This is a genomic window from Mycobacterium spongiae (genome assembly GCF_018278905.1).
Taxonomy (GTDB): Bacteria; Actinomycetota; Actinomycetes; order Mycobacteriales; family Mycobacteriaceae; genus Mycobacterium; species Mycobacterium spongiae.
In genome coordinates, this window is the sequence record NZ_CP046600.1 from 4,495,760 (window position 1) to 4,957,132 (window position 461,373).

Below are 461,373 nucleotides of genomic sequence, written 5' to 3' on the forward strand. Positions count from 1 at the left end.
GACCCGGTCCAGTCCTCACCGGGCCGCGCCGCCTGCAGATATCCATCGAGCCGATTCAAGGCCTGCGTCAGCGCCGGAGATCCAAATGCTTGCTGCGCCAGGGCATCCAGTTCGTCACGCTGATCCTGACTGAGGCTGTTCCGGAACCGCTGCGCGGCAGCGGCTCGCTTAGCCAGCGAGTCCAGCAGCTCCTCGACGTTGCCGGGGTTCTCCGGGAAGAACTCGCCGTGCTTAGTCATGAAGTCATCAAAGTCTTGCTGGGTGTCGGTACCGCTGGCGTGTTTGTCCAACAATTCGTTGAGGTCGTCGAGCATCTCGGTGACACGCTCGCGATCCTCGTCAGTGGCGCCCTGCAACGCCTCCTTCATCCCGGCAAAGCGTTGATCGAGCATTTCGCGACCGAGCAGATCCTTGATCTGCTCGTAGCTTTCGCGGGCCTGGCTGCTGCGCCAGTCGTATTCCAAAAGCTCGTTGACGGCCTTGGCCGGCGATTGGGGCAGCGCATCGAGCTGCAGCTCGGCGAAGCGGGCGTCGTCGTCCAGCGCGCGGGCCAGTTCCTTGCGTTCGGCCAGTACCGCCTCGTCGAGCAGCCTCTTGATTTCCTGCAAGGTGCCATCTAAATTATTGCGGCGCAACAATTCCCGTCGGCGCCGATTCGCCTCCGCAGCGAGTCGGTCAGCACCCGGCATGTTCTTGGTGCCGCGCCGCAACAGCTCGGAGAGTGCGCGCCGCGGCGAGGCACCCGTCATGACGTCTTGCCCGATTTGCTCCAACGCCTCACGCAGATCCACCGGCGGCGCCAGCGGGTCGGGCCCCCCGGTGTACGCCGAGTATCGCGTTGCGTGCCCCCGCACCGGCTCAGCCATAGACTGTTTGGCCCTCCCCCGAAACCTTGTCGATCCGCTTTGCGAGATACAGCGCCTCCAAGGCGAGTTCCAGAGCCCCGGCACGCTCGCCCTCGGATTCCGCGTGCAGTTTCTTGGCGATGGTGTCCACGACCGATAGCCCCGGAACCGCGGCCAGCACATCCTTGGCGGACACCCGATCGCCCGTGGTCACCGCGGAACCGCCCTCGACGGCGGCGACCAGCGCGCCGACATCAATGCCCCCCAGCACCCGCGACGCGGTATCGGCGGTCGCGCGGCGCAGCAGGTGCTCGAGCACCGCCTGCTCGCGGCCTTCCTCCCCGGACTCGAACTCCAGCTTGCCCCGCAAGACATCGATCACCGTTGCAAGGTCGACGACGCGGGCCACCGGATCGGTCTCCCCCAGCATCGCCCCGCGGTGTCTGGCGGCGGCGGCGACCGTCTCCGCCGCCGCGATCGGGAACCGTGCCGACACCCCGGACCGCTGATCGATCGAACTGGACTCCCGCAGGTAGCGCGCGAACCGGGCCAGCACCTGCATCAGATAGTCGGGTACCGCGGCACTCAAGTGCGCTTCCTGGGCGATCACGCCCATCTCCGCCTCCAGCTCCAGCGGGTAGTGGGTGCGGATCTCGGCGCCGAACCGGTCTTTGAGGGGCGTGATGATCCGACCACGGTTGGTGTAGTCCTCGGGGTTGGCGCTGGCGACCACCACGACGTCGAGCGGCAGGCGCAACGTGTAGCCGCGGACCTGGATGTCGCGCTCCTCCATCACGTTGAGCATCGAGACTTGAATGCGCTCGGCGAGGTCGGGCAGTTCATTAACCGCGACGATGCCGCGGTGCGCCCGCGGGATAAGCCCGTAAGCGATGGTCTCGGGATCCCCGAGGCTGCGTCCTTCGGCCACCTTGATCGGATCGACGTCACCGACCAGATCGGCGACGCTCGTGTCCGGGGTGGCCAGCTTCTCGGTATAGCGCTCGCTGCGGTGCTTCCAGGCCACCGGCAGCTCATCACCGAGCTCTGTGGCCCGCCGGATCGATTCCGGTGTGATCGGGGTGTACGGGTGCTCACCGAGTTCAGCATCGCCGATCACCGGCGTCCACTCGTCGAGCAACCCGGTCAGCGCGCGCAGCAGCCGGGTCTTGCCCTGGCCGCGTTCGCCAAGCAGGACGACGTCGTGACCGGCGATCAGAGCCCGCTCTAGCTGGGGAATTACGGTGTCGTCGAAGCCCAGGATGCCGGGCCAGACGTCGTCTCCCTCGGCCAGGGCGGTCAGCAGATTCTCCCGGATCTCCTGCTTGACCCCCCGTTCACGGTGGCCGGCGGCACGCAACTCGCCGACGGTGTGGGGCAGATTGCTCGGTGAAGTCACCACTCCACGCTACGACGCAGTCTTTGTTCTGGCGATGAGAGTAAAACCCGCGGAGCATTTTCACTTGGCTTCGACGGGCTGTCAGGGCCGGGCCTGGAGTCGCTGTGCACATAATGTGATTGGTTCGGCGCGTTGCCGCCCCGATTCCATAGAATTCGTTGGGTGAGCGTGCGGATCATGTCTCCCACTCTCGGCAAGCTCACCGAGGTCCCCGCTGCTCTCGGTGACCGGATCGCGCTCGTCGACCAAGGTCGTCGTTGGTCGTACCGAGAACTCCGCACGGCAGCAGATGAATTGGCCGCGGCGATGCGCATGGACGGTTTGGTTGGCGAACGAGTGGCGCTCATGCTGCCCAACTGCGTCGACTTGGTGACGGCGTACCTGGCCAGTTTCACCGCCGGCGCGATAGCGGTGCCTCTGAACGCTCGCTACGCCCCGCCAGAAGTTGAGCAGGTGCTACGCCGGGCACGTCCCCGGTGGCTTGTCGTCCACACAGACCGGTTGGGCACCCTGGCAAGGCTCGACCAGGCGCTGCTCGACGGCACACGAGTGATAGTGGTCGGCGAATCCGGCTCATCAGATGTCGGTCGCGACAACGCCTACGACGCGGTGCTGCGCAGCGGCCGCGGGAAGTCGGCCTCGTCGTCCGATGTCTTGGCCGACGCTGCGGCGGTCATCTTCTTCACGTCGGGCTCGACTGGCCGGCCCAAAGGAGTTGTACACAGCCATTCCTCTGCACTGGCGATGCTGACGAGCACATCGGAAGCGTTCGGTGACGCGCAGCCCGACGATGTCGTTCAGGTCTTCGAGCCCCTGGTCCACGTCAGCGGCTTCATCGCGACGTTCACCATCCTGCTGGCCGGTGGCACCGTCGCGCTGTACGAGGGTTTCGACGCCGCCGCGTACGCGCATGCACTGACGCTTCACCGGCCGACGCTGATCTGCACCCACGTCGACATCCTGGCCCAGCTATTGCAGCTTCCCGGCGTGTGCCGGGACTGGTTCTCGTCGCTGCGCGGCGTGTATACCGGCGGTGACGTCGTGCCCCATGCGGTTCAACGGGAGTTCCTCCAGGTCAGCGGGCTACCGATCAGAGTCGGTTACGGGATGACCGAGGCCATCTGGCTCACTGTGCAGCGTGAGGCTCGTACCGATCGTGACGGCTGTATTGGTCGGCCGCTGCGTACGGTGCGCCTACGCATCGACGAATCCACCGGTGAGCTCCTAGTCGCCGGCCCCATGGTGATGCAGCGCTACTGGGACGACGAGACGCACACCTCTGAAACGCTGGTAGACGGCTGGCTGCACACTGGCGACCTCGCACAGCACGATGAGCAAGGCGTGTGGTGGTTCACCGGCCGAATCAAAGACGTCATCGTTCGGCGAACTTCGAAGATCACTCCGGGCGAAGTGGAGACCGCACTGGGGCAACATCCCGGCGTAATGATGGCGGCGGTGGTCGGCGCACCCGACCCTGCTGAAGGCGAGGTGCCGGTGGCGTTCGTCGTCCCGCGACCCGATGCCGACCTGTCACCTGCGGAACTCACCAAGTTCCTGCACGGGCTGATCGCGGCCTACAAGGTACCGGCGCGTATTCACCTGCGGCGCACTCTCCCGTTGACCGCAAGCGGCAAGATCTCCCGCAACGACCTGATCGAAAGCGATCACGCGTGATCGCATCGGCAGACCCGGCCACGATCTCATTGTGGGCTAGCGCGACTCCGGTCGCTCCAAATAGAACGCGAATATTCTTCTGCACCAATCTTTTCCGAAAGGCACCACCCTACGGTTCACTCGGCCGCCCGAGCCTAGTGCGCAAAGTGGCGCGCACCCGTGAGGTACAACGTCACACCGGCTTTCGCGGCGGCTTCCGTCACCTCGTCGTCGCGCACCGAGCCTCCCGGGTGCACGATCGCTTTCACTCCTGCGGCGGCCAAGGTCTCGAGTCCGTCCGGGAATGGGAAGAATGCGTCCGAGGCTGCCACCGAACCCGAAGAACCGCCGACCCGCTCCCCGCCGCGTTCCACGGCCAGCCGCGCGGCGTCGACCCGGTTGACTTGACCCATGCCGACACCGATCGTCGCGCCGTCAGCAACGATCACGATCGCATTCGATTTGACCGCGCGACAGGTCCGCCACGCAAAGACCAGGTCGGTCAGCATCGCGGGGCTCGCCGGAGATCCGGCGGCCAGCTTCCAGTTCGCCGGATTATCGCCGGACGCGTCGAGCTGATCTCGCTGCTGCATCAGTAGGCCCCCGCTGACCTGCCGCACCTCGATGCCGCCGGACAGCGGCTCAGGGGCCACCAACACCCGGATGTTCTTCTTGCGCGTCAACGCGTCGAGAGCACCTGGCGCGTAAGCCGGGGCGATGATCACTTCGGTGAAGATGGTGCTCACATACTCCGCCATCTCCTCGCTGACTTCGGTGTTCGCGGCGATCACCCCGCCGTAGGCGCTCAGCGGATCGCAATCGTGAGCCTTGCGATGCGCATCGGCGACCGAAATCGAGGAGATGGCGATGCCGCACGGGTTGGCGTGTTTAATGATTGCCACACAGGTTTGTTCGTGATCGAATGCGGCCCGCCAGGCCGCATCGGCATCGGTGAAGTTGTTGTAGGACATCTCTTTTCCATGCAACTGCTCGGCTTGCGCCAGCCCCGGCCAGGCGGCGGGGTCGCCGTAGAGCGCCGCCGCCTGGTGCGGGTTCTCGCCGTAGCGCAACATCGCCGACCGGCGCCAGGTTCCGCCCAACCATTCGGGGAACGCCGCTTCCGGCTGCTCGGGTTGTTCGGAGGAGAGCGTCGACAGCATCCAGCCCGCAACGGCGATGTCGTACTCGGCGGTGCGCTGAAATGCCAATGCAGCCAACCTTTTGCGCTCGGCGAGCGTGAATCCGCCGCCACGCACCGCGGCCAGCACACCGTCGTATCCGAGCGGGTCGGTGACGACCGCCACGCTTGGGTGGTTCTTGGCCGCGGCCCTGACCATCGAAGGTCCACCGATATCGATCTGCTCGACACACTCGTCGACTCCGGCGCCCGACTCGACGGTCTGGCTAAACGGATACAAGTTGACCACAACGAGTTCGAACGCCTCGATACCAAGTTGCTCGAGCGCCGCAGCGTGCTCGGGCCGGCGCAAGTCAGCCAACAATCCGGCATGCACTCTCGGGTGCAGCGTTTTGACCCGCCCGTCGAGCACCTCCGGGAACCCCGTCAATTCCTCCACGGGCGTCACCGGAATCCCGCTAGCAGCAATGGTCTTGGCTGTTGATCCGGTCGAGACGATCTCGACTCCGGCCGCACTCAGACTCTGAGCCAGGGCTGTCAGACCCGTCTTGTCATACACGCTGATCAAAGCGCGGCGGATCGGCCTTCTCGTTAGATCCCGCCCGTCGTCGGTGCTCATCCCACGCTCGCCTTTCGTCCAATCATCGCTCTTCGTCCGACCACCGTCACGCCGCCGGTTGCAATCTTGGCCACGACATCCACCAGCAGCCGCCGTTCGACGACCTTGATGCGTTCGTGCAGAGTCTCTTCATCGTCGCCGTCGATCACCGCAACGGTCTGTTGCGCCAGTACTGGCCCGGTGTCCATGCCGGCATCCACCAGATGCACGGTACAACCCGTGACCTTGACACCGTAGGCCAGCGCGTCCGCCACTCCGTGAGCACCCGGGAAGGCCGGCAGCAGCGCCGGATGGGTATTGACGATGCGCCCGGAGAACTGTGAAAGGAACTGTGGTCCAAGGATTCTCATGAACCCTGCAGTAACGACCAGATCAGGCGAATGCGCCACGGCGGCGTCGGTGATCGCGGTATCCCAGTCATCGCGACTGACGTGGTCGGCAATCCGGACGGTAAAGGCTGGCACTTTTGCCGCCGCCGCGATCTCGGCAGCTCGGCAGTCACGATCGACGCCGACCGCGACCACCTGCGCCGGGTAGTCACCGACTGCGGCGTCGATCAGCGAATTCAACAGCGAACCGGTCCCGGATGCCAGCACCAAGAGCCGCGCCGGCGCGCTCGGGGGTACCTGGAGCGGTTCCTGCAGCACACCGCGAGCCTAATGGGAATGGATCGCTACGAGCCAGACCGGCAGCTGGGGCAACCCCCAAGTCTTAGTCCGGCAGGCGCCGGACTTCGTCGGGCGAAGGCGGGGATTCATCGTCGCTTTCGGCGGACGCCGCAACATCGTCACCGGCATTGTCCGTCTCGGGCACAACATCGGCGTGTGCCCTGTCCGCGGACTGCTCGACGTTCACCTCCGCAGAGTCAGGCGACGACTCAGCAGCGTCCTCCGCCGTTCCGGAGGACGTCTCGGCGGCTTCGTCCGCCGGGTCGGTCGACGGCCGAACGTCGTCGGCAAGCGCCACAGGGCTCGTCTGTTCGTCGTCTTCGTGTTCATCCGACGGCGTCGGCGCCGGTGGCGGTTTCGGCCGTTTGGGCCGGCGCCTGATCCCGCCGCTCATTACTACGGTCACCCAACCAACGACCGCGAACCAGAAAAACACGCCGGTGATCAAGGCGTCCTGGTCCACACCAACGTCGCCGAAATTGCCCAGCCGGCCGCTACCGCCGTACGCGAGTAGCGCCATGGCTGATGCCCCGAAGAGTGCCGCCACCAGCAGCTTTGCGGTGGCCGCAACCAGCGGCAACGCACGACGGGCGCACTGTTGTCCGACTGCCACCCCTGAAGACGCACCCACGATCAGTAGCGCAACCCACCCCGGCCCCAGCGGCGGCGTAGGAACCGCGGCCAGGATCGGAAGAGCGGGAATATCGCCTCCGAATACGGTGAACGAACTAAATGTTGCGAATCCGATATGAGCGCTGGACCCGACCGTCATGGCAGCGGTGCCGACGATGACGTTGGGGGCATAAAGCACCGACAACACCGTCAGGCTGAGCTGGCCGAATATCGAGTCGGTGATCGCGTAGAGCTCTTGCATCGTCGACCAATGCACGATCAGCGAGCCCGTCATCACCACGCCGGATAGGCCGAGCAACGCCAACATTCCAGCCGCGGCGGCACGCACCGAATCACCCACCCAATCGGGCAACGACGATGCCACCAACGCCCGTCGACCCACTCGGGACGACACCCCGATCGCGGCGCCAATCGCATGCACCACCAGGACACAGGCGAAGGCGTGCAGGGCGTTCGGCGTCTGCAGCTCGGCGATGACCGACGACGCGTCATGGATGACCGCGAGCGCGATAGCAGCCATCAGCAAGGGCCCGCTGACCGCCGACGCAACCACCCAGCGCACCACGAGCCAGGAGGACTGCGGGGAAGTCGCCTGCGCAGTGCTCCGTGCGGTTCCCCACACCATCAGGAGGACTGGCAGCAACGGCATGACGCCCAGTTGGCGCCCGGCGATCGAGATCGGTACCTGGTGCACGCCAAGCCACATGCTGGCGATAGCGCCCAACGCGCCGGTCATATCACTGTTGGCGATAAGCAGCTGGAGCAGGGTTACCGCAGCAATGATGCCCAACGCCACCACAGCAGGGCCGAACGCAACCCTGACGAGGTCACGTGCCTGGCGAGCGCCCGCTGGCCGATTCTCCTCCACGCGTGTCACTGTGCGCGCACGTGCCAACTTAGGCGCGAAAGCGCCCGGCTAGACCGGCGCCTGACCCGATGACGAGGATGACGGGGATGACGGGGACTGCTGGCCCTGGCCGTACGACTGCTGCCCGCCGGCCGGACTCGAATAGTTGACCGGAGCTGACCCAGCCTCGGATCCCGTTCCCGCACTCACCGGAGGCGGCGGGCTGAAGCTGGGGAAGCCGGTCGGTGGGGTCGACGGCCCCGACGGGGCGGATTGTGCCTGCTGCGTCGGTTGTGACCCGGGTTGCGCGGGAGGCTGGGCCGCGAATCCACCGGACTGGCCCGGACTCGGGCTGGGGCTGGACGGATAACCACCGTATTGGGAACCATATCCAGGCGGCTGCGAGGAAGGTTGCGGGCTGGCCGACTGGTGCCCAGCTGACTGCTGTGCACCCGGCTGACCGTAGTACCCGGCGGGCTGGCCCCCGTACTGGCCGTACTGACCGTACTGACCGTACTGACCGTACGGGTCGAACTTGGGCCGCGGCGCCGGCGCGCTGACAAGGCCCGCATCCAGCAGCAGCGCCGCGACGGCCACAATCGCCTGGAGGATGGTGAAAGCCAGGACGAACCACAACGCCCAGCTGATCGAGAAAGAGCTGGGCTTGTTGAACATCTCCGAAATCACCAGCAAGACACCCAGTACTGCGAGCACCGCGACCACCGACACGTAGCTCTTGGCCTTGGGTAGCAAACTTGCCCCGGCAAGCAGCGCGGCCAACAATGCCGCACCGACAGCCAACCCGTTGTCACCAGACACCTCAATGCCGCTGGGACCCAGTTCGGTGCTGAGCGAGAACATCGGCCCGAAGCTCAGGAGATACGCCGACAGACCGAGCACCGCCACAGCGAGGGCCAGGTACATCGAAGTCTTGCTATCACCACCATCGGTTCTCGCGAACGACGGTGTCGCCCCCCCGTAGGAGCCGCCAGGCTGCGCGGGCGGATATCCGGGACTACCGGACGAGTAGGTCATGGCGCCTCCACAGTTGCATTGCGACGCTGTCCTCCCTGCGCCGCGATTCGACCAACCACGCTAGCGCACGTTCGGGCGCCCACGTCGGACCCACCTGCTCGCCGTCCGACCAGCGCCGGTCACCACCATGACGCGTCACGCTGGCGCCGTCGGCAACCCCCGCTTGCCCGCGCCAGGTGGAACACGTTCTAATTCTGGGCATGGACTACGGGCTTGTGCTGTTCACCAGCGACCGCGGTATTAGCCCGGCAGCCGCCGCCAAGCTTGCCGAGAACCACGGGTTTCACACGTTTTACGTCCCGGAACACACACATATCCCGATAAAGCGCGAGGCGGCACATCCGACAACAGGTGACGCGTCGCTGCCGGATGACCGCTACATGCGCACCCTCGACCCCTGGGTAAGCCTGGGCGCCGCGTGTGCCGTGACATCGCGGGTCCGGCTTTCCACCGCAGTGGCGCTGCCGGTCGAGCACGACCCGATCACGTTGGCGAAAAGCATTGCCACACTGGACCACCTGTCCGGTGGCCGGGTAAGCCTCGGCGTGGGGTTTGGCTGGAACACCGACGAACTCACCGACCACGGCGTGCCACCCGGACGCCGCCGCACCATGTTGCGCGAATACCTCGAGGCGATGCGGGCGCTGTGGACCCAAGAGGAAGCGGCCTACGACGGCGAATTCGTCAGGTTCGGGCCCAGCTGGGCGTGGCCCAAGCCGCTGCAGGAACACGTCCCCGTGCTGGTGGGCGCGGCTGGCACCGAGAAGAACTTCAGATGGATCGCGCGCAATGCGGACGGCTGGATCACCACACCGCGTGACTTCGATATCGACGCGCCAGTGAAGTTGCTACAGGACACGTGGGCCGCCGCCGACCGTGACGGGGCTCCGCAGATCGTGGCCCTGGACTTCAAGCCGGTACCCGAAAAGTTGGCCCACTGGGCCGAGCTTGGCGTGACAGAAGTGCTCTTCGGTATGCCGGACCGTTCCGAGGATGAGATAGCCGCTTATGTCGAACGGCTAGCCGGCAAGCTGGCAGCCACCGCAGTGTGACACTGATCGCCACGGCGCCCGAAAGTCGACCTCATGCTGCCGGCGTGCTACCGCGCGGCTACAGGCTGCTCAGGATCTCCCGGGCCAGCGCCGCGGTCTCCGACGGGGTCTTGCCGACCTTCACACCGGCCGCCTCCAGAGCTTCCTTCTTGGCGGCTGCGGTACCCGACGAGCCGGACACGATGGCACCCGCGTGGCCCATCGTCTTGCCTTCCGGTGCGGTAAACCCGGCAACGTAGCCGACAACCGGTTTGGACACATTGGCCTTGATGAAGTCCGCGGCGCGTTCCTCGGCGTCACCGCCGATCTCACCGATCATGACGATGAGCTTGGTGTCGGGATCTTTCTCGAAGGCCTCGATTGCGTCGATATGCGTTGTGCCGATCACTGGGTCGCCGCCGATCCCGATCGAGGTGGAGAAGCCGAAATCGCGCAGCTCGAACATCATCTGATAGGTCAAAGTGCCCGACTTGGACACGAGCCCGACCGGACCGGGGCCGGTGATGTTGGCCGGAGTGATGCCGACCAACGCCTCACCCGGAGTGATGACACCTGGGCAATTGGGCCCGATGATACGGGTCTTGCTGCCCTGCTGTCCGTTGTAAGCCCAGGCATATGCGCTGTCCTGCACCGGGATTCCCTCGGTGATGACGACCAGCAGCGGAATCTCGGCGTCGATCGCCTCGATCATCGCGTCCTTGGCGAACTTCGGCGGCACGAAGATGATCGACACGTCAGCTCCGGTTTTCTCCATCGCCTCCGCGACGCTGCCGAACACCGGCAGCTTGATCAACCTGCCGCCCTTGTCCTCATGCGTGACGGTGGTGCCCGCCTTGCGGGCGTTCACACCGCCCACGATCTGGGTACCCGCCTTCAGCATTCGGGCGGTGTGGACGGTGGCCTCGCTGCCGGTGATGCCTTGGACGATGACCTTGTTGCTCTTGGTGAGAAAGATAGCCATTGGGTCGTGTCTCCTGTCTCAGGCGCTCGCCAACTCGGCGGCCTTGTCGGCGGCCTCGTCCATCGTCGGAACCAAAGTGACCAGCGGGTGGTTGGCCTCGGCCAGAATGCGCCGGCCTTCGTCGACGTTGTTGCCATCCAGCCGCACCACCAACGGTTTGTTGGCTTCGGCGCCGAGTATTTCCAATGCCTTGACAATGCCGGTTGCCACCGCGTCGCACGAGGTGATGCCGCCAAAGACATTGACGAACACGCTCTTGACCTGTGGGTCACCCAAGACCACATCCAGGCCGGCGGCCATCACTTCGGCGGAGGCCCCGCCCCCGATATCGAGGAAGTTGGCCGGCTTGACTCCGCCGTGCCGTTCACCCGCATAGGCCACAACATCGAGAGTCGACATCACCAGGCCCGCGCCGTTGCCGATGATGCCCACCTGCCCGTCCAGCTTGACGTAGTTGAGGTCATGTTCTTGAGCCTTCAACTCCAAGGGGTCGGTGGATGCCCGGTCCTGGAACTCGGCGTGGTCGGGTTGCCGGAAGTCGGAGTTGGCGTCGAGGGTGATCTTGGCGTCCAGCGCAAGGATCTTGCCCGGATCGCCCGGACCGCTCGACGGCGTGCGCACCAACGGGTTGACCTCAACCAGCGTGGCGTCCTCGGCGACGAAGAGTTCCCACAGCGTGGCGATGGTGCCCGCGGCGGCGTCGAGTACCTCCGCTGGCAGGTGGCCTTGTTCGGCGATGGAACGCGCGAGCGCGAGGTCAACACCTTTCACGGCGCTAACCGGCACCTTGGCAAGCCGATCGGGTTTGGTCGCGGCCACCTCTTCGATGTCTATACCGCCCTCAACCGAGCACATGGCCAGGAAGGTCCGGTTGGAGCGGTCCAGCAAGAACGAGAGGTAATACTCCTCGGCGATGTCGCTGGCCTCGGCGACGAGCAGCTTCTTGACGATGTGGCCCTTGATGTCCAGGCCCAAAATGTTCTTGGCGTGCTCGTATGCCTCCTCGGGGGTGGCGGCGTATTTCACACCACCCGCCTTACCGCGACCGCCGGTCTTGACCTGCGCTTTTACCATCACGGGGTGACCGATCTCGGTGGCGATGGCCTTGGCGCCCTCGGCGCTGTCGGTCACTCGGCCGGGCGTGCTCGGCACGTTGTGCTTGGCGAACAATTCTTTCGCCTGATACTCGAAAAGATCCATGGGCTCACTGTCTTTGCTCGGCTTGCTAATGGGCCATTCGGGAGGCGACGCCGGATTCAGCAACGCGCACGGTGGAACTGTATCGACACCGGAAATCGGCTCAACGATCGCATCCCGACGATGTGGCACACGCCACCGAACACACCCCATTTCTGGGCGTGATCCAGATCACAATACGGGACATGATTCCATCTTGAGGTTGCCAGCCACATGACCTTGCGGATACCGTCTCAGGGTCCAGATAACGTTATGGTCACGATTCGAGGACATTTCAGCTTGCCCCAGCACTCCGTTGCCCGCTCTGTGGTTCGAGCGGCCGCGCTAGCACCCCGCGATCGGTGGCGGCATCACCATCGTAACGAAGTCACCGAAATCATTCCGTTGGACAGATTTCTCGGCGGTTCGGCGGACCTCGATCACCTAGATTTCGACGATCTCGATGACCTGGACTTCGACCACCCGGACTTCGCAGAGTTCGCGGATTTCGAGGCAGACGGCCCATTCGACACCGAAGCACAGCTGTTGCTGGCCCCGGAACTCGATGACCTGACCGACACGGACGATCTGACCCCGGCCTTGCTGGCCGCCCCTAGCGCACCCACGGACCAGCACGAATCGGTCGGCGAGCCCGGCACCGACCAGGACCCCGACCAGGATTTGGCCGCGGTCCCCCGCAGCGGCGGGCAACACCGTAAGCAGCCCACGAGTGCAGCCAAGGGCCGCTTGCTGATCTCGGCGATGGCCGCCGGCGCGGCAGCCGCCGCCGCACATACGGCGACCAGCCAGTCGGACACCCCCAGAAGTGAGACCGCGCCGGCTGTGACCGCATCGGCACTCAAAGGAGGCGCAGGCAGCTCTGCACCCCGGGGCGCCCAGGTGATCGCCGCCCAGCCGACCGAGAATGTCGCGGTACACAAGGCGGAGTTCGCCAGGGGCGTCGCGTTTGCGCAGGAGCGCGCCCAGCGCGAGGCACGGCTGCAGCAGCCGCTGTACGTCATGCCGACCAAAGGAATATTCACCTCGGCTTTCGGGTACCGCTGGGGTGTGCTGCACGGCGGAATCGACCTGGCGAACTCGATCGGGACCCCGATCTACGCGGTGTCGGACGGTGTCGTCATCGACGCGGGCCCCACCGCAGGCTATGGAGCGTGGGTGAAGGTGCTGCACGCAGACGGCACGGTTACCCTCTACGGCCACGTCAACTCCACATTGGTCAATGTCGGCCAGCGCGTCATGGCGGGCGACGAGATCGCGACCATGGGCAACCGCGGCTTTTCCACCGGGCCGCATCTTCACTTCGAGGTGCTCCTGGGCGGCACCCAGCGAATCGACCCGGTGCCGTGGCTCGCCAAGCGGGGACTACACGTCGGCGGCTATACCGGTTGACCCGGTGACCGAGCCGAACGGTCCCACCCCGCGCGCGAACCCACCCGAACCGTCGGCGTCCACCGCCGAATCACCGACACGGATCATCCGGCGCGCGCCCAGCGGCCCGTTGCCGGCAAATATCAGCTCTGAGACCAGCCGATCTCCACGCCCCGAGGGCGCCACAAGAATCATCCGGCGGGAAACCGCGCCTGCTTCGTCCACCGATCAGCCACACCCGCGAACCGCCGTCGCGGCCAGTGCCGTCAGCATCCTCAGTGGGTGGACCACCTCGGCAGTGGCCACCGACTTGATCGCTGGCTGGTGGAGCAACGACCGACTGTTCTGTATAGCGGTCGGATTCCTCACGCTGGTCTTTGCCGTGGCGACGGTCACCGGGGTCATCATGGTGCTGTTGCGTCGTCGCGCAGGGCGCTACCTCATTGTCACGGGCGCGCTCGTCGCGCTAGTGACCTACGGCGCCGTGGCGGTCGCGGGCACGCACGTCGCGGGGATCGTGTATGCCCTGCCCGCACTGCCGCTGGCCAGCGTCGTGCTGAGCCTGCACCCGCGTACCAAGCGGTGGCTCGAGCAGTAGCCCGTCTCGTCCCACGGCCGTGGTGCGCTACAGCTTCGAGAGCGGGGCGTGGTTGTGCATCAGCTTGACGCGGCCCGAACTGCCGAAGTCGATCAACGACATCGCCGATTCGCCGACACCGGAAACCTCCTCGACGCGGCCCAACCCATACTTGTCGTGGGTCACCCGGTCGCCCGGCTGCAGCACCAGCAGCGGGCGCTTGCTCGCTCCCGAACGGGCTCCTGGGTGCATGGGTGATGGGCGCGGCGTTCCGAACCGACCGGCTCCGCTGACCGGCGCACTGTACGACGGCGGCGGTGCGCTGCGCCGCCAGTCGATCAGTTCCTGCGGGATTTCCCGCAAGAACCGAGACTCTGGGTTGAGCATCGGCTGGCCCCACGAAGAACGGACCATGGCTCGACTCAGGTACAGCCGTTGCCGAGCACGGGTGATGCCCACGTAGGCAAGCCGCCGCTCCTCGGAAAGCTCGCCCGGGTCGTCGAGAGCCCGCATATGCGGGAACATTCCGTCCTCCCAGCCGGTCACGAATACCACTGGGAATTCCAGGCCCTTGGCAGTGTGCAACGTCATCAACGTGACCACACCGGCGCCCTGCTCGGGGATTTCGTCGGTGTCAGCCACCAGCGACACCCGCTCCAGGAAGTCCGCCAGGACGCCGGTGTCCGGCACGTCCTCGTCTACGGGGGTTTCTGCCTCATCGGGTGCAGCGTCATCGCTGGCCGCAAGGGTGCGGTCGGTACTGAATTCGTGTGCAACGCTGACGAGTTCGTTCAAGTTGTCCAGTCGCGCCAGCTCCTGCGGGTCGGTCGACGATTCCAGCTCCCTGCGGTAGCCGCTGCGCTCGAGCACGGCCTCCACCAGCTCGCCAAGGTCGTCGTCAAGGCGACCCCGCAGATCGTCGAGCAGGTCGACGAAGCCCGCAATCGCCTTCTCCGCGCGGCTGTTCAGCATCGACACCTTGCCTTCGGCCGCGGCCTGCAGCGCGTCAGCGAAGCTTGCGCCGGTGTTTTCGGCATATACCGACACGCACGCCTCGGCGCGATCACCGATCCCGCGGCGCGGTGTGTTGAGAATGCGTCGCATGCTCACCGCATCGCCGGGATTGTCCAGCACCCGCAGGTAAGCGACGATGTCGCGGATCTCTCTACGTTCGTAGAACCGCACTCCCCCAACGACTTTGTACGGAATTCCGGCGCGGATAAACACTTCCTCCAACGAGCGCGACGAGTTGTTGGTGCGGTAGAAGACGGCGACATCGTTGTAGGTGATGTCGCCGCGCTCGGCGAGCGCGTCGATCTCCTCGGCGACGAACCGGGCCTCGTCGTGCTCATTGTCGGCGACGTAGCCGACGATCAGCTCCCCTGCCCCGGCATCGGTCCACAGCCGCTTATCGCGGCGGCCCGAGTTGCGCGCGATCACCGAGTTGGCCGCCGACAGGATGTTCTGCGTCGACCGGTAGTTCTGTTCCAGCAGAATCGTTGTGGCGTCAGGGTAGTCGCGTTCGAAGTCCTCGATGTTGCGAATGGTGGCACCGCGGAACGCGTAGATCGACTGGTCGGCGTCGCCGACGACGCACAATTCCGCCGGAGGCACCTCATCGGCCGAATCGTCTGCGGAGTCTGATGATTCTGGGCGTGTCTCTGGCGTGCCGCGACCGACCAATTCGCGCACCAACACGTACTGAGCGTGGTTGGTGTCCTGGTACTCGTCGACGAGGACATGGCGGAATCGCCGCCGGTAGTACTGGGCGATCTGCGGGAAGCTCGCAAGCACGGCCACGGTCTCGCCGATAAGGTCGTCGAAGTCCAGCGCGTTGGCCGCCCGTAACCGCCGCTGGTACTCGGCGAAGACGGATGCCACCGTGCGGGCCAGCTCATCAGAGTCGTCCGAAAGATCCGCCAGCGCCTGGTGCGGGTCGATCAGCTCGTTCTTCAGATTGGAGATCGCATTGGCCAGTAACCGGGGCGAATACCGCTTGATGTCCAAGCCCATGTCGCGGCCGATCATCTGCAGCAAACGCCGCGAATCGTCGGCGTCATAGATCGAGAAGTTGGAGTTGAGGCCCTCGACCACCGACGCCTGATTGCGCAGAATGCGCACGCACATCGAGTGAAATGTTGACACCCACATGTACCGGGCTCGGTCGCCGACCAGACCCGCGACCCGTTCGCGCATCTCGGCGGCGGCCTTGTTGGTGAAGGTGATGGCCAGAATCTGCCCGACCCCCACCCGGCGGGCTGCGATCAGATAGGCGATCCGGCGGGTCAACACCGCCGTCTTCCCCGAGCCAGCGCCGGCGACGATCAGCAGCGGAGAACCCTCATGTACCACCGCCTGGCGTTGTTGAGGGTTGAGGCTGTCGAGCAGCTGATCGGCTGGGTTTGAACCAGGGGCTTCGGCATCGGTCGCGTGCACAGTCATGTCTGTCCAAACTTACCGCCGCCCGGCGACGACTCGGCTGACGAGGTGCTCCGGGCGGCGCAGCGCGGCGAGTTCGGGCATCACGTGGGACCCGTTCTATGAGGCCTGTTTTGCACAGATGCGGGATTTGGTGGCACACTTTCTTGGTGCTCAACGTGCAGCTCCGATTTTTCTACGGGTACCGGCCAGCGGTGCCCGTGGTCTAGCTGCTTTCGCAGAGCCCCGTGGTCCGCTTCGGCGATCGGGGCTCGTTTCTTGCGTGAGGCCCGATACCGGATGAGACCAGAACCCCCACCTCACGAGAACCCCGAAAGAGCAGAGATGAACATTGAGACGGTTGAGGCCCAACAACCCTCCGAACAACCCTCGGACAAGGCCGATATAGACCTCCTACGCGAAGAGATCGATCGGTTGGATGCCCAAATCCTGGCCGCGGTAAAACGGCGGGCCGAGGTCTCGCAGGCGATCGGCAAGGTTCGGATGGCATCCGGTGGCACGCGGCTAGTGCACAGCCGCGAGATGAAGGTGATCGAACGCTACAGCGAGCTCGGACCCGACGGAAAGGATCTGGCGATACTGCTGTTGCGGTTGGGCAGAGGACGACTCGGCCACTAATCGGTTACTACCGTCGTTACCTTCGGCCAATCGTTGCTTTGCTGAGGTAAATTGCCTCCGAAATGGTTACGGCAATAACAGCTGGGAATTCGCCATTGCGCCGGCTGATGTTGATATCGGCCACAGCGTTGCTCACCGTGGCCGGTGGGTTGTCCACCAGCTCAGCCACCTCGTCCGCGTGGTCACGGGATAACCTGCCGATCGAGTACCTGATGGTCCCGTCGCCGTCGATGCATCGCGAGGTCAAGGTGGAGTTTCAAAGCGGTGGCCCGCACGCGGTGTACCTGCTTGACGGGATGCTCGCACGCGACGACTACAACGGTTGGGACATCCACCTGCCGGTTTTCGAATGGTTCGACCAGTCGGGCCTCTCGCTCGCCATGCCCACCGGCGGGACGGCAAGTTTCTACTCCAACTGGTATCGGCCAGCAGCGGGCAACGGTGGGGTGTGGACCTACAAGTGGGAAACCTTTCTCACCGAGGAGTTGCCCAAGTACCTGGTGGCGAACAAGGGCATTGACACGTCGGGAAATGCTGTGGTGGGTGCATCGATGTCGGGATCCGCGTCGCTGATGCTGGCGGCCAAGCACCCGGACAACTTCACCTATGCGGCCTCGATGTCGGGGTTCCTCAATCTATCTGCGGGGCAGTGGCCTTCCTTGGTGAGTGTTGCGCAGCTCGGCGCCGGTGGCTTTCACTCCGAAGCCATGTGGGGTCCGCCCAGCGACCCGGCCTGGGCTCGCAATGACCCGACGGTCAATGCCGCAAAGCTGGTCGCCAACAAGACCCGCGTGTGGGTGTATTCGGGCAACGGCACGCAAACGGAGCTCAGCGGCGCCAACAAGCTGGATGCCAGTCTTCTCGAAAACGCCACGCGAGTCAGCAACAAGGCCTTCCGGAGCAAGTACAAAGCCGCCGGCGGCCACAACGGCGTGTTCAACTTTCCCGACAACGGCACCCACACCTGGGACTACTGGGGTGCGCAATTGCAGGCCATGCTGCCCGATCTGCAGCGAGTGCTGGGTGCCGGCTAGTTAGCTGCCGCACTAGTGGCGATCGCAAGCGCGGCGTAGCCGGGCGCAGTCGGGTCGCCATCATCGGATTAGGGTCGAACCATGACCCCGATGAGTTCTGTGCAATCAATCCCGGATATCACCGCCACCGCGCCATGGGAGGCGCTGCGCAGGCACCACGACCAGATCGGCAAGACTCATCTACGCCAGTTCTTCGCCGACGACCCCCACCGCGGCCGCGAGCTGACCGTGGCGGTGGGTGACCTGTACATCGACTACAGCAAACACCGCATCACCCGCGAAACGCTACGTCTGCTGGTCGATCTCGCCCGCGTGGCCCGCCTCGAGGAACGCCGTGATCAGATGTTCGCCGGTGCGCACGTCAACACATCGGAGGATCGTGCGGTGCTGCACACGGCGCTGCGGCTGCCCCGCGACGCGGAGCTGATCGTCGACGGCCGCAATGTGGTCGACGATGTGCATGCCGTGCTCGACGCCATGGGTGACTTCACCGACCAGGTGCGTAGCGGCGAGTGGACCGGAGCCACCGGAGAGCGCATCACCACCGTCGTCAACATCGGCATCGGTGGTTCGGACCTGGGGCCAGTCATGGTGTACCACGCACTGCGTCACTATGCCGACGCCGGAATCTCGGCGCGCTTTGTCTCCAACGTCGATCCTGCCGACTTGATTGCAACGCTGGCCGGCTTAGACCCCGCCACAACGCTTTTCATTGTCGCCTCGAAGACGTTCTCCACGTTGGAGACGCTGACGAATGCGACCGCCGCGCGACGCTGGCTGACCGACGCGCTCGGCGACGCGGCGGTGTCGCGCCATTTCGTCGCAGTCTCGACAAACCGGCGCCTGGTCGACGACTTCGGTATCAACACCGACAACATGTTTGGGTTCTGGGACTGGGTCGGCGGACGCTATTCGGTCGATTCGGCGATCGGACTGTCGGTGATGGCGGCCATTGGCCGCCAGGCCTTTGGCGATTTCCTGTCCGGATTCCACATCATCGACCAGCACTTCACGACCGCACCGCTGGAGTCCAACGCGCCTGCCCTGCTGGGGTTGATCGGGCTCTGGTACTCGAATTTCTTCGATGCCCAATCGCGCGCCGTCTTGCCGTATTCCAACGACCTGGCCCGCTTCGCGGCCTATCTGCAGCAGCTGACCATGGAATCCAATGGGAAGTCGACCCGCGCCGACGGCACGCCGGTAACCACCGATACCGGTGAAATCTTTTGGGGCGAACCGGGAACCAACGGTCAGCATGCGTTCTATCAGCTGCTTCATCAAGGCACCCGGTTGATACCTGCCGACTTCATCGGTTTCAGCCAACCGCTCGACGATCTGCCGACCGCGGAAGGCACCGGCAGCATGCACGATTTGCTGATGAGCAATTTCTTCGCCCAGACCCAGGTCCTGGCGTTCGGCAAGACCGCCGACGAGATCGCCGCCGAGGGCACCCCCGCCGACGTCGTGCCACACAAAGTGATGCCCGGCAACCGGCCGTCCACCTCGATTCTGGCCAACCGACTCACGCCGTCGGTGCTCGGGCAACTGATCGCGCTCTACGAGCATCAGGTGTTCACCGAAGGTGTGATCTGGGGCATTGACTCGTTCGACCAGTGGGGTGTGGAGCTGGGCAAGACGCAGGCCAAGGCGCTGCTCCCGGTAATCACCAGTGACGCCGCACCCGGCCCACAGTCGGACAGCTCGACCGACGCGCTGCTGCGTCGCTACCGGTCTGAACAAGGGCGGACCAGCTAGCAGCCCCGGTTATGCGAAACGTTTCGCCAGCCCCGGCGGCACAATCCGCATCACCTGCACCAGCGGCGCCCACGGCCACCGCGGCACGGCGGCCCGTCCGGGCTCGCGCTCGATGGCGCCGACAATTGCCTTGACGCCCGTCGCGTTGTCCACCATGAACATGGTGCTCGCGGACTTGGCGGTCATCTCCGACTCGATGTAGCCCGGCTCGATCACCGAGATCTTGATCGGCCCTTTGGCGTACTCCGCACGCAGCGACTCGCCCAGCGAGCGGACACCGGCTTTGCTTGCGGCGTAAGCAGCCTTGACTCCCGGCACCCCTTTGGCGCCGAGCACCGAAGAAATGAGCACCAGGTGTCCCGAGCCAGCCTTGTGGAACATCTCGAGCGCGGTCTCGATCTGCACTAGGGCGGACACCAGGTTGGTCTCGATGGTTGCTTTGTTCGCCCACAGCTTGCCGGAGCCCAACGGGGCGCCCTTGCCGATGCCGGCGTTGACGATGATCCGGTCGATGCCGCCGAGCTCTTCACTCAGTGCGGCGAACACCTTCGGCACCTGCTCGTGGTCGTTGACATCGAGCGCCGCGACCGCGACTTTGATGGCTGGATGATGTTGTGCTAGTTCGGCTTTTAGTTCATCGAGTCGATCTGTGCGGCGGGCGCACAGTGCCAGGTCGCGGCCCCTAGAAGCGAAGGCGCGGGCCATCCCGGCGCCCAGACCAGAGCTGGCGCCGGTGATGAGGATTCTCTGTCGCGTCACCCCGGTGAGCATATAGACCGCCCCGCGAACGTCGAGTTGTTGGGCCGAAACAAGGGGAATCGGCGCAACAACTCGACGTTCGAGCGACTACTTGAGCAGCCGCGACATCCGCCGGTCGGCCAGCACCTTGCCGCCGGTCTGACACGTCGGACAGTACTGAAAAGATTTGTCTGCGAACGACACTTCACGCACGGTGTCACCACACACCGGGCATGGGAGTCCGGTGCGCGCGTGCACCCGCAGCCCGGAGCGTTTCTCCCCCTTGAGCATGGCCGCGCCCTGGCCGACGGACCGGGTCACCGCGTCGGACAGGACCGCCACGATGGCGCCATGCAACGCGTTGAGTTGCCCGTCGGACAGCTTCCCCGCCGTGGCGAACGGCGAGATCTTCGCGACATGCAGAATCTCGTCGCTATAGGCATTGCCGATGCCGGCGATCACCTTCTGGTCGGTGATCACGGTCTTGATCCGACCGGTGTTGCCGGCCAGGAGATCCGCTAGGTCGTCAGCGCCGATGTCCAGCGCATCGGGCCCGAGCGCGCCAATGCCCGGCACCTGCCTCGGATCTTCGACCAGCCATACCGCCAACCGCTTTTGAGTTCCGGCCTCGGTCAGGTCGAACCCCGGCGCGCTCCCCGGCACGCCCAAGTGAACCCGCAAGGCAATCGGCCCCTTTCCCGGGCGCAATGGCGCCGCCGCTAGTTTGTCGGACCAGCGCAGCCAGCCGGCTCGGGACAGGTGAGCAATCAACAACAGCGTGTCGGTCCGCAGCCCCAGGTACTTGCCCCACCGCTCGGCCCCGACAACGGACTGGCCGTGCAGCGCGGTGACTGGCGGGTCGAAGGTCTTGAGCACAGACAGCGCCGAGACGTCGACCCGACCGACTGCCAATCCAGCGGCATGTCGGCGCAAATGCTCGGCCAACGCTTCGATCTCAGGGAGCTCGGGCATGCGTTCAGTGTGCCGATCGCGACGCGAGAATGTCCATCGCACCGCACGGTCGCCCAACCCGAGAAACTGGTGGACCCCGTACCGGAACCCGGATACCATCGCCACGTCCGTGACCCTGTCACGCTCAAACGTGTTGACCCGCAGCCTAGCCCCCACCGCCGGTACGAACCGAGGCAATGAACCGACAGGACGTCGAATTCCTCTCTGGCCCAGATACGTGTCGGGCGTGGCTGTATGTTCCCGACGCCGCCGCGCCCGCGCCGGTGATCATCATGGGCCACGGTCTGGGCGCTGTCCGCGAGATGCGGCTGGATGCCTATGCGCAGCGATTCACCGCCGCGGGCTACGCCTGCCTCGTGTTCGACTACCGATACTTCGGCGCCAGCGGTGGCCAACCGCGCCAACTACTCGACATCGACCGCCAGCTGGCCGACTGGGCGTCCGCCATCGCGTTCGCACGCACTCGCACCGACATAGATCCCACACGACTCAGCTTGTGGGGCACCTCATTTGCGGGTGGTCACGTGATCGTTGCCGCGGCCCGCGACCAGAACATCGCCGCGGTCATCTCCCAGTGTCCGTTCACCGACGGAGTGGCGTCGACCATCGCCGCGCTGGACCTGCGCACCACGGTCAAGGTCGTCCGGTGCGCCATCGCCGATGTCGTCGCCAGCCGCCGGGGGCGAGCCCCAGTGATGATCGCGGTGGCGGGCCAGCCCCATTCGGCGGCCTTGATGACAGCCCCCGACGCCCTGCCTGGCTACCTCGACCTGGTCCCGGAGGGCTCCACGCACGAGAACGCAGTTGCCTCGCGAATCGCGTTGCGTATCTCTTGGCATCGGCCCGGCAGACACGCCGCGCAGGTCCGGTGTCCCATTCTGTTCAGCGTCTGCCAAACCGACACTGTCGCGCCGGCCAAGGCCACGGTGCGACACGCTCGCAAGGCACCACGCGGCGAGTTGCTGCTCTACCCACACGGCCACTTCGACATCTACCACGGGCAACCCTTCGACGAGGTCATCGCCGACCAAATCGCTTTCCTGCGCCGCCGCATGCCCACGACGACCTGATCGCCAACAAACACCGTGGGAGGCGGCCGAAGTCCCCGCTACGGGGCGGTGGCCTCGACCAGCATCGTCGGACCGAAGTGGCGGACTCTTCCGGGTATGAGCCCGGCGTCGCGCATCAAAGCGTGCACCTGCTCCGGTGAGCGCTCCCGGCCACCCTCGCACAGGGCGAGCATGGTCGCGTCGAGCATCGCGGTCAACGCGTTCGGTCGGCCTGATTCGTGGTGCAGATCGATGGTGACCAGTGTGGAACCGGACGGCATGGTCGCGCGGACCCGCTGGAGGATGTCGCGACAGGCGTCGTCGCTCCAGTCGTGCAGGATCCACTTCATCGTGTAAACATCAGCGCGAGCGTCCAGCTGACCAAACAGGTCGCCGGTGCGGTACTCGATCCGGTCGGCCAGTCCTCGCGCTCGCAGAAACTTGTCCGCCCGTTCGATCACCTCGGCTGAATCGAGCAGGATGCCGCGGGCCTGCGGCCGATGGTCGAGAAGGGCCGCGAGCATGTGCCCCACTCCCCCGGCGATATCGCAGATGACTCCACGCCTCGGCCATGGATAGGCCCGCACGATCCCGGCAAGGTCGAACTCGGTGAGCTGACGCATCGCTTCTGCGAATGCGGCGCCCATGTCGGAGCGATCGCTGAAGTAATCCCACAATGACTTACCGAAGACCCGCTGGTAGCCAGAGGGTTGCGCACCGTCGCGAAGCTGCGCGTCCAGGTGCCCGAATGCCGCTGCGGTGTCGGGGTCGGCACAGTAGACAACCCACGAGGCAATCGACTGGGGGTGGTCACGACGCAGTGGCGCGCCGACCTTCGTCAGCCGCGCGCGGCCACGGCGGTCCACTCGCGTCAGCCGCGACGCGGAGGCGGCGCCGATGATTCTGATTGTCACGTCGGGGTCCAATCCCAGCTCGCGCGCTAGCTCGACGGGATCACGTGAATTCTTCCCGAGGGCATCGGCTAACCCCGAGGAGACGAGCGCGCCCGCAATCTTGGTTTTCTGCAGCCCGGACGCGATGTCCAAGAACAGCACGATCTCTCCTGGCACCGCGGCATCAACGAGTTCCACCACGCGGCGTCGAGCACCCAGAGCGGCACGCGCCACCCACAAAGGCAGTGGCACGGCTGGAAAGCGCATAGACGATGCCTAGCGTAGGCGGTTATTGGCCGCAATTGCGCCCACTGCGCGCGAGGCGGAATCTTGGTCTAAATCTTGGTCCTAGGCGCCAAAGCTGGCGGCGACACCAGCGGCCTGGGCGCGACCGTCGGCGGCAACGATGCTGTTGCCGGACACCCCAGCATCAGCAGCGGCGACCGTAAGGCCGCTATCGCCAGTCCCGTCAGCGAAGCCCGGAAGGGGACGGAGGACCCCACCGTTGCCGCCGTTCCCCACGGCCCCACCCTCGCCGGGCAGCCACTCGCGCGCGCCTGCGACGCCACCGTCGACAGGTCCCGAAGCGCCGTCCAGACCGACTGACGGAACCGAACCGGTGGCTTCGACGCCCAGGGTATCCATGAGGCCTTGGGCGAAGAGGTAGCCACCACTGCCACCAAAACCGCTTTCGCCGCCGTTGCCCCCGCTGTTGGCGAGCCCGCCCGCGGCGCCCACGCCGTACAGCATCCCACCAGTGCCCGCGAGTGAGCCGCCGGTGTGGCCAGTCGCACCGAGGTCGGTGGCCGCACCTTCGGCACCGGCTGCGCCGGTTCCGCCAGTGCCCAATACCCCAGCCGACTCGCCGCTCGCACCGGCCTGACCAGCCCAGCTGGACGCTTCGTTGCCGGACGCCCACCCGGCGCCACCGGTGCCCGCCCCGACCCCCGGGGCTCCGCCTACTGGTACTCGCCCCGTGGCCGCCAGCGCAGGATCGCTGATCAAGGCGTCGGTGTGTTGCATCGGCCGTTCGTTGGCGACCTCGGCATCGGCGTAATGGGTCGCGCCAGTGCCCATGAGCTGGACGAACTGCTGGTGAAATAGCGCCGCCTGCGCGCTCAGCGCCTGATATGCCTGCGCGTGCGCACCGAACAAAGCGGCAATCCCCGCCGACACCTCATCGGCACCCGCGGGCAACACCGCGGATATCGGGGCCGACGCCGCCGCATTGGCCTGGTTAAGTGTCGAACCAATACCGGCGAGATCGTTGGCCGCTGCCGCCACATACTCGGGCGCTGCGATCACCCACGACATCAACAACCTCCTGGCAATTGCTTACAAATTAGCCATCGCCGCCCGACCTTCGACACACAAGTTGAGCTACACCCGATGCTAGCGCGCTCCCTTGGCGATCCGGGCGCTTCCGCCAAATCTCTCATCCAGCCATCCTGCTCACGCTGCTCAGCGCGCCAACTCCCTCATAACCGCTCAACAATGCCGGGTCAGAATCCTAGGCCTGTCCAGTGCTGCCGGGCCGGCCGACCAGCCCTCCACCCGAACCGCCCGCGCCGCCCGTGCCGCCCTGGGCAGCACCGGCACCGGCCCCGCCGTTGCCGCCATCGCCGATGAGCCCGGCGTCGCCGCCAGCACCACCGACGCCGGTCCCGGAGGGGGCATCGAAACCGAAGGGTATGGTGCCCGAGTCACCGCCGTTGCCACCGCCGCCGAAAAGGGACCCACCATCGCCGCCGAGGCCGCCGGCGGTGCCACCGTTGCCGCTCAACTCGCCCTCAGTCGGCAACTGGTAGTTCCCGGGGAGCGCGACGTTGCCGCCGTTGCCGCCAGCGCCGCCTTGCCCGAACAGCCAGGCGTCGCCGCCGAAGCCGCCGGCAGCACCGGCACCGGCGTCGCCGCCCTTGGTACCGCCGTTGCCGCCATTCCCGCCGTTGCCGCCGTTGCCGCCGGTGCCGCCGTTGCCGATCAACCCGGCTTGCCCGCCCGTACCACCGAAGCCACCGGGGCGGCCGTCGCCGGCTTCGAACGGGGCCGCGATGGGAACATCCCCACCAGCGCCGCTGTTGCCGCCCGAGCCGCCCGTCCCGCCGTTGCCGTAGAAGAACCCGCCGCCGCCGCCGTTGCCACCGGAACCGCCGCCACCGCCGTGGCCCGCAGCCTCTGCGGCGGCCCCGGTCACGGATTGACCCGCGGCGCCGTTGCCCCCGTTGCCACCGACGCCGCCGCTACCGAACAGTCCGGAATTGCCGCCGTTACCGCCGTTTGCGCCAAAGATATCGCCGCCACTGGCGCCAGCCAGGACGCTGCCGTCAGCCACAACGGCACCGCTATTGCCTCCGTTACCACCAGCCCCACCGTCGCCGAACAGCCACCCACTGTTTCCCCCGTTGCCGCCGATGCCGCCGACGCCGCTAGTTCCTCCGAGCTTGCTGGCGTCGATAGCTCCGGTGCCTCCGCCTCCCTCGCCTCCGGTACCGCCAACTCCGCCATCGCCGAGGAAGAACCCGCCGCGCCCACCGGCACCCCCGGCGCCGCCGACGCCGCCGTTGTTGCCGTTGTTGAAGCCGGCGGCGGCGGCACCCGCGGCTCCGCCCACGCCGCCGAGTCCCCCGGCACCGCCGAGACCGTACAGCAGCCCGCCGGAACCACCGATACCGCCGGCGCCGCCCGCCATGCCTGCTTCGCCGGTGGCCCCTGCCACGCCGTCCCCGCCGGTTCCGCCTATTCCGCCATTGCCCCACAGCCCCGCCGAACCACCGGCGCCGCCAGCCTGACCGGCCGCACCCGACCCGCCGTTACCGCCGTTGCCGAACAACCACCCGCCGTTGCCGCCGCCGGCCCCAGACCCCGCGGGTGCGTTCGCGCCGTTGCCAAACAGCGGACGCCCGGTGAGCGCCAACACCGGATCGTTGATCAAGCCCTCGGCCTGTTGCAGCGGCGACGCATTGGCCGCCTCGGCATTGGCGTAGTGACTCGCACCGGCGCTCATGAGTGCGACGAACTGCTGGTGAAATAGCGCCGCCTGGGCGCTCAGCGCCTGATATGCCTGAGCGTGCGCACCGAACAAAGCCGCGATCCCCGCCGACACCTCGTCGGCCCCCGCGGGCAACACCGACGATGTCGGGGCGGACGCCACCGCGTTGGCCTGGTTAATTGTCGAGCCAATGCCCGCCAGATCGTTGGCCGCTGCCGCCACATACTCGGGCGCTGCGATCACCCACGACATCAATAACCTCCCAGTAGCTGGGACCATCCAGTCGCCGCCGAGCTCTCGACACGAGGTGAGTGCTGGTCGACGCTAGCGCGACCCGGATGGGTCGCTTCCGTCAAATACCTACAGCCCTGAACAAGCCCTTATCAAGCCCTCAGCAAATAGGTATCCATGATCCAACCGTGCCGTGCTCGAGCTTCGGCACGTAGCGCCACGATGCGCTCCCCGACCTCGCCGACAGTGCCCGCTACCAGCAGCTCGTTGCCGGTACCGAGATAGGCGCCCCACCAAATCCGGGTCTCCGGCGGGCACACTCGAAACGAACAATCGCGGTCGAGCATGACCACAGCTGAGCCGGACACCCCGTGCTCCCGCAGTTGCCTGCCGGTGGTGATCAGCACGGGCGCGCCCACCTCATTGAGTGGGACTCGGTGCCGGGCGGTAAGCGCCTGCACCGCGGTGATGCCAGGAACGACATCATAGCTAATCTCGGCCTCGGCGGCTAGACCCTGCAGGACACGCACGGTGCTGTCGTACAGCGACGGGTCACCCCAGGCCAGGAACGCGCCTACCCCATCGGGTCCCAGTTCGGCGGTGATGGCCCGGACCCAGATCCTCGCGCGGGCCCCGTGCCAGTCAGCAACCGATTCTCGATACTCGGCGGTCCTCGACCGTTGCGGGTCGGGCAGCTCAACGAATCGGTAGCCGGGCTCACGAATAAACCGCGCACAGACGGTGCGCCGCAGTTCCACCAGGTCGCTTTTCTGCTCGCCTTTGTCCATCGCGAAGAACACCTGGGTGTCGTTGAGCGCGTTGATCGCCTGGACGGTCACGTAGTCGGGGTCCCCAGCGCCGATGCCGATGACGTGAATATGCCGACTCACGATTTCCTTCCCGTTCCTTCCCAGGCGGTCCCGGTGTCAGGGAATCGCCGTCGTCTTGTTGCGGGTCCCTGGCACGTTGCCCGTGACGACGCTGACGGTCAACCCGCACAACGCGAGTTTCCTACACGAGACCCTCGGTACCCGGTACCATGAGTATTGATCATCGAGTGTGATCGGCCTCACGCCTGAAGCGCCCGACGAAGGGACACCAAGCGATGACCACAGCGGTGCAACCTCGTGGGCCGAGTCGTGAAGAGTTCTCAGAGCGCCTGCTCAAGGGCTCGGTCAAGAAGTCCTACGAGCCCGTCGTCGACATCGACTGGGATGCACCACTCGACCCGGACAAGTTCTATCTGCCCCCCAAGCTGGTGTCGCTGTATGACACCGGAATGTGGGACGAGATGACCCGCGCACAACAAATCGAGCTGTCCCGCCAGGAGTTGGTCAATACGCTGTCGGCGGGGATCTGGTTCGAGAACATGCTCAATCAATCGTTGCTGCGCACCATCCTCCACGAGGACCCCACCAGCCGCTCGACGCACTACAAACTGACCGAACTGGGCGATGAGACCCGCCATATGGTCATGTTCGGCAAAGCGATCGAGCGTATCGGCGCCAAGCCCGTACAACCGCGGCGGTTTCATCGGATGATCATCAATACCCTGCCCCTGGCGTTCCAGCGGGGCGCGATGCTGTGGGTGGCCGCCCTGATCGGTGAGGAAATCTTCGACTCGCTGCAACGGCAGATGATGGACGACCCGGACTTGCAGCCACTCATCCAACGGCTCATGCGGATTCACGTCACCGAAGAAGCGCGCCACATTCAATTCGCGCGTGACGGCGCACGCAAACGCGTCGCTGAGATGCCACGCTCCAACCGGTGGTTCATCGCCAACATCAACGGTCTCGGTGGCTATTTCTTCAACTACCTGTTCAGCAATCCGATCCCGTATGCCCGGGTGGGTCTGGACCCAAGGCGGGCACGAAAAGCGGCCCTCGCCAGCGCGCACCGCCGCGAGATGCAGGTCGCCGGATTCTCCGGGCTGGCAGCGTTCTTGACCGACGCGGGCTTAATGGGCCCAATCGCGCGTCGCGGGTGGAAGCGCAGCCGGTTTCTGTGACCCCAGCACCCGCTGGAGCCAGCCACCAAGTCTTACCGGTCGCGGTGGTTGGCGCGGGAGCGGGCGGCCAGGCGGTTGCGGCCGCACTGATGGCGGCCGGTATCAGCGACTTCGCGATCTTCGACAAGACGCCTGCGGCCCCGCCACGCTGGCCGGCGCCGCTCGCAGGTCGGTTGCGCCTCGGCCGCAACATTGTCCGATCAGCATTCGACGACAGCACCGACACCTGGACGCTCAGGACAGACTGCGGCCACGATTTAAGGGCCCGTGTCGCCATCGCCGCCCACAGCTCGGTGCTCGTCCCCTGGATACCCGACTTCGCGGGGAGCGCGGACTTCCAGGGCGAGTCGTTTCACGCGGCGGCGTGGCCCGCTGACTTCGATCCGACCGGCAAGCGCGTCGCGATCATCGGGGCAGACGCCGCTGCCGGCTATTTCGTCGGCCAACTGGTCGAGTCGGCCCGATCGGTCACCCTCTTCGCCCACGCACCGCGCCGCGTTGTCACCGTGGTGCCATCGCGGATGACCCGAGCCAAACACTGGCTGCAGCGCCACATCCGTAGCCCGCGACCAGGCCCGGTGCTGACGGGGCCGGCTATCGAAGCGCTGACCTCGTCGGGGATCCGCACCAGCGATGGCCTCGTGCATCGGACCGACACCATCATCTTCGGCACCGGGTTGGCGATCGCCGACGACGTCTGTGATCAAACGCTGATCGGTACCGGCGGATTGCCCCTCCGCCGGGCTTGGCGCGCCGGCAGCGAACCGTACTTCGGGGTCGCCGTGCACGGTTTCCCCAACCTCTTCTTCGTCCCGGGCCCCGATACCGTCGCACAGGCACGCTATGTCACCGAATGCGTGCAGCTGATGAAACGCACGGCGAGCACCCGCATCGAGGTGCGTCGCAGCAGCCAGCAGGTGTTCAACGAGCGCGCCCTGACCAGATCTGCCCAGCCGCGTTCGGTTGCATCGGTGTTCTCGCTGTCATCCGGCACCGCCGAGGACAATGAAATCTACGAGGGCGCTGCGACGCTGACGTTGGCGGGCACCCGCCATCGGGTTCGGGTCCGGCTGACCGGTCACCTCGACCCGATCGACGGGAATTATCACTGGCAGGGGATGATTCTTGATTCCCTGCCGAAGGACGCACGCACGCATACCGGGCCGACGACCCTGACCGTGGGCGAGCACACCGCACCGGCGCGAGTCGTCGAACGAACACCGTGGGGAACGCACTCGGTTGCCGGAGTGGGCGCACCGCCCTACCCCGCACGCGTCGGCTACCCCAACCTTGACCGAACCTAGACACGAACTGGGCCCATACCCTACATTTTGGGATTTGTTGAGCAGATTCTCAGCTTTTGGCCGGTTTAGCGCGGATAAGCTAGGCAACGGCGCCGGTTGGCGGGTGACTGCGCACTCATGTGGCCAACTCCTGGGTGGTGCCTGGAAGACAACAAGACAGACAAGAACGGCGTGTTCGGCGTGATGATGGTTGGTGTTTCGGCTGGGCGGAGTCGAGCCATCCGACCGACCGATGCCCGGTCTGCAACGCCGCCTGCGGCGATCATCCGAAGATAGATAGGGCTGCCGCCAACGAGGACCGAAGCGTCACGCCACGCGGCAGCAGTTCGAGGAGCACTAGATGAAACGGGACGGCACCGCGGCACCGGAACGCCGGTTCATGACGTCCGGCCGTTTCAGGACCAAGAAACCGCGGGAAGTCGCTGCGCTGCGTGCCCGGTCGCTGGCGGCGACTAGCGCGCCTGGGGCGACAGGGTGGTTCCGGTGAGCGCCATAGCCGAGTCGCCCAGCTCGTTGGCCATCGCAGCGCGAACCGAAAGGTCCGTGATGATTCTGACCGCCGACGGCGTGCTTGACGCGAACAGCGCCGCCTCGCTTCGCGACAGCATCACGCAGGCCACCCTCGAGGCGCCAGCTGCCGTCATCGTCGACGTGACCGCTCTTCACGTCCCCCAGGAAGCCGCGTGGGCAGCCTTCACCAGCGCCCGCTGGCAGGTCGACACTCGGCCCGGCGTTCCCATCGTGATCGTCTGCGCCCAACGCTCCGGCCGCGCCGCCATCACCCGCACGGGAGTCGCCCGCTTCATGCCCGTGTACCCGACAGAGAAAGGGGCGATGCGGGCCATCGGCCGGCTCAAGCGTCGCAATGGCTCCTATGCCCGCATGGAGCTGCCCGCCAACGTGAGCAGCCTGCGCGAATCACGCAGACTGGTCCGCGAGTGGCTCACCGAGTGGTCACGTCCCGCGCTTATCCCGGTCGCGTTGGTGATCGTCAACGTCTTCATGGAAAACGTGCTCAAACACACCGAAAGCAGGCCGGTGCTACGGATCGAGAGCGACGGAACGACGGCGACCATCGCAGTTTCGGACGCCAGCAGTGCTCCCGCCGTCCGGCTAGCCTCGCCGCCCACAGGAATTGACGTCTCCGGCCTGGCGCTCGTGGCAGCGCTGTCCCGCGCCTGGGGCAGCAGTCCCACCTCGTCGGGCAAGACAGTCTGGGCAGTCATCGGTCCGGAAAACCAGCTTTGAACAGTGCAGGCGTACCCGGTTGCGGGCCAAACTAGAACACGTTCTAATCTGTATGGCGGGTCCTTTCGAGGAAGGTGACGACGTGCGCTTCAGCTACGCCGAGGCAATGACCGACTTTTCGTTTTACCTCCCGCTGGCCAAGGCCGCCGAGGCAGCCGGGTACAGCAGCATGACGATCCCCGACAGCGTCGCCTACCCCTTCGAGTCGGATTCGAAGTACCCCTACACCCCCGACGGCAACCGCGAATTCCTCGACGGCAAGCCGTTCATCGAGACATTCGTCCTCACAGCGGCATTGGGCGCGGTGACGACGACATTGCGGTTCAACTTCTTCGTCCTCAAGCTGCCGATCCGCCCGCCGGCGTTGGTGGCCAAGCAAGCCGGTTCATTGGCTGCCTTGATCGGCAACCGAGTTGGGCTCGGCGTGGGCACCAGCCCCTGGCCGGAAGACTACGAGCTCATGGGCGTCCCCTTCGCCAAGCGCGGCAAGCGGATTGACGAATGCATCGATATCGTGCGTGGCCTCACCTCCGGTGAGTACTTCGAGTTCCACGGCGAGTTCTATGACATCCCCAAGACGAAGATGACCCCGGCGCCGACCCAGCCGATCCCCATATTGATCGGCGGACACGCCGATGCCGCGTTGCGGCGGGCGGCACGTGCCGACGGGTGGATGCACGGGGGCGGCGATCCAGAAGAACTCGACCGGATGATCGGCCGGATCAAGCAGCTTCGCGAAGAAGAGGGCAAGACCGGCCCGTTCGAGATCCACGTGATCTCGGTCGACGGCTTCACGGCGGATGGTGTCAAGCGGCTCGAGGACAAAGGGGTGACCGACGTAATCGTCGGCTTCCGCATCCCCTACATCATGGGGGCCGACACCGAGCCGCTGGACACCAAGATCCGCAATCTGGAGATGTTCGCCGAGAATGTGATCGCGAAAGTCTAAGCACCACAGGGGATCGATCCCATCGAGTATCTCGACGTTTTCGATCGCCCTTACCTACACACTCGTACCCCAACTCGATGGACGCGAACCGCTGGCTAGCGGGGTCGACCAATCGGGATATGAGCGGTCGGCCGGCCATCACGAACGCCGCCATCGCGATTCTTTGATAACGCATAAAGGCTGCCGCGCATCGGATAACGTTGAATTTCCGATTGCTCTCTAGCCCTATTTCCTGTCGGACTCGTCAATTAGCGGATGGATCGAGGCGTCTCCATTGTCCATGGTGAGTGTGGCCCCGGAATTGGTGACGGCCGCGGCGGAGGAGTTGGTGGGTATCGGGTCAGCGATTGCCGCGGCCAACGCCGCGGCGGCTACCGCGACGGTTGGGGTGGTACCCGCGGCCGCCGATGAGGTATCCGCGGCGATCGCGGAGTTGTTCGGTACCCACGGCAAGCAGTTTCAAGCGCTGAGTTCCCAAACCGCGCTCTTTCACGACCGGTTCGTCGAGGTTTTGACGGCGGGCGCGGTGGGGTATGCGGCCGCCGAGGCCAACGCCGAGCAATGGCTGTTGAGCGCGATCAACGCGCCCACCCTAGCGCTGTTGGGGCGCCCGTTGATTGGCGATGGCGCCGACGCGATGCCCGGCACCGGGCGGGCCGGCGGAGCGGGCGGGTTGTTGATCGGCAACGGCGGGGCGGGCGGCTCCGGTGGAGTCGGCCAGGCCGGTGGGGCTGGTGGCGCTGCGGGCCTGCTCGGCGTCGGTGGTGTCGGTGGTGCCGGCGGGGCCGGCGCGGCCGGAGGCGCCGGTGGTCACGGTGGGTCGTTGTTCGGCACGGGTGGTGCCGGCGGGGCGGGCGGTCTCAGTGCGCCCGGTGGGGCCGGCGGGAACTCCGGGTTGTTCGGCAATGGCGGTGTCGGGGGCGTGGGCGGATTCGGCGCGGCCGGGGGTGCCGGAGGGCATGGCGGATGGTTGTCGGGCGATGGCGGCGCAGGCGGTGGAGGTGGAGTCGGCGCGGCGGGTGGTGCCGGCGGTCACGGCGGTCGACTACTCGGCGATGGCGGCACTGGCGGGATGGGCGGGGCCGGCGCGGCCGGGGGGACCGGTGGTCGCGCGGGCATCTGGGGTGATGGAGGCGGAGGTGGTGTGGGCGGCGCCGACGGCGGGGCGGGCGGCCACGGCGGTAGTGCCAGGGTAATCGGCAACGGCGGTGCGGGCGGTGCCGGTGGTGCTGGAGGGGCCGGGGCCGCCGGTACCACCCCCGGCACTCCCGGTGCTGCGGGCCCTACCGGTGTTGCCGGTGAAGCAGGCGGGACAGGCTCAGAGGGCGGAGTCGGCGGTGTCGGTGGGATCGGTGGCAACGGCGGCCACGGCGGATGGTTGATCGGAAATGGCGGTGTGGGGGGAGCCGGAGGTGTCGGCGGGACCGGTGGGATGGGCGCGGGCGGCGGTGCCGGCGGAGCGGGTGGCAACGGCGTGGCTAGCGCGATGGCGGGCGGCGGGGCCGGCGCTGCGGGCGGCAACGGCGGCGACGGCGGGGCCGGTGGAGACGGCGGCAGCGGCGGCGCCGGTGGGGCCGGTGGTACGGGCGGGGTGTTGGGGGCCGAAGGGCGTGCCGGTAGCGGCGGGGCGGGGGGCAGCGGTGGCCTGGGCGGAGCCGCCGGCGACGGGGGCGGGGGCGGTGACGGTGGCAGTGGGCTGACCGCCGGTAGCGGCGGGGCCGGAGGACACGGCGGGGATCCCGGCGCGGGTGGTGCCGGTGGCGATCCTGGGCCTTCGGGAGGCTCCGGCGGGCATGAGGGCACCGAGGGGGCCGACGCCAGCAACAACGGGCCCGGCATTGGCGGTGACGGCGGAGCCGGCGGGAAAGGTGCCGACGGCCGCATCGCCGGCGCCGCCGGCGGCGACGGTGGCCAAGGCGGAGACGGCGGTCGCGTCGGCGACGGCGGAGCCGGTGGCGGGGGCGGCAACGGCGTGGACGGTACCGGCTTCGCGGGCACCACGGCCCCGACCGCCGGTGAGGACGGCACACCCGGACAAGCGGGTGGCAACGGTGGGGCCGGCGGGGCCGGCGGGGTCGGCGGAACCCACGCCGGCGACGGCGGCGAAGGCGGCACCGGCGGCAAAGCCGGCGCCGGCGGGACCGGCGGCGACGGTGCTGACGGCGCCGATGCCACCGCCCCCGGTGATAGCGGCGAGGCCGGCGGCAACGGCGGGGCCGGCGGCGACGGCGGTGCAGGCGGGGCCGGTGGAACCGGCGGCACCGCGACCGCGGGGCAGACCGGCGACCACGGCGCCGGCGGAAACGGCGGAAACGGCGGATTGGGCGGTGCCGCCGGCGACGGCGGGACCGGCGCCACCGGTGACTGGGACACCAACGACGGCGTCGGCGGAGCCGGCGGCCAAGGTGGCGACCCCGGTGCCGGCGGTGCCGGCGGAGCCGGCGGCGACAGCGGCAACGGCGCCCACGCCAGCAACGGCGACGATGCCAGCGATTTCGGGCCCGGCACCGGCGGTAACGGCGGCAATGGCGGAAACGGCGCAGCGGGCACCGACGCTGCTAACGGTGCCGCCGGAGGCGACGGAGGTGACGCCGGGCTCGTCGGTGATGGCGGCCGCGGCGGCGACGGCGGCAACGGCGGCGACGGCCTGGCCGGTACCACGCCCAGCACCGCAGGCGAAAACGGCGGCGACGGCACCGACGGCGGCACCGGCGGGACAGGCGGGGCCGGCGGGGCCGGCGGAACCCACGCCGGCGACGGCGGCGACGGCGGCACCGGCGGCAAAGCCGGAACGGGTGGCGCCGGCGGCACCGGCGCCACCGGTACGACGGGCGCCACCGGAGCGAGCGGCGGTGGCCGCGGCGGCACCGGCGGCGACGGCGGCGACGGCGGCAACGGCGGCAACGGCGGCAAGGGCGGCGACGGCGGGGCCGGCGGGCTCGCCCAGTCAGCCTCAGGCAAAGCCGGCGCCGAGGGCGCCGGCGGAGCAGGCGGAGATGGCGGGGCTGCCGGTACGGCCGGCGACGGCGGCAACGGCGGCAACGGCGTGGTCGGTGACAGCAACTTCGGTGACGGCGGGGACGGCGGCAACGGCGGCGACCCAGGAACCGGTGGTGACCCCGGCACCGGGGGCGGGGGCTCCACCACCGGCGCCACCGGCACGCCTGGAGCCGCCGCCACCAGCGGCGGCAACGGCGGCAACGGCGGCAACGGAGGCGACGGCCCGGCTGGGGAGGGTCATACGATCTTCGGCAGAGGCAGCCCCGGCGGGGACGGCGGCTGGGGCGGCGATGGCGGCAACGGTGGGCTCGTCGGTGACGGCGGTGACGGGGGCAACGGCGGCAACGGCGGCACCGGCGGCGACGGCGCCATCGAGAGCGGCGGTGACGGCGGTGACGGCGGCCTCGGCGGCGACGGCGGCGTCGGCGTTACAGGCGGCAAGGGCGGCGCCGGAGGCGATGGAGGCGCACCCGGGAGCGGGGGCGTTACGCAGGCCGGCGACGGCGGCAACGGCGGCCGGGGAGGTTTCGCTACCGACGTCGGCGGTGACGGCGGCAACGGCGGCAGCGGCGGCACCAGCGCGAGTGGGGATATCAACATCTCCCTGAACGGCGGCGACGGCGGCGACGGCGGCCGCGCAGGCAACGGTGCGACCGCCGGCGGCACGGGCGGCGACGGCGGCAACGGAGGCGACGGCTACGGAGACTTAGCAGCAAGCAGCGGTAACGGCGGTAGCGGTGGTGACGGTGGCAGCAGCGAGACTCTCGCCGGCAACGGCGGTAAGGGCGGCGAAGGCGGCAGCTGGGTCGGCAGCGACTTCGGAAGCGACACCCTGGGCGGCGACGGCGGCAACGGCGGAGATGGCGGCGACAGCGCGGTGTCCGGCGGTAACGGCGGCGACGGCGGCACCGGCGGCAGCGGGGGCACCGACGGCATCGGCGGCAGCGGCGGCAGCGGCGGCGACGGTGGCGGGGGCGGCACCGACGCCGGCGGCGACGGCGCTCGTGGCTCATCGGCCCCCACCGATTCCACCGCCGGCGGAGCCGGCGGCGCTGGCGGGGCCGGCGGCGCCGCAAGCGGCTAGTCAGCACCGCCTACTCGGCCGGTGGTGTGACCCGTGTCAATGGCCCCGCTGAGCGGTCGTCGCCGACACCCGAGCCTGCGGCTACGCAGTAGCGCTTACGCAGGTGCGCAATCGCCCATCAGCTCTCGATTCGAGTCGGCAGCGCAGACTGCTCAGTCGCGTTTGGCGGCCCACTCGGCTTGCATCACCAGTAACGCCATGGGAGCCGGCGCAGGGATGTCCGGGTCGAGTTCGCGGTAGCGCTGAAAGACGTTAACAACGACACGTTCGGCGTCCAGCCAGCTCGCGTACTCGCCGAGGTCGATGGTCTCGATGGCCTCGGTGAAGGCAAGGCCCTTGCGGTAGGCCGCCTCGGCCTGCTCCGCAACGTGGACCAAATAGCCCCTGACGGCACGGATCCCGTCCGGATCGGTGACCGGACCATGGCCAGGCACCACGGTGGGCGCATCCAGCGCAATCATCGCATCGCAGGCCGCAACCCAGTTGGCGATCGGGCCGGCCCACACGATCGGCGTGCAACCGATGAACAGCAGATCCCCGGCGAACAGCACACCGGCGTCGGGCACGTGGACGACGGAATCCGCGGCGGTGTGCGCAGGACCAAGGTTAAGTAGGTCAACTCGCCTGCCGCCGACGTCGATGCTCAGCTCGCGGTCAAACGTCTGGTCGGCGTTGCGCAGCGTGATGCCGCTGAAGTCGAAGTGTCCGAAGCGGTCCCGCACGAACTTGGTCGCTATCGGCCCCAGGTCGACGGTCTGGATGAGCCTCAGCCTGTCGGTACCGCCCTCGTGCGCGATCTCCTCGGCGGTGCCCGTGGCCGCGATGATCCGGACCGTAGGGTCCAGCAACTGGTTGCCGTACGTGTGATCACCGTTGGAGTGGGTGATCAGCGCATCAGTGATGGGTGCCGCATCGGTGATCGGCGCCAGTGCGTCGAGCATCTCGCGGGTCAGCCCTAGATCGAACAGCGTGTCCACCAGCAGCGACGCGCCGTCGCCGGCGACCAGCCCGGCGTTGCTCCAGCCGTAGCCGCCGTCCGGCAGCGTCCACGCCCACACGCGGTCGGCGACCTCGTGCAGCCCGCGGGTGTAGGGCACCCGGGACGGCGCCAGATTCCTGCGGACCGCCTCGGATGGTGCGTCGGGGTTGACGCGGGCCGCCAACGGGTGCGGGGACGCGGTGGCGCGGACCGTCTGCCGCGTCTCGCCCAACCCCTCCACCTGAAGAGTCACCACGTCACCGTCGCGGAGCCAGCCCGGAAACCCCTCCGGATTCGCTAGATGCTCGACGAGGGTGCAGGTGGGCACCGTACCGGAGCCGAACAGGTCCCCCGGGTTCAACATCACCCCGCGTGCGGCGTAGGAAATGAGTTCACCGAAACTCCAGTCCATCGAACCGGTCGTGCCCGACCCGATCACGGCGTCGTTGACCAGGGCGGTCACCTGCAGGCTCAGCTTTGCGTGTTTGTCGGGGCTCCGGTACGGCTCCAGCTCATCCGGGGTGACCAGATAAGGACCCAGCGTGACGCCGCCGTCCTTGCCTTTGGCCTGGCCGATGCGCAGCTGGCCCTCCAGCCGCTGTAGGTCACGCGCGGACCAGTCGTTGAAGATGGTGTAGCCGATGATCGCCTGTTCAGCCTGTTCGACCGTGAGGTCTCTACCGCCGGTACCGATGACGGCGGCGACCTCCAATTCGAAGTCCTGCCAGGCACTCCCGGGCGCCATCGGCGCTTCGTCGTAGGGACCCAGCACGGCAGTCGGACACGCGAAGTAGAACGCCGGGATTCGATACCAGGTGTCAATGAGCACCCGGCCGCCGCCCATCGCTTCCTGGCAATTGCGCATATGGTCCAGAAACGACAAGCAGTCCCGGATCGACGGGGGCCGCGGGACCGGGGCTGCCAGCGACACCTCGTCGAGTCGAACCACCGCGGCCGGTGCCCGCAGCGCGTCTTCGCCGGCTTCGCGCAACCCGTCAGCTCCGCGCTTGATCAGGTCAAGTAGCGCGACGCCCACCGGCAGCGCGTAAATCTCGTCACCGGAGAGCACGCCGGTTCGCTCGCCCTGCTCGCTTCGATACGTCACCCACTTCATTCGCGTACCACCTCATCTGGTTTCTTGTCCGGCCGCAGCCCGCGCCAACTTGATTGCCGCAACCGCTCATCGGGAGTCCACTCGCTGTAGCGCACCTCGCCGACCAGTGTCGGTTCGACGAAAGTGACTCCTTTGGCGTCACCCGCCGGCAGCAGTTCGTCGAACGGAGATTCGTCGGTATGCAGCGGCGCCAGTATCGTTTTGAGGTTGGCCAGGTCGCGTTCGGTGAAACCGGTACCAACACGCCCGGCGAAATGCAGCCCTTGCCCGTCGGGAATGCCCAGGAGAAGCGACCCGATGGCGCCGCTGCGCCCCCCTTCACCGGCTCGCCAGCCTCCGATGACGACTTCCTGCGTCTTCCAATGCTTGTCTTTGAGCCACGACGACGAGCGTCGGCCCGGCTGGTAACTCGAGTCGCGTTTCTTGGCGATCACGCCCTCCCAGCCTCGGTTGTTCGAGTACTCGAGCGCCCGCTTGCCGTCTCCGGGCAACAGCTCGGGGACAATGAGATCGCTTGCTTTACCTAATGTTTCGAGCAGCTTGCGCCGGTCAGAGTAGCGCGCCCGCAGCAGGGAGCGACCGTCGAGATAGAGCAGGTCAAACGCCCAGAATTGGATCCGGGTGGCGCGAACCCGGTTTTGCAACTCGTTGAAGCTCGGTACACCGGCGTCGTCGAGCGCGACCACCTCACCGTCGAACACGGCATGGTGATCCGCAAGATCCGCTGCTAGCGAACGTAATTCGGGGTACTCCGTGGTGACATCGCGGCCACTGCGGGAGCGCAGGCGAAAGTTTTTGTGGTCAACTTCGACCAGCAGCCGGTAGCCATCCCACTTGCCTTCGAAGGCCCACTGCCCGGCTTTCAAACCCGCCACCGAGCCATGCGTTGCGAGCATCGGAGAGATATCGTCGAAGTCGAAGACCTTTTGGTCTTTCATGCGGTGTGCCAGCCACTGGTCGCCGTTGGTCTGAATCAGCGCATAGCGTCCCGAGATCCGGCGACCGTGCAGGTTGACAATCACTTCTCCCTTTTTGGATCCCTTCTCAGACCCTATTCGGGGCGCGTCGCGGAACTTCTCGGTGTCGTAGGTCCCAGAGTCCCAGATCGTTACCCTGCCGGCGCCGTACTCCCCTTTGGGAATGTCGCCTTCGAAGGTGGCGTATTCGAGCGGATGATCCTCGGTGTGCACCGCCAGATGGTTAACCGAGCTGGTCTCGGGCAGGTTTTTCGGCACCGCCCATGACACCAGCACGCCGTCTCGCTCCAGCCGAAAGTCGTAGTGCAGCCGGCGGGCATGGTGCTCCTGAATAACAAATGTATTGTTCTGGCCGGTAGCGGGTTTCGATCTCGGCACTGGCTCGGGGGTCTTCGAGCCATCGCGCATGCTCCGGTATGTGGTCAGCCGGTCGCCCACGGGGGCTTCAGCATCCGGGGGATCCACCGGCGCGAGCAGGTCCCCGTCGCGGGCGACCCGGGCCAGGACCTCCCCATAGCTCAGTTGAGCCAGCGAAGCATCGTCGAGTTCTTCCCAATCACGCGGCGCCGCGACCGTCGGATGCTCCTGCCCGCGTAGCGAATACGGCGCAACGGTGGTCTTCGATCCGCTGTTCTGGCTCCAGTCCAAGAACACCTTTCCCACGCGCAGGCTCCGCGTCATCGCTGACGTGACCAACGTCGGCATCGATTTCTCCAGTTGCTGAGCAATGCGTTTGGCTAGCACCGTGGCGCCCCTGCTGGTCACCGGTTCGTCGAGCGGCGTGTAGAGGTGTAGCCCTTTGCTGCCGCTGGTAACCGGGAAGGTCGTCAGGCCGATATCGGCGATGAGGTCGCGGACAGCACGCGCCACCGTGGCCAGTTGGGCCATCGTGACGCCGTCACCCGGGTCCAGGTCGAACACCAATCGCGTTGTCGGGCCGGGTTTCACACTCTCGCCGCTTCGGGTCCACTCGGCCACGAACCTCCACTGCGGCACGTGCACCTCGAGAGCTGCCTGTTGCGCGATCCAGGCGAGGCCGGTGGCGCTGTCAATGATCGGATAGGTGGTTGTCCCGGAGCGGTGCGTGATGCTGGCCCGCGGCAGCCAGGCGGGTGCCGAGGATGCCAGCTGCTTTTCGAAGAATGCGGCCTCGTCTATGCCGTTGGGCCAGCGTTTGCGCGTTGCTGGGCGCCCGGCGATGTGCGGCACCATCACCTCGGCGATGCCGGTGTAGTAGTCGAAAATGTCGGCCTTTGTCGTGCCGGTCGCTGGGTACAGCACCTTGTCGGCGTTGGTCAGTGTCACCGATGGGGCGTCCTGGCGACCAGGAGGCCACACTCGCGCCGAACCCATGTAATCAACGTAACCTGTCGGCATGACGCGCGGGCTGGTGATCGGCGAAGCCCTGATCGACATCGTCGAAGGGCAGCACACGGCCGAGCACGTCGGTGGCAGCCCACTCAATGTCGCGGTCGGGATGGCCAGGCTGGGCCGCGATGTCGACTTCTTGACGCACATCGGAAACGACGAACGTGGACAACGCATCGCCGACTACGTCAAAGCCTCCGGCGCACAGCTCGTTCCCGGAAGCACCACGGCCGCCCGGACACCGACCGCGGTCGCAGCCATCGCCGCAGACGGCTCGGCCACCTATGCTTTCGACCTCGAATGGCAGCTTTCCGGTACGCCGCCCGTCGTACCGCCGCTGTTCGTCCACACCGGGTCGATCGCGGCCGTATCCGAGCCAGGATGCTTGGCGGTTGCTGCCCTGGTCGACGCCTATCGCATATCGGGCACGATCAGCTTCGACCCCAACGTTCGTCCCTCGGCGATCCTCGACCACGGCCTGGCCCGCGAGCGCATCGAGCATCTTGTCGAGCGAAGCGACATTGTGAAGGTCAGCGACGAGGATCTGCGTTGGATCAATCCGAACAGGCCGCCGGAACGGACCGCGCAAACCTGGTTGGCGTCAGGCCCCGCTGTCGTGGTGCTGACCATGGGCGATCGCGGCTCGCTAGCGTTGTGTGCCGCCGGCCAGACCCGGGTGGAGGCCAAGCCGACACGCGTGGTGGATACGGTCGGCGCCGGCGACGCGTTCCTGGTGGGCTTCATGGACACACTGTGGGAATTGGGCCTGTTGGGCGCCGGTCGACGAGCCGACCTGCACCGGATCGGGCTTGATGCACTGGCGTCCGCGCTCGACGCGGCGGCTCTATCGTCGGCACTGACCGTGGCCCGTGCCGGTGCCGATCTTCCCGACCGAGCCACGCTGGCGCGATCAGCCCTTCCCGGTGGGAGTTTTAGCCAACCACAACAACACAGCTGATCAGATCGCCGGCGCGCACCGCAGCACGCTGTCCAGCGACCAACGTTGTGGGCATACTGACTCCATGCGCTCCATCTGGAAAGGTTCGATCGCCTTCGGGCTCGTGAACGTGCCGGTCAAGGTGTACAGCGCCACCTCCGACCACGACATCAAGTTCCATCAGGTGCACGCCAAAGACCATGGCCGCATCCGGTATAAGCGGGTGTGCGAGGTGTGCGGCGAAGTTGTCGAATACGCAGACCTGGCCCGGGCCTACGAATCCGACGACGGCCGGATGGTCGTGATCACCGACGATGACATCGCCACCTTGCCCGAAGAGCGCAGCCGTGAGATCGAGGTGCTGGAATTCGTCCCCGCCAGCGACGTCGACCCGATGATGTTCGACCGCAGCTACTTCTTGGAGCCGGATTCAAAGTCGTCCAAATCGTATGTGCTGCTTGCCAAGACACTCGCTGAGACCGACCGGGTCGCGATTGTGAATTTCACTCTGCGCAGTAAGACCCGGCTGGCGGCGTTGCGTGTCAAGGATTTTGGCAAGCGAGCCGTGATGGTGGTGCACACCTTGTTGTGGCCCGACGAGATCCGAGATCCCGATTTTCCGGTGCTGGACCACAAGGTGGAGATCAAACCCGCGGAACTGACGATGGCCGGCCAGGTGGTGGATTCGATGGCCGATGACTTCAACCCCGACCGCTATCGCGATAGCTACCAGGAGCAGCTGCAGGAGCTGATCGAGGCCAAACTCGAAGGTGGAGAGGCGTTTACCCCCGAGGACCAACCGGCCGAACTGGATGAGACCGAAGACGTCTCCGACCTCCTGGCCAAGTTGGAGGCCAGCGTGAAGGCACGATCGAGCACCGGGGAGTGAGGCGCGCTCGTCTCATCGCACCTGTCCCACCCGTGTTCTGGCATCGTCGTTGTCGACCTATCGGTGGGGCCGTCCTTCCGGCGGTCGACATGCCCGGTACCAGAGCGGTACCACTAGGTAGTACTATGGGGAGTGCCATTGCGTAAAGGAGACCGTTGTGCCGGCCCTGAATGTCGAGTTCTCCGATGAAGAATTGGCGAAGGTGCGGTCCGCGGCCAGCGATGCTGGCACGTCGATGCGCGCGTTTGCACGGCAAGCGATTCTCGACAGGGCTGTCAATCGCGAGGGCAGGGTGCGTGCACTCGGACAGGAAATCGCGCAGCGGTCTGCCGAACTGAATCGCCGGCTGGCGTGACGGAGTATCCCACGACTGTCGAGGTGCTGATCGTGGCAGAGTACGCCTGCGGGTTCCAGCCCTTAGTGCGCGACCCTGGCTTGTTCGAATCGAGTCTGATGCGCCCTGCGACAGTGCTTTTCGGTGCTGATGCATATCCCACGGTCTGGGACAAAGCGGCCGCGCTATTGCACTCGCTAGCCACCACGCAGTCATTGGCTGACGGAAACAAGCGGACAGGCTGGGCAGCGTGCTGGCTTCTCCTTGGTCTCAATGGGCACCAAGTTTCGGCTAATCTCGATGTAGACGCAGCTGAGGAGTTCGTGCTTGCGATCGCGGCCAACCATCTGACGTGGGAGCAGATCGCGGAACGATTACCGGATTTCGCCGAATCAACTACCTCGTAGGTCCAGGTGGATCCGGTGGCGCCAACTGCAACCACTAGTGCTCGCTTCTCCAGATCAGAGGTCGAAGGCTGTTCGGGCGAGGAAGCGTTTCAGCGCCGCCAACTCTCCCTCGACTGCCACCTGATTGACGTCGCGCCGGCCCCAGAGAAGTAGCAGGAGCTCGGAGGCGCTGGCGATCACCGCGGCATCGGCCTCGGTGGCCTTGGTGGCGAATCGGGTTAGGTGATAGGAGCCTTCTCCGACGCGGACGGTCCACTCGTCGGCACTGTCGCTGGTACGCAGCGAGATGGTTTGAGCGTGGCCACCCAGGTCATGGGAAAGATTGGGAAGGACCTCGTCGAGGAATTCATCGACCCCGTCAACGGCGAGTTCTTGTTCGACCGGTTCCTGGCATCCGACCGCTGTGAGAGCATCCCAGCAATGAACCACGGTTTCCTGGGCCACCCTACGTTGGATGAAGCCCACCGTTTTTCGCCGTCCCCACGTCCAGGCTGGCGTGTCAGGGTCGAGGCCACCCAGAATGTTGGCGGTCAGGTCCACGCCGTCACGAAACCAGGCCACCAGGTCGCGGCGTTGCGGGCGGTCGGGTTCACGCCACGCGTCGGGTCCGGTGATCGAGCCACTGGCGGTCATCCCCCAAAACGCTTGCACGGTGCCGACATGCCATATCAGATCAGCAACCTCCCATCCGGGGCAGCTTGGCACTAGGCGGTCGAGCCGCGCTTCAGCGGAGTTAGCCATCCGACTACCGTTGCGGCGCAGGGCATTGATCTGGTCAGCGGGTTGCACGATGCGCCATGATATCGCTGGTTGTCAGGTGCAATGGTGAATAGCTGTGCGATCAAGATCGTTTGGGCGGCGTCCGTGGTCGCGTCGTCGGGAAGTTCGATGAGCTTGCCGTTCTCGAAGCGGGCGCCGGCGCGGACGAGCGCGACCAGGTGCGGCGCGTTGACAGCGCGCCAGCGTGCCTGGGCAGCCTCGATCAGCTTGTAGACCATGGTGATTCCTGTGGCTCGTAGGCGGGCGCTTTTGGTGATATTGCCTACCGCCTTGGGGAACTTCGCCCCGTAGGTGCCTTCGAACACCTAATCGTGTTCTAGCGAGTGTGGAATTGTAGTGGTGCTGCGAGGTGTGTATTCCGTGATGGCTAACTCGGGGTGATCCGCTTGATCGTCCTGGTGCTTCCTCCGCGGAAATGGTGCACATGGTGTGGTGTGGTGGCCTCAGCTGGGTGACGCTTGTTTCGCACCTGGCCGGCAACGCCGTGGTGAAGTACGGCGCGCCCAGCCGGGATCGCCGATCTGTAGTGCTGGGATGTCGTTGTCCGAGCCTGCCGCAGGCGGGATCTCCCCTTGTTCCCGAGCCCCGAGCTCTTCGACAGAACGACGTCCTGCGGTGAGCTGGGGTTGCGAGGTGGCTAACGAGATACGGACCATCGAGTCCAGCGATGAGGTCGTCGGACAACCCTGCGAAGACTCTCGACGAGCCACCACCACGACGAGCAAGTAAGTCCACGACGCTGTTCTGTGGCATCGACTGGGGCGAATCCCGCCACGATGCCGCGATCATCGACCACACCGGAGAAGTCATCACCCACGCGAAAATAACCACCGACACAGCCGGTTTCAGCCAGTTGCCTACCATGCTGACCGAGGCCGGAGACACCGAAGATGATCCAATCCCCATCGGGCTTGACACCGACCGCGGTCGGCTGGTCGCCGCGCTACGCAGCAACGGCCGAGCGATCTACCCGCTCAACACGCTGGTCCCGTTACCGGGCACGCCATCACGTGTCGGGGGCCAAAGCCGACGCCACCGACGCGGTGATGCTGGCCAATATCCTGCGCACCGACATGGCCGCGCACTAGCCGATGCCCGCCGATACCGAACTGGCCCAAACCATCAGAGTCTTGGCGCGCGCCCAGCGGGACGCGGTGTGGGCGCGTCAGAAACTCGGCAACCAGATCCGCTCTCTGCTTAAAGACTTCTACCAGGCCGCCCTGGAAGCCTTCGCCGGCTTGTACAAGGGCGAACTGAGTCGCCCCGAAGCGCGCTCCCTCCTTGTCGCCGCACCCACCCCGACCAAGGCCGCCACGCTGACCCGCACCAAACTGAGAGCGTTGCTGGTCAAAGCTGGACACAAACGCGGTATGGACTACGAGGCCGACCGGCTGCCGGCGGTGTTCGGTGAGCAGTTTCTGCGTCAGCCGGCGCTGGTGGAGGACGCGATGGAAATTCACCTGGCCGGTCTGCTGATCCAACTCAACGCTGCCTGCCGTGCCACCTAGAACCTCGAAGCCGCGACACAAGAGCATTATCAACGACACCCCGACGCCACCGTGATCAGCACCTTTCCCCGGCACGGGCTCCCTGGTGGGCGCTGGGTGCTCGGCGAAATCGGAGACGACCGCAGCCGAGTCACGGATGACCACGGCCTCAAAGGCCTTCGCCGGATCGGCGCCGGTGACCCGTTCCAGCGGCAAGAAAATCGTCATCACTTACCGCCGTATCAATGGCAACCGCCTTGCCGCAGCTGGATCGCTATGGGCATTGTCGGCACTGAAAGCCTCACTCAGAGCCAAACGCCACGACCAAGCCCGGCGAGAGGGTGGGGACTGGAATCACCAAGCCCAACGACACCCGTTCAACAAGTTCCTCGGACGACTCCACCACTGCCTCAAATCAGCACTAGCTACGACGAAACCCGCGCGTTCCCGCTTCCTCTCGATCTAGCCGCTTGACTTCCTCATGTCACGCGAGGCCTTCACGGGCCGCCGTTGCCGCACCCGCAAGACGGGCACCGCGCCTGGGCGACCGCTCCGGCAGACTCATCGGTCGAACCGTGAGGCGCCGCCGCGTGGTCGCGCGGAATGCCCACCGCGCACCGCTGTAGTTGTTCCCGACTCGCATCGTCGTTCGCCCAAGTACGTTCACGGCCGTCGCCGGTCGTCTAGCTATCAGGCGGATCAGCATCGGGTGCTTCGGATTTCGCTCTGCGGAGTGCTTTGTCGTGGATTAGCACGCCGAGCGGCGCACAAGCTGAACGCTTGCAGAATTCCCGCTACCGTGGGCGATCTGTGCGGGAGCCGCAAGCACCAGACAGTACATTGACGCGGCACGTCGCGGATGCGTGCCCCCAGGAGAACCGGCTGCTAGCTGAAGGTTCTATTAGGTGGCGACCTGTCGTTGAGCGAGGGTGAGCAGTTCGCGGGCTGCACCGCGGGTGTTCAGGCTGGACGACAGTGCCCTACCGAGCAGAATCTATCGGAGTCGCCTGCAGTTGTGCTGCTCTATGCTCAGACCGCTGCGCGGTTACCCATCAGCCCCGGGGCTGCCCCATACTAGACCGCCGGCGCCGCCGTCACCGCCGGAACCGTCGGGAGCGCCGGTGCCGCCGGTTCCGCCGGCCCCACCGGCCCCGCCGTCACCGAACAGTGTGGCGGCATTGCCGCCGCTCCCGCCACTACCGCCAGGTGCGGGGATGGCCGGGACGAACGCGCTGCCGCCATTGCCGCCGGCACCGCCGTTGCCATACAGCCATCCGCCTGTCCCGCCGGCCCCGCCGTCGCCGGCGGGTGAAGGCGAGTTCCCCGCCCCGCCGTTGCCACCATTGCCGCCGTTGCCGTACAACAGACCGCCCGCCCCACCGACCCCGCCGTCGCCTTGCAGTCCGCCGGATCCGGCAGCACCGCCGTCGCCGATTAGCCCTGCGTGACCGCCAGCACCGCCGTCTCGACTGTTCGCGCCGTTCCCGCCGGCGCCGCCATTGCCGATCAGACCGCCATTGCCGCCGGCCCCGCCGTCTCCACCCGATTGATTGGGAAGCCCTGTCGGGTTGCCGTTGCCACCACTACCGCCGTTGCCGTATAGCCACCCGCCGTGACCACCGGCGCCACCATCGGCGAATGTGCCGGCAGCGCCATTGCCGCCGTGGCCAATCAACAACCCGCCGGTGCCGCCGTTGCCGCCGACACCGCCGCTCCCCGCGCCAGGGTTTCCGCCGATCGCGCCGTTACCCCCGTTGCCGATCAGCCCGCCCGCCCCGCCGGCTCCGCCGGCCCCGCCATCGCCGCCGGTGAAGCCAAGTGTCGCGGCGTCGCCGCCGGCCCCTCCGGCTCCGCCGTCTCCGTACAAGCGTCCGCCGGCCCCGCCAGCCCCGCCGGCTCCGCCGTCTCCGATGGTGTCGAAGCCGTTCCCGCCGTCCCCGCCATCCCCGGCGTTCCCGCCGTTGCCGATCAGTCCGCCGCTGCCGCCGTTGCCGCCAGCCCCGCCGGCCAAGCCAATGGTGCCGCTCGTCCCGCCGGCGCCGCCGGCGCCGCCGAACCCGCCGGCGCCGAGCAACCAGCCGCCGGAACCGCCGTTCCCGCCGTTGCCGCCGGCCTGACCGGCGCCATCCCCGCCGATACCGCCGAACCCGCCGTTGCCGATAAGACCGGCGTTTCCGCCGTTGCCACCGGCCTGGCCTGGGCCGCCGGAACCGCCGTTGCCGCCGTTTCCGTACAACAGCCCGCCGTCACCGCCGGCCTGGCCGGTCCCGGCTTCCCCGTCGGCACCGTTACCCACCAACGGGCGCCCCAACACGGCCTCGGTATGTGCGTTGGCCAGATTCAGCGCATGCTGCAGCAGGGAGGCGTTGGCCGTCTCAGCGGCCTGGTACGCGGCGCCGGCGTTGGATAGGGTGTCCACGAACTGGGCGTGAAAGGCCGTCGCCTGCGCGCTCAGGGCCTGATAAGACTGCGCGTACTCCGAGAAAACAGTCGCCACGGCCGCCGACACCTCATCGGCACCGGCTGCCGCCACCTGTGTGGTCTGGGACGCCGCTACCCCGTTGGCTGCGCTCAGTGCCGAGCCAATGCTGTCCAAATGGGTTGTCGCACCGGCCAGTACATCCGGTATTGCCAGCACATAAGACACCGTTCTTCCCCTTGTGTAGCTACCTCGAATCGTCTACGAAAACACGATAATGTGGCGCCGTTTCGGAATGAAGATTTTTCCGAAATTCTTCCGACATTCTGGCCGATATCTGGGAGCTCAAGCTGGTGCCGGCGGTCTCCAGGCTGGGGTCAACACCGGTGGACCGTCTGATCGTTCATCGGCGAGCCACCGTAGCTGGATCGCGACGGCCCCTGCTCTTCAGCCGACACTCGACGCACGATCGACGGAACGTCGGCCGGCGGTAGGGGAGCGCTGTCCTTGCCTCGCCAATGGCCAACCCGCATCGTTCGCGACGCACATTGTCAAAAAAGACCGACCAGACTTGCTCCGCGCTCTGCGGGTAGACTGCAGCGAGGACACCTTTGTCAAATCCCGTGCGTCGGCGGCGGCGAGAGCTTCATCGAATTCGGCATCGATCGCTGCGAGAATCGTTTTCAACAGATCGGCGCTGACGCGATCGGAATCTACCGAGACCACCGATTGCTCAAGTTCCCATAACAACTCGTACCGTGGTGCGCATTTTCGGGTGGTCCAACTTCCTCAGGCACAGGACTCGCCTTTCCGTGGCGTGCCTCTGGGTACCTTTCGCGGACTGTGGGTCGTCAGGGCTTTGACACGGCTCAACTTGTGCTCCTATTCACCGACAACTCCAAATCCCTTATGGCAACTGCCGGTTGCCGTCCTCGGGGCGTGTGTGCGCTGTGCACTGTAGGACTGGTCCTGCTGGGCAGTTCGTCCCTGTAGCCAAGGTACTTGCGCAGGGGTCGGACGCGCGTTTGTAGGTTCCACACCAGTTGTCCGGGCGCTGGGTGAGCGGGTGTAGTCGGGGCGGCTGTTGGAAATGATGTGCCGCCGGCGGTACGGCTAGCGCGTTGACGTTGCCCGTGGTGTGTCGACGGTGACCAGACTGTTGGGAGGCTAGCGATGTCGTATGTTGTGGCGGTCCCCGAGGTGGTAGCGGCCGCGGCAACAGATTTGGCGGGCATCGGCTCGACGCTGAATGCGGCCAATGTCGCCGCGGCGGTGCCGACGATGGGGGTGTTGGCCGCGGGTGCCGATGAGGTGTCGGCGGCGGTAGCGGCGCTGTTTTCCGCCCACGCCCGGACCTATCGGGCGCTCAGCACGCAAGTGGCGGGGTTTCACGCCCAGTTTGTGCAGGCCCACGCCCGTGCCGGCAGCACGTATGCCACGGCCGAGGCAGCCAACGCATCGCCCTCGGCTGCCGTGCAACAAGACGTATTGGGCGCGATCAACGTGCCCAGCCGTCACCGATCAGCGGGCGCCCCAACAACGCGAAGCTCGCGTAAGCATCCGCCGGATGCGGGTTCTTCGTTCAGCCCGACCTCTCGACGAGCAGGACCCAGCGAAAGCAGTGATCCGTTCGATTCGTCATAGTGCGATCCTCATTCGGGTGAGACGACTCGACTTGTCTTCACCGACTTCGGTTTCCCATCCCATGTTGTTGCGATCGCAATCCAATGCCCATAGGTCAATCGTGGGGCCTGGCCCATCAACGCCACCAGCTCTTTGAGGGTCGACCAAGCCCGGCGAGAGCGTCGGACTGGGATTACCAAGCCCAACGACACCTGTTCAACACGTTCCTCGGACAACTCCACCACTGCCTCACACCGGCACCGGTTACGACGACACCCGCGCATGTCCGCATCCGCTCGATCTAGCCGGACTTTCTGATGTCACGAGATGTCTTCACCGCCCGCGGAGCGTGGCGTTTGTCCTCGACGTTACCAACCTGCGCGAGTGCCTTCTTCGCGCTGAGGTGCGCCGACTTCGGCAGCACGGCAGGAACATTCGATATCTTGTGGAACCAGCGGCGCTGCTCGCGCGCCTGCGGAAACCCCCTGCGCACAGCTGGCGCGACGAGCTCCCTGCGCCGTCGGCGCGCACGCCGATCATCATCAGACGGCACCGCGTGTCCTGCTCGAACCGGACATTGGTATGAAGACCGTCGACCCACGAGTACACCTAGTCCACGGTGGACCAATCGCCTTGGGCGACTGCACGAGCCTTGGATTCTCAGTCACGGTGAGCTTGGTGATGATCGAGGAGAACAGGAAGGGCCAAAGTCCCAACCCGGGTTGATCAAACTGCCCATCGCCTCCGCGACAACCAGTTGATCAGCCGGCCGAGGGCAATCAACAGCAGCAGGAACACGATCAGCAAGAACGCCGCCTCGTACGACAGGTCCTGAGCCGCCTTCGACGGCTGGTTATAGAAGGTCCAAATCGGGTAGGTCAGGTAGCCGACCGGCGCGTCGGTGAGTTGTCCGGTGGGCAGTGAATTCGACCATCCCGCCGTATACAACAGCGGCGCCGTCTCACCGACCGCCAAAGCCAGCGCGACCAACATCCCGGTAACGATCCCCGGCATCGCGGTCTTCAAGACGATCTTGCGCAGCGCCCAACCGGACGGTAACCCGAGTGCCTCCGCCCCCTCCCGGTATGACGTGGGCACCTGGGCCAACGCGGACTCGGTTGCCTTGGCGATGTACGGGATGCTCATCACCGACAGCACCACAACCCCGGCTGCCAAGGAAAATCCCCAGTCGAAATACACCACAAGGGCCAGGTAGCCGACATAACCGAGCACGATGGACGGAATTCCGGACAGCACCTCGTAGGCGCCCCGCAGAATCGACCGCGTCTTGCCGGTGGCGAACTCGGACAAGTAGATTCCGGTCAACACACTCACCGTGCCACCGACCAGCGTCACCCCAATACCCAGGACCACGGTCCCCACGATGGCGTTGCGCAAGCCGCCACCGTTGCCCCGCGTGTCACGCACCAGCACACTCCACTCGAAGACCGGCAGTGCGCGACCGATGACACCGATCAGCATCCACAACGTCGGGGCCACAACCACCACCAGGCAGCAGAAGCATGCCGCCCACCACAGCGTGTTGACGATCCTGCGCCGCAGCGTGACCGACCGCCGTCGCGAAGCCATCGTCGGCGTCTGCGTGGTTCCCGAGCCAGCTGATTCACTCATGTCAGATCCCGCGTCCCACCGGCAGCCCGGTGCGCGACACCCGCCGAACCATTCCGCGAGCAGCGATATTCGTCAGCAAGGTGATCACCATCAGCACCAGGCCCGCTTCGGCCAACGTCTTCACCGCGAAGTTGGTGGAATCCGTCATCGCCGAATCCAGCTGTGACACCACGGTGGCGGCGATAGTGGTCATCGTCGAGTAGATGTTCGCGGGCATCGTACCCAACACCGCGCCGGACACCATAGCGACTGCCATCGTCTCCCCAAGCGCCCGTCCCAAGCCCAGAACCACGGCACCGATGATGCCGCTGGACACCCACGGCACGGTGACCCGGCGAGCGCACTCCCACCTCGACATGCCTAACGCGATCGCGCCCTCGCGAGGCAGCAACGGCACCTGCCGGAAGAGATCACGAGTGGTGGCGGCGACAATGGGAATGACCATCACGGCCAACACCAGACCAGAAACCAACAGTCCTTCCCCGTTGCCGGTGTCCCCCCGAAAGTAGTTCAGCACCGGGACATCCGGCGCGTTGCGGGCGATCACCGGCGCTATGTGATGAGCAATAAACGGCCCGAAGGTCATCGCCCCCCACAGGCCGACCACGACGCTGGGGATCCCGGCGAGCAATTCGAGCATGATCCCCACGGCAGCCGCCAACCGTTTGGGCAACCGTTCAACGATCGCCAGCGCCGCGCCCACAGACACCGGCACCGCAATGATCAGAGCGATTGCCGAGGTGGCGAGCGTCCCAACGATCAGTGGCAACGCCCCGTAGTAGGCACCGACCGGATGGGCGACACCGTCGGTGACAACAGTAGCGCCGTAGGTGTTGCCCGGGTTCCATTCGGTCGCGTAGAAGAAGTGCCAACCGTTGACCCTGATCGCGGGTAGCGCCTCAATGATCAGCGTCGCCAGCACGAAAACGAGCGCGAGCAGCGGGATCACCGCGCCCAACGCGCCGAGCCAACGGATAACGCGGCCCTCGCGGTTGGCTTCCCGAGCACGCGCCAGCATGCTGCGAGGCGCGGCCCGGCCAGCCGACACCGGCTGCTCTGTCGCGGAAGTCAACGAATTTAGCCGGAAATCGTCGCGATCAGTGCCTCCGACAACTTCACCACTGACTCCGGCAGCGGTTGAAAGTGAACGTGATCGAGGAATGACGGGTCATTGCCGTCGGTGATCGCCCAATGCAGAAATGCCTGCATCGTCTGTGCGGTGGCGGCATCTTTCTGACGGTCGTTGACGATCGCGTACTCGTAGTTGATGATCGGGTAGCCGTCCGGGGCGGGCCCGTTGATCATCGAGATCGCCTGGTTTGCAGGCGTTTTCGAAGCAAAACCTTCGGCCGCGGCCTTAATGCTCTGCGCGTCGGGCAGCAGGAAATTGCCCGAGCTGTTTGCCAGTTGAGCCTCACCAAGTCCTCGTTTGCTGGCCTGGTCGAGGAAGCTGATGCCGATGTATGCCACACAACCCGGCGTATCGGCACAGCCGGTTACCATGCCGCCATTGCCGTTCTCGCCCAGCGCACCAGGCACGGCAGGGAAGTCGACGGTGGTGCCGAAGCCCGGCGACTTACCCCAACCGTCCGGATCTTGCTTGGACAGGTACTGCGTGAACAGGAAAGTGTCGCCAGACCCGTCGGAACGGTGCAGCGGGACCACCGTGGTATCGGGCAGATCAACCCCGGGGTTGAGGTCAGCGATTTGCGGATCGTTCCAGGTCGTGATGGTGCCCTGGTACATGGCCGCCAAGACTTTTCCGTTCAACTTGAGGTGTTCGGTCACACCGGGCAGGTTGTAGTTGACTTGCTGAGCCGAGATGGCCAGCGCGATGTTCATCAACCCCTTGTGCGCGGCCATGTCGCCTTCGGACAGGTACGCGTCGGAGGCCCCGATGTTGACCGTCCCAGCGGCCGCCTGCGCAATCCCAGTGCCTGAACCGGTGCTCTCGGTGGTGATCGTGACGTTCGGATACTTTTGGCGAAATGCCGGAGCCCACCGATTGAACAAGGGGTAGAGCAGCGTGCTACCGGTCTGCGACAACGTCACTTTCGACGTCGCGGGGGTAGTCGCGACAGTGCCTGCGGCCGGACCAGATTCAGATGAACTGTCTTCTGAGTTCGAACCACAGGCCGCTGCGGCAAGGATTAGCGGCACAATGGCCGATACGGACAACAGCGAACGCAGACGAATCGTCATTGCTTACCTCATCTACCTTTCTTTACCGTTCTCTACTTTCTTTCCGTTTCGGGTGCACCGTCGAGGGCCGCGGCCCCGTCGGGGACAGGGGGGCCGCTGCGGTCACCAGACAGCCCGGAGACGTAACGGGCGGTTTCCGGATGCTGGGGAGCCGAGAACAGTTGGTCGGTGGCGCCCTCTTCCACCAGCCTGCCGTCGAAGAACAGGGCTGCGCGGTCACTGATGCGCGCGGCCTGGGCAAGATTGTGGGTCACGATGATCACCGAGAGGCGGTCGGCGAGCGACCGGATCAGCTCCTCGATCTTTTCCGTGGTCGTCGGGTCCAGCGCCGAGGTCGGTTCGTCGAGCAGCAATACCTCTGGATTCACCGCAAGCGTGCGGGCTAGGCACAACAACTGCTGCTGACCACCGGAGAGCCGGAATGGCGAATCGCCGAGGCGATCCTTGACCGCATCCCACAGGCCGACCACGCTGAGTCGAGCCTCGACAACATCGTTGAATTCTTTGCGTGGCACCAATTTGTGCGCGCGCACGCCGGCAACCACATTGTCCTTGATGGACATCGGGAATGGATTGGGCCGCTGGAACAGCATGCCGACCCGACGGCGAAACTCCATGAGGTCGCGATGTTCGAAGATACTGAGTCCACCCAGCAGCACGTCGCCGCTATATCGGTAACCGAAGACTTTGTCGTTCATCCGATTCAGGGTGCGCAAGAATGTCGTCTTGCCCGAACCGGTCGGTCCCATCAAAGACGTGACCGCACGAGCGGGAAAGTTCATGCTTACCCGGTCGAGGACGGTTTTGGATCCGAAACCGAGGGTGAGGTTCACGGCCGTCATGGCTGGAGTTACGCGGTCAGTATCGACGGCTTCGGTTTCGGCGCCGAGCCGTTCACACTCCATCGGCGCAGGCTACTACAGATTCCCCCACCTATTCCCTATGCATTTCCTATGCGTTCTATTCCCTATGCATTCTCTATGCGTTCCCTGCCCGGGCTCGTCGCCGCTGGCCCAATTGTCGCAGCATGCAAGGTAGGAGGTGGTTCGGTGAAGTTCACCGTGGCGACGTTGCCCGGCGAGCCCAGTCACGAGATCGAGGCACTGGGGTTCGTCCCGGCTGGCGATCTTGACCCAATGATGTTTGACCGCAGCTGCGTGGAGTCGGATTCGAAGTCGTCCACGTCGTTGAGGCTGTTAGTCACGACGCTAGCTGGGTCCGACCGGATGGCGATCGCGCATGTCACGCTGCCTAGTACGACCCGGCTGGGGGCGTTGCGCGTCAAGGACTTCGGCGAGCGCGACCTGATAGGGGTCAGGCCAATGACGTCACCGTCCGCTACCGGGATGTCGCCGGAGCAGCCGGAGGGGCTGATCGACGCCAAACTTGAAGGTGGAGCGGCGTTTACCCCGGGAGAGAAACCAGCCGAGCTGGGCGATACCGAAGACGTCTCCGACCCGGCCCGAGGCGAAATAGGCCGCCAGGTCGCAAGAACCGCAGCTCGCAGTCACGTAGGCTCGCGGTGGCGACCCAGAGTCTGTCGAGGAGTCTCGTGAAGTTCACTCGAGCTGGTGCTGCGCTGAGCCTGTTGCTCGTCTGCGCACTGCTCTTGACGGCGTGCGGCGGCCAATCCGACAACGCGTCGTCGGTCGAATCAAGCAATCCTTCGGTGCCCGTGGACTGCGGCGGCAAAAAGAAGATCCTGGCCGCCGGCTCGACCGCGCAAACGCACGCGATAGAGCAATTCGTCTACGCCTACATCCATGCATGCCCGGGGCATACGCTGGACTACAGCGCAAACGGTTCGGGGGCAGGGATGAAGTTGTTCCTCGCCGGCAGGACCGATCTGGCCGGCTCCGATTCACCGATGAACCCGGCGAAGGGCGAGCCAGACCGAGCGGCACGGCGCTGCGGGTCGCCGGCATGGGATCTGCCGGTGGTATTCGGCCCGATCGCAATCACCTTCAACATCAGCGGTGTGAGTTCGCTGTCTTTGGACGGACCCACAGCAGCTCGAATCTTCAACGGCGCCATCACCAAATGGGACGACCCAGCGATCAAGGCACTCAACGCCGGTAGCGACCTGCCCCCGACTCCCATCCACGTGGTCTTCCGCAGCGACCAGTCCGGGACCACCGACAATTTCCAGAAATACCTTGAGGGCGCATCGAATGGCGCGTGGGCCAGAGGAGCCGGTCAAACGTTTCGCGGAGGCGTGGGCGAAGGAGCCAACGGGAACGACGGCACGTCGCAGGCCCTGAAGCGGACCGATGGCTCGATCACTTACAACGAATGGTCCTTCGCGGTCGGCCGTCACTTGAACATGGCACAGATCATCACGTCAGCGAGTCCCGAACCGGTGGCGATCACCGCAGCCTCAGTTGGAAAGACCATCGCTGGAGCCGGGTTTTTGGAGGACGGCAACAATCTGGTGGTAGACACGTCAACGTTCTACCGGCCAACCGTGCCAGGCGCCTATCCGATCGTGCTCGTGACCTATGAGATCGTCTGCTCGCAGTACCCGGATGCCCCAACCGGCGCCGCGGTTCGAGCCTTTATGCAGGCCACGATTGGGGACGGCCAAATCGGTTTGGACGATTACGGATACATCCCACTGCCGCGCTCGTTCCAATCGAAATTGGTGCCAGTGGTGAACTCTATCGCCTGACCGCCCGCAGCGTGGCAGGCAACCACCACACGGATTCCAACCACGATGGTCGGCTGGATGGCGCCACAACCCGATGCCGCGCGGTCCGCGCACGCCGCGCGAGTGCGGCAGCGCAACAACGACTTTAGTCGACCGATCGATTCTGCTGGCGGTGCCGCTAGAGCCGGTGAGCGACCACACCCGCCGCGCTACCGCACCCGGTGGCTCGCCAAACAGTTCTGAGTTTCCTTTGACTGGCGCGTTTCAGGTTGTGACGTGCTTCCCCGAAGATTTACGGTTTTTTTGCCGGGTGTTTCCCGACGCAACGGTGCGGCACGCGTCGGCAACAGCGGCATCTCGTGGCCGGTTGCGACCACGGGATCGGTTGGCGGCGAAGGGAGGCGGCAGTGAACGACACCGAGCTGTGTTCGCGGGTGGGGTCGCGCTTTGGGCCCTATCAATTGCTGGGGCTGATTGGCCGCGGCGGAATGGGAGAAGTTTACGAGGCCGAGGACACCCGCAAGCACCGGATGGTGGCACTGAAGCTGATCTCAGACCAGTGTTCAAGCAACCCAGAGTTTCGCGCGCGGATGCAACGCGAGGCAGACACCGCGGGACGACTGACAGAGCCACATATTGTGCCGATTCATGACTACGGAGAAATCGACGGGCAATTCTACGTGGAAATGCGCCTGATCGATGGCGCCTCGCTGCGCACGATGCTGACGCAATACGGTCCGCTTTCCCCAGCACGAGCAGTAGCCATCGTGCGCCAAATCGCCGCCGCGCTGGACGCCGCACACACCAGCGGCATCACCCACCGTGACGTCAAGCCGGAAAACATCCTGGTCGCCGACAACGACTTCGCCTACCTGGTCGATTTCGGCATCGCCCGCGCCGTCACCGATCCGGGGCTGACCCAAAACGGGATGGCCGTGGGGACCTACAATTACATGGCTCCGGAACGTTTCACCGGCGACGAGGTCACCTACCGAGCGGATATCTACGCGCTGGCCTGTGTCCTGGGTGAGTGTTTGACCGGAGCGCCGCCATACCGCGCCGACAGCGTCGAACGGTTAGTCGCCGCCCATCTGATGGAGCCTGTCCCGCGGCCGAGCACCATCCGTCCCGGCAGGATTCCAGCGACTCTGGACCAGGTGATCGCTACGGGCATGGCCAAGAACCCGGCACAGCGCTACCTGAGTGCCGGCGATCTGGCGATCGTCGCCCACGAGGCGCTCACCACCGCGGAGCAGCGCCAGGAAGCCACCATTCTGCGGCAGGGCGACAATGCGACCCTGATGGCCCCCGTTGTCGATTCGAGCTTTGGTGGTGGCTGGACCAACCACACCGGCTCGGGTCCCTACGGCCAGAATCCGCAGACCACCGGAACCCCGCCAATGCAACCCGCCGCCGGCGACGAGACCATGGCTCGACCGGTGCCATCAGGCTCCAGCGAGTGGTCATCGAACCCCGACGCAGCTCTCCAGCTGACGCAGGCCGGCGCTGGCGGCTGGCTCAGACAGCCGGGACTGCCGTCTGGCCCGAACAGCGTCGTCTCGGCGCCCCCCACGACGTTCAACCACGCATCCCAGCCCGCACCGGCGGTACAGCCCCGCAAGAAACGAAACCGGTGGATGATTGCCGGGACTGTCGCGGCCGTCGTTGTCGCGCTGGTCGGCGTCACCGCGTTCGTGGTCACAAAGCCCAAAGACCCATCGACGCCGCAGGGACAAACCGTGCTGCCGTTCTCCGGCCTGAAGTTCCGCCTCTCCCCGGGCGGGGTGGCGGTGGACAGCGGCGGCACCCTCTACGTCACCAGTCAGAGCATGTACGGCCGGGTGGTGGCGTTGGCAGCAGGGTCGAACACGCCGACAGTGAAGCCGTTCAGTGGTCTGTACCAACCCCAGGGCGTGGCTGTGGACGCATCCGGCGCGTTGTACGTCACCGATTTCAACAACCGGGTGGTGAAGTTACCGGCCGGCTCGAACAACCAAGCTGAGCTGCCGTTCAGCGGCCTCAACTACCCGGAAGGTCTCGTCGTGGATGCCCAGGGCACCGTGTATGTCGCTGACCGGGGCAACAACCGGGTGGTGAAGTTGGCAGCCGGGTCGACCCGCCAGACGGTGCTGCCGTTCAACGGCCTCAAACACCCCGACGGGGTGGCCGTGGACGGCTACGGCAACGTCTACGTGACCGATACCGACAACAGTAGGGTGCTGAAACTGGACGCCGGGACTCACAGTCAGACCGTGCTACCTATCACCGGCCTCGCGGCACCGTGGGGCATTACTGTGGACGACGACGGCAACATCTACGTCACCGGCCACGACAACAACTCGGTGGTCAAGTTGGCGCCCGGGGCGTTGGCCGCGACCGAACTGCCGTTCACCGGCCTCAATACTCCGCTGTCCGTTGCCGTCGACAAGGACGGCACCGTCTACGTCGCCGACCGCGGCAATGGCAGGGTGCTGAAACTTGCACAAAGCTGATTTGACTGGCGCGTCAGCGGCACCGGTCTGGCGCCGGGCCATTTACACGCCGTCGGCGGCAGGCACTACACATTCCCCCACCGGTTCCCTATGCGTTCCCTATGCGTTCCCTACCGCGATCGTCGGCGCGGACGCAATGGGCGCTGCGCGCAGGCTAGGATTTCGTCGTGTGAAGTTCACTCGATCTCGCGCGGCACTGAGCCTGCTGAGCGCCGGCACCCTGGTATTAGCGGCATGCGGCGGCGGCACCGACACCTCATCATCTGAAACAACCGGTTCGTCATCGGTGGATTGCGGTGGCAAAAAGGAATTGCATGCCAGTGGATCAACCGCGCAAGAAAATGCCATGGAACAGTTCGTCTATGCCTACGTCCGGTCATGCCCGGGTTACACGTTGGACTACAACGCAAACGGTTCCGGCGCCGGAGCGACGCAGTTTCTCAATAACGAAACCGATTTCGCGGGTTCCGACGTTCCGTTGGATCCCACGAACGGACAGACGGACCGAGCCGCGGCGCGCTGCGGCTCCCCGGCGTGGAACTTGCCGACGGTGTTCGGCCCCATCGCTGTCACCTACAACATCAAGGGCGTAGGCACGCTGAATCTTGACGGACTCACCACCGCCAAGATCTTCAACGGCACCATCACCGCATGGGACGACCCGGCGATCCGGGCGCTCAACCCGGGCACCAACCTCCCTGCAACACCCATCAATGTCATCTTCCGCAGCGACAAGTCGGGTACATCGGCCAACTTCCAGCGCTACCTCGACGTCGCATCCGACTGGGCGTGGGGCAAAGGCGTCAGCGAAACGTTCAACGGGGGTGTCGGTGTCGGCGCCAACGGGAACAACGGCACCTCGGCCTTGCTGCAGTCGACGGACGGATCCATCACCTACAACGAGTGGTCGTTCGCGGTGGGCAAGCGGTTGAACATCGTCCAGATCATTACGTCAGCCGGTCCGGATCCGGTGGCCATCACGACAGAGTCGGTCGGCAAGACGATTGCCGGAGCGACGGTAAGCGGGAAGGGCAACGACCTGGTTTTAGACACGTCGTCGTTTTATACCCCCACCGAGCCCGGCGCCTATCCGATCGTGCTGGCGACCTATGAGATCGTCTGTTCGAAGTACCCGGATTCCGCGACCGGTACCGCGGTAAAGGCGTTTATGCAGGCCGCAATTGGTCCGGGCCAAGAGGGCCTTGACCAGTATGGCTCCATCCCGCTGCCCAAGTCTTTCCAGTCGAAGTTGGCAACTGCGGTGAACGCTATCTCTTAATCACACAAGGAATTCTTGGTCACACAGGGAATTCTTGGTCACACAGGGAAAACCACACAAGGAGACCGACACGCAAACGAAAGACTCGACCACATAAGGGCCTCGATCAAACGAAGGGAACTCGACGGTGAGCGATGCCGATTCGCAGGCAGGGTCGCGATTTGGGCCGTATCGGCTAATCCGGCTGCTAGGCCAGGGCGGGATGGGCGAAGTCTATGAGGCCGAGGACACCCGCAAGCAACGCGTCGTGGCCCTGAAACTGATTTCGCCGCGGTACTCCGACGATGCGGTGTTTCGCGCGCGAATGCAGCGCGAAGCCGACACTGCAGGGCGGCTGACCGAACCACACATCGTGCCGATCCACGACTACGGCGAGATCGATGGCCAGTTCTTCGTGGAGATGCGCATGATCGAGGGGGTCTCGCTGCGCACCCTATTGACGCAGTACGGTCCGCTGACCCCAGCTCGCGCGGTGGCCATCGTCAGGCAGGTCGCTGCGGCGCTGGATGCCGCGCATTCGAATGGGGTGACACACCGCGACGTCAAGCCGGCAAACATCATTGTCACCGGGAACGACTTTGCCTATCTGGTGGATTTCGGCATCGCCCGCGCTGCCAGCGACCCGGGGCTGACCCAGACAGGTACGGCGGTAGGAACCTACAACTACATGGCCCCGGAGCGGTTCACTGGCAATGAGGTCACCTATCGCGCTGATATCTATGCGTTGGCGTGCGTGCTCGGTGAGTGTTTGACTGGGGCGCCTCCGTATCGGGCTGACAGTGTCGAACGATTGATCGCTGCTCATCTGATGGAGCCTGCCCCGCAGCCCAGCCAGCTACGACCCGGACGAGTCCCGCCCGCCCTTGATCAGGTGATCGCCAAAGGCATGGCCAAGAACCCGGACGAGCGTTACGTCAGCGCCGGTGATCTGGCTATCGCCGCACACGACGCGCTCACCGCATCCGACCAGCACCAGGCCACTACGATTCTGCGCCAAGGTGACAATGCGACCCTGCTGGCCAACCCGACGAATCCGGTCTCGATGGCTCCTGGCTCCGGCAGCACCGGCGCGGGCGGCGACCCGCAGCCCCCCGGCACCGGGTCATGGTCTCCGGGCGACTCCGAGACAATGGCCCGACCAGTACCCGCGGCCAGCCCCAGCGGAAGCCGGCCCAACCCAACCGGGCACTCGCTCTCCGGAAGCCAGGCGGGGATGCCCGCGTCCAACCCGAATCCCGACGCGTCTGCGGCCACTGCCGGACGCGCGGCGGCGCTGACGCGCGACAAACGGAAGTTATGGGCCATGATCGGCGCGGCCGTCGTCGTGGTCGTGGCGATTGTGGCCGCGGCCGGCTATGTGATGTTACGGCCCTCCTCGAACCAAGCGTCCGGGCAGACCGTGTTGCCGTTTAAGGGGATCAACTTCCGGCTCTCCCCCAGCGGAGTCGCGGTGGACAGCGCCGGCAGTGTTTTCGTCACCAGTGAGGGCATGTACGGCCGGGTGGTGAAGTTGGCTGCCGGCTCCAGCGCTTCGACGGTCTTGCCCTTTAGCGGTCTCTACCAGCCCCAGGGTTTGGCGGTCGACGGCGCCGACACCGTCTACGTCACCGATTTCAATAACCGCGTGGTGAAGTTGGCGGCGGGGTCGACCAAGCAGACCGTGCTCCCGTTCGACGGCCTCAATTATCCGGAGGGGCTAGCCGTGGATACCCAGGGTGCGGTGTATGTCGCCGACCGGGGCAATGACAGAGTGGTGAAGCTAGCGGCCGGGTCCAAGACTCAGACCGTGCTGGCGTTCGACGGCCTCAAGAATCCGGATGGGGTCGCGGTGGACAAAGCCGGCAATGTCTATGTCACCGACACCGACAACAACAGGGTGGTCAAGCTTGAGATCGAGTCGAACAACCAGGTCGTGTTGCCGTTCACCGAAATCACTGCGCCATGGGGTATCGCGGTCGATGAGGCCGGCACCGTGTATGTCACCGAACACAACGAGAATCGCGTGGTCAAACTGGTGGCGGGATCGACCAGCTCGACGGTGCTGCCGCTCACGGGCCTCAACACACCGCTAGCGGTGGCGGTGGACCAGGCCGGGACTGTCTACGTCGCCGACCGCGGCAACGACCGGGTCGTGAAGCTCACACCCTGATCGCCGGTTCTCCCCCGGGTTCCGGTCAGCGCCGGCGGGTTGCCACAAACCGGATCGCCGCCGCCGTCAGGTTGATCACGGCCACGATGATGATCAGGGTCAGTGCGGCACCCCAGACGCGCAGGAAACCTGCGCGTTCGGGATTGGTGAGTTCGGTGTAGATCAGCAGCGGCAAGGATGCCATGTTGCCGTGGAAGATGTCGTAGTTGATCGAGCGGCTGTACCCGACGAGCACCAGCACCGGAGCGGTCTCGCCGACGACGCGCGCAATCGACAGCAAAATTCCGGACACGATGCCCGGCGTCGCGATCGGTACGACGATCCGCACAATCGTCTTCCATTTCGGAACGCCCAGCGCGTAGCTGGCTTCGCGCAGTTCGTCCGGCACCAACCTGAGCATCTCCTCGGTGGACCGCACGACCACCGGCAGCATCAGCAGGACTAATGCCAACGACACGGCAAATGCGCTCTGCTCGAATCCCAAGGTGGCGATCCACAGACTGAAAATGAACAACGCCGCAACGATCGAGGGCACGCCGGCGAGCACATCAACCATGAAGGTCGTCAGCCGGGCCATCCGGCCGGTGCCGTATTCCACCAGATACACCGCCGCCATCAAGCCCAGCGGTACCGCCAGCAGAGCCGCTATTCCGGCCTGTACCAGCGTCCCGTAGAGCGCGTGGTACGCCCCCCCGGCGAACTCTTCGGGCAGCACGCCGCGCAGGGAGTAGGTCCACCAACCCGATCGGGTGACGGCGAACCAGCCTCGTTCGACCACAACCCCCAGCAGCCAGATCAGCGGTACCAATGCGACTGCGAACGAGGCGAAGAAAAGCACTGTCGCGACATAGTTCTTGATCCGTCGTCCGACCCCGACCGGGCGGAACACCGCCGCCTTGACCGGTCGGTTGAGTGCGTCAGAGATCATCGGTCGCTCATCCGTTGACTCTGCCCCCGGCGACCGCGCGAGCGGCGACGTTGACCAAGAACGTCAAGATGAACAGGGCAAATCCCGCCGAGATGTAGGCACCCGTCGGTAATGGCTCACTGAATTCGGACGCCGCGGAAGCGATCTTGGAAGCAAACGTGTAACCGCCGTCGAACAGCGACCAGCTGCCCGGTTTGGCGGCCGCGCGCAAGATGATCAGCACCGCGACGGTTTCGCCCAGAGCCCGGCCCAAACCCAGCATCGATGCCGCGATGACCCCGCTGCGACCGAACGGCAACACGGTCATCCGGATCACTTCCCACTTCGTCGCACCCAGCGCCTGCGCTGCTTCGATCTGGATACGCGGGGTCTGGCGGAACACTTCTCGCGATACCGATGTGACGATCGGCAAGATCATGACCGAGAGCACGACACCCGCGGTAAAGATCGTGCCTCCGCCGGCCAACGAGACGTTGCCCCGCGCGAACAAGAACAGCCAGCCGAGGTTGCGATTGAGGAACCGCGCGAGCGGCTCGAGCTGCGGCGCGAGCACGAAGATGCCCCATAGTCCGAAGATGATCGACGGCACCGCGGCCAATAGGTCGACCATCGCCCCGAAGGGACGCGACAACCTCTTCGGTGCGTATTGGGTGAGGAAGACTGCGATCCCGACTGCGACCGGCACGGCCAACGCCAGGGCAAACATCGAACTCAGGACCGTGACCATGAACAGGTCGCGGATACCGAACGCTAGCTTCTCGTCGTCGGAGGTATCGAACTCGGCGCTGGTGAAGAAGTTCACGTTGTTGGCGAGCAACGCCGGGACCGCACGAACCAGCAGGAATAGCGCGATCAGCACGATGGCGATCACGATCGTCATGCCGGCAGCGGAAGCGAACATCTTGAACAGACGGTCCCCCCGGCGCGAAGCATGGGCGCCGACCGTCGTTAGCACAGGCTTGGCCAGCGAACGTCTGACCATATCGAACCCTGATCAGGCGATCGCGTTGACCGCTGTCGCCAATCTCGACTTGAATTCGTCCGGAATCGGGATGTATCCGTTGTCCTCAAGACCACTTTGACCGGCACCGATGGTGCTTTGCAGGAAGGCCCTCACGGCGGTACCAACCTCCGAATCGGGATACTTCGAGCAGACGATTTCGTAGGTCGCTAGCACGATGGGATAGGAGCCGGCGCGTGTCGGCAGATAGAACGAGTTGGTGTCGAGCACCAAGTTGTTGCCCTCTCCGGCGATCTTTGCCCCGGAAATCGTCTGGCCGACCGAGTCAACGCTGATTGACACCGGGTCCGGACCGGCCGACGTGATGATGTTGGCTACGGTCAGCCGCTGCGCCTGGGCAAATGACCACTCGTTGTAGGTAATCGACCCCTGAGTGCTCCGGACGGCCGCTGACGTGCCATCGTTGCCCTTCGCGCCCTCACCGACGCCCCCTTTGAACGATTTTCCGGCGCCTTTGCCCCACGCGCCGTCGGAGGCGGCCTCGAGGTAGCGCTGGAAGTTGTCCGTGGTCCCCGATTCGTCGCTGCGGAACACCACGTGAATCACCTCACCGGGCAGCGTGAACCCGCGGTTGAGGGCCTGGATGGCCGGATCGTTCCACTTGGTGATGGCACCGCGGAAGATCTTGGCCAGCGTGGGGCCGTCGAGATTCAACGAGTTCACAGTGCTGATGTTGTAGGTCACCGCAATGGGGCCGAAGACCACCGGCAGATTCCATGCCTGCGAACCGCAGCGCTTGCGCGCGGCCGCCGCTTCGTCCTTGCTCAGCGGCACGTCAGAGCCGCCGAAATCGGTTTGATTGCCGTTGAATTCGCTAATACCAGCACCCGAGCCATTGGGCGTGTAGTTCAGCGTCTGACCCGGGCAGGCCTGCTCGAACGCGTTGACGAATCGAGTCATCGCATTGGCCTGGGCCGTCGATCCACTGGCCTTGATCGTCTTCTTCCCGCCGCAATTCACCTCGATCCCCGACGTGTTTGCCGCACCACTTCCGCCCGACGCGTTGTCGCTGCCGCATGCCGACAACACCAGCGCGCCAGTAGCCAAGACGCTCAGTACGGCGCCAAATCGGTTGAGCTTCAATTCAGTTCCTCACTGGGTAAAGATGAAACCTATTCGCCCGCCACCTGTAGGCCGCGGTCCGCCAACTAGCCGTTCCCGTCGCAGCCATGAGGCTACATTAACAACGTTTAACACTCGACAAACTCTGCGGCAGCTGTCCCTGAACGCGATGGCTGCACTCGGTTGGCGACCGACGGTCGTTACATTTTCCCGCCCTTGTGACAAACTAGAACCTGTTACAGAAGTGCCGCCCACCCGAGATGGCTTCGATCGCGCCGTTTCGGCCGAAACCGAAACGAGGCCGCGCATTGATCCTCGACAGGTTCCGTCTCGACGACCAGGTCGCTGTCATAACGGGCGCCGGGCGCGGCCTGGGAGCTGCCATCGCTGTGGCGTTCGCCGAAGCAGGCGCCGACGTCGTCATCGCTTCGCGCACCCAGCCCGAACTTGACGCCGTCGCCGAGCAGGTCCGCGGCAGCGGCCGTCGAGCAGAGACCGTCGCCGCCGATCTCGCAGATCCCGAGGTGACCGCACGGCTTGCCGGCCGAGCAGTCGAGGCGTTCGGGAAACTAGACATCGTCGTGAACAACGTCGGCGGCACCATGCCGAACACGCTGCTGACAACCTCAACCAAGGACCTCAACGACGCATTCACGTTCAATGTCGGCACCGCCCACGCGTTGACCATCGCTGCGGTGCCGCTGATGCTCGAACACTCGGGCGCCGGCAGCGTGATCAACATCAGTTCGACGATGGGCCGGCTGGCCGCACGCGGCTTCGCCGCCTACGGCACCGCCAAGGCCGCACTGGCTCACTACACCCGGCTGGCCGCGCTGGACCTGTGCCCGCGAGTCAGGGTCAATGCCATCGCGCCGGGATCGATTGTCACCTCCGCGCTGGACGTGGTCGCCTCCAACGACGAACTGCGCGCACCGATGGAGCAGGCGACACCGCTGCGCCGTCTCGGCGATCCGGTTGACATCGCTTCTGCCGCAGTATATTTGGCCTCCCCGGCGGGCAGCTTCCTGACCGGCAAGACATTGGAAGTCGACGGCGGCCTCACGGTCCCCAATCTCGACCTACCGATCCCCGACCTGTGAACCGCGACCACTAGGGAGCACGTCATGGCCATACCCGTCGTCCAACTGGGCACCGGCAACGTCGGGGTCCACTCACTGAGAGCGCTCATCAGCAACCCCGAGTTCGAACTGACCGGTGTGTGGGTGTCCTCGGACGCCAAGGCCGGAAAGGACGCGGCGGAGCTCGCGGGAGTGGTCGAGCCAACGGGGGTAAAGGCGAGTACCGACCTCGACGCCGTGCTGGCCACCGGGCCGCGATGCGCCGTGTACAACGCGATGGCCGACAACCGACTTACCGAAGCCCTCGACGACTATCGTCGCGTCCTGGCGGCCGGGGTCAATATCGTCGGTAGCGGCCCGGTCTTTCTGCAATATCCGTGGCAGGTGATCCCGGCCGAACTCATCAAACCCCTCGAGGACGCTGCGCGCGACGGCAAGTCAAGTCTGTACGTCAGCGGCATTGATCCGGGCTTCGCCAACGACCTGCTGCCGATGGCATTGGCCGGCACCTGCCGGACCATCGAGCAAGTGCGCTGCATGGAGATCGTCGACTACGCCACCTATGACAGCGCAGTCGTCATGTTCGATGTTATGGGGTTCGGCAAGCCGATGGACGAGATCCCGATGCTGCTGCAGTCCGGTGTGCTCAGCTTGGCGTGGGGATCGGTAGTCCGGCAACTTGCTGCGGGCCTTGATATTTCGCTGGACGAGGTGACCGAGATGTATGTTCGGGAGCCGGCGCCGGAAGCCTTCGATATTGCGTGCGGCCATATTCCCCAAGGCACCGCCGCCGCGCTGCGATTCGAGGTCCTCGGGATGGTCGACGGCGCCCCGGCGGTGGTGCTCGAGCATGTAACCCGCCTCCGCGAGGACCTCTGTCCCAGTTGGCCGCAACCGGCGCAATCCGGCGGTTCGTACCGCGTCGAAATCACCGGCGAGCCTTCCTACGCTGTGGACATCGCCCTGAGCAGCCGCCACGGTGACCACAACCACGCCGGACTCGTCGCGACCGCAATGCGGATCGTCAACGCGATCCCCGCGGTCGTGGCCGCCGATCCGGGCATCCGGACGACCCTTGACTTGCCACTGGTCACCGGCCGAGGGCTCTACACCCCTGCTTGAGCGTTCATTTCTCGCAGCCGACGCCGCCCGCGACGCCCGGTAAGGCCGTCCCCGCCCGAGATTGCGTCGGGCGGTTGGCCCGGGTCATCGGGTTTCGATTAACCTCACTTTCTTATTCGGCGGTCCGGATCGAAAGTCGGTGAGTTGGCGCAGGACACCAAGACCTCGCTCAGGACGAACTGGTACCTGCTCGGACCTGCCTTCGTCGCCGCGATCGCCTACGTTGACCCCGGGAACGTAGCCGCCAATGTCAGCTCCGGCGCTCAGTTCGGTTACCTGTTGCTCTGGGTCATCGTGGCCGCCAACGTGATGGCCAGCCTGGTGCAATACCTGTCGGCGAAGCTCGGGCTGGTGACCGGACACTCACTTCCGGAGACCATCGGCACCCGCATGACACGCCGGGCTCGGCTGGCCTTCTGGGTACAGGCCGAGATCGTGGCGATGGCCACCGATGTGGCCGAGGTAGTCGGCGGAGCCATCGCGTTGCGGATCTTGTTCAACCTGCCCCTGCCGATCGGTGGAATCATCACCGGGGTCATCTCCATGCTGCTGCTGATGGTCCAGGATCGGCGCGGGCAACGCTTGTTCGAGCGCGTCATCACCGGGTTGCTGCTCGTGATCGCGATCGGCTTCACCGCCAGTTTCTTCGTCGTGACGCCTCCGCCCAATGCCGTCTTTTCCGGTTTGGTACCCCGCTTCCAGGGAACCGAGAGCGTGCTGCTGGCCGCCGCGATCCTGGGCGCCACCGTGATGCCGCACGCCGTGTACCTGCATTCAGGTTTGGCGCGTGACCGGCACGGACATCCCGCTCCCGGGCCCGTTCGGCAGCGGCTGCTGCGCATCACCCGCTGGGACGTCGGCTTGGCCATGGTGATTGCCGGTGGGGTAAACGCGGCGATGTTGCTGGTCGCTGCGCTCAATATGCGTGGCCACGGAGACACCGCATCGATCGACGGTGCCTACACCGCGGTTTACGACACCTTGGGAGCGACGATCGCTGTCCTCTTCGCGATCGGGTTGCTCGCGTCGGGCTTGGCGTCCACATCCGTCGGGGCCTATGCCGGCGCCATGATCATGCAGGGATTGCTGAACTGGTCGGTTCCCATGGTGGTGCGTCGTCTCATCACGCTGTGCCCTGCCGTGGCGATTCTGCTGCTGGAACTCGATCCCACCCGCGTGCTGGTGCTCTCGCAGGTGGTGTTGTCGTTCGGCATTCCGTTTGCGGTCCTGCCCTTGGTGAAACTGACCAGCAACCGCGAGGTGATGGGTAGCGATATCAACCATTCGGCCACCACGGTGATCGGCTGGGGGGTCGGGATGCTGATCACCGTGCTCAACGTCGTCCTCGTCTACCTGACGGTGGTCGCCTAGCCGAGGACCGCAACAAGCCAGCAAAAGGCTTCGCCAGCAGGCACAACGTAGCGCGCCGTCCGCACGTGCGGCAGGATGGGAGCATCGTCGCGCAGGCTCGCCGGGGAGAGTTACCTTGCAGAATTCCGCACCACAGTCGTATGCCTAGCTATCTGACAGTGACGCGCTGAATGCCGGACCGCCGACACCCCTACTTCGCATACGGGTCGAACCTGTCTGTCCGGCAGATGGCGGCGCGCTGTCCCGACGCCGGTGATCCGCGTCCGGCGGTGCTCAGCGATCACGATTGGCTGATCAATCAACGGGGCGTAGCCACCGTCGAACCCTTCCCGGGAAATGACGTGCATGGCGTGTTGTGGCAGATATCTGATCGGGGCCTAACTGCCCTCGACAGCGCCGAGGGTGTGCCGGTGCGGTATCGGCGCGATCAGCTGACCGTGCACACCAACGATGGATCGTCGGCGGCCTGGGTGTACATCGACCACCGGGTGACCCCGGGACCACCCCGACCTGGCTATCTGCCGCGCATCATTGAGGGCGCAGTCCACCACGGACTGCCACAAAGCTGGATCGACTTTCTGCACCGATGGGATCCGGCACGCTGGCCGAACCCGCCGTCATCGCCCTCCCCATCGTCAGGGTCCGGCGTTGCGCCACAGTCGCTTTCAGCGTTGTTGAGTGAGCCCGGGGTGAGGGAGATCAGCCGGCTGCGGTCCCGCTTCGGTTTCCTCGCTATCCACGGCGGCGGCCTGGAGCAGATGACCGACGTGATCGCCGAATGCGCCGCGGAGGCGGCCGATGCGTCGGTATACCTGCTGCGACATCCCGAGCACTACCCTCACCACCTGCCGTCATCCCAGTTCGACCCGGCGGAATCGACGACGCTGGCCGAATTCCTCGACCATGTCGACGTCGCTGTCTCGCTGCACGGTTATGGCCGCATCGGGCGTGGCGCGCAACTGCTGGCGGGCGGGCGCAATCGGACGCTGGCTGCCCATCTGGCTCACCACATCCACCTGCCCGGCTATCAGGTCGTGACGGATCTCGCGGCGATCCCGGCCGAACTGCGCGGCCTACATCCTGGCAACCCGGTCAATCGGGTGCGTGACGGCGGTACCCAGCTGGAATTGTCGGTACGAGTGCGGGGGCTGAGTCCACGGAGCCTGTTCGGCGATGATGCGGGCCGAGACGGCCCGAGGAAGAGCCGGACAAATCCGGCACCCCCAGGAGCCGCCGGTGTGTCCCCGGTCGCCGCCGCCCTGGTGCAGGGCCTAGCTGACGCGGCGCGTTGTTGGCCGCCGTCGCAGCGTTAGTGAAACGGAGGTTGGCGTGGCCAAGGATTTCCGCTTCGGGCTCAATGTTCGCTTCATCAAATCCCTTGCAACACTGCAGGCGAAGGCACGGCGGGCGGAGGATCTCGGATATGACATCGTCTGTGTACCCGACCACTTGGGTGCCGCAGCACCGATTCCCACGTTGACTACTGCGGCCCTTGCCACCAGCGAAGTGCGCCTCAGCATGTACGTGCTCAATGCGGCGTTCTACAAGCCGGCCTTGTTGAGTCGCGACCTGGAGGCACTCAACCTGCTCAGCGGCGGCCGTCTCGAAATCGGCCTCGGCACCGGCTACGTCCGCGAAGAATTCGAGGCCGCCGAACTGCCCTATCCCAGCGCTGGCGCCCGCGTCGACTATCTCGGACACATGGCGACCTATCTGAAGAAGCAACACCCGACAGTGCCGATGCTGATCGCCGGAAGCGGCAATCGGGTGATGCGCTTGGCCGCCCGGCATGCCGACATCGTCGGACTGACGGGCGCCAACGTCGCCGAGGTCGATGACCCGTTGGCCGAGCGCGTCGAGTTTGTCCGAAACGCCGCCGGCGATCGGTTCGGCGACCTCGAGCTGAACCTGGCAATCACCGCGGTGCCAGCCGAGGGCTCAAGACTCCCCGACCTGTCGATGACCCGCAGATATGCGCCCACGCTGTCCGATGAAGAAATTCTCGCCATGCCATCGGTGCTCACCGGGACCCCGCACGACATGGCAGATACGCTGGCCGCATACCGTGACAGATACGGAGTGACGTCCTTCACCGTGCAGGACAATCACATTGAGAACTTCGCATCGGCGATCGCGCTACTGCGGTGACCGGCCACCACCGGCAGCCAACAGGGCACTCCCGGTAGGCTCGGCCCATCCGCCCCCGTAGCTCAGGGGATAGAGCACGGCTCTCCTAAAGCCGGTGTCGCAGGTTCGAATCCTGCCGGGGGCGCGTTGTGGTGTCTCGGGACATCGTTGACAGGTGTCCCGAGACATTGTTGGCATCTAGACCCGGTTTGTGGGGCTGTTTCCGCTTTTTACGCCGCGTGGTTGGTAGTCGCGGGTGGGGTCGAGGGTGAGTTTGCGGATGAGTTGGCCGGTGTTGTGGTTGAGCACGCGGATGTCGAGGTCGTCGATGAGGACGGTGACTGTGGTTCCGCGGAGGTGTTTGGATAGGCCGATGTGGTGTAGGCGGCTGTTGTGGCGGAGGGTGATGACGCCGGCGGCGTCGATTGTGTCTCGGCGGACGCGGTAGTGCGGTGGGATCTGGTGACCGGTGGGGAAGGCCTTGGGCCGGCCGTGGAACGCCTGTATGGGGGTGCGGCGGCGTAGCGCCCGATGGGGGCGGACGGTGTTGTAGTAGTCCAGGAAGGCGTCGATCTGGTGTTGCAGCTCGGTGGGTGTCGCTGCTGGTGGTAGGGCGTGGAGGTGTTTCTTGAGGGTTTGGTGGAAGCGCTCGACCTTGCCGCAGGTCTGGGGATGGTAGGGGCGTGAGCGGCTGTATTTGATGCCGAGTTGACCCAGGGTGATTTCTAGGGCGGTGCGTCCGTTGCCGCGTTGTTTGGCGGTGAAGATGGCACCGTTGTCGGTGAGAATGGTTGCCGGCGTGTCCCATTGGCTGAATGCGGCGACGAAGTCATCGACGACGTCGGGTCCGCGGGTTACGGGTCGGGCGTGGCTGGAGATGGCAAGCCGGGAGTGGTCGTCGATGATGTTGAGTATCTCGACTTCGGTGTGGTCGGCGAGGTGCCAGTGGGTGACGTCGGCCTGCCACAACTGGTTGGGTTGTTCGGCGCAGAAGCGTTTCCACGATGAGCGGGGTCGTTTCTGCGGCTGCGCGACGACGAATCCGCGTCGGGTCAGGATTCGCCAGATCGTGGATACCGCGGGGACGTGGGGAACTGCGGGGTCGCGGGCGAGGTGTTCGGCGATGGTGGCAGCGCCAGCGTCGTAGCCCTGTCTATCCAAGGTTTTGCGCAGCCGCACGATTTTGTCTTCGAGTTGGCCGCCGACCGCGCGGGGATTGTGGTGGGGCCGGCGCGAGCGTGGTTCGAACGCGGCCGCGCCTTCGGATTCATAGCGCTTGACCAGTTGCTGGACCCAGTAGCGCGAGACCTCGTAGTCGCGGGCGACGTCGCTTTTGCTGCGCCCTTCCAACACGACGGCGGTGATGACGAGCTGCGCCTTGGACATGGCTGACCTCCCGAAACAACGAGGTGTCAACTATGTCGCGAGACAGCTGCCAACTATGTCGTGAAACCAGACACTGCCGGGGGCGCGTTGTGGTGCGTATGGCCTCGGCTGATGGTTGACATTTTGTCTTCGGGTGATGCCTGACAGTGTTTCGGCTGATGCTTGACAGTTGCTTCGGGTGATCCTTGACACTCCCCAGATGAGGGAGTTGAGCGTGGCTGAGCAGCGGTATCAGGCCGTGTTAGCGATGATCAGTGACGGGTTGTCGATCGCGCAGGTCGCCGGAAAAGTGGGGTTGTCGCGTTGTTCAATGCGCGTACCTGAATGGCGCCACCACTGAGCCCGGCCAATCGAGACCGTTAAGGCGTCCCGCCACCGCCGACCGACTAGGGAATGTTGGCGAGCCAACTTTCCAGCTCACCGGCAGTTTCCCGGGCGAGTGAGTCAACTACATCGAAATGTCCGCAATCCATTTCAATAACAAAGTGGCGATGCGGATCAGCCACCGAGCCCCACAGGTCGACACTATCGTCATAAATTTCATTGAACGCGGGATTGACACGGTCGCGCGCCACCAAGGTCATCATTGGCAGATCCACCGATTCTTCCGGCTCCCAGCGTGACAACATAGATAGGTAGTTGAACGAAGCGGTCAGTTGACTTTCGTTGAGAATACCAAGAGTCTCGGCAACCTCTACCAAGTGCTCCAGCACACCTTCCCGGATGGTTTTGCGCTCTTCGAGCATCTGTTCAAGCGTCGAACCGGCCTCGTTCCGGGTAATTCTGATGCCCAGCTGCGACGGTGTATACGGGTCCAACAACGCCAGTCCGCATACCGGCAATCCCATTTTCTTGAGGCGGATAGCACTCAGGTAAGCCATTATTCCGCCAGACGAAAAACCTATCGGCACAATCCTTTTGATATCACCCAGATTCCGCAGCCTAGATGCCATCGCATCGGCCAACATCTCCGAAGCTACTTCTATATCTGCTGGAATACCATCCTCCGGGCCGTAGCCAGGTAGCTGAGAAATGTACACCGAATGACGATCCCCGACAGCGTCAACAATTCCCCGATATTCATGTATTCCCGACAAAGGCGTTAGCGAGGGCAGGAAAACCAGAGCGATATCTGATTTATCGGAAATTCGGAGATAGTCGGGACCACGCCACTCCGGACGCTCTACCGCGGTAACCCGTTTACGCAGTTCAGTTACCGCCGCCACAATGTTCCAGCCGCCTTGGAGATTGCCCGAATCTTTTGCCCGCAGGAACAACTTGGTCAGTTCATCGACCTCCTCCTCGGAGTCGACAGCTGCCGCATCAATTGTGCCCGGCTCGATATTCATCTGACTAAGCATGTGGACGGCAAGTTCTTGCGGGGTCGGGTGATCAAGAACCACGGTGCTCGACAAATTGATCCCGGTATCGGCTTTGATGCGATTGCGCAGCTCAATTCCGGTCAACGAATTGAACCCCGAATCCTTAAACGGCTGCCCACGATCAATCTCGGCGGCACTACCGCGTCCCAACACCGCCGCCGCATGCCCAGCGACCACCTCGGCGACCTCCGCGCACTGCTCAGCGAAACCCAACCCCGCCAACCGGGCCTTCAGCGCTGAGCCCGATCCCGAACCCGCCCCGGCCGTGATAGCAGGGGCCGGGGATGGGCCAGCCGGGGCTAATTCGGCCCACAACGGGCCCAGCATCCCCGTGGCGCCCATCGAGCGCAGCGCCGCACGATCGATCTGGGCGGCCACCACCGCCGCACGCCCACCAGCCAACGCCGCATCGAACAAGCCCACCGCCGTCGGCGCGCTCATCGGCGCGATCCCCGAGCGGGCCATCCGGCGCAGATCCTGCTCACCCATCCCGGAGGTCATAGCGCTTTGCTGGGCCCACAAACCCCAAATCAAAGACGTAGCAGCCAAACCCTGTGAACGCCGATACCCAGCCAACGCATCAACAAAACAATTGGCTGCGGCGTAGTTGGCCTGCCCCGGGCCACCAACCGTGCCCGACAGCGAAGAAAACAGCGCAAAAAGCCCCAGATTCATCTCCCGGGTCAATTCATGCAAATTCCAAGCGGCATCAACCTTGGAACGCAACACCGCATCCAGACGCTCAACGCTGAGATCGGTGACCACCGCGTCATCGAGCACCCCGCCGGCATGAATCACACCACTTAACGGATGCTCGACGCTGATCTGCGCCAACACCGCGCCAAGCTGATCACGATCAGCCACATCACACGCCAGCACCTGCACGCCAGCCCCCGCCGCGCCAAGCTCATCAACCAAATCACCGGCCCCAGGCGCCGCCAGCCCACGCCGGCTCACCAACACCACATGACGCACACCACAGTGAGCCACCACATGACGGGCCAACACCGATCCGGCCATCCCCGTACCGCCGGTGATCAACACCGTGCCCCACGCCCACGACGCCCCCGGCAGCGTCAACACCAACTTCCCGGTATGGCGGGCCTGACCCATCACCCGATACACCTGCCGAGCCCGACGCACATCAACCGCGCGAGTGGCAAGCGCCGACAACGCACCCGCATCAAACAACTCGGCCAACACCGACAACATCTGCTGAACCCGATCACCATCAACCGCGCCCAGATCAAAGACCTCATAGACCACCCCCGGATGCTGCACCGCGATCACCTCAGGGTCGCGGATATCGGTTTTACCCATCTCCACAAACCGACCACCCGCAGACAACAAACCCAGCGAGGCATCCACAAACTCGCCCGCCAAACAGTCCAACACCACATCAACCCCGCGCCCACCAGTCACCTCAGCGAACTTATGTGCGAAATCAAGACTGCGGGAATCACCAATATGATCCTCATCTAAACCCAACCCCCGCAGCACATCCCACTTACCGCGAGAAGCCGTGGCAAAAACCTCCGCACCCACATAACGAGCCAACTGAATCGCGGCCATCCCCACCCCACCGGTACCGGCATGAATCAGCACCGACTGTCCAGCACACAACCCGCCCAGATCCAGCAAGCCGTAATACGCGGTCAAAAACACCGCCGGCGCCCCCGCAGCCTGCGGCATCGACCACCCCTGCGGCACCGCCGTGAGCAACCGGTGATCACTGACCACGACCGGACCAGTGCCCTCACACAGCCCCATCACCGCATCACCAACAGCCAACCCACTGACCCCAGGGCCAACCTCCACAACCACCCCCGCACCCTCACAACCCAGCACTCGACCACTAGCCACTGTCTGCTCAGGAGGAAGAAGCCCTAACGAGAGAACGACATCGCGGAAGTTCACTCCCGCAGCCCGCAAAGCAATCCGCACCTGCCCGGCCGTCAACGCCGCCTGGGCACCCGGATGCTCACACAACGCCACCTCATCCAACCGACCCGACCCCGACGCCTCCAAACGCCACAACCCGCTGCCCTGATCAGGGATGGCCAACAACTCCTCATCAACAGCGGACAACCGAGCCGCATACCGCACCCCAGAACGGATCACCAACTGCGACTCACCGCTGGCCAACACCTGCGATACGTCAAGACCAGCATCATCATCGGTATCAACCACAACGATGCGCCCCGGGTGCTCGGTTTGGGCGCTACGCACCAACCCCCACAACGCGGCCGCGGCAAGATCATCGGCCACCCCCAGATCAGACAATTCAGTCCCGACAATGTCGCTCACCGGATCATCGACCACACTGACCGCACCCGACGTCACGATCACCAACACCCCAGGATGATCACCAGCCAACCAACGCTGAATCACCCCCAACCCAGCACGCACCAACCCATGAGTGGCCCCAACAACATCACCCCCGACACCAGCACCCCCACCACCGCCGCCAGCATGCTCAACGCCACTGCCGCGGAACTCCGCTACCCGCCAGCACACCGCCAACGACTCCGACAACTCACTTCGTGCCTCAACCCCCAACCCGGCGTCTGCAACAGCGCAGAACCGTTCCCACGACCACACCGACAAACCCGCCCCCGAGACACCATCGCCCGCAACCGATTCCAGCGCCCGCCAGGAAACCTGCAACAACGAACCACCAACAACCGGATCGACCTTGCGCACACCAGCAAGCAACTGCTCAACACTGACAGCACGAATAGCCAACGACTCCACCGAAACCAACAGCGCGCCATCAGCATCGGTGAGCTGCACACTAACCGTGTCGTCAGTCAAGATCCTGATATGTGCCCGGGCGTGCTGTGCCCCTGTCGACCACAGGCGTACCTGGTGCCAAGAGAACGGCAGCGATACCGAGCCCGCCTCCGCCCGAGCAGCATCGGCTACCCGGGTAGCCGCCAGCGCATGCAGGGCGGCATCCAACAGGATGGGGTGCACACCGAAGGCCATATCACTACCACTGGCCGCATCGGGGATCGTCACCTCGGCATAGATCTGGTCATCGAGCTGCCACATAGCACCTAAGCCCGCGAATTCCGGGCCGTACTCGTAACCTAATTTGGCCAGTCGCCCGTAGACCCCACCAACATCCACCGCGACTGCACCCACGGGGGGCCATGTCTGCAATTCGGACGTAGCTGAGGTGGCGCTCACGTTGCCGATGGTGCCCTGGGCGTGTAGCACCCAGTCGGCGCCCTCGCGGTCGATACGCGAATACAGCGCCACCTCACGAGTACCGTCAGGATGCGGCGGGCTTACTTGAATCCGCACATCAACACCCAGCTCACCCGGAATCACCAGCGGCACCATCACGACTACCTGCTCGATGCCCTCGCAGCCAACGGCATCAGCCGCACGCAACACCATCTCCACCAGGCCAGTACCGGGCACAATCAACACCCCGCCAACCTGATGGCCGACCAACCACGGATGGGTAGCCACCGAAAGCCGCCCGGTAAGCACCACCGACCCGCTACCAGGATCCTCGATCACCGCGCTCAACATGTCATGGGCCACAGGCCGAATGCCCGCACCAGCCAGATCACCGATCTCCCGGCTACTGTCCAACCAGAACCGCTGCCGCTGAAACGCATACGTCGGCAACCCAACCCGCTGGGCCCCGGACCCTTCGAACACCGCAGACCAGTCGACTCCAACACCACCGGCGTAAGCAAAAGCGATAGAACGCAACATCCGGTCCAACCCGCCGTCATCGCGACCCAACGAGGGCACCACCACATCCTGGCCCCCGGCTCCACCGCCAGCGCCCCGCGCTTCCAAACACTCCTCAATCGCGGCCAACAACACCGCATGAGGACTGACCTCAACAAACACCGTATGCCCGCTAGCGTGCGCACTATCTACCGCTGATGCGAAATCAACAGTGCGCCGCAAGTTCTCAAACCAATAATCAGCATCCAACCCAGCGGTATCCATCACCTCACCAGACAGCGTGGAGAAAAACGCCACCGGCGCGCTGCGCGCACAGATATCACCCAACCCACCAATCACATCGGACTTAATCGCCTCCACCTGCGCGCAATGAGAGGCATAGTCAACATCAATGCGCCGACACCACACACCGGCCACATCACAACGATCCACCACCTGCTCCACGGCATCAACATCACCAGAAACCACCACCGAACCCGGCGCATTAACCACCGCAACACTGAGCCGATCACCAAACTCACCGATCAACTCCGCCACCCGCTCACGACCCACCCCGATCGCGGCCATAGCACCTGAACCCGCCAACCGCACCAACGCCTGACTCCGCAACGCCACGACCTTGGCGCCCTCAGCCAACGACAACGCACCAGCCACACACGCCGCAGCAATCTCACCCTGGGAATGACCAATCACCGCATCCGGAATAACCCCCACCGAAGCCCACACCCGAGCCAACGACACCATCACCGCCCACAACACCGGCTGAACCACATCAACCCGATCCAGCCCCGGCGCCCCCGACACCCCACACACCACATCAACCAACGACCACTGCACAAACGGCGCCAACGCCCGCTCACAAGCATCCATCGCCTCAGCAAAAACCGGTGACTCCCGATACAACTGCTGACCCATCCCCAACCACTGCCCGCCCTGACCCGGAAACACCAACACCGTCTTACCGACCCGACGCGCCTGCCCACTAACCACCGCAACATTCGGCCGCCCCGCCGCGACATCAGCCAAACCACTGACCAATTCCTCACGGCTACGCCCCACCACCACCGCACGGTGATCAAACACCGCCCGAGTCGACACCAACGAATACCCCACATCGGCGACACCCAAATCCGGACAAGCACCCACATACCCAGCAAGCCGACCAGCCTGAGCAACCAACCCATCAGCCGACTTAGCCGACACCACCCACGGCACGGTGCCCGAGGTCCATGACACGGCTGGGCTCTGCGGCGCTTGGCCGGCGGGATCAGCCAGCGGCGCCGGTGGGGCGGCCACAATCACATGCGCGTTGGTGCCGCTGATTCCGAATGCGGAGACCGCAGCTCGGCGTGGGCGTCCGTCGGTGTCAGGCCATGGGCGTGATTGGGTGAGTAGTTCAACGGCTCCGGCCGACCAATCCACCTCGGAGGTGGGGGTATCCACATGCAGTGTGGCCGGCAGGGTTGCGTGTTGGAGGGCTTGAACCATTTTGATCACACCGCCGATGCCTGCGGCGGCTCCGGTGTGGCCGATGTTGGACTTCAGTGAGCCCAGCCATAGCGGCGAATCGCTGTTGTGGGCCTGGCCGTAGGTGGCCAGCACGGCTTGGGCTTCGATGGGGTCTCCCAGCGTGGTGCCGGTGCCGTGGGCCTCGACGACATCGACGTCGGCCCGCTCGATGCCGGCATCAGCAAGCGCGGCGTCAATCACCTGGGCCTGGGCCGGCCCGTTGGGAGCGGTCAGTCCGTTGGAGGCGCCGTCCTGGTTGACTGCTGAGCCTTCCAGCACCGCTAAGACCTGCCGGCCGGCGCGGCGAGCATCAGAGAGACGCTGCAAGACCACCATCGCAGCGCCCTCGCCGAACCCGGTTCCGTCGGCAGCATCGGCGAATGCTTTGCAGCGCCCGTCAACAGCCAGCCCACGCTGGCGGCTAAACCCGATAAACAACGCGGGGCTGGCCAATACAGTGGCCCCACCGGCCAGGGCCAGCTCGCAGTCCCCTGAGCGCAGCGCTCGAACGGCCACGTTCAGCGCGACCAGCGATGAGGAGCACGCGGTGTCCACCGACATGGCCGGACCCTGTAGTCCCAGACTGTAGGAGATCCGGCCCGAAGCCACACTGGATGTCTGTCCGGTTCCTACATACCACTGGGCCTGTTCTGCGGTGGCGCCGTAGTCGTTGCTGTACACACCGACAAACACCCCGGTCGGGCTGCCACGCAGACCGGTCGGGTCGATCCCGGCGTCTTCTAAAGCCTCCCAGGACGTTTCGAGTAACAGCCGCTGTTGGGGATCCATCACCATGGCCTCACCCGGTGAGATACCGAAGAACTGGGCATCGAAATCGGTGACGCCCTCGATGAATCCGCCATGGCGGGTGTAGCACTTGCCGGGTGTATCAGGATCAGGGTCAAACAAGTTCCCCAGATCCCATCCCCGATCATGCGGGAACTCAGTGATCACATCACGACCGTGGGACACCACATCCCATAAATCAGCCGCCGAGGACACCCCGCCCGGATAGCGACACCCGATACCCACAATGGCAATCGGCTCAGCAGCATCAAAAGAGGCTTGCCGGGGCTGGGGCCGACTCGCGCCGACCTGCGGGGTGCCGAACATCTTCTCCACCAGATGGGCCGCTAACGCCGCAGGGGTCGGGTGATCAAAAACCACGGTGCTCGACAAATTGATCCCGGTATCGGCTTTGATGCGATTGCGCAGCTCAATTCCGGTCAACGAATTGAACCCCGAATCCTTAAACGGCTGCCCACGATCAATCTCGGCGGCACTACCGCGTCCCAACACCGCCGCCGCATGCCCAGCGACCACCTCGGCGACCTCCGCGCACTGCTCAGCGAAACCCAACCCCGCCAACCGGGCCTTCAGCGCTGAGCCCGATCCCGAACCCGCCCCGGCCGTGATAGCAGGGGCCGGGGATGGGCCAGCCGGGGCTAATTCGGCCCACAACGGGCCCAGCATCCCCGTGGCGCCCATCGAGCGCAGCGCCGCACGATCGATCTGGGCGGCCACCACCGCCGCACGCCCACCAGCCAACGCCGCATCGAACAAGCCCACCGCCGTCGGCGCGCTCATCGGCGCGATCCCCGAGCGGGCCATCCGGCGCAGATCCTGCTCACCCATCCCGGAGGTCATAGCGCTTTGCTGGGCCCACAAACCCCAAATCAAAGACGTAGCAGCCAAACCCTGTGAACGCCGATACCCAGCCAACGCATCAACAAAACAATTGGCTGCGGCGTAGTTGGCCTGCCCCGGGCCACCAACCGTGCCCGACAGCGAAGAAAACAGCGCAAAAAGCCCCAGATTCATCTCCCGGGTCAATTCATGCAAATTCCAAGCGGCATCAACCTTGGAACGCAACACCGCATCCAGACGCTCAACGCTGAGATCGGTGACCACCGCGTCATCGAGCACCCCGCCGGCATGAATCACACCACTTAACGGATGCTCGACGCTGATCTGCGCCAACACCGCGCCAAGCTGATCACGATCAGCCACATCACACGCCAGCACCTGCACGCCAGCCCCCGCCGCGCCAAGCTCATCAACCAAATCACCGGCCCCAGGCGCCGCCAGCCCACGCCGGCTCACCAACACCACATGACGCACACCACAGTGAGCCACCACATGACGGGCCAACACCGATCCGGCCATCCCCGTACCGCCGGTGATCAACACCGTGCCCCACGCCCACGACGCCCCCGGCAGCGTCAACACCAACTTCCCGGTATGGCGGGCCTGACCCATCACCCGATACACCTGCCGAGCCCGACGCACATCAACCGCGCGAGTGGCAAGCGCCGACAACGCACCCGCATCAAACAACTCGGCCAACACCGACAACATCTGCTGAACCCGATCACCATCAACCGCGCCCAGATCAAAGACCTCATAGACCACCCCCGGATGCTGCACCGCGATCACCTCAGGGTCGCGGATATCGGTTTTACCCATCTCCACAAACCGACCACCCGCAGACAACAAACCCAGCGAGGCATCCACAAACTCGCCCGCCAAACAGTCCAACACCACATCAACCCCGCGCCCACCAGTCACCTCAGCGAACTTATGTGCGAAATCAAGACTGCGGGAATCACCAATATGATCCTCATCTAAACCCAACCCCCGCAGCACATCCCACTTACCGCGAGAAGCCGTGGCAAAAACCTCCGCACCCACATAACGAGCCAACTGAATCGCGGCCATCCCCACCCCACCGGTACCGGCATGAATCAGCACCGACTGTCCAGCACACAACCCGCCCAGATCCAGCAAGCCGTAATACGCGGTCAAAAACACCGCCGGCGCCCCCGCAGCCTGCGGCATCGACCACCCCTGCGGCACCGCCGTGAGCAACCGGTGATCACTGACCACGACCGGACCAGTGCCCTCACACAGCCCCATCACCGCATCACCAACAGCCAACCCACTGACCCCAGGGCCAACCTCCACAACCACCCCCGCACCCTCACCACCAAGCTGGGCCAGCGCATCTGGATACGAACCCAACGCGATCAGCACATCGCGGAAGTTCACTCCCGCAGCCCGCAAAGCAATCCGCACCTGCCCGGCCGTCAACGCCGCCTGGGCACCCGGATGCTCACACAACGCCACCTCATCCAACCGACCCGACCCCGACGCCTCCAAACGCCACAACCCGCTGCCCTGATCAGGGATGGCCAACAACTCCTCATCAACAGCGGACAACCGAGCCGCATACCGCACCCCAGAACGGATCACCAACTGCGACTCACCGCTGGCCAACACCTGCGATACGTCAAGACCAGCATCATCATCGGTATCAACCACAACGATGCGCCCCGGGTGCTCGGTTTGGGCGCTACGCACCAACCCCCACAACGCGGCCGCGGCAAGATCATCGGCCACCCCCAGATCAGACAATTCAGTCCCGACAATGTCGCTCACCGGATCATCGACCACACTGACCGCACCCGACGTCACGATCACCAACACCCCAGGATGATCACCAGCCAACCAACGCTGAATCACCCCCAACCCAGCACGCACCAACCCATGAGTGGCCCCAACAACATCACCCCCGACACCAGCACCCCCACCACCGCCGCCAGCATGCTCAACGCCACTGCCGCGGAACTCCGCTACCCGCCAGCACACCGCCAACGACTCCGACAACTCACTTCGTGCCTCAACCCCCAACCCGGCGTCTGCAACAGCGCAGAACCGTTCCCACGACCACACCGACAAACCCGCCCCCGAGACACCATCGCCCGCAACCGATTCCAGCGCCCGCCAGGAAACCTGCAACAACGAACCACCAACAACCGGATCGACCTTGCGCACACCAGCAAGCAACTGCTCAACACTGACAGCACGAATAGCCAACGACTCCACCGAAACCAACAGCGCGCCGGTGTGATCGCTGAGCTGCACGGCGCTCTCGCCGTTGCCTAAAGGCTTGACATGCACGCGGGCTGCCCGCGCACCGCGTGACCACACCCGCACGCCGCGACCGGCGAAGGGCAGCCGTAGTTTGCCCTCGCCCAGGCCGTCGAGTTCATCAAAAAGTGCGGCGTGCAGCGCGACGTCAAGCAGAATCGGGTGAATACACACATCATCTGCCCGGGTGTGAGCGGCCTCCGGGATCGCTACCTCGGCGAAGATCTCCTCACCGCGTTTCCAGGCTGCTTGCACACCAACGAATTCCGGGCCGTATTCATAGCCGACCTCAGCCAGCCGCGGATACAGGTCACTGGTGTCCAAGCGCTCAGCACCCCGCGGCGGCCAGGTTTGCAACTGGGAAACCTCCGGGGCGCTGCCCACATCACCGATACTGCCCTGGGCGTGTAGCACCCAGTCGGCGCCCTCGCGGTCGATACGCGAATACAGCGCCACCTCACGAGTACCGTCAGGATGCGGCGGGCTTACTTGAATCCGCACATCAACACCCAGCTCACCCGGAATCACCAGCGGCACCATCACGACTACCTGCTCGATGCCCTCGCAGCCAACGGCATCAGCCGCACGCAACACCATCTCCACCAGGCCAGTACCGGGCACAATCAACACCCCGCCAACCTGATGGCCGACCAACCACGGATGGGTAGCCACCGAAAGCCGCCCGGTAAGCACCACCGACCCGCTACCAGGATCCTCGATCACCGCACTGAGCATCTGATGAGCCGCGCCCCCGATGCCCGCACCAGCCAGATCACCGATCTCCCGGCTACTGTCCAACCAGAACCGCTGCCGCTGAAACGCATACGTCGGCAACCCAACCCGCTGGGCCCCGGACCCTTCGAACACCGCAGACCAGTCGACTCCAACACCACCGGCGTAAGCAAAAGCGATAGAACGCAACATCCGGTCCAACCCGCCGTCATCGCGACCCAACGAGGGCACCACCACATCCTGGCCCCCGGCCCCACCGCCAGCGCCCCGCGCTTCCAAACACTCCTCAATCGCGGCCAACAACACCGCATGAGGACTGACCTCAACAAACACCGTATGCCCGCTAGCGTGCGCACTATCTACCGCTGATGCGAAATCAACAGTGCGCCGCAAGTTCTCAAACCAATAATCAGCATCCAACCCAGCGGTATCCATCACCTCACCAGACAGCGTGGAGAAAAACGCCACCGGCGCGCTGCGCGCACAGATATCACCCAACCCACCAATCACATCGGACTTAATCGCCTCCACCTGCGCGCAATGAGAGGCATAGTCAACATCAATGCGCCGACACCACACACCGGCCACATCACAACGACCCACCACCTGCTCCACGGCATCAACATCACCAGAAACCACCACCGAACCCGGCGCATTAACCACCGCAACACTGAGCCGATCACCAAACTCACCGATCAACTCCGCCACCCGCTCACGACCCACCCCGATCGCGGCCATAGCACCTGAACCCGCCAACCGCACCAACGCCTGACTCCGCAACGCCACGACCTTGGCGCCCTCAGCCAACGACAACGCACCAGCCACACACGCCGCAGCAATCTCACCCTGGGAATGACCAATCACCGCATCCGGAATAACCCCCACCGAAGCCCACACCCGAGCCAACGACACCATCACCGCCCACAACACCGGCTGAACCACATCAACCCGATCCAGCCCCGGCGCCCCCGACACCCCACACACCACATCAACCAACGACCACTGCACAAACGGCGCCAACGCCCGCTCACAAGCATCCATCGCCTCAGCAAAAACCGGTGACTCCCGATACAACTGCTGACCCATCCCCAACCACTGCCCGCCCTGACCCGGAAACACCAACACCGTCTTACCGACCCGACGCGCCTGCCCACTAACCACCGCAACATTCGGCCGCCCCGCCGCGACATCAGCCAAACCACTGACCAATTCCTCACGGCTACGCCCCACCACCACCGCACGGTGATCAAACACCGCCCGAGTCGACACCAACGAATACCCCACATCGGCGACACCCAAATCCGGACAAGCACCCACATACCCAGCAAGCCGACCAGCCTGAGCAACCAACCCATCAGCCGACTTAGCCGACACCACCCACGGCACGGTGCCCGAGGTCCATGACACGGCTGGGCTCTGCGGCGCTTGGCCGGCGGGATCAGCCAGCGGCGCCGGTGGGGCGGCCACAATCACATGCGCGTTGGTGCCGCTCATTCCGAATGCGGAGACCGCAGCTCGGCGTGGGCGTCCGTCGGTGTCAGGCCATGGGCGTGATTGGGTGAGTAGTTCAACGGCTCCGGCCGACCAATCCACCTCGGAGGTGGGGGTATCCACATGCAGTGTGGCCGGCAGGGTTGCGTGTTGGAGGGCTTGAACCATTTTGATCACACCGCCGATGCCTGCGGCGGCTCCGGTGTGGCCGATGTTGGACTTCAGTGAGCCCAGCCATAGCGGCGAATCGCTGTTGTGGGCCTGGCCGTAGGTGGCCAGCACGGCTTGGGCTTCGATGGGGTCTCCCAGCGTGGTGCCGGTGCCGTGGGCCTCGACGACATCGACGTCGGCCCGCTCGATGCCGGCATCAGCAAGCGCGGCGTCAATCACCTGGGCCTGGGCCGGCCCGTTGGGAGCGGTCAGTCCGTTGGAGGCGCCGTCCTGGTTGACTGCTGAGCCTTCCAGCACCGCTAAGACCTGCCGGCCGGCGCGGCGAGCATCAGAGAGACGCTGCAAGACCACCATCGCAGCGCCCTCGCCGAACCCGGTTCCGTCGGCAGCATCGGCGAATGCTTTGCAGCGCCCGTCAACAGCCAGCCCACGCTGGCGGCTAAACCCGATAAACAACGCGGGGCTGGCCAATACAGTGGCCCCACCGGCCAGGGCCAGCTCGCAGTCCCCTGAGCGCAGCGCTCGAACGGCCACGTTCAGCGCGACCAGCGATGAGGAGCACGCGGTGTCCACCGACATGGCCGGACCCTGTAGTCCCAGACTGTAGGAGATCCGGCCCGAAGCCACACTGGATGTCTGTCCGGTTCCTACATACCACTGGGCCTGTTCTGCGGTGGCGCCGTAGTCGTTGCTGTACACACCGACAAACACCCCGGTCGGGCTGCCACGCAGACCGGTCGGGTCGATCCCGGCGTCTTCTAAAGCCTCCCAGGACGTTTCGAGTAACAGCCGCTGTTGGGGATCCATCACCATGGCCTCACCCGGTGAGATACCGAAGAACTGGGCATCGAAATCGGTGACGCCCTCGATGAATCCGCCATGGCGGGTGTAGCACTTGCCGGGTGTATCAGGATCAGGGTCAAACAAGTTCCCCAGATCCCATCCCCGATCATGCGGGAACTCAGTGATCACATCACGACCGTGGGACACCACATCCCATAAATCAGCCGCCGAGGACACCCCGCCCGGATAGCGACACCCGATACCCACAATGGCAATCGGCTCAGCAGCATCAAAAGAGGCTTGCCGGGGCTGGGGCCGACTCGCGCCGACCTGCGGGGTGCCGAACATCTTCTCCACCAGATGGGCCGCTAACGCCGCAGGGGTCGGGTGATCAAAAACCACGGTGCTCGACAAATTGATCCCGGTATCGGCTTTGATGCGATTGCGCAGCTCAATTCCGGTCAACGAATTGAACCCCGAATCCTTAAACGGCTGCCCACGATCAATCTCGGCGGCACTACCGCGTCCCAACACCGCCGCCGCATGCCCAGCGACCACCTCGGCGACCTCCGCGCACTGCTCAGCGAAACCCAACCCCGCCAACCGGGCCTTCAGCGCTGAGCCCGATCCCGAACCCGCCCCGGCCGTGATAGCAGGGGCCGGGGATGGGCCAGCCGGGGCTAATTCGGCCCACAACGGGCCCAGCATCCCCGTGGCGCCCATCGAGCGCAGCGCCGCACGATCGATCTGGGCGGCCACCACCGCCGCACGCCCACCAGCCAACGCCGCATCGAACAAGCCCACCGCCGTCGGCGCGCTCATCGGCGCGATCCCCGAGCGGGCCATCCGGCGCAGATCCTGCTCACCCATCCCGGAGGTCATAGCGCTTTGCTGGGCCCACAAACCCCAAATCAAAGACGTAGCAGCCAAACCCTGTGAACGCCGATACCCAGCCAACGCATCAACAAAACAATTGGCTGCGGCGTAGTTGGCCTGCCCCGGGCCACCAACCGTGCCCGACAGCGAAGAAAACAGCGCAAAAAGCCCCAGATTCATCTCCCGGGTCAATTCATGCAAATTCCAAGCGGCATCAACCTTGGAACGCAACACCGCATCCAGACGCTCAACGCTGAGATCGGTGACCACCGCGTCATCGAGCACCCCGCCGGCATGAATCACACCACTTAACGGATGCTCGACGCTGATCTGCGCCAACACCGCGCCAAGCTGATCACGATCAGCCACATCACACGCCAGCACCTGCACGCCAGCCCCCGCCGCGCCAAGCTCATCAACCAAATCACCGGCCCCAGGCGCCGCCAGCCCACGCCGGCTCACCAACACCACATGACGCACACCACAGTGAGCCACCACATGACGGGCCAACACCGATCCGGCCATCCCCGTACCGCCGGTGATCAACACCGTGCCCCACGCCCACGACGCCCCCGGCAGCGTCAACACCAACTTCCCGGTATGGCGGGCCTGACCCATCACCCGATACACCTGCCGAGCCCGACGCACATCAACCGCGCGAGTGGCAAGCGCCGACAACGCACCCGCATCAAACAACTCGGCCAACACCGACAACATCTGCTGAACCCGATCACCATCAACCGCGCCCAGATCAAAGACCTCATAGACCACCCCCGGATGCTGCACCGCGATCACCTCAGGGTCGCGGATATCGGTTTTACCCATCTCCACAAACCGACCACCCGCAGACAACAAACCCAGCGAGGCATCCACAAACTCGCCCGCCAAACAGTCCAACACCACATCAACCCCGCGCCCACCAGTCACCTCAGCGAACTTATGTGCGAAATCAAGACTGCGGGAATCACCAATATGATCCTCATCTAAACCCAACCCCCGCAGCACATCCCACTTACCGCGAGAAGCCGTGGCAAAAACCTCCGCACCCACATAACGAGCCAACTGAATCGCGGCCATCCCCACCCCACCGGTACCGGCATGAATCAGCACCGACTGTCCAGCACACAACCCGCCCAGATCCAGCAAGCCGTAATACGCGGTCAAAAACACCGCCGGCGCCCCCGCAGCCTGCGGCATCGACCACCCCTGCGGCACCGCCGTGAGCAACCGGTGATCACTGACCACGACCGGACCAGTGCCCTCACACAGCCCCATCACCGCATCACCAACAGCCAACCCACTGACCCCAGGGCCAACCTCCACAACCACCCCCGCACCCTCACCACCAAGCTGGGCCAGCGCATCTGGATACGAACCCAACGCGATCAGCACATCGCGGAAGTTCACTCCCGCAGCCCGCAAAGCAATCCGCACCTGCCCGGCCGTCAACGCCGCCTGGGCACCCGGATGCTCACACAACGCCACCTCATCCAACCGACCCGACCCCGACGCCTCCAAACGCCACAACCCGCTGCCCTGATCAGGGATGGCCAACAACTCCTCATCAACAGCGGACAACCGAGCCGCATACCGCACCCCAGAACGGATCACCAACTGCGACTCACCGCTGGCCAACACCTGCGATACGTCAAGACCAGCATCATCATCGGTATCAACCACAACGATGCGCCCCGGGTGCTCGGTTTGGGCGCTACGCACCAACCCCCACAACGCGGCCGCGGCAAGATCATCGGCCACCCCCAGATCAGACAATTCAGTCCCGACAATGTCGCTCACCGGATCATCGACCACACTGACCGCACCCGACGTCACGATCACCAACACCCCAGGATGATCACCAGCCAACCAACGCTGAATCACCCCCAACCCAGCACGCACCAACCCATGAGTGGCCCCAACAACATCACCCCCGACACCAGCACCCCCACCACTGCCGCGGAACTCCGCTACCCGCCAGCACACCGCCAACGACTCCGACAACTCACTTCGTGCCTCAACCCCCAACCCGGCGTCTGCAACAGCGCAGAACCGTTCCCACGACCACACCGACAAACCCGCCCCCGAGACACCATCGCCCGCAACCGATTCCAGCGCCCGCCAGGAAACCTGCAACAACGAACCACCAACAACCGGATCGACCTTGCGCACACCAGCAAGCAACTGCTCAACACTGACAGCACGAATAGCCAACGACTCCACCGAAACCAACAGCGCGCCGGTGTGATCGCTGAGCTGCACGGCGCTCTCGCCGTTGCCTAAAGGCTTGACATGCACGCGGGCTGCCCGCGCACCGCGTGACCACACCCGCACGCCGCGACCGGCGAAGGGCAGCCGTAGTTTGCCCTCGCCCAGGCCGTCGAGTTCATCAAAAAGTGCGGCGTGCAGCGCGACGTCAAGCAGAATCGGGTGAATACACACATCATCTGCCCGGGTGTGAGCGGCCTCCGGGATCGCTACCTCGGCGAAGATCTCCTCACCGCGTTTCCAGGCTGCTTGCACACCAACGAATTCCGGGCCGTATTCATAGCCGACCTCAGCCAGCCGCGGATACAGGTCACTGGTGTCCAAGCGCTCAGCACCCCGCGGCGGCCAGGTTTGCAACTGGGAAACCTCCGGGGCGCTGCCCACATCACCGATACTGCCCTGGGCGTGTAGCACCCAGTCGGCGCCCTCGCGGTCGATACGCGAATACAGCGCCACCTCACGAGTACCGTCAGGATGCGGCGGGCTTACTTGAATCCGCACATCAACACCCAGCTCACCCGGAATCACCAGCGGCACCATCACGACTACCTGCTCGATGCCCTCGCAGCCAACGGCATCAGCCGCACGCAACACCATCTCCACCAGGCCAGTACCGGGCACAATCAACACCCCGCCAACCTGATGGCCGACCAACCACGGATGGGTAGCCACCGAAAGCCGCCCGGTAAGCACCACCGACCCGCTACCAGGATCCTCGATCACCGCACTGAGCATCTGATGAGCCGCGCCCCCGATGCCCGCACCAGCCAGATCACCGATCTCCCGGCTACTGTCCAACCAGAACCGCTGCCGCTGAAACGCATACGTCGGCAACCCAACCCGCTGGGCCCCGGACCCTTCGAACACCGCAGACCAGTCGACTCCAACACCACCGGCGTAAGCAAAAGCGATAGAACGCAACATCCGGTCCAACCCGCCGTCATCGCGACCCAACGAGGGCACCACCACATCCTGGCCCCCGGCCCCACCGCCAGCGCCCCGCGCTTCCAAACACTCCTCAATCGCGGCCAACAACACCGCATGAGGACTGACCTCAACAAACACCGTATGCCCGCTAGCGTGCGCACTATCTACCGCTGATGCGAAATCAACAGTGCGCCGCAAGTTCTCAAACCAATAATCAGCATCCAACCCAGCGGTATCCATCACCTCACCAGACAGCGTGGAGAAAAACGCCACCGGCGCGCTGCGCGCACAGATATCACCCAACCCACCAATCACATCGGACTTAATCGCCTCCACCTGCGCGCAATGAGAGGCATAGTCAACATCAATGCGCCGACACCACACACCGGCCACATCACAACGACCCACCACCTGCTCCACGGCATCAACATCACCAGAAACCACCACCGAACCCGGCGCATTAACCACCGCAACACTGAGCCGATCACCAAACTCACCGATCAACTCCGCCACCCGCTCACGACCCACCCCGATCGCGGCCATAGCACCTGAACCCGCCAACCGCACCAACGCCTGACTCCGCAACGCCACGACCTTGGCGCCCTCAGCCAACGACAACGCACCAGCCACACACGCCGCAGCAATCTCACCCTGGGAATGACCAATCACCGCATCCGGAATAACCCCCACCGAAGCCCACACCCGAGCCAACGACACCATCACCGCCCACAACACCGGCTGAACCACATCAACCCGATCCAGCCCCGGCGCCCCCGACACCCCACACACCACATCAACCAACGACCACTGCACAAACGGCGCCAACGCCCGCTCACAAGCATCCATCGCCTCAGCAAAAACCGGTGACTCCCGATACAACTGCTGACCCATCCCCAACCACTGCCCGCCCTGACCCGGAAACACCAACACCGTCTTACCGACCCGACGCGCCTGCCCACTAACCACCGCAACATTCGGCCGCCCCGCCGCGACATCAGCCAAACCACTGACCAATTCCTCACGGCTACGCCCCACCACCACCGCACGGTGATCAAACACCGCCCGAGTCGACACCAACGAATACCCCACATCGGCGACACCCAAATCCGGACAAGCACCCACATACCCAGCAAGCCGACCAGCCTGAGCAACCAACCCATCAGCCGACTTAGCCGACACCACCCACGGCATCGCGCCCGACGACCACGGGGCACCATCAGCACCATCGAAACCGTCAGCTCGAGAGGGTATTCGCTGCGCACCGCAGCCAGCTGCCGGTGCAGACTCCACAATCACATGCGCGTTGGTGCCGCCGAAGCCGAACGACGACACTCCGGCCAGCCTTGGGCGGTTCGTCCCGTCATGGGGCCACTCGGTTGACTCGTCCACAACCTTCAGGCGCATCCCGGGAAAGTCAATCTGAGGGTTGGGGGTCTCATATCGGAAGTTCGCCGGGATGACGCCGTGCTGCAAGGCACATACCACCTTGGCGAAACCGGCAAGCCCGGCCGCAACCTCCAGATGCCCCAGATTCGATTTGACCGCGCCCAACAGCAACGGGTTATCCACCGCCCGACCGCGCCCGAGCACCTGCCCCAACGCCCGAGCCTCAATCGGGTCACCCAATACCGTTCCGGTGCCGTGCGCCTCGACAAAATCCACTTGCTGCGGTTTGACCCCCGCAGATGCACACGCCGCCCGCAACACAGCCATCTGGGCGGATGGATTTGGTGCCGTCAGGCCATTTGAGCGGCCATCCTGATTCAGCGCAGACCCGCGAACCACCGCCAGTACCCGATCACCATCACAAATCGCGTCGTCGAGCCGCTTAAGGACAACGACCCCGGCACCCTCGCCGCGCACGTAACCATCAGCCGACGCGTCAAACGAATGGCACTGCCCAGACCGCGATAAGGCCTCAAGCAGCTCAAATCCCCGTGTCGTCGCCGGGGAGAGTAGAAGATTCACCCCGGCCGCCAACGCCAGGTTCGACTCGCCGGATCGCAAGTTCTGACACGCTAGGTGTACGGCCACCAACGACGATGAACACGCCGTGGCCACAGTCATCGACGGGCCGCGCAATCCAAAAATGTATGACACCCGATTGGCGATGATGCTCGGCGCCAAACCCGTGTTACGCCAGATGTTCACCTTGTCCGGATCTCGCGACGCGATCCCCGCGTACTCGCCGGAACTCGCACCAACGAACACGCCCGTCGGCGAATCAACCAACGAATCTGGCAGAATCCCGGAGTTCTCCAGGGCTTCGTAGACTACCTCCAGCAGAATTCTCTGCTGGGGATCCATAGCAGCCGCCTCGCTGGGGGTGATCCCAAAGAAATCCGCGTCGAATGAATCGACATCGCCCAGAAACGACCCCCACCGTCCAGCGTCCTGTACCAGGCCCGCCTCGAACCAGCCACCCCGTTCCAACGGCACTTCGCCTACCGCGCTGCGCCCCTCCTGCAAAAACTCCCAATACGAGTCCAGGCTGTCGATGCCGCCGGGGAACCGTAACCCCAACCCGATCACCGCAATATCGCCGTCCGTTGGCGTCCGCTCCGGACCCCTTGCCAGTTCCGGCGCTAACTGATCGCTCTCCGCGCCCGGGGCACCGGCCAGGTAACGCGACAACGCATCAACCGTCGGATACTGCCAGAATTCAACCGGCGAAACGTTGCGTTCCAGCAACTGAGATAGCTCACCGACCAGCGCCACCGCATCTTTTGATCCAAGACCGAGTTCACGAATCGGGGTGCTCGAATCAAGGGTTTCCAGCTCGCATTCAAGGAAGTCAGCCAGATAGGCGAGTAACCAGTTACGAAGGCCCGCCTCGTCGAAACCAGCACTCATCTTTCAGTACCATCGACGAACCTGAACCGGCCCTCCTGATACATGCGGGCACTTTCTGCTCGACGCACCTTGCCGCTGGTTGTCGTGGGCAGAGAGCCCGATGGAACCCAAACTACATCGGCAACTCCAGCCGAATGCCGCGCAGAAATCGCGCCGACCACGTTCTTGCAGTTGGTCTCAAGCACAGCCGCATCCGTGTGGTCTTTGACTTCGGCGATGATGACCAACATTTCCGTTGTGGCCCCAGGAACTGACACGGCTGCCACTCTGCCTTGGCTTTTCGTTACCGCGCGAACGGTTTCCTCAATGTCATCCGGGTAGTGGTTGCGCCCATCGATGATCAGCAGGTCCTTGATCCGACCAGCAATAAACAACTCACCGTCGAAGATGAAACCCAGATCGCCAGTGCGCAGCCAGGGACCTCGCGGAGTGCCGGGCGCAGGATCGGATAGCTGCGCGCCGAATACCTGCTCGGTCCGCTCCGCGTTCCCCCAATAACCCGCCGCGATGTGATCGCCGCTGGCCCAGACCTCGCCAACCTGTCCAGCCAGCACCTCGACCCGGAACTCCGGGTCTACAACGATGACATCGGACGACCGCGGCGCGCCGCAGCTGGTGAGCTCAACGCAATCCTCCTCATCCCGATCACACGTCTGCGCATAGCCCGCAGACAACTTGTCTTGGTGAAAGGACTCCGTCACTGGTGGCCGGTGACCATCGGAGGTCACCACATAGACCGTCGCCTCTGCCAATCCGTAGGAGGGCCGCATCGCGGTGCCCGGAAGGCCGATTGGCGCCAGCAGTTCGGAAAACTGGCGAATCGTTCTGGCTTGGACCCGTTCGGCGCCATTGATCATCACGCACACGTCGTCCAGCCTGAGACCGATCAGGTCCGTCTCCTTGACCCTCTTAGCCACCAGATCGTAGGCAAAATTTGGCGCGGCCGTGTAAACCCGTTTGCTTGCAGCCAGGTGCTTGATCCACCGTATTGGGCTCTGCACAAAGGCCACCGGAGTCATCAGTACCGCTGGGCGGCACATATAGATGGGCAACAACACCCCGACAATCAGGCCCATGTCATGATAAAACGGCAGCCAGGAGACTACGGTGAAGTCCTTTTCCGCACCTTCGGCCGCTTCAAAGTGGTCGCGCACAATTTGAGCGACATTGGCCACGATGTTGCTATGAGTGATGATCGCGCCGGACGGCTGGCTAGTCGAGCCTGACGTGTACTGCAAATATGCGGGTTTCGACAAGTTGCCGGTATCAGGCAACTGCTCTGCATCGCAGAGCCGAGTCGACGTGATCGACTCGAACGCCAGGCTGTCGATCTCGATAACCCTCAACCTGGCTGAGGGAAGCACCTTGGTTGCGGCGTTCGCGAGTTCAACGCACACGTCCGCGTCCACAGACCGGGTGAGCAACGCAACCGGATTGCAGTTGCGTATCGTCCCGAGCAGAGCATCATTTCCCTGGCCCGGGTACGGCGTTGGCAGCGGAACGGCGATGAATCCAGCCAGCATTGCGCCCAGCATCCCGACGACGTATTCCAGACTCTGCTGGGCCAGAACGACCGCGCGATCACCCGGCGAGCCGCACTCAGCCAGACTGTCCGCCACCTGTCGCGCCCGGTCGAGTAGCTCCGACCACGTCAACGACTCGCTGATGCCATTGAAATCAGCCTCGTAGTCGACAAACGTATACGCCACGTCGTTCGGACGTCGTCGTGCGTTTTCCCGGAGCAGCTCAATGATCGTGGGCTGCCGGCGGTCGTCGTCCAGTACCTCTCGAGTGTTGTCCAGAGTTAGCGTCATTTAGTGCTCCTAGCCTGAAATCAATTGGTCCGTCTAGCCGTTGGTAATTACTGTGCCGAGTGCATCTGATTGTTCTCGGGCACAGCGTCAGTGGACCTTGTCAAGGAAATCGCGAACGGCATGCTCAGCAGGGCCACGATGCCCAGGATGAGCCAGATCGCGTGGAAGTGAGTGGAACTGAGGCTGTGGCCTTGGCTCACGATGGCGATGACGGTGGCGGTGCCCAGCGCTGCGCCGAATTGCCGCGAGGCCGAGTTGAGCGAGTTGGCGGTGCCGAAGTATTTGTCCGGCATGGACTCCACCGACGCGCCGGCGAGGGTCGGACCGACCATGCCGATGCCCGCGCCGGTCAACAAGACTGCGGGCAAGAGGTTGGCGAAAAATCCCGAGGTGCTGTCGACATGGGCGGCCAACCACAAGGTGCCTAGGAAAAACAGCACGCCCCCCGGAAGTATCGGCACTCGGTGGCCCACGCGATCGGCCACCTTGCCCGCCGGTAAGGCCACTAGCGCAGTCGTCAGGGCGGCCGGGGTCAACACCAGCCCGGCCTGCAGGCTGGTGTAGTGCCAGTGCACCGTGACGAACAAGACCAGCGCCAGCATCAAGCCATAAAACGAGAACCCGAACAGCAGCGTCCCGACGTTGGACAACAACAGCGGCTTGCGGTCGATTCCGGCCACCGCATGCTCGCTGATGCCATCGCGGCGCCGGATCGTCCAGTCGGCCGCGAACAGCAGAGCAACCCCACCGACCAACAGGCACAGCAGGGTTCGCAGATCCGTCCACCCCCAGTTGCCGCCCTCGATGACTCCGGTAGTCAATGCCGCGATACCTGCCGACACCCCGATCATGGTCGGGACATCGATCAAAATCCCCGCGTCACGGTTCTTGGCCTCGCCCACACCCCGCAACATCAGCAGCACAGCCAGCCCAATGGGCACGTTGACCAGGAAGATCCACCGCCAGTTCGCGTGGTGCACCAGCAACCCGCCGAACACCGGGCCTACCGTTGCGGCCAACGCTGCAGCCCCACCCCACAGGGACACCGCCGTCGCGCGTGAACTCCGCCCAAAGTGGGGCAACAGCAGCGCAAGCGAAGCCGCGTTCAGCCCCGCTGCGCCTGCGGCCTGAAACACCCTGGCGGTGATCAAGACCCCGACCGAGCCCGCCGCCGCGCACGCCGCCGACGAGGCAACGAACAAAGCGACCCCAACGGCGAAAATCCGACGGCGCCCATACAGATCCGCGAACCGGCCCGCAGGCACCAACAACGCGGCGAACACGATGTAGTACGCATCCAGCACCCATGACAGCCTCGACAAAGGCGTGTGAGGAAAGCTCATGGAAACACTAGGAAATGCAACGATCAGGATCGTCGCGTCCAGATACGCCATGAAGGCAGCAATCAACGCCACCGCAATGGTGCTCGCGCGCTTGCCCGCCAACGGCGGAGCATCAGCAGCCGAAATCTGCACTATGTCTCCCGGTCTGTTCAAGACTCATGCACTCGAGTCAAACTCTGATGATGAAGTGGGCGAACGCTACTTTGCGTCCAAATCGCTAGCGCACTAGCGGAAATCGCGATCAGGCGACCGCGCTGCTGTGGAACCGTCCGACCCAGTGCTTGCCCACCACAAGGGAAAGTTGCCTTCGCAGCGCTTGCGACACGGTATCGCAACTTTACATAACCGTTACCTGAGAGAACGGCCAGCGTTAGCTGGGAGTGGTATTGGTCTGCTCATAAGTACGGCAAACATCGCGAACTTCCGCCGACCAGCGTTGAAAACCCGCTTCGCGGATCCGCCACTCCGGGGACTGCGGACGAAATGCATTGCTGAACAGAAGATCAGCCAGAAAATAGTCGCGACGATCCGTCAAGTCGGTTCTAGTCCGCAACGATCCATTCCCGCGCCTTGGCGGCGTCGGCAAACGGAGATGTCTTCATTTCGGCGTTGAGTGTCTCAAACAAGCTGGACCCATTTACGGGGAACACCCCGCAGCAGCGAACGACTGGTCGATCTCTCTAGCACGCGCACGTTCAATCGGCGATACTCGATTGGCCGTGGATGTAGACCCACCCTCGTAGCTTTCTCAGGTTTCGACGGAACCTACGCCGCAGCCATGTACTACCAGCGGCGACCCACCACCGCGCTACTGCGCTACTACACCCAATGCGCTTGACCTATCGAACGAAGTCCTGATAAAAACTGACCGCCAACGTCGGGCTTCATCTAGACAGCAAGCTTTATGGGTTGCCCAGAAACTTGTTCCGGGGCAGATACATTCTTGGGCTGATGACGTCACGGACCCGGATACGGCAGCTAGGCCACCGCGTGTTGACGACACCGCGGTTCGCCAGCTTCGGTATTGATCCACTCCTCGCGCCGGTGATTCTTGTACCAGTTGGCCGCCGGCGGCACGTCGAGCGCTCTCACGAGTGAAGCAAGCCCATCCCGAGGCCTCGTGAAAAAATGGGGCATGGTTTCCGCGGGCGACCTCACTTCGAGCAGCCAAGCGCGTCCGGCGCGGTTGCAGGATGCATCGGCGTGTGCTGCTATCTACGCTCCTTATGTTCGCGACAGCGTGATCACGTTCGAAACCGAAGTTCCGGGAGAGCAGGAAATGGCGGCCCGGATAGTCGCCGCTCGCCAGGCCCACGAATGGCTGGTGCTCGACGTCTCTGGCGTGATAGTGGGATACGCCTATGCGCATGAACTCAACCCGCGCGCTGCGTATCGGTGGTCTGTTGAGACCAGCGTGTATATGGCGGCAGATCGTCGCCGTAGTGGGGGCGGAAGCATCCTGTACGGGGAACTGCTGGGCCGGCTCACCGAACGGGGCTACCGTCGTGCATTCGCCGGAATCACGCAGCCCAATGAGGCGAGCAACGCGTTTCACCGGGCCTTCGGTTTCGAGCACGCTGGCCTCTACCGGCGCGTCGGATGGAAAATGAACGCGTGGCACGACGTCGCTTGGATGCAACTCGATTTACAAGGTCTCGACGAGGAAACCGCTCCGCCAGAAGAGATCACGTAGCGATGCGTGATGGCGCAGCTCGACGACCGGACGAAAAACGGCGTACTGAAGCGCGGACCCCTGGTGCATTAGGTGCGGTCGGGCAAAGCCGGTGCTAGCGTCAGTCCATGCGCTTCAATGCGACACTATTGTCCGCGACATTGTTGTTCTTTCTCGGTGGCATCGTTGCGACTGGCCACGGTGCCACCATAATCGCACCGGCCCACGCAGCGCCCGAGGGTAGGCAGTGCCCGCCGCAGGACGGTTACCAGATCCAGATCTTCGGCAACATCAGTTGTACCGACGCCGGCTATATCGCTGAGGCGTACGACCTCTCAGGCGAGAAGCGGCAAGACATCGCCGAATTCACGTGCGAACGCAGTTCACCGGTCGTCTTTCCAATTATCTTTCAGTGCAACTCGGCGAATGGCGAGTTCGCCGTATCTCAGCAGTCGTAGAGCGCAGCGGCACCAAGCAGCACGCCAAGCTCGACCTCGTTGAAAGTCTCGCGGTGCTGCATCTCAGACAGGAATACAGTGGTGAGGGGGACCCGGTTGGTGGTCCAGTCACTATGCGGCTTGGCTTTGTGGGGTCGTGGTTCATTGCAGGACGAATTAAGTTGGGTGAGTGCGCCGTAGGCTGCGTGGAGGTGTCTGTTCGACTCGACCGCCCTCCCGAAGCACCTGCCGGCCCCAGGTATCTCACAGACAATCGTTAGCGACACACCTACGGGTGCGACTGCCCCACCTCTACTGTGTTGTCGATGATGTTGTGCTGCAAGGCGGTCCTGGTTGACATCGACGGCACCTTGATCGACTCGGCTGCCGCGGTGGAACGGTCCTGGCGTACCTGGGCCAGCGAATATGGCGTCGATGCCGAAGAGGTGCTGAGGATCTGTCACGGTCGACGGAGCGCCGACGTCGCCGCGCAATTCATCGCACCACAGCAGCAAGCTGCGGCGGTGGCCCGCGAACTCGCCTTGGAGCTAGGTGACCTCGATGGTGTTGTGGCACTGCCCGGGACACGCAGGTTCCTCGATGGTCTGCCGCGCGGACAATGGGCCGCAGTGACCTCCGGAGGGCGATCGTTGATGACTGCTCGATTGGCAGCGGCACAGCTTCCTGCTCCAGAGTTGATGATCAGCGCAGAAGACGTGGTGACCGGCAAGCCAAGCCCGGAAGGCTACCTCAAAGCAGCCGCAGCCCTGGGCGTTGAGGCACAGCAATGTCTGGTCATCGAGGACGCTCCCGCGGGCATCAGCGCCGGCCGTGCTGCAGGAGCGCGGGTTCTGGCCGTCACGACCACCCATCAAGCAACCGAAGTGGCCGACGCCGACGTGGTCGTCACCGACTTGTCCAGTGTCAACGTGACACCCATCGACGACTACATCGCCCTGCGGATCGCCTAGACCCGCGTTACCTCCCGGAATCCACCCTGGGCCTGCTCCAACCGGACCGCACCTGCAAGGACCACCCCGGTGCTGTCCCCGACGCCGCTACGGGATGAGCGGTTAAGAGAAAACGGAATTCAAGGCCCGGTCGCGGAGCCCTGGTGACATCACCTCACACTACTGGTCCCGGCTGAACGCAGCCGCCGCCTCGGCCACAAAGTCGGCGAAGCGACGGGGTTGAGCGGGTACGTCCGGCAGGTTGGCCAATTCCGAAGTCGTCGCCTGGTTCGATACGTCGGCGGAGCCTTCGTACAAGTAGGTGTGGATCGCAGTGATGTTGGCCGCCACGTCTTCGCGAACACCATCGCAAACGAGTCCGGTCCGAAACTCCTGCGGAGCCACCCTCTCGTAGCGAACGTCAATGCCCGCGCGACCAAACGCCGCCGCGATATCTTCCCCGCCAAGATCTTCTGCGCCGACAACAACGACGTCACGCCCATCGAACGCGGCGAACATATCGTCACTACAGGTCAGAAGCGCTGCCGCGTACTGGGCCACATCACGTGTGTCTACGAATGTCGGCTTTGCGTCGCCAAGAAGCTGCGGAAGGATGCCCTCCTCCCGAATCGGCCGCGCGAAGTAGAAAAGACTCTGGAAGAAGTATCCCGCTTGGACAACCACATTCGGCATTCCAGACGCGTGCAGATGACGGGCGATGTGGTAGTGCGTCGCGCCGTGTCCTCGGACATCCGGCCGACAGAACCAGGGCAGCATCGAGAGCTTGACTAGGCGACCCACGCGCATCTCGCGGCAGACGTCGATGAAATCGCACTCGTAGCGGCGTTGATCCGCAACGTTGTTACAGGCGAAGTAGGCACGATCCACACCCGCCGCGGCAGCTTCGAGGGAGGATCGGTCAGCGAAGTCCCCCTTGACCAGCGTGACGGTCGCAGGCGCGGCAACCCGCCGCGCCGCTTCGGACTCGGGGTAGCGCGTCAAAGCGCGAATCCGGACGTCCCGGCGCGTCTGCCCCAGATAACGGACCAACTCGCTACCGACAAAGCCAGTGGCGCCGGCGATCAGCACGCTCAGCCCATCCACGACATCCGTCTCCTGCTCTCGACGCAAGCATCCCCGTCGGCGAATCCCCGGCTCGTCGCCGACACGGTCAGGCCGGCAACGGTTCTCCGGTGTAGCTGCCAAAGGCCCACAGGTTGCCCTCCGGATCACGGACAGCGAATTCTCTTGAGCCATAAGCGGTTTCGGCCAGAGGCCGGATGATGTCCGCGTTGCCGTTCAGCACCCGCTGGTAGAGGGCATCCACGTCGCTCGTGACCACGTACCCGCCCGCTGTTCCAGGCTGGCGACACCAGTCCGCACCGGGTTTGTGGCTGCCCAGCATGATGCCGCCGACTCCGTCAGGCCAATTCAGTTGCGCGTGGTCGACGATGTCGCCATCCCCGTAGCGAGCCGCCACGACAAATCCGAACGTTTCGACGTAGTAGTCGATCAACTTCGGAGCGTCTATCGCCTGCAGCGTCAGCCACACCGCCGGATTCGGAACAGTCATGCCCCCAGTGTGACGGCCAGCGGTGACATTGGCCATGGGCTCGGATCAACTAACCAGCCAGAATCAGTGTCCTGAGGTTCCGGACGCCGGGTCGCTGCCGTGGGGGCGGCGGCGCGGACGGTGGTGTGCGCCCAGATAGCCGATGCTGGCCACGATGAACGGCACCAAGTAGTTGATCGATATGCGCACCCACGTGCCCGCGGTGACCTGGCCGCCGATGAGGATCGCACCTTGATTCACCGCGCACAGCACGGTTCCGACAACCGCCGCCGTTGGCACTGCGGTGCGCAACGTGTGGCCGCGGAGGAACAATCGGACCGCTTCGATCGGTTTGCTCCATCCCGGATCGCCAGGCTGCACGTTCATCCTCCAGCGTGATCAAAGACAGGTGCACCGTGCTGTACACGTCAGGATTTCCAGTATCGCACCCAATTGCAGGTATCCGATGAACAACAGCGGAATTACGGCGGTTCTGACGCCATTGACACAATGCCCAACACCCACGAGCATAATCCGCACCGCAGCAGTCACCGCGTTCACAACTAACCCCAAAGGGAATAGCTGCATCACGCCACCGAGCAACCGTCTGGGTGGTGTCTCCCGATATCTGGAAAGAACATTTACCAGATTTGAGCTCGTACCGCAAGACCGATCACGCGACGCCACACCCGCAAGGCGCCACCACGTGCCAATTTCTCGGAAAGCGACCAATTTAGTTGGGCCACTTGATCCAAACTGATGTACACGACGGCCGCCCATCGCTATGTTCGATACGCGGACCGTACGGCGGTCCGCCAGCAGCGGGTCGCCGACAGCGAGAAGTGATGCGAGGAGAATGTGATGGCATTTGTAGTAGCGGCAACCGACTTAGTTGCGGCGGCCGCAGCCGATTTAGCCACTATCGGATCCTCGATTGGCGCGGCAAATGCGACGGCCGCGGTCCCCACGACGGCAGTATTAGCGGCCGGTGCGGATGAGGTCTCGGTGGCTGTTGCCGCGTTGTTTGACGCCCACGGTCAGGCGTATCGGACGGTCAGTGCACACGCTGCGTTATTTCATGAACAGTTTGTACAGACCATGAGCGCAAGCACGGCATCGTATGCGTTTGCTGAGGCGGCGAATGCGTCACCGATGGCAGCTGCCCTGGAGTTCGTGAACGCACCCACGCAGGCGCTGTTGGGGCGCCCGCTGATCGGTGACGGTGCACCTGGTGCGCCGGGGCAGGCCGGTGGGCCGGGCGGTTTGTTGTACGGCAACGGCGGCAATGGTGGCAACGGGTTGCCCGGTCAGGCCGGTGGGGCCGGCGGGGCTGCGGGGTTAATCGGCAATGGAGGCAATGGGGGCATCGGCGGTCCCGGCGCCACCGGCTTCGCGGGTGGCGCTGGTGGGGCCGGTGGGTGGTTGTTCGGCAACGGCGGCAACGGGGGATCCGGCGGACTCGGCAGTGGTGTCGGAGGGACCGGCGGCACCGGCGGCGCGGGCGGCGCCGCAGTCGGGCTGTTTGGCCACGGCGGCGACGGCGGGGCTGGCGGGACAGGGCCTACGGCTGACGGAGCCGGTGGGGCCGGCGGGGTCGGTGGTTTGGTCTACGGCAACGGCGGCAATGGTGGTCTCACCTGGGAGGGCGGCGGTGACGCTGGGGCCGGCGGCGATGCTCGGCTGATTGGCAACGGTGGCAATGGTGGCTATCAAGGCAATACCGGAGGCGGCGGTGGGGTCGCCGGTGACGGTGGCAACGGCGGGTGGCTATTCGGTCACGGCGGTGACGGCGGCGCCGGCGGTATTGCGACTACGGCCGGCAACGGCGGCAATGCGGGGCTGTTCGGCCATGGCGGTGACGGCGGCTGGGGTGGCGACAATACCGACGGTGGGTCCGGTGGAGCGGGCGGGACGCTGATTGGCAATGGCGGCTCCGGTGGCGATGCGGTGCGAAATGACGGTGCCGGGGGCAATGGTGGCAACGCGCTCGGGCTGATCGGCAGCGGCGGAGCCGGCGGGGCCGGTGCGCCCGGCGCCGTCGTTGGCGGAACCGGCGGCAACGGTGGCAACGGCGGCCAACTATTCGGCAACGGTGGGGCGGGCGGATCCGGCGGTTCCAACCCTAACAACGGCGGCACCGGCGGGATCGGTGGCCGGGCGGCGCTGATCGGCAACGGCGGAAACGGCGGCGCGGCCGGCGCCAGCTTGCTCGGTGACCCGGGCGCCGGCGGTAATGGCGGCGACGCCCAGTTGATCGGCGACGGCGGAATCGGCGGGCTAGGCAACTCCGGAGGACCCAACGGGGCTAACGGGCAGGGCGGCACGCTATCCGGGGATCCGCTGGACGTGGTGAATGCGCCGTTCGAGGCGTTGCTCGGTCGCCCGTTGATCGGTGACGGCGCCGATGGCGCTCCGGGACAAGCCGGCGGGCCCGGCGGGCTGCTGTACGGCGACGGCGGCAACGGCGGGAATGGTCTGGCTGGCCAGGCTGGCGGGGCTGGCGGCGCCGCGGGGTTAATCGGAAATGGCGGCAACGGGGGGACCGGAGGGCCTGCTGCCGTCGGCTTGGCCGGCGGGGCCGGCGGGTCCGGCGGGTGGCTCTTCGGCAACGGCGGCGCCGGCGGAATCGGCGGGTTCGGCAGTGGCGGTGCCGGAGGCTCAGGTGGGGCCGGCGGAGTCGCCATCGGGTGGTTCGGCAACGGCGGCGACGGCGGAGCCGGCGGAGTCAGCGATGCCTTCGTCGGCGGTAGCGGTGCGCAAGGCGGGGTCGGCGGGTTGTTGTACGGCCACGGAGGCAACGGTGGCCTCAGCTGGCTGGGCGGCGGCGCCAACTCTGGCTCCGGTGGTGATGCTCGGCTGATCGGCAACGGCGGCAACGGCGGCTTCCAAGGCAACAACATACCTGGCGGTGGACTCACCGGCAACGGCGGCAATGGCGGCCTGCTGGCCGGCAACGGCGGCAACGGCGGTGCCGGCAACTTCATGACCACGGCCGGCAACGGCGGAAACGCGATCGGGCTGTTCGGCAACGGCGGTGATGGCGGCTGGGCTGGTGACGTGAGCAACGGTGGAGCCGGGGGCACCGGCGGGACCCTGATCGGCAACGGTGGTGACGGCGGCAACGCCGTTCGGGCCGACGGCAGTCCCGGGCTCGGTGGTAACGGCGGCAACGCGGTCGGGCTGATCGGCAACGGCGGAGCCGGCGGCACCGGCGCCGCCGGCCTTGGGGTTGCCGGCAGCAACGGCGGTCACGGCGGCACCGGCGCGCAACTGTTCGGCACCGGCGGCGCCGGCGGATCCGGCGGATCATCCCAAGATGACGCCGGCGGAACCGGCGGCGACGGCGGCACCGCCGCCCTCATCGGCAACGGCGGGGATGGCGGTGCGGCCGGCGTCAGCACCCTCGCCCTCGGCGCTGCCGGCGGCAATGGTGGCAACGCCCAGTTGATCGGCAATGGCGGTGACGGCGGTCGCGGCGACAACGGTGGGCCTGGCGGCACCGGCGGCACCGGCGGAACGTTGTTCGGTCAAAACGGATCCAACGGAGCGTAGCCGCTGGCCCGGGCGAACGGATTGCCTTGGCCTCTAGTGCCGCAAATTCGCGCTAGTTGGTGTCAAAAACATGTTCTCCCAAGGGATCTGGCGGAGTATTGACCGTGAGAGCGCCGGTGTCAGGGTGCACCTCATACGCACCGCTGTCGACATCGCGGACCGCAATGAGCCCCGCCAGGGTCGCCGACATATCGTGCCGTTGTCGGCCTCCGGCGCTAATCCCGTCGGGCACTGTGACGTGCAGGAGCCGAGGTGTGGTGGCCAGATCGAAGTGGAATGCCCTTGTCATGGCATAGCACGCCACCACCATGACGATCGAGAACGGCAGGGCGGTGGCAATGGCGGCGGTCCGCAAGGCAAGCAGCGAACCGGCCCCGCCAACCAGCAGCAGGACCGCGGCCGCCACCCCCTGCAGGACCGCCCAATACACCCGGGTGAGCTTCGGCGGGTCTAGGTCACCGCCCGTTGACAAGATATCGATGACCAGCGACCCGGAGTCCGACGACGTGACGAAGAAGAACACGATCACCACGACCGCGAGAAGACTGGTGACTACCGGTATCGGCAGATCGTCGAGTAGCTGGAACAGCGAAGTATTGGCGTCCACCGCACCGTCGGTGAGCATGTCGCCGTGATTGCGCTGCCGCAACACCGCCGAGTCACCGAAGAATGTGAACCAGAGCGAGGCGATCAAGGTGGGAACCAGCAGTACAGCACCGATGAACTCACGGATCGTCCGCCCACGGGAAATCCGTGCGATAAACATCCCGACAAACGGAGCCCAACTGATCCACCAACCCCAGTAGAAGATCGTCCAGTCGCCGAGCCAGCCGTCGTCGGAGAACGGCGCGGTGCGCAACATGAGCTCCGGTAGCGATTGGACGTAGCCTCCCAAGTTCTGCACCCACGACTGGAGCAAGAACAGGGTCGGCCCGATCGACAACACGAAGAGCGCCAACACCCCCGCGAGCACCATGTTGATATTCGATAACCACTTCAGCCCCCGGCTGACTCCACTGACTACCGAGGCAGTAGCGCAGGCGGTGATGGCAGCGATCATGCCGACCATCCACCAGTTGTTCACCTGGATCCAGCCGAGATATTCCAAGCCGGAAGCGATCTGGGTAATGCCGAAGCCCAGCGAGGTGGCGACACCGAAAAGTGTTCCGACGGCAGCGATTACGTCGACAGCATACCCGAACACACCTTCCACGCGGCGCCTACCGAGGACTGGCTCCAACAACCACCGCACCGAAAGGGGGCGGCCCCGACGATAGGTCATGTACGCCATCCCGAGACCGACGACCACGTAGATCGCCCAGGCGTGCAAACCCCAGTGAAACATCGTCAACGCCAGCGCCTGTTTGGCCGCTGCGTCAGTGAGCGCGGGCACACCTCGCGACATCGGTGGATGCACATAGTGACTCAACGGCTCGGCCACACTGTAGAAGACCAAACCGATACCCATACCCGCACTGAACAACATTGCCAGCCAGGGCCAGAAACCGAACTCGGGCTGCTCATCGTCGCGGCCGAGCCTAATGGTGCCAACCTGCGAAAAACCGCAGTACAGCGCGAATACCACAAACCCCGTGGCGACCAGGATGTACCACCAGCCAACACCGCTCGTGATCGCGGCGTTCAACCGGACGAACGCATTCTCAGCGGTATGCGAGTACACAACAGAAACGATGATCATCCCGATGATCACCAGTGATGCGGGAACGAACACCGCCGGCTTAACACTGCGCGAGGCCCGGACAAGGGCGTTGGCACCGCCGTGGTCCTTCTCGCGAATTTCAGGCAACGCCATCACACTTCCTTCTCACCGCGGCTCGTTCGGAGGCACCGCGTCGTTGTTTCTGTCTAACATGAGCGGGTACTGCGTGCTCTGGGCCGGTGCCCGACAACCCGCCAACCGCCAGGTCAGAGGGCATGTCGTCCGAAGAAACGCCTGGGCGGGCCGGCCCGCCACTACCGATACACGGTACGAAATGCGAATCGATACCGTGGCGAAACTCTCCATACCGCCCGTCACGGAATCCAACCGGCCACAACCCAGACCGGAAGTCGGAGAAGCGTTCTGTGGTCACCCGGCGCCGTCCCGATCTCGCGTTGCGAAGACATCTAATTCCGTTATGAAACAGCCATTTCCGTAGCATGTAGCCGATATCGGCTCGAGCCTTGACCCGACGGGCGTAAGGTGGTGCTGGGATGTCTCATACGACCGTCTGTCCGGAAGTGTTGACGATGGCGGTCGGGGATTTGCAGAGGATAGGTACTGCGGTGAGAATGCGGGCCGCGTTGGTCGATGACTGGTTCGTGACCATCGTGCCGGCCAGTGCCGAGTCATGTGGGGAAACCTAGGCGGCCGATAAGGTCGCGACCAGCTAAGGAGACTGCCGACAGTGGATTTCGGGCTCCTGCCTCCGGAGGTTACCTCGGGCCTGATGTATTCCGGCCCGGGGCCGGAGTCGTTGCTCGCTGCCGCGGCCGCTTGGGAGGGCGTGGCCGCCGAGATGAGTTCCGCGGCAGTTTCGTATGGATCGGTGGTGTCGACACTCATCAATGAGCCGTGGATCGGCGCGGCCTCCGGAGCGATGGCAGCCGCCGCCACACCCTATGTGGGGTGGCTGGCCACCACCGCTGCGCACGTGAAGGAGACGGCCACCCAGGCCAGGATTGCCGCCGCGGCATATGAGACAGCGTTCGCGATGATGGTGCCGCCGCCAGTCATCGCGGCCAACCGCGCCCGGTTGATGTCGTTGGTCGCCACGAACCTTCTGGGGCAAAACAGCGCGGCCATTGCGGCCACCCAAGCCGAGTACGCCGAGATGTGGGCACAGGACGCGGCCGCGATGTATGGCTATGAAGCGGAGTCGGCTGCCGCGTCGGCATTGACGGCATTCATCCCACCAGCGCGCACCTCCGAACCCGGCGGCGTAGCAAATCAGGCCGCAGCGGTCGCCAAAGCCGCCGCCGCGAGCGCTGCCGCGAATGCAGGGCAAGCGCTGGCCCCGCAGGCCCTCGGCGACGCTGTGTCCGCGGTACCCGCCGCTGCCACCGACCCACTCACGTCCGCGCTCTCCGGGATTCTTGCGAACCTCAACCCACAACTCGCAAACGTTGCTGAGTTGATCCCGAACCCCGAGTTGGACGCGATCGGTCTGTTCATCGCTAGCATCGCGTCCGGCAATCTCGCCCTCGGGGTGGTGAATACGGCCAGAGGTGGTGGCTTCTTCGGCAGCGGCCCCGCCGCGCCGGCGCCCAGCGGAGTAGCCGATTCGCCGGCAGATGAGCCCGCGGCCGGCCTAGGCGCCCGAGGCGGCGCCGTGTCCGTGTCCGCGGGCGCCGGCCACGCGTCCGGTATCGGTGCGCTATCGGTGCCGCACAGCTGGACCACCGCCGCCCCGGAGATCCAGCTCGCCGTCCAAGCGCTGCCCAGCGCCAGCGCCAGCCCCACCGTTGATCCAGGTGCCCTCAACGGTATGCCGATGGGCCTGCTGAGCGGGATGGCGCTGGCGAGTATGGCCGCCCGCGGGACGTCGGGCAGTAGTAGCAACCGGAGCGACGACACCACCGACGACAAACAGGATGGCCGCAAACCCCCGGTCGTTGTGATCCGGGAGCCGCCGCCGCCCGCAACCCCTCCGTCGTAAACCACGCTTGTTTTCGCCGCATCGCCGTGATGCACCCGGGCCGCGAAATTACTCGCCGGGTCACTCCCTCGGCTGTAGTAGCGTACGGCTATGGACCGCGATGTCTGGATTCTCGGCGGCTACCAAAGCGATTTCGCGCGCAACCTCAGCAAAGAGAACCGCGACTTCGCGGCGCTGACCGCCGAGGTCGTCGACGGCACGCTGACGGCGGCCAAGGTGGATGCCGCTGACATCGCCGCGACGGGTGTCATCCACGTGGCGAACGCCTTCGGCGAGATGTTCGCCAGCCAGGGTCACCTCGGGGCAATGCCCGCCACGGTCCACGACGAACTGTGGAACATGCCAGCGTCGCGGCACGAAGCCGCGTGCGCGTCCGGCAGCGTGGCCACGCTGGCAGCGATGGCAGACCTGCGATCGGACACCTACGACGCCGCGCTCGTCGTGGGGCTCGAGCTCGAGAAAACGGTGCCCGGTGACGTCGGCGCCGCGTATCTCGGCGCCGCCGCATGGACCGGGCATGAAGGAGCCGAGGCGCGCTACTTGTGGCCGTCGATGTTCGCCGAGATCGCCGAGGAGTACGACCGACGGTACGGTTTGGACGACACCCATCTGCGGGCCATCGCCCAGCTCAATTTCGCCAACGCGCGCCGCAACCCCAACGCGCAGACTCGTGGCTGGACGGTCCCCGATCCGATCACCGATGACGATGCGACCAACCCGATCACCGAAGGCCGGCTGCGGCGGTTCGACTGCAGCCAAATGACCGATGGCGGAGCGGGATTGATCTTGGTCAACGATGCCTATCTGCGCGATCACCCTTCGGTTCGCCCGATCGGCCGCATCCGTGGCTGGGGGCATCGCACCGTCGGGCTCGGTCTGCGGCAAAAACTCGACCGCGCGGCCCACGGTGAATCCGACCCCCACGTGCTCCCCCACGTACGGACGGCGGTACTCGATGCGTTGCGCCGCGCCCACGTGACCCTCGACGACCTCGACGGGTTTGAAGTACACGATTGCTTCACCCCCAGCGAGTACCTGGCCATCGACCACATCGGGCTCACCGGGCCCGGCGAATCGTGGAAGGCCATCGAGAACGGTGAGATCGAGATCGGCGGACGGCTGCCGATCAACCCCAGCGGCGGCCTGATCGGTGGCGGACACCCTGTCGGCGCTTCCGGTGTGCGGATGCTGCTCGATGCGACCAAGCAGGTCAGCGGCGCCGCCGGCGATTATCAGGTTGACGGCGCACAAACGTTTGGCACCCTCAACTTTGGTGGCAGCACCGCCACCACGGTCAGTTTCGTTGTCAGCGCCACGAAAGGCTGCTAGCAGAGATGGATGTTGAGATAGTTGGCAAGTTCCTGTCGACCCTGCCCGACGACGACGACCACCCCTACCGCACCGGTCCGTGGCGACCGCAAACGACGGAGTGGGATGCCGACGATCTGACCGCGCTCGACGGCGAGATACCGCACGACCTGGACGGCATCTATCTGCGCAACACCGAAAATCCGCTGCACCCGGCGTTCTCGATCTATCATCCTTTCGACGGTGACGCCATGGTGCACGTGGTCGGTTTCCGCGACGGCAAAGCCTTCTACCGCAACCGATTTGTCCGCACCGACGGCTTTCTGGCCGAGAACGAAGCCGGTGAACCGCTGTGGCCAGGTTTGGCCGAGCCGGTGCAGTGGGCCAAACGCGAGCACGGCTGGGGCGCCCGCGGGTTGATGAAGGACGCGTCCAGCACCGATGTCATCGTCCATCGGGGTGTGGCGCTGACCAGCTTCTACCAGTGCGGCGATCTGTATCGGGTTGACCCGTATTCAGCCAACACGCTGGGCAAGGAAACGTGGAACGGGCACTTCCCGTCCGATTGGGGTGTGTCAGCACATCCCAAGGTCGACAACAAGACTGGCGAATTGTTGTTCTTCAACTACAGCAAACAAGACCCGTACCTGCGTTACGGGGTCGTCGACCAGAACAATGAGCTAGCACACTACGTCGACGTTCCTTTACCAGGGCCGCGGTTGCCGCACGATATGGCGTTCACCGAAAACTACGCCATCCTCAACGATTTTCCGTTGTTCTGGGATCCAAAGCTGCTCAAGCACGATGCTCACCTGCCGCGCTTTTATCCGGACATGCCGTCGCGCTTCGCAGTGCTGCCCCGCCGGGGCGCAACCGCGGATGTCCGTTGGTTCGAAGCAGATCCAACATACGTGTTGCATTTCACCAACGCCTACGAAGACGGCGACGAGATCGTACTGGACGGCTTCTTCGAGGGCGGCCCCCAGCCCGTCGACACGGGCACCGACAGCACGAAGTGGGAGAAGATCTTCCGCTTCCTGGCCCTGGATCGGCTGCAGACCCGGCTACATCGGTGGCGACTCAACCTGGTCACCGGCACCGTGACCGAAGAGCAACTGTCCGAGTCGATCACCGAGTTCGGAACCATCAACGCCGACTACGCCACCAGCGACTACCGCTACATCTACGCCGCGACCGGCAAACCGGGCTGGTTCTTGTTCGACGGCCTGGTCAAACACGATCTGTTCACCGGAGGTCTTGAACGCTACTCACTTGGTGACGGCGTCTATGGAAGCGAGGCCCAGATGGCACCGCGATTGGGCAGCACCGCCGAAGATGACGGCTACCTGGTCACCCTTACCACCGACATGAACGCTGACGCGTCGTACTGTCTGGTTTTCGACGCAGCCCGAGTCGGTGACGGTCCAGTATGCAAACTTCAACTGCCGGAACGCATTTCCAGCGGCACACATTCGACGTGGGTTCCAGGCGCCGAGATGCGTCGCTGGGACCACGCGGAGTCGGCACCGAACGCGGTGGGGCTGTAGAGCTGGCCGGCCGGCAACACTGCGGGAATACGGACTCGGCGAAACGGAGCGGCAGTGGACAACAACAAGCGGCGCAGAGAAACGCACTGGCCCAAGGAACTAGCGTCGATCGGCTCTATCCGGTTTGGCCGCCGCTCGTCCAATTTCACAGAGACAGTGCGTTTTTACCGTGAACTGGTCGGGTTGCCGCTCTACGAGACATTTGAAGCAAGCTTCGGCAGCAACGGCGCGATATTCGGGTTGCCCAATTCTAATCTGACCCTCGAAATCGTGGAGGCAGTCGACACCGTCACGGTGGACGCTCACGAACAACTGTGTCTGTACTTCCCCGACCGCCAGTCACAACGCGAAGCCATCGCGCGGCTGCAAGAGGCGGCGGCGGAACCGGTGGAGCAGCATCCGTACTGGGAAGCGACCGGCGCGGTTACCTACCGCGACCCGGACGGCCGCGAAGTAGTGTTCGCGCCCTTCGTATTCGGGGTCAACGAACCCGGTAACAGCTCCGCCTCAGGAAAACACGAGTTTCCGTCGGACTGAGAATCCTGTCACGGCACCCCGTCACGTCGACGATGGCGCTCAGCGACGCGACCTACCAACGATCGCAGCCGCTGCCACCGCCCACAGCGAGCATGCCAGCGCACCCACCGCACTGGTCGCGCCAACGTACAGCCCGTACTCGGCCGACACCGGCGGATTGACATTCAGCTGGTAGTACCACGCCGTCAGCGCCACGATCAGTAGCGAAATAATCAGCGCAGCAAGCGAAGAAACCCGCACCGAAAGGCCGCGGCCTACCATCGCGCCAGCCACCAGCAGCGTCGACGACAGCAGGACGATAAGCTGGCCTGGGCCGAATCCTGGCGGAAGGGTGAGGCTGCCGTGAGCACCCCCGATGGCATTGGCCCAGCCCCCGCCGTTGACCCCCGTCGTCAGCCACGGCATCCAGGTACTAGCGGCGACGCTTGCGGCGAATAGGGCCACCAGCCAGCCGGGGCGCAACGGGCGAGCCATGGTTGCGACAGTAATCGGATGCGAAACCGATTCGCCGCCCGGCACGCGCAGCGGTCGCGCTGGCCACCGTCATAGTGGTGCCAACGCGACTGACGGTCTGTCGCGGCAAAGCAGGTTAGGCCCGGTCCAGACCCGGTTCAGGCTGGTGTGAACACGGTAACGAAGTTCTGTAGTGATTCCTGGATGTCGGTTCTTAAGGCGGCAGCCACAATCAAGCCGATCGGCCCGAACAGCGCAGGACCGCCGAGGTGCACGTCGAAGCTCACGAGGGCGCCGTCGTCCTTGGGCGTAACCTTGGCGATGAGCTTCACTTTGACACCGCCGACACCGGCACCATTGAGCGTCATGCCTTCCGGCGGCTTGTAGCGCACGATGGTCCATTTGATTCGGTTGGGCATGCCCTTGACTTCGACGATCGACTCGACGACCGCACCCTTTTCCAGGGTTTCCGGCAATTTGCTGCGCCACACGCGGTGAATCGTCAACCACTCTCGGTAGCGCGACAGATCGGAGGCATGCGTCCAGGCCTCCTCCGGGAGTAGGGGTACGTCGATCTGTCCGGAGAGTTTTGCCATGTGCTTACTTCTGCTGGTCGTTCGTGTCGATAACTTTCTTGGCCTCGTCCTGCACCTTGTGGATGGTGTCGGAGTATTTGCGCTGCGTCCTCTCGTCGACGAACTCGCCGGCCTTGTCGATCGCCGTCTCGACCTTGTCCGCGTTCTGCGACAACAGGTCTTTGGCTTTGTCCAGGAATCCCATGCGCACCATCCTCTCCCCCGGTCCCCAATATGCGCGAGGACCCTACTTCGGTGGTGAACCCTACTTGGGGCGCCCTTGCTCAGCCAACCGACTACTCGTCAACAACGAGCCGTCACGGCACGCTGCCGATGAGGAACAAGCCAGAGAGTTGGCTGCCGATATTCCCGATACCTGAGACAAAGCCCTGCGTCGCTAGGCCCAGAGCGTTGGTGTTGCTGATGCCCGACACGGTATTGCCGAGGTTGGTCAGACCCGAGAGCAGGTTGCCGTAGTTCACATAACCCGACACCAAAGAACCCACGTTGCCCAGGCCCGAAATGACATCGCCGATGTTGCCGAATCCCGACACGCCATCGCCGGTGTTGATGAAGCCCGACGACAGACCAGCGGAATTCCCGAAGCCCGGGGCCGGCAAGACGTTGATGAACGGAACGTTGATGGGGCCCAGACCGGCGCCGATGGCGGCGCTCAGCATTGTGGTGTCGCCACCCAGCGTGAGAGCGATGGGGATTTGGCCGATATTGATTTCTTCGTTGACGACCGCGATGGGGGTAATCGTGGAGTTGATGGGTGCTGTTATGTCAACCGGTAGACCGCTGATAGGCAGTGTGAAGTCTATGTCCGGAGTTGGCGGGAATGGATCAGGTGGGTCCGGGATGGGGATAGTGATGTCGATATCTACTCCACCGGACTGCCCGTCAACAGTGAGCAGGAGGTTCAATGGGATGTCGCCGCCGGCGGGCCCGCGCAGTGCGAAGGGGTTGATGGTCAGGCCGGTGATGTCACCGGTGATGGGGAGTTTCAGAACCCCGCCACCGGTCAGGGTAAGCGGGATCTCGGGGATGGTCAGGGTGTAGTCGGCGGCGATGTGGCCCTGGTTGTCACCGCGCCAGAACAACCCGTTGTTCTGCTCGCCGGAGATGAACGCGCCGGTGTTGACATCGCCGGTGTTGCCCACCCCGGTGTTGGCGTCGCCGGTGTTGAACCAGCCCGTGTTCACCGCACCGTGATTAAACGAGCCAGTGTTATACACACCGGTGTTGGCCCCACCGGTGTTGTAACTGCCCGCGTTGCCCCACCCGGTATTGACCAACCCCGAGTTCAACCACCCCGTGTTCGTGCTGCCGGCGTTGCCGAACCCGGTGTTATAGGACCCCGAGTTGCCGATCCCGAAGTTGCCGGTCCCGGAGTTGAACAACCCGATATTCCCGGTCCCGGAGTTAAACAAACCCACATTGCCGTCACCGGTGTTGAAGGAACCGAACCCGAACTGATTATCCCCGGTCAGCCCGATACCGATATTGTTGTTGCCCTGGTTAGCGAAACCGAAGTTACCGATCCCCATATTGCCGAAACCGGTGTTGAAGCTGCCGGTATTACCCCAACCCCGGTTCCCATGACCACTGTTACCGCCACCAACATTGGCATCACCCACATTGCCGCCACCGACATTGCCATCACCGATGTTGGCGACCCCGACGTTGCCGTCACCGACGTTGCCGCCACCGACATTGCCAACGCCCACATTGCCGCTACCCAGGTTCTGATCACCAAGGTTGGCATTGCCCAGATTCAGCCCACCGTGGTTAGCAAAACCGGCGTTCAACAAGCTCCCCTGGCCGGGCCCCTGGGAGAACACCCCCGCCAGAGAATCGCCCACATTGCCCACACCCGACCCAAAGTCGCCGATCGTGTTGGCCCACCCCGACAGGCTGTCACCGAGGTTCAACACCCCCGAGCCCAACGCCCCCACATTGCCCACACCCGAATACCCCACACCGCCCACGGCGAGATTCCACCACCCCGAACCCCCACCCACATTGCCAAAGCCCGACGCACTACCGGTCCCACTATTGAAGAACCCCGACGACGGCCCACTCGTGGAATTCCCCAACCCCGGCCCCGCCGGCACCTGCAACACCGGAATCACCACCGGACCCACACCGGGTCCCGAAACCGCCAACTGCAACGGCTGACTCGAACCGCCCACCAGCAGATTCAGCGACGGACCGGTAATCCTGATCTCATCGACCACAATCGGCCCAACAAACCCGGTGAGGCTGTTCCCGCCACCAGGGGTCCCGGTCAGGGCTATTGGCGGAATCGCGAAAGAGCCGATGACGATGTCACCGAGATGGCCTGCTATCGGGATGTCGGGGAGGGGGATGTCCACCGCCAGGCCGAGGGAGATTTCTGGGATGGTTATCGTGAAGTCGAATCCTGCCTGGCCTTGGCCGTCGCCGCGCCAGAAGAAGCCGTTGTTCAGGCTGCCCTGGTTGAACCCGCCGGTGTTGAAGTCCCCGGTATTGGCCCAACCGGTGTTGTAGTCACCGCTGTTGAACCAACCCGTGTTGGTGTGGCCCGGGTTGAAGTCCCCGGTATTCGACGCCCCGGTGTTGAAACTGCCCGTGTTGTAGCTGCCCGTGTTGCCCACACCGGTGTTCAACAACCCCGCATTGAACACCCCGGTGTTGTAGCGGCCCGCATTGAACAACCCCGTATCAAACTCACCGGAGTTACCCACCCCCCAGTTCCCAGTGCCCGAGTTAAACAACCCCACATTGCCGGTACCGGAGTTGAACAACCCCACATTGCCGGTGCCGGAGTTCCAGCCCCCGAACCCGACCTCGCCGGTCCCACTGAGCCCGATACCGATATTGTTGGTCCCGGTATTGCCGAACCCGATATTATTGAAACCCGTGTTACCGAGACCGACATTGTAATCGCCCGCATTACCGAACCCGACATTATACGATCCCAGGTTCCCCGGCCCGAAGTTGTACTCACCAATATTGCCCGACCCCAGGTTGAAGCTACCCAGGTTCCCGAACCCGAAGTTCGCACCACCACTATTCCCGAACCCGAAATTCCCGCTCCCGAAATTCCCCGAACCGACATTGCCCACACCCAGATTCGCCAACCCCGCATTAAAAATGCTCATCCGGTCCGAGCCGGCGTAGAACAACCCCGACAGACCGTCGCCGACATTGCCCACACCCGACGTCACACCACCGGCCATGTTGGTGTTGCTCAGGCCCGACAAGGAGTTACCCAGGTTGGCAAAACCCGACAGCACGTTGCCGATGTTCTGGTAGCCCGAGGCCAGGGAACCCACGTTGCCCAAGCCCGAGACGGCGTCGCCGATGTTGCCGAAACCAGACGCACCGCCACCGGTATTGAAGAAGCCCGACGACACCCCACCGACATTGCCGAAACCCGGACCCGGCGAGACATGGATGATCGGGATGGTGACCGGCCCCAGACCACCGGCAACAGTCGCACTCACCGGCGTCGTGCCGCCGGGGTCACCCACCACAAAATCGTCCAACGTGATCAGGCTAATGGTGATCGGCGGGGCCTGGATTGCGCCTATCTGAGCGTTGATATCTACGCCGATTGAAATCGGCAGCTGCGGTACGGTGAAGCTAAAATCCAGGTCAGTACCCGGGATGTCGAAGCTGAGATCCCTGGCACCGGTTGACCCGAGCAGGGTGAAATGGCCCAGAACTGGTATTCCAAGGCCGTTTCCTCCGTGCACCCAGAAGCGATTAATGGTCATACTGCTGATCTCGCCGCTAATGGGCAGGTGCAGAAAGCCGCTGGCGTTGACGTCCAGTGGGATCTCGGGGATGGTCAGAGTGTAGTCGGCGGCGATGTGGCCCTGGTTGTCACCGCGCCAGAACAACCCGTTGTTCTGCTCGCCGGAGATGAACGCGCCGGTGTTGACATCGCCGGTGTTGCCCACCCCGGTATTGGCGTCGCCGGTGTTGAACCAGCCCGTGTTCACCGCACCGTGATTAAACGAGCCAGTGTTATACACACCGGTGTTGGCCCCACCGGTGTTGTAACTGCCCGCGTTGCCCCACCCGGTATTGACCAACCCCGAGTTCAACCACCCCGTGTTCGTGCTGCCGGCGTTGCCGAACCCGGTGTTATAGGACCCCGAGTTGCCGATCCCGAAGTTGCCGGTCCCGGAGTTGAACAACCCGATATTCCCGGTCCCGGAGTTAAACAAACCCACATTGCCGTCACCGGTGTTGAAGGAACCGAACCCGAACTGATTATCCCCGGTCAGCCCGATACCGATATTGTTGTTGCCCTGGTTAGCGAAACCGAAGTTACCGATCCCCATATTGCCGAAACCGGTGTTGAAGCTGCCGGTATTACCCCAACCCCGGTTCCCATGACCACTGTTACCGCCACCAACATTGGCATCACCCACATTGCCGCCACCGACATTGCCATCACCGATGTTGGCGACCCCGACGTTGCCGTCACCGACGTTGCCGCCACCGACATTGCCAACGCCCACATTGCCGCTACCCAGGTTCTGATCACCAAGGTTGGCATTGCCCAGATTCAGCCCACCGTGGTTAGCAAAACCGGCGTTCAACAAGCTCCCCTGGCCGGGCCCCTGGGAGAACATCCCCGCCGGAGAATCGCCCACATTGCCCACACCCGACCCAAAGTCGCCGATCGTGTTGGCCCACCCCGACAGGCTGTCACCGAGGTTCAACACCCCCGAGCCCAACGCCCCCACATTGCCCACACCCGAATACCCCACACCCGAATACCCCACACCGCCCACGGCGAGATTCCACCACCCCGAACCCCCACCCACATTGCCAAAGCCCGACGCACTCCCGGTCCCACTATTGAAGAACCCCGACGACGGCCCACTCGTGGAATTGCCCAACCCCGGCCCCGCCGGCACCTGCAACACCGGAATCACCACCGGACCCAGACTCGGACCCGAAATACCCAACTGCAACGACTCGTTCTGACCCCCAACCAATATGTTTACCGATGGACCATCGATGATGATCGGATCCACCACAATCGGCCCGACAATGGCGGTCAGATTGCCAAACACTGGCAAAGCCGGAATCGTGAAGGAGCCCAACACGATCTGACCGAGCTGGCCCGTAATGGGGATGTTGATGGGAACATCCGCAACCAGGCCCAGGGAGATTTCCGGGATGGTCAAGGTGAAGTCGAAACCACCCTGGCCCTGCTCGTCGCCGCGCCAGAAGAAGCCGTTGTTCAGGCTGCCCTGGTTGAACCCGCCGGTGTTGAAGTCCCCGGTATTGGCCCAACCGGTGTTGTAGTCACCGCTGTTAAACCAACCCGTGTTGGCGTGGCCCGGGTTGAAGTCCCCGGTATTCGACGCCCCGGTGTTGAAACTGCCCGTGTTGTAGCTGCCCGTGTTGCCCACACCGGTGTTCAACAACCCCGCATTGAACACCCCGGTGTTGTAGCGGCCCGCATTGAACAACCCCGTATCAAACTCACCGGAGTTACCCACCCCCCAGTTGCCAGTGCCCGAGTTAAACAACCCCACGTTGCCGGTACCGGAGTTGAACAACCCCACATTGCCGGTGCCGGAGTTCCAGCCCCCGAACCCGACCTCGCCGGTCCCACTGAGCCCGATACCGATATTGTTGGTCCCGGTATTGCCGAACCCGATATTATTGAAACCCGTGTTACCGAGACCGACATTGTAATCGCCCGCATTACCGAACCCGACATTATACGATCCCAGGTTCCCCGGCCCGAAGTTGTACTCACCAATATTGCCCGACCCCAGGTTGAAGCTACCCAGGTTCCCGAACCCGAAGTTCGCACCACCACTATTCCCGAACCCGAAATTCCCGCTCCCGAAATTCCCCGAACCGACATTGCCCACACCCAGATTCGCCAACCCCGCATTAAAAATGCTCATCCGGTCCGAGCCGGCATAGAACAACCCCGACAGACCGTCGCCGACATTGCCCACACCCGACGTCACACCACCGGCCATGTTGGTGTTGCTCAGGCCCGACAAGGAGTTACCCAGGTTGGCAAAACCCGACAGCACGTTGCCGATGTTCTGGTAGCCCGAGGCCAGGGAACCCACGTTGCCCAAGCCCGAGACGGCGTCGCCGATGTTGCCGAAACCAGACGCACCGCCACCGGTATTGAAGAAGCCCGACGACACCCCACCGACATTGCCGAAACCCGGACCCGGCGAGACATGGATGATCGGGATGGTGACCGGCCCCAGACCACCGGCAACAGTCGCACTCACCGGCGTCGTGCCGCCGGGGTCACCCACCACAAAATCGTTCAACGTGATCGGACTAATGGTGATCCGTGGAAATTCGAAGCCGTTTACGGCGGAAACGACACCGACGCCGATAACAATCGGCAACGGCGGTATCGGTACGGAGATATCCTCGTCGATGACGGGAACGGTGACGTCGACACTGATCCCTTGAGATTGCAGCCCGAGCAGGTTGAGCGTGAGATCCAGCGGGATGCTGCGCACGATGAAGGGCTCGACGCTCAGGCCGGTGACTCTGCCTTCGATGGGGATTTGCAGGGTGCCGCCGCCGTCGATGGTGAGTGGGATTTGGGGGATGGTCAGGGTGTAGTCGGCGGCGATGTGGCCCTGGTTGTCACCGCGCCAGAACAACCCGTTGTTCTGCTCGCCGGAGATGAACGCGCCGGTGTTGACATCGCCGGTGTTGCCCACCCCGGTATTGGCGTCGCCGGTGTTGAACCAGCCCGTGTTCACCGCACCGTGATTAAACGAGCCAGTGTTATACACACCGGTGTTGGCCCCACCGGTGTTGTAACTGCCCGCGTTGCCCCACCCGGTATTGACCAACCCCGAGTTCAACCACCCCGTGTTCGTACTACCGGCGTTGCCGAACCCGGTGTTAAAGGACCCCGAGTTGCCGATCCCGAAGTTGCCGGTCCCGGAGTTGAACAACCCGATATTCCCGGTCCCGGAGTTAAACAAACCCACATTGCCGTCACCGGTGTTGAAGGAACCGAACCCGAACTGATTATCCCCGGTCAGCCCGATACCGATATTGTTGTTGCCCTGGTTAGCGAAACCGAAGTTACCGATCCCCATATTGCCGAAACCGGTGTTGAAGCTGCCGGTATTACCCCAACCCCGGTTCCCATGACCACTGTTGCCGCCACCAACATTGGCATCACCCACATTGCCGCCACCGACATTGCCATCACCGATGTTGGCGACCCCGACGTTGCCGTCACCGACGTTGCCGCCACCGACATTGCCAACGCCCACATTGCCGCTACCCAGGTTCTGATCACCAAGGTTGGCATTGCCCAGATTCAGCCCACCGTGGTTAGCAAAACCGGCGTTCAACAAGCTCCCCTGGCCGGGCCCCTGGGAGAACATCCCCGCCAGAGAATCGCCCACATTGCCCACACCCGACCCAAAGTCGCCGATCGTGTTGGCCCACCCCGACAGGCTGTCACCGAGGTTCAACACCCCCGAGCCCAACGCCCCCACATTGCCCACACCCGAATACCCCACACCCGAATACCCCACACCGCCCACGGCGAGATTCCACCACCCCGAACCCCCACCCACATTGCCAAAGCCCGACGCACTCCCAGTCCCACTATTGAAGAACCCCGACGACGGCCCACTCGTGGAATTGCCCAACCCCGGCCCCGCCGGCACCTGCAACACCGGAATCACCACCGGACCCACACCGGGTCCTGAAATCGCCAACTGCAACGACTCGTTCGGGCCCCCCAGCCGCAAGTCCAGGGACGGTCCCATGATCGTGATCGGATCCACGACAATCGGCCCAATAGTGCCAGTCAGCAGATTCCCGCTGAGGGTGTTCACGTGCAACGCCGGAACCGTGAAAGACGGGACAGTAATCGCAGGAGGGGCGCCAGTGGTGATAGTCCCGACGGTGCCGATGATCGGAATGTCCAAGGGGACGTCCACAGCCAGGCCCACTCCGATGGCCGGGATGGTTATCGTGAAGTCGAATCCTGCCTGGCCCTGCTCGTCACCGCGCCAGAAGAAGCCGTTGTTCAGGCTGCCCTGGTTGAACCCGCCGGTGTTGAAGTCCCCGGTATTGGCCCAACCGGTGTTGTAGTCACCGCTGTTGAACCAACCCGTGTTGGTGTGGCCCGGGTTGAAACCACCCGTGTTGGACACACCCGTGTTGAAACTGCCCGTGTTGTAGCTGCCCGTGTTGCCCACACCGGTGTTCAACAACCCCGCATTGAACACCCCGGTGTTGTAGCGGCCCGCATTGAACAACCCCGTATCAAACTCACCGGAGTTACCCACCCCCCAGTTCCCAGTGCCCGAGTTAAACAACCCCACATTGCCGGTACCGGAGTTGAACAACCCCACATTGCCGGTGCCGGAGTTCCAGCCCCCGAACCCGAACTCGCCGGTCCCGGTCAACCCGATACCGATGTTGTTAGTGCCGGTATTGCCAAACCCGATATTGTTCAGTCCGCTGTTGCCCAATCCGATGTTGTAGTCACCCGCGTTACCGAAACCGACATTGTAGGATCCCAGGTTCGCCGGCCCGACGTTGTAGCCACCAATATTCCCCGACCCCAGGTTAAAGTCGCCCAGATTCCCGGAACCGAAATTCACCCGCCCACTATTTCCGAACCCCACATTGCCGTCCCCCGCACTCCCAAAACCAACATTGCCCACACCCACATTCGCCAACCCCGCATTAAATATGCTCATACGGCCCGCGGGGCCGTTCAAGGCTTCCTGGGCAGAGGTGATGAGCGACGCAGCCGCCGCGCCGGGGTTCTGCACCAGGGAAACAAACGGCGTCAACGCTGACACCGCCGCCGATGCACCCGTGTGGTAGCCCAACATGGCCGCCACATCTTGGGCCCACATCTGCTCGTATTCCGCCTCGATGGCGGCGATCGCCGGGGCATTGAAGCCCAGGAGGTTGGACCTGACCAGAGACACCAGTTGCGAACGATTGGCCACGACGGCAGCGGGATGAACCGTCGCGGCCAGGGTCGCCTCAAATGCGGCCGCTGCGATCCTGGCCTGCCCGGAAACCTGCTGCGCCTGCGCTCCGGTGGAGGTCAGCCACCCGACGTAGGCGCCTGACGCAGCAGCCATCGCGGCCGATGCGGCACCCTGCCAGGACGAGTGCGCCAGCTCCGAAGTCACTGCGGAGAACGTGGCTGCCGAGGATCCCAATTCTGTGGCCACCGCTTCCCACGCCGCGGCCGCGGCGAGCATCGGGCCTACCCCGGGACCACCGAATATACGGACCGAATTAATTTCTGGTGGCGACACCACATAACTCATCGCCGTGCCCTCTCACAGGTGACTTATTGCGTCTGCGAGCCGCCGATCACCACACACGACAACCAGCCAATCTCCAGGATTGCCCCGTCGCTCCAATGCGGCTGGTTGCGCGGACGATTAGGTGTTCGCGGCCGTAGTGGAAGGACTTTATCAGAAAGAGTGACCACTGGTCATCGTTGTCGCTAAATTACTGACAATGTAAAGTTTCTTTACACAACACAATGTTCATTGCCGATGCACTTTCGACTAAACCGCTATTTTGTTATGAGAACTATCTAGATTGATCTGACGACCACACGCGCGGTCGCACGCCGAGCACCCGAGCCCGGATCCACCACACGGCCTCGATGGTCGCTGCAGCCACCACGCCGATCCCGAGCGCGATCGACGTCGTCGTGAGATCGGAGGTGTCGAGGAGAAACTTCTCCCGCGCCACCGGAAGGCTGAAGATCACCACATAAGCCAGACCGGAGGCGAGCACCAGAGCCACTCGCCACCACCGATAGGGGCGCGCGACCACCGCGAGCACCCATAGCGCGGCGACCAGCAGCGTGATCAGCGCCGCAGTCGATGCCTGATCCTGTTCCTGCCAGGAAGCGTGCCGACCCTGGTAGGCCACCAGATACGACGCAAAGGTCGCAGTCCCAACAACGAGGCCGAACGGCACCGCAGACGTCAAAACGCGTCGCACGAAACCGGGATACGCCCGCTCAGTGTTGGGCGCCAGAGACAGGACAAAAGCCGGAATGCCGATGGTGAACCAAGCCGCGATCGTGACGTGGATCGGCTGGAACGGGTACAACAGGGGATCTCGTCCTATCGGTACGGCAATCAAGCACTCAATACCCACCAACAGGGCCAACAATACCGAGTACACCGTTTTGGTCAGAAACAGATTCGCGACTCGCTCGATGTTGCCGATGACCCGACGGCCCTCGCCTACCACATGCGGCAACGTGGCAAACCTGTTGTCCAACAGTACGATTTGGGCAACCGCCCGCGATGCAGGGCTGCCGGCGCCCATCGCCACACCGATGTCGGCATCCTTGAGGGCCAGCACGTCGTTGACGCCGTCGCCGGTCATTGCCACCGTATGCCCGCGCGATTGCAGCGCATGCACGATGGCGCGCTTCTGGTCGGGCCGGACCCGGCCAAAGCTAGTGAAAGAGTCCAGCGCTTCAGCCAGGTTTTCTGGTTCGCGGGGAAGCTCGCGCGCATCCATCGCCTCGCCACCGAGCCCTAGCTTTTCGGCGACCGCGCCCACCGATACCGCGTTGTCACCGGAGATCACCTTGACCGAAACATTTTGTGCTGCGAAATAATTCAAGGTCTCGTGGGCATCGGGTCGCACCTTCTGCTCGAGCACCACAAGCGCCGCCGGAGTGATCTGTCCCGGCGCTTCGGGGTGGTCAACCGGCACGCTGCCGACACCGAGCAGCAGCACCCGCAATCCCCGGGCGCCGATCCGCTCGGCCTGTCTGGCGGCATCCGAACCCGGATCGAGCAACACGTCCGGCGCGCCGATGACCCAGTTGCCGTGGTCGCGATAGGACACCCCGCTCCACTTGGTCGCCGACTTGAAAGGCGCCGTCGCAGTGGCGATCCAGCCCGGTGTGGCATGAAAAGTCGCGGCCAGCGCCTGCATGCTGGCGTTGGGCCGAGCATCAGCGGCAGCCAGGGACGCCAGTGCATCGGCGAGGCTCTCCCCGCGACCGGTCTCGCCAACCTCCACGACGTCAGAGACCCGCATGCCCGCGTCGGTCAACGTGCCGGTCTTGTCAGCACACACCACGTCCACTCGTGCCAACCCCTCGATGGCTGGCAACTCCTGCACCAGGCATTGCCGCTGACCGAGCCTGACTACGCCGACCGCAAACGCGATCGACGTCATCAGCACCAGGCCTTCGGGGACCATGGGTACCAACGCCCCAACCATCCGCAGCACCGATTCCCGCCATCCCACGTGCGTGGTGAACAACTGGGTGTAGATGGTCAGCAGGCCGGCCGGCACCAGCAGATAGGTGATAAACCGCAGAATCTTGTTGATTCCGTTGCGCAATTCGGATTTCACCAAGGTGAACTTGCTTGCGTCAGCGGCCAGTTTGGCGGCGTACGCTTCGCTGCCTACTTTGGTGGCGCGATAAGCGCCGGCACCGGAGACGACGAAACTCCCCGACATCACCTCATCGCCGACGTCCTTGGCGATGGGGTCGGCCTCCCCCGTCAGCAGGGATTCGTCGACCTCCAGGTTTTCGTCCTCGACGACCTCGCCGTCGACAACCACCTGATCCCCCGGTCCAAGCTCGATGATGTCGTCGAGCACGACCTCATGGGGCGGCAACGTGACTGACCCGGATTGCCTGCGCACCATCGGTTTGGCCTGCCCGACGATCGCGAGCTTGTCCAGCGTCTGTTTGGCGCGAATCTCCTGGACCATGCCGATGATGCTGTTGGCGATAATGAGCAGCCCGAACATCCCGTTGATCACCGAGCCCGTGGTCATCACGATGAGCAGCAGCACGCCCAGAATCGCATTGATCCGGGTGAACACGTTGGCCCGGATGATCTGCGCGACGCTGCGGGTGGACCGCTCCGGAACGTCGTTGCTCTTGCCCTCCGCGACCCGCTGGGCCACCTCGGCATCGGTCAGCCCCGGGGCCCGCACCGAGGGCAGGGTCATCGGGTGAACGTTCCGAGCTTGTCGGAGTTGTAGTACTCCAACTTCAGCGTGGCGCCGGGAGAGTCGGTCGAACCCGAGAAAACAGCCTGAGAAATCGTTCCGGGAGGCGCATTTTCGGCCGTTATCTGAAATGAGAAGGTATCCCCGTCCCAGTGGGTCAAACCGAATGTCTGATTCTTCGGCCCCAGCGCCAACCACAGTCGGCCGTCGCGTTCGGTCACGGTAGCCGCACCCCAATAGTCATTGGCATAGACGCCGACGTAGTCGCTCAGCGGCCTGGCCGGAGCAGGGTTTGCCGGAGGCTGCTTGCCCACCAGCGAGCCGACCGGAGCCGTGAGCGGAGCCATCCTTTTCTTGTACAGGGCCGTCCAGTCCTCGCGGAACTGCCCATACTGCACGAGGTCGATGAACTCGGCAGTCAGCGCTTCGGCCACACCGATCGGCGCGGCGTTGGTCAGCACGATGATGCCCAGGTCCTCAGATGGCAGCACCGCGAAGTTCGTCGCGGCTCCCATGGCGAAAGCACCGGAATGGCCGTACTGGGTGCGCCCGGACGAGGTCACCGACGTGTTGAACCCGTAGCCGTAGAGACTGGCCCGCGCCGCGGGGGACCTGGCATGCCCCGAGATCATCTGCGGGGTATACGCGGGGAGGAGCGCTTCCGGTGACGTAATCTGCCGGCCCTTGTACACACCGTTGGCCAGCACCATGGTCAGCCACCGCGCCATATCGCTGACCGACGAACTCACCCCTCCGGCGGGTGTCTGTGCATCCGGATCCCGCTGGAACCGGGACTTCCACGTGTCGCCGACCTTGACGTGGTTGACCGCGTGGTTGGGCCGGGCCAGGAAATCGGCGAACCGTGAACTTGTGGACCTCATTCCGAGGGGCTGGTAGAGCACCTCCGCTGACAGGTCCTCCCAGGACTTGCCCGCCACGGCCGCGACGGCTTCGGCCGCCGCGGTCACTCCGAAGTTGGTGTACGCATAACTGATTCGAAAAGGATCCAGCGGGAGGTATTTCAGGCGCTCAAGCACCTGTTGGCGGTCATAGCCCAAATCCTCCAACAGGTCACCGGCATGGTCGGGTAGCCCGGAGCGATGCGAGTACAAGTCGGCAACGGTCACATGCCCAGTGACATACGGGTCGCTGAGCTCAAACCATGGCAGCTTCGACACCACGGGCATGTCCCAGGTGACCGCGGCGGTGCTGACTTCATGCGCCACCACGGTGGCACCGACCGATTTCGACATCGACGCCAACTGGAATACGGTGTCGGCGTCAACCTGGTTGTCCGAACCGTCGCCCTTTCCTGCATCCCGGACTCCGAAGCCCTTGGCGTACACAGTCTTTCCTTCGCGAACGATCGCCACCGCCATTCCTGGGATGCCGGTGTCGTTCATGAGCGCGCTCACCAGGCCATCGACTTTTGAGATGGCGTCGTCGATTTGACTGGCAGGAATCTCGAGGCCCGACACCTCGTTGGGAGGGGTATCCGGGAATGCCGGAAACGAGAAATCCTGCTGCGCGGGACCGCACCCGGCTAGCGCCAACACCAACGCGACTGCGGCCGTCACCGCGCGTTTGCCCATGGCCGCACTTTAGCTTCCGAACCCCACATGCACGAGGGCACTTTGCGGCCGCGCGCCGCCCTGGTGCACACCATCGCCTGAGTACGAGAAAACCGGGCAGTACGGGCGTTCCTGCCCGGCGAATCAGAGCCGCCACCACGGGTTGAATCTCACTGGCCCGGTCGGATCCAGACGCTGGCCGGGCAGCGGCACCGCGACCTGCACGTGGTCGGAGTCAGCGGCCTCGAGTAGCCGCTCCACCGGCTCCGCCCATGGGTGCGGTGCCAGCCGGAAGGTGCCCCAGTGGACCGGCACCAGCAGTCCCGAACCCGAGTCGGTGACATCCAAGTGTGCCCGGACCGCTTCCTCCGGGTTCATGTGGATGTCCGGCCATCCGGTGTTGTAGGCACCGATGGGCATCAAGGTCAGGTCGAACGGTCCGTGATCTGCGCCGATCTGGGCAAAGCTCTTGGTGTATCCGGTGTCACCGCCAAAGTAGGCGCGATGACTCGGACCGATAAACGCCCACGACGCCCACAGCGTGGTGTCGCGACTGAAGAACCGGCCCGAGAAGTGCCGTGCGGGCATGCAGACCACAGTGAGCTCGCCGACCTGCGCTCCCTGGTTCCAGTCGAGTTCGACAATGCGTTGCAGAGGTATGCCCCACGCCCGCAGATGGGCACCCACCCCGAGCGGCACGAAGAACGGGGCTCGCTGAGTGCGGGCTAACGCGATAACGGTGTCAAGGTCGAGATGGTCGTAGTGGTCATGGCTGATGACCACCGCGTCGACGGCGGGCAGAGCTTCCAGATGCACCGGGGGCGGATGCAGCCGCTGCGGACCAACGATGTCCGATGGCGAGCACCGGTCGCTCCACACGGGATCGGTGAGCACCCGGTAGCCGTCGATTTCGACCAGCGCCGTCGAGTGCCCGAACCAGCTGACGGCCAACCGGCTGGCGTCGCCCCGGTAGATATTCGGCGACGCCAATGGGATGGGGGCTGCTGGCCGGCTACCGCCGCGGTTGCCTATCAATTCCCATGCAATGAGACGCATTTCTTCGTGGCTGAGGTTGAACATCGACGCGGGATCGAGATTGACAAAGACGCCGTCACGATAGTTCGGCGACTGCTCCGACACAGCCCTGATCGACGCCGGACCGGCACCGAGCGCCGCCGGCGCGCCGTGCATCGCGCGCAACACCCACCCGCCGGCGGCCAGGGAAACGGTGCCGGCGGCCAGCCGTAGCGACCGGCGAATCATGACGACTACGCCCCCTGAAACTTTGGCGGCCGCTTCTCCACCCGCGCGATCTGCGCCTCGACGACATCTTGGCTGCCCCAGGCTCTGTCGAAGAGCTCCTTGTGCACGGGACCCGCCTCTTCGATGGCCCCGTCGTCGTTCAGCACCCGCTTGGCGTGCTGTATCGCCAGCGGTGCCAGGCCCGCAATCTCGGCTGCCCAGGCTTGCGCATCGGCCAGCGTCCCCAGGCGGTTGGCCATTCCGGTGTGCAGCGCCAGGTCCGCGGTGAGCTTCTCCGCGGTCAGCAGCATCGCACGGGCCCTTCCGTGTCCAACCAGCGACGACAGCCGGCGGATGCTCCAGTTATCCAGGGCAAGACCGTATTTCGACGTCGGGAACTGAAAGAACGCCTCCGGTGCGACGACCCGCAGATCGCACTGCATAGCCAGCTGCAGGCCGGCACCAATGGCCGGGCCATTGACCGCACCGATCACCGGCATCGGGGCCGCGTCCATGACTCGGTGCAGCTCGATGAGCCGGTCGGGATAGTCAGCGGCGAACGCGTCCCCGGACAGATCCGCCCCCGCGCAGAAAACGGTGCCCTGGCCGGTCAACACAATCACGCGGACCGATCCGTCGCCCGCGCCCTGGATGGCCTCCCGTAGCTCATCGACCAGCTGAGAATTCAGGGCATTGCGGCGCTCGGCGCGCTGCAGCTCAATGGTCATCACGGCTTCTACCTGAGTGATACCGATCATGAAGCAAGCCTATATAGCCTCAACGCGTGCGCCATATCACGACCGACCAGCTCCGAGACGCAGTGCTCGACGCGGGCTCTTTCCTCAGCTGGGACACCCAGCCGGTTGCGGTGCCGACAAGCGAGTCCTATGCCCAGGAGCTCGCCGCGGCGCGAACGGCAACCGGCCGCGACGAGTCGGTCTTGACTGGCGAAGGACTCGTATTCGGACGCCGGGTGGCCGTGGTGGTCTGCGACTTCGCCTTCCTGGGCGGCTCGATCGGGGTGGCGGCGGCCGAACGGATCACCGCCGCAGTGCAGCGCGCAACGTCCGAGCGGCTGCCACTGTTGGCGTCGCCGAGTTCCGGGGGCACCCGAATGCAGGAGGGCACGGTGGCGTTCCTGCAGATGGTGAAGATCACCGCGGCCGTGCGACTGCATCGGCAAGCCCATCTGCCCTACCTCGTCTACCTGCGCAATCCGACCACGGGCGGAGTGTTTGCGTCGTGGGGTTCGCTGGGCCATGTGACGATCGCCGAGCCGCACGCCTTGGTCGGCTTTCTGGGGCCGCGGGTGTATGAGGTGCTCTACGGCGAACAATTTCCGCCAGGAGTCCAAACCGCCGAGAATCTGCAGCAGCACGGAGTAATCGACGGCGTCGTCGCGCTGGACGGGCTGCGGCGAACGCTCGATCGCGCGCTCACGGTGCTCACCGACGCTCCTGGACCGTTGCCGGCATCGCACCCGCCCATACCTCCACCGGTACCCGATGTGCCTGCCTGGGAGTCGGTCGTCGCGTCGCGTCGTCCGGATCGCCCCGGCGTCGAGCATCTCTTACGGCACGGCGCGACTGACCTGGTGCTGTTGTCCGGCAATGGGGGCGCAGGGGGACTCCCTGGGGCAGCCACCACCTTGCTAGCGCTGGCCCGGTTCGCCGGCCAACCCGTAGTCGTGCTCGGCCAGCAGCGGGCAACCGGCGGAGGCAGCAGCATCGTTGGACCCGCCTTGCTGCGCGAGGCCAGGCGCGGCATGGCCTTGGCGGCCGAACTCCGCCTGCCGCTCGTCCTGGTGATCGACACCTCCGGTCCCGCGTTGTCGGCCGACGCCGAGCAAGGCGGGCTGGCCGGCCAGATCGCGCAGTGCCTCGCCGAACTCGTCACCCTGGACACTCCGACGGTGTCGGTGCTGCTGGGTCAGGGCAGCGGCGGACCGGCGCTGGCCATGGTGCCCGCCGACCGCGTGCTGGCCGCATTGCACGGTTGGCTTGCGCCGCTACCCCCGGAAGGGGCCAGTGCAATTGTCTTTCGAGACACCACTCATGCCGCTGAACTTGCCGCGGCCCAAGGAATTCGATCGGCGGATCTACTGGGATCCGGAATCGTCGACGTCATCGTGCCGGAGCGTCCCGATGCGGCCGACGAGCCAGTCCAGTTCTCCCAACGACTGGCGAGCGCCATCGCCGCGGAGGTCCACGCACTGCGCGCAATGCCCGATGCCGACCGCACCGCCGCCCGCCTACAGCGCTACCGCGGCATCGGGCTGCCCCGCGACACTTAGCTCAGGCACACGCCACCCCGCACAACATGACCATCGTTTAAATCTCGACGAACGTGTCGGTCGGTCATGGCAGTTTTTATTCATGGCTCTTGTCCATGGCCAGGCCTTTATCGGCAGCGAAGCGCTGCGGCAGGGGGACTTGAGTCGATATCAGCTGCGAACCGGGTTCCGGGCCATCTATCCCGACGTTTATCTGGCCGATTTCGCGGCGCCGACGCTCCGGACCCGTTCGGCGGCGGCTTGGCTGTGGTCGGGCCGGCGCGGGGTGTTGGCGGGGCTTGCCGCAGCACAATTGCATGGCTCGGATTGGATCGACGACGATGAGCCTGTCGAGTTGATCTGGCGCAACCCTCATGCGCCGCACGGCGTGGTCACTCGACATCAGCGGATCGAGGCCGACGAAGTCACCCGCGTTGCCCGGCTGCCGGTGACTACACCTGCGCGAACCGCGTTTGACCTGGCACGGCGACTCCCTACCGGCCAGGCGGTGGCGCGGCTCGACGCCTTGATGCGCGCTCGGCCGTTTTCGGTCGAGGATGTATTGCTGCTGGCCAAGCGGTACCCGGGCACCCGCGGCCTGCGCCGCCTGCGAACAGCGCTCCCGCTTGTCGATCCAGGCGCCGCATCGCCGAAGGAGACGTGGCTACGGCTGTTGCTGATCGACGAGGGCCTACCGACGCCGGAAACTCAGATACCGGTCGTCGAGGGCTACCGCACTGTGGCCGTGCTGGACATGGGTTGGGAGCAGTGCAAGGTTGCCGTCGAGTACGACGGCGACCAACACCGCAGCAACCGACACCAGTACATACGCGATGTCCGCCGCCTGAGGGCGCTTGAGTCGTGCGGCTGGATCATCGTGCGGGTGATCGCCGAGGATCGGCCCGATGCCATCGTCCGCTCGGTTCGTGCAGCCCTCCGCCGTCGCGGCTACCGCGACACATAAACCACGTACGCGACGCGCCGCAGCACGTCGCCGTGGCTTAAGTCTCGACAGTCTCGACGACCGGCGAGGCGCTTGTTCACCGGTTCCGGTTGGTGGTGTTAGCTGTTGGTGTCACGGGCGCAGGACCGACCCGCACCAAACGTTAGGGAGGCTATTGCATGGACGCCGATGTGATCGTGGTCGGTGCAGGTCTGGCCGGGCTGGTGGCCACCCACGAACTGACCCGCCGGGGCAAGAAAGTCGCGGTCATCGATCAAGAGAACGAAGCCAACCTCGGTGGTCAGGCCTTTTGGTCGTTCGGCGGCATCTTCCTGGTCGACAGCGTCGAGCAGCGCCGCATGGGGATCAAGGACTCCCTGGAACTGGCCTGGAACGATTGGTCGGGTAGTGCGGCATTCGACCGCCTTGATGATGAAGACGTGTGGTCGGCGAAATGGGCACGCGCCTACGTGGAATTCGCCACCGAAGGGAAACGCGCCTACCTGACCGAAAACGGCATCAAGTTCCTGCCCACAGTCGGGTGGGGAGAGCGTGGGGATCTGCGCGCCGACGGGCACGGCAACTCCGTACCGCGTTTTCACGTCGCATGGGGCACCGGCACCGGGATCGTGGAACCGTTCGCCAACTCAGCCCTCAAGAGCGCCGAGAACAAGCTGGTGACGTTCTATCACCGCCACCGCGTCGACGAACTGGTTGTCACCAACGGCACGGCCACCGGAGTCAAGGGGCGAGTGCTGGCACCCGACGACGCCGTGCGCGGCGCGCCCTCCAACCGCGACGAAGTGGGGGACTTCGAGCTGTCCGCCCAGGCGGTGATAATCACCACCGGTGGCATCGGCGGCAACCACGACATAGTGCGGCGCTACTGGCCGCAACGGATGGGCACCCCACCGGCATCGATGATCACCGGAGTCCCCGAGTACGTGGATGGCCGCATGCTCGACATCGCCGCCGACAGCGGCCTGCGACTGGTCAACCGCGACCGAATGTGGCACTACACCGAAGGTGTCATCAACTGGGACCCGATTTGGCCCGGACACGCTATCCGGATCATTCCCGGCCCCTCCTCCATGTGGTTCGACGCCCTCGGCCGACGGCTGCCGGCCCCGTACTTCCCCGGCTACGACACTCTGGGGACGCTGCGCTACCTGCGGACCACCGCCGACATCGCGAAGTATGACCACTCCTGGTTCATCCTGACTCAGAAGATCATCGAGAAAGAATTTGCGCTCTCCGGTTCCGAGCAAAACCCTGACATCACGTCGAAGAGCTTGCTCGCCCTGGTGCAGGAACGGTTCTTGAACAGGAACGCCCCGGCGCCTGTCGAGGCGTTCAAGACGCGCGGCGTCGACTTTGTGGTCGCGGACAACCTTGAAGAACTCGTTGGGCTGATGAACGGCCTCACCGATGAGGCTCTCTTGGACCCGGCCGCGATTCGCGCCCAGATCGAATCACGGGATCTGCAGGTGGACAATCCATTCTGCAAGGACGTGCAGGTGCAGGGCATCCGCAACGCGCGGGCCTCGCTCAGCGATCGGCTCGGTCGGGTCGCCGCTCCGCACCGCATTCTCGATCCCGATGCAGGGCCCTTGATCGGTGTTCGACTCCACATCCTGACCCGGAAGACGTTGGGCGGCATCCAAACCGACCTTGACTCGCGCGCCCTGGGCGCCGATGGCCAACCCATCGGCGGCCTGTACGCAGCCGGAGAAGTCGCAGGGTTCGGCGGCGGCGGAGTACACGGTTACAACGCGCTGGAAGGCACATTCCTCGGCGGTTGCATCTTCTCGGGACGCGCCGCCGGTCGCGCCGCCGCCGACGCCGTCTAGCGAACCGGCAACCTGCGACGGTCGGGTCCAGCGCCGCGCATCGCCAGCGCGGGGACGCCACTCGCACGCCCCCGCGCTGGCGAGCCGTTCACCTAGCTTTCGGCCAGGGCGGCGTGCAGCGATTTTTGGGCTGCGGTGACCGCTTCGAGGACCTTGGCACTCGCGTCGGCGAGTTTTTGCTTTTGCTCGTCGGTGCCATTCCACACGATCGTTCGGGCCAGTCCGGCAACCTGGAACAGCTCTTTACGGATCTTGAAGCCATCACCGAACTGGGCGGCGCGAGCCAGAAACGCGCGAGCCGTCTCGCTGCTAATGCCGCGCCAGGCCAACAAGTTCTCGCCGAGTTCGGTCAGTGTTGCCACACCGTCGTCAACCGTGACAACGCCGCGACCGGCAAGCACCCCAATCGCCAGTTCTGCCATCTCCTGTGGAGGCGTTAGGGCGCCGTCGGTCTTGTCGGACACGCGCTGAACGATCTGGGTGGCATCAGCCGGTCCGTCGAGCAGCATCGCGGCCGCTCCGACCGCTGCCCGCTTGAGCGGTGGCATGCCTGAGCCAGGACCGAAGCCGGGCGGGAAGCCTGGACCGCCGAAACCCGGACCCCAGCCGCCAGGCCCACCAAACCCAGGTCCACCGAACCCGGGGCCGCCGAAGTCAGGTCCGGCGCCGGGCGGGCCACCGAAACCGGGTCCACCCCACCCCGGCCCACCAAAGAATCCGCCACCAAACATGTCTGCACTCCTTTGCAGTCATGACGACCGGCGATCACCAGCCGCCGAAATGAGTATCAACATCGTTGATACCGCAGCCCGCTGGCCATGTCAACAGAGTTGATATAAACACAGATCCCTACACCATATCCGTTGGCGGAAAGGCGATTACCGCTACAAGCCGCATCGGGGGGTACCGACGGGTAGGCGTGTCGCTGATTCCGGTAGCTACCGGTCGCGGCGGCAACGGGGTTCTTCGTCGCTTACCGTCTCGCTGGCCAGCCACGACGTGACAGCATGTGAGGCATGACTGAATCCGACGACAAGCCTCTGGGCTTCCTGCTGTACCGCGTCGCGTCGCGACTCAGACCCGAAGTCACCGCCGAGCTGCAGCCGCTCGGATTGAGCTTGCCCCAGGTTGCCTGCATGCGGATGCTCTCGGAGAACCCGGGGCTAACCAGCGCCGAACTCGCACGTGACACCCCCGTCTCGGCGCAGGCCATGAACCGGCTGCTGCGTTCGTTGCAAGACCTTGGCGCAGTAACCCGCACTACCACGACATCGAACCAGCGGATGCCAGCCCAGCTCACCAAACGGGGCAAAGCGTTGCTCAAGCGCGCGACCGCGGCCGCCTACAAGGCCGATCGGCAGGTCCTGGCCCACCTGACCCAAGCCGACCAGCATCAGCTCAAACGACTTCTCGTCGCGGCGGGCAACCCCGCAACCGACGACGCCGACCCAGCCACATAGCCGGTCGACCACCCCATGGCTACGAAGTCACAACGACGCGACCCGGCGGGTTACCTTCCGACGGTCGTAGACGCCGATCAGGCAAAATGAGCGCATGGACACTCTGACCTCGCCTCGGGTCTTGGTCGTCGACGACGACTCCGACGTTCTCGCCTCGCTGGAACGGGGCCTGCGGCTGTCCGGATTCGATGTAGCCACCGCCGTCGACGGCGCCGAGGCCTTGCGCAGCGCCACCGAGACCAGGCCCGACGCGATCGTGCTCGACATCAACATGCCCGTCCTCGACGGCGTCAGCGTCGTCACGGCACTACGCGCCATGGACAACGACGTCCCCGTGTGCGTACTCAGCGCGCGCAGCTCCGTCGACGACCGGGTGGCGGGTCTGGAGGCAGGCGCCGACGACTACCTCGTCAAACCGTTCGTCCTGGCCGAGCTGGTCGCCCGGGTCAAGGCGCTGCTGCGCCGCAAGGGCTCCACAGCGACGTCGTCCTCGGAAACCATCACGGTGGGCCCGCTGGAGGTGGATATCCCCGGTCGCCGCGCCCGGGTCAACGGTGTCGACGTCGACCTGACCAAGCGCGAATTCGACCTGCTCGCCGTGCTGGCCGAACACAAGACGGCGGTGCTCTCCCGGGCGCAGCTGCTCGAGCTGGTGTGGGGCTACGACTTCGCCGCCGACACCAACGTCGTCGACGTATTCATCGGATACCTGCGGCGCAAGCTGGAGGCCAACGGCGGACCTCGGCTCCTGCACACCGTCCGGGGAGTCGGGTTCGTGCTCAGGATGCAGTAGGTTGAACATCCTGTCGCGGATCTTCGCCCGTACCCCGTCGCTGCGAACCCGGGTGGTGGTGGCAACGGTCATCGGCGCGGCGATTCCCGTCCTTATCGTCGGCACCGTCGTCTGGGTCGGGATCACTGGCGACCGCAAGGAGCGACTGGACCGACGGCTCGACGAGGCCGCGGGTTTCGCGATCCCGTTCGTACCGCGTGGCCTCGACGAAATCCCGCGCTCACCCAACGACCGGGACGCCCTCATCACCGTGCGGCGCGGCGACGTGGTGAAGTCGAATTCCGATATCACGTTGCCGAAGCTGAGTGCCGACTACGCCGACACCTATATCAACGGCGTGCGCTACCGCGTGCGAACGGTGGAGATCCCGGGACCGCAGCCGACGTCGGTGGCGGTGGGAGCGACCTACGACACGACCATGGCCGAGACGAACAACCTGCATCGCCGGGTGCTACTGATCTGTACGTTGGCAATCGGCGCGGCGGCGGTGTTCGCCTGGCTCCTCGCGGTGTTCGCCGTGCGCCCGTTCAAACAGCTCGCCGAGCAGACCCGATCGATCGATGCGGGCGACGAGGCACCGCGCGTCGAGGTACACGGCGCCAGCGAAGCCATCGAGATCGCCGAAGCGATGCGAGGCATGTTGCAGCGCATCTGGAATGAACAGATCCGGACCAAGGAAGCACTCGCTTCTGCTCGCGACTTCGCGGCGGTGTCGTCGCACGAGCTGCGAACCCCCCTCACCGCAATGCGGACGAACCTCGAGGTGCTGGCCACCCTTGATTTGCCCGACGATCAGCGCAAAGAAGTGCTCAATGACGTGATCCGCACTCAGTCGCGCATTGAAGCCACCCTCAGCGCGCTGGAGCGGTTGGCCCAGGGGGAGCTGTCCACATCGGCAGACCACGTCCCGGTAGACATCACCGAACTGCTCGACCGCGCCGCCCACGACGCGACCCGAATCTACCCTGACGTCGACGTCTCTCTGGTGCCGTCACCAACGTGCATCATCGTGGGTCTGCCCGCAGGGTTACGTCTGGCCGTGGACAATGCCATCGCCAACGCTGTCAAACATGGCGGTGCCAGCAAAGTCGAGCTGTCGGCGGTCAGCTCACGAGACGGGGTCGAGATCGCCATCGACGACAACGGGACCGGAGTGCCCGAAGGTGAGCGCCAGGTCGTGTTCGAACGGTTCGCCCGCGGGTCGACGGCCTCCCAATCGGGGTCGGGTCTGGGGCTCGCGTTGGTGGCCCAGCAGGCGCAGTTGCATCGCGGGACCGCGTCGCTGGAAAGCAGCCCCCTCGGCGGCGCGCGATTACTGCTGCAACTCCCTGGACCGACGTAGCCGACCGAGCCGATGGCGCCTCGCTACCGGCGTACGCGATCGCGCCACGGCGTGAAAAAGGCACGCACAGCTGACTCTTCATCCTTGAACCAGACCTGGGCGAGCGTGGGGTCGTAGACCCGGTCTGCGGGCGTGTAGTACAGCCGGGTATCGGAGCGTCCCTTGACCGACCACCCCGGGGGTCCGCTGCCATCAGCGTCTGCGCGGGCGGAGCCCGGACCGTACGGTGCGTGCGGCCGCCGGGCCAGATGCGCGGCGGTCGACTCTTCCGAGACCGGGATTTGGTCCGTGGGAGTGTCCCGTGGCACCGGAATCTTTTTTCTCGGCGCTGTTTTCGCAGCGGGTCTCTTGGGCTTCGCCGACCGCTTCGCGCCGGGAGTCTTCGCCGTGGTGGCCTTCTGACCGGCTGGCCTTTTCTTCGGGCGCGGCTTGCCGGCGGGAGCTTTCTTCGCCGTCGTCGGCCTGGGTTTCATACCTGGCTCGCGGGTTGGTTTCTTAACCGGCACTTCCGGTTTGACCGGTTGGACCATCAGGGTGGATGTCAGCACCATTCCGAGTACGAACGCCACCAGGGTGAGCGACCAGTGAACGTGTTGCATTACTGCGCCTCTGCCTCAGGACCCTTGAGCGCCTCGACGGTAACGTCCCCCGCAGTATCTGCCTCAGGAGCCTCGGGCGTCTCCGCCGGATCCTCCGTGGCAACCTCGGTCAGAACCTCCGTAGCAACTTCCGGCAGAACCTCCGTATCAGCCTCCGTCGCAATCCCCGTCAGAACCTCCGTATCAACCTCGGTCGCAGCCTCCGGCAGAACCTCGGTAGCAACCTCCGCAGCAAGCGGCGCCGTTACCTCGGCAGCAACCGCTGCCGGAACCTCTGCAGCAGCCTGCGTCTCGCCGCCGCGTTTGATCGACAGGGTGACGATCACCCAGGCGAGAGCCGAACCCGCCACGAACGCAAGCAGGTAGCACGACCACGGGATCACGAAATCCATGCTGGATTCTCCTTAGCTGACTACTATCTCGGCGCGGCGATTCTTGATGCGCCCCTCAGCCGTGTCATTGGTGGCTATCGGATCGGTCGAACCGAGGCCCTTGGTGACGATGCGATCGCGGGCAACACCTTGAGCAACGAGAAAGTCAGCGACCGTCTTGGCGCGCTGCGCGCTCAACGGAATATTGATGCCCTCGCTGCCACTCGCGTCGGTGTAGCCGTTGATCGTTACCCGCGCTCTCGGACACTCCTTGAGCTTGTCCGCTACCTTGGTCAAGATCCGATTGTCGTTCGGGGTCAGGCTCACCCCGTCGTTTGCAAAAGCGATCGGCCCTCCTGTCAGCTTGTCGATGGCCACTTGCAAGTCGGCGCAAGGAGCGGGCGGAGGTGCCCCCGGCGGTGGCGGAGCTCCCGGCGGTGCCGGAGCTCCCGGCGGCGGCTGTCCCTTGACCACAATGTTGTTCACGACATGTAGTCCCGGCCAGACGGTCACCACCGCGCGCTCGACCTCGTCCCGTTGGAGCGGCGACGAAGCGGTCCCGGACACAGTGACCGTATCTTTCTCGACTTTGAGGTTGAAATCAGGAATGGGCGCACCGGCGGTGAAAACTGCTTCTGAGTTTGAGAAATCGAGCGATTGGACTATCGGGTCGATGCGAATTTGGTCGATGACGCTCACACCCGGGGTCAGCAAACCGTTGATCGCCTTCATCATCACCGCCTTGGAGGCATCATCGGGAAAGTCGCCGATGAGAGTGATGGTGTTGCCGCTGCGGCTAATTGAGAGAAGCGAGAACGAAAGTTCGCCAGCGCCGCCGGCGCCCGTGGTGCCACCGGGCACGGGAGTGACAGGCGTCGCGGACAACGTCGGCAGCGAGCCGGTCGGTCCATTGGAGGGCGTGGGTGGTGCAAAAGCGCGATAGCCGATTGCCGCGATCAGCAAGGGAATAACCACCAAGCCGATCAGCCAGGCAGCGCCAGGCGAACGCCGGTAGAACCTCCGCCGCGCGCCTGTGGTCGCGGGCGCCTCACCGAGCTCCGCTGTCGAACCCACAATCGCCCCTCTCTAAGGTCGCCGAACGGGACTGCTCCGCGCTGGCGGCGATATGCAGCCTACCGATACGGCACCGGGACGCCGGGTCAAGTCGGGCACACTGGAGCAATGGGCGACCGGCGAAAACTCTGCGACGTCGACACGCGGGCACCCATCGGCGGCCCGGCGACCGGGGATGACGCGCTGGAGAACCAAGGCCGGGGAACTTGACCGACACCACCCTGCGGGATCCTGACAATGGTAAAGATTTCGATGTCGTCGTCGTTGGCGGCGGTCACAATGGCCTGGTCGCGGCGGCCTACCTGGCCCGGGCCGGCCTTCGGGTCCGGGTGCTCGAGCGGCTGGAGCAGACCGGCGGGGCCGCGGTATCGGCGCGGGCGTTCGACGGCGTCGAGGTCCAGGTGTCGCGGTACTCCTACCTGGTCAGCCTGCTGCCATCGCGCATCGTCGCCGACCTCGGCGCACCCGTGCGACTGGCCCGGCGGAAGTTCTCCTCGTACACCCCCCAGCCGGCCACAGCGGGGCGCTCTGGCCTGCTCGTAGGCCCGGACATCCGGCCCACGTTCACGGCGGTCGGGGCCGCTGGCGACGAGCACGGGTTCGCGGCGTTCTATCGACGCTGCCGACTGGTGACCGAACCGCTGTGGCCGACGCTGATCGAACCGCTGCGCACCCGCGAGCAGACCCGCAGACTCGTCGCGGAATGCGGCGGTCCCGAGGCTGCGGCTGCCTGGCATGCCATGGTCGAAGAACCGATCGGGCACGCCATCACCGACGCGGTGGCCACCGACCTCGTCCGCGGGGTGATTTCTACCGACGCACTGATCGGCACCTTTGCCCGCATGGATGATCCATCGCTCATGCAGAACATCTGCTTTCTGTATCACGTACTCGGAGGGGGTAGCGGAGGATGGGATGTTCCCATCGGCGGCATGGGGACGGTGACTGCGGCCCTATCCGCGGCGGCCACCTACCTTGGTGCGGAAATCAGCACCGGCGCCGATGTTTTCGCTATTGAGCCCACCGGGCATGTGCACTACCGTGCCGCCGGTGCAGAACACCGGATCCGGGGCCGGTTCGTGCTGGCCGGCGTCACGCCGGCGGTCCTGAACGACCTGCTCGGCGCGCGAGGAGCACCACCCGCCTGCGAGCACGCGTCGTCATTGGCACCGGGAGCGCAGGTCAAAGTGAACATGGTGGTGCGGCGACTGCCCCGGCTGCACGACAACAGTGCCACACCGGAACAGGCGTTTGCCGGCACGTTCCACGCCAACGAAACGTGGACTCAGCTGGATGCCGCGTACTCGCGGGCAGCAGCGCAGCACGTGCCGGATCCATTGCCGTGCGAAGCTTACTGTCATTCGCTGACCGACCCGAGCATCCTGTCGGCCGAGCTGCGCGATTCGGGCGCGCAGACGCTCACGGTGTTTGGTCTGCACACCCCGCACTCGGTGTTCGGCGACACCGACCCCGCCGCACTCCGCGACCAACTGACCACATCGGTACTGGCGTCGCTGAATTCCGTTCTCGCCGAACCGATTCAGGACGTCCTGCTCACTGATGCGCGGGGGCGGCCCTGCATTGAGACGACGACCACCATCGACTTACAGCGCTCGTTGCTGATGACCGCCGGGAATATCTTCCACGGCGCACTGACCTGGCCGTTCACCGATGACGACGACGTGCTGGACACCCCCGCACGGCGGTGGGGAGTAGCCACTGCCCACGACCGGATCATGCTCTGCGGCTCGGGTGCCCGCCGCGGTGGTGCGGTATCGGGCATTGGGGGTCACAATGCCGCGATGGCCGTATTGGCCTCGCTGGGCCAGAGCGGCAAGAGATCGTGCGGAGCTGACTAGCGCCGGTCCATGGTGACGTAGTCGCGCTCGGTGTGGCCGGTGTAGATCTGCCGCGGACGGCCGATCTTGCTGTCCCCCTCGTCGTGCATCTCTCGCCAGTGCGCGATCCAGCCGGGTAGCCGGCCCAGCGCAAACAGCACGGTGAACATCCGGGTGGGGAAACCGAGCGCGCGGTAGATCAGTCCGGTGTAGAAGTCGACGTTGGGGTAGAGCTTGCGCTCGATGAAGTAGTCATCGGTCAGTGCTGCCTCTTCGAGCCCCTTGGCAATGTCGAGCAGGTTGTCGTCGCCGCCGAGCTTGGCGAGGATCTTGTCGGCCTGCTCCTTGACGATGCGGGCCCGCGGATCGTAGTTCTTGTAAACGCGGTGACCGAAGCCCATGAGTTTGACGCCGGCTTCGCGGTTCTTCACTTTTCGGACAAACTCGCCGACGTCGTCGCCGCTCTCGCGGATGCTCTCGAGCATTTCCAGGACGGCCTGGTTGGCGCCACCGTGCAGCGGGCCCCACAACGCGTTGATGCCGCCGGAGATCGAGGTGAACAGGTTGGCTCGCGACGAGCCCACCAACCGCACCGTCGACGTCGAACAATTCTGTTCGTGGTCGGCGTGCAGAATGAACAGCATGTCCAGCGCCCGGACCACCTCGGGGTCGGGCTGGTAGGGCTCCGCGGGGAAGCCGAACGTCATCCGCAAGAAGTTCTCCACCAACGTCAGCGAGTTGTCCGGGTAGAGGAATGGTTGGCCGACGGATTTCTTGTAGGCGTATGCCGCGATAGTGGGCAGTTTGGCAAGCAGCCGGATCGTCGACAACTCGACTTGGTTGTTGTCGATCGGGTCAAGGGCGTCCTGGTAGTAAGCGCTCAAGGCGTTGACCACGCTGGACAACACGGGCATCGGATGCGCATTGCGGGGAAAGCCGTCGAAGAAGCGTTTCAGGTCCTCGTGCAGCATGGTGTGCCGCTGGATCCGGTGAGTAAATTCGGCCAGCTGGTCGGTGTTCGGGAGCTCGCCGTATATCAGCAGGTAGCTCACCTCGATGAAGGTCGACTTCTCGGCAAGTTGCTCGATCGGGTACCCGCGGTAGCGCAGAATTCCGGCGTCACCGTCGATGTAGGTGATGGAACTCTTGGTGGATGCGGTGTTCCCGTAGCCAACGTCGAAGGTCGTGTGCCCGGTATTGGCCAGCAGCGGTCCCAGGGCAATGCCGTCCGCGCCTTCGGTGGAGTGCACGACCTGAAGGTCGATCTCGCCCCCCGGATACCGGAGTGTTGCGGTGTCGTCGGTGTCGGCCACGAGAACCCCTTTGCGCTCTGGTTGATAGAGCTGCCCTTGACTTTGGTCTGTATAGGTGAAGGTAGTCGTTATCGCGTCGGCTTGCCTGCCCGGGGTCAAGTCTGCGCATTTGAGAAGTCCACCCGGCCGGCATCACCCCAGCCAGGTGGCCGCGGACACCCCGCGCCGAGCCTATCCGGGGAGCCGGGCCTAACGCAGCCGCGTCTGAGCCGGGGACCAGCAGGCAACGATCAGCCAGCCGGAGTGCAATCGCGCAAGAACACATGGGTGGCTGGTGGAGCTCACAGGTTCTTCCGGCGATGCTCACCACCGCTACCTGCCGAGATCACGGCTGCAGACGTTCGACTCGCGAGCCGATGACCCGAATCCGGTTATGCAACCGGTTTTCTCGGTCCTGCCAGAACTCCACGACCTCGGCCGCAATGAGGTACCCGCCCCAGCCGGGTGGCACCGGGATAGTCTCCGAGTCCGCAAAGCGCGCCGTGACTTCGGCGAGCCGTTCGAGCAGCGCGGCACGCGACGCGATCGGACGCGACTGCTGCGACGCCCAAGCTCCGAGCTGCGATCCGCGCGGTCGCTGCACCCAGTAATCCTGCGTGACCTGGCGATCCACCCGGCTCACCGGACCGCGAATGTGCACCTGCCGACCGAGCTGGTACCAGGGGAAAGTCGCCGATGCGTACGGTGTCGCCGCCAGCTCCGCTCCCTTCGCCGACTCATAGTTGGTGAAGAATGTGATCCCCGCCTCGTCGACGCTCTTGCACAGCACCGACCGGCTGACCGGCCTGCCGTCGCCTACCGTGGCGAGCACCATCGCATTGGGCTCGGCGAGTCCGGCGCGTTGCGCATCGCCAATCCATTTGCGAAACAACGCAAGCCAACCACCCGCGAGCCAGTCCACGTCCAGATCGGGGCTGCGATCCTTCTCGACGGACCCGCGCTGAGCGCCCATATCCGCCAGCGGTCGGTCGTCGGCTCCTGCCACCGCGCCAAGGCTACCGGGGTCGCAGTCCAGCCGGTACAGGTTGTCCAGAAGTGGGGTGGGAGAATTTCCCCATGACTGTGGTCCCGGAGAATTTCATGCCTGGCCTCAACGGCGTCGTCGCCTTCACCACCGAGATAGCCGAACCGGACAAAGATGGTGGAGCGCTGCGCTACCGGGGCGTCGACATTGAGGATCTGGTAAATCAGCAGGTCACGTTCGGCGAAGTGTGGGGTTTGCTGGTCGACGGAAGGTTCGGAAGTGGACTGCCCCCGGCGGAACCCTTTCCGCTGCCGATCCACACCGGCGATGTGCGCGTCGACGTCCAGGCGGGCCTAGCGATGCTGGCGCCTATCTGGGGGTACGCGCCACTCCTGGACATCGACGACAGCACCGCGCGCCAACATCTGGCGCGGGCGTCAGTGATGGCGTTGTCGTACGTCGCACAGTCCGCCCGTGGGATCTATCAGCCCGCGGTGCCGCAACGTGTCATTGACGAATGCTCCACGGTCACAGCACGTTTCATGACTAGATGGCAGGGCGATCCAGACCCCAGACACATCGAAGCGATCGACGCCTACTGGGTGTCGGCCGCCGAGCACGGGATGAACGCGTCGACGTTCACCGCTCGTGTCATCGCCTCTACGGGAGCCGACGTGGCGGCGGCGCTCTCCGGGGCGATCGGTGCGATGAGCGGGCCACTGCACGGCGGCGCTCCGGCCCGCGTACTGCCCATGCTCGAAGAAGTCGAACGCACCGGCGATGCCCGCGGTCTGGTCAAGGGAATACTGGATCGCGGCGAGAAACTGATGGGATTCGGACACCGGGTCTACCGCGCGGAAGATCCGCGGGCCCGGGTGCTGCGGGCAACCGCCGAGAGGCTGGGCGCTCCACGATACGAAGTTGCGGTGGCTGTCGAGCAGGCCGCGCTGTCGGAGCTGCGCGAGCGCCGCCCGGACCGGGCTATCGAAACCAATGTCGAGTTTTGGGCGGCGGTCATCCTCGACTTTGCCGGGGTGCCGGCCAACATGATGCCGGCGATGTTTACCTGTGGGCGCACCGCCGGGTGGTGTGCCCACATCCTCGAACAGAAGAGACTCGGCAAATTGGTCCGCCCATCGGCGATCTACGTCGGACCGGAGCCCCGCAGCCCAGAATCCGTCGAAGGCTGGGGCCGGGTTCTCACTACCGCCTGAAGTGCCGCCACGGGCATGCGGCGTCGCTAGGAGGATCCACCGGAGAACGTCGGCGGTGACAACGAACTCCGATGGCTCCTAGTCGAAACCGGTTTCTGGTTGAAGGTCCGCCGCACAGACCCCTCGGAACAGTTCGGCGAGACTTCCAGGTTCTCGGTGTCGCAGCGCACAGTGCGATGCCGACGCCGAGCCAGGTTCATCCTGGCCGCCCGAAAATCTCACCACTGAGACTTTGCAACCGGACGGGCGCCGACCACAGTACCGGCGGTACCGGCAATTAGCCAGGCATCGACGTGGGGTGTGTCCAATCCCGCACAAGCGCGCTGATGTGCGCTTGCTCATACCCACGGAGGACGGGCAATGGCGTCGACGCGTCCTGCTGCTGTGGGCTTACCCAGGTTGGCAGGTACGGCCCGGTGAGGCCCCGGTGAGACAAAGCGCGCGGGTGAGACAGTGTGGCCCGTTTCGCCAATGCGCCCCGTTTCGCCAATGCGCCCCGTTTCGCCAATGCGCCCCGTTTCGCCAATGCGCCCCGTTTCGCCAATGCGCCCCGTTCAGTCAATGCGCAGAGTCGCTCACTACCCTGTTGGCCATGGCTGACCAGCTCACGACTTCGCTTGAGATCCCCGCTGACATCAAACCCCGCGACGGCCGCTTCGGCTCGGGTCCCTCCAAGGTTCGACCCGAGCAATTGGCGGCGCTGACCACCACCGCGGCGGCCTTGTTCGGCACGTCCCACCGCCAGGCCCCCGTCAAGAACCTGGTGGGCCGGGTGCGTTCGGGTCTCGCCGAGCTCTTCTCGGTGCCCGACGGTTACGAAGTCATCCTCGGCAACGGGGGCGCCACGGCGTTCTGGGATGCCGCTGCTTTCGGGCTGATTGACAAGCGCTCCCTGCACTTGACCTACGGCGAGTTCAGTTCGAAGTTCGCCGCGGCCGTCGCCAAGAACCCGTTCATCGGCGATCCGGTCGTGGTCAAGGCGGATCCCGGCAGCGCCCCCGAACCGCAGACCGACCCGTCGGTCGATGTGATCGCCTGGGCACACAACGAGACGTCGACCGGAGTGGCGGTGCCGGTGCGCCGCCCCGAGGGCTCTGGCGACGCTCTGGTGGTGATCGACGCGACCTCGGCAGCGGGCGGGCTACCCGTCGACATCATCGACACCGACGCCTACTACTTTGCGCCGCAGAAAAACTTCGCCAGTGACGGCGGGCTCTGGCTGGCCATCCTGAGTCCGGCAGCGCTGAGTCGCGTCAACGCTGTCGCCGCATCCGGTCGATGGGTTCCCGACTTCCTCTCGCTGCCGATAGCGGTCGAGAACAGCCTGAAGAACCAGACCTACAACACGCCGGCGATCGGCACGCTCGCGCTCCTGGCGGAGCAGATCGACTGGCTGGTGGGCAACGGCGGGCTCGACTGGGCAGTCAAGCGCACCGCCGACTCGTCGGCGCGGTTGTACGCGTGGGCGCAGGAGAAGCCATACACCACACCGTTTGTTGCCGACCCCGCCCTGCGTTCGCAGGTGGTTGGCACGATCGATTTCGTCGACACCGTGGACGCCGCCGCGGTCGCGGCCACCTTGCGAGCCAACGGCATCGTCGACACCGAGCCATACCGCAAACTCGGCCGCAACCAGCTGCGGGTCGCGATGTTCCCGGCGGTCGAACCCGATGACGTCAGCGCGCTCACCGAATGCATCGACTGGGTCGTCGAACGACTCTCCTAAACCCTAGGAAGGCCGAGAGAAAACCCTTATCGACCGGCAGTGCAGCACTAGGCGGGGCCCCCCGCGTGTCAACGCGTTGAGTTGCGTTCGGCGCACTAGAGTGCGGTTCACAGGTCCCTGCTGAGCTGCACGGAGCCTGCGAGGAGAAGCCAATGCGGGAACTCAAAGTGGTCGGGCTCGACCCTGACGGTAAATACATCATCTGCGAGGGCGGCAGCCCGCCCGAAAAGTTCAAGCTTCCGGCCGACGACCGGCTACGAGCGGCGCAGCGCGGCGACTCGGCGCTGCTGGGGCAGCTCGTGGAGCAAGAGCAGCTGGACATCGACGTCACCAACATGCTGAGCCCGAAGGATATTCAGGCCCGCATCCGTGCCGGCGCGACGGTCGAGCAGGTCGCCTCGGCGTCGGGCTCCGATATTGCACGAATCCAGCGCTTCGCCCACCCGGTGCTGCTGGAACGCTCGCGAGCCGCCGAGTTGGCCACGGCCGCGCACCCGGTCCTCGCCGACGGCCCCGCGGTGCTGACGCTGCTGGAGACTGTCACCACCGCTTTCATGACGCGCGGCCTCAACCCCGACAAGCTCAGCTGGGACGCCTGGCGCAATGAAGATGGTCGCTGGACAGTGCAGCTTTCGTGGCAGGCCGGCCACTCGGACAACGCGGCGCATTTCCGCTTCACTCCGGGCGCACACGGAGGAACCGTCACCGCGATCGACGACGCGGCCAGCGAGCTGATCGACCCTGAATTCGACCGCCCGTTGCGACCTTTGGCGCGGGTTGCTCACCTCGACTTCGACGAGACCGCCGAGCCGGCGCCCAAGGCGCCGCCGGAACATCCGGTTAGCGGCCGACGGGGCAAGCCGGCCATACCCGCGTGGGAGGACGTGTTGCTCGGGGTGCGATCAGGCGGGCGAGGTTAGTGCGGCGTTAACCGCCGCTCATTGCGGGCCCCAAGGCGGCCATCGTGAGCAACGTCATCCAGGCGCCCGCCACACCCACTCCTGCCCCCAATACGAACCAGCGCAGCACCGCGGTGCGTCGCCAGGTCCACAGGGTCGGCGCCAATCCGCCAACGGCGACGGCGTTGAGTCCGACGGCTAGCAGCGGATGCACCCGGATCAACCCGAGGCTGACCACCACGATCCCGACTCCGGCAACCACGGCAACAAAACCGGCCACCGCCAAACCCGTTCCCCACGGCGTCGACTGGTCGCGTTCGTCGCGCTGCAGTATCACCGGCCCGCCCTAGCCCGCCGACTCAGAAGGTTCGAGCGCACCGCTAGCGGCAGGCCGCGACGACCGCCACCCAAGCCGACCACGCTCGTAGAAGGCCAACGCGGCGGCCGTCGCGACATTGAGGGAATCGGTACCTCGTGACATCGGGATGCGCACCCGGATGTCGCTCATCCCCAGTGCGGCCGCACTCAGTCCCGGGCCCTCGGAGCCCACCAGCAACGCAATCCTTTGGTCGCGTACCGCGCTCATCGCCTCCGGCAGTGCGCAGGCATCGGCTTGCGGAGTCATCGCCAGCAGCTGAAAGCCGCTCCGTCTCAGCGTCCCAAGTTCAGCGGGCCACTCCGACGCGCGAGCGTACGGGACCAACAACGCGTGACCCATAGAGACCCGAACCGCACGCCGGTAGAGAGGATCAGCGCAGCCACTGCCGAAGACCACCGCGTGCACATCCAACCCGGCCGCATTGCGGAATACCGAACCCAGGTTCTCGTGGTCGTTGACGCCCTCGAGCACGACAACGGTACGTGCGCCCGCGACAACCTGCGCCACGCTCGGCTCAGGCACCCGACGGGCGGCGGCCAGCACACCGCGATTGAGATGAAAGCCCACGACCCGCGCCATGACATCGGCCGAAACGCGGTAGTAAGGCACTGCGTCGCCCTGGATAGCGACCAAGTCGTCGTTGAGCTCCACGAGGCGACGATCGGTGCCGAGCAGTGCCAGCGGTCTGAATCGTGAAGCCAGCATGCGCTGAACGACGAGCACACCCTCTGCGATTACCAATCCCTTGCCGGTCGGCAGATCCGGGCGCCGGTCAACGCTATTCAGGTCTCGGAAATCATCGAGGCGCGGGTCGTCGGGATCGCCGACATCCTCAACGACGACGCCGACCGAGCCAGCCGAAGGCGGGACAGCAGCGTGCGCGCTCACGGGCTTTCGTCAACCAAGGCCAAGATCAGGTCGGCGGCGTTTCGCAGCGTGTCACGTTGGTTGCCGTCCAAGGTTGCCAGCCGCTCAGCCAGCCATTCCTGCCGAGCGCGCCGAGCCGCCTTGATCAATTCAGCCCCGGATTCGGACACCGAGATCAACACCTGCCTACCGTCTACCGGATGCGGGACACGGTCCACGAAACCCAAGTCGGCCAACGACGCGATCACGCGGGTCATGGACGGTGGCCGAACATGCTCACGAATCGCCAACGCGCCGGGTGTCATCGCGCCCTCTGTGGCCAGGGTCGCCAGCGCTGAGAGTTGCGACAGCGACACCGGCGCGTAGGGATTTCGGAACCGCAGTTGGCGGGCCAGCCGCAGCACCGCCAGCGACAGGTCACTGGCCAGCCTCGCATCGCTGTCGGGCACAGCGCGAGGTTACATCGGAACCGAAGGACCGGGCGTGAGAAACGGCGAACGACGACGTTGGTCGCGCATCGTCAAGAGGCCGGGTTAGGTTTGATGGCGATGGGCATCGAACCTGACCAGCACCGCGAACCACCGCGATTGCCACGCGCGCTCCTCAAGGTCTGGCCGATCATCGCGGTCGCCGCCATGGCCTGGCTGGTGGCCGCAGTAGCGGCCTTCGTGGTGCCGAGCCTCGCACCGTGGCGCCCCGTAACATTGGCGGGGCTGGCAACCGGGCTGCTCGGCACAAGCATCTTCGTATGGCAGCTCGCCGCCGTCCGCCGTGGAGCTCGCGGCGCTCAATCCGGGCTGGAAACCCATGTCGCCCCGAAGTAAACCGTTTGAGATCTTGACAACAGCTACATCGCGCACACCCCTAGGAGGACCAATGGCAGCCCCGCTGTTGCAGACGCAGATCGATATCAACGCACCTGCCGCGAAGGTCTGGGCGCTGATTTCCGATTTTCGGCGGATGCCGCAGTGGAGCCCGCAATGCCGTTGGATGCGGCCGCTCGGACCGCTGCGCCCCGGCACCCGGACCATCAATGTCAATCGCCGCAATCGCCTGTTCTGGCCCACCAGCTGCACGGTTCTCGAGGTCGTTCCGGAGAAGAAACTCGCGTTCCGGGTGGACTCAAACCGCAGCATCTGGAGCTACGAACTCGAGCCGAATGGCGAGGGCACCCGGGTGATCGAGAGCCGTCACGCCGAGAACGGCGTCAGCGCGTTTTCGAACCTCACGGTGAACGCGTTCCTCGGCGGGACCACAAGCTTCGAACACGAATTGCTCGAAGGAATGAACGCCTCGCTGGCAAAGATCAAGGCCGCCGCCGAGAGCTAGAGGGTCTCGCGGCCCGCGAGCCGTCAGGTCGCCGAAGAATCGGCCCCATCCTCGGTGGGCGGGACTTCTGGAGCGTCCGCAGCCGGCTTCTCCATAATGTCGAGCACACCGTCGTCGTAGGGCTCATATGTGAGCGCGCCGCTGCTCGCCGGAGCGGGAGTGTCGGAGTGGGCACCGCAGCCATAGCGCTTGTCGACGACGTGCCCGTCGGCAGAGAGTTCGTTGCCACAGACGCCGAACATCGAACCAAGCGACCCGGCCAGGGGCAGGAAGAAACCGCAGTCGCGGCACACTCGCTTCGTGGACCGCGACATCGCCGACTCGGGACCGTAATCCCCCTCGTGCCACCGTCCGGCGGCCGCTGATCGGCCCCATGCGCTCATGACCCAGCGCCGGCCGAGCCCAACTTCTGCGGCCGTCTCGTCAACCTGGGGATCGCCGCTGGCGCTATAGCCCGGAACCAGCCGCGGGTCGTCCTTGGCCGGAGCGAGCAGGTCTCCCGGGCTGAGATCTCCCGGCCGTACTCGCTGCTCCCAGGGCACCCAGTGAGGTGCCAGCAGCGCAGTGGGCCCGGGGATCAGCACCACCTCGCTGATCGTGGCGTGGTCGGCCCCGGACGAGACCGCCACCACCACCGCCCACTGCCATCCGTGATAGCCGGGCAGATGCGCCAAGAAGCGATGAGTGGCGGCATTCGCATCCTCGTAGCTCACGCCCAGGTAGTCGCCGACCACTTCCGGGCCGCTGACCTCCATAACAGCAGCCCTGGCCGCGTCGACCGCACCATTGAGCACAGCCGCAACCTGTTCTGGCCACTCGGCCACGGCCGCCACGGAGGACTCTTCGGTGGGTCCGGTCACGCTGTCCTTCCTCGATAGCGTCTCTATCGCGCCACCCCAATAGTGCCCGAAGACACGGTGGGCGAGCCACACCCGGTTGACCACACGGCGGGTCCACATAGGACAGAATTGATTCGTGTCTGGACGGCGAGCTGATCACCGGGACCGAATGGCCTCCCACCGGGGCCGTCGGACCCGCCCCAGATCGGTCAACGGGCACCCTGGGATGGCCAACTACCCTGCCGAGGACCAGGGAGATCAGGCACCGCGTCGCCCGCCCCCCATGCGCAGCGCCAACCGCTACCTCCCGCCCCTGGGCCAGCAGCGCGAATCCGAGGATCGCGGCGAGCAGCCACGCAGCACGGAGCCCGGCGAACGGATCACCGTCACCCGCGCCGCCGCGATGCGAAGCCGCGAAATGGGTTCCCGAATGTACTGGCTCGTACAGCGCGCCGCCACTGCGGACGGCGCAGACAAGTCGGGGCTCACCGCGCTGACATGGCCGGTAATGGCGAACTTCGCGGTCGACGCGGCGATGGCCGTCGCACTGGCCAACACACTCTTCTTTGCGGCGGCCACCGGAGAGAGCAAGTCCAAGGTCGCTCTGTACCTCTTGATCACGATCGCGCCATTCGCCGTGATCGCTCCGCTCATCGGTCCGGCTCTGGACCGATTGCAGCATGGACGTCGGGTCGCGCTGGCGCTGTCATTCGGCCTTCGGACCGTTCTGGCGGTGGTGTTGATCATGAACTACGACGGCGCGACCGGCAGCTTCCCTCCGTGGGTGCTGTATCCGTGCGCACTGGCCATGATGGTGTTCTCCAAGTCGTTCAGTGTGCTGCGGAGCGCGATGACGCCCAGGGTTATGCCCCCGACGATCGATCTGGTGCGGGTCAACTCTCGGTTGACCGTTTTCGGCCTGCTCGGGGGCACTCTCGCGGGTGGCGCCATCGCGGCCGGCGTCGAGTTCGCCTGTACCCACCTGCTCGAGCTCCCGGGGGCATTGTTCGTCGTCGCCGCAATCACGGTCGCTGGTGCCTGGTTGTCGATGCGGATTCCGCGCTGGGTTGAGGTCACCGCCGGCGAGGTGCCTGCCACATTGAGCTATCACCGGGACCGGGAACGCCCACGACGAAGCTGGCCGGAGGAAGTCAAGAACCTCGGCGGAGCACTGCGACAGCCTTTGGGCCGCAATATCATTACTTCGCTGTGGGGCAACTGCACCATCAAAGTGATGGTGGGGTTCCTGTTCTTGTACCCGGCCTTTGTCGCCAAGGCCCACGATGCCGACGGGTGGGTTCAGCTGGGCATGTTGGGCCTCATCGGCGCGGCGGCAGCGCTGGGAAATTTCGCCGGCAATTTCACCAGCGCACGTCTGCAGCTGGGCAGGCCTGCGGTGTTGGTGGTGCGCTGCACTCTGGCGGTCACGGTGCTGGCTGTGGCGGCCGCGGTGGCCGGCAGCCTGGTGGCCGCCGCCATTGCCACCCTGATCACATCGGGTTCGAGTGCGATCGCGAAGGCCTCACTGGACGCCGCGCTCCAAGACGACCTGCCTGAGGAATCGCGGGCTTCGGGGTTCGGTCGTTCCGAGTCGACACTGCAGCTGGCGTGGGTCATGGGCGGCGCGGTGGGCGTGCTGATATACACCGAGCTGTGGGTGGGTTTCACTGCGGTCAGCGCGCTGCTGATCCTCGGGCTGGCGCAGACCATTGTCAGCTTCCGGGGCGCTTCGCTGATCCCGGGTCTTGGGGGTAATCGGCCCGTCATGGCAGAGCAGGAAACTACACGTCGCGCTGCGGCAGCCATGCCGACGTGAAGCGAGCTGCCGCAGCGCTGCTCGCGACTATGGTGCTCTCCGCTGGCGCTGGCGCCGGCGCGTGGCTCCTGGTGCGCGGGCACGGTCCCCAGCACCCCGAGATCAGTGTGTATTCGCACGGGCACCTGGTCCGCGTCGGACCGTACCTGTACTGCAACGTGCTCAACCTGAACGAATGTCAGACGCCGCAAACTCAGGGAGAACTGCCGGTGAGCCGCCGCTATCCGGTCCAGCTCTCCGTTCCCAAGGCCATTGCACGCGCACCATGGCGACTATTGCGGGTCTATGAGGACCCCACGAACACCACGGCCACCCTGTTTCGGCCCGACACGCGGCTGGCGGTGACCATCCCGACCGTCGACCCACAACGTGGCCGGCTTTCCGGAATTGTCGTGCAGTTGCTGACGTTGGTCGTCGACCCCGCCGGCGAACTGCGCGAGGCTCCACACGCGGAATGGTCGGTGCGCCTGGTCTTCTGAGGCCCAACGTCGAGTTGTCGGGTCAAAACGCGGGTATCCAGCACAACAAGTCGACGCTCAACCAGACATGTCGGTGGCGATCGGCACGGTGTGGGTGTGGAAATCCGGGACTGGCCATTCCGAGGCACCGATGCGCTAGCTGCGGGAGTCGTCACACCGCATCGGTTGCGGACCGACTTTGAGATGGTCCATCGCAATGTGTACATCCCCCGCGGGCAGAAGCTGACCGCCGTGACGCGGGCTGTCGCCGCCTGGATCTGGTCACGGCGGGCCGCGACGGTGGCTGGCCTGTCCGCCGCGGCGCTCCACCGCACGGCATGGATCGACGATTGGCTACCGGCCGAGCTCAACCGACGAAGCAGGGACAAGGCACGGGGCATCATCCTGCACAGTGACACCCTGGACGAGGACGAAGTATGTGTCCGCGACGGTATCTGCCTGACCACGCCCGCACGCACCGCCTTCGACCTCGGAAGACGAAAAGGTCTGACTACAGCGGTGATTCGGCTCGACGCGCTGATGCGCGCTACCGAGGTCAAGGTCAGCGACGTCGAACTTCTGGCAGATCGCCATCGGGGCGCGCGCGGATTGGTTCAGTTGCGACAGGCATTACCCCTCGTCGACGGACGCGCCGAATCACCCTACGAGACGAGAACTCGCTTGGTCCTCGTCGGTGGCGGGTTGCCACGGCCGCAGAGCCAGATCGAAGTGCTCAACCACTGGGGTGCGGTGTTGGCCCGGATCGATATGGGCTGGGAAGAATGGCAGGTCGGCGTCGAATTCGACGGAGCGCAACATTGGACGGATCCCGCACAGCGCACCCGCGACATCGATCGATTGGCTGAACTCGAGGACCACGGCTGGACCATCATCCGGGTCAGCGCCGACATGCTCCGATACCGGCCCTATGTGGTCGTGACACGCGCCCGCAGTGCCCTGCTCGCCGCTGGTTGCTCACTCGTTTAGAGCGCCGAACGTCGACTTTCTGGGCGAAAAGTGCGTGATGTGGCCCAAAAAGTCGACGTTCGGCCAGGGCCGGCCTTAGAGTTTCGCCTCGCTCGATGCCGATCCTGCTACGTCCACCGACAGAAACCGCCGAGCCAGATCCGGCTCGCTGGACGGGCTCGGCTCCCAGGATGCGATCCACGGTCCGGTGCCCTCCGACTGATCGAGAATCCCCTGCTCCAACCAGGTGTAGCGGCCTTCCAGCAGGTCGTTGGCCAGCTGAGCATCCCCGCTGTCGGTGTTGGTCCACAATGCGTGGAACAGCGCCTCGACCCGCAAAGTCGCTTGCTGGCAGAACATTTCGGCGAGCTCATATGCCTGCTTCCCGACGACCGGATCCGCTGCCCGCTGAGCCTCGGCGCGGACGCACGCCGCGGCCATCGCGAATAGCTCGGCACCGATATCAACGATCCGTCCCAGGAACCCCTGCCGTTTCTCCAAATTGGCCTGCCAGCGCGCCATCCCGTAGAAGGTATTGCGTGCCAGCTTGCGGCTGGAGCGTTCAACGAATCGCAAGTGCGATGCCAACGGGCCGAACTCGCTATAAGCCATCGGTCGTTGCCCCTGGCCGAATACCAGCTTCGGCAGCCACTTTGCGTAGAACCCGCTAGCGCCAACCGCGGCCGCAGCCTTCTCCCGCAATTCGGCGTCCGGTTTGGCAAGGTCACCCGCGGCGGTCAAGTGGGCATCGACCGCCTCCCGAGCGATCAGCAGCCGCATGATCTCGCTGGATCCCTCGAAGATGCGGTTGATCCGCAGGTCCCGCACCATCTGTTCGACCGGTGCCGCACGCTCGCCGCGCGCGGCGAGCGACTCCGCGGTCTCATAGCCCCGGCCACCTCGGATCTGCATCAGCTCGTCGGCAATAACGCAGGTCATCTCGCTGGACCACAATTTGGCCAACGCCGCCTCGATGCGAATGTCGTTACGACCTTCGTCGGCCATCTGACCGGACAACTCCACCACAGCATCGAGTGCGTAGGTAGTCGCCGCAAAGAAAGCGAGCTTGCTGGCGACGGCTTCGTGTTTCCCGACCGGCTTGCCCCATTGGACTCGCTCGTTCGACCACTCCCGCGCTATTTTCAGCGACCACTTGGCGACCCCCGCCGCTGTCGCGGGCAGCGCCAGCCGGCCAACGTTGAGTGTGGTCAAAGCGATCTTCAGGCCGTCTCCTTCACGGCCGATCAGGTTTTCGGCGGGGACCCGAACGCGGTGCATCCGCGTTACCCCGTTCTCGATGCCGCGCAGACCCATGAATTTGTTGCGCCGTTCGACGGTGATCCCGGGCGAATCCGCCTCGACGACGAAGGCGCTGATACCCCCGCGATGCCCCTCACTCTTGGGTACCCGGGCCATGACGACCAGCAGGTCGGCGACGACGCCGTTGGTGGTCCACAACTTCACGCCCTCCAGCTCGTAGGCCTGCCCGTCTTCGACAGGCGTCGCGGTGGAGCCCAGGCGCGCCGGGTCAGAGCCCACATCCGGTTCGGTGAGCAAGAACGCGGAGATGGCCCCCGCAGCGCAGCGCGGCAAGAACTTGCTCTTCTGCTCCGGCGTCCCGGCAAGCTTGAGCGGTTCGGGCACACCAATCGACTGATGGGCCGACAGCAATGCCCCGAGACTGGGGTGAACCGTCGAAACCATTGCCAATGCGCGGTTGTAGGCGACTTGCGACATGTTCAGTCCGCCGTACTCGGACGGTATCTTCATGCCGAAACATCCCAGCTCGGCCAGTCCCTTCACATATTCGTCGGGAATCTGGGAATCGCGCTCGATGACGTTGCCGTCAATGGTTTCGAGAAACTCCCGCAGCTTGCCCAAGAACTCCGCAGTGCGCGCCTCGTCTGCGGCGGACGGACTGGGAAAGGGGTGTATGAGATCCAGAGGGAACCGGCCAAGAAAAATCTCCTTAGCGAAAGATGGTTTATCCCAACCGCTTTCGCGTGATTCCTCGGCAAGCGCTCTCGCTTGCTCCTCGCTGACCTGCAATTGCTGTGCCATCGCCGCCTCCTTGCTCACGAATCGCTCACGAGTCCCACCGGAGATTGGGAGTACCCGGTGCCTGACCGAATACTACGTCGGAACGACGGGCAAAGTTACGCGCCGGTAGCTTTGCGACACCGCGCGCCGGTTCGCCGCGCCCCACTGGCCAATCGCGGCGCATTGGTCGCAACCGTCACAGCCAACCCGAGCCGACCGGCGCACAAGGTGCCCGCTGTTGTGGCAGCTCGTCGATCGGCTAGGCGTCGAGTTCCCGAGCCACCGCCCTGACCACCTCGGAGACTCGCCGGGCGGTCTTGCGATCTGGGTAACGCCCCTTGCGTAATTCGGGCTGTACCGCACCCTCTAGCAAAGTGATCATGTCCTCGACCATGCCGTGCAGCTCATCGGGACTGTGCTTGTGCTCCACCGGCGCCTCCCGACGCGTCCGGGAGAGGCTTGGTGGCGGATCGATGAGCTTGAGGCTGAGCGCCTGCGGCCCACGCCGCCCCGAGGCGACTCCGAATTCCACGCGCTGCCCCGCTTTGAGCGCCTCTACACCCGTGGGCAATGCCGAGGAGCGCACGTAGACGTCCTCGCCGTCCTCCTGCGACAGGAAGCCGAACCCCTTGTCGGAGTCGTACCACTTCACCTTGCCGGTCGGCACTGGTCTCACCTGCTTGTCTGACGGTGACTCGGATTGGCATCAGAAGACGCGTCCCACCTGTGCAGGGCGCGATGACGATCTCAGATCCTACTCGGATGGTTGCCCGCCAAGCACCCCTGTTACTCGCTTGTCGGTAGGCTGACCCTACCGCTGGAGGAGACATGCGCCTGATCCTGAACGTTATCTGGCTAGTTTTTGGTGGTCTCTGGTTGGCCCTCGGGTATCTGGTCGCGGCGCTTGTCTGTTTCCTGCTGATCGTCACCATCCCCTTCGGTTTCGCCGCGCTGCGCATCGCGTCGTACGCGTTCTGGCCGTTCGGAAGAACGGTCGTCGAAAAGCCGAACGCGGGGACGGGCACCCTCATCGGCAACGTCATCTGGGTATTGCTGTTCGGGATCTGGCTGGCAATCGGCCATCTGGTGAGCGCTGCAGCAATGGCGATCACCATCATCGGAATTCCGTTGGCACTGGCCAACCTCAAACTCATCCCGGTGTCGTTGGTGCCCCTCGGCAAAGACATCGTTGCGGTGGACGCCACTTCCCCACGGGTGCCGGTGTGACACTCACCGCACTAGGGGTGCCGACGGTGCCCGGCCGAACAACGAGCCGGCCGGCCGGCTGCGCCGCGGCCGATGTATTACCCCGTCACCCCCCTTCGGGGGGGCCGTTGCTGGACACCTTCGGACGAGTGGCGACCGATCTACGCGTGTCGCTGACCGACCGGTGCAATCTGCGCTGCAGTTACTGCATGCCGGCGGAGGGCCTGCAGTGGCTACCCGGCGAGCAGCTACTGCGGCCCGAGGAGCTGACCAGACTCATCCGTATTGCCGTTGTCCGGCTCGGAGTGACCAGCGTGCGGTTTACCGGCGGCGAACCGCTGTTGGCGCCTCACCTCGAAGAGGTGGTCGCGGCAGCCGCCAGCCTGCGGCCCCGCCCCGAGATCTCGTTGACCACCAATGGTGTCGGGCTCGCACTACGAGCGGGCGCTCTGGCCGACGCCGGCTTGGATCGGGTGAATGTGTCGCTGGACAGCGTGAACCGGGAGCACTTTGCGGCGATCACCCGACGGGACCGACTTGATGACGTGCTCGCAGGCTTGAGAGCCGCTGCGGCAGCAGGTCTGGCGCCGGTCAAGGTCAATGCGGTCCTGGACCCTGCCACCGGCCGCGAGCATGTCGTCGAGCTGTTGCGGTTCTGCCTCGAACTCGGCTACCAATTGCGGGTCATCGAGCAAATGCCCCTCGACGCGGGGCACCAGTGGCGCCGCAACGCCGCACTCAGCGCCGACGATGTGCTGGCAGCGCTGCGCGCCCACTTCCGGCTGCGGCCAGACCCGGCGCCGCGCGGTTCGGCTCCGGCCGAACTCTGGGTGGTGGACACCGGGCCAAACACAGCCTCGGGAAAGTTTGGCGTCATCGCGTCGGTCTCACACGCCTTCTGCTCCACCTGCGACCGCACCCGGTTGACCGCCGACGGCCAGATCCGCAGCTGCCTGTTCTCCACCGAGGAAACCGACCTGCGCGCCCTGTTACGCAGCGGCGCGCACGACGACGCGATCGAGGCCGGGTGGCGCGCTGCGATGTGGGGCAAGCCGGCCGGCCATGGCATCAACAACCCCGACTTCGTCCAACCCGACCGCCCGATGAGCTCGATCGGTGGCTAACCCGATGACGCAAGCACCCAGCGAATCCGCCGGAATTCAGGTGACCGTCCGCTACTTCGCGGCGGCCCGGGCAGCGGCGGGTGCGGACTCGGAGGTGGTCGCGCTGCGGCCCGGCGCCACGGTCGCCGAGCTGGTGGATGGCCTGGCGTTGCGCGATGAGCGCCTCGCGGCGGTGCTGAGTCGATGCTCCTACCTCTGCGATGGGATTGCCGTGCGCAGCAATGACATAGCGCTGTCGGGGGGCGTCACGATCGATGTCCTGCCCCCCTTCGCAGGCGGCTGAGCCCTGTGAAGTTCCCCACATAACGGAACGATAACGGCTTGGGAACGCACGGGTTGCGGTGTCCTTTGAGCTGGGCAGATACCCGTGCTTCCTGGTGCTTTCGGGACCGTCTGTGGGAGAAACACCGAAAAAATCCGTACGTGACGCGAGCCTCAGTTGCCACTACCGTCTCGGGAGGCTCGTCAACCCAACCCAAGTGACGCGCCTCCTTCGCCGATAGCACGCCGAACTCCATCCACATCGGCCGAGGGAACCCGACCAGGGATGGAGGCGGGGGACCCACACGGTCCGCCGAGATCGGACGGAGCCAAAGGCGGCTCCTTGGGGTGAAGCCGACGTCGTCTCAACGTAGTACGACGCTGGCCGGGTGACCTCTCCAGTTCGAATCCAGTTCGAATCCAGTTCGAATCCAATCTGAAACAACCCGAACCCGACAGCTGACCCCGCAGGCGAGTACCGAGAGGAAGTACCGAGCGTATGAGTGGACGTCACCGCAAGCCCACCACCTCGAACGTCAGCGTCGCCAAGATCGCCTTTACCGGCGCTGTGCTTGGCGGCGGCAGCCTCGCCATGGCCGGTCAAGCGGCCGCGGCCACCGACGGCGAATGGGACCGGGTCGCAAGTTGCGAGTCCGGGGGCAATTGGGCGATCAACACCGGCAACGGGTACCACGGCGGCCTTCAATTCTCCCAAAGCACTTGGGCCTCACATGGCGGCGACGAGTATGCCCCGGCAGCCCAGCTGGCCACCCGGGAGCAGCAGATTGCCGTCGCGGAGCGCGTGCTGGCGACACAAGGGCGCGGTGCCTGGCCGGTATGCGGTGGCGGTCTCTCGGCTGCGACGCCACGCGAGGTCCTTCCGCCGCCGGGACCGATGGATGCGCCGCTGGGCGCACCTATCATCGGTGAGCCGGGACCGTTGGCACCACCTCCCCCAGATGGGCCGCCCCCGGCGGACATCGCACCTCCCGCCGATGCTCCGATGGACGTTCAACCGGTCGGCATCGATCTACCTGCGCCGCAGGCACCTCCCGCCGACCCGGCGCCAGCGCCCCCGGAGGACTTACCACCGGCACCGGCAGACCTGGCCCCCGCCCCACCGGCGGACCTACCACCGGCACCCCCAGAAGACCTACCACCAGCACCCGCCGACCTGGCCCCCGCCGCACCAGCGGACCTACCACCGGCACCCCCAGAAGACCTACCACCAGCACCCGCCGACCTGGCCCCCGCCGCACCAGCGGACCTACCACCGGCACCCCCAGAAGACCTACCACCAGCACCCGCCGACCTGGCCCCCGCCCCACCGGCGGACCTACCACCGGCACCCCCAGAAGACCTACCACCAGCACCCGCCGACCTGGTTCCTGCCGCACCAGCGGACCTACCACCGGCACCGGCAGACCTGGCCCCCGCCCCACCAGCGGACCTACCACCGGCACCCCCAGCGGACCTGGCCCCCGCCCCACCGGCGGACCTGCCCTCAGCATCCGCCGCCCCGGAGATCAACCCAGACTTGGGGCTACCGCAGGCAGGCCCCGAGCCCGCTGACGCGGCGCCACCGGTTCCCGGCGAGGGCACCGATCCACAGGTCGAGATCCACGAGGCCTCGACCGTCGCGTACACGAAGAGACTGTGGCAGGCGATCCGGACGCACGACGTCGCCGGCAACGACGCGTTGGACGCACTCGTCGCGCCACCCGCCGTCTGCTGAAACCGGGATCAGGCCGAGCCCACCCATTCTTCGGTCCCGTCGGCGAAGAACTGATGCTTCCAGACCGGAAGCCGTGCCTTGATCGTCTCGACCAGTTGGGCACAGGTGGCAAAAGCGGCCTGCCGATGATCGGCGGCGACCGCAGCCACCAATGCGGCGTCGCCGATCGTCAGGACGCCGATGCGGTGGCTAGCCGCGACCGCACGGACACCGTTGGACTCCGCGGCCACCTCGGCGACGACATCGGCGAGGACTTGAGCGGCGGTCGGGTGCGCGGAGTACTCCAGCCGCGAAACCTGGCGTCCGCCGTCGTGGTCGCGGATAGCGCCGACGAAGCCGACAATCGCACCGGCCGACTCATGGCTGACCAAGTCCTCGTGCTCGGCCAGAGAGATAGGCGCCTCGGTCACGGTTGCGCGCAGAACCCGTGTCATCGTTGGTGATCTTCTCCGGCGAGTTGCGCGAGAGCGTGGTCCAGTACATCGGCGAGCACTCCGAGACCGTCGCGGACCCCGCCCGGCGAACCCGGCAGATTGATGATCATGGTCCGGCCGGCCACGCCACACACCCCGCGCGACAGCACCGACGTCGGCACCTTCGGCAGACCCGACCTGCGGATCGCGTCGGCTAGCCCGGGGATCGTGTGGTCCAGCACCTCCATGGTCTGCTCCGGAGTGCGATCGGTGGGCGAGATGCCGGTACCGCCGGAGGTGATAACGACGTCGGATCGAGCATCTACCGCGTCGCGCAACGCCGCACCGACCGCTTCCCCGTCAGCGACCACCATGAGCTTGACAGGTGAGAACCCCCGCTCCTCGAGCCAGGCAGCGATGATGGGGCCGCAAACATCGGTGTAGACACCAGCCGATGCGCGGGTAGAGGCGATGACGATGCTGGCCGATCGGGTGCTCATCGCCGTGACCAGGTTCCGCTGCGGCCGCCCTCTTTGTGAAGTACCCGAATGTCGTCGATGCGCGCCGCCGCGTCGACCGCTTTGATCATGTCGTAGAGAGTCAAGGCCGCCACGCTCACGGCCGTCAGCGCCTCCATCTCAACGCCCGTTCGGTCGGTGCTGCGGACGGTCGCGGTGATCTCGATAGCGGCCTCCGCGACCTTGAAGTCGACGTCAACGCCGGTCAGCGCGAGCTGATGACACAGTGGAATCAAGTCGCTGGTGCGTTTGGCAGCGAGTATGCCCGCGACCCGTGCGGTAGCCAGCGCATCGCCTTTGGGCAATCCGCCAGTCGATATCAGCGAAACCACCTGGGCCGTGGTGCGTAACGCGCCCGCGGCAACGGCGGTGCGCTTTGTGGCCCCCTTCTCGGTGACATCAACCATGTGTGCGGCACCTCGCTCATCGAGGTGCGACAGCGCGCCCGGGCTCTGCTCGCCCGACTCACGCGCCCCCGGCGACTCGGATGCCCTGGAAGCCCTGGCCATCCCCGCCGGCCTACCGATTGACGACCGTCACCGGATGGAGGTAGGGCAGGTCGTCGGAGGGCACCGGAAACTCTATTTCGCCGAAGGGCGACAACGCACCAGTGCGATCAGTCGCTAGTTCGCTTACCGCATGATCGTCCGGGTCGGTGGTCGGCCAGCCGTTATCCACGTACCGGGTTTTGCGCACCTTGCCGCTTGCAGTGTCAGCCACGAGCTCCATTCTGACAGGTCTTGCACCCGCACGCGCTGGAAGGTCGCCGGTGCGGCCTACGCTGATCAGCAATGACCGAACACACCCCGGATATCCCGCTGGGGTCCTGGCTGGCCGACTTGCCCGACGAGCGGCTCATCCGGCTATTGGAGCTGCGGCCGGACCTTGCCCAACCGCCGCCGGGAAGCATCGCCGCACTGGCGGCTCGCGCCCAGGCCCGGCAATCGGTCAAGGCTGCCACCGACGAGCTCGACTTTCTGCGCCTGGCGATCCTTGACGCACTGCTGGTGCTACAGGCCGATACCGCGCCGGTGCCGATCACCAAAGTGCTGTCGTTGGTGGGCGACCGCGCCGCCCACACCGACGTGATCGACGCGCTCGATGACCTCAAGCAACGAGCGCTGGCCTGGGGCGACGCGACCGTTCGGGTCGCCGCCGATGCAGGCACGGCGCTGCCGTGGCACCAGGGTCAAGTCACACTCGAGGAAAGTTCGCGCACCGCGGATCAGATCAACGAATTACTTGCCGCGCTGACGCAATCGCAGCGCGACGTGCTCGAGAAGTTGCTCGCGGGGTCCCCGATTGGCCGTACTCGCGACGCCGCGCCGGGCGCGCAACCGGACCGGCCGGTGCCGCAACTCTTGTCGATGGGCCTGCTGCGGCGGATCGACGCCGAGACCGTGATCCTGCCACGCCACGTCGGTCAGGTGCTGCGGGGCGAGCAACCTGGTCCGATGCAGCTGACGGCGCCCGACCCGGTAGTCTCCGCCACCACCGAAGCCGACGTCGATGCTGCCGCTGCCGGAGCCGCCATCGACCTGCTGCGCGAACTCGACGTGCTGTTCGACACTCTTGGCACCGCACCCGTTGCCGAACTGCGCAGCGGCGGACTCGGCGTTCGCGAAATCAAACGGCTGGCCAAGACGACCGGCATCGACGAGCCGCGCCTGGGTCTGATCCTCGAGCTCGCGGCCGCGGCCGGATTGATCGCCGGCGGCATGCCGGACCCGGAACCGTCGCACGGCGAGGGGCCTTTTTGGGCACCAACCGTAACCGCCGATCGATTCACGGCAGCATCACCGGCCGAGCGGTGGCACTGGTTAGCCAGCACGTGGCTGGACCTTCCGGGCCGGCCGGCCTTGATCGGTAGTCGCGGCCCTGACGCCAAACCCTATGCCGCCCTGTCGGACTCGCTGTTCTCGACAGCAGCGCCGCTGGATCGTCGACTACTGCTGGGCATACTCGCCGAGTTGCCGGCCGGCTCCGGTGTTGATGCGCACCGGGCGTCGGCGGCGCTGATCTGGCGCCGCCCACGGTGGGCCCGCCGCCTCCAGCCGCGACCCGTCGCGGACCTCCTGGCCGAGGCCCACGCGCTGGGCTTGGTAGGACGGGGGGCGATCAGCACGCCCGGCCGCGCATTCCTGCGAGAAACGGCCGATCCCGCGGCCATCACTGCCGCGATGACCACAGCACTACCCAAACCGATCGACCACTTCCTGGTGCAGGCCGACCTCACCGTCGTGGTTCCAGGGCCGCTGGAGCGCGATCTCGCCGAAGACCTGGCCACCGTCGCGACTGTCGAATCGGCCGGCGCTGCGATGGTCTACCGGGTCAGCGAGCAATCCATCCGACATGGTCTCGATGTCGGAAAGACGCCCGACTGGATGCATACGTTTTTCACCAATCGTTCTAGGACCGCCGTGCCGCAGGGGCTTACGTACCTGATCGATGACGTAGCCCGTCGGCATGGCCAGCTGCGGATCGGCATGGCCGCGTCCTTTGTGCGATGCGAGGATCCGGCTCTACTGGCCCAGGCGGTGTCGGCGCCCGCGGCCGAAGAATTGCAGCTACGCACTCTGGCTCCCACGGTCGCAGTGTCTCCCGCACCGATCGGCGAAGTTCTTGCGGTGTTGCGGAGCGCGGGCCTTTCCCCGGCTGCCGAAGATTCCACGGGCGCCATCGTTGACGTCCGCACCCGCGGTGCCCGGGTGCCGCCGCCGCAGCAGCAGCGTCGGCCATATCGCACAACACCGCGCCCAAGCAACGAAACCCTGAACGCAATCGTCGCTGTGCTGCGCACGGTGACCACCGCTCCGTTCGGCAACACCCGCGTCGATCCCACGGTCATCATGTCCTTGCTGCAACGCGCGGCGTCCGAACGGGCGACGCTGGTGGTCGGCTACCTCGACGCCGCCGGTGTGGCGACCCAGCGAGTGCTTTCCCCGGTCGCCGTCCGGGGTGGTCAGCTGGCGGCGTTCGATTCGGCATCCGGGCGGCTGCGTGACTTCGCGATACACCGCATCACGTCGGTGTCGTCGTTCGACGACCAATAATGGTGGGTTGAGGAGGTGCACTCTGTGACCGACGGACCGTTGATCGTGCAGTCTGACAAGACGGTGTTGCTTGAAGTGGATCACGAGCAAGCCGGTGCCGCGCGCGCGGCCATCGCGCCGTTCGCCGAGCTGGAGCGCGCGCCCGAGCACGTGCACACCTACCGCATCACGCCGCTGGCGCTGTGGAACGCACGCGCCGCCGGCCATGACGCCGAGCAAGTCGTCGACGCGCTGGTCTGTTTCTCCCGGTACGCGGTGCCGCAGCCACTGCTGGTTGACATCGTCGACACCATGGCCCGCTACGGCAGGCTGCAGTTGGTCAAGAATCCCGCGCACGGTCTGACGCTGGTGAGCCTGGACCGCGCGGTGCTCGAGGAGGTGTTGCGCAACAAGAAGATCGCGCCGATGCTCGGTGCCCGGATCGACACCGACACCGTCGTGGTCCACCCGAGCGAACGGGGCAGGGTCAAGCAGCTGCTGCTCAAGATCGGTTGGCCCGCTGAGGATATTGCTGGCTATGTCGATGGCGAGGCACATCCGATCAGCCTGCGCCAGGATGATTGGCAGCTGCGCGACTACCAGCAGCTGGCGGCGGACTCGTTCTGGGCCGGCGGCTCCGGAGTAGTAGTGCTGCCCTGCGGGGCAGGTAAGACGCTGGTCGGCGCTGCCGCGATGGCCAAAGCCGGCGCAACAACCTTGATCCTGGTTACCAATATCGTCGCGGCCCGCCAATGGAAACGCGAGCTGGTGGCCCGCACCTCGCTGACCGAGGAAGAGATCGGCGAATTCTCGGGCGAGCGCAAGGAGATTCGGCCAGTCACCATTTCGACCTACCAGATGATCACGCGTCGCACCAAGGGTGAGTACCGCCACCTGGAGCTCTTCGACAGCCGCGACTGGGGACTGATCATCTACGACGAGGTGCATCTGCTGCCGGCACCGGTGTTCCGCATGACCGCCGACCTGCAATCGAAACGACGGCTGGGACTTACGGCTACATTGATCCGCGAGGATGGGCGCGAGGGCGACGTGTTCTCCTTGATCGGCCCGAAGCGCTATGACGCTCCGTGGAAGGACATCGAGGCGCAGGGCTGGATCGCGCCGGCGGAGTGCGTCGAAGTCAGGGTGACGATGACCGACAACGAGCGGATGATGTACGCAACCGCCGAACCCGAGGAGCGCTACCGCCTGTGTTCGACCGTGCACACCAAAATTGCTGTGGTCAAGTCGATTCTGCAGAACCATCCCGGTGAGCAGACGCTGGTTATCGGCGCATACCTGGACCAACTCGACGAGCTGGGAGCGGAGTTGAACGCTCCGGTGATTCAAGGGTCGACAAAAACCAAGGAGCGTGAGGCTCTGTTCGACGCGTTCCGTCGCGAGGAGGTGTCCACGCTCGTCGTGTCCAAGGTCGCAAACTTTTCCATCGACTTGCCGGAAGCAGCTGTAGCGGTGCAGGTTTCAGGAACCTTCGGTTCGCGTCAAGAGGAGGCACAACGGCTCGGCCGCTTGCTACGGCCCAAGGCCGATGGCGGCGGCGCCACCTTCTACTCCATCGTGGCCCGCGACAGCCTCGATGCCGAGTATGCCTCGCATCGGCAGCGATTCCTCGCCGAGCAAGGCTATGGCTACATTATCCGCGATGCCGACGACCTACTCGGCCCAGCGATCTAGCGCCAAGGTTCTCGGCGGGCGGCTCATATTGGGTTGGCCCGGCTGAGCTATCTTGGGACGCATTGAGATCGCCGCCCCCGATGCAAGGAGACGACATGCCGGTCACCGTGACCCTGGAACTCAGGATAAAGCCCGACGAGGTCTCCGCGGCTCGTGAAGTATTGGGCCGTGCACTGGTGGACACCCGGGCCTTCGCGGGGAACCTCAAGACCGACGTACTCGTCAACTCGGATGACGAAACGCACTGGCTCGTCTACGAACTCTGGGAATCGGTCGAGCACGACGAGGCCTACCGCAGATTTCGCGCCGGCGAAGGCCAGCTCACGGAGCTTCCGCCACTGCTAGCCGCGCCCCCCGTCAAGATCAGGTACGCCACCACCGACATCTGACCGGCCTGTCCGGCTAGCTCAATGCCGGAATCACTTCACGTTCGAACAATTCGATGCCCGAGCGGTCGTAGGCGGCCTCCGGGAAGTAGCAGATCGCGTATTCGCAGCCGAGATCACGAATCTTGGTGATCCGCTCGATCACCTGTTCCACGGTGCCGGTGGCCGAGTCGGGGCCAGCGCCACCGGCGATCATGGCATCCGCCACCGCCTCGGGTACGTAGCCGACCATTCGGTCACGTACCCGCTGTAGCCGGTCTTTGACGTCGGCTTCCGAAGTCCCGACGAGAGTGGTGAAATTGGCCGAGCGCACAATGGCGTCGAAGTCCGTGCCCTGCTCCTGGCAGTGCCGCGCCAGCACATCCGACTTGTGGGCGAACGCGGTGGGCTCGGGCGCGAAGTTCGTGTATTGCGCGTACTTTGCCGCGATACGCAGCGTGACCTTCTCGCCGCCGCCGGCAATCCACAGGGGAATGCCGCCGTCCTGCAACGGCTTCGGGGCAACGATCGCACCGTCCACTTGGTAGTGCTTACCGTCGAAGCTGACTTCGCCGTCGCGCCAGGCGGCGCGCATGATCTGCACACCTTCGTCCAGCCGGGCCAACCGCACCCCGGCCGACGGAAACCCGTAGCCATAGGCCCGCCACTCGTGTTCGTACCAGCCTCCGCCGATACCCATCTGGATCCGGCCGCCCGAGATGATCTCCGTGGTCGCTGCCACCTTGGCCAGGTAGACAGGGTTGCGGTAACTCATCGCCGTGCACATCTGACCGAGCTTGATCCGCGATGTGGTCGCCGCGTACGCCGCCATCAGCGACCAGGCCTCGTGGGTGGCTTCGCTCGTCGGCACCGGCACGGTATGGAAATGGTCGTAAACCCACAGGGAGTCCCAGGCCCCTTGATCGGCGTAAGCAGCCAGGCCGCGCATCACGGCCCAGTGCTCCGCGGGCTCGATGCCAACGAGGTCCATTCGCCAGCCTTGCGGAATGAAGAGTCCAAATCGCATAGCTGGGACTCTAGCGCGGCGGCGACTCGCCCAACGCGCCGAGCGCGGCTTCCACCGAGCACGCCCGCAGCTCCTCGTACGGCGCGTCCGGAAACTGCACGCAACAGTCGTGCAAGCCGCCGAACGCGACCGCCGCCCGGGTGGCTTGGGCGAGAGTCGGCCGCGGGCCGAACAGCAACTTGCCAAGCCGGTCACGCCACGCCAGCACATTGTCGACCAGGCCGAGGTCGGCCAGCATTGTCGGTTCGGACAACACCAGCATGAGGTCCTGGCGGCGTCCGTAGAGGAAGTCGAAATAGCCCTCCAGCAACGCCCGGGAATCGGTATCCCCGAGGCTTTCCTGGTCGGCGACGAATCGCTCGCCTTCCTCGATCAGCGGCACCAGAGTGCTGCGCACCAAATCTTCCCGCGATGCGAAGTGGTAGTACAACGCCGGCTTGGTAATCCCCAGTTCATCAGCGATGTCCTGCAGGCTGGTGCGGTGCACGCCTTGACGCCAGAACAGCTCCCGCGCGACGTCTTGGATGCGGGTTCTGGTGTCTGACTTGGGTCTACTCACACCCCGAGCGTAACTGACTTATCGATAAGTAAGCGTCTATGCTATGCTTACCGAACGTTAAGTAAGTAGGAGGTTCGCATGCGGATTCTGATCTCCGGGGCCAGCATCGCCGGCCCCGTCCTGGCTTACTGGCTCACCCGGTACGGGTTCGATGTCACCGTCGTGGAACGCGCTCCGCAATTGCGCAAGACCGGTGGCCACGCCGTCGACCTGTTCCGGCCGGCCATGGAGATCACCAAAAAGATGGGCGTGCTGCCCCACGTCGAAGCCCTGGCCACCGGGACCACCCAGCTGACCATCCATCGCGAAGGCAGCCAACGTGCATCGCAGGTCGACGTCACCAAATTGGTGGCCGTCACCTCCGACCGCCACGTGGAAGTGATGCGGGACGACCTCAGCGAGGTCTACTACTCTGCCGGCCGCGACGATGTCGAGTACCTGTTCGGGGACTCGATCACAGCCATCTCCCCCGACGGCGATGTCACCTTCGAGCGCGCTGCGCCATGCAGGTTCGACGTCGTGGTCGGTGCCGACGGACTGCATTCGAATGTGCGTCGGCTGGTGTTCGGCGAACACGCCGCGCGCACCCAGTACCTGGGCGGATACCTGGCCGTCCTGTCGGTGCCGAAAACGCTGGCGCGCGACGGAGCGTCCGTCACCCATATCGGCGTTGGCCGCTTGGCCATGGCCTACACCGCGCAACCCCTGGACGACGCCCGTGCGGCGTTCATGTTCCGCAGCAAAGACGAACTCCACTACCACTATCGAGATGTCCCGCGGCAGAAGGAATTACTGGGCGACGCAGTTGCCGGGATGCATCCGCAGGTGGACCGCTGGCTCGAAGAGATCGACCGCACACCGGCGTTCTACTTCGACTCGATCACCCAGCTGCAGATGGACACCTGGTCGCGGGGGCGCGTCACCCTCGTCGGTGACGCCGGCTACTGCCCGGGGCCCGCGGTCGGCGGCAGCACCAGCCTCGCAGTGTTCGGCGCCTACGTACTCGCCGGCGAACTGGCGCAAGCCGGTGGCGACTTTGCGCGTGCGTTCGCCGCCTACGAACGTCAGATGGCCGAGCCCGTGCTCCGTAGCCGCGCCTTTGCACGCACAATGGCCAAGCGCTGGGTCCCCGGCTCCACAGCCGGAGTCTGGGCGCTGACTCGTGGAGCACAGTTGATCTCGGTGCTACCCTCCGGGCTCTCCAGAGCGATCGCGAAGCAGAACGCCAAAGGTGTGCGCCCGTTCGACGCGATGCACGTCAAGGAGTACGGCACGCCAGTTGCTGGCTAGCGCGCGAGCAGTCGCACCAACTAGAGCAGCGAGTCCGGCGGCAGGAAGCGGTCGCCGTACTTCGCCGCCAGCTCACGCGCGCGGGCTACGAAGGCTTCCTTACCGGTACCACCCGGACCCTGATAGCCCACGATGTACTGCGCACTGCCACCGGTCCACGGCGGGAACCCAATACCCATGATCGATCCGATATTGGCGTCGGCGGTCGACGTCAGCACGTTCTCGTCGAGGCACTTCTGCGTTTCCAGCGCCTCGGCGAACAGCATCCGCTCAATCATGTCCTGCAACGGGGGCTGCGAACTGCCGGACTTGAACGTGTCCCGCAAGCCGGACCACAAACCGCTGCGCTTGCCGTCCGGGTATTCGTAGAAGCCGGCGCCCTTCAGTCGCCCGGACCGACCGACCTCGATCATCTTCTCGACGACGGCTTCCGCCGGATGCGGCTCATAGGTGCCGCCGGCATCCTCGACGCCCTTGCGAGTCGCGACCGCGATCTTGTGCATCAGCTCGAGGTTGAGCTCATCAGACAACTGCAGCGGCGGTGCCGGGTAGCCGGCCTGCGAGCCGGCTTGCTCGATGCTGGCCGGTTCAACGCCCTCGCCGAGCATCGCCAGCGCCTCATTGACGAAGGTGCCGATGACCCGAGAGGTGAAGAAACCGCGGCTGTCGTTGACCACAATCGGGGTCTTGCCGATCGCCAGGGTGTAGTCGAACACCCGGGCCAGGGCCTCGTCAGAAGTCTTCTCGCCCTTGATGATCTCGACCAACGGCATCTTGTCGACAGGCGAGAAGAAGTGGATCCCGATGAAGTCCTCCTGCCGCTTGACGCCGGTCGCCAAACCGGTGATCGGCAGCGTCGAGGTGTTGGACCCGAGGACCGCGTCAGGCTCAACCACGTCTTCGATCTCCTGGAAAACCTTGTGCTTGAGTTCCTGGTTCTCGAAGACCGCTTCGATGACGAAGTCCACGCCCTTGAAGTCGGCAGCGTCGGCGGTCGTGGTGATCCGGGCGAGCAGTGCCTTTGACTTCTCTTCGGTTGTCCGACCCCGCTCTAGCGCCTTGGCCTCCAGCTTCTCGGAGTAGCCCTTGCCTTTGGCGGCGGCTTCGGCGGTCACATCCTTGAGCACCACATCAAAGCCGGCCTTGGCCGAGACGTAGGCGATGCCGGCGCCCATCATGCCGGCCCCGAGTACGCCGATCTTCTTGATCGGGGTTTTCTCAATGCCGTCCGGGCGCGAGCCCCCGGAGTTGATGTGCTGCAGGTCGAAGAAGAACGCCTGAATCATGTTCTTGGCGACCTGGCCGGTAACCAGCGAGGCGAAATAGCGGCTCTCGATACGGGAGGCGGTGTCGAAGTCCACCTGCGCACCCTCGACCGCGGCGGCCAAGATGGCACGCGGCGCCGGCATGGGCGCACCCTTGAGCTGCTTGCGCAGATTCGACGGGAAGGACGGCAGGATGGCCGCCAAGCTCGGCGACGACGGAGAACCGCCGGGCATCTTGTAGCCCTTCTTGTCCCACGGCTGCTCGTGTGCATCCGGATTCGCCTTGATCCAAGCCTTGGCGGCGGGCACCAACTCCTCGACGGTGGGCAATACCTCGTCGACGAGCCCGATGCCCTTGGCCTTGGCCGGCTTGAAGCGAGTGCCTTGCGCCAGCACGGACACGAAGGCGTTCTGAATACCCAGCATCCGCACGGTGCGAGTCACCCCACCGCCGCCGGGCAACAGTCCCAGCGTCACCTCCGGCAGACCGAGCTGACTGCCCTTGACGTCGGCGGCGATGCGGTGGTGACAGGCCAGCGCAATCTCCAGGCCGCCGCCGAGCGCGGCGCCGTTGATCGCTGCGACAGCCGGCTTGCCGAGCGTCTCCAGCGTGCGGAGCTGCTTCTTGACCGTCTCGACGGTGTCGAAGGACTCCCCGGCGTTCTCCGGGCCCGCCTCGATCATTTTGGTGAGGTCGCCACCCGCGAAGAAGGTCTTCTTCGCACTGGTAATCACCACACCGGTGATCGAATCTTTTTCGGCGACAAGGCGATCAACCGCCTTGCCCATCGACTCGATGTAGGCCTCATTCATGACGTTGGCCGACCCGGAGGGGTCATCCATGGTCAGTGTGACAATGCCGTCGGCATCCTTGTCCCACTGGATTGTGTTGTCCGCCATAGGTTTTCTCAGCTTCCCTTCCCGGAAAATGTCAGGCGATCCTCAGACGCGCTCGATGATGGTGGCCACGCCCATTCCGCCGCCGATGCATAGCGTGACCAGCGCACGCCGGGCGTTGCGGCGCTCGAGTTCGTCGACCATCGTTCCCAGGATCATCGCCCCGGTGGCACCGAGCGGGTGGCCCATCGCGATGGCACCACCGTTCACGTTCAGCTTTTCATCGGGGATGTTCAGGTCCTTCTGGAACTTCAGCACCACCGACGCGAACGCCTCGTTGAGCTCGAACAGGTCGATGTCGTCAACGGTCAGCCCGGCACGGTCGAGCACCTTGCGAGTGGCAGGGGTCGGGCCGGTCAACATGATCACCGGGTCGGCCCCACTGGTCGCGGTGGCGACAATGCGCGCCCGCGGGGTCAGGCCCTGTGACTTACCCGCGCTCTCCGAGCCGATCATGACCAGCGCAGCGCCGTCCACAATCCCGGAGCTGTTGCCGCCGGTGTGCACGTGGTTGATCTTCTCGACCCAGTGGTATTTCTGCAGCGCGACGTCGTCGAAGCCACCCAACGCGGCAAGGCCCTCGAAAGCCGCCTTCAACTTGGCCAGCCCGTCCTTGGTGGTATCCGGGCGCATGTGCTCGTCGTGGTCGAGAATCAGCAAACCGTTGAGGTCGCGGACCGGCACCACGGACTTGGCGAAGTAGCCGCCCGACCATGCTTCGGCGGCCTTCTCCTGGCTACGCAATGCGTATGCGTCGACATCATCCCGGGAGAAGCCCTCGATGGTGGCAATCAGGTCGGCGCCGATGCCCTGCGGTACGAACATCACGTCGTAGTTCGTCGCGGGGTCCATGCCCATGGCGCCGCCGTCGGCTCCCATGGGGACCCGGCTCATCGACTCGACACCACCGGCCAGCACCAGGTCATCCCAGCCGGAACGCACCTTCTGCGCGGCGGTGTTCACGGCCTCCAGCCCGGAGGCGCAGAACCGGTTGAGCTGCACGCCACCGGCGGTGTTGGGCATGCCGGCGGCCAGCACCGCCGCGCGGGCGATGTCGCCGCCCTGGTCGCCAACGGGCGAGACGCAGCCCAAGATGACATCGCTGATCAGGTCCTCATCGAGGTCGGGGTTTCGCTTGCGCAGCTCGTCGATCAGGCCGACGACCAGGCTCAGCGGCTTGACCTCGTGTAGCGATCCGTTCTTTTGCTTGCCACGCGGCGTGCGGACGGCCTCATAGATGAAAGCTTCTTCGGACATTTCGACTTCCTGTTCACAACAAAGGGGTTGGGTCCTTCTTAAGACACTAGGCCCACTATGAGCACACTAACAGGGCAGTCGGCCAACCTGTTGGTTGGGCCGCATCGTCCTGTTGGTTGGGCCGCATCGTCACCGTCTTAAGCTCGGGGACCATGACCGTGTCGCGACTACAGCCGTACGCGACCACGGTGTTTGCCGAGATGTCGGCGTTGGCCGCGCGCATCGGCGCGGTCAACCTCGGCCAGGGCTTTCCCGACGAAGACGGACCACCAGCGATGCTGACTGCAGCGCAGGACGCCATCGCCAACGGCGTCAACCAGTATCCGCCGGGGTTGGGCATGGCACCGCTGCGGCAGGCCATCGCCGCCCAGCGGGAGCGGCATTTTGGGATCAGATACGACCCGGACGCGGAGGTGCTCGTCACGGTCGGGGCCACCGAGGCCATTGCGGCAGCGGTGCTCGGCCTCGTCGAACCCGGCTCGGAGGTATTGCTGATCGAGCCCTTCTACGACTCCTACTCGCCCGTGGTCGCGATGGCCGGCGCACACCGCGTCGCGGTACCCCTGGTCGCCGATGGCCGTGGGTTCATCCTGGACACCGACGCCTTGCGACGAGCCGTCACGCCGCGAACTCGCGCATTGATCGTCAACTCCCCCCACAACCCGACCGGCGCGGTACTCAGTGAAACCGAGCTGTCGGCCATTGCCGAGGTAGCAGCGGCAGCAAACCTCTTGGTGATCACCGACGAGGTCTATGAGCACCTGGTGTTTGACAGCGCACGACACGTGCCACTGGCTAGTTTCGATGGGATGGCAGAGCGCACCATCACCATCTCCAGCGCCGCCAAGATGTTCAACTGCACCGGCTGGAAGATCGGATGGGCTTGCGGCCCGGCAAGACTCATCGCCGGCATGCGGGCAGCCAAACAGTATTTGAGCTACGTGGGCGGTGCACCGTTCCAGCCGGCGGTGGCGTTGGCGCTCAACACGCAGGATGCGTGGGTGGCGACGCTGCGGACCTCGTTGCAATCCAGACGCGACCGGCTGGCGACGGGACTATCCGACATCGGATTCGGGGTGCACGACAGCTACGGCACCTATTTCCTGTGCGCTGATCCCCGGCCGCTGGGGTACCACGACAGCACGACGTTCTGTGCCGCGCTCCCAGAAAAGGTCGGCGTGGCCGCCATCCCGATGTCGGCGTTCTGCGATCCGGCGCATGGCCGCGCGCGGCAGCGGGACCCTACCCCAGCCCTGGCATGGAATCACTTGGTGCGCTTCACATTCTGCAAACGAGACGACACACTGGACGAGGCGATTAGACGCCTAGCCGCGCTCAGCGACGGGCCCGCTACGTAGGCTTGCCGGCAGGGCCCTGCGGACCTGAGTCCCTCATGACCCGATCGCGTAGCCCCTCCAGCGCGGAATGCATGATCTTCTTGCGCGCCCGATTGACCCAAAATTCCGGCAGCGGCGCGGATGGTTCGACCGTGATGCTGAATCGCACCAGGGTCTTGTCTTCAGCCTCGCGACGCAGGTTGTACTCGCCGTGCTGGCCACGTTGCTGGGAGGTCCTGTCGGCATCCCAGACCATCCAGTCGGGACCCCAGTTATACTCGCGCATTTCGGTGTCGACGATTCCCGTTACTTTGACCGTGACTCGTACGTGGTGCGGTCGACCGTCGGGATGGGTATCAACGACTTCGATCTTCTTGTGAACAGACGACCATGTTGGCACCTGTTCCATGTCGGCGAGCGCCTCCATGATCACCTCAGGGGGCGCGTCAATAACGATTTCACCCGACGCTTGTACGGCCATCGCTACCAAACTAGCAACCCTGATCGTGGACGCGGCGCAGTCGAAGCGAAGCTATTCCGCCTCGCCTGGATTGTTACGACCGACCACCAGGTCGCGCAGCCCCTTCGCCGCGGCATCCAAGACATGCTCGCTTGCCTTCTTGACGATGAAGCCAGGTAGAACGCCCGCGTCCACGGTGATGTCGAAGCGCACTCGCGATTGATCGACACCCTCGGGTTTGACCGTGTACTCGATATGCTGTCCATGCTGTTGAAAAGTCTGGTCCGCATCCCAGCACACCCAGTCGGGGCCCCAGTGATATTCGAGAATCTCTTTATCGACGAGCCCCAAAATCTTGACGGTGGCCTGCACATGATGGGGCCGACCGTCCGGGTAGTAGTCGATCACTTCCATGCTTTTGTGCAGCGGTGACCAGGACGTGAGGGCGTCGACATCTGCCAGCGCCTCCATCACCACATCCGGAGGCGCGTCAACGACGAACTCTCGCGATGCCTTTACTGCCACCACGTTCAAGCTAGCAACGCCGGCCTGGTCTCGAAACGTGTTCGGGGCAAATCGCCAACTACCAGTTGATGTCGTCAATCGGTGTCGTGGCGGCCGGTGGCCGCCCGACCGATCCGGCCCCTGTTCGGGAGAAGCGGGGTGCGGGTGCGGCCTGCTGCAGGCCGTAGGCGGTGATCAGCGTCGATCGTGCTCTCAACTGATCATTGGAGGCGGCCTCATTCCATGTGAGCACCGGCGTCACACACGCATCGGTGCCGGCGAAAACCTCCGTCCATTCGTCACGGGTCCGGCTGGCAAATCGCTCAGCGAAGACCGCACGCATCCGCGGGTACTCGGCAATGTCGAGCTGACCTGGCAGCTCGGTGGCATCGAGGCCGAGCCCGGCCAGCAACGCGGCGAAGAACTGTGGCTCGATGGCCCCGACCGCCATGTACTTGCCATCGGCAGTCTCATAGCAGCCATAGAACGGAGAACCACCGTCGAGAAGAAAGGATTCGCGCTCATCACGGAGAGCGCCCGTTGCCTTCATGGTCCACATCATCTGGGCCAACACGCTTACCCCGTCGACCATCGCGGCATCGACGACCTGGCCCTTGCCCGATTGTTCCCGTTCATACAAGGCAGCCACGATGCCCAACAGCACCAGCATCGAACCGCCACCGAAGTCGGCAACCAGATTCAACGGCGGCATAGGAGGCCGGTCTCGGTAGCCCAGCGCCGACAACGCACCCGTCTGCGACAAGTAGTTGATGTCGTGCCCGGCCGTCGCGGCGAGCGGGCCTTCCTGGCCCCACCCGGTGATCCGCGCAAAGATCAGTCGCGGGTTGACCGCGGCGCAGTGCTCGGGTCCGATGCCGAGTCGCTCGCAGGTGCCGGGCCGGAAGCAGTCCAACAGCACGTCGGCCTTGGCCACCAGCTCCAACAATGCTTGCGGCTGCGTCTTGACGTCGAGGTCGACAATTCGCTTTCCGCGGTGCAGCAGATCGCGGTCCTCGGACGGCATCGTCAGCCCGCCGGGGCGGCGCACCCGCACCACGTCAGCGCCCAAGTCGGACAGCACCATGCCCGCGTGCGGCCCCGGTCCGATGCCACCAAGTTCAATGACCTTTACCCCGGCCAGGGGCCCCCCATTGGTCACCGGTCCGATCCCTAGCCCTTCTTCACCTTCAGCACGCGCTTGCGCAACTCATCGAGACCCGTCTCGACTGTGCCCTTAACGGCGCGCTTCAGGACGAATCCAGGCAACGGGACCAGCGGGTCAACGGCGATCTCGAGCTTGACCTTGGTTTTCTCACCCTCGGGCGCCAACTCGTAGCTTCCCTCTTGGGAGCGCTGCTGGGTGGAGCTGACGAGCGTCCAGCGCACGGCATTGCCGCTCCACGTGTAGCCGACCACCTGCTCGTCGGTGATACCGGCGGTTTTGACTTTCATCTTCACTTGGCTGGGCCGACCGTCGTCTCCGGTCTCGAGCACCTCGGCGCTCTGATGGGGCGACGACCACCCAGGCATTGCTTCGAAGTCCGCGATGACGTCCAGAATCTCGTCAGGGCTGGCTTCAATGACTATGTCGCGGGATTCTTTGATTGCCATGGCCCGAACGATAGCGAAACGGCGTCGCGGCGGGAATAGTTTGTCTTCGTGACAGCTGATAAAGGCAACGCCACGACCGATGCCACAGCGCGCCCCGCAGATCCTGCCTACACCGTCGGCGACTATCTGCTCGACCGCCTCGCGGAACTCGGGGTCACCGAGATCTTCGGTGTTCCCGGCGACTACAACCTGAAGTTCCTCGACCACATCGTGGCCCACCCCGACATTCGGTGGGTGGGCAGCGCCAACGAACTCAACGCTGGCTACGCTGCCGACGGGTACGGGCGATTGCGCGGAATGTCCGCTGTGGTAACGACGTTCGGCGTGGGAGAACTGTCGGCGGCTAACGCGATTGCCGGCAGCTATGCCGAGCACGTGCCCGTGGTGCACATCGTCGGCGGGCCTTCCAAAGACGCTCAGGGAACACGGCGTGCGCTGCACCATTCGCTGGGCGACGGCGACTTCGAGCATTTCTTCCGGATCAGCCGCGAAATTACCTGTGCCCAAGCCAATCTCATGCCCGCAACGGCGCCTCGGGAGATCGACCGGGTGCTCAGCGAGGTGCGGGAGCAGAAACGACCGGGATACCTATTGATGTCGACGGACGTGGCGCGTTTTCCCACCGAACCGCCCAGCGCACCGCTACCCCGCTACACCGGCGGCACCAGCCCGCGGGCGCTGTCGCTCTTCGCCCAGGATGCGGCCAACCTCATCGCTGACCATCAACTGACGGTGCTCGCTGACGTGCTGGTCCACCGCCTACAAGCCGTCAAGGAACTCGAGGCGTTGCTAGCGGCCGACGTAGTGCCGCACGCGACGCTGATGTGGGGTAAGAGTCTGCTCGACGAGAGCTCACCGAATTTCCTCGGAATCTACGCCGGGGCAGCTAGCGCGGAACGGGTGCGCACGGCCATCGAGCAGGCACCCGTGCTGGTCACCGCCGGGGTGGTGTTCACCGACATGGTCAGTGGCTTCTTCAGCCAGCGCGTCGACCCCGCCCGAACCATCGATATCGGGCAGCATCAGAGCAGCGTCGCCGGCCAGGTGTTCGCCCCATTGGAAATGAGCGCCGCACTCGAGGCGCTGGCCACGATCCTGGCGCGCCGCGGGATAGATTCGCCGCCCGTAGCATCGCCTCCGGCCCTCCCGCCGCCACCCACACCTCTGCGCAATCAGCCGGTAACCCAGGAAATGCTCTGGGACCGGCTGTGCTCGGCGCTGACACCCGGTAACGTAGTGTTGGCCGACCAGGGGACCTCCTTCTACGGCATGGCGGATCACCGATTGCCGCAGGGAGTCACGTTTATCGGTCAACCTTTGTGGGGATCAATCGGCTACACCTTGCCCGCGGCGGTGGGAGCCGGCGTAGCACACCCGGACCGCAGGACGGTCTTGCTGATCGGCGATGGCGCCGCGCAACTGACCATCCAGGAACTGGGTACGTTCTTCCGCGAGGGGCTATCTCCGGTCATCGTCGTGGTCAACAACGACGGCTACACCGTCGAGCGCGCGATTCACGGAAAGACGGCTCCCTACAACGACATTGTCAGCTGGAGTTGGACCGACATCCCCAACGCGCTGGGGGTAGCCAATCACCTGGCTTTCCGAGCACACACCTACGGCGAACTCGACGACGCACTCACGGCGGCCGCGCAGCATCGGCACCGGATGGTGCTCGTCGAGGTTGTCTTGCCGCGGCTCGAGGTCCCTGCGCTGCTTGACCAGCTCGTCGGACCAATGTCGCCCCGAGGCGATGCCCCGCGCTGAGACAGGCGCCGAACCGGCGGTGCCTCAGTCCACCCAGCGCGACCGGCGTGCTACGTCGCCTCGATCCGCATCACGTCAAAGAACCGACCCACGAACAGCGGCGGGTAGGCGCCAACGCCCGCCGCGCTCAGCCATTCGGCGGCGGCATCCGGGTGGTCAATCCACTGCTGTGCGCGCTCCTCGTCGGGAAACTCCTGCAGGATCAGCACTTCGTGACTATCGTCGAAAGCCTGAAATACCCATGTTTTTCGGATGCCGGCACTGGTGAAGCGATCCATCGCCAACCGGACTTCCGCAGTCAGCGTTGCGACGTCGTCGACCGACGCGATCGCCGCCACGACGACTCCCGGGGCCGCCGTGCCAGTCGCCTGAGGCGCCGGCACGAATCGGTCGATGATCTCGCCGGCGAACACCGCCGGAATGTCGTCGACGCCGACCGCGTCGAACCAGTCGAAGAAGACCCGCGAACGCAGCAACTCCACGATCGGTTCGCGGCTACGTACCCCGATCATCACGAAAACGCGACCGTAGTCGCGCGTCGACGTGTAGACCAGAACGTGGTGGGCGCCAATGCTAGCGAGAGCCGACTTACGGCGCTCAAGCAGAGGCCACACCCGATTCGGATCCGGGACTCGGTAGTCAGAAGCAATCACCATAGAGTGAATGTCGCTACCCGTCATCGAAGTTCGCCTTTCACCGCTCCGCCGCGACAAGGCGAAGGCCCGACCCACCTGAACGGTCGGAGAGGCGCTGAACCAGGCCAATCGCCTCCGCGGTGGCGACAGCGTCATCGAGATAGCCGTGCATAACACTGTACCCGGGGATCACGATCGCCCGCCGGCTCGGCTCACCGACATGCCGGCCCAGGGCGCCGCAGCATCGAAATCCCTTCCGATCAAACTTTTTTCGACCGCTGCCACTGGAGTCCCGCCGGGTGTGACGATGCTCGGGGAACGACCGGCTTTGCCGGTCACGAAAGCCGGATCCCGTGCCCTCGGAGCCGATGTTATTCTCCCTCTACGAGAGGGCGAATATCGCAGGAGCCGCGCATGGTGGACTTGGAGTTCGACCAGGGACTGGCGGTCCTCACGATCGACCGTCCACATGCCCGCAATGCTATTTCGTTGGACACCATGGCGCAGCTGGAAGAGGCGCTCGACGCCGCTGACCGCGCACAAGCCTTGGCCCTTACCGGCGCCGGCGATCGCGCATTCATCTCCGGTGGCGACCTCAAGGAACTCAGCGCCATCCGAACCGAGGACGAGGCCGCCGCGATGGCGTGGCGGATGCGGGCGATCTGCGATCGACTGTCCGGGTTTCCCGGCCCGGTCATCGCAGCACTCAACGGGCATGCCCTCGGCGGCGGCGCGGAGGTCGCAGTAGCTGCCGACATCCGGTTGGCCGCCGCCGACATCAGGATCGGCTTCAACCAGGTGAGCCTTGCGATCATGCCGGCCTGGGGTGGCGCCGAACGTCTGGCCACCTTGGTGGGCCAGAGCAGGGCGCTGCTACTGGCGGGCACGGGCACGGTACTCGATGCGGCCGAGGCGGAACGCATCGGGCTGGTCGACCGGGTGTTGCCACGGGCGTCCTTCGAGCAAGACTGGCGAAAGATCGCCCACGCGTTGGCTACTCGCGCAGCCGGCGACATCAAACATGTCATTCGGGGAGCCTCCACGGACGAGGCGGTCGCTCGGTTTGCCCGGTTGTGGGTTGACGATGCGCACTGGCAGGCGGCTGACCGGGTGATGAACCGGAACAAGGCCAGCCTCGAGGTCAGCCTCAAGGAATCTTGAGGATCGCTATGACTACGGCCAGGGACGCGATCGCCGCGACATCGCTTCTCGTCGGGTTGTCCGCGCTATCGCTGACGACGGGCACCGCGGCATCACGTGCCGACGACCCGGTGATGCATCACGTGACGTACACCGTCGCCGCGGCGAACCCGATCTATGCCGACATCTACTACCTGGACCAAGAGCCCCCCATCTTCTCCGACTACAGCCACAACCCGTATCAGTTCGTTCCCAACGTGCGAGCCGATATCGGCCCCGACAGGCCATGGGTCTACGAGCTCGATCTGGCAAACCCCCACCAATGGGCCATGGTCTCGGCGAGCACCGGAACCGAACCGGGCGCGGCCCAGTTCCACTGCGACCTATCGGTAGACGGGGCTGTCGTCGTTTCGCAGGACGGCCCCACCGGCGTGCTCTGCTCACTGCGTCACTGGTAACCGATCGCGAACGGCAGTTAGGTGTCCCCGCGGATCCACAGCGATTGGGCGTTCTGCGCGATGCAGGTCAAGAACAGCCCGTCGGGTGCTTGGGCAACATAGTTCTGGTACTGGATGCAGCTGGAGTTCTCGTCTTTGACTCCAGCCATCGGAGGTGAGCGGAACCACCGGGGCTCATATCGTCGCGGCGAGCCGCAGAACACCAAGCGTCCCCAACTGGTGACCCCGAAAACGTAGTAGGTGGTGTTGTCACAGGGGGCTCCGAGAACAACGCCGGGCGCGATCCCCGGCGTGCAGTCCGGGTAGTCGCACACGGTCGGCCCGGCGGTGGCGGCAGGTGCCGCCCACCCACCGGCAGCCAGTAGTGCGGCGACCGCTGCCACGGTGAAGCGCACGCAATTACTGTGGCACAGTCTTGATACGGCTGAAAAGAGCCCGCTCGCGTTGGGCGAGGGTGGCCGCCAATCGACGGATACTCCCGCTCCCCGCCGCCACGCATCGACCGGGCGACACGCCAGGTACGCACCCCCGCAATCCCGGTTGGAATGCCGTTCGATCACCGAAATTGGCCCATGTGCAGGTGATAATGTGGTTCCCCGTGCCGGATCCGAAGCGTCCAGGAGGTCACCGTGCCGTCGCGGCGGCGTCGACCGGAGGCGCTTGACGCAGGCCCTCGCGCGAATCCGGCGGAGCTGGCCGCGGCCGGCCCCCGCGAGGACGCACACGTTGCGGTGGCCGAAGCCGAGGACGAAGTCGCCCGGGCCGAAGTACGCGCCGAGGCAGCACGCGCCCGAGCAACGCGGTTGCGGCGCCAAGCCGTGGCCGCTTCCGCCACCGGAATGGGTCCGCGCGACAACGCACGCCTGAACTCTGAGCATCCCAACACCACGGCAGTGCATGACGAGGCGAACGCCGCCGACGAGGTCGGGAGTCCACCGAAAGGTCGCCATCGCCGGTGGCTGCATTGGGTCCGGCGACCGCGGTGGAAGGAATGCGCGGTCGTCGCGGCCATCGGGGTCATCACCGCATCGCTCGGTGCAAGCGGCTTCATCGAGTTGGAACACCGCAGCCTGCTGCGCAAACAGCGGCTCTCCGCGGAGTTCGCCGCGGCCGCCAGACGGGGGATCACGGCACTGCTGTCGATCGACGCCAACCACGCGCGACAGGACCTGCAACGCACCATCGACGAATCCACCGGCGGGCTCAAGGACCAACTCGAACTCACCGGGGTCGCGTTGGCTGAGCGGGTCGAACAATCGAAGATCAGTACCAGAGTCGCCGTGGATGCCGTGGCCGTCGAGTCGATGACCTTCGACTCGGCAGTGGTTCTGGTCGAGGCCAAGTCCGAAACCATCTACCCCGACAATGCGCAGCACCCGCTGAGCTCGTGGCGGATCAGTGTCAACCTCAGCCGTGACGACGGCCAGATCAAGATGTCGCAGGTCGACTTCCTCCGATGACTACCCAGCAACCCGAGAAGGTGCCTGCGGCCGACAACCCGAAACCGGGCGCCGGCGGCACACCAGGCGCGGGCTCCGGCGATCCGGTGCGCCCACAGACCCCAAACACCATCGCGAAAATCCAGAGTTGGGTCCGCAGGTTCATGGTGGCCTGGCGGCCAATCGCCCTGACAGCCTTGGTCGTTGGGTCACTGGGACTCGTGAGCTGCATGTATCTGTTTCGGTACAGCCCGGATCGGCAGGTCGCCGACGTGGCGGCGCAGCAGGCAATCCAGGCAGCGTCCGACGGTGCCACAGCCCTGCTGTCGTACAGCCCCGAAAGCCTGGACCGCGACTTCGCCAATGCCAGGTCACACCTCACCGGCGGCATCTTGGAGTACTACACCAAGCTCACCGAGCAGACCGTCGCTCCAACCGCAACGCGGCAGCACATCGTGATGAACACCAAGGTGATCCGCGCCGCCGTGTCGGAGTTGCACCGCAATTCGGCGGTCGTGCTGGTCTTCCTCAGCCAGACCACAATGAGCAAGGACAAGCCCGACCCGACGACGACGTCCAGTAGCGTCCTGGTCACGCTGACAAAGGTCAAGGGTTCCTGGCTGATTACGAAGTTCGACCGCCTATAGCAGCGACCGTATCGACCGGTGTGAGCTGGTGTTATTCTCATCGAGGATGCCGGTACCGGAGCCAGTCCGCTAGGGCATTGGCGGGTTTGACGCGTCGAGGAGGACGCGATGCTGACGCTGCGTGCGATGCGTGTGATGCTCCTCAAGGGCGCAATCGCCTTGGAAATCTTAGCGATTCTGTTGGCTGCAAATATTGTCAGTGGATCGCGCACCTTGGCGCCGGGCCATGCCACCACCAAGGAAGACGTCGCCATCAATGGGACCTACCGTGCCACATCGATTGGTGATTGGGCCAAGACAAACGACAGCTACCACGACGAGGCAACGGTTGTCAGCATCTGGACAATCAGCTCGTCGTGCACCACGTTTCAGGAGTGCACCGGTACGGTGAGCAGTGACCAGGGGTGGACCGCCCCCACCTATACCCATGACGGGATAGCTTGGTACGTCAAGCATGATGTGCCGAATTGGGAGCCGTGCGACGACGGGACAAGCTATACCGGGCGGCAGACGTTCTACTTCTATCCGGTCAACGACACCGGCATGCCAGAAATCGGGTCGCCGACATTCGCCGGCAAGGACAAGACGATCGGCCCGAGCGGCGCTTGCGGGGTCAACAAGTGGCTCCATATCGAGCTGCCGTTCCGGCTGGACAGGATCGGCTGAGCGAGTTCACCATTAGCGACTCCGAGCCGTCGCGCCGGAGTGTCCGTCGACTAGCTTCACCGTGGCAGCATGTCTTGCCAACCCTTCGGTTCTGCGGAGGCGATCAGATCCGATTGCTGGTACAGATGGCCATCGGGACCGACATAGCGTCCGGTATGCGGGTCGTATTGGGCGACCACCAGCGGCGATGCTGCGGCGGCCAGAGTTGGAGCCGCAGTTAAGGCTTCGCCCTCAACCGCACTTGCGGCGGCCTGAGGTTGTGGCAGTCCGCCGCCGGCCTCGCCGGGCGTTGGGGTTTCGGCTGATTCGGGGACGTCCAGCGGTGCGATGGACTCAATGTCGCCCGACTGGGTCGATAGGGAGGCCGCCGGTGGCGGCAGCGATCCCGGCGGCACACCTGGCGGCGCCACGATCGGCCATGGCGCCGGACCCGCAGGCGTGCCCCGCGGCACCGCCCCCGGCGGCAACGGCGTTCCTTCGATGGGTGCGTAGATTCTGTCGTTGAAGGTGATCCGATCATCGGGTGGGATGCCCTGCGAGAGCAGATTCGGATCCAGTGGGGCGGGACCGAGCACATGCTGCCTCATCGCCAGCGGCTGGTACGGCTGATCGCTGTCACAGATTTCGACCGTGGGCGCGCGCTTTCCGGGGTGCTCGATACAGGGATAGTTGCGTGCTCCGCGAACCGACAGCGGCGAGTCCTGCGGCAGCTTGCAGTACAAGCCATCGGGCGTATCGATGGTGGTGGTGTCTGCCGGCGACCGCCATTGGCTCGGCGGTAGGAAACCGACCGTGCAAATGGGCGGATCGTCGATCGTGAGGGCAAAGTCGCCGATCGGCACCCCGTTTGGTCTGTTCTTGGACTCGGCTCCCTGCAGAGCGGCAACCACGGGCGGCAACAAGACGAACAGTTGCTCCAGCGCGGGGTTATAGGTCATGGCGATAGTGCCGACAGTAGTAAGGTTGGCCAGCAGCACCGGCAGCGTCGGCTTGAGTTGGTCGAGTAGCCGCGATGCTTCGTTGGCCGCCTCCGGGCCATTTTCCAGCACGGTGCGAACCTGGGAGTCGTCATTGGCCACCACGTCGGAGATGCCGGCGAGGCTGTGCGCCCAACGCCGAATCGAGTCGGTCGTCTGCGCTTGGGAATCCAACAGCGGTCCGAGGTCGTCGGTCAAGGTTCGGGCGCGGTCAGCCACACCGTTGACGTCCCCGGCGATCGCCGACGACGAGTCGAAGAACGATCCCAGATCGTAACCGGAACCGTTGAAACCCTGGAACGCCTCGTCAAGCAACTGTCCGAGTTTGCCTTTGGGGATGCTCTCGACCAAGGCACTGACCTGATCCAGCATGGGTCCCACGGGTTGCGGGATTGCGGTGTTGCGCTTGGGGATAACTGATCCATCGCGCAGGTATGGTGGCGAGTCGGTTCGCGGGCGTAGGTCCACGTAGCGTTCGCCGACCGCGGAGACGCTGCGCACCTGCGCCTCAAGGTCCGCCGGAATCTTGGAACTGCCGCTCAACGAAAGGGTCGCTGTCACACCGTCCGAGGTCAAGGAAACCGCGGTGACCGTACCGACCTGCACTCCCCGGTAGGTCACGTTGGAGAACCGGTAGAGACCGCCGGTGTCGGGCAGTTCCAGGGTGACCGTCATCCGCCCGATGCCCAGCAGAGTGGGCGCCTGCATGTAGTTGAAGGCCATCACGGCCACACCGATGATCGACGCAATCGTGAAGATCGTGAGCTGGATGCGGATGAAACGCGTCAGCATCTACCCACCACCCTCGGGCTCCGGTGCCGTCCCCGACGGCGGATCGGGAACTCCAGCTTCTCTTGGTGGCCAGGGTGTTTCGGCGGGCGGCGGCGTGGCCGGTAACGGGCCGGACGACGGTGGCGAAACACCGGCACCGAGTGGGTCGTAGGTGTAGTGCAGGTAATAGGGCTCCCCCGGGGCGGGCGGCTCCGGGGCGTGGAGCTGTCCCCAGTGAGTCCCCAGCATCAAACCGCGCTTGAGTCGCGGAATTGTCAAGTCCAGCTGCGCCCACAGATTGAAGTAGTCTCCTCGGACACCTCGGTCGATGAGATTCTGCGGGAACGGAAACGAGAATGCGGCCGCAAGGCTGGCATCGAGATCCGGCCCGATGTCGGCGAGCGCGCGAAGCGTTGGCTCGAGGTTGTTCAGGTTTGTCACCAGATCGGCCTGCGCGTCGTTGATGAGGCGGTGGGCCGTGTTGCTGAAAGCGCCAAGCTTCTCCAACGCGGTGGTGAGCCGCGGCCGCTCCCTTATCAGCACGTCGAGCGCCGGCGGTACCTTGCGTAGTGCCTCGGCGATGACATCGCGCTGTCCGGCCAGGGTGCCGGACAGCCGGTTTAGCGCTTCGATGGATGCGACGATGTTGTCGCGTTGATCGTCCAGCGTTCCGACGAACGTGTCGAGGCGAATGAGCAAGTCGCGAATCGCACCTTCGCGCCCGGACAGGGCCGCGTTGAAATTGCGCACGACTTCGGCGACCTGACCCAGTCCCCCACCGTTGACGACTGCCGACAGCGATGACAGTGTTCGCTCTGTCGAGGGAAACGTGAACGACTTGCTTTGCGGGATGGTGGCGCCCGCCGGCAATCGCCCCGTCGCGGGCCTGCCCAGCGGCGGGTTGAGTTCGACGTGCATCGACCCCAGAAGGCTGGTCTGGCCAATGCTGGCGACGGCGTTCGCAGGAATCGCCACGCCGGGCTCGACCGAGATCTCGACGTCGGCGTGCCAACCTTTCACCGTCAGTGCCCCGACGCTGCCAACCACCACGTCGTCAACCATGACGGGCGAATTCGATTCCAACGTGCCGACGTTGGCGAATTCGATGTGATACGTCGTGGCTCCCGGACCGCGCCCCACCGCACCCGGAAGCGGCAACGAATTGACCCCGTGAAAAGTGCAGCCCGTCACGCCAAGCACCGCACACGACCCGATCGCGAGCATTCGCCGACACACCAACCAGGCCCGGTGGACCACAGTCATGGTTGCGCCCCTTCGGCAGGCAACAACATGTCCTGCAGGCTCGTCGGGGGCGGTGGCACCGGTGTGGACGGTGGCGGCTCGGGCATCGCCGCTCCCGGTATCCGTCCGGGCGGAGGCGGTGGTGGCGGCGCCGGGGGGGTATCGCCGGGCAGTCCGGTATAGGCGGACACGGCGGGCGGGATTTCCGGAGGTCCCGGCTTGGGACCCGCCCCACCAGGGGCCAGGCGCGGCTCGCTGTACACGAGGTTCTCCGGGCGCGGCGCCGGCTGCAAGAACGGATCAAAGGGTATCGGCGTCTCATTGAAGTTGAGCAGCCGCAGTCCGGGGCCGAAGTATTGCGAGCACAGCTTGTTGGTTTCGCTCGACGTGACGTTCTCGACGGCGCCCATCGCCGAGCAGACGGAATAGACCGGATTCGCGAAGTTGGGTACCCCAAACCCGCCGACAACGGTTCCGGTGTCGGGGTTGTAGTCGTTGTAGAAGTTCGCGAGCGCGTTCGGTGCCACGTGCAGCACGTTTTTCAGGGCCATCTGTTTGTCGACGAGGACCTGGGTGACGTTGGCCAACCGCTGAATCTGCTCGCTGGTTTGGTTGCGGGTTCCGGCGATGAACCGCTGCACCTCGCCGACCGCCTCCGCGAGATTCGTCAGTGCCGCATCGACATCCGAGCGGCTGTCGTTGATCACGCTGGTCAGCGTGGCCAGCCGGTCGTTGAACTGGACCAGTTGAGTGTCGCTGTCGCGTAACGCGGTGACGAAGGTCTGCAGATTCTTGATGATGTCGACGATATTGCCGCTGCCGTTGGCAAGGATCCGACCCACGGCCGACAGCTGCGCCAGCGTCTGGCGCAGCTTGACGCCGTTGCCTTGCAGCGCGTCGGCGGCGCGATCGATGAACCGCGCGACCGAAGGCGTCGACACCTGGCTGTTAGGACCCAGTTCGGTTGCCAACCGCATCAATTGGTCCTTGACCTCGTCCCATTCCACGGGGACCGCGGTCCGGTCCCGCGGTATCACGGCACCGTCGGGCATGGTCGGACCGCTGTCCCGATACGCCGGGGCGAGTTGCACATAGCGCGCCGCGACCAGATTCTGCGCGACGATCACCGCTTTGGCATCAGCCGGGATTGGCACGGTGCGGTTAACCTTCATGACCATCCGGGCCTGCGTGCCTTCAGGATGGATCGAATCGATGGTTCCTACTTTGACGCCCGCGACCCGCACCTCATCACCTGGATAGATCGCCGTGGCAGTGGTGAAATAGGCGGTGACCGTCTTGGGGCTGAAGAACTTGTCGTAGACGATGAAACCGGCGCCGGCGACGATGAGCCCTACCAAGGCGATTCCGAGCAGCGCCGAACGCCTGCGCCGGGTTGTGCCCGCATTCTCCGACATCAGTTCCCTCCCGGAATACCGTTGTACGGGAAGGGCACCAGTTGCCGAGGCCCGATGGTGTCCGGTGGCTCGCCGGGGGCTCCGAAACGGAATCCGAACAGACGGTCGAAGAACGGCTGCAAGATCTGCACGGTAACGAGGTTCGGGACGAACGCCTGATAGTAAAAGCCGCTGGAAACCGCCTCCCCCAGCGTGATCTGGTATTTCGCGAGCGCTGGCAGCGCCTTGCCGATATTGTCCCGGTTCTCTTCCAACATCGCGGTCACCGAATTCAGTCGTTCCAGTGTTGGCGCCAAGTCCTTTTCGTTGTCGTGTACCAGCCCGGTGAGCTGCTTGGCGACAGCCGCTGTGGCGGCCAACAGCTCGACGATCTCCTGACGCCGCGCCGCCAATACTGCAAGGAGGTCGTTGGCGTTGAGGATGAGCGCGTTGACCTGTTGACTGCGCTCGGACAAGATTCCGGAGACATCGCTGGCGCGTGTGAGCAGCTCGCGCAGACTCTGATTGCGGCCGTTGAGAGTTCGCGATAGCCGAGTCAGCCCGTCGAAGGCGGGTCCCAATCGCGGTGCGATCTCATCGAGCGTCGTCGACAGTGTATCCAGCGACTGGTTCAGCGTCTCGGTGTTGGTACCGGCCGCGTTCGAGGTGAAGTCGCCGAGCACTGCTGTCAATGAATAGGGCGAAGACGTGCGAGAGACCGGGATGACGTCCATCGGACGCATAGTTCCGCTGCCGGCGGACTCCAAAGTCAGCACGCGCTCGCCCAGCAGCGAGCCGGTGCGAATGTGGGCGGTAGTGTCCGAACCGAGAAGCACATTTGACTTCAGGGAGAACGTCACCACGGCGTCGCCGCCGCGAAGCGCGATATCCGACACCGAGCCTACTTTGATTCCCGACACCGTGACGGCGTTGCCGGCGGCCAGCCCGCCAGCTTCGGAGAACAGCGCCTGATACCTGACCGACGTTGCCCAAGACAGCAGCCGATCCGGCGCCAGACCCACGGCGATGATCAAAGTGATCAGGACCACGCCGATGAATCCGGCCTTGACGAGTTCCGCTCCGCGATACTTCAGCATTACGGTTCCGAACACCTCCCCGCATCCGACCGGAACCAGGGCGCAATGACCGTTCGACCCTGAAGATCGGTGCCCCGAAGCCACAAACCACAGACGTAATACGGGATGGTGCTGCCGAAGACGCCAAGTCGCACCAGTTTGCGGTAGTTCTCCGGAGCCTTCTGCAGGGCGGCGTCGACGCGGTCCTTGTCCTCATCGAGCAGTGGGACCAACCGGGCCAACTGGGCGACGTCGCCGGCCAGTGGCGCGCGCGCCTGGGCGAGCAGATCCGCCAGGGAAGTGGTGCCGCTGCTCAATCCGTCGATCGCGGCTGCGATCACGTCGCGGTCGCCGGTCAGGCCAGTGACAAGGCGCTCGAAGCGATCGATTGCGCCGGAGAACTTCGCACCGTCCTTGGACAGGGTTGCGACAACGGTATTCAGGTTATCGATCAGCTGCTGCACGACTTGGTCGTTGTCGGCCAAGGCATTCGAGAACGACGACGTTTTCGACAACAGATCGTCGAGGGTGCCGCCCTGGCCCTGGAAGATCTGAATCAGCGATGCCGTCAGCCCATTGACGTCGTGCGGGTTCAGGCTCTGGATAACCGGTTTGAGGCCACCGAGCAACAGGTCGAGGTCGAGGGCCGGTTCCGTTCGGTCCTCCGGGATCTGCGACCCCGGCGGCAGAATCTCCGACGATCCAGGCCCGTCGACAAGCTCGAGGTAGCGATCCCCGACCAAGTTGAGATACCGCACCGCGGCACGGGTGCCGTTGGTGAGCCGGATGTGGCGGTCGGCATCGAAACTCACCAGCACCTGTTTGTTGGCCAGCAGCTCCACGCTGCTGACCGTGCCCACCCGGATTCCGGCGACTCGCACGGTCTGTCCGGGAGTCAGACGGGACGCGTCGGTGAAGATCGCCGAGTATCCAACGGTGGAACCGGTCCGGTACTGACCGAAGACGAAGAACAGGCATGCGGTCAGCAGCGCCATGACGACCGCAAAGACCGTGAACTTGGCAACAGTTGCGCCTCGTAGACCCCTCATCCTGGTTGCCCGATCTGGGCCGAGTTGCGTGGCGGACCGGCGATCGGCCCATACAGCAGCTGTTTGAGAGCATCGGAGTTGATCAGCAGTTGCTGGTTTCCGTATTGCGCCGGGTTGGCACCCACGTCGGCAACCACGAACGGTTCAGCCGTGTCGAACGGTATGTTCGGCAGGTCCAGACACTGGGGGCCGCCGGTCGCCGCGACCTTGGGCAGATTCGTTGGGTACCGGTACCGTTCGGCGCCCCACGTCAAGCTGGCCGATAGCCAGATCCCCGGTTCCTCCAGGGGAGGGCCATTGGCTATCTGGGCGAGACCGGCTATTCCGCAGTAGATTCCCTCGGCGTACTCGTTGGTCAGATCCGTCGTCGGCACCAGCAGGTGCAAGACCTCGGTGAGCGGCTCGCGGTTGGTTCCCAGTACATCGTTGCCGATATCGGCGAGACCGATGGCGCTGATCAGCAACGCGTCAAGGTTGCGCTGCTCGTCGACAATCGTCGTACTGATTTGCGACGCGCTCCGCGCAGTAGAAACCAGATCCGGTGCCGCATCGGCGTAGGCATTGGCCACCTCGGCGGTGACGGCGATGTCGTGGCTCAGCGCCGGAAGGCTTGGCTCGATCGTCGCCAGAAACGAGTCCAGATCGGTGAGCGCCTGACCCAGCATCGCACCTCGGCCGCTGAATGCGCGCGCCAACGCACCAAGGGTCTCGTTGAGTTTCTCGGGTTCGATCTTCGCCAGCACCGACGTCAGTTCTTGGAACACGGTATTGATTTCCACGGTGACGTGCTTGCCGGCGAGCACCGCTTGGGGTTGCAGGTGCTGCTCGGACGGAGCATCCGGGGGTACCAATTCGACGTATTTCGCGCCGAACACCGTTGTCGATGCGATGTCGACGAGCACATTGGACGGGATAAGACGCATCTGGGACGGATCCATCGCAAGGTGCAGGGCGGCTTGACCGTTGGGCAATAGCTCGATCGAATCGACCTTGCCGACCTGTACGCCGCGCATCTTCACCTTGGCATCCGGGTTCAACACCAGACCGGCGCGCGGGGACACCACGGTCACCGGCACCGATTCGGTGAAGCCACCCTGAAATAGCGTTGCCGCCAGGGCAACAACCGCGCCGATGACGAGTACGGTCAGCATCCCCAGGAGGGGGCGGACGTAGTTGCCGCTCCCGCCCGAGCCACGCTTCGGCGCATTCTGCGTCACTGGACCGTTTTCACCTCCCTGCCTCTGCCACTACCCCGACAGGTTGAAGTTGCCGTTAGAACCGTAGATCGACAGCGAGACCAGCAGAGTCACCGACACCACGACGATGAGCGAGGTACGCACCGCATTGCCCGTTGCGTTGCCGACACCCGATGGTCCCCCCGAGGCGAAAAAACCGAAATAGGTATGGATCAGCAGGATCGTGAGCGCCATCAGGATGGCTTGCAGAAATGACCACAGCAGGTCGATCGGGTTGAGGAAGGTCGTGAAGTAGTGCTCGTACAGACCGGCCGACTGTCCGAACAGAAACACCGTGGTGAACCGGCTGGCGACGAACGACAGGATGACCGCAATGCTGTACAACGGCGCGATCGCCAGCATCCCGGCCAGGATTCGGGTGCTCACCAAGTACGAAATCGGCCGAATCGCCATGCTTTCCAACGCGTCAATTTCTTCGTTGATGCGCATCGCGCCCAGCTGCGCCGTCACGCCGGCACCAAATGTGGCGGCCAGACCGATCCCGGCGACCACCGGGGCCGAGATCCGCACATTGATGAAGGCCGCCAAGAAACCGGTCAGCGCCTCGATACCGATGTTGCCCAGCGAACTGTATCCCTGAACCGCGAGCGTGCCGCCGGCGGCCAGCGTCAGGAACCCGACGATCACCACGGTTCCGCCGATCATCGCTAAAGTTCCAGCGCCCATGCTGATTTCGGCGATGAGACGAATGACCTCGCGACGGTAGTGGGTTGCCGCGAAGGGAACCCCGGCCAACGCTCTGCCGTAGAACGCGGTGTGGTCCCCGATGCGTCCCAGAGTGGCGATCGGCTTATCCAGCTGCCGCGCAATTCGCGGGTAAGCGGCTCGCAGCGTCACCGGGCCGCCTCCCTACTTCACCGTCATCTTGATGCCGATGGCGGTAACGACCACATTGACAACGAACAGGGACATAAAGGCGTACACAACGGTCTCGTTCACCGCGTTGCCAACCGCTTTGGCACCACCACTGGATATCGCCAGACCGCGATAGCAGGCCACGAGCCCGGCGATCAGGCCGAAAAGCAGTGCCTTGACACACGAAATGATGACCTCGGGCACGCCGGTCAGCAGCGTGATGCCCGCCGCGAACGCACCGGGGTTAACGTCTTGCACAAACACCGAGAAGGTGTATCCGCCCAAGATGCCGATGATGCACACCAGACTGTTCAGCAAGAAGGCAACCAGCCCGGAAGCCAGCATGCGCGGTGTAACCAACCGCTGCACCGGGTTGATGCCCAGCACCTCCATCGCGTCGATTTCTTCACGTATCGTCCGGGAGCCCAGGTCGGCGCACATCGCCGTGGCGCCGGCGCCCGCGACAATCAAAACGGTCACGAGCGGGCCAACCTGAGTGACGGCACCAAACGCGGCACCCGCACCGGACAGGTCCGCGGCGCCCAGTTCCCGCAGCAGAATATTGAGCGTGAAGCTGACCAGGACCGTGAACGGGATGGCCACCAAGAGTGTGGGAGCCAGCGAGACGCGCGCGACAAACCAAGACTGTTCGACGAATTCACGCGCCTGGAAGGGCCGGCGGAAGGCGAACTTGACCGCGTCGGCGGACATTGCGAACAAGCCGCCGACCGCCTGCATGGCCCCGGAGAAGTTCCCAATGGGCAGCGATATTCCGGGAGACCAGCGATTCGGATCCTTGTTCGCCATCCGGCTCAGGCCCCTCTTGCGTGGTGCAGCCACGCCCGTGCCTGCCAGGCCAGCGTTGTCAGGCCGTGTCGAATTACCCGAGGCTGCCGAATTACCCGAGGCTGTCGAACTACCCGAGGCGGTTGAGTCGCACCCAACGCGATGTTTGGCGTGAGCATTCGGGGCCGCATCGGTCCTAGGTCACCGCGCCGGAGGTCTTCAGGTCGATGATTCGGTCCCAGTCGAATCCGAGTTCGGTCAATATCTCGTCGGTCTGCTCGGCAAAGGCGGGTGCCGGTCCGGCCTGCGGCGCGGCGACGTCGAATTGCACCGGATTGGCTACGAGTTCGAGTTCGCCTGCGCGCACGACATATTCGTTGGCGCGGATCTGCGCATCGTCGGCTGCCTGCAATGTGTCCTGCACCGGCGCCCAAGGTCCTGCGAGCGTCGCAAAGCGTTCGCTCCACTCGGCAAGCGTGCGTGTTGAGATGACTTTGGTCAAGATCTCGACGGCATCGGCCGTGTTGGCGGCGATCTTCTCGGTGGTGGCGAACCGGGGATCGTCTGCCAGTTCGGGCCGGTCGATGTGGCGACATACGTCGGCCCAGAACTTGGTCGGCTGCAACATCACCAAGGAGATGTACCGGCCATCCGACGTCGGGTACACCCCGACAAGCGGGTTGACCGGTGAGCCGTGTATTCCGGGCGGCGGCGCCACCATGAGCTGACCAAGATGTTTGGTCAACGCCACCGTGTGGCCCAGCGACCACAGTCCGCTGCCCAACAGCGACACATCGACCACGCAGGGTTCGCCGGTGCGTTCGCGCTGGAGCAATGCCGCCGCAATACCACCGGCCAGGTTGGTGCCGGAGATGGTGTCACCGAAGGCGGGACCAGGCGGGTTGATCATCCCGTCGTAGCCCATCGGAGTGAGGGTGGCAGCGGTCCCGGCACGGCACCAGAAGGCGGTCATGTCGTAGCCGCCTTTGGTGGCCTCAGCGCCGCGGGGACCAAGCGCACTACCGCGCGCGTAAATGATCGACGGGTTCACGGCCCGGATGTCGTCGACATCGATGCCGAATTTCTGACGCGCGCCCGGCAGGAAGCTAGTGAGGAACACATCGGACCGGCGGGCCAGCTCATAGAGGACTTCTCTGCCCTCGGGCAGCGACATGTCCAACCCGAGGCTGCGTTTGCCGCGGTTGGCGTGCTCGATGTTGGGGTTGGGGTCGCCTTCGACGCGAAGCATGCCGGTCTGCCGGAGTCCGCGCTGGGGGTCGCCGGTCACCGCATGCTCGACTTTGATCACCTCGGCCCCCCATTCGACCAAGACCGCGCCCGCCGACGGGACGAACCCGTACATCGCGACTTCCAGCACACGGATGCCGTCCATCGGCCTTGAGTGCGCATCACCGGCAACCGAGGCTGTGCCCTGGGATGACATTGCGGCCCTTTCTGACGGTGACAGGGACGGTGACAGTCACGGTAATTTCATTCTCCTTATCGGCGAATCTTACATTCGCCAGGCGAGCATTCAAGGAAGTCTGGCGACCCGAGCGACCTGATGACCAGGTAAGACCATCGTTGGGCATCCCGGCCCCGGCTGGGCGGATCCGGCATCGGCGTGACCATCGCTAATCGCCTGCGGTCGGGCATCGAATGCGGCTCCACGGCGTCGCGGGAGCGATAAAGCGACCGGAAAAACCTCGGTGAGCTCTAGGTATCTTGAGCGGGTGCATAATAGGGAGTGGATGTTTCAACCATGTAAATGCTGGATACACATGGTGTTGCGTTCTCCTCTCCGTGCAGCGCGCACGGTGGGGGTCGCGGAGGCGGAAAGGGGTCGCAGCATGAGGACAAAGGTTTGGCGAAAAGTGTCGCTTGCCGTTGGCGGTGCGGTGGCCGCAGCTGCGATGATCGTCGCGCTGGTTCATCCCTTTGACGCCCAGACCCACCGGGCGGTGGCACATAACCCAACAGGTTCCAGCCTCGCCATGCGGCCCGTTCCTCCGGTCCCTCCCAATACGCCCATCTATGGTGCGATCGCCGTGGCCGACAACGGCGCGGCGGGCAAGTCGTGGGGCCACCGAACTCGAGCAAATGCCGAGATAGCCGCATTGCAGATGTGCAACCATCCCACCTGCAAAGTGCTGAGCGTGTTCACTCGGTGCGGCGCCATAGCTCATGACGGATCGGAATACCACGGCGGAATCGGCCGCACGCGCGATGTTGCAGAACGCGATGCCAAGGCAAGGCTCGGCGGCGGGTGGATCCTGACCTCGGTGTGCCACTGAGGTCATGAGCGGCCCGGGGTTGGTCACGGTCCGGTGCCGGTGGTGAGCAGACCCGAGAGGCGCTCGCCGATGTTGCCCAACCCGGAGGTGAAAGCCTCGGTGATCGGGCCCAGTGTGCCAATGTTGTACACGCCCGAGAGGCCGGCTCCGCGGTTGAGGATGCCGGAGAGCTCGGTGCCGAAGTTGGCGAAACCCGAGGCTGACCCGAGCGTGGGATCTGCGATGGCGTTGAGCCAGCCCGACATCTCCGAGCCGACGTTGTAGAAGCCCGAGCCGCCGCCACCGCCGGTGTTGAAGAAGCCCGACGACGGCGCGCTGGTGTCGTTGCCAAAGCCGGGGGTCCCGCCAAAGCCGGCAATCGGGATGCCGATGGCGCCGATGCTGGAATTGGCGTTCACGTTCAGCGGGATCCGGTCGATGACGGCTGACGGGAGGTCGAACGCGGGGGTGCCTCCCGCCAGCCCGAGGCCCAGCGGCAGCTGCGGAATCAAGGAGCCGCCCACCGGGATGGTCGAGCCCGCGAGGGTCAGCGACACCGGCAGACCAAGGTGGATTGGCCCGGTGGGGATGGTGAATCCCGGGAAGCTTAAGACCGTGGTGGAGAAGATGATGGGCGCGATCTCGAAACCCTGGAGCACTGAAAGCTCTCCACCACTGCTTCCCAAGCTCACCGGGAACGTTCCCAAGCTCAGCGGGAACGGGAGGATAGCTAAACCGGGGATGTCGACTTTGACCCACAAGCTTGAGGAGCTTCCGGACTTCACGTTGACATCCGCGACGGCGACATTGACGTCAAGTCGCGGGGTGACCAGGGTGATGGGGTCGATGGTGAGGGTGCCGACGTCGACGGTGGGGGCGAGGTCCAGGTGGATGGAGGGGAGGGGGATGTCCGGGATGGTGATGGGGCCGATGTCGCCGAGTGCGGTGAAGCCCAGCGGAATCGCCGGGATATGGATGGTTGGCAGCACGGTGGTCGGGCCCAGGCCGCCGGTGACGTCGGCGCCCACAACGGGGAATTGGGGAATGGTGTAGGCCAGCTCGAAGCCGGCCAGGCCCTGGAAGTTGCCCCGCCACAGCGTGCCGTTGCTGTAGTTGCCGGCGATGAACGCTCCGGTGTTGACATCGCCAGAGTTGGCCGCTCCGGTGTTGGCGTGCCCAGTGTTGAACCAGCCGGTGTTGAGGCTGCCGGGGTTGAAGTCGCCGGTGTTGGTGTCACCGACATTGAAACTGCCGGTGTTGTAGGAACCGGGATTGGCCACACCGGTGTTGAAATCACCGGAGTTGAACAACCCGGTGCTGGCGATCCCGGAGTTCCCGATCCCGGTGTTGTAGCTGCCGGAGTTGAACACCCCGAAGTTGCCGGTGCCGGTGTTGAAGAACCCGACATTGCCGGTGCCGGAGTTGAACAACCCGACATTGCCGCTACCGGAGTTCCAACCACCGAACCCGACCTGGTTATCCCCGACCAGCCCGATCCCGACGTTGTTGTTGCCGGTATTGGCGAACCCGATATTGCCCACACCCAGGTTGGCGAAGCCGTGGTTGTTGCTGCCGGCATTGCCGAGCCCGATGTTGCCCACCCCGGCCAGGCTCGCGGCCAGACCCGAGTTACCCAACCCGAAGTTGCCGTCGCCGATGTTGCCGAACCCGACGTTGCCGTCCCCGAGGTTGCCCAACCCCACGTTGTGGTCACCGATATTGCCCGCACCCAGGTTCAAGTTGCCGACGTTGCCGAACCCGAAGTCGTTGTTGCCGATGTTGGCCAACCCCGGGTTGACAATCAGGGTCTGGTTCAGCGCCGTACCCACGGCCGACAACCCCGCGAGATGATCGCCGACGACGTTGATGCCCGAGACCACCGCCGGCGTCCCCGGCGCCACGGTGCTGGTGTTGAAGAAGCCCGACAGCCCCGAACCCAAGTTCGCCACGCCCGAGCCCAGCGAGCCGACGTTGAGGAAGCCCGAGCCCGCCCCCACCAGCGCGTCGTGGGCCTGGTTCCACCAGCCCGACATGTTCGCACCGAAGTTGGCGAACCCCGATCCACCACCCGCGCCGGAGTTGAAGAAACCCGACGACGGAGCGGTGGTCGTGTTCCCGATGCCCGGAGTCGCCGGGATGTCGATGAGCCCGACGTTGCTTCCAATGACGAAGACCGTGCCGTCGACGTTGGCCGGGATCTCCGGGAAGACGATGGCCGGGATGTCCACACCGCCGCCAAATGCGGTCACATCCAGGTTCAACAACGAGTTCGCCGGGAACGTCAACCCACCCGGGAAAATCGTGATCGGGTCGATGCTGCCGGGCACACCGAAGCGAAGCGAAGTCGGATGAATATTGAGCCCCGGAGTGTTGAAGGCATGGGCGAGCACATTGATTTCGGCATGCATTGGTCCGGTCTGCGCTGGAGTCGGGGAACCAGAGATGACATTGCCGCCCGGGAATGTGTCAACGATTGGAATTGGGAAGTTCCGCCCGAGGGCGACCCAATTCGTGCCGGTCAAGAAGTTGCCCGAATTCCAAAGGATGAAGGGCTCTAGCTGCGTTTCCGACCCGAGCGACGCGGCATAATCGAGGACCACTCCGAAGTGGTTAATGCTGGGAATAGTGACGGACGGGACTGCGATCTGGCCGATGTTCACGCTTCCCGTAATGTCGGGTTTGAGTTCGGGGATGTCGATTTGCGGGATGGTGAACGAGCCCATCGCGATGTTGCCACCCAGGTGCCCGTTGACTTCCGGAATCGGGATGGGCGGGATGACGACCGGGCCGAAGTTGGCGGTTCCGTGCATGTCCAGGATGGGGATCCTGGGCACGTCTAACTGGTAGGACAGGCCGAACAGCCCCTGATAGTCGCCCCGCCACAGGATGCCGTTGCTGGCGTTGCCCGACATGAACGCCCCGGTGCCGAGGTTGCCCGAGTTGGCGATGCCGGTATTGACGTGACCGGTGTTGAACCAGCCGGTGTTGAGGCTGCCCGGGTTGACATCACCCGTGTTGGTGTCACCGGCGTTGAAGCTACCGGTGTTGTAGTGTCCGGGATTGGCCACACCGGTGTTGAAATTGCCGGCGTTGAACAACCCGGTCGAGGCGACACCGGAGTTCCCGATCCCGGTGTTGTAGTCCCCGGAGTTTCCGATCCCGAAGTTGCCGGTACCGGTGTTGAAGAACCCGACATTGCCATCACCGGAGTTGAACAACCCGACATTGCCACTACCGGAGTTCCAGCCACCGAACCCGACCTGGTTATCCCCGACCAACCCGATTCCGACGTTGTTGTTGCCGGTATTGCCGAACCCGATATTGCCCACACCCAGATTCGCCAGTCCGTAGTTGTCGCTGCCCGCATTACCGAACCCGATATTGCCCACACCCGCCAGACCTGCCCCCAGACCCGACCCCAGACCAGAGTTGCCGAACCCGATGTTTCCGCTGCCAATGTTGGCGAACCCAAGGTTGGCGTCGCCGATGTTGCCCAACCCCAGGTTGTGCCCGCCGAGGTTGGCGGCACCGGAGTTGAAGTCCCCGACATTGCCCAACCCCAGGTTGAAGGCACCCACATTGCCTAGCCCGAGGTTGACGATGACGGCCTGGTTCAGTGCGGTCCCCGCGACCGAGAGCCCCGACAGTTGCTGGCCCACGTTCCCCAGGCCCGACAGCAACGCCGGCGTGCCCAGCGGCAGCGTGCTGGTGTTGTACAGCCCCGACACCCCCGAGCCGACGTTGAGCACCCCCGAGCCCAACGTGCCGACGTTGAGCACACCCGAACTCGCCCCGACCACCGCGTCGTGGGCCTGGTTCCACCAACCGGAGGAGCCCGCACCGAAATTGCCGAAACCCGATGTCCCGCCAGTACCGGAGTTGAAGAACCCCGACGACGGGGTCGGTGTCGTGTTGCCGAAGCCCGGGCTCGCCGGAATATCGATGAGCGGGATGCTGATATCGGGCATCGTGATGTTCAGGGCGGCGTTCAACGGCAATGGGTCGATCGTCAAACCGCCCGGGAGAATCGTGATCGGATCCAGCCCTCCGGACGCATCGATCGTCAAGGGAATCGGGTTTTCCGGAATCGACAACCCGCCCGGGAACAACGTAAACGCCGGTAGCCCACCCGACACATCGATATTCAACGGAATACTCGACGTCGCGATCTCCGGGATGATGATGCGCGGGAGGCTTATCACCATGTTCCCGGTGCTTGGTTTGCTTGGGCCGGAAATGATCGTGAAGCCCTTCGTGGGTTCCGTGACCTCGAAAAATGGCAGGGAGAACCCGGTTGAGGCGGACGTACCAAGTACCCAATCGAAGCCGAGCGCAGTCAGGCGGATCAGCGGAAGCGTGAAGCTACTCGACTCGGTTGTCCCGGGGCTGTCGAGAGGGACCGTGATCTCCTGAGCGGGAATGTCAATGCCCGCGAACAAGACGATGGGATCGATCACCATCGATTCGTGGATGTCCACCGGTATTCCGGGAACGTCGATCTGCGGGATGGCCAACGGCGCGATCTCGATGAGTTCGTTGAGGCCGAACGACATGCCGGGAATATCGATCTGATCGATGACGATCGGCCCGAAGTTGACCGTTTCGGTGAAATCCACCACGGTGCTGCCGTCGATCTCGATGGTGTAGGAGAAACCCGGCACGCCGTGGAAGTCACCGGTCCACAGCGCCCCGTTGTTGAAATTCCCGGAATTGAACGCACCGGTGTTGACATCACCGGTGTTGAGAATCCCAGTGTTGGTGTCGCCGACGTTGAACCAGCCGGTGTTGACATCGCCGGGGTTGAAGTCGCCGGTATTGAAGCTCCCCACGTTGAAGCTGCCCGTGTTGTGGTCCCCGGGATTGGCCACACCGGTGTTGAAACCACCGGCATTGAACAACCCGGTCGAGGCCATCCCCGCATTCCCGACGCCGGTGTTGTAGTCCCCCGAGTTGCCGATACCGAAGTTGCCGGTGCCGGTGTTGAAGAACCCGATGTTGCCGGTCCCGGAGTTGAACAACCCGACATTGCCGGCACCGGAGTTCCAGCCCCCGAACCCGACCAATCCGTCCCCGACCAACCCAATACCGACATTGCCATTGCCGGTGTTGGCGAATCCGATGTTGTAAGCGCCGGCGTTGGCGAATCCGATGTTGTAGTAGCCGGCATTGCCGACGCCGATGTTATTGAAGCCCGCAGTCAGCCCAGGACCCGCGTTGGCGAATCCGAAGTTGAACTCACCGATGTTGCCGAACCCAACGTTGCTGTCCCCGAGATTGCCCAACCCCAGGTTCTGCACACCGAAGTTGCCACCACCGAAATTGCCGACCCCGACGTTACCGCCACCCAGGTTGGACTCGCCGACGTTGCCGAAGCCGAGGTTGACTCCGCCGACGTTGCCCAAGTCAAACAGGTTCTGGATGTTGAGGTACCCCAGCTCGGCGAGGGCCACGTCGATGAGGCTGGGTTCCCCGGCGCCACCGCCGCCGCTATCGCCGGAGCCGCTGTCGAGCATCGCGCTCAGCCCATCGAGGGACAACCCCGAGAGGCGATCACCCAGGTTGCCCAGGCCCGAGATCAGCGCCGGGGTCCCCACATCGAGCGTGCTGACATTGAACAACCCCGACAGGCCGGTGCCCGAATTCAACAACCCCGACGCCAGCGTGCCGGCGTTGCCCAGACCCGACAGCGCTCCCAGCACCGAGCCCTCGGCGGCCTGGTTCAACCAGCCCGACACCCCCGCACCGACGTTGCCGAGACCCGATCCGCCGCCACCGCCGGAGTTGAAGAAGCCCGACGACGCAAGCTCGGTCGAGTTCCCAAGGCCCGGTGTGGGCGCAATGTCGAGGATCGAGATGTCGAGTGGGCCCGCGCTGGTGAGGATGTCGAAATCCAGCGGGAACGGGTCAATGGTGATACCCGGGATGGTGACCGCTGGAATATCCACCGACACATCAATCGGAATGACCTCGGACATCGAGATCCCCTCGATGAGCGAGGCCGGGATATCAACCGGCGGAATCTCGATGGGAATCGACGCACGGATCGAGATTGCGTTCAGGGCAATGGGCGCGATGTTGAAGTCGAGCGGCACAGTGGTGTCGGGGAGAATGGTAATTGGATCGATACGGATCGCCCCAACCTCACCCGTTAGGGAACCAATCCCTACGTCAACGCGATAAGGAAATTTGTTGGCAAAGATATTCGTGAGTGTGATGGGGAATGCATGTAGCTCACTCCCAGTTGCCGGCGCGGACAACGCCGACGTCAGGGTGGTTGCCGGGGCGGTGAAGCCGACGTTGGCGGCGCCGTCGATGCCGAAGTGGATTGCCGGAATGGGGATGTCGGGCACCGCGAAGCCGTAGTTCGCGGCGCCGCCGATGCCCAGGTGCAGCGGGGGCAACAGCTCGATGTCGGGGATGACGATGGGGGGCAACCCACCGGTGACAGTGATCTGGATCGGGAACTCAGGAATCGAAATGCCCAGCGACAGGCCGAACAGGCCCGCATAGTCGCCGCGCCACAGGATGCCGTTGCTGGCGTTGCCCGACAGGAACGCCCCGGTGCCCAGTGTGCCGGTATTCAGCACGCCGGTATTGGCGTGGCCGGTGTTGAACCAGCCGGTGTTGAGGCTGCCCGGGTTGACATCACCGGTGTTGGTGTCCCCGGCGTTGAAGCTGCCCGTGTTGTAGTGGCCGGGATTGGCCACACCGGTGTTGAAGTTACCGGCGTTGAACAACCCGGTGCTCGCGATCCCGGAGTTGCCGATCCCGGTGTTGTAGCTGCCCGAGTTGGCGATCCCGAAGTTGCCGGTGCCGGTGTTGAAGAACCCGACATTGCCATCACCGGAGTTGAACAACCCGACATTGCCACTACCGGAGTTCCAGCCCCCGAACCCGACCCGGTTATCCCCGACCAACCCGATCCCGATATTGCCGGTGCCGGCGTTGGCCAACCCGATATTGCCCAGACCCAGGTTGGCGAAACCGTAGTTGTCGCTGCCCGCGTTGCCGAACCCGATATTGCCCACACCCGCCAGACCGGCCCCCGGACCCGACCCCGGACCAGAGTTGCCGAACCCGATGTTTCCGCTACCGATGTTGGCGAACCCGAGGTTGGCGTCGCCGATGTTGCCCAACCCCAGGTTGTGCCCACCGAGGTTGGCCCCACCCACGTTGAGTTCCCCGACATTGCCCCACCCCAGGTTGAAGCTGCCCACCTCGGCCAACCCCAGGTTGACGATGCTGCTGCCCTGATTGAGCGCCGTGCCCGCCGCGAACAACCCCGACAACTGCTCGCCGATGCTGCCCACACCGGAGAGCACCGCCGGCGTTCCCGCCCCCAGCGTGCTGGTGTTGTACAGCCCCGACACCCCCGAGCCAACGTTGAGCACCCCCGAGCCCAGCGCGCCGACATTGAACACACCCGAACCCGCGCCCGCCACCGCGTCGAGGGCCTGGTTCCATAGGCCCGACACCCCGGCACCGACGTTGCCGACACCCGATCCCCCACCGTCGCCGGCGTTGAAAAACCCCGACGACGGAACCGCGGTGGCGTTGCCGAAACCCGGCACCGCCGGAACATCGATGATCGGGAGCTTGATCGGGCCGATGGTGGCGATCCCGTCCACGGTCGCCGGGACCGTGTCGATCGTGAACCCGTTGGGCAACAAGGTGAACGCGTCCAGGCCCCCGGACAGGTTGGTGATTCCCGCGGAGGCCTGCGGGAAGGTCAACCCACCCGGGAAGAACGTGAACGCGTCATTGCCGCCGGACATCCCCAGGCTCACCGGCGTTTGCGCGGGAATGGTGAAACCATCCGGGAACGCGATCCAGGGATTGAGGTCGAGGGTGCTAGACAGAACCATTTGTTGGTTAAAGGGACCCTCCAGCCTGGGGCCGTCGACGTGGATCCGCCCTGTTTGAATCGGGGGCAAGGTGAGTTGTTCAACTAAGGCAACCGGGGTGTTGAAGCTGATGGGTCCGAACTGGGTGAACAGCTTGAAGCGGCTGCCGAGGTCAAGAATGGGAGCGGCCGAGATGGCGTTCTCCCCCAGGCCCACCGATCCGATGACGTGGACCGGGATCGCTGGAACGGTGATTTCCGGGATGGTGAACGGACCCAGGCCCACCGACGCGCTGGTGATGTCGAAGTGCAGGGCGGGAATCGGGACCGGCGCCGCATACACGGGCCCCAGCCCGGCGCCGACGTGGGTGGTGATCGGGAACTCCGAAATCGTGGGCACGAGGTGTGCCCCGACCAGGCCCTGATAGTCGCCCCGCCACAACAGCCCGTTGCTGTAGTTTCCCGAGAGGAACGCCCCGGTGCCCACCGCGCCCGAGTTCGCCAGACCGGTGTTGGCCTGACCCGTGTTGAACCAGCCCGTGTTGAGGCCACCCGGGTTGAAATCACCGGTGTTGGTGTCACCGGCATTGAAACTGCCCGTGTTGTAGTGGCCGGGATTGGCCACACCGGTGTTGAAGTTCCCAGAGTTGAAAACCCCGGTCGAGGCGATACCGGTGTTGCCGATCCCGGTGTTGAAGTCCCCGGAGTTCCCGATCCCGAAGTTGCCGGTGCCGCTGTTGAAGAACCCGATGTTGCCGGTACCGGAGTTGAACAACCCGACATTGCCGACACCGGAGTTCCAGCCGCCGAACCCGCTCAGGTTGTCCCCGACCAGCCCGATGCCCATATTGTTAGTGCCGGTGTTGGCCAACCCGATATTGCCCACACCCAGGTTGGCGAAACCGTAGTTGTCGCTGCCGGCATTGCCCCACCCGATATTGCCCACACCTGCCAGACCCGGCCCCGGACCAGAATTACCCAATCCAACGTTGCCCTGCCCGAGGTTGCCGAACCCGACGTTTCCGTCGCCAAGATTGCCCAGCCCCACGTTGAAATCACCGAGGTTGGCGCCACCCAGGTTGACGTCGCCGACATTGCCCAACCCGAGGTTGACGTTGCCGACGTTGGCCCACCCGAGGTTGGCGATCAGGGTCTGGTTGAGCGCGGTGCCCGCCGACGACACCCCCGACAACTGCTCGCCGAGATTGCCCACACCCGACACCACCGCCGGCGTCACCAGACCCAGCGCGCTGGTGTTGTACAGCCCCGACAATCCCGCACCCACATTCAGCGCACCGGAACCCAACGCGCCGATGTTCAGCACACCCGAACCCGCCCCCGCCAACGCACTGGGTGCGACGTTCCACCACCCCGAGCCGCCGGAACCGAAGTTGCCGAAACCCGACGTCCCGCCGGCACCAGTGTTGAAGAAACCCGACGACGGAGCGGTGGTCGTGTTCCCCACGCCTGGACCCGCCGCCGGAATGTTGAGGCCCTGAATCGGGATGGGACCGATATTCACCCCGGCCCCGACGTCAATGGGGATGCGGTCAATCGTGATCGCCGGGGTGCGAAAACCATCAATGCGGCCGTCGATGTCGATCGTCAACGGCAACGGCTGCGCCGGAAGACTAAAACCCGGAATCGTGAAACCCGGAGTCCCGATCGACACACCGGCCAGCAACGCCAACGGACTATCGGGAACACTCAAGCCCTCCGGGAAGACCGTGATAGCGGGGCTGGCCCAGGAAAGAGTTAGGGGGAATTGCCGAATAGTGGTGTCAACCGTAATGGGGCCGACATCGACGCCGAAAACTCCGTTTCGAGGAATATCGATCTTGCCCAGTCCCAAAGGCCCGACAGATGGAAAATAATTGAAATCTTGTTCGGGAAACAGGGTGATGGGTGAGATGGTCAGGGGACCGATATTGATCGATATGCCCGGACCCCCACCGAACCCGGGAATCACGATGTCCGGAACGACCAGCGGACCGAAGTTGATGGTCTGGTGAATATTGATCGGGATGTCGGGGAGGATCTGGATCGGCTCGAGGGTGATGGGGCCGATGCCGCTGTCGAGGCCAAAGCCGATGGGGATCTGGGGAATGGAGACGGTTCCGTCCACCGCGCCGAAGAGCCCCTGGTTATCACCCACCCAGAACGCGCCGTTGTTGAAGTTGCCCGCGATGAAGGCGCCGGTGTTGACATGACCGGAGTTCGCCAGGCCCGTGTTGATGCTGCCGGTGTTCAGCCAGCCGGTGTTGATGCTGCCCGGATTGACATCACCGGTGTTGGTGTCACCGGCGTTGAAGCTCCCCGTGTTGTAATGACCCGTATTGGCGATGCCGGTGTTGAAATTCCCGGCGTTGAACAGTCCCGTGCTGGCCATCCCGGAGTTCCCGATACCGGTGTTGTAGGCCCCCGAGTTCCCGATACCGAAGTTCCCGGTGCCGGTGTTGAAGAACCCGACATTGCCGGTGCCGGAGTTGAACAACCCGAGATTGCCGGTCCCGGAGTTCCAGCCCCCGAACCCGGTTAAATTGTCGCCGACCAAGCCGATCCCGGTGTTGTTGTTCCCGGTGTTGGCCAACCCGATGTTGCCTACACCCAGGTTTCCGAAACCAACGTTGCTGCTGCCGGCGTTGCCCCACCCAACATTGCCGATACCCGGGACCAAGCCCAAAGCAGAATTACCGAACCCGACGTTCCCGGAGCCGATATTGCCGAACCCGACGTTACCGCGACCGACGTTGGCTGCGCCCCAATTCTGGCCACCGATATTTGCCCCGCCGAGGTTGAGCTCCCCGACGTTACCCACGCCGATGTTGTAATTGCCCACGTTCGCCGCACCCGCATTCAGCGTCAGCACACTGCCGGGATTGGCGACCAGAGCCGCGGCGAAGGTGCTGACACCTGCCAGAGGAGCCAACCCCCGCAGCGCCTGAGCTGGCGCGCCAAACACCGGCAACGCCGACATCGCGGCCGAGGCGCCCGTGTGATAGCCGACCAGCGCCGCCACATCCTGCGCCCACATCAGCTCGTAGTCGGCCTCCGCGGCCGCGATCAACGCCGTGTTCTGCCCGAACAGGTTCGACAGCGCCAGCGCTCGCATCATCGCGCGGTTGGCCGCGATCACCACCGGATCCACCGTGGCCGCCAACGCCGCCTCAAACGCCCCCGCAACTACCCGCGCCTGCCCCGCCGCCTCCTGCGCCTGGGCCGCAGTGACACTCAGCCACCCCGCATACGGGGCCGCCGTGCCAGCCATCGCTGCCGCCGCCGCGCCGTGCCAGGAATCGTCCACCAACCCTGTGGTGACCGACCCGAACGCAACTGCCGCCGACCCCAACTCGACAGCCAGTCCCTCCCACGCCGCTGCCGCCGCCAACAACGGCCCCGGCCCCGGCCCGCCATACATCAATGCGGAATTGATTTCCGGCGCCAATACCGGAAAGTCCATCGTCCCAGGCCCCTCTCAGCCGATCGACACCACAAGCGGTCCTGGACTAACCCCGTCGATACAGCCCGAATAACCGTCAGTTCCTCGTTGCTGAGCTACTCCATATGCGCGCTTCAGGACGCGTCATCAGAATATACAGCGAACACCGCTAGCTCACTGAAGTTTGGAAATAGTTTTTCTGGCAAGCAATTGGTCGCCGCACCACCCCGACCGGGTTGCCGGTATCGATGTTTGCTGAAAGCGCGACCATTCCGCCCTGACGAAACCCGCGTTGAACAAGCCCGCACCCACCATCGACCGCGGCAACGCCGGTGTGCGCCCTGCGCTGACTCGCAAGCCACTCAGGCGCGCGGCCACGCTCGCGGGCCAACACGACCGATCCGAGCCTCGCCGGCCCGAGCTGCCCAAACTCAAGCGCGCTGCAGTCAGCGATCCCGACCGCACCATCACCGACCGCACCAATTTCAGCGCTCACGGCCCCGCCGGCACGGGCGACCGACGCAGGTTGCCGCACCCGACGACACGAAGTGGGCGCAATCTCCGAACCATGTCGGACACGCCGAGGTCCAACAACCCCGCCCACCGCAAACCCTTCGCTAAACCACGAGCCGGCCACAGGTTGAGCGGGTTTGAGTCGCATTGGCGCCAACGTTGACGCAGCCCAAAATGCACGGCGTTATGCGGCGTTGGCGCCTCACCGCGGAGCCGCTATCGCCGGGATTGCCACCGTGGGAAGAATCGTCAACTTTCACGCCACCCCGGACTCACGCGGGCGAAACCGATCAGGGTGCGCCGGTCCCGCCCTGCCCGCCGGTCCCGCCGGTCCCGCCCGTCCCGGCGATCGTTCCATTGCGCGATCCGCCGATGTCGCCGGGGCCGCCGGGGCCACCCGGGTTCGTGCTGCCGGTGCCGCCGACGCCGCCGTCACCGCCCTTGCCGCCATTGCCACCGAAACCGCTGTTGATGCCGCCGGCGCCATTGCCTCCCGTGCCGCCAGTACCACCGACACCGCCCATGCCGCCGGTGCCGGTGCCACTCTGACCGCCCATGCCGCCGTCGCCGCCGGTGGCGCCGTTGCCGCCGTTGCCACCGGACGAGCCGACGCGCGCGCCGTCGCCGCCATTGCCGCCGGAACCGCCGGAACCGCCGGAACCGCCGGTGCCGGTGCCAGTGCTTCCGCCGGGGCCACCCTTGCCGCCGGAGCCGCCGGGTCCACCGTTCTGGCTCGTACCAACCCTGCCGGGGGCGCCGTCGGAACCGTCGCCGCCGGCACCGCCGTCGCCGCCGGCACCGGTGCCGCTGGCACCGCCGGCACCGCCGGCACCGCCGCGGCTACCGGCACCGGGCGGGCCACCAGCGATGGCGGCGGCGCCGCCGCGACCACCGGCACCGCCGGCACCGCCGTCGCCGCTGGTACTGGCGCCGCCGGCTCCACCCGTGCCGCCGACGCCGGCGCCGGCGCCGGTCACGCTGGTGCCGCCGATGCCGCCCACTCCACCGATGCCGCCGTTGCCGCTGATGCTGGTGCCGCCGATGCCGCCGGCTCCACCAATGCCGCCCACGAGGCCCAAGCTGCCGTCGCCGCCGCGGCCGCCGGCACCCCCGGCTCCGCCGGTGCCGGTGCCGCTGTCGCCACCGGCGCCGCCGGCTCCGCCCATGCCAGCCGGGATGTTGGGGCCTGACAAATCGCGGACGGCGCTGCCGCCGTTGCCGCCGCGGCCGCCGTTGCCGCCGTCACCCGCCAGCCCGCCGCTACCGCCGGCCCCGCCGGTGCCCCCTTCGCCACCGTCGAAACCCCAGCCACCGTCGCCGCCTGAGCCACCCTTGGAGGTGGCCCCGGTCGCGCCCGCTTGACCCGCGGTGGACCCGGCCCCGCCGACCCCACCCGCGCCGCCGTCACCGGAGCGGCCGCCACTGCCCCCGTTGCCGCCGTCATTGCCGTTTCCGGTGGCATCGGCACCGCGCCCACCATTACCGGGGGTGCCACCGTCACCGCCGGCACCACCGTCACCGCCAACACCATCGACGCCGGCCACCGCGGTCCCCCCGGCTCCACCCGCGCCACCAGCTCCACCGTTCCCGCCGCGACCGCCGTCCTGACCATTGGCACCGGGGTCAGTCGCGGTCGCCCCGTTGGCTCCGTCGCCACCGTGGCCGCCGCGCCCGCCAGTGCCGCCTGCCCCGCCGTTACCGCCTTGGCTACCGCCGGCTCCCCCGGTTCCGCCAGCACCACCGTTGCCGGCCTGCTGTCCCACGTCACCCGGGTCCATCGCGTTCACCCCGCCACCGCCATTGCCCCCACGGCCACCGGTGCCGCCGTCACCGAGCAGCCCGCCAGCACCGCCTTCACCGCCGGTTCCGCCGGAGCCGCCAGCAACGCCGGCGAAGCCGGCCGAACCCCAGCCACCGTCGCCGCCTGTACCACCCTTGGAGGTGGCCCCGGTCGCGCCCGCTTGACCCGCGGTGGACCCGGCCCCGCCGACCCCACCCGCGCCGCCGTCACCGGAGCGGCCGCCACTGCCCCCGTTGCCGCCGTCATTGCCGTTTCCGGTGGCATCGGCACCGCGCCCACCATTACCGGGGGTGCCACCGTCACCGCCGGCACCACCGTCACCGCCAACACCATCGACGCCGGCCACCGCGGTCCCCCCGGCTCCACCCGCGCCACCAGCTCCACCGTTCCCGCCGCGACCGCCGTCCTGACCATTGGCACCGGGGTCAGTCGCGGTCGCCCCGTTGGCTCCGTCGCCACCGTGGCCGCCGCGCCCGCCAGTGCCGCCTGCCCCGCCGTTACCGCCTTGGCTACCGCCGGCTCCCCCGGTTCCGCCAGCACCACCGTTGCCGGCCTGCTGTCCCACGTCACCCGGGTCCATCGCGTTCACCCCGCCACCGCCATTGCCCCCACGGCCACCGGTGCCGCCGTCACCGAGCAGCCCGCCAGCACCGCCTTCACCGCCGGTTCCGCCGGAGCCGCCAGCAACGCCGGCGAAGCCGGCCGAACCCCAGCCACCGTCGCCGCCTGTACCACCCTTGGAGGTGGCCCCGGTCGCGCCCGCTTGACCCGCGGTGGACCCGGCCCCGCCGACCCCACCCGCGCCGCCGTCACCGGAGCGGCCGCCACTGCCCCCGTTGCCGCCGTCATTGCCGTTTCCGGTGGCATCGGCACCGCGCCCACCATTACCGGGGGTGCCACCGTCACCGCCGGCACCACCGTCACCGCCAACACCATCGACGCCGGCCACCGCGGTCCCCCCGGCTCCACCCGCGCCACCAGCTCCACCGTTCCCGCCGCGACCGCCGTCCTGACCATTGGCACCGGGGTCAGTCGCGGTCGCCCCGTTGGCTCCGTCGCCACCGTGGCCGCCGCGCCCGCCAGTGCCGCCTGCCCCGCCGTTACCGCCTTGGATACCGCCGGCTCCCCCGGTTCCGCCAGCACCACCGTTGCCGGCCTGCTGTCCCACGTCACCCGGGTCCATCGCGTTCACCCCGCCACCGCCATTGCCCCCACGGCCACCGGTGCCGCCGTCACCGAGCAGCCCGCCAGCACCGCCTTCACCGCCGGTTCCGCCGGAGCCGCCAGCAACGCCGGCGAAGCCGGCCGAACCCCAGCCACCGTCGCCGCCTGTACCACCCTTGGAGGTGGCCCCGGTCGCGCCCGCTTGACCCGCGGTGGACCCGGCCCCGCCGACCCCACCCGCGCCGCCGTCACCGGAGCGGCCGCCACTGCCCCCGTTGCCGCCGTCATTGCCGTTTCCGGTGGCATCGGCACCGCGCCCACCATTACCGGGGGTGCCACCGTCACCGCCGGCACCACCGTCACCGCCAACACCATCGACGCCGTCAGCACCGAAGAAGAACCCGCCCTTGCCGCTGGCCCCGGCGTTGCCGCCGCCGCCGCCCTGGCCACCGGCACCGCCGTGACCGCCGTGCTGACCATTGGTGCCCGGGTCCATCGCGGCGGCGCCGGCGGCGCCTGCCCCGCCGGCACCACCGGCCCCGCCGGCCCCTCCCATACCGCCGGCTCCGCCGTTGCCGAACAACAACCCGCCGTTACCGGCGACTCCACCTTGCCCGCCGGTACCGCCGCTACCACCGAGACCGCCGTCCGGCGCACTCATGGTGCCCGCGGTGCCGAGGGTGCCGGCGGCGCCTGCCCCGCCGGCACCGCCGGCACCACCGTTGCCGAACAACAATGCGCTGCCGCCGACACCGCCGGCCCCACCTCCGACCCCGCCGGTGCCGCCGGCCCCGCCGTGGCCGAACAACAACCCCCCGGTACGACCTATCCCGCCGGCCGCACCGGCCCCGCCCATCCCCCCGGAACCACCGTTGCCAATCAGCCCCGCGGCGCCACCGGCCCCACCGGCCTGGCCCGGCGCACCCGACCCGCCGGCCCCGCCGCTACCCCACAGAATCCCGCCATCGCCGCCCCTAGCCCCGGTTCCTGGCGCCGCGTTGGCGCCGTCGCCGATCAACGGGCGCCCGAACAGCACCTGGGTGGGTGCATTGATCACACCCAGAACCTCGCGCTCAAGGGCCTGCAGCGGCGAGGCATTGGCCGCCTCAGCGGCCGCATACGCACCCCCCGCACTGGTCAATGCCTGCACGAACTGGGCATGAAAGGCCGCTGTCTGCGCGCCGAGCGCCTGATAATCGCGGCCAAAACCAGAAAACAACGCCGCGATAGCCGCCGACACCTCATCCGCGCCGGCGGCCAAGACCGCCGTGGTCGGCACGGCGGCTGCCGCATTGGCCGCCCCCAGCGCCGAACCGATGCTTTGCACTTCGGCGGCGGCCGATACCACGATTTCCGGTGTTGCACTGAGATACGACATCGCCGCTCCGATCAGGTCATCGATGAAATATGCGCTGTGCGCCAGAATTGGTGCCAAATATTAGCGCGGCGCCGACCCGCAATTCCGCGATTCGGTGAGATTATGCTCTCGGCCGTTGCCTCAAATGGATATGCCCGCAAAATTGGTTCGGAAGGCGTGCATTCAGATGCCATTGGCGGATACCGGGTAGTGCCATCGGGTTCGCGAAAAAGGTCATCAGCATCACCCAGGCCGGACGGTGCGAGATCGCTCCGACCCGCTGGCCACCCCAGAAGAGGAACCACCGGGCCGCCATCGAGTCGAAGGTGAACCACCTGGTGAACGTGCGAGCCAGGCGAATCGCTCTGCTGGGTGTTGTGTTGGCGCTCAACCACCGACCAATACTCTCGAATAATAAAGGTGCAGAAGCGATTTCGTGGGTATCCTGAATCTTGCGCGGCGGGTGCGGCAGTGGCGGGAGTGTGGCCGAGGGGACTTTCCCATGAATCGAGTCCCTACCTTCGCGCGTCAGCGCATGGCGACACCGCGATTCGAACCCCGTGGCCGCCCGCGAGCTCCTCGGCGTGTCGAACATGCGATCCAGGACCCTGGTCCCTGCCCAAAGACTATTCCTAGGCTTTGGCAACATTTGGTGGTAATTACCGCCCGAATGCGTTAGCGAAGACCCGCCAGCCAGGATTCGCGACACGATCATTTCGCGGGCATTCATAATCGAGGCAACGAGCTAAATGCCGGGCATTCTTAGTGATGCAACCCGGTGTTGCAGGCAGATACACTGACCGGTTTACACCGCCGCGCCAACAAAACACCCGCCGACAAGCCAAATTAGTTGCCCCGAACCACTGAGCCAGCGCGTGGCCGTGGCCCAAGTTCCGCAGCAACGCTACGCCACGTGCAATGACCCAAGCCCCATCGAGACATCACCTACCAAGTACTCCAACGCACCCGACTGGTGTCGATAGCCCCCGGGACCATAACCAGCCACAACGACACAGCGAGAAGACCGCCAACGCAACAGGACAAGCGGCCGATCCTCAGCACAGACGAGACCAGCTGGCTCTTGTCAGACCGCCCGCGTCGATCGTGTCCTCGACGCATCCGCGGACGGTGACGTGTAAAGCACGGAGATGACGGTCTTGATCTTGGGTGTGCTCTTGCTGACGGCGAAGGTGGGCAGCTGGGCGGTGTGGGCCGCTATCTGGTGCCGGATGGCGGCGGGGTTAATGCGGGCGCAGGTGTCAGCCGGGATCGTCTTGTCCTCATCGGTGACGTTCTGGTGGGCTTCGGCGCGACGGTGCGGGTTTGCGGTGTCATATTCCTTGCTGACCTTGGCGCCGACACGAACTTTGGACATCAGCTATTGCTGAGGAGCAAATAGTTGACCAGCGTCGTCTGCAATGCCCAGATCTTGTTGAGCAGCAGTAGTTCTGTTTCGTTGTCGTAGCGACGGTAGCCGCCCACGGTGTGCACGATGGCCCAGTTCCTGTGTTCGACGTGGCTGCCGTCGTTGCTGTTACCCCGCTGCAAACGGATGAGGGTGATCTGGCGTTGCTCACACCAGATGAGCAGCTGGTGGTCGAGGAATTTCGATCCGCTGCCGGCGTCGATGCCAAGTACCGAGAACGGCATCGAGCGAGCGAGGTCATCCAGGGCAGCAAGTACCGACGTGTGGGTCTTATTAGCCAGGCTGCGGTTCTCCGTCCAGCCGGTGGAGATATCGGTGACGATCAGGGTCCAGGCGTGCTTGCCGCCGGGGTTACCGCCGTCGTGGGCGACTTGGTCGAGCTCGACCAACCCGGGCACCGCCGCGTCCCACTCGGCCCAGATCCGAGCCGGGGTCAGCCTCTCCCGCGGCGATCCCGGCGTGGTGGGCCAGCGAACCCGGAACTCGCTCATGTTGCGTTGGCCGGCCAGGCGCCGGTCGATGGTTGCTGCCGACATGCCGGCCAATAGTGTCGCGGTGCGATCGTCGATGTCCAACTCGCCGAACGCTTGTAGGATCGGCACCAGCTCGGGCAGGATCGGGGCGAGTCCCTTGCCCGCCTGCCTGCCCAACACCTCCCAGCAGAAGCTCAGTGCCGCGATCAGCTTTGGCCCGTATTTTGGGGGGCGCATGGCGCGGTATTGACGACGCTTGGCCGCAACGCGTTTCGCAGCGCCTTGCGGGCATGGTCACGATGCCATCCGGTGAGTGCACACAACTCATCGAGGATCTTCTGCTTGGCCGCCTTTGGCCGCACTCGGCAACAGCTCAGCGCAGCCTTCGCGCTTGCCGAAGTTGGCATCCTCCCAGTCGTCGAGTGGGCCGCGCCCTTGGGGCTCATCCCGACGTCGGCCATGGTCCGGTGCCGGTGGTCAGCAGGCCCGCGAGGCCCTGGCCAATGTTGCCGAATCCGGAGTTGAAGGCCGCCGTGATCAGGCCAAGTGTGCCAGTGTTGGACACACCCGACAGGCCCGCTCCGCGATTGAGAATGCCGGAGAGTTCGGTGCCGAAGTTGGCGAAGCCCGAGGCGGATCCGAGCGTCGGATCTGAGATGGCATTGAGCCAGCCCGACATGGCCGAGCCGGCGTTGGAGAAGCCCGAGCCGCCGCCACCGCCGGTGTTGAAGAAGCCCGACGACGGCGCGGCGGTTGTGTTGCCGAAGCCCGGGGTTCCGCCGAACCCGGCGATCGGGATGTTGATGGCGCCGATGCTGGAATTGGCGTTCACGTTCAGCGGGATGCGGTCGAAGACAATCGACGGCAGGTCGAAGGCCGGGATGCCACCCGACAACCCGAGGCCCAGCGGCAGCTCGGGAAGCAGCGAGCCACCTTGGATGGTGAAGCCCAGAGTGCTCAGCGACACCGGCAGGCCGATGTTGATGGGGCCAGTTGGGAAGGTGAGTCCGGGCAGGTGGAACGTTGCGGTGGGGTAGGGCAACCATGCCACACTGAATCCCTGGAGCACCGACACGCTTCCTCCGGGGCTGCCCGCAATCGGGTACGCGGCGAGAGAGGCAATCAAGCTGCTGGCAATCACCATCGGCGAGCTGCTGCCGGACGTCATGGTGATATCCGAAACGCTGGGGAACAGCCCGAATCCGGGGATGGTGAGCGTCACGGGGTCGATGGTGGCGGTGCCAATGTCGACGGTGGGGGTGAGGCTCAGGCTGATGGTGGGGATGGGGATCTCCGGGATGACCACGGGACCGACGCCGCCGAGTGCGATGAAGCCCAGCGGAATCGACGGGATATGGATGGTCGGCAGCACGGTGATCGGGCCCAACCCGCCGGTGACCTCACCACCCACGGCGGGGAATTGGGGAATGGTGTATCCGAGTTCGAAGCCGGCCAGGCCTTGGAAGTTGCCCCGCCACAGCGTGCCGTTACTGTAGTTGCCCGCGATGAACGCGCCGGTGTTGACACTGCCAGAGTTGGCCACTCCGGTGTTGGCGTGGCCGGTGTTCAACCAGCCGGTGTTGATGCTGCCCGGGTTGACATCACCGGTGTTGGTGTCCCCGACATTGAAACTGCCCGTGTTGTAACTACCGGGATTGGCCACACCCGTGTTGAAACTCCCAGCGTTGAACAACCCAGTCGAGGCGACACCGGAGTTGCCGATCCCGGTGTTGAAGTCGCCCGAGTTTCCAACACCGAAATTGCCGGTGCCGGTGTTGAAGAACCCGACATTGCCGGTACCGGAATTGAACAACCCGACATTGCCACTACCGGAGTTCCAGCCCCCGAACCCAACCCGGTTATCCCCAACCAACCCAATCCCGATATTGCCGTTGCCGGAATTACCGAACCCAACATTGCCCACACCCAGGTTCGCGAAACCGTAGTTGTCGCTACCGGCGTTGCCCCACCCGACATTGCCCCCCACCACACCGGCCCGCAGACCCGAATTGCCGAACCCGATGTTGCCGGCACCGATGTTGCCGAACCCGACGTTGCCACCACCGACATTGCCCAACCCCAGGTTGTGGTCGCCGAGATTGGCCGCACCCAGGTTGACATCCCCGACATTGCCCAACCCCAGATTGAGGTCGCCGACGTTGGCCAATCCGAGGCTAGCGATCAGGGTCCGGTTCACCGCAGTGCCCGCCGCGAACACCCCCGACAGCTGCTGGCCGATGCCGCCCACACCGGAGAGCACCGCCGGGGTGCCCACAGGCACGGTGGCGGTGTTGTACAGCCCCGAGATCCCCGAGCCGACGTTGAGCACACCCGAACCCAGCGTGGCGGCATTGAGCACACCCGAACCCGCACCCACCAACGCGTCATGGGCCTGGTTCCACACGCCCGACATGCCCGCACCGACATTGCCGAAACCCGATCCCCCACCCGCACCGGAGTTGAAGAACCCCGACGACGGAGTCGATGTCGCGTTGCCAAAGCCCGGAGTCGCCGGAATATCGATCAACGGGATGCTGCTCGGGATCACATACAACGTGCCGTCGACGTTGGCCGGGATCTTCGGGAACACGATGGCTGGGACGCCAACGCCGCCGCCGAAAGCGGTCACATCCAGGTTCAACAACGAGTTTCCGGGGAACGTCAGACCACCCGGGAAAATCGTGGCCGCGTCGATGATGCCGGGCACACCGAAGCCCGCGGAAATCTGATGAACACTGAGCGCCGGAGTGTCGAAGCCGTCGGTAAACGCACCGAGTGTGGCATGGATTGGTCCGGTCGTGCTGAGCATTGTGAGACCTGACTCGATATTTCCGAACGGAGGTGCGCCTATACCCGGAAAGAATGCCGCGCCGACACCGATCCAATCCGGTACCAGGCCGAAGATTCCTCCGGGGCGCGTATTCCACACGAGGATCGGCTCCATCGCCGAGGTCGACCCAACCGACGCGTCCAGACTTAGGGAAATCAGCCTATTGAACGTAATTTCCGGAATGTGGACGGACGCGACGGAGACGGGACCGAAGCTCACCCTTCCGGTGATGTCCGGGCTGATGGCGGGGATGTCGATTTGCGGGATGGTGAACGAGCCCAGCTCGACGCTACCGCCCAGGTGGGTGTTGACCGCCGGAATTGGGATGGGCGGGATGACCACCGGGCCGAAGTTGGCGGCTCCGTCCATGTCCAGGAGGGGAATCCTGGGCACGTCGAATTCGGCGGACAGGCCGAACAGGCCCTGGTAGTCGCCGCGCCACAGGATGCCGTTGCTGGCGTTGCCCGACAAGAACGCCCCGGTGCCCAACGAGCCGGTATTGAGCATGCCGGTGTTGGCGTGGCCGGTGTTCAACCAGCCGGTGTTGATACTGCCCGGGTTGACGTCGCCGGTGTTGGTGTCCCCGACATTGAAACTGCCCGTGTTGTAACTACCGGGATTGGCCACACCCGTGTTGAAACTCCCAGCGTTGAACAACCCAGTCGAGGCGACACCGGAGTTGCCGATCCCGGTGTTGAAGTCGCCCGAGTTTCCAACACCGAAATTGCCGGTGCCGGTGTTGAAGAACCCGACATTGCCGGTACCGGAATTGAACAACCCGACATTGCCACTACCGGAGTTCCAGCCCCCGAACCCAACCCGGTTATCCCCAACCAACCCAATCCCGATATTGCCGTTGCCGGAATTACCGAACCCAACATTGCCCACACCCAGGTTCGCGAAACCGTAGTTGTCGCTACCGGCGTTGCCCCACCCGACATTGCCCAGGCCCACCACACCGGCCCGCAGACCCGAATTGCCGAACCCGATGTTGCCGGCACCGATGTTGCCGAACCCGACGTTGCCACCACCGACATTGCCCAACCCCAGGTTGTGGTCGCCGAGATTGGCCGCACCCAGGTTGACATCCCCGACATTGCCCAACCCCAGATTGAGGTCGCCGACGTTGGCCAATCCGAGGCTAGCGATCAGGGTCCGGTTCACCGCAGTGCCCGCCGCGAACACCCCCGACAGCTGCTGGCCGATGCCGCCCACACCGGAGAGCACCGCCGGGGTGCCCACAGGCACGGTGGCGGTGTTGTACAGCCCCGAGATCCCCGAGCCGACGTTGAGCACACCCGAACCCAGCGTGGCGGCATTGAGCACACCCGAACCCGCACCCACCAACGCGTCATGGGCCTGGTTCCACACGCCCGACATGCCCGCACCGACATTGCCGAAACCCGATCCCCCACCCGCACCGGAGTTGAAGAACCCCGACGACGGAGTCGATGTCGCGTTGCCAAAGCCCGGAGTCGCCGGAATATCGATCAACGGGATGCTGATGTCGGGCACCGTGATGTTCAGGGCGGTGTTCAGCGGCAATGGGTCGATCGTCAAACCGCCCGGGAAAATCGTGATCGGATCCAGCACGCCCGACACATCGATCGTCAATGGAATCGGGTTTTGCGGAATCGACAGCCCACCTGGGAACAACGTAAATCCCGGCCACCCACCGGAAACGTCAATAGTCAACGGAATACTCGAGGTAGCGATCTCCGGGATAGCGATTTCCGGGAGAGAAATCACCAGGCTACCGGTGCTTGCAAGAGTGGGACCGGAATGGATGGTGATGCCCTTGGTGGGTGCGCTCGGCTCGGTTAGGACTGCGATGCTAGTACCGATGACAAACTGCGTGCGGAGGGCAGTCAAAGTGATGAGGGGAAGCGTCAGCGTTGATGGGGGTCCGGGTTCACTGTCGAGGGGGATCGTAATGTCTTGGGCGGCAATCGTGGTGGCCGGGAATAACACGATGGGGTCGATCACGATCGATTCGTTGATGTCCAGACCTATCGGGAGAACATCGATCTGCGGGATGGCGAACGGCGCGATCTCGATGAGTTCGTTAATGTCGAACAGCGAGATACCGGCGATATCGATCTGATCGATGACGATCGGGCCGAAGTTGAACGTTTCGTCGAAGTCCACCAGCGTGCTGCCGTCGATCTCGATGCTGTAGGAGAAGGCCGGCACGCCGTGGAAGTCACCCGTCCACAGCGCCCCGTTGTTGAAATTGCCGGAATTGAACGCACCGGTGTTGAGATCACCGGTGTTGAACCAGCCGGTGTTGACATCACCGGTGTTGAACCAGCCGGTGTTGACATCGCCGGGGTTGAAGTCACCGGTGTTGAAGCTGCCCACGTTGCCGCTGCCCGTGTTGTAGCCACCGGCGTTGGCCACACCGGTGCTGAAACTGCCAACGTTGAATAGTCCGGTCGAGGCTGTCCCAGAGTTTCCGATGCCGGTGTTGTAGTCCCCCGAATTCCCAATCCCCCAGTTGCCGGTGCCGGTGTTGAAGAAGCCGATGTTGCCGGTCCCGGAGTTGAACAACCCGACATTGGCCGTCCCGGAGTTCCAGCCCCCGAACCCGACTAGGTTGTCCCCGACCAGCCCGATACCGATATTGCCGGTGCCGGTGTTGGCCAAGCCGATGTTGCCCACACCCAGGTTCGCGAAACCATAGTTGTCGCTGCCGGCATTACCCCACCCGATGTTGCCCAGACCCACCAAATCGGCCCGCAGACCAGAGTTGCCGAATCCGACGTTGCCGTCGCCGAGGTTGCCGAACCCGACGTTGCCGTTCCCGAGGTTGCCGAAGCCGAGGTTGTTTCCACCATTGTTGCCGCCCCCGAGATTGCCGTGCCCGACATTGCCCGCGCCCACGTTGAACTCGCCGATGTTGCCGAAGCCGAGGTTGATCCCGCCGAGGTTGCCCAAATCGAACAGGTTCTGGATGTTCAGGTGCCAGAGCTCGGCAAGCGCCACGTCGATGATGCTGGGGTCGCCGGAGCCACCGCCGCCGCTATCGCCGGAGGGGCTGTCCAGCATTGCGCTTAGCCCGTCGAGGGACAAACCCGAGAGGTGATCACCCAGGTTGCCCAGACCCGAGATCAGCGCCGGCGTCCCAACGTCGAGCGTGCTCACGTTGAACGACCCGGAAATGCCGGTGCCCGAGTTCAGCACACCCGAGGCCAGCGTGCCGGCGTTGCCCAGACCCGACAACACCCCGAGTACCGAGGCCTCGGCGGCTTGGTTGAACCAGCCCGATACGCCCGCACCGATGTTGCCGATGCCCGATCCGCCGCCAGCGCCGGAGTTGAAGAAGCCCGACGACGCCAGCTCGGTCGAGTTCCCAAAGCCCGGTACCGCCGGGATGTCGAGGATCGAGATGTCGATGGGACCGGCGCCCGTGAGAAGGTCGAAATCCAGCGGGATCGGGTCAAGCGTGACACCCGGCACAGTGACCGCGGGAATATCCACCGACACATCAATCGGCAAGACCTCGCTCATCGATATCCCCTCGATGAGCGAGGCGGGGATATTCATTGGCGAAATCGCTATAGGAATCGACTCGCTGATCGAGATTGCGTCCAGACCAATACGATCCACGCCGAATAGTAGCGGCTCATTGAAGGCGGAGACAATCGTAATCGGAGCGAGACCGATGGGCCCAATTATTCCCGATAACCCAACAATTGGAAGATCCACTCCATAAAGGAATGGGTCGAGAGAGATATTCGAGAGTGTGATTGTGGGACCACTCAGACCCCCATTGAATGGCAACGCGGACAGCAGGGTGGTGGCCGGGGCGGTGAAGTCGGCGTTGGCGGCACCGTCGATGCCGATGTGGATTGCCGGGATGGGGATGTCGGGCACCGCGAAGCCGTAATTCACTGCGCCGCCGATACCGAGGTGCAGCGGGGGAACGAGCTCGATATCGGGGATGACGATGGGAGGCACCCCACCGGTGACGGTGATCTGGATTGGGAACTCAGGAATCGAAATGCCCAACGACAGGCCGAACAGGCCCTGGTAGTCGCCGCGCCACAGGATGCCGTTGCTGGCGTTGCCCGACAAGAACGCCCCGGTGCCCAACGAGCCGGTATTGAGCATGCCGGTGTTGGCCTGGCCGGTGTTCAACCAGCCGGTGTTGATGCTGCCCGGGTTGACATCACCGGTGTTGGTGTCCCCGACATTGAAACTGCCCGTGTTGTAACTACCGGGATTGGCCACACCCGTGTTGAAACTCCCAGCGTTGAACAACCCAGTCGAGGCGACACCGGAGTTGCCGATCCCGGTGTTGAAGTCGCCCGAGTTTCCAACACCGAAATTGCCGGTGCCGGTGTTGAAGAACCCGACATTGCCGGTACCGGAATTGAACAACCCGACATTGCCACTACCGGAGTTCCAGCCCCCGAACCCAACCCGGTTATCCCCAACCAACCCAATCCCGATATTGCCGTTGCCGGAATTACCGAACCCAACATTGCCCACACCCAGGTTCGCGAAACCGTAGTTGTCGCTACCGGCGTTGCCCCACCCGACATTGCCCAGGCCCACCACACCGGCCCGCAGACCCGAATTGCCGAACCCGATGTTGCCGGCACCGATGTTGCCGAACCCGACGTTGCCACCACCGACATTGCCCAACCCCAGGTTGTGGTCGCCGAGATTGGCCGCACCCAGGTTGACATCCCCGACATTGCCCAACCCCAGATTGAGGTCGCCGACGTTGGCCAATCCGAGGCTAGCGATCAGGGTCCGGTTCACCGCAGTGCCCGCCGCGAACACCCCCGACAGCTGCTGGCCGATGCCGCCCACACCGGAGAGCACCGCCGGGGTGCCCACAGGCACGGTGGCGGTGTTGTACAGCCCCGAGATCCCCGAGCCGACGTTGAGCACACCCGAACCCAGCGTGGCGGCATTGAGCACACCCGAACCCGCACCCACCAACGCGTCATGGGCCTGGTTCCACACGCCCGACATGCCCGCACCGACATTGCCGAAACCCGATCCCCCACCCGCACCGGAGTTGAAGAACCCCGACGAAGCGACCTCGGTGGCGTTCCCGAAGCCCGGGACCGCCGGAACGTCGATGATCGGGAGCTTGATCGGGCCGATAGTGGCGATCCCGTCGAGGGTGGCCGGGACCGTATCGATGGTGAACCCGTTGGGCAACAAGGTGAACGCGTCCAGCCCCCCGGAGAAGTTGGCGACTCCCGCCGAGGCCTGCGGGAATGTCAGCCCACCGGGGAACAACGTGAACGGATCGTTGCCGCCGGACACGCCCACGCTAACCGGTGTTTGCGCGGGAATAGTGAAACCATCCGGGAAAGCGGTCCAGGGACCGATGTTCAGGGCAAAGGCCACAGGAAACGCGCGACCAGTGGGCTCCAGGCTGGGGCCAGCGACAAGGATCGGCCCCGTAGCGAGCGGGGGCGCACTGAGAAATGAAATGAAGACAACCGGAGTATCGAAGTTGATGGGTGGTAACGGGAAAAGCAACCCCGCCCTGACGAGGTTAAGAACGGCGGCGGCCGAGAAAGTGGTCTCCCCCAGTTCGACCGATCCCGTGACGTGGACCGGGATGGCGGGAATGGTGATTTCCGGGATGGTGAACGGACCCAGACCCACAGATGCATTGGTGATGGCGAAGTGCAGGGCAGGAATTGCGACCGGCGCCGCATTAACCGGACCCAGGCCGGCGCCGACGTGGGTGGTGATCGGGAACTCCGAAATCGTGGGCACGAGGTGTGCCCCGATAAGGCCCTGGTAGTCGCCGCGCCACACGATGCCGTTGCTGTAGTTCCCTGACATGAACGCGCCGGTGCCCGCGGTGCCCGAGTTGGCCAGACCGGTGTTGGCCGCACCCGTGTTGAACCAACCGGTGTTGATGCTGCCCGGGTTGACATCCCCGGTGTTGATGTCACCGACGTTGAAACTGCCTGTGTTGTAGCTACCCGGGTTGGCCACACCAGTGTTGAAGCTCCCGGAGTTGAACATGCCGGTACTGGCGGTGCCGGAGTTGCCGATCCCGGTGTTGAAGCCGCCCGAGTTCCCGATCCCGACGTTGCCGGTGCCGGTGTTGAAAAACCCGATGTTGCCGGTGCCGGAATTGAACAGCCCGAGATTACCGGCGCCGGAGTTCCAACCCCCGAACCCGACCTGGTTATCCCCGACCAGCCCGATACCGATATTGCCATTGCCGGTATTGGCGATCCCGATATTGCCCACGCCCAGGTTGGCGAAACCGTAGTTGTCGGTGCCGGTGTTGCCCCACCCGATATTGCCCACACCCGCCAGACCCGCGGCCAGACCCGACCCGGGACCAGAATTGCCGAATCCGACGTTACCCTGACCGTGGTTGCCGAACCCGACGTTTCCGTCGCCAAGATTGCCCAGCCCCACGTTGAAATCACCGAGGTTGGCGCCACCCAGGTTGACGTCGCCGACATTGCCGAACCCGAGGTTGACGTTGCCGACGTTGGCCCACCCGAGGTTGGCGATCAGGGTCTGGTTCAGCGTGGTGCCCGCCGACGACAACCCCGACAACTGCTCGCCGAGATTGCCCACACCCGAGAGCAGCGCCGGCGTCGCCAGACTCAGCGCGCTGGTGTTGTACAGCCCGGATACACCCGCGCCCACGTTCAGCGCACCCGAGCCCAGTGTGCCGACGTTGAGCACACCCGAACCCGCCCCCACCAATGCGCTCGGCGCCTGGTTCCACCACCCCGAGGTGCCCGCACCGAGGTTCCCGAAACCCGACACACCGCCGGCACCGGAGTTGAAGAAACCCGACGACGGAGCCGTGGTCGTATTCCCCACCCCCGGACCTGCCGCCGGAATGTAGAGGCCCTGGATCGGGATGGGACCGATATTCACCCCGGCCCCGACGTCGATGGGGATGCGGTCAATCGTGATCGCCGGGGTGCTGAAACCGTCAATCTGAGCGTTGATGTCGATCGTCAACGGCAGCGGTTGCGCCGGAAGACTAAAACCCGGGATCGTGAAGCCCGGAGTTCCGATCGACACACCGGCCAGCAACGCCAACGGACTATCGGGCACACTCAACCCATTCGGAAAGAGCTTGATATCGTCGAGAACAGGGCTGCCATTCGACAGGATCCTGAGGGCGTGGAGATCCCAGGAAAAACTCAAGGGGAATTGCTGGATAGTGGCGTCGACAATAGTGGGGCCGATAATCGTAGGGTCACCATCACCAGCAATAGTGATCCCAGGAAAGATGCCGAGGCGAGCCAGTGTCAAAGGGCCGACCGAAAAATCTGCGGAATAGAATTGTTGGGGAAACAGGGTGATGGGTGAGATGGTCAAGGGGCCGAAATCGATCGATATGCCCGGACCCCCGCCGAACCCGGGAATCACGATGTCCGGAACGACCAGCGGGCCGAAGTTGATGGTCTGGTGAATATTGATCGGGATGTCGGGGAGAATCTGGATCGGCTCGAGGGTGATGGGGCCGATGCCGCTGTCGAGGCCAAAGCCGATCGGGATCTCGGGAATCGAGACGGTTCCGTCCACCGCGCCGAACAGCCCCTGGTAATCACCCACCCAGAACATGCCGTTGCTGAAGTTGCCCGCGATGAAGGCGCCGGTGTTGACATGACCGGAGTTCGCCAGGCCCGTGTTGATGCTGCCGGTGTTCAGCCAGCCGGTGTTGATGCTGCCCGGATTGACATCACCGGTGTTGGTGTCACCGGCGTTGAAGCTCCCCGTGTTGTAATGACCCGTATTGGCGATGCCGGTGTTGAAATTCCCGGCGTTGAACAGTCCCGTGCTGGCCATCCCGGAGTTCCCGATACCGGTGTTGTAGGCCCCCGAGTTCCCGATACCGAAGTTCCCGGTGCCGGTGTTGAAGAACCCGACATTGCCGGTGCCGGAGTTGAACAACCCGAGATTTCCGGTCCCGGAGTTCCAGCCCCCGAACCCGGTTAAATTGTCGCCGACCAAGCCGATCCCGGTGTTGTTGTTCCCGGTGTTGGCCAACCCGATGTTGCCTACACCCAGGTTTCCGAAACCAACGTTGCTGCTGCCGGCGTTGCCCCACCCAACATTGCCGATACCCGGGACCAAGCCCAAAGCAGAATTACCGAACCCGACGTTCCCGGAGCCGATATTGCCGAAACCGACATTGCCGATACCCAGGTTGGCTGCGCCCCAATTCTGGCCACCGATATTTGCCCCGCCGAGGTTGAGCTCCCCGACGTTACCCACGCCGATGTTGTAATTGCCCACGTTCGCCGCACCCGCATTCAGCCTCAGCACACTGCCGGGATTGGCGACCAGAGCCGCGGCCACAGCGCCGACAGCCGGCAACCCCGCCAGTCCCCGCAGCGCCTGCGCTGGCGCGCCAAACACCGGCAATGCCGACGCCGCGGCCGAGGCGCCGGTGTGATAGCCGACCAGCGCCGCCACGTCCTGGGCCCACATCAGCTCGTAGTCGGCCTCAGCGGCCGCGATCAACGCGGTGTTCTGCCCGAACACATTCGACATCACCAGCGCTCGCATCACCGCGCGGTTGGCCGCAATCACCGCTGGATCCACCGTGGCCGCCAACGCGGCCTCAAACGCCCCCGCAACTACCCGCGCCTGCCCCGCCGCCTCCTGCGCCTGGGTCGCCGCCGCCCCTAACCACTGCCCGTACGGGGCCGCCGCGGCCGCCATCGCCGCCGCCGCCGCTCCCTGCCACGCTTCCCCCACCAACCCCGAGGTCACCGACCCGAACGCAACCGCCGCCGACGCCAACTCGACAGCCAGGCCCTCCCACGCCGCCGCCGCCGCCAACAACGGCCCCGGCCCCGGCCCGCCATACATCAATGCGGAATTGATTTCCGGCGGCAATACCGGAAAGTCCATCGTCCCAGGCCCCTCTCAGCCGATCGACACCACAGTCGGTCCTGGACTCACCGCGTCGATACAGCCTGAACTGGCGCCGCAACTACGCTCGCAAGCCGTCCGCGGCAACAAGTCGGGCCTTAGCCGGCGCTGGCGCCACCGTCAGTGACGGTCCTGGTGAGACGTCGATTTATCGTTGCTGTGATGGTCCCTACGGGCGACCCCAAGGGCGTCATCAGAAGTATATAGCGAACACCTATAGCGTGTTGACGTTTAATAATAGTTTTTCTGGCAAGTATCTCCGCACAGCGCTACCCGGACCAAGTTGCCCGCAGTGATGTTTGCTGGATAGCGGGCGGATGGCCGCCGTGACGTGGCCAGAGTCCAACAAGCCCGCGCCCACGATCCGACCGCGGCAAGGCCGGTGCACGCCCGGCGCTGACTAGCAAGCCGCTCTGACAACACGGCTACGCCCTCGGGGCAATACGATCGATCCCAACCTCGTTGGACAGATCCGCCCGATCCCAGCCAGGCTGCGGTCATCGGCCCTGGCCACGCCACGACCGACCGCACCGTTCGAAGGCTCGCGGCGACGCCAGCACCGGCAACCGACGCGGGTTGGCACCCTCGGCAACACGCCGCGAACGGAATTGCCGACACTGCCGGACTCGCCGAGGTCCAACAAGGCCGCACACCGCAAACCCGTTCGCTAGGCCGAGCGGGCCGCACCAACGGCATGCGCCGCCCACAAACGCCATAGCCTGATTCGGACGCCAGCGGATGATCGCTGCGGTCGACACCGGCCGCCAATCAAAGGAATACAGCCATGACTACTCGGCGGCCTCGAGCACCGAGAGGGTTCGCCGGCCGCTCACGTCGATAGTGCCGTCTGTCCGAAGTACCGCCGCAGGGTGATCAGCGCCCCGGCAACCACCCGATCCAAACGGGCACTTGCGGTTTCCACAACGCCGACACAGTGTTTCCTAGCGCAGGGCCACCGTCGGAAGGCCGGCAACGCAACAAGAAAGACCGCCGATCCACTGCTCGGACGGGAGCTGTCGGCTCTTATCAGAGTGCCAACATCGATCGAGTTGTCGACGCATCCGCACATGGCGGCCGGGAGGACGCGGAGATGACGGTCTTGATCTTGGGCGCGCTCTTGCTGGCGGTGATGGCGAGCAGCTGTGCCGTATGGGCCTTTATCTGGCGCCGTATGGCGGCGGGGTTAATGCCGGCATACGTGTCCGCCAGGATCGTCTTGTCCTCATCAGTGACCTTCTGGTGGGCCTCGGCACGACGATGCGGGGTTGCGGTGTCATATTTCTTGCTGACCTTGGCGCCGACGCGAACTTTGGAAACCAGCTTCTGCTGCGGGGAGAAATAGTTGGACAGTTCCGACTGCAATGCCCAGGTCTTACTGAGCAGCAATAGTTCCGCTTCGGTGTCGTAGCGGTGGTAGCCAACCACAGTGTGCACGATGGCCCAGTTCTTGTCTTCGACGTGGCTGCCGTCATTCCCATTGGACAACCGCGACAACGCCAACGTGATCTGGCGTTGCTCACACCAGATGAGCAGGTGGTGGTTGAGGAACTCCGATCCGCTGCCGGAGTCGATGCCGAGGATCGAGAACGGCATCGATCGAGCGATGTCATCCAGGGCAGCAAGTACCGACGGGGGGGTCTTGTTGGGCAGGCTGCGGTACTCCGCCCAGCCGGTGGCGATGTCGGTGACGATCAGTGTCCAGGCGTGCTCCCCGCCGGGGTTGCCGCCGTCGTGGGCGACCAAGTCGATCTCGACGAACCCGGGCACCGCCTGGTCCCACTCGGCCCAGGTGCGCACCGGGGTCGGGCTCTTCCGCGGCGACCCCGGTCTCGTGGGCCACTGGCGCGTGAACTCGCGCATGTTGCGCTGGCCGGCCAGGCGCCGGTCGATCGTTGCTGCCGACATGCCGGCCAGCAGCGTTGCGGTGCGATCGTCGATGTCCAACTCGCCGAACGCTCGCAGGGTCCGAACCAGCTCGGGCAGGATCGGGGCGAGCCGCTTGCCCGCCGGCCTGCCCAACACCTCCCAGCAGAAGCTCAGCGCCGCGATGACCTTTGGCCCGTATTTGGGTGGGCGCGCGGCGCGGGCCTTGACGACGCTGGGCCCCAACGCGTTTCGCAGCGCCTTGCGGGCATGGTCGCGATGCCAACCGGTGATCGCACACAACTCATCGAGGATCTTCTGCTTACCGGCCTTGTCCTCCCACGGATAGCGCGTCGCGAATGCCTGCATTGCAGCCTGGCGTTGACTCAAGACAGCCTGGCGTTGGCTCACGGCTTAGCCTCATCTCGCGGATCTACAGTCCGGGTGCCCGAGACCACCGCCTCGACACGCTGCTCCGCCTGGATGCTCAGCCGAGCCAAGGAATACTGTCTGCCCAAGGGCCAGATTCGACTGTGCGCTTCGCTCGGTCGCCATTCATCGGCCCCCGGGCGTAGATGCGCGCCGCGGGGGGCGGAGACCATCAATTCCGATGGGTGCCGCACTACGGAATTCGTGTTCATCTACGCCGCCAGCCGTGGTTCACCGACCGGGTGCCGGCTTCGGACGGGTGTCCGGCAACAGGAGAGCCATTGAACACCGAGGACGGCGGGTGGAACTGAATTCCGTACCGGAAAGTCCATCGCCTCAGGCCCCTCTCAGCGTATCGACACCACAATCGGTCCTGGACTAGCCCCGTCGATGCGGCCTGAATAGCCGCCGCAACCACGCGCGAAGCCGCCCGCGGCAACAACTCGAGCCCCAGCCGGCACTGGCGGTACCGTCACCGAAGGCCTAGATGAGTCATCGTCTTGTAGTTGCTGACCTAGTCCCTGCACGCGCTCCTAGGGGCGCCATCAGAACTATATAGCGAACTTCGACAACTCGTTGACGTTTAATAATAGTTTTTACGGCAAGTATTGATGCGCAGCGTTGCCCGGGCCAGGCTACCCACAATAATGTTTGCTAGCTAGCGGGAAGATGGTCGCTGTGACGTGGCCGGGGTCCAACAAGCACGCGCCCACGATCCGACCGTGGCACGGCCGGTGTGCGCCCGGCCCTGACTCGCGAGCCGTTCAGACAACACGGCCACGCTCCCGGACCAACACGATCGATCGACCCTCGCTGGACAGATCGGCCCGATCCCAGCCAGAATGCCGCCATCGGTCCTGGCCACCCCACGACCGACCGCACCGCTTCGAACGCTCACGGCGACGCCGGCACGGGCAACCAACGCGGGTTGGCGCCCTCGACACCACGACACGATCGGAATCTCCGACACTGCCGGACTCGCCGACGTCCAACAAGGCCGCACACCGCAAACCCGTTCGCTAGGCCGAGCGAGCCGCACCGAGGGTGTGCGCCGACCCACCATCGCCGTAGCCTGGTTCGGACCGCCCGCGGATTTCGTTTTCAGCTCTGCCGCCAGCCGTGGTCCCTACCGATTGCCGGCTTCGCGCGGTGTCCGGCGACAGAAGGGCCATCGAGCACCGAGCACAACGCGGTGGAACTGAATTCCGTTCTTGTCGAGGGCTCTTCGCTCGCGGTGGTCGACCTCGGATGGATCGGCCTGGACGTGACCCCAGGTGCTCGTCAGTGTGGTGTCGCGGGAAACCGATCAGGATGCGCTGGTTCCGCCGGCGCCGCCGGGCGTAGCGCTGGAGCCGGGGCCGACGCCGCCGCCTCCCGTGCCGCCGTCCCCGGCCGGTGCCGGCGGTGGGGGTGGCGCCGGTCGAGCCCGGTTGACCCTGGGCGGAGCCGGCCCCACCGGCCCTAAAGAATCCCTCAACACCAGTGGCGGTTGCGTACCCGCCCCGGGCCCATCGCTGGTCCGTGCACCCTGTCCGTCCGGCGCCCCGGCCAACAAAGAGGACCCAGCCTTACCCTGCCGGCCAGCAAATCGACGGTATCGACCTCAACGGCCGACTGATCAGCGATACCGAATTCCCGGCTACACCAGCTAGTTACGCATCACTGCTGACATCGATGCGTGGGACGGGGAAACTGGGGCAGGTCGGCGTCAAGGAACCAGGGCCTTGGGACCGGACTGTCTCGCGATCTAGGCATCGAGTGCTCGAAGTGCCACATCCTGATCGACATATCCGCCGTCAACGCGGCAAGAGCGAACCCGGCAACGCTGAGGCTGCAGCGCGAACCGTGCTGGCAGACAAGGCAAGCGGCGCACCGAATCTCACCGACTGACCGATTCGCTGAAAGCTACGGTCGGCGGATCTGGCGGCAGCAGCTCTAGCCAGGCGCGCCTCTCATACCCTCAAAGCCGGCGGCGCCGGGATTGCCGTCGCTGCCGTTTCCGCCATTCGCCGTGCCGCCACTACCGGCCGCGCCAGCCGCACCGCCGGCGCCTCCTTCGCCGCCTGCGCCGCCTGCGCCGACCGCGCCGCCGCTGCCGGCCTGGCCCCACAGTGCGCCGCCGGATCCGCCCGCGCTGCCGCCGGTTCCGCCGGCACCTCCAGCCCCGCCGGCGCCACCGTTGCCGCCGTTGCCGGCGTTGCCGCCATCCCCACCGACGCTAATCGGGCCGGCACCTGGGTCCACTGTGCCGCCATCGCCGCCGTTGCCGCCCGCGTTGCCGCTGCCGCCGCTACCACCGGTGCCGCCCAGGCCGCCGGTGCCGCCGAGGCCACCGCTGCCGATCAACATTCCGCCGGCACCGCCGTTGCCACCGGCGCCACCGGCCCCGCCGTTGCCGCCGAGGCCCCCGGCGCCACCGTCGCCACCGGAACCACCGTCACCGAACTCGGAGCCGCTAGCGACTGCCCCGATGTTGCCGGCGCCGGCGGCGCCGCCACCACTGCCGTTGCCGCCGAGGCCCCCGGAACCGCCGACGCCGCCGCGACCGCCGTCCCCGACCAGCATCCCGCCTTGCCCGCCGCTACCACCGGCGCCGCCAGCTCCTCCCGTCCCGCCGGTGGCACCGCCGCCCCCGGTCCCGCCGGCGCCGCCGTCGCCGCTGAACGCCTGTCCGGAACCACCGTCAATGGGGCCGAGAAAAGCGACGCCGCCTACCCCGCCGTCGCCTGCCGAGCCCCCTAGCCCGCCTGCGTTGCCACCAATCCCGCCACTACCCCCGGCGCCGCCGCTGCCACCATTGCCGATGAACAATCCGCCGCTACCACCATTGCCGCCGGCGCCGCCGGCGCCAGCGGGACTTCCGGCCGCGGTACTTTCGCCGCCGTTGCCGCCGTTGCCCCCGTTGCCGCCGATAGCCTCGACATCGGCGGTGCCGGGGCCTGAGTTAGTTCCCGCAGTGGCGAAATCGGCACCGCGGCCACCGTTGCCACCCGCGCCACCACCAACACCGCCGTCACCGCCGTTTCCGCCCGCCCCCCCGATAGCGACGCCGTTTGCTGCCAACGCAGTGCCGCCAACACCACCATCGCCGCCGCTGGCACCGGTACCGCCAGCACCACCAGCACCACCCTGGCCGCCCCTGCCCGTACCGCCCTGGGACTCTGCTTGCCCACCCTTTCCGCCGTCGCCGCCATTCTCTCCGAAGTTGCCGGGACTGCCCGGGTCTCCTGCGCCCGCGCTTTGATCACCCATCCCGGTCACATCGGTGCCATTGTCGCCGCTGGCTGCCGTGGTGCCTATGGGTGTGGGATTGACACCGTCTGTCCCGGGCAGCCCGGTGCCGCCGCGCCCGCCACTTCCACCATCACCGACGAGGCCAGCGGCGCTACCCCCGGTGCCGCCGGTGCCGCCGGTGAGGCCGACGCCTCCGTTGCCACCAACCCCGCCGGATCCAACGAGCGTGCCGCCGCTCCCGCCGCTACCTCCAGCGCCGCCGGTGGTGTTGCCGAACCCGCCATCGCCGCCAGCGCCACCCGCGCCGAAAACCCCGCCGGCGCCGCCGGTGCCGCCGGCCCCTCCTGTGATCGAGCCGAACCCGCCGGCCCCGCCAGTTCCCCCGGTACCGATCAGGTTGGCCGCGCCGCCCGTCCCACCGACCCCGCCAGCCGTAGTGCCGGTCCCACCAAAGCCTCCGACGCCGCCGCCGGCGAACGACCCGCCGGCGCCACCTGAGCCGCCGGCTCCGCCGGCTCCGGCGATGGAGTTTCCTCCGATCCCGCCGGCCCCGCCACCGGCGAACAGTCCGCCGGCGCCGCCGGCCCCGCCTGCGCCGCCGGCTCCGCCCGTGGAGTCTCCACCGGCACCACCGACTCCGCCCGCGGCGAATAGCCCGCTAGACCCTCCGACCCCGCCTGCTCCGCCGACCCCGATTGCCGAGGCACCGCCTGCCCCGCCGGCCCCGCCGATGCCGAATAGCCCGCCGGCCCCGCCGTTGCCACCGTCTTGACCGGGCGCGCCCGACCCCCCGGCGCCGCCGTTACCCCACAGAATCCCGCCATCGCCGCCCCTAGCCCCGGTGCCTGGCGCCCCATTAACGCCGTTGCCGATCAACGCACGCCCCAACAGCGCTTGGGTGGGCGCATTGATCACACCCAGCACCTCGTGCTCCAGGGCCTGCAGCGGCGACGCGTTGGCCGCCTCGGCGCCGGCATACGCGGCCCCCGCACTGCTCAAGGCCTGCACAAACCGGGCATGAAAGCCCGCTGTCTGGGCGCTGAGCGCCTGATAATCGCGGGCAAAACCAGAAAACAGTGCCGCGATAGCCGCCGACACCTCATCCGCCCCGGCGGCCAACACCGCAGTGGTCGGCACCGCCGCCGCCGCATTCGCCGCACCCAGCGCCGAACCGATGCTCTGCACATCGGCGGCCGCCGCCACCAAGATCTCCGGTGTTGCACTGAGATACGACATCGCCGCTCCAATCAAGCCATCGACAAATATTCGCTGTACGCCAGAATTGGTGCCAGATATTATCGCGGCCCCGACCCGCAATTTAGCGATTCGGTCACATCCGGCGCTCAACCGTTGCCTCAAACAAATAGGCCCGCGAAACGCGTGTTTCACCGTTCTAGAATTCGGATCTCTGTTCGCAGAGAGGTTGGATGCGAGCCGCCGAGCTCGTGCGCGAGGACGCGTCACCCGGGCCGGGCGGTGCTCGTCTTCACCCGTCGGCGACCCCAGAAGGGAAGAAGCCGGCAGCCAGAGAGTCGAAGTGCAACCACTTGATGCAGGCGCAAGACCCGGACGAACTCCCCTGCGGGTTAGCACCCAATGAGCAACCTTACCCCCGTGCAATATTTTGGTGCAGAGTCGATTTCGTCGCCAGCCCGGCAAATCTGTACCGAAGAGCCCATCAGCGGCCAGGGCCGGAGGGGACTTTTCCTTGAGGAGATCCTGTCCTTCGCCGCCCCAGCACATGGCAACATCGCGGTTCGAACCCGGCGGCCACTTGGCCACTGGGTTCAGCGGTCGACCGCTGTTAGCGCGCGAGCAACCCGCGTGTCGACCGCGCGATTCAGGGCTTCCTTATGCTTACCCAAAGACTTCACCTGCGCCGCGGCATACGTCGCGGTAATTTCCACGCGAGCATGTCGGCGATCATTAACTTCCCATGTTTCACCCATCACCATTTCGCGGGCATTGTTGATGAGTCAACACGAAGTTTTGGGCAAATGCACTTAGCCGTTTACGCCGGCCGCCAACAAGACACCCGCCGACAGGCCACATGGTTGCCCTCGAACCAACCGCAGGCAATCGGTAGTTCAATGCGCTCGTGCGGATCGTTCACAAGACGCCGGGCTGAACCAGCCCCGGCGATGGCACCTGCGCTGCCTGTGTCACCCGAGGTTCTGCGGCTGCATGAATATTGGCAACTACCAGGACCAACGCTAAACTGAAACGCTTACCGGAAAGCTATTGATAGTGGAGCCGCCAGAATGTTAGATTGCCTTTCACTATGACCTGGCCGGGCTCGCGCTGGCTTCCAGAGCCGGAGGGTGGGTGTCGTGATCAAGCACGCCGACGGAACTCGCACGCCAGTCATCGACGCCAGCGTGCACATCTTCTTTCCGTCCAACAAAGACCTGCGTAGCTTCCTTCGCGAGCCCTTCAAGAGTCGCGGCTTCCCCGACTACGAGATGGATTGGTACGGCGCACCCGCTAGCGAATACGCCACGAACACCGAGGGGCCGAACCGCCGCTACCCGGGATCAGATCCGGAATTCGTTGGCCACGAGCTGTTTTCGAAGCGTGGGGTCGATGTGGCGATCCTGCACCCGATGGGCCGCGGCATCATGCCAGACCGGCATCTGGGCAGTGCGCTGCACGCCGCTCACAACGAGATGATGGTGTCGCGCTGGTTGGAGTCCGACACGTTGGGTGACCGTTTCCGTGGAACCATCCGGGTGAACCCCGACGACATCGCCGGCGCGCTGCGCGAAATCGACAAATGGCAGCAGCACCCGCGGGTGGTCCAGATCGGGGTTCCGCTGCAGTCCCGTGAGCTTTATGGCAAACCACAATTCTGGCCGTTGTGGGAGAAGGCCGCCGAGGCCAATCTGCCGGTTGCCGTGCACATCGAGACCGGAGAAGGTATCGCGCTGCCGCCGACGCCTTCGGGGCACACACAGACCTATGAGCAATACGTCAGCTTCATGGCGCTCAACTACCTGTACCACCTGATGAACATGATCGCCGAGGGAGTGTTCGAGCGCTTCGCGAACCTCAAGTTCGTGTGGGCCGATGGTGCGGCGGACTTCGTAACGCCATTCATCTGGCGCATGGACACGTTCGGCCGGCCGCACCTTGAGCAGACACCGTGGGCGCCACGGATACCCAGCGACTACCTGCCCGGCCACGTGTACTTCGTCCAGGGCAGCCTCGACGGGCCCGGCGACGCCGATTTTGCCGGTGAATGGTTCGCGTTCACCGGCAAAGAGAACATGGTGATGTTCGGGTCCAGCTATCCGCACTGGCAGTGCGCCGATATCACCAAGCTGCCCTCCGCTCTGTCTGCCGAGCAGCGCGACAGAGTCGCCTGGCGCAACGCGGCCGACCTCTATGGAATCGACATTTCGGTCGACCTCGCAACGAGCTAGTCGCACAATTGAAGTGAACGACCGAGACCGAGGAGGCCGAGATGACGGCTACTCACACACAGGACCGGGTTCCCGCCACTGAGCGCATCGCGGTACGGTGCGTCGACTCGGATGTCCACCCGGTGCCGAAGCGAGGCGAAATCACCCCGTACATCCCGGAGCCGTGGCGCAGCAAGTTCTTCCGCGACCACAGGGTCGGCGAGCTGATCTACTACGACGCTCCGGACTACGCACATAGCTACGCCATGCGGGTGGACACCTTCCCCCCCGATGGCGAGTTCCCGGGCAGCGATCCGGACATGGCGTTTCGCCAGTTGATCATGGCCGCGGGCTCCGACATCGCGATCCTCGAGCCCGGCGGCCGAACGCCGCGCCTACCCGGAGCACACCAGGCGTTCTCGTGTGCACTCAACGACTGGCAGGCCAATCATTGGCTCGACAGCCACAACAACTGGCACCAACGCTGGCGAGGCTCAATCTGCGTGGCCATCGAGGATCCCGAGGGCGCCGCCGCCGAGATCGAGCGGTGGGCCGGGCACCCCTACATGGCGCAGATTCTGCTCAAAGCCGAGCCGCGCCCCTCGTGGGGGCACCCGACCTACGACCCAGTCTGGGCGGCGGCCACCAAGCACGACATCACGGTGAGTTGCCACCTGTCGCGCAGCAACTACGAGATGCTGCCCATGCCGCCGGTCGGCTTTCCCAGCTACAACCACGACTTCATGGTGACCTACTCACTGCTCGCGGCCAATCAAGTGATGAGTTTGATCTTCGACGGCGTCTTCGACCGGTTCCCAACGCTGCGGATCGTGCTGGTCGAGCATGCGTTCACGTGGATCCTGCCACTGATGTGGCGCATGGACGCCATCTATGCGGCGCGCAAGTCACGAATGGACATCAGGCGCAAGCCGTCAGAGTACGTCAAGGAGCACATCAAGTTCACCACGCAGCCGCTGGACTACCCGGAAGACAAGATGGAGTTGACCCGCGCGTTGGAGTGGATGGAGTGCGACAAGATCTTGCTGTACTCCTCGGACTACCCGCACTGGACGTTCGATGACCCGCGCTGGTTGGTCAAGCATCTTCCCAAAGCGGCTCGCGACGCGGTGATGTTCCAAAACGGAATCGCCACCTATCACCTCCCGGACACCGTTCCGGTGCTCGAAGGTCAGACGCGGGTGTTCTGAATTGGCCGACGACACCCCACGACGCCAGCCGCGGCTCGCCCAGGGCCGCGAACACGTCGTCGCGACGGTGGACGAGATCCCGCCCGGCACCCACAAGCTGGTGCCGATCGGCCGGCACGGCGTGGGCGTCTACAACGTCAACGGCAACTTCTACGCTATCGCCAATTACTGCCCACACCAAGGCGGTCCGCTGTGCTCGGGGCGTGCACGCGGGCGCACCATCGTCGACGAGAATGCCGCTGGCGATGCCGTGATGGTGCGGGATCTGGAGTACATCTACTGCCCGTGGCATCAGTGGGGTTTCGAGCTCGCGACCGGCACCACCGCGGTGAAGCCGGAGTGGAGTATCCGCACCTACCCGGTGCGAGTGATCGGCAACGACGTGCTGGTGATGGCGTGATCTCTCAGGAATGCCGGGCTGGCGCGGTCGCGGTGAACGCCGGCAACGTCGTTTATGAAATCCTGGGCGAGAAAGGCGATCTCATCGCACTGACGCCGGGTGGCCGGTTCGGCAAGGACGTCCCCGGCCTACGCCCGCTGGCCGAGGCACTCACTGAGGGCGGCTATCGGGTGCTGCTGTGGGACCGGCCGAATTGCGGCGCCTCCGATGTGCAGTTCTACGGGCACAGCGAGTCACACATGCGCGCTGAGACTTTGCGCGGTTTGTTGAGCGCGCTTGGATTCGAGCAATGCATCCTTGCCGGAGGATCGGGCGGGGCAAGGGATTCCATGCTCACCGCGATGTTGTATCCGGAACTAGTCACCAAGCTCGTGGTATGGAACATCGTCGGTGGCGTGTACGGCATGTATCAGCTTGGCGCGTTCTATGTACTCCCTAGCATTCAGGCCGTGCGCTTCTCGGGAATTGAAGGGCTGCTGAAGGTTCCCGAATGGCGCGACCGCATTGCCGAAAACCCCAACAACCGGCAGCGGTTTCTCGCACTCGACGCGGCCGCTTTCCTCACGGTCATGATGCGCTGGCTGAACGCGTTCGTACCCAAGCCCGGCCAGACGATCCCGGGTGTCGACGACGAAATGTTCAACCGAATCAAGGTTCCTACACTGATAATTCGCGGCGGCGAGAACGATTGGGATCACCCCAAGCGAACATCTTTGGAGGTAAGTTGCCTGATCAAAGGGGCTGAACTCATCGATCCGCCATGGCCGGAGGACGCGTGGGAACGAGCGGCCGAAGACCGCGCGGCTGGAAAAGTGGCGCACTTCAACTTGTTCGATACCTGGGTGCAGGCGGCGCCCGCGATCCTCGACTTCTTGGACTCGTGATGTCTCCCGTTGCGCTACGTGGTACGGATGTGAACCTCGCAGTTCAGCGACGCCTCCAGCGCGGTATGGATCCGACTCTCCGGCACTCGCTCGAGATCGGCTTCACGCAGGGTCACGTAGACGATGTCGAACCCGTCATCGCACGGCTGGCGTTCAATCTCGCCCGCGAGCCCGAAGGCCGACAACACCCCGTGCGCGTCGTCGTCGGTCCCTCTGCTGACGAACGTCACCACCCCGGCCACCGGGTTCGTACCAAATGCTTTGGCACACAATTTAATGACGATTTCCTGCCCGTTCTCGACACGGTCGCTGGCGATGAGGACTTCCACTTCGCGGCGGCTGGCCGGCATAGCGGCGAGGTTGTTGTCGGCGACGTCCGCGCCATGCTCGTGGGCAAGTCCGAGGAGCGTTCTCATGCCTCGGGTTAGCTGTGCAGCGGTGAGCAGGCCCGACGGGTCGACGTTGACGCGCACCACGGCAGTTCGCATGGGCACCAGCCTATCCGCGGCGATGGGGAGATAGCCGATGGAAACCCGTGTCGCACCAGCAATCACCGTTGCCGCCTGGCCGGGCTGTCCCTCGCGGTTGTTGGGCGATCGGCCCGGCGCCAGTCCGGAGAACTACGCCACCTACCTGGAGCACGGCGGCTACCGTCCCCTGGCGACACCCGAAGCGCTGCTCGCAGCAGTCGAGCGTAGCGGCCTGCGGGGCCGCGGCGGTGCGGCCTTTCCGCTCGCAATCAAGGTGCGCGCCGTGCGCGACAATGGGCGCGCCGCCGGTGGCGCGATCATTGTCGCGAACGGGGAAGAAGGTGAACCGGCGTCAATCAAGGACCGTTGGTTGCTGCGGCAACGGCCGCATCTCGTTCTCGACGGGCTGCGCCTGGCCGCTCTCATGGTGGCGGCAGATCACGCCTATGTGTATGTCTCCGATCCAGCATCTGCCCAGAGCATCGCAGCCGCACTGGCCGAACGCCAGCCCCAGACGCTCGAGGATGTTCCCGTCGAGCTGTGGAGGGTCGATCCGGGATACATTGCCGGCGAAGAGACCGCCGCCACCCGCGCTATCAACGGCGGTCCCGTCAAGCCCATGGATAAGCCGCCCCGACCGTTCGAAGCCGGTGTCGGCGGCAAGCCCACCCTGGTGAGCAATGTCGAGACGCTGGCCAACCTGCCCTTCTTGCAGCACCACGGCTTCGCGGCCTTCCGCTCGCTGGGCACAGCGCTCTCGCCCGGCACCGTCCTGGTCACCGTGACCGGCGCCGGCCGGCCACCGGGCCTCTACGAAGTCCCGCACGGCTTGCCGGTCACTGAACTTCTGGCGCTCCATGGGGTTTCGACCGATGAGGTCCAGGGCGCGCTGCTCGGCGGCTACTTTGCCGGGTTGCTCAATCGCACAGTGTTGGATGCCGCGGTGGACCACGAGTCACTGCGCGACCTCGGCAGCGGCCTCGGGTGTGGCGCGATTGCGGTGATCACCGACGACTGTCCAGTGGCGGTTGCCGCATCCGTGCTGGCCTATTTCGACCGTGAGAACGCTGGGCAATGTGGCTCGTGTTTCAACGGAACCGCGGCGATGGCCGCGGTGGCGGGGGCGCTGCGCGACGGCGTCGCCAGCACTGAGGACCTCTACCGGTTACAGCGCTGGTCGGTATCGTTGCGTGGGCGCGGGGCCTGCGCCACGCTGGATGCGGCGACCAATGTGGCGGCGAGTCTGCTCGAGAAGTTTCCAGGCGACGTGGAGCGTCATCTCGCCGACGGCTGCCGCACATGTAGCGGCGGCCCGTTCCGCGTCGATCGCCCCTATGAGGTGGAGGCGGTGACACCGAGGTGACCAAACCGATGAGAATCCGACTCGACCGCACCGTCTGTGATGGCTTCGGCATCTGCGCTAAGAAAGCACCTGGACACTTTTCTCTTGACGATTGGGGATACGCGTCGATCATTGGTGACGGTGTTGTGGCCAGCGAGGACGGCGACGCGGTGATGCGAGCGCTGATGGACTGCCCGGTGCACGCCATCATGGAAATGGATGAACGCCGTCCCGACGACTTGCCGCCACCGCCAGACATCGAAGAGGATCCTGCCGCGCGTCTCAAGACCGAGTCGAACGAGGCCGAGTGGGGGTTTACGCGGTGAACAACGTTGTCTTCGACCCGTTTAGCGAGGAATTCTTCAACGGCGCGTGGGAGACCTACCGGCGGATGCGGGAGGAAGCGCCGGTGTACTACAACGCGGAGTACGATTTCTACGCGCTCACCCGCCACGAGGATGTGTCGGCGGCCCTCAAGGATTTCGACACGTATTCGTCGGCGTACGGTATCGATTTGTCGATGGTGCGGTCCGGGCAGCGTCCGCCGCAATCGATCATCTTCATGGACCCACCCGAGCATCGCAACATGCGCAGTTTGCTCAACAAGGTGTTTACGCCACGTGCCATTCAGTCTCAGCGGCAGCTGGTGATCGAGAAGGTCGAGAAGTACCTCAACGCAGCCGATCCGGTTCAGTTCGACGTGGTGCAGGATTTTTCCGGTCCGTTCCCGGTCGAGGTGATCACCACCATGCTGGGGGTCCCGCAGAAGCACGCGCAGCAGATTCGCCTCTGGATCGATGAGTCGCTGCATCGCGAGCCCGGACAGGTGGACATGGGCGAGCAAGGCATGCAAGCCACCGTCAACATTGCGATGTTGTATTACGATCTGGTCAAGCGGCGCCGCGAGGAGTTACATGACGATCTTCTCAGCCGGCTCATCACCGCCGAGCTCGAACGCGAGGACGGCACGAAGGCCACCCTCGACGACATCGAAATAGCAGGATTTGCAACACTATTAGGCGGTGCGGGCGCCGAGACCGTCACCAAGCTCGTGGGCAGTGCGCCGGTGATCTTCGCCCAGAATCCCGCGCAGTGGCACACGTTGCTCGACGACCGCGACAAGATCCCCGCGGCAGTCGAAGAGCTACTGCGCTACGAGCCACCATCGCAATATCAGGTACGCCGCTCGATGAAAGACGTTCACCTGCATGGCGTCACGATCCCGGCGGGAAAGCCGGTGTTCCTGATCAACGGTGCCGCCAACCGTGACCCGCGGGTGTGGACCGATCCCGACGATTTCGATATCGACCGCGACCCGCATGAAGCCACCAATCTTGGCTTCGGCTATGGGGTTCACAGCTGCTTGGGCGCGGCGTTAGCCCGTTTGGAAAGCGCTGTCGCACTCGAGAAGCTGATCGAATTCATGCCGAACTACGAGGTGGACTGGGCCGGCTGCACGCGTGTCCACATGCAAAACGTCACAGGCTGGCGGAACGTACCGGTGCGGGTGCTGCGATGAGAGTCCACGTCGATTTCGGCCTTTGCGAGAGCAACGGAGTGTGCATGGGCATCATCGGAGAGGTATTCCACCTGGACGACGACGACATGTTGACGGTGCTGCAGCCGGATGTCACGCCGGAAAACGAGTCACGCGTGCAAGAGGCGGTGCGGCAATGCCCGCGACAGGCGATCTCGATCCGCGAGTAGCGCAACCACGCCGTAAGCCGACCGGACAAGCCCAACGCGATCGGCGGCCCACCACCTAGTTCACCAGCTCCACCACGGTGGCGTTCGCGGTTCCGCCGCCTTCGCACATAGTCTGCAACCCATAGCGAATCCCGTTGTCGCGCATATGATGTACCATCCGAGTTAGCAGCACGGCCCCGGAGGCCCCCAACGGATGGCCGAGCGCTATGGCTCCGCCCAACGGGTTCAGGCGCTGCGCCTCGGCTCCAGTTTCTGCCAACCACGCCAGCGGAACCGGCGCGAAGGCTTCGTTTACCTCGAAGACGCCGATCTCCGCGAGGGTAACCCCGGCCTTGCCCAGTACTTTCTCGGTCGCCGGGATCGGCCCGGTCAGCATGAGAACGGGATCCGCGCCGGTGACCGCGCCCGCGCGGTAGCGCACCATGGGCGTGAGCCCCAACTCCACAGCCATCTCCGAGGTGGTCACCAACAGCGCGGCGGCTCCGTCGGAGATCTGCGAGGAGTTGCCTGCGTGGATGACACCGCCTTCGGTGAACGCGGGCTTGAGCGCGGCCAGCTTCTCGACACTGGTTTCCCGCCGCACCCCCTCATCCGCGAGCACGACCTCACCATCGACTCCCTTGTCTGGAAACACCGGAACGATCTGGTCGGCAAACGCTCCCCCATCCTGAGCAGCCGCCGCCCGCTCGTGCGACAAGGCCGCGTATTCGTCGAGCCGGCCGCGGGACAACCGCCACTTCGCGGCGATCATCTCTGCCGACAATCCCTGGTTGAAGGAAAAATCTTCATACCGGGCAAGGACTTTCGGGCCGTACGGCATGCCGGTAGCCCTGGCCGCGCCAAGCGGTACCCGACTCATCACCTCGACGCCGCCGGCCACCACGACGTCCTGCTGGCCCGACATCACCGCGTGGGCCGCGAAGTCGAGGGCTTGCTGGCTGGATCCGCAAGCCCGGTTGACCGTAGTCCCTGGAATACGCTCCGGCCAGCCTGCGGCCAGGACCGCGAAGCGGCCGATGTTGCTGGACTGATCGCCGACCTGGGACACGCACCCCCAGATGACGTCGTCGATGATCTCGGGGCTAATACCGCAGCGGTCCAACAGTTCATTGAGGACGACCGCGGACAGGTCGGCGGCGTGCATTTCGGACAAACGGCCGTTGCGTTTGCCGACCGGGGTACGTACGGCGTCCACAATCACTGCTTCTCTCATAAGGTCTGCTCCGCTCGACATATCTTGTCCACCGCCTAGTAAACGACGGGCGTGGCCCCGACCTGCGCGTGGGCGTCGTTCGCGGACGCGGCGACGCGGGTCGCGGGGTACCGAATGTTCCTTGGCGACCGCCAGAAGTTCTGGACTAGATCGAGGAAACGCCCAGGTTGCGCGGCGATTGACGTAACATTCAATATTCCTAGCTGCTAGGTTGCTCGAATTGCCCGACGATTGCCAGTGGGGGGTGGGGCGCCACCTGATGTGTGCGTTGAGTGGGTGGGCGTCCGGCATTGCTCGGCGGGTGGTCACCCCGAGCGCCGCAGGCACCAGCCTTTCTCGGCAATCCCAACTAGGAGGACAGTTGTGACGAACTTTTCCGTGTTGCCACCGGAGATCAATTCTTTGCGGATGTTCTCTGGCGCCGGTTCGGAGCCGATGTTTAGCGCGTCGGCGGCCTGGGATGGGTTGGCCGCCGAGCTGGGGTCGGCCGCAGAGTCGTTTGGTTCGGTGACCTCGGGGTTGGCCAATCAGGCGTGGCAGGGCCCAGCGGCCGCGGCGATGGCGGCGGCAGCAGCTCCGTACGCGGGGTGGTTGGCCGCCGCCGCGACCCGGGCTGCGGGCGCGTCCGCGCAGGCCAAGGCCGTTGCGGGAGTCTTCGAGGCCGCACGTGCCGCGACCATCCATCCGTTGCTGGTGTCGGCCAACCGGAACGCGTTTGTGCAGCTGGTGATGTCGAATGTGCTTGGTCAGAACGCGCCGGCGATTGCGGCTACCGAGGCCGCCTACGAGGAGATGTGGGCTCAGGATGTGGCGGCCATGGCGGGCTACCACGGCGGGGTGTCCGAGGCGGCCGCACAGTTGTCACCATGGCAGCAGACAGTGCACGAACTGCCCGGCCTGCCCGGCGCGCCAACAGCGACCGCCGCGGAGGCAACTACCGGCGCTCCGGCCGCGGCCACATCTCCGGCTGCCGCGCCGGCAGCGGCCATCGGCAACATCGGAAACTTCCAGCTGGGCGGCGGAAACATCGGTGATTCGAATCTGGGCAGCGGAAACCAAGGCAACACCAACTTGGGCAGCGGGAATCAAGGCAACACCAACCTCGGCAGCGGAAATATCGGCAACACCAACGTCGGCAACGGAAACACCGGCAACACCAACTTTGGCAGCGGCAATACCGGCACCACCAACACGGGCTTCGGGAACATCGGCGATGGGAACGTCGGAAGCGGAAACATCGGCAGCGGCAACCTCGGCAACGGAAACAGCGGCAGCTCCAACTTCGGCAGCGGAAACACCAACAACCTGAATATCGGTTTTGGGAACAATGGCTTGAGCAACTTCGGGCTGGGCAACCTGGGCGACAACAACATCGGTTTTGGAAATCTCGGCAACAACAACATCGGGATCGGGCTCGTCGGCGACAACCAGGTAGGCATCAACTTCAGCGCGCTCAACTCGGGCATCGGGAACTTCGGATTCGGCAACTCCGGCAACAACAACATCGGCTTCTTCAACTCCGGTGACAACAACGTCGGATTCTTCAACTCGGGTGACGGCAACTTCGGCATATCGAACTCGGGGGCCATCAACACCGGCTTCGGGAACGCCGGAATGACGAACACGGGCTTCATCAACGGCGGCGACCAGAACTACGGTTTCGGGAACTCCGGGCTCCGCGACGTCGGCGGCGGCAACTCCGGTACCGGCAACGTGGGCTTCGGCAACGCCGGCGATGCCAACACGGGCCACTGGAACTCGGGCAGCTACAACACCGGATTCAAGAACGCTGGCGACACCAACACGGGATGGGCAAACTCCGGCAACACAAACACGGGGTTCCTCAACTCGATCGACTTGAGCACCGGCGCGGGCAATCTCGGTCCAGTGGGTCCGAACTCGGGCTTCGGGAACATCGGCACCGGCAACTCAGGCTTCTTCAACACGAGCTCGGGTACGGGATTCAACTCCGGCTTGGCCAACACGAGCAGCGTTTTGGGCAGCTCCGGCATCGACAATGCGGGGGCGGGCTTCCAGGCGGGTATCGGCAACACGGGCTCCGGCAACGCCGGCTATCTCAACACCGGCATGTTCAATGCGGGGATCTCGAACGCAAACACCCTCAACTCCGGCATTGGCCAGACGGGCAGCATGAATTCGGGCGCGTACAACAGAGGAACTGATCAGTCGGGCTTCTTTCGGCCGTAACGGATCGACCTTCAGTAGCTTCTCGGCAGCTTGAGCGTGTGCGAGCCGAGAAAGTTCAGGATCATCTCCTGACTGATCGGCGCGATCTTCATGAGCCGGGCCTCGCGAAAGTAGCGCGCAACGTGGTACTCCTCGGCGTAGCCCATGCCGCCGTGGGTTTGCAGAGCCCGATCCGCGGCGGTAAAGCCGGCATCGGCGCACAGGTACTTGGCACTGTTGGCCTCGCGCCCACAGGGTTTGCCGTTGTCATAGAGCCAGGTCGCCTTCCGCAACATCAGCTCGGCAGCGTCTAGCCGAGCCAGTGAGTCGGCGAGCGGGAACTGGATCCCCTGGTTCATGCCGATCGGCCGGCCAAAAACTTCGCGGTCGTTGGCGTAGCTCACGGCCTTGTCCAAGGCCACCCTGCCGATGCCGAGTGCCTCGGCCGCGATCAGCATACGCTCCGGGTTCAAACCGTCCAGGATGTACTGAAACCCCTTGCCTTCCTCACCGACTCGGTCCTCGACCGGAACAGTCAAGTTGTCGATGAACAGTTCGTTTGAGCTGACGGCATTGCGGCCCATCTTGGCAATGGGACGGATGTCAACCCGGCTGCGGTCGAGATCAGTGAGGAACAGGGTCATACCGTCGGTCTTCTTGGACACTTCGTCATGGCGTTGGGTACGCGTCAGCAGCAGGATCTTGTCGGACTCCATCGCTTTGGAGATCCAAACCTTCCTGCCGTTGACGACATAGCGGTCCCCGTCGCGTTTGGCGAATGTGGTGATGCGCGACGTGTCCAGCCCAGCACCGGGTTCGGTCACCCCGAAACAGACGTGCACATCGCCGGTCGCGACAGGGGGCAACGTGCGACGCTTGAGCTCCTCGGAGCCGTGCACGATCACCGGTTGCATCCCGAAGATCGACAAGTGGATCGAGCTGGCCGCGTTCATCCCGCCGCCGGATCTGGCGACCTCCTCGAGCAACAGTGTGGCCTCGGTGATGCCGAGACCATGCCCGCCGTACTCGGTGGGGATCGTCATCCCCAGCCAGCCGCCGTCGGCGATGGCGCGGTAGAACTCGTTCGGAAATTGGTGCGCCTGGTCCTTCTCCATCCAGTAGTGATCGTCAAATTTCCGCGCCAACTCGGCAACCGACCGCCGGATCAACTCCTGGTCATCGGTCAGTTCGAAATTCATCCCAGCCACGGGCCGCCTTTCACCGCGAGCAGACGGGGCGCTTCAGTCCTTGTTGCCGGCGAGCTCTTTGGCGCTGGCGGTAAACTCCGCGACCGACGAGCCCGACCTGCTGTCTTTATGGTGACTCAGCGCCCGAATGGACACATCGTGACCCGCCGCGGCCTTACGCAGCGCGCCAACATTGGCCTGCTCCCGCGGGATGTGGGTGAAAGGATCGAACGAATACCAGCGCATGGCGTTTTCGTGGGTCATCTTGTTGATCTCGTCGCCCGGCACGTCGTTCAACGACAGTACTTCCCACAGCTCTTCGGGTGCGCCCGGCCACAACGAGTCGCTGTGTGGGTAGTCGGCCTCCCAGGCGATGTTGTCGACGCCGATCATGTTGCGCAGCGACACACCCACCTTGTCACTGATGAAACACGTCAGGAAGTGGTCGCGGAACACCTCGCTGGGTAGCTTGCCTCCGAAATTCTGGTGGGTCCATGTCGAGTGCATCTCGAACGTCCGGTCCGCTCGTTCGAGGAAATAGGGGATCCAGCCGGTGCCGCCCTCGGACAGGGCGATCTTCAGCTCCGGATATTCCTTGATCGGTTTGGACCACAGCAGGTCCGCGGCGGCCTGCACAATGTTCATCGGCTGCAGGGTGATCAGTACGTCCATTGGCGCGTCCGGGGCGGTGATTGCCAGCTTGCCGGAGGATCCAATATGGATGTTCATCACGGTGTTGGTGTCGCACAACGCCTTCCACAGCGGATTCCAATACTCGTTGTGAAAACTGGGGTAACCCATCGCCGCTGGGTTCTCGCTGAAGGTCAATGCGTGCACGCCCTTCTTCGAGACGCGTCGCACCTCGGCGGCGCACGCCTCGGCGTCCCAGATCACCGGCAACGCCATGGGAATGAAACGAGCCGGATACGCACCGCACCATTCGTCGATATGCCAGTCGTTGTAGGCCTGCACCAGGGCCACGGAGAACTCGGGGTCGTCGGTGGCGAACAGGCGCCCGGCAAAGCCGGGAAAAGACGGAAAGCAAATCGAGGCCAGGATGCCCCCAGCATTCATGTCCTTGATTCGTTCGTCGACGTTGTAGCAACCGGGCCGGATCTCGTCCAAACCCTGCGGCTCCAACCCGTATTCCTCTTTGGGTCGCCCGGCCACGGCATTGAGCGCCACGTTCGGAATCACCATGTCGCGGAACTTCCACATATCCGAGCCGTCGGGGTTGTGCACCAGCCGCGGCGCGTCGTCGACGTACTTGGCCGCCAGATGGTTCTTGAACATGTTCGGCGGTTCGACGGTGTGGTCATCGACGCTGATCAGGATCATGTCGTCTTTGTTCATGGCCGTTCCTCTCCCCTGAACCCATTGAGCCCCTGAACCCATTGAGCGTCCGCCACACGGCAAGCGGGCATTGGCGAGTCGGCGCCCGGGCGAAAGATCTCATGTTGAAAACTATCTTCTCGCAACGCGAGAATCAACATCCAGGCACGCGGCCCGCAGGCTCCCCGGCTGAACCGCGGTGGACGAGGCAAGGGCGCGTCCGCCCGGAGCAGTCCTCCATGGCTTGTCGCGCCGTGCTCGAAGCCGAACCGAGACGGTATTCTCCGGTAGAGTCCAACCATGTTCTCGTCACACGGAAATCAATCGAGCCAGTGGTGACCAGCACGCGCGACGAGCCGGCCTGGAAGCAACGCGCGGTCGAGCGGTCCATCAAGACCGCGAAACTTCGTGCGGCGCAGCGCGTTCAGCGCTTCCTGGACGCAGCGCAGGCCATCATCATCGAGAAGGGCAGCACGGACTTCACCGTCCAGGAGGTCGTCGACCGGTCACGCCAATCACTTCGCAGTTTCTACCTGCAGTTCGACGGAAAGCACGAGCTCTTGCTGGCGCTGTTCGAAGACGCGTTGAGCCGGTCGGCCGACCAAATCCGTGCCGCCACGGAAAGCAGCACCGATCCGCTCGAGCGCCTGCGGGTTGCCGTTGAGCTGTTGTACGAGGCCTCGCGCGCGGACCCGACGGCAACCAGACTCCTGTACACCGATTTTGCGCCCCGGTTGCTGACCACCCATCCCGCTGAGGTCAAAGCCGCTCACGCGCCGCTGTTAGCGTTGCTCTCCGAGCTCATGGAAGCCGCGGCCGAGGCCGGCCAGTTGCGTCCCGGCATCAATCTCAGGCGGTTCGCGGCCATGACGATGCAGACGGTCATGTTCATCGGCCAATCCAGCGGCGGCACCGAGGATGAGACAGCCCACCCGATCACCGCCGAGGAGGTGTGGGATTTCTGTTCGCGAGGCCTTGCCAACGTCAACGCCTGAGCGTGACCTGATCACAGCCCAACGGCCGTCTCCTCATGCCCGGGCCGCCCCGCCGGGCGACCCTGGTGGCGGGGTGAAATAAGGTTCGCCCTGTGGACGGATTCGAGGGGCGCGGGGCGGTGATCACCGGCGGTGCGAGTGGTATCGGCCTGGCCAGCGCGGCCGAATTCGCCCGCCGCGGTGCCCAGGTGGTGCTCGCTGATATCGACAAGCCGGCGCTGGAACAATCCGTGGCACAGCTGCGTTCCGAGGGATTTGACGCACACGGGGTCGTCTGCGATGTCCGCCACGTGGACCAAGTCACCGATCTCGCAGCCGAAGCCGGCCGCCTCCTGGGCCGCGTCGACATCGTCTTCAGCAACGCCGGCATCGTCATCGCGGGTCCGATCGCTCAGATGACGCACGAAGACTGGCGGTTCGTCATCGATGTCGACCTGTGGGGTTCGATTCATACCGTCGAAGCGTTCCTGCCAGGGTTACTCGACCAGGGCGGCCACCTCGTGTTCACCGCGTCGTTCGCGGGCCTGGTACCCAACGCGGGTCTCGGCGCGTATGGCGTTGCCAAGTATGGCGTTGTCGCTCTGGCGGAGACGCTGGCCCGTGAGGTCAAGGACAGCGGTGTCGGGGTGTCCGTCATGTGCCCGATGGTGATCGAAACCAACCTGGTCACCAATTCTGGACGCATCCGCCATGCCGACGACGGGCAGCCGTCCACGCCCGACGCGCCGGGTGCGCTGGGGCCCCTGCCAGAGCAGGACGCGACCATGACCCTCGCGGACGTGGCCAGTTTGACCGCGGACGCGATTCTGGCCAACCGCTTGTACGTCCTTCCGCACCAGGCCGCACGTGCACCGATCGGCCGCAGGTTCGAGCGCATTGACCGCACGTTCGAGGCGCAGGCCGCCGAAGGGTGGCGCCACTAACGGCGCTCGCTGGAGTCATGCCCGGTCCGGGGTTCGATCGTGTCTAGGTGGCCTGGGAGCATAGTTGCGCTTTGGGCTGCCACCGGCGGTTCGAGTTTCGGGAACCGGAGGCGTACCGGTCCAGCCGTGACAACCCGAAGGCCGCAACGAGTCCCACCAGAATCAAGCTGCCCCAAACGATCTCATCGGCGTTGACGCGATGGGCCACGGTCATGAGCGACCCGACAACGACGTTTCCGATGAGAATTCCGGCGCCCACGATCGTGCTGTAGAAGCCATAGTGGGTGGCAACTAGCCGGTCACCGGACAGCGACACCACGGTTCGCATCTCGAACGGGAACAAGGCCGCGGATGCGATCGCAAGCAGGCTCGCGGCCAGCAGGAGCGCTGCGATCGCTGCCACAGTCCCGAACCGTAGACCATTCGGAACAATCGCAAGGGGCACGAACGACGCCGCGAGGATCGTCGCCCCGACGGCCAGGCTGCGCCCGACGCCCCAGCGGGCGGCGAACCAGGACGTGATTCGCAGTTGTCCGACGATCGCGACCAGTCCTGACAGTGCGAACATCGCCGCGATGAGGAGCGACTGATTGTGCGGCGCTAGCAGCGAGGCCTGCATGGGAAGCGCAAGATAGATCTGGAACGACAGCACATAGCACCCGATCATCGTTGCCGCGAACCACAGAAACGGCCGATTCTGCACGACGGTCCGCCAGTCCACAAGAATCGACGTTGGTTCGCTACTCGGGTCTGCTTGGTGTTGTGGTAGCGCGAGTAGCTGCACGATTGTCAGTGCGGCGAAGACCGCTGCGGCGCCCAGCACGGTCATCCGGAAATCAAGCGCCAGCAACGCCAGTCCCACCAGCGGGCCGAGCAAGATCCCCGACTGATAGAAGACGTTGAACATCGCGAACGCTTCGATCTTTCGGGCACCGGATTCGACCGCGAGGTAGGCGCGCACCGCGGGATTGAACAGGGCGCCGGCAAAACCCGTTGCAGCCGAGGCGATCAGCACGCTCGGAAGCGATTGCGCGAACACCAGCAACGCGAACCCGCCCGTGCGTACCAGACATCCCGCAACGATCAGCGGTTTGTAGCCGAACCGATCAGCCAGCGTGCCGCCCACGAAGAACATGCCCTGCTGCGAGAAGTTGCGCACGCCCATCACCAGACCCACCGCCCACGCGGCCAGCCCAAGCGGGCCGGCTAGATAATCGGCCAGGTACGGCATCAGCATGTAGAAACCGAGGTTGATCCCGAACTGATTGACCATCAGCACCCGGCTCGGACGGTTAAAGCTGCGGAACTGCGCGAGCAGGCCCATCATGCCGCCACCTGAGCGGGGTCGAAAACCGTGGTGCTGCGGGTCCACCGGGTGATGACGGCGTCGGAGGGCGCGGCAATCTCCTCAGGCTCAGCAGGGGGTGCGCCGCTGAGCAGGTTGTGGTCGTTGCAGTACCGGTCGTTGTAGACGGTGTCGAAGTAGCGCTGCGGGCCGTCTGGGAAGACGGCGGCGATAGTGGTGTCGGCCGGCAGGTTTCGCGCGGCCCATCCGGCGACCAGCCCGACCGCACCAACACTCCATCCCCCGCTGGCGTAGTGGTTTGCGGCCAGCGAACGGCACGCCCAGACGGCTTCGGCGGGAGCAACCCAGTGCACTTCGTTGAACGCGCCATAGTCGACGTTGCGGGGATAGATGCTGGACCCCAGCCCGCGCATCAACCTGCTCGACGCGGGTTGGCCGAAGATGGTCGACCCGATGGTGTCCACACCGATCAGCTGCATAGCCGGGTTGTACTCGCGCAGCACTCGGGCCACACCGGCGGAATGTCCGCCGGTGCCCACCGAGCACACCAGCACATCGACGCGCCCCAGCTGGGCAACCAGCTCCAGCGCCAGCGGCCGGTAGGCGTCCACGTTGTCGGGGTTGTTGTACTGGTTGGGATTCCACGCGCCGGGGTCAGCCGCCATCAGCTGAGCAACCCGGTCTTTGCGCGCTTGTTGCCACCCGCCGACCGGGTGTGGCTCGGTCACCATGTCGACCCGAGCGCCATAGGCGGTCAGCATGCGCGCAATGATGGGTTCCAGACCTGGGTCGGTGACCAACGTGACCGGATGCTGATACACGGTGCCAGCCAAGGCTAGCCCTAATCCGAGTGTGCCGCTGGTTGATTCGATAATGGCGCCGCCGGGTGCGAGGTCCCCACGAGCACGGGCGCGCTCGACCATGTGCATCGCCGGACGGTCCTTCATGCCGCCGGGGTTGAATCCTTCCAGCTTGGCCCAGAACCCACGATCGGCCGTGCCCATGAGGTTCGCGGGTGCCGACGCGTCGCGTATCCACAGCACCGGGGTGTTGCCGACCATGGCGCCCGGGTGGCGATTGCGGCCGGGCGCCCGACGCTGTTCGTCTGGCGCCGGCCGGTAACGGTCCCGCGTTGGTCGCTGCCTGACGGTGGTGAGGTGCGACCGGCTGGGAATGGCTCTCGGTGGGTTGGTCGAGGTTACGGCGGCCGAGTTTTCCACGCGGGCAGGGGTTCCTTCAGTGCTCTCAGTGCTCTCAACGCTCTCAAGGGCATGGGTGGTCCAGCTGTTGGTCATAGGGATCGTCGCTCCTGCATCGGGGCCGCGGGTTTGGACGCGGCAAATGATGTCGGTCAGCGGGCACCGGCCTGGCGAATAGCCGCCATGGCCTGGCGCTGACCAGTCAGCGACGTGCGAGGCAGAACCGGGTCAACAGATCTTGACCCGAGCGAGCGATGTCTAACCCCGCCGGCGGACCGCGCACGGTCGCCACCACCGGGTGGATGGGCGTGGCTGCGCCTTCGGCGGTCGCTGCCACGATGTCTACAGCGAAGCCCGGAGCGGCCGAACGCGGCAACACTGCCGGCGCGAAATGCTCCGCGCACTGTGGCGTTGAGTTGTTGCGCACGTGCGGGTGGTCGATGTTGACCACGAATTCCCGACCCACCGATGTGGCGAGCGGGTGGTTCGGATGAGCCCGGTACCGCTGGGGCTGGGGAAGCCAGCATTGCGCGGCTAGGGCCGCCCCCACCAGCGCAAACGCGACGACGACGACCGCGGATTCCATCCACGTCATGCGCCGGGTATTCACGTCGCTCACTATATACCCCATACGGGTATGGTGTAAACCGGTAGGTCGGTCCGATGCCGTGTTGCGCGCCGGCCGATGTCCGAGCAGGGTACAAGGCATCCGCGGGTTGAGTAGAGCGTGAATCAGACACCGAAGGAGCGGTCATCAATGCCAACACCGCTCGCCCCCGCCAATCCCCTGGATGGGATCCGGCTCAGCAGGCGTGGCTTCATCGCGGCCGGTATCGCCGGCGGGTTTGCCCTGGCCGCGTGCGGCTCGAGAACGCCGCCGCCCGGTATCGCCGCGGGTACCGCCGCAGACGCGATGACTGCGGCGATCGATGCGGCCGAGGCCGCCCGGCCGCACAGTGGGCGCACGGTGACCGCCACGTTGACCCCCCACCCCGAGACGATCGACCTGGGTGGGCCGGTCGTCACCACGCTGGCCTACGGCGATGGGATCCCGGCAGCGCCGATCAGGGCCAATGTCGGCGATGAACTGGCCGTCTCGGTGACAAACCGGCTCGACACTCCCACGTCGGCGCACTGGCATGGAATCAGGCTGCGCAACGATATGGACGGCGTCGAGCCCGCGACCCCGAACATCGACCCCGGCCATGAGTTCACCTACCGGTTCTCCGTGCCGGATCCGGGCACCTACTGGGTTCATCCGCACGTTCGCGTCGAGGAGGACTACGGCCTCTATCTGCCGCTCATCATCGATGATCCAACCGAGCCAGGCCGCTACGACGCCGAATGGATCGTCGTCCTCGACGATTGGACCGATGGCGTCGGGAAGTCCCCACCACAGCTCTTCGACGAGCTGACCAACCCGAACAAGCCCACCATGCCCGAGGTCGGCAACAGTGACCTGCTCGGGGGCGACGCTGGCGACATCGCCTACCCCTACTACCTGATCAATGGCCGAATTCCAACGGCCCCAAAGTCCTTTCAGGCCAAACCCGGCCAGCGAATCCGGATCCGCATCATCAACGCCGCAGCCGACACGGTGTTCCGCATCGCACTGACCGGGCATTCGATGACGGTCACCCACACTGATGGATACCCGGTGATCCCCACCGAGGTGGACGCCCTACTGATTGGCATGGCTGAACGCTACGACGTGATCGTGACCGCCGACAGCGGCATCTTCGCGCTGGTCGCCGCTGCCGAAGGCAAGAATGCGCTGGCGCGCGCGCTGCTGTCCACCGGCAGCGGCAGCCCACCCGACCCACAGTTTCGACCGTCCGAACTGACCAAGCGAGTGGGAACGGTCGAGATGTTCACCGCCACAACGACTGCCGACTTGGGTCCACCCGAACCCGGCCTCGACCTCCCGGTCGTCCTGGGAGGCACCATGGCCAAATACGACTGGACGATCAACGGGGAGCCCTATCGGACGACCAAGCCACTACACGTACAACCGGGCCAGCGACCGACGTTGACGTTCGACAACACCACCATGATGTACCACCCAATCCACCTACACGGACACACCTTTCAGCTGATCAAGGCCGACGGCAGTCCCGGTGCCCGCAAGGACACAGTGATCGTGCTGCCCAAACAGCAGCTGCGCGCCGTCCTCGTTGCCGACAATCCCGGCGTATGGGTGATGCACTGCCACAACGACTACCACCTCGTGGCCGGCATGGAGACCCGCGTGGAATACGACCTCTGACGGGGGCGCGTCCGGGCAGCTTGTCGGGAGAATTCGGATCGCATCGACGGGCTTTGTGACCCGCGGTATCGGGGACGGCGCTGCCGCGCGCGGTACCAGCGAGCCGCTAGACTCGTCGCCATGGTCGGCGCTCGATGAGCAATCCGCAGCCCGAGAAAGTGCGCGTGGTGGTCGGTGATGATCACCCGCTCTTTCGGGAGGGTGTCGTGCGAGCGCTGTCGATGAGCGGTTCGGTGCACGTGGTCGGTGAGGCAGACGACGGAGCCGCCGCATTAGACCTGATCAAAGCCCACCAGCCCGACGTCGCACTCCTGGACTACCGAATGCCGGGCATGGACGGTGCACAGGTAGCTGCGGCGGTGCGAAGCCACGAGTTGCCGACTCGGGTGCTGCTGATCTCGGCGCACGACGAATCGCCGATTGTCTACCAAGCACTTCAGCAGGGAGCCGCCGGATTCCTGCTGAAGGATTCGACGCGCACCGAGATCGTCAAAGCAGTACTCGATTGCGCCAACGGCCGCGACGTCGTCGCGCCCGCGCTGGTCGGTGGTCTTGCCGGTGAGATCCGGCAGCGCGCTGCCGCTATGGTTCCTGCGCTCAGCGCACGCGAGCGGGAAGTGCTCAATCGCATCGCTCGCGGTCAAAGTATCCCGGTGATCGCGGCCGAGCTGTATGTGGCGCCGTCGACGGTGAAGACACATGTGCAACGGCTCTACGAGAAACTCGACGTGAGTGATCGTGCGGCCGCGGTCGCCGAGGCGATGCGGCAGGGACTGCTCGACTAGAGCACGTCGACCACGCCCGCCAAGGCTGGACCGATAACCCCACGGGTACACGGTCATGATCAGCGGTGGATGGATCGCGCCTCTTCTTGGCTCTGGACTGAAGAAACGCGATAAAGAGACGCACATCACACTGTGGCGGCCGGGGTAGACTCGCGTCCGGTTCTGGGGTCAGCGGCGTCCCTTGCAGCAGGTTTTCGGAGGGAACCTTAGGCAAGCGTACGGATCCGCATCGGGCGTTTTGTACACAAGGTAAATATTTTCGAAAACGCAAACTTTCCGCTGCGTTGACCATTAACATCCTTAAGTAACGATCGCGTCAATTTGGGGACGGCGGTCATTTTTGCTGTCTGCACACCACCAGGAGCCGTCAGTGTCGTTTGTTTCGGTAACCCCGGAGGCGATCGCAGCCGCCGTCGGCGAGCTGGCAAGCATCGGTTCGACGCTCGATGCTGCCAACTCCGCAGCGGCCGCCGCGACGACCGAGCTTGTGGCCGCGGGCGCCGACGAGGTGTCCGCGCGCATTGCGGCCTTGTTCGGCATATACGGCCAGGAGTATCAGGCGGTCAGTGCGCAGGTAGCGACGTATCACGAGCAGTTCATTGCGGCGTTGCAGGGTGGCGCCGGTGCGTATGGGTGGGCTGAGGCCACCAACGCCGACCAGGTGGTGCTCAACGCGATCAACGGGCCGTTTCAGACGTTGTTGGGGCGCCCGCTGATCGGCGATGGGGCTAATGCGACGACTCCGGGTGGGGCTGGCGGAGACGGCGGGTTGCTGTACGGCAGTGGCGGTAATGGTGCTGCCGGCGGGCCAGGGCAGGCCGGTGGGGCTGGTGGGTCTGCGGGGTTGTTGGGCAACGGCGGTAATGGCGGCGCTGGCGGGATCGGTGCTGCCAGCGGTGGGGCCGGCGGCAATGGCGGCTGGCTCTACGGTCGTGGCGGCAACGGTGGGGCCGGCGGGATCGGCGGTGGTACCGGCGGTAGCGGCGGGCACGCGTGGCTGTTGGGCCATGGCGGGGTAGGCGGCTCCGGTGGCACTGGCGGTGCCGGCGGAGGCACCGGCGGCGCCGGCGGACACAGCGGGTTGCTGTACGGCAATGGTGGTGCTGGTGGGGCCGGCGACACCGGCCAGTCTGGCGGAACCGGCGGTTCATCGCGGCTGTGGGGCCGTGGCGGTGATGGCGGGGCCGGTGGTGACGGCGGTGGCTTCGCTGGCGGTGACGGCGGCCGCGGAGGCCTGCTATTCGGCGAGGGCGGAACCGGTGGTGTTGGCGGCGGTGACGGCGGCAACGCGGGATGGCTGTTCGGTCATGGCGGCGCTGGCGGAGCTGGCGGTGCCGGTGGTTTCGACGGCGGCGCCGGCGGCAATGGTGGGTGGTTGTTCGGCAGCGGTGGTGCCGGCGGGGCCGGCGGCACGGGCGGCGGCGCCGGTGGTATCGGAGGCAGCGGTGGCCTGCTGTTCGGTGATGGCGGCGCCGGCGGTAGCGGCGGCAGCGGCGGCGGGGCCGGTGGTTCCGGCGGAAGCAGCGGCCTCGTGATTGGCGCCGGTGGGGCCGGCGGCGTCGGCGGCACCGGTGGCGGTACGGGCGGCAATGGTGGTCAAGCCGCGCAGTTGTTCGGATTTGGCGGCGCCGGCGGCGCTGGCGGCATCGGCGATCCTGGCAACGCCGGGGGCGATGGCGGCGCCGGGGGCAACCCAGGGTGGCTGTTCGGCACCGGCGGCGCCGGCGGTGCCGGAGGCGCGGGTGGCACTGCGACCAGCATCGGTACCGCTGGCGGTGATGGCGGCGCTGGCGGCGCAGGCGCGCGTGGCGGGCTATTCATGCGCGGCGGTGATGGCGGGGCCGGCGGGGCCGGCGGCGCGGGTAAGGCGGGCAGCGACGGCATCGGGGACGGCGGCTCCGGTGGTGACGGCGGCGCAGGCGGCAGCGGCGGCGATGGCGGGGCCGGGGGTCGCGCCGCGTTGTTGTTCGGCCCGGGCGGCGCAGGCGGAGCCGGCGGTATCGGCGGCACCGGCGGGGCCGGGGGCTTGGGCGCCGACAGCCTCACCGGAATCGGCGGCGACGGTGGTGCAGGCGGCACTGGCGGCGATGCCGGGCAAGCCGGCACCGCGGGCGCCCGCCACCTCTTCAGCCAGGCCGGCTCTGCGGGAACCGCCGGTATTGGCGGTGACGGCGGCGACGGCGGGCATGGTGGTGGTGGCGCCGATGGCGCTGACGCTGTGGCCTCCGGCGCTACGGGTGATGCTGGCTTTGCCGGTGGTGCCGGCGGTGTCGGCGGAGATGGTGGCGGCTCCGGTGCCTTCCAGGGTGTCGGCGGTGCGGGTGGCGACGGCGGCACCGGCGGGATCGGTGGTGCTGGGGGTGCCGGCACCGATAACAGCGCCAACGACGGCGTCGCGGGCGGGGCCGGCGGTAAAGGCGGCGTCGGCGGCACCGGCGGCGACGCCGGCCTCGGCGGCACCGGCTCGGTCGCCGGCACCGACGGCAGCGCGGGTGATGGTGGCACCGGCGGTATCGGTGGCACCGGCGGTGCCGGTGGTGCGGGCACCGTGGGTGCTGCCGATGGCGGCGACGGCGGCCAGGGCGCGGCCGGCGGTGCCGGCGGCACCGGCGGCGCCGGCGGGGCGACCGGCCTCGGTGCCGGCGGCACCCAGGGTGTCGGTGGCGCGGGCGGCGACGGCGGCACCGGCGGCCAAGGCGGTGCTGGGGGTGCCGGCACCGATAACAGCGCCAACGACGGCGTCGCGGGCGGGGCCGGCGGTAAAGGCGGCGTCGGCGGCACCGGCGGCGACGCCGGCCTCGGCGGCACCGGCTCGGCGGCGGGTGTTGATGGGTCGGCGGGTGATGGTGGCACCGGCGGTATCGGTGGCACCGGCGGTGCCGGTGGTGCGGGCACCGTGGGTGCTGCCGATGGCGGCGACGGCGGCCAGGGCGCGGCCGGCGGTGCCGGCGGCACCGGCGGCGCCGGCGGGGCGACCGGCCTCGGTGCCGGCGGCACCCAGGGTGTCGGCGGCGCGGGCGGCGACGGCGGCACCGGCGGCCAAGGCGGTGCTGGGGGTGCCGGCACCGATAACAGCGCCAACGACGGCGTCGCGGGCGGGGCCGGCGGTAAAGGCGGCGTCGGCGGCACCGGCGGCGACGCCGGCCTCGGCGGCACCGGCTCGGTCGCCGGCACCGACGGCAGCGCGGGTGATGGTGGCACCGGCGGTATCGGTGGCACCGGCGGTGCCGGTGGTGCGGGCACCGTGGGTGCTGCCGATGGCGGCGACGGCGGCCAGGGCGCGGCCGGCGGTGCCGGCGGCACCGGCGGCGCCGGCGGGGCGACCGGCCTCGGTGCCGGCGGCACCCAGGGTGCCGGTGGCGCGGGCGGCGACGGCGGCACCGGCGGCCAAGGCGGTGCTGGGGGTGCCGGCACCGATAACAGCGCCAACGACGGCGTCGCGGGCGGGGCCGGCGGGAAAGGCGGCGTCGGCGGCACCGGCGGCGACGCCGGCCTCGGCGGCACCGGCTCGGTCGCCGGCACCGACGGCAGCGCGGGTGATGGTGGCACCGGCGGTATCGGCGGCACCGGCGGTGCCGGTGGTGCGGGCACCGTGGGTGCTGCCGATGGCGGCGACGGCGGCCAGGGCGCGGCCGGCGGTGCCGGCGGCACCGGCGGCGCCGGCGGGGCGACCGGCCTCGGTGCCGGCGGCACCCAGGGTGTCGGCGGCGCGGGCGGCGACGGCGGCACCGGCGGCCAAGGCGGTGCTGGGGGTGCCGGCACCGATAACAGCGCCAACGACGGCGTCGCGGGCGGGGCCGGCGGTAAAGGCGGCGTCGGCGGCACCGGCGGCGACGCCGGCCTCGGCGGCACCGGCTCGGCGGCGGGTGTTGATGGGTCGGCGGGTGATGGTGGCACCGGCGGTATCGGTGGCACCGGCGGTGCCGGTGGTGCGGGCACCGTGGGTGCTGCCGATGGCGGCGACGGCGGCCAGGGCGCGGCCGGCGGTGCCGGCGGCACCGGCGGCGCCGGCGGGGCGACCGGCCTCGGTGCCGGCGGCACCCAGGGTGTCGGTGGCGCGGGCGGCGACGGCGGCACCGGCGGCCAAGGCGGTGCTGGGGGTGCCGGCACCGATAACAGCGCCAACGACGGCGTCGCGGGCGGGGCCGGCGGTAAAGGCGGCGTCGGCGGCACCGGCGGCGACGCCGGCCTCGGCGGCACCGGCTCGGTCGCCGGCACCGACGGCAGCGCGGGTGATGGTGGCACCGGCGGTATCGGCGGCACCGGCGGTGCCGGTGGTGCGGGCACCGTGGGTGCTGCCGATGGCGGCGACGGCGGCCAGGGCGCGGCCGGCGGTGCCGGCGGCACCGGCGGCGCCGGCGGGGCGACCGGCCTCGGTGCCGGCGGCACCCAGGGCGTCGGCGGCGCGGGCGGCGACGGCGGCACCGGCGGCCAAGGCGGTGCTGGGGGTGCCGGCACCGATAACAGCGCCAACGACGGCGTCGCGGGCGGGGCCGGCGGGAAAGGCGGCGTCGGCGGCACCGGCGGCGACGCCGGCCTCGGCGGCACCGGCTCGGTCGCCGGCACCGACGGCAGCGCGGGTGATGGTGGCACCGGCGGTATCGGTGGCACCGGCGGTGCCGGTGGTGCGGGCACCGTGGGTGCTGCCGATGGCGGCGACGGCGGCCAGGGCGCGGCCGGCGGTGCCGGCGGCACCGGCGGCGCCGGCGGGGCGACCGGCCTCGGTGCCGGCGGCACCCAGGGTGTCGGTGGCGCGGGCGGCGACGGCGGCACCGGCGGCCAAGGCGGTGCTGGGGGTGCCGGCACCGATAACAGCGCCAACGACGGCGTCGCGGGCGGGGCCGGCGGTAAAGGCGGCGTCGGCGGCACCGGCGGCGACGCCGGCCTCGGCGGCACCGGCTCGGTCGCCGGCACCGACGGCAGCGCGGGTGATGGTGGCACCGGCGGTATCGGTGGCACCGGCGGTGCCGGTGGTGCGGGCACCGTGGGTGCTGCCGATGGCGGCGACGGCGGCCAGGGCGCGGCCGGCGGTGCGGGCGGGGCCGGCGGCGCCGGCGGGGCGACCGGCCTCGGTGCCGGCGGCACCCAGGGTGTCGGCGGCGCGGGCGGCGACGGCGGCACCGGCGGCCAAGGCGGTGCTGGGGGTGCCGGCACCGATAACAGCGCCAACGACGGCGTCGCGGGCGGGGCCGGCGGGAAAGGCGGCGTCGGCGGCACCGGCGGCGACGCCGGCCTCGGCGGCACCGGCTCGGCGGCGGGTGTTGATGGGTCGGCGGGTGATGGTGGCACCGGCGGTATCGGTGGCACCGGCGGTGCCGGTGGTGCGGGCACCGTGGGTGCTGCCGATGGCGGCGACGGCGGCCAGGGCGCGGCCGGCGGTGCGGGCGGGCCGGCGGCGCCGGCGGGGCGACCGGCCTCGGTGCCGGCGGCACCCAGGGTGTCGGTGGCGCGGGCGGCGACGGCGGCACCGGCGGCCAAGGCGGTGCTGGGGGTGCCGGCACCGATAACAGCGCCAACGACGGCGTCGCGGGCGGGGCCGGCGGGAAAGGCGGCGTCGGCGGCACCGGCGGCGACGCCGGCCTCGGCGGCACCGGCTCGGTCGCCGGCACCGACGGCAGCGCGGGTGATGGTGGCACCGGCGGTATCGGCGGCACCGGTGGTGCCGGTGGTGCGGGCACCGTGGGTGCTGCCGATGGCGGCGACGGCGGCCAGGGCGCGGCCGGCGGTGCCGGCGGCACCGGCGGCGCCGGCGGGGCGACCGGCCTCGGTGCCGGCGGCACCCAGGGCGTCGGCGGCGCGGGCGGCGACGGCGGCACCGGCGGCCAAGGCGGTGCTGGGGGTGCCGGCACCGATAACAGCGCCAACGACGGCGTCGCGGGCGGGGCCGGCGGTAAAGGCGGCGTCGGCGGCACCGGCGGCGACGCCGGCCTCGGCGGCACCGGCTCAGCGGCGGGGTTGATGGGTCGGCGGGTGATGGCGGCACCGGCGGTATCGGCGGCACCGGCGGTGCCGGTGGTGCGGGCACCGTGGGTGCTGCCGATGGCGGCGACGGCGGCCAGGGCGCGGCCGGCGGTGCCGGCGGCACCGGCGGCGCCGGCGGGGCGACCGGCCTCGGTGCCGGCGGCACCCAGGGCGCCGGCGGCGCGGGCGGCGACGGCGGCACCGGCGGCCAAGGCGGTGCTGGGGGTGCCGGCACCGATAACAGCGCCAACGACGGCGTCGCGGGCGGGGCCGGCGGGAAAGGCGGCGTCGGCGGCACCGGCGGCGACGCCGGCCTCGGCGGCACCGGCTCAGCGGCGGGTGTTGATGGGTCGGCGGGTGATGGCGGCACCGGCGGCCAGGGCGGCACCGGCGGTGCCGGTGGTGCGGGCACCGTGGGTGCTGCCGATGGCGGCGACGGCGGCCAGGGCGCGGCCGGCGGTGCCGGCGGCACCGGCGGCGCCGGCGGGGCGACCGGCCTCGGTGCCGGCGGCACCCAGGGCGCCGGCGGCGCGGGCGGCGACGGCGGCACCGGCGGCCAAGGCGGTGCTGGGGGTGCCGGCACCGATAACAGCGCCAACGACGGCGTCGCGGGCGGGGCCGGCGGGAAAGGCGGCGTCGGCGGCACCGGCGGCGACGCCGGCCTCGGCGGCACCGGCTCGGCGGCGGGTGTTGATGGGTCGGCGGGTGATGGCGGCACCGGCGGTATCGGCGGCACCGGCGGTGCCGGTGGTGCGGGCACCGTGGGTGCTGCCGATGGCGGCGACGGCGGCCAGGGCGCGGCCGGCGGTGCGGCGGGCCGGCGGCGCCGGCGGGGCGACCGGCCTCGGTGCCGGCGGCACCCAGGGTGCCGGCGGCGCGGGCGGCGACGGCGGCACCGGCGGCCAAGGCGGTGCTGGGGGTGCCGGCACCGATAACAGCGCCAACGACGGCGTCGCGGGCGGGGCCGGCGGTAAAGGCGGCGTCGGCGGCACCGGCGGCGACGCCGGCCTCGGCGGCACCGGCTCGGCGGCGGGTGTTGATGGGTCGGCGGGTGATGGCGGCACCGGCGGTATCGGTGGCACCGGCGGTGCCGGTGGTGCGGGCACCGTGGGTGCTGCCGATGGCGGCGACGGCGGCCAGGGCGCGGCCGGCGGTGCCGGCGGCACCGGCGGCGCCGGCGGGGCGACCGGCCTCGGTGCCGGCGGCACCCAGGGCGTCGGCGGCGCGGGCGGCGACGGCGGCACCGGCGGCCAAGGCGGTGCTGGGGGTGCCGGCACCGATAACAGCGCCAACGACGGCGTCGCGGGCGGGGCCGGCGGGAAAGGCGGCGTCGGCGGCACCGGCGGCGACGCCGGCCTCGGCGGCACCGGCTCGGCGGCGGGTGTTGATGGGTCGGCGGGTGATGGTGGCACCGGCGGTATCGGTGGCACCGGCGGTGCCGGTGGTGCGGGCACCGTGGGTGCTGCCGATGGCGGCGACGGCGGCCAGGGCGCGGCCGGCGGTGCGGGCGGGCCGGCGGCGCCGGCGGGGCGACCGGCCTCGGTGCCGGCGGCACCCAGGGTGTCGGCGGCGCGGGCGGCGACGGCGGCACCGGCGGCCAAGGCGGTGCTGGGGGTGCCGGCACCGATAACAGCGCCAACGACGGCGTCGCGGGCGGGGCCGGCGGTAAAGGCGGCGTCGGCGGCACCGGCGGCGACGCCGGCCTCGGCGGCACCGGCTCGGCGGCGGGTGTTGATGGGTCGGCGGGTGATGGCGGCACCGGCGGTATCGGTGGCACCGGCGGTGCCGGTGGTGCGGGCACCGTGGGTGCTGCCGATGGCGGCGACGGCGGCCAGGGCGCGGCCGGCGGTGCCGGCGGCACCGGCGGCGCCGGCGGGGCGACCGGCCTCGGTGCCGGCGGCACCCAGGGCGCCGGTGGCGCGGGCGGCGACGGCGGCACCGGCGGCCAAGGCGGTGCTGGGGGTGCCGGCACCGATAACAGCGCCAACGACGGCGTCGCGGGCGGGGCCGGCGGTAAAGGCGGCGTCGGCGGCACCGGCGGCGACGCCGGCCTCGGCGGCACCGGCTCGGTCGCCGGCACCGACGGCAGCGCGGGTGATGGTGGCACCGGCGGTATCGGTGGCACCGGCGGTGCCGGTGGTGCGGGCACCGTGGGTGCTGCCGATGGCGGCGACGGCGGCCAGGGCGCGGCCGGCGGTGCCGGCGGCACCGGCGGCGCCGGCGGGGCGACCGGCCTCGGTGCCGGCGGCACCCAGGGTGTCGGTGGCGCGGGCGGCGACGGCGGCACCGGCGGCCAAGGCGGTGCTGGGGTGCCGGCACCGATAACAGCGCCAACGACGGCGTCGCGGGCGGGGCCGGCGGGAAAGGCGGCGTCGGCGGCACCGGCGGCGACGCCGGCCTCGGCGGCACCGGCTCGGTCGCCGGCACCGACGGCAGCGCGGGTGATGGTGGCACCGGCGGTATCGGCGGCACCGGCGGTGCCGGTGGTGCGGGCACCGTGGGTGCTGCCGATGGCGGCGACGGCGGCCAGGGCGCGGCCGGCGGTGCGGCGGGCCGGCGGCGCCGGCGGGGCGACCGGCCTCGGTGCCGGCGGCACCCAGGGTGTCGGTGGCGCGGGCGGCGACGGCGGCACCGGCGGCCAAGGCGGTGCTGGGGGTGCCGGCACCGATAACAGCGCCAACGACGGCGTCGCGGGCGGGGCCGGCGGGAAAGGCGGCGTCGGCGGCACCGGCGGCGACGCCGGCCTCGGCGGCACCGGCTCGGTCGCCGGCACCGACGGCAGCGCGGGTGATGGTGGCACCGGCGGTATCGGCGGCACCGGCGGTGCCGGTGGTGCGGGCACCGTGGGTGCTGCCGATGGCGGCGACGGCGGCCAGGGCGCGGCCGGCGGTGCGGCGGGCCGGCGGCGCCGGCGGGGCGACCGGCCTCGGTGCCGGCGGCACCCAGGGTGTCGGTGGCGCGGGCGGCGACGGCGGCACCGGCGGCCAAGGCGGTGCTGGGGGTGCCGGCACCGATAACAGCGCCAACGACGGCGTCGCGGGCGGGGCCGGCGGGAAAGGCGGCGTCGGCGGCACCGGCGGCGACGCCGGCCTCGGCGGCACCGGCTCGGTCGCCGGCACCGACGGCAGCGCGGGTGATGGTGGCACCGGCGGTATCGGTGGCACCGGCGGTGCCGGTGGTGCGGGCACCGTGGGTGCTGCCGATGGCGGCGACGGCGGCCAGGGCGCGGCCGGCGGTGCGGGCGGGGCCGGCGGCGCCGGCGGGGCGACCGGCCTCGGTGCCGGCGGCACCCAGGGTGTCGGCGGCGCGGGCGGCGACGGCGGCACCGGCGGCCAAGGCGGTGCTGGGGGTGCCGGCACCGATAACAGCGCCAACGACGGCGTCGCGGGCGGGGCCGGCGGTAAAGGCGGCGTCGGCGGCACCGGCGGCGACGCCGGCCTCGGCGGCACCGGCTCGGTCGCCGGCACCGACGGCAGCGCGGGTGATGGTGGCACCGGCGGTATCGGCGGCACCGGCGGTGCCGGTGGTGCGGGCACCGTGGGTGCTGCCGATGGCGGCGACGGCGGCCAGGGCGCGGCCGGCGGTGCGGCGGCAGCCGGCGGCGCCGGCGGGGCGACCGGCCTCGGTGCCGGCGGCACCCAGGGTGTCGGCGGCGCGGGCGGCGACGGCGGCACCGGCGGCCAAGGCGGTGCTGGGGGTGCCGGCACCGATAACAGCGCCAACGACGGCGTCGCGGGCGGGGCCGGCGGAAAGGCGGCGTCGGCGGCACCGGCGGCGACGCCGGCCTCGGCGGCACCGGCTCGGTCGCCGGCACCGACGGCAGCGCGGGTGATGGTGGCACCGGCGGTATCGGTGGCACCGGCGGTGCCGGTGGTGCGGGCACCGTGGGTGCTGCCGATGGCGGCGACGGCGGCCAGGGCGCGGCCGGCGGTGCGGCGGCACCGGCGGCGCCGGCGGGGCGACCGGCCTCGGTGCCGGCGGCACCCAGGGTGTCGGCGGCGCGGGCGGCGACGGCGGCACCGGCGGCCAAGGCGGTGCTGGGGGTGCCGGCACCGATAACAGCGCCAACGACGGCGTCGCGGGCGGGGCCGGCGGGAAAGGCGGCGTCGGCGGCACCGGCGGCGACGCCGGCCTCGGCGGCACCGGCTCGGTCGCCGGCACCGACGGCAGCGCGGGTGATGGTGGCACCGGCGGTATCGGCGGCACCGGCGGTGCCGGTGGTGCGGGCACCGTGGGTGCTGCCGATGGCGGCGACGGCGGCCAGGGCGCGGCCGGCGGTGCCGGCGGCACCGGCGGCGCCGGCGGGGCGACCGGCCTCGGTGCCGGCGGCACCCAGGGTGTCGGCGGCGCGGGCGGCGACGGCGGCACCGGCGGCCAAGGCGGTGCTGGGGGTGCCGGCACCGATAACAGCGCCAACGACGGCGTCGCGGGCGGGGCCGGCGGTAAAGGCGGCGTCGGCGGCACCGGCGGCGACGCCGGCCTCGGCGGCACCGGCTCGGTCGCCGGCACCGACGGCAGCGCGGGTGATGGTGGCACCGGCGGTATCGGTGGCACCGGCGGTGCCGGTGGTGCGGGCACCGTGGGTGCTGCCGATGGCGGCGACGGCGGCCAGGGCGCGGCCGGCGGTGCCGGCGGCACCGGCGGCGCCGGCGGGGCGACCGGCCTCGGTGCCGGCGGCACCCAGGGTGTCGGTGGCGCGGGCGGCGACGGCGGCACCGGCGGCCAAGGCGGTGCTGGGGGTGCCGGCACCGATAACAGCGCCAACGACGGCGTCGCGGGCGGGGCCGGCGGTAAAGGCGGCGTCGGCGGCACCGGCGGCGACGCCGGCCTCGGCGGCACCGGCTCGGTCGCCGGCACCGACGGCAGCGCGGGTGATGGTGGCACCGGCGGTGCGGGTGGCACCGGCGGTGCCGGTGGTGCGGGCACCGTGGGTGCTGCCGATGGCGGCGACGGCGGCCAGGGCGCGGCCGGCGGTGCGGGCGGCACCGGCGGCGCCGGCGGGGCGACCGGCCTCGGTGCCGGCGGCACCCAGGGCGCCGGTGGCGCGGGCGGCGACGGCGGCACCGGCGGCCAAGGCGGTGCTGGGGTGCCGGCACCGATAACAGCGCCAACGACGGCGTCGCGGGCGGGGCCGGCGGGAAAGGCGGCGTCGGCGGCACCGGCGGCGACGCCGGCCTCGGCGGCACCGGCTCGGTCGCCGGCACCGACGGCAGCGCGGGTGATGGTGGCACCGGCGGTATCGGCGGCACCGGCGGTGCCGGTGGTGCGGGCACCGTGGGTGCTGCCGATGGCGGCGACGGCGGCCAGGGCGCGGCCGGCGGTGCCGGCGGCACCGGCGGCGCCGGCGGGGCGACCGGCCTCGGTGCCGGCGGCACCCAGGGTGTCGGCGGCGCGGGCGGCGACGGCGGCACCGGCGGCCAAGGCGGTGCTGGGGGTGCCGGCACCGATAACAGCGCCAACGACGGCGTCGCGGGCGGGGCCGGCGGGAAAGGCGGCGTCGGCGGCACCGGCGGCGACGCCGGCCTCGGCGGCACCGGCTCGGTCGCCGGCACCGACGGCAGCGCGGGTGATGGTGGCACCGGCGGTATCGGTGGCACCGGCGGTGCCGGTGGTGCGGGCACCGTGGGTGCTGCCGATGGCGGCGACGGCGGCCAGGGCGCGGCCGGCGGTGCCGGCGGCACCGGCGGCGCCGGCGGGGCGACCGGCCTCGGTGCCGGCGGCACCCAGGGTGTCGGCGGCGCGGGCGGCGACGGCGGCACCGGCGGCCAAGGCGGTGCTGGGGGTGCCGGCACCGATAACAGCGCCAACGACGGCGTCGCGGGCGGGGCCGGCGGGAAAGGCGGCGTCGGCGGCACCGGCGGCGACGCCGGCCTCGGCGGCACCGGCTCGGTCGCCGGCACCGACGGCAGCGCGGGTGATGGTGGCACCGGCGGTATCGGTGGCACCGGCGGTGCCGGTGGTGCGGGCACCGTGGGTGCTGCCGATGGCGGCGACGGCGGCCAGGGCGCGGCCGGCGGTGCCGGCGGCACCGGCGGCGCCGGCGGGGCGACCGGCCTCGGTGCCGGCGGCACCCAGGGTGTCGGTGGCGCGGGCGGCGACGGCGGCACCGGCGGCCAAGGCGGTGCTGGGGGTGCCGGCACCGATAACAGCGCCAACGACGGCGTCGCGGGCGGGGCCGGCGGGAAAGGCGGCGTCGGCGGCACCGGCGGCGACGCCGGCCTCGGCGGCACCGGCTCAGCGGCGGGGGTTGATGGGTCGGCGGGTGATGGTGGCACCGGCGGTATCGGCGGCACCGGCGGTGCCGGTGGTGCGGGCACCGTGGGTGCTGCCGATGGCGGCGACGGCGGCCAGGGCGCGGCCGGCGGTGCCGGCGGCACCGGCGGCGCCGGCGGGGCGACCGGCCTCGGTGCCGGCGGCACCCAGGGTGTCGGCGGCGCGGGCGGCGACGGCGGCACCGGCGGCCAAGGCGGTGCTGGTGGTGCCGGCACCGATAACAGCGCCAACGACGGCGTCGCGGGCGGGGCCGGCGGGAAAGGCGGCGTCGGCGGCACCGGCGGCGACGCCGGCCTCGGCGGCACCGGCTCGGTCGCCGGCACCGACGGCAGCGCGGGTGATGGTGGCACCGGCGGCCAGGGCGGCACCGGCGGTGCCGGTGGTGCGGGCACCGTGGGTGCCGCCGATGGCGGCGACGGCGGCCAGGGCGCGGCCGGCGGTGCCGGCGGCACCGGCGGCGCCGGCGGGGCGACCGGCCTCGGTGCCGGCGGCACCCAGGGTGCCGGCGGCGCGGGCGGCGACGGCGGCACCGGCGGCCAAGGCGGTGCTGGGGGTGCCGGCACCGATAACAGCGCCAACGACGGCGTCGCGGGCGGGGCCGGCGGTAAAGGCGGCGTCGGCGGCACCGGCGGCGACGCCGGCCTCGGCGGCACCGGCTCGGTCGCCGGCACCGACGGCAGCGCGGGTGATGGTGGCACCGGCGGTGCGGGTGGCACCGGCGGTGCCGGTGGTGCGGGCACCGTGGGTGCTGCCGATGGCGGCGACGGCGGCCAGGGCGCGGCCGGCGGTGCCGGCGGCACCGGCGGCGCCGGCGGGGCGACCGGCCTCGGTGCCGGCGGCACCCAGGGTGCCGGCGGCGCGGGCGGCGACGGCGGCACCGGCGGCCAAGGCGGTGCTGGGGGTGCCGGCACCGATAACAGCGCCAACGACGGCGTCGCGGGCGGGGCCGGCGGTAAAGGCGGCGTCGGCGGCACCGGCGGCGACGCCGGCCTCGGCGGCACCGGCTCGGTCGCCGGCACCGACGGCAGCGCGGGTGATGGTGGCACCGGCGGTATCGGCGGCACCGGCGGTGCCGGTGGTGCGGGCACCGTGGGTGCTGCCGATGGCGGCGACGGCGGCCAGGGCGCGGCCGGCGGTGCCGGCGGGGCCGGCGGCGCCGGCGGGGCGACCGGCCTCGGTGCCGGCGGCACCCAGGGGGTCGGCGGCGCGGGCGGCGACGGCGGCACCGGCGGCCAAGGCGGTGCTGGGGGTGCCGGCACCGATAACAGCGCCAACGACGGCGTCGCGGGCGGGGCCGGCGGTAAAGGCGGCGTCGGCGGCACCGGCGGCGACGCCGGCCTCGGCGGCACCGGCTCGGTCGCCGGCACCGACGGCAGCGCGGGTGATGGTGGCACCGGCGGTATCGGTGGCACCGGTGGTGCCGGTGGTGCGGGCACCGTGGGTGCTGCCGATGGCGGCGACGGCGGCCAGGGCGCGGCCGGCGGTGCCGGCGGCACCGGCGGCGCCGGCGGGGCGACCGGCCTCGGTGCCGGCGGCACCCAGGGTGTCGGTGGCGCGGGCGGCGACGGCGGCACCGGCGGCCAAGGCGGTGCTGGGGGTGCCGGCACCGATAACAGCGCCAACGACGGCGTCGCGGGCGGGGCCGGCGGGAAAGGCGGCGTCGGCGGCACCGGCGGCGACGCCGGCCTCGGCGGCACCGGCTCGGTCGCCGGCACCGACGGCAGCGCGGGTGATGGTGGCACCGGCGGTATCGGTGGCACCGGCGGTGCCGGTGGTGCGGGCACCGTGGGTGCTGCCGATGGCGGCGACGGCGGCCAGGGCGCGGCCGGCGGTGCCGGCGGCACCGGCGGCGCCGGCGGGGCGACCGGCCTCGGTGCCGGCGGCACCCAGGGTGTCGGCGGCGCGGGCGGCGACGGCGGCACCGGCGGCCAAGGCGGTGCTGGGGGTGCCGGCACCGATAACAGCGCCAACGACGGCGTCGCGGGCGGGGCCGGCGGTAAAGGCGGCGTCGGCGGCACCGGCGGCGACGCCGGCCTCGGCGGCACCGGCTCGGCGGCGGGTGTTGATGGGTCGGCGGGTGATGGTGGCACCGGCGGTATCGGTGGCACCGGCGGTGCCGGTGGTGCGGGCACCGTGGGTGCTGCCGATGGCGGCGACGGCGGCCAGGGCGCGGCCGGCGGTGCCGGCGGGGCCGGCGGCGCCGGCGGGGCGACCGGCCTCGGTGCCGGCGGCACCCAGGGTGTCGGCGGCGCGGGCGGCGACGGCGGCACCGGCGGCCAAGGCGGTGCTGGGGGTGCCGGCACCGATAACAGCGCCAACGACGGCGTCGCGGGCGGGGCCGGCGGTAAAGGCGGCGTCGGCGGCACCGGCGGCGACGCCGGCCTCGGCGGCACCGGCTCGGCGGCGGGTGTTGATGGGTCGGCGGGTGATGGTGGCACCGGCGGTATCGGTGGCACCGGTGGTGCCGGTGGTGCGGGCACCGTGGGTGCTGCCGATGGCGGCGACGGCGGCCAGGGCGCGGCCGGCGGTGCCGGCGGCACCGGCGGCGCCGGCGGGGCGACCGGCCTCGGTGCCGGCGGCACCCAGGGTGTCGGTGGCGCGGGCGGCGACGGCGGCACCGGCGGCCAAGGCGGTGCTGGGGGTGCCGGCACCGATAACAGCGCCAACGACGGCGTCGCGGGCGGGGCCGGCGGTAAAGGCGGCGTCGGCGGCACCGGCGGCGACGCCGGCCTCGGCGGCACCGGCTCGGTCGCCGGCACCGACGGCAGCGCGGGTGATGGTGGCACCGGCGGTGCGGGTGGCACCGGCGGTGCCGGTGGTGCGGGCACCGTGGGTGCTGCCGATGGCGGCGACGGCGGCCAGGGCGCGGCCGGCGGTGCCGGCGGGGCCGGCGGCGCCGGCGGGGCGACCGGCCTCGGTGCCGGCGGCACCCAGGGTGTCGGCGGCGCGGGCGGCGACGGCGGCACCGGCGGCCAAGGCGGTGCTGGGGGTGCCGGCACCGATAACAGCGCCAACGACGGCGTCGCGGGCGGGGCCGGCGGTAAAGGCGGCGTCGGCGGCACCGGCGGCGACGCCGGCCTCGGCGGCACCGGCTCGGTCGCCGGCACCGACGGCAGCGCGGGTGATGGTGGCACCGGCGGTGCGGGTGGCACCGGCGGTGCCGGTGGTGCGGGCACCGTGGGTGCTGCCGATGGCGGCGACGGCGGCCAGGGCGCGGCCGGCGGTGCCGGCGGCACCGGCGGCGCCGGCGGGGCGACCGGCCTCGGTGCCGGCGGCACCCAGGGTGCCGGCGGCGCGGGCGGCGACGGCGGCACCGGCGGCCAAGGCGGCACCGGCGGTGCCGGCACCGATAACAGCGCCAACGACGGCGTCGCGGGCGGGGCCGGCGGTAAAGGCGGCGTCGGCGGCACCGGCGGCGACGCCGGCCTCGGCGGCACCGGCTCGGTCGCCGGCACCGACGGCAGCGCGGGTGATGGCGGCACCGGCGGCCAAGGCGGCACCGGCGGCGACGGCGGCACCGGCAAAGCCGGCGCGGCCGGCAAGGGCAACGGCGGCGACGGCGGCGACGGCGGTCAAGGCGCGGCCGGCGGCGCCGGCGGCGACGGCGGTAAAGGCGGCGCCGCCGGTGTGGGCATGGGCGGCACCCAAGGCGTCGGCGGCCAAGGCGGCACCGGCGGCGACGGCGGCACCGGCGGCGACGGCGGCGATGGCAGCAACGGCAAGGGCATCACTGCGAAGGCGGGGGGTGACGGCGGCACAGGCGGCCAGGGCGGTACCGGCGGCGCGGCCGGCCAAGGCGGCAGCGGCTCTACCGCGGGCGCGATCGGTACCGGCGGCACCGGCGGCGAAGGCGGGATCGGAGGCGATGGCGGCAAGGGCGGCCACGGCCCGACCAGCAACGCCCCCGGCGGCGTCGGCGGAGCCGGCGGCGATGGTGGGACCGGCGGAACCGGCGGCGCCGGCGACGGCACCAACGGTGGCGGAACCGGCGGCAAAGGCGGCGCGGCCGGCGACGGCGGCACCGGAGGCGATGGCGGCGAGATCGGCGGCCCCGGCGGCACCGGAGGCGCGGCCGGCACCGGCGGCACCGGCGGCACCGGCGGCAGCGGCGGCGGCGACGGCGGCGAGGGTGGTATCGGCGGCGACGGCGGCAAGGGCGGCATCGGCGACCCCCGGGTTGGTGGTTCAGGCGGTGACGGCGGCGACGGCGGCATGGGCGGTGCGGCCGGTGCCGGCGGTGCGGGCGGCAACGCGGGTGCTGGCGGCAACGGTGACGGCGGTGACGGCGGCAAGGGCGGCACCGGTGGCACTGGCGGCGAAGGTGGCGAAGCCGAACCCGGAGTGCCTATCGCGTCCGGCGGCACCGGCGGCGACGGCGCCGTCGGCGGTAAAGGCGGCGCGGGCGGCACCGGCACCGGAGCCGGCTCCGGCGGGACCGGCGGCGCCGGCGGCGACGGCGGCGACGGCGGTAAAGGCGGCGCCGGCTGGACTGGTGACCCCGGTGACCCCGGCAGCAGTGGTGGCTCGGGAGGCAGCGGCACGAGCGGCGTCGGCACCACCGGTGGCGACGGCGGCACCGGCGGCACCGCCGGCACCGGCGGCGCCGGCGGCCTCTGAGTACCGTCGTCGTTCGTGCGGAGCGCAGCCGAGTATCGGCCTGGCGGCAGCCCCAAAGGACTGCTCAACCAGCCTCGTGGCGTTCAGCGTTTCAAGGGCAGCGCCACCCGAACATGCGTACCCGCAGGCGCTTCCAGGAAGACGAACGTGCCACCGGCCGCATCGACGCGGGCGCGATGCGACGCCAAGCCAATGTGGCCCTCACCCAGACGGCGCGCCATCGTGTCCCCAGTGACGCCGACACCGTCATCGGCCACGTTCGCCACGCACATCCCGTCGGTGATCGCCAGTCGCACAGCAGCGTGGCGAGCCCGTGAATGCTGCGCCACATTGGACAACAGCTCGCGCACCACGCCGAACATGATGGGGTCGATCGCGCTGCGAATGGGGTAGTCGATGTCGGTCGAAATCGCGATACCCGAACGCTGCGCCGTGAAAGCCGCCAGTTGCTCGACGGCGGCGCCCAACCCTACCTGTTCGAGAACAGCGGGATGCAGCTCAAAAGTGGCCTGCCGCAGGTGCTCCGAAGCGGCCTGCAGCCCGGCCATGGCGTGCTGGACTCGCTCGTCACCGGGAAACGCCGCGTCCAGCTCGATAAGGTCCTGGCGTGCTGCCAGCACGTCTTGCAGTGGCCCATCATGAATGGCTTCCGAGATCCGACGCTGCATCACCTCCGATGCGGTCATCGTGTGAGCCAGCAGCTCCTCCCGCAGCGCGCTGAGGCCGGCGACGGAACGCACATGCCGCTCCTCGATGCTGACCACCACCAACGCCGTTGCGCACAGAAACGTGTAGAGGGCGAACAGAAAAAGGGTATGCCGCCAATCCGCCTCGCCCAGAAGCACTTCGTCATGAACTCCAGCGAGGGCGAATCCGACGAGGGTTAACGCCAGCACCAACGCCGCTCGACGCGCCGAGACATCGACACCCACGAGGACCGGCAGCAAGGTCATGATCAGCAATGGATAGATCCCGGCAGTGGACAGCAGTTGAAATGCCGTCAATGCCACCAGGTCGATGGCGATGAAGGCCAACGGTTCCCATCGGCCCACTCGCCCCAATCGGCCCCCGCCGATCCGGCTCCGGGCTCGCGGAGAAGCCAGCACCAGAGCGCACACCGCGGCGAATCCGTACAAGCCGACCAACGCGGTTTGCCGTGCCCATTCGTGTTGGGCGGTCCCCAGGAGCATGGCGCCCACCATGAACGCCAGGACGCCGAGTCGAAGTACCGACACGATCTGATAAGAGCGCGACCGGTGGCGTTCGCGCACGCGAACCAGTTCTACGTCGATGGTCTTCGCCACCGGAATACCGTACTCATAGATCCTGCCGCATGCCTCGCAGCCGCCACTGACGAACGGAGCCAGAGATGGTTGGCTGGGGGCATGACTCGACAGGTAGGGACGCTCACGGTCCCGGGTGGCAACGTCTGGTTCAAGCGCGCCGGCGGCGGTCCCGGTCTGCCGGTGCTTGTGGTGCACGGCGGCCCGGGCCTACCACACGGCTACCTGAGTTCCCTGGAACGGTTGGCCGATGAGCGCGAGGTTGTTTTCTGGGATCAGCTTGGTTGCGGCAACTCCGAATCTCCGTCGAACGTCGATCTCTGGACGATGGAGCGCTCGCTGGCCGAGATGGACGCGGTGGTGCGCGCTCTTGACCTGAACAGCTTCCACATTTTCGGCAACTCCTGGGGAGGGATGCTGGCACAGCAGTATGTGCTAGACGTGCCATCCGGAGCGGCCAGCCTCACCATCTCGAACAGCACCGCGTCCATGCCGAGATTCGCTGAGTACGTGGCCCGGTTGAAGTCCGAGTTGGACTCGGCAACCCGATCCGCCATTGACCGCCATGAAGCCGCCGGTACGACCGATTCGGCGGAGTACCAGGCAGCGATCCGGACTTGGAACGAGACCTATCTCTGCCGCAGTCGCCCGTGGCCCCGTGAACTCGAGGAAGCGTTCGCGAGCGCGGGAACCGAGATTTTCGAAACGATGTTTGGCCCCAGCGATCTTCGTGTCATCGGGAACATCCGCAGTTGGGACATTCTGGACCGGTTGCCCGAGATCACGGTCCCAACGATGCTCCTAGCTGGCAGGTTCGACGAATGTTCGCCCGAGCACATGCGTGAGATGCACCAACGCATTGCAGGTTCCCAGTTCGAGTTCTTCGAGTCGACCGCTCACCTGCCCTTCATCGAAGAGCCGACCCGGTTCGATCAGGTGATGCGCGAATTCTTTCGGCTGCACGATATTTGATTGCGCCACGAGGTGGTGCGCCACCACGGTCGGCGGCAAATGCCGCTGACCAACAACGGAGGTTCACATGGCAGTCTCGAGACCATCGGCGGCCGACATCGCGGCCGGCGCCCAGCACTTCGGCTTCCACTTCGACGCCGCGACCGAACAGGCCTATCACGGGGTCGTCACGGCCGCACTCGCGTCCTACGACGCCGTCGACGAGCTGTATGACGAGCTAGCGCGCCCGCAGATCACCACGCGGTCCTACCGATTTCCAGAACCCGGCGACAATCCGCTCGGCGCTTGGTATGTCACTACCGACATCGTTCGCGACACCGACGAGACCGCCCACGGACCACTATCGGGCCGCACGGTGGCGATCAAGGACAATATCTGTGTCGCCGCAGTCCCGATGATGAACGGATCGCGGGCAGTGGAGGGCTTTGTCCCCAGCCGCGATGCCACAGTCGTCGAGCGACTGCTCGACGCCGGGGCAACCATTGCCGGCAAGAGCGTCTGCGAGGATCTGTGTAGCTCCGGTTCCAGCTTCACATCCGCGTCCGGACCGGTACGCAATCCGTGGGACCTCACCCGGGAAGCGGGCGGATCGTCCAGCGGCAGCGCCGCATTGCTCGCCGCGGGCAAAGTAGACCTCGCCCTCGGCGGCGACCAGGGCGGTTCGATCCGGATCCCGGCATCGCTGTGCGGCGTCGTCGGCCTCAAGCCCACCCACGGGCTGGTTCCGTACACCGGGGCATTCCCCATCGAGCGGACGATCGACCACCTGGGTCCGATGACGCGCACCGTTGCCGACGCCGCGCTCTTGCTTGATGCTCTGGCCGGACCCGATGGCCAGGATCCCCGCCAGCCACCGGATCGGGCGGCGCCCAACTACCGCGACGCCCTCACCGGCGAGGTGGCCGGTCTGCGGGTAGGCATCGTCACCGAGGGCTTCGGCCAGCCGGAGTCACAACCCGAGTCCGACGACCTGGTTCGGTCCGCGGCGCACCGCCTGACCGAAATCGGCTGCACCGTCGGCGAAATCAGCGTTCCCTGGCACCGCCACGCTTTCCATCTCTTCACCGTCATCATTGCTGACGGCGCCGCCGGCCAGATGCTCGACGGTAACGGCTATGGACTCGGCGTGGACGGGTTGTATGACCCAGAGCTCATGGCGCACTTCGCCCGTCAGCGTCGCGTCAAGGCCGATCAGCTCGCCGCCACTATCAAGGCGACAGCGTTGTGCGGGCACTTCGGCCTCACAGCGCTGGGCGGAGCATCCTATGCCAAGGCGCGCAATCTGGTGCCGCACGCGCGCCGCGCCTACGACCGTGCCCTCGAGCACTACGACGTATTGGTGATGCCCACCGTCCCCGGCACCGCGAACACACTCCCGGCGGGTGGCCCGCAGGATTTCGCGCTGCTGGGCCGCGCACACGGAAAGGCGGTGAATACTTCGCCCATGGACGTCACCGGCCATCCCGCGATCTCGGTACCGGCGGGCCTCGTCGACGGCCTGCCCGCGGGAATGATGATCATGGGCAAGCGATTTGACGACGTCACGGTGCTGCGGGTCGCCGACGCCTTCGAGTCTCTGCGCGGCGGGTTTCCGACTGCCCCTCAGGTCTAGGCCCGGCAGAGGATTTCTCCATGCGGGATGGCCATCCAGCCATCTGCGTCGGCAACCCAGGACCGCCAGGCCGCCGAAATCTCTTGCAGCTGAGCCATTGTGGCCTCCCCCGCATCCACCGTCTGGCGTGCCAGGTTCGACCGAAGGACTCGGTCCGCCCAGGTTTCGCCCCACCACTGTCGGTCCTGCGGCGTTGCGAAACACCAGATGGCGCCAGTGGGTGTGATGTCGTCGAATCCTGCCTTGCGCGCCCAGGACAGCAGGTGTCGACCGGCGTCGGGTTCACCACCGTTGGCGCGAGCTGCCTTGTGGTAGAGGTCCAGCCACCGATCCAGACCGGGTAGCCGCGGATACCAGATGAATCCCGCGTAGTCGGCGTCGCGGGCCGCGACGATCCCGCCGGGGGAACACACCCGCCTCATCTCGCGCAGTGCCAGCACCGGATCCGCGACATGCTGCAGCACCTGGTGGGCGTGGACGACGTCGAAGGTGTCGTCGGGAAAGTCCAGCGCGTGCACGTCGGAGGTGACGAAGCAGATGTTGGATTGCTGGCGTGCGTGTGCCTCGGCGCGGGCCAGATCCAGCACGTCTTCGGCGGGTTCGATCGCGGTCACCCGACCGGGCGCGACCCGTGCGGCGATGTCGACCGTGATGGTTCCTGGTCCACAGCCGACGTCGAGCACGGACATGCCGGGATGTAGCTGGGCCAGCAGGTAGCCCGCGGAGTTCTCGGCTGTACGCCAGCGGTGCGACGCCACCACGGACTCGTGGTGACCATGGGTGTAGGTGGCCTGGGGCTGGTGGTCCACGGTTCGACTCCTCGCGGTTGACGTGCATCCCCCGATGTCCACACTACGCCGGGGGTTCATATTGAGAAACAAATGTCTCGCATAGTGAGACACACTCGTCAATTGACCGGCACGTTGAGGATCGGTCGATCGACACCGGCACCGGGGCCGTCGAAATGCCACCACTCACCGGAATACACGCTCAAACCACCGGAGTTCATCGCGGCGCGCAGCCGCGCGCGGTTGGCCTGCGCATCGGCACTCACCCCTTGCGTGGCGAAAGCCTTTGCCCGCGGCGAGAAGTCGTCGAAGTCGGTACCCATGTCCGCCAGGCACAGTTGGCCCAACCGCCGCTGCGGCGGGCAACTCCCCTGCGCGGTTGCCATTGTCACATCAACCGAGCGCCCCGACTCGTGGCTCCGCGCGTACCGTCCGGGCCGCGCCACCCAGGCGGGGTTCGGTACCACCTCAAACATTCTGACTTGAACGTCGTGCGGCCGGTAGCAGTCCCAGAAGACCAGCACCTGCCCCAGGGGTCGTAGCGATGCCGCCGCCGGCACCAGGCCTCGAGCCAGGGATTCGTGCACGAGACACCGAGCGTTGGCCGGATACAGAACGGTGCCGGTGAAGTTGTTGGCTGTCGCGTAGCGCAGATCGATGACCGCGTCGGGAACCACGCTGCGGACGTCGACGAATCCTGCTGCGCGCGCGGCAGCTCCGACCGGGGGCACTCCGGGGACGGACGGGGCGGTGGTGCGAACAGGCCGGACTGACAACGCCGAGGCACCCCCGGAATTCGGGGACGCCCCCGGCGAGGCCGACGTCGCGTCGCAGGACACGATCAACGCCGCCGCCGACGCGACGGACGCCACCACGACCATGAGCAGAAGACACTGCCGCAGAGAACGCATCCGCCCATTGTCGCCGGTCGGCGGGCTCGGGGCTGGCAGCGGACTCCCCCAACGCGACATAGTCCGCTGGTTCTAGTCCTCGACCCGATCGGTAATGATCTGCAGAACGGTGTTCGCGATCTCTTCGGCCGGCTCAAGACCCAGTACACCGACCGACATCAATACCGCAGATTTCTCGCGATACACGTGGCTCCAACCGTCAGCACTGAGCCGCACGGTGGAAGCATCCGGTTTATCCAGCGTGAATTCGTAACTGGGGTCGCGCAACCCCGCACACTCCCGCAGCGACGACTCCAACTGATGGAGCAGGCCGCGCGCCATACTGGCGTCCGGATACACCGCAACCGCCTGACTGACCGTCTCGATCATGGCGGGCAAGCCCGGGCTCATATCGTCGGTGACATCGTGATAGCCGGCGCTGCGGAACTCCAACCAACCGGTGCCGAAGGTAAAGTCGCTGATTCCGGCCGCCCGGCACGGGCCCGGAGCGTCGGTGTCAGTGGGCGGCGGCGTGCGCAAGTCCGAGTGCGAGTGCGCGGCCAGCGCCTCGTTGTTGGCGATGTTGCGCACGTCTTCGACGCTGACAATCAACGTATCGACACGGGACTCGGGCTCGTCGGATGCCTCCACCGACGTCACTTGGGCCGAGCATGCCGTCATCACGACCGCCGCACATCCGAGGATCGACGCCGACCGGGCTATGCCGGCGGCAGCGCTCCGAAGCACCCGGGGCCGCGGTTGGCGCAGGCTCGCCCGGGGTGTCGTAACGCTGCCGGTGGGGCGTGGTGGCCTCATCGTTGATAAGCCGGTTTCTGCGGGCGACCGCCCGCGGTTGATCATGGTGGGCTCCGGCGAGGCTGGGACGGGCTGGCCCGCCGTGTCGACGCCGTTGTCGATATCCTACGGCCGTCTGGACGTCTGCCGAGGCAGACCGGCCGTCACCATGTCCAGTCGTCGTCGGTGGTGTCGACGGCGGTGCCGATGATGTAGGCGTTGCCGCTTCCGGAGAAGAAGTCGTGGTTCTCGGCGGCGCCCGGATCCAGGGCGGAGAGAATCTCGGCGGGGACCTGACAGTCGTCTCGGGGGAACAGTGGCTCGAACCCGAGGTTGACGAGGGCCTTGTTGGCGTTGTAGCGCATGTAGGGCAACACCGGCGCAGTCATGTCCAGTGGATCGTAGAGATCGTGAGCGTAGTCGACCTCGTTGTCGTAGAGATCGGTGAGCATCGAGTAAGCGAACTCCCGCAATTCATCTTGCCGCCCAGGCGATTCCGTGCGGTAGCAGCGCTGGAACTTGTAGCCGATGTAGTGGCCGTGGACGGCTTCGTCGCGGATGATCAGGCGGATGATGTCCGCGGTATTGGTGAGGATGGAATGCGCCGACCAGTGCAGCGGCAGATAGAAGCCGCTGTAGAACATGAACGATTCGAGCATGACCGAGCTGATTTTCTTCTTGAGGGCGTCGTCACCCCGGTAGTAGTCGTGCACGATCCGCGCTTTGCGCTGCAAGAACTCGTTGGAGCGGGACCAGGCGAACGCGTCGGTAATCTCCCGTGTCGAGCACAAGGTGGAAAAGATCGAGCTGTAGCTCTTGGCGTGCACCGACTCCATGAACGCCATGTTGGTGTAGACGGCTTCTTCGTGCGGCGTAGCTGAATCAGCAAGCATCTCAATGCATCCGACCGTGCCCTGCATGGTGTCGAGCAATGTCAGCCCGGTGAAGACTCGCACGGTCAGTTGTTGTTGGGCCTCGTTGAGGGTGTGCCAGCTGGGCAGATCATTGGACAGCGGCACCTTCTCGGGCAGCCAGAAGTTAGCCGTGAGCCGGTTCCATACGTCGATGTCCTTCTGATCGGTCACCGCGTTCCAGTTGATGGCCTCCAGTGGTGCTGCGACGACAGTGGTCACCAGCTCTCCTTCCGATCGCACCCAGATTCACTTTCACTCGGACGTGTCACACGATGCATGGCCACAAGATGTAGGGCATTGCACCATTCCGATCACTAGATGTAGGGGTACCACAGTGGATCGACCGGAGAGCGAGACACGCCCAAGCGTGGCTGGGAAACCTCGAGTCCCCACTCATCCGCCTGCGCCGACGGGGGGTCGCTTGCCCAGCACCTTTGATGAGCGACACGGTTCGGCCTACCTTGGTCGCCATGGTGTGGGCCGAGGCGATTCCCAACTTGCTGATCGGGGTGCGGGAGGGCCTGGAGGCGGGCTTGGTGGTCAGCATCCTGCTCGCGGCGGTCGCCCAGTACCGCACCCACAATCCCACCGATCGGCGCATCTCGGCGGCACCGGTGTGGCTCGGGGTGGCCGCGGCCGTATCCCTGGCGGCCAGCTTCGCCGCGGTGCTGACGTTCACTACCGCCGAATTGTCGACGGCCGTTCAAGAGGGCGTTGGCGGGGCCTTGGGGGTCCTCGCGGTCGGGCTGGTCACCTGGATGGTGTTCTGGATGCGCCGGGCCGCGCCCGGGCTGTCGCGTCAACTGCGAGCCGACGTCGCCAGAGCCGCGACGATCGGTGCGGGTGCGCTGACGTTGATCGCGTTTCTGGCCGTGGGCCGCGAAGGCCTCGAGACGACGCTGTTCATCTGGACGGCGGTCAAAGCGTCCGGGTCGACGGTGAGCCCGCTGATCGGCGCGGCGGTAGGCATAGCGCTGGCGGTGGCGCTGTGCTGGCTGCTCTACAACCGGGCGATCAGGCTGAATCTCGCCAAGTTCTTCACGATCACCGGGGTGGCGTTGATCATCATCGCCGCGGGCATCCTGTCCTACAGTCTGGGCGACTTGCAGGAAGCCGGGTGGCTGCCGGGCAACAGCTGGCTGGCTTTCGACTTGACTGGGCGCGTCGACCCGAACGTCTGGTGGCTGTCGTTGGTATCGGGCATCACCAATTTGTCGGTCAGGATGACCGTGCTGCAGGTCACCGCGTGGGTGGCCTACACGGCGGTCACGGTTGCCGCGTTCGTCTCCTCGGCCCGAACCACACCCGTTCCGGCAGACACCCCCGCCAACGAAGCGGGACCCAGCCGATGGGAGCGCCTACTTGCCGGGTACATGTGGCCGACGGCGGCAGCGCTGGTCCTGACCCCGGTGGCGGTGGCAGCCCTGATCATCACCCTGGTGCCCAGGTCGCACTCCACCGGCGATATCCGGGTATCGGTCACCGATCACGATTGCGCCAAGGAGTGGGCTGCGACCAGCGGCGGCACCCGCACCTTTCAGGTGCACAACAAGTCGGGCCGAGCCGGGGAGATCAACCTGGTGGACAGCACTGGCGGGGTCGTAGCCGAGATCGAGACGCTCGCGCCGGCGACGACCGCGTCGATGACCGTGACGCTCGGTGCCGGCGAGTACGCGTTCACGTGCCGCCTGTCCGGTCGGCCGGTGATGTCGTCGGCCGCGGTCCGCGTCACCGCGGCGACCTCGATAACCGCTGCGCAGGCGATCCTGCCCGTCTCGCTCGACGACTTGGCCGGCCCCAACGCGCAGTATCAGAATATCGCCGCCGCGGCACTGGATGCGTTGGCTGACAACGCTATTGCGCTTCGCAACGACCTTGCCGCCGACGACCTTGCCGGAGCCAAGGTAAATCTGCTTGCTGCGCAGATGAATTGGGAACGCGTCGGCGCCTCGTACAACAGCTTCGGCGATCTCGGAAAGGCCGTCTCCGGGCTTCCCTGGGGTCTGCCGGGCGGGGTCGACGACGACGACTTCACCGGCCTGCACCGCCTGGAGTACGGCATCTATCACGACCAAGACCCGGCTGGCCTGGTACCGATCGCCGATCGGCTCCTCGCCGATATCGCCGTAGTCCGAAAGAACCTTCGCCGCGAGGACCTCGCGGGCGATCCCACCAACCTCCCGATCCGGGCCCACGAGATCCTCGAAGACGCGCAGCGCGATCACCTCTCAGGTATCGACGATCTCGGCGGCGGGTTTGCCTACCCGGCAACTATGGCCGACATCGATATCACCCGTTCGCTGATCGGCGAGCTGACCCCGCTGCTCGACGCGCGGTCGCCGAAGCTCGTGGCCACCATCAACACCCAGCTGGATACTCTGTCGGCCACGCTCATCGCCACCCAAGGACCGGACGGACGGTGGCTGGCCCCCGCGCAGGTACCGCCCGCCCAGCGCCAGGATGTCAACGCCGCGTTGGGTGCGGTGCTGGAAACCCTGGCCGTGGTGCCCGATCTCCTGGAAGTCCCCCCAAATCACTAGTGGATCAGATCAACAGAGGGCCGTTTGATGGATGTGGACCGTCGTAACTTCTTTCGGGGTGCCGCCGTGGGCGCAGCCGGTACCGCCCTCACCGGCGGCGTGCTCATCGGCGGGGCTCGCGTCGACGCCCGCGCCGCCCAGCGCTCCGAGCCGACGGAGGAGTCGTCGTATCCGTTCGACGGCCAACACCAAGCGGGGATCCTACGACCCGCCACCAAGCAACCGAGCGCTTCGTTCACGGCTTTCGATGTCACTGCCAAGACCCGCGGCGAGTTGATTGCGTTGCTGAAGACCCTGACCGACCGTGCGCGGATGCTGACCCGCGGTGGACCCGTCACCGACACCGGGGTCGGCGGGCCACCGTTGGACAGCGCGGTGCTCGGTGGCGCCATACCTTCCGATGGTCTCACGGTCACGGTCGCGGTGGGATCGAGCCTGTTCGATGACCGTTTTGGCCTGAAGAAACTTGCTCCGCTGCGGCTTACCCCGATGACAGTGTTCCCCAACGACTTTCCGGACCCGGCATGGACCGGCGGCGACCTCCTCGTCCAGCTATGCGCCAACAACCCCGACACCATCCACCATGCCATTCGTGACATCACCCGGCACACCCGAGCGGGAATGCAAGTCCGCTGGAAGATTCAGGGGTACAACTCACCGCCCAGGCCGACGGGCACGCCCCGAAATCTGTTGGGATTCAAGGACGGCACCGCCAATCCCACCAATGCCGAATCGCAGCAGCTGATCTGGGTCGACGATCCCGCCGAGCCGGCGTGGACCCACGGCGGCAGCTACCAGGTGGTTCGGCTGATCCGAATGCTGGTCGAATTCTGGGATCGAATATCGATCAACGAACAAGAAGGCATATTCGGTCGCCGCCGCGACTCGGGCGCACCGCTGGACGGCAACGTCGAGAACGACACCCCCGACTACGGAGCAGATCCCGACGGCCGGATCATCCCGTTGGACGCGCACATTCGCCTGGCCAACCCCCGCACACCCGACACCGCCAATCAGCGCATCGTGCGGCGCTCCTATAACTACGACCTGGGCGTCGACCCCAACGGCAACATTGCGGCCGGGCACATCTTCGTCGCGTTCCAACAAGACATCCGTCGCCAGTTCGAGGCAATCCAAACGCGGCTGATCGACGAACCCCTCGTCGACTACGTCCAACCGTTCGGGGGTGGATATTTTCTCGCCCTGCCCGGCGTCACCGACTCCACCGACTGGTACGCACGCCAACTGCTGTCCTAGCCCCTGTCCCAGCCGCCGGGCGGCGCCACCAAGAATCACGAGTCCGAGTGAAATAAAGGGCGCCGTCCACGCGTCAATCCGAGCGTTCGAAGCACGATCAGTGGACCAGGCAACAACCTTTTGCCCACAGGAGTTGATAGTGCGAAATGGTCAAGAGCAGGATCCTTGATGGGTCAGCGAACGCGCGCGCCAGGGCCGGGCACGGGCTATTCATGCCGCATCTGCATCGCCGACGAGGACTCTCGCTAGGGTGTTGACTACCTAACGACACATCGTTTCAGGAGATCTCCGTGCCACAGGATGGAAAAAACCCACGCCCGTCGCGGTTGCGACGCTCGACGCTATCGCTCGGAGCCATCGGGTGCGCGCTGGCAACTCTCGTGCTCACCGCCGGGTGCACACAGGAGGAGGATGAGAACATTGACATCACCGATGCGATCCTGACCAGCCGCGCAGCCAACTGCGCCGATTACGCGGCGGCATATTCGGCCACGGCGACCGACGTGCAACGCCGCGAGACATACAACGCCGCCGTCGAAGTGAGCGCCAACGGCTCGCGGTGCACCATCGCCTCCAACGCGGTGCCCAACCACGACTTCAATGCCACCGGCCACTTCGCGACACCGTTTAGCGAACAGGAGCAGAGCTACACGATCACCGCGACCCCGACAGCTGCCGCCACCACGACGGCGCTCAGTCTGCAGTACGACAACGCCGTGCTTCTCAACGGCGTCAAAGTGGACCTACTCGCGGCGGGCTGTTTCGGTGTCGGTGACGGCAACATCGGATGCTTCAACCTCAACACGCCCTATCGCTATAATCCCATGGCGCCGAACACTTTTGGCCTTGACGAGCACCATGCCCACACCCAGCCCAACGGAAGCTACCACTACCACGGCAACCCGATGGCGCTGTTCGACGAGGACAACCCCGCCCAACCTTCGCCGGTCATCGGGTTCGCCGCCGACGGGTTCCCGATCTTCGGCAGCTATATCGCCGATGGCGACGGGGTCCGCCAAGCGACCTCCAGCTACCAGCTCAAGACTGGCACGCGGCCCGGTGGCCCGGGCGGCACTTTCGACGGTACGTTCATCGACGATTTTGACTATGTTGCCGGCTCAGGGGACCTGGACGCGTGCAACGGGATGACGCAGGAGGGGGTCTACGGTTACGTCGTGACCGACAGCTATCCCTATGTGCTGGGTTGCTTCACCGGCACTCCGGACGACTCGTTCCGCAAGAACCCGCCGAGTCGCTAGCCGGCCCGGCAACCACCACTCACGGTGCGGCGCCGCGTATACAGCAGACCTGCAGCACAACAACTTTCGTGCTGGCTGCCAACTACTCGACCGCGACTACCTCGCGGCCGGAGACCAAACCGACCAGTGGGCGTCAGGCCGCGGGCGGGTAGACGCCCATGCCCTTGGCTTTCTCGGTCTGCCAGAACACGCCGGCGATCTCGTCGATGAGCTCCAGCAGCTTCTCGCAATCGGCGACCTCAGTGGACTTCTTGACGTCACCGGCCTGGTGGATGGCCTCCCAGAACAACTGGTGCAGATTCGGGAATTGTTCGAAGTGCGCCTTGGTGAAGAAATCCGCCCACAACACCATGAGATGTTGCTTGACCTCCTCGGCGCGCTGCTCCTTGACATTGACGCAGCGGGTGCGGAAGTGGTCATCGCTGGAATCGTGGTACTTCTGGACGGTCTTGAGGCACGAGAGCGCCTCGATCTTGGCTTGCGCGGGATCGTAGACGCCGCAGTACAAGTCGCAGTGAGCGTGGGCAATAGGAGCGTGGGAGAAAAATCGGTGCAGCATACGGCGAATCTATACTTCCTGGATGGGTCGCGGTTATTCACCCCCAGGTTGGCCGCTGCGCCGGTTCAGAGTAGCCGAGGACTCAATGCGGCCGACGCTGGTCCCGGGCGACGGGTTGCTGGTGCTGCGCAGCAGCACTCCGCGGCCCGGCCAGATTCGGCTGTTTCGCGACCCGCGGTTGCCGTCCCGATGGCTGGTCAAGCGGGTTGGCAACGTGCGCGGCGCCGGTCGGCATGCAGCGTTCGAGGCCTGCTCGGACAACCCCGATGCCCCCGGTGTTGTCGATTCGCGGCAGTTCGGTTGGGTGACCGCCGCCGGCTCCTATCGGGTGGTGTGGATCGTTCGGGGACCCAACCGCGGCTGACTGTGGGAATCTGCCCGCCGCCGGATGTGCGATCATGGATGGCAGCCGCGATGACTGTGACGCGGCTCCGGACGAGATGTGCGCCGTACCCGGACTGCTAAGACGACGCTCCTGAAGGAGGAGAGTCGTCATGGGGCAGGTGGTGCAAGTCATCGGTTCGCTGCTGGTTCTCATCGCTTTCGCGGCCGCGCAGCGCGGCTGGTGGGACCCGCGGTCGAAGATCTATCTGGCATTGAACCTCATCGGGTCCTCGGTGCTGTCAGTGGAGGCGGTGCTGGAGGCCCAATGGGGATTCCTCTTGCTGGAGGGTGTGTGGGCGCTGGTATCGGCGGCGGGCATGATCGCGGTGCTTCGCGGCAGGACGCTGCGATCGGTGGCGCATTAACTTTCGTGTTCACGCATGGATCAGAATTGCCGGTGTTTGCGACGCTGGCCGGAACACAAGGCACGGCAACGTCTTAACCGGTTGTTCGCCGTCGGCGACGGCGCTGGAGTAGCCGCGGAATCGGATTCTACCGTCGGTGGTGTCGATCTGAGCTCTGTTCATTCGTCATGTGAGGTCGGTGCCACGCCGATACCCCGACATTCGAACGAAGGAGTTCCGCAATGCCCAAATACCACCTGACCTACGGCGGCGGCGCCCAGATGCCCGAGACGACGCGGGAGATGGAGGCGATGATGCAGGCATGGAACTCCTGGTTCCGCGATCTCGGCGACGCGCTCGTCGACCCTGGCAACGCGTTCGGAGACCGACGCCGAATCGACAGCGCCGGCGCGGGCCTGCCCGCCACGGGCGCTACCGGGTATTCGATTCTCACCGCGGATGATCTCGACGCGGCCGTGGCCTTGGCCGGGACCAATCCCGTCCTGGCCGCTGGTGGCGCGGTTGAAATATCCGCCTGCCTCGACATGTAGAGCGTGGCGTGACCGGCGGCCTGCCCGTCCGGGGTCGTGTCGCCGTCGCCAATCACTACCCACCGAACTCGGAAGGAGAACCCCATGGCGTTACACGAGGCACCCGAACAGATCTCCGTCGGCGGGGTCGATGACTACCTGGCGGCGATGTCCCGGATGGTGTTCCAATCGGGTATGGGGCGCAGCGTGGTCGACGCAAAGTGGGCTGACATCAGCGACGCCTTCGACCACTTCGACTGCGCGTCCGTGGCCGCCTATAACCCCACGGACGTCGACCGGCTCTGCAACGACGCGCGAGTGATCCGCAACCGACGCAAGATCGAAGCGATCATCGCCAACGCCAACACGCTGCTGGACCTTGACGCCGATCCCGGGTTCGGCGTCTGGCTCAAGTCGCATCCCAGCGACGCCGATCGCGTCACGGCGTTGCGTAAGCAGTTCAAGTTCCTCGGCCCGACCGGGATTCATGAATTCCTGTGGATCGTCGGCGAAACCAGCGATCCAGGATGTGGCTCATGAAATACGTTCTGCTACTGCACCTCCCCGCCGCGACCGGCGACCCACCACCACCTCCCGCCGAGAGCGACATGCTCGCGGAGTTCGCGGCCTACAAGCGGGTGAAGGACGAACTGCAAGCCGAAGGGATCTGGCTGGGCGGACAAGCGCTACATCCCGGGACGATGACGACCCAAGTCAGAGTCCGCGACGACGACGCGCTCGTTGTCGACGGACCGCTCGCAGAGACAGCCGAGCAGGTCGCCGGCTACTACCTGGTGGACTGTCGCGACCTCGACGAAGCCATCGCAGTCGCGGCCCGCATCCCCGGTGCCCGAACCGGTACCGTCGAGATTCGCCCCGTGTTCGACTACGAACAAGTACTGACCGACCATGAATCGAGACGCTGAACCCGAACAGGGAACCCGAGCTTTGGTCGAAGCCGCGTTCGCGGCCGATCGCGGAAAGATCCTCGCGATCTTGACAGGCGACCTTCGTGACCTCGACCTGGCCGAAGACTGCGTCCAGGACGCATTCGCCGAGGCGCTACGCACCTGGCCCACCCGCGGAGCACCCACCAACCCGACCGCCTGGATCATCACCACGGCTCGCAATCGCGCCATCGACCGACTCCGCCGCCATGCGCGGCACGACCACATCGTGGCGCAGCACTGGCGACCGGACGCACTGGGCGACGTTGTCCTCGACGAGGTCCTCGCCGACGAAGAAATTCCCGACGAACGACTTCGGTTGATCTTCACCTGCTGTCACCCCGCGCTGGACCGCAAGGATGCCGTCGCCCTCACGCTGCGTACCGTGGCGGGGCTGACGAGCCGCGAGATCGCCGCCGCGTTCCTCGTCAGGGAGACCGCCATGCAGGCCCGAATCACCCGGGCGAAGGCCAAGATTCGTGACGCTGCCATCAGCTATCGAGTGCCCGACCACCACGAACTCCCGGACCGGCTTGCCGCCGTGCTCGACGTCATCACCCTCGTCTACAACGAGGGCTACACACCTCACACCCAGGACCCGGTCCGCGACAGCCTGCGCCACCAAGCCATCGGACTCGCCGCCGTCGTCAGCGACCATCTACCCGACGAACCCGAAGCGCTGGGTTGCCACGCGCTGCTGCTGTTTCACGAAACGCGCGCTCCCGCCCGCGTCGACGCCCAAGGCGACCTCGTGACCCTCGAACAGCAAGACCGCACCCTGTGGAGCCGCGCCCTGACCGATCGCGGCGACCAGCTCCTCCACCGGGCTCTGCGCCAACATCGACCCGGACCCTTCCAAATTCAGGCCGCCATCAGCGCTCTCCACAGCATCAGCCCCACGCCCGCCGACACCGACTGGGACCAGATTGTGGTCCTCTACGACCAGCTTCTCGCCATCGCCAACACACCCACCAACGCGATCGGACGTGCGATCGCGATCGGCATGGCCTATGGACCGGCCCAGGGACTCGCCGCGCTGCCTCCCCCTGACCCGCCACTGGACACCTTCCATCGCTGGCACGCGGCCCACGCCGATCTCCTGCGACGCAACCACCAACCCGAACTCGCAGCGAAAGCCTTCGACCGAGCCGCCGCCCTGGCCACCAACCAAGCCGAACAGCGCTGGCTTCGCGCCCAACAACGACAGTCCCTCAAGAGCTGACACAGCCACTGAGGGCACGTCGGACGCTGGCGCTAGGCTGCCCGCGTGGCGATGGAACCGCACCACCGTGCACGTCCCACCATGCCTGACGGGTACGGGCTGCCTCGAACGGAAGAGGGGCTGCTGCGCTGGGACGAAGTCGAACAGCGGCTGCGTGCGTCGCTGCATTACTGGCTGGCGACCGTCCGCCCGGACGGAACCCCACACTGTGTGCCGCGTTGGGGTGTGTGGCTCGACGGGCGGTTCTACTACGACGGAGCGCCGACGACGCGCCACGTGCGCAATCTGCACCACAACCCCGCCTGCACGCTGACTCTCGAGAGTGCCACCGAGGTAGTGATTGTCGAGGGAGTCTCCGCGGCGACACGCGCGGATCCCGCCGATCTCGGCGCTCGGCTGGCGACTGCTTTTAGCAAGTACCACCCCGACTACGCGCCAGGGCCAGATTCGTGGGCCGATGCCGAGGGGGGTGGACTGCGGCTGATCACTCCCAAGCGGGCGCTGGCTTGGTTCCAGTTTCCGAAGGACTGCACCCGCTTCGTCTTCTGAGGCCCGTTCGCGAGGCCGTGGCGCTATGGAACCCCGCTCGCGGTGAATTGCTTCCCTTGGCCCACCACCTAGACTCCGGAGGATGCAACCCGGTCAGCTCCAGATCGATGTCGGCCAGCTCGAGGCCATGGCCAGCCAATGGAGTGCGGGAAGCGCTGAGCTCGCGGGCCTGCAACCACCCTCGCCAGGCCTGCCGTTTCAACCGACGACGGCTGCCGTGGGTAGTGCGCACGCGGGGGTCAGCCTTGCCGCGGTGGCGTTGATCGCTCGCGTCCAAGCGACAACGGCGGTGGTAGCGGCGGGTGCCGCCGGGTATGTCGCCAATGAAGCAACCGCAGCGACCGAGATGGCCGACGTGGTACCCCGGTTGGTCTAGATGGTGGCGACCCTTTCTCAGGTCCGGGCCTGGAGCACTGAGCACCTCGTCGACGCGGCCACCTACTGGACCACGACCGCCGATCAGTGGGAAGACGTGTTCCTGCAGATGCGCAACCAATCGCACACCGTCACCTGGCAGGGCGCCGGGGGTGATGCGCTGCGCTCCCGAACCGGTGCTGACCTCGCGGTCGTCAGCGCCAAAGCCGATCAGCTACGCCAAGCGAGCACGATCGCCCGCGACGGCGCCGGAATGATTGGTGCCGCCCAGCGCCGGGTCATCTATGCGGTCGAGGACGCCCACAACGCCGGTTTCGCTGTCGGAGAAGACTTCTCGGTCACCGATACCCGAACCAGCCGCAGCGCAGCGCAACAGGCGGCTCGGCACGCCCAAGCCCAAACACTCGCCGCTGACATCCGTCAACGCGCGGCACAACTCATCGGAAGCGAACACGACGTAGCCGCCAACATCACCACCGCGACAGCCGGGATCGCAGCCACCACGTTCCCGGAAACACCCGGCATCGATGACACCATCATCAGCGACGACAAGCGCGACGGTGGGGTCCAGCTGGTCGACTTCACCCAAGATGACCATGCCAGCCCCCCGCCCCCGTTTGCACCATGGGACACCCCTGATGGAACACTGCCGCCGGGTACTGGCCTGAGCCCCCAGCTACAGCAGATGCTCCTCGGCGGTGATCCCGCGAGCCTGACTGGTCAGGGGCTTGTGGACAAGGTGCAACAGTTCGTGCAGTCGCTGCCCGAGAACGATCCCGCAACCTCGTGGTTGCGCGATCAGGTTGCAGATCTGCAGGCGCATGTCGAGGACATCGAGTACGCCCGCGCCCATTGCAGCACCAGCGACTGGCTCGAGCGGACCACCCAGTTTGCCGGCGGTGTGATAGTGACTGGTATCGGCGGGCTGACCGCAGAGACCGGGGCGGGTGTCGGCGTCGCGGTGGCAGCCGGTCTCGGCACGGCGGTAGCGGGCGCGGGTCTTCTGCAGTGCCTGGTAGGGAGCAAATGATGGACGTATTGGCTGCCGGGATCGCGGCTGGAGCGCTTGGGCTGGCGTTGTGGGGCGCGTGGCGCCCGCAGTACCGCGCGGCGTCCTACTGGGTGGCCGGTGTTGTGGGGCTGGCCCTGATCGTGGTGCTGGTGGTGACTGGACAAACATTGATGGCCATATCCGTGACATTTCTGCTAGCGATGGGCGGTCCGATGGTGGTGGTCAACCACCGCAGAGAGAAACGCAAGCGGGCTCAGACGACCGAAGAAGGGCAGTAGGCTCCGCGCTCGCGGCTCGCCAGTGCGCTCCGCTACGCCGGTGACCTAGTCGATTCCGTGCTTAGCCAGGAAGGCGCGCGCGTCGCTGGCATTTTGCTCGGGCATCTCGATGTGCGACATGTGGCCCATGTGGTCGTAGATCACGTGCTCGGCGTGTGGGGTGTCACCGGAGAGCCGCAAGCCCGCGCCCAGCGAGACGATATTGTCGTCGCGGCCCAGCAGGAAAAACGTGGGACAGGTGATACGCGAAAGGCCGGTCACGTCCTCGTGGTGCAGGGCCTCGTAAGACACCAGCGACAGTAGGACGCCACGGTTCTGTTCGTAGCGGAACAGTCTGAATTGGCGATCGATGGCGGCTTGGGAGACTGCGGACCTGTCGTGAAAGAACTTTGCGTACTGAAAACTCGAGAAAAGAGCATAGGAGCCGAAGTCTCGCAGTAGGGATCGACCGACCGCTGATTGGGCCGCAGTCGCCACGGCGCGGGGCATCTCCAGGGAGTCCTCGTCGGTGTAGCCGCCCGGGGACGTCAGGATCATAGCGGCGGGAGCTTCCGGGTTGGCCAGTACGTACCGCAGGACCGTCTCCCCGCCGAACGAGTGCCCGACGATGACAAAGTCCTTGAGTTCCATCGCCGCGACAAAGGCCGAAACGAACCGCGCAAATCGTTTGGTCGAGTATATGCCGTCCGGGAAGGGGGCCGTGAGCCCGTGGCCGGGTAGGTCCACGGAAATGAAACAGAATTGACCGCCGAAATGGTCGACCCAGGACTCCCACACCGACAGCGAATCACCGCCGCCGTGGATCAGCAGAATTGTTCGGTGTGATCGATCTCCGCGAACCTTGTAGTTCACCTCCATGCCGTCGGGCAGTCGCAAGGTTTCGAACGCGAAGTCCGCGACGTCCGCGCGTGACAGGCTGGCTCTGAACAAATTTTTCTTGGCGAGGGTGGCCGATAAACCGAACGCAGACAGTATGATCCAGAAAAAGAGTCGCAATGTTCTTCACTCTCTCGGTCGGTGCGTCGGTGCCGAGCTTCCGTTGTATGGATGGCCGCCGAAACCCTCCAGAGCGGACATCAATTACGCAGAGCCACTGGTCTGGAACGAAATCGAAAAGACCACGCCGGATAGCTTCCAGCCGTCGCCGGTGCGAACAAGCGAAAATCGATAAGAACCCACGATAGACTCCAGCGTGCCGCCTTCGGTCCCATTAACCCGGAAATGGCTGGTCGTGACGTAGCAGTTGAATTCCGCATTCTCGCCGTCGATGTCGACGATCTGATTCCCGATTTGATGCTGCGATGCATCGTAAGAGGACAATATTTTGCGCCACTGCCGCGTGAATTCGCCGGGCGTCGCACTGGTTGCGGGTTCTCCGGTAAGCGCCGAGAAGTCGGCACGAAACGGATCCGTCATCAAGGTGCGAACGGCGTCCCAGTTGCCATGGTCGACCCCCATCAAGAACCGAGGGACCAGATTCATGATCTGTGCGTAGTCGTCCATCGCACCTCACCCTAGCTAGAGATCTGGCGAGTCGCCGTGACGTCGCTAGCGGTCGCTAGCTGCTCGAGACGACCGCGAGTACAGCGCCTGGCGAGCCGGTCCCGGATCATTGGGGACCGGACACGCGGCGACGAGCTCGACAGATGCTGCCAGTGGCCAGGATCATTCATCGGCGGTAGGTGGTACCTGCTGTTCGCGCTCCTTGTCGTCGAGGGCGGTGTCGTCATCGTCCCAATCGACCCATTCAGGAAGTGGGGTCACGGGCATGGCGCCGCGAATTGATGCCTCGAATCCGGGCTGCTCGCGGCCTCGTTCTGACCAATTCGGGTAGCTGCGGAACCGTCGTGACCGCCGGATGGCGCCCACCAAGATAGCCGCTAGGGCAATTACCAGCCAGGCGATCAGCAGCGCCTTGAGGAATGTCAGCCACATTGTGTTCACCGGCGCCCATGCGGACCAGGCTGTCTTCGGGGCGGCTAAGTCATCGTGGAAATTGCCTGATCTGCCGCGCCAGGTTACCAGGTCAGACCCACTGACCAGCTCGTTCATGGTATTCGCTTCGCTGCCATGGGGGCGACCGATAGAACGACCTGATCGCGGTTCACCCCGGCGTCCCTGAATGGAGTTGCTGGGCCGTGGGCCGAGGCAACGCGTCGGGCATCGGTGCCCGCACACGCGCCGGGTGAATCTTTCGTGGCTACCAACGAAAATTGAATCTGTTGACAAAGTCCGGAAGGTATCCTGAGATTTCGTACACAATGGTGGGCAGATACGTAGCTCCCCTGGGCCGATCGTGGACGCGATAGCCGCCCTCGGGGTGATTGGTGGTAGATCGCATGTCGTTTATGTTCGTCACGCCGGAGTCCTTGACGGCTGCAGCGGCGCAGTTGAACGGCGTCGGCTCGGCACTCAACGAGGCCAATGCCTCGGCGTCGGCCGCGATCACCCGCGTGTTCGCCGCCGGTCAGGATGAGGTGTCGGCGGCCATCACAGCCGCGTTCAACCAGTACGGCCAGTCCTACCAGGGCCTCAGCGCCCAGGTGGCGCAATTTCATTCCCAGTTCGTGCAGGCGACAAGGCTCGCGGCCGAACAGTATCAGGCCATGGAGGCCGACCTCTTTGCCCTGCTGGCAGCGAGGCAAGCCGGGCGCGTTGGCTTCGAAGGCGTGGATCCCGACCGGCACACCAACCCGGCCGGCGGCGGAGGCTAGGCACCAAGACACCTAGTTCGCCGGTTCGCCCCACCGGCTAGGTGACCCGTGTCCAAGGCGGGGCTAAGGGGTTCCTAGCGAGCCGTTCCAGCGTTTCATCAACGCGTTAAGCAGTGCCGGGCTGACCGCGTCAAGTTTATTCGCGGCGAGGGCCACTCGCGGAACAATCCGAAAAGGCCGCAACCGTGCTGCTGTCAGCATCCATTCGGCGGCCTCGTCCGCACTCAGCGCTGGCATGCTTGCATATTCCTTCGTCGGTGCGATCATCGGAGTCTTCACGAGCGGGTAGTAAAGGGTGGTCTGGTGAACCCCGCTGTGTGCCCACTCGATTTCGATTGCCCGGCTAACCGCGGAAAGTGCGGCCTTTGACGCTGTGTACAACGAGAACATTGGGAGTGCGTCGTTCAATACGGCCCAGGTGGACACATTGATGATGTGCCCATCGCCTCGCTCGAGCATTCCGGGTGCCAACGCACGGATTAGCCGCAGTGGCGCATGGTAATTCAACCGCAAGAGGCGGTCGACATCGTGTCCGTTGTGCAGCGAATCCAGTAACGGCCGACGAATGGAGAGCCCAGCGTTGTTGACGAGAATGTCGACGCCGCCGAACCGCTGCTCCACGGTCATGACGAGCTCATCTAGGGCACTGGGGTCAGACAAGTCGCACGCCAGCGCGGACGCCAAACCGCCCATTGCCGCGATACGGGCCGCCACTGTGTCGAGCAGCTCTTGGCGACGGGCCACGCAGATTACGGTGGCGCCGGCGCGGGCGAACTGCACGGCTGCGGACTCACCGATACCCGAGGAGGAGCCTGTAATGAGGACTCGCTTGCCCCGTATATCGACTTCGCCTCGCGTCCACCGGTGGGCGAGTTGGCGCAGCAATGACGGTCGCATGCTGGCCAAAGTGAATGTCCTAGACATGCGTTGAAGCGGGTTCGCCCGCCGCAGTCGCGATGGCTTTGCGGTGGGGACCAGACTCGCCTGGTCCTGACGCGGCGTCGCCGCGGCTGCCCGAGGTGTGGTCGCGGCACTGCCCGCCAAAGCATTTGCGACCGGCTCTTCTTCCGGCTTCGATCCGAGGGGATGAGGATACGCCGCCGCCACTGATGCCGCTCGTCTCGACTGTTCCCCGCAGAGGGTGGTGTCGTTGAGGTGGTTGTGGAGGTAGGTGGCTAGTTCGGTGGGGTTGGGGTGGTCGAATACGGTGGTGGTGGGTAGGGGTAGGCCGGTGGCTTCGGTGAGGTGGTTGCGTAGCTCGACCGCGCTTAGTGAGTCCAGACCGATCTCGGTGAAGGCCGTGTTGGGGTCGATGTCTAGCGGGCTGGGATGGTTGAGCACCGCGGCGACCTGGGTGCGTACCTCAGCCAACACCACGTCGTCCCACTCGGTTTCCGGTGTCTGCGCGAGGCGTTGGGCCAACGTGGCAACACGGCCACGTTTGACCGGTGTCCGGACCAGGCCACCCAACAACACCGGCAACGTTCCCGCCCGGGCCTGCGCACGCAACACCGCGTGATCGAACACCGCGGGCACCAACACCGATTCAGCACGCCCACACGCCAGATCGAACAACCCCAAACCCTGCCCAGTAGTCATCGCCCGTAGACCCATCCGCTCGATACGGGCCTGATCCACCTGACCAAGCTGGCCGGTCATCGCGCTGGCCTGCTCCCACAATCCCCACGCCAACGACACCCCCGACAACCCCAAACCCCGCCGATACTGCGCCAACCCATCCAAAAACGCATTCGCCGCCGCGTAGTTCGCCTGCCCCGCACTGCCGAATATCCCCGCCGCCGAGGAAAACAACACAAACGCCGACAACCCCATATCCGCAGTCAACTCATGCAACGCCCACGCAGCATCCACCTTCACACCCAACACCTGCTCAACCTGCTCACGATCCATCGACTCGATGACCCCATCAGCGAGCACCCCCGCAGCATGGACCACCGCACCCAGCCGATGCTGCGCCCTAATCGCACCGACCACAGCACCCAGCTGGTCACGATCAGCGATATCAGCAGCAACGATCTCCACCCGACACCCATGCTCAGCCAACTCACCACGTAACTGATCAACACCGACCGCCGCGGCTCCCCGCCGACTCACCAACACCACATGCCCGCAGCCATACTCAACGACCAAATGCCGAGCCAACGCCATACCCAACACCCCAGTACCCCCGGTAATCAACACCGTGTCCTGGGGATCGAACACCGACCCCACACCCGACTGCGGCAACTGCGTCGACACCCGCGTCAACCGCGGCGCCAACACCACCCCCCCACGAACCGCTACCCGCGGCTCATCCACCACCCCCAACGCCGCACGCAACCCCACCCCACCATCACCACCATCATCATCAAGATCAACCAACCCGAACCGGCCAGGATGCTCACCAACCGCACTGCGCACCAACCCATCCACGGCCGCAACCACCAAATCCGGTGTCTGACCCTCACCAACCCCGACCCCACCACGAGTGACCAACACCAACCGCGACGCCACCAACGCCGGCTCAGCCAACCACGCCTGCACCAACTCCAAAGTCCCATACACCCCCTCACGAACACACCCAGCCACCTCACCCGCACCCGCCACCGGCGCAGCCATCACCACCACCTGCGGCACCGACCCACCACCACCAACAGCCTCCACCAACCCCGCCACATCCGGATACCACGCCACCTGCCCACCCAGCACACCCACCAAATCAACCGGCCCACCACCAACAACCACCACCGACGACACCGGCTGCGCAGCATCCACCGCCACCCACCCCACCGCATGCAACGACTCCACCGACTCGCCACCCACACGAGCCAACCCCGCCGCATCAACAGGACGCACATCCAACGACTCCACACCCAACACCGCCGCCCCCGACTCATCAACCCCCACAATCCGCAACCCACCAGAACCACTACCCTCCAACACAACCCGCAACACCGAAACACCACCCGACCCCAACCACACCCCACGCCACGCGAACGGCAACCCCACCTGACCCTCCGCCAACCCCTGCATCATCAACGCCGCACCCGGATGCAACACCGCATCAAACAACGCCGGATGCACCCCAAAACCCGCCCCCTCATCACCACCATCACCACTCAACGCGACCTCAACAAACGTCTGCTCACCACGACGCCACACCCCACGCACCCCCTGAAAAGCCGGCCCATACTCAAACCCCGCCTCGGCCAACCCCTCATACAACACATCAACATCAACCACCTGCGCACCCACCGGCGGCCACTGCCCCCCCAACAACCCACCACCACCAGCAGCAGCAGCACCAGCAGCAGCACCACCAGCGCTGAGCACCCCCGTCCCATGACGCACCCACGAACCCTGCTCACCCCCACCACCACTGGCGGTCTCCGGACGCGAATACACATCAACCCGACAACACCCCGCATCATCAACACCACCCACCAACACCTGCAACGCCACCCCAACACCCTCAGACAGCACCAACGGCGCCTCTAACACCAACTCATCAACACAATCCAGCCCCGCCCGCGCCCCCGCCGCCAACACCATCTCCACAAACCCAGTACCCGGCAACAACACCACACCCAACACCGCATGATCAGCCAACCAAGGATGGGTATCCAAACCAACCCGCCCACTAAACAACCAACCCCGCTCACCACCAAGACACACCCCCACCCCCAACCACGGATGCCCCACACCAGCCAAACCCACCGACCCCAAATCCCCCACACCACCCCGAGAAGAATCCAACCAAAAACGCTGATGCTCAAACGCATACGACGGCAACCCCACCCGCCGCGGACCCCACGACCCAAACACCGACGACCAATCCACCCCAACACCGGCAACAAACGCCTCAGCCAGCGACGTCAAAAAACGCCGCCAATCACCCTCATCGCGGCGCAACGACCCCACCACCGACACCGATGCCGGATCCCCACCACGAGCCTCAACGGTTTCACTGATCGCCACCGTCAGCACCGGATGCGGGCCCATCTCAATGAAGGTGCGCACACCCTGATCCAACAGCGCCGCGGTGGCGTGCTCGAACTGCACACGCTGACGCAGATTGCGATACCAATACTCCGCATCCAAAGTGTCGGTACCCACCCGCGCACCACTGACCGTGGAATAAAACGGAATCTCACCCACACCCGGTCGGATCGAGGACAACTCACCGATCAACCGATCCCGCAGCGTCTCCACCTCGACACTATGCGAGGCATAATCAACCGGAATCAACCGCGCGAAAACACCCTCACCCTCACAACCACTGACCAACTCGTGCAACGCATCACGATCACCAGAAACCACCGTGGAGGCCGGGCTATTATGCGCGGCCACCGAGATACGCCCCTGCCAACACTGCAACCGCGCATCCACCTGATCAACAGGCAATCCGATCGAAGCCATGCCACCATCGCCGGCCAATTCAGCGATCATCCGGCTACGCACCGCAACCACACGAGCGGCATCGTCCAAACTCAACCCGCCCGCCACATGAGCCGCGGCGATCTCACCCTGCGAATGCCCGATCACCATATCCGCCCGCACACCACACGAACGCCACAACTCCGCCATCGAAACCATCACCGCAAACAACACCGGCTGAACCACATCCACCCGCGTAAGCGCCGATTCAGCCACCCCACCACGCAACACCTCGTCCAACGACCACTCCACAAACGGAGCCAGCGCCTCACCACAAGCCCGCATCCGCTCAGCGAACACCGGTGAAGAATCCAACAACTCCACCGCCATGGCCGGCCACTGCCCACCCTGGCCGGGAAACACAAACGCGGTCTTACCCTCCACCACCCGACCCGTAACCACCCCACCACCACAACCCCCACCCGCCAACGCCGCTAACCCCGCCAACAACTCCTCACGCGTATCACCCACCACCGCACCCCGATACCCCAAACCAGCCCGACCCGTCGCCAACGACCACCCCACATCAGCCACACCCAACTCCGGTCGAGCCCCCACATACTGCGCCAACCGAGCCGCCTGCGCACCCAACGCCGCCTCAGATTTCGCCGACACCACCCACACCACCTCACCCACACCCACACCCACACCATCAAGACCACCATCACTATCGGCGGGCACCGCCGGCGCTTCCTCCACAATCACATGCGCATTCGTCCCCGAAATACCGAACGACGACACCCCCGCCCGACGCACCCGCCCCTCAACCCGCGGCCACGGCTGCGCCTCGGTCAACAACCGCACCGCACCCACCGACCAATCCACATGCGGACTCGGCGCATCCACATGCAACGTCACCGGCAACACCTCATGACGCAACGCCTCGATCATCTTGATCACCCCAGCCACCCCCGCAGCAGCCTGAGTATGACCCATATTCGACTTCACCGACCCCAACCACAACGGCCGATCCCACTCCCGACCCTGCCCATACGTCGCTAAAATCGCCTGCGCCTCAATAGGATCACCCAACGTCGTCCCCGTACCATGAGCCTCCACCACATCCACATCCACACCACTAACCCCCGCACACGCCAACGCCGAACGAATCACCCGCTCCTGCGAAGGCCCATTCGGCGCCGTCAAACCATTCGACGCCCCATCCTGATTGACCGCACTACCCCCAATCACCCCCAACACCTCATGCCCACACCGACGCGCATCCGACAACCGCTCCAACAACACCAACCCCACACCCTCAGAAAACCCCGTCCCATCAGCACCAGCAGCAAACGCCTTACACCGCCCATCCACCGACAACCCCCGCTGCCGAGAAAACTCCACAAACGTCACCGGCGTCGCCATCACCGTCACCCCACCCGCCAACGCCAACGAACACTCACCAACCCGCAACGACTGACACGCCTGATGCAACGCCACCAACGACGACGAACACGCCGTATCCACCGTCACCGCCGGACCCTCTAAACCAAACACATACGCAATACGCCCCGACGCCACACTGCCCGCCCCACCCGTACTCACATACCCCTCAACCGCCGCCCCACCACCAAACCCATACTGCGAACCCATCACCCCCGCGAACACACCAGTATCACTACCCCGCAACGACTCCGGATCAATACCCGCCGACTCAAACGTCTCCCACGCAATCTCCAACAACAACCGCTGCTGAGGATCCATCGCCAACGCCTCCCGCGGCGACACCCCAAAAAACCCCGCATCAAAACCCGCCGCATCATCCAAAAACCCACCATGACGGTTATAAAACTTCCCCACCACATCAGGATCAGCATCAAACAACCCCCCCACATCCCAACCCCGATCACCCGGAAAATCACCAATCACATCCCGACCACCCACCACCACATCCCACAAACCCTCCGCAGAACCCACCCCACCCGGATACCGACACCCCATCCCCACCACCGCCACCGGCTCATCCACACCAACCCCCACCACCCGACCCGCCACCGGAGCAGCCACCGAACCCCGCCCCTGCACCTGATCCACCAAAAACCCCGCCAACACCACCGGCGTCGGGTAATCGAATACGGTGGTGGTGGGTAGGGGTAGGCCGGTGGCTTCGGTGAGGTGGTTGCGTAGCTCGACCGCGCTTAGTGAGTCCAGACCGATCTCGGTGAAGGCCGTGTTGGGGTCGATGTCTAGCGGGCTGGGATGGTTGAGCACCGCGGCGACCTGGGTGCGTACCTCAGCCAACACCACGTCGTCCCACTCGGTTTCCGGTGTCTGCGCGAGGCGTTGGGCCAACGTGGCAACACGGCCACGTTTGACCGGTGTCCGGACCAGGCCACCCAACAACACCGGCAACGTTCCCGCCCGGGCCTGCGCACGCAACACCGCGTGATCGAACACCGCGGGCACCAACACCGATTCAGCACGCCCACACGCCAGATCGAACAACCCCAAACCCTGCCCAGTAGTCATCGCCCGTAGACCCATCCGCTCGATACGGGCCTGATCCACCTGACCAAGCTGGCCGGTCATCGCGCTGGCCTGCTCCCACAATCCCCACGCCAACGACACCCCCGACAACCCCAAACCCCGCCGATACTGCGCCAACCCATCCAAAAACGCATTCGCCGCCGCGTAGTTCGCCTGCCCCGCACTGCCGAATATCCCCGCCGCCGAGGAAAACAACACAAACGCCGACAACCCCATATCCGCAGTCAACTCATGCAACGCCCACGCAGCATCCACCTTCACACCCAACACCTGCTCAACCTGCTCACGATCCATCGACTCGATGACCCCATCAGCGAGCACCCCCGCAGCATGGACCACCGCACCCAGCCGATGCTGCGCCCTAATCGCACCGACCACAGCACCCAGCTGGTCACGATCAGCGATATCAGCAGCAACGATCTCCACCCGACACCCATGCTCAGCCAACTCACCACGTAACTGATCAACACCGACCGCCGCGGCTCCCCGCCGACTCACCAACACCACATGCCCGCAGCCATACTCAACGACCAAATGCCGAGCCAACGCCATACCCAACACCCCAGTACCCCCGGTAATCAACACCGTGTCCTGGGGATCGAACACCGACCCCACACCCGACTGCGGCAACTGCGTCGACACCCGCGTCAACCGCGGCGCCAACACCACCCCCCCACGAACCGCTACCCGCGGCTCATCCACCACCCCCAACGCCGCACGCAACCCCACCCCACCATCACCACCATCATCATCAAGATCAACCAACCCGAACCGGCCAGGATGCTCACCAACCGCACTGCGCACCAACCCATCCACGGCCGCAACCACCAAATCCGGTGTCTGACCCTCACCAACCCCGACCCCACCACGAGTGACCAACACCAACCGCGACGCCACCAACGCCGGCTCAGCCAACCACGCCTGCACCAACTCCAAAGTCCCATACACCCCCTCACGAACACACCCAGCCACCTCACCCGCACCCGCCACCGGCGCAGCCATCACCACCACCTGCGGCACCGACCCACCACCACCAACAGCCTCCACCAACCCCGCCACATCCGGATACCACGCCACCTGCCCACCCAGCACACCCACCAAATCAACCGGCCCACCACCAACAACCACCACCGACGACACCGGCTGCGCAGCATCCACCGCCACCCACCCCACCGCATGCAACGACTCCACCGACTCGCCACCCACACGAGCCAACCCCGCCGCATCAACAGGACGCACATCCAACGACTCCACACCCAACACCGCCGCCCCCGACTCATCAACCCCCACAATCCGCAACCCACCAGAACCACTACCCTCCAACACAACCCGCAACACCGAAACACCACCCGACCCCAACCACACCCCACGCCACGCGAACGGCAACCCCACCTGACCCTCCGCCAACCCCTGCATCATCAACGCCGCACCCGGATGCAACACCGCATCAAACAACGCCGGATGCACCCCAAAACCCGCCCCCTCATCACCACCATCACCACTCAACGCGACCTCAACAAACGTCTGCTCACCACGACGCCACACCCCACGCACCCCCTGAAAAGCCGGCCCATACTCAAACCCCGCCTCGGCCAACCCCTCATACAACACATCAACATCAACCACCTGCGCACCCACCGGCGGCCACTGCCCCCCCAACAACCCACCACCACCAGCAGCAGCAGCACCAGCAGCAGCAGCAGCACCACCAGCGCTGAGCACCCCCGTCCCATGACGCACCCACGAACCCTGCTCACCCCCACCACCACTGGCGGTCTCCGGACGCGAATACACATCAACCCGACAACACCCCGCATCATCAACACCACCCACCAACACCTGCAACGCCACCCCAACACCCTCAGACAGCACCAACGGCGCCTCTAACACCAACTCATCAACACAATCCAGCCCCGCCCGCGCCCCCGCCGCCAACACCATCTCCACAAACCCAGTACCCGGCAACAACACCACACCCAACACCGCATGATCAGCCAACCAAGGATGGGTATCCAAACCAACCCGCCCACTAAACAACCAACCCCGCTCACCACCAAGACACACCCCCACCCCCAACCACGGATGCCCCACACCAGCCAAACCCACCGACCCCAAATCCCCCACACCACCCCGAGAAGAATCCAACCAAAAACGCTGATGCTCAAACGCATACGACGGCAACCCCACCCGCCGCGGACCCCACGACCCAAACACCGACGACCAATCCACCCCAACACCGGCAACAAACGCCTCAGCCAGCGACGTCAAAAAACGCCGCCAATCACCCTCATCGCGGCGCAACGACCCCACCACCGACACCGATGCCGGATCCCCACCACGAGCCTCAACGGTTTCACTGATCGCCACCGTCAGCACCGGATGCGGGCCCATCTCAATGAAGGTGCGCACACCCTGATCCAACAGCGCCGCGGTGGCGTGCTCGAACTGCACACGCTGACGCAGATTGCGATACCAATACTCCGCATCCAAAGTGTCGGTACCCACCCGCGCACCACTGACCGTGGAATAAAACGGAATCTCACCCACACCCGGTCGGATCGAGGACAACTCACCGATCAACCGATCCCGCAGCGTCTCCACCTCGACACTATGCGAGGCATAATCAACCGGAATCAACCGCGCGAAAACACCCTCACCCTCACAACCACTGACCAACTCGTGCAACGCATCACGATCACCAGAAACCACCGTGGAGGCCGGGCTATTATGCGCGGCCACCGAGATACGCCCCTGCCAACACTGCAACCGCGCATCCACCTGATCAACAGGCAATCCGATCGAAGCCATGCCACCATCGCCGGCCAATTCAGCGATCATCCGGCTACGCACCGCAACCACACGAGCGGCATCGTCCAAACTCAACCCGCCCGCCACATGAGCCGCGGCGATCTCACCCTGCGAATGCCCGATCACCATATCCGCCCGCACACCACACGAACGCCACAACTCCGCCATCGAAACCATCACCGCAAACAACACCGGCTGAACCACATCCACCCGCGTAAGCGCCGATTCAGCCACCCCACCACGCAACACCTCGTCCAACGACCACTCCACAAACGGAGCCAGCGCCTCACCACAAGCCCGCATCCGCTCAGCGAACACCGGTGAAGAATCCAACAACTCCACCGCCATGGCCGGCCACTGCCCACCCTGGCCGGGAAACACAAACGCGGTCTTACCCTCCACCACCCGACCCGTAACCACCCCACCACCACAACCCCCACCCGCCAACGCCGCTAACCCCGCCAACAACTCCTCACGCGTATCACCCACCACCGCACCCCGATACCCCAAACCAGCCCGACCCGTCGCCAACGACCACCCCACATCAGCCACACCCAACTCCGGTCGAGCCCCCACATACCGCGCCAACCGAGCCGCCTGCGCACCCAACGCCGCCTCAGATTTCGCCGACACCACCCACACCACCTCACCCACACCCACACCCACACCATCAAGACCACCATCACTATCGGCGGGCACCGCCGGCGCTTCCTCCACAATCACATGCGCATTCGTCCCCGAAATACCGAACGACGACACCCCCGCCCGACGCACCCGCCCCTCAACCCGCGGCCACGGCTGCGCCTCGGTCAACAACCGCACCGCACCCACCGACCAATCCACATGCGGACTCGGCGCATCCACATGCAACGTCACCGGCAACACCTCATGACGCAACGCCTCGATCATCTTGATCACCCCAGCCACCCCCGCAGCAGCCTGAGTATGACCCATATTCGACTTCACCGACCCCAACCACAACGGCCGATCCCACTGCCGACCCTGCCCATACGTCGCTAAAATCGCCTGCGCCTCAATAGGATCACCCAACGTCGTCCCCGTACCATGAGCCTCCACCACATCCACATCCACACCACTAACCCCCGCACACGCCAACGCCGAACGAATCACCCGCTCCTGCGAAGGCCCATTCGGCGCCGTCAAACCATTCGACGCCCCATCCTGATTGACCGCACTACCCCCAATCACCCCCAACACCTCATGCCCACACCGACGCGCATCCGACAACCGCTCCAACAACACCAACCCCACACCCTCAGAAAACCCCGTCCCATCAGCACCAGCAGCAAACGCCTTACACCGCCCATCCACCGACAACCCCCGCTGCCGAGAAAACTCCACAAACGTCACCGGCGTCGCCATCACCGTCACCCCACCCGCCAACGCCAACGAACACTCACCAACCCGCAACGACTGACACGCCTGATGCAACGCCACCAACGACGACGAACACGCCGTATCCACCGTCACCGCCGGACCCTCTAAACCAAACACATACGCAATACGCCCCGACGCCACACTGCCCGCCCCACCCGTACTCACATACCCCTCAACCGCCGCCCCACCACCAAACCCATACTGCGAACCCATCACCCCCGCGAACACACCAGTATCACTACCCCGCAACGACTCCGGATCAATACCCGCCGACTCAAACGTCTCCCACGCAGTCTCCAACAACAACCGCTGCTGAGGATCCATCGCCAACGCCTCCCGCGGCGACACCCCAAAAAACCCCGCATCAAAACCCGCCGCATCATCCAAAAACCCACCATGACGGTTATAAAACTTCCCCACCACATCAGGATCAGCATCAAACAACCCCCCCACATCCCAACCCCGATCACCCGGAAAATCACCAATCACATCCCGACCACCCACCACCACATCCCACAAACCCTCCGCAGAACCCACCCCACCCGGATACCGACACCCCATCCCCACCACCGCCACCGGCTCACGTACCCGACGCTCGAGGTTGCGGACGCGCTGCTTCGATTTGCGGAGGTCGTTGGTAGCCTTCTGCAGATATTCACGGAGCCGTGTTTCTGTACTCATTAGGTATCACTCACTAGTTTTCTCAAGAAGTGCCATGGGATCGGGAGCTAGGTGGTAGAGCCGAGCTCCTTGTCCAAGAGACCGAAAAGTTCTTCATCGGAATGGAACTGGACGTCACCGTCGCTGTCGGTATCTAAAGTCGATTCAGCACCGTCGGTGAGGAATGCTTCCAGATTGGCGCTCAGAACGCGCAGCCGATCTTCGACCAAACGCCTCTTACGTTTATCCGTTCCGATGGCGGCAAGTGTGGACTCGATTTCCTTGATTCCCTCGTGCAGTCCGTGAAGCGAGTCACTAGGGGGGGTGGTGTTGTTGAGGTGGGTGTGGAGGTAGGTGGCTAGTTCGGTGGGGTTGGGGTGGTCGAATACGGTGGTGGTGGGTAGGGGTAGGCCGGTGGCTTCGGTGAGGTGGTTGCGTAGCTCGACCGCGCTTAGTGAGTCCAGACCGATCTCGGTGAAGGCCGTGTTGGGGTCGATGTCTAGCGGGCTGGGATGGTTGAGCACCGCGGCGACCTGGGTGCGTACCTCAGCCAACACCACGTCGTCCCACTCGGTTTCCGGTGTCTGCGCGAGGCGTTGGGCCAACGTGGCAACACGGCCACGTTTGACCGGTGTCCGGACCAGGCCACCCAACAACACCGGCAACGTTCCCGCCCGGGCCTGCGCACGCAACACCGCGTGATCGAACACCGCGGGCACCAACACCGATTCAGCACGCCCACACGCCAGATCGAACAACCCCAAACCCTGCCCAGTAGTCATCGCCCGTAGACCCATCCGCTCGATACGGGCCTGATCCACCTGACCAAGCTGGCCGGTCATCGCGCTGGCCTGCTCCCACAATCCCCACGCCAACGACACCCCCGACAACCCCAAACCCCGCCGATACTGCGCCAACCCATCCAAAAACGCATTCGCCGCCGCGTAGTTCGCCTGCCCCGCACTGCCGAATATCCCCGCCGCCGAGGAAAACAACACAAACGCCGACAACCCCATATCCGCAGTCAACTCATGCAACGCCCACGCAGCATCCACCTTCACACCCAACACCTGCTCAACCTGCTCACGATCCATCGACTCGATGACCCCATCAGCGAGCACCCCCGCAGCATGGACCACCGCACCCAGCCGATGCTGCGCCCTAATCGCACCGACCACAGCACCCAGCTGGTCACGATCAGCGATATCAGCAGCAACGATCTCCACCCGACACCCATGCTCAGCCAACTCACCACGTAACTGATCAACACCGACCGCCGCGGCTCCCCGCCGACTCACCAACACCACATGCCCGCAGCCATACTCAACGACCAAATGCCGAGCCAACGCCATACCCAACACCCCAGTACCCCCGGTAATCAACACCGTGTCCTGGGGATCGAACACCGACCCCACACCCGACTGCGGCAACTGCGTCGACACCCGCGTCAACCGCGGCGCCAACACCACCCCCCCACGAACCGCTACCCGCGGCTCATCCACCACCCCCAACGCCGCACGCAACCCCACCCCACCATCACCACCATCATCATCAAGATCAACCAACCCGAACCGGCCAGGATGCTCACCAACCGCACTGCGCACCAACCCATCCACGGCCGCAACCACCAAATCCGGTGTCTGACCCTCACCAACCCCGACCCCACCACGAGTGACCAACACCAACCGCGACGCCACCAACGCCGGCTCAGCCAACCACGCCTGCACCAACTCCAAAGTCCCATACACCCCCTCACGAACACACCCAGCCACCTCACCCGCACCCGCCACCGGCGCAGCCATCACCACCACCTGCGGCACCGACCCACCACCACCAACAGCCTCCACCAACCCCGCCACATCCGGATACCACGCCACCTGCCCACCCAGCACACCCACCAAATCAACCGGCCCACCACCAACAACCACCACCGACGACACCGGCTGCGCAGCATCCACCGCCACCCACCCCACCGCATGCAACGACTCCACCGACTCGCCACCCACACGAGCCAACCCCGCCGCATCAACAGGACGCACATCCAACGACTCCACACCCAACACCGCCGCCCCCGACTCATCAACCCCCACAATCCGCAACCCACCAGAACCACTACCCTCCAACACAACCCGCAACACCGAAACACCACCCGACCCCAACCACACCCCACGCCACGCGAACGGCAACCCCACCTGACCCTCCGCCAACCCCTGCATCATCAACGCCGCACCCGGATGCAACACCGCATCAAACAACGCCGGATGCACCCCAAAACCCGCCCCCTCATCACCACCATCACCACTCAACGCGACCTCAACAAACGTCTGCTCACCACGACGCCACACCCCACGCACCCCCTGAAAAGCCGGCCCATACTCAAACCCCGCCTCGGCCAACCCCTCATACAACACATCAACATCAACCACCTGCGCACCCACCGGCGGCCACTGCCCCCCCAACAACCCACCACCACCAGCAGCAGCAGCACCAGCAGCAGCACCACCAGCGCTGAGCACCCCCGTCCCATGACGCACCCACGAACCCTGCTCACCCCCACCACCACTGGCGGTCTCCGGACGCGAATACACATCAACCCGACAACACCCCGCATCATCAACACCACCCACCAACACCTGCAACGCCACCCCAACACCCTCAGACAGCACCAACGGCGCCTCTAACACCAACTCATCAACACAATCCAGCCCCGCCCGCGCCCCCGCCGCCAACACCATCTCCACAAACCCAGTACCCGGCAACAACACCACACCCAACACCGCATGATCAGCCAACCAAGGATGGGTATCCAAACCAACCCGCCCACTAAACAACCAACCCCGCTCACCACCAAGACACACCCCCACCCCCAACCACGGATGCCCCACACCAGCCAAACCCACCGACCCCAAATCCCCCACACCACCCCGAGAAGAATCCAACCAAAAACGCTGATGCTCAAACGCATACGACGGCAACCCCACCCGCCGCGGACCCCACGACCCAAACACCGACGACCAATCCACCCCAACACCGGCAACAAACGCCTCCGCCACACACTGCGTCACCGCCTGTGTCTCAGACCGATTACCCCGTAACACCGACACACACAACGCCGGCGCATCACCAAGGCAATCACGCACCATCGCGCTCAACGGACCCGTCGGACCGATCTCCACAAACCTGCTCACCCCAACATCAGCAAGCGCACCCACCCCATCAACGAACCGCACCGCCTCACGCACATGCCGCACCCAATACTGAGCCGAACCCAACTCAGCAGCAGTAGCCAACCCACCAGTAACGTTGGACACCATCGGAATCCGCGCCGCATGAAACGTCAGCTTCTCCGCGATCGCACCGAACTCAGCAAGCATCGGATCCATCCGCGCCGAATGAAACGCATGACTAACCGTCAACCGCGTCGTCTTACGGTCCTGCCACTGCCTCAGCCACTCCTCGATCGCATCCTCATCACCAGAAACCACCGTCGAGACCGGACTATTCAACGCCGCCACCGACAACCGCCCCCCAAAAGACCCCAACGACGCGCGGACCTCATCCTCACCCGCGGCCACCGCCACCATCGCCCCACCACCAGCCAACCCACCCATCAACCGCCCCCGCGCCGCCACCAACACACACGCATCCGACAGCGACAACACCCCAGCCACATACGCAGCAACCAACTCACCCAACGAATGACCAATCAAATAATCCGCCACGATCCCCCACGACTGCAGCAACCGATACAACGCCACTTCCACCGCAAACAACGCCGGCTGCGTAAACGCCGACTGATCAATCAACCCCGCATCCGCCGAACCCTCCGACGCGAACAACACCTCCTTCAACGAACGATCCAAATGCCCATCAAACTCCGCACACACCGCATCCAACGCCTCAGCAAACACCCCATACGACCGATACAACTCAGAACCCATACCCACCCGCTGCGACCCCTGACCAGCAAACACAAACGCGGTCTTACCCTCCACCACCCGACCCGTAACCACCCCACCACCACAACCCCCACCCGCCAACGCCGCTAACCCCGCCAACAACTCCTCACGCGTATCACCCACCACCGCACCCCGATACCCCAAACCAGCCCGACCCGTCGCCAACGACCACCCCACATCAGCCACACCCAACTCCGGTCGAGCCCCCACATACCGCGCCAACCGAGCCGCCTGCGCACCCAACGCCGCCTCAGATTTCGCCGACACCACCCACACCACCTCACCCACACCCACACCCACACCATCAAGACCACCATCACTATCGGCGGGCACCGCCGGCGCTTCCTCCACAATCACATGCGCATTCGTCCCCGAAATACCGAACGACGACACCCCCGCCCGACGCACCCGCCCCTCAACCCGCGGCCACGGCTGCGCCTCGGTCAACAACCGCACCGCACCCACCGACCAATCCACATGCGGACTCGGCGCATCCACATGCAACGTCACCGGCAACACCTCATGACGCAACGCCTCGATCATCTTGATCACCCCAGCCACCCCCGCAGCAGCCTGAGTATGACCCATATTCGACTTCACCGACCCCAACCACAACGGCCGATCCCACTCCCGACCCTGCCCATACGTCGCTAAAATCGCCTGCGCCTCAATAGGATCACCCAACGTCGTCCCCGTACCATGAGCCTCCACCACATCCACATCCACACCACTAACCCCCGCACACGCCAACGCCGAACGAATCACCCGCTCCTGCGAAGGCCCATTCGGCGCCGTCAAACCATTCGACGCCCCATCCTGATTGACCGCACTACCCCCAATCACCCCCAACACCTCATGCCCACACCGACGCGCATCCGACAACCGCTCCAACAACACCAACCCCACACCCTCAGAAAACCCCGTCCCATCAGCACCAGCAGCAAACGCCTTACACCGCCCATCCACCGACAACCCCCGCTGCCGAGAAAACTCCACAAACGTCACCGGCGTCGCCATCACCGTCACCCCACCCGCCAACGCCAACGAACACTCACCAACCCGCAACGACTGACACGCCTGATGCAACGCCACCAACGACGACGAACACGCCGTATCCACCGTCACCGCCGGACCCTCTAAACCAAACACATACGCAATACGCCCCGACGCCACACTGCCCGCCCCACCCGTACTCACATACCCCTCAACCGCCGCCCCACCACCAAACCCATACTGCGAACCCATCACCCCCGCGAACACACCAGTATCACTACCCCGCAACGACTCCGGATCAATACCCGCCGACTCAAACGTCTCCCACGCAATCTCCAACAACAACCGCTGCTGAGGATCCATCGCCAACGCCTCCCGCGGCGACACCCCAAAAAACCCCGCATCAAAACCCGCCGCATCATCCAAAAACCCACCATGACGGTTATAAAACTTCCCCACCACATCAGGATCAGCATCAAACAACCCCCCCACATCCCAACCCCGATCACCCGGAAAATCACCAATCACATCCCGACCACCCACCACCACATCCCACAAACCCTCCGCAGAACCCACCCCACCCGGATACCGACACCCCATCCCCACCACCGCCACCGGCTCATCCACACCAACCCCCACCACCCGACCCGCCACCGGAGCAGCCACCGAACCCCGCCCCTGCACCTGATCCACCAAAAACCCCGCCAACACCACCGGCGTCGGGTAATCGAATACGGTGGTGGTGGGTAGGGGTAGGCCGGTGGCTTCGGTGAGGTGGTTGCGTAGCTCGACCGCGCTTAGTGAGTCCAGACCGATCTCGGTGAAGGCCGTGTTGGGGTCGATGTCTAGCGGGCTGGGATGGTTGAGCACCGCGGCGACCTGGGTGCGTACCTCAGCCAACACCACGTCGTCCCACTCGGTTTCCGGTGTCTGCGCGAGGCGTTGGGCCAACGTGGCAACACGGCCACGTTTGACCGGTGTCCGGACCAGGCCACCCAACAACACCGGCAACGTTCCCGCCCGGGCCTGCGCACGCAACACCGCGTGATCGAACACCGCGGGCACCAACACCGATTCAGCACGCCCACACGCCAGATCGAACAACCCCAAACCCTGCCCAGTAGTCATCGCCCGTAGACCCATCCGCTCGATACGGGCCTGATCCACCTGACCAAGCTGGCCGGTCATCGCGCTGGCCTGCTCCCACAATCCCCACGCCAACGACACCCCCGACAACCCCAAACCCCGCCGATACTGCGCCAACCCATCCAAAAACGCATTCGCCGCCGCGTAGTTCGCCTGCCCCGCACTGCCGAATATCCCCGCCGCCGAGGAAAACAACACAAACGCCGACAACCCCATATCCGCAGTCAACTCATGCAACGCCCACGCAGCATCCACCTTCACACCCAACACCTGCTCAACCTGCTCACGATCCATCGACTCGATGACCCCATCAGCGAGCACCCCCGCAGCATGGACCACCGCACCCAGCCGATGCTGCGCCCTAATCGCACCGACCACAGCACCCAGCTGGTCACGATCAGCGATATCAGCAGCAACGATCTCCACCCGACACCCATGCTCAGCCAACTCACCACGTAACTGATCAACACCGACCGCCGCGGCTCCCCGCCGACTCACCAACACCACATGCCCGCAGCCATACTCAACGACCAAATGCCGAGCCAACGCCATACCCAACACCCCAGTACCCCCGGTAATCAACACCGTGTCCTGGGGATCGAACACCGACCCCACACCCGACTGCGGCAACTGCGTCGACACCCGCGTCAACCGCGGCGCCAACACCACCCCCCCACGAACCGCTACCCGCGGCTCATCCACCACCCCCAACGCCGCACGCAACCCCACCCCACCATCACCACCATCATCATCAAGATCAACCAACCCGAACCGGCCAGGATGCTCACCAACCGCACTGCGCACCAACCCATCCACGGCCGCAACCACCAAATCCGGTGTCTGACCCTCACCAACCCCGACCCCACCACGAGTGACCAACACCAACCGCGACGCCACCAACGCCGGCTCAGCCAACCACGCCTGCACCAACTCCAAAGTCCCATACACCCCCTCACGAACACACCCAGCCACCTCACCCGCACCCGCACCGGCCACCGGCGCAGCCATCACCACCACCTGCGGCACCGACCCACCACCACCAACAGCCTCCACCAACCCCGCCACATCCGGATACCACGCCACCTGCCCACCCAGCACACCCACCAAATCAACCGGCCCACCACCAACAACCACCACCGACGACACCGGCTGCGCAGCATCCACCGCCACCCACCCCACCGCATGCAACGACTCCACCGACTCGCCACCCACACGAGCCAACCCCGCCGCATCAACAGGACGCACATCCAACGACTCCACACCCAACACCGCCGCCCCCGACTCATCAACCCCCACAATCCGCAACCCACCAGAACCACTACCCTCCAACACAACCCGCAACACCGAAACACCACCCGACCCCAACCACACCCCACGCCACGCGAACGGCAACCCCACCTGACCCTCCGCCAACCCCTGCATCATCAACGCCGCACCCGGATGCAACACCGCATCAAACAACGCCGGATGCACCCCAAAACCCGCCCCCTCATCACCACCATCACCACTCAACGCGACCTCAACAAACGTCTGCTCACCACGACGCCACACCCCACGCACCCCCTGAAAAGCCGGCCCATACTCAAACCCCGCCTCGGCCAACCCCTCATACAACACATCAACATCAACCACCTGCGCACCCACCGGCGGCCACTGCCCCCCCAACAACCCACCACCACCAGCAGCAGCAGCACCAGCAGCAGCAGCAGCACCACCAGCGCTGAGCACCCCCGTCCCATGACGCACCCACGAACCCTGCTCACCCCCACCACCACTGGCGGTCTCCGGACGCGAATACACATCAACCCGACAACACCCCGCATCATCAACACCACCCACCAACACCTGCAACGCCACCCCAACACCCTCAGACAGCACCAACGGCGCCTCTAACACCAACTCATCAACACAATCCAGCCCCGCCCGCGCCCCCGCCGCCAACACCATCTCCACAAACCCAGTACCCGGCAACAACACCACACCCAACACCGCATGATCAGCCAACCAAGGATGGGTATCCAAACCAACCCGCCCACTAAACAACCAACCCCGCTCACCACCAAGACACACCCCCACCCCCAACCACGGATGCCCCACACCAGCCAAACCCACCGACCCCAAATCCCCCACACCACCCCGAGAAGAATCCAACCAAAAACGCTGATGCTCAAACGCATACGACGGCAACCCCACCCGCCGCGGACCCCACGACCCAAACACCGACGACCAATCCACCCCAACACCGGCAACAAACGCCTCCGCCACACACTGCGTCACCGCCTGTGTCTCAGACCGATTACCCCGTAACACCGACACAAACAACGCCGGCGCATCACCAAGGCAATCACGCACCATCGCGCTCAACGGACCCGTCGGACCGATCTCCACAAACCTGCTCACCCCAACATCAGCAAGCGCACCCACCCCATCAACGAACCGCACCGCCTCACGCACATGCCGCACCCAATACTGAGCCGAACCCAACTCAGCAGCAGTAGCCAACCCACCAGTAACGTTGGACACCATCGGAATCCGCGCCGCATGAAACGTCAGCTTCTCCGCGATCGCACCGAACTCAGCAAGCATCGGATCCATCCGCGCCGAATGAAACGCATGACTAACCGTCAACCGCGTCGTCTTACGGTCCTGCCACTGCCTCAGCCACTCCTCGATCGCATCCTCATCACCAGAAACCACCGTCGAGACCGGACTATTCAACGCCGCCACCGACAACCGCCCCCCAAAAGACCCCAACGACGCGCGGACCTCATCCTCACCCGCGGCCACCGCCACCATCGCCCCACCACCAGCCAACCCACCCATCAACCGCCCCCGCGCCGCCACCAACACACACGCATCCGACAGCGACAACACCCCAGCCACATACGCAGCAACCAACTCACCCAACGAATGACCAATCAAATAATCCGCCACGATCCCCCACGACTGCAGCAACCGATACAACGCCACTTCCACCGCAAACAACGCCGGCTGCGTAAACGCCGACTGATCAATCAACCCCGCATCCGCCGAACCCTCCGACGCGAACAACACCTCCTTCAACGAACGATCCAAATGCCCATCAAACTCCGCACACACCGCATCCAACGCCTCAGCAAACACCCCATACGACCGATACAACTCAGAACCCATACCCACCCGCTGCGACCCCTGACCAGCAAACACAAACGCGGTCTTACCCTCCACCACCCGACCCGTAACCACCCCACCACCACAACCCCCACCCGCCAACGCCGCTAACCCCGCCAACAACTCCTCACGCGTATCACCCACCACCGCACCCCGATACCCCAAACCAGCCCGACCCGTCGCCAACGACCACCCCACATCAGCCACACCCAACTCCGGTCGAGCCCCCACATACCGCGCCAACCGAGCCGCCTGCGCACCCAACGCCGCCTCAGATTTCGCCGACACCACCCACACCACCTCACCCACACCCACACCCACACCCACACCATCAAGACCACCATCACTATCGGCGGGCACCGCCGGCGCTTCCTCCACAATCACATGCGCATTCGTCCCCGAAATACCGAACGACGACACCCCCGCCCGACGCACCCGCCCCTCAACCCGCGGCCACGGCTGCGCCTCGGTCAACAACCGCACCGCACCCACCGACCAATCCACATGCGGACTCGGCGCATCCACATGCAACGTCACCGGCAACACCTCATGACGCAACGCCTCGATCATCTTGATCACCCCAGCCACCCCCGCAGCAGCCTGAGTATGACCCATATTCGACTTCACCGACCCCAACCACAACGGCCGATCCCACTCCCGACCCTGCCCATACGTCGCTAAAATCGCCTGCGCCTCAATAGGATCACCCAACGTCGTCCCCGTACCATGAGCCTCCACCACATCCACATCCACACCACTAACCCCCGCACACGCCAACGCCGAACGAATCACCCGCTCCTGCGAAGGCCCATTCGGCGCCGTCAAACCATTCGACGCCCCATCCTGATTGACCGCACTACCCCCAATCACCCCCAACACCTCATGCCCACACCGACGCGCATCCGACAACCGCTCCAACAACACCAACCCCACACCCTCAGAAAACCCCGTCCCATCAGCACCAGCAGCAAACGCCTTACACCGCCCATCCACCGACAACCCCCGCTGCCGAGAAAACTCCACAAACGTCACCGGCGTCGCCATCACCGTCACCCCACCCGCCAACGCCAACGAACACTCACCAACCCGCAACGACTGACACGCCTGATGCAACGCCACCAACGACGACGAACACGCCGTATCCACCGTCACCGCCGGACCCTCTAAACCAAACACATACGCAATACGCCCCGACGCCACACTGCCCGCCCCACCCGTAACCACATACCCCTCAACCGCCGCCCCACCACCAAACCCATACTGCGAACCCATCACCCCCGCGAACACACCAGTATCACTACCCCGCAACGACTCCGGATCAATACCCGCCGACTCAAACGTCTCCCACGCAATCTCCAACAACAACCGCTGCTGAGGATCCATCGCCAACGCCTCCCGCGGCGACACCCCAAAAAACCCCGCATCAAAACCCGCCGCATCATCCAAAAACCCACCATGACGGTTATAAAACTTCCCCACCACATCAGGATCAGCATCAAACAACCCCCCCACATCCCAACCCCGATCACCCGGAAAATCACCAATCACATCCCGACCACCCACCACCACATCCCACAAACCCTCCGCAGAACCCACCCCACCCGGATACCGACACCCCATCCCCACCACCGCCACCGGCTCGGTCAGGGCAGTGTTGAGAGCAAGATTCTCTTCTTTCAGGCGCTCGACCTGAAAGAGTGCTTTTCGTAACGCCTTCGCGGCAGCTTGTTCGAGTTCGTTAGCCATATCCATGTCCCCTAACTACGCATCGTCGAACTCGTCGAGGGCCACATTGACGAGATCTTCAAGGCTCATTTCTTCGAGATCACCTAGGGTCTTGCCGTTCGCAAGACCTGTTGTAGCGGTGGTTAATCCGCCGTTCTGTCGGATGCGCATTATCGGATGACTGTTTCGGTCACCGTTTTGGTCGCGTCCGTCTATGGGTGTTTTTGAGAGGTGGGTGTGGAGGTAGGTGGCTAGTTCGGTGGGGTTGGGGTGGTCGAATACGGTGGTGGTGGGTAGGGGTAGGCCGGTGGCTTCGGTGAGGTGGTTGCGTAGCTCGACCGCGCTTAGTGAGTCCAGACCGATCTCGGTGAAGGCCGTGTTGGGGTCGATGTCTAGCGGGCTGGGATGGTTGAGCACCGCGGCGACCTGGGTGCGTACCTCAGCCAACACCACGTCGTCCCACTCGGTTTCCGGTGTCTGCGCGAGGCGTTGGGCCAACGTGGCAACACGGCCACGTTTGACCGGTGTCCGGACCAGGCCACCCAACAACACCGGCAACGTTCCCGCCCGGGCCTGCGCACGCAACACCGCGTGATCGAACACCGCGGGCACCAACACCGATTCAGCACGCCCACACGCCAGATCGAACAACCCCAAACCCTGCCCAGTAGTCATCGCCCGTAGACCCATCCGCTCGATACGGGCCTGATCCACCTGACCAAGCTGGCCGGTCATCGCGCTGGCCTGCTCCCACAATCCCCACGCCAACGACACCCCCGACAACCCCAAACCCCGCCGATACTGCGCCAACCCATCCAAAAACGCATTCGCCGCCGCGTAGTTCGCCTGCCCCGCACTGCCGAATATCCCCGCCGCCGAGGAAAACAACACAAACGCCGACAACCCCATATCCGCAGTCAACTCATGCAACGCCCACGCAGCATCCACCTTCACACCCAACACCTGCTCAACCTGCTCACGATCCATCGACTCGATGACCCCATCAGCGAGCACCCCCGCAGCATGGACCACCGCACCCAGCCGATGCTGCGCCCTAATCGCACCGACCACAGCACCCAGCTGGTCACGATCAGCGATATCAGCAGCAACGATCTCCACCCGACACCCATGCTCAGCCAACTCACCACGTAACTGATCAACACCGACCGCCGCGGCTCCCCGCCGACTCACCAACACCACATGCCCGCAGCCATACTCAACGACCAAATGCCGAGCCAACGCCATACCCAACACCCCAGTACCCCCGGTAATCAACACCGTGTCCTGGGGATCGAACACCGACCCCACACCCGACTGCGGCAACTGCGTCGACACCCGCGTCAACCGCGGCGCCAACACCACCCCCCCACGAACCGCTACCCGCGGCTCATCCACCACCCCCAACGCCGCACGCAACCCCACCCCACCATCACCACCATCATCATCAAGATCAACCAACCCGAACCGGCCAGGATGCTCACCAACCGCACTGCGCACCAACCCATCCACGGCCGCAACCACCAAATCCGGTGTCTGACCCTCACCAACCCCGACCCCACCACGAGTGACCAACACCAACCGCGACGCCACCAACGCCGGCTCAGCCAACCACGCCTGCACCAACTCCAAAGTCCCATACACCCCCTCACGAACACACCCAGCCACCTCACCCGCACCCGCCACCGGCGCAGCCATCACCACCACCTGCGGCACCGACCCACCACCACCAACAGCCTCCACCAACCCCGCCACATCCGGATACCACGCCACCTGCCCACCCAGCACACCCACCAAATCAACCGGCCCACCACCAACAACCACCACCGACGACACCGGCTGCGCAGCATCCACCGCCACCCACCCCACCGCATGCAACGACTCCACCGACTCGCCACCCACACGAGCCAACCCCGCCGCATCAACAGGACGCACATCCAACGACTCCACACCCAACACCGCCGCCCCCGACTCATCAACCCCCACAATCCGCAACCCACCAGAACCACTACCCTCCAACACAACCCGCAACACCGAAACACCACCCGACCCCAACCACACCCCACGCCACGCGAACGGCAACCCCACCTGACCCTCCGCCAACCCCTGCATCATCAACGCCGCACCCGGATGCAACACCGCATCAAACAACGCCGGATGCACCCCAAAACCCGCCCCCTCATCACCACCATCACCACTCAACGCGACCTCAACAAACGTCTGCTCACCACGACGCCACACCCCACGCACCCCCTGAAAAGCCGGCCCATACTCAAACCCCGCCTCGGCCAACCCCTCATACAACACATCAACATCAACCACCTGCGCACCCACCGGCGGCCACTGCCCCCCCAACAACCCACCACCACCAGCAGCAGCAGCACCAGCAGCAGCACCACCAGCGCTGAGCACCCCCGTCCCATGACGCACCCACGAACCCTGCTCACCCCCACCACCACTGGCGGTCTCCGGACGCGAATACACATCAACCCGACAACACCCCGCATCATCAACACCACCCACCAACACCTGCAACGCCACCCCAACACCCTCAGACAGCACCAACGGCGCCTCTAACACCAACTCATCAACACAATCCAGCCCCGCCCGCGCCCCCGCCGCCAACACCATCTCCACAAACCCAGTACCCGGCAACAACACCACACCCAACACCGCATGATCAGCCAACCAAGGATGGGTATCCAAACCAACCCGCCCACTAAACAACCAACCCCGCTCACCACCAAGACACACCCCCACCCCCAACCACGGATGCCCCACACCAGCCAAACCCACCGACCCCAAATCCCCCACACCACCCCGAGAAGAATCCAACCAAAAACGCTGATGCTCAAACGCATACGACGGCAACCCCACCCGCCGCGGACCCCACGACCCAAACACCGACGACCAATCCACCCCAACACCGGCAACAAACGCCTCCGCCACACACTGCGTCACCGCCTGTGTCTCAGACCGATTACCCCGTAACACCGACACACACAACGCCGGCGCATCACCAAGGCAATCACGCACCATCGCGCTCAACGGACCCGTCGGACCGATCTCCACAAACCTGCTCACCCCAACATCAGCAAGCGCACCCACCCCATCAACGAACCGCACCGCCTCACGCACATGCCGCACCCAATACTGAGCCGAACCCAACTCAGCAGCAGTAGCCAACCCACCAGTAACGTTGGACACCATCGGAATCCGCGCCGCATGAAACGTCAGCTTCTCCGCGATCGCACCGAACTCAGCAAGCATCGGATCCATCCGCGCCGAATGAAACGCATGACTAACCGTCAACCGCGTCGTCTTACGGTCCTGCCACTGCCTCAGCCACTCCTCGATCGCATCCTCATCACCAGAAACCACCGTCGAGACCGGACTATTCAACGCCGCCACCGACAACCGCCCCCCAAAAGACCCCAACGACGCGCGGACCTCATCCTCACCCGCGGCCACCGCCACCATCGCCCCACCACCAGCCAACCCACCCATCAACCGCCCCCGCGCCGCCACCAACACACACGCATCCGACAGCGACAACACCCCAGCCACATACGCAGCAACCAACTCACCCAACGAATGACCAATCAAATAATCCGCCACGATCCCCCACGACTGCAGCAACCGATACAACGCCACTTCCACCGCAAACAACGCCGGCTGCGTAAACGCCGACTGATCAATCAACCCCGCATCCGCCGAACCCTCCGACGCGAACAACACCTCCTTCAACGAACGATCCAAATGCCCATCAAACTCCGCACACACCGCATCCAACGCCTCAGCAAACACCCCATACGACCGATACAACTCAGAACCCATACCCACCCGCTGCGACCCCTGACCAGCAAACACAAACGCGGTCTTACCCTCCACCACCCGACCCGTAACCACCCCACCACCACAACCCCCACCCGCCAACGCCGCTAACCCCGCCAACAACTCCTCACGCGTATCACCCACCACCGCACCCCGATACCCCAAACCAGCCCGACCCGTCGCCAACGACCACCCCACATCAGCCACACCCAACTCCGGTCGAGCCCCCACATACCGCGCCAACCGAGCCGCCTGCGCACCCAACGCCGCCTCAGATTTCGCCGACACCACCCACACCACCTCACCCACACCCACACCCACACCATCAAGACCACCATCACTATCGGCGGGCACCGCCGGCGCTTCCTCCACAATCACATGCGCATTCGTCCCCGAAATACCGAACGACGACACCCCCGCCCGACGCACCCGCCCCTCAACCCGCGGCCACGGCTGCGCCTCGGTCAACAACCGCACCGCACCCACCGACCAATCCACATGCGGACTCGGCGCATCCACATGCAACGTCACCGGCAACACCTCATGACGCAACGCCTCGATCATCTTGATCACCCCAGCCACCCCCGCAGCAGCCTGAGTATGACCCATATTCGACTTCACCGACCCCAACCACAACGGCCGATCCCACTCCCGACCCTGCCCATACGTCGCTAAAATCGCCTGCGCCTCAATAGGATCACCCAACGTCGTCCCCGTACCATGAGCCTCCACCACATCCACATCCACACCACTCACCCCCGCACACGCCAACGCCGAACGAATCACCCGCTCCTGCGAAGGCCCATTCGGCGCCGTCAAACCATTCGACGCCCCATCCTGATTGACCGCACTACCCCCAATCACCCCCAACACCTCATGCCCACACCGACGCGCATCCGACAACCGCTCCAACAACACCAACCCCACACCCTCAGAAAACCCCGTCCCATCAGCACCAGCAGCAAACGCCTTACACCGCCCATCCACCGACAACCCCCGCTGCCGAGAAAACTCCACAAACGTCACCGGCGTCGCCATCACCGTCACCCCACCCGCCAACGCCAACGAACACTCACCAACCCGCAACGACTGACACGCCTGATGCAACGCCACCAACGACGACGAACACGCCGTATCCACCGACACCGCCGGACCCTCTAAACCAAACACATACGCAATACGCCCCGACGCCACACTGCCCGCCCCACCCGTAACCACATACCCCTCAACCGCCGCCCCACCACCAAACCCATACTGCGAACCCATCACCCCCGCGAACACACCAGTATCACTACCCCGCAACGACTCCGGATCAATACCCGCCGACTCAAACGTCTCCCACGCAATCTCCAACAACAACCGCTGCTGAGGATCCATCGCCAACGCCTCCCGCGGCGACACCCCAAAAAACCCCGCATCAAAACCCGCCGCATCATCCAAAAACCCACCATGACGGTTATAAAACTTCCCCACCACATCAGGATCAGCATCAAACAACCCCCCCACATCCCAACCCCGATCACCCGGAAAATCACCAATCACATCCCGACCACCCACCACCACATCCCACAAACCCTCCGCAGAACCCACCCCACCCGGATACCGACACCCCATCCCCACCACCGCCACCGGCTCATCCACACCAACCCCCACCACCCGACCCGCCACCGGAGCAGCCACCGAACCCCGCCCCCGCACCTGATCCACCAAAAACCCCGCCAACACCACCGGCGTCGGATAATCAAACACCGCCGTTGCCGACAGCGCCACCCCAGTGGCAGCCTTGAGCCGGTTACGCAACTCAACACCACTGAGCGAATCAAAACCCAAGTCCCGAAACGCTTGAGCACTATCCACATCCGCGGCCCCGCCACAACCCAACACCCCCGCGGCATGCGAACACACCAACTCCAGAACCTCACCACGACACTGCTCAGCAGACATCCCCGCCAACCGCGTCGCCAACACCGACGACGACCCCGCGCCATCAGCACCGGCAGCCACGCCACGACGCGCAGCAGCAGACACCAACTGCCCCAACAACACCGGTAACACACCCGAACGAGCCAACGACCCCAACACCGCCGTGTCCATCCGCGCAGCCACCACCGCGGGCCGATCCAAGGCCACCGCCCGATCGAACAACTCCACCGCCACCTGGCTGCTCATCGCGGCCACCCCAGACCGGCCCATCCGCGCCACATCGGCGGCACCCAGATGCGCCGTCATCGCACTGGACTGCTCCCACAACCCCCACCCCACCGACACCCCCGACAACCCCAAACCCCGCCGATACTGCGCCAACCCATCCAAAAACGTGTTCGCCGCCGCATAACTGGCCTGCCCCGCACTGCCCACCACACCGGCCACCGAGGAAAACAACACAAACAACCCCACACCCATGCCCTGGGTCAACTCATGCAAATTCCAGGCCCCATCGACCTTGGCCCGCAACACCACATCCACCCGATCCGGCGTCAAATCGGTCAACAACCCATCATCGAGTGCCCCCGCAGCATGAATAACACCCGACAACGGAGCCTCGTCCGGGATCTGACCCAACACCGCCGCCACCGCATCCCGATCAGCAATATCAGCAGCCACCACCTGCACCTGAGCACCCGCAGCACCCAGCTCAGCCACCAACTCCGCCGCCCCCGGCGCGGCCAACCCACGCCGACTCACCAACACCACACGCCCCACCCCATAAACCGCCACCACATAACGGGCCAACACCGCCCCCGCCATCCCCGTCCCACCCGTAATCAACACCGTGCCGGAAGCCCATGACGACCCCGGCGGGGTCAACACGACCTTGCCGATATGGCGGGCTTGGCTAACAAATCGATACGCCTCCGGGGCAGCACACATATCCCAAGTACGCACGGGAAGCGGCTGGAGAACACCGCTATCAAATAGGCTGCTCAACTTCGCCAACATTTGTTGGATCCGTTCGAGGCCAAGCTGTAACAGATCGAACGCCTGGTACCACACCCCCGGATGCCGCTGAGCAATCTCCGCAGGATCGCGAATATCGGTTTTGCCGATTTCGATGAATCGGCCCCCATTGGTCAACAAGCGTAGGGAGGCGTCGACGAACTCGCCCGCCAAACAGTCGAGCACTACATCAACCCCGCGCCCGTGCGTGGCGGCCATAAACTTCTGCTCGAAGTCCAGGGTCCGTGAATCACCGATGTGATCCTCATCAAGTCCCATGCCGTGCAACACGTGGTGCTTTGTGCTGCTTGCGGTGGCGAATACTTCTGCGCCCCAATAGCGGGCCAGGGCGATCGCGGCCATGCCCACTCCGCCGGCACCGGCATGGATTAACACTGACTCGCTCGGTTGCAGCCGGCCAAGATCAGCCAGACCGTAGTAGGCGGTCAGGAACACCACCGGTGCAGCGCCAGCTTGCGTAACTGACCAGCCTTGCGGGATCGGAGCCAACATGCGATGGTCAGCAACCACCACGGGGCCGGCGCCTTCGATCAGTCCCATCACTTGGTCACCGATCGACACGCCCACCACCCCGGGCCCGACCTCGACAACTGTCCCCGCACCTTCAATACCGACCTGAGGTGTGGCACCCGGATACATTCCCAACGCGACCAGCACATCGCGGAAATTGACTCCGGCGGCCCGAATCGCTACCCGTACTTGTCCCTCGGCCAACGCAGCTCCGGCCTCCGGATAGGGCTGCAAAACCAGGTCTTCAAGACGGCCCGACCCTGTGGCCGTTAACCGCCATAGGCCATTGGCGTGTTTGGGGGCGTCTAGTGGTGGTGTTTCGATTCGGGTGAGCCGTGCCGCACGGAGTGCACCGTCGCGGATCAGTAGTTGGGGCTCGCCGGCAGCTAGCACGGCGGCGATGTCGACGTCGCTGATGTCGGTGTCGGTATCAACGATCACGATCTGGCCCGGATGCTCGGATTGAGCCGACCGCATCAACCCCCACACCGACGCCGCAGCCAGATCACTAACATCGTCCACCGCGCCCCGGGTGATCACGACCAACACACCCGAGCACTCGGCAGCCAACCACCGCTGCACCACATCAAGACCCCGGTGCACCCGCTCATAGACCGCCTCGATCTGCCCGCCGCCCTCGGCGAGACCATCCCCACCGCCCTCAGCACGCCACACCACCGCCAACCGATCAGCCTGGCGCCCAACGACGTCCACCACATCACTGTCATCACCACCACCGGTCGCGCCGGTCTCAGCGCGCTCGCAGAACTGCTCCCACGACCACACCCGCACACCCACACCACCACCGGGGCTGGAGGCCACCGGCTGCCACGCCACCTCCAACACCTCACCGCCAACAGCACCACCCGCCGCGGCGGCGTGGACCTGCTCGACCGAGACCGCACGAAACGACAACGACTGCACCGATGCCACCAACGCCCCCGCGGCATCAAACAACCGCACCGACATCTCATCGCTACCACGAATACCGATACACACCCGCGCCGCTGTTGCGCCGGTGGCCCACAACCGCACACCCTGCCAGGCAAACGGCAACCGCAACCCCTCGCCGTCAGCGGCGAACCCCGCAGCAAGCCACCCATGCAACGCGGCATCAAGCAAAATCGGGTGTACCCCAAACCCATCCACAGTGCTGTCGGCCGCCTCGGGGATCGCGACCTCAGCGAAAACCTCATCACCACAACGCCACAACGCCACCAACCCGGCGAACTGCGGCCCGTACTCATAACCCAACTCGGCCAACCGCGGATACACCCCGGCGATATCAACAGCCTGCGCCCCCGCCGGCGGCCACTCGCCCAGGGCACCGACCGGCGCCTGGCCACCATCAACACCCACCACGCCACGGGCGTTGAGCACCCAATCGGCATCATCACGATCAACCCGCGAATACACCCCCACCTCGCGGGCACCGTCCTCGGCCGCGGTCCCCACCCGCACCCGCACGTCCACACCCGCCCCGTCGGGGATCACCAACGGAGCAACAATCACCAACTCCTCAATAACCTCGCACCCCACGGCATCAGCGGCACGCAATACCACCTCCACCACACCGGCCCCGGCGAACATCACCGCACCCGATACCTGATGACCACCAAGCCATGGTTGATCATCCAGCGAGAGCCGACCCGTGAGCACCACCGAGCCCGACCCCGGATCCTCCACCACCGCCGACAACACCGCATGCCCAGCAGCGGTGAGCCCCGACGACGCCAAATCACCCACTCGCTTCGGGGGCGCTAACCAAAACCTCGTGTGCTCAAAGGCATACGTCGGCAACCCCACCCGCTCAACCTCACACCCCGAAAACACCGCAGCCCAATCCACCTCAGCACCAGCAACATAGGCCTGAGCGACTGAACGCATAAACCGCTGCAGCCCCCCGTCATCACGCCCCAACGACGCAACAACGACCGCATCCCCACCGACGTCGCCACCGTCGGCCGCGAGCACATCCTCAATACCGGCCAACAAAATCGGATGCGGGCTAACCTCAATGAACGCATCACACCCACGCTCATGGGCGGCGCGCACCGCGGACTCAAACGCCACTGTTTCCCGCAGATTGCGATACCAGTAGTCCGCACCGAGTCCGGCGGTATCGACGAGATCCCCACTCACCGAGGAGAAAAACTCCACAGAGGAAGAACGCGGCTCAATATCGGCCACAGCATCCGTGATCCGGTCGCGGATCTGAGCAACCTGGGATGAATGCGAAGCGTAGTCGACATCGATCCGAGAACACCGCACCCCGTCTCGGGCGCACCGCGCCATCAGCTGCTCGGCAGCATCGATAGCACCAGAGACCACCACGGCTTCGGGACCGTTAACCGCAGCAATGCCCAACGCATCCCCGAACTCCGCGATCAGTTCGCGCCCGCGCGCGATATCGCAGCCCAATGCCACCATCGCCCCGCAACCCGCCAAATCCAGTAACGCCCGGGAACGCAGCGCCACCACCTTGGCCCCATCACGAAGCGACAACGCCCCAGCGACACACGCCGCTGCGATCTCACCCTGTGAATGCCCAACCACCGCATCAGCTACCACACCCATCGAAGCCCACAACCGAGCCAGCGACACCATGACCGCCCACAACACCGGTTGCACCACATCGACGCGATCGAACCCCGGACAATCCGGGCGCCCGGCGATCACATCCATCAGCGACCAGTCCACGAACTCTGCTAACGCGGCGCCACACGCATCGAGTTGCTCGGCGAACACCGCGGACTCGTCATACAGCTGGCGGCCCATACCCAACCACTGCGAACCCTGACCGGGAAACACGAAGACCGTCTTGGTCTCGCCCGCCACCGCGGCCTGCCCACTGACCGAACCAACGCCAACACGGCCCGCAGCCACATCCGCTAGCCCCGCCAACAACTCCTCACGCGTCTGACCCAGCACCACACCGCGATAACCAAAGACCGACCGAGAAACCAACGACCACCCCACATCGGCCACACCAAGCTCCGGCCGAGTCCCTACGTACTCGGCTAACCGCCCAGCCTGAGCCGCCAAAGCCGGCGCCGACTTCGCCGACAACACCCACGGAACCACCCCACAACGCTGTAGCGGCGCCTGTGGTGACCCCTCATCCGCCGCCTCCGCAGCATCACTACTGGCGTCTACCCCTAACGAAGGCTCTTCGAGAATCACGTGCGCATTCGTGCCGGAAATACCGAACGACGACACGCCTGCCCGACGCGGCCGCCCCTGGGTCACCGGCCATGGCTGCGCTTCGGTTAGCAGCCGCACCGCACCCGCGGACCAATCCACATGCGAAGTCGGCGCATCCACATGCAGCGTCAGCGGCAATACCTCATGGCGCATTGCCTCGATCATCTTGATCACCCCGGCCACCCCCGCGGCGGCTTGGGTATGTCCCATATTCGATTTGATCGAGCCCAGCCACAACGGCCGATCATGACCCCGGCCTTGCCCATACGTCGCCAATAACGCCTGCGCCTCAATGGGATCACCCAATGTGGTGCCCGTACCATGGGCCTCCACCGCATCCACATCCGCGCCAGTGATGCCCGCATCAGCGAGCGCTGCAGTGATCACCTTCTGTTGCGCCGGACCGTTCGGAGCGGTTAATCCGTTGGAGGCCCCATCCTGATTGACCGCGCTGCCGCGAATCACCGCCAGTACGTGCCGACCATCCCGGCGCGCATCAGCAAGCCGCTGCAACATCAACACCCCGGCGCCTTCAGACCAGCCGGTACCGTTGGCCGTATCAGCAAAAGCTCGGCACCGTCCGTCGACGGACAGTCCGCGTTGGCGGCTAAACGTCACGAACGGCGTCAAACTGGTCAATACCGTTGACCCGCCGGCCAGTGCCACGTCGCACTCGCCGGCGCGCAATGACTGAGCTGCCAAGTGCAGCGCCACCAACGACGACGAACATGCCGTGTCCACCGTCACCGCCGGGCCCTCTAGTCCCAATGCATAGGCGATGCGCCCCGAGGCCACACTGACTGCCTGACCCGTGCTCGCATACCACTGAGCCTCTTCGGTGCCCCATCCGTACTCGTTGGCCATCACACCCATGAACACCCCGACGGCGCTGCCGCGCAGGGCAAGCGGGTCTACACCGGCAGCTTCTAAGGCCTCCCAGGAAACCTCCAACAACAACCGCTGCTGAGGATCCATCGCCAACGCCTCCCGCGGCGACACCCCAAAAAACCCCGCATCAAAACCCGCCGCATCATCCAAAAACCCACCATGACGGTTATAAAACTTCCCCACCACATCAGGATCAGCATCAAACAACCCCCCCACATCCCAACCCCGATCACCCGGAAAATCACCAATCACATCCCGACCACCCACCACCACATCCCACAAACCCTCCGCAGAACCCACCCCACCCGGATACCGACACCCCATCCCCACCACCGCCACCGGCTCATCCACACCAACCCCCACCACCCGACCCACCACCGGAGCAGCCACCGAACCCCGCCCCCGCACCTGATCCACCAAAAACCCCGCCAACACCACCGGCGTCGGATAATCAAACACCGCCGTTGCCGACAGCGCCACCCCAGTGGCAGCCTTGAGCCGGTTACGCAACTCAACACCACTGAGCGAATCAAAACCCAAGTCCCGAAACGCTTGAGCACTATCCACATCCGCGGCCCCGCCACAACCCAACACCCCCGCGGCATGCGAACACACCAACTCCAGAACCTCACCACGACACTGCTCAGCAGACATCCCCGCCAACCGCGTCGCCAACACCGACGACGACCCCGCGCCATCAGCACCGGCAGCCACGCCACGACGCGCAGCAGCAGACACCAACTGCCCCAACAACACCGGTAACACACCCGAACGAGCCAACGACCCCAACACCGCCGTGTCCATCCGCGCAGCCACCACCGCGGGCCGATCCAAGGCCACCGCCCGGTCAAACAACTCCACCGCCACCTGGCTGCTCATCGCGGCCACCCCAGACCGGCCCATCCGCGCCACATCGGCGGCACCCAGATGCGCCGTCATCGCACTGGACTGCTCCCACAACCCCCACCCCACCGACACCCCCGACAACCCCAAACCCCGCCGATACTGCGCCAACCCATCCAAAAACGTGTTCGCCGCCGCATAACTGGCCTGCCCCGCACTGCCCACCACACCGGCCACCGAGGAAAACAACACAAACAACCCCACACCCATGCCCTGGGTCAACTCATGCAAATTCCAGGCCCCATCGACCTTGGCCCGCAACACCACATCCACCCGATCCGGCGTCAAATCGGTCAACAACCCATCATCGAGTGCCCCCGCAGCATGAATAACACCCGACAACGGAGCCTCGTCCGGGATCTGACCCAACACCGCCGCCACCGCATCCCGATCAGCAATATCAGCAGCCACCACCTGCACCTGAGCACCCGCAGCACCCAGCTCAGCCACCAACTCCGCCGCCCCCGGCGCGGCCAACCCACGCCGACTCACCAACACCACCCGACCCACCCCATAAACCGCCACCACATAACGGGCCAACACCGCCCCCGCCATCCCCGTCCCACCCGTAATCAACACCGTGCCCGCAGGATCGACACGACGATCACCGTCGGTGTGTGGGGGGACATCCAACGGTGGTGTTTCGATTCGGGTGAGCCGTGCGGCGCGGAGTGCACCGTCGCGGATCAGTAGTTGGGGCTCGCCGGCAGCTAGCACGGCGGCGATGTCGACGTCGCTGATGTCGGTGTCGGTATCAACGATCACGATCTGGCCCGGATGCTCGGATTGAGCCGACCGCATCAACCCCCACACCGACGCCGCAGCCAGATCACTAACATCGTCCACCGCGCCCCGGGTGATCACGACCAACACACCCGAGCACTCGGCAGCCAACCACCGCTGCACCACATCAAGACCCCGGTGCACCCGCTCATAGACCGCCTCGATCTGCCCGCCGCCCTCGGCGAGACCATCCCCACCGCCCTCAGCACGCCACACCACCGCCAACCGATCAGCCTGGCGCCCAACGACGTCCACCACATCACTGTCATCACCACCACCGGTCGCGCCGGTCTCAGCGCGCTCGCAGAACTGCTCCCACGACCACACCCGCACACCCACACCACCACCGGGGCTGGAGGCCACCGGCTGCCACGCCACCTCCAACACCTCACCGCCAACAGCACCACCCGCCGCGGCGGCGTGGACCTGCTCGACCGAGACCGCACGAAACGACAACGACTGCACCGATGCCACCAACGCCCCCGCGGCATCAAACAACCGCACCGACATCTCATCGCTACCACGAATACCGATACACACCCGCGCCGCTGTTGCGCCGGTGGCCCACAACCGCACACCCTGCCAGGCAAACGGCAACCGCAACCCCTCGCCGTCAGCGGCGAACCCCGCAGCAAGCCACCCATGCAACGCGGCATCAAGCAAAATCGGGTGTACCCCAAACCCATCCACAGTGCTGTCGGCCGCCTCGGGGATCGCGACCTCAGCGAAAACCTCATCACCACAACGCCACAACGCCACCAACCCGGCGAACTGCGGCCCGTACTCATAACCCAACTCGGCCAACCGCGGATACACCCCGGCGATATCAACAGCCTGCGCCCCCGCCGGCGGCCACTCGCCCAGGGCACCGACCGGCGCCTGGCCACCATCAACACCCACCACGCCACGGGCGTTGAGCACCCAATCGGCATCATCACGATCAACCCGCGAATACACCCCCACCTCGCGGGCACCGTCCTCGGCCGCGGTCCCCACCCGCACCCGCACGTCCACACCCGCCCCGTCGGGGATCACCAACGGAGCAACAATCACCAACTCCTCAATAACCTCGCACCCCACGGCATCAGCGGCACGCAATACCACCTCCACCACACCGGCCCCGGCGAACATCACCGCACCCGATACCTGATGACCACCAAGCCATGGTTGATCATCCAGCGAGAGCCGACCCGTGAGCACCACCGAGCCCGACCCCGGATCCTCCACCACCGCCGACAACACCGCATGCCCAGCAGCGGTGAGCCCCGACGACGCCAAATCACCCACTCGCTTCGGGGGCGCTAACCAAAACCTCGTGTGCTCAAAGGCATACGTCGGCAACCCCACCCGCTCAACCTCACACCCCGAAAACACCGCAGCCCAATCCACCTCAGCACCGGCGGTAAACAACGCCCCGACAGCGCTCAACACCGCCACCGGCTCGGAAACGTTTTTCGCCAATACCGACACCGCCACCACATCGCCAGCGTCGGCATCACCGCCGGTAGCGGCCTGGCGTTCCACGCAGTGTTGGATCGATGCGGACAATCCGCTAGCGGGTCCTAGCTCAATAAACCGCCGCGCCCCCAACTTATGCGCGCACGCCACACCGTCGGCAAAGCGCACCGGCGAACGCACGTGGTCCACCCAATATGTGGCGGAACCAAAACCCTCATCGGCCAACCGACCGGTCACGTTCGACACCAACGGAACCTGCGGCGCAGACACCACGCACTCGGCGGCAACCCTGCCGAACTCTTCGAACATCGGCGCCATCAACTGCGAATGGAACCCATGCGAGACCGCCAACCGATGGGTGCGATAGCCGCGTTGGCTCGCTTGCTGGACGACAGCATCCACCCCGTCAACGGCCCCAGAAACCACCACCGAATCCGGCGCATTGATCGCGGCAATATCGACCCCATCGACCAGCAAACAAGCCACTTCAGTCTCGCTCGCACCCACCGCCGCCATCGCCCCACCGGCAGGCAACTCAGCCATTAACCGCCCACGCGCGACCACCAAGCGCGCGGCATCCGGCAGGGAAAGCACCCCAGCTACATGCGCCGCCGCCAGCTCCCCGACCGAATGTCCCATCACCACGTCAGGTCGCACCCGCCAATGACGCATCAATCCATAGGAGGCAACGCCAATCGCAAAGAGCGCAGGCTGAGCAAACTCAGTGCTAGTCAGCAAGGCTTCGTCATCGCCCCAGAGCACCGGGAGCAACGGCCGACGCATATGCCGATCCAGCTCGGCGATCACCGCATCGAGTTGGTCGGCGAACACCGCGGACTCGTCATACAACTGGCGGCCCATACCCAACCACTGCGAACCCTGACCAGGAAACACAAACACCGTCTTGGTCTCGCCCGCCACCGCGGCCTGCCCACTGCCCGAACCAACGCCAACACGACCCGCAGCCACATCCGCTAGCCCCGCCAACAACTCCTCTCGCGTTTGACCCACCACCACGCTGCGATAACCGAACACCGGCCGAGAAGCCAACGACCACCCCACGTCAGCCGCACCAAGCTCCCGCCGAGCCGCCACGTACTCGGCTAACCGCCCAGCCTGAGCCGCCAAAGCCGGCGACGACTTCGCCGACAACACCCACGGAATCACCCCAGGGCGCTCGGCATCGCCAGCGGGAGTGTTGCGTCTCTCTGCGGGCGGTATTTTCGTCGGTGGAGCATCGGAAAGGACTATGTGGCAGTTTGTTCCGCCCATTCCGAAGGAGGAAACTCCGGCTAGGCGTTTTCCTGCGGCCGCCGGCCACGGTGTCAACGAGTCGGATACCACGAATTGGGTATCTGAGGGTTCGTCCGCGATATCGGGGTTGAGATGCTGGTAGTTCAGGCTTTTCGGGACGAGGCCGTTTTCGACGGCAAGAATGGTTTTCACCAGTCCGGCGATGCCCGCGGCGGCGCCGAGATGACCGATGTTTGTCTTGATCGAGCCGACGAGGAGCCGATCGTGAGCTGGTCGGCCATGGAACACGTCATTGAGCGCGGCAGCTTCGATGGGATCACCCACGGGGGTGCCGGTGCCATGTAGTTCGAGGTACTGGACGTGGTCAGGGGCGACGTCGGCTGAGCGGTGGGCGCGGCGGATGACATCGGTCTGTCCGTCAGTGGAGGGAGCGGTCAACGTCGCGCCGCTGGTACCGAGGTGGTTGACCGCGCTGCCGCGGATGACGGCGCGGATCCGGTCGCCGTCGGCGACGGCATCGGCCAGTGGTTTGAGCAAGACCATGCCGCCGCCTTCGCCGCGGGCATAGCCATCGGCGCGGGAATCGAACGCATAGCTTCGTCCCGACCGTGACAGGCCCCCGAAGCCTTGCTCCAGCAAGGCCGTCTCGTTGGCCACATTCAGGTGAATCCCCCCGGCTACCGCGAGCTGTGATTCACCTGTTTCGATGCTCTCCAGCGCAAGGTGCACCGCCACCAACGAGGAAGACTGGCCGGAGTCGATCGTGTAGCTCGGGCCGCGAAAATCCATGAACCGAGACACGCGGTTGGCAATTATTGATCGAGCTACTCCCGTGAATGAATGATGGTCGAGAAGATTGTCTCGGTCACGCTGAAGGAGTAATCCATAGCCGTCGTTCATGGCGCCGATGAAGACGCCAACACGACGCTCACTAACGTGATCTGGAATTATGTAGGCATCTTCAAATAGCTCCCAGGCGAGTTCCAAGGCCAGCCGCTGCCGTGGGTCCATAAGTTTGGCTTCGCGGGGGGAGATGTTGAAAAAAGAAGTATCAAAGCCAGAAATGTCGTCCAGATACCCGGCATCGTCGTGGGCTTGGCTGTCGTCGGCCGCACTCTGGTGACGTAACGGCTGGTGGTTGCCGGGTAATCGGCTGGGAGGCATGGGGCCGACAGCATCGACGCCGTCGCATAAAAGGGTCCACAATCCGGCGGGCCCGGCCGCTCTGGGGAAGCGGCAAGACATTCCCACGACAGCCACATCGGGCATAGGCATCGACGCCTTTCGAACGGGTTGGGTGGTTCGCAAGGTAATACATTGAGCGTCAATTATTCATCCGCTGAGGGAGCCGACCCCCGGTATTGCTCCACCAAAATCGAGAGACTTTACTTCGACCGGGACGTCCGGGCTTGTTATGTCCTTTTATGTCCTTATAGGTCCTTATATGACATATGTCCTTATATGGCCGCATCGGTCGTTTTTGGCCATATGTCCTTTTATGTCCTATAGGGCTTTTTAGGCCATATGTCGCTTGTGTCCCAACAGTGTCCGTGGCACCGGCGAGGGCGACGTCGACGCGCGGCTGTCCGCCGCGGATGCACTGGGGCTGCGATTCCCGGGTCCAGCCGTGGTGGCCCCCGGCGGCGGCACTGTTTGAACGGGCCGAGCCGTGGGCGCACGGGTGCGACAAGCTTTGGCGAGGAACCGCAATCCGGCCGATTCGGGATCACGATCGGCAGCCAGCCGTCACCGGCTCGACGGGGCGAACGAGGTTGACCGCATTAGGTCTGGTCGTGACATTCCCGAGGCGCCTGTACGTGCGATCACCGAATGGTCGCGCAAGTCGCGTGCGGCGATGTGCAGTGCGTTCGCCGAGATTGACTACACGCCGCTGGTCGAGAACGGCCCTATGCCCGCGATGGTGAGCCTGACCGACCCCGGCGACTGGGGATGTGTAGCGCTGACGGGGCCAGCGTGAAGCGGCCCATGGTGCTGTGGCGCACACGCTTTCAACGTGAATGGGGCGAATCTACACGGGACATTCGAAGCTGGGTTTCGTCGCCGCGGGGCGCCGCACATCCACCTATGGATGACTCCGCGGCACGCCCTCGGACGACTAGGCCGGGCATTCCGGGAATGGTTCTCAGAAGTTTGGGTCGACATCCTCGCCCATCGCTGCCCCGAGCATGCCGACGGCCGTGCCGGCAAGCAAGTGCCGTGCACGCTACCTCAGCACCCCGTAGCACGATTGACGCCCTGGCGACTGGCGTCGGAAGTCCTCGGCCCGAAACCATCGCCCAAGCCCGACTCCTACCGAGAAAAGCCGTAGAACTCCAGACAACCCTCAACGTCCTAGCGACCAAGGTTCGCTAGCCTGTCTTGAAAATCCTGGCTACTTCGCGGTCGGTGATTCCGCCGGGGGTAAGCGCGGATTGCAGCGCCCGGTCAGGATTACCGCCGTTGCTACGGATCATCATCTCCGCTTCCGACAGCATCCGAATGAGGAGTTGGTTCTCCCGCGGACTCAGATCGCCACCGAGCGTGTGTGTTTGGATCTGTGAAACGGCCGCGCAGATGAGCGGGGCCGCGACCAGGATTCGGGTGTAACGGTCGAAGTGGTCTGACGGCACTGGTTGGGAACAGCGTTGCGGCAGACATTGAAGGAGCCCCTCAAGCACTCGAGGGTCGCTGTCAGAGTCGTGGAAGATGACTCCCCCCTCCTCGACGATCGCCGCAGTGCACATGAAACGTGCGAGAAGGTGACGTGGAAAGTGCTCTGCGAGCTCACGCAGTGGTAAATCTGCGATCGCCGACGCAATCGGCGTGAAAGCGGGAACTTTCGCGCCCAATGTTGCTCTGCGGAGCTCTTGGGCGGGCAACGCGAGGACCACCAAGTCGAAGCTGGGAAACTGAACAACCGCATCTTGATCCAGATACTGTGCACCGCGAGGCCAACCCGGGCCTGGTTTCGACTCGCGGGTCAGAACTGACACCTTTGCCCCGGAGGCGAGCGCCGCCTTTGCGATGGGTAGGCCAAGGCGGCCTCCGCCAACAATTCCGACTTCCACGCGTTCTCCTCCAGACGGGCCGCCCTACAATTGCCGGATCATTTTTGGTGCGGCTCCGCGGCTCGCGCCGGCCGCTGCCAGAGTTTGCTCCGACTACCTACTCTGCCGAAGTGTTAATCGTACCGGCCAACGTTTTCTGCATCGTGCGTAATGGTATTGCTGTTGCACCAAGGGTTACCGGAGGTTGTAGAGATCAAATCTCGTATTCTCGGGATGGGCATACCGATCGAGTCGGGCGATACCGTGATCCTTTTCAGAATAGCGTGTCGACTCCTGGCGCACAGGAGCGATGTCGGGTGCGATCACCTTATTTGTCATTTGTTGGTTACCTTCTTGTTCGGTGAATCTTGTTGTTGTCGTCAGGATGCGGACCAAACCCGCACATTCGACAAATCGACGTGGGATCGGTAACGATCGAGACGCTAAGGAATCGATATGAAACGAATATGAGGGCGCCGTTAAAGACTCTCGATGAAGAAGTCAGTCGGTCATCTTGGAGGTGTCAACCCCAGGGGGTGAGCCGGATTTACCGGGTGCAGTTGTCTCGGATAAGGGAGTAGAGAACGACGGCGTGGCGTCGCGCTAGGCAGATGGTGGCCGGCATGGGGAGCGGCTCGACAACTCCGGAGCCAACCATGCGAGCGCACAGGAACCGGGAAAGACCAACGATCCGTAGAGTGCGGCCGGCCCGTCGTTGCAGTCAAGAAAGTGTTGCCAGGGGTGGGATCGAACCGCCGATCTTCCGCTTTTCAGTTGGACGGGAAGGTTGCTGAGCTGCGGTTATTGGCCGTTTGCGCGTCCCATGCATCGCGCTGAGCACGTCTGACGCGAGCTGCCCGTCCGAGCGTCGGACACAAACCGGACACGGTGACAGCACTCCCGACAGGGAACCCTTGATCGCCCGCCAGTGGGTGATGCGCGTTCCGGGCTCCCGGGGAGTAGGTACCCGATGCCCAGCGTCTCAGGGTCGACCACACGCGCCAACGCCACCGCGGCGGAGCGACCCACTTCGCAGCTGGACCAAACCTGTACGGCCAGTCGAAGCGCGGCCGAAGCCGCGGACGCCGGTAGACCGCGAGCGCCCGAGGCCGCCAAGGCCGCAGGGCGCGAGAGCGATAGCGGTCGGTCGGACGGCGGCCGCGGCGGAGGCCGCGCTTCGGCTGGGAATCGCGGGCTTGTTATATGTCCCAAAAGTGTCCGCGACACCATCGGCGGCGACGTTGCTGCGGAGCTGTCGGCCACGGATGCTCTGGGGTTGCGGTTTCCGAGCCCGGAACTGGTGGCCTCGGCGGCAGCACTGTTTGAGTCGGCGCAGCCATGGGCGCACGGGCGAGACCGGCTTGGGGAGGAGCCAGAGTCTGGCCGGTTCCGAATCACGATCGGCCCCGGCGTGGTCCGCCTCGGCTGGACCAGACCCGTTCGCGCGGAAAAGGCATCCGAGCGGGCCGTCGAGCGACACCGCCTCGACGTGACGAACGAGGTTGACCGCATCAAGTCTGGGCGTGACATTCCCGAGCCGCCTGTACGTGCGATCACCGAATGGTCCCGCAAGTCGCGTGCAGCGATGTGCCGCATTTTCGCCGAGCTTGACTACACGCCGCTGGTCGATAGCGGCCGCGTACCAGCGATGGTGACACTGACCTACCCGGGCGACTGGGAAGGTGTGGCGCCTGACGGGGCCAGCGTGAAGCGGCACATGGTCTTGTGGCGCAAACGCTTTCAACGTGAATGGGGCGAACCTGCGCGATACATCTGGAAGCTGGAGTTCCAACGGCGCGGCGCCCCGCGCATCCACCTGTGGATGGTGCCCCCAAACACCGTCGGGCGATCCGGAAGGCCGTTCCGGGAGTGGCTCTCACATGTTTGGGCAGAGATCGTCGCTCATCCCGACCCAGAGCAACGCGCTCGCCACGTACTCGCCGGTACGGCCGTCGACATTCGCAACGGTTTGCGCGCCTGCGACCCCAAACGCCTAGCTATCTACTTCACCAAACACTCGTCGCCGAATCTGTTGGGCGACAAGGAATACCAACATATCGTTCCCGCCGCCTGGCGCAAGCCGGGCCACGGCCCCGGCCGGTTCTGGGGGGTCCACGGGTTGCGCCGAGCCACCGCGGTCGTGGAGATCGCTCAGGACGCGTACCTGACGGCCCGCCGAATCATTCGTCGCTGGTCGCGGTCGCAAGCCATCTACAGCGACTACGCCCGCCTCTACCCCACTGCGGTCGTTCCCCGAATCGCCTGCGTCACAGTTATGGGAGTCGATCGTGCGACCGGCAAGAATTGCCGCCGCAACGTCCGCCGGCGACGCCTCTTGTGCAACCAAGGCGGACTGGCCGGTGGCTACGTACTTGTGAACGACGGCCCAGCGTTCGCATCCCAGCTTGTGGCGGCGTTGTCGATCGGCACCGGTGCGCGTGGGAAGACGCAAGTTTCTTGTGGCACGTAAGCGTTCGTCCGACGCTAGGAAACCGGCGAAAAGTCATGCTAGCAAAGTTATTCATCGCAAGGTTGTAGTTGCAGATCAAATGCCGCCCGAGGAAACGCTCGGCGGCATAGCCTCGAATCAACACGCGCGTGACTGTAGGAGTGACTAGTCGGCGGCGGCGTTGTAGGTGGTCCGGGCATCGGTTAACTCGGCCCAGTGAGCTTCCAGCCCCGCGAGGGTGGGACTGACACCAAGGCTCGGCAGCGGTTGAGAGTGGCCCTCGATGTACCGGCACGCTTCCTCGAAGATGCGGTTGACAGTCTCGATCGCGAGAGGGAGCGCCTTGGACTTGATCTTCGGCAGATTGGTCATACGCACGTTGGGTTGGTAACGCTGAGTGACGCCTTGAAGTAATTCCGTCTCCGTAAACACCTCACACCAAGCCCTGATCCAGCCGTAGCCTGTCCGGACGAGCGCCGCGCGAGCTTCGCCCTGTTGCGACTTCGCGGCCTGAATGGTCTCGTTGATGTTCTTTTTGAGATTGTTCAAGCTGTCCCAACGGGGACCAGTAGCCCGGGTAATTTTCCCTTTGCCGTCCTCGTCGGTGACTTGGAAGTATGAACACCGCTTGGTTGCCTCCATAAGCAGGAGGAGCGTCGTAGCGAAGAAGATGTCGTGGGTAAACACGATGACCTGCGTCGTCTCGGCGAGGGAGGCAATGCGCTGTGCAACTTCATTGATACGTCGGTGATCGAGGCTGGAGACCGGATCGTCGAAGATGACTGGCGCGGTGATGCCAGCGAGGCGCGCCTCAGCGAGAAAGTCCGCCATCGCGAGCACCTTCTGCTCGCCTTCGGAGAGCACCTTCGACGGCTTGTGCTTGCCGCCGAGGACCTTGCGGCGTTGTGCGCGCCCCTGGCGGCCCACAAACTCCACACGTAACGCGGGTGCTCGAAGGGCTGCACACTCTTCGTGGAACAGCGCATCAAAGCTCTCATTGATCATTTGGTCGCTTGCGCTCTTGGCGAGCCCGGTGACCGCACGCAATAAGCCGGCCATCGGTTTAGCGAGTAGCGTTAACCGGTCGGCCTGCTTGGCATCACGCACGTGCGACTCGATGAGTGTCCATGACTTTGTCAGCTCGGCTGCAGCTTCGAGTTCGACGAGTTCCTTCTTCTTTTGCGCCAGAGTCTCAGCGCGGGTAGCGGCTTGCTTTCTCAACTCGGTTAGCGCCTGCGAGGTGTTCGTCAGAGCCGCGGTGAGCAGCCCAGCGTCTGCCGCAGCGGACTCGGTCAGGGCCGGCTCGACGCTGGACGCGGACTGAAGGTGCTCCGTTAGCCTGACGATGGCGGCAAGCACGCGGTCGAGTTCGGCGTGGAACGGTGGCTTGTCGTCGGTCTCGGCGTACTCACTGGCGAAGGTTGAGGCGTCGCTAACCTGGATTGAAATGACTGGGTCGGTCAGCGCGTCCAGCCGCGTCTTCGAAGCGGTGATCTCGACGGTGATCTTGTCTTCTAGGTACTCGGAGTACTTGGCGATGAGAAGTCGAGCGGCGTCACCCAACGACTGACGGCAGTACAGACACCGGTCGGCATCGTGCACGCCCAGACCGACGAGGTGCGCCCGGTACGCCTCGCCCGTTTCAACGAAGGCGCTCCACGTGTCATCAGGCTCGGCCGGAAGGTCGGCCGCCTCGAATAGAGTCGTACGGAACGTGCGATAGTCCTCCACGAGCCCGGCGAGGGTGACCAGTTCGCGGTCGTAGGCGGCTACGTCGAATTCGGCCACCACAGTTGCGGCGGCAGACGCCTGGGTGAGGATGCGTTCGGCGCGCTGCTGGAGCTTGATCTGGGCGCCGATCGTGTCCGCTTCAAGCGCGGCGACAGTGCGGCGCAGCTCGGCGATGCGGGTGTCGGCGTTCGTATCGGTGTCCGCCGCGGTCTTCAGTTGCTCCAAGTCAGTTGCGGCTCCAAGTGTTTCGATAAGCGGGTACACGGTCGCGCCGCGGGGGAACCGTGACAAAATCCCCGTGGATCCAGACCGCAAGTCCTGGACAGCTTGGTCTATCTGGGTCTGTACCGACTTGATGCCGGCGATTACGTGGTTGAAAAGGGCCAATACAGCTGGGACGTAAACGTACTCAAGATCGTCATCCACGTGGAAGCTGACGCAGGGACTGTCGAAAATCGACATCCTGGTGAACGGGGCGACGCCCTGCTGACCCGTCCAGGTGTACGTCTTCGAATCCGAACCGAGCGTGTAGGAGACGAGTGCAGACTTTTGCCGCGGCGAGCTTGCTTGTATGTTCCCGAGGATCGAGTCGGCGGTACGGCTGGCCGCAAGGGCCTTAAAGATACGGGCGTACCCAGTCTTGCCTGTGCCATTCTCCCCGAACAGGATCGTCAAGCCTTCGTGCGGTTCGATGACGCCGCCTTCGACTAGCGCGTTAACGCCAGCAACATCAGAGAGGGAGGTTAGCGTCAAAGGCTCGATCGCTTCATCCTCCCCTTCGAAGGTAGACAGCGGCTGCTCGACGGGGAATTCGCGAATATCGAAGCCCTTCTCCTGCCGAAACAGCGCGTATGCGTTGGCCTCTTCGTCGCTTTCGAGTGGGCCGCCGCCTTGAAGTACGTGACGGACGATAAAACGCACCCATTCGTCTGAAGAATTTGCCCATTCGCTGAGCAGGTCGCGGGGGTCCAGCCGCTGCGGTTGCGTGGCTGCATCCGTCACTCTCGCCTCCTCGCCGGCGAATGGGAGGTCGCACTCGACCAGGCAACTCCTCGTCGACCCTAGCCTGCCTTCTAAACCGGAGATGAGGTGGCTCCCGGCATGACTCCATCCAAATCGACGGCGCCGTGACCGAGGTCTGCGCTTCACTCAGGCTTCAGGCTCGGCCTTCGCGGGAAGCGCCACCAGGTGCGGTATCGCTCTGTACTACAACACATTACTGCCACTCGCACGTACCCAATATTTCTAGTTTCTTCAACCAATGCTTTATACGTCAACGCCGGCGCCCGCTTACCGGGAGCAGCTATTAGAAACCCAGACGAAAGTCTTCGACTTTCTGCCTGACTACAATCGCAGGGTCGCTCCCATCTGATGCGAACGAGACCATCTGCTTAAGATCGTCGTCGTTGAGAACGATGATTAGTTTGCGATGAACGATCCACTGTTCGCGGCGGGTCACATCGGCACTCCGGTCACCAGAATTACGACAGGTTATGATCCCGAATAATCCAGCACCGTGAGCATTAAGGTAATTCGCAGTCTGAAGTATATCGTTTTTCTTGATGGAGCCGACGTAGTTTTTAGTGTCGACAACTACGTAGTGGGCTTGATAGTGGTCGCGGAGGAACTTCCAGACTCCATGATCGGCGTAGTTCGGGAAGATGATGTCGCGTCGGTTAACTCGGCTGCGGTTTGGGTGCTCGCTCAACGGCAGGGCTAACGGCGGCGACAGCACGGCCGCCAAGATGTCTTGCACGGTGCGCTGGTGTGCAGGCCAATCGGCTCGTCCTGGCGCAACTTGTCGGAGTTTCTCGATCAGCTGAGCGTTTCTAAAGACCACGGCGTCTGTAGTCCCTCGCCGCTTCCCTGCAACCGGATCAGGCCATGGCAGCTCTGGCGCCGCTTGTCTCAGGGCTGGGCCGTCAATGACGATGTCTACGCCGAGTTCCAATAAGTCTGAGATGCGTTCAGGCGCTAGAACGCCGGAGACCACAAGCACGAGCTGGGGGGCAGGGTCGCTCATTCCGAAAACCCCTACATAAGCTTCTCGATAATGCCTCAGCGTGTCAGCAGCTTGATCGAGCCTGACGGATGTCGCGGGCGTTACCAGCTTGACCTCGATGATTGCGGTGCGACCGTTCCGTAAGTGTGCAACGAGATCAGGGCGGACGTCGGCGCGCAGGCGAGGTTCCCGTTCAACTGATTCAATGTCCAGGATCGAAAACAAAGCCGTCTCTACAAGGAGCTCGAATTCGCGCCCTCTCATATCCCGCGGCCCGTCGTCCAAATCTCCCCCTTCGTCGCGCGGTTCTATTCGGATGTTATAACCCAAGGCACCCGTTGCCGTTGTCCGAGGTCCCTGTCGACACGTTTAGCGTAATTACTGAAGACCGTGTCGAGCGCCTGCGCCGAATTCTCCGCCTGCAATCCGCTAAAACTACTAACAAACTGCTGTTGGCCGCCGCTCAGAGTACCTGGCCGAACTCGCTTCCCGCATGTTGCTTCTGCATGACCCGTTTAGATCGGCAAATCGACTACACAGACGGAGCGTCGACCTCGGGGGATGTTTCAACCTCTGCCTCCGCTTGAAAGGGCGGCTGGACCACAAGGCCGGATACTGCACTCAGTTGATCTGCCTCAATGTGTTTCAGATCCTGGCCGGCAGCGTTCTTCCAGGAGGTGCGTCCGTTATTGCTGCCTCCGACCAGGAAGCCACCGGCTGCAGACGGACTATTGAACAGATGGGGCTTCCGCATCACTAAGCGACCATCGTTAGTTTCCCATATCCCTTGCTCTTGCAATACGTCTCGCAGCCGCACGATCCAAGGAGGCGCCGATGGACGCAGGTCCATACGGCCTTTCGACCCAGACACAACGAATAGACCCTCAGAGGTCAAATACCCCGTTGCATCACATCCCGCTTCACGGAAGTAGAGCAAATCTCGCGCGGATCCGGGCTCGGCTTCATCTTGGCCAGCTGCCTTACTTGGAGTTTGGACTTCTTCTAGAATCGGCGCTCCCAACGTGGCGAGCAAGACGCCAATCGTTTCGAGGAATTCATGGCAGTCGGCCTCGAGCGGCCTCGGGGTGTACGGATTTGATGCCTGGTTGCCGTTGACCAACTCGTAGCGCCCAACCTGGGCGGCGCGGGCGATCGACAGCCATTCCAGGTAGGCGACATGGGTTGATGTCCACTCGTTTGTGAGGGAGACCCCGACGATCGCCCTGTTCCAGAAATCTTTGGACGCGGCCTGCTGCGGCAAGCGATCACCGATGTTTCCCGATTGTCCGATGTATGCCTGCGGTCTCTCGTCCGTCTCCGCCGGTCCAATTAGGAAGTACAGACCAACCCGCTGGGCCTCCGGTTCTTTCAAGAATTCACCGAGGAGCGGGCGAGGAACATCGAACACTCTGACTGTGCGTGTCGTGATGCTGGCCACCCGGATGCCCGTGGGACTTCCGGAGGGCAGAAAGATCTGGATGGTTTGCGGACGGGTCACTGCGGGCGCAACCCGTCCCGGTGATAGCACAAGGTCGTGAACGTCACAGTTTCGTAGCAACTGGGCCGAACCCGATACGTCCGCCCTAACCGCATCAACCAGCCGATTTCGGTGACGCCCAGTCCCCGGGGTTGCCAATCCAGTGATCGGCGTGTCCTGCTAGGCCTCACTTCGGATTTACGCGCGACGAAATGCTGCATCACGTCTACTCCTCATTCATTCCCGTCATCGAACAAGCTTTGAAAGTAAGCCAACGCCTCGTCCTCGGCGTCAGTGTCAGCCGCCGCTTGGGCCTCGGCCTCTGCCTCAACGTGCACGAGGTAGCTGTTGCGGTCTGCTTCGGCCATAGCCGCATCATCAATTTCATACCCAACCAGAGTTCTTTGCGGCCCTACCCGCGTCGCATCGACAGGTTCCGAGTGGCTGATGAGTGTAGCCACGAAGTCTGTAGCTTCGCGGATGAACGAGGGGTCATCGCAAACGACACCGACTTCTAAGTGCCTTCGAGAAGCGTTGGTCCAGTTGGCCGAACCCCACCACACTGACTGCGGTGTGAAGTCCGCTGAGACAAAGTAGTCGGGCGCCTCGTCGGGACCGTACTTGCTCCAGTGCAACTCTCCCAAGACAAGCAGCTTGGCATGGAGAAGTGGCTTGTTCTGTCTGTGTCCGGGCCAACCGAAAACGCGGATCGGTTCTAGGTCGTACTCCATTACTTCGCGCGGTGTATAGGGCCCGAGGGTCATTGGCTTGCCGCCCTCGCTACGCACCAACCCACTTAGTTGCGGTAGGGCGATATTCGGGAAACCTACTTCCGGTGAATCAATGAGGCGCTGAGGAAGAGCCGACCCCTTGTCGACCACGACGCACACGCCCGACATCATGAGCAGACGGTCGATGACTTCTCGACTGGTCAAGTAAGGCACACACCCTACGGCCGCTGGATGACGACCGGCTCGCGTCACGGCGAGATGCTCGTCAAGGACCTCGCAAAGGCCCTCAACGACATTTCCCGCGAACCACGCGCGCCAACCTGCATCCGCCCGTCCCCAGGAACGCGGTCGGCCTGACCACGCGCGGAAACCGTCGTAATCACCCAGGGGTGACCAGTCCGTTGGATTCGTCATTCGTAAACCCTAGGACGCTCCCCTGACAATTCGCCGCTAACAGGCATCCTGCAATCCGGCCTCCGCTGTCTGCGCCCAACCAAGTCGGACGACAGCAACGTGCAGAAAGGACGCAGGGAAGTCACAAGAATGGACCGCTACTGAGCGCGTCTAGAACAGCGCCCTAACCATCGGCAACGGCAAGCAAGTCTTGCGGGGTCAACCCGTAGCCGTTAGAGACGACGTCGTTGATCTTCTGTCGTAGTACTTCATGTCTGCCCGTCAGCGTGGTACTTATCGCTGTATCTTCTTCGGTGCGCAGCCGCTCTTGGATGTTTTGCATCTCGGCGATGTCGTTTTCGATTTGCTGTTGAGCCGCATCGGAAAGGGTTGGGATAGGCACGTTCTTTAGGAACTCTTTTCGATGAACGAGATACGAACCTCGATACGCCCGGCCGCGCGATGCAATATACGCATCGACGGCAGGATGCGACAGAACAGCCTGGATCACACAAATTGAATACGGGCAGTTGTCCGTCGGGCGCAAAAAGTAGTAAGGCCCACCATCACCTCCGCCCGGCGCAACGAGGCCTTCGTCATCCAATACGTACTGAGGCGTTAACGACAGGACTCGCAATATCAGCTTAGGTTCGTCAAGTTTGGTCAATGACTGCGAGCGACCGTATGCCCAGAACCGGTCTCCCGGATCCGGCGTTACGTCCCGGTCAGCGAGATCCGCGTGCTTGTTGGTGAGGTAGTCGAGTGCCTTTGGAAAATCGGCCGCCATCCTCTCGGCCGAGTAAAGCGTTGCCGTACCGCGTTTCCGACCCGGCGGCGGCGGTGCGACCTCGTACGGGAATATAACCAGCGCGTCGGGTTCGGGGTTGCGGCCGTAAGCTTGAAAACGTTTATCTTGTAAAGCCTTTCGCAGAATTCCCCGCTCGATCTCATAAAGCTGTCCGGTACCGGAGTCTCGAAACCTTACAGTCTCGTCAGTCGATCCCGATAGTGGCTTTATGAAGAAGACCCTGTCGCAGGACGTTTGAACCCCAACAAATACGTTCACCCAATCGTCATCGCAGAGCCGAGCGATCGCAGACTCGTCCATTTTTCGAAAGACGTTGGCGCGCGCCTCGTTCATGATCGGCCACACTTCGGTGCTGAGCGAGGCGCGGTCGATCTGCGCTAGATCAGCGCCGCCGGAGTGGTGCCACACGCTGAGATCGTGGACCAGTTCTAGCTGCGCCGGATCGCTGGACAGTGGTCCGACGAAGATCAATGCGGTATAGGTAGTTCGCCCTTCGAAAACTTGCTCCTCGCCGAAGTGGACGAGCCGGAACAATCGAGGTCCAAGCAACCCACGCATCGCTCCGGCCGGCACCAGGTTGGTGAACCGGTTGGGCAGGATGTAGGCGAGGTACCCATCGCCAGCAAGGAACTTGAATGCTCGCTCCACGACGAGCTGGTAGACATCGAAGTTATGTGACAGTGCGCTCTCGTAACCGCTTCGCGCGTCCTGGAAGTACGCTAGTTGGTCTGGCATGAATTCCGACAACGTCTGGATTCGGACGTATGGAGGATTGCCGACGATGAGATTGAATCCGCCGTTCTTCAACACCTGACTGAAGGCGGAAGTCAGGTCGAGTGGCGCGACCGCAGCCCGGCGCTCTGGGATGACAGCGGCGCTCGGAACAAGGTCGTCGAAGTCGGGTTCGATCAGCGCGTTACCAACCAGCAAATTTTTCGACAGGTCGGGGAGCAGATTGCGGCCGCGGTCTAAGTCGACCGGCTCGATGCCAAGGACGGCCAGCAAGAGGCTGAGCTTCGTGACTTCGACTGCTGCGCCGTCGATGTCGACTCCGAAAAGGTGATCTTTGACGAGTGCCGCACGGTCAGCGAGGGCTACGTTATTTCCTGCTGCGACTTCCGCATCGACTAGCCGCTCAAACGCCTCAATCAAGAAAGATCCGGACCCTAGAGTTAGATCGAGTATGCGAAGGTCTGCTGGGACCGGCTGCTGCGGTAAGAGCAGAGCGTTTAAGCCACCGGCAACTATATGCCGGACCACCCAAGCGGGCGTTGGGACGATACCTCCTGCGTGGGTCAACTCTGGCTTCTGCGCAAGGGACACTCTTCGGAGGTCATCCAACTCGACCCGCTCGGATAGGTATTGCTCGTAAACTGCTGCCAGGATATCGGGCCGCAATACTCCAAATGTGAATTTGCTTCTCGGCCAGTACATCTCGCGGATCACGGATGTGAGTGCCCCACTGGTGTAGTTGGTTGTGGTCAAGACGTCGAATAGCCCTGCGTTAAAGGTCCGGTCTGCCGATCGAAACACGTCGAGCAATGTGTCCGACTGAGCCGAGGTGAGAAGCGCCTCGTATTGCCCAATGTTGCGGTCTTCGCATACTCGCAGAAATAGAAGCGCATTCAGCAATCGCTGGGTCCGGCGACCTATCTCGCTGGCCTGCACGTCGGGGTTGCAAGACGCGACATCTGACGCGAGGACAAGTCTCCAGTTGCGGAACTGAGCGAGGAAGGACCGGTCGAAAGTAGAGGTTCCGCGCGGAGGCTCTGCGTAGGAATACAGGCCGTAGTAGTCATCGCTGGTGACGGACTCGAACGAAAGGTGTAACCACAGGTAATCGAAGCGGTCGACGTACTCCGATTGCTTGATCCTGCCGCCCGGTATTACCGCGACATCAGGACTGTCCCCGTCGCGGGGTTCAATGGTGGTGTCATAGATAACCGTTTCGGCGACATTAGTTAGGACGGCAGCCGGTAGTGCTAGGGACCAACCGTATGAGCGTGTCTGTCGTGCGGCATCCACACCCGTGGCGAGATTGACGGACGGCTTCTTCGCCTCGATAGGCAGACGGTCCTGTCCGTGACGTCGAAGCCGGTAGTCCGGTCGACCGCCGATGTCGCTTTCGCTTCCCCGTTCGAGGACGACTTCGCGCCGAACTTGTGGCAACCCGGCGTCGTTATGAACGTCCCATCCAAAGATGCGGAGCAACCGGTCGATGAACTCGCCCCGGGCCTCGGCCTCCGTGTAGCGAGAGTTGACCGCCTCGAGGTCAGCTGATTGCCGCTGGTAGTCGACGACAAACTCAGCCATTGCGGTCCGCGCTTCCTCCTTCGGTAGGCGCTGGTGCGGCATACTCCGACCGTAGGCGCGGCGCAAGTGTTCGTTGCGCGGCGCGCCGACCGCATCGATCACCACTGTTGTCGGACCTACGGGTGAGGATGGTCGTTATGGCGAAGTTCACGGCAAAAGCTGCTCCCGGGGGCGACAAGCTCCGAGGCGGGTACTACACGCCCGATCCGATCGCTCGCTTCATTGCCGGATGGGTTGGCGTGGGCGGCGGTCGCGTTCTTGAACCTTCGTGCGGGGACGGCGCTATCCTTCGCCATCTAGTCACGGTGGCCAACCCTCAAAAAATCACGGCGGTAGAGCTGGTCGCAGGCGAAGCCAAGAAGGCGACTGTCGAGACAGGTGTGCGAGTTGTCGTTGGCGATTTTTTCTCTTGGTTTGAGGACAGCTGCCACGGGACCTTTGACGCAGTGGCGGGTAACCCGCCCTACATCCGTTTCGGCTCATGGGAACCGATGGCAAGGGAACCGGCACTTGCACTGATGCGTGCGCAAGGAATGCATCCAACCCGCCTGACAAATGCGTGGGTCCCATTCGTTGTGGCATCAGTCCTTGCGGTGCGCCCCGGCGGGCGCATTGGCCTCGTACTACCAGCCGAGCTACTGCAGGTCGGGTACGCGGCCGCGCTGCGGTCGTACCTGATTGATGAATGCGCCTCAATCACCATCGTATCGTTCAAAGAGCTTGTCTTCCCAGGCATTCTCCAAGAAGTGGTGCTCCTACTGGCCGAACGCGGCCGCGGGCCAGCAGGGATCAGGACGGTCGAGCTGCCGAACTCCGACCAATTGAACGGGTTTGATGGGACTACCCCGGCGTCAGTAGCCCGAGCGCACCTACACGAATCGGAAAAATGGACGAAGTACTACCTGCCCAGTAGCGCCATTCGCTTGATTCGTCGAGTGCGTGCAAGCGGCCGCCTTCATCCGCTTAGCCGATATGCCGGAGTCGATGTCGGCGTCGTTACCGGTCGAAACTCGTTCTTCTGCATGTCTTCTGCCGAAGCGAGACAACGTGGACTCATAAAGATGACAATGCCGCTGCTATCGCGAAGCGCGCAGGCACCTGGACTGAGTTTCACCGCTCAAGACCTAGCAATGCAGAACTCTGCAAATGCTCCCAATAGACTCCTCACCATCCCATCCGGAATCGACCTGCGTCGCAATAAGATGCTGGCCGCATACCTCGCCGAGGGAGAACTGGATGGGGTTCCAAACGGCTACAAATGCAGCATCCGGCGCAGATGGTGGGAAGTTCCGTCTACTTGGGTGCCCGATGGATTCATGCTGCGGCAGATAAGTACACACCCGCGCCTGGTTGCAAACCTCGCAGGTGCGACGAGCACCGATACCGTGCACCGCGTCCGTCTGGCAGAGGATGTAGACATCGAGCGGCTAGCCGCAGGGGCATTCAACTCAGCCACATTCGCGCTCGCTGAGGTTCTGGGACGAAGCTATGGCGGCGGCATCCTTGAGTTGGAGCCAAGCGAGTGTGGGCACTTGCCAGTACCGAACCCTGCACTGGTGCCACCGACACTTCATCAAAAAGTCGACGAGCTGCTACGCGAGCGCCGAATCGATGATGCACTGAACCTCGTCGATGAGGAGGTCCTCATCGAACGGCTTGGATTTGACGGTGACGACGTCGCTGGCCTCCGGCGAGCATGGATTGCCTTGCGCGACCGGCGTAGGGGTCGATCGAAACGGACCAGACCCATTTGAGCGCAACATGGAATTCGGCTGCACCGATACACGCCGAAACGATGCGCGAACCTGATTGCGCCTGATTAAGCCTGAACTCGTCGAATGGTGTCGGCGTTTGTACTCTTTGCGCCGCCGAACCGATGCCAGTTTATGCTCACCCCACTTGGTTCGTACCAGCCAAGTGCTAGCGCTCTGCGGGCAAGTTCTTCAAGCGTGGCCGCGACGACTTGGCCACCCGGCTCGATGATTTCATCTCCACGAATCCTCCACCCGTGGTCATGGGCGATGAGCCGAGCGATTTCAGTATGACTGCGCCCGACGAACGTAGTTAGACCAATCTGAATTTCGAACCCTTCTGGCACCCACCGGGGCGTCGGGCGAACGAAGACGCCTTTGCCATGCTCGGAGTACACCAGACCTTCGTCGCGTAACTCTTGCAGAGCACGTCTCACCGTCATGCGTGCTACTGAAAAGTGCCCGCTCAATTCCGCCTCTGACGGGAGCCGCCCGTCTGGGGAGTAGTACCCGTGCTCAATCGCGTCCCGCAACATGCCCGCGATCTGTCGATATGGCGGGCGGCGGTCGGAATGGTCGATCTGGCCTAGTGGCAACAACTGGGCGCCTCTCGTTGGTTCTAGACAAGCCAGTCTAGTAGCTGCATGGCCGTGGACCGCGAAAGACCCTAGGATCCGCTGCTCACTAGGCGGAATAGCAAATCAAATCCCAAGAATAGGTCGACTCCGGGCTAGGCGTTGATCAGCTTCACAACTTCAGATAGTGTTTGAAGTAGTCATACATGTACTAGATGAGTAAGGAGACGACATGGCTGTGCCGAAGCGGGTCAAGGTGTCCCACCAGGAGGTTTTCCCGCATCGAGCGTTTCTGGTGTCCGACGTGACGACGGTCATCGACTATGAGCGCTCCACGAAAGACAACAAGATTCAGGCGACCGACCGAGAATCTGGCCAGCCTTTGTGGCAGGTGGAAGTGCTCGATGGTGATCCGGCGGCACGCAAGGGAGCCCGCACGCTCACCGTCAAGTTCGCCACCTCGAAACAGCCCGAGTGCCCTCCGAGTACTAGCGGGATGCCGTTCACACCGGTGGTTTTCGAAGACCTGTCCGTGTTGCCGTACATCGACCGGTCGACTGAAGCCGGCCGTATCGCCTGGTCATTCCGGGCCTCAGGCATGACGGCCGACACCAGCAAGCCGGGACCGTCAGGGTCAGGTCGGGTGTCGGCATGAATCCATACGACGCGTACCCCGTAATACCTAGCTACGTGTACTCGGTGCCAGATCCCGGCGGCGGGATCGACTTCGGCCACCTTGCACACCTGCTCAAGCTCGGCATCATGTGTCTTGTCGCGACGGTCGCCGCTGTAGCGATCTCACTCATCGTCTGGCGACTGCGATCACCGGCCAAGTACGAACGCCATTTCGGGTCCCGCGCACGTCAGGCCTGGTGGGAGTTCTGGGCCATGACCTCGTGGCCACGAATTGCCAAAAGCTGCGGCTTATCAACCTCGAAGCGCGTCACTCGCAAGGACATGCAGGGTAAACAAACCATGAAGACCGTCTGGACTCATCCCAGCATCGTCGGAGTTACCAAGTCTGGCGACTGTCTGCGCTTGAAGGTCCGCACGCGGACGGGCCAAACGGTCGACGACCTCGAAGAGGCAGTGCCCGCAATCCGTGATGCCGTCGGCGCATATTCCGGTCGTTCGACGGTAGTTGCTCCGGGTACCGTTCGCATGGAATTCGTTATGCGGGAATTCCTTTCAGAGGTTCAAACCGCCAGACGGCCAACCAGTACTGATCCAATTGCCGTTCAAATCGGTCGTTGTGAGAACGGGTCGGAATGGATTTTCCCCCTCGCTGCCTTCCAAAGCCTGGTTTTGGGATGCTCGGGCTCAGGCAAGAGCATGATTTTCTCGGGCATCGCTGGCGGATTGGGGCCAGCCGTGAAGGCGGGAACCGCACTGCTGTTCGCCATCGATCTCAAGTACGGGATCGAGGTGTCAATTGGATCGGCGTTGTTCACCAAAGTTGCAACAACAGAGGCAGAGGCCGCCTGGCTGCTGACCAAATTGGAGGAACTGCTCGACACCCGCGGTCCGACGATGGCCGATAGGACGCGTTCGCACGCACCAAGCACCGTAGAACCCCTTGTGGTACTGCTTATTGATGAATTGGCGGAGTTGACCGCCTACATAACCGACCCCGCGCTCAAAAAGCAAGTCGCGAAGTCACTCTCGCGCATCCTGACAAAGGGCCGGGCCATCGGAGTCGTGGTTGTTGCGTTTACACAGGACCCGCGTAAAGAAGTCTTGCCCATGCGTGGGCTATTCACCCAGACCATCGCGCTGCGACTTCGCTCACGCGAAGAGGTCACGATGGTTCTCGGCGACGGCATGGCTGACCGAGCGCCCGCACACCGCATCAGCCCAAATGAGCCTGGGACCGGGTATGTCATCCACGAAGATGGTTCGACAATGCGGGTGCGCGCCGACTACTGGCCCGACTCACTAATCCGTTCTGTTGCAAATGAATACGGGCATCCAAGCCGTAAACAAGCCAATCCTTCCGAGAACTGAGGACATCAGCATGTCAATTCCCGGCACCAAAACAACAGCCACGGCGACACCGACGTTTCCAGAGCTATTGACAGCGGACCAGGTCGCTGACCTCCTCGGTGTATCGGCCGCGACCGTGAACCGCTGGGGCGCGCTACGCGACCGCGGCGACAACGTGGGGCCGCCCTGCTACGCGTTGTCTGATCGCGTGAGACGTTGGGACGTAGCAGAAGTCCGCGCATGGCTGCGTCAGGTGCGGCACTAGATGGCCGGTTCAGTACCGCGTGGCGTCCGTAAGCGGACCAATGCCGCCGGCGACCCCCGCTATCAAGTGCGCTATCTGGTGCGCGATCCCTACTCGCGGTCGGGATGGATTGAAACGTCATCAACGTTCGCCACCCTGCGGGAAGCGAAGGCTTTCAAAGCGGACCGCGACAGGGAAGCAGCCACCGGGAGCAGGCGCTTCGACCCGCGACTTGGCCGAGCCACCCTCTGCAAAATCTGGACACAATTCAGCGCCGCGAAACGCCCGGCGGTTTCGCCGAAGACTTGGTCCGGCTACACCCAGCATTGGCAGCTGCGGATTAAACCGCGATTCGGCCACATTCCGCTCGATGAGATCAGCCGCAGCGATGTCCAACGGTTCGTCGATTCCCTGACGGTCGGACCATGGGCCAAAGTCGCCACACTTCGGCTGCTGCGGTCGATTCTCGATATGGCCCGCGAGGACGGCCGCATCCACCGCAACCCGGCGCAAGGCGTATCGGCCGGTCGGATTCCAGCCCGAGAACGCCACCGCTACCTCACGACCACTGAGGTGGCCGCCTTGGCAACGGCGTGCCGCGACCAGGGCGACGTCGTCACGATCCTGGCCTTTACCGGCCTGCGCTGGTCCGAACTCGTCGGCCTGCGCGTCGGCGATATCGACCTGCAGCACGCAGGCTCTACGTCCGCCAAGCCGCGCCGGAAGTCGAAGGCAGGATCATCGTCGGACCACCGAAAACGCGGGCGGCCGCGCGAACCGTCCCACTCCCCCAGATTGTCGTAGACGCTCTCAAGACACGGATCGCCGGACGCGACCCCGCAGAGCAAGCGATTACCTCACCAAACCGCGGATTCCTGCGATCAAACAACTGGCGCCGGCACACCCACTGGACCCAAGCACTGCAGAAAACCCAACTGGCGCCCCTGACGATCCACGACCTACGCCACACCTACGCCAGCTTGGCCCGCAAGTCCGGTGCCGACCTTCGCTACGTCCAGAAAACCATGGGCCATTCCACCCCGACCGTCACCGCGAATATCTACAGCGATCTCTACTCCGATGAGCTCGACCACGTAGCCACAAACCTCGACCGGCTCCACGACTCCGCAACCAACAAAGTGAGCGGACAGGAACCGGACACAACCACCCATCAATAGAGTGCAGAAACCGTGTCCACACAGGTCAAACAGTGTGGCCAGGGGCGGGATCGAACCGCCGACCTTCCGCTTTTCAGGCGGACGCTCTGCCGACTGAGCTACCTGGCCGGAAGACAGCCGGAAGCATTGTGTGCCTCGGCATGCTGGCGACCCTGACGGGACTCGAACCCGCGACCTCCGCCGTGACAGGGCGGCGCGCTAACCAACTGCGCCACAGGGCCTTGCTATGTGTCTGCTCCACTTATACCGCGTCGCAGGTACCCCCTACGGGATTCGAACCCGCGTTACCGCCTTGAAAGGGCGGCGTCCTAGGCCGACTAGACGAAGGGGGCCAGAACCGAATCTCTCCGGGGCACTCGCAACGTAGTCACCGTTGGGAGCCACGTCAGCTTAGGTCACGCCGGGCCTAATCCTCAAACGAGCGGTTGTCGTCTAACACAGTATTCTGTACGTCCGCAGCCCCTATAGCTCAGTTGGTAGAGCTACGGACTTTTAATCCGCAGGTCCCAGGTTCGAGTCCTGGTGGGGGCACAGGTCAGGAGATTAGAGCTACCTATGAGTGAGCCTAAAGGTGAGCCTATCGGTGCAGGATGAAGCACGTGGCGATCGCCCGTAATCTAGAACCACCAAAACCTACGACACGCTGGGAATTCGGCGCGAAATCACCCCTCCCGGCAGGGTGGGCATGGCCAGAACATGTGCGTGTGCACGGTGCGGGCTGGAGAACAGTCGCACGCACGGCTCCTGAGCAGACCGCCACCCCGTATCCGCCGTGGTCGGAGGCCTAATCGCTCTGATCTGGATGTCGACGATGCTTAGCATCTACCCGCTCGCAGGTGTGACCACAATCGCGATCGTCGTGGCTGGGATTCTCATCCGAATGATTTCCCGTGGTCGTCGCCGCCAGCAGGCGCTGTCCGCTCGGGCCGACTGGCGCTACACCGCTGCCCAAGAATCGACGTCGACGTTCGCGGAAGCATTGCCACTATGCAGGGAGTTTGCGCCGGGTCATCGCGGGGACCGGTTGAGTGCTGCGGATACTCCTGCGCCTGGGTGGGTGCCCATGCCCGCGGGCATGGGCTCTCCCGTTTGTCTACTCCGCACTTGACTTTCCTTGTCTAGTTCGGACTAGACTGATAGCATGCCGAAACGGACAGAGGTCATCAAGAAGATCGAGAAAGCCGCCAAGGCACACCACATGTCGTTCACCATCAAGCGCCGCGGCAGCAACCACGACATCTACACACTCGACGGCCTCATGGTCCCAGTCGGCCGACACGTTGAGTTCACCCAACGATACGCAGAGACCGTCTACAAGGAATGCGAGACCAAGCTCGGGAAAGGGTGGTGGCGATGAACACCTACAACGCGATCGCCAGCCGCGACGAACGTTGGTGGCACGTAACGATCCCCGGACTAGGCAACGACCCCGAAGACGGGCTGCACACCCAAGCCCGCAACCTCGCCGAAGTCGAACCCATGGCCCGCGACCTCATCGCGCTATGGCTCGAGGTAGCGGAAGACTCGTTCGATGTCCACGTCCAGGTCGAGCTACCAGACAGCGTGCGCGGGCACTTGGAGCGCGCACTCAAGCTGCGCAACAAGGCCGCCCACGCTCAAGCCGAAGCCGCTGACGAATACCGTGCCGCCGCTCGGGAGCTGAAAGCAGAAGGGCTCACCGTTCGCGATATCGGCAGCGCCCTCGACGTCTCATATCAACGGGCACACCAGCTCGTCTCCGCATAAACAAAACCGCCACGCCCAGGTTTGGGCATAGCGGTACTTGCTGACCGGTATGTCATGAAATGACATGCTTGTAGTTCAACCCACTGCTCGCGTTGGAGTTTTCTGGTGTCGCTCCACCGGTCCGGCCTTTGAACTGCGGTAATTGCTAGCTGTGCGCCCAGACGCGGATGGTGGAAACTGCGTAGCCGCGGCGGTGTGCGATCTCGTCGGGGGGTGAGCCAGTCGTTGTCGTCGACGCCGTCATCGATCTGGCTGGGGAGCGCCCAACCCATCCGTTCGTGCCGGATTGCGGATTCGAGTGCGTTGGGATTTCCGCGTGGGTTGCGGATCTCCAGCCAGAGGGTGTCCACGAGTCGTAGTAATTTGGTTTCGCGGCGCGCGGGGCTGATCAGTAGGGCCATCGTCCTTACTTCTTTGTCCAGTTCGCTTGGGTCGCTGCTGTCGGTGGTCGGCTGCCAGCCACTGCTGGTAGCTGTCGTGTCGGAATTGGTAGGCGATGCCGGTGACACGCAAGAGCCCGGCGTTGCGGCCCCACTCAAGGAATTGCGCAGGTCTGGGCGCAAAGATCTCGGTGAAAGCAAACAGGAGCGAAGCAGTGGCATACCGCGCGGCCGCGGCTCCATATACAGGGGCCATCGCTAGCCACATCGTCACCCCGACCGCAAGCCCGGCCCCGAGCCCGAACGTGAGCCCGACGACCCCTATCGCGCCCGGGACGCCGTACGCCAGCCCGAACAAGAGCCCGACCATAGCCCCGACTGCGAGTCCGAACATAAGGTCGTCGTGGATTACTCGTCTGGCGTCTTGCCCAAGTGCAAGGCGGTCGTTAGAACTCGTAGAGAGCCCGAATGGGATCCCCACCGTGAGCGCTCCCGCAAGCGTGAGCGCTACGCCGTAAACGAGGAAGCTCTCGACCCCGGATTTGAGCCCGAACGCGAGAATGACGGGAAACAAAACGAGGCCGTACGCTAGGCCGAACACGAGCCCTCGGTGCCATCTCGATCGACCTGGCACACGCCACGCAAGCCGTGCGGGAGACGCAAACCGCCATAGAGTTGTTGCGTCCGAACTGAGATCGGCTTTGAGCCCGTAGTAGAGCCCGGCCGCGAGCCAGACAGCAAGCCCGAACATTGCACCGACCGCGATCCAGATTTCGCGCGCAAAGGTGATCCCGAGCTCCTCGGCAACACCAAGCGGGATCCCGACGTCCTTTGAAACGAATGCGCCTCCGAACCAGCCTGATAACCCTGCGACGAGCCCGCCTGCGAGCCCGAGCGCGAGCCCGACCGTGAGCCCGTGTAGTGCGCGGCATCGCCGTGAGCCGGCGATTGCCCAGATCTGATCAAGCGTAATCTCGGAGCCCCCCGTGCCCTCGGCGCGTCGACGTTCGAGATGCTGGGCCAGGGTATGCAGCCAAGTCTGGACCTTCTGCTCGGTGTAGTCGCGGGTGAGACCGGTTCGGGGTCGGGCATGGATTGCTGCCGGGATCAGTACCGAAAACAGCAGATTGCGGATCTGGGTGCTGTTGCGACAGGCGGCAAGCCGCTTGGCGTTGCGGCGATTGTCACGCAGCGCCGTCGCGGCAAGGCCCAGTAGCCACGGTGTGCGCAGCGCGGTGGCCAGCGGCCCGTCTGGTTTGTGACCAATCTGGTCGGTGACCGCGGCCCAGGCTTCGTGGTCGATGCCGAGTTGATCCCCATAGTGGTTTAGGTAGCCGCGAATGTCGCTGGGAGACATTGGCTGCAGTGTGATCGTTGTCGCGCCGTGGAGCCCGGCGTCACCACGCAGGTCGCGCAATCTAGCGTGGACGTTGGTGCGGCACGTCACCACAACGGTGCGGTTGCGCCACGGCGGCTCGTTGAGGCGATCCAGGGCCACGCGGGCGTGGCGCGGTTCGGCGTCTACGGGGTCCATCTCGTCCAGGCCGTCCAGCACAGGGAGGATGAGGCCGGCGTCGGCCAGCGCCCCGGCCACGGTTGGATGCAGCCCGTAGTCGGTTCCCAGGCGGCCGGCCAGCCAATCAGTGAAATCGCCGCCGCCGTCCCAACCGGAGGTGTTAATGCGAACGGGCACCGGTGTGTTGCTACGCAGGTGGTCGCTGATGGCAGCTCGGTCACGCAGCTGATCGAGCAGCAGATGAACAGCCAGGACCGTTTTTCCGGCGCCCGCCTCGCCCAGCACCAGCAGCCGCCGTGGTGAGGCTTGCTGTCGGAAGTAGGGGCCGATATTCGACAGGAGATTGGTCGCGTTGTGCTCAGCTCGTAGCACGCGCCGCACAGCCCGGAAGTCCAGGTCCATCGCGGTGTCCGGCCCGCCATGCAACTGCTCGAGAAGAACCTCTTCGCGACGAGAAACCGCGTAGGCGAGGTTATCGGCGACCCGGATTAGCGACTCTCGCGATGTGTCCGGTCGCAAGCGCCGCAACAGCCAGGTGCCGAGCGGTTTGACCCAGGGCAAAGCAACCTTGGTCACAACGCTCGCCGGCTCTGGCACAGTCCTTAGCCTGCCACTTATTCTGCCTCGTCGGGAGTGGTATTTAGGGTGTCTCACCGCGAGTAGCCACAGTGCGTTCTCGCCCACCACCAGCACTGCGGTCTCTCCGTTTCATGCGCATTCAACCGCTTTCCTTTGCCACATGATGCGTTGATATCAGGGGTTTCATTGGGGCTTATCGGTGCGCAGTCGGTACTCGGCACCATGGATGCAGACTTGCCTAGTGCACCGGCGCCCGTTGGCGCGACGTACGACTCTGAGCTTCGCCTACTCTCTTTACGGCGTTCGAGATAGCACTGACCACACTGCCGAGCGCGACGGCCCTTCCGCGTCACTTTCCTGATGGTGTTTTCCGGTGTGAGTTCGTGGCCTCGTCGGCATGTCGGCTTCCCTGCAGTTGGATGCGTTCCGTGAGCCACCTGGTCGTAGCTGTTCTCGGATGGAGTGCCCATCGTGGGCGACGGCTGGTGCAAAAGAGGACGCGATCGGGGAGCGTTCAGGATCTACCGATGTGCCCTACCATCAGCCTGCTGGCCTTCGAGGCGGCGCTGGCCTATGACCCAGGACGGTGAATCGACTTGGACGGCTTCGCGCCAAACGGCCGGCGCCGGGGGTTCCCCGGACTCGTGACCGAGCGTAGCGTCCAGTTCATGAATCAGCCGATACCTCCCGGCTGGTATCCAAACCCGACTGGCCAGCCGGGAACTCAGTATTGGGATGGTCATCAGTGGGCCACGATTGGCCCCCCAATGCGAAAGCGGTCGGTGTGGCCGTGGGTGCTGGTCGGCGCGGTGGTGTTCTTCTTCGCTGGGTGCGGCGCGCTGCTCGTTGTAGGAGCATCCATTAGTGATATCGATGAGGATTCCGCGGTTACATCCTCAGTCCAGCGTGGGGCTCCGATCGGGCCTCCGGATGCCACGGCTGAGGCGACTGCCGAGCCGTCAGTGCCGGCCGCCGTGCCGCGAATCGGCGAGGAGGCGCGCGACGGCAAGTTCGCATTCGTTGTGAACTCGATGGATACGTCGAGCACCGCTGGCGAACCGAGTAACGAGTTCATGACTGTCGAGGCCCAGGGCATGTTCGTCAACGTGCGCTTGACGGTCACCAACATCGGCCATCGGGCACAGACGTTCTACGCGGACAATCAGAAGCTGATGGCCGGCGGGCGTGAGTACAGCGTGAACACGATGGCCGCAATTTGGTCGGGCGCAGCCAACGAGGAGATCAACCCGGGCAACAGCATCGATGTGGTGCTTTCATTCGATGTTCCGCGGGGGATCACCCATGTCGACACGGTCGAGCTGCACGATTCGGCATTCTCGAACGGCGTTACGGTCAGCCTGGCGTGAAGCCGTTCACTGCACATCAGCCGATAGCTGGTCTCGGCGCTGAAGTGACCTTGGCGAATGCCGAAGATGCACTTTCACCCCCCGACGCTTGAGCGATATTCATCACAGACACTGGGGCCGCCCGCAACACCGCCACCCCCAGGCAGGCGCCACCTCCGTCGTGCCGGAGGCGACCTGACCCGAAACCGCGGAACTGGCGTAGTGGACCGGCTAGCCGGCTCCGGTCAAAGACGGCAAGTACCAAGGTATGCCAGCCCATCTGCGGAGCATCGACCGATGTTGATCACAACCACACGTAACCCGGGTGAACCCGTGGGCACCGAGAGTCTCAGCCCGGATTCCCACCGTCACCTCGGTTACCGCCGCCGTCAGCACCGGAGCCACCGTGCCCGCCGTCTGCGGGACCGAATCGTCTCTCGACGAGGGTTTCTCCCCCGGAGCCACCCGCCCTGACAACGACTAACCCGGCTGCCCACTTATCCGCTTCGGCAAGGACTCTGAACTATCCGTTGGACACCGATCCTGACGTGCCGTGGCTACCGCCGGGTTGGCCACCGTCGCCACCTTCGCCGCCGAAACCATCGCCTTCACCGTCAGCATCCCCACCGTTGCCGCCGTCGCCACCCACGCCGCCAACACTGTCACCCCCGCGACCCCCGTCACCGCCGGTAGGATCGCCACCAATCGCATTGCCGCCGTCGCCGCCCTTACCGCCGTTACCGTCGCTGCCGTCGCCTCCACCACCGCCGAAGCCACCGGCTGCCGAGCCTCCTTCAACGATATGGCCCCGCCCACCGTCGCCGCCATCGCCGCCGGTAGCGCCGTCACCGCCCCAACCCCCCCGACCACCTGCTGCGCTGCCGGACCCGGCGTGAAAGCCTGTCCCGCCGTCCCCACCATCCCCGCCGCGTCCACCGGCAGCGCCGCTACCGCCGTCACCACCGCCACTCCCGTTACCCCCCTTCACAACCCCAGCACCAAGTCCTTCATTGTTGTTCGCGTCACCACCATCACCGCCGCTACCGCCGTCACCACCGCCACTGGCGCCGCCGCCACCGCCTTTGCCGCCGGTGACGGTGGTGGAACGGGTGGTCTCCTCAAAGACATCCGCCCTACCGCCGTGGCCGCCAGCCCCACCCGCGGCTGCACCCGCACCTCCGTTACCACCATCACCGCCGGCCACGGTCACCGCGGCTTTCGCCACGGCGTCGCCGCCCGTACCACCGCCACCACCGGTGCCGGCGGTGGAGGCACCACCGGAACCACCCGTACCTCCATGGACGACACCCGAGCTGCTCACACCGACGTCGGCGGTGCCACCATCACCACCATGACCACCGGCACTCCACGCCAGCGCGCTCGTGGAAGCACCACCGTCACCACCACGACCACCGAAACCAGCACCAGACGCCGCGCTCGCCGCACCACCATCACCACCATCACCACCCACTTTGACAGCGTCACCGCCGGCACCACCGTCACCGGCGGTGGCCGCACCGGACACCGCAATCGCCGCACCACCATCACCACCATCGCCGCCGAGAGTGCCAGCCCGCCCGCCATCACCGCCATCACCGGCGGTGGCCGCGCCAGAACTGTTGCTCACGATTGCCTTCCCGCCGTCACCACCATTCCCGCCCCAGCCGTCGACCGCATCACCACCGGCGCCACCTGCACCACCCGACGAGCCACCAGCGCCAGAGGTGGTCGCGGCTCCACCACTACCCCCCTCACCACCCTGCCCACGGCCAGTAAAACCACCACGCCCACCGGCACCTCCGGTCGCATCCCCCGCGGACGAAGCGGACCCCCCATCCCCACCATCCCCACCATTGCCGGCACCACGCACCGTCACATCGTGGTTCCCACCACCCCCACCATCCCCACCAGTCACCGAACCGGCCTCTAAGATGCTTCTCGCTGCACCGCCCTGACCACCATCACCACCACCACGTCCGACGCCTCCAGCCCCGCCATCACCGCCATCACCACCCTGCACCTGCGCCGACCCAGAAACCGATGCACCAAGAACATGGTGGAAGGTCGCCGAGCCCCCGCGGCCGCCGTGCCCATCACCGGCACCACCAGCACCACCATCACCCCCGCGCAACATCAAGCTATCGCCGACATCAACGGACTCGTCCTCAAAGACCAATACGTTGCCGCCGGCACCACCGTTCCCGCCACCGGCCCCGCCGCTACCACCGACGCCGCCGTTACCGCCCGTCGCGGTGCCCCCCGTAGCGACCACCACATCCGCGAGTCCGCCAATACCGCCGTTACCGCCGACGCCCAGCTCTGACTTTCCGCCGTTGCCACCGTAGCCACCAAAGCCGTAGGCATAGCCCTGTGCGTGGCCTCCCTTGCCGCCGGCGCCACCGGTGCCGTCGATCGTGCCACCACCATGACCACCATCGCCGCCGTACGCGGCACCCGCCCGGATTTGGTGTAGATCGGGCGTTACGTGGCCGCCGTGGCCGCCGTCACCTCCGTTGCCGCTGGTCGCCTCCCCACCACTGCCACCCCGCCCGGCGCCGGCATAGCCGCCGTTGCGCGAATGCGCATCCCCGCCATGACCGCCGTGGCCGCCATCGCCGCTGGTCTGACCGCCACTGCCACCCTGACCGCCGTTGCCGCCGAAGGCGTCGCCGTCATACCAGAGGAATGCGCCTCGGCCGCCGTGGCCGCCGTTGCCCCCGTTGCCGATCCCCAAAGCATTACCGCCATCACCGCCCTGACCGGCCATGGCGGGTGCTGGGTCTCCAAGCGGATAAATCACCAATTCGTTGATGTCGTCGCCGCCGTTACCGCCGTGACCACCATCACCTTCGATGGAACCACCGTGACCGCCGTTACCCCCTTTACCGGCTGCCCACAGGGTCTCCTTCAATTCAGTGTGTTCGGCGTCGCTGCCGCTGCCACCATTGCCGCCGTTGCCGTACCGCCCGGCGTTGCCGCCATCACCACCGTTGTGGCCGAAGTGGCCATTACCGCCGTTGCCGCCGCTACCCACTAACGACCCCCCGTTGCCGCCGTGACCGCCACCCACACCACCACGGCCCCCGTTACCGAACAAACCGGCATGACCCCCGGCACCACCCACACCGCCGACCCCGGCGCCAGTGTTCACGCCACCGGCCCCGCCATTGCCGCCGTTGCCGAATAACCAGCCTCCCGCGCCACCAGCACCACCGGCCGCACCGGTGCCGCCGGCCCCGCCGTGGCCACCGGCGCCGATCAACCCCGCGGCCCCACCCGCGCCACCGGTCTGACCTGCTGCACCGTCGCCACCGTTGCCGCCGTTGCCGATCAACCAGCCCCCCGCACCACCAGCCTGCCCCGGCCCACCGTGGACGCCATCGGCGATCAACCCCCGCCCCGTGAGTGCCATCGTGGGCGCGTTGACCGCCTCCAACGCGGCCGCCACTAACGGTGAGGCGTTGGCGGCCTCGGTCACCGAATACGCCCCGCTGGCCATGAGCAGGGTTTGCACGAACTCGCCGTAGGATCCCGCGACCTGCACGCTGATGTCGTGGTAGGCCCGCCCGTGGTGGGAGAACAGTGCCGCCATCGCTGTCGATACCTCGTCGCCGCCGGCAGCTAGCAAACCTGTGGTGTGCGTGGCCACGGCGGTGTTCGCTGCACTGACGGCCACACCTACGCTCACTAAATCGGTTGCTGCGGCTTCTATTATCGCCGGCGTTGTGATGACATACGACATAAGACGTCCCCTGTCGTTCGTTCTAGCGGTGCATGTGTGGCAAATCACCCGAACACCCACCGTAGGCACACACACCCCCACACCGGGACGCGAAGAGCCTTCCCACCACAGGCGTGTCCCCAACCACTGAGTCCACCGAGTCTTAGAGGAACGCGGCCCCGGGCAGGGGCCAGAAACGACGATCAATCACCTAGCTGGCCGCACGAACCAGTCCGCTGAGAACGCCGCGCCCAAGCCGCGCCGCGCCGACGAACTCGCCGCAGCGTGCGGGCTAGACCACTGGCCCGTTGTTTCCGTTGTGGCCGGGAGAGCCGCCCTGACCGCCGGCCGCACCACCGCTACCACCACGACCGCCGCTGGCATCAGGGCCAGACGCGGGCCCGCCGTTACCACCGTCCCCGCCATTACCACCGGAACCGCCGCTACCACCGGTACCACCGGGGCCACCAGGACCACCGTCCCCGCCGACGGTGGGGCCGGTTGCTCCCTGACCGTAGGCCTGGCCACCGTTACCACCCACCCCACCGTTACCGCCGTTACCGCCGTCAACAACGGCGTCACCACCAGCACCGCCACCACCACCGGCGCCAGCCTTCGCCAAGTCACCTCCGGTGTTGTAGGCCGTGCCACCTCGTCCGCCATTACCACCAGCAAGACCACGACCGCCGGCACCGCCCTTGCCGCCGGTGCCTCCGACGACGCGCGTTGCCGCACCAACAGCGGAGCCCGCGTCACCCCCGTTACCGCCAATACCCCCAGCACCGCCGACACCGCCAGCACCGCCGGTGACCGCACTACCGTCACCACCGCTGCGTTGCAGGCTTGAATCCCCACCGATCCCACCGACACCACCAAACAGCCCACCCGCACCGCCCGCGCCGCCGCCACCGCCGCTCACCTGATGGGCCACGCTGGCCTGCGCACCACCACCGAAGCCACCTCCACCACCGGTACCCCCCACGCCCCCAGCACCGCCGCCACCACCGGCACCACCCTTGGCGGAATCGCTTTCACCCACACCGAGGATCGCCTTCCCACCATCACCACCACGACCACCCACACCGTTGCCCGAGCCACCACCGTCCCCACCGTCGCCACCAACCGCACCATCGACCGGCGGCACGCCCGGCGGCAGGCCTGGTGACGTTCCCGCCGCTATCGCCGCACCACCATCGCCCCCACGACCACCATCACCGTCATTGCCGTTCGCACCACCACCACCACCACCAGCACCGCCACTGCCACCCGCGCCCCCGGCACCGCCACCGCCCCCTTCCCCATACCAACCAATCGCGTCACCACCGTGGCCACCGCCACCACCAACACCGCCATTGCCACCGTCGCCTAACCCCGCAGCGCCACCATCACCACCCTTACCGCCGCTACCGGCCGCACCGCCGGCGGGATTGAAACCCGTCGCATCACCGCCATCACCGCCCTGCCCGCCGACGCCACCGAGTTGCGCGGTGCCGCCGCGACCACCATCACCGCCGTCGCTACCACCACCACCGGTCGATCCGTCACCGGCCGCATCGCCACCAGCGCCCCCCGCGCCACCCGCGCCCCCCACGCCACCGGCGCCCATCCCACCACCGCCGCCAACACCACCACGTCCACCACGCGCATCAGCACCCTCAGCGTCGCCGCCGTGACCGCCGCTGCCGCCCACTCCACCATCACCACGACCGGCGAAACCACCTGTGCCACCGACACCACCATTTCCGCCTACGGCACCCTTACCGCTGGCGGCACCACCATCACCACCGGAACCACCAACGCCACCAGGGAAATCGATCTGGTCACCCGATCCGCCATCGGCGCCTTTGCCCCCGGCCCCGCCGACTGCATTGCTACCGCTAGCGTCGCCACCATTGCCGCCCTGGCCTCCGTCACCGGCGAAACCCGCTGTCGTTCGTCCGCCTGCGCCCCCATCTCCACCTCTTGTTGTGCCACCCACTCCGGAAGTATCTGCGCGGCCACCATCGCCTCCAGCTCCGCCCTTGCTGCCCCCCTTCCCGCCATTGCCCCCGGCGCCGCCAACGGCTTGGTTGTTGTTGCCGTTAGCCTGTGCGAATCCTCCGTCACCACCACGACCGCCCCGCAGCACGCTGTTACCCCCTTCGCCTCCCTTACCCCCGAAAGCTTCACCACCGTTGGTACTTGCGGTCGCGGCGCCGCCGCTGCCGCCGAACCCACCAAACACCCCGTCGCCTCCCGCCCCGCCCCAACCGGCGGTGGCTTTTCCTCCGTGCGTGTTCAATACGTGACCGCCAGCACCGCCAGCAGCACCGTTGTAGCCGTCACCACCACGACCACCGTCACCGCCGAAACTGTGGGAGTCGCCCGTGGAGAACGCCTCCCCACCGGCCCCACCCGCCCCGCCACGGCCGTCGACGAGGGGTTCGCCGCCGGCGTGGATGCCGCCGTTTCCGCCGTTTCCGCCGTCGCCGCCCGCCACCTGCTCGCCGTCGCCGACCGCAGCCGCCCCTGCTCCACCGGCACCACCCACACCCCGCTCCGAATTCCCGCCGTCACCGCCCATACCGCCTACGGCCTTCCCAGCCGTGGCGTCGCCGACACCACCCTCGCCTCCGGCACCACCAGTACCGGTCACCGCATCGCCACCCGCGCCGCCCACGCCGCCGACCGCGTGTCCGGCGGATGCGGTCGCCGCGCCGCCATGCCCGCCGGCGCCGCCGTCACCCGCCACCGTGGAGGCGCCACCCGCACCACCGACTCCAGATTGTGCGTACAGCGGCCCCGTGGCGGTGCCGCCGTTACCACCCGCACCGCCGTTACCGGTTGCTGCGGCGCCGCCGACACCGCCTAGACCAGACACCGCCGCACCGTTTTCCGCGGTGGCGTTACCACCGTTGCCACCGGCACCGCCGTTACCCCTGGCTGTTGAGGCACCGCCAGCACCACCGAAGCCTCCGCCAGCGCCGTTGTCCTGCCCCGTCGCTGTCGCTGTGCCGCCGTTGCCACCAGCACCGCCGTCACCGTTCACCGCGATGCCGCCGACGCCACCTACACCAGCCGCGGCCTCCCCGGCTGACGAGGTGGCGTCACCACCGCTCCCGCCGGCGCCGCCGTCACCAGCCACCGTCGAGGCACCACCCGCACCGCCATCGCCTCCAATAGTTGTATCCAGTCCCTTCGCCGCGCCACCTTCCCCACCACGACCACCGTTACCGTTGTTTGCGCTACCGCCGACACCACCAAGACCACCTTCGCCCCCACCGGCTGTGGAGATGGCGTTACCACCGCTCCCGCCGGCGCCGCCGTTACCCGCCTGCGCCGAGTTACCACCGTCTCCACCGGCGCCGCCGTCTGCGCCTAGCCGCCCCGTCGCTGTGCCGCCGTTGCCACCAGCACCACCGTCACCACCGTCTGGCGTGAACACGCTGCGCCCAGCTGCACTGCCGCCGTTGCCGCCGTCGCCACCGGCCGCCTGACCGTTTGGTGCGCGGCCACTACCACCATCACCGCCGGCGCCGCCCCTGCCGTCGTCACCGACACCACCCCCACCGGCACCACCATTGCCACCCACTGCGGAAAGGGCTTGGTCGTCGGTGCCGAATTGCGAGATGGCCTGACCCCCATCGCCACCCGCACCGCCAGCACCACTAACGGCCCCGCCACGACCCCCAATACCACCGTCAGCACCTTCGGCGAACCTGGGCTCTTCAGCCACCGAAAGCACGGTGTTGGTGTCGTTGCCGCCGTTACCGCCACGACCACCATCGCCAAGCTGACCGGCATTACCCCCATTGCCCCCGGGGGTGGCATCGATCTTCTGCCCGTTGTTGTATTGCGCGTCAGCACCGTCAGCGCCATCGCCACCGTCGCCGTGGAATCCACGGGCGTTGCCGCCATCACCACCGGGTAGGCCGGCCACACCGCGCCCACCGTCACCGCCATCACCGACCAACCACCCGCCATGGCCACCACGACCACCACCGAGGCCGCCACGGCCCCCGTTACCGAACAAACCGGCATGACCCCCGGCACCACCCACACCGCCGACCCCGGCGCCAGTGTTCACGCCACCGGCCCCGCCATTGCCGCCATTGCCGAATAACCAGCCTCCCGCGCCACCGCCACCACCGGCCGCACCGGTGCCGCCGGCCCCGCCGTGACCACCGGCGCCGATCAACCCCGCGGCCCCGCCCGCGCCACCGGCTTGACCCGCGACACCGTCGCCGCCGTTGCCGCCGTTGCCGATCAACCAGCCGCCCGCACCACCGGCCTGCCCCGGCCCGCCGTGGGCGCCATCGGCGATCAACCCTCGCCCGGTCAATGCCATCGTGGGCGCGTTGACCGCTTCTAACGCGGCCGCCACTAAGGGGGAGGCGTTGGCGGTCTCGGTCACCGAGTACGTGCCGCTGGCTGTCAGTAGGGTTTGCACAAACTCGCCGTAGGATCCCGCGACCTGCACGCTGATGTCGTGGTAGGCCCGCCCGTGGTGGGAGAACAGGGCTGCGATCGCTGTCGATACCTCGTCGCTGCCGGCGGCTAGCAAACCTGTGGTGTGCGTGGCGACGGCGGTGTTCGCTGCGCTGACGGCCGCGCCTACGCTGGCTAAATCGGTTGCGGCGGCTTCTATTATCCCCGGTTTTGTGATGACATACGACATAAGACGTCCCCTGTCGTTCGGTCCAGCGGTGCTGGTGTGGCAAATCACCCGAGCATCCACCGTAGGCACGTACACCCCACCACCGAGACGCGAAAAGCCTTCCCACAACAGGCGTGTCCCCAAGCACTGAGTCCACCGTGTCTTAGAGGCCCCCTGGCCCCGGCTGGGGGCGGAAAGCCACGATGAATCGCCTGGCTGGCCGCACGAACCATTCCGCTGCGGACGCGGTGCCTAAGCTGCGCCGCCGACGAACTCGCCGCGGCGCAACACCAACAACGAGATCCACCGAGCTTGCCGCGTTCGCGGCGACGCCACACCACTGCCGGACGCCGCCAAGGAGCCTGTTAGCAGAATGCGCGACTCAAACGGCTGTCGGCCGAATCCGACGGCTAGGAAGCCGTGCAGGACATACGCCCGACCCGGAGCCGGCCCCTCAAACCGCAATCTCCGACGAGGACGGCGCCACCTCCGTCGTGCCGTACGCGACCCAGGCCGAAGACGTAACACTGGCGCAGTCGCCCGGCTAACCGGCTCCCATCAAAGACGACCAAGCACGAAAGTACGCCCGCCCATCTGCGCAACACCGAACGATGTGTTGATCAAAACCTCAGGCGACTCCGGTGAACCCGTGAGCCGAGAATCGCAGCCCGGATCCGCCGCATAGTTTCACGCCGATACCTGCGCCCTGCCGCACGGCGATACAGAAACGACACGGCTTGTCGCGCGGGCAGCTGGCGTGTGGGTGCGGGCTACGCTTCCCCGAACGCTTGCCCGTTGGCGCCGGCGGCACCGGCGGAGCCGCCCTGGCCGGCCGCACCACCGGCGCCACCATCACCGGCAACAGCAACGGGGCCCGACGCGTTGCCGCCCTGCCCCCCATTACCGCCGTTACCGCCGTTGTCGCCACCAACACCACCAACACCACCAGCACCACCCACCGCCGCGCCGCTTGAACCGCCGACTGTTGCATTGCCTCCGTTGCCGCCCTTACCGCCATTCCCACCCTCGGCCCCGCCCCGGCCACCGACACCGCCCGCACCACCGGCCGCTGGTCCCGACCCCCAATTATTCGCGAACTGGGCATCCCCGCCGCGCCCACCGTCAAACCCCGCACCACTATCCCCGCCACGACCTCCATTCCCGCTATTAACCGTCGCCTGCCCCGCAGAACCTTGGAACGACGCCCAGCCCCCGCCACCACCGTGACCGCCACGCCCGCTCTCGCCACCGCCACCGCCGTCACCACCGTTGCCGCTGGTGACCTCACTCCCATTGACGCTGTCTGCCTGAAGGGACGCATACCCACCATTCCCACCCCGACCAGCAACACCAGAACCAGTGTCACCACCTTTACCGCCGGCACCGCCATTCACCTGTTGCGCCACATCTGCCTGCGCATCACCACCAGAGCCACCGTCACCAGCGGTCCCCGCGAGCGACTGACCGCCGACACCACCGGCACCACCCTTGGCGGAATGGGTTTCACCAACACCGAGGATCGCGTCACCACCATCACCACCACGACCGGCAACACCGTTGCCCGAGTCACCACCGAGCCCGCCGTCCCCACCAACCGCACCGTCCTCTAGCGGCACGGCCGGCGGCGTTCCCGCCGCTATCGCGTCACCACCATCGCCCCCATGACCACCACCACCGTCAATGCCGTTTGCACCACCACCAACACCAGCGCCGCCACTGCCACCCGCACCCCCCGCACCACCACCGCCCCCTTCTCCATACCAACCAATAGCGTCACCACCCTGGCCACCGGCACCACCAACCCCGCCGTTGCCACCGGCGCCACCGTCACCACCCTTGCCGCCGTCACCGGCCGCACCGCCGGTGGGATTGAAACCCGTCGCATCACCACCATCACCACCCACGCCAGCCGCGCCACCCACGCCACCGGCACTCATCCCACCGCCGCCTCCGGCACCACCCTGACCGCCACGAGCATGAGCGCCATCAGCGTCGCCGCCGTGACCGCCGCTGCCGCCATTCCCCCCCTCACCACCCTCAGCATTGGCAGCGAAACCACCTTTGCCACCGGCACCGCCTTTTCCGCCGGTGGCATTGTTACCGGTGGCGTAACCACCGTCACCACCATCGCCACCAGCACCACCACTCCGGCCGACCTCGTCGCTCAATCGGCCATCGGCGCCATTGCCCCCAGCCCCGCCGACGGCATTGTTACCGGCAGCGTCGCCACCATTGCCACCCTGGCCTCCCTTACCGCCGACATCCAGTAACGTTCGCCCGCCCGCGCCCCCAGCTCCACCCCTTGTTGTGCCACCCACTCCACCACTACTGTCTGCTCGGCCACCTTCGCCTCCAGCTCCGCCGCTGCCGCGCCCCTCCCCGCCGTTGCCTCCAGCACCGCCAATGGCGTCGTTGTCGTTGCCGATGACTTGTGCGAATCCTCCGTCACCACCATCACCGCCCCACAGCTGGCTGTCACCCCCGTTGCCTCCCAAACCGCCTCTAACTTCAGAACCGTCGGTACTCGCGGCCGCGGGGCCGCCCTTGCCGCCGACCCCACCAAATCGCTCCCCGCTGCCTCCGTTCCCGCCCCAACCGCCGGAAGCTTTTCCACCTTGCGTGTTAAACACGTGACCACCGTCACCACCGTCACCACCGTTGTAGCCCTCACCACCATGACCACCGTCACCGCCTTCACTGTCGGAGTCGCCCGTGGAGAACGCCAGCCCACCGCCACCACCCGCCCCGCCACGGCCGTTGACGAGGGGGGCGCCGTCGACGGCGATGCCCCCGTTTCCGCCGTTTCCGCCGCCGCCGCCCGTCACCTCCTCGCCATCGCCGACCGCAGCCGCCCCTGCGCCACCGGCACCACCCACACCCCGCTCCGAATTCCCGCCGTCACCGCCGTTACCGCCTGCGGCGTCCCCGCCCGTGGCGTCGCCGACACCACCCTTGCCGCCGGCCCCACCGGTACCGGTCACCGCATCACCACCCTTGCCGCCCACGCCGCCAGTGGCGTCTCCTTCGGATGCGGTCGCCGCGCCGCCATGCCCGCCGGCACCGCCGTGACCCGCCACCGTCGACTCGCCACCGGCACGACCGGCGCCTCCAACTGCCTCCGGCCCTTGCCCTGCGCCGCCGTTGCCACCAGCACCACCATTACCGTTCTTGGCGCTACCGCCGAAACCACCAAGACCACCTCTGCCCATACCGGTTGTGGAGGTGGCGTCACCGCCGCTACCGCCGGCACCGCCGCTACCCGCCTCCGCCGAGTTACCACCATTCCCACCGAGGCCACCAAATGCCCGCTCCCCGGTCGCTGTGCCGCCATTGCCACCAGCACCACCGTCTGACGCGAACAAGCTATGCTCAGCTGTGCTGCCGCCGTTGCCGCCGTCGCCGCCGTTTGCAACACCGTCTGCCGCGAGACCACGACCACCATCACCGCCGGCACCGCCCCCGCCGTTGCCGCCGGCACCATTCCCACCGGCACCACCGTCACCACCATCCCCACCGTGTGCGTCACCCTCATCCGAGGTGGCCTGACCCCCATTGCCACCCGCGCCGCCAACACCAGCCGCGGTCCCGCCAGCACCACCATCACCACCGTGAGCGCCTTTGGCGTCCGCGTTTGTGCCATCGCCGTTCGCCTCCAAGGTGTTGGTGTCGTTGCCGCCGTTACCGCCGCGCCCACCATCACCAAACTGACCGGCATCACCCCCATCACCGCCAGGCCGGGCCGCCGAAGTCTTCTGCCCGTTGTTGTATTGCGCGTCGGCACCGTCAGCGCCATCGCCACCGTCGCCGTGGAGTCCACGGGCGTTGCCGCCATCACCACCGGGTAGGCCGGCCACACCGCGCCCGCCATCACCGCCATCACCGACCAACCACCCCCCCTCGCCACCACGACCACCGCCGAGGCCACCACGGCCCCCGTTACCGAACAGGCCTGCATCACCACCGCCACCACCCACACGACCGATCCCGGTCGCGGCGCTCACCCCACCGGCCCCGCCGTTGCCGCCGTTGCCGAATAGCCAGCCTCCCGCGCCGCCGCCACCACCATCGGCGCCGGTGCCGCCGGCCCCGCCGTGGCCACCGGCGCCGATCAACCCCGCGGCTCCACCCGCGCCACCGGCTTGACCCGCGACACCGTCGCCACCGTTGCCGCCGTTGCCGATCAACCAGCCCCCCGCACCACCGGCCTGCCCCGGCCCGCCGTGGACGCCATCGGCGATCAACCCTCGCCCGGTCAATGCCAGCGTGGGTGTGTTGACCGCCGCCAGCGCCGCCGCCACTAAGGGGGAGGCGTTGGCGGTCTCGGTCACCGAGTACGCGCCGCTGGCTGTTAGCAGGGTTTGCACAAACTCGCCGTAGGATCCCGCGATCTGCACGCTGATGTCGTGGTAGGCCCGCCCGTGGTGGGAGAACAGGGCTGCGATGGCTGTCGATACCTCGTCGCTGCCGGCGGCTAGCAAACCTGTGGTGTGCGTGGCGACGGCGGTGTTCGCTGCGCTGACGGCCGCGCCTACGCTGGCTAAATCGGTTGCGGCGGCTTCTATTATCGCCGGCGTTGTGATGACATACGACATAAGACGTCCCCTGTCGTTCGGTCCAGCGGTGCTGGTGTGGCAAATCACCCGAACACTCACCGTAGGCACGTACACCCCACCACCGGGAGCCCAAAAGCTTCCGTACTGCGGGCGTGTCCCCCATGAATGAGTCCACCGTGTTTTAGAGGTCCCCTGGCCCCCGGTAGAGCCGGAAGCGACGATCAATCGCCTAGCTAGCCGCAAGACACATTCCACTGAGAACGCGGTGCCTAAGCCGCGCCGCGCCGACGAACTCGCCGCGGCGGGCAAGACCAACAACGAGATCGCCACCGAGCTTGCGGTGTCCGCGGCGACGCCATACAACAGGCGCCGCGCCTATAGCGACACGGATGCGGATACCGCTAAGCAATCGCGGCCCGGATTCCGCCGCACAGTTTCGCGCCGATACCTAAACCCTGCCCCCACGGGGACAGGAAAAGGAACTATTCGTTGAGTTGCGCTCGGGTAGGTGGCGTGTGGGTGCGGGCTACGCTTGCCCGTTGGTGCCGGCGGCACCGGCGGAGCCGCCCTGGCCGGCCGCACCACCGGCGCCACCATCACCGGCAACAGCAACGGGGCCCGACGCGTTGCCGCCCTGCCCCCCATTACCGCCGTTACCGCCGTTGTCGCCACCAACACCACCAACACCACCAGCACCACCCACCGCCGCGCCGCTTGAACCGCCGACTGTTGCATTGCCTCCGTTGCCGCCCTTACCGCCATTCCCACCCTCGGCCCCGCCCCGGCCACCGACACCGCCCGCACCACCGGCCGCTGGTCCCGACCCCCAATTATTCGCGAACTGGGCATCCCCGCCGCGCCCACCGTCAAACCCCGCACCACTATCCCCGCCACGACCTCCATTCCCGCTATTAACCGTCGCCTGCCCCGCAGAACCTTGGAACGACGCCCAGCCCCCGCCACCACCGTGACCGCCACGCCCGCTCTCGCCACCGCCACCGCCGTCACCACCGTTGCCGCTGGTGACCTCACTCCCATTGACGCTGTTTCCCTGAAGGGACGCATACCCACCATTCCCACCCCGACCAGCAACACCAGAACCAGTGTCACCACCTTTGCCGCCGGCACCGCCATTCACCTGTTGCGCCACATCTGCCTGCGCATCACCACCAGAGCCACCGTCACCGGCAGTCCCCGCGAGCGACTGACCGCCGACACCACCGGCACCACCCTTGGCGGAATGGGTTTCACCAACACCGAGGATCGCGTCACCACCATCACCACCACGACCGGCAACACCGTTGCCCGAGTCACCACCGAGCCCGCCGTCACCACCAACCGCACCGTCCTCTAAAGGCACGGCCGGCGGCGTTCCCGCCGCTATCGCGTCACCACCATCGCCCCCATGACCACCACCACCGTCAATGCCGTTTGCACCACCACCAACACCAGCGCCGCCACTGCCACCCGCACCCCCGGCACCACCACCGCCCCCTTCTCCATACCAACCAATAGCGTCACCACCCTGGCCACCGCCACCACCAACCCCGCCACCACCACCCGCACCGGACGACGCGCCACCGGCGCCACCATCACCACCCTTACCGCCGCTACCGGCCGCACCGCCGGTGGGCCTGAAACCCTTCGCATCACCGCCATCACCGCCCTGCCCGCCGACGCCACCGAGTTGCGCGGTGCCGCCGCGACCACCATTGGCACCGTCGCCACCAACACCACCCCTCGACCCCGTACCGACCGCATCACCACCAGCACCACCAGCACCACCCGCGCCCCCCGCGCCACCGGCACTCATCCCACCACCGCCACCAATACCACCCTGACCACCACGCGCATCAACACCCTCAGCGTCGCCGCCGTGACCGCCGCTACCGCCCTTCCCACCATCACCAAGACCGGCGGAACCACCTTTGCCACCGGCACCGCCTATTCCGCCTAGGGCACCATCACCGCTGGCGGCACCACCATCACCACCATCACCACCATCGAAACCGACTTGGTCGGTCGATCCGCCATCGGCGCCTTTGCCCCCGTTCCCGCCGACGGCTTTGCTACCTGCAGCGTCGCCACCATTGCCGCCCTGGCCTCCCTTACCGCCGGCATCCACTGCCGTTCGTCCGCCTGCGCCCCCTTCTCCACCCTTTGTTGTGCCACCCACTCCGGAAGTATCTGCTCGCCCACCATCGCCTCCAGCTCCGCCCTCGCCGGCCGCACCCCCGCCATCGCCCCCGGGACCCCCAACGGCTTGGTTGTTGTTGCCGTTAGCCTGTGCGAATCCTCCGTCACCACCGTGGCCGCCGAACAGCACACCGTCCCCCCCTTCGCCCCCCCAACCCCCGACAGCTTCACCAGCGTTGGTACTCGCGGTCGCACCGCCGCCGTCGCCGCCGTCCCCACCAATTAGGGCTCCGGCGCCCCCCGCCCCGCCCCAACCGGCGGCCACCGTTCCTCCGTGCGTGTTTAACACGTGACCACCATCACCGCCGGCACCACCGACGTAGCCGTCACCACCACGACCACCGTGACCGCCGACACTCTTGGAGTTGCCCGTGGAGAACGCCTCCCCACCGGCCCCACCCGCCCCGCCACGACCGTCGACGAGGGGGGCGTCTGGGTTGCCGATGCCGCCGTGTCCGCCTTTTCCGCCGTCGCCGCCCTTCACCAGCTGTCCGTTCCCAGACGCCTGCGCCCCTGCGCCACCAGCACCACCCACACCCCGCTCCGAATTCCCGCCGTCTGCGCCCTTACCGCCTCTGGCGTTCCCGCCCGTGGCGTCGACGACACCACCCTTGCCCCCGGCCCCACCGGTACCGGTTACCGCATCACCACCCGCGCCGCCCACGCCGCCGACGGCCTGTCCCGCAGATGCGGTCGCCGCGCCGCCATGCCCGCCGGCACCGCCGTCACCCGCCACCGTCGACTTGCCACCGGGACGACCTTGGCCTCCAAATGCATGGTGCCCCGTTGCTGTGCCACCGTTCCCACCAGCACCACCGTCACCGTTCTTCGCGCTACCGCCGAAACCGCCAAAACCACCGCGTCCCGTACCGGTTGAGGAGATGGCGTCACCACCGCTACCGCCGGCACCGCCGTTACCCGCCTCCGCCGAGTTACCACCAAACCCACCACGGCCGCCTTTTGCGCCTAGCCGCCCCGTCCCTGTGCCGGCGTTGCCACCGTCACCACCGTCTGACGTAGACCCGCCAAGCCCAGCTGCACTGCCGCCGTGGCCGCCGTTGCCGCCAGCCGCCCGACCGTTTGGCGCGTGGCCACTACCACCATCACCGCCGGCGCCGCCGGCGCCGCCCACACCGGCACCACCGGCACCACCATCGCCGCCCAGTGCGTCGAAGACGTCGGGGTTGTTGCCGAATTGCGAGGTGGCCTGACCCCCATTGCCACCCGCGCCGCCAACACCAGCCACGTTCCCGCCATGACCACCATTACCACCCTTAGCGCCTTCGGCCTCCGTGTCCGCCGGAAGCAGCAGGTTGTTGGTGTCGTTGCCGCCGTTACCGCCGTTGCCGCCATTGCCGACACCACCGAGGGCATCACCCCCGTCACCGCCAGGCTGGGCCGCCGACGTCTTCTGCCCGTTGTTGTATTGCGCGTCAGCCCCGTCAGCGCCGTCGCCGCCGTCGCCGTGGAGTCCACGGGCGTTGCCGCCATCACCACCGGGTAGGCCGGCCACACCGCGCCCGCCATCACCGCCATCACCGACCAACCACCCGCCCTCACCACCACGACCACCGCCGAGGCCGCCACGGCCCCCGTTACCGAACAGGCCCGCATCACCACCGCCACCACCGACACGACCCATCCCGGTCGCGGCACTGATACCACCGGCCCCGCCGTTGCCGCCATTGCCGAATAACCAGCCTCCCGCACCACCGCCACCACCGGCCGCGCCGGTCCCGCCGGCCCCGCCGTGGCCACCGGCGCCGATCAACCCCGCGGCCCCACCCGCGCCACCGGCTTGACCCGCGACACCGTCGCCACCGTTGCCGCCGTTACCGATCAACCAGCCCCCCGCACCACCGGCCTGCCCCGGCCCGCCATGGGCGCCATCGGCGATCAACCCTCGCCCCGTGAGTGCCAGCGTGGGCGCGTTGACCGCCGCCAGCGCCGCCGCCACTAAGGGGGAGGCGTTGGCGGTCTCGGTCACCGAGTACGCCCCGCTGGCCATGAGCAGGGTTTGCACAAACTCGCCGTAGGAGCCCGCGACCTGCACGCTGACGTCGTGATAGGCCCGCCCGTGGTGGGAGAACAGGGCCGCGATCGCTGTCGATACCTCGTCGCTGCCGGCGGCTAGCAAACCCGTGGTGTGCGTGGCGACGGCGGTGTTCGCTGCGCCGACGGCCGCGCCTACGCTCGCTAAATCGGTTGCGGCGGCTTCTATTATCCCCGGTCTTGTGATGACATACGACATAAGACGTCCCCTGTCGTTCGGTCCAGCGGTGCTGGTGTGGCAAATCACCCGAGCATCCACCGTAGGCACGTACACCCCACCACCGAGACGCGAAAAGCCTTCCCACAACAGGCGTGTCCCCAAGCACTGAGTCCACCGTGTCTTAGAGGCCCGCTGGCCCTGGGTGGGGGCCAGTAACGACGATCAATCACCTAGCTGGCCGCACAAACCAACCCGCTTCGGACGCGGTGCCTAAGCTGCGCCGCCGACGAACTCGCCGCGGCGCAACACCAACAACGAGATCCACCGAGCGTGCCGCGTCCGCGGCGACGCCACACCACTGCGGCCGCGCCTATCGCGGCACGGATGCGGACGCCGCCAAGGAGCCTCGGTAGCAGAATCCACGCATCAAACCGCTGCCGACCGAATCCGAGCCCCACAAGGACGCTGCGCGAGAGGTAACGAAAGGAAATCTTCAGCCCGGCCACCAACCGACGCACCGTGAGCATGCTCACGGCGGTTCTGGGTATGCCCGCGCGGTTTGCGCGCACAGCCGTCGGGCTGGCTCGTTCGACCCACCCACTACCTCTGCGTGACCCAGGCTCCGGCTGACCGTGACGCGGGGCCACGCGGCAGGCTGCGCGACTACTCCACCGACCACCCCCACCACAGGTTTCGCCGTGCGTAGACCTCCCTGCGCCACGACTAGGGCAGGAAAGCCGCCGATACGCCAAACATCCTGTGGGCGAATGATTTCCAGTTCAACTCCACTATCGCTGGCAACGCCGGCAAGACTACCTCGATCCTCGATAAGCACACCCGCGAATCGTTACCGCATATCGTGGAGCGCTCGATCCCCGCCGAGCGGCTGATCGAGGACTTGGAGAGTGTTTCGCCCCGGCCGGTGGCCCGCCGATGGTGCTGCGCATGGACACGATCGGGACCTCATTTCTCAGGCTCTGCAATCGTTTTGCGCCGGGAAGGTAGGGATGACTTACATCCCGCCCGCGGCGCCGCGGGCCACATCGAATCGTTCAACAACCGCCTACGAACGCAGTGCCTCAACGGCAACCATCGGACCAACAACTGAAATCGGCATCAATCACAGCCTGGCTCCAAAACCAGGTGGACCGATTATCGGGGGCCTGCCAGTTGCGGCGAGGGTTTATGGCGATTCGCCTCCCGGTGGCCGTGTGTACGTGCATACGGTGAGTCCTCGGGTGATTTGCCACACCAGCACTGCTGGGCCGAACGACAGGGGACGTCTTATGTCGTATGTCATCACAACACCGGCGATAATAGAAGCCGCCGCAACCGATTTAGCGAGCGTAGGCGCGGCCGTCAGCGCAGCGAACACCGCCGTCGCCACGCACACCACGGGTTTGCTAGCCGCCGGCAGCGACGAGGTATCGACAGCGATCGCGGCACTGTTCTCCCAACACGGGCGGGCCTACCACGACGTCAGCGTGCAGGTCGCGGGCTCCTACGGCGAGTTTGTGCAAACCCTGCTCATGGCCAGCGGCGCGTACTCGGTGACCGAGACCGCCAACGCCTCCCCCTTGGTCGCAGCCGCGCTGGAAGCGGTCAACGCGCCCACGCTGGCACTCACGGGGCGAGGGTTGATCGCCGATGGCGCCCATGGCGGGCCGGGGCAGGCCGGTGGTGCGGGGGGCTGGTTGATCGGTAACGGCGGCAACGGTGGCGACGGTGTCGCGGGTCAAGCCGGTGGCGCGGGTGGGGCCGCGGGGTTGATCGGCGCCGGTGGCCACGGCGGGGCCGGCGGGACCGGCGCGGCCGGTGGTGGCGGTGGTGCGGGAGGCTGGTTATTCGGCAATGGCGGCAACGGCGGGGCCGGTGGTATCAGTGCCGCGACCGGGATGGGTCGTGTCGGTGGTGGCGGTGGTGATGCGGGCCTGTTCGGTAACGGGGGCCGTGGCGGCCTCGGCGGTGGTCGTGGTGGTGAGGGCGGGTGGTTGGTCGGTGATGGCGGTGATGGCGGGCGCGGTGTGGCCGGCCTACCCGGTGGTGATGGCGGCAACGCCCGTGGGGTTGCCGGTGATGGTGGTAATGGTGCTGATGGTGCTAATGCGGTGTATGCCAACGGGGAGCAGGTGTCTGCGGCCACTGCTGGGGGTGATGGGGGTGATGCCGTGGGCGCTGTCGGCGACGGCGGCAATGGCGGTGATGGGGGTAGCGACACCAACAGCCTGGCGTCTGAGGGTGATGGCAGCAACGCCGACTCTGTAGGGGGTGCTGGGGGTAGTGGCGGGGCTGGTGGGTCCCAGGGTGGTGATGGGGGTCATGGGGGTTCCGGTGGTGCCGCTAGCTCGACCAATGGCGCCGCGACCGGTGGTTCGGGTGGTGGCGGTGGTGATGCGGTCAGTGGCGATGGTGGTGATGGCGGTGCTGGTGGCGAAGGGTTCTCGAGGGGCTGGTTGCAGGACGCGAGCGGTGGGGATGGTGGCGTGGGTGGTTCTTCTGGGGGGGTTGGTGATGGTGGTTTTGGTGGGGATGGAGGTTCTGCCCGGTCAGACGCGGGGACAGCGCATGGTGGTAGCGGCGGTGACGGGGGGAAAGCGAACGGGATTGTTGTTGGTGGTAGTGGTGGTGATGGTGGTAGTGGTGGCCAGGCGCTTGGGCGGCAAAGGGCAACCGGGGGAGATGGTGGTGCGGGTGGCTACTCCTTGGTCGGTGGTGATGGTGGGGATGGTGGGGATGGTGGTGGGGCCACGTCAATAGAAGGTGTGGCTGCTGGTGGGCGGGGCGGGCACGGGGGTGACACGGGTGCATGGGGTGATGGCGCTCTGGATGGTGGTGCTGGTGGGCATGGTGGTGATGCGGACGGGTGGTCGGGGGCATCCGCTGGAGCCGGTGGTCGCGGCGGGTACGCGTTGAGTGGTGATGGTGATGGTGGTCGTGGTGGGGATAGTGGTGAGGCGAACGCATTCCATCGCGGGGATGCTTTCGGTGCTGATGCTGGTGACGGTGGTGGAACGTCCAAGGGTGCCGGTGGTGCTGGTGGGAATGCTGGTGCGGTGACAGCGCACGATGGGGCCGCGTGGGGGGGTGCTGGTGGTGACGGCGGCGACGCAGCGAGTGGTGTGGGTGGTGATGGTGGTGCTGGGTCTACGGCTACGGGTACTGGCTCGGTGTTCGCCGGTCACGGCGGTGACGGCGGCAGCAGTCGCAGCGAAGATGGTCCTGGTGCCGGTGGTGATGGTGGTGAGGCGATCGCGTTGGGTGGAAATGGTTTCGGTCGTGGTGGTGATGGTGGTGATGGTGGTGAAGGTTTTGGTGGTGTTGGTGGTGCCGGTGGTGATGGTGGTCACGCCACTAGCCCGGATGGGGGTTCGGGGAGTGGGGGCGATGGTGGGGATGGTGGGAAGGGTGGTTTTGGCGGCGATGGTGGGACCGGTGGGGCGGGTGGTCGCGGGGGGGACGCGTCTGTGAGTGGTGATAACGGGTTTGCTCAGGGGGGTGCTGGTGGTGATGGGGGGGTCGCTCGTACGCAGGGTGGTCTTGGTGGTGATGGGGGTTCCGCGCAGGTGAGCGGTGCGCGTAGTCATGCCATTGGCGGTGGTGGTGGTGATGGTGGTGAAGCGACTAGCCCGGATGGTGGTTCGGGGGGTGCGGGGGGTGAGGGTGGTTCGGCGACGAATTCCGGGACGGGGGGCTCGACAACCGGTGGTGCTGGGGGTGAGGGCGGCTCGGCCCGGAACTGGCGCGGTTTCGGTGGTGATGGTGGTGCGGGTGGTGCTGGTGGTGGGGCGAGCGGTCACAATGCCACGGGCGGGGCCGGTGGTGATGGTGGGGATGGGGGTGAAAGCACTAGTCCTGGTGATGGTGGTGCGGGTGGGGATGGTGGTGCGGGTGGTAAGGCTTTCGGTAGCGAGGACTCCAGCTGGGTTAGAGGTGGCGCGGGTGGGGACGGTGGTGATGGTGGTGCGGCTTCGCCTCAGGTCGGTCGTAGTGGTGATGGTGGTGGCGGTGGTGCTGGTGGTAGTGCCGAGGGTCACAATCCGACCGGCGGGGCTGGTGGTGAGGGTGGGGCTGGTGGAGGCGGCAGATTTGTGGGTGATGGCGGTGCCGGTGGTGCTGGTGGTTCGGGAGGTAAGGCTGTGGGTGTTGGTCCTACCGGTGGTGATGGTGGTGACGGCGGGGTTGGCGGGCAGGGCGGCATCATCGGCGCCGACTCCAGCGACAACAATGGTGGTGTAGGTGGTGCGGGTGGTGTGGGTGGTCATGCGATCGGCACCGCTGCCACCGGTGGTGCTGGTGGTCGTGGTGGTGACGGTGGCACCGGAGGTGCGGCGACCTCTCCTGGTGGTGGTCGTGGTGGTGACGCCGGTGTGGGTGGGCATGGTGGTGGCGCGACTGGTTCTGATCCGACTGGTGGTGATGGTGGGGATGGGGGTGTTGGTGGTTCCGGTCGTTTTGGCACTGTCGCTAATGGTCATGGTGGTGATGGTGGCCATGGAGGGGACGCGAAAACGTTGTTGTCGGGAGGTGAGGGCACCGCCCTTGGTGGCGATGGGGGTGATGGGGGCGTCGCGAATGGCGGTGATAGTGGCCGTGGTGGTGATGGTGGGAATGCGACTTTGGCTGTGGGCGATAACGGTGTTGCGCTCGGCGGCGACGGTGGGGCTGGTGGGGCGTCATCAGCACGTATCGGTGGTGCCGGTGACGGTGGTAACGGTGGGCACGCCCGGACCAGTTCTGGGCTCGCTGTAGGGGGTGATGGTGGTGTTGGTGGTGACACGGTGCACCAGTTCGGCGGTGCGGGTGGTGCCGGTGGGGATGCGACGGTTTTCCCCGGCGGTGACGCTGCCACGTTCGGTGGTGATGGTGGTGAGGGTGGCCAGGCCACCGGTCATGGCACCGGTGGTGTCGGTGGTGTTGGTGGGCAGGCGTCGGCGCATTCTGGGAACGCGCGTGGTGGTGCTGGTGGTGATGGTGGGCAGGGTGCCGTGGCTGGTGGTGACGGTGGTGAGGGTGGAGATGCCGGCGCGGCCTCCGGTGGCGCTACCGGTGGCGATGGTGGTGTGGGGGGTGATGCTCCTGACACTGCTGGCGATGGTGGTCATGGGGGTGAGGCATTGTCGAATAGTGGGGTAGCGCGTGGTGGTGATGGTGGTATGGGGGGTGATGCTCATGTCTTCGATGGTGATCCCGATGATGGTGAGGGTGGTTTCGGTGGTAACGGTGGGATGGCCATTTCCGACCTGTCGGTGGCGTGGGGTGGTGATGGTGGTGCCGGTGGGCAGGGCTCCATTAGTGGTGGGGGTGGTCATGGTGGGGCGGCGTTGACCGATTCTGGTCAGGCCCTGGGGGGTGATGGTGGCGTGGGTGGCGACACCGCGGGCAAGGCCCTGGATGGTGGTTTTGGTGGTGATGGTGGCGACGCTGATGCCGACAGTGGCATCGCTGTGGGTGGGCAGGGTGGTGATGGTGCCAGCGCCACCGATGTCGGTGGTAGGGGTGGTGATGGTGGGTCTGCCGTCGCGGATTCCGGTGACGCGACCGGGGGTGATGGTGGTGTGGGCGCTGGCGGCGGGACTCTCGCTGGTGACGGGGGTGATGGGGGGGCTGCTGGCGCTCGTGGTGGGGTTGCGTTGGGTGGTGATGGTGGTGCCGGTGGTGATGGTGGTGAGGCGAGCAGTGCGGGCACCGGCGGTGCCGGGGGTGCTGGTGGGGCGGCTTCGTCGGACTCTGCTGACGCTTATGGGGGTGATGGTGGTGTCGGTGGTAGCGCTTATGGGGCGGCGGGTGCCGGTGGTGCTGGGGGTAGCGCGCAGTCCAGTGATGGGGCGGCCCTAGGGGGTCAGGGCGCTGATGGGGGGGCGGCCACGGCTAACACTGTTGTGGATAAGGCTCGTGGTGGTGACGCTGGCGCCGGTGGGGACGCTTCTTCAGGCTCTGGTAACGCTGCGGGCGGTGATGGTGGCGCAGGGGGCTTGGCCACGAGCACCGATAGCGACACTCAGGTCACCGGTGGCCACGGCGGTGGCGGTGGGAATGCTTCGTCGGATTCTGGCGAGATTGTTGGTGGTGACGGTGGTGCTGGAGGTGCGGCTACGGGTGCCGGTGACGGCGCCGCCGGTGGTGCCGGTGGTGCCGGTGGTGCCGCTCATACCGATCAGAATGCTGTCTCGGCCACGGGTGGTCACGGTGGTGCGGGTGGCGACGCGGATTCAGCGGCGGGCAAAGCGACCGGTGGTGCTGGCGGGCACGGCGGCGCTACCTCTGGTGCCGCCGGCACCGCTGCGGCCGGCACCGGTGGTGACGGTGGGCAGGGGGTCCTAGACACCGATCCCACCGCTGGCGAGGCCTATGGGGGTGCGGGTGGTGACGGGGGCGCCTCAGAATCCGGGATTGGTGGTGACGGCGGTGACGGCGGCTACGCGACAGCACAGACAGCGCAATTCGTGAGCAGTGGTGACGGCGGTGACGGCGGTAACGGCGCCACCGCGGCAGGGGCAGGCGGAGCCGGCGGTTTCGCGGAGGCCAATAGTACTCCTTACGCCGAAGGCGGTGACGGAGGTGCCGGCGGTGCCAGCACTGGCGGTGACGGCGGAAACGGCGGAAACGGCGGAGGCATTTTTGCCAATGGGGCGGTGCCGGTTTCCCTTTTCGCGGGTAACGGTGGTGCCGGTGGTGACGGCGCCACTGGCGTTGATGGTGGACGCGGCGGAGCTGGTGGACTCGGTGGGCCTGCGAACACCCCGGGGATTGGCATCGCAACTGCTGGTGCCGGAGGTCGGGGCGGCCTCGGCGGCAACGGCGGCGATGGCGGCACCGGCGGGCAGGGGTGGTCTACGGCCGGCGGTGGCAACGGTGGTGCAGGGGGATTCGGAGGCAACGCCGTCGGCGGCGTCGGCGGCAACGGCGGCAACGGCGGCGCCGGTGTCGGTGGTATCGAAGGTCTCGGTGGAGCCAAAGGGCTCGGTGGCCAACCTGGCGGCATCGACGGCCAGCCGGGGGAGTCGGTCACTCTGGCCCCCTAGCGTTGACCATCCTGGACCGAGGCCGGCTGTGGGCGTCGGTTGGAGTGGCTCTCTGCGTTCGACGTCGAGTGTCCGGTTGGTCACCTCCTTCAACCGGGCGTTGTCTTGTCTCGAGTTCTTGAGCTATCCCGTTGGCCCTCATCCGGGTCGATGGTGGGCGCCGCGAAGTGATTCGGGTTCACGGCGTTGAGTTTTCGAGGACTTGGCGACCGATGGTGGTGATTCTGGGTGATCGGGTGATTGTAAGAGCCGGAATTGCTGGGCTGGGTGCCGAGACATCCGAGGGTGGGTGGCTGCCGTTGGTGAGTGCGGTGTCGGCGGTGCTGGATTCTGCGGCAACTGATTTGTTTGGCTTTGTTTGGCTTTGTTTGGCCTGGGTGCGGCGAATGCGGCCCTATCTGCGCCAACGACCGGCCTGTTATGGGGGCGTATCAGGATGTGAGTGCGCTGTTGGCGGGGCTCAGCGAGTCTGTGCGGGCGTTGATCTGGCCGTGAGAGTCTGAATCGGCCCGGGGGGATGCCCTGAGGTGGCCCGCTGGTGAGGCGCAGGTGCGTCGGTGTGACAGTGTGATTTCGCTCCACCTTTGCGATACGCCGCGGCGGCTATACCGGCTTGATTTCGCCCCACCTCAGCGTGGTCGTTATCCGGACAGCCCGGATCGCTGATCACGACAGGTGGGGCGAGATAGTACGCACGCGGGTGGAGCAGTTCGCGGCTATTCGCCGTGATCATCGAGTGGACGGGATGTCGATTCGGGCGCTGGCCGATAAGCATCACGTGCACCGGCGCACGGTGCGCCAGGCGCTGGAGTCGGCGATCCCGCCGGAGCGAGGTGCCCGAGCGGATGCGCCGCGGCTGGAGGCGCTCAAGTGTGCGATCGACGAGATGCTGCGTAGTGATCTAGATGCGCCCAAAAAGCAACGCCACACTACCCCGCGCATCTTGGACCGGCTGGTCGATCAGCATGGCGCGGTGGACGTGTCGTCCTCGACGGTGCGTAACTACGTCGGTAAGCGCCGACCGAGGCAGTTGTGTCGTCATCCTCGCCGAGCACCGCTCAGCTGCCGTGCCCAGTCGGCACCCGGCCGCTGCCCAGGGTGGAGCATGCTGGGACGAGAAACTTCATGACCCGTCCGCATTACGTGACCGCGTAGCCGGCCACCGCGGCGATCGAGCAAGGCCGTCACACGCTGCGGCTGCCGACGATTCGCGACCGGTTCGCCGAAATCGCCGCCGCTGCTCAGCGTGAGAAGCTGTCCTAACGCGGGTTTCTCCCTGAGGTCGTCATCGCCGAAGGCGACGACGCACCCACCGCCGCGCCTAACGCCGGGTCGGCGACGCGAGTTTCCCGCGCCCAAAACAGTTGGACGAGTTCTCCTTTAACGCCAAACCGGCGATCAACCCGGCCATCATCAGACTGCTGGCCACCTGCACGTGGATCAAGGCAGGGCACCCGTTGCGTTTGATCCGCGACTCGGGAACCGGTAGTGACCTGGGGCGATGGGTGACGTGTTCGGCATCGGATACCCAAGGCGCGGGCCGCGGTGAGGCGCACAGACGACGTAGCTATGCTGCAGAGCATGCTTCCCGAGACGAGCCAGGACGAGGCCCAGCCCAACGCACCCGTAGCCCTTGTGACGATGGAAATTCGCCACCCTACAACTGATGCGCTCACGGAAGCGGCGAGCCGGGAAATCAAACATCTGCTGATCGATCAATTGCCCATCGAGCGCCAGGCCCAAGACGTGCAATGGGGCGTGACAGCCCCCGGCCAGCCCCCGCAGCCAGTCGCGGATCGCTTCGTTCGTTACGGCAACCGCGACAACACACTGTCCGCCTCGCTGAAGAATCAGGCCATTGTCATCGAGACCAGTGCTTACACGAGTTTCGAGGCTTTCTGCGAAATCGCGATGCAGGTCGTGGACGCCCGCTCACAGGTCTCATCGATCGTCGGGCTGGAGCGCATCGGTCTGCGCTTCGTCCTGGAGATCCGCGTCCCGGCCGGTGTCGATGGCCGCATCACATGGAGCAACTGGATCGACGAGCAGCTGCTCGGCCCGCAGCGGATTGCCCCCGGCGGCCTGTTCCTCACCGAGTGGCAGGGGGCCGCGGTCTACCGCGAGGCGGAGCCGGGCAAATCGCTGATCGTGCGCTACGGCCCAGGTGTCGGCCAGGCGCTGGACCAGAATTACCACCTGCGTCGCATCACCCCGCCCCAAACCGGGCCGTTCTTCCTGATGGACATCGACAGCTTTTGGACGCCCAGCGGCGGCTCTATTCCCGAGTACAACCGCGACGCCCTGGTCTCGACATTCCAGGATCTCTACGGTCCGGCTCAGGTGATATTCCAGGAGATGATCACCGGCCGTCTCAAAGAGGAGCTCATGCGCCAGTAGGGCGCGACCGCGCCGCCACAGGCGGCCCGATATTTCAGTTCAATGATTGCGCTTAACGCTGCAGCACTGCGCTGCAATAGGTGACGTCGGAGAACGCGGCGGCAAGTTCGTCGTCGGGATAGACCAAGCCGTTGGCCTCGTACAGCTCGTCGGTCCGGTGCGACGAGGTCTGCCAGCCATTGCGGGTCAGGTGGTCGAGGATGTGCCCGCGTTGGCCGTGGTAGACGAGATTGTCTAAGTCCATGTCCAATCCGAGCTCACTCATCTTGCCTTGGTGGTTGCGCCACCGCTCATCGCTGAAGATCGCCGTGTCGGGTACGTATTCGAAGGCCAACCGACTGCCGGGGGCACTCAACGCGGTGATGTTGTCGAAGAGCGCGTCTTGGGCGGCGTCGGGCAGGTAGACCAGCAACCCTTCGGCACTCCATGCGGTCGGCGCGTTCGGGTCGAACCCCGCTGTCTGCAGCGCAGCGGCCCAGTCGTCACGCAGGTCGACCGCTACAGTGCGCCGCTCGGCGGTCGGCTCAGCACCGAGATCACGCAGGGTCGAGGTCTTGAATTCGATCACCTCCGGCATGTCCACTTCGTAGATGACGGTGCCGGCCGGCCATGCGAGTCGGTAGGCGCGCGCATCCAGGCCCGCCGCCAAGATGACCGCCTGGCCAATGCCGCCGCGCGTCGCGTCCAGGAAGAATTGGTCGTAGAACCTGGTGCGGCAGGCCATCCCCTGGGCCATTCGCAGCGGACTGAACTCTGAGTCCGGGTCGAAGGTGATCTGCCCGTCGACGAGGCGGGTGTAGACGTCCATACCGACGGCACGCACCAGCGGCGCCGCAAACGGGTCGTCGATCAGCGAGAATTCCGGGTCGGCGGCCAGCGCACGCTGGGCGGCGACCATGGTCGCCGTCGCCCCGACACTCGTCGCAAGATCCCAATGATCACGGTCGGTGCGCACGATACTGCTCCTTCATTCAGGAAACCGCTTCAGCCACAAATGTAGATAGTCTTACTAATATACTAGCCGCCGCTCTCAGCGCCATACCGAACTCCCCCACTACCCTCCGATTCACGGTTGCCGACAGCATTCGCCCCCGCCGGCGGGCCTGAGCAGGCAATCTTGACAGCCTGTTATCCACGTGCTCTATTATCTACGTATGAATGCAGATAGTAGAGCATTGCGCCTGCCGGCCGACCAGGTCAGCTTGGTCGTCGAGGTGTTCCGGATGCTGGCCGACGCCACCCGCGTCCAGGTGCTGTGGTCGCTGGCAAAACACGAGATGTCGGTCAACGACCTTGCCGAGCATGTGGGCAAGCCAGCTCCGTCGGTCTCCCAGCACCTTGCGAAGCTGCGCATGGCGCGGCTGGTGCGCACCCGCCGGGACGGCACCACGATCTTCTACAGCCTGGAGAACGAGCACGTTCGCCAGCTCGTCATCGATGCCGTCTGCAATGCCGAACACGCCGGCCCCGGGGTTCCCCCGCATCACCGCGCCGATGGCGGTCTGCAGGCAGTCGCCAAACCGCCGGCTACCGAAGACGCCGGCTAGACCCTAGCCAGCAAACAAAAATGTGTCCCACAAGGAGAGGAAACCCATGACAACCGACCACACCCACGACGCGCCGCACGCCCACGAGCACAGCCACGGCGACGTCACCCACACGCATGCACACACCGACCACGAGCACGCTCACGTTGAGCACGCGCACTCGCACACCCACGACGAAGGCACCGAGCACACCCACCAGCACGTGCATCAGTCCGGGCTCGAAGAGGTGCACGCCCACGCGCACTGAGGATGCGCGCACGCTGCCCCAGGAGACGTGATCAGATGGTCACAGCCTGGGGCAGTAGTGCATCGGGTTGTCCCGCTCGTCCAGCGGCGGCAGATTGCGTGCGGGTGTGTGTACCAAGGGCGTATCCGCCGGGATCCGCCCACTGGCGCGGTCCAAGCCCGCCCGGGCACGCGGATGCTTGCGATATCGCGGGGGCACCACCGCAAAGACCAGGCGGACGATGTCGCCGAAGCGGCGATGCCACCATTCGTCGCGGCGCGACCACTGATAGCCCATCAGCTCGCGCACTGACGGATCGTAGAGACCGACGGTCAGCCAGACGAAGAACGGGCCCAGTAGTTTGCGCTGCGCGGCCCACAGCCAATCCGGGACCCATTGGGCGAAAGGAGGTTTCGGCAGTTCGGTCAGATCGAGCACGGCGCGCGCCGCGAGGTTGTTCTCTAAAACGTTGCGGCACATGTGATCCCAGTAGTTTTGGAATTCCTCCCAGGAGCCTGGCACCGGCCGCATGCTCATCCCGTACATGCGGTACCACTCGATGTGTTCGTCGAATAGTGTTCGCTTCTGCGCTTCGGTCAGTCCACCGCAAAATCGTTCCGCCACATGCAGAGTCCCGACGAAGAAGGTGGCATGCGCCCAGTAGAAAACGTCCGGGTTCAGCGCGTGGTAGCGCCGACCCACAGAGTCGACGCCTTTGATCGTGACGTGGTAGTCGCGCACCTCGGCGCCGGTGATCGGGGCTCGATCGCCGTCGAAGACTACTCCGCCAATCGGATACAGCGACCGCAGCAGCCGCGGCCAGCGTTCCCGGAAGAACGTCGAGTGGTCCTCGACCGCGGCACCCAGCTGCGGATGCATGTTCTGCATGGAGCCGGCCCAGGGTCCCTGCAGCATGCCGCGCCAGTCACCGAAGTACCGCCAGGTCAGCGAATCCGGGCCTAGCGGCGCGGGCGGCGCCTCGTAGCCCAACGGTGAGACTGGGCAGCCACCGGTCACCGCGCTGACGTCATCGGACCGTGCAGCCGGGCCTGGGGCTTCCGCGGACGCGTCGGCGACGGTGCTGGTCAGCGGACAGCTAGCAGACGTATGTTGGGTCACCGGTGGTCTTCCCTGCTGATCTTCCGTGGACGGCGGGCTCTTGACTACACGCGTTGTCACTATGAAGTTTAGGAGTCATGTGCAGACCGGTCAAAAACGGGGCCGCTGGACCGGTGTCCCCCTCGAGAGTCGGTACGCCATGCGCCGAGAAGACCTCATCGCCGCGGGCGTCGCACTGCTCGGCGGCGAGAACGGACCCGCGCTCACCGTCCGGGCGGTGTGCCGCCAGGCCGGTCTGACCGAGCGCTATTTCTACGAAAGCTTCACCGACCGTGAGCATTTCGTCTGCGCGGTGTACGACGACGTCTGCACCCGAGCGATGGCTACGCTGACCTCCGCGGAAACCCCCCAGGAGGCAGTCGAGCGATTCGTCGAGTTGATGGTCGATGATCCGGTGCGCGGGCGAGTGCTGCTGCTGGCACCGGCCGTCGAACCAGCGCTGGCTCGCTCGGGTGCGGAGTGGATGCCCAACTTCATCGAATTGGCCCAGCGCAGGTTGTCCACGATCGTTGATCCGGTGCTGCAGCAGCTGGTTGCCACCAGCATGATCGGCGCCCTGACGGGCTTGTTCACCGCCTATCTGGATAGGCGGCTCGAAGCTACCCGCGCGCAATTCATCGACTACTGCGTCGCCATGCTACTGAGCACGGCCACCAGCTACGCACCTCCACACGGGGGCCGCGAGGACGGGGCAGGCGATCACGCGATCTCAGCCGGGCAACGGGACTAAGGCTGCGCACCTTACACCTACCGATTCACCGAGAAAGGCGGCCACGCGCCGACGCGCAAACTTGTTGCTACTCAGCGACACAGATATATTGAGTGCAACCAATAGACACAGATAACTGGAGGACCCATGTCGGCCGCGTTGACCGACCTAAATCTGTTACACGAACTTGAACCGGTCGTCGAGAAGTACCTGAACCGGCACCTGAGCATGGTCAAAGAGTGGAACCCGCACGACTACATCCCGTGGTCGGACGGCAAGAACTACTACGCGCTGGGCGGCCAGGAGTGGCACCCCGAGCAGAGCCAGCTTTCCGACGTCGCCCAGGTGGCGATGGTGCAAAACCTGGTCACCGAGGACAACCTGCCCTCGTATCACCGTGAGATCGCCATGAACATGGGCCAGGACGGCGCCTGGGGCCAGTGGGTCAACCGCTGGACCGCCGAGGAGAACCGGCACGGCATCGCGCTGCGTGACTACCTGGTGGTGACCCGCTCGGTCGACCCGGTGGAGCTGGAGATGCTGCGTCTCGAGGTGGTCAACCGCGGTTTCAGCCCGGGACAGAACCACCAGGGCAACTACTTTGCCGACAGCGTCACCGACTCCGTCATCTACGTCAGTTTCCAGGAGTTGGCCACCCGGGTCTCGCACCGGAACACCGGCAAGGCCTGCAATGACCCGGTGGCTGACCAGCTCATGAGCAAGATCTCGAACGACGAGAACCTGCACATGCTCTTCTACCGTGACGTGAGCGAAGCCGCGTTCGACCTGGTACCGAACCAGGCGATGAAGTCGTTGCACCTGATCCTGCACAACTTCAAGATGCCGGGCTTCCAGGTACCGGAGTTTCGACGCAAAGCGGTGATCATCGCCGTCGGGGGCGTCTACGACCCGCGCATCCACCTCGAAGAGGTCGTCATGCCGGTGCTGAAGAAATGGCGCATCTTCGAGCGCGAGGACTTCACCGGCGAAGGAGCCAAGATGCGCGATGAAATTGCGCTGCTCATCAAAGAGCTTGAGCTGTCGTGCGACAAGTTCGAGGAGTCCAAGCAGCGCCAACTCGACCGGGAAGCCCGTACCGGCAAGAAGATCGCCGCCCACGAACTGCACAAGACCGCCGGCAAGCTGCCGATGAGCCGTCACTAGCCCGGCGACGATGCAGAGCGCGCAGCGCGATGAGGAGGAGCCGGGCAATCCAGTTCCGCCCGGCGACGATGCAGAGCGCGCAGCGCGATGAGGAGGAGCCGGGCAATCCAGTTCCGCCCGGCGACGATGCAGAGCGCGCAGCGCGATGAGGAGAAGCTGGGCAATCCGGTCTAGCTCATTGCGCATCGGCCCGATCGAGCTGGCCAGCCCGGTTGTCTTGGCACCGATGGCCGGGGTGACCAACGTCGCATTCCGCACCCTGTGTCGTGAGCTGGAGCAGTCGACGGTCGGCACCGTCAGCGGACTGTACGTCTGCGAAATGGTGACCGCACGGGCGCTCGTCGAGCGGCATCCCGTCACCATGCACATGACGACGTTCTCCGCGGACGAGTCGCCCCGCTCGCTGCAGCTCTACACCGTCGACCCCGCGACGACGTACGCGGCTGCCAGGATGATCGCCGACGAAGGCTTGGCCGATCACCTCGACATGAACTTCGGCTGCCCGGTGCCCAAGGTGACCAGGCGCGGCGGCGGGGCGGCGCTGCCGTTCAAGCGGCGACTCTTCGGTCAGATCGTGGCCGCGGCGGTGCGCGCCACCGAAGACTGCGCCATACCGGTGACCGTCAAGTTCCGCATCGGCATCGACGATGACCACCACACGCATTTGGACGCCGGGCGGATCGCCGAAACCGAAGGCGCCGCCGCCGTGGCGTTGCACGCCCGGACCGCCGCGCAACGCTATTCCGGCAACGCCGATTGGAACCAGATCGCCGCACTCAAACAGCACGTGTCAACCATTCCGGTGCTCGGCAACGGCGACATCTACGACGCGAGCGACGCGCTGGCCATGATGGCTGCCACCGGCTGCGACGGCGTTGTCATCGGCCGCGGATGCCTGGGCCGGCCGTGGCTATTCGCGGAGCTGTCCGCGGCGTTCACCGGTAGCCCGGCACCGACCCCACCCACACTGGGCGAGGTCGCCGACATCATCCGTCGGCACGGCCACCTGCTGGCCGAACACTTCGGCGAAGACAAAGGCATGCGGGATATCCGCAAGCACATCGGCTGGTACCTGCATGGCTTTCCGGCGGGATCCGAGTTACGGCGGGCGTTGGCCCTGGTCAAGAACTTCGACGAGCTCGACAGCCTCCTGACCCGATTGGACGGCGGTGCGCCGTTCCCCACCGCCGGGTATGGCCCGCGAGGGCGCCAGGGCTCCCCCGCTCGGGTGGCCCTCCCCGAAGGTTGGCTCAACGATCCCGACGAGTGCGCAGTGCCCGACGGCGCCGAGGTCATGCACTCGGGTGGCTGAATCGGAGCGCCGGCAAGCGACGGTAAGGGAACCGAGACGCACCTGAAATCGCGTCTCAGCCGATAAGTCAGTACCATGTGATCCCTGCGGCATCATGCGACGCCGACTTCGGCGGCGCCGCGTTGACGTGCGCACACGAACACCGTTGACGTCGGCAACAGACTTTCGGAGGCCGTAGGACATGAGTGACGGCGAGGAAGACGCCACTCTTGACCGTCGGCGCGCGTCCGCTGACGACGCCGATCACCAACGAATTACCCCAGATTCGCACGGAACTCCAGGCGCCATGCCGTGGGAACGGTTTGTTGGACCAACATTCGACCCGACGCCCCGACGATCCACACCTGAGCCTGTCGTGGCCCCCGAATCCACCACCGATGAGACCGACGACACGTCGACAGGCGGGGCGCATATCGGCGGCGGCGTCAGCGTCGCCGACCTGATCGCCAAGATCGGCGCCCCCAGTCCGAACCATCCCATTCACCGCCACGTCGCCCCGGATCCCGAACCAATCTCCGATTCGGTCCCGGATGTCCCCGACGGACACGAGCGGCACAACGGGCACGTCGAACACGACGAACCAGACACTCAGGACACCCAAGACACGGAAGCCATCGCCATCCCCACCCACGCGTTGGCGTTCCTTTCCGAAGTACCCGACCTCGGCGCAATCCATCACCCGAGCAGCGCACCGCAGGCACACTCGGACCACGATGCGGCCCCGGAGGAGCCCACCACGCGGCTCCCCGCACCGGAACGGGGTCGCCCGATTCGGGTGCGCACCGCCGCTCCGCCGCGGGCCACCGGGTCGCCCAAGACCCGCAAAAAGGACAAGCCGCCGCGGAAGTCCCGCCGCCGTCCGATACTGCTGATCGGACGCTCATTGACGGCGTTGATCGCCATCATGGCGCTGGCTCTCACGGGCGGGGCGTGGCAGTGGAGCACGTCGAAGAACAACCGGCTCAACAAGGTGAGCGCGCTTGACCCGGATTCGCGCGACATCGTCGATCCCAATGCCCAGTACGGTGACGAGAACTTCTTGATCGTCGGTGTCGATTCGCGCGCCGGAGCAAACGCGAACGTGGGCGCCGGCGATACCGAGGACGCCGGGGGAGCACGGTCGGACACCGTGATGCTGGTCAACATTCCGGCGAACCGTAAACGCGTCGTCGCCGTGTCGTTCCCCCGCGACCTGGCGATTACCCCGCTCAAGTGCGAAGCCTGGAACCCCGACACCGGCGAATACGGTCCGCTCTACGACGAGGACACCGGAACATATGGACCCCGGATCGTCTACACGGAAACCAAGCTCAACTCGGCATTCTCCTTCGGCGGTCCGAAATGCCTGGTCAAAGTCATCCAGAAACTCTCCGGTCTGAGCATCAACCGGTTCATCGCCATCGACTTCGTCGGATTCGGGAAAATGGTGGAGGCCCTCGGCGGCGTCGAAGTGTGCACCACCGCCCCGCTGAAGGACTACGAACTGGGCACGGTTCTCGCGCACGCGGGACGGCAGGTCATCAACGGCCCCACGGCATTGAACTACGTGCGCGCCCGCCAGATCACCACCGAGCTCAACGGTGACTACGGCCGCATCAAACGCCAACAACTGTTCTTATCGTCGCTGCTGCGTTCGCTGATCTCCGAGGACACGCTGTTCAACCTCAACAAGCTGAACAACGTCGTCAACATGTTCATCGGCGACAGCTACGTCGACAATGTCAAGACCAGGGATCTCGTCGAGCTGGGTCAATCACTGCAGGGCATGGCGGCCGGGCACATCACGTTCGTCACCGTGCCCACCGGCATCACCGACGAGAACGGCGACGAGCCCCCGCGCAAAGCCGATATGAAGGCGCTGTTCACCGCCATCATCGACGACGACCCGCTCCCCCTGGAAAACGATCACAACGCCCAACGCCTCGGGATGACGCCGACCACCGCGCCCACCACTCCTCGCAAGGCACCGCCGAACGACGCAACCACCAGGATTCAGCACGAGCAGGTGACGACCACCTCCCCGCGGGAGGTCACGGTGCAGGTCTCCAACTCGACCAGCCAAGCCGGCCTGGCGGCCGCGGCCACCAAACAGCTCAAACGGGACGGCTTCAAGGTGATGGAGCCCGATGACTATCCGAGTTCGCTGACGGCCACGACAGTGTTCTTTTCGCCCGGCAACGAGCAGGCCGCCGCCACGGTGGCGACAGCGTTCGCCAATTCCAAGGTCGAGCGGGTGACCGGGATCGGCCAGGTGGTTCAGGTGGTGTTGGGCCCGGACTTTCGTTCGGTGACCACTCCAGCGCCCAGCGGCTCCTCGGTCAGCGTGCAGATCAACCGCAATTCCAGCAGTACGCCGACGAGGCTGCCGGAAGACCTGACCGTCACCAACGCGGCCGACACCACGTGCGAGTGAGAGTGACACGCGGCGCGCACACGTTCTTCGAAGTCTAGGAACGCTTTTCTGGGTTCAAGAACGTAGGCTTTAACACATGCGGACCGCCTACCAGGAGCAACTCTCGGAGTTGTCCGAGCAGCTGGGTGAGATGTGCGGACTCGCCGGAATCGCGATGGAACGGGCCACCCAAGCGTTGCTCCAAGCGGATCTCGCGCTGGCCGAACAGGTTATCTCCGACCACGAAGAAATCGCCGCCATGAGCACCCGCGCCGAGGAGAGCGCTTTCGTCCTGCTGGCCCTGCAGGCGCCAGTTGCCGGGGACCTGAGAGCCATCGTGAGCGCCATCCAGATGGTCGCCGACATTGACCGGATGGGGGCGCTGGCCCTACACGTCGCCAAGATCGCCCGCCGGCGGCATCCGCAGCACGCGCTGCCCGAAGAGGTCAATGGGTATTTTTCCGAAATGGGCAGGGTCGCAGTCGAGTTGGGCAGCAGCGCCCAAGAGGTGGTGCTGTCCCGCGATCCGGAGAAAGCCGCCCGGATCCGCGAAGAAGACGACGCCATGGACGACCTGCACCGCCACCTGTTCACCGTGTTGATGGACCGCGAATGGAAGCACGGTGTAGCGGCCGCCGTCGACGTGACCTTGCTGGGCCGCTTCTACGAACGCTTCGCCGACCATGCGGTCGAAGTCGCCCGACGGGTCATCTTCCAGGCGACCGGCCAATTTCCCGACGAAGAGACCGCACCCACGGCCGGTTAGCCGAGCGCGCGCACTAGCCGAAGCGCCCGGAAATGTAGTCCTCGGTGGCCTTGTCCGTCGGATTGGAAAAGACCTTCTCGGTGTCATCGATCTCCACCAGCCGGCCGGGCTTGCCAATCGATTCCAGGTTGAAAAACGCCGTCTGATCGCTGACCCGCGCAGCCTGCTGCATGTTGTGCGTCACGATGACGATGGTGTAGTCCTGCTTGAGCTCACTGATCAGATCTTCGATGGCCATGGTCGAGATGGGATCCAGCGCCGAGCACGGCTCGTCCATCAGCAGAACGTCGGGTTGTACCGCGATGGCCCGTGCGATGCACAACCGCTGCTGCTGCCCGCCGGACAACCCGCCGCCGGCCCTGTCCAGCCGATCCTTGACCTCATCCCAGAGGTTCGCCCTCCGCAGTGATTGCTCGACGGTCTCGTCGAGTACCTTGCGGTTGCGCACTCCCTGAAGCCTCAGGCCGGCTACCACGTTGTTGCGAATCGACATGGCGGGAAAGGGATTCGGCCGCTGGAACACCATCCCGATTGCCCGACGGACACCGACCGGGTCGATACCGGACGCATAGATGTTTTGATCGTCCAGCAACACCGCACCGTCGACCCGGGCGCCGGGGATCACCTCATGCATCCGGTTCAGGGTGCGCAGCACTGTCGTCTTACCACAGCCAGACGGACCAATGAACGACGTCACACTGCGCGGCAGGATCGACAGCGAAACATCGCAGACAGCGTGGAACGCCCCGTAGTAGATGTTGACGTCCTTGAGGTCCAACCTCTTGGCCACCTCGAGCTCCTGCCTACGACCCAATCCTTGTCAGCGCGGCGGCCCCACGACACGACCCGGGGGGACCAGGTTGGTACCGGCGCCGGCCCATGTCCGGTCATACATCATGCCGTGGGACGAACCTGTCAACTCGCTGAATATATCGAAGTTCATGAACTGTCAATCAGCCAGCAGCCCAGCGTCCGGACCCTACCCTGGCCGCGGCTACCGGCAGTAAGGCCTCTCGGGTCGGCTATTGCATGGCATTGATCGCGGTGGCCACCCGCTCTCGGACCTTCTTCGGCAGCGGGACGTAGCCGGCCTTCGAAAGGTCCGCTTGACCCTCGGTGGCCGCCGTGGCGAGGAAGCCTTTGACGGCCGCGCCGGTGTCGGGGTCGTATCCGCCGGAGCACACAATCTCGTAGGTCGCCAGCACCAGTGTGTAGGCCTCCGGTCCCTGCAGGCCGTAGACCGAAGTCAAGTCCAGCACAAGGTCATTGCCCCGGGCCGCGAACGTGACGGCGTCGACGGCGTTGGTTGCCGTTTCCTGGGTCAGCGGGACCACCCCATTGCCGGTCTCGAGCTGCACGTACGGCACACCTGCCTGATCGGCGAAGCCCTTCTCGACGTATCCGATCGCGCCCGGGTTCGCCTTCACCGCCGCGATGACACCGGCCGATCCGTGGGCGCCCTTGCCCACACCCCCGTGAAACTCACCGCCAACGCCTTTGTCCCAGCTCTGTGGTGCCGCGGCAGTCAGATACTTTTGAAAGTTGTCGGTGGTGCCCGACAAGTCCGACCGGTAAATGGGCGTGATCGGGGTCTTGGGCAGGTCCAGATCGGGATTGAGGGCGGCGAGTATCGGATCGTCCCACGCCCGGATCAAGCCGGTGAAAATCTTGGCCATCGAATCAGCGTCGAGGGTCACCGCCGGAACGTCAGTCAGGTTGTATACCAAGGCGATTGGCCCGAACACCAGCGGCACGTCCCACGCCGGGTTGCCCCCGCAGCGTTCGGCGGCCGGGCCGATCTGCTCGGAAACCAGCGGCGAGTCGGATCCCGCGAAATCGATATGCCCGGCGATGAACCGCTTGCGGCCGATGCCCGACCCGGTCGGCTTGTACAACACCTTCTTTCCCGGGCACAACCGGCTCCACGCCTGGTTGAACAGGCCCATAGCGGCTTCCTGGGCGGTCGAACCCTCCGCCGACAGAGTGTCCTCGCCACCACAAACAGCAGGGCCGACGGTTACTCCGGGGACCGCGAGCGTCGACGCCCCGTCACGCTTGTCGCCGTTGCCGCACGCGGTCACGACGGCACCGACGATCGCTATTGTCGCCACCGCCACCGGCGTTAGTTTGCCCACCGCGTCGAGCCTCCACCCATCTCGCCTTCTTCCCGCATTCTCAACGGTTGACCGATACGCGGCCACTGGAACAAGCGGGAAACTACTACGTCGCCACCAAGTATGCCCTCGGGCAGCCAGCGGGCCGACAACCGAGTGGACACTTCGAGCGCGCCTCTCCTAGAACTGGTTTCGAGCCTATAGCGCTGCGGCGGGAGCGTAGGCGGTATCCACGCTATAGGTGGTGAACCCCAGACTCTGGTAGGTGCGTACCGCCGCCACGTTGTCCGACTCCACGTAGAGCATCACGGCGGGTTCGACGGCGGGCGCAGCCGCGGGATCGTCGCCGTATTGCGGCGGGGCCAGCCGACGGGCCAATGACGCAACGCCGACCGAGGTCAGCGCCTGGCCCAGGCCGCGGCCCTGCGCCGACGGGTCGACGCCGAGGACGTAGACCTCGCCCAGACCCGGGTGATCGGGATGCACTTTGGTCCAGTGAAAACCCAACAATCTGCCTGCGTGGTCGCTGGCGCTGTCACCGAAGGCCAGGAACAGGCCCGCAGGGTCGAACCACGGTTCGCCGCGACGCTCGGCCAGTTGGGCTGTGGTCCACCCACCTTGTTCTGGATGGTGGGCGAACGCGGCGTTGTTGACCCGCAGCAATTCAGCGTCATCGGATGCGCCCGCATAGGTGCGGATCAGCACCCCGTCGGGGATCTCCGGTTCGGAAATCTGGGACATATCGTGCAGCGGGCGCCGCATTTGGACGAGTTCGCGAACCGAGACCAGATCGAGCGCGGATGCGGTCGCCCGGGCGGGCTCGAGGGTGCCATGCGCCCAGAACTGGATCTGTCCGCCGGACTTGACCAAGGCCGCGCGGGCTAGTGCGCCACCGATTCCCCGGCGGCGGGCCTCTGGGTGAACGACCAGTTCCGCCATCGCGCCGCCCGCATCACGCTGCGGGCTGAGATTGAGATAGCCGACGATCGCGCCGTCCGGGCGCGGCTCGGCGACCACGAGGTGCTCGGTGCGTTCCTGGCTGAGTTCCCGCAACACCTGTTCCCCGACCGGCGCGACGCCGTCGAAGCCAGCGGCCGACGCGACGAGCTCACGCACGTGCCCTTGATCCAGTGCGGTCAATGACGAGCGCCAGTCGGGCGCCGTCACTGACTGTGCAGCGGGTCGACCACCGGTTGTTGCAGCCCGCTTCGGTCGGGCTCGGCGTTGTCGTCGTCGGGCTCCACAGCCGCCGCAGCTCGGCCGCGCGCGGGCCGAACCGCCTTGTAGCCAACGTTGCGCACGGTGCCGATGAGGGCCTCGTACTCGGGTCCCAGCTTGGCTCGCAGTCGCCGCACGTGCACATCGACGGTCCGGGTGCCGCCGAAGAAGTCGTACCCCCACACCTCGTGCAGCAGCTGCGCGCGGGTGAACACCCGGCCGGCGTGCTGTGCCAGGTATTTCAGCAGCTCAAACTCTTTGTAGGTCAGGTCAAGTGGGCGGCCACGCAGGCGGGCCGTGTAGGTGCCTTCGTCAATCACCAACTCGCCGAGGCTCACCTTGCCGACGCTTTCCTGATCGGCCAGGCCGCCACGCCGACCGATGACCAGCCGCAACCTGGCGTCGACCTCGGCGGGACCGGTAGTAGGCAGCAAGATCTCGTCGAGCCCCCAGTCCGCGCTGACGGCCACCAGCCCACCTTCGCTCACCACCGCCAAGACCGGGACCGACCGGCCCGCGGTGCTCAGGAGACGGCACAGACCGCGCGCGGACGACAGATCGTTGCGCGCGTCGACAAGCACCGCGTCCGCGTTTCCCGACTCCAGCAACGACGAAGCCTCCGCGGGCGCCGTCCGCACGGTGTGGGGAAGCAGCGAAAGCGAGGGCAGGACCGGGTCGGGATACAGCTCCGAGGTCAGCAGTAGTAACTCCAAAAAGGCCCCTCCAACGTCTTGGGAAAGGCATTCTCCCAGATTTATTCGCCAAGTTTCGCCAAGTGACGATAGCCGCCAGCTCATATAACGATAACTTGTCGCCGGCTTTGGCCCAGCGAACTGGCGGTATTCCCCACCGCAACCCGGCAGTGGCCCGCTCGCAGGGTGACGAGCACCACAGAGAAGCACGGCCGGTTCGTGACTCATCGGCGCGTCCCCCGGCGCCTAAGCCACAATATGCGAATGCGGAAGGTCCTGATCGGCATTGTCGCGGTGGTTGTCGTGGCGGCCGCCGTTGTCGTGGGAGCCATCGGCGTCGACTTCGGGGCCAGCATCTACGCCGAATACCGGCTGTCGACCAATGTGCGCAAGGCAGCAAATTTGGCGTCCGACCCATTCGTCGCCATTCTGGGATTCCCATTCATCCCGCAGGCAATGCGCGACCACTATGCGGAACTCGAGATCAAGGCCCACGCCGTCGAGCACGCGCAGGTCGGCAAGGCGACGCTGGAGGCCACCATGCACTCGATCGACCTGACCGACGCGTCCTGGCTGATCAAGCCCGATGCACAGCTCGCCGTCGGCGAACTGGAAAGCCGCATCATCATCGACTCGATGCACTTGGGCCGCTATCTGGGTATCGACGACCTGATGGTCGAGGCACCCCAACAGGAGAGCAACGACGCCACCGGCGGCACGACCGAGTCCGGGATCTCGGGCAACCAGGGGCTGGTGTTCAGCGGCACCCCGAAATCGGCGGGCTTCGATCACCGGGTCAGCGTCTCGGTGGACCTGTCCATCGCTCCTGACGACCCGGCGACCTTGGTGTTCACCCCCACCGGCGTATTGACCGGGCCGAACACTGCCGACCGCGAAGTTCCAGACGATAAGCGGCAGGCAGTCCTGGAAGCCTTCCGCAGCAGGCTGCCCGACCAGAAGCTGCCATTCGGGGTCGCGCCCAATACGGTGGGGGCGCGTGGATCGGACGTCATCATCGAAGGCATTACCGACGGAGTAACGATCTCACTCACCGGGTTCAAGCAGTCGTGAGTGCGATGATCGTCGTAGCGGCGGCGGCGTTGGCAGTCGTTGTCGCATGGTTGCTGACCCGGCGCTCAGGGATTGTCCGAGAAGTTGATTCAGGACCCGCACCGGTAGCCAGACCGGTCGCCACAGATCTGGGTTTGTCGCGGACCGGCCCCACAGTGGTGCATTTCAGTGCACCGTGGTGCGTGCCCTGCGACCAGGTACGCCGCGTCGTGGAGCACGTCTGCGGCAACCTGGGAGACGTCGCCCATGTTGAGGTGGACATGGATGCTCATCCACAGACCGCGCACCAGTTTTCGGTTCTGTCGCTGCCCACCACCGTGATCGTCGATGCCAACGGACGACAGCGGTACCGGACCTCCAGCGTTCCCAAGGCCGCTGACCTGCGTGCGGCGCTGGAACCGCTGTTGGCTTGATCACTGTTCCATTGGGTAAGCTATCCGGCGTGCTATCCCGCATGGAGCCTATGCTCACCAAGCGCCGCGCAGTTGACCTGTGCCGCCTCGCGGGATGTTGCTGTTGCTGTAGCTGCTGAGTAGCTGCGCGCCTTGTGCGGCACTCGGAGCAGCCTCGGAGCCCTACCGTGGCGTGCCTCCCACCATGTCCGTGACCATGCGTTCCTAGGAGTAGTCCGTGTCAGGCAGTACCACACCCGGGCCGGCTGGACGACGCGCAGGTTCGCGGGCCGCGGTTGTCTGCCTCGATCGCGACCACTGTCCCCTCACCCCGCCTCGCGGGCCTCACCACTGAAATCATCAACGCGAAAGGATCTCCCCCCATGGCACGCTCCGACGTCCTGGTCTCGGCCGACTGGGCTGAGCGCCACCTCGACGCCGCCGACGTTGTCTTCGTCGAAGTCGACGAGGACACCAGCGCATACGACGGTGGTCATATCGCCGGCGCGGTCAAGCTGGATTGGCGCACCGACCTGCAGGACCCGATCAAGCGTGACTTTGTCGACGCCGCGCAATTCTCCAAACTGCTGAGCGACCGGGGCATCGCCAACGACGACACCGTGATCCTCTACGGCGGCAACAACAACTGGTTCGCCGCCTACGCCTACTGGTATTTCAAGCTGTATCGCCACGACAAGGTCAAGTTGCTCGATGGCGGCCGCAAGAAGTGGGAGCTCGACGGGCGCCCGCTCTCCAGCGACACCGTAAGCCGGCCGGCGACCTCGTACAGCGCAGCGCCGCCGGACAACGCGATCCGCGCATTCCGCGACGAGGTGATCGCGGCCATCAATGTCAAGAACCTGGTTGATGTGCGCTCCCCCGACGAGTTCTCGGGCAAGATCCTGGCGCCCGCGCACCTGCCGCAAGAGCAAAGTCAGCGACCCGGGCATATCACGAGCGCAATCAACGTTCCCTGGAGCAAGGCCGCCAATGAAGATGGCACTTTCAAGTCCGACGAGCAGTTGGCGACGTTGTACGCCGACGCCGGTCTGGACGGCACGAAAGAAACGATTGCCTACTGCCGAATCGGGGAACGGTCCTCGCACACCTGGTTCGTCCTGCACGAGTTGCTCGGACACAAAAGCGTGAAGAACTACGACGGCAGTTGGACAGAGTACGGCTCCCTGGTGGGTGCCCCGATCGAGTTGGGAAGCTGATATGTGCACAGCACCGAAACAAGGACTGACGTTGCCTGCCAGCGTCGATCTGGAGAAAGAAACGGTGATCACCGGCCGCGTCGTGGACGGCGACGGACAAGCCGTTGGCGGCGCGTTCGTTCGTCTCCTGGACGCGTCGGACGAGTTCACCGCGGAGGTCGTCGCGTCGGCCACCGGCGACTTCCGGTTCTTCGCCGCACCGGGGTCCTGGACGCTGCGGGCGTTGTCAAAGGTCGGCAATGGCGACGCCATTGTGGCCCCGTCGGGCGCGGGCATCCACGAGGTTGACGTCAAGGTCGCCTGAGGCAGGATCTGCCCCCACCGGCTCGTCCCCGGGAGCAGCGCCGACCACGGCGGCCGAATAGACTCGTCGCCGTGGTGCTCTTTTTCGAGATCCTCCTGGTGGCCGCGACCGGGCTGATCTCCTGGTTCGCGCTGTACGCACTGTATCGGCTCATCACCGACGAGTCGTGACCGCTGACGAGGGCTCGGGTCGGGGAGGGGCCGGACCCATCGATCCTGCGGGCTCCGGCGATCGTGCGGTCGCCGCTGCTGCCGAACGTGCCAAGGTGACCGCCGCACGCAATATCCCGGCCTTCGATGATCTTCCACTGCCCGCCGATACCGCGAACTTGCGCGAGGGCGCCAATCTCAACGACTCGCTCTTGGCGTTGCTGCCCCTGGTCGGCGTGTGGCGTGGCGGAGGCGAGGGCCGCGGTCCCGACGGCGACTACCGGTTTGGCCAACAGATTGCGGTCTCGCACGACGGCGGCGACTACTTGAATTGGGAAGCCCGCTCCTGGCGGCTCGACCACGCCGGCGACTACCAGGAACCCGGGTTGCGCGAGACGGGGTTCTGGCGTTTCGTCAGCGACCCGGACGACCCGACCGAATCTCAGGCCATCGAAGTATTGCTCGCGCACTCGGCCGGCTACATCGAACTGTTCTATGGGCAGCCGCGCACCCAGTCGTCGTGGGAGTTGGTGACCGACGCGCTGGCCCGCAGTCGATCCGGCGTGCTGGTCGGCGGCGCCAAACGGCTCTACGGCATCGTCGAGGGCGGCGACCTGGCCTATGTCGAGGAACGCGTTGACGCCGACGGCGGGTTGGTGCCACATCTGTCGGCGCGGCTGTCCCGGTTCGTCGGATAGCCGAACACGCTGTCAGGCGAACCGGCGGGCGTCCTCTGCCGCATACCGGGCGACGCCGGCGTCGATCGCTGCCGTCCGCCGCAGCTTGTCGACCACGGCGCCCAGCTGTCCGGCCGGGATGGCGCAGATCATCTCCTCCACCCGCATCCCGGTGCGGGCGCGGCTCAGCGCACAACCGACGCTTGCCGCCACCTCGCCCTGCTCCTTGGCGATAGCGATGACGTGGCATTGAGGTTTGCCTTCGATGCGCAGCCCCGGCAGCGCGTCGCTGAGCACCATCAGCTGACGGCCGTTGACGCGGAGCAACACCACGTCGGGGAGCGTCGCTTCCCGCAGTGGTCCGTAGGTGACCGCACCCGGTCGGGTGCTGATCGTGGGAATCATGACGACGTCGTCCATCCCCACCCATCCACTGTTCAGTAGCTCAGCGACATCACTGTTGCCGCTAATGCCATCCAACGTGGCCATGCCGTGGGTCAGCCGGCCCACGCTGCAGTTGCCGTGATCCTCAGGAACTGTACTGAAGGTCCGTTCAGTCGCTTTGACCCAGAACACGCATCCGGCGGGGACCCTGCCGGTGCGGCCGTCGGGCATCGGCGGCGGCACCGGGTCATCGAAGGCGAGCACCTGGTCGGGTCGCTGTTCGGAAAACGAGATGGCCACCGGTGGCGTCGTTAGGCGCAGGATTTCCTCGAGTTCTGCGCCCAGTGCGATCCAGTTGGACATGGTCATGGCATTACTCCTGTTCGACCCGCCGCTGCTTGGCTCAGGGCGGTCTGGGCGGTGGAAAGCACACTCCGCTGGCGCATTGCGGCTACTTCGGCAATGTTCTTGGCTGGTCCACAACGGTTACTTATTGAAAATGATTTCCATTAATGCTCGGGTTCACGGTACCGCCTCCGAGGGAACTTGTCGAAAACGGTTTTCATTAAGCGCGCCACTGGCGGTGTCTGCGGTGGTCGCCCGCTGTCAGGTCACCGGAAGCACCCGGTTTCGATGACTCGGTCCGGCATTGCTCCGGATCGGATAGCGCCGTCGCGCATGCGGGCCGGCTAATATGAGGTCGCCTACCCGGGCGCGACGATTGCGAGGCGAAATGACGACCACACACACCGAGCATGTCGGACATGACCATCGCCACGGCGACGGGTGTGGGCATGTCGCGGTGCCCCATGGTGACCACGTCGACTATGTGCACGACGGCCATCTTCATCGGTCGCACGACGATCACTACGATGAATGCGAGCCATCCAGCGCTCATGCTGTGCACGAGAATCATTCCCATACTCACGGCGAGGGCTGCGGGCATGTGGCCGTCCCGCACGGTGACCACGTTGACTACATCCACGATGGGTGCCGGCACGCCGCTCACGGCGACCACTACGACGAGCACTGACCACCCAGGGAACAGACCCGCGGGCCGTAGGCACCAGAACCGACGTTGTTGGCCGCAAGGCCGAGCACGGGGGCCGGCCGACGGGTGCCGGACATAGAGCGGCCCCCGAGCCTTTTCCCCGGTTGGACAGACCGGGAGCTCGGGGGCCGGGTGACTGCGTGGAATTCGCTAGCGCGCGTGATCGCCAGCTCTTCCGAGCCACTGCAGCTAGCGCGCAGCCACCTCACATGTCCATGAAGTACTCAATTTCGCGGACCACCTCCTTCCTTGTGTACGGCCGACCGTACTCGTGCTTCGGTCCACCGACAACAGATATAGCCGCCTCAACGATCGCTGACGATCGCTGCGTCAATCAGTTCAGTGAAAGCATCCGCGATCGGGGCGCGCGGTAGCCGCCGACCGTCAAGGGTATGCACACGAGCCGCCAGTGTCATGCTAGATATCAGCCAGATCCCTTGTGCTTCAACGAGATCTGCGACTCGGAGCGCTCGGTAGTCGCAGTCGTAGCCTTTCGGACGAGCCACTTCGAAGAGCGCCTGTTGGGTGGTGCCCCTCAGGATCGGGTACCACGGCGGCGGGGTCAGAAGGCACGGGTTGCCGCCGGGTCCATCGTCGCCCTCGACGGCGATCACCACTGTGGAGCGCGGCCCTTCCAGGACATAGCCGTCCGAGCTGACGAAGATGACGTCGCCGGCGCCCTCGCGGACCGCGTGGCGCAAGACGGCCATGTTCACCGCATAGGAGAGGGTCTTGGCCCCCGCTAGCAGCCACGGCATGGTGTCGGCACCGGCAGCCGGCAGGCCACGGTCCAGCGTGATCGCCGACACGCCGTGGCGGCGAACCTCGGCCACCCGATCGGGGACGGGGTTGATCATCACGTACGTCGTTGGCGCCGCGCCCCCTTCTCGGCCGCGGCTGTAGATCAGACGCATCGCACCTTCATCGTCGGTGCCAGCCACCCACCGCTGGGTCGCGACGCTGATCGCATGCCGCCAGCGCGGGAGGTCCGGTTCGGGTAGATCCATCAACCTGGCCGACTGTGTCAGCCGCTGCAGGTGCGACTCCACCAGACATGCACCGCCGTCACGGACCAGGAGCGTCTCGAAGGCCCCGTCGCCCCGCAGCGCCGCCAAGTCGTCAGCATGCAACAGCGGGCGTCCCGGCTCGTGGATCTCACCGTCGAGCGCAACGACCACACCCGTCTGTTCAGCCATCCCCCAGGACTCTAGTGGCGATCGCAAGGCTGGCGATGCCGGGCGCCAGCGCGGCATTGCCGGGCGCAGCGGGTCGCCACCCGACAACCCCGTGGCGATCGCAAGGCTGGCGATGCCGGGCGCCAGCGCGGCATTGCCGGGCGCAGCGGGTCGCCACCCGACAACCCCGTGGCGATCGCAAGGCTGGCGATGCCGGGCGCCAGCGCGGCATTGCCGGGCGCAGCGGGTCGCCACCCGACAACCCCGTGGCGCTGGCGGCACACTCGTCGGGGTCGACTCCGTAGAGTTGTCGTGTGAGCGCAGTCCTTGCCCCAGATTCCGGACCGGACGCAGGCGCAATCTGGCATCACGGCGATCCGCTGGGTGAACAGCGCGCGGCCGAAACCGATGCCGTTGTGGTGGACCGGTCCCACCGTTGCGTGCTCACCCTGACCGGCAGCGATCGACAGACCTGGCTGCACAACATTTCCACACAACACGTCAGCGATCTTCCCGAGGGCGCGAGCACCCAGAACCTGAGCCTTGATGGGCAGGGCCGGGTCGAAGATCACTGGATACAGTCCGAGCTGGGTGGCACGACGTATCTCGACACCGAGCCGTGGCGCGGTGTGCCGCTGCTGAACTACCTACGCAAGATGGTCTTTTGGTCGGAGGTCACTCCCGAGCCGGCTGATATGGCGGTGTTGTCACTGGTGGGGCCGCGATTGGCAGACCAGTCGATGCTCGGCGTGCTGGGTCTGGATGCACTGCCTGCCGACTCGATGGCCGTGCCGATCCCTGCGCGCGACGGCTTTGTGCGCCGGATGCCGGCGGGTGGGGCCGACCACATCGAGCTCGATCTGGTGGTCCCTAGCGGCGATTCGGCCGATTGGCAGGCTGCCCTGGGACGAGCGGGCGTGCGCCCAGCCGGACTGTGGGCCTACGAAGCTCATCGAGTCACTCACCGAGTGCCGGCCCGACGCCCGCGACTGGGCGTCGACACCGACGAACGCACGATTCCCCACGAAGTCGGATGGATTGGCGACCCCGGCGAGGGTGCCGTCCACCTGGAAAAGGGCTGCTATCGCGGGCAAGAAACGGTTGCGCGGGTGCACAATCTGGGCAAGCCGCCGCGGATGCTGGTGCTGTTGCACCTCGATGGCTCCACGGAGCGGCCGTCCACAGGTGACGTGGTGTTGGCCGGCGGCCGCACGGTCGGACGACTCGGAACGGTGGTCGAGCACGTGGACCTGGGACCGGTGGCACTGGCCTTGCTCAAGCGGGGTGTGCCGGCTGACACCGAGCTGGTCGTGGGTCCAGACGCCGAAGTCGCCCAAGTCGCCGCCGTAATCGACGCCGAGTCCCTACCGCCCGCGTACGAGGTGGGCGCCGGTCGGCAGGCCGTTGACCGGCTACGAAGCGGCAACCGCTGACTTCCAGCGAAGGGCGCGGGCGGCCGGCAGGGCGCACCAACACCCGACCGCGCGGCACGGTAAACTGTCGGCAGGACACTACTGACACCAAGAGATCGGAGCCGCCTACGTGTTAGGCCGCTCCGTTATTTTCGCGAGGGGGTTCCCCCATGGGCCGCGGCCGGGCTAAGGCAAAGCAGACCAAGGTTGCACGAGAACTGAAATACAGCTCCCCGCAGACCGACTTCCAGCGGCTTCAGCGCGAGCTGTCGGGTACAGGTCCCGGCGACTCCGACGAGTTGGACGGTGACACCTCCGACCCGTCCCCGAACCGCGAGGACGACTGGCGTCCCTAGAAACCCACCGCGGCCGTGCGTTGCGGCGCGATAGGCCCGCAAGCACTTCGCAGGCACGGTAGCCGCTTCCGGTGAGGCCGGGCTCTTAGAATCTCGGGTGCAGCCCAACCAGTTTGGCGCGTGGGCCCTCTTTGCCGCCTTTACACACGGTTCCCAGGACCCAACAGTCCAGGTGTCGTGCGGTCAGGATTGCCAAGGCGCGGTCGGTGTCTTCGGGAGCAACGACGGCAACCATGCCGACGCCCATATTGAACGTCTTTTCCATTTCCGCGCGATTGACGCGGCCGCGCTGGGCGATCATGGAAAACACCGGCGCGGGCGTCCAGGTACCGCGGTCGATCTCGGCGACCAGGCCATGAGGAATGACCCGCTGCAAGTTGCCGGCCAACCCGCCGCCGGTGACGTGGCAAAACGTACGGACCTGGGTTTCGGCCGTCAGCGCCAGACAGTCTTTGGCGTAGATCCGTGTGGGCTCCAGCAACTCTTCGCCCAGCGTGCGACCGAACTCCTCCACGTAACCTGCGAGGTTCATCCGGTCGATCTCCAGCAACACCTTGCGGACCAGCGAGTACCCGTTGGAGTGCAGACCAGAGGAGCCCATCGCGATGATGACGTCGCCGGGTTTGACGCGTTCGGGCCCCAGCACGTCGTCCGCCTCGACGACACCGACGCCCGTAGCGGAGATGTCGTAGTGGTCGGGCTCGATCAGACCGGGGTGCTCCGCGGTTTCACCGCCCAGCAGGGCGCAGCCCGCGCGGGCGCAGCCTTCGGCGATGCCGGCGACGATCGCGTTGAGCCGTTCCGGCACGATCCGGCCGACGGCGATGTAATCCAGGAGGAACAGCGGCTCCGCCCCGCAAACGACCAGATCGTCAACCACCATCGCGACCAGGTCGAGGCCGACGGTGTCGTGCTTATCCATTGCCTGCGCGACCGCGAGTTTGGTCCCGACGCCGTCACTGGATGCGGCCAGCAGCGGTTCGCGGTAATCGCTTCGCAGCGCGAACAATCCAGCGAAGCCGCCCAAGCCACCGCGCACCTCCGGTCGGGTGGCCTTCGACACGAGCGGCTTGAACAGGTCGATAGCCCGGTCACCGGCTTCGATGTCGACCCCGGCCGACGCGTAGGTGATGCCCCGACTACCTGGGCCTTTCCCGGGGCTCTTCGCGAGATCTGTCATCGCGATAAAGGCTACCGGGCGGGACGCACGGCCGGTATCACCAACCGGTGCAGTCATACCGAGCACCTAAGAGAGCCGCCGGCCAAGAAGCGCGTCCGGTGCAGGCGGGTACCTCGTCAGCCCCTGATCGGGACTTCATCGGCCGCGAGATCGCCCAGGGTGGCCCCGCGTGCCGTTGTGGCAAGCATGTGCTCGATGACGTTCTTGCCCAGCGCGGTCTCACTGGGCAGCTCGATCGGATACGTGCCATCGAAGCAGGCGGCACACAGCCTCGTCACCGGTTGCTCGGTAGCGGCGATCAAACCGCGTAGCGAGAGGTACCCGAGGGTGTCGGCATTAATGGCGTGGCGCACCGCCTCCAGCATCTCGCCCTCGTCCTCAACGGCGTTGGCGATCAACTCGGCGGGCGACGGGAAATCGATGCCGTAGAAGCACGGCCACTTCACCGGCGGCGACGCAATGCGCACGTGCACCTCCACCGCACCGGCTTCGCGCAACATTCGCACCAGGGCGCGCTGAGTATTGCCTCGCACGATCGAGTCGTCGACCACGATGAGTCGCTTGCCGCGGATCACCTCTTTGAGCGGGTTCAGCTTCAACCGGATCCCGAGCTGACGGATGGTTTGCGACGGCTGGATGAACGTACGCCCGACGTAGGCGTTCTTCATCAGGCCCTGCCCGTAGGTGATGCCGGACTCCTGGGCGTATCCGACCGCGACCGGCGTGCCGGATTCGGGCACGCCGATCACCAAGTCGGCGTCGACCGCGCATTCCCGGGCCAGGCGGCGACCGATCTCCAGCCGGGTTGCGTGCACCGACCGACCGGCGATGGTGCTGTCGGGGCGGGCCAGGTAGACGTATTCGAACACGCAGCCCTTGGGTGTGGGGTTGGCGAAGCGCGTGGACCGCACGCCGTCGGCGTCGATCGCCAGCAACTCCCCCGGTTCGATGTCACGGACGAACGAGGCACCGACGATGTCCAGGGCAGCGGTTTCGGAGGCCACCACCCAGCCCCGGTCCAGCCGTCCCAGCGACAGCGGCCGCACTCCATACGGGTCGCGGCACGCATACAGTGTGTTTTCGTCCATGAACGTCAGGCAGAACGCGCCGCGCACGGTTGGCAGCAGATCCACCGCCGCTTGCTCCAAGGTGGAATCGGCGGCACCGTGCGCCAGCAGCGCGCCCAGAATGTCCGAGTCCGTCGTCGCCGGTGCCGGGCAGCGGGTGCCGATCAACCCGGCTTCGCGGGCGCGCGCGGCGAGCGCGCCGGTATTCACCAGATTCCCGTTGTGCCCCAACGCAACCCCGGTGCCGGCGGCGGTGTTGCGGAACACTGGCTGGGCGTTTTCCCACGTCGTGTCACCGGTGGTCGAGTAGCGGCAGTGCCCGATGGCGACATGGCCACGCATGGCGCCCAAGGTCTGTTCGTCGAAAACCTGGCTGACGAGCCCGAGGTCTTTGAAAACCAGCACCTGAGAGCCATCGGCGACTGCGATCCCCGCGGCCTCCTGGCCGCGATGCTGCAACGCGTAGAGGCCGTAGTACGTGAGCTTGGCGACTTCTTCACCCGGGGCCCAGACCCCGAATACGCCACATTCTTCTCGAGGAGAATTCAGGTCTTGTTCGGGCTGCTGAGCGGTCACGGTGTGGCGGCTCCCTGGGGCGCGGTTGGTGACGTATACGGAGTCTACGACCACAACCGCCCCGCCACCCAATCCTCCTCGCGTGTTGCATTTCAGCAAACTGTCTGAGCGTTGCCTCAGTGCATTAAAAACGCAGCTCGGCCAGCCTAAAGCTCAGCGAGGACAACGAGCGGCAGCCAACCGTCGATTTCTGCGGCCCGCGGGCCGGACAGGCTCAGGGCGCCGCTGGCCTCCGCCTCGGCCAGCCGCAACAGCCCGGTGGCCACCAGCAACCAGGTCCGCGGATCGGTTTCCACGACGTTGGGCGGTGTGCCACGAGTGTGCCGCGGACCGGGAACGCATTGCACCGCGGCAAATGGTGGGATCCGGACCTCGACACTGGCGCCGGGGGCCAGCCCAGCGAGCGTGCGCACCGTGAGCCGGACCGCAGCCGCCAGCGCGTCGCGGTCCGGCACCGGATGCGTCTCATCCCGCAACCAATCGGCAACGGCCAACACGGCTTGCCGAGTCTTTGCCGGATCGGCACCATGACGCGCTGCCATACCCCCAGGATCTCAAGAAGCGATCCCTGCAGGGCCGGTGCCCCTTCGGAGCTAGCATGTGCACGATGGGAAGCGCCAAGAGCGCTCGAGTCTCCCCGCTCGAGGTCTTCGTCGTACTCCTGGTCATCGGAATTGGTGTCGCCCTGGTCTGGATTCCCGGCCAGGATGTGATCCCGGCCTGGCGCGCGAAGCTCGGCTGGGGCGTGGTGGGGACGTTCACCGCCGAACGTAAACCATGCCAGGTAGATCCGAACAGATTCCGGACCACAAACACGAGGGACAAGTACGGGCAGCCCAAGAAAACGTGCCACCTCAGCGGGTCGTGGGTCGCCGCGGACGGCAGCAGGCGTCGAGACGACGTGCGGATCCACAACGGACCTAAAGAGCTGGCGCTAGGCGGTACGACGGAGGCGTGGGACACCGGTGACCGCCTCGGCGTCTATGCCAGGGGCGGGTTCAACTACCTTTGGCAAACGGTGCTTTTTGTTATCGGGGTCGTGATCCTGACGGCGATGGGAATCGCGGTTTTCCGCGAAGTGCGGAGCAAACGGGCAGGCCCCAAACCGGAGGCCTGACCGAGGTCAGGTCTAGCCGAGCTCGACGGCGGCCCGGCACCGCGGCGCCCGCCAGGAAGCCCGCGGCCCGCCGCAACTTAACACCGTGTGGCGCAGCCGCAACGGAAACATTGCCAGTAGATGTCCAGCCGGCGCGCTAATCCCTTTGACTTACAATGACTTACAATGGTGTGTCGGGCTGACGGGTCTGACGAAAGTCTTGGCCGTGCCGGCACGACGTCAACCCGGGTTGATGTCCATGAAGATTCTCTCTCCTGCAGCGGCGCCCGGACTGTGACATCCTCACGGTCCCGGGTTGCCGTCGAACTAAGGCGGTGTCCCCATGCCGAAGAGCTACTCGCGCGGTGGGGGTCGACCCGCGCAGCGCGTCCCTACCCCCATCATCGTCACCAGACGGGGCAAGATCGCGCGCCTGGAATCGGGCCTCACGCCCTATGAGGCCCAGATCGAAGATCTGGTGTTTCTGCGAAAGCTACTGAACCGTGCCAACATTCCCTTCCTGCTGATCCGCAACCACAAGGGTCGGCCCATTCTCGCTGTCGATATCGAACAGCGGCCCGTGGTCGAGCGCAACCTGACGGCCGCGTGTGCGACAGAACCGATGTACGCCAAGACCCTTGATGAGAAAGGGCTTTCCCCGGTCCTGCTGGCCAATGGCCAACTCTCGCAGTCGGCCGATCCCCGCATTGTGCGGTTGTATCGCCGAAGGATCGCTCCGGGCGGATTTCGCTACGGTCCCGCGTTCGGCGTCGAGCTGCAATTCTGGGCCTTCGAGGAGACCCTGATCCACTGCCCGGTGGAAAACTCCCTCACCCGCAAAGTGCTACCGCGGAACGAGATATCGCCGACAACGGTCAAGCTGTACGGCTACAAATGGCCGACGTTTGCGGGGATGTTCACACCGCATGCCAGCGACGTGACGTTCGACATCGATCTGGTGTTCTCCTGGGTCGACGGCAGTGATCCGGAATTTCAGGCGCGTCGTGCCGCGCAGATGTCGGGGTACGTGGTGGGTGAGGGCGACGACGCCGAAGCGCGGATCCGGCAGATTGACGAGTTGAAATACGCTCTGCGGTCAGTAAATATGTTTGCTCCGTGGATTCGCCGCATCTTCATTGCGACCGATTCCACCCCACCGCCCTGGCTGGCCGAGCATCCGACGATCACCATTGTTCCTGCCGAGGATCACTTTTCGGATCGGGCGGCGCTGCCGACCTACAACTCGCACGCGGTGGAGAGCCAGCTACACCACATCCCAGGACTGAGCGAGCATTTCCTGTACTCCAATGACGACATGTTTTTCGGCCGGCCGCTGAAGGCCAGTATGTTTTTCTCCCCGGGAGGTGTCACCAAGTTCATCGAGGCCAAGACCCGGATCGGGCTCGGCGCCAACGATCCCATGCGCAGTGGCTTTGAGAATGCGGCCCGAGTGAACCGCCAGCTGCTCTTCGAGCGCTTCGGGCAGTACATCACCCGCCACCTCGAGCACACGGCGGTTCCCCTCCGCAAGAGCGTGCTGACCGAGATGGAGCGGGAATTCCCCGAGGAATTCGCTCGCACCCAGGCCAGCGCATTCCGCTCGGGCACCGATATCTCGGTAACAAACTCCTTCTACCACTACTACGCGCTGATGACCGGACGCGCCGTTCAGCAGGAAAAGGCCAAGGTCCGCTACGTGGACACCACCAGCTATTCGGGTCTTGATCTGCTTCCCGAACTGCGGAAACGACGCGGTTACGACTTCTTCTGCCTCAACGACGGCAGCTTTCCCGAAGTCCCCGCGACCGAGCGCACCGAACGGGTTATCAGCTTCCTGGAGCGGTACTTCCCTATTCCCGCTCCCTGGGAGCGAGTCGCAGCCGACGTCAGTCCATCCGAGGTTGCGGTGCCGATGACGCCAGCACCATCGCAGGGTGGGTAAACAGCGAATCACGCTGCGAGGGCTCGATAAAGATCCCACTCTCAGTGATCTGCCGCTTGGCTTGTGCCGGGGAAACGAAGGTACCCACCGTGTGGCCCCCGCCCAGCGGAATCACGGAGTGCACAATGGTGTCCGGATAGACGTGCACCAGGTTGCAGCCCTGGGCACCGTCTCGGCCCCGCGTTCCTCCGACGGCAACCGTGAGGTCTTGGGTGTAGCAGGTGGCGGAAGCGACCGACACCGGAATCCCGACGAAGGTCGCGGTGGTCGAGTAGTGCAGATGCCCGGCGAGGATGGCGCGAACGTCGCTACCCCGCAGCACCCGACCCAGGCGGGCCTGGTCGCGCAATTCGACCGTGACGGCCAGGTCCAAGACACTGGGAATCGGCGGGTGATGGAGCGCCAGAATGGTGCCGTGTGGCGTGGAGGTCTCTAATTCTTCAGCAAGCCAACCCAATTGGGAGTCGCTGAGTTCGCCGTAGTGATGCCCCGGCACCGAGGTATCCAGGACGATGATGCGCAGGCCGTCGATCATGCAGACCCGGTCCAGCGGCGCCATCGACGGGGCCTCGTCGAGCAACGACGTGCGCAATTCGGCCCGGTCGTCGTGATTGCCCATCACCCAGACCAGTTGAGCGCCCAGCTCCTTGGCAACGGGCTCGACCATGCCGCGGAGTTTGCGATACGCCTCCGGTTCGCCGGTGTCGGCCAAATCGCCGGTGAAGATGATCGCGTCGGGGCGCAATCCGGTGTGTTGCAGCTGGTCAAGCAGCTCGCCCAGGGTGCCATCGGCGTCCACGGCGCCGTAGAGCGACCCATCCCCGCCGATGAGGTGGGTGTCGCTGATGTGCAGAAGAATGTAATCCGGCCGCGGGTGTTCCGCGGCCCTAAGTCTGTGCACCTGAGGTGCCAACCCCCTCGGTCGAGTGGTCGTTGCGTACGGGCAACGTGTCAATTGTAGCCGCACTGTGCGGCGGTCTCGGACTTGTCGCGCTGCCGCAGCGAGCCGAACGTGTTGTCAGCCAGCCGGATCTATTCAGGATCCTCGATGAGGCCGGCTGCGGTGGCGCCAACTCGGGTTGCTCGAATCAGGACACCAGCGCAAGGTCGGGATTGGGCCGAAGCCCGACCCGGACCGCTTGGGCCGCCGGCCCGTTGGATGCGGTCTGGAAGGCGCGCTTCCAGTCACCGAGCTCGTAGGTGTGGGTGACCATGCCGTCGACCGGGTAGGAGGGGTCTGCGAGCCACTCGAGCACCTGCTCGTACGTGTGCCGCCCGCCCAGAGCAGGTTCTGGCCCGGCGTCGGTGGTGCCCTGGACGGTGATCTCTCGCTTCCATACCATCGACCAGTTCATTTTCTGCTCGCCGGCGGCGCCCGCGAGTACCACCATGCCCTTGGGGCGCACCATGTGCAGCGATATGTCGATGGTCTCCGGTGCGCCGATGGTGTCGATGACCAGGTCAACACCCTGCTCGAGGATCGGGATGCTGGGTGATCCCGGTGTCGCGGTGGGATGGAGCAAGCGTCCCCCATCGTGTTCGGCCAGTGTCGTCACCGCGGCGGGCCCGGCCGGCAGGACACGATCGGCGCCCACCTTCCGTGCCCATTCGCTACCGAATTCTCCCGGACTCACCACGGAGATGTTGAGCTCCGGGTACAGGCGGCGCAGCGCGGCCGTGGTGAGCAGGCCGATGGCTCCGGGACCGATGATGACGGCACGTTCTCCCTTGCCGCTCCAGTGCAGCACGCTGTGCAGGCCGATCGAGGCTGGCTCGGTCAGCGCGGCACGTGCCGACGGCAGGTCCCCGATGGGGTACAGCTGGGACTCGTGCGCGACGGCATATTCGGCAAAGCCTCCGCCGTGCGCACGACAGAAGCCTAGGGAAACCGCCGCGCAGCCGGTTACACCGGGCTGGTCAAAACGCTCGCACACGTTCGGCCTGCCGGACGCGCAGCTGCGGCACGGCGGGTCAAAGCCGCGCTGCGCGCAGCTCATGACGATGTCCACCGCGACCCGGTCGCCTTCGGTCACCCGACTGACCCCGGGCCCGACCTCGTCGACGACGGCGACGAACTCGTGGCCGGGGATCTGCTTGGTCTCCGGGTAGTAGGCGGACAACACCGGCGAGATCTTCGCGTGAACGAGGCCAACATCGGACCCGCAGATCAATGACAGCTCGGGGCGTAGTCGGACCCATCCGGGCGCCGAAGGCAGCCTGGGGGTGGGCTCGTCATGCAGCATGCGCATAATTCCGCCCGAACTCCAGCCGGCACTCTTGCCGCGGCCGCGGGGAAGCTTTTGCGCGGCAGCGGTGTACAGATAGCGGGGTATGGCGATGTCGGCGAGAACGGCCCTCATTGGGGTGACCTTCCTTGGAGCTGGCGAGCAGCGGTGATGGAGTCGTGGCGGGTGGATGCTCAGATCGCGATGGGCGGTTTCTCGGCCTCCGCTGCGAGGCCCCGGGCGAGCTCTTTGAGCATGGACGAGGTGGCTTTGCCCGCAGCGGGCATAGCCGAACAGAACTGGGCCTCCCACGTGATTTTCGTTCCTGCGCCCATGGTCGGCTCCAGGGTGACGAACCCGTGGAAAAACCTGATACCGGGTGCGCCGACCGCGGTGTACTCGAGGCGGTAGGCGCGTTCCGCGGCGACGATGGTCTCGGTTACGCCGAGTCCCAGCGGACCGCCGCTGAGCTTGCGAACGGTCCCCGCTTCCTCGCCGTCGACGGCTCGGCTGAGCACCTCCGAGCGGGCGTATCGTGACCAGCTCGCCATGTTCTCGTGGTCGACGAGAACATCCCAGACCTGCTGTGGCGGTGCCGCCGACAGTGCTTCGGCCTGCGACCGAATGACAGGCGCCTGTCGGGGCACGAAACCCAGCTCGAGGAGGTTGGCCGGGTTGACCCGGCGTTTGACACCGGCCTTGGCGTGGTAGAGCAGCTCGATGGAGAAGCCCATCGGGTCATTGACGTAGCAGGCGTACCACAGCTTCTTGAGCAGGGTGGGTTTCGTGGAATTGGGCCTGATGTTTGCTTCGATACAGCGGCTGACCATCGTTTCTTGCTCGGGCAGGGAGCGAAAACCGAGCGCGACATTGAGCAATCCGTAGTCGCTGATCTGATAGCTCCTTGGCCACGGTTTTCCCCGTGGTTCGCTGTAATGCACGACCTCGATGAAGATGTCGTGGGCACGCAGCAGGAAGGACTCGCGAGCCGAACCCGCCAGCCCCCATAGGCGTTCGTGTTCGGGAGTGTGCAGCACGACATCGTGTTCCTCGGGCAGCCCGAGCACCTCGATCCACGTGTGCCGGGCCTGTTCGAGGTCGGGTACCGATACGGTGACGAACCGCGTGGCCACCGGGACGTGGTGCGGACGTGCACGCTGGTCGGCGGCTCTCGGGTCGTCCTCCATGATTTCCAGCAGCACGCCGTCGGGATCACGCACGCATACTCGGCGCATGCCGGCGGGGCCAATCGGCTCCGACAGCAGGTCGACGCGGCGGCGGGCGAGGCGCTCGAGGGTGGCGTCGAAATCCGTAACGTGGATTCCAACCATCGAGTAGCCGATGTCGCAGGGGCGCCAGTCGGCGGGCACCGGCTCAGGTGTGGGCTTGCTGAACTGGAAAAGCTCGATCTGGAAGAAGTCCTGCTGGTCCATCAGCCACCAGCAGACGCTGGTGGCGTCCGGAACTCCCTGCACGTCGGCCGATCCCAGCGAGGGAATGAAGGCGTAGGTTCCACCGGATTCCTGGTAGCCGAAGATGTCGCGGTACCACCGTTGCGAATGCTGGACGTCGCGCACGCTGATGGCGATCTGGTTCAGCGGCGGCTCCCTGCGGGTGTTCGTCGTGCTTGTCGGCATCATTCGAGGGACTTGGCGGCGGCGGTGATGCGCTCGGCGTTGGGTAGGGCGGCGTACTCGAGATGGGGCGCGAAGGGGATGGTGCGCTCGACAGCGACCCGCGCGTACTTCGCCGGTGTGCCGGCTTCGAGCAGGAGCGCCGCGACTTCACCGGTGAGCCCGCCGCGCAGGTAGTCCTCGTCGACGACGACGACGCGGCCAGCCTTGGTCGCCTGCGTCAAGATCGCCTCACGATCTAGCGGGAAGACGCTGCGCAGGTCTAACACGCTCGCCTCGACGCCGTCCGCGGCCAACGACTCGGCCGCCTCCAAACAGCGGTGCACCCCGACACCGACACTGACCAACGCGACGTCGGAGCCACTCCGTCGCAGCACGGCCTGCCCGAACGGAGCCGGCTGAATCGGCGTCGACACCTCACCCTGCGCCCCGTCGGCCGGGACGACGCCGCTGAAGTCGACGGTGTCGCGGCTGTCGCCGCCGAGGAAGTCCAGCATCTGCTCGGACAGCAGCTGGTGCTCGAGGAACACCACGAAGCCGTCGTCTTGCACAGCCGAAAGCATGAACCCGGCGGCATCGGCTGGTGTCGACGGGCAGACGACCGTGGTGTTCGGGTAAGCGGCGAGCTGACCCCAGAAGGTCTGCTCGTGCTGGCCGCCGTCGGAATACCAGCCACCGCAGCCTGCCCGGATTACGAGTGGGATCTCCCACCGGCCGCCGGAGAAGTCCTTGAACTTCGAGATGCCGTTGACGATTCCCGCCCAACCGACTGCGGCGAAGTCGATCATGGTGAACTCGACGACCGGTTTCAGACCACCCATGGCGGCGCCGATGCCGGCATACAAGAATGCGGACTCGCTGATCGGGGTGTCGCGCACCCGCTCCGGCCCGAACCGCCCCAGGAGCTCGCGACGGATCAACATGACATCCTCGCCCCAGGTCACGACCCGCGGGTCGGCCGCCATCGCCTGACCCAACGCGTAGTCGATCGCCTCGCCGTAGCGCATCACCGTCATCGTGCACCCCCTGAACTGACGCCGAATGTTCGCCGAGTGCCGATCGCGGCTTTGGCGGTCTCGATCGCCTCCGCGATCTCCCGTCCTTCACTCGTTTCGATCTGGGCGGCGGCGTGTTGGCCCACCCGCCGGCGGCCACGCCGCAGCGGATCCAATCGTGACCGCAGCTTCCAATCCCGGGCGGCCCGAACACCCCGCTTGGTGAGCAGGTTCAACGCGGCCGCACGCGGACCGAGGGTGGCGCCCTCGGGGGAAAGCACCGCGTCTTTCATGCCCGGACCCCACACCTGCGCTTGGCGTCCCGGGTTTGTCAGCAGACGGACCAGCGGATCACCTTCGAAGTGCCCCCCAGGACGGTGGCAGGTCACATACAGGAAACCGGGTCCTTTCCCCGCACGGGCTCGGGCGATCAGCTCACCGGCCGCGGCATAGACGCTCTCGACGCGGCTACCGTTGGCTCGCGCGACCTTCAACCCGAATCCGCGGGCTCGGTCGATCGGGGTGCCGCCGGTAACGTCGCTGGAGTACGTCGTGATGGACCACTTGTTGTCCTTGCACACAAAGATCACCGGCAGTCGCCACGCGACAGCCATGTTGTACGACTCCATCAACATGCCTTGGTTCATGGCTGCCTCGCCGTGGAAGGCGATCGCCACCCTGCCTGGACGCAGCATCGTGTTGGCGACCGCGTTGCCGACCGCCAGCGGGCCCGCTGCTCCCACCATGCCGTCCGCGGCGGCGCGCAGTTCGGGATCCATCACGTGCATGTGCCCGGCCATTCCACGGTTCATGCCATTCTCGGAGCCGAGGAGCTCCAGCATCAGCGACAACGGGTCCACGCCCCTGCCGACCATCGGAGCGGTGTTGCGGTGATCCAGCGCGAGCGCATCGCGTCCGTCAAGATGCATCAACACGCCCGCGTTGATCGCCTCCTCGCCGATCCCCGAGTGGTACTCCCCGGGGACAAGGCCGTCGACCCAGGCCTGCACCAGGGCTTCCTCGACCAGGCGCATCCGCACCATCATGCGGTAGGCGGCCGCCGGTTCGAATCCGGAGTGTGACCCCATGCGCGCTCCTCTCTCGCTAGGTAGTGAAGGTGAGTGAGATCACGCCCTCGATGTGGAGCCAATCTTCGCCGCGTTTCTCGCGCTCCTCGAGAGGAGGGTAGCGGCTCTTTTTCCACGGCGGCGCTGGTCTCTCAACGGCTTAGTCCGGCGTCTTCGAGAGAGTAGGAGGGGCTCGTATCCGAGGTTTTCGCACTGGTAGACCTCTCTGGAGCGTGGTGAAAAGGGTGGCGATGAGGTCTACGTCTAGGGCTCTGGCTATTTGCTAGCGGCTTTCGGGCATCGTGAATTCGATCGGTTGGCTCGGCAGCTCAATCCGGCTTGCTTGCGCTGTGTGACCGAGAAGAGATCCCCACGTTTGGGTCGGGCCGGTGAGCGGCGCGCGATCGTCGGGATATTCGTGTCAGATCGCCGGCCTCAGCGTGCGTCGAAGCCCTTCGCCAGCGCGGTGCGGAACGCCACGACCGCGGGGTGTGCTGTTCGCGATGTGCGGGTCAACGTGAACAATTGCCGTTTCGGCGAACCAGTCAACGGCGCAAGCCGCACCCGCCGCATTCGATCTTTCCCAAGCAGCGCGGGCAGGATAGAAACCGCCAGCCCCGCCTCCACCATCTGAAGATGCACCAGCAGATCGACCCCTTCGAAACGCACATCCGGTTCGAAACCGGCACTACGACAAACACTCCGCGCCCAGCGGCCAGGCGCCGTAGGCTCCGGATCCAGTGCCCAGGACGCATACTCCAGCTCAGACAGCGTCAGCGCGTCGCTGAAGGGACCTGTCCTTGGCATCGCGAGAAACATCTCGTCACATCTGAGGTCAACGCGATCCAGACTCGGGTTGGGCGGCAGCAGCCCACCGGGATACTCCTCCGCTAACACCACGTCAAAAGTGCCGGCCAACAGTCCGGAGACCGCCTCATCAGCCTCGCGCTGCGCGACTTCGACTCGCAAATCAGGGTAGTCACGCGACAGCGCATCAAGCACCTCGGGCAACAGCGACAGCAGCAACGTCTGAAAGGCCGCGACCCGCAGCCGACCAGCCACCCGCCCTTGGCTGGCTGCCAGCAGCGCCTCCGCGCGCTCGAGAGAGGCGATGGCCAGCCGGGTGTGCTCAACGAGCGCCTCGCCCGCATCGGTCAGCCGCACACCACGGCCGACAGGTTCGGTCAGGGCCATCCCACATTCACGTTCAAGCTGCGCCAGCTGCTGTGAGACGGCCGACGGACTGTAGGACAGCGCCTTAGCTACCGCAGCCAATGTGCCCCGCCGCTGCAGTTCGTGCAGGACGACCACCCGCTGCAAATTCAGCATCCCCGCCCCCTCGATACTCGCCATATTTACTTACTAGTTTAGATCAGAATCATTCGCTGGATTGTTCAATCGGGGACTGACACTCTCGAAGCATGGCGCCATCTCGTACACCGTCGGCCGTTCTCATGATCGTGGGTTCGTGCATTTCACTACAGCTGGGCTCCGCAATAGCGACGCCGCTGCTGGCTCACTTCGGTGCTGGACTCATCACCAGCCTGCGGCTGCTCCTTGCCGCCGCCATACTGATGACAGTCCATCGGCCCCGCGTGTTCGGATGGGACCACCGACAGTGGACATCGGCAGTGCTGTTCGCGGTGGCATTCGCGGGCATGAACGGTTTCTTCTTCGCCGCGATTGCCCGCATTCCACTCGGCGTCGCCGTCACCATCGAGTTCGCCGGGCCGCTCGTGCTCGCGGCGGCACTCTCGCGTCGACAGCGCGATCTGGGCTGTGTGGTGGTGGCCGCAGCCGCCATCGTGGCCCTGAGCTGGGACAGCGCGAAATCCGCGGTGCACCCCGACCTACTCGGGGTGGTGTTTGCGCTCATCGCGGCGTGTTTCTGGGCGTTCTATATCTTGGCCGGCAAGTACGCCACTGGGCAGCTGTCCGGCCAGGGCGTCCTGCCCATCAGCATGTTCATCGGCGCCATCGCGGTGCTCCCATTCGGGGTGCCCGCATTGCCCGCACTAGCCGGGGAGCCAGAGAAGCTGTTCCCTCTGTTGGGTGTGGCGGTGCTGTCGTCGATGCTTCCGTACTCGCTGGAATTCGCCGCGATGCGCCGCTTGAGCGCCCAAACGTTCGGCGTCCTGCTCAGCCTCGAACCCGTGGTCGCCGGCCTGGCGGGCTGGCTGGTGCTGCATCAGGATCTTGGCTGGCTGCGCGCGCTGGCCATGCTTGTCGTCGTCGCCGCATCGGTGACCTCTGCCCTCAGCCAGCCATCGGCCGCGTCTGAACCGGATAGCGGGACATTCGACTCAGACCCGGGGCCTAAGAACGCGGAACGCCGTGCGGCCCAGCATGGTTCGGAGCCGCGTACCAAGGCAAATCCGGTTTCGGTCAGTGTCTAGGAACGGTTGCCCGCGCCCGCAAACCTGTAGCAGTAGACCAAAGCTCATCGGCGTGCGATGGCGTCAGCGCAGCTGGATGGTCACCTCGCTGATAGTTCCGTTGAACGGGAACGTGCCGTGGTAAGTGTTGGCGGCCGGGGTACCGCTGTCCATGCCGATGTCGACGCCTTCGTCGCCGCTGAAGCCAAACGGGACGGTTTCGTTGAAACGCTCCTGACATACCACTGCGCCGTTGACAAGTAACTGGGCTAGCCCTCCCAAACCGAGACCACCACCGTCGTAGTCGAATTCGATCGCGATGGTTGACTCACCGGCGGCCAGTTGGGTCGACGCGGCGATGGTCGTGTACTTGGAGCCGAAGTAATTGTAGGTGAATTTCGGCAGACCGTCCTGAACGTACAGCGAGAGCCCTGCGAAATAGCCGCCAGCGGCGAGCAACACGCCCTGGGCTAGCTGGTCGCCGGGAGTCTCGATGTTCGCGGTGATCGAGTAGGACCGGTTGAGGGTCGCGCGAATTATGTCCTCGGGCATGCGAATCATCCCCTGGGACAGGGACATCGACGTTCGGTCTCCCCAGATCGTGGGCCGCGCCCCCAGCACTCGCATGGGCCCGCGGTCGTCAAGGGGAAATACGCAGTTCCTCTCGGCCTCGACATCGAACAACGCCTTGAGTTCGGCAAGCTTGTCGGGATGGTGTTCGGCCAAATCGACGGCCTGGCTGTAGTCGCTGGACAGGTCGTAAAGTTCCCAGCGGTCATCGGAGAACGCCGGTAGCTTTCCGGGCTTCCATTGAATCTTTCCGTGATAGGTGCAGGCAAACCAACCTTCGTGGTATAGCCCACGAATGCCTTGTATTTCAAAATACTGAGTCTGCCGGCGGCCGGTGGCCTGCCCGTCGTTGAAAGTGTAGAGCATGCTGATTCCGTCAAAGCGCTGTTGCTCAACGCCATTGACGACGGTCGGCGCCGGGATGCCCGTCGCCTCCAAGATGGTCGGTGCGATGTCGACAACGTGATGGAACTGACTACGTACCTGGCCTCCCTCGGTGATCCGATCGGGCCACGTGACGATCATCGGGTTCCGGGTGCCGCCAAAGTGGCTGGCGAATTTCTTGGTGAACTGAAATGGTGTGCAGGTGGCCCACGCAAAGCCCACGGGGTACTCGTTATTGGCCTTGGGGCCTCCGAAGTCGTCGAGATGGGACAACACGACGTCCGTCTGCTCCTGGAGTCCGTTGAGGGTCACCATCTCATTGAAAACGCCGTTGATTCCCCCCGCCGGCGCAGCGCCATTGTCACCGATGACATAGATGAAAAGAGTATTGTCCCATTCGCCAAGCTGCTTGAGCGCCGCCACGATTCGACCTATCTCATGGTCGGTGTGCGCGAGAAATCCGGCGTAGACTTCCATCAACCGTGCGGCGATGCGCTGACGATCCGCTGACACCGAATCCCACGGCGGAATGCTGTCGTGACGGCGGGTCAGCTGTGCGTCGTCGGGAATCACGCCCAACTTTTTTTGGCGAGCAAACGTCTCTTCGCGCAGCGCATCCCACCCTTGGTCAAACTGCCCCCGAAACGCGTCGCTCCACTCAGGGGCGACCTGATGGGGGGCATGGGTGGCGCCCGGAGCCCAGTAGGCAAAGAACGGACGGTCCGGTGCGATAGACCGCTGCTGGCGCACCCAGCTGATCATCCGATCGGCGAGGTCAGTGGTGAGGTGATAGTTTGTGGCCTCCTCGGGTCGTTCGATCGGCGCCGTGCCGTGGTAAAGGCCCGGGTTGTATTGGTGGGCTTCGCCGCCCATGAATCCATAGAACTCCTCGAATCCCATCCCGGTGGGCCACCGGTCAAATGGGCCCGCCGGGCTCACCTCCCACGCCGGGGTGTTGTGCCATTTCCCGAACGCTGCTGTGCTATAGCCGTTTTGCCGCAGTATCTCAGCGACAGTTGCCGCCGATCTCGGAATGATGCTGTTGTAGCCGTCGTATCCGGTTGCGAACTCGGTGATGACTCCGGTGTTGACCACGTGGTGATTGCGGCCAGTGAGCAGCGCGGCTCGTGTAGGCGAACACAGGGCCGTCGTGTGGAATCGGTTGTATCGAAGGCCTTCACTCGCCAACGCATCGCCGGTTGGTGAGGGAACTGGGCCGCCGAACGTCGCCGTGGCACCGAATCCCACATCGTCGAGCAATACAACGACCACGTTAGGGGCGCCATCAGGCGGTCGAATCGGCTCGATCCGCGGCATGACGCTTTCGCCAACGGTTGGCGCGACTTTTCCCCCGACGGGCGTATCCGGTAGCGGCAGCACCGTACGGTCGAAGTGTCTCTGCACCGGCTCGGTCATGAAGTTCTCCCGTCTGCGGCGGATCGATTCGCGCTGTGGATTACCCCGGGCAATGCCGGGATGACTTCTATCTGGCCCGCCTTTTCTAGCCGTGGTTGCGCGCGTTGAGGGACTGGATAGGTTGACGCGCAGCGCTTTCGAATTTCGACTGGCTGATCCTATCGAGGTAGTAATCGCGGGGTTGGGTGTTTGGGGGCGTCCACGTGAAATGAGAGTTGGTCAAGCGGTCGACCCGCTCAAAGATCCCCGGTGATGAGCAATTCCGCGAGTAGTGCGGCCGCGCTCATCATCAGCGTAATGAGCCTGTTCCACGACGCCAGCGTCGCTGAACGGTCAGCGCGGCCGCCGCACCGGCCTCGTTGATGGCCAGGTGTACCAGCATCGGTGCGGCCAGGCTGGCGGAACGGATGGCCAGCGCACCGAACAGCCAACCCGCGACGCCGGTGGCCAGCACAGCCACCACCGGTGGTTCGCCCGTGGAGCGTGCGTCGGCGACGTGGGAGAGGCCGAACGCGCCGGCCTGGAGCAGCTGCCCGCCAACCGGACCGAAGGCCCGGGTTCCGGCGGTGGCCAACGCTCCGCGAAATGCGGCCTCTTCGGCCCACACGGTGCCCAGCGGTATGTGCAGTCCCAGCCAGGACGACACCGACGCGGGCAGCTCGCGCGCGGACATCGACAGCCGCACCACCGGCACCGGTGTCGTTGCCGCAATCGCCGTCGCCGCCACCGCTCCCGCCGCCGAGCCCAGGCGCAAGCCCGCCCACAACCGTGGTGGCCGCAGACCCAGCGGCGCGCGCGTAATCAGGACCAGCACGCCAGCCACGCCGGCCTGCAGCGGTGCCCGCCACGGCGCGGGCAGCCGGGGGCTGGCGAAGCTCCAGCCGACCAGGCCGGCGGCCAGCCCTACCGCCTGAATCCGGCTTATCCGAAGAATCGTGGCAGCACCGCCTCAGAGGTCGCGCGCAATTCCGCCAGCGATACCGTGAAGAGGCCTTGCACCTCTAACGCATCCGACGCCTGGTCAACGACGCCAATCCGGATGGCGGGCAGTCCCCTCGCCTCGCACATCGAACGGAACCGGCTCTCCTCAGTACGGGGAACCGCGACCAGCGCCCGGCCGGCCGACTCCGAAAACAGCGTCACAAAGGGGTCTAGTGCGGGTTCTTCGGGAAGCACGATGCGGCAACCAGTCTCGCCGGCCAGTGCGGCTTCCACCACGGCCGCAGCCAGCCCGCCTTCGGACAGGTCGTGTGCCGCGGTCACCAACCCATCGCGCGATGCCGAACGCAGCACATCGGCCAGCAGCTTTTCGCGCGCCAGATCGACCGTGGGCGGCAGCCCGCCAAGATGGTCAGCCGTCACCTGCGCCCACACGGAGCCGTCGAACTCGTCGCGGGTGTCGCCCAGCAGCATCAGGGTTTCCCCGGGTTCGCTGCCCAGACCTGTCGGGATGCGCCGATGCACGTCATCGATCACGCCGAGCACCCCGACCACCGGCGTGGGCAGGATCGCCGCAGACCCGGTCTGGTTGTAGAAGCTGACGTTGCCGCCGGTCACCGGAATGCCGAGGGCCACGCAGCCCTCGGCCAGTCCGCGCACAGCCTGGGCGAACTGCCACATGACGCCGGGGTCTTCGGGTGATCCGAAGTTGAGGCAGTTGGTCACCGCGACTGGGGTGGCACCGGTGACGGCAACGTTGCGGTACGCCTCGGCCAATGCCAGCTGGGCACCGATGTAGGGATCGAGCGCGGTGTAGCGGCCGGACGCGTCGGTCGACAGCGCAATACCGCGGCCCGTCGTTTCGTCGATGCGCACGACGGCGCCGTCGGCGTGCTCGGCCAATACCGTGTTGCCCCGCACGTATCGGTCGTACTGCTCGGTGATGAACGCGCGGCTACATAAGTGCGGACTACCCAGCAGCGCAAGCAAAGTCGCCCGCAGTTCGTCGCCGGTGGCCGGCCGCGGCAATCCCGACGAACGGTCGGCGTTGAGGGCGTCCTGGGATTCGGGTCGCGCGACTGGGCGCTGGTACACCGGGCCCTCGTGGGCGACGGTGCGTGGCGGCACGTCGACGACGGTCTCACCATGCCACGTGATCCGCAGCCGGTCGCCATCGGTGACTTCACCGATCACAGTGGCCAAAACGTCCCATTTGCGGCACACCGCCAGAAAAGCTTCTACGTTCTCGGGCGCCACCACCGCACACATCCGCTCCTGTGATTCGCTGCAGAGCACCTCGGCAGGCGTCATCTCCTTGGCGCGCAGCGGAACGGTATCGAGTTGGATTGCCATTCCGCCGTCCCCGGCTGACGCTAACTCCGATGTGGCACAGGACAACCCAGCTCCCCCGAGGTCCTGGATCCCGATGACCAGGCCACCGGCATAGAGCTCGAGGCAGCATTCGATGAGCACCTTTTCCGTGAAGGGGTCACCGACCTGAACCGATGGTAGCTTCTTGCGCGCCGCGCCCGCGTCGGCTTCTCCGCCAAAGGTTTCCGACGCCAGCACCGACACACCGCCGATGCCGTCCAGGCCCGTCCGCGCGCCGAACAGGATGATCTTGTTGCCCACACCCGACGCGAACGCCAAGTGCAAGTCTTCCTGGCGCAAGACGCCGACACAGAGTGCGTTGACCAAGGGGTTGCCCGCATAGCACGCGTCGAAGACGGTCTCACCACCGATATTGGGCAAGCCCAGCGAATTGCCGTAACCGCCGATACCGCGGACCACGCCGTCGAGCACGCGGCGAGTGTCGGGGGCGTCGGCCGCCCCGAACCGAAGCTGGTCCATCACGGCGATCGGTCGCGCACCCATGGCCATGATGTCGCGGACAATGCCGCCGACACCCGTCGCGGCGCCCTGGTACGGCTCGACGTAGGACGGGTGGTTGTGCGATTCCACCTTGAACGTCACGGCCCAACCGTCGCCGATATCGACGACCCCGGCGTTCTCGCCGATCCCGGCCAGCATCGCGGTTCGCATCTCGTCCGTAGTGGTCTCGCCGAAGTAGCGCAGGTGCACCTTGGAGGACTTGTACGAACAGTGTTCGCTCCACATCACCGAGTACATCGCCAGCTCGGTATCCGTCGGCCGACGCCCAAGGATTTCGCGAATCCGCTGGTACTCGTCGTCTTTGAGGCCTAGCTCGGCAAAGGGTTGCGGTTCGTCGCCGGTGGTTGCGGCATGGTCGACAGTGTCGATTGTGTGAGTGAGCCCAGACGTCACGCAGATAGTCTAGGTCCACCCGTCGTTGAGCTGACTTCGCACACAGCGGCCCGGAGACTAGGGCTCAAAATAGAACCATGTCTCGTCACTGGCCGCTGTTCGACCTGCGGATCACCACCGCGCGCCTGCAGCTGCGACTGCCCACCGAGGAACTGTGCGACGAGCTGATCGACACCATCTTGAATGGAGTTCACGAACCCGATCGGATGCCGTTCGCGGTCCCGTGGACGCGAGCGCCCCGCGCTCAGCTCCCGTTCAACACCCTGTCGTACATCTGGCGGCAGCTCGCCCGGTTCACCCCGCAAGACTGGGAGCTGCCGTTGGCCGTCGTGGTCGGCGGGAAGGCGGTCGGCGTGCAGGCCCTGATCGCCAAGAACTTCCCGGTCACGCGCGAGGTCGACACCGGATCGTGGCTCGGGATGGGTTACCAAGGGCGCGGCTATGGCACCGAGATGCGTGCCGCAGCATTGCATTTCGCGTTTTCTGACCTCGGCGCCCAGCTGGCCACGTCGGCATCGTTTACCGACAATCCGGCCTCTATCGCGGTGTCGCGGCGCCTCGGTTACGAAGACGATGGTGTAGACCGAGTGCCGCGCGACGGAGTCATGGCGGAACAGGCGCGGTTCCGGCTCACCCGCGAGCAGTGGCGGCGCCACCGCGCCGCCGAGGTCCAGGTGGACGGTTTCGACGGTTGCCGAGCACTCTTCGGCCTTACCGACCCGCCCGGTTACTGACCCCCGACGCAGAACACGTTGCCGTCGGGATCCGCTAGCACCACCCAGCGGAAGGCGTCGCCGAACTTTTGCCTGTCGAGCTCGGTTGCCCCGGCTGCGGTCAGCCGCGATACTTCGGCGTCCACGTCGGCGGCACCGAAGTCGAGGTGCAGGCGATTCTTTCCGGGCGTGGGGTCGGACACCCGCTGGAATGCGAGCCGGGGACCGTCGGCCAAGTTCACGGTAATGAACTCTCCGGGAGCCAGCGCGTGGCTCGTACCACCGAATTGCTCAGCCCACCAGCTGGCGAGCTTCTCAGGATCGACGCAGTCGAAGGTGACCATTTCTACGGTGAGTGCCATAGCCACAAACGCTATGCCTCGGGAAAGCTCACCCGCAAAGAAACGCGTGCAGTGCTGCCGAATAGGCGGCCACGTCGTGAGCTCCCATCAGTTCCCGCGCCGAGTGCATCGCCAATTGGGGGGCACCGACGTCGACTGTCGGAATTCCCGTGCGCGCGGACGCCATCGGCCCGATCGTCGACCCGCACGGCAGATCAGCCCGGTGTTCGTACCGCTGCAACGAAACCCCGGCCTGCCGGCAGGCCAGCTCGAACGCGGCCGCGGTGCGTCCGTCGGTGGCATACCGCAGATTCGGGTGCACCTTCAGCACCGGTCCCGCGTTGACCTCGATCCGATGGCCGGGCTCGTGCCGATCCGGGTAGTTGGGGTGGGTGGCATGTGCCATGTCGGCGGAGGCCAGCAGCGACACAGGCAGGCGCCGCAGGTGGTCCTCCCGGCCCGCGCCCGCGGCGAGGGTGATGCGTTCCAGCACCGTGGTCAGCAGGTTCGACTGCGCGCCGTGATCCGACGTCGAGCCGACCTCCTCGTGGTCGAAGAGCGCCAGCACCGGCACGGCCTGACCAGCGCCGGGCTCGGCCGCCAGCAGCGCCTCCATCCCGGCATAGCAGCTGGCCAGGTTGTCCAACCGGGGAGCACTCAGCAGACTCGCGTCCGCCCCAATCACCGCCGACGGAGTCAGATCATGGGTCATGAGATCGGCCGCCAGCACGTCGGCCGCCGCCACGTCGGCGCGCTGGGCCACATAGGCAAGGAAGGAACCGGCTTGGTCGCCGCTACCCCACACCGCGTTGACGTGTTGTTGCGGGTCCAGCGTGAGGGACTTGCGGTCCTCGGCGAGATGGATGGCCAGCTGCGGAACCCGCAGGATCGGATCATCGATCCGGACCAGCCGGTGGGAGACCGCAGTGCCATCCGCGCCGTCGCGCACCGACAATCGTCCGCTGATGCCGAGGTCACGGTCCAGCCACGAGTTCAGCCACGCGCCCCCGTAGGGCTGCAGCGCCACCACCCGCCAACCGGCGACCAGCCGGTCCGGGTGCTGTTTGACCCGCAAGTTCGGGCTATCGGTGTGCGCGCCAACGATCCGGAACGGGGCGTGCGGGTTTGGCGCCCCCTGATGGTCCCCGCCGCGCCACGCTACGAGGGAGCCGGCGCGGACGGTGAAATATCGACCCGGTCGGTCCGGCCAGCGGTCGGCTTCGCGCAGCTCGGTGTACCCGACGTCGAGGAGCCGCTGCGCGACCGTGGCGCAGGCGTGGAACGGAGACGGAGAAGCGTCGATGAAGTCGCATAGACCTGCGGCGCCCGCCGACATGCTGGTTTCGCGTTGCTGCTGCCCGCCGGACATGGTCACCATCATGGCTGCCGGCGCCGCCGCGACTACCGCTAGGGTCAGCTGCGTGCCTGAAATTCAGCCGCAACCCGTTCTCGCGCCGTTGACATCGGCCGCGATCTTCCTCGTGGCCACGATCGACGGCGGTGGCGAAGCCACGGTGCACGATGCGCTACCGGATCTTTCGGGCCTGGTGCGCGCAATCGGTTTCCGTGACCCAAGCAAGAGGTTGTCGTTGGTTGCCTCGATTGGTTCCGAGGCCTGGGACCGGCTGTTTTCGGGTCCGCGGCCCGCGGAGCTGCATCCGTTCGCCGAACTCAAAGGCCCCCGCCACACCGCACCCGCCACTCCCGGGGACCTGTTGTTCCACATTCGGGCCGAGGCGCTCGACGTGTGCTTCGAGCTCGCCGGACGCATCCTCAAATCAATGGCGGGCGCGGTCACGGTCGTCGACGAAGTGCACGGCTTCCAGTTCTTCGACAATCGCGATCTGCTCGGGTTCGTCGACGGTACCGAAAACCCAACCGGACCAACCGCTGTCGATGCCGTCACGATCAGCGCGGAGGATCCAGACTTCGCGGGTTCCTGCTACGTGCACGTGCAGAAGTACCTGCACGACATGGCGTCATGGGATTCGCTGTCGGCCACTGAGCAAGAACGCGTTATCGGCCGCACCAAGCTCGAGGACATCGAACTCTCCGACGGCGTGAAACCCTCCAACTCGCACGTCGCGCTCAATGTCATCACCGACGCCGACGGCACCGAACGTAAGATCATCCGGCGCAACATGCCGTTCGGCACCGTCGGCACGGACGAATACGGCACGTACTTCATTGGCTATTCGCGCTCGCCCGAAGTCACCGAGCACATGTTGCGCAACATGTTCCTGGGCGATCCGCCGGGCAACACCGATCGGATTCTGGACTTCTCGACCGCAAAGACCGGCGGACTGTTCTTTTGCCCCACGATCGACTTCCTCGACGCTCCCCCGCCGCTGCCCCAAGCCCAGGCCTCAGCTCCCACAGCGGCACCCACCACCGACGACGGATCACTCTCGATCGGCAGCCTGAAAGGAACCTCCCGATGAACAATCTCTACCGTGATTTAGCACCGGTCACCGAAGCCGCTTGGGCCGAAATCGAATTGGAGGCTACCCGGACATTCAAGCGTCACATCGCCGGGCGCCGAGTGGTCGACGTCAGCGATCCCAACGGCCCGGTCACCGCGGCGGTCAGCACTGGCCGGCTGATCGACGTCACGGCACCGACCGACGGGGTAGTTGCCCACCTTCGGGCGAGCAAACCCCTTGTCCGGCTGCGAGTTCCGTTTACCCTGTCGCGTTCCGAGATCGACGACGTCGAGCGCGGATCCAACGACTCCGATTGGGACCCGGTCAAAGCGGCCGCCAAGAAGCTGGCGTTCGTCGAGGACCGAACGATCTTCGAAGGCTACGCCGCGGCGTCTATTGAGGGCATTCGTAGCGCCAGCTCAAACCCGCCGCTGACGCTGCCGGAGGACCCCCGTGACATTCCCGACGTGATCTCGCAAGCGCTGTCCGAGCTGCGGCTGGCCGGTGTCGACGGTCCGTACTCGGTGCTGCTGTGTGCCGAGGTGTACACGAAGGTCAGCGAGACATCCGACCACGGATATCCCATCCGCGAGCACCTGAACCGCCTGGTCGACGGAGACATCATCTGGGCACCCGCCATCGACGGCGCATTCGTGCTGACCACCCGCGGCGGCGACTTCGACCTGCACCTGGGCACCGACGTCTCGATCGGATACACCAGCCATGACGCCGACACCGTAGCGCTCTACCTGCAGGAAACGCTGACCTTCCTGTGCTACACCGCCGAGGCGTCGGTCGCGCTCAGCCCGTAGCTGCCACTGCGAAAAGCGCTGCCGCCGCGGCGCTCTCGACCAGCAAGTAGAACCAGTTGGGGTAGAACGCGGTCCGGGTATCCACCACCGCGGATACCAGGCGCCCAAACGCCATTCCGGCTATCGCCGCCCCAACGGCGATCAGAATGCCGCACCGCACATCCCCGGAATGCACCGCCGCGAACCCCAGCACAGCGGCGATCGCGAGACCGAACCCGCCATACACGGCCCGGACCTCCGACCGCGACTCGGCCCCGCCGAGCGTGATGTTGAATGGCCGCACCAGCGCGGCCGGCGCGGCCAGTCCGTACACGCCCATGCCCACAAAGAACACCGCGATCATCCAGACCACCACCGTGCCGACCATGCTTGACAGAGTAGTCCCCAGCGGGCGGCCCGCGCCGACACCGCCACGTGCTCAGGCTGGTCACTGTGCGTCGGCGCGACCTCGGATGGGTTCCACCCCGAACACACACTCGCGGAAGTCGTTATCGCACGCAGCAGCCAGGAGGCCATCGTGGTCAACCTGCCGGAGCCCTATCCCCTATAGATCGCGGCCAACGACGATGCACGTGCACCACCACAGGCGGGGCATGCTTCGAGGAACGGGATGGCATCATCCCTGTCATGACAGGTCCGGCGGATTCCTCCGAAACTCTCGCCGCACAGTGGGACCAGCGCTACACCGAAGTGATGCCGAAAGTTCCCAGCATCGACCCCAATGCCGTTTTGATCGACGAGGCAAGCGATCTGGAACCGGGCAAGGCGCTCGATATCGGTTGCGGCATAGGCGCTGAAGCAATCTGGCTTGCCGCTCACGGCTGGGACGTGACGGCGCTCGACGTATCGCACGTCGCACTCGACCGTGCCGCACGAGAAGGCCGACGCGCCGCAGTCCAGGTGAACTGGGTGCACGCGCGACTGCAGGACGCTCGGCTGCCCGTCGGCGGCTTCACTCTGGTCACCGCGTTCTACCCGGCCCTGCGTCATTCGCCGCAGAACCACGCCGGCAAGGCCCTTCTGGGGTCGGTCGCCGCCGGAGGAACGCTCCTCGTGGTGCACCATGCCGACGTCGACGTGGAGGCGGCGAAGTCGTACGGTTTTGACCCCGCTGACTACCTCAGCCATGACGACGTTGCGGCAATGCTGGGTGACGGGTGGGCCGTACGCGTCGACCGTCGACGGCCCCGCGATACGCCGGCCGGCGCCGAACTTCAGCACACGCACGACGACGTCTTGGTCGCCCGACGTCTTCGTTGACCGACGTAGCCGCCCAGGCGCCGTCTAGACGGAAGCCTCGTTGAGCGGGGCGAGCACCGTCACGTCGACCGGCCAGGTCAGCAAGCCGGCCAACCGTTCCCGGTAGGTCCGGTAGTGCGCCGAGTCGAGGTGTTCGTCGAGCGCGGCGCGGCTGGAGTATCGCTCAAGCAGCACTAGTTCGCCGCTGTCGGGGTCTTCATAGAGGTCGTAGGCACGGCACCCCGCTTCGGCCCGGGTTGAGGTGGTCATGCCCTCCAACAGATTCCGGACGGCGTCCCAGGATGCGGGACGGGGCATGAATCGGGCAATGACTGCGATCGAGGACGACAGCGAGGACGACATGGTGGACCTTTCTCCGCGACGGTGAGACCGCCGACGTTGACGATCTTGTCATAAGACGTTTTAATACGTTATATGACAAGGTTCAAGTTCGGCCTGGATGCGGCCGATCTGCGCAGATCGCGCGGTAGCGTGCCCGCGGGCACCCAGCTCGCCGAGGCACTGAAGGCAGAGATCATCCGGCAGCGGGTGCCGCGGGGCGCGCGCATGCGGCGGCCCGCGGCGACGGCGGCACGTGCTTAGGCTGGTCACTATGGATCGGCGCGACGGCTCCAGCGTGGCCGGCAGCGGACGGAAGGAGGACACTATGGGCACCTCGGATGGGTTCCACCCCGATCTCGCAGCTGACTTCGACGAAACGGCCAGGGAATTGACCCGCAGCCGGGTACATCACGTCAAAGCGGCCGACATCAGCTCCGACACCGCACAATCGGAAGGAATGCGGCGCTTCGCCGCACTAACCGGACGTTCGGTCGGTTCGCAGAAGCTGTGGATGGGCGAGACCGCGGTCTCCCCGAACACCTTGTCAGCCAACCACCATCACGGCGAGTCAGAGACCGCAATCTATGTGCGCAGCGGGCATCCGGAGTTCGTCTTCCATGACGGCGTGGCCGAGGTGCGCATCTCCGCCGCCCCCGGCGACTACATCTTCGTCCCGCCGTATCTGCCGCACCGTGAAGAAAACCCCGATCCGCACACACCTGCGGAGGTCGTCATCGCACGCAGCACCCAGGAGGCCATCGTGGTCAACCTGCCGGAGCTCTATCCCCTATAGATCGCGGCCAGGGACGATGCACGTGCGCTACCACGGGCGGGGCATGCTTCGACGAGCGGCGTGGCCCTGCGCCTAAGGCTCTGCCCGTTCACAGAGTGCCGGCGCGCTGGCCAGCAAGTCTGGACTCGGGAATCGCGGCCCCAGCACATCCGCGGCGGACAGCCGCGCGTCGACGCCGCCCCCGTCAGTGTCGCGGACACTGTTGGGACATAAACAGACATATGGCCTAAAAATACCTATACGGACACATAAAGACATATGTCCTATAAAGACCCCTGCGGACATATAAAGACATATGTCCTACATGCACCTATAACGACATAAAAGGACATAACAAGCCCGGACCTCCCCGCCGAAGTAAAGCCTCTCGGTTTTGTTGGAGCAATATCGGGGGTCGACGCTCTCAACGGATGAAGAATTGCAGTGCAATGTATTACCTTGCGAACCACCCAATCTGTTCGAAAGGCGTCGATGCCCATGTCCGATGTGGCTGTTGCGGGAATGTCGTGCCGCTTCCCCAGGGCGGCCGGGCCCGCCGGTTTGTGGACCCTTCTAGGCGACGGCGTCGATGCCGTCGGCCCCATGCCTGCCAGCCGATTGCCCGGCAACCACCAGCCGTTACGGCCACCGGGCGCGGCCGACGACAGCCAAGCCCACGGCGATGCCGGGTATCTGGACGATATTTCTGAGTTTAATGCTTCCTTTTTCAACATCTCGCCCCGCGAAGCCAAACTTACCGATCCACGGCAGCGGCTGGCCCGGGAACTCGCCTGGGAGCTATTTCACGGTGCCCATATAATTCCGGCCGTTGCGAGTGAGCGTCGTATCGGCGTCTTCATCGGCGCAATGAACGATAGCTATGGATTACCCCTTCAGCGTGACCTCGACAATCTCCGTGAACGTCATCGCTTCACGGGAGTAGCTCGATCAATAATTGCTAACCGCGTGTCCCGGTTCATGAATTTCGGCGGGAGCTTGGTCTGGCCTATGTGGGGTGGTCGTTGGTTTCTCGGTCAGAACTTGGTTATCGCGGTGTGGTGGTGGGTCAGACGCGTGAGGAGTTGAGGAGTTGTTGGCAGGGATAGCTGATGCGGCCGCGGGCCGTGTTGGCGTTAGTTCGGGGACAGCAAGGACGACAGTGAGGACGACAGTGAGGACGACAGTGAGGACGACATGGTGAACCTTTCTCCGCGACGGCAAGACGGCCGACGTTTGACGAACTTGTCATAAGACGTTTTAATACGTTATATGACAAGGTTCAAGTTCGACCTGGATGCGGCCGATCTGCGCATATCGCGCGGTAGCGTGCCCGCGAGCACCCAGCTCGCCGAGGCACTGAAGGCACAGATCATCCAGCAGCGGGTGCCGCGCGGTGGGCGCCTGCCCACCGAGCGGGAGCTGATGGATCGCTCCGGCTTGAGCCGCGTCACCGTGCGGGCGGCAGTGGGTCTGCTGGAAAGTCAGGGGTGGGTGGTGCGCCGGCAGGGTCTGGGCACCTTCGTCGCGGATCCGATGAAACAGGAGCTCACCTCCGGTGTGCGCACCATCACCGAGGTCATGCTGAGTTCGGGCCTGCGACCTCAGGTGGATGTGCTATCTGTCGACACCGGTTTCGCACCACGCCGGATCTCCGAGACCATGGGTCTATCGGAAGTGCTCCGCCTTCGGCGGCGTTTCCGCGCTGGTGACGAGCCCGTCGCGCTGGTCACCGCGTACCTACCACCGGGATTGGAGCAAGCTGTCAAACCGCTGCTGGCCGACGACCCGGATGCGGGGACCACATACGCGACCGAAACCACGTACACGATGTGGGAACAGCGACTGGCCGTGCAGATCGACCGTGCCACCCACGACATCCACGCGGCCAGCGCGAACCCCGAGGTCGCGGAAGCGTTGGACCTGGCGGAGGGCGCGCCCGTCTTGGTCCTTGAGCGAACCAGCTACAGCAAGGACGACAAAGCGCTGGAGGTGTTGGTGTTCCACTACCGACCGGAAAGGTACCACTTCTCCGTCACGCTACCGCGCACCATGTCAGGCGCGGCTGCGGGAATTGTCGAAAAGCCAGAATTGCCATGAACATTCCCGCGTCGAACGTCCCGCACGTGGGGCTTATCCTGGCGCTTACGGTCAACGGCCTCGCGGTCAGCAACTACCCCGACATGGTCGCTGTCGCCCAGACAGCCGAGCACTACGGGTTTGACTCCATCTGGTCATGCGACCACTTCCTCACGGTCAGTCCCGATGACTACGTCGCGGACGCCGGCATTGCCGGCGAAGCCGGTCGGGAAGGCCGGAGCGCACGCCCGAGATCGCTGCCCCTGCTCGAAGGCTGGACAGCACTGACCGCGCTGGCCCGCGACACCACCACCCTGCGTCTGGGCACCAGTGTGCTGTGCAACTCCTACCGCCACCCTGCGGTGCTAGCAAAGATGGCGGCCACTCTGGACGTCATTTCGCAAGGACGTCTCGACCTTGGATTGGGGGCGGGTTGGTTTCGGCGAGAGTTCGAGGCGTACGGGATTCCGTTCCCGCCGGTAGGCGATCGAGTCTCCGCTCTTGCGGAGTCACTAGAAGTCATCCGGACCGTGTGGACCGACGAGAACCCCACGTATGCCGGTCGCTTCTACACTCTCGATGGCGCAATCTGCGACCCGCCTCCGGCGCAGCGCCCACATCCACCGCTCTGGGTCGGCGGCGAAGGAGACCGAGTCCAGCGCATCGCGGCAAAGTTCGCCCAAGGTCTCAACGTGCGGTGGTCGTCACCGCAACAAATAGCCGACCGGCGGAGTTTCCTCGCCCGAGCCTGCGAGTCCGCCGGACGTGACCCGCGGGATCTGCGGTTGTCGGTGACGCTGCTGCTGGCACCGACACAGTCGGCCAACGATGAGAGCCGAATTCGCGCCGAATTCGCATCCCTTCCCGAGTCCGGACTCGTTATCGGACCGCCAGACAAGTGTGTGGAGGCGATCCGCGCGTACCAAGAGCGCGGTGTCGATCATTTCCTGTTCGCGATTCCGCACGTCGCAAAGTCCGACTCCCTCCACGTTGTCGGGCAGGACATTATCCCGTTGATCAAAACGGAGGCGATAACTCATGACGGTCACCACTAGCAACGGCCACGATCGATTTCTGGGTCCTACCGAGTATCTCGACTCTGACCACCCCCTGGTTCGCGCGACGGCAGAAAGCCTGGTGTCGGGCTGCGCAACGGACATCGAACGGGTCGGTCGAATTTACGACTACGTGCGCGACCTGCCCTACGACGTCTTGGCGTCATTTCGCTATCTCGCACACGGACATGATCGCGCCAGCGACGTGATCGGGCACGGAGTCGCGTTTTGTATGGGCAAGGCGAGCTCGTTTGTCGCCCTGTGCCGAGCTGTCGGCGTCCCCGCCCGCATTGCCTTCCAGACACTGCAGTCCGATGACAAGGAGTTTCTCTCTCCCGAGGTGCGCGCCCTCTGGGGTGGTGGTGCGGGCGGGCTCGCACGACCTTTTCCGTGGCATTCCCTGGGCGAGGCCTATCTCGGCCAGCGATGGGTCAAGCTCGACGCCACGATCGACACAGCGACGGCCACCCGCCTCGGCAAGCCATACCGACAGGAATTCGACGGCGTCACCCCGATCCAGACAGTGGAGGGCCCCATCCTGCGCGAAAACGGCAGCTACGCCGACTACCCCGCCGAGGTCGCGCAATGGTATGGGCGAATCGCCCAGTCCGTGCTGAAAGCTTTGTCATCGGAAGAGATTCGCGCCCAGGTCGCCGGCGATGACGAGCTGTGGGCTGGTCCCCCGCTCGAATGGGTGGCACGCAAGTCGGTTCTCTGATGCCCTCCGCTACCCGCCGTGGACGGGGGCGATCCGATCACCCGGTGGGTAACCCACGTTCGAACTCGACCAGTCGAGCCTGCATCGACGGATAGGCAGCCGCCGCGGGCGGACTGTCGCCATTGCGGATGCGTTCGGCGACCTCGAGCGCGGCATGAATGGCGGCCCGATACGGCAGCGACCCCGTGCTGATCCGGCGCACCCCCAGCTCCCCGAGCTGAGCAAGGCTGAGCTGCGGTATCGCCAGCACATTGAGCGGTACCGGAATGTTCTCGGCGAACTGACGCAGATCGGAAGGACTGGTCGCTCCCGGCACAAAAATTCCGTCGGCGCCGGCGGCAACATAGGCGGTCGCGCGTTCCAGCGTGGCCGCTACCGTCGCATCCTGGTCGAGCCAGTAGGTGTCCACCCTGGCGTTGACGAAGACGGCCGGACAGCGCTGCTTGATCGCGGCGACCTTAGCCGCAAGATCCTGCGGATTGACGAGTTCCTCATCGGTGCTGTCCTCGATGTTGATACCAGCCACACCGAGGTCGGCACCGAGGTGGTCCACGTGCGCGGCCACCACGTCCGGGTCTTTGTCGTAGCCGTCTTCCATGTCGACTGTCAGGTAGACCGGCAGGTTGGAAAGCCGACGCGCCAGGTCGACGGTCAGACTCTTGCTCGCCCGCCCGCCGTCCGGGTGTCCGGAACTGGCGGCGAGCCCAAAGCTGGTAGTGCCAATCGCCTGGTAGCCGGCATCGCAGAAGGCGAGTGCGGAGGGCACGTCCCATGCATTCGGCAGCAGCAGTGGTTCGCCGGCGTAGTGCAGATCACGGAAGCTCATGAGCCCTTGTTCTCAGCCAATTCTCAACAGATTCTTTGCAAGTCATATACCTCGTCCAACGCTGCGCCCAGGCCACGGCCTCAATATAAGTCTATGACTAGGTCTTTGGGGGACCCGCTCAGCACGAGCCTCATCGAGGGATACCTGCGCACCCGCGGTCGACGCTATTTCCGCGGCCAACACGATGGCGAATTCTTCTTTGTCGCCAACGCCCACCCGTGGCGTCTGCACGTCCATCTGGAGATCTGTCCGGCTCAGCCCGACGTGCTCACGATTCGGGTTGCTCCCCCGTGTTTCTTCCCCGCCAGTGACGAGGCCCGGTTGGCCGAGCTCGCCGACACGTCCAACGGCGAGCATCCCGAGGTCGCCGTGGTTGTGCACGGGTCGTCCGACCCGAGCCGCATCGGCGTTACCGTGCAGCAGTCCCGGCGGTTCGGGGATCCGGTCCGGCGCGATGATCTGGCAGCCTTCATCGACCGCAGCATCGCGGCCGCGATCGATTTCTTCGGTGAGTTGGGGCCGATTGTGCAATCGCCGTCGACGGCACCGCCGTTGCTACGCGACGCCGGGTGAGGTTCTCCGAGCCGACGAAGCGGTCGCCATCAGGCGACCAGAACGGCGTCCAGCGCTGAATAGAACAGGCCCAGCCCGTCGTCGGACGGACCGGTCAACCCGTCGATGGCGTGTTCGGGGTGCGGCATCAGCCCGACGACGCGACCGTTGGCCGAGCTGATGCCGGCGATATCACGCTGCGAACCGTTGATGTTGTCGTGATAGCGGAACACCACCCGGCCGTCGGCCTCCAACTCATCCAATGTCCGTTCCGGTGCCACGTATCGGCCCTCGCCGGACTTCAGCGGCACCAGCAGATCCGCATCCACCTCGAACCGTGATGTCCACGACGTCGAGGTCGACGCGACACGCAGCCACATGTCGCGGCAGATGAAGTGCAGTCCCACATTTCGGGTCAGCGCACCGGGCAGCAGCCCGGCTTCGCACAGCACCTGAAATCCGTTGCAAATACCCAATACCGGAGTCCCTCGGTTCGCCGCGCCGACCACTTCTTTCATGACCGGCGCGAATCTGGCTATCGCGCCCGCCCGCAGGTAGTCACCGTAGGAAAAGCCGCCGGGCACCACGATGGCGTCGACCCCCTTGAGGTCGGCGTCGGCGTGCCACAGGTCGACGACCTCGGCGCCCACCCGCCGGGCCGCGCGTGCGGCGTCCACATCGTCGAGTGTGCCCGGAAACGTGATGACACCGATCCGCGCCGTCACTGCGAGTCCCGGGTAATTGTCCAGTCCTCGATCACGGTGTTGGCCAGCAGCGATTCTGCAATCTCGGCGAGCGCGGAGTCATCGACTGTATCTGCGACCTCAAGTTCAAACCTCTTGCCCTGACGGACATCTGAGATCCCGGGATGGCCGAGCCGGCCTAGTGCGCCGACAATAGCCTGGCCCTGCGGGTCCAGAATCTCCGCTTTGGGCATCACATGCACCACCACCCGGGCCACCGGCATTCCTCCTCAGATCCGACCGCTCCGCCCGGCGACGACGCGCGCCGCTTCGGCGCGACGAGGGAGCCAGGCACAGGTTCCGCGCCAACTCTACCGGCGATACCGGCGCTATCAGCTCACGGGCACGAGCCGAGGCAAGCCTGGACGGGAGTGTCGAATTCACTTACGAAGAATCAGGTTGAGCGCTTCGGCTCGAGACGCGGCGTTGGTCTTGAACTGACCTCGCACCGCAGATGTCGTGGTCACCGCGCCGGGCTTGCGGACCCCGCGCATCGCCATGCACAGGTGTTCGGCCTCGATGACGACGATCACGCCCTGCGGATCGAGTTTGTTCATCAGCGCATCGGCGATCTGGTTGGTGAGCCGCTCCTGCACCTGGGGCCGCTTGGCGTAGAGGTCGACCAGCCGCGCGATCTTCGACAGGCCGGTCACCCTGCCGTCGTCACCCGGGATATAGCCGACATGTGCCACGCCGTGAAACGACACGAGGTGGTGCTCGCAGGTGGAGTACATCGGAATCGCCTTCACCAACACCAATTCGTCGTGTTCCTCGTCGAACATGGTGTTCAAGACGGACTCGGGTTCGGTGTGCAGCCCAGCGAACATCTCGCGGTACGCGCGCGCCACGCGGGCGGGGGTGCCGGCCAGCCCGGGACGATCTGGATCTTCGCCGATCGCCCACAGCAACTCACGGATGACGTCCTGGACCCGTTCCTGGTCGAACGCTCGCACCCGCGGATGCGCGGTGCGGACATGCGGCTCCCGCATCGAATCCTCCGTTCCTCAGCAGCGAGTTGGGTGGGGCCGAGCGGCTCATGGCGTCGTCCTGCCGGTCCGGGCATCATCGGCCGCTGGTGTGCTCGATCGTAGCCATTGCGCTGGGAATATGTATGGACGGTATCCGCGCGCGGGTGGCAAAGCACTGGTGCCCAGGCTCAAATATTGTGCCCCGAGGGCAGTTTGACTGCCGCCCGCTCTAGCGCAGGCAGGTGCCGCGCCAGGTCACGGGCACGAGCCGAGGTAGGCCTCGCACAATGGGGCGAGCATGGAGTCCAGCACTTCGGCGTCGGAGATCACCGGCCAGGGCACCTGCGGCGGCCCCGACGTCCACAAGGTGAGTTCGCTGATCGTGCTGCTCCACGTGTGCGCAACCAAGTAGGTGCGCATGATGACCGGTCCACTGATCACCGCGGCCATCCGCGTTGGTTCGTCCTCGGTAACCGATGGTGATTGCAGCGGCGCCCCCAGCTGGCAGGCACGCAGCGCAGTGACGGCAGCGCCGAACACCGAGGCCGCGATCGCCCCACCTTGCGCCGTGTCCCCCCGCCAATGCAGCACTTGAGCCTGCAATTGCCACTGACCCTCGGGGTGCACCACCGTCACCCGACCCGCGACCGCGGAGTTGCGGCTGTCCTGCGGGAACCTCGGCGTGCCGCACACCGGCTCAAATCGGAAGCGCGGTGTCGTCCCGGTCATCGCGACCGCGTTACCGGCCAATGCTGGCCAGCGGTAGTGCGCGTCCAGAGGCACCTCCCGGGCGCTGATCCACGCCGTCGCCGGGATCCGGTCGCATACCGGCGGGCAAGTCTCTGGCTCCGCTGCGGCGGGCGGCGCCGCACCAACCGCGGTCACGACAGCACCGACGACCAGAATCGTCGCCAGAATCACTCGCATAGGTCCGGCGCCCATCAGGGCACAATCGTAGACATGGAACTGACGCATTTCGGCCATTCCTGCCTCCTCGCCGAGTTCGGCCAGACCCGCATGCTCTTTGATCCGGGAACCTTCGCGCACGGCTTCGAGGGCATCACCGGCCTGTCCGCGATCCTGATCACCCACCAGCACCCCGACCACGTCGACGTCACACGCCTGCCAACACTGCTTGAGGGCAACCCAGGTGCCGCCCTATACGCCGATCCACAGACGGCTGCGCAGTTGGGCGAACCTTGCCGGGCGGTGCGGGTCGGTGACGAGTTGACCGTCGGCGACCTCACCATCCGTGCCGTCGGCGGGCGCCACGCGGTGATCCATCCGGAAATCCCTGTAATAGAGAACATCTCGTACCTCGTTGGTGACAACACTCACCCCGCCCGGTTGATGCATCCCGGTGATGCGTTGTTCGTTCCTGATGAGCCCGTCGACGTGTTGGCCACTCCCGCCGCGGCGCCATGGATGAAAATCTCCGAAGCCGTCGAATACCTACGGGCGGTGGCACCGGCCCGGGCGATACCCATCCACCAAGCGATCATCGCCCCCGATGCGAGGGGAATCTACTATGGTCGACTCGCCGAGATGAGCGACGCCGACTTCCACGTGTTGCCCGAAGAAAACGCGGTCACGTTCTAGCGCTCGGTCCTATCTCCGGTCATGCGCTCCGCGATACGAGGCGGAGCGACATTCGCTGTCGGTGATCACTTTTCGTCAGCGGGAGGTGGTGAAGAAGGCTGGCGGATGCGGCCCTATGCGGCGTCGAGAACCGCCTTGTCGGCACTCCAGCGGTAGACCATGGGCGTGCAACCGTGCAGCATCGCCAGGTCGATGGCGTCCAGCGTCGCCTGCAGCGGGCCAGGCTTGCGTAACTGACGACCGGCAACCGCGATGCGGACGACACCGCCGCGCCGGGCGATACGCTCGGCGGACATCACCACCATCCGGCACCACCACGGTTCGGTCAAGAAGCCTTCGCCGATGCCGAGAACCCGGGCGCGCACTGTGGACTTTCGCACCAGGTCGGTGACCCCGTGAAAATCAGCGAGCAGTCGAAATCCATTTCCTGGCAAGGCTTTGACGACTCCGGGAGACACCAGCCAACCGGGCGCCGCGAACAGCCGGGTGCGCAGCCCGAGGTGCTCGAGCACTCGGTCGGCGGCCGTGAGCCGCAGATTGGCCTCGTGGGCGTGCAGCGTCGCGAACTCACCGCGACGCTTCTTGGTGGCTGCTTCGTCGTAGCCGTGCATCACCAGAGCGTCGCCGCCGGCGCGTCGCTCGCTGAGCCACTCGACGGTGTGCGGGTCGCGGTCCAGCCGGTAATCGCCACTGAGCCGGGGGGCCACCAGCAACGACACCGGCACCGAGCGGGCATCCATTTGCGCGCAGAATGCGTCGACATCGGCCAGGGTCCGCTCCCCTATCCCCGAGACCGAGACGATCAGTTTTCCAGACACACTTGTAGTTTCCCGATCCCAGGTGTCGTGATAGTGAAGAACACGCAGACAGCAAGCGTATATCGGGTCCCGAACCAGCGGATATCGGCCCTCAGCAGGGCCGTTGCCTGGCATTGGTGGGCGTGTATGCGATGGTTGGCCAGGCGCCATCGAGGCTGCTGGCCACCGGATTTCCCGCGTGAGCGCCGTCCCTGCACCGCCGCTGACGGACGGTATCGATATGCTCAGCAGCGCCATGGATGAGGCGCGTTCCGTACCGGCAGATCCGGCACCCGGCAACATCGATCCGAGGCAGTCGAGCCCCGGAGCACATAGCTACGTCGACCACCTCGACGCCCGGATGTTACGGATCGCCGGGGTTTGCGCTTTGGCCTCGGTGATGACGATCCTCGACACCACGATCGTCACGGTCGCCCAAAACACCTTCATCGTCCAGTTCGGGTCCACCCAGGCCGTCGTCGGGTGGACGATGACGGGCTACTTGCTGGCGATGGCCACCGTCATCCCGATAGCTGGTTGGGCAGCCGACCGATTCGGTACGAAGCGGCTGTGGATGGGCTCCGTCCTGGCGTTCACCCTCGGCTCGGCGCTCTGCGCCGCGGCACCAACCATTCTGCTGCTCATCATATTTCGGGCGGTACAGGGCATTGGCGGCGGCATGGTGATGCCGATCGGGTTTACGATCCTGACTCGCGCGGCAGGCCCCAAGAGATTGGGCCGGCTCATGGGGGTCTTGGGCATCCCGATGCTGCTAGGCCCGATCGGCGGGCCGATCCTGGGCGGTTGGATCATCGATGCCTACGGCTGGAAATGGATCTTCCTGATCAACCTCCCGCTCGGGCTGGCAGCTTTGCTCTTCGCGGCAATCGTGTTCCCCCGGGATTGTCCCGCTCCTTCTGAGAGCTTCGACCTGTTTGGCGTGTTGCTGCTCGTGCCCGGCCTGGCCACCTTCCTGTTCGGGGTGTCAGCCATTCCTGGCCGCGGCACCGCGGCCGATCGCCACGTCCTGGTGCCCGCGATCGTCGGTCTGCTCTTGATCGCCATGTTCGTCCACCATGCGTTGCACCGCGCCGACCACCCGCTGATCGATCTACGCCTGTTCAGCAACGTCGTGGTTACGCAGGCCAATCTCACCTTGCTTGTCTTTGCCATCGCCTTCTTCGGCACCCTGCTGTTGCTCCCGACCTACTTCCAGCAGGTACTGCACCTCACCCCGCTGCAATCCGGGCTGTACTTGATCCCGCATGGCCTGGGCGCGATGGTGACCATGCCCGTCGCGGGTGCCTTCATGGATAGGCGGGGACCGGGCAAGGCCGTCATCCTTGGCATCGCCCTGGTCGCCGCGGGACTAGCCGTCTTCACTGTCGGTGTCTTTGAGCAGGCGCGCTACCTACCGACGTTGCTGGTGGGTCTGGCGACCATGGGGATGGGCACGGGCTGCGCCATGACGCCGCTCTCTGGTACGGCAATGCGGACTCTGCTGCCACACCAGATCGCCCGCGGTTCCACCCTGATCAGCGTCAATCAGCAAGTGGGCGGTTCGATCGGGGCGGCACTGTTGTCGGTGATCCTGACCACCCAGCTGACTCGCAGCGAAAGCATCTCCATCGCCGGGACCGTCGCGTTGTCAGGGGCAACGCCACAGCAGACACTTGATCCAGATCTCGCGAGCATGGTGCTGCAAGACCTTTCACACTCCTACGGGTTGGCGTTCGGAGTGGCGACCGCCCTGACGCTATCGTCCCTCATCCCGGCGACATTTCTACCGAAGACGCCAGCGCCCTGAACCGGATCGTTCCTCCGCAGCGACGCTGGATCTACCTCACGGTGTCGGTCCCGCGTCCACGGCACCGGCTGGGTCGGCGTTCTCGCCGCCGTCCTGGTCGGCATCGGCGGCGGCAAGCAACCAGGCATACTGGAACGCGGTTTCCTTCCACCGCTCGTAGCGACCGCTGATTCCCCCGTGCCCCGCGTGCATCTGGGTTTTCAAGAGGACTGGGTTGCCGTCGGTATTGGCGTGGCGCAATGCAGCAACCCACTTCGCGGGCTCCACATAGTAGACCCTGGTGTCGTTCAGGGACGTCATCGCCAGGATGGCCGGATACCTTTGGGCAGTGACGTTTTCGTATGGTGAATACGATTTCACGTACGTGTACACGTCGCGGTCGCTGAGCGGATTGCCCCATTCGTCCCATTCGGTGACGGTCAACGGCAGCGAGGGATCCAGGATGGTAGTGAGCGGATCGACGAACGGCACCCGTGCAAGGATTCCGGCGAACAGTTCCGGCGCCATGTTGGCGACGGCGCCCATGAGCAGACCGCCCGCGGAGCCTCCCATGGCCACCAGCCGCTGCGGTCGGGTCAGGCCCACGTCGATCAGATGCTTCGCGACGGCGACAAAGTCGGTGAAAGTGTTCTTCTTTTCCAGCATTTTGCCGCGTTCGTACCACAGGCGGCCCATCTCGCCTCCGCCGCGAACATGCGCAACGACGACAACCATCCCGCGATCGAGCAGCGATAGTCGTGGGATGGAAAACCGCGGATCCTCGCAGATCTCGTAGGCACCGTAACCGTAAAGCATTGCTGGAGCTGGGAGTTCGATTCCAGCACGATGCACGATCGAGACCGGGATCCGGGTCCCGTCGTCGCCGTATGCCCAGTCGCGCCGTTCGACGTAGTCCTCGCGCCGGTAGTCGCCCAGTACCGGCTGCTCGCGCAGCAGTGTCCGTTCACCGGTCACCTGGTCGATGTCGTAGATCCGTATCGGAGTAACGAAAGATCCTGCGCCGATTCGTAATTTGGGCGAATTCCAGTTCGGATTCGACCCCAGGCCGGCTGACATCAGCTCCGAGTCGAACGAAATCTCCTCGGGATCTCCGTAGCCGCCGTCGACGTCGACGGGCCACACTTGAACCCGAGGCAACGCTTCACGCCGATAGCTGACCACCAAATGATCCGCAAACGCATCGACCCCGTCGAGCCGGACGTCGGCACGGTGCGGGATCAGGGTGTGTTGGTGCGCCGGATCGTCGACCGGGGCTTCGACCAGCGTGAAGTTGACCGCGTCGTCGTTGTGCAGGATCAGGAACCGGTCCTGGCCACTGACGCCAACGCGGGGGGCGTGCTCCACCGAGTATTCAACCCCGTCACGGCGCGGCAGCACGATGGTGAATTCTGCGGCGGGGTCGGCGGCATCGGCGTAGCGAACTTCAGAAGTGACCGCCGACCCTGCCGCGATCAGTACGTAGGCGTTGCTGCGGGTCCGCCCCACTGCCAACCAGAATCGTTCATCGGGTTCGTGGTAAACCTGCTCGGACGGTCCGCCGGAGCCCAGCTGGTAGCGCCACACGGTGTCGGGGCGCCAGGCCGCGTCCACGGTGGTGTAGTAGACGGTGCGGTTGTCGGCAGCCCAGGTCGCACCTGCACCAATATCGGCGATCTCGTCGGGATATTTCTCGCCAGTACGTAAGTCTCGGAAGCGCAAGGTATATCGTTCGTCACCGACGACGTCGACGGAGTATGCCAAGAGGTTGTCATCGAGGCTGACGCTGGCCGCGCCCAGCGCGAAGTAGTCGTGGCCGTCGGCTTCCTCGTTCTCGTCGAGCAGCAGCTGCTCGCCGGGCACGCGCGTGCTCTCATCGAACTGCGGCGGGTTCCAGTCGTCGGGATCGGCTACCGGGCAGCGACAATGGACGCCGTATTGCTTGCCTTCGAAGGTGCGTGCGTAATACCACCAGCCACCGCGGCGAGTCGGGACCGACAAGTCGGTCTCCTTGGTGCGGGCCTTGATCTCGTCGAAGATGTTTTGTCGCAACGGCTCAAGATGCGCGGTGGTTTGATCCGCGTAGTCGTTCTCGATCTCGAGATGGGCAATAACTTCCGGGCTGTCCTTGTCGCGCAGCCATTCATACGGGTCAACGAAGACGTCACCGTGATGCTCCCGTCGAGTCTCCAATCGCTTGGCGGTGGGCGGTGCGGGTGGCATAGTCGAGTCCGTCATGCGCTCGGGCCGATCCAGTCGCCGAAATTCAGCCCCGAAATCCTCTCGTAGGCTTCGATATAACGATTCCGGGTGGCGGCAATAATGTCTTCTGGAAGCGGCGGTGGCGGCTGGTCACTGCCTCGGTTCCAGCCGGAGTCCGCGCTGGTGAGCCAGTTACGCACGAACTGCTTGTCGAAGCTGGTCTGGACGACGCCGGGCCGATAGTCATCAGCCGGCCAGTACCGCGACGAGTCCGGCGTGAATATTTCGTCGGCCAGCAGCACGTGGCCGGCGCTGTCGGCGCCGAATTCAAACTTGGTGTCAGCGATGATGATTCCTCGGGTCAGGGCGTGGTCGGCGGCCTGAACATAGATCTGCAACGTATGGTCTCGCAGCTGGTGGGCCCGCGCCTCGCCCACCAGCTCGATCACGCGGGCAAGCGATATGTTCTCATCGTGATCGCCCAGCGCGGCTTTCGTGGCCGGGGTGAACAAAGGTTGCTCGAGCTTGCTGGCTTCGACCAGATCCGGCGGCAGCGCGTGACCGCAGAGCATCCCGGTCGCCTGGTAGTCCAGCAATCCCGAGCCGGTCAGGTAGCCACGGGCCACACATTCCACCGGCATCATCTCCAGGCGCCGCACCACCAGCGCGCGGCCGAGCACGTCAGCGGGGATGCGCGGATCATCCGGCGGCCCAGCCAGGTGGTTGGGTACGTCGACCAGGCCGAAGAAGAACACACTCATCGCCGTCAGGATGCGGCCTTTGTCCGGGATCGTGGTGTCGAGGACAAAGTCGTAGGCCGAGATCCGATCGCTGGCGACCAGCAGTAGGTGCTCGGCATCAACCCGGTAGAGCTCACGGACCTTGCCGCTGGCCAGATGCTGGTAGTCGGACAACGCGGGGCGCACCGGGCCAGCCTAGCGGTCAACCCGCCGCCACCATTGTGCTGGGATCAGTGGTATGTCATCGCAGTTATTGCCCTACTCGACCAGACCTGTCCGGCTGGCCGCCCAACTGTTCAGCGATATCACCGTGGCCGTGTGGACGACGATCTGGCTCGTCGTCGGCCTGGCCGTGCACAACGCCATCTCGGCGATCGCCGACGCGGGCCGCCAAATAGAGATTGGCTCGCAAGGTGTCGCGGGTAACCTGGCGTCGGCCGGGTACGGGGCTCAGTTCCTCCCAGTTGTGGGCGAAACAGTCAGCCAGCAGATTACGGCCGCGAGCGTGGCAGCCCTCCAGCTCGCTGGAGCAGGCCATAACCTGGCGACCACGGCGACTTGGCTCGCCGTGGTGCTCGCGCTCGCGGTCGCCGCAACGCCGATCCTTGCGCTCGCTATCCCATGGTTGTTCCTTCGGCTGCGGTTCTTCCGACGCAAGCGGACGGTGACCGCTCTTGCCGCCACCCCGGCCGGTGAAGAGCTGCTCGCGCTGCGGGCAATGATGAATCGCGCGCCCGCCAAGTTGGCCGAGGTCAGCGCCGACCCGGTCGGCGCGTGGCGCGACGGAGACCCGGATACCATTCGCGAGCTAGCCGCCCTGGAATGGCGCGCGGCCGGGATCAGACCCGAGGACGAATGACCCCGACGTCGTGCCGGATACCGGTGTGGCGGTTACTGCGAGTCCATTCGACCGGCTCCACCCGCCGCACCGCGCCAAAGCGCGCCAGCAATTCTTCAAACAACACCGGCAACTCAAACCGGGCCAGATTGGCACCCGGGCAACAGTGCATTCCCTATCCGAAAGCCCAAGTGTGGGATGCTGTTCCGTGGCCCGCCGTCGGTTCTGGCCTTTGGCCAATACCCACGCAACCGCCAGCTCGGCGAGTCAATAGAGGTCCGCTTTGTCGCCGAACCCGGTTTGCACAACCGCACCGAGTGCGTTGAGGTTACGGGCGTTCGACACTGAATTTCCGCTTCCCAGGTACGCAATTAGGTCATCTGCCATAGCGCCAAACTCCGCGTTCCGGTTTAGGGCACCGTTGTCCAAGGTCTCCCGAGAGAGGTTCTCTGCAAGCCGAATCACTTCGCCTTGAAATGTTTTCGGCCCGAACACCTCTCGGCGCCTGCAGCGCCCAAAGCTCGTTGAGTTGCTCAGGCCAGGAAGTGCCCGCGACCGCGATACACCCCACTACCCAGGGAATCGTATCGGGTTGGGCGCGAATCCGATCGATCCTGGATCAACAGTTTCGCCTCCACCACACAAAACCAGACGAAACCCAGCCGAAGCCACTGTGCGGGTCTTTGCTGGGTGGCGCCTGTTTCGTCCCGGTGCGTGCTGCGTCGCTGAAGTTCGGCGCGCCCAGAGGGGATCGCCGACCTGTAGTGCTGGGATGTCGTTGTCCGAGCCTGCCGCAGGAGGGATCTCCCGTTGTCCCGGAGCCCCGAGCTCTTCGACAGAACGAGATCCTGCGGTGAGCTGGGGTTGCGAGATGGCCAACGAGGTGACGGACCAGCGAGTGCCGCGATTAGGTCGCCGGGCAACCCCGCGAAGACTCGCGACGTACCACCACCACAATGAGCAAGGAGGACCATGACGACGCCGTTCTGTGGCATCGACTGGGGCGAATCCCGCCATGATGCCGCGATCATCGAACACACCGGACAAGTCATCACCGACGCGAAAATAGCCACCGGCGCAGCCGGTTTCAGCCAGTTGCTCACCATGCTGGCCGAGGCCGGAGACAGCGAAGATCCTCGGGGCGGGTGTGCACTGTGCACTGTGCACTATGCACTGTAGGACTGGTCCTGCTGGGCAGTTCGCCCTGTAGCCAGGATATTTTGCGCCGGGGTTGGAGCAGAGTTTGTAGGTTGCACACCATGTTGTCGCGGCGCTGGGTGAGCGGGTGTCGTCGGGTCGGCTGGCGGACATGGTGTGCGGGCGGCGGTACGGCGATAGCCTTGATGTTCGCCCCTGGTGTATCGACGATGACCAGACCGGTGGGAGGCTAGCGATGTCGTATGTGGTGGCGGTCCCCGAGGTGGTAGCTTCCGCGGCAACAGATTTGGTAGGCATCGGCTCGACGCTGCATGCGGCCAATGAGGCTGCCGCGGTGCCGACGACGGGGGTGTTGGCCGCCGGTGCCGATGAGGTGTCGGCGGCGGTAGCGGCACTGTTTTCCGCCCACGCAGAGGCCTATCAGGCGCTCAGCACACGCATGGCGGGGTTTCACGCCCAGTTTGTGCAGGCCCTCACCGGTGCCGGCGGCGCGTACGCCGCGGCCGAGGCGGCCAACGCATCGCCGTTGGCGGCCGTGCAACAAGACGTGTTGGGCGCGATCAACGCGCCCAGCTTGGCGTTGTTGGGGCGCCCGCTCATCGGCGACGGCGCCAACGGGACGGCGCCGGGGCAAGCCGGTGGGGCCGGCGGGTTGCTGTACGGAAACGGCGGGGCCGGCGGGCCCGGCGGGGCCGGTGGTGATGCCGGGCTGATCGGTAACGGCGGAGCCGGCGGCAGCGGGGTGGGCTCGGGCTTGGCCGGTGGGGCCGGCGGTGCCGGCGGGCTGTTGTATGGCAATGGTGGAGCCGGCGGGGCCGGAGGCAATACCACCGTCGGCGGTGATGCGGGGCTCGGTGGCGCCGGTGGTGCCGCCGGGTTGTTCGGGGTCGGCGGGGCCGGCGGGGCCGGCGGAAACGCCACCGGTATCAATGTTGTTAGCGCCGGCGGCGACGGGGGCGTCGGCGGGCGAGGCGGCTGGTTGTCTGGTGCCGGTGGCATCGGCGGGGACGGCGGATCCACCTTAAGCGGCGGCGATGGCGGGGATGCTGGTGGCGGCGGGGCGGCTGGGTTGGTCGGCGCTGGCGGGGCTGGCGGGGCCGGTGGGGCCGGCGCGGCTGGTTTTGGTACCGGCTTCTTTGGCGGCGATGGTGGGGCCGGCGGCCGCGGCGGGCTGTTGTGGGGCGACGGTGGGGCCGGCGGGGCCGGCGGGGTGAGCGGGATCGGCGGCCAGGTATCCCCCGCCTCAGGTGGGCTGGGTGGTGCCGGCGGTGCCGCTGGGCTGATCGGGGCCGGTGGGGCGGGCGGAGCTGGTGGCGCCGGCGGCACCGGCGACGAGGCCGGTGGGGCCGGCGGCGCCGGCGGCACCGGCGGGTTAGTGTACGGCGACGGTGGGGCCGGCGGGGCCGGCGGAAACGGCGCCGACAGCTTCGACGGGGATGGTGGGGCTGGTGGGGCGGGAGGGGCCGGGGGTGCGGCCGGATTATTCGGTGCCGGTGGGGCCGGTGGGGCCGGCGGGAATGGCGGCGACCGCTTCGACGGGGATGGTGGGGCCGGTGGTGCCGGTGGTGCCGGCGGCGACGCCAATCTGATCGGCGAAGGCGGTAACGGTGGGGACGGCGGGGCCGGCGGGACCTCGGCCTTCGGGACCGGCGGGACCGGTGGCGACGGCGGAGCCGGTGGGGGCGGCGGATCCCTGCTCGGCAACACCGGCGCGGACGGCGCGGACGGCCCGAACGGCTGATACCAATTCAGCGCTAACCCACCCTGGAAGTCCTCCGACAATCCAGCATTTGTCGTCGAATCTTCCTCGTGCTGAGTGGATTACCCATTCCGAACGACCGAGACGAATTGGGATGTCTTAGACAGACAAGACCTTTCAGTGCGGGAGAGGCGGGACCGCAGAAATCCGCCGCCGCCACGATCGGCCGCCGCCAACCCGAGCGGCCCAGCGCGCACCCAGGCCCGCCTCCTACCTCCCAGTGTCCGCAGCATCACACCAGATCTGACAAATGTGCTCGTCACGAGCCGGTGGGCGAACGCTCTGCTGCATCATCATCCGCCAGACGCGGCTCCTTCGTTCAGCCCACCCTCTCGACGAGCAGGACCCAGCGAAAGCAGTGATCCGTTCGATTCGTCATACTGCGATCCTCCCTGTCGGGTAAGACAACTCGACTTGTCTTCACCGGACTTTGGTTTCCCACCACACGTTATGGCGATCGCAATCCAATGCCCATACGTCAATCGTGGGGCCGAGCCCATGAACGCCATCAGCTCCTTTAGGGTCGACCAAGCCCGACGACACCTGTTCAACAAGCTCCTCGGACAACTTCACCACTGCCTCAACATCGCGACCGGCTACGGCCACACCCGCGCGTATCCGCCTCCACTCGATCTAGCCGCTTGACTTTCTAATGTCACGAGATGCATTTACCGGCCTGCTCCCGGGCTTTCGACTGGGTAGTCGAGATCGCGACAGCGCTCGATCAGCCTGTTGTCGTAGGCCACAACCGTGGTGAGCGCGTCACCGAGTTGCGTTGCAGACGCGAGATGAATGGCGTCGAGAGAGCGCAGCGAGTCTGGTCCGATCGTTTCGGCCATCGCGATCACTTCGTCAGTGACGGCAAGAATGTCGAGGTCCTCGCCCAAAATGCGCTGAGCGTTGGCGACGATCTCGGTATCCCCGCTGCGGAGAGCAGTTCGCATCAGCTCCACGCGGCCCACCGCGCTCGTCACATGGTCATGATCCTCTGCGTCAGCCAGCCATCGCCTAAGATGCACCGACTCGGCCTCGTGGACAATCAGCTTCACCAGGGCCGAGGTGTCCATATAGATCATTGGTCCGCACGCACCTCGGCCAGGACCGCACTCAGATTCCGCCGCGGCAGACTCTCAGCGTCGACCGAGGCGAGACCGCCACGGCGGCGCGCCGGCCTCATTGCGCCCCTGGCTATGAGGCCGTCTCGGGTGCGCTCAGTAGCGGTGACCGGAACCAACCGCGCGACCAACCGGCCACGCATCGTCACCTCCAGTTCCTCACCCGCCGCAACCCGAGCCAGGTACTTGCTAGCGTTTTGCCGCAGCTCTCGAACCCCAATAACCTTCATTTCCAATATGGTAGCACATTAGATGCTACCAGTCGGTACGACGGCCAAGAGATAGGAATCGGAGGACTCGTGGTCCGAATCCACCGAGATCGGCGGCGCACAAGGCAGCGACTGCGAAACGTTGCAGGCGTGAACCTACCTTTCGTGGCCTCCTGGCAGCGCCCCCGACTATGAGCCCGACCACGAGGTCATCGCGGATTACTCGCCGAGCATCTTGCCCGAGGCGGTGACAACAGTGGAGAGCAGATCACGGATCAAACGGTAGCGGCGGCACACCAAATTCACCAGCGAAGAATAGATTAGCCAGACCAGCGGCCCAAGACCGAGAAACCCCACTTCAGCGCGTCGTAGCAGATACGCCACAGTACGAACATGACCATCGAATCACCGCTCGGCGCTGGACTATTCGATGCCATGGGAGTTACGGTCGCCAGTGCCGTGGGTGACGGCACCGACGGTGCTAGTAGGGCCGCCCCGATTTGCTGCCTCGGTTCGGTGGTGTCGTGGCGTGTGTCGGTTTTCAGCGCAAACCGGTTGTGCGCGGGTCGGTTTGTGGGCGTGGCCACGGACGTGGTGGGAGGTATCGGATGTCTTGGGTGATCGCGGCGCCGGAGGTTATCGCTACAGCGGCAACGGATTTGACCGGTCTTGGTTGGACCATCAGCGCGGCTAATGTCGCCGCGGCGGCCGACACTACGGCGGTGTTGACCGCCGGCAGCGATGAGGTGTCGGCGGCCATCGCGGCGCTGTTTTCCGCTCACGCCCGCGACTACCAACTGCTCAGCACCCAGGTGGCACAGTTTCATCAGCAGTTCGTGCAGGCGCTTACCAGCGCTGGCGAGGCCTATGCCAGCGCCGAGGCGCTCAACGCGTCGGCGCAAAGCATCGAGCAGGACGTGCTCGCGGTCATCAACGCCCCCACCCAATTCTTGTTGGGGCGCCCGTTGATCGGTAACGGCGCCGACGGGGCTCCCGGTACCGGGGCTGCCGGCGGGGCCGGTGGGATTTTGTTCGGTAATGGCGGGGCCGGCGGGTCCGGGGCGCCCGGGCAGGTTGGCGGGGCTGGTGGGGCTGCGGGGTTGATCGGCCATGGTGGTCGCGGTGGGGCCGGCGGGACGGGCGTCATGGGCATGGCGGGCGGTGCCGGTGGGGCCGGTGGGTGGCTACTGGGCAATGGCGGTGCCGGTGGGCTCGGCGGGCTGGGCACCCTCGGTGCCGGCGGGCTCGGTGGGGCTGGCGGCGCGGCGGTGGGGTTGTTCGGTCACGGCGGGGCCGGTGGCCTCGGCGGGACCGGCGGCGCCGCGGGCGGGGTTGGTGGCAGCGGTGGGGCCGGTGGCAGCGGCGGGTTGTTCTACGGCGACGGCGGGGCGGGCGGGGCCGGGGGTAGCGGTGCTGCCGCGGGTAGCGGCGGTGGCGGCGGTAGCGCGGCGTTGATCGGCAACGGTGGAGCGGGCGGGGCCGGCGCGGCCGGCGCCGCCGGCGGTAACAGCGCTGCAGCGGGGGCGGCTGGTGCTGACGGCTCTCCCGGTGGGATCGGTGGGGCCGGCGGTAACGGTGGATTGTTGTTCGGTGCTGGCGGTACGGGTGGTTCCGGTGGCGTCGGTGGTGACGGCGGTACCGGCGCCGGCGGCGACATGGCGATCAATGCCGGTCGCGGCGGTGACGGCGGTGATGGTGGCAACCCGGGGGCTGGCGGCGCCGGTGGCCGTGGCGGTCTTATCGGTGCGAATGGCGCAATTGGACAGACTCCCACCAGTGGAGGTAACGGCGGCAACGGCGGCAACGGTGCTGATGGCCTCGCCATCATCGGCGACACCGCCACCACCGGCGGCGCCGGCGGCGACGGCGGTGCTGGTGGGTTGGTCGGCGATGGTGGGGCCGGCGGAGCCGGCGGGGCTGGGGCCAACGGCACCGCCGGCAACAGTCTCGGTGGTCGCGGTGGTGACGGCGGTACCGGTGGTGCTGGTGGTGCGATCAGCGGTGACGGCGGCGTCGGCGGTCGCGGCGGTGATGGCGGCAGGGGCGGCGACAACGCCGTCGAAAGTTTCGGTGGTCGCGGCGGTGACGGCGGTGGCGGCGGCGCCAGCACCACCGGGACCGGGGGCGACGGTGCGACGGGCGGCAGCGGCGGCACCGCCGGCGCCAACTCCGGCAGCAGTCTCGGTGGTAGCGGTGGTTCTGGCGGCGACGGCGGATTCGGGCGCATCGCTGGCGGTGATGGCGGGACCGGCGGTCTGGCCGCTGATGGCCGCGGCGACAACACCACCGGCGACAGTGTCGGTGGTCGCGGTGGTGACGGCGGGAATGGCGGGGCGAGCGACGGGGTCGCCGGGGCTGCCGGCGCGGCCACCGACGGCGGCAACGGCGGCGCCAACGCCGACAGAAGTTTCGCTGGTCGCGGCGGTGACGGCGGTGACGGCGGCGCCAGCACCACCGGAGCCGGCGCCAACGGCGCCAACGGCGGCAACGGCGGCACCCCCGGCGCCAACTCCGGCAGCAGTTTCGGTGGTTCCGGCGGTTCTGGGGGTGACGGCGGATTCGGTGGCAGCGCCGGCGGTGACGGTGGAGCTGGCGGTCTGGCCACTGATGGCCGCGACAACAACACCAGCGGCAGCAGTTTCGGTGGTCGCGGCGGTGACGGCGGCAACGGCGGCGACAGCGACGGGGTCGCCGGGGCCGCCGGCGCCGCCACCGCCGGCGGCAACGGCGGCGCCAACACTCTAGTCAGTCGCGCTGGTCGCGGCGGTGACGGTGGTGACGGCGGCGCCAGCACCACCGGGACCGGGGCCGACGGTGCGACGGGCGGCAACGGCGGCACCGCCGGCGCCAACTCCGGCAGCAGTTTCGGCGGTGCCGGCGGTTCTGGCGGCGACGGGGGATTCGGTGGCAGCGCCGGCGGTCACGGCGGGGCTGGCGGTCTGGCCACCGACGGCGGCGACGACACCACCAGCGGCAGCAGTGTAGGCGGTCGCGGTGGTGACGGCGGTAACGGCGGCGACAGCGACGGGGTCGCCGGGGCTGCCGGCGCGGCCACCGCCGGCGGCAACGGTGGCGCCAACGCCCTCGGCAGTTTCGGCGGTCGCGGCGGTGACGGCGGTGACGGCGGCGCCAGCACCACCGGAGCCGGCGCCAACGGCGCCAACGGCGGCAACGGCGGCACCCCCGGCGCCAACTCCGCCGGCAGTTCCGGCGGTGCCGGCGGTTCCGGCGGTGACGGCGGATTCGGGGCCACCGCCGGCGGCGACGGCGGCAACGGCGGCCTCGCCGCTGATGGCCGCGACACCACCAGCAGCACCAGTGTCGGCGGTCGCGGCGGTGACGGCGGCAACGGCGGCGACAGCGACGGGGTCGCCGGGGCCGCCGGCGCGGCCACCGACGGCGGCAACGGCGGCGCCAACGCCGCCAGCAGTCAGGGGGGCCGCGGCGGTGACGGCGGTGACGGCGGCGCCAGCACCACCGGCGCCGGCGCCAACGGCGCCAACGGCGGCAACGGCGGCACCCCCGGCGCCAACTCCAACAGCACTCTCGGCGGTGACGGCGGTTCCGGCGGTAACGGGGGATTCGGGGCCACCGCCGGCGGCGACGGCGGCAACGGCGGCCTCGCCGCTGATGGCCGCGACAACAACACCACCGGCACCAGCACCGGCGGTCGCGGCGGTGACGGCGGTAACGGCGGCGACAGCGACGGGGTCGCCGGGGCTGCCGGCGCGGCCACCGCCGGCGGCAACGGCGGCGCCAACGCCGCCAGCAGTCAGGGTGGTCGCGGCGGTGACGGTGGTGATGGCGGCGCCAGCAGCACCGGGGCCGGCGCTAACGGCGCGACGGGCGGCAACGGCGGCACGCCCGGCACCGGCTCCCGCTTCACTATCGGCGGTGATGGCGGTTCCGGCGGTGACGGCGGGTTCGGGGCCACCGCCGGCGGCAACGGCGGCACCGGCGGGCTGGCCGCTGACGGCCGCGACGACAACACCAGCGGCAACAGTGTCGGCGGTCGCGGCGGTGACGGCGGTAACGGCGGCGACAGCGACGGGGTCGCCGGGGCTGCCGGCGCCGCCACCGACGGCGGCAACGGCGGCGCCAACGCCGCCAGCAGTCAGGGTGGTCGCGGCGGTGACGGCGGTGACGGCGGCGCCAGCACCACCGGGGCCGGCGCCAACGGCGCCAACGGCGGCAACGGCGGCACCCCCGGCGCCAACTCCAACAGCAGTTTCGGCGGTGGTGGCGGTTCTGGCGGTGACGGCGGATTCGGGGCCACCGCCGGCGGCGACGGCGGTACCGGCGGGCTGGCCGCTGATGGCCGCGACAACAACAGCGGCAACAGTGTCGGCGGTCGCGGCGGTGACGGCGGTAACGGCGGCGACAGCGACGGGGTCGCCGGGGCTGCCGGCGCCGCCACCGACGGCGGCAACGGCGGCGCCAACGCCGCCAGCAGTGAGGGTGGTCGCGGCGGTGACGGCGGTGACGGCGGCGCCAGCACCACCGGGGCCGGCGCCAACGGCGCGACGGGCGGCAACGGCGGCACCCCCGGCGCCAACTCCAACGACAGTGTCGGCGGTGATGGCGGTTCTGGCGGTGACGGCGGATTCGGGGCCACCGCCGGCGGCGACGGCGGCACGGGCGGGCTGGCCGGTGATGGCCGCGACGACAACACCACCGGCGGCAGTATCGGCGGTCGCGGCGGTGACGGCGGTAACGGCGGCGACAGCGACGGGGTCGCCGGGGCTGCCGGCGCCGCCACCGACGGCGGCAACGGCGGCGCCAACGCCGTCCTCAGTCAGGGTGGTCGTGGCGGTGACGGCGGTGACGGCGGCGCCAGCACCACCGGGGCCGGCGCCAACGGCGCGACGGGCGGCAACGGCGGCACCCCCGGCGCCGACTCCAACAGCAGTGTCGGCGGTGATGGCGGTTCTGGCGGTGACGGCGGATTCGGGGCCGCCGCCGGCGGCGACGGCGGTACCGGCGGGCTGGCCGCTGATGGCCGCGACGACAACACCAGCGGCGACAGTCTCGGCGGTCGCGGCGGTGACGGCGGTAACGGCGGCGACAGCGACGGGGTCGCCGGGGCTGCCGGCGCCGCCACCGACGGCGGCAACGGCGGCGACAACACCCTAGTCAGTCGCGCTGGTCGCGGCGGTGACGGCGGTGACGGCGGCGCCAGCACCACCGGGGCCGGCGCCAACGGCGCGACGGGCGGCAACGGCGGCACCGCCGGCGCCAACTCCGGCAGCAGTGAGGGTGGTGGCGGCGGTTCTGGCGGTGACGGCGGGTTCGGGGCCACCGCCGGCGGCGACGGCGGTGACGGCGGGCTGGCCGCTGACGGCGGCGACGACACCACCAGCGGCAACAGTGTCGGCGGTCGCGGTGGTGACGGCGGTAACGGCGGCGACAGCGACGGGGCCGCCGGGGCTGCCGGCGCCGCCACCGACGGCGGCAACGGCGGCGCCAACGCCGGATTATCTAGTTTCGGTGGACGCGGCGGTGACGGCGGTGACGGCGGCGCCAGCACCACCGGGGCCGGCGCCAACGGCGCCAACGGCGGCAACGGCGGCACCCCCGGCGCCAACTCCGGCAGCAGCAGTTTCGGCGGTGACGGCGGTGACGGCGGTGACGGCGGATTCGGGGCCACCGCCGGCGGCGACGGCGGCAACGGCGGCCTCGCCGCTGATGGCCGCGACGACAACACCACCGCCGGCAGTTTCGGCGGTCGCGGCGGTGACGGCGGTAACGGCGGAGCCAGCGACGGGGCCGCCGGGGCCGCCGGCGCGGCCACCGACGGCGGCAACGGCGGCGCCAACGCCGTCCTCAGTCAGGGTGGTCGCGGCGGTGACGGTGGTCGCGGCGGCGCCAGCACAACCGGGGCCGGCGCCAACGGCGCCAACGGCGCCAACGGCGGCACCCCCGGCGCCGACTCCGGCACCAGTGTCGGCGGTGACGGCGGTGGCGGCGGTGATGGCGGATTCGGTGCCACCGCCGGCGGTAACGGCGGCACCGGCGGCCTCGCCGCTGATGGCCGCGACGACAACACCACCGGCAGCAGTATCGGCGGTAGCGGTGGTGACGGCGGTAACGGCGGAGCCAGCGACGGGGTCGCCGGGGCTGCCGGCGCGGCCGCCGCCGGCGGCAACGGCGGCGCCAATGCCCTCGGCAGTTTCGGCGGTCTCGGCGGGGACGGTGGTGACGGCGGCGCCAGCAGCACCGGGTCCGGGGCCAACGGCGCCAACGGCGCCAACGGAGGCAACGGCGGCACCAACTCCGGCAACAGTGCCGGCGGTGCCGGCGGTGACGGCGGTGACGGCGGTGACGGTCGCGGCGGTGACGGCGACCCAGGCATCGACGGAGGCAGCGGGGTCGGCAGTACGGGTGGCACCGGCGGTGCCGGCGGTGCCGGCGGAACCGCCGCTTAATTGGCGCCTCTCTGTGTCAAGGATTCGGTTGGCCAGTTGTATGGTGGCGATTGGCCGGTCCAGTGAGTGACTTGTCTGAAGTGCTGCTGAAGGGGTGTATCGGCGGGTCACCGGCCCTCACTCAAAGCCGTCCTAACGACCAGAGACCGCCTTCTAACTGCACAAACACCGTGCCCCCGGCGGGACTCGGACCCACGCTGGGCGGATTCTAAGAACGGCCGTTGTCGGCGCCCTCTGACCTGATTCGACATCTAGATAACAGGTCAAGGGATAGCTTGTCGTTTCTCACGCAATCGCTGCGATATGGCTAGCCCGAGCCATCGCGCAAGCATCGTCGGCGAACCGCGGCCCTACTGCCCTAGTGGCACACCCAGGTCACGATCCATCCGCCGCCGAGCCTGGTCGTCGCATCCAGTTCTGCCGCCTGGCGCGAGCGTCCGACCCCGCCATGGTAATGAGTGCCGTCGTGGGCGATGGCGCCGCACTTCGTGAAAACGCTGAACACTCTGCAGGTGTCGTGGTTGCACTGGCGCAGCGCCTCGGTCTCCGCCAGCGCTCGAGTTCGATAGCCCCACGATTGTCCTGCAGCGCCGGTCTCGGCGACGGCGATCGCACCATATATTGGGGGTTTCGGCGGGACCGGAGGTACGGGCCGCGCAGCGGCGATCGAACCCTTTCCGCTATGCGCAACCGCATCGTGGGTAGGGGCGTCAAAAGGATGCAAGAGCGTGATGATCACGGCGGCACTCGCGACCAGAGCGGCTACCACAAGTACCACCAGACGACGATGGAGCTTTATCCACATTCCACTACCTTCCCTAACATCAACGATCCGCAGCTAGAACATCGCGGCGGAGCTGACCCCTGGGTGCTCGCGCAAGCTGTCCGTGGAATTTTGCGTCTTTCCCGAGCGACTGTCACCGACGACAATCGAAGGGCGGTAGATGGTGGGCGGTATTCCCGCGGCCATCCGCCCACGCACGTCAGCTTCGGCGACGACGCCGGGCAGCAAGGCGCTGCCGAGAAAACCTGGAAACCTGGTCATCAATACGGTCATCGTCACACTTCCTGGAAGCCAATCACGAAACGGAGCTAAGCTGCGTGCCCGGTGCACCGTTCGAGTAACTCAACGCTAGCGATCACGGGACTGTGTCAAGAGGGCATTTTGGCCCATGACGACCGTCATTAGTCCTCGGCTCGACAACCGCGAAGACTTGGTGCCCACCCTCACGATCATGATGATCTCGAGCGGCACGATTACCGACCCGGTCGGCGAATAGCGCGCGGTCGGGATCAGACCCGAGGAGAAATGACCCCGACTCCGTCGTCACGCACTAGCGCTCACGCAATTCCACCGCCAGGTGCCGGATACCGGTGTGGCGGTTACTGCGAGTCCATTCGACGGGCGCCACCCGCCGCACCGCACCGAAGCGCGACAGCAGTTCTTCATACAGCACCCGCAACTCCAGCCGGGCCAGATTGGCACCCAGGCAATAGTGCACTCCTTGTCCGAAGCCCAAGTGTGGATTCGGTTTTCGGGTGATGTCGAATTCATCAGCCCTCTCGAACACGAGGGCGTCGCGGTTGGCCGAGCCCTCCCAAATTTGCACCTTCTGTCCAGCCTCGATCGGCTGTCCGCCGAGCGTGCTGTCGCACGTGGCGGTGCGCCGCTTGGACGGCGACGGCGATGTCCAGCGGACGATCTCCTCGATCGCCGTCGGCAACAAGTCCAGATCGTTGCGCAATGACCGCAATTGGTCAGGGTGCTCGGCCAAGGCCAGCAGTCCGCCGGCGACGGCGTTGCGCGTCGTCTCGGCACCGGCACTGAACAATAAGCTGAAGAATAGGTACAGTTCGAGATCCGACAATGCTTGCGTCGCATCGCTGTCGTTCGGGTCGTCGATGGCCGCGTTGGCGACGACCGACAGCATGTCGTCGGTGGGATTGGCACGTTTCGACGCGATCAACTGCTGGCCGTAGTCGTACATGCGCGAGGCCGCGTCGGCATTCTCCGAGACCGCCAGCTGCGAAACGGACGCTTTGCGCGAGCCGCCGAAGTCGAATTGCGGCTCGATCGCCTCGAACAGCCAATGCCGTTCGGACTCAGGAACTCCCAACAGAATGCAGATCATCTGCATCGGAAGTTCGGCAGCGATCTCAACCACGAAGTCGAACGGTTCGCCTGGCACCACCGAGTCCAACAGCCGACGCGCGCGGGCTCGCAGGTCGTCTTCGACGCGACGAATCATCCGTGGCGTCAACCCGGAGCTGACCAGGCGCCGAATCTGCGAATGCCGCGGGTCGTCCATCATGTTGAGCACTTGGCCCGCGATGGCTAGGTCCTGCAACAGCGTGCCGCCGAACTGGCGCTCGCCTCCGGTGACCGAGGAGTACGTCGCCGGATCGCGCAACACTTCAAGCGTTTCCGCGTACGTCGCGACCGACCAGAAACCCTCGCCGTCCGGGGTGTTGTCGGTCGGCTCGTGCCAGTAGACCGGCGCCTCACGACGGTGCAGGGAGAACAGCTCGTGCGGAAATCCATGGGCGAAGTTGTCCAGATCGGTGAAGTCGATTCCCGCGAGCGCGCCGAGGACGGTCATAGAATCGCTCCTGGGGTGTACTTTGCGGCCTCCGGGTAGCGGCCCACGAGCTTGTCGACACCGGCGACCACCTGGTCGACCTGGTCGCCAGCAGCACCGGTGAAGGCCTTCTTGTCGGCCAGCGCCGCGTCCAGCGCCGCTCGGTCCAGGGGCAGCCGCGGATCGGCGGCCAACCGGTCCAGCAAGTCGGGCTCGGCGCCATGTTCCCGCATGGCCAGCGCCGTCGCCACCGCGTGCTCCGAGATGACGTGGTGGGCGGACTCGCGACCCATCCCCGCGCGCACCACGGCCATCAACACCTTGGTGGTGGCCAGGAACGGCAAATAGCGGTCCAGTTCACGTTGGATCACCGCGGGGTAAGCCCCGAATTCGTCCAGCACGGTCAAGAAGGTCTCGATCTGCCCGTCAATAGCAAAGAAGCTGTCCGGCAACGCAACCCGGCGCACCACCGAGCAGAACACGTCGCCCTCGTTCCACTGCGCGCCGGCCAGCTCGGCCACCATCGAGGCATAGCCGCGTAGCACAACCTGCAACCCGTTGACCCGTTCGCAACTGCGGGTGTTCATCTTGTGCGGCATGGCCGACGAACCAACCTGCCCCGCAGCGAAACCCTCGGTGACAAGCTCGTGGCCCGCCATCAGTCGGATGGTGTGTGCCAGTGACGACGGCCCCGCTCCAAGCTGCACCAGCGCCGACACCACATCATGATCCAGCGAACGCGGATAGACCTGACCGACGCTCGTCAAAACCGTTGCGAAACCTAAAAGGTCGGCCACACGACGCTCGACTTCGGCCAGCGCCGCCGCATCGTGGCCCACAAGGTCGAGCATGTCCTGCGCCGTGCCCATGGGGCCTTTGATGCCGCGCAGTGGGTAACGGTCGATCAACTCCCGCAGCCTGGCCAACGCGGTCAGCGTCTCTTGCGCCGCCGAGGCGAACCGCTTGCCCAAGGTGGTGGCCTGCGCCGCCACATTGTGACTACGGCCGGCCATGACCAGATCGCGATAGGCCACGGCCCGCTCGGCAAGCCGCGCCACCACCGCCACCCCATGGGCGAATACGACGTCCAGTGACCGTCGGATCTGCAGCTGCTCCACATTCTCGGTGAGGTCGCGGCTGGTCATCCCCTTGTGCACGTGCTCATGGCCAGCCAGCGCGTTGAATTCCTCGATGCGGGCCTTGACGTCGTGGCGCAGCACGCGTTCCCGGGCGGCGATCGAGGCCAAGTCCACATCGTCGAGCACCCGCTCGTAGTCGGCGATCGCGTCCTCGGGGATGTCAGCGCCTTTCGCACCCAGGTCGACCTGTGCTCGCAGCACAGCCATCCAGAGGCGCCGCTCCGCCACGATCTTGGCCTCCGGCGACCAGATTGCGACCATCTCGGCGCTCGCGTACCGGGTGGCCAGCACGTTCGGAATGCTCACTTAGTCCTCACGAAGACACAGCTTACGGTCGCAGCTGATGCGTTGTCGCTCGTAGGCGAGCACACCGACCCTCCCTCCCGGCTGCGGCCACTGTGGCGGATGTGACAGGAAGACGGGGATGCCGGGCTGGCCCCGCAGCGTCCCCGCGCGACCCGCCATAACCTAGGCGGATGCATTTCGCGGGCGTCGACCTGGCCTGGGGCGCCCGTAATCCGACCGGTCTCGCGGTGGTCGACGGCGACGGTCATCTCGTGCACACCAGCGCCGCCCGAACCGACGCCGCCGTGCTGGCCACGCTGCGACCGTACGTGCAGGGGGATTGCCTGGTGGCGTTCGACGCACCGCTGGTGGTGACCAACCGGACGGGCCAGCGGCCGGCCGAGACCATGCTCAACCGCGACTTTCGTAGGTTCGAGGCCGGCGCGCACCCAACCAACACCGGAAGGCCCGAGTTCGCCATGGGTCCCCGCGCCGCGCGGCTGGCGCGCGAATTGCGCCTCGACATGGACTCGCTTTCGGCGGCGCCGCGGCGCGCCATCGAGGTCTACCCACATGCGGCGACGGTGGCTCTGTTTCGCCTGCCGCGCACGCTGAAGTACAAGGCCAAGCCTGGCCGCAGCGTTGACCAGCTGAAATCGGAGTTGCTGCGGCTGATGGACCAGGTGGAGGGCCTCGCGCACGCTGCAGTCCCGCTGAGGGTTACCGGTAACGCCGATTGGCTTGAGCTGCGTCGGCAGGTGTCGGCCGCAGGGTCCAAAAGCGACCTACGTCGCGTAGAGGACCCCGTCGACGCCGTCGTCTGCGCCTACGTGGCGCTGTTCGCCACTCACTACCCCACCGCCGTCACGATCTACGGCGACCTCGACACCGGCTACATCGTGACGCCGTCGCTGCCCGCCGACTTGGCGCCGGCACCCCGTACCCGCCGCTGAGGCGTCAGACCCCAACAGCTCGCTGGTCTACCGGCGCGAGCACATCGATGAGGTCGACCACGGTGGCCAGCGCGGCGTTGCGCGGATCCCGCCCCTCGACCAACGCGGAAACCACCGAACCATCGACCGCGCAGATCAGGGTGCACACCAGTTCGATCGATGCCGAACGACCCGATCGCTCGATGGCCTCAGCCACCGCGCCGGCCCGCTGATGCAGGCTGCGACGCATGCTTTCCCGCAACGCGGGCAAGCGGGTACATGCGATATGGCGCTCATATCGCGAGATCAGCTGCTCAGCAAGCCCCGGACCGGACACGTCCCCCACAAGCAGGTCGACCAGCACATCAGCAGTGGTCTCGGACCCCCGTCGCCGCCGAGACAGCGCCTTGACGCGTGCCCTCAGCTGTGCCACCTCGATCATCCCGACATGTTCGACCGCGCGGGCGATCAAATCGTCGAGAGACGAGAAGTAGTAGGTAGTAGACGCCAGCGGCAGGCCGGCCTTCCGAGCAACCGCCCGGTGGCGCACCGCTTCCAACCCTCCCTCACCAAGCAGCTCGGCGGCAGCGCTTACCAACGCATACCGTCGACGTTCTCCCTTGGGAGTAACTGCTGCTGTTGTCACGCCCAACCATGCTGCCAGCAAAAGTGGTACTGCATTGCCATTTTGGTCAAACGTCCTGGCATGATGGCCGGCATGCCCATCCTGAGTCGCCGCGCCGTGCTCGGTCTTGGCGCCAGCGCGACTTGTGGTGCGGCTGCGGCATATGCGCTCGACATGCTGATTCAACCCAAAACGTCGGACGCCATGCCCGCTACTGGCACAAGCGTTCCATTGGCCCCGGCCACACCTCTCGAACCCGCCCCACCGGCCCCGGCAGCAGCGGCACCAACGATGGTGACGGGCTCGTTCGTATCCTCGGCACGTGCCGGACAGACGACCAACTGGGCGATCGCGCGGCCCCCGGGCCAGACCGGGCCGCTGCGGCCGGTGATCGCGCTGCATGGCCTGGGAGGTAGCGCCACCCGAGTGATGGACGGCGGCGTCGAGCAGGGCCTGGCCCAGGCCGTCGATGCCGGGCTGCCGCCGTTTGCGGTGGTCTCTGTCGACGGAGGGGGCAGCTACTGGCACAAGCGGGCGTCCGGCGAGGACGCGGGGGCCATGGTGCTCGACGAGCTCATCCCGCTGCTGGACACTCACCACCTGGACACCTCCCGAGTTGCGTTCCTCGGGTGGTCAATGGGCGGCTACGGCGCGTTGCTGCTCGGCAGCCGACTGGGGCCGGCCCGCACCGCGGCGATCTGCGCGGTGAGCCCGGCCTTGTGGCTGTCCCCCGGCGCGGTTGCCCCCGGCTCATTTGACGGCGCTGACGATTGGTCGGCGAACTCCGTGTTCGGGGTGCCCGCGCTCGGGTCGATCCCCATCCGCGTGGATTGCGGGGACAGCGATCCGTTCTACGCGGCGACCAAACAGTTTGTGGCTCAACTACCCAACCCACCGGCGGGTGGTTTCTCACCTGGTGGGCACAACGGCGGGTTCTGGAGCGCGCAGTTGCCCGCCGAACTTTCCTGGATCGCACCGCTACTCACCGCCTGAGGCGGCTCAGCCGCGACGCCAACAGTTGCTCGATATCGGGGATGCCGTGCCCGGCGCGGGGATACGGTGGGGTTGCCGACGGCGAGGGTGCTCGGACGCTAGCGGGGTTCGGGCCAGCCGGTTTGGGAGGTGTCTCATGTCCTTTGTGATTGCGGTGCCCGAGGTGCTGGGGACGGCGGCCGCGGACTTGGCGAACGTGGGCTCGATGCTGGGGGCGGCCAATGCTGCCGCGGCGGCCCCAACCACGCAGATCGTGGCCGCGGCAAACGATGAGGTGTCGGCAGCGATCGCGGCCCTGCTTTCCGCCCACGCACAGACCTATCAGGGACTCAGTGCGCAGGCTGGCGCGTTTCATGCCGAGTTCGTGCGCGCGTTGACCGCCGGTGCCGGGGCCTACGCCAGGGCGGAGGCGGCCAGCGCGGCCTCGATTAGCGAC

Annotated in this window: 301 protein-coding genes, 5 tRNA genes, 15 pseudogenes and 2 riboswitches (2 of these 323 only partly in view); of the genes and pseudogenes, 159 read left to right on the forward strand and 162 right to left on the reverse strand. The window is 65.4% G+C overall.

Annotated features, from left to right (window positions below):
• Together F6B93_RS18300 and F6B93_RS18305 are read right to left on the reverse strand one after the other, a co-directional pair.
• Positions 1–866: the 5' end (the start) of a vWA domain-containing protein gene (locus F6B93_RS18300; protein ID WP_211696351.1), read on the reverse strand. The gene continues 1,126 nt to the left of window position 1, outside the view; only the first 866 of its 1,992 coding nucleotides appear in the window; it begins with the start codon at positions 864–866; the stop codon falls past the left edge of the window.
• Positions 859–2,244, reverse strand: coding sequence for a magnesium chelatase ATPase subunit I (locus tag F6B93_RS18305; RefSeq protein WP_211696352.1), 1,386 nt, complete (start codon positions 2,242–2,244; stop codon positions 859–861). The genes F6B93_RS18300 and F6B93_RS18305 overlap by 8 nt, the downstream gene beginning before the upstream one ends.
• Positions 2,245–2,403: 159 nt before the next feature.
• Between F6B93_RS18305 and F6B93_RS18310 the strand changes: the two genes are divergently transcribed.
• On the forward strand, positions 2,404–3,915 hold the full coding sequence (locus F6B93_RS18310) for a class I adenylate-forming enzyme family protein (protein WP_211696353.1): 1,512 nt from the start codon (positions 2,404–2,406) through the stop codon (positions 3,913–3,915).
• Positions 3,916–4,049: 134 nt separating this feature from the next.
• Here the strand turns inward: F6B93_RS18310 and purH are convergent, their stop codons facing one another.
• The 4 genes from purH to F6B93_RS18330 form a co-directional block, all read right to left on the reverse strand.
• Positions 4,050–5,651, reverse strand: a complete 1,602-nt coding sequence (purH, locus tag F6B93_RS18315) for a bifunctional phosphoribosylaminoimidazolecarboxamide formyltransferase/IMP cyclohydrolase (RefSeq protein ID WP_211696354.1) — start codon at positions 5,649–5,651, stop codon at positions 4,050–4,052.
• Positions 5,648–6,295: a phosphoribosylglycinamide formyltransferase gene (gene purN, locus F6B93_RS18320; protein WP_211699589.1), complete on the reverse strand. Its 648-nt coding sequence runs from the start codon at positions 6,293–6,295 to the stop codon at positions 5,648–5,650. Before purN ends, purH begins: the two co-directional genes overlap by 4 nt.
• 67 nt (positions 6,296–6,362) lie before the next feature.
• Entirely contained in the window at positions 6,363–7,820 is a 1,458-nt protein-coding gene (locus F6B93_RS18325; RefSeq protein ID WP_485020623.1) for a cell division protein PerM, read from the reverse strand.
• Positions 7,821–7,868: 48 nt separating this feature from the next.
• On the reverse strand, positions 7,869–8,834 hold the full coding sequence (locus F6B93_RS18330) for a DUF5336 domain-containing protein (RefSeq protein WP_211696356.1): 966 nt from the start codon (positions 8,832–8,834) through the stop codon (positions 7,869–7,871).
• A gap of 200 nt (positions 8,835–9,034) precedes the next feature.
• Here F6B93_RS18330 and F6B93_RS18335 point away from each other — a divergent pair, with 200 nt between their 5' ends.
• On the forward strand, positions 9,035–9,886 hold the full coding sequence (locus F6B93_RS18335; RefSeq protein WP_211696357.1) for an LLM class F420-dependent oxidoreductase: 852 nt from the start codon (positions 9,035–9,037) through the stop codon (positions 9,884–9,886).
• Positions 9,887–9,944: 58 nt separating this feature from the next.
• Here F6B93_RS18335 and sucD read toward each other — a convergent pair whose 3' ends face one another.
• Both sucD and sucC read right to left on the reverse strand, forming a co-directional pair.
• Positions 9,945–10,847 carry a succinate--CoA ligase subunit alpha gene (sucD, locus tag F6B93_RS18340; RefSeq protein WP_211696358.1) on the reverse strand — a complete coding sequence of 301 codons (903 nt, stop codon included), beginning with the start codon at positions 10,845–10,847 and terminating at the stop codon, positions 9,945–9,947.
• Between the two features lie 18 nt (positions 10,848–10,865).
• Positions 10,866–12,047 (reverse strand): ADP-forming succinate--CoA ligase subunit beta, encoded by a 1,182-nt coding sequence (sucC, locus tag F6B93_RS18345; RefSeq protein WP_211696359.1) that lies wholly within the window; start codon positions 12,045–12,047, stop codon positions 10,866–10,868.
• 276 nt (positions 12,048–12,323) lie between these two features.
• On the opposite strand from sucC, the gene F6B93_RS18350 reads away from it, so the two are divergent.
• Entirely contained in the window at positions 12,324–13,433 is a 1,110-nt protein-coding gene (locus F6B93_RS18350) for a M23 family metallopeptidase (RefSeq protein WP_425518468.1), read from the forward strand.
• Here F6B93_RS18350 and F6B93_RS23150 read toward each other — a convergent pair.
• Positions 13,407–13,607: a hypothetical protein gene (locus F6B93_RS23150; RefSeq protein WP_246540844.1), complete on the reverse strand. Its 201-nt coding sequence runs from the start codon at positions 13,605–13,607 to the stop codon at positions 13,407–13,409. The genes F6B93_RS18350 and F6B93_RS23150 overlap by 27 nt on opposite strands.
• Here F6B93_RS23150 and F6B93_RS23830 point away from each other — a divergent pair.
• Positions 13,516–14,010, forward strand: coding sequence for a hypothetical protein (locus F6B93_RS23830; RefSeq protein ID WP_425518566.1), 495 nt, complete (start codon positions 13,516–13,518; stop codon positions 14,008–14,010). The genes F6B93_RS23150 and F6B93_RS23830 overlap by 92 nt on opposite strands.
• A 27-nt stretch (positions 14,011–14,037) precedes the next feature.
• On the opposite strand, the gene pcrA is transcribed toward F6B93_RS23830, so the two are convergent.
• Complete coding sequence (gene pcrA, locus F6B93_RS18360) at positions 14,038–16,431, reverse strand: DNA helicase PcrA (protein ID WP_211696362.1); 2,394 nt, start codon at positions 16,429–16,431, stop codon at positions 14,038–14,040.
• 276 nt (positions 16,432–16,707) lie between these two features.
• On the opposite strand from pcrA, the gene F6B93_RS18365 reads away from it, so the two are divergent.
• The 3 genes from F6B93_RS18365 to pgi all read left to right on the forward strand — a co-directional run bounded on the left by F6B93_RS18365 (position 16,708) and on the right by pgi (position 19,835).
• Positions 16,708–17,046 (forward strand): chorismate mutase, encoded by a 339-nt coding sequence (locus F6B93_RS18365; protein WP_211696363.1) that lies wholly within the window; start codon positions 16,708–16,710, stop codon positions 17,044–17,046.
• Between the two features lie 62 nt (positions 17,047–17,108).
• Complete coding sequence (locus F6B93_RS18370) at positions 17,109–18,080, forward strand: esterase family protein (protein WP_211696364.1); 972 nt, start codon at positions 17,109–17,111, stop codon at positions 18,078–18,080.
• A gap of 90 nt (positions 18,081–18,170) precedes the next feature.
• Positions 18,171–19,835: a glucose-6-phosphate isomerase gene (gene pgi, locus F6B93_RS18375; RefSeq protein WP_211699590.1), complete on the forward strand. Its 1,665-nt coding sequence runs from the start codon at positions 18,171–18,173 to the stop codon at positions 19,833–19,835.
• A gap of 9 nt (positions 19,836–19,844) precedes the next feature.
• Here the strand turns inward: pgi and F6B93_RS18380 are convergent, their stop codons facing one another.
• The 3 genes and pseudogenes from F6B93_RS18380 to F6B93_RS23165 form a co-directional block, all read right to left on the reverse strand.
• Positions 19,845–20,594, reverse strand: coding sequence for an SDR family oxidoreductase (locus F6B93_RS18380; protein WP_211699591.1), 750 nt, complete (start codon positions 20,592–20,594; stop codon positions 19,845–19,847).
• A gap of 87 nt (positions 20,595–20,681) precedes the next feature.
• Positions 20,682–21,149, reverse strand: a complete 468-nt coding sequence (locus F6B93_RS23160; RefSeq protein ID WP_246541159.1) for a zinc finger domain-containing protein — start codon at positions 21,147–21,149, stop codon at positions 20,682–20,684.
• Positions 21,150–21,302: 153 nt separating this feature from the next.
• Positions 21,303–21,644 (reverse strand): annotated as a pseudogene (locus F6B93_RS23165) (DNA-formamidopyrimidine glycosylase family protein); the annotation flags it as partial.
• Positions 21,645–21,721: 77 nt separating this feature from the next.
• On the opposite strand from F6B93_RS23165, the gene F6B93_RS18390 reads away from it, so the two are divergent.
• Entirely contained in the window at positions 21,722–22,615 is an 894-nt protein-coding gene (locus F6B93_RS18390; protein ID WP_211696366.1) for an alpha/beta hydrolase, read from the forward strand.
• 38 nt (positions 22,616–22,653) lie between these two features.
• Here F6B93_RS18390 and F6B93_RS18395 read toward each other — a convergent pair whose 3' ends face one another.
• The 4 genes from F6B93_RS18395 to cobF all read right to left on the reverse strand — a co-directional run bounded on the left by F6B93_RS18395 (position 22,654) and on the right by cobF (position 27,597).
• The gene (locus F6B93_RS18395) at positions 22,654–23,754 is read right to left on the reverse strand and encodes a methyltransferase (protein ID WP_211696367.1); all 1,101 of its coding nucleotides are present in this window, start codon (positions 23,752–23,754) and stop codon (positions 22,654–22,656) included.
• A gap of 81 nt (positions 23,755–23,835) precedes the next feature.
• Complete coding sequence (locus F6B93_RS23490) at positions 23,836–24,801, reverse strand: PE family protein (protein ID WP_211696368.1); 966 nt, start codon at positions 24,799–24,801, stop codon at positions 23,836–23,838.
• A 196-nt stretch (positions 24,802–24,997) separates the two neighbouring features.
• Positions 24,998–26,728 (reverse strand): PE family protein, encoded by a 1,731-nt coding sequence (locus F6B93_RS18405; protein ID WP_211696369.1) that lies wholly within the window; start codon positions 26,726–26,728, stop codon positions 24,998–25,000.
• Between the two features lie 131 nt (positions 26,729–26,859).
• Complete coding sequence (cobF, locus tag F6B93_RS18410; RefSeq protein ID WP_211696370.1) at positions 26,860–27,597, reverse strand: precorrin-6A synthase (deacetylating); 738 nt, start codon at positions 27,595–27,597, stop codon at positions 26,860–26,862.
• A 215-nt stretch (positions 27,598–27,812) separates the two neighbouring features.
• Here cobF and F6B93_RS18415 point away from each other — a divergent pair, with 215 nt between their 5' ends.
• From F6B93_RS18415 to F6B93_RS18435, 5 genes are all read left to right on the forward strand, one after another.
• Positions 27,813–28,718: an AurF N-oxygenase family protein gene (locus F6B93_RS18415; RefSeq protein WP_211696371.1), complete on the forward strand. Its 906-nt coding sequence runs from the start codon at positions 27,813–27,815 to the stop codon at positions 28,716–28,718.
• Positions 28,715–30,022 carry a DUF4873 domain-containing protein gene (locus tag F6B93_RS18420; RefSeq protein ID WP_246540848.1) on the forward strand — a complete coding sequence of 436 codons (1,308 nt, stop codon included), beginning with the start codon at positions 28,715–28,717 and terminating at the stop codon, positions 30,020–30,022. Before F6B93_RS18415 ends, F6B93_RS18420 begins: the two co-directional genes overlap by 4 nt.
• 474 nt (positions 30,023–30,496) lie before the next feature.
• A complete protein-coding gene (locus tag F6B93_RS18425; protein WP_246540850.1) occupies positions 30,497–31,270 on the forward strand; it encodes an STAS domain-containing protein in 774 nt (257 codons plus the stop codon).
• A gap of 82 nt (positions 31,271–31,352) precedes the next feature.
• Positions 31,353–32,219 carry a TIGR03619 family F420-dependent LLM class oxidoreductase gene (locus tag F6B93_RS18430; protein ID WP_211696373.1) on the forward strand — a complete coding sequence of 289 codons (867 nt, stop codon included), beginning with the start codon at positions 31,353–31,355 and terminating at the stop codon, positions 32,217–32,219.
• A gap of 274 nt (positions 32,220–32,493) precedes the next feature.
• Positions 32,494–36,303, forward strand: a complete 3,810-nt coding sequence (locus F6B93_RS18435) for a PE family protein (RefSeq protein ID WP_425518469.1) — start codon at positions 32,494–32,496, stop codon at positions 36,301–36,303.
• Between the two features lie 152 nt (positions 36,304–36,455).
• Here F6B93_RS18435 and F6B93_RS18440 read toward each other — a convergent pair whose 3' ends face one another.
• Both F6B93_RS18440 and F6B93_RS18445 read right to left on the reverse strand, forming a co-directional pair.
• Entirely contained in the window at positions 36,456–38,396 is a 1,941-nt protein-coding gene (locus tag F6B93_RS18440) for a fumarylacetoacetate hydrolase family protein (protein WP_211696374.1), read from the reverse strand.
• A complete protein-coding gene (locus tag F6B93_RS18445) occupies positions 38,393–40,726 on the reverse strand; it encodes an ATP-dependent DNA ligase (RefSeq protein WP_211696375.1) in 2,334 nt (777 codons plus the stop codon). Before F6B93_RS18445 ends, F6B93_RS18440 begins: the two co-directional genes overlap by 4 nt.
• Before the next feature lie 22 nt (positions 40,727–40,748).
• Between F6B93_RS18445 and F6B93_RS18450 the strand changes: the two genes are divergently transcribed.
• The 4 genes from F6B93_RS18450 (at position 40,749) to F6B93_RS18465 (ending at position 43,308) form a co-directional block, all read left to right on the forward strand.
• Positions 40,749–41,699: a carbohydrate kinase family protein gene (locus F6B93_RS18450; RefSeq protein WP_211696376.1), complete on the forward strand. Its 951-nt coding sequence runs from the start codon at positions 40,749–40,751 to the stop codon at positions 41,697–41,699.
• 64 nt (positions 41,700–41,763) lie between these two features.
• Complete coding sequence (gene ku, locus F6B93_RS18455; RefSeq protein WP_211696377.1) at positions 41,764–42,567, forward strand: non-homologous end joining protein Ku; 804 nt, start codon at positions 41,764–41,766, stop codon at positions 42,565–42,567.
• Positions 42,568–42,724: 157 nt separating this feature from the next.
• The gene (locus F6B93_RS18460; RefSeq protein ID WP_211696378.1) at positions 42,725–42,922 is read left to right on the forward strand and encodes a plasmid mobilization protein; all 198 of its coding nucleotides are present in this window, start codon (positions 42,725–42,727) and stop codon (positions 42,920–42,922) included.
• A 32-nt stretch (positions 42,923–42,954) separates the two neighbouring features.
• Entirely contained in the window at positions 42,955–43,308 is a 354-nt protein-coding gene (locus F6B93_RS18465; protein WP_246540852.1) for a type II toxin-antitoxin system death-on-curing family toxin, read from the forward strand.
• A gap of 54 nt (positions 43,309–43,362) precedes the next feature.
• On the opposite strand, the gene F6B93_RS18470 is transcribed toward F6B93_RS18465, so the two are convergent.
• The gene (locus F6B93_RS18470; protein WP_211696380.1) at positions 43,363–44,049 is read right to left on the reverse strand and encodes a maleylpyruvate isomerase family mycothiol-dependent enzyme; all 687 of its coding nucleotides are present in this window, start codon (positions 44,047–44,049) and stop codon (positions 43,363–43,365) included.
• Between the two features lie 125 nt (positions 44,050–44,174).
• Positions 44,175–44,345: pseudogene (locus tag F6B93_RS18475) on the reverse strand (IS256 family transposase); the annotation flags it as partial.
• 410 nt (positions 44,346–44,755) lie between these two features.
• On the opposite strand from F6B93_RS18475, the gene F6B93_RS23835 reads away from it, so the two are divergent.
• Positions 44,756–45,289 (forward strand): IS110 family transposase, encoded by a 534-nt coding sequence (locus F6B93_RS23835; RefSeq protein ID WP_246540854.1) that lies wholly within the window; start codon positions 44,756–44,758, stop codon positions 45,287–45,289.
• Entirely contained in the window at positions 45,180–45,596 is a 417-nt protein-coding gene (locus F6B93_RS23840; RefSeq protein ID WP_246541188.1) for an IS110 family transposase, read from the forward strand. The genes F6B93_RS23835 and F6B93_RS23840 overlap by 110 nt, the downstream gene beginning before the upstream one ends.
• A gap of 1,024 nt (positions 45,597–46,620) precedes the next feature.
• On the opposite strand, the gene F6B93_RS18485 is transcribed toward F6B93_RS23840, so the two are convergent.
• Positions 46,621–48,222, reverse strand: a complete 1,602-nt coding sequence (locus tag F6B93_RS18485) for a PE family protein (protein ID WP_211696381.1) — start codon at positions 48,220–48,222, stop codon at positions 46,621–46,623.
• A gap of 945 nt (positions 48,223–49,167) precedes the next feature.
• On the opposite strand from F6B93_RS18485, the pseudogene F6B93_RS18490 reads away from it, so the two are divergent.
• Positions 49,168–49,509: pseudogene (locus tag F6B93_RS18490) on the forward strand (PE family protein); the annotation flags it as partial.
• A 293-nt stretch (positions 49,510–49,802) separates the two neighbouring features.
• Positions 49,803–49,924, forward strand: a pseudogene (locus F6B93_RS23845) (IS110 family transposase); the annotation flags it as partial.
• Positions 49,925–50,343: 419 nt separating this feature from the next.
• On the opposite strand, the gene pstA (F6B93_RS18495) reads toward F6B93_RS23845, so the two are convergent.
• Genes pstA (F6B93_RS18495) through F6B93_RS18510 form a run of 4 tightly spaced genes read right to left on the reverse strand, consistent with a single transcriptional unit; the run spans position 50,344 to position 54,356 of the window.
• Positions 50,344–51,249, reverse strand: coding sequence for a phosphate ABC transporter permease PstA (gene pstA / locus F6B93_RS18495; RefSeq protein ID WP_211696383.1), 906 nt, complete (start codon positions 51,247–51,249; stop codon positions 50,344–50,346).
• Between the two features lies 1 nt (position 51,250).
• On the reverse strand, positions 51,251–52,267 hold the full coding sequence (gene pstC / locus F6B93_RS18500; RefSeq protein ID WP_211699594.1) for a phosphate ABC transporter permease subunit PstC: 1,017 nt from the start codon (positions 52,265–52,267) through the stop codon (positions 51,251–51,253).
• Positions 52,268–52,326: 59 nt separating this feature from the next.
• The gene (gene pstS, locus F6B93_RS18505; protein ID WP_211696384.1) at positions 52,327–53,451 is read right to left on the reverse strand and encodes a phosphate ABC transporter substrate-binding protein PstS; all 1,125 of its coding nucleotides are present in this window, start codon (positions 53,449–53,451) and stop codon (positions 52,327–52,329) included.
• Positions 53,452–53,483: 32 nt separating this feature from the next.
• Entirely contained in the window at positions 53,484–54,356 is an 873-nt protein-coding gene (locus F6B93_RS18510; protein WP_211696385.1) for an ATP-binding cassette domain-containing protein, read from the reverse strand.
• Between the two features lie 144 nt (positions 54,357–54,500).
• Between F6B93_RS18510 and F6B93_RS18515 the strand changes: the two genes are divergently transcribed.
• The 5 genes from F6B93_RS18515 to F6B93_RS18535 all read left to right on the forward strand — a co-directional run bounded on the left by F6B93_RS18515 (position 54,501) and on the right by F6B93_RS18535 (position 62,018).
• Entirely contained in the window at positions 54,501–55,007 is a 507-nt protein-coding gene (locus F6B93_RS18515; RefSeq protein WP_211696386.1) for a Ku protein, read from the forward strand.
• Positions 55,004–56,119 (forward strand): phosphate ABC transporter substrate-binding protein PstS, encoded by a 1,116-nt coding sequence (gene pstS, locus F6B93_RS18520; RefSeq protein WP_211696387.1) that lies wholly within the window; start codon positions 55,004–55,006, stop codon positions 56,117–56,119. Before F6B93_RS18515 ends, pstS (F6B93_RS18520) begins: the two co-directional genes overlap by 4 nt.
• Before the next feature lie 386 nt (positions 56,120–56,505).
• On the forward strand, positions 56,506–58,590 hold the full coding sequence (locus F6B93_RS18525; RefSeq protein WP_211696388.1) for a serine/threonine-protein kinase PknD: 2,085 nt from the start codon (positions 56,506–56,508) through the stop codon (positions 58,588–58,590).
• Between the two features lie 169 nt (positions 58,591–58,759).
• Complete coding sequence (gene pstS, locus F6B93_RS18530) at positions 58,760–59,869, forward strand: phosphate ABC transporter substrate-binding protein PstS (protein ID WP_211696389.1); 1,110 nt, start codon at positions 58,760–58,762, stop codon at positions 59,867–59,869.
• A 127-nt stretch (positions 59,870–59,996) separates the two neighbouring features.
• Positions 59,997–62,018, forward strand: a complete 2,022-nt coding sequence (locus tag F6B93_RS18535) for a serine/threonine-protein kinase PknD (protein ID WP_211696390.1) — start codon at positions 59,997–59,999, stop codon at positions 62,016–62,018.
• 25 nt (positions 62,019–62,043) lie between these two features.
• Here the strand turns inward: F6B93_RS18535 and pstA (F6B93_RS18540) are convergent, their stop codons facing one another.
• The 3 genes from pstA (F6B93_RS18540) to pstS (F6B93_RS18550) are packed head-to-tail and all read right to left on the reverse strand — an operon-like array spanning position 62,044 to position 65,050.
• Complete coding sequence (gene pstA / locus F6B93_RS18540; RefSeq protein WP_211696391.1) at positions 62,044–62,946, reverse strand: phosphate ABC transporter permease PstA; 903 nt, start codon at positions 62,944–62,946, stop codon at positions 62,044–62,046.
• A gap of 7 nt (positions 62,947–62,953) precedes the next feature.
• On the reverse strand, positions 62,954–63,928 hold the full coding sequence (gene pstC / locus F6B93_RS18545; RefSeq protein ID WP_211696392.1) for a phosphate ABC transporter permease subunit PstC: 975 nt from the start codon (positions 63,926–63,928) through the stop codon (positions 62,954–62,956).
• A gap of 12 nt (positions 63,929–63,940) precedes the next feature.
• A complete protein-coding gene (gene pstS, locus F6B93_RS18550; RefSeq protein WP_211696393.1) occupies positions 63,941–65,050 on the reverse strand; it encodes a phosphate ABC transporter substrate-binding protein PstS in 1,110 nt (369 codons plus the stop codon).
• Between the two features lie 287 nt (positions 65,051–65,337).
• On the opposite strand from pstS (F6B93_RS18550), the gene F6B93_RS18555 reads away from it, so the two are divergent.
• From F6B93_RS18555 to F6B93_RS18580, 6 genes are all read left to right on the forward strand, one after another.
• The gene (locus tag F6B93_RS18555) at positions 65,338–66,129 is read left to right on the forward strand and encodes an SDR family oxidoreductase (protein WP_211699595.1); all 792 of its coding nucleotides are present in this window, start codon (positions 65,338–65,340) and stop codon (positions 66,127–66,129) included.
• A 24-nt stretch (positions 66,130–66,153) separates the two neighbouring features.
• Entirely contained in the window at positions 66,154–67,230 is a 1,077-nt protein-coding gene (locus F6B93_RS18560; protein WP_211696394.1) for an NAD(P)H-dependent amine dehydrogenase family protein, read from the forward strand.
• Positions 67,231–67,344: 114 nt separating this feature from the next.
• Complete coding sequence (locus F6B93_RS18565; protein WP_246541160.1) at positions 67,345–68,601, forward strand: Nramp family divalent metal transporter; 1,257 nt, start codon at positions 67,345–67,347, stop codon at positions 68,599–68,601.
• Positions 68,602–68,771: 170 nt separating this feature from the next.
• Entirely contained in the window at positions 68,772–69,914 is a 1,143-nt protein-coding gene (locus F6B93_RS18570) for a poly-gamma-glutamate hydrolase family protein (protein ID WP_211696396.1), read from the forward strand.
• 16 nt (positions 69,915–69,930) lie between these two features.
• Entirely contained in the window at positions 69,931–70,749 is an 819-nt protein-coding gene (locus F6B93_RS18575; protein ID WP_211696397.1) for an LLM class F420-dependent oxidoreductase, read from the forward strand.
• 51 nt (positions 70,750–70,800) lie between these two features.
• Positions 70,801–70,873 (forward strand) — tRNA-Arg (locus F6B93_RS18580).
• A gap of 53 nt (positions 70,874–70,926) precedes the next feature.
• Here the strand turns inward: F6B93_RS18580 and F6B93_RS18585 are convergent.
• The gene (locus F6B93_RS18585) at positions 70,927–72,114 is read right to left on the reverse strand and encodes an IS481 family transposase (RefSeq protein WP_211696398.1); all 1,188 of its coding nucleotides are present in this window, start codon (positions 72,112–72,114) and stop codon (positions 70,927–70,929) included.
• Positions 72,115–72,313: 199 nt separating this feature from the next.
• On the opposite strand from F6B93_RS18585, the gene F6B93_RS18590 reads away from it, so the two are divergent.
• Positions 72,314–72,454, forward strand: coding sequence for a hypothetical protein (locus F6B93_RS18590; RefSeq protein ID WP_211699675.1), 141 nt, complete (start codon positions 72,314–72,316; stop codon positions 72,452–72,454).
• 46 nt (positions 72,455–72,500) lie between these two features.
• Here the strand turns inward: F6B93_RS18590 and F6B93_RS18595 are convergent.
• The 3 genes and pseudogenes from F6B93_RS18595 to F6B93_RS18605 form a co-directional block, all read right to left on the reverse strand.
• Positions 72,501–92,696, reverse strand: a pseudogene (locus tag F6B93_RS18595) (SDR family NAD(P)-dependent oxidoreductase); the annotation flags it as partial.
• A 44-nt stretch (positions 92,697–92,740) separates the two neighbouring features.
• Positions 92,741–94,558, reverse strand: a complete 1,818-nt coding sequence (locus F6B93_RS18600; protein ID WP_211696400.1) for an AMP-binding protein — start codon at positions 94,556–94,558, stop codon at positions 92,741–92,743.
• A gap of 47 nt (positions 94,559–94,605) precedes the next feature.
• Positions 94,606–96,033 carry an MFS transporter gene (locus F6B93_RS18605; RefSeq protein WP_211696401.1) on the reverse strand — a complete coding sequence of 476 codons (1,428 nt, stop codon included), beginning with the start codon at positions 96,031–96,033 and terminating at the stop codon, positions 94,606–94,608.
• Positions 96,034–96,961: 928 nt separating this feature from the next.
• On the opposite strand from F6B93_RS18605, the gene F6B93_RS18610 reads away from it, so the two are divergent.
• The 3 genes from F6B93_RS18610 (at position 96,962) to F6B93_RS18620 (ending at position 98,981) form a co-directional block, all read left to right on the forward strand.
• Complete coding sequence (locus tag F6B93_RS18610) at positions 96,962–97,594, forward strand: GNAT family N-acetyltransferase (RefSeq protein ID WP_246540856.1); 633 nt, start codon at positions 96,962–96,964, stop codon at positions 97,592–97,594.
• Between the two features lie 107 nt (positions 97,595–97,701).
• Positions 97,702–98,031, forward strand: a complete 330-nt coding sequence (locus F6B93_RS18615; RefSeq protein ID WP_211696402.1) for a hypothetical protein — start codon at positions 97,702–97,704, stop codon at positions 98,029–98,031.
• A gap of 305 nt (positions 98,032–98,336) precedes the next feature.
• Positions 98,337–98,981 carry an HAD-IA family hydrolase gene (locus tag F6B93_RS18620; protein ID WP_211696403.1) on the forward strand — a complete coding sequence of 215 codons (645 nt, stop codon included), beginning with the start codon at positions 98,337–98,339 and terminating at the stop codon, positions 98,979–98,981.
• Positions 98,982–99,140: 159 nt separating this feature from the next.
• Here F6B93_RS18620 and F6B93_RS18625 read toward each other — a convergent pair whose 3' ends face one another.
• The 3 genes from F6B93_RS18625 to nrtS form a co-directional block, all read right to left on the reverse strand.
• Positions 99,141–100,064 carry an NmrA family NAD(P)-binding protein gene (locus tag F6B93_RS18625; RefSeq protein ID WP_211696404.1) on the reverse strand — a complete coding sequence of 308 codons (924 nt, stop codon included), beginning with the start codon at positions 100,062–100,064 and terminating at the stop codon, positions 99,141–99,143.
• Between the two features lie 67 nt (positions 100,065–100,131).
• On the reverse strand, positions 100,132–100,533 hold the full coding sequence (locus F6B93_RS18630) for a VOC family protein (RefSeq protein ID WP_211696405.1): 402 nt from the start codon (positions 100,531–100,533) through the stop codon (positions 100,132–100,134).
• A 63-nt stretch (positions 100,534–100,596) separates the two neighbouring features.
• Positions 100,597–100,899, reverse strand: a complete 303-nt coding sequence (nrtS, locus tag F6B93_RS18635; RefSeq protein WP_211696406.1) for a nitrate/nitrite transporter NrtS — start codon at positions 100,897–100,899, stop codon at positions 100,597–100,599.
• A gap of 474 nt (positions 100,900–101,373) precedes the next feature.
• Here nrtS and F6B93_RS18640 point away from each other — a divergent pair, with 474 nt between their 5' ends.
• Complete coding sequence (locus F6B93_RS18640; protein WP_211696407.1) at positions 101,374–104,064, forward strand: PE family protein; 2,691 nt, start codon at positions 101,374–101,376, stop codon at positions 104,062–104,064.
• A 52-nt stretch (positions 104,065–104,116) separates the two neighbouring features.
• On the opposite strand, the gene F6B93_RS18645 is transcribed toward F6B93_RS18640, so the two are convergent.
• Positions 104,117–105,877, reverse strand: coding sequence for a BCCT family transporter (locus F6B93_RS18645; RefSeq protein ID WP_425518470.1), 1,761 nt, complete (start codon positions 105,875–105,877; stop codon positions 104,117–104,119).
• A 595-nt stretch (positions 105,878–106,472) separates the two neighbouring features.
• Here F6B93_RS18645 and F6B93_RS18655 point away from each other — a divergent pair.
• The 4 genes from F6B93_RS18655 (at position 106,473) to F6B93_RS18670 (ending at position 111,115) form a co-directional block, all read left to right on the forward strand.
• Positions 106,473–107,723 (forward strand): PPE family protein, encoded by a 1,251-nt coding sequence (locus tag F6B93_RS18655; RefSeq protein ID WP_211696409.1) that lies wholly within the window; start codon positions 106,473–106,475, stop codon positions 107,721–107,723.
• Between the two features lie 90 nt (positions 107,724–107,813).
• On the forward strand, positions 107,814–109,052 hold the full coding sequence (locus F6B93_RS18660) for an acetyl-CoA acetyltransferase (protein ID WP_211696410.1): 1,239 nt from the start codon (positions 107,814–107,816) through the stop codon (positions 109,050–109,052).
• A gap of 5 nt (positions 109,053–109,057) precedes the next feature.
• Positions 109,058–110,578 (forward strand): carotenoid oxygenase family protein, encoded by a 1,521-nt coding sequence (locus F6B93_RS18665; protein ID WP_211696411.1) that lies wholly within the window; start codon positions 109,058–109,060, stop codon positions 110,576–110,578.
• Positions 110,579–110,632: 54 nt separating this feature from the next.
• Positions 110,633–111,115, forward strand: coding sequence for a VOC family protein (locus F6B93_RS18670; RefSeq protein ID WP_211696412.1), 483 nt, complete (start codon positions 110,633–110,635; stop codon positions 111,113–111,115).
• Between the two features lie 39 nt (positions 111,116–111,154).
• Here F6B93_RS18670 and F6B93_RS18675 read toward each other — a convergent pair whose 3' ends face one another.
• From F6B93_RS18675 to F6B93_RS18710, 8 genes are all read right to left on the reverse strand, one after another.
• Positions 111,155–111,589 (reverse strand): hypothetical protein, encoded by a 435-nt coding sequence (locus tag F6B93_RS18675; protein ID WP_211696413.1) that lies wholly within the window; start codon positions 111,587–111,589, stop codon positions 111,155–111,157.
• A gap of 137 nt (positions 111,590–111,726) precedes the next feature.
• Positions 111,727–112,164 carry a type II toxin-antitoxin system Rv0910 family toxin gene (locus tag F6B93_RS18680; RefSeq protein ID WP_211696414.1) on the reverse strand — a complete coding sequence of 146 codons (438 nt, stop codon included), beginning with the start codon at positions 112,162–112,164 and terminating at the stop codon, positions 111,727–111,729.
• Between the two features lie 4 nt (positions 112,165–112,168).
• On the reverse strand, positions 112,169–112,348 hold the full coding sequence (locus F6B93_RS18685) for an antitoxin (RefSeq protein ID WP_211696415.1): 180 nt from the start codon (positions 112,346–112,348) through the stop codon (positions 112,169–112,171).
• Between the two features lie 112 nt (positions 112,349–112,460).
• Complete coding sequence (locus F6B93_RS18690; protein WP_211696416.1) at positions 112,461–121,463, reverse strand: PPE domain-containing protein; 9,003 nt, start codon at positions 121,461–121,463, stop codon at positions 112,461–112,463.
• Between the two features lie 271 nt (positions 121,464–121,734).
• A complete protein-coding gene (locus F6B93_RS18695; RefSeq protein ID WP_211696417.1) occupies positions 121,735–124,143 on the reverse strand; it encodes a cation-translocating P-type ATPase in 2,409 nt (802 codons plus the stop codon).
• The gene (locus tag F6B93_RS18700; protein WP_211696418.1) at positions 124,140–125,735 is read right to left on the reverse strand and encodes a serine hydrolase; all 1,596 of its coding nucleotides are present in this window, start codon (positions 125,733–125,735) and stop codon (positions 124,140–124,142) included. Before F6B93_RS18700 ends, F6B93_RS18695 begins: the two co-directional genes overlap by 4 nt.
• 123 nt (positions 125,736–125,858) lie before the next feature.
• A complete protein-coding gene (locus F6B93_RS18705) occupies positions 125,859–126,977 on the reverse strand; it encodes an MBL fold metallo-hydrolase (RefSeq protein ID WP_211696419.1) in 1,119 nt (372 codons plus the stop codon).
• 5 nt (positions 126,978–126,982) lie between these two features.
• A complete protein-coding gene (locus F6B93_RS18710; RefSeq protein ID WP_211696420.1) occupies positions 126,983–127,714 on the reverse strand; it encodes an enoyl-CoA hydratase in 732 nt (243 codons plus the stop codon).
• 26 nt (positions 127,715–127,740) lie between these two features.
• Here F6B93_RS18710 and F6B93_RS18715 point away from each other — a divergent pair, with 26 nt between their 5' ends.
• The 3 genes from F6B93_RS18715 to F6B93_RS18725 all read left to right on the forward strand — a co-directional run bounded on the left by F6B93_RS18715 (position 127,741) and on the right by F6B93_RS18725 (position 132,021).
• Positions 127,741–129,249 carry an acetyl-coenzyme A carboxylase carboxyl transferase subunits beta/alpha gene (locus tag F6B93_RS18715; protein WP_211696421.1) on the forward strand — a complete coding sequence of 503 codons (1,509 nt, stop codon included), beginning with the start codon at positions 127,741–127,743 and terminating at the stop codon, positions 129,247–129,249.
• 82 nt (positions 129,250–129,331) lie between these two features.
• Positions 129,332–130,192 carry a DUF559 domain-containing protein gene (locus tag F6B93_RS18720; RefSeq protein WP_211696422.1) on the forward strand — a complete coding sequence of 287 codons (861 nt, stop codon included), beginning with the start codon at positions 129,332–129,334 and terminating at the stop codon, positions 130,190–130,192.
• Positions 130,193–130,350: 158 nt separating this feature from the next.
• Positions 130,351–132,021 (forward strand): FAD-binding dehydrogenase, encoded by a 1,671-nt coding sequence (locus tag F6B93_RS18725; RefSeq protein ID WP_211696423.1) that lies wholly within the window; start codon positions 130,351–130,353, stop codon positions 132,019–132,021.
• Positions 132,022–132,113: 92 nt separating this feature from the next.
• On the opposite strand, the gene F6B93_RS18730 is transcribed toward F6B93_RS18725, so the two are convergent.
• On the reverse strand, positions 132,114–132,752 hold the full coding sequence (locus F6B93_RS18730) for a hypothetical protein (RefSeq protein ID WP_211696424.1): 639 nt from the start codon (positions 132,750–132,752) through the stop codon (positions 132,114–132,116).
• A gap of 285 nt (positions 132,753–133,037) precedes the next feature.
• On the opposite strand from F6B93_RS18730, the gene F6B93_RS18735 reads away from it, so the two are divergent.
• From F6B93_RS18735 to F6B93_RS18745, 3 genes are all read left to right on the forward strand, one after another.
• The gene (locus tag F6B93_RS18735; RefSeq protein ID WP_211696425.1) at positions 133,038–133,481 is read left to right on the forward strand and encodes a MarR family winged helix-turn-helix transcriptional regulator; all 444 of its coding nucleotides are present in this window, start codon (positions 133,038–133,040) and stop codon (positions 133,479–133,481) included.
• A gap of 94 nt (positions 133,482–133,575) precedes the next feature.
• Positions 133,576–134,274 carry a two-component system response regulator PrrA gene (gene prrA / locus F6B93_RS18740; protein WP_211696426.1) on the forward strand — a complete coding sequence of 233 codons (699 nt, stop codon included), beginning with the start codon at positions 133,576–133,578 and terminating at the stop codon, positions 134,272–134,274.
• Between the two features lies 1 nt (position 134,275).
• Complete coding sequence (locus tag F6B93_RS18745) at positions 134,276–135,616, forward strand: HAMP domain-containing sensor histidine kinase (RefSeq protein WP_211696427.1); 1,341 nt, start codon at positions 134,276–134,278, stop codon at positions 135,614–135,616.
• A gap of 23 nt (positions 135,617–135,639) precedes the next feature.
• Here F6B93_RS18745 and arfC read toward each other — a convergent pair whose 3' ends face one another.
• From arfC to arfA, 3 genes and pseudogenes are all read right to left on the reverse strand, one after another.
• The gene (arfC, locus tag F6B93_RS18750) at positions 135,640–136,215 is read right to left on the reverse strand and encodes a channel accessory protein ArfC, sunset domain variant (protein WP_211696428.1); all 576 of its coding nucleotides are present in this window, start codon (positions 136,213–136,215) and stop codon (positions 135,640–135,642) included.
• Between the two features lie 260 nt (positions 136,216–136,475).
• Positions 136,476–136,607: pseudogene (gene arfB / locus F6B93_RS23615) on the reverse strand (channel accessory protein ArfB); the annotation flags it as partial.
• Positions 136,608–136,619: 12 nt separating this feature from the next.
• The gene (gene arfA, locus F6B93_RS18760) at positions 136,620–137,660 is read right to left on the reverse strand and encodes a channel-forming protein ArfA/OmpATb (protein ID WP_211696429.1); all 1,041 of its coding nucleotides are present in this window, start codon (positions 137,658–137,660) and stop codon (positions 136,620–136,622) included.
• A gap of 221 nt (positions 137,661–137,881) precedes the next feature.
• On the opposite strand from arfA, the gene F6B93_RS18765 reads away from it, so the two are divergent.
• Positions 137,882–139,519, forward strand: a complete 1,638-nt coding sequence (locus F6B93_RS18765; RefSeq protein WP_211699598.1) for a phytoene desaturase family protein — start codon at positions 137,882–137,884, stop codon at positions 139,517–139,519.
• On the opposite strand, the gene F6B93_RS18770 is transcribed toward F6B93_RS18765, so the two are convergent.
• Together F6B93_RS18770 and pdxH are read right to left on the reverse strand one after the other, a co-directional pair.
• Entirely contained in the window at positions 139,516–140,811 is a 1,296-nt protein-coding gene (locus tag F6B93_RS18770; protein ID WP_211696430.1) for a citrate synthase, read from the reverse strand. The genes F6B93_RS18765 and F6B93_RS18770 overlap by 4 nt on opposite strands.
• A 325-nt stretch (positions 140,812–141,136) precedes the next feature.
• Positions 141,137–141,763 (reverse strand): pyridoxamine 5'-phosphate oxidase, encoded by a 627-nt coding sequence (pdxH, locus tag F6B93_RS18775; protein WP_211699599.1) that lies wholly within the window; start codon positions 141,761–141,763, stop codon positions 141,137–141,139.
• Positions 141,764–141,867: 104 nt separating this feature from the next.
• On the opposite strand from pdxH, the gene F6B93_RS18780 reads away from it, so the two are divergent.
• The 3 genes from F6B93_RS18780 to sepH all read left to right on the forward strand — a co-directional run bounded on the left by F6B93_RS18780 (position 141,868) and on the right by sepH (position 145,635).
• The gene (locus F6B93_RS18780) at positions 141,868–142,989 is read left to right on the forward strand and encodes a citrate synthase 2 (protein WP_211696431.1); all 1,122 of its coding nucleotides are present in this window, start codon (positions 141,868–141,870) and stop codon (positions 142,987–142,989) included.
• Between the two features lie 592 nt (positions 142,990–143,581).
• Positions 143,582–144,715, forward strand: coding sequence for a phosphoserine transaminase (gene serC, locus F6B93_RS18785; protein ID WP_211696432.1), 1,134 nt, complete (start codon positions 143,582–143,584; stop codon positions 144,713–144,715).
• Positions 144,716–144,867: 152 nt separating this feature from the next.
• Positions 144,868–145,635, forward strand: a complete 768-nt coding sequence (sepH, locus tag F6B93_RS18790) for a septation protein SepH (RefSeq protein ID WP_211696433.1) — start codon at positions 144,868–144,870, stop codon at positions 145,633–145,635.
• 7 nt (positions 145,636–145,642) lie between these two features.
• On the opposite strand, the gene F6B93_RS18795 is transcribed toward sepH, so the two are convergent.
• From F6B93_RS18795 to F6B93_RS18805, 3 genes are read right to left on the reverse strand one after another with little or no spacing between them, the layout of a single operon-like run.
• The gene (locus F6B93_RS18795; protein WP_211699600.1) at positions 145,643–145,945 is read right to left on the reverse strand and encodes a DUF2537 domain-containing protein; all 303 of its coding nucleotides are present in this window, start codon (positions 145,943–145,945) and stop codon (positions 145,643–145,645) included.
• A gap of 15 nt (positions 145,946–145,960) precedes the next feature.
• Positions 145,961–146,881 carry a TrmH family RNA methyltransferase gene (locus tag F6B93_RS18800; RefSeq protein WP_211696434.1) on the reverse strand — a complete coding sequence of 307 codons (921 nt, stop codon included), beginning with the start codon at positions 146,879–146,881 and terminating at the stop codon, positions 145,961–145,963.
• Positions 146,878–147,309, reverse strand: a complete 432-nt coding sequence (locus tag F6B93_RS18805; RefSeq protein WP_211696435.1) for an Rv0880 family HTH-type transcriptional regulator — start codon at positions 147,307–147,309, stop codon at positions 146,878–146,880. The genes F6B93_RS18800 and F6B93_RS18805 overlap by 4 nt, the downstream gene beginning before the upstream one ends.
• 99 nt (positions 147,310–147,408) lie before the next feature.
• On the opposite strand from F6B93_RS18805, the gene F6B93_RS18810 reads away from it, so the two are divergent.
• Both F6B93_RS18810 and F6B93_RS18815 read left to right on the forward strand, forming a co-directional pair.
• On the forward strand, positions 147,409–147,684 hold the full coding sequence (locus F6B93_RS18810) for a DUF2530 domain-containing protein (protein WP_211696436.1): 276 nt from the start codon (positions 147,409–147,411) through the stop codon (positions 147,682–147,684).
• Between the two features lie 52 nt (positions 147,685–147,736).
• Positions 147,737–148,189 carry an SRPBCC family protein gene (locus tag F6B93_RS18815; RefSeq protein ID WP_211696437.1) on the forward strand — a complete coding sequence of 151 codons (453 nt, stop codon included), beginning with the start codon at positions 147,737–147,739 and terminating at the stop codon, positions 148,187–148,189.
• 23 nt (positions 148,190–148,212) lie between these two features.
• Here the strand turns inward: F6B93_RS18815 and F6B93_RS18820 are convergent, their stop codons facing one another.
• Positions 148,213–149,049 (reverse strand): DUF3027 domain-containing protein, encoded by an 837-nt coding sequence (locus F6B93_RS18820; RefSeq protein WP_211696438.1) that lies wholly within the window; start codon positions 149,047–149,049, stop codon positions 148,213–148,215.
• Positions 149,050–149,197: 148 nt separating this feature from the next.
• On the opposite strand from F6B93_RS18820, the gene F6B93_RS18825 reads away from it, so the two are divergent.
• The 3 genes from F6B93_RS18825 to F6B93_RS18835 all read left to right on the forward strand — a co-directional run bounded on the left by F6B93_RS18825 (position 149,198) and on the right by F6B93_RS18835 (position 152,289).
• Positions 149,198–150,844, forward strand: a complete 1,647-nt coding sequence (locus F6B93_RS18825) for an MFS transporter (protein ID WP_211696439.1) — start codon at positions 149,198–149,200, stop codon at positions 150,842–150,844.
• A gap of 29 nt (positions 150,845–150,873) precedes the next feature.
• The gene (locus tag F6B93_RS18830; RefSeq protein ID WP_246541161.1) at positions 150,874–151,323 is read left to right on the forward strand and encodes a DUF2771 domain-containing protein; all 450 of its coding nucleotides are present in this window, start codon (positions 150,874–150,876) and stop codon (positions 151,321–151,323) included.
• Between the two features lie 96 nt (positions 151,324–151,419).
• Positions 151,420–152,289, forward strand: a complete 870-nt coding sequence (locus tag F6B93_RS18835; RefSeq protein WP_211696441.1) for an endonuclease domain-containing protein — start codon at positions 151,420–151,422, stop codon at positions 152,287–152,289.
• Positions 152,290–152,364: 75 nt separating this feature from the next.
• Here F6B93_RS18835 and F6B93_RS18840 read toward each other — a convergent pair whose 3' ends face one another.
• The gene (locus F6B93_RS18840) at positions 152,365–154,329 is read right to left on the reverse strand and encodes an acyl-CoA dehydrogenase family protein (protein WP_211696442.1); all 1,965 of its coding nucleotides are present in this window, start codon (positions 154,327–154,329) and stop codon (positions 152,365–152,367) included.
• Between the two features lie 238 nt (positions 154,330–154,567).
• Entirely contained in the window at positions 154,568–154,975 is a 408-nt protein-coding gene (locus F6B93_RS18845; RefSeq protein ID WP_211699601.1) for a cold-shock protein, read from the reverse strand.
• A 161-nt stretch (positions 154,976–155,136) separates the two neighbouring features.
• Here F6B93_RS18845 and F6B93_RS18850 point away from each other — a divergent pair, with 161 nt between their 5' ends.
• The 4 genes from F6B93_RS18850 (at position 155,137) to F6B93_RS18865 (ending at position 158,634) form a co-directional block, all read left to right on the forward strand.
• A complete protein-coding gene (locus tag F6B93_RS18850) occupies positions 155,137–155,535 on the forward strand; it encodes a YccF domain-containing protein (protein WP_211696443.1) in 399 nt (132 codons plus the stop codon).
• The gene (moaA, locus tag F6B93_RS18855) at positions 155,532–156,638 is read left to right on the forward strand and encodes a GTP 3',8-cyclase MoaA (RefSeq protein WP_211696444.1); all 1,107 of its coding nucleotides are present in this window, start codon (positions 155,532–155,534) and stop codon (positions 156,636–156,638) included. Before F6B93_RS18850 ends, moaA begins: the two co-directional genes overlap by 4 nt.
• A 4-nt stretch (positions 156,639–156,642) precedes the next feature.
• Entirely contained in the window at positions 156,643–156,921 is a 279-nt protein-coding gene (locus tag F6B93_RS18860; RefSeq protein ID WP_211696445.1) for a MoaD/ThiS family protein, read from the forward strand.
• Positions 156,922–157,133: 212 nt separating this feature from the next.
• A riboswitch (cyclic di-AMP (ydaO/yuaA leader) is annotated at positions 157,134–157,389 on the forward strand.
• Between the two features lie 9 nt (positions 157,390–157,398).
• Positions 157,399–158,634: a transglycosylase family protein gene (locus F6B93_RS18865; protein ID WP_211696446.1), complete on the forward strand. Its 1,236-nt coding sequence runs from the start codon at positions 157,399–157,401 to the stop codon at positions 158,632–158,634.
• 8 nt (positions 158,635–158,642) lie between these two features.
• Here the strand turns inward: F6B93_RS18865 and F6B93_RS18870 are convergent, their stop codons facing one another.
• Genes F6B93_RS18870 through F6B93_RS18885 form a run of 4 tightly spaced genes read right to left on the reverse strand, consistent with a single transcriptional unit; the run spans position 158,643 to position 160,285 of the window.
• A complete protein-coding gene (locus tag F6B93_RS18870) occupies positions 158,643–159,068 on the reverse strand; it encodes a molybdenum cofactor biosynthesis protein MoaE (protein WP_211696447.1) in 426 nt (141 codons plus the stop codon).
• Complete coding sequence (locus tag F6B93_RS18875) at positions 159,065–159,547, reverse strand: MogA/MoaB family molybdenum cofactor biosynthesis protein (protein WP_211696448.1); 483 nt, start codon at positions 159,545–159,547, stop codon at positions 159,065–159,067. Before F6B93_RS18875 ends, F6B93_RS18870 begins: the two co-directional genes overlap by 4 nt.
• The gene (gene moaC / locus F6B93_RS18880) at positions 159,544–160,074 is read right to left on the reverse strand and encodes a cyclic pyranopterin monophosphate synthase MoaC (protein WP_211696449.1); all 531 of its coding nucleotides are present in this window, start codon (positions 160,072–160,074) and stop codon (positions 159,544–159,546) included. Before moaC ends, F6B93_RS18875 begins: the two co-directional genes overlap by 4 nt.
• Positions 160,075–160,084: 10 nt before the next feature.
• A complete protein-coding gene (locus tag F6B93_RS18885; protein ID WP_211696450.1) occupies positions 160,085–160,285 on the reverse strand; it encodes a hypothetical protein in 201 nt (66 codons plus the stop codon).
• A gap of 71 nt (positions 160,286–160,356) precedes the next feature.
• Here F6B93_RS18885 and F6B93_RS18890 point away from each other — a divergent pair, with 71 nt between their 5' ends.
• From F6B93_RS18890 to F6B93_RS18900, 3 genes are all read left to right on the forward strand, one after another.
• Entirely contained in the window at positions 160,357–162,618 is a 2,262-nt protein-coding gene (locus F6B93_RS18890) for a helicase-associated domain-containing protein (protein WP_211696451.1), read from the forward strand.
• A gap of 24 nt (positions 162,619–162,642) precedes the next feature.
• Positions 162,643–164,292, forward strand: a complete 1,650-nt coding sequence (locus F6B93_RS18895) for a DNA repair helicase XPB (RefSeq protein ID WP_211696452.1) — start codon at positions 162,643–162,645, stop codon at positions 164,290–164,292.
• A gap of 95 nt (positions 164,293–164,387) precedes the next feature.
• Entirely contained in the window at positions 164,388–164,681 is a 294-nt protein-coding gene (locus F6B93_RS18900; RefSeq protein WP_211696453.1) for a putative quinol monooxygenase, read from the forward strand.
• Between the two features lie 13 nt (positions 164,682–164,694).
• On the opposite strand, the gene F6B93_RS18905 is transcribed toward F6B93_RS18900, so the two are convergent.
• Positions 164,695–165,684, reverse strand: a complete 990-nt coding sequence (locus F6B93_RS18905; RefSeq protein ID WP_211696454.1) for an LLM class F420-dependent oxidoreductase — start codon at positions 165,682–165,684, stop codon at positions 164,695–164,697.
• Between the two features lie 10 nt (positions 165,685–165,694).
• Complete coding sequence (locus F6B93_RS18910) at positions 165,695–166,243, reverse strand: TetR/AcrR family transcriptional regulator (RefSeq protein WP_211696455.1); 549 nt, start codon at positions 166,241–166,243, stop codon at positions 165,695–165,697.
• 78 nt (positions 166,244–166,321) lie between these two features.
• Here F6B93_RS18910 and F6B93_RS18915 point away from each other — a divergent pair, with 78 nt between their 5' ends.
• On the forward strand, positions 166,322–167,533 hold the full coding sequence (locus F6B93_RS18915; RefSeq protein ID WP_211696456.1) for an FAD-dependent monooxygenase: 1,212 nt from the start codon (positions 166,322–166,324) through the stop codon (positions 167,531–167,533).
• A gap of 20 nt (positions 167,534–167,553) precedes the next feature.
• Here F6B93_RS18915 and F6B93_RS18920 read toward each other — a convergent pair whose 3' ends face one another.
• Entirely contained in the window at positions 167,554–169,698 is a 2,145-nt protein-coding gene (locus F6B93_RS18920) for a 3-hydroxyacyl-CoA dehydrogenase NAD-binding domain-containing protein (RefSeq protein WP_211696457.1), read from the reverse strand.
• Positions 169,699–169,740: 42 nt separating this feature from the next.
• Positions 169,741–170,952 (reverse strand): acetyl-CoA C-acetyltransferase, encoded by a 1,212-nt coding sequence (locus tag F6B93_RS18925; RefSeq protein WP_211696458.1) that lies wholly within the window; start codon positions 170,950–170,952, stop codon positions 169,741–169,743.
• Between the two features lie 152 nt (positions 170,953–171,104).
• Here F6B93_RS18925 and F6B93_RS18930 point away from each other — a divergent pair, with 152 nt between their 5' ends.
• Positions 171,105–172,310 carry a pyridoxal phosphate-dependent aminotransferase gene (locus tag F6B93_RS18930; RefSeq protein WP_211696459.1) on the forward strand — a complete coding sequence of 402 codons (1,206 nt, stop codon included), beginning with the start codon at positions 171,105–171,107 and terminating at the stop codon, positions 172,308–172,310.
• On the opposite strand, the gene F6B93_RS18935 is transcribed toward F6B93_RS18930, so the two are convergent.
• Genes F6B93_RS18935 through F6B93_RS18950 form a run of 4 tightly spaced genes read right to left on the reverse strand, consistent with a single transcriptional unit; the run spans position 172,303 to position 174,864 of the window.
• A complete protein-coding gene (locus tag F6B93_RS18935; RefSeq protein WP_211696460.1) occupies positions 172,303–172,770 on the reverse strand; it encodes an SRPBCC family protein in 468 nt (155 codons plus the stop codon). The genes F6B93_RS18930 and F6B93_RS18935 overlap by 8 nt on opposite strands.
• Positions 172,771–172,821: 51 nt before the next feature.
• Entirely contained in the window at positions 172,822–173,274 is a 453-nt protein-coding gene (locus tag F6B93_RS18940) for an SRPBCC family protein (protein WP_211696461.1), read from the reverse strand.
• Between the two features lie 58 nt (positions 173,275–173,332).
• Complete coding sequence (locus F6B93_RS18945; RefSeq protein ID WP_211696462.1) at positions 173,333–174,412, reverse strand: CaiB/BaiF CoA transferase family protein; 1,080 nt, start codon at positions 174,410–174,412, stop codon at positions 173,333–173,335.
• A gap of 11 nt (positions 174,413–174,423) precedes the next feature.
• Positions 174,424–174,864, reverse strand: a complete 441-nt coding sequence (locus F6B93_RS18950; protein ID WP_211696463.1) for an SRPBCC family protein — start codon at positions 174,862–174,864, stop codon at positions 174,424–174,426.
• Between the two features lie 48 nt (positions 174,865–174,912).
• Here F6B93_RS18950 and F6B93_RS18955 point away from each other — a divergent pair, with 48 nt between their 5' ends.
• Complete coding sequence (locus F6B93_RS18955) at positions 174,913–176,631, forward strand: alpha-keto acid decarboxylase family protein (protein ID WP_211696464.1); 1,719 nt, start codon at positions 174,913–174,915, stop codon at positions 176,629–176,631.
• Positions 176,632–176,681: 50 nt separating this feature from the next.
• Here the strand turns inward: F6B93_RS18955 and F6B93_RS18960 are convergent, their stop codons facing one another.
• Positions 176,682–177,311: a fatty-acid--CoA ligase gene (locus tag F6B93_RS18960; RefSeq protein WP_211696465.1), complete on the reverse strand. Its 630-nt coding sequence runs from the start codon at positions 177,309–177,311 to the stop codon at positions 176,682–176,684.
• Between the two features lie 369 nt (positions 177,312–177,680).
• Here F6B93_RS18960 and F6B93_RS18965 point away from each other — a divergent pair, with 369 nt between their 5' ends.
• On the forward strand, positions 177,681–178,427 hold the full coding sequence (locus F6B93_RS18965; protein ID WP_211696466.1) for an enoyl-CoA hydratase/isomerase family protein: 747 nt from the start codon (positions 177,681–177,683) through the stop codon (positions 178,425–178,427).
• Positions 178,428–178,540: 113 nt separating this feature from the next.
• Complete coding sequence (locus F6B93_RS18970) at positions 178,541–178,864, forward strand: hypothetical protein (RefSeq protein WP_425518567.1); 324 nt, start codon at positions 178,541–178,543, stop codon at positions 178,862–178,864.
• Between the two features lie 17 nt (positions 178,865–178,881).
• On the opposite strand, the gene F6B93_RS18975 is transcribed toward F6B93_RS18970, so the two are convergent.
• Complete coding sequence (locus F6B93_RS18975; protein WP_211696468.1) at positions 178,882–179,259, reverse strand: hypothetical protein; 378 nt, start codon at positions 179,257–179,259, stop codon at positions 178,882–178,884.
• 234 nt (positions 179,260–179,493) lie between these two features.
• On the opposite strand from F6B93_RS18975, the gene F6B93_RS18980 reads away from it, so the two are divergent.
• The 3 genes from F6B93_RS18980 (at position 179,494) to F6B93_RS18990 (ending at position 181,616) form a co-directional block, all read left to right on the forward strand.
• Complete coding sequence (locus tag F6B93_RS18980) at positions 179,494–180,324, forward strand: hypothetical protein (protein ID WP_246540857.1); 831 nt, start codon at positions 179,494–179,496, stop codon at positions 180,322–180,324.
• Positions 180,321–180,950: a hypothetical protein gene (locus tag F6B93_RS18985; RefSeq protein WP_246540859.1), complete on the forward strand. Its 630-nt coding sequence runs from the start codon at positions 180,321–180,323 to the stop codon at positions 180,948–180,950. Before F6B93_RS18980 ends, F6B93_RS18985 begins: the two co-directional genes overlap by 4 nt.
• 135 nt (positions 180,951–181,085) lie before the next feature.
• Complete coding sequence (locus tag F6B93_RS18990) at positions 181,086–181,616, forward strand: Rv2253/PknI dimerization domain-containing protein (protein WP_425518568.1); 531 nt, start codon at positions 181,086–181,088, stop codon at positions 181,614–181,616.
• A 56-nt stretch (positions 181,617–181,672) separates the two neighbouring features.
• On the opposite strand, the gene F6B93_RS18995 is transcribed toward F6B93_RS18990, so the two are convergent.
• From F6B93_RS18995 to F6B93_RS19035, 9 genes are all read right to left on the reverse strand, one after another.
• Positions 181,673–183,385: an MCE family protein gene (locus F6B93_RS18995; protein ID WP_211696469.1), complete on the reverse strand. Its 1,713-nt coding sequence runs from the start codon at positions 183,383–183,385 to the stop codon at positions 181,673–181,675.
• Complete coding sequence (locus F6B93_RS19000; RefSeq protein ID WP_211696470.1) at positions 183,386–184,627, reverse strand: MCE family protein; 1,242 nt, start codon at positions 184,625–184,627, stop codon at positions 183,386–183,388.
• Positions 184,624–186,021: an MCE family protein gene (locus tag F6B93_RS19005; RefSeq protein WP_211696471.1), complete on the reverse strand. Its 1,398-nt coding sequence runs from the start codon at positions 186,019–186,021 to the stop codon at positions 184,624–184,626. Before F6B93_RS19005 ends, F6B93_RS19000 begins: the two co-directional genes overlap by 4 nt.
• Positions 186,021–187,097, reverse strand: a complete 1,077-nt coding sequence (locus F6B93_RS19010) for an MCE family protein (protein WP_211699605.1) — start codon at positions 187,095–187,097, stop codon at positions 186,021–186,023. The genes F6B93_RS19005 and F6B93_RS19010 overlap by 1 nt, the downstream gene beginning before the upstream one ends.
• Positions 187,097–188,125: an MCE family protein gene (locus F6B93_RS19015; protein WP_211696472.1), complete on the reverse strand. Its 1,029-nt coding sequence runs from the start codon at positions 188,123–188,125 to the stop codon at positions 187,097–187,099. Before F6B93_RS19015 ends, F6B93_RS19010 begins: the two co-directional genes overlap by 1 nt.
• On the reverse strand, positions 188,122–189,276 hold the full coding sequence (locus F6B93_RS19020) for an MCE family protein (RefSeq protein WP_211699606.1): 1,155 nt from the start codon (positions 189,274–189,276) through the stop codon (positions 188,122–188,124). Before F6B93_RS19020 ends, F6B93_RS19015 begins: the two co-directional genes overlap by 4 nt.
• Before the next feature lie 96 nt (positions 189,277–189,372).
• Positions 189,373–190,218 carry an ABC transporter permease gene (locus F6B93_RS19025; RefSeq protein ID WP_211696473.1) on the reverse strand — a complete coding sequence of 282 codons (846 nt, stop codon included), beginning with the start codon at positions 190,216–190,218 and terminating at the stop codon, positions 189,373–189,375.
• A 12-nt stretch (positions 190,219–190,230) separates the two neighbouring features.
• On the reverse strand, positions 190,231–191,043 hold the full coding sequence (locus F6B93_RS19030) for an MlaE family ABC transporter permease (RefSeq protein WP_211696474.1): 813 nt from the start codon (positions 191,041–191,043) through the stop codon (positions 190,231–190,233).
• A 175-nt stretch (positions 191,044–191,218) separates the two neighbouring features.
• Positions 191,219–192,466 (reverse strand): CaiB/BaiF CoA transferase family protein, encoded by a 1,248-nt coding sequence (locus F6B93_RS19035; RefSeq protein WP_211696475.1) that lies wholly within the window; start codon positions 192,464–192,466, stop codon positions 191,219–191,221.
• Between the two features lie 406 nt (positions 192,467–192,872).
• Here F6B93_RS19035 and F6B93_RS19040 point away from each other — a divergent pair, with 406 nt between their 5' ends.
• Entirely contained in the window at positions 192,873–193,316 is a 444-nt protein-coding gene (locus tag F6B93_RS19040) for a DUF4189 domain-containing protein (protein ID WP_211696476.1), read from the forward strand.
• A 23-nt stretch (positions 193,317–193,339) separates the two neighbouring features.
• On the opposite strand, the gene F6B93_RS19045 is transcribed toward F6B93_RS19040, so the two are convergent.
• From F6B93_RS19045 to F6B93_RS19070, 6 genes are all read right to left on the reverse strand, one after another.
• Entirely contained in the window at positions 193,340–204,598 is an 11,259-nt protein-coding gene (locus tag F6B93_RS19045; protein WP_211696477.1) for a PPE family protein, read from the reverse strand.
• Positions 204,599–205,380: 782 nt separating this feature from the next.
• Positions 205,381–209,433 (reverse strand): PE family protein, encoded by a 4,053-nt coding sequence (locus F6B93_RS19050; RefSeq protein WP_211696478.1) that lies wholly within the window; start codon positions 209,431–209,433, stop codon positions 205,381–205,383.
• A gap of 1,063 nt (positions 209,434–210,496) precedes the next feature.
• Complete coding sequence (locus F6B93_RS19055; RefSeq protein WP_211696479.1) at positions 210,497–210,787, reverse strand: hypothetical protein; 291 nt, start codon at positions 210,785–210,787, stop codon at positions 210,497–210,499.
• A complete protein-coding gene (locus F6B93_RS19060; protein ID WP_211696480.1) occupies positions 210,787–211,548 on the reverse strand; it encodes a hypothetical protein in 762 nt (253 codons plus the stop codon). The genes F6B93_RS19055 and F6B93_RS19060 overlap by 1 nt, the downstream gene beginning before the upstream one ends.
• Before the next feature lie 205 nt (positions 211,549–211,753).
• A complete protein-coding gene (locus F6B93_RS19065) occupies positions 211,754–223,015 on the reverse strand; it encodes a PPE family protein (RefSeq protein ID WP_211696481.1) in 11,262 nt (3,753 codons plus the stop codon).
• Positions 223,016–224,062: 1,047 nt separating this feature from the next.
• Entirely contained in the window at positions 224,063–225,268 is a 1,206-nt protein-coding gene (locus tag F6B93_RS19070; RefSeq protein WP_246541162.1) for an integrase, read from the reverse strand.
• Positions 225,269–226,511: 1,243 nt separating this feature from the next.
• Between F6B93_RS19070 and F6B93_RS23185 the strand changes: the two are divergent.
• Positions 226,512–226,622 (forward strand): annotated as a pseudogene (locus tag F6B93_RS23185) (hypothetical protein); the annotation flags it as partial.
• A gap of 641 nt (positions 226,623–227,263) precedes the next feature.
• Here F6B93_RS23185 and F6B93_RS19075 read toward each other — a convergent pair.
• Complete coding sequence (locus F6B93_RS19075; protein ID WP_211696483.1) at positions 227,264–229,798, reverse strand: PE family protein; 2,535 nt, start codon at positions 229,796–229,798, stop codon at positions 227,264–227,266.
• A gap of 1,094 nt (positions 229,799–230,892) precedes the next feature.
• On the opposite strand from F6B93_RS19075, the gene F6B93_RS19080 reads away from it, so the two are divergent.
• Genes F6B93_RS19080 through F6B93_RS19095 form a run of 4 tightly spaced genes read left to right on the forward strand, consistent with a single transcriptional unit; the run spans position 230,893 to position 234,455 of the window.
• Positions 230,893–231,984 (forward strand): amidohydrolase family protein, encoded by a 1,092-nt coding sequence (locus F6B93_RS19080; RefSeq protein ID WP_211696484.1) that lies wholly within the window; start codon positions 230,893–230,895, stop codon positions 231,982–231,984.
• A gap of 41 nt (positions 231,985–232,025) precedes the next feature.
• Complete coding sequence (locus F6B93_RS19085) at positions 232,026–233,171, forward strand: amidohydrolase family protein (protein WP_211696485.1); 1,146 nt, start codon at positions 232,026–232,028, stop codon at positions 233,169–233,171.
• A gap of 1 nt (position 233,172) precedes the next feature.
• Entirely contained in the window at positions 233,173–233,571 is a 399-nt protein-coding gene (locus tag F6B93_RS19090) for a Rieske (2Fe-2S) protein (RefSeq protein WP_211696486.1), read from the forward strand.
• 32 nt (positions 233,572–233,603) lie between these two features.
• The gene (locus F6B93_RS19095) at positions 233,604–234,455 is read left to right on the forward strand and encodes an alpha/beta fold hydrolase (protein ID WP_425518569.1); all 852 of its coding nucleotides are present in this window, start codon (positions 233,604–233,606) and stop codon (positions 234,453–234,455) included.
• Between the two features lie 14 nt (positions 234,456–234,469).
• Here the strand turns inward: F6B93_RS19095 and F6B93_RS19100 are convergent, their stop codons facing one another.
• Positions 234,470–234,943, reverse strand: a complete 474-nt coding sequence (locus tag F6B93_RS19100; protein WP_211696487.1) for a hypothetical protein — start codon at positions 234,941–234,943, stop codon at positions 234,470–234,472.
• Between the two features lie 37 nt (positions 234,944–234,980).
• Here F6B93_RS19100 and F6B93_RS19105 point away from each other — a divergent pair, with 37 nt between their 5' ends.
• The 4 genes from F6B93_RS19105 to F6B93_RS19120 all read left to right on the forward strand — a co-directional run bounded on the left by F6B93_RS19105 (position 234,981) and on the right by F6B93_RS19120 (position 237,974).
• On the forward strand, positions 234,981–236,288 hold the full coding sequence (locus F6B93_RS19105) for an NADH-ubiquinone oxidoreductase-F iron-sulfur binding region domain-containing protein (protein WP_211696488.1): 1,308 nt from the start codon (positions 234,981–234,983) through the stop codon (positions 236,286–236,288).
• A gap of 8 nt (positions 236,289–236,296) precedes the next feature.
• A complete protein-coding gene (locus tag F6B93_RS19110; RefSeq protein WP_211696489.1) occupies positions 236,297–236,593 on the forward strand; it encodes a ferredoxin in 297 nt (98 codons plus the stop codon).
• A gap of 65 nt (positions 236,594–236,658) precedes the next feature.
• Entirely contained in the window at positions 236,659–237,786 is a 1,128-nt protein-coding gene (locus tag F6B93_RS19115; protein ID WP_211696490.1) for a cytochrome P450, read from the forward strand.
• Positions 237,783–237,974: a ferredoxin gene (locus F6B93_RS19120; protein WP_211696491.1), complete on the forward strand. Its 192-nt coding sequence runs from the start codon at positions 237,783–237,785 to the stop codon at positions 237,972–237,974. Before F6B93_RS19115 ends, F6B93_RS19120 begins: the two co-directional genes overlap by 4 nt.
• 55 nt (positions 237,975–238,029) lie before the next feature.
• On the opposite strand, the gene F6B93_RS19125 is transcribed toward F6B93_RS19120, so the two are convergent.
• Positions 238,030–239,187 carry a thiolase family protein gene (locus tag F6B93_RS19125; protein ID WP_211696492.1) on the reverse strand — a complete coding sequence of 386 codons (1,158 nt, stop codon included), beginning with the start codon at positions 239,185–239,187 and terminating at the stop codon, positions 238,030–238,032.
• 408 nt (positions 239,188–239,595) lie between these two features.
• Here F6B93_RS19125 and F6B93_RS19130 point away from each other — a divergent pair, with 408 nt between their 5' ends.
• Positions 239,596–241,395, forward strand: a complete 1,800-nt coding sequence (locus F6B93_RS19130; protein WP_246541163.1) for a PPE family protein — start codon at positions 239,596–239,598, stop codon at positions 241,393–241,395.
• Between the two features lie 11 nt (positions 241,396–241,406).
• On the opposite strand, the gene F6B93_RS19135 is transcribed toward F6B93_RS19130, so the two are convergent.
• Both F6B93_RS19135 and F6B93_RS19140 read right to left on the reverse strand, forming a co-directional pair.
• Positions 241,407–242,573: an acyl-CoA dehydrogenase family protein gene (locus F6B93_RS19135; RefSeq protein WP_211696494.1), complete on the reverse strand. Its 1,167-nt coding sequence runs from the start codon at positions 242,571–242,573 to the stop codon at positions 241,407–241,409.
• A 42-nt stretch (positions 242,574–242,615) separates the two neighbouring features.
• Positions 242,616–243,914: an amidohydrolase family protein gene (locus tag F6B93_RS19140; RefSeq protein ID WP_211696495.1), complete on the reverse strand. Its 1,299-nt coding sequence runs from the start codon at positions 243,912–243,914 to the stop codon at positions 242,616–242,618.
• A gap of 314 nt (positions 243,915–244,228) precedes the next feature.
• Between F6B93_RS19140 and F6B93_RS19145 the strand changes: the two genes are divergently transcribed.
• Together F6B93_RS19145 and F6B93_RS19150 are read left to right on the forward strand one after the other, a co-directional pair.
• Positions 244,229–244,888 (forward strand): TetR/AcrR family transcriptional regulator, encoded by a 660-nt coding sequence (locus F6B93_RS19145; RefSeq protein ID WP_211699608.1) that lies wholly within the window; start codon positions 244,229–244,231, stop codon positions 244,886–244,888.
• 92 nt (positions 244,889–244,980) lie between these two features.
• Positions 244,981–245,811, forward strand: a complete 831-nt coding sequence (locus F6B93_RS19150; RefSeq protein WP_211696496.1) for an SDR family NAD(P)-dependent oxidoreductase — start codon at positions 244,981–244,983, stop codon at positions 245,809–245,811.
• A gap of 43 nt (positions 245,812–245,854) precedes the next feature.
• Here the strand turns inward: F6B93_RS19150 and F6B93_RS19155 are convergent, their stop codons facing one another.
• The 3 genes from F6B93_RS19155 to lpqS form a co-directional block, all read right to left on the reverse strand.
• Positions 245,855–247,135 (reverse strand): MDR family MFS transporter, encoded by a 1,281-nt coding sequence (locus tag F6B93_RS19155; protein WP_211699609.1) that lies wholly within the window; start codon positions 247,133–247,135, stop codon positions 245,855–245,857.
• Entirely contained in the window at positions 247,135–248,292 is a 1,158-nt protein-coding gene (locus F6B93_RS19160) for a PLP-dependent cysteine synthase family protein (protein ID WP_246541164.1), read from the reverse strand. The genes F6B93_RS19155 and F6B93_RS19160 overlap by 1 nt, the downstream gene beginning before the upstream one ends.
• 226 nt (positions 248,293–248,518) lie before the next feature.
• On the reverse strand, positions 248,519–248,911 hold the full coding sequence (gene lpqS / locus F6B93_RS19165; protein ID WP_211699610.1) for a putative copper homeostasis (lipo)protein LpqS: 393 nt from the start codon (positions 248,909–248,911) through the stop codon (positions 248,519–248,521).
• Positions 248,912–249,073: 162 nt separating this feature from the next.
• Between lpqS and F6B93_RS19170 the strand changes: the two genes are divergently transcribed.
• The 6 genes and pseudogenes from F6B93_RS19170 to F6B93_RS19200 all read left to right on the forward strand — a co-directional run bounded on the left by F6B93_RS19170 (position 249,074) and on the right by F6B93_RS19200 (position 268,218).
• Entirely contained in the window at positions 249,074–250,582 is a 1,509-nt protein-coding gene (locus F6B93_RS19170) for a multicopper oxidase family protein (RefSeq protein WP_211696498.1), read from the forward strand.
• A 134-nt stretch (positions 250,583–250,716) separates the two neighbouring features.
• The gene (locus tag F6B93_RS19175; protein WP_211696499.1) at positions 250,717–251,367 is read left to right on the forward strand and encodes a response regulator; all 651 of its coding nucleotides are present in this window, start codon (positions 250,717–250,719) and stop codon (positions 251,365–251,367) included.
• A 370-nt stretch (positions 251,368–251,737) separates the two neighbouring features.
• The gene (locus F6B93_RS23495; protein ID WP_211696500.1) at positions 251,738–257,326 is read left to right on the forward strand and encodes a PE family protein; all 5,589 of its coding nucleotides are present in this window, start codon (positions 251,738–251,740) and stop codon (positions 257,324–257,326) included.
• Between the two features lie 67 nt (positions 257,327–257,393).
• Positions 257,394–258,263: a hypothetical protein gene (locus F6B93_RS23620; protein WP_211696501.1), complete on the forward strand. Its 870-nt coding sequence runs from the start codon at positions 257,394–257,396 to the stop codon at positions 258,261–258,263.
• Between the two features lie 520 nt (positions 258,264–258,783).
• Positions 258,784–262,309 (forward strand): annotated as a pseudogene (locus tag F6B93_RS23850) (hypothetical protein); the annotation flags it as partial.
• A gap of 293 nt (positions 262,310–262,602) precedes the next feature.
• Entirely contained in the window at positions 262,603–268,218 is a 5,616-nt protein-coding gene (locus F6B93_RS19200; protein WP_211696504.1) for a hypothetical protein, read from the forward strand.
• 83 nt (positions 268,219–268,301) lie between these two features.
• Here the strand turns inward: F6B93_RS19200 and F6B93_RS19205 are convergent, their stop codons facing one another.
• Entirely contained in the window at positions 268,302–269,522 is a 1,221-nt protein-coding gene (locus F6B93_RS19205) for a sensor histidine kinase (protein WP_211696505.1), read from the reverse strand.
• A gap of 81 nt (positions 269,523–269,603) precedes the next feature.
• On the opposite strand from F6B93_RS19205, the gene F6B93_RS19210 reads away from it, so the two are divergent.
• Both F6B93_RS19210 and F6B93_RS19215 read left to right on the forward strand, forming a co-directional pair.
• A complete protein-coding gene (locus F6B93_RS19210) occupies positions 269,604–270,473 on the forward strand; it encodes a proline iminopeptidase-family hydrolase (RefSeq protein ID WP_211696506.1) in 870 nt (289 codons plus the stop codon).
• 67 nt (positions 270,474–270,540) lie between these two features.
• A complete protein-coding gene (locus F6B93_RS19215) occupies positions 270,541–272,085 on the forward strand; it encodes an amidase (protein ID WP_211696507.1) in 1,545 nt (514 codons plus the stop codon).
• Here the strand turns inward: F6B93_RS19215 and F6B93_RS19220 are convergent.
• The 4 genes from F6B93_RS19220 to nrdF all read right to left on the reverse strand — a co-directional run bounded on the left by F6B93_RS19220 (position 272,082) and on the right by nrdF (position 275,691).
• A complete protein-coding gene (locus F6B93_RS19220) occupies positions 272,082–272,894 on the reverse strand; it encodes a methyltransferase domain-containing protein (protein ID WP_211696508.1) in 813 nt (270 codons plus the stop codon). The genes F6B93_RS19215 and F6B93_RS19220 overlap by 4 nt on opposite strands.
• Positions 272,895–272,992: 98 nt before the next feature.
• Positions 272,993–273,784 (reverse strand): M15 family metallopeptidase, encoded by a 792-nt coding sequence (locus tag F6B93_RS19225; protein WP_211696509.1) that lies wholly within the window; start codon positions 273,782–273,784, stop codon positions 272,993–272,995.
• A 72-nt stretch (positions 273,785–273,856) separates the two neighbouring features.
• Entirely contained in the window at positions 273,857–274,444 is a 588-nt protein-coding gene (locus tag F6B93_RS19230) for a sensor domain-containing protein (RefSeq protein WP_343232708.1), read from the reverse strand.
• A gap of 278 nt (positions 274,445–274,722) precedes the next feature.
• Positions 274,723–275,691, reverse strand: coding sequence for a class 1b ribonucleoside-diphosphate reductase subunit beta (gene nrdF / locus F6B93_RS19235; protein WP_211696511.1), 969 nt, complete (start codon positions 275,689–275,691; stop codon positions 274,723–274,725).
• 251 nt (positions 275,692–275,942) lie between these two features.
• On the opposite strand from nrdF, the gene efeU reads away from it, so the two are divergent.
• The 3 genes from efeU to F6B93_RS19250 all read left to right on the forward strand — a co-directional run bounded on the left by efeU (position 275,943) and on the right by F6B93_RS19250 (position 280,528).
• On the forward strand, positions 275,943–278,012 hold the full coding sequence (gene efeU, locus F6B93_RS19240) for an iron uptake transporter permease EfeU (RefSeq protein WP_211699611.1): 2,070 nt from the start codon (positions 275,943–275,945) through the stop codon (positions 278,010–278,012).
• 27 nt (positions 278,013–278,039) lie between these two features.
• Positions 278,040–279,269 (forward strand): iron uptake transporter deferrochelatase/peroxidase subunit, encoded by a 1,230-nt coding sequence (efeB, locus tag F6B93_RS19245; protein ID WP_211696512.1) that lies wholly within the window; start codon positions 278,040–278,042, stop codon positions 279,267–279,269.
• 290 nt (positions 279,270–279,559) lie between these two features.
• Positions 279,560–280,528: a YHYH protein gene (locus tag F6B93_RS19250; RefSeq protein WP_211696513.1), complete on the forward strand. Its 969-nt coding sequence runs from the start codon at positions 279,560–279,562 to the stop codon at positions 280,526–280,528.
• A gap of 133 nt (positions 280,529–280,661) precedes the next feature.
• Here the strand turns inward: F6B93_RS19250 and sodN are convergent, their stop codons facing one another.
• Positions 280,662–281,087, reverse strand: coding sequence for a superoxide dismutase, Ni (gene sodN / locus F6B93_RS19255; RefSeq protein WP_211696514.1), 426 nt, complete (start codon positions 281,085–281,087; stop codon positions 280,662–280,664).
• A gap of 85 nt (positions 281,088–281,172) precedes the next feature.
• On the opposite strand from sodN, the gene F6B93_RS19260 reads away from it, so the two are divergent.
• The 10 genes from F6B93_RS19260 (at position 281,173) to F6B93_RS19305 (ending at position 286,728) form a co-directional block, all read left to right on the forward strand.
• Positions 281,173–281,451, forward strand: a complete 279-nt coding sequence (locus F6B93_RS19260) for a S24/S26 family peptidase (protein ID WP_246541165.1) — start codon at positions 281,173–281,175, stop codon at positions 281,449–281,451.
• A 40-nt stretch (positions 281,452–281,491) separates the two neighbouring features.
• A riboswitch (guanidine-III (ykkC-III) riboswitch) is annotated at positions 281,492–281,563 on the forward strand.
• 18 nt (positions 281,564–281,581) lie between these two features.
• Entirely contained in the window at positions 281,582–281,836 is a 255-nt protein-coding gene (locus tag F6B93_RS19265) for a CBU_0592 family membrane protein (RefSeq protein WP_211696516.1), read from the forward strand.
• 221 nt (positions 281,837–282,057) lie between these two features.
• Positions 282,058–282,366 (forward strand): YciI family protein, encoded by a 309-nt coding sequence (locus F6B93_RS19270; RefSeq protein ID WP_211696517.1) that lies wholly within the window; start codon positions 282,058–282,060, stop codon positions 282,364–282,366.
• A gap of 84 nt (positions 282,367–282,450) precedes the next feature.
• Positions 282,451–282,885 (forward strand): DNA-3-methyladenine glycosylase I, encoded by a 435-nt coding sequence (locus F6B93_RS19275; protein ID WP_211696518.1) that lies wholly within the window; start codon positions 282,451–282,453, stop codon positions 282,883–282,885.
• Entirely contained in the window at positions 282,882–283,271 is a 390-nt protein-coding gene (locus F6B93_RS19280) for a YciI family protein (protein ID WP_246540864.1), read from the forward strand. The genes F6B93_RS19275 and F6B93_RS19280 overlap by 4 nt, the downstream gene beginning before the upstream one ends.
• Positions 283,255–284,514 carry an RNA polymerase sigma factor gene (locus tag F6B93_RS19285; RefSeq protein ID WP_211696519.1) on the forward strand — a complete coding sequence of 420 codons (1,260 nt, stop codon included), beginning with the start codon at positions 283,255–283,257 and terminating at the stop codon, positions 284,512–284,514. Before F6B93_RS19280 ends, F6B93_RS19285 begins: the two co-directional genes overlap by 17 nt.
• Positions 284,515–284,565: 51 nt before the next feature.
• Complete coding sequence (locus tag F6B93_RS19290; protein ID WP_211699613.1) at positions 284,566–285,063, forward strand: pyridoxamine 5'-phosphate oxidase family protein; 498 nt, start codon at positions 284,566–284,568, stop codon at positions 285,061–285,063.
• Positions 285,064–285,145: 82 nt separating this feature from the next.
• Entirely contained in the window at positions 285,146–285,439 is a 294-nt protein-coding gene (locus F6B93_RS19295; protein WP_211696520.1) for a hypothetical protein, read from the forward strand.
• Positions 285,440–286,468, forward strand: a complete 1,029-nt coding sequence (locus tag F6B93_RS19300; RefSeq protein ID WP_211696521.1) for a hypothetical protein — start codon at positions 285,440–285,442, stop codon at positions 286,466–286,468.
• On the forward strand, positions 286,465–286,728 hold the full coding sequence (locus tag F6B93_RS19305) for a hypothetical protein (protein WP_211696522.1): 264 nt from the start codon (positions 286,465–286,467) through the stop codon (positions 286,726–286,728). The genes F6B93_RS19300 and F6B93_RS19305 overlap by 4 nt, the downstream gene beginning before the upstream one ends.
• A 45-nt stretch (positions 286,729–286,773) precedes the next feature.
• On the opposite strand, the gene F6B93_RS19310 is transcribed toward F6B93_RS19305, so the two are convergent.
• From F6B93_RS19310 to F6B93_RS19320, 3 genes are all read right to left on the reverse strand, one after another.
• A complete protein-coding gene (locus F6B93_RS19310; protein ID WP_211696523.1) occupies positions 286,774–287,658 on the reverse strand; it encodes an alpha/beta fold hydrolase in 885 nt (294 codons plus the stop codon).
• A gap of 150 nt (positions 287,659–287,808) precedes the next feature.
• Entirely contained in the window at positions 287,809–288,231 is a 423-nt protein-coding gene (locus tag F6B93_RS19315; protein ID WP_211696524.1) for a nuclear transport factor 2 family protein, read from the reverse strand.
• A gap of 162 nt (positions 288,232–288,393) precedes the next feature.
• Positions 288,394–288,672, reverse strand: a complete 279-nt coding sequence (locus F6B93_RS19320; protein WP_425518471.1) for a hypothetical protein — start codon at positions 288,670–288,672, stop codon at positions 288,394–288,396.
• Positions 288,673–289,067: 395 nt separating this feature from the next.
• Between F6B93_RS19320 and F6B93_RS19325 the strand changes: the two genes are divergently transcribed.
• On the forward strand, positions 289,068–289,442 hold the full coding sequence (locus tag F6B93_RS19325; RefSeq protein ID WP_211696525.1) for a PE family protein: 375 nt from the start codon (positions 289,068–289,070) through the stop codon (positions 289,440–289,442).
• Positions 289,443–289,505: 63 nt separating this feature from the next.
• Here the strand turns inward: F6B93_RS19325 and F6B93_RS23195 are convergent, their stop codons facing one another.
• The 4 genes and pseudogenes from F6B93_RS23195 to F6B93_RS19360 form a co-directional block, all read right to left on the reverse strand.
• Positions 289,506–301,253, reverse strand: coding sequence for a type I polyketide synthase (locus tag F6B93_RS23195; protein ID WP_246540866.1), 11,748 nt, complete (start codon positions 301,251–301,253; stop codon positions 289,506–289,508).
• Positions 301,254–301,300: 47 nt separating this feature from the next.
• Positions 301,301–312,226 carry a type I polyketide synthase gene (locus F6B93_RS19350; RefSeq protein WP_211696526.1) on the reverse strand — a complete coding sequence of 3,642 codons (10,926 nt, stop codon included), beginning with the start codon at positions 312,224–312,226 and terminating at the stop codon, positions 301,301–301,303.
• A gap of 231 nt (positions 312,227–312,457) precedes the next feature.
• Positions 312,458–329,269 (reverse strand): annotated as a pseudogene (locus F6B93_RS23855) (SDR family NAD(P)-dependent oxidoreductase); the annotation flags it as partial.
• 1,094 nt (positions 329,270–330,363) lie between these two features.
• Positions 330,364–331,062, reverse strand: a complete 699-nt coding sequence (locus tag F6B93_RS19360) for a Rossmann-fold NAD(P)-binding domain-containing protein (RefSeq protein ID WP_211696528.1) — start codon at positions 331,060–331,062, stop codon at positions 330,364–330,366.
• 949 nt (positions 331,063–332,011) lie between these two features.
• Here F6B93_RS19360 and F6B93_RS19365 point away from each other — a divergent pair.
• Positions 332,012–333,511, forward strand: coding sequence for a rolling circle replication-associated protein (locus F6B93_RS19365; RefSeq protein ID WP_211696529.1), 1,500 nt, complete (start codon positions 332,012–332,014; stop codon positions 333,509–333,511).
• Between the two features lie 144 nt (positions 333,512–333,655).
• On the opposite strand, the gene F6B93_RS19370 is transcribed toward F6B93_RS19365, so the two are convergent.
• From F6B93_RS19370 to F6B93_RS19390, 5 genes are all read right to left on the reverse strand, one after another.
• Positions 333,656–336,223 (reverse strand): AAA family ATPase, encoded by a 2,568-nt coding sequence (locus F6B93_RS19370; RefSeq protein WP_246540870.1) that lies wholly within the window; start codon positions 336,221–336,223, stop codon positions 333,656–333,658.
• A gap of 304 nt (positions 336,224–336,527) precedes the next feature.
• Complete coding sequence (locus F6B93_RS19375; protein ID WP_211696530.1) at positions 336,528–337,508, reverse strand: hypothetical protein; 981 nt, start codon at positions 337,506–337,508, stop codon at positions 336,528–336,530.
• 247 nt (positions 337,509–337,755) lie between these two features.
• On the reverse strand, positions 337,756–338,631 hold the full coding sequence (locus tag F6B93_RS19380) for a GIY-YIG nuclease family protein (RefSeq protein ID WP_246540872.1): 876 nt from the start codon (positions 338,629–338,631) through the stop codon (positions 337,756–337,758).
• 302 nt (positions 338,632–338,933) lie between these two features.
• A complete protein-coding gene (locus F6B93_RS19385; RefSeq protein ID WP_211696532.1) occupies positions 338,934–339,635 on the reverse strand; it encodes a phospholipase D-like domain-containing protein in 702 nt (233 codons plus the stop codon).
• 373 nt (positions 339,636–340,008) lie between these two features.
• Positions 340,009–343,050: an Eco57I restriction-modification methylase domain-containing protein gene (locus F6B93_RS19390; RefSeq protein WP_211696533.1), complete on the reverse strand. Its 3,042-nt coding sequence runs from the start codon at positions 343,048–343,050 to the stop codon at positions 340,009–340,011.
• Between the two features lie 32 nt (positions 343,051–343,082).
• Between F6B93_RS19390 and F6B93_RS19395 the strand changes: the two genes are divergently transcribed.
• Positions 343,083–344,699 (forward strand): N-6 DNA methylase, encoded by a 1,617-nt coding sequence (locus F6B93_RS19395; protein ID WP_211696534.1) that lies wholly within the window; start codon positions 343,083–343,085, stop codon positions 344,697–344,699.
• A gap of 350 nt (positions 344,700–345,049) precedes the next feature.
• Here the strand turns inward: F6B93_RS19395 and F6B93_RS23215 are convergent.
• A pseudogene (locus tag F6B93_RS23215) lies at positions 345,050–345,295 on the reverse strand (GntR family transcriptional regulator); the annotation flags it as partial.
• A gap of 208 nt (positions 345,296–345,503) precedes the next feature.
• Between F6B93_RS23215 and F6B93_RS19405 the strand changes: the two are divergent.
• The 4 genes and pseudogenes from F6B93_RS19405 (at position 345,504) to F6B93_RS19415 (ending at position 348,676) form a co-directional block, all read left to right on the forward strand.
• A complete protein-coding gene (locus F6B93_RS19405) occupies positions 345,504–345,926 on the forward strand; it encodes a plasmid replication, integration and excision activator (protein ID WP_211696536.1) in 423 nt (140 codons plus the stop codon).
• Complete coding sequence (locus tag F6B93_RS19410; RefSeq protein WP_211696537.1) at positions 345,923–347,275, forward strand: P-loop NTPase family protein; 1,353 nt, start codon at positions 345,923–345,925, stop codon at positions 347,273–347,275. Before F6B93_RS19405 ends, F6B93_RS19410 begins: the two co-directional genes overlap by 4 nt.
• A gap of 10 nt (positions 347,276–347,285) precedes the next feature.
• Complete coding sequence (locus tag F6B93_RS23220) at positions 347,286–347,519, forward strand: helix-turn-helix transcriptional regulator (protein WP_246540874.1); 234 nt, start codon at positions 347,286–347,288, stop codon at positions 347,517–347,519.
• A pseudogene (locus F6B93_RS19415) lies at positions 347,520–348,676 on the forward strand (site-specific integrase).
• A gap of 35 nt (positions 348,677–348,711) precedes the next feature.
• Here F6B93_RS19415 and F6B93_RS19420 read toward each other — a convergent pair.
• The 3 genes from F6B93_RS19420 to F6B93_RS19430 form a co-directional block, all read right to left on the reverse strand.
• A tRNA-Phe gene (locus tag F6B93_RS19420) sits at positions 348,712–348,784 on the reverse strand.
• Positions 348,785–348,820: 36 nt separating this feature from the next.
• Positions 348,821–348,897, reverse strand: a tRNA-Asp gene (locus tag F6B93_RS19425).
• 37 nt (positions 348,898–348,934) lie between these two features.
• Positions 348,935–349,008: transfer RNA gene (locus F6B93_RS19430), tRNA-Glu, on the reverse strand.
• Positions 349,009–349,134: 126 nt separating this feature from the next.
• On the opposite strand from F6B93_RS19430, the gene F6B93_RS19435 reads away from it, so the two are divergent.
• The 3 genes from F6B93_RS19435 (at position 349,135) to F6B93_RS19445 (ending at position 350,422) form a co-directional block, all read left to right on the forward strand.
• Positions 349,135–349,207, forward strand: a tRNA-Lys gene (locus F6B93_RS19435).
• A gap of 610 nt (positions 349,208–349,817) precedes the next feature.
• On the forward strand, positions 349,818–350,033 hold the full coding sequence (locus F6B93_RS19440) for a hypothetical protein (protein ID WP_211696538.1): 216 nt from the start codon (positions 349,818–349,820) through the stop codon (positions 350,031–350,033).
• Positions 350,030–350,422, forward strand: coding sequence for a type II toxin-antitoxin system HicB family antitoxin (locus F6B93_RS19445; RefSeq protein WP_211696539.1), 393 nt, complete (start codon positions 350,030–350,032; stop codon positions 350,420–350,422). Before F6B93_RS19440 ends, F6B93_RS19445 begins: the two co-directional genes overlap by 4 nt.
• Positions 350,423–350,662: 240 nt before the next feature.
• Here F6B93_RS19445 and F6B93_RS19450 read toward each other — a convergent pair whose 3' ends face one another.
• Entirely contained in the window at positions 350,663–352,915 is a 2,253-nt protein-coding gene (locus F6B93_RS19450) for an NACHT domain-containing protein (RefSeq protein ID WP_211696540.1), read from the reverse strand.
• A gap of 650 nt (positions 352,916–353,565) precedes the next feature.
• Between F6B93_RS19450 and F6B93_RS19455 the strand changes: the two genes are divergently transcribed.
• Entirely contained in the window at positions 353,566–354,264 is a 699-nt protein-coding gene (locus tag F6B93_RS19455) for a DUF4352 domain-containing protein (protein ID WP_211696541.1), read from the forward strand.
• Between the two features lie 502 nt (positions 354,265–354,766).
• On the opposite strand, the gene F6B93_RS19460 is transcribed toward F6B93_RS19455, so the two are convergent.
• The 4 genes and pseudogenes from F6B93_RS19460 to F6B93_RS23510 all read right to left on the reverse strand — a co-directional run bounded on the left by F6B93_RS19460 (position 354,767) and on the right by F6B93_RS23510 (position 371,600).
• Entirely contained in the window at positions 354,767–357,985 is a 3,219-nt protein-coding gene (locus tag F6B93_RS19460; protein WP_246540876.1) for a PE family protein, read from the reverse strand.
• Positions 357,986–358,256: 271 nt separating this feature from the next.
• A complete protein-coding gene (locus tag F6B93_RS19465; protein WP_211696542.1) occupies positions 358,257–362,621 on the reverse strand; it encodes a PE family protein in 4,365 nt (1,454 codons plus the stop codon).
• Between the two features lie 3,815 nt (positions 362,622–366,436).
• Positions 366,437–367,192, reverse strand: a pseudogene (locus tag F6B93_RS23860) (PE family protein); the annotation flags it as partial.
• Positions 367,193–367,679: 487 nt separating this feature from the next.
• Positions 367,680–371,600 (reverse strand): PE family protein, encoded by a 3,921-nt coding sequence (locus F6B93_RS23510; protein ID WP_281426113.1) that lies wholly within the window; start codon positions 371,598–371,600, stop codon positions 367,680–367,682.
• Between the two features lie 1,247 nt (positions 371,601–372,847).
• On the opposite strand from F6B93_RS23510, the gene F6B93_RS19485 reads away from it, so the two are divergent.
• Positions 372,848–378,583, forward strand: a complete 5,736-nt coding sequence (locus F6B93_RS19485) for a PE family protein (protein WP_211696543.1) — start codon at positions 372,848–372,850, stop codon at positions 378,581–378,583.
• Between the two features lie 1,581 nt (positions 378,584–380,164).
• Entirely contained in the window at positions 380,165–380,980 is an 816-nt protein-coding gene (locus F6B93_RS19495; RefSeq protein ID WP_211696544.1) for a TIGR04255 family protein, read from the forward strand.
• A 52-nt stretch (positions 380,981–381,032) separates the two neighbouring features.
• Here the strand turns inward: F6B93_RS19495 and F6B93_RS19500 are convergent, their stop codons facing one another.
• Positions 381,033–381,938 (reverse strand): class I SAM-dependent methyltransferase, encoded by a 906-nt coding sequence (locus F6B93_RS19500; protein WP_211699616.1) that lies wholly within the window; start codon positions 381,936–381,938, stop codon positions 381,033–381,035.
• A gap of 196 nt (positions 381,939–382,134) precedes the next feature.
• Between F6B93_RS19500 and F6B93_RS19505 the strand changes: the two genes are divergently transcribed.
• Positions 382,135–382,527 carry an ArsR/SmtB family transcription factor gene (locus F6B93_RS19505; RefSeq protein WP_211696545.1) on the forward strand — a complete coding sequence of 131 codons (393 nt, stop codon included), beginning with the start codon at positions 382,135–382,137 and terminating at the stop codon, positions 382,525–382,527.
• 46 nt (positions 382,528–382,573) lie between these two features.
• Complete coding sequence (locus F6B93_RS19510) at positions 382,574–382,774, forward strand: zinc transporter Slc39a7 (protein ID WP_211696546.1); 201 nt, start codon at positions 382,574–382,576, stop codon at positions 382,772–382,774.
• Between the two features lie 39 nt (positions 382,775–382,813).
• Here F6B93_RS19510 and F6B93_RS19515 read toward each other — a convergent pair whose 3' ends face one another.
• Positions 382,814–383,872 carry an oxygenase MpaB family protein gene (locus F6B93_RS19515; RefSeq protein ID WP_211696547.1) on the reverse strand — a complete coding sequence of 353 codons (1,059 nt, stop codon included), beginning with the start codon at positions 383,870–383,872 and terminating at the stop codon, positions 382,814–382,816.
• Between the two features lie 79 nt (positions 383,873–383,951).
• On the opposite strand from F6B93_RS19515, the gene F6B93_RS19520 reads away from it, so the two are divergent.
• From F6B93_RS19520 to phoU, 5 genes are all read left to right on the forward strand, one after another.
• Positions 383,952–384,602, forward strand: a complete 651-nt coding sequence (locus tag F6B93_RS19520; RefSeq protein ID WP_211696548.1) for a TetR/AcrR family transcriptional regulator — start codon at positions 383,952–383,954, stop codon at positions 384,600–384,602.
• Between the two features lie 126 nt (positions 384,603–384,728).
• On the forward strand, positions 384,729–385,745 hold the full coding sequence (locus F6B93_RS19525) for an acyl-ACP desaturase (RefSeq protein WP_211696549.1): 1,017 nt from the start codon (positions 384,729–384,731) through the stop codon (positions 385,743–385,745).
• A gap of 145 nt (positions 385,746–385,890) precedes the next feature.
• The gene (gene dusB / locus F6B93_RS19530; protein ID WP_211696550.1) at positions 385,891–387,057 is read left to right on the forward strand and encodes a tRNA dihydrouridine synthase DusB; all 1,167 of its coding nucleotides are present in this window, start codon (positions 385,891–385,893) and stop codon (positions 387,055–387,057) included.
• Positions 387,058–387,412: 355 nt separating this feature from the next.
• Entirely contained in the window at positions 387,413–389,470 is a 2,058-nt protein-coding gene (locus tag F6B93_RS19535) for an LCP family protein (RefSeq protein WP_425518570.1), read from the forward strand.
• 76 nt (positions 389,471–389,546) lie between these two features.
• Entirely contained in the window at positions 389,547–390,215 is a 669-nt protein-coding gene (phoU, locus tag F6B93_RS19540) for a phosphate signaling complex protein PhoU (RefSeq protein ID WP_211696552.1), read from the forward strand.
• 13 nt (positions 390,216–390,228) lie between these two features.
• Here the strand turns inward: phoU and pstB are convergent, their stop codons facing one another.
• The 4 genes from pstB to F6B93_RS19560 all read right to left on the reverse strand — a co-directional run bounded on the left by pstB (position 390,229) and on the right by F6B93_RS19560 (position 394,260).
• On the reverse strand, positions 390,229–391,005 hold the full coding sequence (gene pstB / locus F6B93_RS19545) for a phosphate ABC transporter ATP-binding protein PstB (RefSeq protein WP_211696553.1): 777 nt from the start codon (positions 391,003–391,005) through the stop codon (positions 390,229–390,231).
• A gap of 232 nt (positions 391,006–391,237) precedes the next feature.
• Positions 391,238–392,350 (reverse strand): phosphate ABC transporter substrate-binding protein PstS, encoded by a 1,113-nt coding sequence (pstS, locus tag F6B93_RS19550; protein WP_211696554.1) that lies wholly within the window; start codon positions 392,348–392,350, stop codon positions 391,238–391,240.
• Between the two features lie 177 nt (positions 392,351–392,527).
• Entirely contained in the window at positions 392,528–393,496 is a 969-nt protein-coding gene (gene mshD, locus F6B93_RS19555) for a mycothiol synthase (RefSeq protein WP_211696555.1), read from the reverse strand.
• Positions 393,493–394,260, reverse strand: coding sequence for a winged helix-turn-helix transcriptional regulator (locus F6B93_RS19560; protein WP_211696556.1), 768 nt, complete (start codon positions 394,258–394,260; stop codon positions 393,493–393,495). The genes mshD and F6B93_RS19560 overlap by 4 nt, the downstream gene beginning before the upstream one ends.
• 237 nt (positions 394,261–394,497) lie before the next feature.
• On the opposite strand from F6B93_RS19560, the gene lmeA reads away from it, so the two are divergent.
• The 6 genes from lmeA to F6B93_RS19585 all read left to right on the forward strand — a co-directional run bounded on the left by lmeA (position 394,498) and on the right by F6B93_RS19585 (position 398,070).
• Positions 394,498–395,310 carry a mannan chain length control protein LmeA gene (gene lmeA, locus F6B93_RS19565; protein WP_211696557.1) on the forward strand — a complete coding sequence of 271 codons (813 nt, stop codon included), beginning with the start codon at positions 394,498–394,500 and terminating at the stop codon, positions 395,308–395,310.
• Positions 395,307–395,723, forward strand: a complete 417-nt coding sequence (locus tag F6B93_RS19570; protein WP_246540877.1) for a thioredoxin family protein — start codon at positions 395,307–395,309, stop codon at positions 395,721–395,723. The genes lmeA and F6B93_RS19570 overlap by 4 nt, the downstream gene beginning before the upstream one ends.
• Positions 395,724–395,764: 41 nt before the next feature.
• The gene (locus F6B93_RS23865; protein ID WP_414018318.1) at positions 395,765–395,842 is read left to right on the forward strand and encodes an Ms5788A family Cys-rich leader peptide; all 78 of its coding nucleotides are present in this window, start codon (positions 395,765–395,767) and stop codon (positions 395,840–395,842) included.
• A 243-nt stretch (positions 395,843–396,085) separates the two neighbouring features.
• A complete protein-coding gene (locus tag F6B93_RS19575; protein ID WP_211696558.1) occupies positions 396,086–396,919 on the forward strand; it encodes a sulfurtransferase in 834 nt (277 codons plus the stop codon).
• Between the two features lies 1 nt (position 396,920).
• Complete coding sequence (locus F6B93_RS19580; RefSeq protein WP_211696559.1) at positions 396,921–397,223, forward strand: DUF1416 domain-containing protein; 303 nt, start codon at positions 396,921–396,923, stop codon at positions 397,221–397,223.
• 166 nt (positions 397,224–397,389) lie between these two features.
• Complete coding sequence (locus F6B93_RS19585; protein ID WP_211696560.1) at positions 397,390–398,070, forward strand: heme-binding beta-barrel domain-containing protein; 681 nt, start codon at positions 397,390–397,392, stop codon at positions 398,068–398,070.
• A 12-nt stretch (positions 398,071–398,082) separates the two neighbouring features.
• Here the strand turns inward: F6B93_RS19585 and F6B93_RS19590 are convergent, their stop codons facing one another.
• Positions 398,083–398,802 carry a DUF169 domain-containing protein gene (locus F6B93_RS19590; protein WP_211696561.1) on the reverse strand — a complete coding sequence of 240 codons (720 nt, stop codon included), beginning with the start codon at positions 398,800–398,802 and terminating at the stop codon, positions 398,083–398,085.
• 364 nt (positions 398,803–399,166) lie between these two features.
• On the opposite strand from F6B93_RS19590, the gene F6B93_RS19595 reads away from it, so the two are divergent.
• The gene (locus F6B93_RS19595) at positions 399,167–399,466 is read left to right on the forward strand and encodes a hypothetical protein (RefSeq protein ID WP_211696562.1); all 300 of its coding nucleotides are present in this window, start codon (positions 399,167–399,169) and stop codon (positions 399,464–399,466) included.
• 323 nt (positions 399,467–399,789) lie between these two features.
• Here F6B93_RS19595 and F6B93_RS19600 read toward each other — a convergent pair whose 3' ends face one another.
• On the reverse strand, positions 399,790–400,662 hold the full coding sequence (locus tag F6B93_RS19600; protein ID WP_211699618.1) for an aminodeoxychorismate lyase: 873 nt from the start codon (positions 400,660–400,662) through the stop codon (positions 399,790–399,792).
• Positions 400,663–400,973: 311 nt separating this feature from the next.
• Between F6B93_RS19600 and ygfZ the strand changes: the two genes are divergently transcribed.
• A complete protein-coding gene (gene ygfZ, locus F6B93_RS19605) occupies positions 400,974–402,092 on the forward strand; it encodes a CAF17-like 4Fe-4S cluster assembly/insertion protein YgfZ (protein WP_211696563.1) in 1,119 nt (372 codons plus the stop codon).
• 149 nt (positions 402,093–402,241) lie between these two features.
• Positions 402,242–402,427, forward strand: coding sequence for a DUF3073 domain-containing protein (locus F6B93_RS19610; protein ID WP_211696564.1), 186 nt, complete (start codon positions 402,242–402,244; stop codon positions 402,425–402,427).
• 85 nt (positions 402,428–402,512) lie between these two features.
• Here the strand turns inward: F6B93_RS19610 and purM are convergent, their stop codons facing one another.
• From purM to F6B93_RS19625, 3 genes are all read right to left on the reverse strand, one after another.
• Positions 402,513–403,607 carry a phosphoribosylformylglycinamidine cyclo-ligase gene (gene purM, locus F6B93_RS19615; protein WP_211696565.1) on the reverse strand — a complete coding sequence of 365 codons (1,095 nt, stop codon included), beginning with the start codon at positions 403,605–403,607 and terminating at the stop codon, positions 402,513–402,515.
• A gap of 116 nt (positions 403,608–403,723) precedes the next feature.
• Positions 403,724–405,250, reverse strand: a complete 1,527-nt coding sequence (gene purF, locus F6B93_RS19620) for an amidophosphoribosyltransferase (protein WP_211696566.1) — start codon at positions 405,248–405,250, stop codon at positions 403,724–403,726.
• A 146-nt stretch (positions 405,251–405,396) separates the two neighbouring features.
• Positions 405,397–405,792: a sterol carrier family protein gene (locus F6B93_RS19625; protein ID WP_211696567.1), complete on the reverse strand. Its 396-nt coding sequence runs from the start codon at positions 405,790–405,792 to the stop codon at positions 405,397–405,399.
• A 65-nt stretch (positions 405,793–405,857) separates the two neighbouring features.
• On the opposite strand from F6B93_RS19625, the gene F6B93_RS19630 reads away from it, so the two are divergent.
• Together F6B93_RS19630 and F6B93_RS19635 are read left to right on the forward strand one after the other, a co-directional pair.
• Positions 405,858–406,367, forward strand: a complete 510-nt coding sequence (locus F6B93_RS19630) for a hypothetical protein (protein WP_211696568.1) — start codon at positions 405,858–405,860, stop codon at positions 406,365–406,367.
• 322 nt (positions 406,368–406,689) lie between these two features.
• The gene (locus F6B93_RS19635) at positions 406,690–408,288 is read left to right on the forward strand and encodes a stealth family protein (protein ID WP_211696569.1); all 1,599 of its coding nucleotides are present in this window, start codon (positions 406,690–406,692) and stop codon (positions 408,286–408,288) included.
• On the opposite strand, the gene cpdA is transcribed toward F6B93_RS19635, so the two are convergent.
• From cpdA to F6B93_RS19665, 6 genes are all read right to left on the reverse strand, one after another.
• Positions 408,233–409,189: a 3',5'-cyclic adenosine monophosphate phosphodiesterase CpdA gene (cpdA, locus tag F6B93_RS19640; protein WP_211696570.1), complete on the reverse strand. Its 957-nt coding sequence runs from the start codon at positions 409,187–409,189 to the stop codon at positions 408,233–408,235. The genes F6B93_RS19635 and cpdA overlap by 56 nt on opposite strands.
• 187 nt (positions 409,190–409,376) lie before the next feature.
• The gene (locus F6B93_RS19645) at positions 409,377–410,648 is read right to left on the reverse strand and encodes a zinc-dependent alcohol dehydrogenase (RefSeq protein WP_211696571.1); all 1,272 of its coding nucleotides are present in this window, start codon (positions 410,646–410,648) and stop codon (positions 409,377–409,379) included.
• Between the two features lie 59 nt (positions 410,649–410,707).
• Positions 410,708–412,153: an SRPBCC family protein gene (locus F6B93_RS19650; RefSeq protein WP_246540878.1), complete on the reverse strand. Its 1,446-nt coding sequence runs from the start codon at positions 412,151–412,153 to the stop codon at positions 410,708–410,710.
• Entirely contained in the window at positions 412,150–413,163 is a 1,014-nt protein-coding gene (locus tag F6B93_RS19655; protein WP_211696572.1) for an alpha-ketoacid dehydrogenase subunit beta, read from the reverse strand. Before F6B93_RS19655 ends, F6B93_RS19650 begins: the two co-directional genes overlap by 4 nt.
• Complete coding sequence (locus F6B93_RS19660) at positions 413,160–414,230, reverse strand: thiamine pyrophosphate-dependent dehydrogenase E1 component subunit alpha (RefSeq protein ID WP_211696573.1); 1,071 nt, start codon at positions 414,228–414,230, stop codon at positions 413,160–413,162. Before F6B93_RS19660 ends, F6B93_RS19655 begins: the two co-directional genes overlap by 4 nt.
• A 414-nt stretch (positions 414,231–414,644) precedes the next feature.
• A complete protein-coding gene (locus tag F6B93_RS19665) occupies positions 414,645–415,538 on the reverse strand; it encodes a LysR family transcriptional regulator (protein WP_211699620.1) in 894 nt (297 codons plus the stop codon).
• Between the two features lie 92 nt (positions 415,539–415,630).
• On the opposite strand from F6B93_RS19665, the gene F6B93_RS19670 reads away from it, so the two are divergent.
• Entirely contained in the window at positions 415,631–416,605 is a 975-nt protein-coding gene (locus F6B93_RS19670) for an EamA family transporter (RefSeq protein WP_211696574.1), read from the forward strand.
• Positions 416,606–416,668: 63 nt separating this feature from the next.
• Here F6B93_RS19670 and F6B93_RS19675 read toward each other — a convergent pair whose 3' ends face one another.
• The 3 genes from F6B93_RS19675 to purL all read right to left on the reverse strand — a co-directional run bounded on the left by F6B93_RS19675 (position 416,669) and on the right by purL (position 422,179).
• Positions 416,669–418,954, reverse strand: coding sequence for an arylsulfatase (locus F6B93_RS19675; RefSeq protein WP_211696575.1), 2,286 nt, complete (start codon positions 418,952–418,954; stop codon positions 416,669–416,671).
• A gap of 289 nt (positions 418,955–419,243) precedes the next feature.
• Positions 419,244–419,879 (reverse strand): Rv0804 family intramembrane glutamic endopeptidase, encoded by a 636-nt coding sequence (locus F6B93_RS19680; RefSeq protein ID WP_211699622.1) that lies wholly within the window; start codon positions 419,877–419,879, stop codon positions 419,244–419,246.
• Positions 419,876–422,179 (reverse strand): phosphoribosylformylglycinamidine synthase subunit PurL, encoded by a 2,304-nt coding sequence (gene purL, locus F6B93_RS19685; RefSeq protein ID WP_425518472.1) that lies wholly within the window; start codon positions 422,177–422,179, stop codon positions 419,876–419,878. The genes F6B93_RS19680 and purL overlap by 4 nt, the downstream gene beginning before the upstream one ends.
• A 77-nt stretch (positions 422,180–422,256) precedes the next feature.
• Between purL and F6B93_RS19690 the strand changes: the two genes are divergently transcribed.
• The gene (locus tag F6B93_RS19690; protein WP_211696576.1) at positions 422,257–422,913 is read left to right on the forward strand and encodes an acetyl-/succinyl-CoA transferase; all 657 of its coding nucleotides are present in this window, start codon (positions 422,257–422,259) and stop codon (positions 422,911–422,913) included.
• On the opposite strand, the gene F6B93_RS19695 is transcribed toward F6B93_RS19690, so the two are convergent.
• Positions 422,907–423,254 (reverse strand): VOC family protein, encoded by a 348-nt coding sequence (locus tag F6B93_RS19695; RefSeq protein ID WP_211696577.1) that lies wholly within the window; start codon positions 423,252–423,254, stop codon positions 422,907–422,909. The two genes, F6B93_RS19690 and F6B93_RS19695, sit on opposite strands and share 7 nt — an antisense overlap.
• Positions 423,255–423,282: 28 nt before the next feature.
• The gene (locus F6B93_RS19700) at positions 423,283–424,569 is read right to left on the reverse strand and encodes a M18 family aminopeptidase (protein WP_211699623.1); all 1,287 of its coding nucleotides are present in this window, start codon (positions 424,567–424,569) and stop codon (positions 423,283–423,285) included.
• A 43-nt stretch (positions 424,570–424,612) separates the two neighbouring features.
• On the opposite strand from F6B93_RS19700, the gene F6B93_RS19705 reads away from it, so the two are divergent.
• Entirely contained in the window at positions 424,613–425,674 is a 1,062-nt protein-coding gene (locus F6B93_RS19705) for a Dyp-type peroxidase (RefSeq protein WP_211696578.1), read from the forward strand.
• Positions 425,671–426,468, forward strand: a complete 798-nt coding sequence (locus F6B93_RS19710; protein WP_211696579.1) for a family 1 encapsulin nanocompartment shell protein — start codon at positions 425,671–425,673, stop codon at positions 426,466–426,468. The genes F6B93_RS19705 and F6B93_RS19710 overlap by 4 nt, the downstream gene beginning before the upstream one ends.
• Here F6B93_RS19710 and F6B93_RS19715 read toward each other — a convergent pair.
• Entirely contained in the window at positions 426,458–426,835 is a 378-nt protein-coding gene (locus tag F6B93_RS19715; RefSeq protein WP_211696580.1) for a DUF4345 domain-containing protein, read from the reverse strand. The genes F6B93_RS19710 and F6B93_RS19715 overlap by 11 nt on opposite strands.
• A 102-nt stretch (positions 426,836–426,937) precedes the next feature.
• On the opposite strand from F6B93_RS19715, the pseudogene F6B93_RS19720 reads away from it, so the two are divergent.
• Positions 426,938–427,018: pseudogene (locus F6B93_RS19720) on the forward strand (cupin domain-containing protein); the annotation flags it as partial.
• Between the two features lie 77 nt (positions 427,019–427,095).
• Positions 427,096–427,728 (forward strand): class I SAM-dependent methyltransferase, encoded by a 633-nt coding sequence (locus F6B93_RS19725; RefSeq protein WP_211696581.1) that lies wholly within the window; start codon positions 427,096–427,098, stop codon positions 427,726–427,728.
• 24 nt (positions 427,729–427,752) lie between these two features.
• On the opposite strand, the gene F6B93_RS19730 is transcribed toward F6B93_RS19725, so the two are convergent.
• Positions 427,753–428,058 (reverse strand): putative quinol monooxygenase, encoded by a 306-nt coding sequence (locus tag F6B93_RS19730; RefSeq protein ID WP_211699624.1) that lies wholly within the window; start codon positions 428,056–428,058, stop codon positions 427,753–427,755.
• 84 nt (positions 428,059–428,142) lie between these two features.
• Here F6B93_RS19730 and F6B93_RS19735 point away from each other — a divergent pair.
• The 6 genes and pseudogenes from F6B93_RS19735 to F6B93_RS19760 all read left to right on the forward strand — a co-directional run.
• A pseudogene (locus F6B93_RS19735) lies at positions 428,143–428,277 on the forward strand (Rv0792c family HTH-type transcriptional regulator); the annotation flags it as partial.
• 97 nt (positions 428,278–428,374) lie between these two features.
• Positions 428,375–428,842, forward strand: coding sequence for a cupin domain-containing protein (locus F6B93_RS19740; RefSeq protein WP_211699625.1), 468 nt, complete (start codon positions 428,375–428,377; stop codon positions 428,840–428,842).
• A 477-nt stretch (positions 428,843–429,319) separates the two neighbouring features.
• A complete protein-coding gene (locus tag F6B93_RS19745) occupies positions 429,320–429,907 on the forward strand; it encodes a beta-ketoacyl synthase N-terminal-like domain-containing protein (protein ID WP_211696582.1) in 588 nt (195 codons plus the stop codon).
• A gap of 183 nt (positions 429,908–430,090) precedes the next feature.
• Complete coding sequence (locus F6B93_RS19750; RefSeq protein WP_211696583.1) at positions 430,091–430,918, forward strand: Rv0792c family HTH-type transcriptional regulator; 828 nt, start codon at positions 430,091–430,093, stop codon at positions 430,916–430,918.
• Positions 430,919–430,920: 2 nt separating this feature from the next.
• The gene (locus F6B93_RS19755; RefSeq protein WP_211699626.1) at positions 430,921–431,952 is read left to right on the forward strand and encodes a TIGR03619 family F420-dependent LLM class oxidoreductase; all 1,032 of its coding nucleotides are present in this window, start codon (positions 430,921–430,923) and stop codon (positions 431,950–431,952) included.
• Positions 431,936–432,670 carry a transglutaminase-like domain-containing protein gene (locus tag F6B93_RS19760; protein ID WP_211696584.1) on the forward strand — a complete coding sequence of 245 codons (735 nt, stop codon included), beginning with the start codon at positions 431,936–431,938 and terminating at the stop codon, positions 432,668–432,670. The genes F6B93_RS19755 and F6B93_RS19760 overlap by 17 nt, the downstream gene beginning before the upstream one ends.
• Positions 432,671–432,707: 37 nt before the next feature.
• Here the strand turns inward: F6B93_RS19760 and F6B93_RS19765 are convergent, their stop codons facing one another.
• On the reverse strand, positions 432,708–433,496 hold the full coding sequence (locus F6B93_RS19765; RefSeq protein WP_211696585.1) for an isocitrate lyase/PEP mutase family protein: 789 nt from the start codon (positions 433,494–433,496) through the stop codon (positions 432,708–432,710).
• Positions 433,497–433,589: 93 nt separating this feature from the next.
• On the opposite strand from F6B93_RS19765, the gene F6B93_RS19770 reads away from it, so the two are divergent.
• Entirely contained in the window at positions 433,590–434,069 is a 480-nt protein-coding gene (locus F6B93_RS19770; protein ID WP_211696586.1) for a hypothetical protein, read from the forward strand.
• A 29-nt stretch (positions 434,070–434,098) separates the two neighbouring features.
• Here F6B93_RS19770 and purQ read toward each other — a convergent pair whose 3' ends face one another.
• The 4 genes from purQ to F6B93_RS19790 all read right to left on the reverse strand — a co-directional run bounded on the left by purQ (position 434,099) and on the right by F6B93_RS19790 (position 436,743).
• On the reverse strand, positions 434,099–434,773 hold the full coding sequence (gene purQ, locus F6B93_RS19775) for a phosphoribosylformylglycinamidine synthase subunit PurQ (protein ID WP_211696587.1): 675 nt from the start codon (positions 434,771–434,773) through the stop codon (positions 434,099–434,101).
• On the reverse strand, positions 434,770–435,009 hold the full coding sequence (gene purS / locus F6B93_RS19780; protein WP_211696588.1) for a phosphoribosylformylglycinamidine synthase subunit PurS: 240 nt from the start codon (positions 435,007–435,009) through the stop codon (positions 434,770–434,772). Before purS ends, purQ begins: the two co-directional genes overlap by 4 nt.
• Before the next feature lie 162 nt (positions 435,010–435,171).
• Entirely contained in the window at positions 435,172–435,780 is a 609-nt protein-coding gene (folE, locus tag F6B93_RS19785) for a GTP cyclohydrolase I FolE (protein WP_211696589.1), read from the reverse strand.
• Between the two features lie 234 nt (positions 435,781–436,014).
• Positions 436,015–436,743 (reverse strand): ATPase, encoded by a 729-nt coding sequence (locus F6B93_RS19790; RefSeq protein WP_211696590.1) that lies wholly within the window; start codon positions 436,741–436,743, stop codon positions 436,015–436,017.
• Between F6B93_RS19790 and F6B93_RS19795 the strand changes: the two genes are divergently transcribed.
• Positions 436,720–437,358, forward strand: a complete 639-nt coding sequence (locus F6B93_RS19795) for an MBL fold metallo-hydrolase (RefSeq protein ID WP_211696591.1) — start codon at positions 436,720–436,722, stop codon at positions 437,356–437,358. The genes F6B93_RS19790 and F6B93_RS19795 overlap by 24 nt on opposite strands.
• 113 nt (positions 437,359–437,471) lie before the next feature.
• Here F6B93_RS19795 and F6B93_RS19800 read toward each other — a convergent pair whose 3' ends face one another.
• Positions 437,472–438,176, reverse strand: coding sequence for a DUF2334 domain-containing protein (locus F6B93_RS19800; RefSeq protein WP_211696592.1), 705 nt, complete (start codon positions 438,174–438,176; stop codon positions 437,472–437,474).
• 220 nt (positions 438,177–438,396) lie between these two features.
• Here F6B93_RS19800 and F6B93_RS19805 point away from each other — a divergent pair, with 220 nt between their 5' ends.
• Positions 438,397–439,962 (forward strand): DHA2 family efflux MFS transporter permease subunit, encoded by a 1,566-nt coding sequence (locus F6B93_RS19805; RefSeq protein WP_211699627.1) that lies wholly within the window; start codon positions 438,397–438,399, stop codon positions 439,960–439,962.
• 36 nt (positions 439,963–439,998) lie between these two features.
• Here F6B93_RS19805 and F6B93_RS19810 read toward each other — a convergent pair whose 3' ends face one another.
• Positions 439,999–442,161: a S9 family peptidase gene (locus F6B93_RS19810; RefSeq protein ID WP_425518473.1), complete on the reverse strand. Its 2,163-nt coding sequence runs from the start codon at positions 442,159–442,161 to the stop codon at positions 439,999–440,001.
• Between the two features lie 11 nt (positions 442,162–442,172).
• Complete coding sequence (locus tag F6B93_RS19815) at positions 442,173–443,066, reverse strand: phosphoribosylaminoimidazolesuccinocarboxamide synthase (protein ID WP_211696594.1); 894 nt, start codon at positions 443,064–443,066, stop codon at positions 442,173–442,175.
• 52 nt (positions 443,067–443,118) lie between these two features.
• On the opposite strand from F6B93_RS19815, the gene F6B93_RS19820 reads away from it, so the two are divergent.
• Complete coding sequence (locus F6B93_RS19820; RefSeq protein WP_211696595.1) at positions 443,119–443,739, forward strand: hypothetical protein; 621 nt, start codon at positions 443,119–443,121, stop codon at positions 443,737–443,739.
• Here the strand turns inward: F6B93_RS19820 and F6B93_RS19825 are convergent.
• Positions 443,720–443,927 (reverse strand): annotated as a pseudogene (locus F6B93_RS19825) (cytochrome P450); the annotation flags it as partial. The gene F6B93_RS19820 and the pseudogene F6B93_RS19825 sit on opposite strands and share 20 nt — an antisense overlap.
• A gap of 763 nt (positions 443,928–444,690) precedes the next feature.
• Here F6B93_RS19825 and F6B93_RS19830 point away from each other — a divergent pair.
• Together F6B93_RS19830 and F6B93_RS19835 are read left to right on the forward strand one after the other, a co-directional pair.
• The gene (locus F6B93_RS19830; RefSeq protein WP_211696596.1) at positions 444,691–444,897 is read left to right on the forward strand and encodes an IS110 family transposase; all 207 of its coding nucleotides are present in this window, start codon (positions 444,691–444,693) and stop codon (positions 444,895–444,897) included.
• Positions 444,898–445,111: 214 nt separating this feature from the next.
• Positions 445,112–446,617, forward strand: coding sequence for a PE family protein (locus F6B93_RS19835; RefSeq protein ID WP_211696597.1), 1,506 nt, complete (start codon positions 445,112–445,114; stop codon positions 446,615–446,617).
• A gap of 686 nt (positions 446,618–447,303) precedes the next feature.
• On the opposite strand, the gene F6B93_RS19840 is transcribed toward F6B93_RS19835, so the two are convergent.
• The 3 genes from F6B93_RS19840 to F6B93_RS19850 form a co-directional block, all read right to left on the reverse strand.
• Entirely contained in the window at positions 447,304–447,711 is a 408-nt protein-coding gene (locus tag F6B93_RS19840; RefSeq protein WP_211696598.1) for a type II toxin-antitoxin system VapC family toxin, read from the reverse strand.
• A complete protein-coding gene (locus F6B93_RS19845) occupies positions 447,708–447,980 on the reverse strand; it encodes a type II toxin-antitoxin system Phd/YefM family antitoxin (RefSeq protein WP_211696599.1) in 273 nt (90 codons plus the stop codon). The genes F6B93_RS19840 and F6B93_RS19845 overlap by 4 nt, the downstream gene beginning before the upstream one ends.
• A gap of 198 nt (positions 447,981–448,178) precedes the next feature.
• Positions 448,179–448,343 carry a hypothetical protein gene (locus F6B93_RS19850; protein ID WP_211696600.1) on the reverse strand — a complete coding sequence of 55 codons (165 nt, stop codon included), beginning with the start codon at positions 448,341–448,343 and terminating at the stop codon, positions 448,179–448,181.
• A gap of 9 nt (positions 448,344–448,352) precedes the next feature.
• Here F6B93_RS19850 and F6B93_RS19855 point away from each other — a divergent pair, with 9 nt between their 5' ends.
• Entirely contained in the window at positions 448,353–448,580 is a 228-nt protein-coding gene (locus F6B93_RS19855) for a hypothetical protein (RefSeq protein WP_211696601.1), read from the forward strand.
• Positions 448,568–454,384 (forward strand): PE family protein, encoded by a 5,817-nt coding sequence (locus tag F6B93_RS19860; protein ID WP_211696602.1) that lies wholly within the window; start codon positions 448,568–448,570, stop codon positions 454,382–454,384. The genes F6B93_RS19855 and F6B93_RS19860 overlap by 13 nt, the downstream gene beginning before the upstream one ends.
• Before the next feature lie 358 nt (positions 454,385–454,742).
• On the opposite strand, the gene F6B93_RS19865 is transcribed toward F6B93_RS19860, so the two are convergent.
• The 4 genes from F6B93_RS19865 to purB all read right to left on the reverse strand — a co-directional run bounded on the left by F6B93_RS19865 (position 454,743) and on the right by purB (position 458,408).
• Entirely contained in the window at positions 454,743–455,162 is a 420-nt protein-coding gene (locus tag F6B93_RS19865) for a DUF4189 domain-containing protein (RefSeq protein WP_246540880.1), read from the reverse strand.
• 60 nt (positions 455,163–455,222) lie between these two features.
• Positions 455,223–455,441, reverse strand: a complete 219-nt coding sequence (locus tag F6B93_RS19870) for an SDR family oxidoreductase (protein ID WP_211699677.1) — start codon at positions 455,439–455,441, stop codon at positions 455,223–455,225.
• A gap of 277 nt (positions 455,442–455,718) precedes the next feature.
• Positions 455,719–456,984, reverse strand: a complete 1,266-nt coding sequence (locus F6B93_RS19875; RefSeq protein WP_211696604.1) for a cytochrome P450 — start codon at positions 456,982–456,984, stop codon at positions 455,719–455,721.
• A complete protein-coding gene (gene purB, locus F6B93_RS19880; protein ID WP_211696605.1) occupies positions 456,981–458,408 on the reverse strand; it encodes an adenylosuccinate lyase in 1,428 nt (475 codons plus the stop codon). The genes F6B93_RS19875 and purB overlap by 4 nt, the downstream gene beginning before the upstream one ends.
• A 170-nt stretch (positions 458,409–458,578) precedes the next feature.
• Here purB and F6B93_RS19885 point away from each other — a divergent pair, with 170 nt between their 5' ends.
• A complete protein-coding gene (locus tag F6B93_RS19885; RefSeq protein ID WP_211696606.1) occupies positions 458,579–459,340 on the forward strand; it encodes a DUF429 domain-containing protein in 762 nt (253 codons plus the stop codon).
• 4 nt (positions 459,341–459,344) lie between these two features.
• Here F6B93_RS19885 and F6B93_RS19890 read toward each other — a convergent pair whose 3' ends face one another.
• The gene (locus F6B93_RS19890; RefSeq protein WP_425518474.1) at positions 459,345–459,965 is read right to left on the reverse strand and encodes a TetR/AcrR family transcriptional regulator; all 621 of its coding nucleotides are present in this window, start codon (positions 459,963–459,965) and stop codon (positions 459,345–459,347) included.
• A 60-nt stretch (positions 459,966–460,025) separates the two neighbouring features.
• On the opposite strand from F6B93_RS19890, the gene F6B93_RS19895 reads away from it, so the two are divergent.
• Positions 460,026–460,937, forward strand: a complete 912-nt coding sequence (locus F6B93_RS19895) for an alpha/beta hydrolase (RefSeq protein ID WP_211696607.1) — start codon at positions 460,026–460,028, stop codon at positions 460,935–460,937.
• Between the two features lie 136 nt (positions 460,938–461,073).
• Positions 461,074–461,373 carry the start of a PE family protein gene (locus tag F6B93_RS19900; RefSeq protein ID WP_211696608.1) on the forward strand. 2,256 nt of this gene lie beyond the right edge of the window, so 300 of the gene's 2,556 nt are visible here — the first part of the coding sequence; it begins with the start codon at positions 461,074–461,076; its stop codon lies beyond the right edge, outside the window.

What these genes read in the sequence shown, in the direction of transcription:
- purH (WP_211696354.1), bottom strand. Translation starts at nt 5,651, where the DNA reads ATGAGCACCGACGACGGGCGGGATCTAACGAGAAGGCCGATCCGCCGC.
- F6B93_RS18330 (WP_211696356.1), bottom strand. Translation starts at nt 8,834, where the DNA reads ATGACCTACTCGTCCGGTAGTCCCGGATATCCGCCCGCGCAGCCTGGC.
- F6B93_RS18335 (WP_211696357.1), top strand. Translation starts at nt 9,035, where the DNA reads ATGGACTACGGGCTTGTGCTGTTCACCAGCGACCGCGGTATTAGCCCG.
- sucD (WP_211696358.1), bottom strand. Translation starts at nt 10,847, where the DNA reads ATGGCTATCTTTCTCACCAAGAGCAACAAGGTCATCGTCCAAGGCATC.
- sucC (WP_211696359.1), bottom strand. Translation starts at nt 12,047, where the DNA reads ATGGATCTTTTCGAGTATCAGGCGAAAGAATTGTTCGCCAAGCACAAC.
- F6B93_RS23150 (WP_246540844.1), bottom strand. Translation starts at nt 13,607, where the DNA reads ATGATTCTTGTGGCGCCCTCGGGGCGTGGAGATCGGCTGGTCTCAGAG.
- pcrA (WP_211696362.1), bottom strand. Translation starts at nt 16,431, where the DNA reads ATGACTGTGCACGCGACCGATGCCGAAGCCCCTGGTTCAAACCCAGCC.
- F6B93_RS18365 (WP_211696363.1), top strand. Translation starts at nt 16,708, where the DNA reads ATGAGACCAGAACCCCCACCTCACGAGAACCCCGAAAGAGCAGAGATG.
- F6B93_RS18370 (WP_211696364.1), top strand. Translation starts at nt 17,109, where the DNA reads ATGGTTACGGCAATAACAGCTGGGAATTCGCCATTGCGCCGGCTGATG.
- pgi (WP_211699590.1), top strand. Translation starts at nt 18,171, where the DNA reads ATGAGTTCTGTGCAATCAATCCCGGATATCACCGCCACCGCGCCATGG.
- F6B93_RS18390 (WP_211696366.1), top strand. Translation starts at nt 21,722, where the DNA reads ATGAACCGACAGGACGTCGAATTCCTCTCTGGCCCAGATACGTGTCGG.
- F6B93_RS18395 (WP_211696367.1), bottom strand. Translation starts at nt 23,754, where the DNA reads ATGCGCTTTCCAGCCGTGCCACTGCCTTTGTGGGTGGCGCGTGCCGCT.
- F6B93_RS23490 (WP_211696368.1), bottom strand. Translation starts at nt 24,801, where the DNA reads ATGTCGTGGGTGATCGCAGCGCCCGAGTATGTGGCGGCAGCGGCCAAC.
- F6B93_RS18405 (WP_211696369.1), bottom strand. Translation starts at nt 26,728, where the DNA reads ATGTCGTGGGTGATCGCAGCGCCCGAGTATGTGGCGGCAGCGGCCAAC.
- F6B93_RS18415 (WP_211696371.1), top strand. Translation starts at nt 27,813, where the DNA reads ATGACCACAGCGGTGCAACCTCGTGGGCCGAGTCGTGAAGAGTTCTCA.
- F6B93_RS18440 (WP_211696374.1), bottom strand. Translation starts at nt 38,396, where the DNA reads ATGAAGTGGGTGACGTATCGAAGCGAGCAGGGCGAGCGAACCGGCGTG.
- F6B93_RS18445 (WP_211696375.1), bottom strand. Translation starts at nt 40,726, where the DNA reads ATGGGTTCGGCGCGAGTGTGGCCTCCTGGTCGCCAGGACGCCCCATCG.
- F6B93_RS18450 (WP_211696376.1), top strand. Translation starts at nt 40,749, where the DNA reads ATGACGCGCGGGCTGGTGATCGGCGAAGCCCTGATCGACATCGTCGAA.
- ku (WP_211696377.1), top strand. Translation starts at nt 41,764, where the DNA reads ATGCGCTCCATCTGGAAAGGTTCGATCGCCTTCGGGCTCGTGAACGTG.
- F6B93_RS18470 (WP_211696380.1), bottom strand. Translation starts at nt 44,049, where the DNA reads ATGGCTAACTCCGCTGAAGCGCGGCTCGACCGCCTAGTGCCAAGCTGC.
- F6B93_RS23835 (WP_246540854.1), top strand. Translation starts at nt 44,756, where the DNA reads ATGAGGTCGTCGGACAACCCTGCGAAGACTCTCGACGAGCCACCACCA.
- F6B93_RS23840 (WP_246541188.1), top strand. Translation starts at nt 45,180, where the DNA reads ATGCCCGCCGATACCGAACTGGCCCAAACCATCAGAGTCTTGGCGCGC.
- pstA (WP_211696383.1), bottom strand. Translation starts at nt 51,249, where the DNA reads ATGAGTGAATCAGCTGGCTCGGGAACCACGCAGACGCCGACGATGGCT.
- pstC (WP_211699594.1), bottom strand. Translation starts at nt 52,267, where the DNA reads ATGCTGGCGCGTGCTCGGGAAGCCAACCGCGAGGGCCGCGTTATCCGT.
- pstS (WP_211696384.1), bottom strand. Translation starts at nt 53,451, where the DNA reads ATGACGATTCGTCTGCGTTCGCTGTTGTCCGTATCGGCCATTGTGCCG.
- F6B93_RS18510 (WP_211696385.1), bottom strand. Translation starts at nt 54,356, where the DNA reads ATGGAGTGTGAACGGCTCGGCGCCGAAACCGAAGCCGTCGATACTGAC.
- pstA (WP_211696391.1), bottom strand. Translation starts at nt 62,946, where the DNA reads ATGATCTCTGACGCACTCAACCGACCGGTCAAGGCGGCGGTGTTCCGC.
- pstC (WP_211696392.1), bottom strand. Translation starts at nt 63,928, where the DNA reads ATGGTCAGACGTTCGCTGGCCAAGCCTGTGCTAACGACGGTCGGCGCC.
- F6B93_RS18560 (WP_211696394.1), top strand. Translation starts at nt 66,154, where the DNA reads ATGGCCATACCCGTCGTCCAACTGGGCACCGGCAACGTCGGGGTCCAC.
- F6B93_RS18570 (WP_211696396.1), top strand. Translation starts at nt 68,772, where the DNA reads ATGCCGGACCGCCGACACCCCTACTTCGCATACGGGTCGAACCTGTCT.
- F6B93_RS18585 (WP_211696398.1), bottom strand. Translation starts at nt 72,114, where the DNA reads ATGTCCAAGGCGCAGCTCGTCATCACCGCCGTCGTGTTGGAAGGGCGC.
- F6B93_RS18590 (WP_211699675.1), top strand. Translation starts at nt 72,314, where the DNA reads ATGAGGGAGTTGAGCGTGGCTGAGCAGCGGTATCAGGCCGTGTTAGCG.
- F6B93_RS18600 (WP_211696400.1), bottom strand. Translation starts at nt 94,558, where the DNA reads ATGACGCTAACTCTGGACAACACTCGAGAGGTACTGGACGACGACCGC.
- F6B93_RS18615 (WP_211696402.1), top strand. Translation starts at nt 97,702, where the DNA reads ATGCGCTTCAATGCGACACTATTGTCCGCGACATTGTTGTTCTTTCTC.
- F6B93_RS18620 (WP_211696403.1), top strand. Translation starts at nt 98,337, where the DNA reads ATGATGTTGTGCTGCAAGGCGGTCCTGGTTGACATCGACGGCACCTTG.
- F6B93_RS18630 (WP_211696405.1), bottom strand. Translation starts at nt 100,533, where the DNA reads ATGACTGTTCCGAATCCGGCGGTGTGGCTGACGCTGCAGGCGATAGAC.
- nrtS (WP_211696406.1), bottom strand. Translation starts at nt 100,899, where the DNA reads ATGAACGTGCAGCCTGGCGATCCGGGATGGAGCAAACCGATCGAAGCG.
- F6B93_RS18640 (WP_211696407.1), top strand. Translation starts at nt 101,374, where the DNA reads ATGGCATTTGTAGTAGCGGCAACCGACTTAGTTGCGGCGGCCGCAGCC.
- F6B93_RS18645 (WP_425518470.1), bottom strand. Translation starts at nt 105,877, where the DNA reads ATGGCGTTGCCTGAAATTCGCGAGAAGGACCACGGCGGTGCCAACGCC.
- F6B93_RS18660 (WP_211696410.1), top strand. Translation starts at nt 107,814, where the DNA reads ATGGACCGCGATGTCTGGATTCTCGGCGGCTACCAAAGCGATTTCGCG.
- F6B93_RS18665 (WP_211696411.1), top strand. Translation starts at nt 109,058, where the DNA reads ATGGATGTTGAGATAGTTGGCAAGTTCCTGTCGACCCTGCCCGACGAC.
- F6B93_RS18675 (WP_211696413.1), bottom strand. Translation starts at nt 111,589, where the DNA reads ATGGCTCGCCCGTTGCGCCCCGGCTGGCTGGTGGCCCTATTCGCCGCA.
- F6B93_RS18680 (WP_211696414.1), bottom strand. Translation starts at nt 112,164, where the DNA reads ATGGCAAAACTCTCCGGACAGATCGACGTACCCCTACTCCCGGAGGAG.
- F6B93_RS18685 (WP_211696415.1), bottom strand. Translation starts at nt 112,348, where the DNA reads ATGGGATTCCTGGACAAAGCCAAAGACCTGTTGTCGCAGAACGCGGAC.
- F6B93_RS18690 (WP_211696416.1), bottom strand. Translation starts at nt 121,463, where the DNA reads ATGAGTTATGTGGTGTCGCCACCAGAAATTAATTCGGTCCGTATATTC.
- F6B93_RS18695 (WP_211696417.1), bottom strand. Translation starts at nt 124,143, where the DNA reads ATGACCCTGCCCTCGGTGCGGGCCCCGGGGCTGACCGATGCCGAGGTG.
- F6B93_RS18700 (WP_211696418.1), bottom strand. Translation starts at nt 125,735, where the DNA reads ATGGGCAAACGCGCGGTGACGGCCGCAGTCGCGTTGGTGTTGGCGCTA.
- F6B93_RS18705 (WP_211696419.1), bottom strand. Translation starts at nt 126,977, where the DNA reads ATGATTCGCCGGTCGCTACGGCTGGCCGCCGGCACCGTTTCCCTGGCC.
- F6B93_RS18710 (WP_211696420.1), bottom strand. Translation starts at nt 127,714, where the DNA reads ATGATCGGTATCACTCAGGTAGAAGCCGTGATGACCATTGAGCTGCAG.
- F6B93_RS18720 (WP_211696422.1), top strand. Translation starts at nt 129,332, where the DNA reads ATGGCTCTTGTCCATGGCCAGGCCTTTATCGGCAGCGAAGCGCTGCGG.
- F6B93_RS18725 (WP_211696423.1), top strand. Translation starts at nt 130,351, where the DNA reads ATGGACGCCGATGTGATCGTGGTCGGTGCAGGTCTGGCCGGGCTGGTG.
- F6B93_RS18730 (WP_211696424.1), bottom strand. Translation starts at nt 132,752, where the DNA reads ATGTTTGGTGGCGGATTCTTTGGTGGGCCGGGGTGGGGTGGACCCGGT.
- F6B93_RS18735 (WP_211696425.1), top strand. Translation starts at nt 133,038, where the DNA reads ATGACTGAATCCGACGACAAGCCTCTGGGCTTCCTGCTGTACCGCGTC.
- prrA (WP_211696426.1), top strand. Translation starts at nt 133,576, where the DNA reads ATGGACACTCTGACCTCGCCTCGGGTCTTGGTCGTCGACGACGACTCC.
- arfC (WP_211696428.1), bottom strand. Translation starts at nt 136,215, where the DNA reads ATGCAACACGTTCACTGGTCGCTCACCCTGGTGGCGTTCGTACTCGGA.
- pdxH (WP_211699599.1), bottom strand. Translation starts at nt 141,763, where the DNA reads ATGGGCGCTCAGCGCGGGTCCGTCGAGAAGGATCGCAGCCCCGATCTG.
- F6B93_RS18780 (WP_211696431.1), top strand. Translation starts at nt 141,868, where the DNA reads ATGACTGTGGTCCCGGAGAATTTCATGCCTGGCCTCAACGGCGTCGTC.
- serC (WP_211696432.1), top strand. Translation starts at nt 143,582, where the DNA reads ATGGCTGACCAGCTCACGACTTCGCTTGAGATCCCCGCTGACATCAAA.
- sepH (WP_211696433.1), top strand. Translation starts at nt 144,868, where the DNA reads ATGCGGGAACTCAAAGTGGTCGGGCTCGACCCTGACGGTAAATACATC.
- F6B93_RS18810 (WP_211696436.1), top strand. Translation starts at nt 147,409, where the DNA reads ATGGGCATCGAACCTGACCAGCACCGCGAACCACCGCGATTGCCACGC.
- F6B93_RS18815 (WP_211696437.1), top strand. Translation starts at nt 147,737, where the DNA reads ATGGCAGCCCCGCTGTTGCAGACGCAGATCGATATCAACGCACCTGCC.
- F6B93_RS18825 (WP_211696439.1), top strand. Translation starts at nt 149,198, where the DNA reads ATGGCCTCCCACCGGGGCCGTCGGACCCGCCCCAGATCGGTCAACGGG.
- F6B93_RS18830 (WP_246541161.1), top strand. Translation starts at nt 150,874, where the DNA reads ATGGTGCTCTCCGCTGGCGCTGGCGCCGGCGCGTGGCTCCTGGTGCGC.
- F6B93_RS18840 (WP_211696442.1), bottom strand. Translation starts at nt 154,329, where the DNA reads ATGGCACAGCAATTGCAGGTCAGCGAGGAGCAAGCGAGAGCGCTTGCC.
- F6B93_RS18850 (WP_211696443.1), top strand. Translation starts at nt 155,137, where the DNA reads ATGCGCCTGATCCTGAACGTTATCTGGCTAGTTTTTGGTGGTCTCTGG.
- F6B93_RS18860 (WP_211696445.1), top strand. Translation starts at nt 156,643, where the DNA reads ATGACGCAAGCACCCAGCGAATCCGCCGGAATTCAGGTGACCGTCCGC.
- F6B93_RS18865 (WP_211696446.1), top strand. Translation starts at nt 157,399, where the DNA reads ATGAGTGGACGTCACCGCAAGCCCACCACCTCGAACGTCAGCGTCGCC.
- F6B93_RS18870 (WP_211696447.1), bottom strand. Translation starts at nt 159,068, where the DNA reads ATGACACGGGTTCTGCGCGCAACCGTGACCGAGGCGCCTATCTCTCTG.
- F6B93_RS18875 (WP_211696448.1), bottom strand. Translation starts at nt 159,547, where the DNA reads ATGAGCACCCGATCGGCCAGCATCGTCATCGCCTCTACCCGCGCATCG.
- moaC (WP_211696449.1), bottom strand. Translation starts at nt 160,074, where the DNA reads ATGGCCAGGGCTTCCAGGGCATCCGAGTCGCCGGGGGCGCGTGAGTCG.
- F6B93_RS18890 (WP_211696451.1), top strand. Translation starts at nt 160,357, where the DNA reads ATGACCGAACACACCCCGGATATCCCGCTGGGGTCCTGGCTGGCCGAC.
- F6B93_RS18900 (WP_211696453.1), top strand. Translation starts at nt 164,388, where the DNA reads ATGCCGGTCACCGTGACCCTGGAACTCAGGATAAAGCCCGACGAGGTC.
- F6B93_RS18905 (WP_211696454.1), bottom strand. Translation starts at nt 165,684, where the DNA reads ATGCGATTTGGACTCTTCATTCCGCAAGGCTGGCGAATGGACCTCGTT.
- F6B93_RS18915 (WP_211696456.1), top strand. Translation starts at nt 166,322, where the DNA reads ATGCGGATTCTGATCTCCGGGGCCAGCATCGCCGGCCCCGTCCTGGCT.
- F6B93_RS18920 (WP_211696457.1), bottom strand. Translation starts at nt 169,698, where the DNA reads ATGGCGGACAACACAATCCAGTGGGACAAGGATGCCGACGGCATTGTC.
- F6B93_RS18925 (WP_211696458.1), bottom strand. Translation starts at nt 170,952, where the DNA reads ATGTCCGAAGAAGCTTTCATCTATGAGGCCGTCCGCACGCCGCGTGGC.
- F6B93_RS18930 (WP_211696459.1), top strand. Translation starts at nt 171,105, where the DNA reads ATGACCGTGTCGCGACTACAGCCGTACGCGACCACGGTGTTTGCCGAG.
- F6B93_RS18935 (WP_211696460.1), bottom strand. Translation starts at nt 172,770, where the DNA reads ATGGCCGTACAAGCGTCGGGTGAAATCGTTATTGACGCGCCCCCTGAG.
- F6B93_RS18950 (WP_211696463.1), bottom strand. Translation starts at nt 174,864, where the DNA reads ATGGCAATCAAAGAATCCCGCGACATAGTCATTGAAGCCAGCCCTGAC.
- F6B93_RS18960 (WP_211696465.1), bottom strand. Translation starts at nt 177,311, where the DNA reads ATGACGGGTAGCGACATTCACTCTATGGTGATTGCTTCTGACTACCGA.
- F6B93_RS18965 (WP_211696466.1), top strand. Translation starts at nt 177,681, where the DNA reads ATGGTGGACTTGGAGTTCGACCAGGGACTGGCGGTCCTCACGATCGAC.
- F6B93_RS18970 (WP_425518567.1), top strand. Translation starts at nt 178,541, where the DNA reads ATGCATCACGTGACGTACACCGTCGCCGCGGCGAACCCGATCTATGCC.
- F6B93_RS18985 (WP_246540859.1), top strand. Translation starts at nt 180,321, where the DNA reads ATGACTACCCAGCAACCCGAGAAGGTGCCTGCGGCCGACAACCCGAAA.
- F6B93_RS18990 (WP_425518568.1), top strand. Translation starts at nt 181,086, where the DNA reads ATGCTCCTCAAGGGCGCAATCGCCTTGGAAATCTTAGCGATTCTGTTG.
- F6B93_RS18995 (WP_211696469.1), bottom strand. Translation starts at nt 183,385, where the DNA reads ATGCTGACGCGTTTCATCCGCATCCAGCTCACGATCTTCACGATTGCG.
- F6B93_RS19000 (WP_211696470.1), bottom strand. Translation starts at nt 184,627, where the DNA reads ATGACTGTGGTCCACCGGGCCTGGTTGGTGTGTCGGCGAATGCTCGCG.
- F6B93_RS19005 (WP_211696471.1), bottom strand. Translation starts at nt 186,021, where the DNA reads ATGTCGGAGAATGCGGGCACAACCCGGCGCAGGCGTTCGGCGCTGCTC.
- F6B93_RS19010 (WP_211699605.1), bottom strand. Translation starts at nt 187,097, where the DNA reads ATGCTGAAGTATCGCGGAGCGGAACTCGTCAAGGCCGGATTCATCGGC.
- F6B93_RS19015 (WP_211696472.1), bottom strand. Translation starts at nt 188,125, where the DNA reads ATGAGGGGTCTACGAGGCGCAACTGTTGCCAAGTTCACGGTCTTTGCG.
- F6B93_RS19020 (WP_211699606.1), bottom strand. Translation starts at nt 189,276, where the DNA reads ATGCTGACCGTACTCGTCATCGGCGCGGTTGTTGCCCTGGCGGCAACG.
- F6B93_RS19030 (WP_211696474.1), bottom strand. Translation starts at nt 191,043, where the DNA reads ATGGCGAACAAGGATCCGAATCGCTGGTCTCCCGGAATATCGCTGCCC.
- F6B93_RS19035 (WP_211696475.1), bottom strand. Translation starts at nt 192,466, where the DNA reads ATGTCATCCCAGGGCACAGCCTCGGTTGCCGGTGATGCGCACTCAAGG.
- F6B93_RS19040 (WP_211696476.1), top strand. Translation starts at nt 192,873, where the DNA reads ATGAGGACAAAGGTTTGGCGAAAAGTGTCGCTTGCCGTTGGCGGTGCG.
- F6B93_RS19045 (WP_211696477.1), bottom strand. Translation starts at nt 204,598, where the DNA reads ATGGACTTTCCGGTATTGGCGCCGGAAATCAATTCCGCATTGATGTAT.
- F6B93_RS19050 (WP_211696478.1), bottom strand. Translation starts at nt 209,433, where the DNA reads ATGTCGTATCTCAGTGCAACACCGGAAATCGTGGTATCGGCCGCCGCC.
- F6B93_RS19055 (WP_211696479.1), bottom strand. Translation starts at nt 210,787, where the DNA reads ATGTCCAAAGTTCGTGTCGGCGCCAAGGTCAGCAAGGAATATGACACC.
- F6B93_RS19060 (WP_211696480.1), bottom strand. Translation starts at nt 211,548, where the DNA reads ATGCGCCCCCCAAAATACGGGCCAAAGCTGATCGCGGCACTGAGCTTC.
- F6B93_RS19065 (WP_211696481.1), bottom strand. Translation starts at nt 223,015, where the DNA reads ATGGACTTTCCGGTATTGCCGCCGGAAATCAATTCCGCATTGATGTAT.
- F6B93_RS19070 (WP_246541162.1), bottom strand. Translation starts at nt 225,268, where the DNA reads ATGCAGGCATTCGCGACGCGCTATCCGTGGGAGGACAAGGCCGGTAAG.
- F6B93_RS19075 (WP_211696483.1), bottom strand. Translation starts at nt 229,798, where the DNA reads ATGTCGTATCTCAGTGCAACACCGGAGATCTTGGTGGCGGCGGCCGCC.
- F6B93_RS19085 (WP_211696485.1), top strand. Translation starts at nt 232,026, where the DNA reads ATGACGGCTACTCACACACAGGACCGGGTTCCCGCCACTGAGCGCATC.
- F6B93_RS19100 (WP_211696487.1), bottom strand. Translation starts at nt 234,943, where the DNA reads ATGCGAACTGCCGTGGTGCGCGTCAACGTCGACCCGTCGGGCCTGCTC.
- F6B93_RS19105 (WP_211696488.1), top strand. Translation starts at nt 234,981, where the DNA reads ATGGAAACCCGTGTCGCACCAGCAATCACCGTTGCCGCCTGGCCGGGC.
- F6B93_RS19110 (WP_211696489.1), top strand. Translation starts at nt 236,297, where the DNA reads ATGAGAATCCGACTCGACCGCACCGTCTGTGATGGCTTCGGCATCTGC.
- F6B93_RS19115 (WP_211696490.1), top strand. Translation starts at nt 236,659, where the DNA reads ATGCGGGAGGAAGCGCCGGTGTACTACAACGCGGAGTACGATTTCTAC.
- F6B93_RS19120 (WP_211696491.1), top strand. Translation starts at nt 237,783, where the DNA reads ATGAGAGTCCACGTCGATTTCGGCCTTTGCGAGAGCAACGGAGTGTGC.
- F6B93_RS19125 (WP_211696492.1), bottom strand. Translation starts at nt 239,187, where the DNA reads ATGAGAGAAGCAGTGATTGTGGACGCCGTACGTACCCCGGTCGGCAAA.
- F6B93_RS19130 (WP_246541163.1), top strand. Translation starts at nt 239,596, where the DNA reads ATGTTCTCTGGCGCCGGTTCGGAGCCGATGTTTAGCGCGTCGGCGGCC.
- F6B93_RS19135 (WP_211696494.1), bottom strand. Translation starts at nt 242,573, where the DNA reads ATGAATTTCGAACTGACCGATGACCAGGAGTTGATCCGGCGGTCGGTT.
- F6B93_RS19140 (WP_211696495.1), bottom strand. Translation starts at nt 243,914, where the DNA reads ATGAACAAAGACGACATGATCCTGATCAGCGTCGATGACCACACCGTC.
- F6B93_RS19155 (WP_211699609.1), bottom strand. Translation starts at nt 247,135, where the DNA reads ATGGGCCTGCTCGCGCAGTTCCGCAGCTTTAACCGTCCGAGCCGGGTG.
- lpqS (WP_211699610.1), bottom strand. Translation starts at nt 248,911, where the DNA reads ATGACGTGGATGGAATCCGCGGTCGTCGTCGTCGCGTTTGCGCTGGTG.
- F6B93_RS19170 (WP_211696498.1), top strand. Translation starts at nt 249,074, where the DNA reads ATGCCAACACCGCTCGCCCCCGCCAATCCCCTGGATGGGATCCGGCTC.
- F6B93_RS19175 (WP_211696499.1), top strand. Translation starts at nt 250,717, where the DNA reads ATGAGCAATCCGCAGCCCGAGAAAGTGCGCGTGGTGGTCGGTGATGAT.
- F6B93_RS19210 (WP_211696506.1), top strand. Translation starts at nt 269,604, where the DNA reads ATGACTCGACAGGTAGGGACGCTCACGGTCCCGGGTGGCAACGTCTGG.
- F6B93_RS19215 (WP_211696507.1), top strand. Translation starts at nt 270,541, where the DNA reads ATGGCAGTCTCGAGACCATCGGCGGCCGACATCGCGGCCGGCGCCCAG.
- F6B93_RS19225 (WP_211696509.1), bottom strand. Translation starts at nt 273,784, where the DNA reads ATGCGTTCTCTGCGGCAGTGTCTTCTGCTCATGGTCGTGGTGGCGTCC.
- F6B93_RS19230 (WP_343232708.1), bottom strand. Translation starts at nt 274,444, where the DNA reads ATGACGGCATGCTCGGCCCAAGTGACGTCGGTGGAGGCATCCGACGAG.
- efeU (WP_211699611.1), top strand. Translation starts at nt 275,943, where the DNA reads ATGGTGTGGGCCGAGGCGATTCCCAACTTGCTGATCGGGGTGCGGGAG.
- efeB (WP_211696512.1), top strand. Translation starts at nt 278,040, where the DNA reads ATGGATGTGGACCGTCGTAACTTCTTTCGGGGTGCCGCCGTGGGCGCA.
- sodN (WP_211696514.1), bottom strand. Translation starts at nt 281,087, where the DNA reads ATGCTGCACCGATTTTTCTCCCACGCTCCTATTGCCCACGCTCACTGC.
- F6B93_RS19260 (WP_246541165.1), top strand. Translation starts at nt 281,173, where the DNA reads ATGCGGCCGACGCTGGTCCCGGGCGACGGGTTGCTGGTGCTGCGCAGC.
- F6B93_RS19265 (WP_211696516.1), top strand. Translation starts at nt 281,582, where the DNA reads ATGGGGCAGGTGGTGCAAGTCATCGGTTCGCTGCTGGTTCTCATCGCT.
- F6B93_RS19270 (WP_211696517.1), top strand. Translation starts at nt 282,058, where the DNA reads ATGCCCAAATACCACCTGACCTACGGCGGCGGCGCCCAGATGCCCGAG.
- F6B93_RS19275 (WP_211696518.1), top strand. Translation starts at nt 282,451, where the DNA reads ATGGCGTTACACGAGGCACCCGAACAGATCTCCGTCGGCGGGGTCGAT.
- F6B93_RS19280 (WP_246540864.1), top strand. Translation starts at nt 282,882, where the DNA reads ATGAAATACGTTCTGCTACTGCACCTCCCCGCCGCGACCGGCGACCCA.
- F6B93_RS19285 (WP_211696519.1), top strand. Translation starts at nt 283,255, where the DNA reads ATGAATCGAGACGCTGAACCCGAACAGGGAACCCGAGCTTTGGTCGAA.
- F6B93_RS19290 (WP_211699613.1), top strand. Translation starts at nt 284,566, where the DNA reads ATGGAACCGCACCACCGTGCACGTCCCACCATGCCTGACGGGTACGGG.
- F6B93_RS19295 (WP_211696520.1), top strand. Translation starts at nt 285,146, where the DNA reads ATGCAACCCGGTCAGCTCCAGATCGATGTCGGCCAGCTCGAGGCCATG.
- F6B93_RS19300 (WP_211696521.1), top strand. Translation starts at nt 285,440, where the DNA reads ATGGTGGCGACCCTTTCTCAGGTCCGGGCCTGGAGCACTGAGCACCTC.
- F6B93_RS19305 (WP_211696522.1), top strand. Translation starts at nt 286,465, where the DNA reads ATGATGGACGTATTGGCTGCCGGGATCGCGGCTGGAGCGCTTGGGCTG.
- F6B93_RS19315 (WP_211696524.1), bottom strand. Translation starts at nt 288,231, where the DNA reads ATGGACGACTACGCACAGATCATGAATCTGGTCCCTCGGTTCTTGATG.
- F6B93_RS19325 (WP_211696525.1), top strand. Translation starts at nt 289,068, where the DNA reads ATGTCGTTTATGTTCGTCACGCCGGAGTCCTTGACGGCTGCAGCGGCG.
- F6B93_RS23195 (WP_246540866.1), bottom strand. Translation starts at nt 301,253, where the DNA reads ATGAGTACAGAAACACGGCTCCGTGAATATCTGCAGAAGGCTACCAAC.
- F6B93_RS19350 (WP_211696526.1), bottom strand. Translation starts at nt 312,226, where the DNA reads ATGGCTAACGAACTCGAACAAGCTGCCGCGAAGGCGTTACGAAAAGCA.
- F6B93_RS19365 (WP_211696529.1), top strand. Translation starts at nt 332,012, where the DNA reads ATGCCCAGCGTCTCAGGGTCGACCACACGCGCCAACGCCACCGCGGCG.
- F6B93_RS19395 (WP_211696534.1), top strand. Translation starts at nt 343,083, where the DNA reads ATGGCGAAGTTCACGGCAAAAGCTGCTCCCGGGGGCGACAAGCTCCGA.
- F6B93_RS19405 (WP_211696536.1), top strand. Translation starts at nt 345,504, where the DNA reads ATGGCTGTGCCGAAGCGGGTCAAGGTGTCCCACCAGGAGGTTTTCCCG.
- F6B93_RS19410 (WP_211696537.1), top strand. Translation starts at nt 345,923, where the DNA reads ATGAATCCATACGACGCGTACCCCGTAATACCTAGCTACGTGTACTCG.
- F6B93_RS23220 (WP_246540874.1), top strand. Translation starts at nt 347,286, where the DNA reads ATGTCAATTCCCGGCACCAAAACAACAGCCACGGCGACACCGACGTTT.
- F6B93_RS19440 (WP_211696538.1), top strand. Translation starts at nt 349,818, where the DNA reads ATGCCGAAACGGACAGAGGTCATCAAGAAGATCGAGAAAGCCGCCAAG.
- F6B93_RS19445 (WP_211696539.1), top strand. Translation starts at nt 350,030, where the DNA reads ATGAACACCTACAACGCGATCGCCAGCCGCGACGAACGTTGGTGGCAC.
- F6B93_RS19455 (WP_211696541.1), top strand. Translation starts at nt 353,566, where the DNA reads ATGAATCAGCCGATACCTCCCGGCTGGTATCCAAACCCGACTGGCCAG.
- F6B93_RS19460 (WP_246540876.1), bottom strand. Translation starts at nt 357,985, where the DNA reads ATGTCGTATGTCATCACAACGCCGGCGATAATAGAAGCCGCAGCAACC.
- F6B93_RS19465 (WP_211696542.1), bottom strand. Translation starts at nt 362,621, where the DNA reads ATGTCGTATGTCATCACAAAACCGGGGATAATAGAAGCCGCCGCAACC.
- F6B93_RS23510 (WP_281426113.1), bottom strand. Translation starts at nt 371,600, where the DNA reads ATGTCGTATGTCATCACAAGACCGGGGATAATAGAAGCCGCCGCAACC.
- F6B93_RS19485 (WP_211696543.1), top strand. Translation starts at nt 372,848, where the DNA reads ATGTCGTATGTCATCACAACACCGGCGATAATAGAAGCCGCCGCAACC.
- F6B93_RS19495 (WP_211696544.1), top strand. Translation starts at nt 380,165, where the DNA reads ATGCTTCCCGAGACGAGCCAGGACGAGGCCCAGCCCAACGCACCCGTA.
- F6B93_RS19505 (WP_211696545.1), top strand. Translation starts at nt 382,135, where the DNA reads ATGAATGCAGATAGTAGAGCATTGCGCCTGCCGGCCGACCAGGTCAGC.
- F6B93_RS19510 (WP_211696546.1), top strand. Translation starts at nt 382,574, where the DNA reads ATGACAACCGACCACACCCACGACGCGCCGCACGCCCACGAGCACAGC.
- F6B93_RS19525 (WP_211696549.1), top strand. Translation starts at nt 384,729, where the DNA reads ATGTCGGCCGCGTTGACCGACCTAAATCTGTTACACGAACTTGAACCG.
- dusB (WP_211696550.1), top strand. Translation starts at nt 385,891, where the DNA reads ATGAGGAGAAGCTGGGCAATCCGGTCTAGCTCATTGCGCATCGGCCCG.
- phoU (WP_211696552.1), top strand. Translation starts at nt 389,547, where the DNA reads ATGCGGACCGCCTACCAGGAGCAACTCTCGGAGTTGTCCGAGCAGCTG.
- lmeA (WP_211696557.1), top strand. Translation starts at nt 394,498, where the DNA reads ATGCGAATGCGGAAGGTCCTGATCGGCATTGTCGCGGTGGTTGTCGTG.
- F6B93_RS23865 (WP_414018318.1), top strand. Translation starts at nt 395,765, where the DNA reads ATGGAGCCTATGCTCACCAAGCGCCGCGCAGTTGACCTGTGCCGCCTC.
- F6B93_RS19575 (WP_211696558.1), top strand. Translation starts at nt 396,086, where the DNA reads ATGGCACGCTCCGACGTCCTGGTCTCGGCCGACTGGGCTGAGCGCCAC.
- F6B93_RS19580 (WP_211696559.1), top strand. Translation starts at nt 396,921, where the DNA reads ATGTGCACAGCACCGAAACAAGGACTGACGTTGCCTGCCAGCGTCGAT.
- F6B93_RS19590 (WP_211696561.1), bottom strand. Translation starts at nt 398,802, where the DNA reads ATGACCATGTCCAACTGGATCGCACTGGGCGCAGAACTCGAGGAAATC.
- F6B93_RS19595 (WP_211696562.1), top strand. Translation starts at nt 399,167, where the DNA reads ATGACGACCACACACACCGAGCATGTCGGACATGACCATCGCCACGGC.
- F6B93_RS19610 (WP_211696564.1), top strand. Translation starts at nt 402,242, where the DNA reads ATGGGCCGCGGCCGGGCTAAGGCAAAGCAGACCAAGGTTGCACGAGAA.
- purM (WP_211696565.1), bottom strand. Translation starts at nt 403,607, where the DNA reads ATGACAGATCTCGCGAAGAGCCCCGGGAAAGGCCCAGGTAGTCGGGGC.
- F6B93_RS19625 (WP_211696567.1), bottom strand. Translation starts at nt 405,792, where the DNA reads ATGGCAGCGCGTCATGGTGCCGATCCGGCAAAGACTCGGCAAGCCGTG.
- F6B93_RS19630 (WP_211696568.1), top strand. Translation starts at nt 405,858, where the DNA reads ATGGGAAGCGCCAAGAGCGCTCGAGTCTCCCCGCTCGAGGTCTTCGTC.
- F6B93_RS19635 (WP_211696569.1), top strand. Translation starts at nt 406,690, where the DNA reads ATGCCGAAGAGCTACTCGCGCGGTGGGGGTCGACCCGCGCAGCGCGTC.
- F6B93_RS19645 (WP_211696571.1), bottom strand. Translation starts at nt 410,648, where the DNA reads ATGAGGGCCGTTCTCGCCGACATCGCCATACCCCGCTATCTGTACACC.
- F6B93_RS19650 (WP_246540878.1), bottom strand. Translation starts at nt 412,153, where the DNA reads ATGATGCCGACAAGCACGACGAACACCCGCAGGGAGCCGCCGCTGAAC.
- F6B93_RS19655 (WP_211696572.1), bottom strand. Translation starts at nt 413,163, where the DNA reads ATGACGGTGATGCGCTACGGCGAGGCGATCGACTACGCGTTGGGTCAG.
- F6B93_RS19660 (WP_211696573.1), bottom strand. Translation starts at nt 414,230, where the DNA reads ATGGGGTCACACTCCGGATTCGAACCGGCGGCCGCCTACCGCATGATG.
- F6B93_RS19665 (WP_211699620.1), bottom strand. Translation starts at nt 415,538, where the DNA reads ATGCTGAATTTGCAGCGGGTGGTCGTCCTGCACGAACTGCAGCGGCGG.
- F6B93_RS19670 (WP_211696574.1), top strand. Translation starts at nt 415,631, where the DNA reads ATGGCGCCATCTCGTACACCGTCGGCCGTTCTCATGATCGTGGGTTCG.
- F6B93_RS19675 (WP_211696575.1), bottom strand. Translation starts at nt 418,954, where the DNA reads ATGACCGAGCCGGTGCAGAGACACTTCGACCGTACGGTGCTGCCGCTA.
- F6B93_RS19690 (WP_211696576.1), top strand. Translation starts at nt 422,257, where the DNA reads ATGTCTCGTCACTGGCCGCTGTTCGACCTGCGGATCACCACCGCGCGC.
- F6B93_RS19695 (WP_211696577.1), bottom strand. Translation starts at nt 423,254, where the DNA reads ATGGCACTCACCGTAGAAATGGTCACCTTCGACTGCGTCGATCCTGAG.
- F6B93_RS19700 (WP_211699623.1), bottom strand. Translation starts at nt 424,569, where the DNA reads ATGTCGGCGGGCGCCGCAGGTCTATGCGACTTCATCGACGCTTCTCCG.
- F6B93_RS19705 (WP_211696578.1), top strand. Translation starts at nt 424,613, where the DNA reads ATGGCTGCCGGCGCCGCCGCGACTACCGCTAGGGTCAGCTGCGTGCCT.
- F6B93_RS19710 (WP_211696579.1), top strand. Translation starts at nt 425,671, where the DNA reads ATGAACAATCTCTACCGTGATTTAGCACCGGTCACCGAAGCCGCTTGG.
- F6B93_RS19715 (WP_211696580.1), bottom strand. Translation starts at nt 426,835, where the DNA reads ATGGTCGGCACGGTGGTGGTCTGGATGATCGCGGTGTTCTTTGTGGGC.
- F6B93_RS19725 (WP_211696581.1), top strand. Translation starts at nt 427,096, where the DNA reads ATGACAGGTCCGGCGGATTCCTCCGAAACTCTCGCCGCACAGTGGGAC.
- F6B93_RS19740 (WP_211699625.1), top strand. Translation starts at nt 428,375, where the DNA reads ATGGGCACCTCGGATGGGTTCCACCCCGATCTCGCAGCTGACTTCGAC.
- F6B93_RS19745 (WP_211696582.1), top strand. Translation starts at nt 429,320, where the DNA reads ATGTCCGATGTGGCTGTTGCGGGAATGTCGTGCCGCTTCCCCAGGGCG.
- F6B93_RS19750 (WP_211696583.1), top strand. Translation starts at nt 430,091, where the DNA reads ATGACAAGGTTCAAGTTCGACCTGGATGCGGCCGATCTGCGCATATCG.
- F6B93_RS19760 (WP_211696584.1), top strand. Translation starts at nt 431,936, where the DNA reads ATGACGGTCACCACTAGCAACGGCCACGATCGATTTCTGGGTCCTACC.
- F6B93_RS19765 (WP_211696585.1), bottom strand. Translation starts at nt 433,496, where the DNA reads ATGAGCTTCCGTGATCTGCACTACGCCGGCGAACCACTGCTGCTGCCG.
- F6B93_RS19770 (WP_211696586.1), top strand. Translation starts at nt 433,590, where the DNA reads ATGACTAGGTCTTTGGGGGACCCGCTCAGCACGAGCCTCATCGAGGGA.
- folE (WP_211696589.1), bottom strand. Translation starts at nt 435,780, where the DNA reads ATGCGGGAGCCGCATGTCCGCACCGCGCATCCGCGGGTGCGAGCGTTC.
- F6B93_RS19795 (WP_211696591.1), top strand. Translation starts at nt 436,720, where the DNA reads ATGGAACTGACGCATTTCGGCCATTCCTGCCTCCTCGCCGAGTTCGGC.
- F6B93_RS19790 (WP_211696590.1), bottom strand. Translation starts at nt 436,743, where the DNA reads ATGGCCGAAATGCGTCAGTTCCATGTCTACGATTGTGCCCTGATGGGC.
- F6B93_RS19805 (WP_211699627.1), top strand. Translation starts at nt 438,397, where the DNA reads ATGCTCAGCAGCGCCATGGATGAGGCGCGTTCCGTACCGGCAGATCCG.
- F6B93_RS19810 (WP_425518473.1), bottom strand. Translation starts at nt 442,161, where the DNA reads ATGCCACCCGCACCGCCCACCGCCAAGCGATTGGAGACTCGACGGGAG.
- F6B93_RS19820 (WP_211696595.1), top strand. Translation starts at nt 443,119, where the DNA reads ATGTCATCGCAGTTATTGCCCTACTCGACCAGACCTGTCCGGCTGGCC.
- F6B93_RS19830 (WP_211696596.1), top strand. Translation starts at nt 444,691, where the DNA reads ATGACGACGCCGTTCTGTGGCATCGACTGGGGCGAATCCCGCCATGAT.
- F6B93_RS19835 (WP_211696597.1), top strand. Translation starts at nt 445,112, where the DNA reads ATGTCGTATGTGGTGGCGGTCCCCGAGGTGGTAGCTTCCGCGGCAACA.
- F6B93_RS19840 (WP_211696598.1), bottom strand. Translation starts at nt 447,711, where the DNA reads ATGATCTATATGGACACCTCGGCCCTGGTGAAGCTGATTGTCCACGAG.
- F6B93_RS19845 (WP_211696599.1), bottom strand. Translation starts at nt 447,980, where the DNA reads ATGAAGGTTATTGGGGTTCGAGAGCTGCGGCAAAACGCTAGCAAGTAC.
- F6B93_RS19855 (WP_211696601.1), top strand. Translation starts at nt 448,353, where the DNA reads ATGACCATCGAATCACCGCTCGGCGCTGGACTATTCGATGCCATGGGA.
- F6B93_RS19860 (WP_211696602.1), top strand. Translation starts at nt 448,568, where the DNA reads ATGTCTTGGGTGATCGCGGCGCCGGAGGTTATCGCTACAGCGGCAACG.
- F6B93_RS19870 (WP_211699677.1), bottom strand. Translation starts at nt 455,441, where the DNA reads ATGACCGTATTGATGACCAGGTTTCCAGGTTTTCTCGGCAGCGCCTTG.
- F6B93_RS19875 (WP_211696604.1), bottom strand. Translation starts at nt 456,984, where the DNA reads ATGACCGTCCTCGGCGCGCTCGCGGGAATCGACTTCACCGATCTGGAC.
- F6B93_RS19885 (WP_211696606.1), top strand. Translation starts at nt 458,579, where the DNA reads ATGCATTTCGCGGGCGTCGACCTGGCCTGGGGCGCCCGTAATCCGACC.
- F6B93_RS19895 (WP_211696607.1), top strand. Translation starts at nt 460,026, where the DNA reads ATGATGGCCGGCATGCCCATCCTGAGTCGCCGCGCCGTGCTCGGTCTT.